Genomic DNA, 451,137 nt, shown 5'->3' on the forward strand with positions numbered 1-451,137 from the left:
CCGCGTTAGCTGCCTCGATCACACAACTACCGCAGCAACTACGACAAACCCTCACCTGGGACCGCGGGAAGGAACTGTCCGCGCACGCGCAGTTGACCCTTGAGACGGGGACGAGGGTCTTCTTCGCTGACCCGCACTCGCCATGGCAGCGACCGACCAACGAGAACACAAATGGCCTGCTGCGCCAGTACTTTCCGAAGGGCACCGATCTGTCCCGATGGTCGGCCGAGGAACTCGAAGCCGTCGCTCACACGATCAACAACCGGCCCCGCAAGATCCTCGACTGGCGAACCCCGGCCGAAGTCTTCGCCGAGCAGCTACGCTCACTGCAACAACCCGGTGTTGCATCGACCGATTGAACTCGCCCAGTACACCTCCGGCCAGTTCCGCACCGCCCTCGCCGAGAAGAAAATCCGGCCGTCGGTCGGGCGCGTCGGGTCCTGCTACGACAACGCCGTCGCCGAAGCCTTCTTCGCCACGCTGAAAACCGAAATCGGCACCACGATCTGGCCCACCCGCGCCACGGCCCGCCAGGACGTATTCACCTGGCTGCACTACTACAACCACCACCGGCTGCACTCCACCATCGGCCAGAACACCCCAGCCGAAGCCCGAACCTACTATCGTCAGGCCCTGGCTGCCTGAAACCCCGTGTCCGCCTCACCGGGGCAACTCCACTCGCGTGATTGGAGAGGCATCACGCGTGATTGGAGAGTCATCACGCGTGATTGGAGGGGCATCACGCGTGATTGGAGGGACGACTCGGGGTGTGCCGGGGAGCCGGGTCGTTTCGGGGGCCGGGCTCGCGGGTAACCGGGGCCACATGCCCGGACGCGAAGACTTGCCCAGCACCCTGCTGCGGTCGCCGCGCAAGGCCCAGGACACGTGGGTCGCCGCGCACGACTCGGCCCTCGAGACCTACGGCCGCGGCCGGCGGGCGCAACAGACCGCCTTCGCCGCCTTGAAGCACACCTTCGAGAAGGTCGGCGACCACTGGGAGCCGAAACCCGAACCCGGTCCCTCCGACGAGCAGGCCGCCGGGGGAGCGGGGCAGCCCGAGAAGCCGACCCGCGGCGGCGTCAACGCCACCGCGAGCCGGCAGCACCTCTACGAGCGCGCCAAGCAGCTCGGCATCCCGGGCCGGTCGCGGATGTCCAAAGAGGAGCTCGTCACCGCGCTGGAAAAGGAGAACCGGCGCCGGACGGACCGGGCTCGCCGCGCGAAGTGAGCCGAAGCGTCAGAACTCGTCGGTGCCGGTGAGTTCGTGCTCGAACGCGTCCGCGCGGGCGACGACCGCCTTGAGCGGGCGCTCGAACTCCTGCTGGATGCTGAGGTCCTCCAGGGGCACGGTGTGCTTGAGCAGCGCGACGCCGTCGACCACCGCCGCGCCGCCGACGGCCGAAGCGCCGGCCAGCTCCAGCAGCCGCCGCAGGTCGAGCTTGTCCGCCCAGCCGACCGGCGAGGAGATCTCGATCCACGAGCCGCCGTCGAGCTCGGGGAGGTGGTGGACCGTCGCCTGCTGCGTCCGGTCCCGCGGGCCCTCCAGCCGGAACCGCAGCCACCCCTCCGATTCCTCGAGGACCTCGTACCGCGTCCGGACAAAGTTGATCACGTCGATCCAGGTGGTCACCCGCTGCGCCTCCCGCCTTCGGCCTGCCTGCGCGGACGAGCATCTCACGTCCCGCGCGAGGACGGTCCGGTGGTCGGCGGGGCGGAGCCCGACCACGACGGATCCCATTGCCTCGGGCGGCGGCTTGGAAGCGCTGACGCAGGTCTTCGCCCCGCTGCCCGCCGATCTGCCCGCGGCGCCCGGCACCTCCTGCTGACCGCGGAGGTCTCCTCATCGGCTGCGGGCAATCCGGTGTTTAGCTCGCGCGCTCGGGGTTACCCCGAGTAACACGCAGTCTCCACTACCGTGACGTGCAGGGTGAGGAGGTGGGCGCGGTGCCGCCCTTCCGGCGAGACCTCGTGGTCGTCGGCGCCTCGGCCGGCGGGGTCAAGGCGCTGCGGACCGTCCTGCAGAAGGGCCGCTTCCCGCTCGGCACCCCCGACCGGGCCGGGGAGGGAACGACACCGGCATGACTTGCACCGCCGTCCACCTCACTCTGGGCCGCCACGAGCAGGCGACCGTCGTCCGGGTCACCGGTGAGCTGAACCCCCGTTCGTACCCGGTGGTGCGCGACGGCTTGCTCAAGATCGCCACCGACGCGCCGGAGGGGCTGGTGGCCGACATCCGCGACCTGGTCATCGGCGACCCGTCGCTGGTGAGCGTCTTCTCCTTGGTCGCCATGCGGATCGGCGACTGGCCGGGCATCCCGTTCACCGTCGTCGCCGGGCCCGGCCACCAGAGCCTGCTGAGCCGCCACGTGGTCGACCGCTACCTCCCGGTCCGCGCCGACCTGGCGGCGGCGACGGCCGCGCTGGACCACCCGGTGCGCCGTCGTTGCGAGCGCGTGTTCCCGTGCGCCGAAGGCACTTCGGCGCGGATCCGGGAGTTCGTCACGGCGAAGCTGGCCGAGTGGGACGTGTCCGAACTCGCCGAGGACGCCCGGCTGATCGCGACCGAACTGGCGGAGAACGTGCTCCGGCACACCGCCTCCCAGCCGAAGCTGCGGCTGGAACTGCGCCGCGGGGTGTGCACCGTCGCCGTGGCCGACCAGGACGCGCGGCCGGCGATGCTGCTCGAACGACTGTCCCCGTTCGCGCCGGGGATGGGGCTGAAACTGGTCGCGCAGATCGCCCGCACCTGGGGTTGCAGCCGGTCGTGGGCCGGGGGGAAGGTCGTGTGGGCCGTGCTGCTTTCCCTTCCCGGCACCGCTGGTGACCGCCCGGCCGGGTAGCGTGCCGGCCCGGAGGCCGAGCGACCGCCTCGCGATGCTGTTCGCCGACGCGCTCGGGGCCGAGAGAGCCGCCGGGGGATTGCGAGCCCGGCGCCGGCCTGTTAAGCGTTGATCCATGGGGTTGACCAAGGTGTGGATCGCAACGCTCAGTGACGGCCTCCTCCGAGCCGACCAGGTCGTCGGCCTGACGGCGCACGCGACTCCGGCGTTGACCGGGAAGCCGCCGCGCTGGCTGCTCGACGCCACCGTGCGGGCGCCGGCCGGCAGCGGCAGCGCGGACGGCTGGGACGTCGGCATCCTCCACCGCACGCTGATCCAGACCCCGGCGGAGCCGGTCGGGGCACCGGAGGCCCTGGCGCGCCTGCTGGCCCGCCTGGACGGCGAGGACGCGGCCGGCGTGGTCACCGCGGTGCCGGACGGCGGGGGCGGTGCGGGCCGGCCGGTGAGCGTGGTGCGGTTCGGTTTCCAGCCGTTCGAGGAGGGCGAGGGCTCCGGCGCCTGACCGGAGCCCCCGGCAGCGCTACTTGGTGAGCGCGGCGATCCGGCCGAGAACCTCTTCCTGACCCAGCGCCTGCGTGATCGCGTGCAGGTCGGGGCTGCGGGTCGACCCGGTCAGCGCGATGCGGATGATCTGGGACGCCTCGCGGATGGAGCCGGGGAAGCCCTCGGGGTTCTTCTTGAACTCCTTGGCGTTGCGGGCGAAACCGTGCTTGGCCGCGACCGCGCGGATCTGGTCGAACCACTCCTGGCCGTCGTCGAGCTGGCGGTAGTCCGCGACGAAGTCGCGGGCCACGGCCTGGACGACCGCCGGATCCACGCCGAGCGCCGCGATGCGCTCGTCGTCGGGCCCGGTGACGGCCGCGTGGAGCTGCGGGAAGAAGAAGCCGTAGACCGCGCGGAACTCGCTCCACTTCTTGAGGTCCTTGCGGGGGTTCTCGGCCCCTTCGCGCTCGACCGCCAGCGCCCGCAGCGCCAGGTCCGGCTCCTCGTCGAGGACGCGCCGCAGTTCGGGGTCGAACCGCTCGGCCCACGTGCGGACCGCGTCGAGGATCGCGGCGCCGGGCAGCGTGGCGATGTGGTCGGCGGCGATGTCGTCGAGCTTGACCAGGTCGACCAGCGGGCCGGCGACGCCGCACTCGTCGAGGTTGATCGGCTCGGTCAGCGCCTGCTCCAGCGGCATTTCGGCGAGCCGGCCGTTGACGAGGCCGCGCAGGTAGTACAGGACGGCGTCGGCGGGGTAGCCGGCCTCGATGAAGAAGTCGACCGACGCTTCCGGGTCCTTGCGCTTGGACAGCTTGCGCTTGCTGCCGCCCTCCTGCTTCATCAGCGGCGCGATGTGCGCGTAGGTGATCGGCTCGAAACCGAGGGCCTCGAACAGCTGCTGGTGCACCGGGACCGACGAGATCCACTCGTCGCCGCGGATCACCAGGTTCACCCGCATGAGGTGGTCGTCGACGGCGTGGGCGAAGTGGTACGTCGGCAGCCGGGGGCTCTGGTCGGAGCTCTTGAGGATGACGACGTCGTTGCGGTTGGCCTCGGCCTCCAGCGGCCCGCGGATGGCGTCGGTGAACCGGGCCCGCGCGCCGGTGTCGTCCGGGGCGCGGAACCGCACGACGTACGGCGCTCCCTCGTCCAGCTTGGCCTGCACGTCGGCCGGGTCGGCGTTGCGCCAGATCGCCCAGCTGCCGTAGTAGCCGGTGGGCAGCTTGGTCGCCTGCTGCCGCTGGGTGATGGCGGCCAGCTCTTCCTTGGTGGCGAAGTCGAGGTAGGCCTTGCCCTGGCGGAGGAGGTCGCGCACGTAGGTGAGGTAGATGCGCTCGCGGGCCGACTGCTGGTACGGGCCGTAGTCGCCGCCGCGGTGGAGGTCCTCGTCGGCGGCCAGGTGGAAGTAGGAGAAGCCGCGCTCGAACTGCTCGAGGGCGCCTTCGACCTCGCGGGACTGGTCGGTGTCCTCGACGCGGACGAGGTACCGGCCACCGGAACGGCGGGCGACGTCCTGGTCGATGAGACCGACGTAGATGCCGCCGAGGTGCACGAACCCGGTGGGGGAGGGGCCCAGGCGCGTGACCAGCGCGCCCTCGGGCAGCTGCCGGGCGGGGTACTGCTGCTCCCAGTGCGCGGGTTCGGGCAGGTCGGCAGGGAAAAGGGCGTCGATGACCGCTCGGTCCAGCATTGGGTGTTCTCCCCGCGTCGTGGTGCACTTGCCTCGGCGAAAGTGGTCGTTTTCGCCGACGAAGAGCCTAGCCGTGCGGCCCGCGGGGGCGCCCGGGCAGGTGGTGCTCGGCGGCCGGCGGTGCTAGCTTGCCGGGAATGCGCGGTCGTTTCCCTTTCGCCAGAACGCTTTCCGCCCTGACGGCCCTCCTGGTGTTCCCGCTCATCGGGACGGCGCCGGCCACCGCGTCGCCGGGCCGTGAGTGCGCGACACCGTCGATCGACCGGCTGCAGCAGTGGCTGGCCAGCGGCGAAGGGACGACCGTCCCGGCTACCGGGAGCCTGCTCGTGCCCGAGGGGCGCCGGTACGCGGCGAAGGTGACGTTCCTGAACGCCGAGTGGCACGTGGCCGTGGTGTGGCTGGGCAACCGGTTCGAGGCGCAGGCCGACCTGTCCCGGTCGGCGGGGTTCCTGCTGACCTACCGCGCGACCGACGACCTGTACGTCCAGCTGCGCCCGGCGTCCCACTGGAGCGGCGGCGACAAGTGGCTGACACCGGTGCCCTCGACGGGCGGCCGGCTGGTCACGAAGTTCTTCGGCTTCTCGCCGCACCGGTGGACGTGGCTGCCGGAGCTGGGCAAGCCGTCGTACTCGTTCGCCTCGGCGCTGGCGGAGGCGCGGGGCCTGGTGTTCGTCGGGAAGACACCGAACGAACTGGAGTTCCGCGGCCTGCGCATCGACCGCTACCGGCCGCCCTGCCGCTGACCGGCGCCCGGCGGAAACTGTCGGTCCCCCGTGTGACACTGCCGACGTGGACATCGTCTTCGACGCCGAGCTCTGGGAATGGGCCGCCCGGCGCACCGAGAGCTGGACCTTCGTCAGCCTGCCCGCCGAGGCGTCCGACGACATCCGGGCGCGCCACGCCGGGCCGCGCCGCGGCTTCGGTTCGGTGCGCGTCCGGGCGACCCTCGGCGCCACCCGCTGGCAGACGTCGATCTTCCCGGACGGCAAGCGCGGGACCTACGTGCTCCCCGTCAAGCGGGCCGTCCGCGAAGCCGAAGGCCTCGACGTGGGCGACGTCTGCACCGTGACCGTGGAGCTCGCCGACACCTGAGCGCGCGATCCGGCGAAACGCGATCGGCGGCGGACCCGATCTGCCATGATGCGGACACCCGCCCCGAACCGCACAAAGGGAGACACGATGTCCGCCCAGATGGACGAGCTGATCGCCCAGTTCCAGAACTTCCAGCGCAAGGTGCGGCAGGCCGAGGCCCGCTTCGCCGGTGTCGGTGACATGCAGGAGCGGATCGCCCGGCTGGAAACCACCGCGACCTCGCCCGACGGCACCGTCACCGTCACCGCGGGCGCCGGGGGCACCGTCACGGGACTGCGGCTGACCGCCGGGGCCACCCGCGTCGAGGCCGGTCAGCTGGCGACGACGATCATGGACACGATCCGCCGGGCGGTGGCCGGGGCCGCGCAGCAGCAGGCCGGGATCGTGGACGAGACCTTCGGCGACGCGTTCGGCGTGGACGTCTCGGCGCAGGTGCGCGAAGCCCAGACGGAGGCGTTCGGAACCGCCGCGGCCCCGCCCGCGTCGGAGCCACAGCCGCGGCAGCCGTCGCGGCCCGCCCGACGGCCCGCCGCCGAGGACGACGACGACTTCGGCCAGGGCCCCATCCTTCGCCGATCCTAGGGAACCGCGATGCCAGACGGAATTCAGACGAACATCGGCGCGATCTCCGCCTACGCCCGGCAGCTGCCGTTCTACGAGCAGGAAGCCGACAAGTTCGGCGCCAAGATCGACGCCGCCGACGTGACGAACGAGGCGTGGGGGCTGGTCGGCCTGTTCGCCAAGCAGGGCTACACCGAGCGCCTCGCCGAGCTGCGCTCGCTGCTGACCGACCTCAAGGACGGCGTGGACGGGTTCACCACCAAGCTCACCAGGGCCGCGGAGATGTACCAGGGGATGGAAGACGCCGGGAAGGTCACCTTCGGGCGGTACGAAGCGGAAATCGACGCGATCGGGCAGGGCGAATGACCGAGCCGAAGAAGAGCATCGCCGACGCGCTGGACGTCGAGCCCTACGACGAGAGCCTGGGCGTCAACCTGGACCGCGCCGCCGGGTACGTGCCGGTGGCCGGCACCGCCTACAAGGCCGGCAAGAAGATCGGCGAGCACGCCCGGCAGGCTGCGGAGGCCGACAACCCGGGTGAGCTGGCGTCCGCGGGCGCGGCGCTGGTGGGTGACGGCGCGGCGTTCGTCGGCGCGGCCGCCGGCGACATGGTCACCTTCGCCATGGACCCGATCGGGTGGCTGGTCAGCCACGGCCTCAACATGCTGCTCGAGCTGGTCCAGCCGCTGCAGGACGCGCTGCACCAGGTCACCGGCGACGGCCCGGCCATCGGGCACGCGTCCGAAAACTTCGTCACGATCGCGCAGGGTTTCGTCGCGCTGGCCGACGACTTCGAGCGCACCGGCGACACCGCGCTGGCCGAGTGGGTGGACAACGCCGGCAACGCGGCGAAGGAAGCGCTCGGCGACTTCTCCTCGGGGATCCGCGGCATCGGCTCGGCCGCCGGTTCGGTGGCCGAGGTGCTGCAGATGTGGTCGATGGTCATGGTGGTCATCGAAGAGGTGATCAAGGGGATCATCACCGAGCTGGTGTCCTGGCTGATCACGTTGTGGCTGCCCGCGCTCGCGGCGTCGGTGATCAGCTTCGGCGGCTCGGTCGCGGCCGCGATGACCGCGTCCATCGCCAAGGCGGCCAGCGTGCTGCAGAAGGTGACGCGCTACCTCGGCAAGTTCGGCAAGCTGCTGGACTCGTTCATGGAGTTCCTGGTCAAGTACTCCGGGAAGCTCGAAGTCTTCACGCGCAAGCTGCGCGTCGGCGTGATGCCGGGCGAGACGAAGTTCGGCTTCGGCGCGGCCGCCGAGGGCTGGCAGCCGAGCAACCGGGCGCTCACGACGATGTTCGGGACCTCCGCCGGCGTCAAGCCGTTCCTCGCCGGGGCGGGCGTGAAGGCCGGCATCGGCGCGGGCAAGGGCGCGTTCGCCGAAGGCAAGGAAGCCGTCACACCCGAGGGGGACGAACCGTGGTTCGACAAGAGCGAGATCGGCGGGGACCGGAGCCCCGAGGAGACGCGCCGGGACCTCGACATCTGAGCGAGCACGTCGAACGCTGGTCGGCCGACGCCCAGGTCCGCCCCGGGTTCCGCGAAGGTGTCGAAGCGCTGATGCGGGACCGGTGGCGCGAGCCGGTCATCGTGCTGCGCCTCGGGGACACCGACGTCGGTTTCGCCGTGCCCGGCCGTCGCCAGGACGGCACGGTCGAGGGAACGCGGCTGGTCCGGCGGTTCTTCCGGAACGTCCTGCGGGGGATCGGCACGGCCGTGTTTTCGGTGTTCGCCCTGGTGAACGGCGGCGCGCCGGGACGGCCGTTCCAGCGGGAGGTCCGGGTGTCCGGCCCGAAGAACGCGATGGCGCTCGACCTGGCCGACCGGCTCCCCTCGGTGAAGGGACCGTGGCTGGTGTGCTCGCCGTCGTGCCTGGCGGTGGTGGACACCGGAACGACCTTCACCGACCCGGCCGACGCGCCCCCGCCGCGGATCGTGTGGGAAGCGCGGCAGCCGCAGGCTCCGTCGCTGAACTTCCCCCAGCGCACGTTGACCTGGCCGGACGGTTCGACCTTCCGGTTCCCGCTGCACGGCCGGTCCGAGGAACAGCACCTGCGGAGGTACTTCGAGCCGCCGGCCACCGTCCACTGGACCGGCCGCCGGTAGGCCGAGCCGTGTCCGGCAGCACGCGGGCGACGGCGGCCCAGTCAGTCCGCGCAGGCCAGGCGGGCCCAGACGATCTTGCCGTCGTCGTGGTGGCTCACGCCCCAGGCGAGGCAGAGTTCGTCGACCAGCAGCAGGCCCCGGCCGCCGGTGCGGCCGGGGACCCGCAGCCGCGGTTCGCCGGTGCCGGTGTCGGCGACCGCCACGGTGACCACGCACGGATCCTGCTCGAGGTGCAGCCGCAGCTGGCGGGGGCCGGTGGCGTGGACATAGGCGTTCTCGAGCAGTTCGCCGACGACGATCACGGCGTCGACCCGGTCCGCTTCGGCGAGCGAAGCCAGCTTGGCTTCGGCCCACCGGCGCGCGGACGTCAGACCCGCGGGGTCGGCTCCGGCCACGTCCAGCACCTGCCAGCCCGGCTCGTGGGCCGCGCCCCAGTTCACTTGCACCGTGCGGCTCCTCCTTCTGCGCAGGGCTACCCGCGGGAGGAGCTTTTACTCGAAAGAGTTGGCTAGGGCCGTCCGCTGCGCCAGAGGAACGCCGCGCGCAGGGCTTCGATGAGGGCTTCGTCGTCGACTTCGCTGGGGCGCTCGCCCATCGGGAGCCAGATCTTCTCGTCCGGGATGCCGGCGATCACGCGCGTGAGCGTGACACCCGGGTAGGTGAGCGTCTCACGGCCGCCGTGCGCGTCGGAGACGGTGACGTGGCGGGATTCCGCCCGGACGAGCACCTGCCGCTGGTCGTTCATGTCGCGCGTCTTCCCGGAACCGAACGTCTTGCCGCCGTCCAGCATAGTCAGGCGAACCGCCGAACACCTTCGGACGAACAGCGGATTTTCCTTCACTTCAGCTCAAGGAGTACTGCGCGGCAACACCTCCGCTGACGGCCGCGCCCCCGCTGTCCGGTTGCTTTGCGCGAACCGCGGTCGGGCGAATTGCCCGGTATCTATCTTTTGTCCTGTCCGACGAAAGTCGGTACCGGCCCCCGGGGCCGCGGATCACCCTCGACCCACCGGAACGACCGGTGCCGGCCCCAGCCGCCGGCTCGTCCGGCGCCGCCACCCCCGCGCGCCGGTTTCGCCCCGCGACCGCGAAAGTTAGTTACCGGCATGCGCACAACGTCCCCGGGACGCCACCTCCTCGCCCGCTCCGCCACCACCCTCGTGGCCGCCGCCGCGGCCCTCGGCTTCTTCACCCCCGTCTCGGCCACGGCCACCACCATCGACGGCTACTCCGCCACCGTGCAGCAGGAGGCCGTGGCCTCCCTCGCCACGGAGGCGGGGATCAGCGGATCCGCGGCCGTCGCCCTGCTGCGCACCCAGGCGGCCAGTGTCGACACCCTGCACCGGGTCACCGCCTCGCTCGGGACCCGCGCCGCCGACGGCTACCTCGACGCCGCCGCCAAGCCCGTCGTCAACGTGCTGGACCAGGCCGCCGCCGTCCAGGCCGAGCAGGCCGGTGCGCAGGCCCGGCTCGTCAAGCACTCCAGTGCCGCGCTGGCGAGCGCGCAGGACACGCTCCAGGCGCTGCCCGCGGTGGCGCACACCTCGATCGGGCTCGACGCGAAGGCCAACCAGGTCGTGGTGACCGTGGCCGACGCCGCCAAGGGCACCGACGCCCTGCTGAAGGCGGCGGCGGCGCTGGGCGACCGGGTCCGCGTGGACCGGGTCGCCGGCGAGATGCACACCGCGATCTACAACGGCGAGGCCATCACCGGCGGCGGGGTGCGCTGCTCGGTCGGCTTCAACACCAACCGCGGCGGCCAGAACTACATCATCGACGCCGGTCACTGCACCCGCGCGGTGTCGCAGTGGAACGTCGGCCCGTCCCAGGGCGCGAGCTTCCCGACCAACGACTACGGGCTCATCCGCAATACGACCGGCAGCGCACCCGGCGCGGTCACCCTCTGGAACGGCTCCACCCAGCGGATCAGCTCCGCCGGTACCGCGACCGTCGGGCAGCGGATCAGCAAGAGCGGCAGCACCACGCACCTCACCTCGGGTTCGGTGCAGGCGACGAACGTGACGGTGAACTACGCCGAAGGCTCGGTCTACCAGCTGATCCAGACCAGTGCGCTGGTCAACCCCGGCGACTCGGGCGGCTGCCTGTTCGCCGGCAGCGTCGGCCTCGGCATCACCTCCGGCAAGGGCGGGAGCAGCTCCTACTACCAGCCGGTGGGCGAGGCGCTCAGCGCCTACGGCGTCACCCTGAACTGAACCGGCGCCGGCCGGGGGCGGGTGCCTCCGGCCAGCCGCCGGTCAGTCCCGGCGGTGGAAGATGAGCCGGTAGCCGGCCAGGATGATCAGGGCGCCCAGGATCGCCAGGCCCCAGGTGCGCAGGTCGAAGAAGGTGCCGAGCTGCGTGTGGAACAGCGTCTTGCCCACCCAGCCGCCGACGAACGCGCCGGCGATGCCCAGCAGGATCGTGATGATGCAGCCGCCCGGGTCCTTGCCCGGCATGAGGGCTTTCGCGATCACCCCGGCGATGAGACCCAGCACGATCCACGCGATGATGCCCACGGGGTTGTCCTCTCGTCCGCTAGCTCTTGACGGCACAGGATGGCAGGCACCGGCCCCCCGAGCGCGGCGAGCCACGCCGACGTGATCCGGATCTCACCGGTTCGCGTCGGCGTGGCGGCACGGCGGCGGCTCAGCCGCCGCCGTAGGTGGCCTGGGTGACTGCGAAGACGTTGCGGTTGCCCGCCCCTTCCTGCAGCGACCAGAGCAGGTCGGCGCTCGTGTCGTCCTCCCAGTACGAGAGGCTCTCGCCGCTGCCGACCCAGGCGAACGTGGACGGCGCGGCCGACGGCTTCCAGTAGTGGAGCTGCTTCGAGCCGGAGGAGTTGAACCACCAGCGGCCGTTGTGCGAAGCCACGCCGTTGAGCTTGTACCACGGCAGCTGCAGGGCCTGGCTCGCCGTGGTCGTCGCGGCGAAGGTGCCGGTCGAAGCGAACGGGTAGCGGATCGCCCGCGGCGCCCGGTTCGGGTAGTCCGTGCAGCCCGATGAGCAGGTGTACTCGGTCATCACGATCGACTTGCTGACGCGGTCGAGGGAGATCGACGACCACGAGAGGTTCGTGCCCGACGTCGTCTTCGAGGTGATCGTGCCGACCTGCGGCAGGACGTAGGCGTAGTTGTGGGCGTAGTACGTGCTGCCGCTCTGGTGGCCGATCTGGTCGGCGGTGCCGCCGCTGTCGGTCTTGAGGATCTTGCGCATGTCGAACACGCGCATGCCCTTGCCGGTGTCGGCGACGTAGAGGTAGTCGCCGTACCAGGACATGCCGCCGGCGTGGATCGGGATGTCCTTGAAGTCCGGCGCGTCCGCGGTGCCGGTCGGCTCGACCAGCAGGATCTTGCGGTAGGCGTTGGGGTAGTCGGCGTCCCAGTCGACCAGGGTGATCCGGCTGCGCTGCTGGGCGCCGTCGCAGCCGTCCTTGGTGTACCAGCTGACGGCGACGAGCTGGTGGCCGTCGTAGTTGCCGCCGTTCGCCGTCCCCACGGCGTCGCGGCTGGTGGTGATGCCCTGCGGGTAGCTGGCGCAGTCGGAGTTGTCGCCGCTGTCGAACCGGAACCCGGTCGAGAGCCCGGCCACCGAGAACGACGACGGCAGCGCGGTGCGGTCGTGGTTGGCGTTCGCCATCACGGTGTGGACGGCCGCGGTGCCCAGCGTGGACACCAGAGCGCTGTTCACCGCGTCGAACCGGTTGTAGTCGGCGGTCAGCGTGTACTGGTCGGCGGCCAGGGTGACCGGCCCGGCCGCGGCGGCCGCCGGGGTGGCGAACGTGCCCACGGCCACCCCCGCGGCGAGCGCGGCGTAGGTGAATCGTCGGTGCAATGACATGGGTGCCATCGTCGGCCCGGGGCGTACAAGAGCCGTACAACCGGAATCGAGCCTCAGGGTGCCCGGCGCTCCAGCACCTTCAGCGCGTGCTCGCACCACCGCAGGTTCTCCCGCTCGAACGACAACCCCCGCATCAGCGTCAGGTACGGCCCGACCCGCTCGGCTTCGGCGAGGTAGTCGTCTTCGAAGCGGCCGTCCAGCAGGCGCGTGCGGAGCCGTTCGTAGCCGGCGATCTTGGCTTCCGCGCGCGCCATCCGCTCGGCCAGCGCGCGCCGGACCGCCGTCCCCTCGCCCGCGTCCACGGCCTGCACCTGCACCAGCAGCTCGTCGCGGATCACGCCGGGCCGGGGCCGGGCGGCCGTGAACGCGTGCAGCGCCCGGCGCCCGGCTTCGGTCAGCGAGAACAGCCGTTTGTCCGGGCGCCGCTCCTGGTGGACCACCCGGGCCTGCACCAGACCGTCGGTGGCCATCCGGTCGAGCTCGCGGTAGAGCTGCTGCGGGGTGGCCGCCCAGAAGTTCGCCACCGAGGCGTCGAAGCCCTTCGCCAGGTCGTAGCCCGACGCCTCGCCTTCGAGCAGCGCCGCCATCAGCGCGTGTCGCAGTGCCATGTTCAACTAGTTGAGTGCTTCGCGCTGGATCTGCTCGAACTGGGCCGCCATCGCCGCCGCCAGCGCCTGCGCCGCCGAAAGGGGCCGGACCATCACCGTGAACTCGTCGATCAGGCCGTCGTCGTCCAGGTGCAGGAAGTCGCAGCCCTCGACCCGCACGTCGCCGATCCGGGCCTCGAAGACGAGGGCGTGGTCCCGGCCGTCGCCGCCGGTCAGCTCGCGCACGTACCGGAAGTCCTCGAACACGCGCAGCACGCCGCGCAGGATCGCGGCGGTGATCGCCTTGCCCGGGTACGGCTTGAACGCGACCGGGCTCCGGAACACGACGTTGTCCGCCAGCGTCGCCGCCATGGCGTCCGGATCGCGTGCCTCGACGGCTTTGCGGAAGCTGCTCATGCCCACCTCGCCTACTCAATTTGTTGACTAGCTCGGTGAGTCTACCTCCTCCGCGTCAGCGAGCCGCTGTATAACGGCCTACACGGCGGCCCTGTGACGCTCGTACCGGGCGCGCAACGCCTTCTTGTCCGGCTTGCCCAGCCCCGTCATCGGCAGGGACTCCGCCACGATCACCTGCTTGGGTACGTGCACCGGGCCCTTGCGCTCGCGCACCGCCGCCTGGATCTCCGCCGTGAGGCGCTCGAGGTCGCCGTCCGCGTCCTTCCGCAGCACCACCACCGCCGTCACCGCTTCGCCCCACTTCTCGTCCGGGGTGCCGATCACGCCGACCTGGGCGACCGCCGGGTGCTCGGCCACCACGTCCTCCACCTCGCGGGGGAAGACGTTGAACCCGCCCGTGACGATCATGTCCTTGACCCGGTCGACGATGAACCAGAATCCGTCCTCGTCCTCGCGGGCGACGTCGCCGGTGTGGAGCCAGCCGTCGCGGAACGTCTCGGCCGTCACCTCCGGCAGGTTCCAGTAACCGCCGGCGAGCAGTGGGCCGGCCACGCAGATCTCGCCGGGCTCGCCGGGCGGCACCGGGTTGCCGTCGGCGTCGAGCAGGGCGGTGCGCAGGAAGGCCGACGGACGGCCGCAGGAGGCCAGCCGCGCGTCGTCGTGGTCGCTCTTGGCGAGGTAGCTGATCGCCATCGGGGCCTCGGACTGGCCGTAGTACTGCGCGAAGATCGGCCCGAACCGGTCGATCGCCTCGCGCAGGCGCACCGGGTTGATCGACGCGGCCCCGTAGTACACCGTCTGCAGCGAAGACAGGTCGCGCGTGCGCGAGTCGGGGTGGTCCATGAGCGCGTACAGCATCGTGGGCACGAGCATGGTCGCGGTGACCTGCTGCTCTTCGATGATGCGCAGCGTGTCGGCGGGGTCGAACTTCGGCACGACGACCAGTGAGCCGCCCTTGAGCAGCGTCGGGGCGAAGAACGCGGCGCCGGCGTGCGAAAGCGGGGTGCAGATCAGGAACTTCGGCGCCTCCGGCCACTCCCACTCCGCGAGCTGGATCTGCGTCATCGTGGTCATCGCCTGCGCGGTGCCCATGACGCCCTTGGGCTTGCCGGTCGTCCCGCCGGTGTAGGTGATGGAGACGACCTGGTCCGGCGGCAGCACGGCGGGCACGAGCGGCTGCGGCCCGAAGGTCGCGGCGGTCGCGGTCAGGTCCTTGCCGACGTGGGCCAGCGGCTCCGGCACCGGCCCGATGGTCAGCACCTTGGTCAGGCCCGGCACCTTCTCGAGCAGGCCGAGCGCGCGGTCGACGAAGGCGGGCACGGGGTCGATGATCAGGGTGGTGATACCGGCGTCGGCGAGGATGTAGGCGTGGTCGTCGAGCGACCCGAGTGGGTGCAGCGCGGTGCGCCGCGAGCCCTGCAGTTGCCCGGCGGCGATGATGAGCAGGACTTCCGGCCGGTTCAGCGACAGCAGCGCGACGGGCGCGCCGGTGCCCGCCCCGAGCGCCTCGAAGGCCTGGGCGTACTGGCTGACCTGCTCGGCGGTGCGGCCCCCGGTCATCGTGGTGTCGCCGAGCACCATGACCGGCTTGTCCCGGTGGCGCTTCAGGGCTGAGACGACCAGGTGGCCGAGGTGGTTCGGATACCGCATCGCCTGCTCGTCCATCCCGGTCCCTCCACGGTGCCAGACTAGAACACGTTTCTGTTTCCGACACGATACGGTGATCGGAGCGGGTTTGTCAGCTGGGGGATCCGGTGGAACAGGTTTCAGCGCTGGTCCGGGGGACGCGCCGGGCGTGCGCGCGTCCCCCGCAGCCGCCTCAGCCGGGCAGCCGACCCGGGTAACCGCGGTCGACGGCCACCGCCGAAATGCTCACGTACCCGTCGAACAGGGCCTTCGTGTCACTGCCGGGCTCGAACTCCGGTGCCGGGGTCACCGGGTTGTACGACAGCTGGTACGTGCCGTCGCCCGCCGGTACGTACGTCACCCGGCCCTGGGCCACGCGGCCGACCTTCGTCCAGCGCACCGGTGACGGCGCCGCGCCCGGCGTGACGTCCGGCTGGTTCACGTTCACCAGCACCATGTCCCGCACGAACGTCCACACGCGGGGCGAGGCGAGGAGCCGGACCACGACGTCGGCCGCGGCCGCGTACGTCTCCGTCGACGGCGGGGGCGCCACGCGGGTGCCCGCGCTGACCGCCACCGTCGGCACGCCCCGCTCGACCGCCGCCGTGGCCGCGCCGACCGTGCCGGACAGGTTGACCGAGACGTCGGTGTTCGGTCCCGCGTTGACCCCGGACACCACCAGGTCCGGGCCCTTCGTCCAGCCGAGCCGCTGGGGCAGGACGCCGGTCAGGGCGAGTTCGACCACGTCCGCCGGGGTGATCGACGGGCTGCCCGGGCCGCACGGGGCGCTGCCCTGGCACGCCCCGAGCACCAGGCCGTGGCCCGGCGCGTCCGCGCAGTCCGCGGCGAACTCGGCCGGCACCGCCAGCGGCGGTGCCACGGACGCCGCCGGTGAGCCCGCCGTGGACCGGCTCTTCGCCCCTTGGGACGCCCAGGGGCCGACGATCGCCACGTCCGCGCCGGCCCGGCACAACGCCCGCCGGAGCACGTAGATGCCCCGCCCGTCGGACCCGTCGGGCTTCGCCGCCTGCACCGAGTCGTCGTTGATCAGCAGAACCTTCTTGCCCCCCAGCGAAACCGGTCGATCGGGCCGCGGGTCGGCTTGGGCGGGCCCGGCCAGCGACAGCGCCACCGCCGCCGCGACCGCGACGCGCAAAGCCTTGTACCGCATCGACACCTCCTCATTCGTTCGGAATCGGAGGGCCAGGCTAGCGGGAACGGTGGTGGCGAGGGGGTGTTTCGCTCGATCCCACGGCGAACCCGCCCCGAGGCCGGGACGGGTTCGCCAAGAGCATCCTTTGTGGACGGTTACGGCACCGGCGCCGCCTGCGCCCGGGCCACGGCCTCGTCGTGGTCGGGCTGCAGCAGGTAGCCCGCTCGCAGGGCCCGGTCCGCCGCCGCGGTGAACTCGGCGACGTACGCGGCGTGGTCCGGGTACAGCTGCCGGATGCGCGCCGGTGACAACGGTGTCGTCGTGCCCAGCAGCAGGCACGCGCCCGGCACGTTGCCGCCGCTGTTGTTGGGGGAGTACGCCGCCACCGGGACGTCGAGGTCGGGCAGCCGGACGCCGCCGAGGGCGTTCTGGTCGCCGTCGCGCAGGATGACGAGGTTGAACAGCATCGCGATCGGCGCCGCCGTCGGCGGCGCCGCGCCGCCGCGCGCCCAGCGGTCCAGGTAGCGGAACGCCGCGTTTTCCGCGTAGCGGAAGGTCATGTTGTTGACCGGCTTGTCGCACGTTGTCGGAGCGCCGTCGTTGATCGACCGGTCCCGGGCGTTGGCCGCGTTGTACAGGTTCAGGCCGTACTGGTCGGCGTGCGCGGTGCCGGCGACCTCCCAGGTGCGCACCAGTGCGGTGTCCTGCCGGACCGAGGCCGACGCGACGACGTCGGTCTCCGACTGCAGGACGAACACCGGCACGCCGAGGTCGGTGCGGATCCGGGCCGACAGCGGGCCGGTGACGCCGTCGCCGATCGGGGCCGCGAGGGCGGCGCGGCCGTGGATCATCAGGCCGTCGTAGCTGTGCCGCACCGGCTGGATCGCGTTCGCGTACGTGGTCAGCCGCAGCGCGGACTGCGAGTGCCCGGTGGCCAGGACGACCGACGGCGTCCGGCCGCCCAGCAGCTGCGGGTTCGCCCGGACGGCCTGCGCGGCCTGGGAAAACACGTCGTAGGAAAGCGCGTCCCCGCTGAGGTCGACCGCGGCGTACCGCGCCGGGTCCAGGCTCCTGAGTTTGTCGGCCCCCGCTTTCTGGGTCGTCACGCCGACGTAGGCGTAGCCCTCGCGGACGAAGTGCTCGTAGGACTGGGAGAAGTCCACGGGGATGTCGACGCCGAAGCTGACGTTGAGCCATTCGACCACGACCGTGCCGTTGAACCGCGCGGCATCGCGGGGCCGCACGACGACCAGCCGGGTGGTGTAGGGGTTGCCGGTACTGGCCACGCGGGTGGTCCAGCGGCCGTCTTCGGTCCACAGTCCCACCTGGTCGAACGTGTCCGCCTGCCCGGACAGCAGGTATTCCTCCTCGACGTACCCGCGGGCGGCGAGGTCCAGGACGCCTTGGGCGCCGCTGACCGGCCAGCCGCGCCCGGCGTTCGCGGGCACCGCCGAAACGGTGGGTGCGGCGGACGGCCCGGCGTGGGCGGTCCCGGTGAGCAGGACGGACGGCAGGAGCACGGTCAGCAGCACGAGCAGGGCTCTGCGCATGGGTAAACCCTTCTGGTGGTCGGCGGTGCGAAAGCGGCTCCCGGCTTCCGTACCGTCCACATCGGACATTGCCTGGCGGCCGGTCCGGCCACCGCCTTTGTCTTTTACCCGCCGGTAATCGCGGGGGCAACGCAGCGTGCGCGAACCGGGGGTAAGCCACCCGGGACCGCTCAGGGATGTGACAAGTCCACGCCGCCGGCACTCGCTTGCCGCAAAACTTCGGAAAGTGCTTTCCCGGCCGCAACCTTGCGCAGGCGTCACTCGTTGCGCGACTATCTCGGGACGTTCTGCACGTGCATGCGCACGGCGAGGGGGTGTGGTGACCGAAGTGGCGCCGGCGGTGGCCGGGACGACGGACGTCCCGAGCGACGCGGTCTTGATAGCGGCGGTCCGCGGTGGCGACATCGCGGCGTACGGCGAGCTGTACGACCGGCACCTCGCCGCCGCCCGCCGGGTGGCGGCCGCGATCGCGGCCGACCGGGCGGAGCGGGACGACCTCATCGCCGAGGGGTTCACCCGGGTACTGCGGATTCTGCGTTCCGGCGAAGGCCCGGACGAGGATTTCCGGCCGTACCTGCTGACGACCATCCGGAACACGATGATCAGCTGGCGCCGGCGCGACGCGGCGGTCTCGGTGGTGGCCGAGGTACCGGACGTCCTGCCGGGCGAGGGGAGCGACGAGCCGGTCGGCAACCGGCTGCACGCCACGGTCGCCGCGGACGCCTTCGCGAGCCTGCCCGAGCGGTGGCGGGCGGTGCTGTGGCGCACCGAGATCGACGGCGAGTCACCCGCCCGGATCGCCGAGGACCTCGGGATGACGCCGAACGGCGTAGCCGCGCTCGCTTACCGCGCCCGTGAGGGCCTGCGCCAGGCCTACCTGGACCAGCACGTTCCCGAGGCGCGGCGGCGCAATTGCAAGAACATCTCCGGCCAGCTGGCCCGGTGGGTGCGCGACGGCATCTCCGACCACAAGGCCCACCGGATCGCCGCGCACCTCGACCGCTGCCCGGACTGCCGGGAGCTGGCCGCCGGGCTCCGCCGGCTCAACGAGGAACTGCCCGCCACGGTCGCCCCGCTCATCCTGGGCGTCCCGATCGTCTCGCAGTGGCTGTCCACCACCGGCTCGCTCGCCGGCTCCGGTGCGACCGCGACGGCCACCGGCACCGGCGCGTCCGCCCTGTCGTGGGCGACGGCGGCGAAGGTCGCCGCCGCGGGCGCGGCCCTGGTCACGACCGTGACGATCGGGGCGAGCACGTCGAGCGACGCCCCACCGCCGCTGTTCGGCAGCGACGGCACGACGACCCAGCCCGTGCGGACCGGGCCGCAGGCCGGCTCGCGACCCGGCGTGCCGCCGGGCGGCGTCGCGCCGACCCCGGGCGCGGCGGGAACGTCCGGGTCCGGCGCTTCCGGCGTGGAGACGACCGGGGCCCAACCCGCCGGAGAGCCGGCCGGGACCGGGGCCGCAGACCCCGCCGCTCCGGCGGCGGGCAGCGGCAACGCGAACAGCGGCAACGGCAACAGCGGGAACGGCAACAACGGGAACGGGAACGGCAACAACGGCAACGGCAACAACGGGAACGGGAACGGCAACAACGGGAACGGGAACGGGAACGGGAACGGCAACAACGGGAACGGGAACGGGAACGGCAACAACGGGAACGGGAACGGGAACGGCAACAACGGGAACGGCCTCGGGAACGACCCGGCCGCGAAGGAGTCCAAGCAGGCGGCCAAGTCGTCGTCGAAGGCCGCCAAGGAGTCCGCGAAAGAGTCGAAGAAGGCCGAAAAGACGGAGAACCCCGGCGAGTGACCCGGCGCCGCGCGGCGCCGGGTCACCCCGCTCAGCAGGGCTGCAGCAGCCAGCAGAGCCGGTAGTTCGCCTGGTAGGTGGCCCCCGTCGCCGGTGCGACGACGTTCTGCGTCCGCGCCCCGCCGTGCGCCCAGCTGCTGAAGGCGTACTTGAGGTTCAGCGGAGGCAGGTTCTGCGGGCTGTCCGCGCTGATCGAATTGGCCGATCCGGCGATGACCGTCCGGGAGAACGGCGTGCGCTGCTGGATCCCGCCGACGGTGAGGGTCGCCTGGCTGGGGTTCGAGGTGAAGTTCAGCGTCACCGTCTTCGGCTGGAGGTCGATCGTCTTCGACCCGGTCCGGCCGGTCGAATCCGTCGCGGTCAGCGTCAGCTGCAGGTACGACGGGTATTCGTGGTCGGGGGCGACGAACGAGCCCGCGGCGACGCCGGGGAAGTCCTGGACGTTGTGGGTGTGGCAGGTGCCGTTGGCCGCGCAGTGCCGGATGGCCAGCCGCCAGGACAGGGCCGAGGGCGGCAGCTCGCCGTCCTGGGGGTCGACGGCGCGGCCGGAGAACGGCACGGTCTGCCCGACCGACCAGGTCAGCGTGGCCGCCGGGCTGTCGATCACCGGCACCGGGTCGAGCCCGGCCGGGGTCCCGGCGGTCACCCGCACGGTCGTGGTCGCCGACGCGCCGTGGGAGTCGGTGACCCGCAGCCCGGCGTCGACCGCCGCGGCGGTGGGGTAGGTCCAGGTGGGACGCGGGTCCGCGGAGTCGTCGTAGGCGCCGTCCGCGTCGAGGTCCCAGGCGTAGGCGAGCGTGTCGCCGGCGTCCGGGTCGGTGGAGCCGGTGCCGTCGAACTGCACGGTGAGCGGCGCCGGCCCGCTGGACGGCGTCGCGGTGGCCACGGCGACCGGCGGCCGGTTGGTGCCGCCGGCGTAGCTCACCCGGCGCAGCTCGCCGCTGCCCAGCGCGACGTAGAACAGGTCGCCGCCGGGACCGGTGAGCAGCTGCACCGGCGTGTTGACGCCGGTCACGAAGGGCACCAGCTTGCTCGGGCTGGGCTGCCCGGCGACGGTCTGCATCGCCCAGATGCAGCCGCGCGAGGAATCGGCGAAGAACAGCGCGCCGGCGTACTCGGCGGGGTAGTTGCTGCCCGACTCGAAGGCGATCCCGCTGATCGAGGAGCCACCGGTGGGACACGGGTCGGTCGCCACGACCTTGGCGCTGTGGTTGTAGGCGTAGTACGGCGCGGTCTGGCCGCCTGCCGAGTACAGCGATTCGCAGCGGTCGAGGTTCGCGCCGTCGTAGCCGGCCTGCCGGGCGGCGCCTTCGAAGCAGGGCCAGCCGAAGTTCTCCGCCACGGCGTCGCCGGCGTCCGCGACGCGGTTGATCTCTTCCCACGTGTTCCAGCCGACGTCACCGGCCCACAGTTCGCTCGTACCGGGCCGGAAGCCGAACCGGAACTGGTTGCGCGAGCCGTAGGCGATGATGCGCCGGGCGTTGGCGTCGGCGCTGCTCGCGAAGGGGTTGCCGGGCAGGCCGTCGCCGGTGTCGGGGTCGATGCGCAGGAGCGCGCCGTTGAGCAGCACCGGCTGCCCGGCGGCGCGGCGTGGGGACTGCGACCGCAGGGCGCCGCCGTCGGCCGACGGCGGGGCGAGGTTCGTGCCGGCGGGCGAAGGCGGGTCGGCGCAGGGGTTGCCGACCTGGCCGTAGTCGGCGAAGTTGAAGCTCGCGCCGTCACCGCCGCCCGCGTACAGGGCACCGTCCGGGCCGAAGGCCAGCGCGCCGACCGAATGGCTCGGGAACTGCTGGCACCAGTCGGTGACCAGCGGTTTCTCGCTGACGGCCGTTCCGTCCGGGCCCATCGTCAGCCGGGAGACGCGGCCGGTCACGACGCAGCCGGAGTCGGTCGCGCCGGGCGGCGTCGGGCACGTGTCGCCCCACTTCGGCGCGGTTCCGCCGGGGAGGGCGTCGAGGGTGTAGGAGACGTAGACGTACGGCCGCGCGGGGAAGGCCGGGTCGACCGCCAGCCCGAGCAGGCCGCGGTCCCAGAAGTCCTGGGTCGGGGTGCGCAGGTCGGCGAACACGGTCGCCGTCGGGTCGGCGAGGGAGTCGAACACCTTGACCAGGCCGCTCTTCTCGGCGACGAACACCCGTCCGTCGGGCGCGAAGGCGGCGGCGGTCGGCGAGCTGAGGCCGCCGATGGCGACCGTGTCGGTGAAGCCGGCGGGCACGGCGGCGGCGGGTGCCGCGACGGCCACGGCGAGCGCGCCGGCGAGGGGCACGACCACCCCCGCTGCCAGTGCGCGTCTTGATCTTCGGGAAACCGGGAAACGACGAAATCCCATCACGAACTCCTCGTGCGGCGGGGACCGGACTGGCGCGGACGCCGTCCCGTATGGCGCCGGAAGTCCGAAAGGTGTTACACCCCAGGCGAGAATGTGCACGAATCGCGTAATGCCCGCGGGAGGGAATAACCCACCGCCCCCGCGATCGCCCTCCGCCGAGCGCGCTCCACAGTGGACGGTCGGTGGTACAACGGGCGTACAAGGCCGGTGTACGGATTTTGGATCGCCGGCTGGCGTACTCGGGCCATGAGAACTCCGAAGGTCATCCTGCTCGCGCTGGCCGTGGCGGCCGGCGCACTGGCGCTGCCCGGGACGGCGAGCGCCGCCTACAGCGACCCGCTGACGACGACGGCCAAGCAGAGCCTCGTGTGGCACGCCACCCCGGCCGCCGCCCTGACCGCGCTGGACAACGCGCTGCCGAACGTCAGCATGAACACCGTCGTCAACGACACCAGCTACGACATGACCGGCTGTACCGCCGCGGAAAAGGCCGCGCTGCCCAAGGCGCCGGCGGCCACCAAGTCGATGTGCTGGGACGCCGACCGCGCCGGAACGACGACCTGGAGCCCCCAGGGCATCACGACCTCCGGCGACGCCGACGACGACGGCAAGTGGGGCGACGACAAGATCATCCTCTCCGGCTGGCACGGCACCGACGCACTCGGCCGCTACAACGACGCGCGGATCCAGGCGATCAACTACGACAACCCGGCTGCGCCGTCCTACCGGATGCTCTACCTGGCCGTGCCGAACAGCACCGGCTCCAGCTTCTCCGCGGCGCAGGCCCACATGGGCGGGATGGCCTGGTACGGCGACAAGATCTACGTGACGGCCGAAGGCAGCACCTCGACCGCCATCCGCGTGTTCAGCACCAAGCACATCCTGCAGCTGACCGACACGACGTCGAACTCGATCGGCAAGACCTCCGGCGGGTACGCCGCCTACACGTACAAGTACGCGATGATGCAGGTCGGCTACTACACCTACGCCGGTGGCACCTGCAGCATGGCCTCCGACACGGGCGTGCCGTGCTTCTCGTCGATGTCGCTGGACCGCAGCACCAGCCCGGCCAGCGTCGTGACGACGGAGTACTTCTCCGACCAGAGCCTCCACGGCCGTCTCTACCGCTACCCGCTGGGCACGGACTACCTGCTGGCGGCCTCGTCCGGCACGGTGGCCGCGACCGAAGCGCTGCGCAGCTCGGTCGGCAACATGCAGGGCGTGCTGTCTCACGACGGCAGGTGGTACGTCGCCCACAGCTCGGCGACGATCAACGGCCAGCTCTGGAGCCAGACGACGGCGAAGAGCAGCTCGGCGACCTGCGACGCCGGGACGGCGGCCTGCTGGGCGGTCCACCCGGAGGCCCTGACCTACGACTGGTCGACGGGCCTGGTGTGGTCCCAGTCCGAGTGGTCGACGGCCGACTGCGCGGCGAAGAACCAGACCTGCGGCCGCGCGGTGTTCGCGGTGCCGCTGTCCTCGCTGCCCGGGTGAGCCGGGTTCGCGGAACGGACCGTCCCGGTCCCGGGGCGGTGCGTTCCGGCGTTCAGGCGCCGGGGTGGCCGCAGGCGTAGACGTTGGCCGAAGCCAGCGTCACGCAGGCGGGGCAGGTGTTGACCGGCCGGTCGCGGCGGCCGAAGTACGGGTGGCGGGCACCGCACAGCGCCTGGATGACGTCCCCGGGGCGCGGGTCCGGGTGGCACCGGGGACAGTAGGCGTGCGCGGCGCGTTCGACGTCGGCGCTCATGTCAGCCGGGTACCCCGGGCGGCGCCGCGTCAACCCGCCGCCGCGGCCACACCGGCCGGCCGCCGCTGAAGCACCAGATCGCGATGACCGGGTCGCAGATCGCGCAGCCGAACGACGAGCCGTGGGCGAACGGCAGGATCGGCTGGCCCTTGAGGTGGTGGACGACGTCCCAGGCGGTGTGCAGCAGCCAGCCGATGCCGATGAACGTCCACGAGTCGAGCCCGCGGAGCGCGACGTAGGTCAGCACCGCGCAGAAGACCAGTTCCCAGGGCCCCAGCGCGCCGCCGGAGAGGTAGGCCGCGCCCGCGCCGCCGACCATGACGGCGTTGAAGCGCTGCCGGTGCCGGTCCGGGATCAGCGAGTTGAGCAGGACGTAGACGAGGCCGATGACGATCGGCGCGAAGATCTCGAGCACGACTCCGACGGTAGGAAGGGGACGTCCGGGCGGACAGTGGCTTGACGGTCAGCGGGCACCGGGATCTCGCCACCTGACCGCGAGCGGTCGTTCGTACCCGGACGGGCGCGTCGCGTACCCGCAGGGCCGGCCGGGCTGGTTCGTCCGGGCGGCTCAACCTCACCGCCGCGATTCGTCGTCGCGCACGAACGGTGCGGGCCGAAATCCTCCTAACGTCACCCCGATCGGGCGGTGACGAGGAGGCGGCGGGTGCGGACACTCTTGCGGGGCGGGCGGGTCGTCGATCCGGGGACCGGGTTCGACGGCGTCGCCGACGTGCTCCTCTCCGAGGCCGGGATCGAGGCCGTCGGCGCGGGGTTGACCGCGGAGGCCACCGAGGTCGACGTCACCGGGCTCGTCGTCGGCCCCGGGTTCGTCGACCTGCACAGCCACGTGCACTCCGTCGCCGGGCAGCGGCTGCAGGCGATGGACGGCGTCACCACCGCGCTCGACCTCGAAGCCGGCCTGATGCCCGTCGAGCGGGCCTACGCCGAAGCCGCCGCGGCCGGGCGGCCGCTGCACTACGGCTTCTCCGCCTCCTGGGGGGCGGCCCGGGCGCAGGTGCTGGCCGGGATCGAGCCCGACGCGAACATCGACAGCGGCTTGGCCGTCCTGGGCAACCCCGCGTGGCAACGGTCTTCCTCGTCGCAGGAGCTGGCCGCCTGGCTGTCCCTGCTGGACACCGAGCTCGCGGCCGGTGCCCTCGGGATCGGTGTCCTCATGGGCTACGCGCCCCAGACGGCCCCCGGCGAGTTCCTCGCCGTCGCCCACCTCGCCGCGATGGCCGGGGTGCCCACCTACACCCACGTGCGCGAGCTGGTCGAGGTCGATCCCGCGATCCCGGTCGACGGCTCGGCGGAGATCGCCGCGGCCGCGGGGGAGACGGGCGCCGCGATGCACCACTGCCACGTCAACAGCACCTCGGGCCACCACATCGACCGCGTCCTCGCCACCCTCGACGACGCCCGCCGCGCGGGCTCGCGCGTCACCGTCGAGGCCTACCCCTACGGCGCGGGCAGCACCGCGGTCGGTGCCGCGTTCATCGAACCGGATCGCCTGCGGCTCAAGGGACTCCGTCCGTCCAGTGTGGTCATGCTGGAAACCGGGGAACGCGTGCGCGACGAAGCCCGCCTGCGCCGGCTGCGCCGGGACGACCCGGGCGCGCCGTGCCTGCTGGAGTTCCTCGACGAGGAGAACCCCCGCGAACGCGCGCTCCTGCACCGGGCGCTGGCCTTTCCCGACGCCGTCGTCGCCAGCGACGCGATGCCGGTGGCCTGGCCGGACGGCCGCTCGGAAAGCACCGAGTGGCCGCTGCCGCCGGGCGGGCGGACGCACCCGCGCACGGCGGGCACCTTCGCCAAGACCCTGCGGCTGATGGTCCGCGAGACCGGCGCCTGGAGCTGGCTGGAAGCATTCCGGCGTTGTTCCTACCTGCCCTCGCGGCTCCTCGACGACGTCGCGCCCGCTGCCCGCCGCAAGGGCCGGCTGGCCGCCGGGGCCGACGCCGACGTCGTCGTCCTGGATCCCGGACGGATCACCGACACGGCCACCTACGCCGAGCCCACGCGGCCTTCGCTCGGTGTCCGGCACCTCTACGTGGCCGGGGTTCCGGTGGTCGCCGGCGGCGAACTCGACACCGCCGCCCTGCCGGGCCGGCCGCTGCGGGGTGAGCCCCGGTGAGCGAGCTGATCGCCGACATCGAAACGCTCGTCCGCTGCGAATCGCCTTCGTCGGACCTCGAGGCCGTCGCGCGCAGCGCCGAAACCGTCGCCGGCGTCGGCCGCCGCCTCCTCGGCGCCGAGCCGGAGCGCCTGGTCACCGACGGGTGCACGCACCTGCGGTGGCGGTTCGGCGACGGTCCGCCGCGCGTGCTGCTGCTCGGCCACCACGACACCGTGTGGCCGCTCGGCTCGCTGCGGACCCACCCCTTCGCCGTCGAGGACGGCATCCTGCGCGGCCCCGGGTGTTTCGACATGAAGGCCGGCGTCGTCATGGCCCTGCACGCCGCCGCGGCCCTGCCGGACCGCGCCGGCGTGGCCATCCTCGTCACCGGCGACGAAGAGATCGGGTCGCCGCTGTCCCGCGCGCTCATCGAGGAGGAGGCCCGAAGCTGCGCCGCGGTGTTCGTGCTCGAGGCCTCGGCCGACGGCGGGGCGCTGAAAACGCGCCGCAAAGGCGTTTCCCAGTACTGGATCGAGGTGGAAGGCCGGGCCGCGCACGCCGGGCTCGAACCCGAGAAGGGCGTCAACGCGGGGATCGAGGTGGCGCACCAGATCCTCGCGGTCGCCGCGCTCGCCGACGCCGGCCGCGGGACCACCGTCGTGCCGACCGCGCTGCGCGCCGGGACCACGACCAACACCGTGCCGGCCGCGGCGAGCGTCGCCGTCGACGCGCGCGTGTGGGACGTGGCCGAACAGGACCGCGTCGACCGGGCCGTGCGGAACCTGGCGCCGGTGCTGGCGGACGCGCGGATCCGCATCGCGGGCGGCATCAACCGGCCGCCGCTGGAGGCCGCGGCGTCGGCGGAGCTGTTCGAGCTCGCGGACGCACTCGCGGCCGGGTTGGGCATCGGGCCGCTCACCCAGGCCGCGGTCGGCGGTGCGTCGGACGGCAATTTCACGGCGGGACTGGGCATTCCGACGCTCGACGGGCTCGGCGCGGTGGGCGGGGGAGCGCACGCCGACGACGAACACGTCGTCGTCGCGGAGCTGCCCCGGCGGACCGCGCTGCTCGCCGCGCTCACCGAATCCGTGCTGGCGCAACGAAGTTCGTCGACGCCGACGAACCGGCACCGAGAATCCCGTACGGGACAACGGTGACGAGCGATGACCGTCCGGAAAGGATGGTGAGCGTGACAGAAGTCGTGACGAACACAGTGCCGCTGGTGCGGGACGAGGCCACCGCCGCGGCGGCCGGCGCCGCCCTCGCCTCGGGCGTCCGGATCCGGACCCTGGCCGAGGTCGCCGACCTGGCCGCGGTGTCCCGGCTCTTCGAGTCGATCTGGCGGCCCGCCCCGGGAAACCCGCTCGTGACGGCCGAACTGCTGCGGGCCATGGTCTCGGCGGGCAACTACGTCGCCGGGGCCTTCGACGGGCCCGAACTGCTCGGCGCCTGCTTCGGGTTCTTCGGTGAACCCGCGAAGGGAGGACTGCACAGCCACATCGCCGGCGTCGCCACGACCGGGCACGGCCGCGGCATCGGCTTCGCGCTCAAGCAGCACCAGCGCGCGTGGGCGCTGCGCCAGGGGGTCGCGCTGATCTCCTGGACGTTCGACCCGCTGGTGCGCCGCAACGCCCACTTCAACCTGACCAAGCTCGCCGGCCGCCCGGTGCGCTACCTGCCGGACTTCTACGGCCCGATGCAGGACGGCATCAACGGCACCGGCGACACCGACCGCCTGATGGTCGCCTGGGACCTGGCGAGCCCGGCCGTGCGGGCGGCCGCCGCCGGCCGGCCGGACCGGGTGGACGCGGCGGCGCTGCGGGCCGGGGGAGCGGCGGTCGCCCTGGCGGCGGGCTCCGACGGCGGACCGGTCACCGGCGCCGCGGACGCGCCGGTGGTGCTGGTCGCCGTCCCGGCCGACATCGAGGCGCTCCGGCGCACCGACCCGGACCAGGGCCGGGCGTGGCGGGTCGCGCTGCGGGAGGTGCTGGGCGGCCTGCTCGCCGAGGGCGCCGCGGTGACCGGATTCGATCGGGCCGGCTGGTACGTGCTGAACAAGGAGCCTTCGTCGTGAAACTCACCGGTGTGGAACTCCTCCGCGTGCGGATGCCACTGGTCGCCCCCTTCCGGACGTCGTTCGGGACCCAGTCCGCCCGCGAGCTGCTGCTCCTGCGTGCGGTGACGTCCGAGGGCGAAGGCTGGGGCGAGTGCGGGGCGATGGCGGACCCGCTCTACTCCTCGGAGTACATCGACGGCGTCGAACACGTGCTGCGGACCTTCCTCGTCCCGGCGCTGCTGGCGGCCGGGGAACTCACGGCGCACCGCGTCGCGCCGCTGCTGGCGAAGTTCAAGGGCCACCGGATGGCCAAGGCCGCCCTCGAGATGGCGGTCCTCGACGCCGAACTGCGCGCGCACGGCATGTCGTTCGGCGCCGCGCTCGGGTCCACATCGGACACCGTGCCGTGCGGGGTGTCCGTCGGGATCATGGAGTCGATCCCGCAGCTGCTGGACGTGGTCGGCGGCTACCTCGACGCCGGCTACCTCCGCATCAAGCTCAAGATCGAACCCGGCTGGGACGTCGAGCCGGTGCGCGCGGTCCGCGAGCGCTTCGGCGACGACATCCTGCTGCAGGTCGACGCGAACACCGCGTACACGCTCTCGGACGTCCCGCAGCTGCAACGGCTCGACCCGTTCGGGCTGCTGCTGATCGAGCAGCCGCTGGAGGAAGAAGACGTGCTGGGCCACGCCGAACTGGCCCGGCAGCTGCGGACGCCGATCTGCCTCGACGAGACCGTCGTTTCGGCGGCTTCGGCCGCCGCCGCGATCCGGCTCGGCGCCTGCGCGATCGTCAACATCAAGCCGAGCCGCGTGGGCGGCTACCTGGAGGCGCGGCGGGTGCACGACGTCTGTGCCGCGCACGGCGTCCCGGTCTGGTGCGGCGGGATGCTCGAAACCGGGCTGGGCCGGGCGGCCAACGTCGCGCTCGCGTCGCTGCCCGGGTTCACCCTGCCCGGCGACACCTCGGCGTCGGACCGGTTCTACCGCACCGACATCACCGAGCCGTTCGTGCTCGACGCCGGCCGGCTGCCGGTGCCGTCCGGCCCCGGCCTCGGCGTCACCCCGATCCCCGAGCGGCTGGCCGAGGTGACCACCGCGAAGTCCTGGCTCGCCTAGCGAAACGAGAGGTCCCCATGTCGAAACTCCCCGAGCTCTCCGCCTGGCTGGACACCCGGCTCCCCGCCCTGCTGGCCGAACACCACGTGCCGGGTGCGGCCGTCGCCGTGTACGCCGGCGGCGAAATCATCGACTCCGCCGCCGGGGTGCTCAACACGGGCACCGGCGTCGAAGCGGACACCGATTCGCTGTTCCAGATCGGCTCGATCACCAAGGTCTGGACGACGACGCTGGCCATGCAGCTCGTCGACGACGGCGTCCTCGACCTCGACCAGCCGGTCCGGCAGTACCTGCCGGAGTTCGTGCTCGGCGACGACGCCGCGGCCGCGCGGATCACCGTCCGGCAGCTGATGTGCCATACCGCCGGCTTCGAAGGGGACATCTTCACCGACACCGGCCGCGGCGCCGACTGCATCGAGAAGTACGTCGCCACCCTCGGCAACGTGCCCCAGCTGTTCGCCCCCGGCGAGATGTTCTCCTACAACAACGCGGCCTTCTGCGTGCTCGGCCGGCTCGTGGAAGTGCTGCGCGGCAAGACCTACGACGAATGCCTCCAGGACCACCTGTTCACGCCGCTCGGCCTGACGCACGCGGCGCCGAGCCCGTACGAGGCGATCCGGTTCCGCGCCGCGCTCGGGCACCTGACGGCCGAGCCCGGCGCCGACCCCGAACCCGCGGGCACCTGGGCGCTGGCGCCGTCCAACGCCCCGGCCGGGTCGATGCTCGCGATGCGCCCGCGGGACCTGGTGCAGTTCGCGGCCATGCACCTGCGGGACGGCGAAGGCCCTGACGGCACTCGCGTGCTGAGCGCCGAGAGCGCCCGCGCCATGCGCGAACGCCTGGTGGAGCTGCCCGAACTGGGCATCTTCGGCGACGCCTGGGGGCTCGGCTGGTCGCTGTTCGACGCGCCCGGCGGACCGGTGGTCGGCCACGACGGCGGCACGATCGGCCAGTCCGCGTTCCTCCGGCTGGCTCCCGGACACGACGTCGCGGTGGCCTTGCTGACCAACGGCGGCGACACGATCGCCGTCTACACCGAGGTCGTCGGGCACCTCCTGCGCGAGCTGACCGGGATCGAGCTGCGGGTGCCGCCGGTGCCCGACCCGGCTGCGCCGCGCATCGACGCCACGCGGTACGTGGGCGAATACTCGTCTTCGGTGGCGGACATCGTGGTCAGCCAGGACGACGACGGCCGGATCTGGGTCGAGCGCATCCCCAAGGGCATCTTCGCCGAGCTCGCCAAGCCGGAGAAGATCGAGCTCGTCGCACTGAACGGCGACACGCTGATCCTGGCCGAGCCGATGCAGGGCATGTACATCCCGCACGCCTTCGTCGGCGACGACGGCACCGGCCGCGCGCTGTACCTGCACACCGGGCGCGCCGACCGGCGGGTGACGGTGTGAGCGCCGTCGAAGCGGAGATCGCCGGCGTCTTCGCCGACGCGGGCGCGCGCGGGTTCCTGCACGCGCGGGAAATCGGCGGCGGGCCGGAAGTGGCCGTCGGCGCGGACGACCCGGTGGTGCTGGCGTCGGTGTTCAAGATCCCCGTCGCCGTCGCCTACGCCCGCGAAGTGGCCGCGGGGCGGCTCGACGAGACCGCCCGCACCCGCGTCGGCCCGCGCTACCGCATCGGCGGCATCGGCACCGCGGGCTGCGCCGACGACGTCGAAATGAGCTGGCGCGACCTCGCGCTGTTCATGCTGACGATGAGCGACAACGCCGCCACCGACGTCGTCTACCACCGGATCGGGGCGGCCGCCGTCGACCGCGTACTGGCCGACCTCGGGCTCCGCCGCACCCGGCTGGCCGGCTGCTGCGAGGACCTGTTCGCCTCGGTGCTCGCCGATCTGGGCGCGTCCGACGACGCCGACCTCGACGCGGTGTTCGCGGGCGCGACCCCCGAGCAGACGTGGAAGCTCGCGGTGCTGGACCCCGAGCGCACGACGTCGTCCACGCCACGGGAGATCACCGAGCTGCTCGACGCGGTGTGGACCGGCCGCGCCGGCGAACCGGCGGCGTGCGAGCGGGTCCGCTCGATGCTGGCCCGGCAGATCTGGCCCCACCGCCTCTCGTCCGGGTTCCCTTCGGACGTCACGATCGCGGCCAAGACCGGCACCCTGCCGGCGGTCCGCAACGAAGCCGGCGTCGTGTCGTTCCCGGACGGCCGCCGCTTCGCCGTCGCGGTGTTCACCCGCGCGAACTCCCTGGCCGAGCGCCAGCCCGCCATCGATGCGGCGATCGGCCGGGCCGGCCGGCTCGCCGTGGACCACCTGCGGAAGGAAACCCCATGACCCAGACACGGACGGCGGTGGTCCTGCTCGGCGCGCTCGCCCTCGCGGCCACCGCCTGCGGGGGCCCGGGCGGCGCCGACGCGGCCGGCGGCGCACTGGCCGACGGCAAGACGTTCAACCTCGGCATCGCCTCCGACCCCGGCAACCTCGACCCGCACATGTCGGTGCTGTCGGTCACCGGCCAGGTCGACCGGTTCCTCTACGACCCGCTGCTCGACCTCGCGCCCGACGGCAAGCCCGTCCCGCTGCTGGCCGAGAAGTGGGACGCCACGACGACCACGGCGTCCTTCACCCTGCGCCCGGGCATCACCTGCGCGGACGGCGCCCCGCTGACCGCCGCCGACGTCGCCGCGAACATCGGGTTCGTCGGCGACCCGGCGAACAAGTCGCCCTACGCCGGGCTGACCATCGCGGCGGGCACGAAGGCCACCGCCGACGAAGCCACCCGGACGATCACCGTCACCAGCGGCGCGCCCGACGCGTTCCTGCTCCGCAACGTCGGCAGCCTGCCGATCGTCTGCGCCAAGGGGCTGGCCGACCGGAAGCTGCTGGCCAAGGGCGGCAGCGGCACCGGCATGTTCGCCGTCTCCGAGGTCGTCCCGAACGACCACTACACGTTCACCCGCCGCAAGGACTACACCTGGGGGCCGGGGGACTGGAAGGCGCAGCAGGCCGGCCTGCCGGACAAGGTCGTCGCCCGGGTCATCCCGAACACCTCGACCGCGACGAACCTGCTGCTGTCCGGCGAGCTGAACGCCAGCCAGATCAACGGCCCGGACCGCCAGCGGCTCGAAGGCCGGAAGCTCTTCCACGCCGACTTCCTCGCGCCGCTCGGGGAGATCTTCTACAACCAGGCGCCCGGTCGTCCCGGACAGGACGAAGGGGTCCGGCGCGCGCTGACCCAGGCGCTCGACCTGGCCCAGCTCGGCAAGGTGCTGACCAACGGCACCGGCAAGCCGTCCCAGGGCCTGGTCACCGCCGAGCCGAAGGCGTGCCCGGGCGACACCGTCGCCGGCCACCTGCCGAACCACGACCCGGCCGCCGCGGCGGCCGCGTTGGACGCGGCGGGCTGGAAGGCGGGCCCGGACGGCGTGCGCGCCAAGGGCGGCAAGCGCCTGGCCCTCACCGTCCTCTACGGCACCCAGCTCGGCCCGACGATGGCCCCCACCGCCGAACTGGTCCAGCAGACCTGGAAGACCCTCGGCGCCGAGGTCACGCTCAAGGCCGTCGACAGCCCCGGCCTGTCCCAGGTGCTCTTCGGCACCGGGGAGTGGGAGGTCTCGCTCGGACCGGTCGGGCTCACCCTGCCCAGCCAGCTCGTGCCGTTCGTGTCCGGCCCGGCCGCGCCGGACGGGACCAACTTCGGCCACATCGCCAACCCGGGGTACGAGCAGGCCGTGAAGCAGGCGGCCGCGATGGCCGGTACCGCCAGCTGCCCGGCCTGGCAGGCCGCCGAGACCGCGCTGGTGAAGCGCGTCGACGTGGTGCCCTACATCGACTCGGTGGTGCCGATCTACGCGAGCGGTGCGCGGTTCGAGGTCGGCCAGGGCAGCATCACGCCGTCGTCGATCCGGATGTACGCGCGATGACCACGGCGGCGGCACCCGCGCGCCTGCGGGGCGGACCGTGGCCGGCGTTCGCCGCGCGGCGGCTGACCCGGTTCGCCGTCTCGCTGTGGGCGCTGGTCACCGCGGCCTTCCTGATGATCCACCTGGTGCCCGGCGACCCCGTCCGGGCCGCGCTCGGCCTGACCGCCCCGGCCGACCTGGTCCGGGCGAAGCGGCTGGAGCTCGGCCTGGACGACCCGCTGTGGGTGCAGTACGGGCACTACCTGCGGGGGCTGTTCACCGGGGACCTCGGGACGTCGATGGCGAGCGGCCAGGCGGTCACCCAGGTGATCGGCGACCGGCTGCCGTCGACCCTGCAGCTGGCGATCCCGGCGTTCGCGGTCGTCGTCGCGGTGGCCGTGCCGGTCGGCGTCACCTTCGCGGTGCTGACCCGCGGTGGCCGCCGCCGGGGCGCGGAGCTGGGGTTCACGTGGGTGAGCGTGCTGCTCGGTGCCGTCCCCGAATTCCTGATCGCGGTCGCGCTGGTGGCGCTGCTCGCCGTCGGGCTCGGCTGGTTCCCGGTGGCCGGCAGCGACGACGTGAGCGCCTACGTCCTGCCGGTGGCGGCGCTGGCGGCCGGGCCGGCGGCGGTGCTCTCCCGGATGCTCCGGATCGAGCTGCTCGCGGTGCTGGGCGCCGACTTCGTCCGCACCGCGCGGGCGAAGCGGCTGCCCGCGCGGCTGGTCTACGTCCGGCACGCGCTGCCCAACGCCGTGACCGCGACGCTGACGCTGGGCGGGCTGATGCTGACCGGGATGGTGGCGGGCACGGTGCTGGTGGAGAACGTGTTCGCCTGGCCCGGCCTCGGCTCGACGATCGTGCAGTCGATCCTGCAGAAGGACTACCCGCTGGTGCAGGGGATCGTGCTCGTCTACGGCGTCGGCGTGCTGCTGGTGAACCTGCTGGTCGACGTCGTGCTCGGGCTGCTCGACCCGCGCTCGGCCATTCGGGAGGCGTGAGATGGCTCGACGCGGATCGTGGACGGCGGCCGTGCGCACGCCGGTGGGCGCGTGTTCGGCGGTGCTGCTGGCGCTGGTCGTCGTCCTGGCGGCACTGGCCCCGCTGCTGTGGGGCGACGGCGCGGGCGCGATCGACACCGACGCGATCGGCCAGGGCCCGTCCGGGGCACACCCGTTCGGCACCGACTCGCTCGGCCGCGACCTGCTGCTGCGCACGCTGGTCGCGACCCGGCTCTCGGTGGGGCTGGCCGTGCTCGCCACCGCGATCGGCGCCGGCACCGGCGTCGTCCTCGGGACGTTGCCGTCCGTGCTGCCCCGCCGGGCCGGCCGGCTGCTCACCGCGGTCGTCGACATCGCCGTCGCGTTCCCCGGGCTGCTGCTGGCCCTGTTCCTCGCGGTGATCTTCGGCGTCGGCACGCAGGGTGCGGTGCTGGCGATCGGCTTCGCGATGGCGCCGGCGTTCGCCCGGCTCGTCCAGACGCTTTCGGCGTCAGTCTCCGGACGCGATTTCGTGGCCGCGGCCCGGATCGCCGGGGTCGGCCGGATCCGGCTGCTGGCCCGGCACGTGCTGCCCAACATCGGCGAGCCGCTCGTCGTCAACGCGACCATCGGGGCGGGCTCGGCGCTGCTGGCCTTCGCCGGGCTGTCGTTCCTCGGGATCGGCGTCCAGGCGCCGGACTACGACTGGGGACGGCTGCTGCGCGAAGGCTTGGACGGCATCTACGTCAACCCGGCGGCCGCACTCGGCCCCGCCGCGGCGGTGGTGCTGGCCGGGCTGGCGTTCAACCTGGTCGGCGAAACGGTCGCGGCGGTGGTCGGCGTCCGGACGCGCGTGACGCGGCGCGGGGCGCCCCCGGCACCGGCGGCCCGGCCCGCGGCCGTGGACCGGTCCGCGGACGCCGTGCTCGTGGTGGAGAACCTCCGGGTGGCGTTCCCCGGCCCGGACAGCTGGACGGTCCCGGTGCGCGGCGTCAGCTTCAGCGTCCGCGCAGGCGAAGCGATCGGCGTCGTCGGCGAGTCCGGTTCCGGCAAGAGCCTGACCGCGCTGGCCGTGTCCCGGCTGGTCGAAGCCCCCGGCGTGGTCACCGCCGACCGGCTCGAGTTCGCCGGCAAACCCCTCGACACCGCGTCGGACCGGGAGCTCGGCACGGCACTGGCCATGGTGTTCCAGGACCCGATGACGTCGTTCAACCCGGCCCGCCGCGTCGGCGGCCAGCTGGCCGAGGTGTCCGAGCAGCACCACGGCCTGTCCCGGCGCCAGGCGTTCGCCCGCGCGGTGGACCGGCTGGCCGCGGTCCGCGTCCCGGCGGCCGAGCGGCGGGCGCGGCAGTACCCGCACGAGTTCTCCGGCGGGATGCGGCAGCGCGCGATGATCGGGATGGGCCTGATGGGCCGTCCGAAGCTGATCGTCGCCGACGAGCCGACGACCGCCCTCGACGTCACCGTGCAGCGGCAGGTGCTGCGCCTGCTGGCCCGCACGCGCGAAGCCGAAGGCGCGGCGATCCTGCTCATCAGCCACGACATCGCCGTCGTTTCGCAGACGTGCGAACGGATGCTGGTGATGTACGCCGGCCGGATCGTCGAGGACCTGCCGACCGGGACCCCCGCCCGGCACCCGTACACGCGGGCGCTGCTGGCCACGACCGTCGACCTCGAGACCGATCGCGACCAGCCCCTCGAAGTGATCCCCGGCCGCCCGCCCGAACCCGACCGCGTGCCCGACGGGTGCGCGTTTGCGGCCCGGTGCCCGCTGGCTTCGGAGCGCTGCCGCACCGAAGACCCGGTGCTCGAGCCGGCGGGCGACGGCCACCGGGTCGCCTGCTGGCACCCGCAGGTCACCGTCCTTTCCGGACCGAACCACGAGGAAGGTGCCGCATGAGCGCACTGGAGTTCGACGCGGTGAGCGTCCGGTACGGCAGGCTCACCGCGGTCGACGGCGTCAGCCTGACCGTCCCTTCCGGACAGGTCGTCGGCCTGGTCGGCGAATCCGGCTCCGGCAAGTCCACCCTGGCCAAGGCGGCCGCGGGCCTCGCGCCGGTCAGCGCGGGGCGCGTGCTGCTCGACGGCGTCGACGTGCGGCGGCTCCCGCGGCGCCGTCCGCTGCAGATGGTGTTCCAGGACCCGTATTCGTCCCTGGACCCGCGGATGGCGATCGGCGAGTCGATCACCGAGGCGATGCCGCCGGGCGCGTCCCGCGCCGAACGGCGGGCCGAGGTCGCCCGGCTGCTCGAACTGGTGAACCTCGACCCGGACCGCGCCGCGGCGCTGCCCGGCCGGCTCTCCGGCGGCCAGCGCCAGCGCGTCGCGCTCGCCCGGGCGCTGGCGGGGCGGCCGAAGGTGCTGATCGCCGACGAGATCACCTCCGCCCTCGACGTGTCGGTGCAGGGCGCGGTGCTCAACCTCGTCCGGGAGGTGCAGCGGCGGCTGGCGCTGTCGATGCTGTTCATCTCGCACAACCTCGCCGTGGTGCGCTACGTCAGCGACGTCGTCGCGGTGATGTACCTCGGCCGGATCGTCGAGGCCGGGCCGGCCGAGCAGGTCCTCACCGATCCGAAACACCCCTACACGCGGGACCTGCTGGCCGCCGCGCCGTCCGCCCGCCGGAACCTGCTCGACGACGCCGGCGACGACGTGCTCGCCGACACCGAACCGGCCGACCCGCACCACCCGCCGTCCGGGTGCCGGTACCACCCGCGCTGCCCGATCGGGCCGCTCGTGCACACCGGCCGCACCGTCTGCGTCACCGCCGACCCGGCGGGCGACGCCGGCGACCGGCCCCACCACGCCGCCTGCCACTTCGCCGCGTGAGACCGCTATCCCACAAGGAGATCCGCATGACCCGACGTCCGGGCCCCGACGACCTGTACGCCTTCGAGTTCCCCGAGCAACCGGCGATTTCGCCCGACGGCAGCCGGATCGCGTACGTGCTGCGCACCGCCGACCGCGAACGCGACGAAGACGCCCGTTCCCTCTGGCTGGTCCCCACCGGAACCGGTGAGGCGCGCCGGCTCACCCGCGGCCCGGCCGACCTGGCCCCGGTGTGGTCGCCGGACGGCACGCGGCTGGCGTTCCTGCGTGCCCAGGACGGCCCGGCGCAGCTGTGGCTGCTCCCGGCGGACGGTGGCGAACCCGAGCAGGTGACCAGCCTCCCGCTCGGTGCGGGCACCCCGGTCTGGCGCCCGGACGGCGCCGAGATCGCCTTCGCCGCCCCGGTCGACCTGGCCGCGGACGAGGGGGAGGACGCGGCCGCCCGTGGCCGCCGCGCCGGCGCCCCGGTGGTCGCCGACCGCGTCGACTTCAAGGCCGACGGCGCCGGGCTGCTGCGGACGCTGCGCAAGCACGTCCACGTCCTCGACGTCGCCACCGGCGAGGTCCGCCAGGTGACGGCGGGGGACTGGCACGCCGGCGACCCCGCGTGGTCGCCGGACGGCCGGTCGCTGGCCTTCCCGGCGGGGCCCGACGCCGACGCCGACCTGACCTTCCGCTCCGGCGCGTACGTCCTCGAGCCCGGTGACCGCGCGAGCGAACCGCGGCTGATCGGCTCCGGCGACGGCATGTGCGGCGCGGTCGCCTGGACCGCCGACGGCCGCGCGCTGCTCGCCGTCGGCCGCCGCGACACCGCACCCGGGCACCTCGGGCTGCAGCGGCTCCCGTTGGACGGCGGGGAACCGATCGACCTGGCCGCGCCGCTGGACCGGAACGTCATGCCGGGCGCCCCGGGCTACCCCGGTGCGCTCCCGCAGCTTTCCGGGTCCACCGTGCTGTTCTGCGCCCGCGACCGGGGTTACACGCACCTGTACGCGGTCGATCCCGAAGGCGGCGAGCCGCGGCTGGTGTTCGGCAGCACGGGCACCGCCGTCGCGGCGATGTCCGTCGCCGGGGACACGGCGGCGATCGTGCTCGCCACCGCGTCGTCCTACGGGGAGATCGCGACGGTCGACGTCGCCACGGGAACGGTCGAAGTGCGCACCGCGCACGCGCCGGCCGACCTCGAACCGTTCACCCACGAGGAGCGCGAGTTCACGATCTCCGACGGCACGGTCGTGGCCGGCTGGCTGCTGCGCGACCCGGCCTGCACCGGGCCGCGCCCGCTGCTGCTGGACATCCACGGCGGCCCGCACAACGCCTGGAACGGCACCGCCGACGCCGTCCACCTCTACCACCAGGAACTGGTCGCCCGCGGCTGGGCGGTGCTGCTGCTCAACCCGCGCGGCAGCGACGGCTACGGCGAAGCGTTCTACACCGCGGCGGTGGGCGCCTGGGGCCTCGCCGACGCCAAGGACTTCCTCGAGCCGCTGGACACCCTCGTCGCCGAGGGCGTGGCCGACGCGCGCCGGCTCGCCGTGACCGGCTACAGCTACGGCGGCTTCATGACCTGCTACCTGACCAGCCGCGACGACCGTTTCGCCGCCGCGGTCGCCGGTGGGGTGGTCAGCGACGTCGTCAGCATGGCCGGCACGTCCGACAGCGGCCACTACCTCGGCGTCGCCGAACTCGGCGCCCTCCCCTCGGAGAACCCGGCGCACTACGCGGCCCTCTCCCCGTTGTCCCAGGTGGAAAAGGTGCGCACGCCGACCCTGGTGGTGCACGGCGCCGCCGACGACCGGTGCCCCGCCGGGCAGGCCGAGCAGTGGTTCACCGCGCTGCGCGGCCAGGGCGTGCCCGCGCGCCTGGTGCTCTATCCCGGCGCGTCGCACCTGTTCATCCTCGACGGGAAACCGTCGCACCGGCGGGACTTCAACCGGCGGATCGTCGACTGGGTCACGCAGTACGCGGGCGAGCCCGGGAAGCCGGCGCAGGTGCCCCTCGACGCCGCGCACTGGCGGCGGCGGCTGGCCGCGCTCGCGCGCAAGCACCGCGTTACGGGCGCGTCGCTGGGCATCCTGCGCGGCGACGACCAGGTGCTGGCGAGCCACGGCGTCCTGAACACCGCCACGGGGGTCGAGGTCACCGACGACTCGGTGTTCCAGATCGGCTCGATCACCAAGGTGTGGACGGCGACGGTGGCGATGCAGCTGGTCGACGAGGGCCGGGTGACGCTGGACGCGCCGATCGCGGACGTGCTGCCCGAGCTGCGGCTGGCCGACCCCGACGTCACCAAGCAGGTGACCCTGCGGCACCTGCTCACCCACACGAGTGGCATCGACGGCGACGTTTTCACCGACACCGGCCGCGGCGACGACTGCCTGGAGAAGTTCGTCGGCCTGCTGGACGAGGTCGCGCAGAACCACCCGCTCGGCGCGACGCTGTCCTACTGCAACTCCGGGTTCGTCCTGGCGGGCCGGGTGATCGAGAAGCTCACCGGGCAGACGTGGGACGCGGCACTGCGCGACCGGCTGTTCACCCCACTGGGCCTCACCCACACGGGGACGTTGCCGGAGGAGGCCCTGCTGCACCGAGCGGCGATGGGCCACGTCGCGGCGGGCGACGGCGAGCCGCAGCCGGCCCCGGCGTGGGGCCTGCCGCGTTCGGCGGGCCCGGCGGGGCTGATCACGGCGTCGGCGGCGGACGTCCTGGCGTTCGCCCGCATGCACCTGGCCGGCGGGCGCGGCGTGCTGTCGGAGGCGTCGGCGGCGGCGATGACCGAGTGGCAGGCGGACATGCCGGACAAGCACACCCTCGGCGACTCGTGGGGCCTCGGCTGGATCCGGTTCGACTGGGACGGCCACCGCGTGATCGGCCACGACGGCAACACGATCGGGCAGTCGGCGTTCCTGCGGCTGCTGCCTTCGCACGGACTGGCGGTCACGCTGCTCACCAACGGCGGCAACACGCGCGACCTGTACGAGGAGCTGTACCGCGAGATCTTCGCCGAGCTGGCCGGGGTGGCGCTGCCGCCGCCGTCCGCGCCTGCCGCCGAGCCGCCGTCGGTGGACGCCGCCGACTTCGTCGGGGTCTACGAGCGGGCGTCGATGCGGATCGAGGTGTTCGAAGGGGAATCGGGCCTGCGGATGCGGCAGACGGTCACCGGCCCGATCGCCGCACTGGTCCCGGAGCCGACAACGGAACACGACCTGATCCCCGTGGGCGGTTCCCGGTTCGTCTTCCGCGAGCCGGGAGCGCGATCGTGGATCTCGGCGACGTTCTATTCCCTGCCGACGGGCGAGCGGTACCTGCACAGCGGCGTCCGGGCGACCCCGAAGGTGCCGGCATGAGCCGGGTCACGTCGGGGAACACCGGCTGACCCGGGGCGTTGTAAGGGGTGTCGGTACGGCGGAGTCCCCGGGCCTCACCCCTTGCCTTCACGGAACACCAGTTCGGCTGGAGCCGTGTCGTGCCTTTCGCCGCGAGGCGACCCCCGTACCGGCCTCGAACTCCCGCTTCCGCTCGCAGGTCTCCCCCCAGCCTTCGCCGAGCGGAAGCGGGACTTTTTCGTCGGTGGACCGGGTGCCCGCCGGATCAGCCAGCTGCCCGCGAAGGCCAGTGAACCGACGATTCCCGCCACGATGAACGCGGCCCGCAGGCCCGAGGCGTCCGGGCTGCCCGCGGCCGCGTCGTGGCGGGCGGTGGAGAGCGCCTCGATCTCGGTGGCGTCGCCGAGAGCGGTGCTTCCGTCAGTGCGCCGAACCGGCCGGGGAAATCGGTCCCCGCCGGATCAGCCAGCTGCCCGCGAACGCCAGTGAACCGACGATTCCTGCCACGATGAACGCGGCCCGCAGGCCCGAGGCGTCCGGGCTGCCCGCGGCCGCGTCGTGGCTGCCCACCGTCGCCACGCTCACGAACACCGCTGTGCCGAGGGCGCCCGCCACCTGCTGGAGCGTCGAGAGGATCGCGCTGCCGTGGGAATACAGGTGGTCGGGGAGCACGCCGAGCGACTCGGTGAACAGCGGCGTCATCATCAGGCCGAGCCCGGCCATCATCAGCACATGGATCCCGATCACCGCGATCAGCGGGGAGTCCGGCCCCAGCACCGCGAACAGCCACAGCGAAGCCGCCATCGCCGCCGCGCCGGGGATGACCAGCGGGCGCCCGCCGACCTTGTCGAACAGGGCGCCGACCGGGCGGCCCAGCAGGCCCAGCACCAGCCCGCCGGGCAGCATGGCCAGCCCGCTGACGAACGTGCTCGCGTGCAGCACCGTCTGCAGGTAGAGCGGCAGCAGGATCGCCGCGGCGCCGATCAGGCACACGAACAGCAGCGCCGTCAGCACCAGCGCGACGACGAAGCTGCGGTGGGTGAACGGCCGCAGGTCGAGCAGGGCCCGGTCCCGGCGCTGCAGCCGCAGCTGCCGCCAGGTGAACACCGCCAGCGCGGCGATCCCGACGACGATCGGGACCCAGCCCGGCACCAGCGGCGCGGCCCCGTCCCCCGCACCGCTCGAGGACAGGCCGTACAACACCCCGCCGAAGCCGAGCGCCGACAGCAGCACGGACGGCAGGTCCAGCGGCACCCGGCGGCGTTCGCCGTCCAGGTGCAGCAGCAGTGCGCCGGCCACCAGGGCGGCGACCGACAGCGGCAGCACGATCCAGAACATCCACCGCCAGCCCAGCGACGACAGCACCGCACCGCCGATCGTCGGCCCGATGGCCGGCGCGACCGCGATGACGATGGTGATCGTGCCCATCGTCGCGCCGCGCCGCTCCGGCGGCACCAGCCGCATCACGGTCGTCATCAGCAGCGGCAGCATCACCGCCGTGCCGCACGCCTGCACCACCCGGCCGGCCATCAGCAGCCCGAACCCGGGCGCGAGCGCGCTCAGCAGCGTGCCCAGGCTGAACGCCGACAGCGAGAACAGGAACACCTGCCGCGGCGAGAACCGCTCCAGCAGGAACCCGGTGGTGGGAATGACGACGGCCATGGTCAGCAGGAAGCCGCTGGTCAGCCACTGCACGGTGGTCGTCGGTACGTGGAGGTCGACGGTCAGGTCCCGCAGCGCGACGCTCAGGATCGTCTCGTTCAGGATCATCACGAACGCCGAGAGCACGAGGACCCCGATGAGGAGTCCCGCGCGCGCCGGAGGGCGGTTCACGTCGGCGGGCGGGCTGGACACGGTTTCGGTCATCGGGGTGGGACTCTCCTGGTCGGCCGGGACGGCCGCGGTGCACACGGGACGTCCTTCGCAGTGTGCCCGTTTCCGGCGCTTCCTGTCAGGCGGTTTTCCGGATGGCGGACCCCCTGCGAAGCCGCTTCCGGCGTCCGATATGCTTCCACCAGTACGAAGTTCCGCAGCGCGCGATTAGCTCAGCGGGAGAGCGCTTCCCTGACACGGAAGAGGTCACTGGTTCAATCCCAGTATCGCGCACCACGAGTCCACCCCCGGATTTCGTGGCAGTTCGTACCACGGGCGATTAGCTCAGGGGGAGAGCGCTTCGTTCACACCGAAGAGGTCACTGGTTCGATCCCAGTATCGCCCACCAGATCAGCGAAGAAGGCCCCGTCCGCGGACGGGGCCTTCTTCTGTTCGGTCCACTTCGGACTCCGCGATCACAGCAGGCGGCGTTGCAGCACGTCGGCCAGGACCGTGTGGACCATTTTCGCCAGTTCCCCGTGGTCGGGCAGGGTTCCCCGGCGGCGGCCCGCGAAGAGCAGGTGGGCCGCGCCGATCAAGGACAAGGCCAAGGAGTCCACTTCGGCGTCCACGGCGATGCGACCCTGTTCGCGTTCGGCTGACAGGTAACCCGAAAGCATGGCGCGTGCCTCCGTCAGGACCGGGAGGCCGGTCTGCCGGCGCAGGCGGGCGCGCAGTTCGTCGCGGAAGAAGATCAGGCCCGTCAAGGCCACCGACACGGGGTCGAACAGCTCGATCAGGGCGTCGACGACGTTTTCGGCCACCGTCCGGGTGCCGGCGGCCGCCTGCAGGAGGGCGGCCTGGTCGGCCAAGCGGGTGATGCGGTCGCGGACGAGCTCCGCCAGGAAGTCGTCGAAGTCGGCGAAGTGGCGGTGCAGCACGCCTTTGGCGACGTCCGCCTCGGTGGTCACCGCGCGGCTGGTCAGCGCGTTCGGCCCGGCGCGCAGGAGCACCCGCTCGGCCGCGTCGAACAGCTGCTTGCGCACATCGCGCAGGTGGACCCCGGTCGGCATGGTGACCATTCTCCGGCACGCCCGCCGGTTGTCCTAGTGGGCGAGTGCCCATTAAGGTGGGCGCATGCCCACTCAACCTCATGAAGCACGCTCGATGGCGGAGTCCTTCGGGAGCGACGCCGAACGCTACGACCGCGCGCGGCCGGCGTACCCGCGCGAACTGGTGGACCGGATCGTCGCCGCGAGTGCCGGCACCGACGTCCTGGACGTCGGCTGCGGAACGGGCATCGAGGCGCGCCAGTTCCGCGCCGCGGGGTGCCGGGTGCTCGGTATCGACCCCGACGCGCGGATGGCCGGCTTCGCGCGCCGGAGCGGACTCGACGTCGAGGTGGCCAAGTTCGAGGACTGGGAGCCGGCCGGCCGCACGTTCGACGCCGTCGTCGCCGGGCAGGCGTGGCACTGGGTGGACCCGGTGGCGGGCCCGGCCAAGGCGGCGCGAGTCCTGCGGCCCGGCGGGCTGCTCGCCGTGTTCGCCCACGTGTTCCAGCCGCCGGCGGAGGTGGCGGAGGCGTTCTCCGCGGCGTGCCGTCGCGTGCTGCCGGGCCTGCCGTTCGCGGCGGAGTCCCGCCCGGCCGCGGAGATCTACGACGTGATGTTCACCGGCTTCGCCGACGCGATCGCGAAGGCGGCCGGCTTCGGCGCCCCGGACCGCTGGCGCTTCGAGTGGGAGCGGACGTACACGCGCGACGAATGGCTGGACTTCCTGCCCACGACGGGCGGCTTGACCCGGCTGCCGCCGGCGGAACTGGCCGAGGTCCTCACCGACGTCGGCGCGGCCGTCGACGAGCTCGGCGGCAGCTTCGTGCTGCCGTACACGACCCTGGCGGTGGTGGCGCACACGGCTTGACAAGAAGTGCGGCCCGAGACGCGGCGGCGGAGCGGCCGGTCGGGTGGTGCGCCGGGTCAGACGCTGCGCAGCACCGAAACCACCGCGCCGAGGATCACCGCGCGGTCGCCGTCGATGACGTCGTACGCCGGGTTGCGGGGCTCCAGGTACACGTGGCCGTCGCGGCGGCGGTAGACCTTGACCGTCGCCTCTTCGTCGATCATCGCCGCCACGATCTGGCCCGAGTGGGCCTCCGACTGCTGCTTGACCACGACGATGTCGCCGTCGCAGATGGCCGCGTCGATCATCGAGTCGCCGCGGACGCGCAGGCCGAACACCGTGCCGCGGCCGGTCAGGTCCCGCGGCAGCTTGAGGACGTCGTCGGTGTGCTCGACCGCCGAGATCGGCGTGCCGGCCGCGATGTCGCCCACCACCGGGACCGGCACCGAATCGCCGTCCCCGGCCGATGACGAGCCGCCGAGGAACGCGCGGACGTCGATCGGCCGTGACACCGTGGCCCCGCGGCGCAGGAAGCCCTTGTCTTCGAGGCTCGCCAGGTGCTTCGACACCGACGACGTCGACTGCAGGCCGACCGCCTCGCCGATCTCGCGCGTGCTGGGGGAGTAGCCGTGCTGGACCACCCAGTCCCGGATCGCCGCCAGGATCCGCTGCTGCCGCTCCGGCAGGGCCGTCGTGTCGAGGTGCTCGAACGTGTCGTCGTAGGTGGTCACCGGCGTGATCCTAGAGGCACGCGCACCGCGCCCCGCCGCCGGTCCGCACCGCCCGGTCCCGCTCACCGGAACACCGGGTGACAGTTGGCGCCTTACCAACATTGACTCCGGCTTTGCCAGCCGTTGACCTGCGCAACGATTCGACGTATGGTCTAGACCACAATTTTCCTTCGCTCGTAACCCTTCCCGTCGCGGCGGGCCTCGCGGCGAGGCCGGTACCGCGGTTCCGCCGTGCCCGGCGGCGGGAGGCGAGCCTGTCCCCGAAGGAGCTGGTATGAACCGCAAACTGGTCGCGGCCGCCGTGGGTGCTCTCCTCGCCCCGGTGCTGGTGGTGCTCAACCCCGCCGGGATCGCGAGTGCGCACGGCTACGTCAGCTCGCCGGCCAGCCGGCAGGCGCAGTGCGCCCAGCACATCGTGCAGTGCGGGCAGATCCAGTACGAACCCCAGAGCGTCGAAGGCCCCAAAGGCCTGCACTCCTGCAACGGGGGCGTTTCCCAGTTCGCCGAGCTGAACGACAACAACAAGGGCTGGCGCGCCGCGAGCGTGGGCCGCACGGTGACCTTCACCTGGACCTTCACCGCCCGCCACCGCACGTCGAACTACCAGTACTTCATCGGCAGCCAGAAGATCGCCGAGGTGAGCGGCAACAACCAGCAGCCGCCGGCGACGGTCGCGCACCAGGTGAACCTGGGCAGCCACACGGGCCGCCAGACGGTGCTCGCGGTGTGGAACATCGCCGACACGGCGAACGCGTTCTACGCCTGCATCGACCTGCAGGTCAGCTGAAGCCACGACGGCGGAAGTCGACTGCGGAAGTCCACTGTGGCCGGACGGGCCGTGTCACCCCCTCGGTGACACGGGCCGCCCGGTCTGCTTGGCGGTGACGAACCGCTTGCGCAGCTCGACCACCTCCGTCAACGCGGCCAGGGCCTCGGCCTGGCGCCCCACGGCGCACAGCAGCACGGCGTGGTTCTCGAGGGCGGCCGCGAGCATCCTCAGCAGGGCCCCCGTCGGCACCCACCGCTGTCCGGGATCGTCGGAGGGACGGCGGAGTTCGACGGCCTCCGCGCTCGCCCGGACGCCTTCACCGGCGAAGCCGAGGTCGAGCAGCTGCAGGGACTTGTTCAGCAGGCAGTCGGCCAGCGGCCCGGCCCGGTAGAACCCGGGGGTCTGCCGGTCGAGCTGCCGGTAGACGGCTTCGGCGTCGGTGATCGCCGACAGCGCGTCGTCCGGCCGGCCGGCTTCGTTGAGGTGGTGCGCCTGGGTCAGCAGGCCGGAACCCAGCTCCATCAGCTCGACGTCCGGGTGGTACTCGCCCAGGACGGCGGCGAGGCCGGACGTCCGGTCGTGGGACGCCGGGGACGCGGCCGTGAGCTCGCGGAGTTCTTCGGTCAGCTCACGCAGACCGCGTTCCGGGTGCGCGGCCGCCCGTGCGGCGACCGCCGCGAGCACCAGGGGCTGCCCGCCGCAGAAGGCCAGGAGCTCGTCCGCCCCCTCGTCGGCCGCGCGCTGCGCCCCGATCGAGGCGGCCAGGATCTGCCGGGCGTCGCTGTCCGGCAGGGGCGCGAGCGCCAGGCTCTCCGCGCCGGACCCGACGGCCACGCCGCTGAGCCGGTGCCGGCTGGTGATCAGGACGGCACCGGCCGGGTTGCCCGGGAGCAAGGGCTGCACCTGGTTGGAGTCGCGGGCGTTGTCGAGCACGACGAGCAGCCGCTTGCCGGCCACGGCACGCCGGTACAGCGCGGCCCGGTCGTCGACCCCGCCCGGGATTTCACCGGGCGCGACGCCCAGCGAGAGCAGGAAGTCGTGCAGCACGTCGGACGGCGCTTGCGCCCCGGCGTTCGTGCCGAACCCCCGCAGGTCGGCGAGCAGCTGCCCGTCGGGGAACCCTGTGCTGTGCCCGGCGGCCCAGCGCCACGCCAGGAACGTCTTGCCGATGCCGCGCGGGCCGTGCACCACGACGACGTGCCGGCCGTGGGGGCCGGTCAGGCCGGCCGTGAGGTCGCGCAGCTCCGCCACCCGGCCGACGAAGGACCCGAAGTCGACGGGCCGCAGCCGGGGCGGCGACGAGGTCCGGTGCGGTTTCGCCGCGGGATCGGCGGCCATCGCGACCAGCAGCTCGCCTTCGCCGGCGGTCAGACCCAGCGTCTGCACCACGCGGCGCACGGACGGCCCGTGCGGCTGCCCGCGGCCGCCGGTTTCCCACCGGCGGATGGTCCGGATCGAGACGCCGGCCGCTTCGGCCAGCCGTTCCTGCGTGAACCCCGCCCGGATCCGGTGCCGGCGGAGCAGCGCGCCCCAACGTGCCGTCACTCGCCCTCCCCGTCCGCCGGCTCTTCCCCCGTGCCGACGTCGTTCCATGATGCCGGGGCGGGGCCGCCGGAGACCAGGCCGTGGACCGGTCAGGCGTGACCGGGTGTCCGTCACCGTCCGGACGCGGAGGGTGACGGCGGATGGCCCGGAGGTGCGGATCCGGACGGTCCACGGCGCCGCGCCCTGGCTGCGGGGAGGTCCGGGAACAGCCGCCCGGCACTGTCTGAAGAGGACAGTCCACAACGGAGGGCGGCACCCCCGCCGGGAGTGCCGCCCTCCGGCGCGGCTACTTCTTCAGGCCGTGTTCGATCGCCTCGATGATCCGCGGCCGCAGCTCGGCCGCCGAGATGATCGCGTCCACCGAGCCGACCTCGACCGCGCGCTGGATGCTGTGCACCCGGTCGAACTCGGCCGCCACCTCGCTGACCTTCTCCGCGCGGACCGCCGACTGGACCTCGGCCAGCTGGGCGCTCAGCGCCGCCCGCGCGGCGCCGCCGGCCGCCGCCACCTGGGCCTGCAGTTCCGTCACGCGCGGGTCGTTCGCCGTGCGGTTGTTGACCTCACCCGCGAACACCACGGCCGCCGCCGGGGCACCGCCCAGCACCGAAGCGAACGAGCCCTCCAGCGCCAGCACGGTCATGTTCGGGTTGAGCGCCTTGGAGAACACCACGAACGCACCGCCGTGGTACCGCGAGATCACGGTGAACACGATCGGGCCCTCGAAGTTGACGATCGCCCGGCCGATCTCCGCGCCGTACTCCAGCTGCAGCTTCCGCAGCGACTCCGGCGAGCCGTCGAAGCCGGACAGGTTCGCCAGCACCACCAGCGGCCGGTTGCCCGACGCCGCGTTGATCGCCCGCGCCGTCTTCTTCGACGACCGCGGGAACAGCGTGCCCGCGGTGTAGGTGTCCGGGCCGTCGGTGGGCGGGAAGCCGCGGCGGGGGACCGACCGCGACTCGATGCCGACCAGGCAGACCGGGCGCCCGCCGATGTGCACGTCCTGCACCGCCGCGGTGTCCGCGTCGGCCATGCCCGCCCAGCGCTCCAGCACCGGGTGGTCCTGGTCCGACAGCGCGCGCATCACCGTCCGGATGTCGAACGGCTTCTTGCGGTCCGGGTTGTGCTCGGCCGAGAAGATCTCCCCGACCGTCCGGAAGTCGCTGCCGACGACCGCGTGCGGGTACGCCGAGACGTCCCGGTCGACCGGGTCGCTCGTGCCCGCCTTGCGCGGCCCGGCCTCGCCCGGCACCACGTACGTGTGGTCGTAGTGCGCCATCAGGACTTCCCGCGCGGCCGGCAGGTTCGGCGCCCAGTACTGCGCCTGGCCGTTCGGGCCCATCACGCGGTCGTAGCCGCCGATGCCGAAGTTGTCCTCGGCGGACACGCCACCGGAGAAGTCGAGCGCCTGCTTGCCGGTGAGCACCATCGCCGAATCCGGGGTCATGACCAGCACGCCCTTGGTGTGCATGAGCATCGTGGCTTCGGCGTTCCAGTACGGCTGGGCGCCGACGTTGATGCCGTTGACGACGATGTTGATCTCGCCGCCGTCCTGGGTGAAGGTGACGATCCGCTTGAGCGCCGCGGCCACCCAGTCCATGTTCTCGGTGCCCGAGGACATGGAAATCCGGGCGCCCGACGACAGCGCGAACCACTCCAGCGGCACCTGCATCCGCTCGGCCAGGTCGAGTGCCGCGATGACGCGCGAGCACTCCGGCTCCGACAGCGCGCCGAGCGACTTCGTCGGGTCGCCGAGCAGCACGACCCGGGTGACGCCCTCCGGGTGCCGCTGGGTCGGGGTCGTGACGACACCGGCGACGATCGCCGCGGTGTTCTTGCCCTTCGGCCGGTCAACCGGAACCAGGAGGCCCGAGGAATCCAGGTCGTGTTCGGTGAACGTGCCTTCGGCGCCGGCCAGCAGGTCGGTGAGCTCGTAGGGGTAGACGTTCCCGCGCCGGGCCGCGCGCAGCACCTTCAGGCGGTAGTCGTCGAGCGGCTTGACCGGCTCGGTCGACGGCGCTTCGACGTGCAGCCGCGCGCCGCGCCCGGCGTCGAGGGTGATCCGGACGGCGAGCTCGGTCAGCTTGCCCGCGTCCGTGCGACGCCGCGCCAGGAACTGGACCTCCTCCAGCCCGGCACCCACCGACGTCGGCAGGATGCGCTGGACCAGGGTGTTCAGCTCTTCGGTGGTCAGGTCGGTCGGCGGCCAGACGTACATCATGATCCGGTTCGTGTCGAACCGCTTGTGCTGCGGCCGCTGCGCCTGGATGTTGCGGATCGCGTCGAGGCAGGCGGTGACGGCGTCCTCCAGCGCCGGCAGCGCGACCAGCCGTCCGTCGGCTTCGCGCAGCGGCGTCAGGTCGCGGACCTGGCCCATGGCGATCAGCCGCTCGTCGGCCGGGTTGGTCTTCGCGACGGCCTTGAAGAGGTAGATCTCCTCGTCCGCCGACGGCAGCCGGGTGAGGTCGAACTCGCGCAGCCGCTGCAGCTGCAGGCGCTGGGCGATCTGCGGGTGCAGGCCGCGGATCAGCCGGTCCTCGGTGAAGGCGGTGGAGCCATTGCCTTCGCGCTCGAAGGTGAAGTGGTGGTGCATCACCGCACCGCCGGTGCCGGCCACGGTGACCACGATCCGGCGCACGCCGGCGGGCAGCGGGTTCGCGGCCAGCAGCGAGCCGAGCCGCTCGGCGGTCGCGTCGACGTCCGGCTGGTCCTCCCAGCGCAGGTACAGGTCGGCGACCACGCCGTCGGTGGCGACCTCGCCGAGCGCGCGGAGGGCGCCGGGCAGCTCGGCGATGTCGACGGCGGTGGTGACCAGCGGCAGCACGCCTTCGGGGGTGTTCAGCTCGGCGGTCAGCCAGCGGTGGCCGCCGGCTTCCCGCACGGTGACCCCGGAAAGCCGCCGGTTGCCGTAGTAGCGGCGGGTCAGCACCTCCAGGAGCGGAGCGTGGTCGCGGCCGGGCCGCCCGATCCGCTGCCCGATCAGCCGCACGAGGGGCTGCGAGCCGGTGATCATGGCCTGGATCCGCTCGGCGCGGTCCGGCGCGTCCGGGTGCTGGTCGAGGTAGGTCAGCTCGGTGCGGACGGCGGCGTAGACGCGGGCGCGGTTGCGGCGCAGCAGCGGCTGGGCGAACCAGCGGAACACCACGCCGCGGGCCAGGTCGGACACCGCCGGGAAGCGCACCTGCGTGGCCTCGACGAGGTGTTCCAGGGTGAGCCCGGCGCGTTCGCTCAGCGCCTCGGACGGCGGCGCCCCGGTCAGCCACTGGCGCAGCAGCTCGGAGACGACCGCGACGTCGGCGGCCGTCCGCTGCTGGGCCAGGAAGATCCGGAAGACCGCGGCCTCCAGCTCCGGCGTGCGCTCCAGCTCGGTGACGCCGTAGTGCGCGAGGACGCGCTTCAGCTTCGCCTGGAAGCCTTCGGTGACGCCGGCGCGCTCGACGTCGAGGCTCTGCAGGTAGCTGTGGAAGAACTCACGCGGGCTGTGCACCGCGCCGTTCGGCACGGTGTCCTCGCCGCCCGGGGTGTTGCGGCTGAGTTCGGACAGGTCGGCGAAGACGGTGAGCAGCTCGAGCTCGCCCGCCACCGGCCGGTTGCCGAGCTCGGTGCGGGCTTCCACGTAGGTGGCGACCAGCCGCTTGCGCTCGGCCGGGTCGACGTCGAAGCCCAGCAGCAGGCTGCGCAGGTCCTGCAGACCGCGTTCGACGCGCTCGGCCGCGGTCACGCCGTCGGGCACCGACGGCAGCTCGATCTCGACGGTCTCGCCGGTGTCGGCGGCTTCCTCGGCGGCGTCGTCGGCCAGGGGCTCCAGCCGCATCAGCGGGGCACCGGTCTCGACCTGGCTGCCGACGGACACCGGGCATTCGCGGACGCGGGCGCGGAACGGCGCGCGCAGCACCGTCTCCATCTTCATGCTCTCCAGCACGAGGATGGGCGCGTTCGCCTCCACCTCGTCACCGACCGCCAGCGGGGTGGCGACGACCAGCGCGGGGGCGGGGGAGCGGACGACGCCGCCTTCGTCGCGGCTGATGCGGTGGGTGACGCCGTCGACCTCGACCAGGTGGATCGGGCCGTGCGTGGCCGAGACCAGCCGGAAGCGCCGCCCGTTGACCAGGATCTGGCCGCTGTGGGCGTCGAAGCGGTCGATCTCGATGTCGGCGTGGTGGACGTCGGACGCGCCGGCCGAGATGCCGACGCGGAAGCGGCTGCGCCCGGCGCGGGCGACGGAGACGCGGTAGCCGACGCCGCGGAGCTTGAGGTCGAGCGGGCGGCCGCTGTCGTGCTGCACCTGCGGGCGGCCGCCGTGCGCGGTGGACAGCAGGCGCTGGACGGAGACCTCTTCTTCGTCCTGGTAGGCCTCGATGGCGGCCGCGGCGAGCGCGATCGCGGAGTGCCGGTGGGTGACCAGCCGGCCCTCGGCGCGGACGCGGTCGATCCAGCCGGTGTCGGCACTGGCGTCGATGACCTCGGGCTGGTCGAGCAAGTCCAGCACGAAGCTCTTGTTGGTCGCGCCGCCCTCGATGATCACGGTGGTCTCGGCCATCGCGCGGCGCAGGCGCCCGAGAGCTTCGTCGCGGTCGCGGCCGTAGGCGATGATCTTGGCGATCATCGAGTCGAAGTCGGCCGGGATCGTGTCGCCCTCGCTGACGCCGGTGTCGACGCGGATACCGGGGCCGGCGGGCAGGGCCAGCCGCGCGATGCGGCCGGGGGAGGGGGCGAAGTCGCGGTCGGGGTCCTCGGCGTTCAAGCGCGCCTCGATGGCGTGCCCGCTTTCGGCGGGCTGTGCGCCTTCGAGCTTGCCGCCGCCTGCCACGTGCAGCTGCAGCTTCACCAGGTCGGTGCCGGTGGTGATCTCCGTGATCGGGTGCTCGACCTGCAGCCGCGTGTTGACCTCGAGGAAGGCGAACAGCTTCTCGCCCGGGTGGTACAGGAACTCGACGGTGCACGCGCCGCGGTAGCCCACGGCCACCGCGAGCCGCTCCGCCGACGCCTTCAGCTCGGCCGTCTGCGGCGGCGCGAGGACCGGCGAGGCCGATTCTTCGATGATCTTCTGGTTGCGCCGCTGGACCGAGCAGTCGCGGACACCGAGCGCCCACGCCGTCGCGCCGTCCGAGATGACCTGGACCTCGACGTGCCGGGCGCCGGTGACCAGGCGCTCCAGGAAGACGACACCGGAGCCGAAGGCGCGCAGGGCCTCCTGGCTGGTGCGCTCGTAGGCGTCGGCCAGCTCGTCGGCCGACGACACCTTGCGGATGCCGCGCCCGCCGCCGCCCGCGGTCGCCTTGAGCATCAGCGGGTAGCCGATCTGCTCGCCGGCCTTCAGCGCGTCGTCGAGGGTGGCGACCTCGCCGCGGCTCCACGGCGCGACCGGCACGCCGACCTCCTCGGCGATCAGCTTCGCGCCGATCTTGTCGCCGAGCTTGCGCATCGCGTCGGCACTCGGGCCGACGAAGGTGACGCCGACCTTTTCGCACAGTTCCGCGAACGCCGGGTCCTCCGCCACGAAGCCCCAGCCGACCCAGGCGGCGTCGGCCTTCGTCTCGACCAGCGCCTGCTCGAGCTTGGCCAGGTCGAGGTAGGGGCGGGCCGCGGCGGGGCCCAGGTCGTAGGCCAGGTCGGCCTCGCGGACGAACGTGGCGGTGCGGTCCGCGTCGGTGTAGAGGGCGACCGTCTCGATCCGCGTCCCGGTTTCCGCCGACAGATCCCGGACGGCGTGGATGAGCCGCATCGCGGCCTCTCCGCGGTTGACGATGGCGACACGACTGAACACCGGCTGAGCCTCCCAAGTACGCACGCGCAGAAGGCGACGTACCTGTCCTGGAACGTCGCCCGCACCTGTCTACACCCTGGTGGATGACAGCGGGTCGGACCAATGTCCGCGATGGCGCATGCCGGAGCGGCTGCGTTGTGGGAACCCCACAAAAAGCGACCCGCACCACACCGTCTCGACCGGCTTTCACGCGAGGTTCGCGACAAAGCACGCTACGCGCGCGCGAACGGCGGGTGGCGCGGGGGCGATCAGGAGGCGAGCAGGACGTCGGAGTCGAGGACCTGGCCGAGCTCGCGGCGCTCGGCCTCCGAGAGCGGCACGGCGGCGACGTCGCACCGGCCGTCCGGCCCGGGCGCGGTGGTCACGGCCAGGACGGGCCGCCCGTCGATTTCACGCAGCGTCACCCGGCCCCCGCAGGACAGGTCGACGGTGATGCCGGGGCGGTCGCGATGCCTGCCCAGCCAGCGGCTGACGAAATCGAAGGTCATCGCGGTCTCCCCTCGGTACGGCGCACTCCCTCGGAGCACAGGTGTTGCCCACTGATGCCCCGGATACCGGAGGGTTACACCCGATCGGCGGAAATTTCGCCGCCGCGGAGGACCCGGCGGCGATCTCCCGCCCGGTGCCCGAACAGAGCAGGATCGCGGAAGTTCCGCGCCCGGCAATCGGTTTTGCCGCCATGATGGCCGGATGAAGCTGGCGCAGATGGTGACGGCCGCGCGGGAGGTCTTCTCGGCCCGGCTGGTCTACGGCGATCCGGTGGAGAGTGCCGGCACGGTCGTGATCCCGGCCGCGACCGTGTTCGGCGGCGGTGGGGGCGGTGACGCCGATGCACTGCCCATCCGCGAAGGGGCCGGCTTCGGGGTCTTCGCCCGGCCCGCCGGGGCGTTCGTCGTCCGGGACGGCGGTGTCACCTGGGTACCCGCCGTCGACGTCACGCGGCTCGGGCTCGTCGCCGCAGTTGCCGTCGTCGCGCTCGCGAAAATCTTGGCGAAACGCCGCTGATGCTGCCGAAAGTTCACCGCCGGTTCTCGTCCGCGTTCGCGTTGCCCGCCTAGCGTCGCATCGGGAGGTACGCATGAATCCTGGGGACTTCAGCCGGCGGACGCTGCTGGCCGGCGGGGTGGCGGCCGCCGCCGCGGGGATGCTGCCCGGCGTCGCGTTCGCCGGTCAGCCGAGCGGGACCAGCCGGACCCGGACCGTCACCGGCACGCTGAAACCGGACGTGCCGGACTGGTACTACCTGCCCGTCGACGTCCCGCGCGGCGTCCGGCAGATCGACGTCGGCTACTCCTACGACCGGCCGGCCGTGCCCGCCGGCACCCGCGGAAACGCCTGCGACATCGGCATCTTCGGCCCCGAGGGGCACGAGCTCGGCAACGCGCGCGGCTTCCGCGGCTGGTCCGGCGGCTTCCGCGACCGGTTCTCGATCAGCGCGTCCGAGGCCACGCCCGGCTACCTCGCCGGCCCGATCAAGCCCGGCCGGTGGCACGTCATCCTCGGCCCGTACACCGTTGCGCCGCAGGGCTTGGCCTACCGCGTCGACATCACCCTCACCTTCGGCCCCGACGGCCCGCCCTTCCGGCCGCACCCGGCCCCGGAGTCCGCGCCGGCCCGCGACCGCGGCCGCGCCTGGTACCGCGGCGACGGCCACCTGCACACCGTCCACTCCGACGGCCACCGGACGCCCGAGCAGCTCGTCGCCGACGCCCGGGCCGCCGGTCTCGACTTCATCGTCTCCACCGACCACAACACCTCCAGCTCCCAGCTGGTCTGGGGCGATTACGCCCGCGACGACCTGCTGATCCTCAACGGCGAAGAGGTGACGACGCGGTCCGGGCACTGGCCCGCGATCGGCCTGCCCGCCGGCACCTGGATCGACTGGCGCTACCGCGCGGCCGACCCGCGGGACTTCCGCCGCTTCGCCGACCAGGTGCACCGCGCCGGCGGCCTGGTCACCGCGGCGCACCCGTTCGCCAACTGCTTCGGCTGCACCTACGAATTCGCCTACGAGCTCGCCGACCTGGTCGAAGTGTGGAACGGCCCGTGGACGCAGGACGACGAGGCGAGCGTCATCCACTGGGACGGCCTGCTGCGCGGCGGCCGGTTCGTCCCGGCGATCGGCGACTCCGACGCGCACAACCCGGACCAGCGCGTAGCCCTGCCGCACACCGTCGTGCTGGCCGACCGGCTGCGCCGCCCGGAACTGCTGGCCGGGCTCAAGGCGGGACGCTCGTGGCTGGCGGAGTCGGCGTCCGTCCAGCTGGACTTCACCGTCTCCGGCGGCGGCACCACCGCGGGCATCGGCGAGCGGCTCGCCGCGGGCACCGGGACACCGGTGACGGTCAAGGCGGTGGTCGCCGGCGTGCCGGGGACGACGGTGACCTTCCTCGACCAGCTCGGCCCGGAACACACCGAGCCGATCGGCGACTCCGGCGCGGCCACGGTCACCTGGACGACCTACCCCCGCTACAGCCGCTGGGTGCGCGTCGAGGTCCGCCGCCCGTCCGGTGGCCCGAACACGACGGTGCCGAACGCCATGGTCGCGATGTCGAACCCGATCTTCCTCGGCGCCGCGTACTGAACCCCGCCCGGTGCACCGCGTCCTCTTGTTGGGCAGACTGGTGCGAACGGGTGACGGGGAGGCAGGGTGCGCGGTTGTGGCCTGAAGCTGGCCATGGTCCTGGGGGCGGTCGTCGTGCTGGTCGCGGGGATCGTCGTGGTGGTGGCGCTGACGCGCGGCTCGGTGAAGACGCCGGGGTGCACGGTGGCGCTGCCGGGGGACAACGCGTCCGCCTACACGTTCACCCCGGAGCAGATGAACAACGCCGCGACGATCGCGGCCGTCGGCCTGAAGCGGGGCCTGCCCGCCCACGCGGCGACGGTGGCGCTCGCGACGGCGTTGCAGGAGTCGAAGCTGCGCAACCTCGAGGGCGGTGACCGCGACTCGGTCGGGCTGTTCCAGCAGCGGCCCAGCCAGGGCTGGGGCACGATCGCCCAGCTGCGCGACCCGGTCTACGCGGCGACGGAGTTCTACGAGAAGCTCGAGAAGCTGCCGAACTGGGACACGCTGCCGATCACCGAAGCGGCGCAGGCGGTCCAGCGGTCCGGCGTCCCGGACGCGTACGCGCAGTGGGAGCCCCAGTCCCGCGCCATGGCGGCGGCGTTCAACGGCCAGTTCCCGGCCGCGCTGACCTGCCGCAACCTGACCCTGGCGGCCCCCGCGGACCTCGCCGCGGCGGCGACGGCGGAGCTGGGCACGTCCCGCGTGAGCGGCGCCCACCCGGCGGCCCAGGGCTGGACGTACGCGACCTGGCTGGTCGGCCGCGCGGCGGCGCTGGGCGTGGACAAGGTGAGCTTCGCCGGCCAGACGTGGACCGCGGAATCGGGCGCTTGGACGCAGGACTCCGCCGCGGGCCAGGACCTTTCGCTGCACCAGACCGCCGCGGCCCAGGCCAGCGAGTAGCCTCCCGACACCCAAGCGCCCCCAGGTGGCCTTCGGTGCGTGTGACGCACCCAAGGTGGCCTTCGGTGCGTGTGACGCACCCAAGGTGGCCTTCGGTGCGTGTGACGCACCCAAGGTGGCCTTCGGTGCGTGTGACGCACCCAAGGCCGCCTTCGGTGCGTGTGACGCAACCAAGGCCGCCTTGGGGCGCTTGGGGTCAGCGGGGGACTGATCGGGTGGCGGCCGCCCAGCGGACCGCCGGGCCCATTGCGCAGCCCGCGGCCAGGAACACCGCGCCCAGCAGGAGCCAGCCCGGGAAGCCCCAGCCGACCACCACCGTGCTCAGCAGCACCGGGCCGACCGCGCGGGCCACCGACGTGCCGGTGCCGAAGAAGCCCTGGTACTCGCCCTGCTTGTCGGCCGGGGCCAGGGCGAAGCCGATCTCCCACGAGCCCGCCGACTGCAGCATCTCGCCGAGCACCTGCACCAGCGCCCCGGCCACGAGCACCGCGAACGCCACCGGCGGTGTCGTCCCCAGCGCAGACAGCGCGAACGCCACGCAGGACGCCAGGAGCAGCACGCCCGACCGGCGCACCATCCGCGCCGCCGAGCGCAGCGACGTCAGCCTCCCCGCGACGCGGACCTGCAGGACCACCACGACCACCGTGTTGAGCACGAACAACGCCGACACCGTCCAGCCCGGCGCCGCGGTGCGTTCGACGATCCAGAGCGGGATCGCGACACTCAGCAGCGGCATCCGCAGCAGCAGGATCGCGTTCAGCAGCGTCACCAGCGCGTACGGCCGGTCGCGCAGCACGGCGGACTTCGGGGCACCCGGGTGGGGTGTCGCCGACGGTGGCACCGCCGGGAGCGCGTGCAGCAGCGCCGCCGTCACCACGAAGGCCGCCGCGTCGAGGACGAAGACCGTCAGGTACGCCGAGGCCGTGTCGGCCGAAAGCGCCAGACCGCCCAGCGCCGCCCCGACGGCGAGCCCGGCGTTGCCCGCGGACTGCAGGTGCGCGCGGAGGCGCGTCCGCCGCGCCGGGTCGGCGAGCGCGGCCAGCAGCGCCTGGCGGACGGCGGCCAGCCCGGTCTGGCAGCTGCCGTAGAGGCACGCCGCCAAGACGAACGCCACCGGCGAGCGCACCAGCAGGAACGCGAGGACGGACGTCCCCGTCGCCAGGGCCAGCAGCACCGCCGAGCCGCGGGCGCCGTGGCGGTCGGCGAGGTGCCCGAGCGGCACGCCGGCGACCGAACCCACCGCCCAGCCGAGCGTGAGCCCGAGCCCGACCTGCGCCGGGGTGAGCCCGGCGATCCGCGTGAAGAACAGCACCGAACAGGTCAGGAACGCCCCGTCGCCGAGCGAGCCGGCCAGCTGGGCCGCGGCCAGCAGACGACCGGGCCGCCGGGTCCCGGGACGGTCGAGCAGCACTGTCATGGGACGTACGTTAGGGGTGGCTTTGGCCCGATCCCAGAGCCAATCCGGACACAACGGATTGGGCCAATGTACGGTCGGCGGATGGACTTCCACGTCAGCCTGGCCGACCGCGGCAACCTCAGCGTCCGGATCTACCGGCAGCTGCGTGACGCCGTGCTGGACGGCAGGCTGCGCGCGGGGGAGCGGCTGCCGCCGACGCGGGAGCTGGCCCGGCGCCTGTCCGTCTCGCGCAACACCGTCGCGGTCGCCTACGACCGCCTCACCGCCGACGGCTTCCTCGCCGGCCGCGTCGGCGCGGGCACGTACGTCTGCGTGGAACTCCCCGCGCCGAAGCCGCGCAAGGCCCCGCCGGCGCGGGGGCCGCAGCCGAAGGCGGTGTGGCGGGCACTGCCGTCCCCGGCCGCGGAGGTCCCGGCTCCCGCGTTCGACTTCCGCGTCGGCATCCCCGACGCCACGCTGTTCCCGCTGGACACCTGGCGGCGCCTGCTCGCCCGGGAACTGCGCGACGCCGCCGGGCTCGCGCACTACGCGGAGCCGGGCGGGCACCCGGGCCTGCGCGCCGCGATCGCCCGGCACGTCGGCGTCTCGCGGTCGGTGCGGGCCGGTGCCGACGACGTGCTCGTCACCCAGGGTGCGCAGCAGGCACTGGACCTGCTGTGCCGGGTGCTGCTCGATCCCGGCGACCGCGTCGCCGTCGAGGAGCCGGGCTACCGGATGGCCAGGCTGCTCTTCGCCTCCCACGGCGCCGAAGTCGTCGGAGTGCCCGTGGACGGCGAAGGTCTCGACGTCGCCGCGCTGCCCGACCGCGCGAAGCTGGTGTACGTCACGCCGTCGCACCAGTTCCCGCTCGGCACGCCGATGTCCCTGGCCCGGCGCACGGCGCTGCTGGCGTGGGCCGACCGCGCCGGCGCGGTCGTCGTCGAGGACGACTACGACAGCGAGTTCCGGTTCTCCGACCGGCCCCTGGAACCACTGCAGAGCCTGGACCGCACCGGCCGGGTCGCCTACGTCGGCTCGTTCTCGAAGACCCTGCTTCCCGTGCTGCGCCTGGGTTTCCTGATCGCCCCGGAGTCACTGCGCACCGCGCTGCACCACGCGCGGCAGCTGTCCGGCTGGCACGGCGACCTGCCCGCGCAGGCGGCGCTGGCGGCGTTCGTCGACGAAGGCCTGTTCGCCCGCCACCTCCGCCGTGCGACGAAGGTGTACGCGGACCGCCACGAGCGCATCACCACGACGCTGGAACGGGTCTTCGCGGGCCGGCTGACCGCGGTGCCGTCGGCGGCCGGCCTGCACCTGTGCGCCCTGGCCGACGACGGCACGGACCTGGAGCCGATCGTCGCCCGCGCGGCGGCGGCCGGGGTGGCGATCCAGACGCTGTCCGATCTCTGCGGTGGGTTCCCGCGCCAGGGAGTGGTCCTCGGCTACGGCTCGATCCCGGTGGACAGCATCGACGCGGGGCTCGCGGTGCTGGACGAGGCCTGGGGCTCGCGGTAGTGGTCCGTCCGCCGGCGCACGGCGAGCAGGAGCCCGCCCGCGGCGGTCAGTGCCGCCGTGGTCAGGATCATCAGCCAGCCGTGGCGGAAGTCCGCCAGGTCCGGTGCGCCCGCGAAGACCGCCACCAGGACCGCCGTGCCAAGCACCGTGCCGATCTGCCGGGCCGTGTTCACCATCGACGAGCCCGCGCCCCAGCGCGCCGGCGGCAGGACCGTGCCCACCACGCCCGACAGGCTCGGCAGGATCAGCCCGACGCCGAGGCCGGTCAGCAGCTGGCCGGGCAGCATCGACGCCGCGTAGTCGGGCTCGGAACCCATGCGCAGCAACCAGATCAGCACCCCGGCACCGAACGCGACGCCGCCGAGGGCGACCACCGGGCCCGGGCCGGTGCGGTGCACGAACCGGCCGCTGAGGATCGACACGGGGACGACCACCAGCGGTCCCGGCGCCAGCGACAGGCCGGCCACCAGGATCGAGTCGTGCCAGACCGACGTCAGGAACAGCACGTTGCCGAACAGCATCGCCGCGAACCCGGCGGCGAACACCCCGGTGGTCAGGCAGGCCAGCCACAACGTCGGGACGCGCAGCGCCGGCAGGTCCAGCACCGGCACCGGATGACGCGCCGAACGCAGCGGAACCCAGGCCAGCGCGACGGCGGCGACCGCGAAGGCCAGCAGCACCGGCCACGCGCCCCAGCCGCGGTCGGGGGCTTCGACCAGTGCGTACGCCAGCGCGCCGACACCCACCAGCAACCCGGCGGCGCCGAAGACGTCCGGCACGCCGGTGGAGGTGTCGCGCGACTCGCGCAGCACCCGCGGCCCGGCCAGCAGCGTCACCGCGCAGATCGGCAGGTTCACCAGGAACACCCAGCGCCAGGACGCCTCGACGAGCAGGCCGCCGACCGGCGGGCCGAGGGCCGCGGCCGCCGCGCCCACCGACGCCCAGACCCCGACCGCCGCCGGCCGCCGGTGCGACGGGAACGCCGTCAGCAGCAGCGCCAGTGACGTCGGCATGACGAGCGCGGCGCCGACCGCCTGCACCGCGCGGAAGGCGACCAGCACCGGAATCGTCGGCGCGGCCGCGCACGCGGCGGAGGCGAGGGTGAACAGGGCCACCCCGGCGAGGAACAGCCGCCGCCTGCCGTAGCGGTCGGCCAGCCGCCCGGCCGGCGCGAGGCAGGCGGCGAACAGCACCGTGTAGCCGTTGAGCACCCACGACAGCGTCGGCAGGTCGTCGCCGGGGAACGCGGCCCGGATGCCGGGGAAGGCGATCGTCACGATGAACGTGTCGAGGCTGGCGAGGAAGGCGGCCGTCGAGACGACCAGCAGCACGAGGCCGGGCTTCGGCGCGCTGTCGGACATGATCCTCCTAGGTTTGAAACAGCAACCTAGCTGGAAGACCACAGTTTTAACAAGAGACTGACTCGGCTCGGGCCTTCAGCGCCGCCAAGGTGTGCTCGATGGAGGAGACGTTGTAGCCGGGCCGGTCGGCGCGGCCGGTGACCCGCGGGCCCATGAACTTCCGCACCACCCAGCTGCCGATCCGGTACCAGTTCTCGGTGACCACGCAGCCGCCCGCGGCCGGCGCCAGCACGTACTCCCACCGTGACACCCGCGAGCCGAACGGCGTGCGCACGTCGAAGGCGAACCGGCGGCCCGGCTCGAACGCGACCACCCGCACCCGCGTCCACCACTGCAGCTCGCCGTTGCGGTTGCGGCCGCGGAAGCGCGCGCCGAGGGCCGGGCCGGTGCCGTCCAGCCAGCGGCCGCCGGCGTTCTCCGGGCTCAGCTCGCCCATCCGCGGCAGGTCGGTGACCCACGACCACACCGTGTCCGGACCGGCCGGGACGGTGACACTGCGCGAAATCGTCGGTTCCACGCCCCGACGGTGACAGCGGCCGCCGCCGCCGGGCAAGGCACTCGGGCGGACTCCGCAGCCGGGAAGAGCCGGTCTGCGGGAAGCAGGGTCGCCCGGCCGGGTTGCGAGCCCGCGGTTGTGGGTACTACGCGCGCGGAGGAGCCCCACGAACACGGAGGGTGCGGTGGTCGGCGTGATCCCGATCGAAGTGGTGGGCATGGCCGTTCCGGTCCCCGGAGAGGCGCCCCTGATGCTGCTGCGCGAGCCGGAGGGCGCGCGGCGCTGGCTGGCGATCATGATCGGCTACGGCGAAGCCGAGGCCCTGGTGCGGGCGCGCGAGCAGATCGAGCAGCCGCGGCCGGGCACGATCGAGCTGCTCGGGGACGTGCTCGCCGCGTTCGGCCAGGGCCTGGCCGCGGTCGAGCTGACCGAGGTGCGGGACGGGATCTTCTACGCCGACCTCGTCCTCGCCTCCGGCACCCGCGTCTCGGCCCGTCCCAGCGACGCGGTCGCGCTCGGCCTGCGCCAAGGCGCGCCCATCAGGGTCGCCGAAGAGGTGCTGGACGTCGCCTCCGTGCAGCTCGAGGTCGAGCAGGAGACCGAAGGACCGGCGGCCGACGTGCTCGACGCCGAGGCCGAGGTCGCCCGGTTCCGCGCCGAACTCGACGGCCTGCGGCCCGAGGACTTCGACGACCTGTAGGAAAGTCTTCCCCCGCCGCCGATGAATTCCGGCGGGCGCGCCGGTACACCCGCCGACGCCGCCGGCGGAATTCACCGACAACGGGAGAACGATGCAGGACTTCGCGACGCGCACCGAACCGCACCGGCGTGAGCTGCTGGCGCACTGCTACCGCATGCTCGGCTCGGTCCACGAGGCCGAGGACCTGGTGCAGGAGACGCTGGTCCGCGCCTGGAAGGCCTGGCCGCGGTACGACCCGGCCCGCGCGTCGGTGCGCACGTGGCTCTACCGGATCGCCACCAACGCCTGCCTCACCGCCCTGGACGGGCGTGCCCGGCGGCCGCTGCCGTCCGGGCTCGGCGCACCGGGCGAGGATCCGGGCGCCCCGCTGACGCCGTCGTTCGAGATCCCCTGGCTGCAACCGTTCCCGGACGCCCGCCTCGACGACCCGGGCCGCCGCCTGGCCCGCCGCGGCACGCTCCGGCTGGCGTTGCTGGCGGCGATGCAGACCCTGCCGCCGAAGCAGCGCGCGGTGCTGATCCTGCGGGACGTCCTCGAGTTCAGCGCGGCCGAGGTGGCCGGCTTCCTGGACACGACCCCCGCGGCGGTCAACAGCGCCCTGCAACGCGCCCGTGCCGGACTCGGCGGGCTGTCGGCGGACGAGGTGCCCGAGCCCGACGACACCGCGGTGGAAGCGGTGCTGGACCGCTACGTGCGGGCGTTCGAACGCGCCGACGTCGCCGGGCTGGTCGCCCTGCTCGCCGACGACGTCGTGATGGAGATGCCGCCGGTCCCGCTGTGGTTCCGCGGACCCGGCGACTACGGCGGGTTCATGGCCCGGCTGTTCGGCATGCGCGGCCCGGAGTGGCGGATGACCCGGACCGCCGCCAACGGGCGGCCCGCGCTGGTGGCCTACTGCCGCGACGACACCGGGGTGTTCCGGCTGCACACCCTGCAGGTGTTCACCGTGCGCGGCGGGCGGGTCGCGCACAACGTCGTGTTCGCCGATCCGGCCGTCCTCGCGCTGTTCGACCTGCCCGCGACTCAGCCGGCGGCCCGGGCTTCCGACGGACGGCCGTAGGCGCCGCCGTCGTTGCTGCGCTGCAGCAGGCCTTCGTCGACCAGGTAGCGCCGCAGCGTCGCGTGGTCGTCGTGGACCATCGAGAGCTTCTCGCGGACGTCCTGCTCGGTGTAGAGCCGGCCCGGTTCGAAGCGGTCGGCGAGGTGGGCGAGCAGCAGCTGCCGCCGCTTGCCCGAGTGCGGGATCGAGACCAGCCGTCCGTGCCGGAAGAGCCCGTCCAGCGGGTCGGCCGGGCCTTTGGCGAGAGCTCCGCGGAACACTTCGGGCGCGGCCCGGTAGCGGCCGCCGGTCTCGGTGACGAGCCCGGCGTCGATCAGCCGCTTCGCGAGCTTCGGCGTGACCGCTCCCGCCTCGAGCCCGTCGGGGGCGGTGCAGATGCGGGCGAAGAGCTGGAGCCGGTCGGGGTCCGCGAGTGCGGAGACCAGCGCTTCCGGGGCGGCCATGGTCTGCGACCGTACCCGGGGCCCGCCCCGGGGGTGAACCGGGTTTCCTCGGGCCGGTAGGTTGCCCACCGTGCCCCGTCCGACCGCGCCGGCGACTGTGCCCGGGGCCGTGTTGCGCACGTCGATCGTCGAGCGGCTGTTCGCCCGCGCGGACGACGACCGGCCGCTGTTCACCCACCAGGACCACTCGCGCGGTGCCGAGCACACGTGGACGTGGGCGGAGTTCGCCGCCCGGGTCCGCGTCGTCGCGGGCGAGCTGCGCGGCGCGGCCGAGCCGGGGGAGCGCGTCGCGATCCTCGCGGGCCAGGAGCTCGCCTACCCGCTGGCGTTCTTCGGGGCGCTGGCCGCCGGGCTGGTGGCCGTCCCGCTGATGGCGCCCTCGAGCGCCGCGCAGGCCGGCCGGCTCGCCGGCGTCCTGGGCGACTCCGGCGCGCAGATCTGGCTGACGTCGTCGGCGGCCGCGGCGAAGCTGCCCGCGCACGAGCCGGTCGTGGTCGTCGACGAGCTGACCGGGCCCGGCGCCGACCCGGTGCCCGTGACGCCGGACACCCCGGCCTACCTGCAGTACACCTCCGGCTCGACGCGCGAGCCGGCCGGCGCGGTGATCCCGCACCGCGCGATCGTCGCCGCGTGCTGGCAGGGCAGTCTCGCCTACGCCGTCGACGAGGGCACCACCTGCGCCGGGTGGATCCCGTTCTTCCACGACATGGGCCTCATCCAGCTGCTGTGCCTGCCGGTCTACGCCGGCGGGCGATCGGTGTTCATGGCCCCCGCGGAGTTCGTGCACCGGCCGGCGCGGTGGCTGCGGCAGCTGGCGGGCTACCCCGCGGTGTTCACCGCCGCGCCGAACTTCGCCTACGACCTCGCCGCCGACACCGACACCGGCGAGGACTTCGACCTGTCGGACGTGCGGGTCGCGCTCAACGGCAGCGAACCGGTCCGGCCGCGCACGATCGAGCGCTTCCACGAGGTCTTCGGGCCCCGCGGCTTCCGGCGGGCGGCGCACCGGCCGTCGTACGGGCTCGCCGAGGCCACCGTCTACGTCGCGAGCGCGGGCGAGGACGGGCCGCGCAGCGCGGTGTTCGACCGCGAGCTCCTCGCGCAGGGCCGGGCGGTCGAGACCGACGGCGGACAGGAACTCGTGTCGGTCGGCCGGCCCGTCGGGCAGCTCGTCCGGATCGTCCGGGACGGCCGCGTGCAGCCCGAAGGCCTGGTCGGCGAGATCTGGGTGCACGGCCCCAACGTCGCGGACGGCTACTGGGGCCGCGGCGACGCCACCGCGTTCGGGGCCCACCTCGAGGGCCTGGACGGCTGGCTGCGCACCGGCGACCTCGGCGTCGTGCACCGCGGTGACCTGTACGTCACCGGCCGGCTCAAGGACCTCATCGTCATCGACGGCCGCAACTTCCACCCGCAGGACATCGAGGCGGCGGCCGGGGAGGCCCACCCCGCGGTCCGCCGCGACCGCGTCGCCGCGTTCGGCGTCGCCGACTCCCGCGGGGAGGGCGCGGTGGTGGTGGCCGAGCGGGTGCGCGGCGCCGACGCCGACGACCGCGAGGTGACCCGCGCGGTGCTACGGGCGGTGTCGCGGGAACACGGCCTCACCCTGCGCGCGGTACGTCTGGTCCCTTCTGGTGGCCTCCCGCGCACATCGAGCGGCAAGGTCGCCCGGTCGGCCGCCAAGGCACGTTATGGTGACTCCCGTGGGTGATCACCGCGCCGAGGTCACGAAGGTCGTCTGCGACACCTTCCGGCTCGACCCGGCTCTCGTCGAGCCCGACGCGCCCCTGGAGGAGCTGGGCATCGACTCGAAGGGCCGCATCAAGCTGCTGGCGGCGCTGGAGATCTACTACGGCGTGACGATCGACCTGGACCGGCTCGACCGGTTCACCGACGTGGGATCCGTGGCCGGCGTGCTGGCGGAAGCCCTGGGAACTCCCGGATCTTCAGGAGAGGCGCGGAAATGAGCAGCGGGGGCTACACCGCGACGACCGAGGCGTTGTCGGCGGCGGCCAAGACCATCGGCGACCTGGCGGAGCACCTGCTGGACGACAACCCGGACCTGCAGACGCCGCAGGTGACGGCGGAGAAGTTCGGCCGGGCGCACGGCACGCACGCCACCAAGTACACCGCGGGTGCGCAGGCGTTGTGGGCCGCGGTCTCCGGCTACAGCAGCACCCTCGGCTCGTTCGGCACGAACCTCGGCACCGCGGGCTCGAGCTACCGCACCAACGAGGGCGACCAGGCCGGCGCGATCACGAACGCCGGAGGCTCGCTCTGATGGCGGACAAGAAGAAGTGGTCCGACGTCAAGGCGATCCTGGACGACCCGAGCGTCCCGCCGGCGCAGAAGAGCGCGCTGATCAGCAGCTGGCTGCGTGAGAACCCGCCACCGCCGCCGTTCCTGGCCGACCAGGAACCGGACGAGATCAAGCAGAAGCGGCAGGAAGCCGAGAAGTACGCGAACGCCTACAACGCCAACCCGTTCTTCGCCGGCCAGTCGGTCGACGAGGCCTACGACAAGGCCAAGGTGAGCGGCGACCAGAACAGCTACAACGAGGACCAGGAGAAGAAGGCCGTCGACGACGGCAAGAAGAAGCTCGACGAGACCCAGCCGCCCGCGGCCGACAGCAGCGCCGGGACCAAGACCTCCGACGAGATCTTCGACGCCGCCGCGCCCGCGCTGAAGGTGTTCGAGACGTTCGGTTCGCTGCTGGCGAAGATCCCGGCCGACTGCCGCGGCAACACGCGCGCCCTCGACCTCGACAAGGACATCCGCACCCCGTTCGACGAGCAGCGCGGCATCAGCTTCGCGGACTTCGTCGCCGACGCCGGGCACTTCAAGCGCGGTGCGGAGACGGTCGACCGGACGCTGCAGGACACCGGCTCGCAGCTGGGCAGCCTGTACCAGAGCTGGAGCGGCGCGGGTGCCGACGCGGCGTCGGACACCTACAACGACAAGATCCAGCCCAAGGCGGCCAAGCTCGCCCAGACGCTCGGCAACGCGAGCGAGGCGACGCTGAACACCGCGACGACGGTGTTCCAGCTGTGCAAGGGCAAGGCCGACGCGGTCATCGGCATGTACACCGACCTGGTCGGCAAGGCCGACTACACGATGGCGCAGAAGGTCGTCGCCGTCGCCAACGGCGAGCACGGCAACGAGCAGGACCTGGCCCAGATCGCGGGCTGGATGGACCTCAACTTCGGTACGAACCTGGTCAAGACGCTCAACGACCAGGGCTGCTGCGACGGCGACGAGATCAAGAAGCACGGCCAGGACCTGGCCAAGCAGTGGATCCAGAACCAGTTCAACCCCGACATGTGGGACCGGCTGTACCAGGGGTTCGCGAAGACCTGCAAGGACACGAAGGACCTGGTCGACCAGGCGTACGACGCGCTCGACAAGGTCATGGGCGGGATCCGGAACGAGTTCGAGGGCGTTTCGATGCCCGGTGGGTCCGGTAGCGGCGGCTCCGGCGGCTCCGGTACGGCCGGTGGGTCCGGTGGCGGTCCCGGGGGTTCGGGCGCCACGGGTGGCTCGGGCGGCGGCTCGGGTTCGGGCGGGTCCGGTTCGGGTGGTTCCGGTTCGGGCTCGAGTGGTTCCGGTTCGGGTTCGGGCTCGGGTAGTTCCGGTTCGGGTTCGGGCTCGAGTGGTTCGGGTTCCGGTTCGGGCTCGGGCGGTTCCGGGTCCGGCGGTTCGGGGACCGGTGGGGGTGGCGGTTCGGTGCCGCCGATTCCCGACACGAGCGCGGGGGCCGGTGTGCCGGGCGGTGGCTCGGGCTCCGGGAGTGGCTCGGGCTCCGGGACCGACCTGCCGAGTGGTGCGGGCTCCGGCGGCGGCTCGGGCACGGGTGGCGGTGGCTCGGTGCCGCCGATCCCGGACACGAGTTCGGGTGCCGGTGGCGGTTCCGCGGGCGGCGGTTCCACGGGCGGCGGTGCCGGATCGACGGGCGGCCACGACGACCAGGCGGCCGCGGCGGAGGCGGAAAAGCAGCAGGCGGCGCAGGCGGCCGAGGCGGCGAAGCAGAAGGCCGCGGACGCGCTGAAGCTGAAGGAGTTCAGCGGCCCGGGCATCCAGACGGATTCGGGGGCCGGAGCGGGCCTCGGTTCGAGTGGCGGCTCTGGTTCGGGGTCGGGCTCCGGCGGCGGCTCCGGGTCCGGGTCCGACGGGACGGCACCGTCTTCGGTGCCACCGCCGTCCGACAACGGCCAGGATGCGGCCGCGGCGGCTGCGGAGGCGGCGAAGAAGAAGGCTGCGGATGCGCTGAAGGAGTTCAGCGGTCCGGGTATCCAGACGGATTCGGGTGCCGGGGCGGGTGGTCTAGGCGGGGGCTCCGGTTCCGGCGGTGACACCGGCTCGGGTGCCGGGGATGGCGGTCAGGATGCGGCCGCGGCGGCTGCGGAGGCGGCGAAGAAGAAGGCTGCGGATGCGCTGAAGGAGTTCAGTGGTCCGGGTATCCAGACGGATTCGGGTGCCGGCGCGGGTGGTCTGGGCGGGGGCTCCGGCTCGGGCGGTGACACCGGCTCGGGTGCCGGGGATGACGGCAAGGCCGCGGCCGAGCAGGCCGCGGAGGAGGCGAAGCAGAAGGCTTCGGACGCGCTGAAGGAGTTCGGCGGCCCGGGCATCGAGACGGATCCCGGTGGGGACGCCGACCACGACGGCAAGCCCGACGGCCTGTTCGGCGACCACGGCCGGGGCGACGACGACCCGGACGTCCTCAAGGTCAAGCAGGGCGACAAGACCTTCGAGATGACCGAGCCGGACCACGACGGCAAGATGGACATCAAGGTCGGCGACGGACCGGGCGAACCGAAGGACTTCAAGCTCGACTGGTCCGCCGACGACCAGCCGGGCGGCGATCCACAAGGGACGGACGACGACACGTACCGCCCCGGCCCGGACGGCAAGATCCACATCGAGGACGGCGACCTGCAGATCACCGCCGAGCGGCCCGACGGCCCGGACGGCCCGACGGTGGTGACCGTCGACGACGGCACGGGCACCCCGACGACCTACACCCTCGGCGAGGACGAAAAGCCCGCCGGCGCGCTCGGCGACACCCCCGCCAATCCGGTCGACGACCTGCCGACCCACCGGGGCACGCTCGAGGACCTCCAGCACGACGGCAGCACCCCCGGCTCGCACGGCGGGGGCGCGGCTCACGACGATGCCGCCGGTTTGCACCACGGTTCGGAGCACGATGGTGCGGCAGGTTCGCACGGCGGCGGCGCGGGCCACGACGGTGCCGCTGGTTCGCACGGCGGCGGCGCGGGCCACGACGGTGCGGCGGGTTCGCACGGCGGCGCGCACCACGGGGGCGACGGTGCCCATTCCGGCGGAGACGGCTCACACCCCGGCGGCACCGACGGTTCCCACGGCGGCGGCGGTGCGCACCACGGCGGCGGTGCCGGCGGCCCAGTCCCGCACGGTAGCGGCGCGCACTCCGTTCCCTCGGCGGCCGGCTTCGGCGGGGGTGCGCACGGCGGCTTCGACCCGGCCGGCGCGGGCCTTGGGGACGCACCCGTGTCCGGCGGTGCCCACACCGGCGCCGGTCCTGCGCAGCCGCAGCCCGCGGCCGCCTTCGCCGCTGCGCCCGGCGCGGCCGGTGCCTCCGGCTCGTCGATGTCGGGGATGCCCGGCATGGGCGCGATGGGCGGGGCCCACGGCGGCGGTGGCGGCGACACCGAACGCCGCTCCTCGGCCTACCGGATCGAAGGCGCCGTCTTCGACAACCTCGGTGAGCCCGGCCGGCGGATCATCGGCTCCCTCGACGACGAAGACCCGCCGTCCGCCCGGACCTGGTAGGAGGACGCATGACCGACATCGCCGGGATGAAGGCCGAGCTGGACGGCCTCGTCCGCGAACAGGCCGATCGCCGTGCCCTGCGGGAACAGCAGGGCGAGGAGATCAAGGCCCGTTCCCACGAGTACATGACCAAGCAGGTCCAGGCGGCCGAGCGGTACGTCCAGCACGTCCGCGAAATGGCCCAGCGCAAGACGAAGTCCGGCTGGAGCACCGACCGGTCGCAGGCGCAACCGGCGTCGGCCTTCGCCGCGGAGGAGTACTCCGCCGGCTTCGAACCGGCGTCGCGGCCCGTGCGGGACGAACCGCGGCCCGCCCGCCGTCCGCGCGCGGCCCTCGAGGAGGACGAGGACTTCAACAACCCCTGGTGAACCACAGGTCGACGGCGACCTCGGGCAGCCGCACGGTGAACGTCTCCGCCGGGGCCAGCCGTCGCCGCAGTTCCGCCTCGAACCCGGCCCGCCGCGCGCCGAACAGGTGCGGCGCCGAGCTCGACAGCGAGAACACCCCCGCGACGACCTCGTCGACGGTGCGCGTCACCACCCGGCCCGGCACTTCGAACCGCCGCGGGCCGTGGAAACCCGCCGCCCGGTAGATCGCGGCCTCGCCGCCCGCCGTGCCGTCCGGCAACACGCCCTGTCCGGCGCGCCGCACCGGGCCGAGGTATTCGCGCACCAGCTCGGTGATCGCCGGGTGCACGAGTTCGTGCGTCGACGCGTGGACGTGGGCGCAGACCCCGTCCGCCGCCAGCATGTCCCGCACCGCCGCCGCGACGCGGGGCCGGTCGAACCAGTGGAACGACTGCGCGAAGGTGACCAGGCGGAACCGGCCCAGCCCGGCCGGCAGCTCCTCGGCACGCCGGTGCACCCACCGGCAGTTCCCGATGCCCGCGTCCGCCGCGAGCCTGCCCGCTTCGGCGAGCATGTCGCCGTCGGCGTCGAGGCCGACCGCCTCCTCGAACGATCCCGCCAGTAGCAGCGTCAGCGAGCCGGGCCCGCAGCCGACGTCGAGCAGCCGTCCCGAACCGTCCAGTCCGAGCTCGGCGGCGAAGGCCGCGGCCAGTCCGGGCGGATAAGCCGCGCGCCCCCGTGCGTAGTACTGCGCGCTGCCCGAATAGAGGGACGGATCCCATTCCCATGCGTTGGCCACACCTCCAGCGTAGATACTCGGAGGCATGGAGGACTGGTGGCGCGACGCCGTGGTCTACGAGGTCTACGTCCGCAGCTTCGCCGACTCCGACGGCGACGGCACAGGGGACCTCGCCGGTCTCCGCGCCCGCCTCGGCCACCTCGTCGAACTCGGCGTCGACGCCGTGTGGACCACGCCGTGGTACCGCTCGCCGATGGTCGACGGCGGGTACGACGTCGAGGACCACCGGTCCGTGGACCCGCTGTTCGGCACCGACGCCGACGCCCTCGCGCTGGTCACCGAGGCGCACCGGCTCGGGCTGCGCGTGGTGATCGACGTCGTCCCCAACCACACCTCCGACCGGCACCGCTGGTTCCGGGCCGCGCTGGCCGCCGGCCCCGGCTCGCCCGAACGCGCGCGCTACCACTTCCGGCCCGGCCGCGGCGACCGGCCGCCCAACGACTGGCGCGGCGTCTTCGGCGGCCCCGCTTGGACGCAGGTGCCGGACGGCGAGTGGTACCTGCACCTGTTCGCCCCCGAACAGCCGGACCTGAACTGGACGCAGCCCGAGGTCCGCGCCGAATTCGAGGACCTGCTGCGGTTCTGGTTCGCCCGCGGGGTCGACGGCGTCCGCATCGACGTCGCCCACGGCCTGCTGAAGGACCCGGCGTTCCCCGACCTCGGCGCCGACGACGAGGAGATCGTGCGGCCGCCCGACCGCAGCCGCCACCCGCACTGGGACCGCGACGGCGTGCACGAGATCTACCGGTCGTGGCGGCGGGTCGCGGCGGAGTTCGGGCCGGACCGGGTGTTCGTCGCCGAGGCGTGGGTCGGCCGCCCCGACCGGCTCGCGCGGTACGTGCGCCCGGACGAGCTGCACACCGCGTTCAACTTCGACTTCCTGCGCTGCGCCTGGGACGCCGGTGCCCTGCGCGCGGTGATCGACCGGACCATCGAGGCGCTCCACGCGGTCGGCGCGCCGGCCACGTGGGTGCTGTCGAACCACGACGTGGTCCGGCACGTGACCCGCTTCGGCGGCGGCTCGCTGGGGACGCGGCGGGCCCGGGCGGCGGTGCTGCTGATGCTCGCGCTGCCCGGGGGCGCGTACCTGTACCAGGGCGAGGAGCTGGGCTTGGCGGAGGTCGAGGACCTGCCCGAGGAGGTGCTGGCCGACCCGACGTGGGAGCGGTCCGGCCACACCCGCCGCGGCCGCGACGGTTGCCGGGTGCCGCTGCCGTGGTCGGGCACGGAACCGCCGTTCGGGTTCACCGCCGACGGCACGCCGACCTGGCTGCCGCAGCCCGCGGGATGGGGGGCGCAGACGGCTTCGGCGCAGGCGGCCGACCCGGGTTCGATGCTCACGCTGTACCGGGCGGCGCTCGCTGCCCGACGCGAGCACCCGGCACTGGGCGACGGGACGATGACGTGGTCGCCCGCACCGGAAGGGGTGCTGTCCTTCACGCGCGAGCCGGGGTTCGGCTGCGTGGTCAACCTGGCGGGGGAGCCGGCCGAACTGCCCGGGGGAACGCGGGTGGTGCTGGCGAGCGGCCCGCTCGCCGACGGCCGGGTGCCGCCGGATACCGCCGTGTGGCTCGCCAGGGAATGAGGGAGGGGGGCACGCGGGCACCGGTGTGGCTCGCCGGTTTCGTGTAGCGCGCAGGGAGGCGGGTGGGGGCGCAGCGCCGGGGCGGCATGCCGGAACCGAGCGCGCGTCAAACATCCGTGCCGCAAGGCAGTGCCCGAGCGCGTGGGCCGCCCCTCCCTGTCCCGCGCCGCAAGAGAGCTTCCCGGGAGTTGAACCGGCGTCACTCCACCGGGTTCGGTTGCGGGTGTGAAACGCGGCACGGCGGGGTACCCGGTCCTGTTCGTTTCGCCGCCGTCCGCCCCGGAGGATTTCCGATGTCCGTGCGCACCGTCACCCCGCCCGCCACCGATGTCGTCGGCCTGGCCATGAAAATCCTCGCCGCGCAGGGACTCGGCCGGACCGCCGCCCACGCCGCCCTGGTCTCCATGGCGAAGGACCGCGGGGTGACCGTGGCGCGCTGCGCCGCGCTCGTCGTGGCCGCCGTCGACGGGAGGATGGGCTGATGGCGATCACCGCGCGGGCGGGGGACCAGGACACCGCTTCGGTCGGCGGGGGTGTGCTGCTCGCCGTCGGGCTGGTCGTCGCCTTCTTCGGCTGGTGGTCCTGGTGGGCCGTCGCCGGGCTGGCCGTCGCCGCCGCGGGCGCGCTCTGGCTCACAGTCGGGCGTCGCGACGAGTAACCCGTCCACGGCGGGGAACGCCGCTTCCGACCGGAGAACCACACCGAGGAGGAAGCCGTTCATGGCGGAGAACGAAGAGGACGTCATCGAGTTCCTGCAGCGCCAGCACCGGGAGATCCGCGCGCTGTTCGCCGAGCTGGAAACCGCGGACGGCGACCGGCGGCAGGAGCTGTTCCACGACCTCGTGCGGCTGCTGGCCGTGCACGAGACCGCCGAGGAACTGGTCGTGCACCCGGAGATCCGCGATCTCGAGCCCGCGGCGAAGCCGGTCGTCGAAGCGCGGCTGGGCGAGGAGCACCGGGCGAAGGAACTGCTGACCACCCTGCAGAAGATGGGCCCGGACGCGGACGGGTTCGACACGCTGCTCGTCCAGCTGCGCGAAGACGTGCTCGCCCACGCCGAACACGAAGAGCGGGAGGAGTTCCCGCTGCTGCGGGCCCACCGCCCGCCGGAGCGGCTGCGCGCGATGGCCGCGACCGTCAAGGTGGCCGAAGCCGTCGGGCCGACCCGTCCGCACCCCGGTGTGGAGAGCGCGAAGGCGAACCTGCTGCTGGGCGCGCCGGCGGCGATCATGGACCGGGCGCGCGACCTCATCCGCGGCGCGCTGGGAGGCTGACGATGACCGAGCCCGACGACGACGTCACCGACCCGGAGGAATTCGCCGAGGAGGCGGGCACCGACCCGACCCCGCAGGAAGTCGCCGAGTACGAGGAACTCGCGCGCAAGAACCCGCCCTGGTCGTCGCCGGACTGAGTGGGTACTCCACGGGCATGGCAGCAGACCCGGCCCGCAAACTGCGGCGCTACCAGCAGATGCGCGACTTCGGCCGCACCGCGGAGCCGGCCGGCGGGGCCGCGGCCGGCCCGGACGGTCACCGGTACGTGGTGCAGCGGCACCGCGCGCGGCGGCTGCACTACGACTTCCGCCTCGAGCTCGACGGTGTGCTGGTCAGCTGGGCGGTGCCGAAGGGACCCACGCTGGACCCGAAGGCCCGCCGGCTGGCCGTGCACGTCGAAGACCACCCCCTCGAGTACGCCGGCTTCGAGGGCGTGATCCCGCGCGGCGAGTACGGCGGCGGGGACGTCATCGTCTGGGACCGCGGGCTGTGGCGGCCGGTCGAGCCCGATCCGGCCCGCGCGATCGAGGCCGGGACGCTGCACTTCGACCTCGAAGGCGAGAAGCTGGCCGGGCGGTTCGTGCTGGTCCGGACCAACCGCGGCGAAAAGGACCAGTGGTTCCTCCTGCACAAGCAGGACGACCACGCGCAGGCCGGCTGGGACGCCGAAGACCACCCGCGCTCGGTGAAGAGCGGCCGCACCAACGACGAGGTCGCGGCCGCCCCGGACGCCCTCTGGCACGGCGACCGCCCCGCCGCCGAAGCCGAGGAGCCCGTCGGCGGGTGGCAGGCCCCGACCGACGACGAACTCGCGGCCCTCGACGAGCTGGGGGCCAAGGGCCGCTGGTCGGTGGCGGGCCGCGAACTGGCCCTGACCAACCTGGACAAGGTGCTCTTCCCGGCCGTCGACGGCGGCGAACCCGTCACGAAACGGGACCTCGTCCGGTACTACGTCACCGCCGGCCCGGCCATGCTGCCGTACCTGGCCGGCCGCCCGCTCAACACCCACCGGTTCCCGCAGGGCGTGACCGAGCCGGGCTTCTGGCAGAAGGAGGTCCCGCAGCACGCACCGGACTGGCTGACGACCTGGCGCAACGAACGCGCCGACCCGGGGGAGAGCCAGCGGTACGTGGTGGCCGACAGCGTCGCGACCCTGGCCTGGCTGGCCAACTACGGCGCGCTGGAGCTGCACGCCTGGACCTCCCGCGCCGCCGACGTCGACCACCCGACGTGGGTGCTGTTCGACATCGACCCGGGCCCGCAGACGACGTTCGAGGAGGTCCTCGACCTCGCACGGCTGCACCGCACCGCGCTGGAGCACCTCGGCCTGACCGGGCGGCCCAAGGTGACCGGGCAGCGCGGGATCCAGGTGTGGGTGCCGATCGCCCCGCACTGCACCTTCGAGCAGACCCGCACCTGGGCGGAGACGGTGTCCAAGACGATCGGGCGGGTGCTGCCCGACCTGGTCAGCTGGGCCTGGACGAAGGACAAGCGGCGCGGCCGCGCCCGGCTGGACTACACGCAGAACGTGCTGAACAAGACCCTGGTCGCGCCCTACAGCGTCCGCCCGCGCCCCGGCGCCCCGGTTTCGGTGCCGCTGGAGTGGGACGAGCTCGAGGACCCGGACCTCGCACCGGACCGCTGGACGATCCGTGACGTCCCGGCCCGCTTGGCCGAACGCGGCGACCCGTTTTCGGTCCTGCTGGGGCTGGAGCAGAAGCTGCCGGGCCTGTAGTTCCTCAGGCCTCGATGGTTTCCAGCTCCCGCGGCTGGAGCCGGTCGAGTTCCGCGCGGGACAGGTTCGGGCGCCCGCCCGCGTGCTCGGTGGTCGCCGCGGCGGCCGCCACCGCCAGGCTCGCCGCCGTCTCCAGCGGGCGGCGGCGGGTCAGCGCCGCGGTCAGGGTGGCGACGAGCGCGTCGCCGGCACCGGTGGGGTCGACGACCTCCGTTTCGACGTCCGGCACGAACCAGGTGCCCTCCGGCCCGGCGAACAGGTTGCCCTGCCCGGAGACCTCCAGCACGACCAGGGACGGCCCGCGCTGCCGCAGGTCCGCGGCGGCGCGGGCGGCCGAAGCGACGTCGTCCACCGGCTGCCCGGTGAGGAGCTCCGCTTCGTGGCCGTCGGCGCGCACGACGTCGGCGAGGGCGAGCAGGTCCGCCGTCAGCGTGTCGGACTCCGGTGCGCCGTCCAGCACGACCCGGGTGCCTGCCGTGTGCGCCAGCCGCGCCGCCAGCAACGCCACCCGAGCGGGCTGCTGCAGCTGCACGATCAGCGAGGCCGCGGCCGAGATCGGGGCCGACGCGGCGAAGACGTCGTTCTCGGTGAGCAGCGTGCCCTCCGGGACGTGCTCGAGGTAGCGGCGGCGGCCGTGGTCGTCGACGACGTCCACGAGCAGCGCCGTCTCGGTGCCCGCCCGCCGGATGACGTGCGAGGTGCCGATCCGGTCGGCCCGGGCCTGGGCGAGCAGCGCGTCCCCGCTGCGGTCGCGGCCGACGACGCCGACCAGCGAGACCGACACGCCGAGCTGGCTCAGCGCCACGGCCTGGTTCGCGCCCTTGCCGCCGAGCAGCTCTTGCCGGTGCTTCACCGCCGCCGACGCGTCGGCACCGGGCGCGTCCGGAACCTCGATCACCAGGTCGCGGGCGATTTGCCCGGCGACGACGACTTCGCTGCACATCATCGGGACCACCGGTGGGTCATGGCGCCTCCTCGGCTCCCCGATCGGCTACCCGGGGCGCTGCGCGGGGTAAACCGCTCGTTCGGGTCCTGTAGTCCGCCGAGGAGCGGCCGGAACAGCGGGCGTGGCAACGGTTCTTCGCCCCGCCCGGCGAACGAGCGGCACCGGGCTGCCCGGCCGCGGCCGGGGCCGACCGGGTGTTCAGGTTCGCCCGGACGGCGGTGTCCGTCCGGCGTTCCGCGTGGCCGGTCCCACAAACCGGGGCTGCGTCGGAGGCGGAGTCCCGCGGCTTGCGGTAAATCAAGGGGACCAAGACCGGTGGAGGTTCGGTGACGGAGACACTCGTGAACGCGGCGGATCGCTGGAGACCGCTGTCCGAATTGCTGCAGGCGCTGCTCGAGCGCATCGCCGCCGAGCTGCCCGGCTGGCTCGGCGCGGGCCTGACGGTCAGCCGCGGCGACCGGCCGCTGCGGGTGCTGGCCGCCACCGGCGTCGCCGAGCAGCTGATCCCCGCCCAGCTGGCGCACGGCGGCCCGGTCCTCGTCGCGGACGCCACCGGCGAGCCGGTCACCGCGGACCGCCTCTTCGGCGACTCACGCTGGCCGGAGCTGACCCGCGAGACCGTGTTCGACGGTGGGGCGGCGACCGAGGCGATCCGCGGCGCCGTGGCGCTGCCCGGGTTCTGGGACGAGGACGGCGCGTTCGTGCTGTCGGTCAGCCTCGACCGGGCGCCGGGCGAAGAAACCCTCGCCGTCCTGCGGCGGTACGCCAAACTCACCGAGATGACGCTGGTCGTCGCCGAAACCGCCACCGCGGGCGACCCGGACCAGATGCTGGACCTGCTGGCGTCCCGCGCCGCCATCGAGCAGGCCAAGGGCGCGATCATGGCGGTCCGGCGGTGCCCGCCGGAGGAGGCCTGGCAGACCCTGCGCCGCGCCAGCCAGGAGTTCAACGTCAAGGTCCGCGAGCTGGCGGTGGCCCTCGTCGAGTACCTCGGCGGCCAGGCGGCGACCCCGCGGGAGGGCCTCCGCGAGATCCGGCCGGGCGCCCCGGCCCACCACGCGGCGGAACGGCTCTGGTCGGCCTTCACGAGCGTCTCGCGCTGACGGACAGCGTTTCCGGACGGGGCGTTTGGGTATCAAGACCCCGTCCTTGATCACGTCACTGCGTCGCCGGCACCGGCCGGCGCGGAAGGCCAACCGAACCCGTGTCCCCCACCTTTCCGGTCCCCACCCGGTCCGCGCCGCTGGTCGCGCGCCGGACGGAGTACCGCCCCGGTTTCCTCGTGCTGACGTTCGCCGGCGAAATCGACGCGCTGACCCTGCCGATCCTCGAACGCGAGCTGCGCACCGCCCCACCGGGCACGACGGTGGTGGACCTCACCCAGGTGGCCTTCGTCGGCTTGGCCGGCGCGCGGGCACTGGCCGCGGCGGCGGAGCGGGCCGGTGCCGCGGGACGGCGGTTCGGGGTGGTGGCGAACGGCCGGACGCTGGCGCGGTTGTTCCGGATCACCGGGTTGGCGGCGGTGGTGCCGATGTTCGCGTCGTTGTCGGACGCGCTGCGGGAGCTGCTGGCGCCCGAGGTGCACGACACCGCGTGTTGAGTGCCCGGCTGCGGCGGCCGGGGGAGTCAGCGACGGCCCGGTGACTTCCGAGCCGTTCCTCAGCGCGAGAGCCAGCGGGCGATCAGGACCCCCGCGTCCTGCCGGAACTCGCCGCCGCCGTGGGCGAGGACCGCGTGGGTGAGCCGGCGGGCGATCTCCGGCGGCAACTCGCCGGCGTCCCGGCCCAGGTGCCCGGCGAGCCGGGCCCGGCCGAACGCCTCCCCGGTGCCGTCCGCGGTTTCGGCGACTCCGCGCGAGTACACGGCCAGCAGGTCGCCCGATTCCAGCCGGAACTCCGTGACCGGCGGCGGCCCGCCCGCCGCACCGAACCGCCGGGTGGCGGGCTCGGTGACCGGCAACGCTTCGCCGCGGCGGACGACCAGGGGCGCGGTCGTCCCGGCCGTCAGCAGCCGCAGGACGCCCGTGGCCAGGTCCAGTTCGGCGACCACGCCGTCGACGGACGGCATGCCGTCGAGCTCGGCGCCGACCGCGGCGAACTGCTCGCCGAGGGACGCGCCTTCGTGGCGGGCGGCGCGGTAGGCGGCCAAGGCGCTCACGACAGCCGTGTTGGCGTCGCGGGTGCGCTCGCCGGCGTCGAACATCGCCAGCTGCGCCCGCTCCTCCGAGAGGGCGTAGTCGAACACCGTGCCGCAGAGGTCGTACGCCGGCTGGACGCTGAGGCCCACGACGACGCTCTCGGTGGCCGCGGTCATCGGCGGCAGGCTCTGCCACAGCAGTTCGGCGGGGGAGCCGCGGCGGCGGGTGCGGCGGCGGCGGTCCAGGCCGTCGCCGTACTGGGTGGTGATGGTGACCAGGTGCCCGAGCAGCGCGGACAGCCAGCGGCACTGCTCGCGCAACGCCGGGTCGTCCGGGTCGGCGTCGCCGCCCGGGACGATCTCGAGCACACCGAGCCGTTCGACGCCGTCGACCAGGACCGTCCACAATGTACCGTCGTGGGTCACGGTCGCCGCGTGGCGGTACACGTCGCCGCCGAGGGTGGTGTCGATGTCGAGCGACGGCGCGCCCGCCCGCAGCGGCACGAGCGTGCGCTGGTCGTAGTCGGCCAGGTAGACGCCGATCTCCAGGTCGAGCGCGCGGCCCGCTTCGGCGACGATGGCCGGCAGCCGCTCGGGCGGGGCCCGGTGGGCGCCGTCGAGCAGGTCGACCAGGGCCTTCAGCGGTCCGTGCAACGGCTTCGCGTCGCTGACCGAGTGGCTGTAGGGCGCCCGGGCCGGGCCGGCCACCTCGTCGAGCCGCTCGTTGACGGCGTGGGCGAGCATGTCGCGGTCGACGCGCGGGAGCGGGACCAGCCCGTTCAGGTAGGCGTCCAGCTCCAGCAGGCTCAGGCTGCCGCCGAGGGCGAAGTACCGCATCCACAGCTGTTCCAGCGACAGGTCGCTCCGGGCGAAGCAGACGGCGATCATCCGCCGCTGTTCCTCCTCGGGCAGGAAACGCATGCGGTCACCCTTCCCGCGGCGCGGGCGCGACGAGCTGCGCGGCCGTCTCGGCCGGGCTCGTGCCGCGGTCGCGGGCGAGCGAGAGCAGGCGTGCGAACGCGGCGTCCTCGCCGAGGCCGTCGCGGCCCATGAGATACCCCTTCGCCATGGCGATCCGGTCGCGGTCGCGGAGCGTCTCCTTGAACTGCTCGCTCAACCGGCCGGCCCGTTCGTACGCGCGGGCGTTGGCGACGAGGACCGCGGTGCGGTCGGCGAAGGTGACCAGGGCCCGCTCGTCGACGGGCCCGAACGCGCCGGGCGCCGTCGCGTAGACCTTGATGGCGCCTTGGCAGCCGTCCTCGGTGACCATCGGCGCGGTGACGACCGAGCGCAGCCCCGAGCCGGCGACCGCCGCGCACCACCGGGTCCAGCGCCGCTCGGTGGTGACGTCGTCGATCCGCTGCGGCGAACACCCCTCCAAGGCGGCCAGGCACGGCCCCTCGCCCAGCTCGTACTGCAGTTCGTCGGCTTCGCGCACGAGCGGGCCCGACGCGGTCGTCGTGACGAAACCGCCGTCGGCGTCGACCAGGGTGACCCCCACCCCCGCCGCGGCGGTGATCCTCGTGTTGGCCAGCGAAACGATCAGCTCGAGCACCGAGTCCACGGTTTCGCGCGACAGCAGCAACCCGGACATCCGGGCGGCGACCGCGGCGAGCTCACCGTCCAGCGGCAGCTCACCCGGCGCGGCCTTCTCCGACGACATGGCCGCTGATTACCAACTCGCGGCCATCGGCAAACGTCGGCGGACATGGATGGGGGACGGAGTGGGTACCCGGGGGCACCTCGCGCGCCGAGCAGGAGGAGCACCCATGGAACGGCCGCACCCCACCGCACCGGCCTCGCCGCTGTTCGACGAGGTCACCGGGGCGCTGGAAGCCCTCAACGCCGTCCTGCGCGACGAAGACGACTTCCGGATCCTGCTGCAGCACGTGTGCCGGCAGGTGCGCCACGCCGTGCCCGGCGTCGACGAGGCGTCGGTCACCCTGGTGACCGGGGAGACGCCGCACACGGCGACCGCCACGAGCACCGTGGTGGGCGAGCTCGACGGCGTGCAGTACCGGATCGGCGCGGGGCCCTGCCTCGACGCGATCCGACGCGGCAAGATCGTCCGCACCACGGTGACCGACGCCCTCGAGAACTGGCCGGGCTTCGCCGGAGAGGCGCGGGAAGCGGGCTTCGGGAGCTTCCTCGCCGCCCCCTTGGTGGCCGACGCGGAGTTCTCCGGCGCGATCAACTGCTACGGACGGCAGGACGACGGCTTCGAGGAGGTCGACGCCCAGCTGCTGGAGCTCTACACGGCCGCGATCGAGGCGATCCTGCGGGTCTACCACCGGTACCTGCGGGCTCGCGAGACGGCCGAACACCTCCGGACCGCGCTGACCTCCCGCGCGGTCATCGACCAGGCCAAGGGCATGCTGATGGCGATCCGCCAGGTCGGCGCCGAAGACGCCTTCGGCATCCTGGTGGAGCAGTCCCAGCGGGAGAACACGAAGCTGCGCGACGTCGCCACGGGGTTCGTCGAGCGGGTCGTCGCCGGGCACTTCCCGCCGCGGTAACGTGGGGCCGTGGCGGGGAGCCGGATCACGGTGCAGGTCGGCGAGCGGCAGCTGACGCTCTCGAACCTCGAAAAGGTGCTCTACCCCCGGACCGGCTTCACCAAGGGCGAGGTGCTCGACTACTACACGCGGATCGCGCCGGTGCTGCTGCCGCACGTCCGCGACCGGGCGATGACGTTCGTGCGGTTCCCCGAGGGCGTCACCGGCAGTTCGTTCTTCGAGAAGGATGTCTCCCGCCACGCCCCGGACTGGGTCCCCACCGCGCGCCTGACCGTGGGCGGCCGCGGCAAGGACCCCGAGATCCTCGCGTACCCGCTGATCAACGACCTGCCCGAGCTGGTCTGGGCGGCCAACCTCGCCGCGCTCGAACTGCACGTCCACCAGTGGAGCGTCGGGCCCGGCGACGAGCCCGGCCCGCCGGACCGGCTGGTGTTCGACCTCGACCCCGGGCCCGGCGCCACGGTGGTCGACTGCTGCCGCGTCGCCGAGCGGCTGTACGACGTGCTCGTCGAAGACGGCTTCACCCCGGTGGCGAAGACCAGCGGCTCGAAGGGCATGCAGGTGTACGCGGGGGTGCTGACCACCGACGCCGGTGAGCCGTCGCGGTACGCGAAAGCGCTGGCCGGCCGGCTCGCCGCGGAGACGCCGGACCTCGTCGTGGCACGGATGACGAAGAACCTGCGTCCCGGCAAGGTGTTCATCGACTGGAGCCAGAACAACCCGGCCAAGACCACGGTGGCGCCGTACTCGCTGCGCGGGCGGGACGAGCCGACGGTGTCCACTCCGGTCACGTGGGACGAGGTCCGCGCCTGCCGGCACGTCACGCACCTGCGGTTCACCGCGGATGCGGTGCTGACGCGCGTCGAGGACCTCGGGGACCTTTTCGCGGATCTGGAACGCACCCGGGTGCCCATTCCTGCGTTCGGCTGAACTTCGGCCACCCCCGTTTTCCCCGTGGATTCCGGCGAATTCCGGGAAACCGTCGTCACCTGCGGATTTGATCGTCCACAGTGGAGTTTTGCACGTGCAGACGAGCGTGTTCCTGCACGGTCCGCGGCTGCGGATGTCCGATGGTGGGCCGAAGTCCGCGAAGTCGGTACGGTCTACGCACGAAGCGCGACAGCCGTCGCGGTGGCGAAAGACAATGACGTGGCGGCCGATGCCGGTCTTGTCGAACATGGCGAAGGGAAACGGGTGTCCGGCCTGATCGACACCGATCTCGAATTCTGGTTCCAGCGCGGGCTGCGCGCGTATCTGGGCGAGGTGGCGCGCGCGCTCGGCTTCGGCCTGGAATCGTGCACCGTGGACGTCGACGTCCCGGTTTCGGCCTACCTGGCGGTGGACTGGCGGCTGCGCCGGTTCCCCGAGGGCGACGTGGCGCTGCTCTGGGACGAGGTGCACGGCTGGGCGGTCGCCGTCGAGGCGGCGTGCGGGGAGGACATGATCGTGCTGTCCTACCTCGGCGGCGAAGACGTCCTGCCGCCGCCGCACGAGGTCGTGCGGTTCCTGACGGCGCTGCGGACCGGCGCCCGCGAGCCGGAACAGCCGGGTTCGCCCGTGCTGCGGCGCGCCGGCCGCCACCAGGAGCTCCTGCCGCTGCTGCCGGCCCGCTGAGCGTCCACTGTGGAGGGAGCGTGGGTGTGGCTCGCCGTTCGACAGCAGTGACGACCGTCACGCGCCGGGCTGTCACATCGGCCCGGGCCCGGGAGTCGTGGGGGTGACGGCCCCCGATCCCCGGGGCCGCGGATCCCGAGGAGCCCCGATGAACACCGCCCACCTGATCGTCACCGTCGCCGCCGCGGCCTGGGTCGGCTTCTCGGCCGTCTCGATGTTCGCCCGCGCGAAGTGGGTCGTCGAGCCGATCACCGAGTACGGCGTGCCGCGGTCGTGGTGGAACCTGCTCGGCACGGCCAAGGCGGCCGGCGCGGCGGGCCTGCTCGCCGGGCTCTTCTGGACCCCGATCGGCGTCGCCGCGGCGATCGGCCTGGTCCTGTACTTCACCGGCGCGCTCGTCACCGTGGCCCGCGCCCGGGCGTACGGGCACCTGGTGTTCCCCGTGCTCTACCTCGCGCCGGTGGTCGCTTCGCTGGCCCTCCTGCCCTGAGCGGCGAGCCAGGTGAGCGCGTCGGTGGCGTGGTGCAGCACGGACAGGTGGCCCGCGCCGGGTACGAGCCGGTACTCGGCCTGCGGGCACCGGCCGGCGAGCCACGCGCTGTGCGCGGCGGGAACCATCCGGTCCTGCTCGCCGTGCAGGAGGAGGACGGGCGCGGTGATCCGCGCGGGGTCGGCACCCCACGGCGTGACGTAGGCGAGGTCGTCGTCGATCAGCCCGCCGGGCCCGTCCGCGAGCGCCGCGCGGACGACTTCGTCCAGCCACGACCACGAGCCGGTGAGCGCGGCCAGGTCGGCGGCGGTGAAGACGTCGGGGTCGAACTCGGCCGCGGCTTCGTGCTTTTCCTTGGCCGGCCGCCCTTCGGCGGCGGCCCGCAGCGAGGCTGCACTCGCGGCGGCCATGCCGCCGAACCAGTCGAGCCCGCCCGCGTCGAACGGCGCCACGGCGGCCAGGCTCGCGACGGCCAGGACCCGTTCCGGCAGCAGGGCGGCGCAGGCCAGGGCGTGCGAGCTGCCGCCGGAGTGCCCCATCAGCGCGAACCGGCCGATCCCCAGCGCATCGGCCACGGCGGTGACGCACTCGGCGGCGTTCCCGACGGTCCGGCCCGGTACCGGGGCCGACGTGCGGTAGCCGGGCCGGTCGAAGGACACGAACCGCAGCCCGAGCTCCGCGGCGAGCGGCAGCAACGGGCGAGGCGGCGCCCCGGTGTTCGGGGTCCCGTGGTGCCAGAAGACCGGGAGCCCGGCGCCGGTGTCGTAGACGTGCAGGGCGCGCCCGCCGGGCAGCGTCAGCTCGGTCTCGGTGATCATCAGCGGGCCAGCCGCTCCGCCAGCCAGGCCAGCGAAAGCGGGTAGCGGTACTCGATGGCGCCGTGGCCGGCGTCGAACAGCTCGAAGTGGACGCGCTCGTCCGGCAGGCCGGCCCGGGCCACCTCGGCCCGGAACGCCTCCGCGCCGATGTCGAGGAAGTACTCGTCGCTCGTGCCCGCGTCGATCCACACCGCGCGCAGCGACCGGACCGCTTCGGCGTGGCCCGCCACCATCCGGACCGGGTCCCAGTCCAGCCAGCGCTGCCACTGCTCGGGCCGCAGCGCGCCGGTCAGCGGGTCGAACGGCAGTTCCGGCGTCCCGTCCTCCCGGGCCGAGAAGCAGGCCGACACGCCGAGCACCATCAGCAGGGTCGCGTCTTCCGGCTTCGTGAAGGCCGTCCGGCTCCGGAAGTCCGCCCACCAGGCGTGGATGTCCTGGTCGTACGCCCGCAGGGCGCGGACCGCCTTGCCGAAGTCGGGGACGTAGGACAGCTCGTAGCTCGCGTCGCCGGCGTGGGTCGCGAGCGCGCCGAACAGGTCGGGCCGCAGCATCGGCGTGATCATCGCGCCGAAGCCGCCCGAGGACTTGCCGGTGATCGCGCGGGACGCGGCGTGGGGCAGGGTCCGGTAGTGCTCGTCGACCCACGGCACGACTTCGTCGCACAGATACGAGTGGTAGCGGCCGGTGCCCGGCGAATCGACGAACTGGGAACCGCCGTACGCGGTCCACGCGTCGACGTAGACGACGACGCACCCCGGCGCGCCGCCGGCGAAGACGGCGTCGGCCGTCTCCACGAACGGCTGCCGGAACGGCGTCCGGTTGGCCCACATCGTCAGGTGCCCGGTGTAGCCCTGGATGACGTAGACCGCCGGGTACCGCCGGTCGCCGTCGTCGTAACCGGGCGGGACGTACACCCAGAGCGGGCGGTCGTGCGGATCACCGAGGGGATTGCCCCGCAGCAGCGCGGAGTCCAGGGTGTGCCGGTCGAGTCGCCCGGCGAGGTCGCCGTCCCAGGGCAGCATGCGGCCAGTCAACCACGGCCCGCGCCGCCGCGGCCCGGTAATCCGATCGCCCGCGGCCGGCGCCCTCTGGCACGATCGGTTCGTGCGCCCGGTCGAGATCGCCTGCGACGAGTCGGGCTCGGAGGGCGAGAACCTGATCGGCGGCGAGACCGACGTCTTCGCCCACGCCGGCGTCCGGATGTCCGGGTCCGAGGCGGCCGCGTGCGTGCGGGAGATCCGCGCCCGCATCGGCTCGCCCGCCGAGGAGTACAAGGCCAACCACCTGCTGCGCGCCAAGCACCGCGCGGTGCTCGAGTGGCTGCTCGACCCGGACGGCCCGCTGGCCGGCCGCGGCCACGTGCACCTGACCGGCAAGACGTTCTTCGCCGTGCGCGCCGCGGTCACCCTGCTGGCCGAGCACGGCACGGACGCGATGGCCCGCACGCTCCACCGCGCCGGCCCGGCGACGTTCGGCGCCGCGCGCTGGGAGTACTTCCTGACCGCGTTCACCAGCGTGGTGCGGCTGAAGCCCCGCCGCGGCGTCACGACGTCACCGCCGGAATTCTTCGCCCTGGTCGAGGAGCTCGCCCGGATCCCCGGCGAAGCCGGCGAGCTCGTGGGCCGGTTCCGCGGCGGCGCCGAGCGGGTGGCCGCCTACCGGGCCCGGCTGGCGGGCGATCCGGGGCTGGTGCCGGTGCTGGACCCGCTGGTGCCCGCGGTGCTCCACACCGTCCGGCACTTCAGCGACGGCGGCACCCCGGTCGCCCTGGTGCACGACGAGCAGCTGGCCCTGACGCCCGAGCGGGTGCTGCAGCTCAAGGCGACCCTCGGCCCCCGGCTGGCGGACGTGCGCTTCGTCGACTCCCGGGCCGACGCGCGGGTCCAGATCGCCGACTTCCTGGCCGGCGTGGCCCGCCGGATCGCCTCCGACGACCTGAACGGCCGCGGCGACCCGCGGCTGACCTCGCTGCTGGGGTCGTTCGTGGACGCCGGTTCCGTGGGCGACGGGACGGGTTCGCTGCTGCGCGGCTTCGAGCGGGACGGCGGCTGACGGCTCCGGCCACGTACGCTGGCCTGGTGCGGACCCGGCCCACCCTCTCCTGGACTTCGGCGGACGCGCCGCTGCCGCGGACGTCCAGCCTCGACGAACTGACCGACGTCGTCGCGCGCGGGCGCGTGGTCGTGCTCAGCGGGGCCGGCCTGTCCACCGAATCCGGGATCCCGGACTACCGCGGGGAGACCGGCAGCCTGCGCCGGCACACGCCGATGACCTACGACGAGTTCGTGACCAGCGCGCACGGCCGGCAGCGGTACTGGGCACGCAGCCACCTCGGCTGGCGCACGATCGCCCGTGCCGACCCCAACGACGGCCACCGCGCGGTGACCGCCCTGCGCGAGGCCGGGTACGTCTCGGGTGTCATCACGCAGAACGTCGACGGCCTGCACCAGGCGGCCGGCACCGCGGACGCCGTCGAGCTGCACGGCAGCCTGGACCGCGTCATCTGCCTGGACTGCCGCCGCACGAGCCCGCGCGCGGAGCTCGACCGGCGGCTGCGAGCGGCGAACCCCGGTTTCGCGGGCGCGGCCACGCGCATCAACCCCGACGGCGACGTCGAGCTGCCCGAGGAGGTCGTACGCCGGTTCCGGCCGGTGGCGTGCGCGGCGTGCGAGGGCGTCCTCAAGCCGGACGTGGTGTTCTTCGGCGAGAACGTGCCGCGGCCGCGCGTCGAGCAGTGTTATCGCCTGGTCGACGACGCGGCGGCGCTGCTGGTGCTCGGCTCGTCCCTGACGGTGATGTCGGGCCTCCGGTTCGTCCGCCACGCGGCGAAGGCGGACAAACCGGTGCTGATCGTCAACCGCGGCGAAACCCGCGGCGACCGCCATGCGGCGGTGCGGGTGGACCGGCCGCTGGGGCCGGCGCTCACGGAACTGGTCGCCCGGCTGGGCGGAAGACTGCCCACCGCACCCAATGCGGCCTTGGGTGCGTGAGACGCACCGAAGGCGGCCTTGGGTGCGTGAGACGCACCCAAGGCCGCCTTGGGGCGCTGGTCACCGCCGAACCGCTTGAGCAGCCGGGTCCGGCCCGGCGGGGTCTCGGGGGTGGATCACGGCGCGTGCGGTGAACTCACTGAGCTGGTCCGGGGTCGCGGCCGAACCGGGTGAGCAGCCGGTCCTGCCGGGACGCGCCGGCCACCGCGGGCGGTGGCTCGGCGAACGTCCCCGGGCTCATGGTCAGCCCCGCGAAGATCGAGTCGTAGTCCTCGTCGATCCACGCGACCAGATCGGGGTCGAGGGTCTCGTCGGCGCCGAGCGCGCGGGCGAGGTCCCAGGTGTGCACCACGCTGTCGGCCGTGCGCACGGCCAGCGCCCGCCCGCCGGTGAGCGGGCCGGGCGGGTAGTCGACGACGCGGTCCAGTGCGCCTTCCTCGGCGAAGGCGGTCGCGCAGGCATGGACCGACGCGGTGAACGCGGCGACGGGGTCGTCGCCGAGCGCGTCTTCGTCGCGCCGGGCCCGGAATTCGTCCCGTGTCGCGCCGCGGAGGAGGCCGACGTAGTTGAGGTTGCCGCGGGTCATGTGGTTGACCAGCGCCCGGACGTCCCATTCGCTGCACGGCGTCGGCGCGCCCCAGCCGTCCGGTGGCACCGCGCGCAGGTGGTGCTCGAAACACTGCGACGCGAGGAGGTAGCGGTCGAGGAGCATGACGCCCATTCTCGTTCGGCTCCCGGCGGCACGCTCGCGGATATCGGACCTCGTGCGGGAGCCGGTCCGGGCGGGTGGGGGGAACCCGTCCGGACCGGCTCTGGCGACGGACCTCCACAGCCGGTCGTCATCCGCAAGACGCGGCGGCCGCCCCGGTCGTTACAGCGGCTGCAACCCGTTCCACGACCAGCGCGGTAGGGGCAGTCCCGCCGGGACCTCGGTGGGCGGCCCGTGGTAGGTGAGCACCTCGGCCACCGCCCACTCCATGTAGGACCGCAGCGCCGCGCGGAACCCGGGATCGGCGGGCAGGCCGGCGTCGTCCGCCGCCGCCACGAAGCAGGCGACGAACCGGCGGCCGAGGTCGCTGATGTCGCCGTTGCCGGCGTGCATCCGCAGCATCGCCGAGTGGTCGCTGCACTCGGCGGAGAACCGCGGCGGGCCGCCCATGACCTCGGCCCAGTACCAGGCGAGCCGCTCGACGTGCTGCGGGTGCTGATCGGGTTTCGAGAACGGGTGGTTCAGCTCCGGGTCGGCCACGCAGCGCCGGTGGTGGGCGGCGGCCAACGCGTGGAACGCGGGGTCGCCGCCGGCGAATTCGTACAGCGTCGGACGCATCCGCCGAGCCTGGCACGCCACGCGGCCGGGCGCCAGGACGTCAGCGCGCTCCGGCCGCGGCGCGTTCCGCCGCGGGGGTGAAGCCGCCGAGCGCGTCGACCGCCCGCCGGACGTCCTCGGTGACGAGGTCGTGGTTGAGCGCCCCGGCGGCGGCCGCGCCCTGGGCGGCGGCGATGATCACGGTCGCCCGCGCGTCGACGACGTTGCCCGCGGCCCACACCCCCGGCACGCCGGTCTTCCCGGACGGGTCGACGTCCCCGTCGACGTGGCCGAGGTCGCGCAGCAGCTCGTCGTGGGCGACCGTCCGGGTGCGGATGAACAGCGCCGTCCGCGGCACGAACCGGGCCCCGAGCTCGACGCCGGCGAGGCGGCCGCGTTCGCGCCGGACGGCGGTCACCACGCCCTCGACGACCCGGATCCCGCGCGCGTCGAGCCGGTCGCGGTCCGCTTCGGACACCGGCTCGGTGTGCGGGAAGTACACGACGTCCGGCGACCACTGGCGGACCAGCAGGGCGTGCTCGACGCTCGCCGGCTCGGTGCCGAGGACGCCGAGCGGCTGGTCGCGGACTTCGTAGCCGTGGCAGTAGGGGCAGGTGACCACGTCGGTGCCCCAGCTCTCCCGCAGGCCGGGGACGTCCGGCAGCTCGTCGTGGACGCCGGTGGCGACCAGGACGCGCCGCGCGGTCAGCACGCGGCCCCCGGCCAGCTCCGCCGTGAAGCCCGGGACGAGCCGGGTCACCCGGTCGTCGAGGAGTTCCACGCCGTAGCCGCGGAGTTCGTCCCGGCCGATGTCGAGGAGTTCGGACGGCGGCAGCCCGTCGCGGGAGAGGAAGCCGTGCATGTGCGACGCCGGGGCGTTGCGCGGGGCGCGGGAGTCGACGACCGCGACCCGCCGCCGCGCGCGGCCGAGCATCAGGGCGGCGCTGAGTCCCGCGGCGCCGCCACCCACCACCAGTACGTCGAAGCTGTTGTGTTCGTTCATGCCGCCACCATGGCGCCGGCTTCGCGAATCCGACAACTTCTGTTGCCGATTCCGGGACAACGGGGTTTGCTGGAGGCATGACGGACGCGATCACCCAGGCCCTGGCCGAGGTCGGCCCCCGGCTCAAGCGGGTCCGCACCCAGCGGCGGGTCACGCTGGCCGACCTGTCGGCGGCGACGGGCATCTCGAAGAGCACCCTGTCCCGGCTGGAGTCCGGCCAGCGGAAGCCGAGCCTGGAGCTGCTGCTGCCGATCGCGCAGGCCCACCAGGTGCCGCTGGACGAACTGGTCGGCGCGCCGGAGGTGGGGGATCCCCGGGTCCGCCTGACCGCGCGCCGGATCCCTCGCCACAACGGCGCGACGATGACGGTGTTGCCGCTGACCCGCCAGCCGGGCGCGCCCCAGGCGTTCAAGATGATCCTGGAGCCGGAGAGGGGCGAGCCCGATCCCCAGGTCCACGAGGGGTACGAGTGGCTGTACGTGCTGTCGGGCCGGCTGCGCCTGATCCTGGCCGACCGGGACATGACGCTGGGGCCGGGCGAGGCGGCGGAGTTCGACACCCGCCTCCCGCACTGGTTCGGCGCGGTCGACGGCCGTCCCGCGGAGATCCTCAGCCTGTTCGGGAAACAGGGGGAGCGGCTGCACCTGCGTGCGAAGTCGCGTTAGCCCAGTGCGCGCTGCATCAGGAGGGTGTCGAGCCAGCGGTCGTGCTTGAACCCGACGCGGCGCAGCACGCCCGCTTCGGTGAAGCCCGCCGCGGTGTGCAGCCGTCGTGACGCCGGGTTGCCGGAGTCGACGACGACCGCGATCGCCTGCCGGGCGCCGGCTTTCCCGCACCGCGCCAGCAGTTCGTCGAGCAGCCGCCGTCCGTGGCCCCGGCCGGCCGCCCGGGCGGCGAGGTAGATCGTCGTCTCCACCGAGTACCGGTACGCCGGCTTCGGCCGCCAGGGCGTGGCCAGTGCGTAGCCGAGGACCTCGTCGCCTTCGCGCAGGACGAGGAAGGGCCACGGGCTCTCGCGGATCTTCGCCCGCCACTGGTCCGCGGTCGGCGCTGTGGTCTCGAACGTGACGACGGAGCCGGTGACGTACGACGCGAAGACGGCAGCGATGCCGTCGGCGTCGGCCTCGGTCGCTTCCGCTATAGTGGACATAAGCAGTATTATAGAGGAATGATCGATCCGGGGTCGCTCGGCCGCCGCCTGCACGAACTCCGCGCCGACCGCGGCCTCGCGCTGACGGCGCTGGCCCGGCAGGCCGGCGTCAGCGTCAGCATGCTGTCGGCCATCGAGCGCGGTGAGAAGACGCCGACGGTCGTGGTGCTGTCCCGGATCGCCGACGGGCTCGGGCTGTCGGCCTCCCGGCTGCTCGCCGGCCTGGAGCACGACCGCGTGCTCGTCCGGCGCGCGGCGGAGCAGGAGCACATCGCCGAGCCCGGCGGCTGGCACCGCACGGTCCTGACGCCGGTCGTGCCCGGCGTCAACTTCGAGTGGATCCGCACTACACTGCCGCCGGGCTGCGACGCGGGCACGTTTCCGGCGTACGCCCCGGGTTCGCACGAGTTCGTTGTCGTCGAGTCCGGCGAGCTGACCTTGGGGGTCGGCGAGGGCGAGTACGTCCTCGCCGCGGGCGATTCGGTCTATTTTCCCGCCGACGCAGCGCATTCGTACGCGAACCGCAGCGGAAACCCTTGTGTGTACTCGGTCGCGGCCCTGATCATGCGGCCGCGGGACAGCCGGATGACGCCGCCGCGGCCGGCGTGACACTTGCCGGTGCTGGGCCGCAACGTCGCGATCCGCGACCTCACCATCGCCAGGAGCTGGGACGCCGCCGGCCGGGTCCCGCGCACTCCTGCGTGGAACCCGGCCGGTCACCGAGAACTGCGCCGGATCAGCGGCCGCGCAGCCTCGGCCGGGCCAAGCCGACCGCCGCGACAACGATCAGGGCCACCGCCGCCACCGCGGCGATCACCGTCAGGACGGGCGCGCGGCCGTCGGTGCCGGTCAGGGTGAGGACGCTCGTGACGAGCAGGACCGCGCCCACGCCCAGGTACAGCCAGCACAACGACACCGTGGCCGGGATGAAGTGCCAACGCCGTTCGGCCATCGAAACCTCCTCGATCGGGTGCACTGCGGAGTTGCCCCGATCCCGAGTCGATCAAACCGGCGGGAATCCGCCGTGACCCCGGGCGGCGATCAAGCCGCGCAAAGCTGCCAGCCGCCGCGCTGCGCCGCCGGTTCACTGGGCCGCATGACCACACCAGTGCCGCGGTGGCCGGCCGTCTTCGCCGTCACCGTCGGGATCTTCGCCATCGTCACCGTCGAAATCCTCCCGATCGGACTGCTGACGCCGATCGCGGCCGGGTTCGGCGTCTCGGCGGGCACCGCCGGGGCGACGATGACCGTGCCCGGCTTCGTCGCCGCCGTCGCCGCGCCGGTGGTCACCGTTGCCGCCGGGCGGATCGACCGGCGGCTGGTGCTGGGCGGTCTCCTGGTCCTGCTCGCGGCCGCCGGTTTCCTCACCGCGGCCGCGCCCGCGTTCTGGGTGCTGCTGGCGGGGCGGTTCCTCGTCGGCGTCGTCATCGGCGGCTTCTGGTCGGTCGGCGCCGGCCTGGCGCCCCGGCTCGTCGGCACGGCGGCCGCCGCGCGGGCGACCTCGGTGATCTTCGCGGCCGTGCCGCTCGGTTCGGTGCTGGGTGTGCCGCTCGGCACCCTCGTCGGGCAGCTCGCGGGCTGGCGCACGGCGTTCCTTCTGCTGGGCGTGCTGAACTTGGGGACGGCCGTCGCCCTCCTGCTGCTCACGCCGCCCCTGCCGCCGGCGGAGGCCACCGGGGTTGCTGTCCTGAGTGGATTGCTACGACGCTCAGGTGTCCGAAGTGGACTTATCGTGACGTTCCTGGTCGTCCTGGCGCACTTCGGCACCTACACCTACCTGACCCCGCTGCTGCGGGACGTCGTCCGGCCGCCGGTGCTGAGTGGTTACCTCCTGGCGTACGGCGTCGCCGGGATCGCCGGGACCTTCCTGGCGGCGCGGTACCGCACGGGTCTCGCGCCGGCGGCGGCGGTGATCGCGGTGGTGGTCTTCGCCCTGCCGCACGCGGGGCCGATCGGCGCCCTCGCGTTGCTGGTGGCGTGGGGCGTGGCGTACGGCGCGGTGCCGGCGTACACGCAGGCCTGGTTCGCCCGCGCGGCGCCGGACGCGCCCGAGGCGGCGACCGTCCTGTTCACGGCGTCCTTCCAGGTCACCCTCTCCGCCGGCGCGCTGGCCGGCGGTTTCGTGGTGGACGCCGTGTCGGTCCCGGCCGTGATGACCTGTGGGGGAGCGGTCGCCGTCCTGGCCGCGGCGGTGGTCTCGGGCGCCCGTCGCACGGCCCGCGGGATGACCACCTCGAGCAGCCGGTCGAGGTCTTCGGCTGGAACCGGCGGGGCGGGCTCGACGCAGTAGGTGCTGGACGCGTACGTTCCGCTGGTCGGAACACAACGCTGTCCTGCCCGGCCGGGTGGTGCGACGGTCGGGCCATGGCTCCCGTGATGGCGGCGATCGTCGGCCCCGGCAACATCGGCACCGATCTGCTGGCGAAGCTGCGACGCAGTGAAGTGCTCGAAGTCGGTTACGTGGTCGGTGTGGTCGAGTCGGACGGGCTCGAACGCGCCCGCGCGCAGGGGATCGCGGCGTCGGCCGAAGGCGTCGACTGGCTGCTGCGCCAGGATCCCCGGCCGGAGCTGGTGTTCGAGGCGACCTCGGCCAAGGCACACGCCGCGAACGCCCCGCGGTACCGGGAAGCCGGCATCCAGGCGATCGACCTCACCCCGGCGCACCTCGGCCCGATGGTGTGCCCGCCGGTGAACCTGGGCGCGCACCTCGACGCGCCGAACGTCTCGATGATCACCTGCGGCGGCCAGGCGACGATTCCCATGGTGCACGCCGTTTCCCGCGTCACCGCCGTCCCGTACGCGGAGATCGTCGCGTCGGTCGCCTCGCGCGGGGCCGGCTCGGGAACGCGGGCGAACATCGACGAGTTCACGCGCACGACGTCGCAGGCGGTGGCCGAGATCGGCGGCGCCGGGCGCGGCAAGGCGATCATCATCCTGAACCCGGTCGAGCCGCCGATGATCATGCGGGACACGGTGTTCTGCGCGATCGGCCTCGACGCCGACCGCGACGCCATCACCGCGTCGATCCACGAGATGGTCGGCGAAGTGCAGAAGTACGTGCCCGGCTACACGCTCCGCGCGGACCCGCAGTTCGACGACGCCCGTGAGGACTGGGACGGGAACGCGCGGGTCGGGATCTTCCTCGAGGTCCGCGGCAACGGCGACTACCTGCCCGAGTACGCCGGAAACCTGGACATCATGACCGCCGCGGCCGCCCGCGTCGGCGAGCTGGTGGCGCGCGCGAAGCAGGAGGTGTCCGCATGAGCGAGCCGGCGAACGAAGCGAACTCCTCGGGGCGCCCGGAACTGCGCCACGACGTCCGGATCGTCGACACGACGTTGCGCGACGGCAGCCACGCGATGGCCCACCGCTTCACCGAGCAGCAGGTGCGGGACACGGTGCGCGCACTCGACCGGGCCGGCGTCGAGGTGATCGAGGTGACCCACGGCGACGGCCTCGGCGGTTCGTCGTTCACCTACGGCTTTTCCGCCGTCGACGAGCTCCGCCTGATCGCCGCGGCGCGCGAAGAGGCGAAGCAGGCGAAGATCGCGGTACTGCTCGTGCCGGGCATCGGCACGGCGGAGGACCTGCGGCGCGCGTTCGACGCGGGCGCGGAGATGGTCCGGGTGGCGACGCACTGCACCGAAGCCGACGTATCACCGCAGCACTTCGGGCTGGCGCGCGAACTCGGGATGGAGACGGCCGGGTTCCTGATGATGGCGCACCGGACGCCGCCGGAAGGCCTGGCGAAGCAGGCGCGGATCATGGTCGACGCGGGCTGCCAGGCGGCGTACGTGACCGACTCGGCGGGCGCGTTGCTGATGCACGAAGCCCGGGCCCGCTTCGAAGCGCTGGTCGCCGAGGTGGGCGACACGGCGTGGGTGGGCTACCACGGGCACCAGAACCTCTCGCTCGGCGTCGCGAACTCGGTCCTGGCCTACGAGGCGGGAGTCCGGTACATCGACGGCTCGCTGTGTGCGCTCGGCGCCGGTGCGGGCAACTCGCCGACCGAGGTCCTGGCGGCGGTGTTCGACCGGCTGGAGATCGACACGGGCCTCGACGTCGGCGGCCTGCTGGACGCGGCCGAGGAGGTGGTGCGGCCGTACCTGCACCGCTGGCCAAAGATGGACCGCAACGCGATCGTCCAGGGCTGGGCCGGGGTGTATTCGAGCTTCCTGCTGCACGCCGAGCGCGCGGCGGAGCGGTACGGCGTCCCGGCGCAGGCGATCCTGCGCCGCTGCGGCGAGCTGGCGTTGGTGGGCGGCCAGGAGGACATGATCATCGACGTGGCGGTGCAGCTGGCGGCGGAGCAGTAGGCAACCGGACAACGGCCGCGGGCGTGGGAAGGGCATGAGAAGAATCCGGCTCGCGCTCGCGGTGGCAGCGGGAACGGCCTGTCTGGGCGCGTGCTCGGCTCCGGTGATTCCGCCCGTACTTCCGTCCGCTATGGCGAAATCCAGCTCGGCACCGCCGGTCACGACGACCACCAAGCCGTCGCCGTTCACACCCCCGCCGTTCACACCCCCGCCGTTCACACCGCCGGCGTCGCCGGTGAAGATCACGGCCGCCTGTCCTTTCCTCGGCCCGGCGGAACTGCAGGAACTGCTGGGCACGAGCGAGGACCTGATCGCGACCGAACAGCCGCCCGACCAGACGTTCGTGCCGCACACCGAGTTCCAGTGCCGATACGAAGGCAAGTTCGTACACCCCTGGCTCCTCGACCTGTGGATCACCTCGGCGGCCGGCGCCTACCGGCCCGCCAAGGCGCTGAAGAACTACCAGCAGGACTGCGGCGGTCCGGTGACCGCGGTGCCCGGCGCCGGCGAGGGCGCTTACTTCTGCGATCGCGCCGGCACGGACAACGCGGAGATGGTCATCACCGGCAAGCGCGTCCACGGCCAGAACCGGCTGGCGGTGGCATACGTCGTCAAGCACCGCAAAGAGGTCTACACGCGCCTGGCCGTGCTGCTCGGCGAGCGGCTCTAGGACGCCGGGCCGGGGCCACCGGTCGCGCCGGGCGGGGCCACTGGTCGCGCCGGGCCGGGGGCCACCGGTCGCGCCGGGCGGGGGTCACCGGTCGCGCCGGGCCGGGTCGGCCGTCCCGGCCCGGCGCGCCCGGAGTGTCAGGCGGGTTCGCCGAACCACTCCCGCAGTGCCCCTTCGAGCCCGGCCGTCGAACCGTCCTCGCGCGCCCAGGCGATGTGCCCGTCCGGCCGGACCAGCACGCCGGTCAGCGCCGGTTCGCTGTCGCACTTGGCGGTCAGCACGTGCACGCGCCCGGCCCAGCCGCTCGCCGTTTCGCGCAGGTCGCCGTGGTCGGCGAGGTCGAGCAGGAGGGCCTTGCCGTCGTGGAGGCGGTCGCCGAGCCGGGTGCCGTCGGCGAAGGCGAAGTCGGGCGCAGCACGACCGGTCAGGTCGTGCTCGCCGTCGATCGGGTAGCGGTGCAGGACGCCGGAGAGCTTCTTGGCCAGGTACGTCGCCCCGTCGCCGGTGTGCAGCAGGTCCGCGACCACCTGGCGCAGCGCCCTGGTCCGCACGTCGCTGCGCATCAGCGCGACCTGCGCCCGGGTCCATTCGAGCACCCACTCGCCGATCGGGTGCCGTTCGCTCGTGTAGGTGTCGAGCAGGCCGGCGGGGGCCCAGCCGTGGATGGTCGCGGCGAGTTTCCAGCCCAGGTTGACGGCGTCGCCGATGCCGAGGTTGAGGCCCTGCCCGCCGAAGGGCGAGTGGACGTGCGCCGCGTCCCCGGCCAGCAGCACGCGGCCCAGGCGGTAGGTGCTCGCCTGCCGCGCGTTGTCGGTGAACCGCGTCGCGCTGTGGACCTTCGTCACGCGGATGTCTGCACCGGACACGCGCCGGAAGCTGTCTTCGAGTTCCTGCGCGGTGATGGGCGCGTCCCGGTCCGCCGGCGGCCCGTCGAACTCGACGGTGAGCATCCGGCCGGGCGTCGGCCCGTGGACGTAGAGGCCGCCGGAGCCGTGCTGCCACCCGGCGGGCAGGGCGTCGGCGCCGGTCAGCTCGGCCATCGCCTGCCGCCCGGTGATGGCGGGATCGGTCCCGGGGAACTCGAACCCGGCCAGCTTCCGCACCCGGCTGCGGCCGCCGTCGGCCCCGACCAGCCACCCGGCGCGGACCGGTGCGCCGTCGGAGAGGTGCACGGTGACGCCGTCGGCGTCGGCGTCGAACCCGGTGAGCTCGACCCCACGCCGGATCTCGACCCCGAGTTCGGCGGCCCGCCCGGCGAGGATCGCCTCGACGGCCTGCTGCTGGATGACGACGACCCGCGCGGCGGGCCCGACGTCCCGGAAGGCGGGATCGTCGAAGTCCACCCCGCCGGAGGTCACCATGATCCCCGCGAAGTGCCCCACGGGAACGGCGGTCGGTCCGCCTCCGCCGCGGGACTCGAGGAACTTCTGGATCTGCGCGAAGTTCTGCTGCACGACGGCGTCCATGGCGGGCAGCAGGCCGCGCCGGTAGAAGGCTTCGGCGGTGGTCAGGTTGACCGACCCCGCCTTGATCGTCTGGTCCGGCTCGGGCAGCCGTTCGACGACGAGCACGTCCACGCCCGCCAGCCGCAGTTCACAGGCCAGCATCAAGCCGACCGGTCCGCCCCCGGAGATCACCACATCCCTGTTCATGGCTCCGATGATGCCGCGAAACTTTTACCGAGTCAAACTTTGAGCTCGGTCTATACTCCGCGCATGGCGGATCCCGGACTGCGCGAGCGGAAGAAGCAGGCCACCCGCCTGCTGATCTCCAACGTGGCCACAGGCCTGTTCATCCAGCGTGGCTTCGAGGAGGTGACGGTGGCGGAGATAGCCGAAGCGGCGGGCGTCTCGAAGATGACGGTGTTCAACTACTTCCCGCGCAAGGAGGACCTGTTCCTGGACCGCCACGCGGACCGTCTGGCGGAGCTGACCGCGGTCCTGCGCACCCGGCCGGCGGGGGTGTCACCGTGCACGGCGTTGCGCCGCCACCAGCACGAGCTCCTGTCGTCGGGCCACCCCCTTTCCGGCGCCATCGCGGGCGGCCCGGGGTTCTGGTGGGTGCTGACCTCGAGCCCGGCACTGATGGCGCGCTGGTACGAGCAGGAGCGCGAGATCGCGGACGCGTTCGCGGCGCTGCTGGCGGAGGAGACGGGCGAGGAGTTCCGTTCCCGCATGGTGGCCGGGCTGCTGACGACGGCGATCACGACGGTGTTCGCGCACGCGATGGCCCGGATCGTGGCGGGGGAGGATGCCGAGGTGGTCCGGCGGGAGCAGGTCGAGGTGATCGATCAGGCCTTCGACCTGGTGGAGCACGGAGTGGGCGACTTCCCGGCTGCGCGGTGACGACGGGCCGGTTCGCCGGCTTCAAGCCGTCCGGATGCAGCCGGCGCGCGCGGAGGAGTTCGACAGCCCTCTTGCCTCACTGGGTGTCGGGGTGCGTCCTCAGCGAAGGGCCGTCTTGGCGCCTCGGGCGACGGCCTCGGCCACCGCGGCCAGGGCCGGGGAGTCCAGTTTCCACTGCTGCCAGTGCAGGGGTATGTCGATCGGGCGGTCCGGGGCCAGGTCCACCAGCGCGGCCCCGCGCGGGGCCGCTTGGATTTCCGGGACCATGCCCCAGCCCATGCCCGCCGCGACCGCGTCCACGAAGGACTCGGAAGCCGGGATGTGGTGGCGGACCAGGGTGAAGCTGCGGCGGCGGGTCAGGCTGCGCAGGAACCGGTCCTGCAGGTCGTCCTTGCGGTCGAACACGATCACCGGGGACTCCGGCAGCGATGAAGCGAGGGGCGCGTCGCCCAGCCAGCGCTCGACGAACGCCGGGGAGGCCATGGCTCGGTAGCGCATGCGGCCGAGGCGGTGGGAGGTGCAGCCCTGGACCGGCTGGGGTGCCGCCGTGACCGCCGCCATCACCAGGCCTTCGCGCAGCAGAGCGGCTGTGTGGTCCTCGTCTTCGCGCTGGAGGTCGAAGCAGACGCCCGGGGAATCGGGCAGTCCGGCGAGCGCCGGGAGGAACCAGGTCGCCAGGGAGTCCGCGTTCACCGCGATCGACAGCGTCCGGACGGACGAACCCAGGCCGAGTTCCGCGAGGGCGTCCTGCTCGAGCTGGGCCAGGGAGCGAGCGAAGCGGACCAGGGCCTGGCCGGACGAGGTGAGCCGGATCGGCTTGGTGCGCAGCACCAGGACGCGGCCCGTGCGCTGCTCCAGCGCCTTCACCCGCTGGCTGACCGCCGACGGCGTCACGTGCAGGACTGCGGCGGCCGCGTCGAAACTTTGCTCGTCCACTACGGCGAGCAGCGTCTTGACCTGGTCGAGCGGAAGATCCGACATCATGGGCGCTAATGTTACGTAAGAATCTTTAGCTGGAGTAACGCAGTGCGGCGGTCCTACCGTGACGGGGTGCTCCCACTCCTGCTGGCCGGCTTCGGAACCTGCCTCTCCCTGATCGTCGCCATCGGCTCGCAGAACGCCTTCCTGCTGCAACAAGGCCTGCGCGGCGGCGCGGTGGCGCCGCTGGTCGTCATCTGCGCCGCCTCCGACCTCGTCCTCATCGGGCTCGGGGTCAGCGGGATCGGGGCCGTGCTGAAGCACTGGCCGGCCGCGATCGGGGTCATCGCCATCGGCGGCGGGCTGTTCCTGCTCGGCTACGGCGCGCTCGCCGCCCGGCGCGCGTTCCGGCCGTCGGTCATGACCGTCGGCGAAGACCGCACGCCGCTGCGGAAGGCCGTGCTCACCTGCGTGGCCTTCACGTGGCTGAACCCGCACGTGTACCTCGACACGGTCCTGCTGCTCGGCTCGGTCGCGGTCGCCCACGGCGACGGGCGCTGGCTGTTCGGCCTCGGCGCCGCGATCGCCAGCGCGGTGTGGTTCAGCGCGCTCGGGTTCGGGGCGAAGCGCCTCGCCGGGGTGTTCGCGAAGCCGATGGCGTGGCGCGTGCTGGACATCGTGATCGCCGTGACCATGGCCGGCCTCGGCACGGCGTTGCTGCTCGGCCGGGTCTGATCACCACAGGGTCGAATCCCGCGGCCGCTCCAGGTCCAGGAGGAACTCCTTCCGCTTCAGCCCGCCGGCGTAGCCGGTCAGTTTGCCGTTCTTGCCGACGACACGGTGGCAGGCGACCAGGATGCTCAGCGGGTTCCGGCCGACCGCCGCGCCGACCTCGTGCGGCAGGCCGCCGACGGCCCGGGCCAGCTCCCCGTAGGTGGCCGTGGTGCCGTACGGGACCTTCGCGATCTCGGTCCACACTGCACGGTCGAAGTCGGGGCCGGTCGCCTGCGTCGGGACGTCGAACTCGGTGCGTCGGCCGGCGAAGTACTCCGCCAGCTGCCGGACTGCCTCCGGGAACGCCGTGTCATCGCGCTCGCCGAACGCGGTGCGGTCCGGGCGGGTCCAGTGGTTCGGGAAGTACAGACCGGTCACGACGGCGTCGTCGCCGACCACGGTCAGGGGGCCGATCGGGGAATCCAGTATGGCGTGGTTCATCGGTTCTCCCAGGTTGTGCCGTTGGGCGGGCGCTGCGGGGCTCGGGAGCGGAAAGTCGGCCAGCGCGGCGGTCGCGAGTGTCCGGTGCGGACTCCACGCTGTCGACAGCTGCGGTCGCCGGGCCATGGCCACCCAGCTCGCCGGGGTGGCGCTGACTACCGCAGCCGTCCGGCTTCGGCGCGGTGAAGCGCTGCGCCTGGCGTGGCATGGTTGATCGGTTCTCCCAGGTTGTGCCGTCCGCGTGGGCGCTGCGGAGGCCGAGGAGGGGGCAGTCGGCCAGCGCGGCGATCGCGAATGTCCCGTGCGGACTCCACGGCGTGGACAGTTACGGTTGCCGGGCCATGGCCGTCCAGCCCGTCGGGGTGGCGCTCACTACGCCACGCGTCCGGTTTCGGCGTGGTGAAGTTGGTCTGGCGCGGCGTGGTGTGGTTCATCGGTTCTCCCAGGTTGTGCCGTCCGCGTGGGCGCTGCGGAGGCCGAGGAGGGGAAGTCGGCCAGCGCGGCGGTCGCGAATGTCCCATGCGGACTCCACGGCGTGGACAGTTACGGTTGCCGGGCCATGGCCGTCCAGCCCGTCGGGGTGGCGCTGACTACCGCAGGCGTCCGGCTTCGGCGCGGTGAAGCGCTGCGCCTGGCGTGGCATGGTTCATCGGTTCTCCCAGCTAGTGCCGTCCGCGTGGGCGCCGCGGAGACCGGGGAGCGGGAAGCCGGCCAGTGCCGCGGTCGCGACTGTCCGATGCGGACTCCACGACGTCGACAGCTGCAGCCGCCGGGCCATGCCCGCCCAGCCCGCTGGCGTGGCGCTGACCACCCACGCGTCCGGCTCCGGCGCGGCGAAGCGGCGCGCCTGGCGCAGCCAGGACGCCGCCGTCTCGGGCCAGGTCACCGTGGCCAGCACCAAGCCGCCCCATGCTGCGGCGATCTGCTCGCCGTTCGCGCGGGAGGAAGCGTCCGTGCCGATCACGATGTGCCGCGCCCGGCCGAGCAGGCCCAGCAGGGCCTGCAGTTCGAGGGCGGTCATGTCGCGTCGTGGAACACGAGGCCGAGCGTGTGCCGCCGGCCGGAACGGACCGCCGAAACGCCGTGGCGGACCGGGGCCGCCGACCAGCCGCGGGCCGAGCGGACCGGCCTGTCACGGGTGGTGAACACCAGGCCGTGGCCCTGCGGGATGAGCGTCGCGGTGCCGCGGGACTGCGCCCGTGGCCGCTGCTCCACCAGGAGGAACTCGCCGCCGGTGTGGTCGGCGCCCGGCTCGTTGAGATTGATCACGACCTGCAGCGGGAACACCTTGTCGCCGTAGAGGTCGCGGTGCAGCGCGTTCCAGCCGCCCGTTTCGTAACGCAGCAGGATCGGTGTCGGCCGCCGCTGCCCCGCGGCGTGGCAGACCGCCAGCCACTCGTCCAAAGTGGACGGCCACTCCGCCTCGCGGCCCAGCCGGGCCGACCAGTCCTGCGCGATCGGCAGCAGCCGCGGGTAGAGCGCCTGCCGCAGCCGCTGCACCGGTTCCGGGAACGGCGAAGCGAAGTAGTGGTAGTCACCGTTGTCCCCGAACCGGTGCCGGCGCAGGTTCACCGTCGCCCGGAAGTGCGACGGCTCGTCCCACAACGCGACCAGCCGCGCACACTCCGCCGGCGTGAGCAGCTGCGGCAGGAGCGCACAGCCGTAGTCGTCGACCTCCGCGGCCACCGCGGCCCAGTCGGCCGCGGCGACGCGCTCTTCGAACGCGGTCATGCCGCCTCCATCGTCAGCAGGACCCGCTTGGCTTCTTCCCCGCCGGCGTACTGCCCGTACGACCCGTCGGACCGGACGACCCGGTGGCACGGCACCACCACCGGCAACGGGTTGAGAGCGCACGCGGTGCCGACCGCGCGGACCGCCTTCGGACTGCCTGCCGCCGCCGCGACCTGGGCGTAGCTTTCGGTGCGGCCGTAGGCGATCTCGGGCAGGTGGTCGAGCACCGCCCGGCGGAACCCCCGCGCCAGCCGGAAGTCCAGCGGCACGTCGAAGGTGTGCCGCTCGCCGCGGAAGTACTCGTCGAGCTGCCGGGTCACCGGGGCGAGGCGGGCCGGGGCGCGCAGGATCCGCGGGCTGATGGCCGCGGCCAGCTCGGCCAGCACGGCCTCGTGGTCCTGGCGGTCGAAGGCCACCTTCACCAGGCCCTCCTCGGTGGCCGCCAGCAGCAACGGCCCGACCGGGGAGTCGACCGTGTCGTAAGCGACGTCGAGCAACCCCTCGCGAGCAGCGTCGGCGACGAGGCGCTCGTGCATCACGCGCGGGTCGAGCAGGATGTCGTCCCTCAAGTGGCCGAAGATGATGTCCGTCATGAGTGCGCTCCTTCCAGGGGATAGAGGGCTCGCAGCGCTTTGACGCCGTCGGCGGCCGCGCGGCGCGCGGCGTCGACGGTGCCGCCGGTGATCTCCGCGATTTCGCGGTACGGCAGCCCGGCCAGGTAGTGGTAGGCGACGGCGAGGCGTTGCTTGTCCGGCAACCTCGCCAGCGCGTCCCACAGGTCGCCGTGCCACGCCTCCGCGCGGCCGGGCCGCTCCGGGAGCTCGCCGACCGGGACCGGGCGGCGAGCCTGCGCCCGGGTGACGTCGACGGCCTTGCGGTGCGCGATCGTGACGAGCCACGCCTGGACGTTGGCGTCGGCGGGCAGCTCCGGGTAGGCCTTCAACGCGGCCAGGAAGGTTTCCGACCAGGCGTCTTCGGCGTCGGCCGGCCCGAGCACGGCCCGGCAGACCCGGAGGACCATCGGCCCGTGCTCGGCGACGACTTGCTCGAACGGTGTCACGATCACATTGGGAAGACGTCCGGGAGCGCCGGAACGTGAGGTCATGTTTTCGCGGTGCCGGAGACGACCGTCGCGCCCAGGTCGTCGCACGAGTGCACCCGCGCCGACAACCCCGCCGTGGCAAGGATTTCCGCGAGCACCGGCGCCTGCCGCTCGCTCGATTCGATCAGCAGGGTCCCACCGGGGGCGAGCCAGCCGGGCGCGCCCGCGGCGACGCGGCGGGCGAGGTCCAGGCCGTCCGCGCCGCCGTCGAGCGCCACCAGCGGCTCGTGCAGGCGAGCCTCAGGCGGCATCGTCGCGACGGCGTCCGAAGGGACGTACGGCACGTTGGCCAGCAGGACGTCGACGCGGCCGCGCAGGGACGCCGGCAGCGCGTCGTAGAGGTCGCCCCGGTGGACGTGGGCGTCCGGGAGGTTCAGCCGGGCGCACTCGACCGCGGCCGGTTCGACGTCGGCGGCGTGCAGCTCCCGCGGCGGGAGCGCGGCGGCGAACGCGGCACCCAGCGCTCCGGAGCCGCAGCACAGGTCGACCACCACCGGGTCCGGGGGAGCGAGCGACACGGCCACGTCGACCAGGAACGCCGTGCGGTGGCGCGGCACGAACACGCCCGGCCGCACGGTGACGCGCAGGCCGTGGAACTCCGCCCAGCCCAGCAGGTGTTCCAGGGGCAGCCCGGCGACCCGGCGTTCGACGAGCGCGTCGAGTTCCGCGGGGGTCGTGGCCGCGGCGACGAGGAGATCGGCCTCGTCCTCGGCGAACACGCAGCCCGCGGCGCGCAGCCGGGTGACGACGGTGGAAGTGTCCAACAGGGGAGGAAGCCTACAAGACCTGCACGGCGTCCCCGACGTTCAGCCCGTCGAAGAACGCCGCCGAGTCGGCGTCGCTCAGGTGGACACAGCCGTGCGAGGGCGCGTCGAGCGGTCCGGCGTGGAAGGCGATGCCGCCGGCGGCGAAGAACACCGAGTTGGGCATGTCGGTGCCGTACTGGCTGCTGCGGTGCTCGCGGTCCTTCCACACGACGTGGAACGACCCGGCCGGGGTCGCCTGGTCGGGTGGCCCGAACCCCGCCGGGACCGGACCGCGGACGACCCGGCCGTCCCGCAGCAGCCAGGCCAGCCCGTGCGCCAGGCTCACGCAGGCTCCGGTCGTGACGGCGCACGGTGGCGCGGGCGGCGGCGTGGTGGCCGGGGTCGGCGTGGCCGTGGTCGCCGGGGTGGCGGTCAGTGGCGCCGGCTCGGCGAGCGGGCTCGGCGTCGTCGTGCGCGGCGCCGAGCAAGCCGCCGTGACCAGCACCGCACCCAACAGGGTCACCACCCCGGTTCTGCGCATCCGCCATCCCCTCGCCCGAGTTCCTGCCGGGGATCAGTACGGGTGAACGGCCCCGAAGGTTGAGCGCGAGAGGGTTACCCCGACCGGGCGACGTCGAACCGTTATTGGCCACCGTCACGACCTGGCGCTCGGGGCGGGCGTCGCGACGCTGAGACGCCGGGTGACGCCGGGTGACGCCGCTGAGCGTGTCCACCGGCACGAAGGAGCAGGCGCGTGGCGAGCCGGTCGCCGTGGCGAGGGTTGGCCTCCGGCCCCGTTGCCCACGTTACCGGCCACCACCGACAATTCCGGTGCTCCGGGCACGGGTGCTGGCCCGATCGGGCGGGGAATCCGGCTTCCGGGCCCGGGGGCCGGGTTCCTGAGTACCGTGGATCGCGGGGGACCGGGGGAGCGGCCGTGACCGGCCCGCCGTGTCCGCGCCTGCCGGCCGCGCGCCCGGGAGGAGCACCCATGACCGCCAGTACCACTCCGCGCCTGCCGTTCGATCGGCCGAACGTCCTGGAAATCGCCCCGCTCTTCGAGGTGCTGCGCCGGGAGGGGCCCGTTGTCGCCGTGACCACTCCGGCCGGGGACCCGGCCTGGCTCGTCACGGGGTTCGAGCAGGTGCGTGCCGCCTTCACCGATCCGCGGTTCGGGCGGTCGCACCCCGCGCCGGAGGAGGCGTCGGCGTTGTCGGACGCCGCCCTGCTCAGCCGTCCGCAGGGTGACCACGAGACCGAGCACGCCGAGCACGCGCGGATGCGGCGGTTGCTCGTGCCCGCGTTCTCGGCCAACCGGATCCGCCGGCTCGCCGGCCGCGTCCAGGAGTTCGCCGACCGCTGCTTCGACGACATGGAGCGCGTCCGCCGCGGCGGCGGTCCGGTGGACCTGCACGAACACCTGTCGTTCCCGTTGCCGGTGCTGGTGATCTGCGAGCTGCTCGGCGTCCCGTTCGAGGACCACGAGACGTTCCGGGTGCTGTCCGACCGGATGGGCCGGATGGACATCGGCGCCGGTGCGGACGCCGCGCTCGAGGAGTTCGCCGCCTACATGAGCCGGCTCGCCGCGCAGAAGCGGCGCGAGCCCGGCCAGGACGTCGTCTCGGACCTGGTGCGCGCGCAGGCCGACGACCCGGCCCTCGGCGACGACGACGTCGCCCGGCTCGCGGCCGGACTGCTGTTCGCCGGGCACGAGACGACCTCCAACCGGATCGATCTCGGCGCCCTCTACCTGCTCACCGACCTCGCGCACCGGGACGCGCTGGCCGCCGATCCCGAACACCGCGTGCACGGCTTCGTCGAGGAGATCCTGCGGCTGTCCGCGCCGAGCGGGCTCGGCGTGCTGCGGTACGCCCACGAAGACGTCGAGCTCGGCGGCGTGCGGATCGCGCGCGGTGACGCGGTGGTCCTGTCGATCGCCGCGGCCAACCGGGACGAAACCGTGTTCCCCGCCCCGGAGGCGTTCGATCCCGATCGGAAGCCGAACTCGCACGTCGCGTTCGCCTACGGCGGCTTCTTCTGCATCGGCGCCAGCCTCGCCCGCACCGAGCTGCGCATCGTCTTCGGGTCGCTGTTCCGGCGGTTCCCCGGGATGCGCCTGGCCGTCGGCGTGGATGAACTCGAAATCCGGACGAACCGTGTCACCGGGGGAGTGGACCGCGTGCCGGTCCTCTGGTAGACCAACGGCGGTCGGGAGCGGAGGAAAGACGTGACGTTGTGGGACAAGCTCGGGATGGACGACAAGCTCATCAAGGTGCTGCAGGAGATCCCGCCCGGTCCGGACGCCGATGAGTTCGGCCGGGCCTACGTCACGATCCACCAGCTCGCGGTCGAACTCGACCAGCGGTTCCCCGAGGTGCGCAAGCAACTGGACGTGCCGCTGGGCGGCGGCGCGACCCGGCACGCCGGTCTCGTCGAACTGCTCGGCAAGGAGCTGGTCGACAAGATCAAGCGCTACGGCGACGTCTACCCGATCGAAGCCGCGCAGCTTTCGTCGGTGCGGTTCCGCGAGGTGCGGCTCCGCGGCCCCGGCGGGCGGGACCTGGTCGGTGGGTCGAAGACCGACCTGCCGTTGATCCGCCTGCGACCCCGGGACTGAGGCGGTGCTCGCGCCGTCGCCGGTCCGGGTCCTGGTGGCCGAACGCGACCCGGCGGTGCGAGCCCGCCTGAGCACGTTCCTCGACGAGGCGGACGGCATCGAGCTCGTCGGCGCGGCCCCCGACGCGACGGCGGCCCGGGTCACCCTGCGCCGCCGGCTGCCGGACGTCCTGCTCCTGGACCTGCGCCTGAGCTGGCCGGACACGCTGACCCGCCGCCCGGCGGTGGTGGCCCTGGCGACGTTCGACTCGGACGCGGGCATCCTCCGAGCCCTCCGCGACGGCGCGGCCGGGTTCCTGCTGCGGTCGGCCCGCCGGCAGGACCTGATCAAGGTGGTCCGGTTGGCGGCGGACGGCCACGTGGTCCTGTCCCCGGACGCCTCCCGCCGCCTGGTCTCGGCGGCGACCCGCTTGTCCGGCCCGCGCGACGAGCACTTGGCGGCGGTGGACCGCCTTTCGGCCCGGGAGACCGAGGTCCTCGCGGCGGTGGGCGCGGCGCTGACGAACGCGGAGATCGCCGCGCGGCTGGATCTGCCGGAGCCGGTGGTGCGGGAGCACGTGGCGCGGGTGGTGCGGAAGCTGGGTTGTGCGCACCGGACCGGGGCGGGGTTGCTGGCGTACGAACGTGGGTTGTGCCGCCCGGGGCAAGGCGGAGGTTGAGACCGCGCGTTCGAAGCGGCGCTCCGGTGCTGTGCGAGGGATGTGCATCGGACCGGGGGCGCTCGTGTACGAGCGTGGCGTGGCGTGAGGTGGGTCCGGACGGGGGCGCGATGTACGCCGAGCAGCCGCTGCCGCCGTGCGACCAGGCCCGCTCCGCCGGGAGTTGCCGTCCACCACCACGATCCGTACGACGGGCACCCCGCCCACACCATCGACACGTCCAATTTGGACTCCATGGCCCAACCGAGGTCGGCTGGGGGCAGCGGAGTGGCCGCGCCCTGCTACTTCTTGCGGGCTTTGTCGACGGCTTCGAGGAACTCCTTGACCCGGGCGCGCTTCGAGTATTCGTACCGGAAGACGTTGCCCGGCAGCTTGTCCGCGAACAGCGGGACGTTCTCGACGATGCCGGTGGGGGCGTCCGGAGCCTCGAAGGTGATCTCGCCCAGCTTCCACGCGGTCGCCTCCCGGTGCCGGACGGCCGTGAGCTTCGCGACCGGGAAGGGGTGGTCGGCCCGGTCGGGAAGGATGCCCATGCTCGTCGTGTCGATCCGCAGGGTGACGGTTCTGCCGTCGAACCGGATCGATCTGCGCCTGGCGTCCACGCGCGCGGTGCTCACGGTGCCTCCCGGTGGTCACAGCGTCCGGCAGGTGAGCGCCGGACGGGCGTCGTCACTTCCGTTCTGCGTCAGGGCGATCAGGCCGAACGTCGTCGTCGCGTTCGCGTCGAGCTTCGCGTTCCAGGCGGCGTTTTCGACCGTCACCGTGGAACCATCGACGGTGAAGGTGCCGTTCCACAAGCCGCTGATGCGGTGACCGGCGGGCAGCTGCCAGCGGACGCGCCAGCCGGACAGGCCCGCGGTGCGGTCGTTGCGCACCGTCACCTGGACCTGGTAGCCGCCGGGCCAGGAGTTCGTCACCTCGTAGCGGGCGGCGCAGCCCAGGTCGGCCGGGGTCGTCGGCACCGGGCTCGAAGTCGTCGGCGCCGTCGGGACGGTCGGAACGGTCGGGACGGGGGCGGCCACGGGAGTGCCGTCCGGGACGATCACCGTGCCGATCACGACGCCCGCGGCCAGCAGGACCGCGCCGGCCGCACCGGCGAGGACGAGCCGGCGCCGGGGACGCGGAACGCGCAGGAGCCTGGTCCCCGGCCGGGGCCGCGGGCGGGGCGCCGGCAGGGGACGGCCGCCGGTGACCGCTTCGAACAGCTCCTGGACCTCCGCCATCGTCGGACGCGCTTCGGGGTCCCGCTGCAGCATGCGGGTGAGCACCTCGGCGAGCGGTCCGCCGTGCCTCGGCGGGACGATCTCCTCCTTCGCGATGCGCAGCAGGAGCGTGATCGCGTTGTCGTCGTGGCCGAACGGGGGCGTGCCTTCGAGTGCCCGGTAAAGGGTCGCTCCCAGCGAAAAGACGTCGGCCGGGAAACCCGCTTCGCCGCCGGCGGCGACTTCGGGCGCCAGGTAGGCCGGAGTGCCCGCGATGAACCCGCCGCCGGTCACGGTGCCTTCCCCGGTGGCGCGGGAGATGCCGAAGTCGGCGATCTTGGCGACACCGGATTCGCCGATCAGGACGTTGGCGGGGGTGACGTCGCGGTGCACGACGCCTTCGGCGTGCGCGGCGGCCAGTGCCGACGCGATCGGCGCGCCGATGCGCGCCACCTCCTCGGCCGGGAGGGTCTCCCGGTCCAGCAGGATCTCGGCGAGACTGCGCGAGGGCAGGTACTCCATGACGAGGTAGGGCCCGCCGGGCGCGTCGACGACGTCGTGCACCGTGATCGCGTGCGGGTGCCGCAGGCGCGCGGTCAGCCGCGCCTCGCGCAGCGCACGCAGGCTCGCCTGCTCACCCGCGGCCGGCCCGATGGCCGCGTCGTAGTCCAGCTGCTTGACCGCGACGACCCGGTCGAGCCGCTCGTCGCGGGCGCGCCAGACGACGCCCATCGACCCCTGGCCGATCCGCGCCGCCAGCCGGTAGCGCCCGGCGATCAGCTCTCCTGCGTCGGTCACGGCGACCTCCCCGGCCTTCCCCAGAGCACACCGAACACACGGATCGGGGTGGCGATCGGTTCGAGCCTAACGGCCTGCCCGCCGGTGTGCCGACGGACAGGCCGGGCTCAAGCGCCGAGCCGGTGCAACTGGTCCCAGGCCGGGACGTACGGCGCGAAGCGCAGCTTCATCCCCGCCTCGCCCGGCAGCTTGTCCGCCTTGCGGGCGTTGCAGCTGCGGGCGGTGCCCCCGCACGCGGCGACCGTGTTGAGCCAGTCGGTCCGGGCGCCGCCGCGGCTCAGCGGCGTCACGTGGTCGATCGTGGTGGCGCGCTGCCCGCAGTAGGCGCAGCGGTACCCGTCACGGACCAGCACACCGCGCCGGGACCAGCGCGGCGGCTGCGTATATCGCCACTTCATGACGACGTACCGCAGCAACCGCACGATCTTCGGGCGCGGGAACAACCCGTAGGCGAGGCCGTCCTCGGCCTCGTGGATCTCCGCGACGTGGCGCACGAGCATGCGGATCGCGTGCGGGACCGAAACGGTCTGCAGCGGCTCGTAGCCGGCGTTCAGGACGAGTACCTTCACGGTTCACTCCGATTCGACGATGGGAACGCGGGAAGCGCGGCTTCCCGCGGTGCTGCGAATCATCGTCGCCGAGCGTCCTGACCTGCGTCAATCGTGTTTCACCGCAGGGGATGCGCGCGGAAGAACCGCCAGATGACCGGCGTCGCGTCGATCACCGTCGGTGTCGCGGAATCGTTGTTCGGCCGGGTGCTCGGCCAGACGTGCCCGGCGCCTTCGACGCGGTAGTGCTCGAGGGCGCTGTGCCGGTCGCAGCCGAGCCACTTCTCGGCGACGACCCCGGCGACCGGCGTCCACGAGACCGGATCGGGCCGGCAACCGTCCCTTGTGGACCAGGCCGCCAGCCAGTCCGGGATGGCGGGCAGGCCCTTCGCGGGGTTGCCGGTGTAGGGGATCGTCGTGTCGGCCGTGCCGTGGAAGTCGAGGACCGGCACCGGCCGGCTCGGGTCGCAGGCGCCGCCCTGCGGGTAGAACGCGCCGGACACGGGCGCGAACGCGGCGATCCGGCCGGCCAGGCGACAGGCCAGCACGCCGACGAAGCCGCCGCCGTTCGACTTCCCCGCGGCGAAGATCCGGCCGGCGTCGACGCACAGCGTGCGCTGCAGGGCGTTCAGCAGATCACTGGTGAACAGGACGTCGTCCGCGGCCGCCGAATAGGGCGCTCCCGTCCAGGCGGACTCGCCGTCGGTGCCGATCAGGCCCTGCGGGTAGACCGCGATCGCGTCGAGCGCCGAGAAGCCGGACAGCTCCTCCTGGTACTGGGACGTGCGCTTGTGCCCGTGGAAGGACAGGACCAGCGGGTACGGCCGGTGTGGGTCGTAGCGCGCGGGCAGGTGGACGGTGTACTCGCGGTCGAGGCCGCCCGAGGTGACGTGGCGGGTGGTGGTCACCCCGGCCGGGAAGCCCGCGGGACGGCCGCAGCCGGTGGTGCGGACGGGGTGGTCGGCGACCCCGCCCGCGGCGGCGGGCGCAGCGAAGGCGGTGGTCAGGGCACAGGCCGCGGCGAACGTGGCCGCCCACCGGGTGAAGCGTCGGGGCACTCGATCCTCCTTGATCGGCAGCGGGGCGTGGCCAGCATCACACCGGGAGCCGCGGCCGCCCAGATTGCGTTCATAAAGTGCGCGGTCCCGGACTGTCGGACCCGCTCGGTAGGATCGACCCAACGTCGGCCGCCGGACACGCGAAAGGAATGGAAGTGACTGCCCCGATCGAGACGCTGGAGTTCCAGTCGGAAGCGCGTCAGCTGCTCCAGCTGATGATCCATTCGATCTATTCGAACAAGGACACGTTCCTGCGGGAACTCGTGTCCAACGCCTCCGACGCCCTCGACAAGCTGCGGCTGGAGTCGTACCGCGACAAGGACCTCGAGGCGGACACCTCCGACCTGCACATCACGATCGAGACCGATCCCGGTGCCCGGACCCTGACCGTGCGGGACAACGGCATCGGCATGACCCGCGACGAGGTCGTCGCCCTGATCGGGACGATCGCCAAGTCCGGCACCGCCGACTTCCTGACCAAGCTGAAGGAGGCGAAGGACGCCGCGGCGTCGCAGGACCTGATCGGCCAGTTCGGCGTCGGGTTCTACGCGAGCTTCATGGTCGCGGACAAGGTCACCCTCGTGACGCGCCGCGCGGGCACCGCCGAGGGCGTCCGCTGGGAGTCGACCGGCGAAGGCACGTACACGATCCAGCCGGTCGAGGACGCGCCGCAGGGCACCGCGGTCACGCTGCACCTCAAGCCCGAGGACACCGAAGACCACCTCTACGACTACACGTCCGCGGCGAAGATCCGCGAAATCGTCAAGCGGTACTCCGACTTCATCACCTGGCCCATCCGGATGAAGGGCGACGGCGAAGACGCCGAGGTCGAGACGGTCAACTCGATGAAGGCGCTGTGGGCGCGGTCGTCGAGCGAGGTCAGCGAGGACGAGTACCACGAGTTCTACAAGCACGTCAGCCACGACTGGCAGGACCCCCTCGAGACGATCCGCCTGCAGGCCGAGGGCACGTTCGAGTACCAGGCGCTGCTGTTCCTGCCCTCGCACGCGCCGATGGACCTGTTCCTGCGGGAGCGCAAGCGCGGCGTGCAGCTCTACGTCAAGCGCGTCTTCATCATGGACGACTGCGAGTCGCTCGTCCCCGAGTACCTGCGGTTCGTCAAGGGCGTGGTCGACGCGCAGGACCTCTCCCTGAACGTGTCGCGGGAGATCCTGCAGCAGGACCGCCAGATCCAGCTGATCCGCCGTCGCCTGGTGAAGAAGGTCCTCTCGACGGTCAAGACCATGATGACCGCCGACGCGGAGAAGTACGCGACGTTCTGGCGCGAGTTCGGCCGGGCGGTCAAGGAGGGCCTGCTCGACGACTTCGAAAACCGCGAGGCCATCCTCGAGATCTCGTCGTTCGCCTCGACGCACGACGCCGAAAAGCCGACGTCGCTGCGCGAGTACGTCGAGCGGATGAAGGACGGCCAGCAGCACATCTACTACATGACCGGCGAATCGCGGTCGGCGATCGAGAACTCGCCGCACATGGAAGCCTTCCGCGCCAAGGGCTTCGAGGTGCTGGTGCTGACCGACCCGATCGACGAGATGTGGGTCGACGCGGTGCCCGGCTTCGACGGGAAGCAGTTCCAGTCGATCGCCAAGGGCCAGGTGGACCTCGAGTCGGAAGAGGACAAGAAGGCCACCGAGGTCGCCCGCGAACAGCAGAACAAGGACTTCGAGGGCCTGCTGACGTGGATGGGCACGGCGCTGGGCGACACCGTCAAGGAGGTCCGCCTGTCGTCGCGGCTCACGACGTCGCCGGCCTGCATCGTCGGTGACACGCACGACCTGACCCCGACGCTGGAGAAGATGTACCGCGCGATGGGGCAGGAGCTGCCGCCGATCAAGCGCATCCTCGAGCTCAACCCGGAACACGCGCTGGTGACCGGGCTGCGCGAGGCCCACGCTTCGCGGCCGGAGGACGAGGGGCTGGCCGAGACGGCCGAGCTGCTCTACGGCATGGCGCTGCTGGCGGAGGGCGGTGAACTGGCCGACCCGTCGCGGTTCATCAAGCTGCTCGCCGGCCGGCTGGAAAAGACGCTCTGACGCGTGCTCGAGCCCGGAGCCCGCGTGCTCGGGCCCGTGACTCGCGTGAGCGAAGCCGGAACTCGCCGGTTCCGGCTTCGATCACCCGGGATCCGGCGCCGAGCACGCGGGATCCGGCTTCCGTCACGGGGCAGCGTTCATCAGGTCCAGGGCGCTCTGCTGGCGGGCGGCGTCGGCTTGGTCGAACGGGCCGGCCCACAGCAGGCCGTAGGCCTCCGCGCTGTTCCTGTCGTTGGCGTACGCCGAGTTCGCCTGTCGCTGCAGGTAGGCCGTGTACGGGTGGTCCGACAGTGCTGCGTTCAGCACGGCCAGGTCCCGCGCGTACACGCCCTTGAACGTCGGGCCGTCCGCGCCGCCCCCGCCGGCCGTCTCGCCCGGGTCGCGGAGGATGCCGCCGGGGTTGAGCGATCCGTTCGTCGTCGACGCGTTCGCCATCGCACGGGCCTTCGTCAGCAGGCTCGCGTCGCCCGTGGCGCGGTACAGCTCGGTCAATGCGGCCAGGGGGACGCCTTGGTTGTACGACCACACCGCCTGGCCGTTGTTCGCGCACGTCGACGTCAGGCCGTCGTTGACGAGGTTCGAGCCGTTGATCATCCCGCTGCCGGCGAACCAGGCCCAGCCCGCGCGGGCCCGCGCCGAGTACACCGTGTCGCCCGGGATGCGGTTGTGCAGCGCCGCGTTCAGCTGGACGTACAGCGAGTTCGGGATGGCGTTCTTGTAGGTGCGGCTCGTGCTCCACCAGACCCCGCCGCCGCAGACACCGTCCCAGTACGCGTACATGTGGTCGGCGTCGGCACGGGCGGTGTTCAGGTAGCGGCTGTCACCGGTCAGGTCGTACGTGTCCACCCACGCCAGGCCCCACCAGCCGGTGTCGTCCAGGTAGTCGTTGCGGAAGCTGCCGCCCTGCGCCGCCAGGTTCTTCGTGTACGTCGTGTCGATCGCGTAGCGGTAGCTGCCCATGCCGCTGATGCGGACATTGTCGATGATCGCGGTCAGCGCGTTGGCCGAATTCCACCACCCGGTCGTGTCGAAGAGGCCGGTGCCGAGGTTGTAGCGCTCCATCAGCGCCGTGGCGGCCGCGGTCCGGTGGTCCCAGGCGTTCCACGTCGGGCGGGCCCAGCCGGTGCAGGCGATGGTGCCCGACCCCGCCGGTTGCCCGCACGCGCGCAGGAGCCCGACGCCCTTGTTCGCCCAGTCGTCGGCGTTGTACATCAGGGTCCGCCACCCGGTGGCACCCGACGGTGTCGCCGTGTCGCCGAGTTTGCTCCCCGAGGCCCACGTGCGCCCGGCGTCGGACGAGCGGTCCAGCCAGACGTGGTCGCCGGCCGTGCCGCCGGTGATCGACGCCCAGCCCATGTCGTCGCCGTCGTCGAAGTGCAGGGAAACCCGGCGGCCGGCGACGCCGGCCGAAGCGCCTTCGCGGTCGCCGGGGGAGAGGGCGGGATCTCGGGCATCGCAGTACTTGTCGCAGATCGCTGCGGCGGCAGCCGGGGCGGCCGGGGCGGCGGGGGTGGAGGTCGGGGTGGCGGCCAGGACGAGCGTCATCAGGGGCACCAGGAAATGCATCGGTCACCTTCCGCGCTGAAGGGGCGATACCTCCATTGTGGGCGGCCGATATCAGTGGTCCAGTCCTTTTCGGGACAGGTTCCACGACAGATTCCTGTGTGGCGACCCGGCCGGGCGGGTATCCCGGGCCCATGACGAATCTCGACGACACCACGACCGCGAAGCTCGACGAATTCGTGCTCGCCCGGCTCGCGGAGGACGAAGAGCGCGTCCAAGCGGGTGAGCTGCCGCTGATCGACGAGGCCGAACGGCGCGGGCGGCTGCGCATCATGTACGCCGACGACGGCGACGGGCTGATCCTCGCCGGCGGGCCGGTCGAGGCGATGGAGGACCGGCACCCGGTGCCGTTCGCCGAGAAGGCCGAGTTCCTGCGGCGCGAAATCCGCGACACCCACGACGACCTCTCCGTCAAGCTGATCGCGTCCGTGTACGAAGCCCACCCCGATTGGCGCGACGAGTGGCGCCCGTGACCTGATGCCCGCGCGGGACGTCCGGCCGCGGATCTTCGCCGACCGGGAGGACGGCGGACGGCGGCTCGCGGGCGAGCTGCGGCGCCGGGCCTGGGCCGATCCCGTCGTGCTCGGGCTCGCCCGCGGCGGCGTGCCGGTGGCCGCGGTCGTCGCGCGGTGGCTCGGCGCCGAACTGGACGTCGCCGTCGCCCGCAAGATCGGCGCGCCGAGCCACCCGGAGTACGGCGTCGGCGCCGTCACCCCCGAGGGGCCGGCGATCTACGACGAGGCCGGGCTGCGCGCGCTGAGGCTGACGGCCGCTCAACTGGCGGGCGCCGAGGCGCGGGAGCGAGCCGAAGCCCGCCGCCGGCTCGAGCGCTACCGAGCCGGGCGGGCTCCCGTGAACCTCGCTGGCCGTGACGTCGTCCTCGTCGACGACGGGCTCGCGACCGGCGTCACCGCGACGGCGGCGCTGCGTGACGTCCGCGCGGCCCGCCCGCGGACGCTCGTCTTCGCGGCGCCGGTTGCCGCGCCGGGCGCCGCCGCGCGGCTGCGCCGGGAAGCCGACGACGTCGTGTGCGTCGCGGAGCCGCCGGAGTTCCGCGCGGTCGGGCAGTGGTACGCCGATTTCCGCCAGCTGGGTGACGACGACGTGCTGGCCCGGCTTACGCCGTAGCCGTGCGGACTCCACACAGGACGGCTGGTGACGTGCTGCTCCACCCGGGGCGCCCCGGGTTGACCGGGTGGGTGACGGGGTATCACCCGATGGTGGCACCGACCGGAGGGGCGGAGCGGGATGAGTGAACGGGACGCGCTCGGCGCGGCGGCGCGCGGCCTGCGGCAGTACCTGCTGGCCGTCGCGGCCAAGCTGGACGCACCCGCCTGGTTCTGCGAGGTGGACGTCCCCGCCGGCGCGTACGTCGCGCTGGAGCGGCGGCTCCCGCGGTTCCCCGGCCACGAAACGGCCCTGCTGTGGGACGAACGCGACGGCTGGGCCGCCGCGGTCGAGTCGGCGACCGGCGACGACGTGATCGTGCTCGCCTACCTGGGGGAGGACGTGCTCCCGCCGCCGGATGCGGTGGTGGCCTTCGTGACTGCCCTGTACGGCGAGAAGTACCCGGGCCGGCCGGATCCCCCGGACTTCCGCAGACCCGGCACCCCGGACGGCTTCGATGAACGCCTGGCCGCTTACGCCGGCGACCCCGTCGGCCAGGCGTGAGTCACCGCGGCGGCAGGACGCAGAATTCGTTGCCCTCCGGGTCGGCGAGGACGATCCACGGGTCGTCCGGCGGGTCGGCCAAGACCTTCGCCCCCAGCACCACCAGGCGTTCCACCTCCGACCGCTGGTCCCGCCCCACCGGGGTGAGGTCCAGGTGCAGCCGGTTCTTGACGGTCTTCTCCTCGGGAACCGGCTGGAACAGCAGCGCCGGGCCGTCGTCGAAGTCCACCTGGTGGTACGTGCGCCCGTGGGAGTCGGTCCACGAGCGGGTTTTCGCCCCGCCCATGGCCGCCGCCCAGAACTCGGCGAGTGGCTCCGGCCGGTGGCAGTCCACCGCCACGGCCAGGATGCGGGCCGCCGTCATGCGGCCGCCACGATGCGGTTGACGGCTTCGGCGACCAGGTCCGGCTCGGACACCGTTACCGTCAGCCCGGGGTGGTGGAGCAGCCCCCACGGGTCGAGGCCGCGAACGGGTTCGCGGAACCGCAGGCACACCCCGCCCTGCGTCGTCGTCCCGAACGTCAAGCCGCGGTCGGCGAGCGAAAGGCGGACGCCGAAAACGCGCCACGCGCGGTACGGACCGGTCGCTTCCGCGCCGGCCAGATTGCTCAGCGGGGTCTCGACCAGCCACGGCCCGAAGCGGACGCGCAGGCCGGTGGCGTCCAGTTCCAGGCCGGTCCGCGGGCCCAGCGCCCTGCGCAGCCACGGGGAACCGACGGCGAAGTCCGCGTGCAGCCGGTAGTGCACGACGACGGCGGGCTCACCCGCCGTCGCTTCGCTCCTGGTCATGCGCCGCCGCCCAGTGGCGGGACTTCGGGTTCGTCCTCGGCCGCGAGTTCGGGGTCCCGCCGGTCTTCGGCGTGGGCCGGGCCGTTGCCCTGCAGGGCCCCGCGCAGTTCGGCCTCCTGCGCGTCGTCTTCACGGGGTGAGTGCTGATCGCTTCCGCGTTGCATGAGTACCTCCTCGAGACGGCTACCCGGTGTCCCGGCGGCGAAACGGCCGAGGTCAGCGGGCCCGCGCGGCCGCGCGGTTGACCGCTCGCGCCCCCAGGATCCCGAGCACCAGCGCGGCGACCGCGGTCAGCCCGTGGAGCCAGTTGTCCGCCCAGTTCAGGTTGATCGGGTCCTCGGGGTTGACGATCGCGGTGGCGAGGATGCCGTAGGCGGTCATCCCGGTGAAGCCGACGAAGAGCACCCAGCAGTAGATGATCGCGCCGGTGCGGCGGGTCGCGGCGAGCAGGCCGAGCACCCCGACGGCCGAGTGGACGAGGTTGAGCAGCGGGGTGCCGCTGAAGATCCAGACGGCACGGCTCGTCTCGTGGCCGACCGCGGCGGTTTCCGGCGTCAGGAACCCGGCGATGCCCAGGACGAGGTAGAGCAGCCCGAGGACGGCGACGACCGGCCGGAGCCAGGACGCTCCCGCCCGGGGGCGGTTTTCGGCGGACGACATGGGGTCTCCTTCCCTTCGCGGCCGGATACCCCGCCACGCGTGCGGAAAACGGACAAGTGGAAGGGGCCGGACGACGGGCTGGGGGATCCGCCGTCCGGCCCGCGGCCGGGGTCCCGCGCCGGTCCCTGCAGCCGGACGCGGGCCCCTGGTCTCAGGGGGAACGCCAGTCGTGCTCGCGGTAGGCGGTCCCGTGCTGGGCGCCCATCAGCAGGAGGCCGCCGTCGACGACGAGCGACGTGCCGGTGATGTAGCCGGCCCCCGGGGTCGTCAGGAACGCGACCGCGGCCGCCACCTCGGCCGCGTGGCCGGGGCGGCCGAGCGGGATGCCGGGCCGGTCCTGCTCGCGCGGGTCGGCGTCGGTCTGGCCCGTCATCGGCGTCGAGATCTCCCCGGGCGCGACCGAGTTCACGGTGATGCCGTGCTGGGCGAGCTCGAGGGCGAGCACCTGCGTCAGCGCGCCCGCCCCGGCCTTCGCGGCGCAGTAGGGCGCGGCGCCGACCCGCGGCACGTGCTCGTGGACGCTGGTGATGGTGATGATCCGGCCGCCGTGCCCGGCGTCGATCATGTGCCGGGCGGCCCGTTGCGAAAGCAGGAAGACGCCGTCGAGATCGACGTCGAGTACCTGACGCCACTTCTCGTAATCCAGGTCCACGGCGAGCTCGCTGCTGCCGGTGCCGGAGCAGTTGACCAGGACGTCGAGGCCGCCGAGGTCCTCGGCGAAGGCGTCGATGACGTCCGCGGCGCCGGGCAGTGCGGTCAGGTCGAGCTGCCGGACGTGCGCGGCGACCCCGTGCGAACGGGCCTCGGCGGCGGTTTCCTCCGCGCCTTCGGCGTCGGAGTGGTAGGTGATGCCGACGTCGAGGCCGCCACCGGCGAGGGCGGCGACGATCGCGCGGCCGATGCCGGAGTCGGCGCCGGTGACGACGGCGCGCCGGGGCGAGGCGGCTTCGGCGGGCAAAGGCGCCGGGAGCGACACGGGCGTCTCCTTTCGTTCCGCGGCGGCTACCACCCCGGTCGGGGCCTAAACGCGGCCGCCGGCTTCACCCGGCGGGGGAGGAGCCCGTCCCGTCCGGAGCGTGTGCCGGCGGCGGGGCGGGGTAACCGCGGCGTTCCCCGAACGGAAGGAGAAGGCCCGTGAGCAAGCCGAACCCGATCGAGCTGCAGAAGTACCTGTCCGGTGTCGACTACCCGGCGAGCCGGGACGATCTGGTGCAGGCGGCCGAGAACAACGGTGCCGACTCGGACACGTTGGACATCGTGCGCGGCCTGCCGGACCGCACCTACGAGGGGCCGAGCGGCGTCAGCAAGGAAATCGGCGGCTGAAGTGCGCCGTGGCCCGGGCGGGCGTTCCGCCCGGGCCTAGCGCGGCGAACCCAGCGCGGCGTCCTCCGGGGTGACCGCGCCGGGCAGGGCCAGGGCCGTCACCGCGCGGCAGACGTCGGCGGGGTCGATCGTGTCGAGGCAGGGGTGGCCGGGCACCGGGCAAACCCGCGCGCGAGTCGCGCGACAGGGCGCCTGCTGGTCGCCGAGCACCACCGTGGGAACGCCGTAGGGCGCCCACCGCTCCTGGGGCACGACCGGAGCGAAGAGCGACACCACCGGAGTGCCCGCGGCCGCCGCCAGGTGGGCCGGGCCCGTGTTGGGCGCCACCACGACCCGCGCGCCGGACAGCACCGCCGCCAGTTCCGCCAGTGACGTCCGGCCGCCGAGGTTCACCGCGGCCGTCCCGGCGACCTCCTGGGTCAGCGCGCGTTCCGAAGGCGCGCCCGTCACGAGCACCCGGTGCCCGTCCGCGGCGAGCGCCCGGACCGTCTCGCGGGTCCACGCGGCCGACGGCTGGCGGGCGGGCACCGACGCTGCGGGGTGCACCACGACGTAGGCGCCGCCGCCGGTCAGCCGGCCGACGTCCGGTAGCGGGCGCCGCAGCGCCAGCGCGCCGTGGTCGTCCGGCGGCAGCGGGAACCCGGCCGCTTCGGCGAGCGACAGCATGCGCACCGGCTCCGGCGGATCGCCGTCGACGCGGTGGCGCAGGTCCAGCAGGCTGCCCGGGTAGTCCTCCGAGATCGCGCCGATCCACGGCACCCCGGCCTGGCGCAGCAGCAGGGCCAGCGGCAGCGGGGACTGGTGGAACGACGTCAGGATCAGCGCCCGGTCGAACGACTCCGCCCGGATCCGCGCCACGAACTCGCCGGTGTCCTCGGCGGTCACCGGCGGCGGTTCGGGGTCGATCCAGGGTGCGGTCCAGGTGAGCAGGCCCGTCACGCCCGGCAGGAGTTCGCCCGCGGCCCGGCCGTGCGGGCCGGTCAGCAGCGTCACCTCCGCCCCGGACGCGGCGACCGCGCGGACGCAGGGCCCGGCGAGCAGGACGTCGCCGAGGTTGTCCTGGCGGGCGACGAGCACCCGGGTCATCCGGCGACCCCGGCGAGGCGCAGTGCTTCGGACAGGTCCCGGGCGACGGCCGCGTGCTGTCGGGCCCGGGCGATCTCCGGCTCGAGGGTGCGGTTCGTCGGCACCAGCACCGCGCGTGCCCCGGCCGCGAGCGCGGCGTCGACGTCGGCCCCGGTGTCGCCGATGACCACGCAGGACGCGGGATCGACGCCGAGTTCCCCGGCGGCCTTGAGCACCATGCCCGGAGCGGGTTTGCGGCACGCGCAGCCGTCGCCGTCGTCGTGGACGCAGACCTGCCAGGTGCCGAACGGGCCGAAGAGCTCCTGGACGCGGGCGTTGACCGCGTCGAGCTGCTCCGGCGTGATCAGTCCTTTCGCGACACCGGACTGGTTGCTCACCACGCCGACCGGGATCCCGCGCTCCCGCAGCCCGCGGACGAGCTCGACCGCGCCGGGCACCGGGCGGACACCGTCCGGGTCGTTGAGGTAGGGGACGTCGACGATCAGCGTGTCGTCGCGGTCGAAGAGCACCGCCACCGGGGGGCGGGGCCGACGGGCCGCGATCTCCCCGCGCAGCCGGTGGTAGCACGCGGCGGGCGGGATCAGGGCGCTGGTCACGACCATGCGCGCCAGTTCGCCGGGGGTCCGCGGGCCCGGCACGATCCGGCGGGTGGCGAACTCCGCCGTCAGCCCGGCCCACACCCCGGCCGCGAGGAGTGCCTTGCCGCGCTGCCGCAGCAGCGGCAGCGTGACGGCGGCGAGACCGGCCACTGTGGACAGTGCGTGCAGGCCGAGCCTGCCGGGGCCGGCGCCGGTGCGCTGCCGCCAGAGCACGCCGTGCTTGGCCCGCATCAACGCATTGTCGGCGTTGCCGCGCTGGGCTTTGAGGCTGTAGAAGAACCCGGCCCGCCGGGCCGGGTGCGTGGTCAGCCGTTCGCCCTGGTCGATCCGGTGCCCGGCTTCGGCGACGCGCAGGGCGAGGTCGGAGTCCTCACGGAAGGCGCGGGGGAACCGCTCGTCGAAGCCACCCGCTTCGACGAGCGCGCTGCGGCGGTAGGCCATGTCGGCGGTGATCCACCGCGCGTGCTCGAGGCCCGCCGTGCTGCGTTCGTCGTCCGTCGGCCGCCGGTCCGCGGGCAGCGGAACGGTGATCCGGCCCTGGGAGGCGGCCACTTCCGGGGGCAGCGAGCCGAGATCGCGTTCGAGCTGCCGCGGCCAGTCGGGGGCGAGCACGACGTCGTCGTCGACGAAGGCGATCCACTCGCTCTTCGCGGTGCGCCAGCCGAGGTTCCGCGCCGCCGCGGGGCCACGCCCGCCGGAGCGGAGAACGCGGACGCCGCCGGGGACGTCCAGCTCGGACCCGCCGGGGCGGTCGTCGACGACGAGGACCGCCGCCGGCCGCGGGTCCGGCCCGCCGAGCAAGGTGTCGAGGAGTGGCCGAAGCGTCTCCCGGCCCGTCGTGGGGATCACCACGGTGTAGTCGAGCGATGCAGTCACCGGAACCGGGTACCCCGGGCGGGGGTGATCAAACGGCGTGTCGGAGGGGGCGCACCCGGGTAACCGGCGGGCGACGAGAAGGAGGTGCGGATGACCGCGCGCACGATCGAAATCCGCAACCCGGCCGACGGCAGCGTGGTGGGCACGGTGCCGACCGCGGGCGAAGACGCGATCGACGCCGCGCTCGCGCTGGCCCGCCGGACCCGGGCGCAGTGGGCCCGGACCCCGGCCGCCGAACGCGGAGCGCTGCTGCACACCGCCGCCGAACGGCTGCGGGCCAACGCCGAAGAGCTGGCGAAGACGAACGAAGCGGAAACCGGAAAGCCACGCGACGAAGCCCTCGGCGGTGTCCTCGCCGGGGCCGGCACGTTGGCCCAGTACGCCGAACTCGGTCCGGTCCACCGCGGCCGGAGCCTGCTCGGGAACGTCGGCGCGACGGACCTGATGGTCCCCGAACCGCACGGTGTCGTCGTGGCGCTCACGCCGTGGAACGACCCGGTCGCGGTCGCCTGCGGCCTCCTGGGAGCCGCACTGGCCACCGGCAACACGGTGGTGCACAAGCCGAGCGAGCGTGCGCCGCACACCGGGCAGCTGCTCGGCGAACTGCTCGGCGACGTCTTCCCGGAGGGCGTGCTGCAGACCCTGCACGGTGACGGCGGGGTCGGCGCGATCCTCGCGATGCACTCCGGGGTCGACGTCATCGCCCACGTGGGCAGCACGGCCACCGGACGGTCGATCGCCGCGAGCGCGGCCGCGACGGGGGCGAAGACGTTGCTGGAGAACGGCGGCAACGACCCGCTGGTGATCGACGAGGACGTCGATCCGGGGTGGGCGGCCGGTCAGGCGGCCCTGGGCGCGTTCGCCAACTCGGGGCAGATCTGCGTGGCCGTCGAGCGGATCTACGTGTGTTCCGCGGTCGCCGAGCCGTTCCTGGCGGCGCTGGTGAAGGAGGCCGAGTCGCGGACGCTGGCCCCGCTGGTGGACCGGCGGCACCGCGAGCACGTGCACGCCCACGTGGCGGACGCGCTTTCCCGTGGGGCGCGGCTGTTGACCGGCGGCGCGATCCCGGACGGCCCGGGTGCGCACTACCCGGCGACGGTGCTCACCGACTGCGCGCCCGACCTGCGGGTGATGACCGAGGAGACGTTCGGCCCGGTGGCGCCGGTCCGGGTGGTGGAGAGCTTCGACGAGGGACTGGCCGAGGCGGCGAAGGGCGAATACGGGCTGGCGGCGACGGTGCTGACGGCTTCGATGGCGCACGCCCAGCGTGCGTGGCGCGAGCTGCCGGCGGGCACCGTGAAGGTGAACAACGTGTTCGGCGGCGCCCCGGGCGGCGCGGCGCACCCCCGCGGCCGCAGCGGTAACGGGTACGGCTACGGGCCGGAGCTGCTCGACGAGATGACGCAGACGAAGCTCGTGCACATCGCTCCGCCCGCATGAGCGAACGGCACCACAGCCCGGGCGAGCCCCGGCCGGCGGGAGATGCGGAAGACCGGCCGGGCTTGCCAGGAGACGCGGACGGGCGCTCCGGCGCCCGTTCCGGGGAGGGCGCTCCGGAGCGCCGGGCCGAGAGCGGGAACGGGCGGCGCGGCGGTGGGTCGGCAGCCGAGGAGGGGCAGGACCGCACGCCGGCGGACCGGCTCGCTCGGCCGCAGGGTGCTTTCGCGGCGGCCGGGGAAAGTCAAGACCCCGCGCCGGCGGGCCGGTTTGCTCGGCCGCAAGGTGCCTCCGCGGCGGCCGGAGAAAGTCAAGACCCCGCGCCGGCGGGCCGGTTTGCTCGGCCGCAAGGTGCCTCCGCGGCGGCCGGGGAAAGTCAAGACCGCGCTCCGGCGGGCCGGTTCGCCCGCCTGCTCCGGCAGCGGCCCCCGGGCACTCCCGGACCGGATGAGGACCAGGCCGACCGCACCCCGGTCGGCTGGATCGCGCGCGCCGTCCGGGTGCCGGGCCGGGAGCGGCGGATCCTCGTCCAGAGCGCCAAAGCCACCTTCGCCGCCACCGTTGCGTGGTTGCTCGCCACCCTCGTCCTGCGGCTGCCGCAACCCTTTCTCGCCCCCTACGCCGCCGTCTTCCTCGTCGAAGCCACCGTCTACCGGTCGCTGCGGGGGTGGCTCCAGCAGGTCGGCTCGGTGGCCTCGGGGGTGCTGCTCGCCGCCGTCGCCGCGCAGCTCATCCCGTGGCAGGCCGTTGCACTGGCCACGGTCGTCTTCGTGGGCCTGCTCGCCGGCAGCTGGCGGCGATTCGGCGAAGCCGGCGTCTGGGTGGGCGTCACCGGCATGCTCGTGATCTCCTACGGCACCGCCCGCGAACCCGTGCTGCTCGGTGATCGCCTCCTGGAAACGGCGCTGGGTGCGGCCATCGGCGTCGCGGTCAACACCCTGATCCTCCCGCCGCTCTACGGCGAACGGCTCGCCGCGGCCGCCGGGCGGCTCGGGAAGGCACTGGCCGAGCTCCTCGAGTCGCTGTCCGCCGTGATCCGGCGCGACGAGCCGCCGGAAGACCTCGACCACCTGCTGTCCCAGGAGCAGGACACCCGCAGCCAGGTGCTGGCCGCCGAGGAAGCCGTCGGCTTGACGCGGGAAGGGCGGATGCTGAACCTCCGCCGCGGGCGGCCGGCCGCCGGGACCCACCACGAACGTCCGCTCCGGACCCTCATCGGGCTGTGGCCCGCCGTCTCGCCGCTGATCGCCGCGGTGCGGACGACGGCGGGCCGCCGCGAGCACCCGTTCGAGTACCCCTGGCCGGACGCGCGCGAGGCGCTGGCCGACCTGGTGCACCACCTGGCCGGAGCCGTGCGGGCCGTGGCGGTGGCCGGGGAGCCCGTCGAACTGGACGAGTGCCGGGCCCTGCTCGAAAAGCTCGAGACGCGCCTGGTCACCGCCGAGGAGGACGGCGTCCCGGCCCGGCTCGGCCTGGGCGCGATGACCCTGCCCGCCCGGTTGCTGCTGGAGCAGCTGGAGAGGCGGTGAGAGCTACGGCACCGCGATCGCGTCGGCTTCCGACCGGTGCCGGCGGCACGCGGTGCACACCATCGTCTGGCCCAGCAGGGCACCGTCGCCGGAGACCAGCCGCGCGACGTGCAACGCGGGCAGGCCGCACTCCTCGCAGGGGATCGGCTTGCTGTCGCGGCTGATCACGACTCGGTTCGGCATGGTGGAGCCCCTGACGAGGATCGAAGGTGCCAGCCGATTACCCGGTGGCGTACGCCACACTCGTCCGGAGCAGTGATGTCACTCGTACGGAGTAATCACCGAGCCGGGTACTGCTGCTCCTTGAGCAGCTTCGCCAGGTGGACGGCGTTGCGGACCAGGGTCGCGTTCGTCGAGGCCACGGCCTCGGGCGTCTCGTCGAGGTCCTGGTAGTCGCCGCCCTGCATCGCTTCGCCGTTCCAGTAGGTCGCGCCCTGCGCCGGCACCGTGAAACCGACGTCGTTCAGCGCCTGGAACAGGTCCGCGATGATCTTGTGGGCGCCGTCTTCGTTGCCGACGACCGCGGCCACCCCGACCTTGCCGAACATCGCCGGGCGGCCTTCCGAGTCGGTTTCGGACAACTCGGCGTCGAGCCGTTCGAGGACCCGCTGGGCGACGCTCGACATGTGGCCGACCCACGTCGGGGTGGCGATCAGCAGGACGTCGGCGGCGGCGATCTTCCGCCGGATGCCCGGCCACGCGTCCCCGTTGCCCATGTCGGCCTCGACGCCGGGGCGGACGTCGTGGTCGACCACGCGCACCAGCTCGCCGGTCGCGCCGCGCTCGGCGAAGAGGTCGAGCAGCTGACGCGCGATGAGATCGCTGCTCGACTTCGCCGGCGACGGCTTGAGCGTGCAGGTCAGCGCGAGCACGCGCAGGGTCATGACTGCCTCCGGGGATGGGTGCCGACGCCGACGTGGGCGAACCCCGCGTCGGCGAGGGCGTCGGGATCGAGCAGGTTTCGGGTGTCGACGACGATCGCGCGGTCGGCGGACGCGGCCAGCCGGGTCCAGTCGAGGTCGCGGAATTCGGGCCACTCGGTGAGCACGACGATCGCGGCGGCGTCCTTGGCCACCAGGTACGGGTCGTCGACGACCTGGACCGAGCTCGTTCCGGGCACGCAGGGGACAGCGGGGTCGTGCGCGGTGAGCTCGGCACCGGCGCGGGCGAGCTCCGCCGCCACGGCGAGCGCGGGGGAGTCACGCAGGTCGCCGGTGCCCGCCTTGAAGGCCAGGCCCAGCAGGCCGATGCGGACCCCGGCCAGCGACCCGGCCGCCGAGCCGGTCACGGCCTGCCGCACGGCCCGCACCACCCGGGCGCGCTGCCGGGCGTTGACGCGGACCGCGTCGCGCAGGATGCCGAAGTCGACGCCCGCCGACTCGGCCGCGTGCAGCAGGGCCGAGGTGTCCTTCGGCAGGCACGAACCGCCCCAGCCGGGGCCGGGCGCGAGGAACTCCGGCCCGATCCGCGCGTCGAGGCCCATGGTGCGCGAGACCTCGCGGACGTCCGCGCCGAACCGCTCGCACAGTTCGGCGAGGACGTTCACGTAGGACAGTTTGATGGCGAGGAACGCGTTGCTCGCGTACTTCGCGAGTTCGGCGCTGGCCGAGTCGGTCGCCACCACCGGGGCGCCGGTCGGCTCGTACAGCCGCGCGACCCGTTGCGCCGCCGGGGAATCCGCCGGATCGGTGCCGACCACCACCCGGTCCGGGTGCAGGAAGTCCTCGACGGCGTGGCCTTCGCGCAGGAACTCCGGGTTGGCCACCACCGGCAGGTCGTCGCGGCCCAGCAGGCGGGGCAGCCGCGCCGCGGTGCCGACCGGCACCGTGGACTTCGTGACCACCACGCACCCGGGCCGCAGCAGCCGCCCGAGCTGGGGCACGACCTGCTCGAGCACGCCGAGGTCGGGGCGCCCGTCCTCGGCGGGCGGCGTGGGCAGGCACAGGAAGACGACGTCCGCGCCGTAGAGCTCCGCCTGGGCGGTGGTGAAGGTGAGCGTCCGGTCGCCGAGGCCCTGGCCGACGAGGTCGGCCAGGGCCGGTTCGGCGATGGCCACCACGCCCCGGTTCAGGTCGTCCACTTTGGACTCGTCGGCGTCGACGCAGGTGACCCGGTGCCCGAGCCGGGCGAAGCAGGCGGCACTGGTCAGTCCGACGTAACCCGCCCCGACGATCCCGATGTGCTCAGCCATGCGCCACCCGCATTTCCAAGGCCGATCGCGTCGCGGCGAGCACGCGCTCCTCGCCGAGCAGGAGCAGCCCGCCGTCGGGCTCTTCGCCGTGCGGATCGCCGACGTTCCCGGCCCACAGCACCACGTGCTGGCGCGCCGACGGCGGCGGTCCCCACAGCCGCGGCGGGGTCGGGCCGAACAGCAGCACCGACGGCGTGCCGAACGCCGTGGCGAGGTGCCCGACGCCGGTGTCGCCGCAGACGACGAGCGCCGCCCCGGCCACCAGCGCGGCCAGTTCCGCCAGTCCGGTGCGCCCGGCCAGCACGGCGTCCTCGCCGAGCCCGGCCGCTTCGGCGATCGAGGCCGCCAGGTCGCGTTCGGCGGCGTTGCCGGTCAGGACCACGCGGTGCCCGGCCGCTGCCAGGTCCCGCACGACGGTCGCGAACCGCTCGGGCGGCCAGCGCCGGGCCGGGAACGCCGCGCCCGGGTGCACCACGACGGCGTCCGGCGCCGGGCTCGGGCCGGGCGGCACGGGCAGGCGCAGGTCCGAGCGGTCGGCCTCCAGGTGGTGGAACTCGACGAGCCGGCACCAGCGGTCGACCTCGTGCACGTCGTCGCGCCACTCGAGGCCCGGCACGTCGGGGAAGTCTGGGTGCCGGTGGGTCAGCAGCTCGGCGGGGTCGGTGGCCAGCAGGTCGTGGAGGCTCTCCGGACCGCTGCCGTGCAGGTTCACCGCGAGCCGCGGCGGCGCGCCCGGCCAGGTGAGCTCCCCGAGCGCGGCCGTCGGGAGCAGTTCGTCGACGGCGTCGATGAGCTCCACCAGGTCGCGCAGCTGCTCGGGGGCGGCCAGCACCAGCCGGTCGCCGGGGTACGCCGCCCGCAGGGCGCGCAGCGCGGGCACCGCCGTCAGCAGGTCCCCGACACCGAGCGCGCGCAGCACGAGGACCGCGGCACTCACGGCCACGACCCCTCCTCCGACGCACACACGACCAGTTCGCGGACCTCGGCGCCCGGCGGCTGCTGCAGCGCGAACACCACGGTGTTCGCCACGTGCTCGGGCTGGTTGAGCTTCGCGTCCGGCGGCGGCTTGTACTGGTCGGTGCGGTCGTCGAAGAAGTGCGTCCACATCCCGCCGGGGATGAGCAGCGTGACGCCGACGCGCCCGGCCAGCTCGGCGGCGAGCGCGCGGGTGAAGCCGACGACGCCGAACTTCGAGGCGCAGTAGGCGGTCGCGTCGCTGACCGCCTTGATGCCCAGGGTGGACGCCACGGTGACGACCGTGCCGTGCGAACGTTCGAGGTAGGGGAGCGCGGCGCGGATGACCGCGGCCGTGCCGAACAGGTTCACCTTCACCACCCGCTCCCAGTCCTCTGTGGACACGGTGGCGAGTGGCCCGCAGGCATCGGTGCCGGCGGCGGTGAAGACGCCGTCCAGGCCGCCCGCGCGTTCGGCGAGCTCGCGCACCGCGGCCTCGGTGGCGGCGGTGTCGGTCAGGTCGGCTTCGACGTATTCGGCCGGGTCTTCGGGCCGGACGCGGTCGAGGACGTACGGGGTGCCGCCCGCCTTGCGGACGGCGTCGACGGTGGCGGCGCCGAGTCCGGACGCGCCACCGGTGATCAGGACGTTGCCGAGGGGTCGCATCGCACTCCTTCGAAAGTTCGGAGGGGTCAGGCACTGGCCGCCGCGGCGACCAGGCGGGACGTCGAGTAGCCGGGCACGGTCGGGACGAGCACGACTTCGCCGCCGTGCCGTTCGACCACCTCGCGTTCGGGCAAGTCCGTTTCCGCGTAGTCGCCGCCCTTCACCCAGACGTCCGGGCGGAGTTTCTCCAGGACGGCGGTCGGTGACGTCTCGTCGAAGACGACGACGGAATCCACAAAGGACAAAGCGGTGAGGAGCCGGGCGCGGTCGCGGTCCCGGACCAGCGGACGGCCGGGCCCCTTGAGGGCCCGCACCGAATCGTCGGAATTGAGGCAGACGACGAGTGCGTCGCCGAGGGCGCGGGCCTGCCGCAGCAGGCTGACGTGCCCGGGGTGGAGCAGGTCGAAGCAGCCGCCGGTGGCGATCAGCCGGCCGCCGGTCTCGCGGATCCGCTCGGCGAGGCCGAAGGCGTCGGTCGCCGGCTGCGGGTCGGGCACCGGGCCGTCGTTCGTGGACAACGCGGTCGCGCCGCCCGCGGCGACGAACCGAGCCGCCGCCTCGACCGCCGTCACCACGGCTTCGGTGGTGTCCGCGCCGCCGAGCAGGGCGGCGGTCGCGGCGGCGGCGAACCGGTCGCCCGCGCCGCAGGTGTCGGGCGCGGTGTGGCCCGGCGTCCGGGCCGCCGCGGGGATCGGGACGTTCGTCTCGCCGAGGCCGTCGGAAAGCACCGCGCCCCGGGAGCCGACGGTCACCGCGACCGCGTCGGCGTGCCAGTGCCCGCGCAGCAGCTTGGCGAGCTCGGCCGGTTCCTCGTGCCCGGCGAGCACCGCGCGGGCTTCGGCGAGGTTCGGCGTGACGAGCCGGGTGCCGGGCACCGGCTGCGCGCCCCGGGGGTGCGGGTCCCACACGACCGGGATCCGCTCGGCCACCTCGCGCAGGAGCCGCCGGACGTCCGCGTTGCGCGTCAGGCCGCGGCCGTAGTCGGCCACGAGGATCGCGCCGGCGCCTTCCAGGACTTCGTGCGCCCCGGCGGGCAGCGGGTCGGCGGTCGCCGTGCCGTCGCCGGAATCCAGGCGCAGCAGGGACTGCCCGCCCGCGCGGATGCGGGTCTTGCACACCGTGGTGCCGCGCAGGGGCAGCGGCAGCACGGTGACGTCCGGTTCCAGCAGGCCGGTGAGCGCGTGGCCGCCTTCGTCGTCGCCGATCGGCGTGATCAGGACGACCTCGGCCGCCGACCGGGCGGCCAGCAGCGCGGCCAGGCCGGCCCCGCCGGGGCGGCGGCGCCGGGCCGTCAGGTCGACCACCGGCACCGGCGCCTCGGGGCACAGCCGTTCGGCGGTGCCTTCGGCGTCGACGTCCAGCAGCGTGTCGCCCAGGACGACCAGCGGCTTCACGCGGTCACCCCGAGCGCGTCGTCCAGCGCCGCGCAGAGGCCGTGCACCAGCGCCAGGTGCATCTCCTGCACGGTCGCGACGGTGGGCGCCTCGACCGTCACGGCGTCGTCGCACAGAGCGGCGAGCGGGTTGGGGGCGGGGCCGGTCAGCGCCCACGTCGTCACGCCCAGCTCGTGCGCGGCCTTGGCCGCGGCGACGACGTTCTGGCTGGAGCCGCTGGTGGACAGGCACACGAGGACGTCGCCCGGCCGCCCGTGCGCGCGCACCTGGCGGGCGAACACCTCGTGGTCGCCGTAGTCGTTGACGATGGCCGTGGTCGCGGAGGTGTCCGCGTGCAGCGCGATGGCCGAGAGCGGCTGCCGTTCGTGGCGGTACCGGCCGACGAGCTCGCCGGTCAGGTGCTGGGCTTCCGCGGCGCTGCCGCCGTTGCCGCAGGCGAGCAGCCGGCCGCCGGCTTCGAAGACGCCGGCGAGGTGCCGGCCCCACGCGGTTATCTTGGGGGCGGATTCGCGGGTCCGCACGGCGGCTTCGGCCAACGCGGCGAGATGGTCTTCCATCACGGCACCTCCTTCTCCTCCGGCGACGCCGCGCCGGTCCGGGTGGGGTGGGGACGCCGGAGCACGAACGGCCCCAGCGCGAGCAGGTCGATCGGGGCCGAGCCGAAGCACTCCAGCGCGTCGCGGGGCGAGTCGACCATCGGCCGGCCCGCGGTGTTGAGGCTCGTGTTGATCACGACGGGCACGCCGGTCCGCCGCTCGAAGGCGGCCAGCATCTGGGCCAGCACCGGGTTTTCGCGCTCCTCGACGGTCTGCACGCGAGCCGTGCCGTCGACGTGCGTGACGGCCGGGATGCGGTCGCGCCAGTCTTCGGCGACGTCGTGCACGAACAGCATGTACGGGCTGGGCAGCGGGCCGCGGGTGAAGATCTCGGCCGCGCGCTCGGCCCGCACCATCGGCGCCACCGGGCGGAACTGCTCCCGGCCCTTGACGTCGTTGAGCCGCTCGAGGTTCGCCTTGCGGCCGGGGTGGGCCAGCAGCGACCGGTGCCCGAGGGCCCGCGGGCCGAACTCGGCCCGGCCCTGGAACCAGGCGATCACTTCGTCGTTCGCCAGCGCTTCGGCGACCGTCTCGGCGAGGTCGTCCGGTCGTTCGTACGGCAGTTTCGCCGTGATGAGGATCTTTTCGAGCTCGTCGTCGGTCCACCCGCGACCGAGGCTGGCGTCGGCCATCGGCGCACCGCGCTCCCCGGCTTCGGCGGCCAGTTGCAGCGCAGCGCCGAGTGCGGTGCCCGCGTCGCCGGCGGCGGGCTGCACCCAGATCCGGTCGAACGGGCCTTCGGCGTGCAGCCGCGTGTTGGCCACGCAGTTGAGCGCGATCCCGCCCGCCAGCGCCAGGTCCCGCTGCCCGGTGGCGTCGTGCAGCCAGTCCGTCAGTTCCAGCAGGATGTCTTCGAGGACTTTCTGGACGCTGGCGGCGAGATCCGCGTGGCGCCCGGTGAGTTCTTCGCCGGCTTCGCGGCGCGGGGCCAGTGCGGTGAGGTCGACGCCGGAGGCGTGGAACCCGCCGTCCCCGGTGACGTGCACGTGTTCGCGGAGTTCGTCGAGGAACGCCGGCTTGCCGTAGGAGGCCAGCGCCATGACCTTGTATTCGTCGCTGGACCGCGCGAAGCCGAGGTGCTCGGTGAGGTCTTCGTACAGCAGGCCCAGCGAGTGCGGCAGCTTCTGGGCCGCCAGCTCCTTGAACCGCCCGTCGCGGTACTCACCGGCCAGGTAGGACGTGCTTTCGCCGCGTCCGTCGGCAACCAGCACGGCGCAGTCGCCGAACGGCGCGGCGAGCGCGGCCGACGCGGCGTGCGCGACGTGGTGGCGGACGAACTTGACGATCCCCGGGTCGAGCCCGGGTAAGGCGGACCTCAGGAACAACGGAGCCCGCTTGGCGAACTCCGTACGCAGCTCTTCGCCGCTCGGGTCGTGTCCGGCCAAGCCGGGCTCGACCAGCGCGGGGTCGTAGGAATACGCGACGGCGTCGAGGTCCTTCGCGGACAGTCCGGCCTGGGCCAGGCACCAAGCGACGGCCTGGGCGGGCTGTTCCCACGTGGAGAACGGCACCGCCTGCTTGCCGTGCTTGCGGCGGCTGAAGCGTTCTTCCTCCGCCGCGGCGATGATCTCCCCGTCGACCACCAGCGCTGCGGCGGGGTCGTGGAAGACGGCGTTGATCCCGAGTATGCGCATCGACCTGCCTCTGGCGTTTCGGTGCGGACTCGTGGGGCCCGCTCTTGCCTATAGCGCTACCCGGCGAAGTCGTTGATAAACGATTGCGCGCAAAAGCCCTGGGCGTCGCTACTCAGCGCGACGGAGCTCGCCGGAACCACGCCGCTGTGCGACGGAGACCGTCGTCGGCGTCGACCTTCGGCTCCCAGCCGAGGACGTCACGGGCGAGGGAGATGTCGGGACAGCGGCGCTGCGGGTCGTCGACCACCGCGTCGACGAGTTCGATGGGGGAGCCGGAACCGGTGATGTCCTTGATCCGCTGGGCCACTTGGCGGACGGTGAGTTCGTACGGATTGCCGATGTTCACCGGCCCCGGATGGCCGGACCGCGCCAGGGCCAGCAGGCCGCGGACGGTGTCCTCGACGTAGCAGATGGACCGCGTCTGCTCCCCGGTCCCGGTGACGGTGATCGGCTCGTTCTTGAGCGCCTGGTCCAGAAAGGCCGGGATCATCCGGCCGTCGTGGGCGCGCATGCCGGGGCCGTAGGTGTTGAAGATCCGCGCGATGCCCGTGTTCACGCCGAGTTCGCGGCGGTAGGCCGACGTCAGCGCTTCGGCGTAGCGCTTGGCTTCGTCGTAGACGCTGCGCGGCCCGATCGGGTTGACGTTGCCCCAATACCCTTCGCGCTGCGGGTGTTCGAGGGGATCGCCGTAGACCTCGCTGGTCGAGGCGAGCACGAACCGGGCGCCGTCGCGGCGGGCCAGCTCGAGCGCGTTCTCGGTCCCGTACGAGCCCGCGCGCAGCGTTTCCAGCGGCAGCGCCAGGTAATCGCGGGGCGAGGCGGCCGACGCGAGGTGAAAGACGACGTCGGCTTCGCAGCTCAGCGGCATCGGCTGGGTGACGTCGTGGCGCACGAACCGGAACCGCTCGTGCCGGCGCAGGTGCTCCAGGGTGTCCGCCGAGGACGTCACGAGGTTGTCCACGGCGATCACTTCGATGTCCTCTTCGAGCAGCAGCTCGCACAGGTGCGCGCCGACGAAGCCGGCACCCCCGGTCACCACCGCACGCTCGAACCGCCTGGTCACTCCCGGATCCGTCATGCCGTGGCGGCTACCCGGCGCCGGCGGCCGCAAAACCGTGTAACGGGGTGGAGAGCGGGTAAGCGTTCACACCATGCGAGTTCTGCTCACCGGTTGGGCCAGTTTTCTGCACGGGGAAGCAACGGCGGGTGACGTCCTGAGCCTGCGCGCGGCCGAGACCGCGCTGGCGGAGGCGGGGATCGACCACCGGGTCGCGTGGAGCCCCGGCTTCCGCCCCGGCACCCTGCACCTGCCGGACGCGCCACCCGGCGACTACACGCACGTGGTGTTCGTCTGCGGCCCGGTGCACGGGCCGCAGGTGCGTTCGCTGCACGAGCGCTACGCCTCCTGCCGCCGGATCGCGGTGGGAGTGTCCGTTCCGGACGCCGAAGACCCGGCGGTGACCGGCTTCCACCGGGTCTTCCCGCGCGACGACGCCGGCACCGCCGAGCTCGACCTCGCGCTCGGCGCGTCCGTGTCACCCACACCGGTGCTCGGCGTGGTCCTGGCGCCGCACCAGCCGGAATACGGCGGCGCGGGCCGGCACGGCGACGTCCACGCGGCACTGACCTCCTGGCTCGCCGGCCTGGACTGCGCCCGCGTGCCGCTGGACACCCGGCTCGCGCACGAGGACTGGCAGCGGTGCGCCACCCCGGACCAGTTCGCCGCGCTGGTGTCCAAAATGGACGTAGTGGTGACGACCCGGCTGCACGGGCTGGTCTTCGGGCTCAAGGCCGGGGTGCCGGTGCTCGCCGTGGACCCGGTGGCCGGCGGCGGAAAGGTGACTGCGCAGGGGAAAGCGCTGAACTGGCCGGTGGTGGCCGCCGAGGACGCCGGCGACACCGCGCTGCTCGACGCCCGCCTGAAGTGGTGCTCCACCGCGCCGATGCGGCCACCCGCGCACCCGGCCTCCCTGACCGCGCTGGTGGCCGAACTGGCGGGGGCGCGGTGAGCGCGCGCACGACCGTCGTCATCGCGACCCGCAACCGCGCCACCGAGCTGGCGCGGACCCTGCGCCAGCTGTCCGGTCTGGACCCGCAGCCGCCGGTCATCGTGCTGGACAACGCGTCCGAGGACGACACGGCGGAAGTCGCCGGACGGCACGCGAACGTCCGCGTGATCCGCCTGCCGCAGAACCTCGGCGCCGCCGCGCGCACCCTCGGCGTCATTGCGGCCGACACGCCCTACATCGCCTTCAGCGACGACGACTCCTGGTGGGCGCCGGACGCGCTGGCCGAAGCGGAGCGGATCTTCGACCGGCACCCGCGGACCGGCCTGCTCGCCGCGCGCACCCTCGTCGGCCCGGAATGCCGGGACGATCCGGTGACGCCCGAAATGGAGCGCAGCCCGCTCGGTCACCCGGACGGCGCGCCGGGGCCGCTGGTGCTCGGCTTCCTGGCCTGCTCCGCGATCGTGCGCCGGACGGCGTACCTGCAGGTGGGCGGGTTCAGCCCGCTGCTCCACTTCGGGGCGGAGGAACAGCTGCTGGCCTACGACCTGGCCGCGCGCGGCTGGGAGGTCTGCTACGTCGGGCACCTGCGGGCCCACCACCACCCGTCCCGGTCGCGGCCGCCGTCGTCGTGGCGCCGCCGGGCCGAACTGCGCAACCGGCTGCTCATCGCCGTGCTGCGCCGCCCGCCGCGCGTCTGCCGGCGCGAGGTGGCGCGGACGCTGGTGCGGGCACCCGGGGCCGTCCTCGGCGCGGTTCCCCGGCTGCCGCGGGCGCTGAGCTCGCGGCGCTTGCTGCCCGCCCACGTCGAACACCAGGCCCGGACTTTGGAAAGGACCGCCGAATGGCGCGAATCTCGGTCGTGATCATCACCTGCAACCGCCGCGAGCAGTTGCGGGAAACCCTGGCGCACATGACGTCCCTGCCGGACGCGGCGCCGGTCTTCGTCGCGGACAACGGCTCCGCGGACGGCACGGCGGACATGGTCGCCCGCGAATTCCCCGGCGTCCGGCTGTTCCGGCTGGCGGAAAACCTCGGTGCGGTGGCGCGCAACGTCGCCGTCGAAGAGGTGACGACGCCGTACGTGGCGTTCTGCGACGACGACACGACGTGGCAGCCCGGCGCGCTGACCCGCGCGGCCGACCTGCTGGACACCTACCCGGGGCTCGGCTCGGTGACCGGGCGCTGCCTGGTCGAGCCCGGCCTGGCCGAGGACCCGATCACCCCGGAGCTGCGCGACTCGCCGGTGCCCGGGCCGGACTGGCTGCCGGGACCGGCGCTGCTCGGCATCATGGCGGGCCTGACGGCGGTGCGCGTCAGCGCGTTCCGCGAGGTCGGCGGCTTTTCGACGCGGATGTGGCTCGGCGGCGAGGAGGAGTTGTTCGCCCTCGACCTCGCCGCGCGCGGCTGGTGGATGTGCTGGGCCGAGGACATGGTGATCCACCACGCGCCGTCGAAGCTGCGCGACCCGCGCCACCGCCGCCGGCTGGGCATCCGCAACACGCTGTGGACGCTGCTGCTGCGCCGCCCCTGGCCGGCGGTCTTCCGCCGCGGCCGTGACGTCCTGCGCACGGCCCCGCGCGACGCCGCCACCGCGGCGGCCCTGCTGGACGTGGCGCGCGGCCTGCCGTGGGTGCTGCGGGACCGCCGGGTGGTCCCGGACCACGTCGAGCACGGCCTCCGCCTGCTCGAAGCCCCCCAGCGCGAGTCGAAGGCCCGCCGCTACGTGGGCTGACACCTGAGGCGGGCACTTCACGTGAAAGTGCCCGCCTCAGGACCGGAGCCTTCACCTGAAAGCCAAGCCTCTGGACGGGCACTTTGCCGGGAAAGTGCCCGCCTCAGCGGGCCTCGGCGGTGACCGCGGCCTCCGGGACCAGCTTGTGGTAGGCACGCAGGGTGTCGGCGGCGACGCGGTCCCACGAGTAGCGGGCCACCGCGCGGTCGCGGCCCGCGGTGCCGTAGGCGTGGCACAGCGCCGGGTCGTCGATCAGCCGCCGCGCCCGGGACGCGAGCTCCTTGGGCTGGTGCGGGCGGACCAGCAGCCCGGTGACGCCGTCGACGACGGTGTCGGTCAGGCCGCCCACCGCGGCCGCCACCACCGGGACGCCGCAGGCCATCGCCTCCAGCGGCACGATGCCGAACGGCTCGTACCACGGCGTGCACACCACGGCGTCGGCCGAGCGCAGCAGCGCCGGCATGCCGTCGCGGGACACCTGGCCGGGCCAGCGGACGCGGTCGCCGACGCCGAGGCGCTCGGCCAGCTGCCGGAGCCGGCCGGCCTCCGGGTCCTGCGACAGCCTGCCGCGCTCCGGGCCACCGGCGATGACGAGTTCGGTGTCCGGCAGCTGGGCGAGGGCGGTGATCGCGATGTCGAAGCCCTTGCGGGGGACCAGCCGGCCGACGGTGACCAGCCGGTGCGGCAGCCGGCGGCGGGCGACCGGCCCGTCGGGGGAGAAGCGGCCGAGGTCGACACCGCACGGCACGATCGAGATCCGCGACCGCGGCACGCCGAGGCGGGACAGCTCGAAGACCTCGTCGGAGCAGGTGGCGATCACGCGCCCGGCCTGGCGGCCGATGATCCGCTCCAGCCGGATGCGGTCGGCCGGGCTGGTGTCCTTGTCGCCCTGGTAGCGCTTCTTGACGATCCCCAGCGCGTGGAACGTCTGGGCGACCGGGGTGCCGGTCGCGCTCGCCGCGAGCGAGGTCGCGAGGCCGGACATCCAGAAGTGCGCGTGCGCCACGTCCGGCCGCTCCATCGCCCACTGGTCGCGCAGGAAGCTGCCGAAGTCGCCCATGTAGGGCAGGAGGTTGTCCTTCGGCTCCTTGCGCGCCGGCCCGGCCGGCACGTGCACGACGCGGTACCCCTGCGGCGTCCGCACCTCCGGCGGCTCGTCGCGGCTCTCCCGGCGCGTGTAGACGGTGACGTCGTGGCCGGCGCGCGCCATCGCGGCGGACAGCTCGGCGACGTGCACGTTCTGGCCGCCGGCGTCGGCTTCGCCCAGCGCGGCGAGGGGATTGGCGTGCTCGGACACCATCGCGATCTTCATCGGTGAGGCGTTCCCTTCACAGGTCAGCGGGCCGTCTCGGCGAGGAGGTGGTCCCAAGCGGTCAGGAAGGCGTCCAGCCCGTAGTGCTTCAGGGCGTGTTCGCGGGCGTTCTTGCCGGCGAGCGCGGCGAAGTCCGGCTCGTGCAGCAGCTCGCGGAAACCCCGCGCCAGCACGGAGACGTCGGTGGAGAGCACGCCCGCGTCGTCCGGCACCGCGTCGACCGCCTCGGTCGAGGCGAAGACGACCACCGGCATCGCCAGGTGCATGGCCTCCAAAAGGGACAGTCCCAGTGACGTCCACCGGGCCGTGTGCAGGTAGACGCGGCGGCGGGCGATCTCGTCGTGCAGCTTCGGCGCCGGGACGTCGCCCAGGCCCCGCAGCGGCGCGGCGAGCTCTTCGGTCCCCATGCCGAACACGTCGACGGGCCCCGCGTCGGCGAGCGTGCCGAGCAGGTCGGCGCCGGTGACGCGCTGCCGCCGCACCGGCTCGTTGATCATCGACACGCCGGTGGCGAGCTCGCCGGTGTAGCGCGGCCCCGGATCGGGGATGCCGTGCGGCACCACGGTCACCCGCGCGCGGCCGCAGTCCCACATCGCCGCGTTGAAGTGGGTCACGTGCGCGACGGTGATGTCGGACCGGCCGGCGAGCGGGTGCTCGCTGGACGCGGCGTACGGCCGGGGCGCGTTGTGTTCCACGTAGACGGCCGGCACGCCCAGGCGGGCGGCCAGGTCCAGCTCCTCCGGCCGCTGCAGGACGACGACGTCGGGCTCGGCCTCGGCCAGCCGGTCGAGCGGCACCTCGGTCACCGAGGGCCAGTCGCGCCCCGCCTTGCCGAGACCCCAGGGTGCACCGTCGGGTGAGACCGGCAGGAAGTAGTCGTGCCGCCCGCGGACGAAAGCGTCGGTCCACGAGCCGTGCACGTGCCAGAGCAGTACTCTCAGGCGCCGGGATCCGGGATCGGTCATGACTCCTGATTTCCCGGAGATCGGCTGTTAAACGTGCGGCCGAACGGGGTACTCGGCCCCGGACGGCTGTGCGCGACGAAGGGACGCCAACCCATGCGGTTCACCCCCCGCGGCACCAGGTTCTTCGACCTGCTCGCCGACGCGGCGAAGAACCTGGTCACCGCGACCGCACTGCTGAGGGAACTCGTGGCCGCCGAGCCGGCCGGGCGGGAACCGATCGCCAAGCGCCTGCACGAGGTCGAGCACCAGGGTGACGAGCTGACGCACACGATCATGGTGGAGCTCAACAGTTCGTTCGTGACACCGTTCGACCGCGAGGACATCCAGGCCCTCGCGGCCAAGATCGACGACGTGCTCGACTTCACCGACACCGCGGCGGACCTGGCCGTCCTCTACCGCATCGGCACGTTCCCGCCGGGGACGGACGTCCTGGTCCGCGTGCTCTGCCGGGCCGCCGAGCTCACGGCCTCGTCGATGCCCGGACTGGCCAAGGTGGGCGACCTGGAGCCGTTCTGGATCGAGATCAACGAGCTGGAGAACGAGGCCGACCGCGTCTACCGGCGGATCCTGGCCCACCTGTTCGAGCCGGGCGGCGACGCCCTCGAAGTGCTGAAGACCAAGGAGGTCGTCGAGCAGTTCGAGCTGGCGGCCGACGCGTTCGAGCACCTGGCCGACGTGGTGCAGACCATCGCGGTCAAGGAGTCCTGAGTGACGGGGACCGCCGCCCTGGTCACCGTGATCGTGCTGACGCTCGTCTTCGATTACACCAACGGGTTCCACGACGCGGCCAACGCCATCGCGAGCGCGGTGTCGACCCGGGCGCTGACCCTGCGCGCGGCTCTCGTGCTGGCGGCGGTGATGAACCTGGCGGGCGCGCTGCTGTCCACCGGCATCGCCGCGACGGTGGCCAAGGGGATCATCGACGTCCCGCCCGGGCCGGACGCGCTCACCGTGGTCTTCGCGGCCCTGCTCGGGGCGATCACCTGGAACCTGATCACCTGGTACTTCGGCCTCCCGTCGTCGTCCTCGCACTCGCTGATCGGCGGGATGGTCGGCGCGGCTTTGGCCGCCGCGAGCACCGTGCACTGGGCCGGGATCACCGAGAAGGTGCTGATCCCGATGGTGGCTTCGCCGCTGCTCGGCCTGGGTCTGGGCTACCTCGCGATGGTCGCCGCGCTGTGGTTGCTGCGCCGGGCGAACCCGCACCGCAGCGGCCGGGTGTTCCGCCGGTTCCAGATCGTCTCCGCCTCGGCGCTCGCGCTCGGCCACGGCCTGCAGGACGCCCAGAAGGGCATGGGCGTGATCGTGCTGGCGCTGGTGGCGGCGGGGGAGCAGCCGACGTTCGCGGTGCCGTTGTGGGTGACGCTGCTGTGCGCCGCGGCCTTGTCGCTGGGCACCTATTCGGGTGGCCTGCGGATCATGCGGACGCTGGGCAGGCGCGTGTTCCCGCTCGATCCGCCGCACGGGTTCGTCGCGGAATCGGTGGCGTCGTCGGTGTTGTACGTGACGGCGTTCGCGGTCAAGGCGCCGATCTCCACGACGCACGTGATCACCGCGGCGATCATGGGCGTCGGCGCGACCCGGCGGCTGTCGGCGGTGCGGTGGGGCATCGCGCGCGACATCGTGCTCGGCTGGGTGCTGACTTTCCCGGCCGCCGCGATCGTGGCGGCGGCGGTGTACCTCGTCGCCGATCTGCTCACCTGAGGCGCGCGGCCGGGTTTGCCCGTCGCCGCCCGCGGGAAGCCGGGGCGGAGACCCCAGCCCGCGGAAAGGGAGAGCCATGAAGGCAGTGACCTGGCACGGCAAGCGCGACGTCCGCGTCGAGGAGGTGCCGGATCCGAAGATCGAGGAAGCCACGGACGCGGTGGTGCGGATCACCTCGACCGGGATCTGCGGCTCCGACCTGCACCTTTACGAGGTGCTCGGTGCCTTCATGACCGAGGGCGACATCCTCGGCCACGAACCGATGGGCGTGGTCGAGGAGGTCGGGCCGGAGGTCAAGAACCTCAAGCCCGGCGACCGCGTGGTGATCCCGTTCAACATCTCCTGCGGCCACTGCTGGATGTGCGAGCGCGGCCTGCAGTCGCAGTGCGAGACGACCCAGGTCCGCGAGCAGGGCAAGGGGGCGGCGCTGCTGGGCTACACCAAGCTCTACGGCCAGGTCCCGGGCGGCCAGGCCGAGTTCCTGCGCGTGCCGCAGGCCCACTACGGGCCGATCAAGGTCCCGGACGGCCCGCCGGACGAGCGGTTCGTCTACCTCTCCGACGTCGTCCCGACGTCCTGGCAGGCCGTCGAGTACGCGAACGTCCCGGACGGCGGCACGGTCGTCGTGTTCGGGCTCGGCCCGATCGGGCAGATGTGCTGCCGGATCGCGCGGCACCGCGGGGCCGGCCAGGTGATCGGCGTCGACCTGGTGCCCGAGCGCCTCGCCCGGGCCCGCGAACACGGCGCCACCGCCCTCGACACGCGTGACCACAAGGAAATCGGCGAGTCCATCCGCCAGCTGACGAACGGGCGCGGCGCGGACTCGGTGATCGACGCCGTCGGCATGGAGGCGCACGGCGCCCCGGTCGGCAAGCTCGCGCACACCCTCGTCGGGCTGCTGCCGCAGCCGCTGGGCGAGAAGATCACCGAGAAGGCCGGGATCGACCGGCTCAGCGTGCTGTACGCCGCCATCGACAGCGTCCGCCGCGGCGGCACGATCTCGCTGTCGGGCGTCTACGGCGGGATGGTCGACCCGATCCCGATGATGGAGCTGTTCGACAAGCAGATCCAGCTGCGGATGGGCCAGGCCAACGTCCGGCACTGGCTCGACGACATCATGCCGGTGCTCACCGCCGACGGCGACCCGCTCGGCGTCGAGGGCTTCGCCACCCACAAGCTGCCGCTGGAGGACGCGCCGCGCGCGTACGACATCTTCCAGAAGAAGCTGGACGGCGCCCAGAAGATCCTGCTGCAGCCGTAACCCCGGGGAGGGAACGACTTTTGCGAGCCGTCACCTCGCTGCCGCACGGAATCACCGAGGAAGACCACGTCCGGATCCCGGTGTCCGACGGGACCGTCCTGTCCGCCCGCATCTGGCGGCCGGCCTCGTCGGACACCGGCCCGGCGATCCTCGAGTAGTACATCCCGTACAAGGGGGACCTCCCCGCTCCCCGCGACTCCGGATCCGGCTGTCGGTGTCCACTTCGTACTGGCCGCTGGCGTGGCCCCGCCGACGCCCGTACTGCTGACTGTCCACACCGGACACAGTGCGCTGGAGCTGCCGGTGCGCCCGGTCGCCGAGCCGGACGAGCTGCCGTCCCGGCCGTTCGGCGAACCCGAAGGAGCGCCGCCGATCCCCGTCACCAGGGTCACACCGGGGGAGCAGCGCTGGCGCGTGTCGCGTGACTCGTCGGCTACGAGTCCGCGCTGGAGATCGTGAAGGACGAGGGCGCCCGGCGGCTCGTGTCCCGCAACGGGCACGAGCGGATCCCGCGCGACCTCGTCTGACGTTTTGCGGCCGCCACCGGGGGTAACCCGTCCGGGTGCGCATCGTGATCACCGGGGCCACCGGCAACGTCGGAACGGCGCTGCTCGCCGCCCTCGACCCCGTCCACGACGTCGTCGGCTTGGCGCGCCGGCTGCCCGACACGACCGTCGAGCCGTACCGGCGCGCGGGCTGGCGCGCGGTCGACGTGGGCCTGCCGGGTGCGGAGGAGGAGCTGGCGGAGGTCTTCGCCGGCGCGGACGCCGTCGTGCACCTGGCGTGGGCGATCTCGCCGGTCCGGGGTGACCCGCCGATGTGGCGCACCAACGACCACGGCACCCGGCACGTGCTCGCCGCGGCGGCGGCCGCGGGCGTGCCGCACGTCGTCGTCGCCTCGTCGGTGGCCGCCTACGGCCCCGCGCCCCGCTGGGAGAAGGTGGCCGAGGACTGGCCGTGCGACGGCATCGCGGGCAGCGCCTACAGCCGCGGCAAGGCCGCCCTGGAAAGCCTGCTGGACCGGTTCGAGGCGAAGTACCCGCAGGTCCGGGTGGCGCGGATCCGCCCGTGCGCGATCGTGCACCGCAGCGCGGCGGGGGAGTTCGCGCGGTGGCTGCTCGGCCCGGCGGTGCCCGCCCACCTCGTCGGCGGGCGGCGGCTGCCCGTTCCGCTGTGGACGGACCTGCGCGCGCAGGTGGTGCACACCGACGACGTCGCCGAGGCGATCCGGCTGATCCTCGACCGGGGTTTCGCCGGCGCGGTCAACCTGGCCGCGCCGGAGGTGCTCGACGCCGACGCGCTGGCCGGCGTCCTCGGCGGCGCCCGCGTGCCGGTGCCGAAGCCGGTGGTGCTGCTGGCGACCCGGGCGGCGTGGCTGGGTGGCGTGCTGCCGGTGCACCCGGGCTGGCTGGAGCTGGCCGACCGCGCGGCGCTGGGGGACACGACGCTGGCGGAGACCGCGCTGGGCTGGCAACCTCGGTATGACGCCGCCGCCGCACTCGCCGACCTGGTCACCGGGTTCCGGGCGGGTGCGGGCGCGGCGAGCCCGCCCCTGGCCCCGCCGCGCCGCGACGGGGTACTGGCCCGGCTCCGCTCGCTCACCCGGGTCGGGCCGAGCCACCAGTCGCAAGCCTGATCAGCCGGGAGGCTCGAGTGAGTACGGAAGCCGTCGACGCGGTGGTGATCGGCGCCGGGCACAACGGCCTGGTGGCGGCGAACCTCCTGGCCGACGCCGGCTGGTCGGTGCTGGTCCTGGAAGCGACCGACCACGCCGGCGGCGCGGTCCGGACCGCCGAGGTGACCGAGCCCGGCTTCCGCAACGACCTGTTCAGCGCCTTCTACCCGATGAGCGCGGTGTCACCGGTGATCCGCAGCCTGCGGCTGGAAGAACACGGCTTGCGCTGGCGGCACGCGCCCGAAGTGCTGGCGCACATCCTGCCGGACGACCGCTGCGCGGTGCTTTCGCGGGACATCGACCGCACCGCGGCCTCGGCCGACGAGTTCGCCCCGGGCGACGGCGACGCGTGGCGGCGGCTGTTCGGGCAGTGGCAGGACATCCGCGAACCGTTGCTGAACGCGTTGTTCACGCCGTTCCCGCCCGTCCGGTCGGGGCTGAAACTGCTGCGCCGCACCGGGACCGCCGACGCCCTGCGCCTGGCACGGATGCTGACGCTGCCCGCGCGCCGCTTCGGCGACGAGCTGTTCGCCGGCGAAGGCGCGAAGCTGCTGCTGGCCGGGAACTCCGCGCACAGCGACCTGTCCGTGGACAACGCGGGCAGCGCGGTGTTCGGCTGGCTGCTCGCGATGATCGGGCAGGACGAAGGGTTCCCGGTGCCGGAAGGCGGCGCGGGCGAGCTGGCCGCGGCCCTGGTCCGCCGGCTCGAGTCGCGCGGCGGCCGGATCCACTGTGGACGCCCGGTGCGCGAGATCCTGGTCGGCGGCGGACGGGCCCTGGGGGTGCGCGACGCCGCCGGCGACCCGGTGCGGGCGCGCAAGGCCGTGCTCGCCGACGTCCCGGCGCCGGTGCTGTACCGCGACTTGGTGGAGGAGGAGTGGCTGCCGTCCCGGTTGGTCGAAGACCTCGGCAAGTTCGAGTGGGACAGCGCCACGGTGAAGGTGGACTGGGCGCTGTCCGGCCCGATCCCGTGGACGGCGGAGGCGGCGCGCGGCGCCGGCACGATCCACCTCGGCACGGACCTCGACGGGCTGTCGGCGTTCGGCGGCGAGCTCGCCCGCGGCCGTACCCCGCGCCGCCCGTTCCTGCTGCTCGGCCAGATGACCACGACCGACCCGACGCGCTCGCCGGCGGGCACGGAGGCCGCGTGGGCGTACACGCACGTGCCGCGCGGCGCTGTGGAGAACCGGGCGGCGCTGGACCGGCGCGTCAAGCGGATCGAGGAGACGGTCGAGGCGAACGCGCCGGGGTTCACCGCCCTGATCAAGGGCCGCTACGCGCAGGGCCCGGCCGAACTGGAGGGCCACAACCCGGGCCTGGTCGGCGGCGCGATCAACGCGGGCACCACGGCGATCCACCAGCAGCTGTTCTTCCGCCCGGTACCGAGCACGGGCCGCGCGGACACCCCGGTGGACCGCCTGTACCTGGCGGGGGCATCGGCCCACCCGGGCGGGGCGGTCCACGGCGGCCCGGGAGCGAACGCGGCCCGCGCGGCGATGGCCCGGGCGGGCGCGCTGGGCGGCGGTTACGCGGCGGTGATCAAGGCGGCCCACCGGGCTATTTACGGCTGAGACCGGGCCTGCGGTCGGTCAGGTGCGAAGCTGCGCCGCCTGGGCTGGAGGGCGGCCGCCTTGCGGCGAACTGCGCGCCAGGGTGGCTTCTCGGTACGGCTCAGCTGCGGGCCGCGCGACCTGCCGCTTCTTGGCCGGTATCCGGCTGAGACCGGGTGCTGGCCGGACCGCACGGCTCGGGCCGGATCGCGTGGCGCGAGGCCGCACGGCTCCGGTTCCGGCCTGCGTGTTCGGCGCGGCACCCACCGGTTTGCGGTGAGGCCGCGGTCGGCTCGTCCGGCGCGCTGCTACGGGCGGGGGCGGCCGTTCTCCGCGCGGGCGTGTTTCCCGGTCGCCAGGTCGGCCAGCCGGGCCAGTGACTCGTTGTTGCGCGGCTTGACGATGAGCGCCAGCAGCGACTCCGGGAGCACCTTGCCCGGGCCGCGGATGACGTGTTCGGTCATCCGGACGAGCGTCTGGCCGTCGCCGTGGGGGACCAGCGTCAGGCCGACCGCCGCCGCGCCCAGGGGCCAGCCGTGGGCCTCCAGGGACAGGGACAGGCCCGGCTCGACCGCCCGGACCACCGTCACGTCCTGGATGTGGATCGGCCACGGGCCCACGCTGTGGTGGATCCGGGAGCCCACCTCGGGCCAGTCGCCGTCGACGTCGCGGATGTGGGAGCTGCCCACCACCCAGCCGGCGTACAGCCAGCCGTCGGAGAGCACCGAGAACACGGCCTCGGGTGGGACGTCGATCACGCGGCTGACCTCGGGCACGATTTCCTCCTGCTTCGGGTGACGAACCAGGCATACCCACTCCCGGACCGGGGTATGCCCGCCGGAACCGAGCAGGAGGTGCGATGGTGGCCAGAAGTGGGAAAGAACCCGAAGGACCCGGGAACCTGTCGAAGCAGTCGTGGGGTGCGGCGCTCAAACGAACCTTCAAGCAGTTCAACCGCGACAACCTGACCGACTGGGCGGCCGCGCTCACCTACTACGGCGTCCTGTCGCTGTTCCCGGGCATCATCGTGCTCACGGCGATCCTGGGCCTGCTCGGCCCGGACAAGATCCAGACGGTGATCGACAACGTCAACCAGCTCGTCCCGGGCCAGGGCAAGGACATCCTCGTCGGCGCGATCAAGGAGCTGGCGGGCTCGCGGAGCCTGGCCGGCCCGCTGGCGATCGTGGGCCTGCTGGGCGCGCTGTGGTCGGCGTCGGGCTACATCGGCGCGTTCATGCGCGCGTCGAACGCGATCTACGGCATGCCGGAGGGCCGGCCGGTGTGGAAGACGATCCCGCTGCGGATCGCGCTGACGATCGGGATCGTGGTGCTGCTGGCGGCGTGCGCGCTGGGCGTGGTGGCGACGGGTTCGGTGGCCCGCAAGCTCGGCGACCTGATCGGCCTCGGCTCGACGGGCGTGCTGGTGTGGGAGATCGCGAAGTGGCCGGTGATCGCGCTGCTCGTCAGCCTGGCGTTCGCGTTGCTGTACTGGGTGGGCCCGAACGTGCGGCTCCCGGGGTTCAAGTGGCTGACGCCGGGCGGGCTGCTGGCCGTGGTGCTGTGGGTGCTGGCGTCGGCCGGGTTCGCGCTGTACGTCGCGAACTTCGGGTCCTACAACAAGACCTACGGTTCGCTGGCCGGGGTGATCGCGTTCCTTGTATGGTTGTGGATCTCCAACCTCGCGATCCTGCTGGGAGCCGAGCTGGACGCGGAGCTGGCCCGCGGCCGCACGATCGAGGCGGGTCACGCGGACGACCAGCAGGAGCCGTTCCTGCCGCCGCGGGACACGAAGGCGATGGACAAGGACGAAGCCGCGGCGGTGGCGGAGTCGGAACGGAAGTGAGCGGATGGCCTGCCGGATCACCGAGCTGGTGCTGGACTGCCACGACCCCGACCGCCTGGCGGAGTTCTGGTGCGCGGTCCTCGGCTACGAGGTGATCGGCCACGAGCCGGACGGCCTGGCCCTGGGCCCGGCGGGCGCCCGCTTCGGCGAAGGAGCGGTGACGCTGATCCTGGCCCGGACGGAGCCCCCCCGCCGCGGAAAGCTCCCGTTGCACATCGACGTGAGCCCGGCGGGGACGGACCAGGAGACGGAACTGGCCCGCCTGACGGAGCTGGGCGCCCGCCCGGCGGACGTGGGCCAGACGGGCGAGGAGTCGTGGGTGGTGCTGCAGGACCCGGAGGGCAACGAGTTCTGCCTGCTGCGCAAGGACGTGGGCGCAGCCTGAGCCGAGGCCGCGCGCGAGGGGAGGGGCGCGCGGATCGGCATGGCGCGCTCGCTTGCGGGCGAGGTGCGATCTGACGCCGCGTCCGGGGGCACGGGAGGCCGCCTCGGGGCAATGGATTGGGCTGGTGATTGGGTGCGCCGAGAGCCCGCCGCAGGGACTTGGGTTGTGTTTCCGGGTAGGGCGCGCTGGGAGGCCGCCTCGGCGGCTGGGGTTGCGTTGGTGGTTGGGCGCGCTGGAGGGCCATCTCAGGCGCATTCCGGCCGCATCTGCCCGGCCCACCCGGCGGCACCCCCCGGGGCCCACCTGGGGGAACGCCCGGACCAGCCTCAGCGATCCTCAGCCGCGCACCGCCGCCACTGCACCCGGCCGCCGGAACGGTCCGCGTGCCAGACCGGCGTCGCCTCCGTCTCCCACGTGGGCACCAACCGGTCCGTCGCCACGCGCCCGCGGGCCACGCGGCCGAACAACTCCACCCCGTCGGTGCGGCGGGCCGGCGGAATCCACGCCGGGAACCGCGCTGCGGGCAGCTTTCGCTCGATCCACTCCCGTGCCGAGCCCTCGCTCCCGTGGTCGGACTCGACGATGCTCGACACCACGCCGTCGCCGCCCACGGTGAGGGCAATCGACGCGCGCCAGCGCACGGGAGCTGCTTCCGATGTCATCCTCCCCAGGTTCCCGGAAGAACGCGGCCGCGGGCCAGTACACGTTCGGATGGATCGACGCTCACTCACGGTGCCTCCCAGTCCACACGTCACGACGCGTTCAGCAGCCGCGCACACGCCCGCTCCAGCACCGCACGGGCCTCGTCGCCCTCCAGGCGTGCGGCTCGCTTCAGCGCTGGGGCGATCGTGCGCTCGTTGCGGTACGCCTCCACCAGCCGGGGGTCCACATAGGACGACCGGCAGACCGCCGGGGTGTTGCCCAGCGCCGTCGAGACCTCCTTCATCACCGCCGCCTCCGCGCGCTTGCGGGCCGTCTCCGAGGTCGGGGGGTCCGCCACGGCGAACGCGGCCGCCGCGAGCACCGTCGCGTTCCACGTCCGCATGTCCTTCGCCGTGCAGTCCTCGCCCGCCAGCTCCTTGAACCGCTCGTTGATGTCGGCGGCGTGCACCTCGTGCCACGTGCCGCCCTCGCGGTAGACGAGCAGCCGGTCGCTGCCGGACCGGCTGCGCAGCAGCGCCTTCATCACCGCCGCGAGCTCCGCGTCGCAGATGGCCACCTCGCGGTTCAGGCCGCCCTTGGCGATGTAGCAGAACCGGCATTCGTCGCCGCGGACGGCCACGTGCTCTCGCAGCAGCGTCGCGGCGCCGTGGGTGCCGTTCTCCTCCGCGTACTCCTCGCCGCCGGTGCGGAAGATGCCCCGGTCGAGCATGCGCAGGGCCGCCGCGAGGACCCGCTTGCGCGTCAGGCCGCTGCCGGCCAGGTCCGCCGCCACCGACTCGCGCCACTGCGGCAGCCGGCGGGCCATCTGCAGCACGCGGTCGTGCTTCTCCTCGTCGCGGTCCCGCCGCCACTGCTCGTGGTAGAGGTACTGCCGCCGCCCGGCGTCGTCGGTCCCGACCGCCTGGACGTGCCCGTTCGGGTAGGGGCAGATCCACACGTTCTTCCAGGCCGGCGGGATGACGAGCCCCTTGATCCGGTCGAGGAGCTCGGCGTCGGTGACCGGCGAGCCGTCGGGCATGGCATAGGAGAACCCGCGGCCGCGGCGGATCCGCTTGATGCCCGGGCCGCGCAGGTCACTGCGCCGGAGTCTGGTGCGTCCCACCGCCGCGAAATACCCACCCGGCGTACCGGGAAACCATGATTGCCGCCCGCGGCGGTGGGTAGTCGACGGCGGAAGCACCGGAAGGAGTACGGATGACCACCGCAACCAGGCCGCTGGCCGTCGTGACCGGCGCGTCGAGCGGGATCGGGCTGGAGCTGGCCAAGCAGTTCGCCCGGCACGACTTCGACGTCGTGCTGGCCGCCGAAGACGCCGAGCTCGCCACGGCCGCCGACGAGGTCAGCGCGTGCGGCGCGCAGGTCGAGGCGGTCCGCACCGACCTCGCCACCCCGGACGGGGTCGAAGAGCTGGTCCGCCACCTCGCCGGCCGCCCGGTCGAGGCGCTGGCGGTCAACGCCGGCGTGGGGATCAACGGCGAGTTCGCCGGGGACACCCGGCTGGAGGACCAGCTGACGGTCGTCGACCTCAACGTCCGCTCGGCCGTGCACCTGACCAAGCGGGTCGTGCCCGGCATGGTCGGCCGCGGCCGCGGCCGGGTACTGTTCACCTCCTCGATCGCCGGCACCTCGCCCGCGCCCTACCAAGCCGTCTACGCCGCGTCGAAGGCGTTCTTGACGTCGTTCTCGGAGGGCCTGCGGGCCGAGCTGAAGGACAAGGGCGTCACCGTCACGGCGATGCTGCCCGGCCCGGTCGACACGGAGTTCTTCGAACGCGCCGACATGACCGACACCAAGCTCGCCGCCGGCGACAAGGACACGCCGGCCGAAATCGCGGAAGCCGGCTACGAAGCCCTGATGGCCGGGAAGGACAAGATTGTCCCGGGCGCGGCGAAGAACAAGCTCCAGGCGGCCGGCTCCCGTTTCCTGCCGGACGAGGCCAAAGCGAAACAACAGGGCAAGATGATGAAGCCCGGATCGGCGGATGGATGAGCGTCATCGAGGACGTCACCGAGAAGGCGAAGCACGTGCAACGCAGCTACGCCGGTGACGAGGACCGGCCGCTGGCCGGCTACCTGGGCGCGATGGGCGCCTACGGTGCGCTGGTGGGCGGGCTCACCGTGCTCGGCCGCGCGGTCGGGGCACGGCTGCCGGAGCGGTTCGGGGCCGGCGACACGGCCCTGCTGGGTGCGGCGACCTTCAAGGCCAGCCGCATGCTGGGGAAGGCGGCCGTCACCAGCCCCCTGCGGGCCCCGTTCACCCGCTTCGAGGAGTCCGCGGGCGCGACCGAGCTGAACGAGTCCGTCCCGGGCAAGGGGCACGTCGAGCACGCGGTCGGCGAGCTCCTGTCGTGCCCGTTCTGCCTGAACGTCTGGATCGGCACCGGCCTGACCGCGGGCCTGGTGATGGCACCGCGGGCGACGCGGCTGGCGGCCACCGTGCTGACCGCCGTGGGCCTGGCGGACGCCCTGCACCTGCTGTACGACGCCGGCAAGAAGCTGGCCTCGGGCTAGCCGGGCGGGCCGGCGGGGGACGTCCTCCGCCGGCTCACTCCGGCCCGCGCCGCAGGGGGCGGACCGCCGGGCCCTGCACCACTTCGCCGTCGACGCCGAACCGCGAGCCGTGGCAGGGGCAGTCCCACGTCCGTTCGGCGTCGTTGAACGAAACCAGGCACCCCAGGTGCGTGCAGTGCGCGCCGACGGTGTGCAGTTTCCCCGCTTCGTCCCGGTGGGCGGCGACCAGCTCGCCGCCGACGCGGACCACCTCGGCTTCGCCGGGCTGCAGGTCGTCGAGCTTCTCCGACCGCCACAGCGCGGCCACGTGGTCGCCGACGAGGTACTTCGCGACGGTCAGGTTGTCCTGGGCCACTTCGAGCACGGACCGCGCGTCGAACCGGTTGGGGTCGAACAGCTCCGCGGCCGGGTGCGGTTCGCCGAGGATCCGCGCCGCCAGCACGTGGCCCGCGGCGGTGCCGCCGGTCATGCCCCACTGGCCGAACCCGGTGGCCACCCACAGGTTCTTCGTCCCGGGCAGGTAACGGCCGACGTAGGGCAGCAGATCGGGCGTGGACATGTCGTGCGCGGACCAGCGGTGGGTCACGCGGTGCAGGCCCGCGTGCGCGTCGGCCCACTCCGCGAGCCGCCGGTAGCGGCGTTCGACGTTGACGTGCGCGCCCACGCGGTAGTGCTCGCCGCCGGCGATCACCATCGGCGTGCCGCCTTCGGTGTACCCGCGCACGGAGTGGTGCGTGTCGGCGTCGAGGAACATGCCCGCCGGCGCGGTGTTCCCGGCCGCCGGGCCCGCGACGACGAGGTCGCGCACCGGGTCCAGCCGGGCGAAGTACAGGCCGCGGTCGAGCACGGGGTAGTGGGTGGCGACGACGATCTCGTCCGCCGCGGCGTCGCCGCGCGACGTGCGGACGGTCTGCCCGTTGACCGCGGTCGCCCGGGCGTGCTCGACGATGGTGCCGCCCGCCCGCTCGAGTTCGGCGGCCAGGCCGAGCAGCCACCGGCGGGGGTGGAAGTGCGCCTGCCCGGTGGTCAGCACGGCGCCGAGCGCGGGCACGTCCAAGGGCACGTCTTCGGTGAACGACGCCGGCAGGCCGGCCACGGCGGCGGCGTCGGCCTCCTGCCTGAGGGAGCCGACGGTGCTTTCCCGCGTCGTGTAGACGTAGCTGTCCGCCCGGGTGAACCCGCAGTCGATGCCGAGTTCGGCCGCGGTCGCGGCGATCCACTCGCCGGCCGCCGTCTGGGTACCGGCGTAGACCTTCGCGGCGCCTTCGCCGTGGCGGGAGGCCAGGTCCGCGTACTTCGCGCCGTGCTGCGCGCTGACCTTCGCGGTGGTGTGGCCGGACACCCCGGCCGCGACCCGCTCGGCTTCCAGCACCACCACCGACCGGCCGGCGCGCGCGAGCAGCAGGGCGGTGGTGAGCCCGGCGATCCCCGCGCCGAGCACCGCCACGTCGGCGGACTCCGGCACCGGCACGCCGGTGCGGTCCGGGGCCGGGGCGGTCTCGACCCACAGGGAAAGCGGTTCGGGCAAGGCTGTCATGCCTGAGGATGCCCGCGAAACGCCGTGGGAAACGGGCCATCCGGCCCCGTTTCGGCGGTTCGGCGGGTCGGGTAGCCCACCGGTATGAGTAGCGACATCTTCGTGATCGGCCTGGACGAGGAGAACCGGCGGGTCCTGGACCGCATTCCGCGGGCCGCCGCCTACCGGTTCCACGGCCTGCTGACTCCCGAAGAGCTGTACCAGGGCGAAATCGACGTGGAAGGGCTCCTGAAGACAGCGCAGCAGGAACTCGACGCGTTCGACGGCGACATCGCGGCGATCGTCAGCTACGGGGACTTCCCCGCCGCGACCCTCGTGCCCGTCCTGTGCGCCCGGTACGGGCTGCCCAGCGTGCCGCTGGAGGCGGTGCTGAAGTGCGAGCACAAGTACTGGAGCAGGCTGGAACAGAGAAAGGCGATCGACGAGCTGCCGAACTTCGGCATCGTCGACCTCGACGCCCCGCACCCCGCGCCGCCGGAGGGCGTCGGTTATCCGATGTGGCTCAAGCCGGTCAAGTCGTTCTCCTCCGAACTCGCCTTCAACGCCGGGAACGACGCGCAGTTCGCCGAAGCCGTCGCGAAGATCCGGGCCGGCGTGGGCCGGGTGGGCGAGCCGTTCGGTGCCGTGCTGGAGCAGGTCGAGCTGCCCCCGGAGATCGCCCGGGTGGGCGGCGCGGCGTGCCTGGCCGAAGAGGCGCTGCGGGGCGTCCAGGCAGCCATCGAGGGCTACGTGTACCAGGGCGAGGTCACCGTCCACGGCGCCCTCGACTCGGTCAACTACCCGGACAGCTCGTCCTTCCTGCGCCACCAGTACCCGTCGCAGCTGGGGGAGGAGCCCGTCCAGCGCATGCGGGACGTCGCCGAACGGGTGCTGAAGCAGATCGGCTTCGACAACGGCACCTTCGGCATCGAGTTCTTCTGCGACCCCGAATCCGGCCAGGTGTGCCTGCTGGGGATCAACCCGCGGCACTCGCCGTCGCACGCCGAGCTGTTCGAGTTCGTCGACGGCGTGGCCAACCACGAAATCATGGTGCGCCTCGGACTGGGCCAGGACCCCGCCCGCCGTCCCCGCAAGGGCACCTACCAGATCGCCGGCAAGTGGTACCTGCGCCGCTTCGAGGACGGCGTCGTGACGCGCGTGCCGACGCCCGAGGAGATCGCGACGGTGCAGCACCGCGTCGACGGCACGCGGATCGACATCGTTCCCGAGGCGGGACAGCGGCTTTCCGACCTGCCGCAGCAGGACAGCTACAGCTTCGAGCTGGCTCACCTGTTCGTGGCGGGGCACACCGAGCACGAAATGGTCCAGAAGTACCAGGCGTGCGTGGACGCCCTGCCGTTCGAATTCGCCCCGCCGTTCGATTCCGCCCGGCCGTTCAATTCCACCCGGCCGTTCGATTCTGCCCCGCCGTTCAATTCCACCAGGGCGTGACGAAGCGGGGGCCGGGTTCGGACTGTCCGAACCCGACCCCCGCTCCGGTTTCGCTCAGCCCGACTGCGGGTCGCTGTCGTCGTGCTCGTTCCCGCTCGAGGTGCCCTGCTCGCCGCGGAGGGTCTCGCGCTGGGCCTCCGGCGTGTCGCCGTGCGGGTCGTCGCCACGGGGGCCTTCGGCGGGGTCGGTCGGGTGCTGCGTGCGCTCTTCGGTCATTCTCGTCCCTCCTTCACGGTCCTTCCACGACGGATACCCCGCCGCCCGCGGCTCAACCGCGGGGGTTTGCCGCGGTGATCGCCGGGTAAGCCCGATTTCGACGCGGTTGACGCCGGCGATCGCGCCGGGACCGCGGTGAGGTGAAGGAGACCCAGATGACCACGTCGGCGGAACCCGTCCGCCCGGGCCCCTTGGCCGCCCGGTCCGTCGTCCACCAGCCCGTGCCCGCGGCGCCGCGGATGCTGCGGCTGCCCGGCGTCTACCGCCCGCAGGAGGACACCGCCCTGCTCGCGTCGGCGATCGCCGAGCTGGTGATCCCGCGCGGGGCGCGCGCCCTCGACCTGTGCACCGGCACCGGCGCGCAGGCGATCACGCTGGCCCGGCGCGGCGCGGGAACCGTGGTGGCGATGGATCTTTCGCGCCGGGCGCTGGCGTCGGCGCGGCTGAACGCGCTGGTCCGGCAGCTCGCCGTGCACCCGTGCCGCGGCGGTCTCGCCCGTGCGCTGCGCGAAGGCCCGTTCGACGTCGTCGTCGCCAACCCGCCGTACGTGCCGTCCCCGGCGCCGACGGTCCGCGCCACCCGCGGCTGGGACGCGGGCCCGGACGGCCGGTCCCTGCTGGACCCGCTGTGCGCCGCCGCCGGCACGCTCCTGCGCCCGGGGGGCTCGATGCTGCTCGTGCAGTCGGCACTGGCCGATGTGGACAAGTCACTGGACCTGCTGGGGGCCGAGGGACTGCGCGCTTCGGTGGTTCGCCGTGCCCGGATCCCGTTCGGGCCGGTCCTTTCCGGACGGACGGAGTTCCTGGAGTCGGCCGGGCTGATCGAGCCGGGCCAGCGGACGGAAGAGCTGGTGGTGCTCCGTGCCGATCGCTGACCGTGGTCCCCGCCGGGTGACCGTGGTCCCCGGTGGTCCGGTTCTGGTGGAAGGGCCGGTCGAGCTGTGCACGCCCGACGGCGAGCTCGTGCGGTCGGACCGGTTCGTCGTGGCCGTCTGCGCGTGCCGGCGGAGCAAGCGGTTCCCGTTCTGCGACACCAGCCACCGCAAACGCGTCCGCACGCAGTCGGACGACTGACGCCGACGGGCCTCCCGGGTGCGCCGGGAGGCCCTCCGTACGTCAGGGCCGGAGGGACGACTTCCCGGCCCGCCAGCTGTTCAGCAGCTGCTCCCCGAAGCGGCCCTCCAGGAATTCGGTCGCCTGGATGCCGAACACGATGTCGGCGGCCAGCTCGGGCTCCTGGTCCAGCAGGTCGCCCAGCACGTCGTGGCGCATGACCTGCTCGTGGACCGCGTCGGCTTCGATGTGCTCGGTGTAGAAGAACCGGCACGCTTCGGGCGCCTCCAGGCGGCGCAGGGCCTGGTCCATCCGCTGGGCCGACGGTGCCGTGGTGATCTCCGCCGCCGCGAAGTGGCCGCACAGTGCGCCGCGCAGGGACCGGTGCAGGCCGAACAGCGACATCATGTTGACCACGGCCAGCATCGTGGCCGGAACCCGGTCGATGAGTTCCAGGTAGCCGTCGGGCAGCCCGGCCGCCCGCAGCAGGTCGACGTAGAGGCGCGCGTGCATGAGCTCCGCGCGGCCGCCGCCGAACTCGTCGAACTCCACCGCCACCAGCGCGGCCTTGGCGCGCCCGCGCAGCCGCGGGATCACCCACGCGTGCGGATCGGCTTCCTTGTGGTGGTAGATCGAGCGGTGGGTGAAGTACTCGCGCACCTGCGTCCAGTCGCCGTGGTCGCGCAGGAAGTGCGAAACCCCTTCGGCGTCGATCGGCTCGACGAGCAGGGCATCCAGTTCGGCCGTGACGTCGTCGCCGCCGGCCACGTTGTCGCGCAGCGCGGCCAGGAAGCGCGCCTCCAGGGCGCCGCGCAGGCGCAGGAGCTCCGGGTCCCACTCCCAGTCGGCGGACACGCCCGGCAGGCCCTGGTAGTGCAGTTCGTAGCACAGGTGCAGAGCCAGCTGGAGGTCGTCGCCGAATGGGTCGGCGTCCGCGAGGCCGTCGAAGTCCAGGTCCGCCTTCGGGTGGGCCCGCAGCAGTGTGGACAGCACCGACTCCGAGAGCGGGCCCCGGGCGGCCGGCAGGGTGGCCACCCGGGCAGTGGTGGAAGTCGTCATGTTCCCGGCTACCCGGTGAGCAGCGTTCCATGCGCCGCGGGCACGGTCGCCGCCGTGAGCCACCGCACCGCGGCCGCCGTCTCGTGGTCGGCGACCGCGCGCTGCTGCGCCGCCCCCGTCCCGCCGGTCCGCACCGCCTCGACGAGCTTCTGGACCTCGGCCAGGTCCCCGCTGTCCTCCAGCGGCTCTCTGACGTGCGTCAACAGCTCGTCGACGAGGGTCCACGCGGGCCGCCGCGTCTCGGCCTCGGCGTCCACCAGCTGCCCGCCGAGGCCGTGGCGCGCCGCGGTCCACACGGCTGCCGCGGCCACCTGCGGGGACAGCGGCGTGGCTTCCCGGCCTTCGGCGAGGTCGGCGAGCGCCCGCTGCACCAGCGCCCGGCTCACCAGGGCCTGCAGCACGGCGTGGTCGACGGTCAGCGCCGTGTCGGCGACCCGGAACTCGACCGTGGGGAACCGGCCGGACGGCCGGGCCAGCCAGAACGTCTGGTCCGGGTCGACCAGCGCGCCGCAGTCCACGAGCGTCTCGATCGCCCGGCGGTACTCGGCGTGCCCGCGCAGGTAGGGGGCCACGCCGGAGCCGGGGAAGCGGGACTGCAGGACCATCCGCCAGCTGTCGTAACCGGTGTCCCGCCCGCGGTCGAACGGCGAATTGGCCGACAGCGCGAGCAGCGTGGGCAGCCACCGGCCGAGGTGGTTGACGACGGCCACCGCGGTGTCGGGATCGGGCACCCCGACGTGGACGTGGCACCCGCAGGCCTCGTAGTCGGCGACGACCGCGCCGTAGGCCGCGTCGATCTCGGCGTAGCGGCCGGTGCTCGCGGGCGGCGGCGCGGCCGGGCCCGGCCCGACCGGCGTCCCGGTGGCCAGCAGCGCACAGTCTTCGGCCGCCGCGGCGCCGGCCAGCACCCGGCGCGCGGCGGTCAGCTGGTGGCGGAGCTCGCCGGCGGTGGTGCAGACGCCGGTGACGGTCTCGATCTGCGTGAGCCGCAGCTCGCGGGTCGCCGCGACGCCGTCGGGCAGCGGGCCGTGGTGGCGGTACCGGGCCAGTACCGGTTCCGCGCACGGCGATACGTGCCCGGTGCGGGGGTTCACGAGGAGGAACTCCTCTTCGACACCCATCGTGGGCGGGCCGTCGGACATGGGCGGGCTCCTTCCGGACGGGCTGCGGTTACCCGCTCCCGCGGCGGAAATGCCCCCGGGCCCGTGCCTTGTTTCGCCGCGCGCCCGCTGCGGGTACTTCGGGCAGATGACGACTCACGAGCGGCTGGGTGGCACCGGGGCGGTTTCCCCGGCGACGCGGCGGCTGCCTGCACCGCGTGCCCCGGCCGACGGCGAGCTGCAGAGCCGGATCCGGTGCAAGAGCCCGGAGGCGGTCGTGGTGGAGGTCGCCGGCGAAGTCGACCTGTGCACGGTGGCCCGGCTGGCGGAAGTCCTGGACGAACACGTCCGCGCCCGTCCCGGCGTCCTGCGGGTCGACCTCGGCCAGGTCCGGTTCTTCGGTGCCGCGGGCCTGCGGGTGCTGCTGCGGGCGCAGCGGCACGCCGAAGCCGCCGCGATCCACCTGGTCGTCGACCCCGGCGGATCGCGGGCGGCGCTCCGGGCGCTCGACCTGCTCGGGCGCCTCCACGGCAGCGGCCGTTAGGCGCCGGTCAGCAGGTCGACGACGTCCTCGGCCCGGTTCCGTTCCGCGAACCGGCGTCGTTGCCGGTCGGCGCCGCCGCCTTCGGCCGCGAGCCGCGCAATTCCTTCCCGGGCGAAGTCGAGATCTCCGGCCGCGTCCAGCGCGGACGCCGACAGCGCGACCAAATCGTCGAGGACCGCCTTCGTCGGTTCCGGATCGCCGGTCTTCGGGTGCGGGCAGGAGCCGGTCACGCCTTCCCGCGAGGCTCGCCAGAGCTGCCCTCGCAGCACCTCGTTCGACAGGTGCGGTGCGGGCGAGCCGTCGGCGAGCGCGGTGGCGACCAGGCCGCGGGCCAGCACGCCCAGCAGCACCGCGTCCTCCGGCGTCGCGGCGACGTCGGCGATGCGGAACTCCAGCGTCGGCTGCCTGTCCGAAAGCCGGACGTCCCAGTAGATCATCCCGCGGTCGAGGATCGAGCCCGCGCGCAGCCAGCCGTCGACGATGCTTTCGTACTCGTCCAGCGACGCGAACCGCGGCGGAGGCCCGGCCGACGGCCACCGGCTCCACTGCTGGTAGCGCCAGCTGCAGTAGCCGGTGTCGTAGCCGTCGGAGATCGCCGAGTTGGCGGTCACCGTGAGCAGCGCGGGCAGCCACGGCCGGATCCAGTTCAGCACCTGGACGCCGGTTTCCTTGTCCGGGATCGCCACGTGCACGTGGCAGCCGCACGTCAGCGACGTCCGCGCGGTGGCGCCGAAGTGCTCGGCCATCCGCTCGTAGCGCGGATTCGGCGTGATGACGGGCGGGTTCTCCTCGAACAGCAGCGGGGACGCGGCGGGCAGCACGCGGAACCCGCGCCGCCGGGCGGCGCCGTCGAGGTCTCCGCGCAGGCCGCGCAGCTGGCGCAGGGCTTCGGCGTGGGTGCGGCAGACGTCGGTGGCCGCCTCGGCCTGGTGACGCGTGAGTTCGTGCTGCAGTTCGCCTTGCTCGTCGCCGGCGGCTTCGGCCGCGTCGACGACGTCGTCGCCGGCCTGGGACAGGTGGCCGCGGCGGTCGACGACGAAGAACTCCTCTTCGATGCCGAACGTCAGCACGTCGCCCGTGGGTTGGTTCACCGGTGTTCTCCTGGGGTCGGGGACCGCCTGGATACCCGGACGGCGGTTCCGGCAAACGCGTTTCTCCCCGCGGTGAACGGGTATCCGGGGTGTCATCGAGTTACGTCCAGGTCGCCCTGCGAGACCTGGCCACCCCCGGAGGACATGGATGTCGACCGACGCGATCGTGCTGCTCAAGAACGACCACAAGACGGTGGAGAAGCTGTTCAAGCAATTCGAGAAGGCGGGCGAGGACGCGTACGACGAGAAGCGCCGGATCGCCGATTCGATCATCGAAGAGCTGACCGTCCACGCCTACATCGAAGAAGAGATCTTCTACCCCGCGGCGCGTGAAGCCGTGCCGGAGACGAAGGACCACGTCCTGGAAAGCGTGGAAGAGCACCACGTGGTGGTGTGGATGCTCTCGGAGCTGCTCGGTATGGACCCGAAGGAGGAGACCTTCGACGCGAAGGTCACGGTCCTCACCGAGAACGTCCGCCACCACGTCGAAGAAGAAGAGGACGAGTGGTTCCCCGAGGTCCGCTCGGCGATGGGCCGCAAGCAGCTGCAGGAACTGGGGCAGCGGATGATCGACGCCCGCTCGAAGGCGCCCAAGAACCCGCTGGAGCTCAAGAGCGCCAAGGCCTGAACACCGGACCACGCGAAGGGCGGGCACTTCCCCGGGGAAGTGCCCGCCCTTTCGCCGTCAGTGCTTCGCGACGACCCGGATGGACTTCAGTTCCGAATCGGCCGGGTCCGGCAGCAGCATGCCGGCGCCGAGCCCGCTGCGCAGGTAGTCGAGCATCGGCCGGGTGAGCACCTCGCCGGGCAGCACGCCGGGCGCGCCCGGCGGGTAGGGTGTGATCATCTCCGCCGCGATCCGGCCCGCCGCCTCGGCGACCGGGACCTGTTCGGCCGGGCCGAAGAACGCGTCGCGCGGCAGCATCGCCGTTTCCAGTTCCATGTCCTGCGGCGACGGCAGGTCCACCCTCGGCGGCTTTTCGAACGAGGGCGCGGCCTTCACGAGCGCGTCGATCGCGTCGACCAGCGTGCCCGCCGTCTTCTCGTCGTCGGAGTGGTTGAACTGCGCCACGATCCGGCGGTGGTCGGCCAGGCCGACGGTGACGCGCTGCTGCTCGCGCAGCCAGTCGGCTGCCTGGTAGCCGCTGATCCCCAGCGGGTCGAGGTCGAGCACGACCTTCAGCGGGTCGACCGAATCGGCGAGGTCCGGGCCGAGGAACTCGTCGTGCATCACCGTCACGCCCAGCTCGCCCAGCCGGCCGCGCACCGACTTCACGAGCGTCAGCGCGCCCCCGAGGAGTTCCTGGCCCTGCTCGACCATCTGCCGGCGCCAGCCGTCGAGGGCCGCGTAGACCAGGCAGCTCGCGCTGGTCGTGCCGAGCAGGTCCTCGCGTGCTTTGAGGACGTTCGGGTCGACGCGGTCGCCCTGCAGGTGGAAGACCGAGCTCTGCTCGACCGCGGCCCCCATCTTGTGCACGCTCGTGACGCAGACGTCGGCGCCGACGTTCATACCCCACGGTGGCAGGCCGTCGTGGAACGGCAGGTGCGCGCCCCAGGCCTCGTCGACGATCAGCGGGAGGTCGTGTTCGTGGCACCACTCGGCGATCGCGCGCAGGTCGCCGCCCGTGCCGTAGTCGGTCGGGGTCACCACGAGCGCTCCCTTGACATCGGGGTCGCGCTCGTAGGCCTCGGCGAACTCCCGGACGCCCGGCGGGTGGCTCAGGTGCCGCTCGGCGTCCCAGTGCGGCCGCACCCACACCGGCCGGACGCCGCTGACGATCAGCCCGGAGATCACCGACTTGTGGACGTGCCGGGGCACCAGCAGCTTCTCGTGCGGCCCGGCGACGGCCAGCATCGCGCTCTTCACCGACAGGGAGCTGCCGCACGTGGAGAAGAAGGTGTGCTCGGCGCCGACGGCGTCGGCCATCAACTCCTGGGCGCTCGAGAGCACCCCGTGCCGCATCAGCCGGTCGTCGAGGCCGTTGAGCGAGATGACGTCGGACTCGAACACGCCCGCGCCGACCACCTCGAGCACCCGCGGGTCGACGCCCCGGCCCTGCTTGTGGCCGGGCGCGTTGTACGGGACGTAGCCGGTGCGGTGGTAGTCGCTCAGCGCCTCGAGCACTGGTGCCTTGCTGTGGTCCATGGCGCCGGAATAGCCGGAGGGCGCCCGCGCGAAACACCCGGTGGCATGACCGTCGGTGGTTGGGGTATCCCGGAAGGCATGGAGTGGCACGAGGAGCTGCACGAGCGGGCCGACGAGCGCATCGAGCACCTGGACGAGCGGCTGTGGGCCGTCGCCACCGCGCTGCACGAACGGCCGGAACTGTCCTATGAGGAGCACGCCGCCGCCGAACGGCTCACCGGGGAACTGGCCGCCGACGGCTTCGAGGTCGAGACCGGGGTCGCCGGGCTCCCCACGGCGTTCGTCGCCCGGGCCGGGCAGGGGCGGCCGTGCGTCGCGCTGCTGCTCGAGTACGACGCGCTGCCGGGCCTGGGGCACGCCTGCGGGCACAACCTGATCGCCGCGGCCGGCCTGGGCGCCGCGCTGGCCGCCAAGGACGTCCTGGGGGACGAGCGGGGCTCGCTGCTCGCCGTGGGCACGCCGGCGGAGGAGCGCGGCGGCGGCAAGGTCGCGATGGCCGAGGCGGGGGTCTTCGACGACGTCGACGCGGCCCTGATGGTCCACCCCGGCGTCCACTCGTGGTCGTGGGCGCCGCTGACCGCGCAGGTGGAAGTGAAGGTGACGTTCCACGGCCGGGCCGCGCACCCGACCGGCGACCCGGAACAGGGCGTCGACGCCCTCGCCGCCCTGATCCAAGCGTTCGGCGCGGTCTCCGCGCTGCGCCAGCGCCTGCCGGCCGGCTCGCACGTCCAGGGCATCATCACCCACGGCGGCGAGGCGACGAACATCGTCCCGGACCGCGCCGAAGGCCGCTTCGGGCTCCGCGCGCTGACCACGGACAGACTGGACCGCCTGGTCGAGGACGTGACGACGTGCGCGCAGGGGGCGGCGCTGGCGACCGGGGCGAAGGTCGACGTCGAACGCCTCGGCCGCGGGTACGCGCACTTCCGCGACAACCCGGTGCTGTCCGAGCGGTTCACCGAGCACCTGGCGGCCTGCGGCATCCACGCGACCCCGCCCGCGCCGGGGGTCTTCCTGGGGTCGTCGGACATCGGCGACGTCAGCGTCCGCGTCCCGGCGATCCACCCGTTCGTGGCCATCACGGCGGAGGAGATGTCGGACCACACGCCGGAATTCGCCGAAGCGGCGGCCGGCCCGCGCGGCCGGGCGGCCATGCTGGCCTCGGCGGCGGCGCTGGCGCGGACGGTGATCGACCTGCGGACGCATCCCGCGCTGGTCAGCCGCGCGTGGGACTGCTTCCGGGACCAGGCCCGGAACCGGCGGTGACCGGACGCGACAGCCGGTGCCGGAGCGGTCTCCGGCACCGGCTGTCGCGTCACGCCACCGGCGTGTAGTGCGACGCGTCCCCTTCGAGCGACTCACTCGGCCGCCCGTCGATGCCGGCGGGGATGTCGCCGGCCACGGTGACGCGGTTGAGCCGCCGCGGCAGGCCGTCGTAGTTGTCGATCGCGTAGTGCTGGGTGATCCGGTTGTCGAACAGGACCAGCTGGTCCGGCTCCCACGCCACCCGCACGACGTTCTCCGGCCGGGTGACGTAGGACTGCAGCAGCCGCAGCAGGTCCCGGGATTCGCTCACCGAGAGGCCCTCGATCCGCTGGGCGAACCCGCCGATGAACAGGCCGCGCTCGCCGGTCACCGGGTGCACCCGGACCACCGGGTGCACGGTCCGGTACTTCCGCGAGACGAACTGCGCCCGTCGGGCCTGCTCCTTCTCGTCGACCGTCTCCGGCGGCTGGACGTAGTCGTAGTCGTTGGTGTGCACCGCCCGCAGCGTGTCGGCGAACGCCCGCAGCGGTGCCGGCAGGTCGCGGTAGGCCGCGGCGGCGTTGGCGATCAGCGTCTCCCCGCCGTAGGGCGGCACCACCAGGCTGCGCAGCGTGCTCGCCTTCGGCGGGTTCAGGACGAAGGTGACGTCGGTGTGCCAGTGGTTGGCGCGGCCCTGCTCGCTGTCGACGGGCAGGATCGTCGGCGCGCCCTCGACGGCGGGCACGGTCGGGTGGGCCTTGGTCAGCTCGCCGAAGTGCGCCGCGAACCGCTGCTGGCCCTCGTCGTCGAGCCGGACGTTCCGGAACACCAGGGCCTTGTGCTCGTGCAGGGCGTCGGCCAGGAACGCCACCTGCGTCGCGTCGAGGCCACCGGCCGGGTCGAAGCCGACGATCTCGGCGCCGATCCTCCCGGTCAGCTTGCGGACGTCGGTACCGATGGTGGTCATGCGGGCTCCTTCACTCGGTTGCGGTTGACCGGCCGCGCGAGGCCGTAGTGCTCGCGCAAGGTGGGGCCGGAGTACTCGGTGCGGAACAGCCCGCGCCGCTGCAGCTCCGGGACGACGAGGTCGACGAAGTCGTCGAGCCCGCCGGGCAGGGTGGGCGGCATGACGTTGAAGCCGTCGGCGGCGCCGCCGGTGAACCACGCCTCCAGTTCGTCGGCGACCTGGACCGGCGTGCCGGCGAAGACCCGGTGCCCGCGGCCGCCCGCCAGCCGTTCGAGCAGCTGCCGGATGGTCAGGTCCTCGCGCCGGGCCAGGCCGACGACCAGGTCGAACCGGCTCTGGCCGCCCTCGGTGAAGCTGCCGACGTCGGGCAGCGGCCCGTCCAGCGGGTAGCCGGTGACGTCGTGGTCGAGCATCTTCGACAGCTGCCGCAGCCCGTAGTCCGGGGTGATCAGCGCGTTCAGCTCGGCCTCGCGTCCGCGCGCCTCGGCTTCGGTGCGGCCGAGGATCGGCGAGATCCCGGGCAGGATCTTGATTTCGTCCGGGGTGCGGCCGTACTTCGCGAGCCGGCTCTTGACGTCGTCGTAGAACGCCTTGCCTTCGGCGAACGTCTGCTGCGCGGTGAACACGGCTTCGGCGTGCCGGGCCGCGTACTCCTTGCCGGTTTCCGACGAGCCGGCCTGCACGAGCAGCGGGTGACCCTGTACCGGGCGTTCGATGTTCAGCGGTCCCCGCACCCGGAAGTGCGGTCCGTCGTGGGTGATCGCGCGGATCCGGTCGGTGTCGGCGTAGACCCCGGCGGCCCGGTCGACGACCGCCGCGTCGTCGTCCCAGCTGTCCCACAGCTTCTTGACCACCTCGACGAACTCCTCGGCCCGGTCGTAGCGTGCGTCGTGCGACGGGCGCTTGGCGAGGTTGAAGTTGCGGGCCTCGTCGATGCCCGCGGAGGTGACGATGTTCCAGCCCGCGCGGCCGCCGGAGAGGTGGTCGAGCGAGGCGAACTTCCGGGCCAGGTGGTAGGGCTCGTTGTAGGTCGTCGAGGCCGTCGCGATCAGTCCGATGTGGACTGTCGAAGCGGCGAGCGCCGAAAGCAGCGTCAGCGGTTCGAAGTGGCTGTGGGAGTTGTGCCTGACGTTGCCCCACAGGGCGACGCCGTCGGCGAGGAAGATCGAGTCGAGCTTGCCGCGCTCGGCGGTCCGGGCGATGTCGACGTAGTGCTGCAGCGTCCGGGCCCGGTGCGGGTCGGTCGAGGGGTGCCGCCACGCGGCTTCGTGGTGGCCGTTCGGCATCACGAACGCGTTGAGGTGCATCATGGTTTCTCCTTGGGGCGCCAGGTGGAAAACCGCCGTTCGAGGCCGACGAAGCCGGCGTTGACGAGCACGCCGAGCACCGAGACCGCGATGATCCCGGCGTACATCTGCTGGATCTGGAAGTTCACCTGGCTCGTGTTGATGAGGTAGCCGAGCCCGGCCTTCGCGCCGACCATCTCCGCGGCCACCAGCACCAGGATCGAGTACGACGCCGCCATCCGGATGCCGGTGAACACCGTCGGCACCGCCGAGGGCAGGATCACCTTCCGGAACAGCCGCGGGCTGGACAGCCCCAGCGAGCGGGCCGCCTTGACCAGCAGCGGGTCGACCGTGTTGACGCCGGCGATCGTGTTGAGCAGCACCGGCCACACGCAGGCGTAGACCACCAGGCTGACCTTCGACAGCTCGCCGATGCCCAGCAGCAGCGTGAACACCGGCAGCAGGGCCAGCGCGGCGGTGTTGCGGGCGAGCTCCAGCAGCGGCTGCAGGAACCGCGCGACCGGCCGGTACCAGCCGATCAGCAGGCCCAGGGGGACCGCGACGGCCACGGCCACGGCGAACCCCGCCGCGGAGCGCCCGACGGAGGCCAGCAGGTGGTCGGCCAGCTCGCCGTCGAGGGCGAGGTCCCCCAGCGCCTGCAGGTCTTCCGACAGCGGCGGCAGGAACGTCCGCGTGCTCTCGTCGAGGACGAACCGGGGGACCAGCTCCCACAGCAGCACGAACAGGACGACCGCGGCGGACGCGTGCACCGCGCGGGTGAGCCGCGTCCGCCAGCGCCGGGGCCGCGGCGGCGGGGCCGCCGGTCCGATGTGGACGGATGGTGCGTCGAGGGTGGTGGTCATCGGGCCGCGCTCCGTTCGTGTTCGGCCGCTTTGCGGACCTCGTCGTGCAGCAGTTCCCAGAGCCGGTGGCGCTGCCGCCCGAACGCCGCGCCGGAGCGCACGTCACCCGTGCGGTCGCCGAGATCGACGTCGACGACGGCCTTGAGCCTGCCGGGCCGGGACGTCAGCACCGCGACCCGCTGTCCCAGGTAGACGGCTTCGTCGATGCCGTGGGTGATGAACACGATCGTCTTGCCGGTGCGGCGCCAGATCCGCAGCAGCTCCTCCTGCAGCTGTTCGCGGGTCTGCGCGTCGAGCGCGGCGAACGGCTCGTCCATCAGCAGCACGGCCGGGTCGTAGGCGAGGCTGCGGGCGATCGCCACCCGCTGCTTCATCCCGCCGGACAGCTCGTGCGGGTAGCGGTCCTCGAAGCCGGACAACCCGACGAGGGCGAGGTATTCGCGAGCTCGCTCCGCCCGCTGCCGCTTGCCGAGCGGCCCGCCTTCGAGGCCGAACTCGACGTTGGCGCGGGCGGTGCGCCACGGGAACAGCGCGTACTGCTGGAAGACGACGCCGCGGTCCAGCCCCGGGCCGCGGACCGGCTGGCCGTCGATGAGCACCTCGCCCGACGTCGGCGTGGTCAACCCGCCCAGCAGGTCGAGCAGCGTCGACTTGCCCGAGCCGCTGGGGCCGACCAGCGACAGGAACGTGCCGTCGGCGATGTCGAGGGAGACGTCGTCGAGCGCGGTCAGTGCGCCGAACGTCTTGGTCACCGAACGGATGCCGATCACTTGGTCACCGCCGGGGCGCCGTCGCGGTAGGGGTTGAACTCGTTGGTGTAGAGCTTCGCCGTGTCGATCCGGTCGTGCTTGAGGTAGCCCTCCTGCTTCAGCCACGGCTCCCAGCGGGTGTAGTCCGCGTCGGAAATCAGGCCGCCGCGGGTGATGCCGACGCTCTTCCAGTACTTGAGCGTGTCGGTGTTTTCGTTGCGGCCGCGGGCTTTGATGATTTTCGTGAAGCGCGCGATCACTTCGTCCCGCGGGGTGGTGCGTTCCCACTCGATCGCCCGTGCCACCGCGGAGACGAAGATCTTCGTCGTCTCCGGGTACTTCTTGATGAAGTCGGCGCGCAGGACGTACGGGCCGCCGTTGTAGGGCCCGAACGCGCCGACGTCGGTGAACAGCGGGCGGACGCCACCGGCGGCGACGGCGTGGTCCTGCAGGATGCCCTGCAGCGCGGCGACGTCGAGCTGGCCGTTGCGCAGCGCCTGTTCGGCGTTCACCGGCGGGATCACGACGAGCTGCACCTGCTTGATCTCGTCGTCGGACAGGCCCTGTCCCTTCAGCCAGGTGTCGAGGGCGGCCTCGAGGTTCGCCCCGGCCGTGTTGACGCCGACCTTCTTGCCGATCAGGTCGCGGGCGGTCCGGATCGGGCTGTCTTCCCTGGTGTAGAAGCCGATGAACGCCTTGTCGTCGGAGCCGTAGTAGTTGACGACCGCCTTGACCGGGGCGCCGGCTTCGACCAGCTTGACGACCGCGCCGGTGAAGGCGCCGCCGAAGTCGGTCTGGTCGGTGGCCGCCGACTGGATGTCCTGCGGGCCGCTGATCGTGTTGCCGACCCACTTGAGCTTGACCGGGCCGAAGTAGCCCAGGTCTTCGGCGAGTTCGGGCAGGGTGACGGCGTTGGCGTTGCCCTGGTAGCGCAGTTCGAGCTTCTCCGGTTGCCCGGGCGCACCGGTGGCCGTCGCCGAAGCGCAGCCGGCCAGCAGGACCAGGGCGGCGGCGAGCAGGGGCAGGGTTTTCTTCACGGTGGGTTCGTCCGTTCCGGGAGTCGGTGGGGATGGCAGCAATTCTTCGCAGCACCCGGACGGACGGTCAATTTTGCGAGTTCGTGAAATAACTCCGCTGCTTCACGAAGCGTGCGGCCACCGCGTGGGAAGCGGACCGAGCGGGTCTTCGTAGAGGACGTCCAGGAGCACCGCGCCGCCGGCGGTGGCCAGCTCGGTTCCCGGGAAACTCGTGCCCACAACGGTTTCCGCCGGATCGGGACAGCGGGACCGCTCGCGGACCTCCTCCCGGATGGTGGGAAGGCAGCCGGGCACCCGGGCTACACTCCGGTCGACCACCACGAGCACGGCCGGGTTGAGGACGTCGAGCAGGAGGGCCGCCGCCTGGCCGACGAGCCGGGCGCGCTCGTGGAACATCGCCACGGCCGCGGAATTGCCGTGTGCGGCCAGTTCGAGCAATTCCGGGAAGTCCGGGTACGCGATCAGCCCGTTTTCCGCGGCCTTTCGCGCGAGCGTCGCTTCGGAAACGGCCGCTTCCAGGCAGCCGGTGCGTCCGCACCGGCACGGCTCGGTGCTGCCGTCGACCCGCACGTGCGCGACGGCCCCCGCGGCCGAGCGCGGGCCGTGGTGCACTCCTTCGCCGGTGGCGAACGCGGCGTCGACGACGTTGCCGGTGAACAGCTGCACGACGCTGTCGCGGGCCCGCGGGTGCCCGAAGAGCCGTTCGGCGTGCACCAGCGCCCGCGCGTGCCCGTCGACCTCCACGGCCAGCCCGGTGCTGCCGGCCAGCAGGTCCCGGACCGGCACGTTCCGCCAGCCCAGCAGCGGGTGTTCGACCACGGTGCCGGACTCCCGGTCGACCCAGCCGCCGGTGGCGACGCCGAGGCCGAGCGGCTCGCGGTCCGGGGCGTGGCCGAGCAGGAGGTCGTCGAAGATCTCGGCGGCGCGGGCGAGCAGGTCTTCCGCGGCCAGCCCGTCGTGCGGTTCTTCGTGCTGCACCAGCACTTTCCCACGCAGGTCGAGCAGGGCGACGGTGGCGTGGTGCACGGCGATGTGCAGGGCACCGGCGACGTACCGCCCGGTGTCGAGGTCGACCGGCACGTGCGGCCGTCCGACGCTTTTGGGTGCCTGGGTTTCCGGGAGCTCGCGCAGCAGTCCCAGCCGGGCCAGTTCGGCGGTGTGTCCGGTGACCGCGGCCGCGGACAGCCCGGTCCGCCGCGCGATGGTGCTGCGCGCGATCGGGCCGTCGTCGAGCACCGCCCGCAGGACGGCGCTGGCACTGGCGCTGCGCCGGCCCCCGCGCGCGTCCGTCCTGTGTGGACTTTTCGCCCGGCTCGTCACCGCCCGATCGTGGCAGACGAACCGGCGCTCGCCCAGTGCGCCCAGCATGCGGGCGGCGATCAGCCGGGAGCCGGCGGCCGCCCGGCGTTCGCCGCCCGCAGGAACCGTTCGCCGGTCCTGGCCAGTTCCGCGGCGAGGTCCGGTGCGTCGAGCACCTCGAAGTCCACTTCGAGCAGTCCGAGGTACAGCCCGAGCAGCTGCGCGTGGTCGGATCCGACCTCGGCGACGCAGCGGTCCGGGCCTTCGGGTGTCACCTCGACCGCGATCGGCAGCCGGGCCCGGACGTGCTCCACCGGTGCGTGCAGCCGCACCCGGGCGTGGAAGCGCCAGGTCGCCGCGCCCGCGCTGCGCTGGACGAACCGCGCGACATCGCCCTCCGGCGGCTCCCGCAGGGCGAACCGGGGGCCGTTGGGCACCTTCGGCGTCATCCGGTCGACGCGGAAGGTGCGCCAGCCGGCACGGGCGGCGTCCCAGGCGACGAGGTACCAGCGCCGTCCCCAGCTGACCAGCCGGTGCGGTTCGACCTCGCGACGGCTCGGCGTCCCCTGGTGGCTCGTGTAGTCGAAGCGCAGCCGTTCGCTCGCCCGGATCGCCGCCGCGATCGCGGTCAGCACGTCGGCGTCGACGGCCGGACCGGCGCCGGGCACCGCGACCGTCGCCGCCTGCAGGGCCTGCACGCGGTGCCGCAGCCGCGACGGCAGCACCTGCTCGAGCTTGGCCAGCGCGCGCACCGACGTCTCGGCGATGCCGGCGACCCCCGCCGCCGTCCGCAGCCCGACCGCGACGGCCACCGCTTCGTCGTCGTCCAACAGCAACGGCGGGAGCTGCGCGCCCGCGCCCAGCCGGTAGCCGCCCCGGACACCGGGCGCGGCCTCGACCGGGTAACCGAGCTCCCGCAGCTTGCCGATGTCGCTGCGGACCGTGCGCGCAGTGACGCCGAGGCGACCGGCGAGGTCGGCGCCGGTCCAGTCGCGCCGGGCTTCGAGCAGTGACAGCAGCCGCAGGAGGCGAGCGGAGGTCTGCAACATTTTCGGAGGATCGCACGAAACGCGGAAGAGAGTCTTCCGCAATCCCGCATAGCTTGCCGCTCATGACGAACGAAATCCGCCCCTTCCGCATCGACGTCCCCCGGGCCGAGCTGGCCGACCTGCACCGGCGGCTCACCTCGGCCCGGTTCGCCGACCCCGTGCCCGGCGACGAGCCGGACTGGTCCCGCGGCATCCCGACGTCGGCGGTGCAGGCGCTCGCCGAGTACTGGCGCGACGGCTACGACTGGCGGGCCCAGGAGGCGGCGCTCAACGCGTTCCCGCAGTTCACGACCGTGATCGACGGGCAGACCATCCACTTCCTGCACGTCCGGTCGGCCCAGGAGGACGCGGTGCCGCTGCTGCTCACCCACGGCTACCCGAGCTCGGTCGCCGAATTCCTCGACGTCATCGGCCCGCTGACCGAGCCGGGCCCGGACGCCTTCCACGTCGTCGTCCCGTCGGTGCCCGGATTCGGGTTTTCGACGCCGCTGAGCGGCCCCGGCTGGGAACTGGCCCGCACCACCGACGCGTTCGCCGAGCTGATGACCCGGCTCGGCTACCCCCGGTTCGCCGCGCAGGGCGGTGACCTCGGCGCGGGGTGACCGGCCGGCTCGCGGCCGTCCACCCGGACCGGGTGCTCGGCACGCACGTCACCAGCGACCGCGGCACGATCGCGTTGGCCGGCGAGCAGCTGCCGCTGCCGGACGGCCTGACCGCGGCCGAGCAGTCCGAATTGGACGCCGCCCGCGAAGCGTGGCGCGCCGATCGCGGCTACCTCGACCTGCAGACCCACCGGCCCGAGACGATCGCGGCCGCGCTCACCGACTCCCCGGTCGGCCAGCTGGCGTGGATCGCGGAGAAGTTCGAAGCGTGGAGCGGCCCGGACGGCATCGACCGCGACCGGCTCCTGACGAACGTGAGCCTCTACTGGTTCACCCGCAGCGGCGCGACCGCGGCCCGGTTCCTGTACGAGGCCGCCCACTCGGCCCACGGTTGGCTGGCGCCGTCGGACGTCCCGGCCGGCTGGGCGGTGTTCGACACGTCGCCGGTGGTCCGGCGGATCATGGATCCCGACGAGAAGATCGCGCACTGGTCGGACTTCACCGAAGGCGGCCACTTCGCGGCCATGGAGACGCCCGAGCTCCTGGTGGCCGACATCCGGGCGTTCTTCCGGGGTCTGCGGTCGTGAGGGTCGACGCGCCGGGCCGGGGCGCGGTCGTCAACGGCGGCACGCTCGGCCGGGCCCGGTGCGCCGTGTCCGGAAGGCACCGGGGGAGGGTGACCGGCTGCCGGAGTTGCTCGGCGTAGGGAGCGGTCGGGCCGGATCACCCGGAAACCGACTCCGAAACCGCCGCGCTGGGTCAGAATCGGCGCGTGTTGTTCGCCATCCTCGGGCCGGTCGAAGCCCGCCGTCCCGATGGGACCCCGGTCGCGCTCGGCGGGCCGCAGCTGCGGGGCCTGCTCGCCTTGCTCGCGCTCGACGCCGGGCGCTTCGTCAGCGCCGAACGGCTCATCGACGGGCTGCACGGCGAGTACCCGCCCGAGGGGGCCGCCGAGGCGCTGCAGTCCCAGGTCTCGCGGCTGCGGCGGCGGCTGCGGGACGGCGGCGCGCCCGACGGCCTCGTCGAATTCACCGCCGCCGGGTACCGGCTGGCCGTCGACCCGCAGGACGTCGACGTCCACCGCTTCGAACGCCTCACCGCGCAAGCGCGGGAAACCCCCGATCCGGCGGCGAAATTCGAGCTGCTCACCGAAGCACTCGCGCTGTGGCGGGGGCCCGCGCTCGACGGGCTCGCCGATCCACCGCGCGCGGCCCGGCTGGCGGAACTGCGGCTGGCCGCGACCGAAGACCGCGTCGAAGCCGGGCTCGCGCTCGGCCACCACGAGCGGCTCGTCGCCGAACTGCGGGAGCTCGCCGCCGAGCACCCGCTGCGCGAGCGCATCACCACCCAGCTCGTCCGGGCCCTGCACGGCAGCGGCCGGTCCGCCGAAGCCCTCGCGGTGTTCGCCGGGATCCGGGAACGCCTCGCCGACGAGCTCGGCGCCGACCCGTCGCCGGAGCTCGTGGCCGCCCACACCGCAGTCCTCCGAGCCGCGGCTCCGGCTCCAGCGCGCCGGGTGCCGGTGCCGCTCACCGCGTTCGTCGGCCGCGCCGAACTCGACCGGCTCACCGCGGCCCTGGGCGGCGCCCGGCTCGTCACGCTCACCGGGCCGGGCGGCGCCGGCAAGACGCGGCTCGCCGTCGAAGCCGCGGCCCGGGCGGTGGGCGAGGTCTGCTTCGTCGAACTCGCGACCGCCACCGACGTTCCGCGTGCGGTCCTGGCCGCACTGGGCCTGCGGGAACAGGGGGTGCTGACCCCGGGCGCGGCCGCGGATCCGGCCGACCGCCTCGCGGCCGGGCTGGCCGACCGGCCGCTGCTGCTGGTCCTCGACAACTGCGAACACGTCGTCGCCGCGGCCGCGCGGCTGGTGCGGCGCCTGCTGGGGGAGTGCGCCGGCCTGCGCGTGCTGGCCACCAGCCGGGAGGCGCTCGGCCTGACCGGCGAGACGCTGATCCCGGTCGGCGCGCTGCCCGCCGACGCCGCGGAGCGCCTGTTCACCGCCCGGGCCGCGGCCGTCGCCCCCGGCGAGGCACCCGCCCCGGGCGCGGTGACCCGCATCTGCGCCGCCCTCGACGGCCTTCCGCTGGCCATCGAGCTCGCCGCCGCGCGGCTGCGCTCGCTGTCCGCCGACGACGTCGCCGGCCGCCTCGGCGACCGCTTCGGGCTGCTTTCGCGCGGCGACCGGACCGCGGAGCCGCGGCACCGGACCCTCCGCGGCGTCGTCGAGTGGAGCTGGGACCTGCTCGACCCCGGCGAACGGCTGCTGGCGGGCCGGTTCGCGGTGTTCGCCGGCGGTGCGCGGCCGGCCGCCGTCGAACGCGTCTGCGAGGTCCCCGACGCCGTGCTCACCGGGCTCGTCGAGAAGTCCTTCGTCGAGTTCACCGGCGGCCGGTACCGGATGCTGGAAACGATCCGCGCGTTCTGCGCCGAGCAGGGCGAAGACCGGCGGGCGGCGCACGCGCGGTACTTCCTCGACTTCGCTTCGGCCCGCGAGCCGAAGCTGCGCGGCGCCGGCCAGCTGAACGCACTGGCCGAGCTGACCGCCGAACACGCCGACCTGCAGGCGGCCCTGCACTGGAGCGCCACCGAAGACCCGGAGACCGCGTTGCGGCTCATCGCCGCGCTGTCCTGGTACTGGTGGCTGCGCGGCCTGCGCAGCGAGGTGCCACCGATCGCGGACACCGTGCTCGCCGCCCTCGGTCCCGAGCCTCCGCCCGGGCTGGCCGAGGAGTACGTCTTGGGCGTGCTCCAGGCGTCGGACACCGACGTCGAGATCGAGCCGATCCTGCGGCGGCTCGACGGGCCGTTGCGGTACCCGTACCTCTTCCTGCTGTGGGCGTTTTCCCCGCGTGCCAAGGCGAAGGAAGGCGAGCGGCTGGCCGCGCTGATCGGTCCCGACGCGTGGTCGCGGGCGTTCGCCCGCATCGGCGACGGCCTCGGCGCACAGTACGGCGGCCGGATCGCCGAAGCCGAAGCGCACTTCGCGGCGTCACTCGAGGCGTTCCGCGCCCTCGGCGACCGCTGGGGTGCGGCCAGTGCGCTGGATAAGCTCGCGGAGTTCGCCGACTGGCGCGGCGACCACGCGCGGTTCCGCGAGCTGATGGACGAGTCCGTGCGGCTGGCCGGCGAGCTCGGCGCCACCGAAGACGCGGCCGACCTGCTCTGCCGCCGGGCCGACGGCATCCTGCGGCAGGGAGACGCCGAAGCCGCGAAAGCCGACTACGAAGCCGCCGCCGAGCAGGCGCGCGCGGCCGGGACCCCGGTGACGCTCGCCCGGGCCCGCGGCGGGCTGGGGGAGATCGCCCGGCGCGCGGGCGACCTGGCCGCGGCCCGGCGCTGGTACACCGCGGCCCTCCGGCTGGCCGCCGACCCGGTGACCGGCGGCGAGACGCGGATCCGCATCCACGTCGGCTTCGGCTGGACCGCGGTCGCCGAGGGCCGCCTGGCCGAGGCGACCGACCTGCACCAGGAGGCGCTCGCCACGGCGCTGGAACACACGAACCTGCCCGGCGCGGCCCAGGCGATCGAAGGGCTGGCGGGGGTGCTCGCCGCACGCGAGGAGGCCGAGCGGGCGGCGTTCCTCCTCGGCGTCGCGGAAGGGCTGCGCGGTGCGCCGGTGACCGGGGACGCCGACGTCGCCGGGGTGGCCGGGCACGTCCGGGCGCGCATCGGGGCCGACGCCTACCGCAAGGCGTTCGAGCGCGGCCGGGAAACGCCGCCCGAGCAGGCGGTCGAGGAGGCCGGTCAGCGGCGGTTCGCGCTCGGTTCGTGAGCGGTCAGCGGCGGCGGCCATCGTTCGGGGCATGACGAAGCACATCCTGATCTCCGGCGCCAGCGTCGCCGGCCCCGCCCTCGCCTGGTGGCTGCAGCACCACGGCTTCCGCACCACCGTCGTCGAGCGCGCCCCGAGCCTGCGCGAAGGCGGGTACAAGGTCGACATCCGCGGGGTGGCGGTCGACGTCGTCCGCCGGATGGGCCTGCTGGACGAAGTGCGCGCGGCGAGCACGGACATGCGCGGCGCGGCGTTCGTGAACAAGCGCGGCAAGGAACTGGCCACGCTCGACGCGGACACGTTCGGCTTCCGCCACGGCGACGACACGGAGATACTCCGCGGCGACCTGGCCCGGATCCTGTACGACGCCACGCGCCCGTCCACCGAGTACGTGTTCGGCGACTGGATCACCGGGCTCGACCAGCGTCCCGACGGCGTCGAGGTGACGTTCGCCCACGGCGAGCCCCGCCGGTTCGACCTGGTGGTCGGCGCCGACGGCCTGCACTCCGGCGTCCGCGCCCTGGCGTTCGGCCCGGAGGAGGACTACCTGCGCCGGTTCGACGCCTACATCTCGATTTCGACGGTGCCGAACAAGTTCGAGCTGGACCGCTGGGAGCTGCTGCACTCGGCGGCGCCGGGCCGGATGGTGAACGTCTACAGCACCGCGCGGGCGGCCGACGCGAAGGCGGCGTTCTGGTTCAGCGCGCCTGCGCTGACTTACGACCGCCGGGACGTCGACGGCCAGAAGGACCTGGTGGCGGACCGCTTCGCCGGCCTGGGCTGGGAAATCCCGGAGCTGCTGGCGGCGATGCGCGAGGCGGACGACTTCTACTTCGACCCGGTGTGCCAGATCGTCATGGACCGCCTGTCGACCGGCCGGGTGGTCCTGCTCGGCGACGCGGGCTACTGCGCGTCACCGGCATCGGGCCAGGGAACCAGCCTGGCCCTGGCGGGCGCGTACGTCCTGGCCGGCGAGCTGGCTTCGAGCTTCTCGGAGGCGCTGCCCCGGTACGAAGCCACGATGCGGCCGTTCATCGAGAAGAACCAGGCCCTGGCGAAGACGGCGTTGCGCGGGATCATCCCGCAGTCCCGGGCGTTCGCGTGGTTCAACACCCGGATGATCCGCCTGATGCCGTACCTCCCGGGCCGCAACCGCGTCCTGGAGCAGATGTCCCGCCCCATCCGCGAAGCGGCGAACGCGCTGGAACTGCGGGAGTACGCTGTCAGTGCAGGGGATCGTGCCCCCAGTTCATGAGCGAGTGCCGCCAGGTGGTGTCCTTGACGTCGCCGGAGGGGCGCTGGGCGAGGTGCCGGTGCACGTACCCGACGACCTTGCGCATGTGGGCCAGGTCGTCGCCGGAGAGGTCGTCCTTCTTCTTCCGGAGGATCTCGACGATCCGCCGTCCCGACTGGTGCCCGATCGACTCGCTTTCCTTGTGCTGGCCGGCGGCTTTCGACTCGTCGGTCCGCAGCCAGTCCTCCAGCTGCTTGGCGGTCATGTTGACGCTGGCACCGAATTCGCGGCGGGTTTCTTCGTCGTCCATCCGGGACGGGTACCCGCCGCGGCTGCGCAGCACGCAGGTCAGCATCGGAAGGGTGAACTCGCCGTCCGCGGTCGTCGGCTCGGCGGCGAGGAAGGCCCGGATCCGGCCGAGCGTGTCCGCTCGTTCCCGGGGCGGCATCACCAGCACGCCCGCCCGGGTGGCCAGGGCCGCCACCAGGGACTCGGCGGTGCGGCGCTGGCCGTGCGGGAATTCGGCCCGCTCCGGTGCCGCGAGCCGGGCAGCCCGAGCCCACGACGCCTCGGCGGTTTCGGCGCGCCAGCCGGCGGGGGTGTCCCGCGGGCCGATCACCGCGCGGCCGGCGGCGCGCGCGAGCCCGGCCACCCAGCCGGCCCGGTCGTCCACGACGTTCCACAGCCCGGCCAGGATGCCGCCCGGGGCCAGGACCCGGGCGATCTCCGGACCGGCGACGGCCGGGTCGAACCAGTGCAGGGCGTTGCCGGCCAGCACCGCGTCGACGGACGCGTCCGGCAGCGGGATCGCCTCGGCGCTGCCCGCACGGGCCCGGACCCCGGGCAGCGCCCGGCGCAGCTCGGCCAGCATGGCCGGGTGGGGCTCGACCGCGGTCACGGCGAAACCCAGCGCCACGAGCGTGGCGGTCAGCTTGCCGGTTCCGGCGCCGAGGTCGAGCACCCGCGGGCCGGGTGCCGGCTGCAGGGCCCAGCGCACCGCGTCGGGCGCGTAGTCCGGGCGGTGCTCGGCGTAGGCGGCGGCCGCCGCGCCGAACGACGAGGCGAGCTCGTTCTGCTCCACGGGGTCACCGTAACCCGGGCCTGCCATTCGCGTGAGTGGGCGGATCCGGGGTACCCGCAGGTCATGACCAAGGAATTCAAGAAGGGCGACCGCGTCCGCTGGGACGCGGGCAACCAGAGCTCCGTCGGCACGGTCGAGGAGAAGATCACCGAGGACACCCACGCCGGCAAGCGGGACGTGAAAGCGTCCCCCGAGGAGCCCCAGTATCTCGTCCGCAGCGAGAAGTCCGGGAAGACCGCCGTGCACCACCCGGACAAGCTCCACAAGGCCTAACGCGCCGCCCGGACCTTCGCCGCGACCTCGGTCAACTCCGCCCGCGATCGCACCCGCCAATCGGCGCTCAACACGAATCCGTCACCCGCGAACCGGGGGATCACGTGCAGGTGGACGTGCGGGATCTCCTGGCCCGCCGCCTCCCCGTCGGCCAGGAACAGGTTGATCGCCTCGCAACGCAGGTCCGTGCGCCGCAAGGCCGCCGCCAGCTCGTGGGCGATGGTGAACATCCGGGCGCCTGCCGCGGCCGGCAGGGAGGCCAGGTCCGGGTGGTGCGGCCGGGGGAGCACCAGCAGGTGGCCGGTCGTCACCGGGCGCAGGTCGACGATCGCCACGAACTCGTCGTCCTCGTGCACGAACGCCGCCGGGGCGCGGCCCGAGGCGATCGCGCAGAAAACGCATTCTCCGGTCGGGGTGGTCGCCGGCAGACGGGGCGGTTCAGCCATGCGGGTGACCCTATCGGCCGCCGAGCCAGTGGTGCAGCGCCCACCACGACCGGACCGTGTCGAGCACGCGGCCGCCGCTGTTCTCCGCCAGGGCCACCGGCGTGAGCTCGGCCAGCCGGTCGAGGCGGTAGCGCACGGTGTTGGGGTGCAGGTGCAGTGCCTCGGCCGTGGGGCGCAGGCGCTGGCCGTGGTCGAGGTAGGCCAGGGCCGTCGCGGCCAGCTCGCGGTGGAACGCGTTGGCCGGGTCGAGCGCGCCGAGCAGCCCGGTCGCGAGCAGGTCCGCCAGGTGCGGTTGGGCCGTCAACGCGACTTCGCCCGCCAGCGAAGTCAGGTCGTGGTGACCGGGCCCGGCGATCCGGGCCGCCGCCGTGCAGAGCCGGTGCACCTCCCGCAACTCGGGTAGCGCGACCGGGGGCGCGACGACCACCAGGACGCCGTCGGCGAGCGCGACCCCGGCCGGCGGACGGGCCGCCAGGCCGGTGAGCCGTCCCTCGACCAGCCCGTACACCCCGCCGAACTCCAGCAGCGCCTGCTCGAGCGTGCGTGCCCGCGCCGGGTCGCTGACGTCGGACACCACGCAGGAATACCGGCCTTCGGGCCGCAGCCCCGCCTGCCGGAGCTCCTCCGGCGTGGGCGGGTGCCCGGCGAGCAGCAGGGAGCGCAACAGCTGGGTCCGCGCGTCGCGCACCGTGCGGGAGAGCTGCAGCTCGGCGGCGTGGTAGCCCTTGACGATGTGCCGTTCGAGGGCGCCGGTGTAGCGCTCGGCGTCGAGGATGGCTTCCAGGATGACGTCGTCGGGCAGGCCGGCGGCCCGCGCGCGTTCGACGGCGAAGCGGGCCGCCAGCGTCCGCCCGGCCTGGACGCCGCGCAGCAGGTCGGTGAGCGGGACACCCTGCGCGGCCCGGTCGGCGCCCAGCGCCTCGGCGGTGGTGTAGTCCGCGGTGTCGGGGTTCGTCGTCGCGCGCAGCGCGGCCGAGAGCAGGAACCGGACGTGCCGCCGGTTCTCGGCCTCCGGCAGCCGGGCGACCTCCGGCGACTGGCTCCGCGCGGCCTTGACCAGCTCGTCGACGACGCCGTCGTCGGCGGCCATCGCGTCGAGCACCTGCCGGAGCAGCGACGAGGCCGGCACGGCACCCTCCCGTTGTGGCGGCGCCACAACACCGCGGCCGCGATGTTGGGCGAGCGGCCCTACCGGAGCAGCTCCGGTGGCCGGTTATCGTGAGAATACCGGACAGTAACCTCGGTTCTCCGCGAACTCCACCGCACCTCTTCACCGCCGAAAGGTGTCTCCCGTGCGCAATTCCCGTCGGAAGCGGTCGTACCTCTCCCGCCTCGCCTGCCTCACCGCGTCGGTCGCCCTGCTGGCGACCGGGGCGGCGGTGCCGGCCACCGGCGCCACCGCGGCGCTGCGGGAGGTGATGTTCGTCGGCAACAACTGGGACGGCACGGCGGACGTCATCCAGTCCCGCGGCTCGTTCGCCGAGATCGGCCGGGTCAACATCATCCCGGACAAGGACCAGCGGCTGGCGGAGATCTACCTCAACCCGATCAAGCTGGCCTTCTTCCTCGGCATCCGCAACGGGCCCGGCGAAGGGCACGACCAGTTCGTCGACGACATGTACACCACGCCGGACGGCAGTTCGGTGGTGGCGTCGCGGCCGAGCTTCGCCGACGTCGTCTCGATCAACCTGACCACCGGCCGGATCAACTGGCGCTTCCCGGTTTCGGGTTTCCGATCCGACCACATGGCGGTTTCGCCCGACGGCCGCCGCGTCGCCGTCTCCGCGTCGACGGCCAACACCGTGCACGTGCTGGACATCGTGACCGGGCAGCAGGTCGGCTCCTTCGCCACCGGTGACAAGCCGCACGAGAACGTGTTCACCGACGGCGGCCGCTACCTGTGGAACATGTCGATCGGCAACGTCGACACGAACCTCGACGACCCGGGCTGGGACTTCACCAAGGGAGACCGGCACATCACGGTCGTCGACGCCACGACCTTCCAGCAGGTCAAGGTGATCGACATGCGCCAGCGGCTCGACGCCTTCGGCCGCCACGACCTCTCCAACGCGGTGCGGCCGGTGGCGTTCACCCCGGACGGGTCGAAGCTGTACTTCCAGGTGTCGTTCTTCAACGGCTTCGTGGAGTACGACGTTGCCACCGACAAGATCACCCGCATCAAGGAACTGCCGAAGAACCCGGCCACGAGCGACGACCGCACCACGTTCGTCAACGACTCGCGCCACCACGGCATGTCGATGAACCCGGCCGGCACCAAGCTCTGCATCGCCGGCACGATGGACGACTACGCCACCGTCGTCGACCGCGCGTCCCTGCAGCAGGGAACGCTGGTGCCCGCGGTGAAGCCGTACTGGGCGACGGTGAGCGGCGACGGCAACGCGTGCATCATCTCCGAGTCCGGCGCGGACCGGGTCACCGCCATCGACTTCGCGACCGGGCAGAAGCTCGTCTCGGTGCCGGTCGGCGACCACCCGCAGCGGGTCCGCCTCGGCCACGTGCCCGAGGGCTGGACGGGCCCCAGCGGCTCCTGAGCCTAGGAGACGGCGAAGGCCGCGGTCAGCCAGCCGCGGACTTCGTCGTCCACATCGGACACCGCACGCAGGCTGAGTTTGTGTCCCACGCGCGGCCCGCTCGCCCAGCTCGCCGGGGCGATGCGGGCCGTTGCGACCGGGCGCGGCAGCCACAGGTACACCAGCACGTCCCGCGATCGCGGCCGCACTTCGGCGAGTTTCCGGTCCCGCTTGAGGAACACCCCGACCTTGACGGCGTCTTCGTGGACGTCGCCGAGCGTGCGCAGGTGCGCGACGACGGCGTCGTAGACCGCCCGCTGCCACGGTGCCTTGCCGGCGAACGTCTCCTCGACCGTGCAGCCCGGGACGCACGTGTGCCCCTGACCGGTGCGCGCGAACTCGCGGTCGCAGCGCGGGCACGTCCAGCGGGTCGGCATGCCGTCCAGGATGGCACTCACAGCGCGGCCGGGCCGAGCGCCGGGATGGTGGCGGCCGCCTGCACCAGCTGACGGGCCGCCTCGCCCGCGGCCTGCCGCTGCGACGGCGGCAGCTTGTCCAGCAGCGCTCCCAGCGCGGCCTGCCGCCGGTCGAGCAGGCGCGCCACGATCTCGTGCCCGGTCCCGGTGACCTCCAGCGTGACGACGCTGCGGTTGCCGGGACTGCGGCCGCGGGCCACGTGCCCGAGGGCTTCGAGGCGGTCGGCCAGCCGGGTCACCGAAGACGCGTTGACGCCCATCGCCGCGGCCAGCTGCGAGCTCGGGACCCGGCCGAGGCGGTCGAGCACGAGCAGCAGCCGCGTCTGGGGGAACGAGACCTCCGGCGGGGCCGCGTGCGCGCATTCCCACGCGATCCCGACCAGGACCACGGTGAGACCGTCGAGAGCGGCCACGTCCGGGCCCGCGTGTCCGTGGGGTTGCATGCCGCAATACTTGCCAATCGCAAGAGCATCGGTCAAGCTGGACATCCGCGGCGCTCGCCGTCGTGATCCGGCCGGGTCGGCCGTCTCTATCTTTTCGTGTGCCGTCGCGGGTGTCGATGATGGATTCGTTGCTGTGCAAGCAAAATTATTCGCATTCCACTGAACCCTGGTGTGCCGGCGGCCGTGTACCCCGTACCCGAACTGTCGCCACAAGGAGGAACCATGCCGGATCACCGTGGCATGACCGGCCGCGCCAAGGCCCGGACCGCGCTGGTCGTCGTGGCCACGCTCGCCGTGGTCGGCGTGGGCTCGGTCATGGTGCTGAACGCCAGTGCCCAGAGCGCGCCCGGCTCGACGCAGGCGCAGGTTCCCGCGCACGACCCGGGCATGGCCGGCATGCAGCCGGGCCCGGCCGCCCAGGCGGCGGGCACGAACGAGATCGCGGGCGCCGGCCCGGTCACCGAGCTCGACAGGACGTTCCTGGTCAAGGTCCGCCAAGCCGGGCTCTGGGAGATCCCCGCGGGCGACCTGGCACAGACCCACGCCAGCAGCGAGCAGGTGAAGCGCGCCGGGCTGCACCTGCTGGACGGGCACTCGCACCTGGACCAGCTCGTCCGCGAGGACGCGAAGATGCTCGGCGTGACGCTGCCGGACCAGGCCACCGCCGAACAGCAGGGCTGGGTCCGTCAGCTGACCGATGCCCAGGGGCTGGAGTTCGACAAGCTGTTCGCGAACCTGCTCCGCGCGTCGCACGGCAAGATCTTCGCGACGATCGCCGAAGTCCGCGCGGGCACGCAGAACGACGTCATCCGGCGGCACGCGACCCAGGCCAACCAGACGGTCCTCGACCACATGACCGTGCTGGAGGACACCGGGCTAGTCGACGCGAAGACGATCGCCGACGTCGCGGCGGCGGTGAATCCGCCGGCGAAGTGACCCCGGGCCGGGGAAGCCGCCCGCCGGGGATGCGGGCGGCTTCCCGGCTCGGCCGCCGGTGCTGACCCGCGAGCGGGGGACAGGGTTCGGGGTTGGGTGCGGTGAGCCGCTGAAGCGCCGGGCCGCGAGCCGAGGACCTCACCTCGAGACCAGCCGGTCCCGGGCCGCTGCGGTCGCGGCGGCCCGCCGGGCTACCGGGCCGGCGGCACGATGCCGTATTCGTGGATCTTGCGGTAGATCGTCGCCCGGGAGATGCCCAGCAGCTTGGCCGCCCTGACCTTGTTGCCGTCCGCGTCCTCCAGGCAGCGGACGATGGCGTCCCGCTCGATCGACTCGAAGCGGTTCAACGGACGGCGGGTCACCGCGTGGAACTCCGCCGGGAGATCGCCCGGGCGGATGGTGCCCGCGCGGCGGCGCCGGGCGACCTTGCGCAGCACCTCGTGCAGTTCGCCGGTGTTGCCCGGCCACTCCGCCCGCATCAGCAGGTGCAGGGCCGCGGCCGAACACGTCAGCCTCCCGCCGTAGCCCAGCTTGCTCAGCACCAGCGGGACGAGCTCGGCGAGGTCTTCGACGTGGTGGCGCAGCGGCGGCACCCGCACCGTCCGCGGGAAGAACTTCAGCAGCTCGGCCAGCGCCGGTTCGGTTTCGGCCTCCGGCACGAGCGTGAGCACCACCCACGGCGCGCCCGGGTCCTCGCGCAGCGCCCGCAGGGCCGCGGCCAGCGCCGTGGCCGCCGGGTTCGTCAGGCGGTCGGCGTGCCGGATCACCAGCGTGCGGATCGGGGCTTCGGCGTGTTCGCGCGGCAGCGCGGCCCAGTCCGTGCCGGGCGCCGCGTCGACGGTCAGCAGCCGGGCCGCCGGGTGGTGGCGCTGGTGGAGTCCCTTCGCCAGGGTCAGCTTGCCGGTCCCGGGTTCGCCTTCGAGCGCGACCCACTCGCCGCGCTGGTGGCCGCGGTCGAGGTCGTGCCCGCAGCGCAGCCACAGCGGTGCCGAGCCGACGACGCCCGGCAGGTACATCGGCAGCATCGGCGTCGAGGCGGCCAGGGACTCCTCGGCCTCGATCAGCTTCACCGACAGCACGCCGCCCGCCGTTTCGGCTTCGCGCCGGCCCGCGACGCGGCGGCACAGCACCCGGACCCGCAGGCCGCTGGACAGCGAGAGCGTCGCCGGGGTCCGCCGTCCCTCCGCCAGTGCCTCGGTCGCGTGGCCGAGCAGCACCGACTGGTCGGCCGGGTCCAGCAGCTGCCGGGCCCGGTCGTTCATCATCACGATGTCCTCGTTGAAGGCCAGCACGATGCCCGTCCACCGCCGGCAGGTCTGCAGGTAGGCCTGGAAGAGCAGCATCTCCCGCAGGTCGCTGTGCCGCAGGAGGGCCTGCCGGATCTGCTCGGCCGTGGACCGCGCCAGCGCGACGAGCAGGCCGCCCGCGTCCTTGTGCCAGCAGGTGAGGTCGACCGCGCCGACCTTCTTGCCCGAAATGGGGTGGTGGATCGGCACGCCCGCGCAGGCCAGGTTCTCCAGGTGCTCGGCGTAGTGCTCGTGGCCGAACACCGCCGTCGGGCGGCCGTCCTCCAGCGCGGTGCCGATGCCGTTGGTGCCGACGGACTGCTCGCCGTAGCTGAACCCGGGCACCAGCTCGACGCGCTCCAGGTGCCGGGCCAGGTCGGCGTCCCCGGTCCGCTGGGTGAGCACGACGCCGCTGGCGTCGGTGAGGATGAGGCTGATCGGCTGGCCCTCGAACTGCTCGCCCAGCTTGTGCAGCACCGGCTCGGCGCCGCGCATGAGCGGGATGTCGAGGTTCCGGTCGCCGAGGTAGAGCGGGTCGATCCGGTCGGCCTCGACCCGGAACTCCCGCGATCGCCGCCACGAAGCCAGGATCGTCGGGCGGACCGTGCCCGCGGGGACCGCCTCGGCGGTCAGGAAACGGACCCGGGTGCGGGCGAGTTCGTCGTCGGCGAGCAGGGCCATCTCGTCCACGTGACCTCCCGTTCCCCGCGGCCCACGTGGGTGCGGGCACACCCGTTGTGCCGCCCGTCCAGCGTAAGGCGTGCCGCGCCGGTGGCGGTGTCTCAAATTGAGACGCTCCCGGCCGCGCACCGGCGGTGCGATGGGGGAATGGCCGCCGAGACGTACAACCCCTGGACGATCGTCAACCTCGTCTTCACGCACCTGGCCGAGCGGGGCCTGCACCCGGCGCTCGGCGCGGACGGGCACCCGGGCGATCCCGCCGCCGCGCTGCTGCGCGCGTTCGGGATCGTGCCCACGGTCGAAGGCGACGCCCGCGTGCAGGCGGGGATCCACGACGAGCTCGCCGAGCTGCGGGGCCGGCTGCTCGACACCCCCTCCAGCAGCGGTTCTGTCTCAGATTGAGACCCGCGTCCGGCGCGGGCGGCCCCTTAATGGGGAACGCAGGACGCCCCGGGCGGCGAGCTCAGGAGATAAGGAGTTGATCCATGAGTCGCCAGAGTGTGGCGAAAGCCCACCAGAAGATCCAGGAACTGTCGTGGGAACCGGCGTACCACACCCCGGTCTCGCACTACGGCACCGACTACACCTTCCGCAAGGCCAAGAAGAAGGACCCGCTGAAGCAGGTCCTCCGCTCGTACTTCCCGATGCAGGAGGAAAAGGACCACCGGGTCTACGGCGCCGAGGACGGCGCGATCCGCGGCAACATGTTCCGCCAGGTCCAGGAACGCTGGCTGGAGTGGCAGAAGCTGTTCCTGTCGATCATCCCGCTGCCGGAGATCTCGGCCGCGCGGGCGATGCCGCTGCTGTTCCGCACGGTCCCGAACCCGGAACTGCACAACGGCCAGGCGATCCAGATGATCGACGAGGTCCGGCACTCGACGATCCAGCAGAACCTCAAGCGCCTGTACATGCAGAACTACATCGACCCGGCCGGCTTCAACTCGAGCCTGCGCAACTTCCAGAACGACTACTGCGGCACCATCGGCCGCCAGTTCGCCGAGGGCTTCATCACCGGCGACGCGATCACCGCGGCGAGCATCTACCTCACCATCGTCGCCGAGACGGCGTTCACGAACACGCTGTTCGTCGCCATGCCGGCCGAGGCCGCCGCGAACGGCGACTACCTGCTGCCCACGGTGTTCCACTCGGTCCAGTCCGACGAATCCCGCCACATCAGCAACGGCTACGCCACCCTGCTGATGGCGCTGTCCGACGAAAGCAACCACCAGCTGCTCGAACGCGACCTGCGGTACGCGTGGTGGAACAACCACGCCGTCGTCGACGCCGCGATCGGCACGTTCATCGAATACGGCACCAAGGACCGCCGCAAGGACCGCGAAAGCTACGCGGAAATGTGGCGCCGCTGGATCTACGACGACTACTACCGCTCCTACCTCGTGCCGCTGGAGAAGTACGGCCTGGTGATCCCGCACGACCTCATCGAAGAGGCGTGGAACCGGATCTGGAACAAGGGGTACGTCCACGAAGTCGCGCAGTTCTTCGCCACCGGGTGGCTCGCCAACTACTGGCGCATCGACCCGATGACCGACGAAGACTTCGAGTGGTTCGAGTACAAGTACCCGGGCTGGTACGACAAGTACGGCAAGTGGTGGGAGAACTACAACCGCCTCTCGACGCCGAACGGGCACCACCCGATCGTCGCCGAGGACGTCGACTACGTGTACCCGCACCGCTGCTGGACCTGCATGGTGCCGTGCCTGATCCGCGAGGACATGGTGGTCGACGAGGTCGACGGCCAGCACCGCACGTACTGCTCGGAGACCTGCCGCTGGACCGACGCCGAGGCGTTCCGGCCCACCTACCAGGGCCGCAGCACCCCGAACATGGGCCAGCTGGTCGGTGCCCGCGAATGGGAGACCCTCTACCACGGCTGGAACTGGGCCGACGTCGTCTCCGACATGGGGTTCGTCCGCGACGACGGCAAGACCATGGTCGCGCAGCCGCACCTGGACCTCGACCCGAAGAAGATGTGGACGCTCGACCACCTGCGCCGGATGCCCGAGGTGCAGTCGCCGAACGTGCTGCTCAACCAGATGACGCCCGAGCAGCGCGCCGCGTTCGTGGCCGACTACAACCGCCAGGGCCCGGCCGGGCGCCCGGCGCCGCAGGCCTGACGGGGCGGGGTCCGGCATGACCGAAAAACACCGCGTCCGGTTCGAGCCGGTCGGGATCGAGATCGACGTCGCCGAGGACCAGACGATCCTGCGCGCCGCCGCCGAGCAGGGCGTCATGCTCATGCACGGCTGCAAGGAAGGGCAGTGCGCGGCCTGCAAGTCGTTCCTCCTCGACGGTGACGACGTCGAACACGACCGGTATTCGACCTTCGCGCTTCCCGACTACGAAAAGGAGGAAGGCTTCACACTGCTGTGCCGGGCCCACGCCTACGAAGACCTGACGATCGAGCTGCTCAACTACGACGAGGAGATGATCCAGTCCGGCCTGCCGATCCAGGAGGCCGACGTCGAGGTCGTCGCGAACGACCCCGTCACGCACGACCTGCGGCACCTGGTGGTGCGGCTCGACGGGGACCTGAAGTTCTTTCCGGGGCAGTACCTGGACTTCGCCGTCCCGGGCACCGAGGAGACGCGGTCGTTCTCGATGGCCAACACCTCGGCCCGCGACGGGTTCCTGGAGTTCGTCATCAAGATCTACCCCGACGGGCTGTTCTCCCGGTTCCTGGCCACCGGAGTCGCGGTCGGTGACCGGCTCCGGGTGACCGGCCCGTTCGGGGTGTTCACGCTGCGGGACAACCCGGGCGCGGACCTCGTCTTCGTCGGCGGCGGGGCCGGGCTGGCGCCGATCCTGTCGCTGCTGCGGTCCATGGCCGAACGCGGGATCGACCGGAAAGCGACGTTCTACTACGGCGCCCGCCGCCGTCGCGACCTCTGCTTCGAGGCGGAACTGCGGGAGCTGGAAGCGAAGCTGCCCGGCTTCCGGTACGTGCCGGCGCTGTCGGAGCCGGGTGACGACGACTGGACCGGCGAGACCGGCTTCGTCACCGACGTCCTGCGCCGCGCCGCCGCCGACCTGACCGGAGCCGACGCCTACGTCTGCGGGCCACCGCCGATGGTCGAGGCCGCGCTGGAACTGCTGCCCGCGCTCGGCGTCGACGGCAAGCGCGTCTTCTACGACAAGTTCACCACCACGGGCGAAGGGTAAGAAACCCATGACAGCCACCTCCGAACGCAGTGTGCCGAAGCCGGCGTTCACCGACGCCGAAGCGGGCGCGAAGGTCTTCCCGGACTCCACCGCCCGCCAGTACAACTACTTCACCCCGGCCAAGCGCAAGCAGAGCCACTACGAGGACGTCACCGTCGAGGTCCAGCCCGACCCGCGGCACTACCTGTCCCAGGGCTGGCTCTACGCCTTCGCCGACGGCCAGGGCGGCTACCCGCTGGAGTGGACGGCGCTGAAGGCGTGGGGCTCCGACCGGCCGCTGCCCGAACGCGGCCCGGGCTCCGGGGGCAAGGGTTACGACTGGCCGGCGCACGGCTGGCACGAGTTCCGGGACCCCAACGAGGAATGGGAACTCACGCTCTACCGCTACAACGCGAACGTCGTGCGCCAGCTGAACCAGAACGTCGACGCCGCCCGCCGGGCCAAGGCGTTCGAGCAGTGGAACCGCAACTGGGTCGACTTCGTCGCCAAGCACGTCGGCGCCTGGATGCACGTCGACCACGGCCTCGGGCTGTACCTGTTCGCCAACGCCAACCGCCGCGCGCCGACGAACATGCACAACAACGCGATCTCGGTGAACAGCATGCACCGCATCCGCGCGGCGCAGGACCTGGCGCTGTACAACCTGACGCTCACCGAGGAGATCGACGGCTTCGACGGGACGGCCCACCTCTCGACGTGGAACGAGGACCCGGCCTGGCAGGGCGTGCGCGAGACCGCCGAACAGCTGACCGGGATCTGGGACTGGGGCGAAGCGGTCTTCGCCGCGAACGTCGTCTTCGAACCGCTGGTCGGCGAGCTGTTCCGCAGCAACCTCGTGCAGCAGGCCGCGCCCGCGAACGGCGACTTCGTCACCCCGACGCTGATCGGCGCTGAGGAGTTCGACTTCTCCGAACGCGACCTGCGCTACACGAAACCGCTGTTCCACCTGCTGATCACCGACAAGGAGTTCGCCGACCACAACAAGGCGCTGCTGCAGAAGTGGCTCGAGGACTGGGTGCCGCGGTGCATCGCCGCCGCCCGCGCGCTGCAGCCGCTGTGGTCGCAGCCCGACGCCAAGCCGATCCGGTTCGAGGACGGTCTCGACCGCGTGAAGAGCCGGTTCGCCGGCATCCTGTCCGAACTGGGCCTCAAGGCACCCGAGGAGCTGGGCCAGTGACTGTGTTCAAGACGGCGGAAAGCCCCTTCAAGGCGGACAACACCGCGTCCAACATGTGCGGTTTCACCCTGATGAACAACCAGGTGGGCGCGATCATCGCGGAAGTGATGGGGACGAAGGACAACGTCACCATCACGCCGCTGCCCTCGATGATCCGGGTCGACGCCGTCGGCCGGATGGAGGTCGTCTACGCCGAGGTCGACGAGGCCGCCGGCGAGGAAGAAGGCTGGTTCAACGCGGCCGAGTTCGAGGAGAGCATGTCCACCCACTACGGGCGGATGATCCACGAAGACGACCGCACGATCATGTTCGCCAACCCCGAGGACGCGGCCGAATACCTCGACTTCGACCTCAAGCCCATCAAGTAGCTGAAGGCACTCGATCCCGCTCAGGAGGATCAACCATGTACGAAAAAGACGGCGAAAAGTATTTCGTGGTGGACGCCCACACCCACTTCTGGGACGCCAGCCCGGAGAACTGGGTGGCGGGCCAGGAGGAATACGCCAAGGGCTGGATCGAGTGCTTCCACGCCTACCAGGGGCTCGGCCCGAAGGAGACGCACTGGCCCATCGACCGGTTCCGGAAGTACTCCGAGGAACTGATGCTGCACGACCTGTTCGAGGCCGGGCACGTCGACAAGGCCATCTTCCAGCCGACCAACCTGCGGCAGTGGTACAAGACCGGGTTCAACACCACCGAGAAGGACGGCGAGCTGGCCGAGAAGCACCCGGACAAGTTCCTCGTCAACACCACCTTCGACCCACGCGAGGGTGACGAGGGGATGAAGGCGTTCACCGAGCGCGTCAAGCGCTACCACTGCAAGGGCGTCAAGCTCTACACGGCCGAGTGGCGTGGTGACTCCCGCGGGTGGAGCCTGAAGGACCCGGAAGCGGCTCGCTACTTGGAGAAGTGCGAGGAACTGGGCGTCAAGAACGTCCACATCCACAAGGGACCGACCATCTGGCCCCTGGACAAGGACGCCTTCGACGTGTCCGATGTGGACCACGCGGCGACGAACTTCCAGGGCCTGAACTTCATCGTCGAACACGTCGGCCTGCCGCGCATCGAAGACTTCTGCTTCATGGCCACCCAGGAGCGCAACGTCTACGCGGGGCTCGCCGTCGTTATCGGCGGCCTGATGCACGCCCGCCCCAAGTTCTTCGCCAAGGTGATGGGCGAGCTGATGTTCTGGCTCGGCGAGGACAAGCTCGTCTTCGGCGCGGACTACGCGATCTGGGAGCCGAAGTGGCAGGTCGAGGGCTTCGTCGACTGGAACATGCCCGGCGACGAGGAACTGTCGGACTTCCCGCCGCTGACCGTCGACCAGAAGAAGAAGATCCTCGGGCTGAACGCCGCCCGGCTCTACGACATCGACGTGCCGGCCGAACTGCGGCTGAAGGACCCGGAGACCGTCGAGCCCGTCGGCGTGCCGAACTCATGACCGCCGTGGTGACCGGGGTCCGCGCCGCCGTGTGGGCCGCGCTGGGCACCGTCCGGGATCCGGAACTGGACGAACCCCTCACCGACCTCGGGTTCGTGGCCCGCTGCGAGGTGAGCGAGGCGGGCCACGCCGTCGTCCGGCTGCGGCTGCCGACGTACTTCTGCGCGCCGAACTTCGCGTTCCTGATGGTCGCGGACGCCTACGACGCCGTGGCCGGGGTGCCGGGCCTGACCGGGCTCGACATCCGGCTCGACGACCACTTCGCCTCCGACGTCATCAACCGCGGGGTGGCGGCGCGGCAGGGGTTCGTGGCGTCGTTCGAGGGCGAAGCCGCCGACGAGCTCGACACCCTGCGGTACGACTTCGTCCGCAAGGCCGTGCTGGCCGGCACCGACCGCGTCTGCCGGTCCCTGGGGCGCGATCCGGCGTCGCTGACCCTCGGCGACGTCCCGCCGGGCCCCGACCTGGACCGGCTGCGCGCCCGCCGCCGCGAGCTCGGCCTGCCCGCCGAGGACGGCGACCCGCTGCTGCTCGACCCGGCGACCGGGCGAGCGGTCCCCGCGGCCGACGCGAAGCGCCACCTGGCCTTCGCCCGGCTGACCCGCACGAGCATGGAGGCCAACTCGGGCGTCTGCCGCGGCATGCTGCGCGCGCGGTACGCCCTGACCGGCGAAGAGGAGGGCACGGGATGAAGGCCGTGCGGCTGCAGAAGTACCACCAGCGCCCGGTGGTCGAAGACGTCCCGGAGCCGCGCGCGACCGGGCCCTTCGACGTCGTGGTCAAGGTCGGCGGCGCCGGCGTCTGCCGCACCGACCTGCACATCATCGAGGAGCAGTGGGCCGAGAAGTCCGGCGTCCGGCTGCCTTACACGATCGGGCACGAAAACGCGGGCTGGGTGCACGAGGTCGGCCCGGCGGTGACGAACGTCGAGGTCGGCGACACGGTCATCCTGCACCCGACGCCGACGTGCGGGCTCTGCCACGCCTGCCGCGCGGGCGACGACATGCACTGCCCGAACGGCGGCTTCCCGGGGATCAGCAGCGACGGCGGGATGGCCGAGTACCTGCTGACGTCCGCGCGGGCGTGCATCAAGCTCGATCCCTCGACGCAGCCGTCGGACGTGGCGGCGTTGGCCGACGCCGGGATCACCGCCTACCACGCGGTGCGCAAGGCCGTCCCGCACCTGTACCCGGGCACCACCTGCGTCGTCAACGGCGCCGGCGGCCTCGGGCACATCGGCATCCAGTCGCTCAGGGCGCTGACCGCGACCCGCGTGATCGTGGTCGACCGCAACGCCGACGCCCTCGACCTGGCGGCGACCCTGGGGGCCGACGAGACCGTGCTGGCCGACGGCAAGCAGGTCGAGGCCGTGCTCGACCTGACCGGCGGCAACGGCGCCGAGGTCGTGCTCGACTTCGTCGCCGAACAGGGCGCCCAGCAGGACGCCTTCGCGATGACCCGCCGTGCCGGTTCGCACTTCGTCATCGGTTACGGCTCGAACATCGAGATCCCGACGATCGACATCATCTCCACCGAGCGCAACGTCATCGGCAACCTCGTGGGCACCTACAACGACCTCGTGGAGCTGATGGTGCTCGCCCAGGCCGGGAAGGTCACCCTGCACACGAAGAAGTACCCCCTGGACGCCGCCCTCGACGCGCTGGCCGACCTCGACGCCGGGCGCGTGCGCGGCCGGGCCATCCTCACCCCCTAGGAGCAGCCATGGCGAAGGAACTGCGGTTCGGCCCGGACGCCCGCGACCTGCTGCTGGCGGGGGTGGACAAGCTGGCCGAAGCGGTCAAGTCCACGCTGGGGCCCAAGGGCCGCAACGTGATCATCGAGAAGATCACCGGCTCGCCGGTGGTCACCAACGACGGCGTCACCATCGCGCGCGAGATCCACCTGAAGAACCAGTTCGAGAACATGGGCGCCCAGCTGGTCAAGGAAGCGGCCATCAAGACCAACGACGTCGTCGGCGACGGCACCACCACGGCCACCGTGCTGGCCCAGGCCATCGTCCGCGAAGGCATGCGGGCCATCTCGGCGGGCGGCAACCCGGTGCTCGTCAAACGCGGCATCGACCACGCCGTCGGGTTGCTGGTGGCCCACCTGGAGAAGCGGGCGCACCCGGTGGTGTCCGAACAGGACTACGCGCGGGTCGCGGCGATCTCGGCCAACGACGACGACGCCGTCGGCGCGGTCATCGCCAAGGCGCTGCACACCGTCGGCGACGGCGGGGTGGTGACGGTCGAGGAGTCGCCGTCGATCGGGATGGACGTCGAGTTCGTCGAGGGTTTCGAGTTCGACAACGGCTACCTCTCGCCGTACCTGGTCACCGACCCGGGCCGGCTGGAGGCGGTGCTCGACGACCCGTACATCCTGATGTGCGCGGAGAAGATCACCAAGGTGCAGCAGCTGATGCCGTTGCTGGACAAGGTGATGCGGGCGCCGCGGCCGCTGGTGGTGATCGGCGAGACGGTCGAGGGCACGGCGTTGTCCATGCTGGTGCACAACCACGTGAACGGCACCTTCCAGTCGGTCGCGGTCCGCGCGCCGGGCTTCGGCGACCGGCGGCTGCACAAGCTCGAGGACCTCGCCGCGATCGTCGGCGGCGCGGTGCTGTCGCGGCAGTCCGGGTTCACGATGGAGACGATGACGCTGGACCACCTCGGCCGGGCCAAGCAGGTCCGGGTGACCGAGAACCGCACCACGATCGTCGGCGGCGCGGGATCTTCGGAGGCGGTGGAGTTCCGGATCGGGCAGCTGCGGGCGGAACTGGAGCGCGCGCAGTTCGGCGTCGACGAGGACGTCCTCACCGAGCGGATCGGCGCCCTGACCGGCAAGGTCGCGGTCGTCCGCGTCGGCGCGGCGACCCCGGCGGAGCTGAAGGAGCTGCAGCACCGGGTGGAGGACGCGTTGTCGGCGACCCGGGCGGCGATGGCCGAGGGCATCGTGGCCGGCGGGGGAGCGGCACTCCTGCACGCGGAGACGGCCCTGGAAGGTCTCGGGCTGGACGGCGATCAGGCGATCGGCGTCGAGATCGTCCGGCGTGCCCTGGCCGAACCCGCGTTCCTCATCGCGCACAACGCGGGCCACCCGGCCCACGAGATCGTCGCGCGGACCCGCGAACTCGGCGCCGACGAGGGCTTCGACGCCCTGCACGACCGCTTCGGGAACCTGGTCGACCTCGGGGTCGTCGATCCGCTGCGGGTGTGCCGGTCGGCCGTGCAGAACGGGGCCTCGGTCGCGGGCCTGCTGCTGACCACGAACTCGCTGATCGCCGAGGAACAGACCCCGTGGGGCGGCAGCCCCGCCCTGATGACCGAGTTCGGCCCGCTGGACGAGGGCCTGCACCAGCCCTCGCCCGACGCCAGCACGCCGCAGTCCCTCGGGATGGGCCCCTCCGTCGGCTGAGTTCCACGTCCGTCAGCCCGCGGAGTGCGGAGGTCTCCCCGCCGTGTCCTGAGCCACGGCGGGGAGACCTCCGGCTCAGGGAGCGAGGCCGTGCCGGGCCAGCTCGTGCCCGGCCAGCTTCTCGATGACGGCCCGGTCGCGCTTCCGCCAGCCGGAGGCGACTTCGCCGACGGACGCCAGGCGGTGCAGCGGCTGCGTCGCCAGCGCCCGCAGCGCGAGCAGGTCCAGCCCTTCGTCGCCGAGGGCCCGCAGCCGCGCGGCCGCCGTGGCCCGGCGCGTGAAGTGCCAGCGCAGGGGCAGCCACGTCACCACGAGCGCCAGCACGGGCAGCACGATGATGACCGCGGCCAGCCACCAGGCCAGGTTCTCCACCGCCTCGATCTGCCACCGCCCCGCGTCCGCGAACTTCGTCCCGACGGCCGAACCGCCGTGCAGGGCCTTCGCGAGCGCGTCCCCGATGAGCGGGATGCCGTCGGCGGAATTCGCCGCCGAGTCGAAGGTGCCGCGCAGGCCGGTGCCGGCGTCGACGAGCCCGTCCCCGGGCGCGCGCAGCTTCATGACTTCGTCGTACACCGACGTCCCCAGCCACACCGCCAGGACGACGAGCAGCACGGCCAGGAGATCGCTGACGAGCTGGGCGGTACGGCGGGTCGGCCGTTCGGCGTAGAGCTGCATCGGGGACGCCTTTCGCGGTGGGGGAGCGCGGCCCCGGCAACGTACCCGCGCCCCGGCCGGGCGAACCGCGCGGTCCCCACTCGGCTATGACACCCGTCATGGCGTTTTCCCGACCGCTGTGGTCTGATGGGTCTATGACCACTGTCATGGAGGTCGGCCCGGCGGATCACGCGTGCGTCGCGGCCCTCGTCGAGGCCTGCTCGCCGGACAGCCTCCGGCGCCGGTTCCTGATGGGCGGACCCGCCCGGCCGGCCGAGGTTTTCCAGCGGTACCAGCGGTTCCTGCTCGCCGGGCCGCCCGACGGCGTCGCGCTGCTCGCCCTCTGCGGCGGCGTGCCGGTGGGACTGCTCAACTTCGTTTCGGAGACGCCGGGGCAGGCGGAGATCGGGGTCCTCGTCGCCGACGCGTGGCAGCGGCGGGGGATCGGCAGTGCCCTGAGCCGGTGGCTGTGGGCGTCCGGGCGCTGGCCGGGCTGGACCGTGCGCGCCACCGTGCAGTCCGGGAACACCGGTGCCGAAGCGCTGCTGCGGGGTCAGGGCTTCCGGCCGGTGCCCGCCTACGAGCGCGGCGAACGCGACTTCGCGCTGGTCGTCCCGGACTGGGCTACCATGACGGACGTCATGGAGGAGGCAGCCGATGACGAGGACGCCGCGCGAGCGGATGGTGTTCAGCGCCGCGCAGCTGGTGCGGATCCACGGTGTCGGGGCGACCGGCATGCGGGACGTGGTCGCCCACGCCGAAGCGCCGCGGGGGTCCCTGCAGCACTACTTCCCGGGCGGTAAGGACCAGCTGATCGCCGAAGCGGTCGCCTGGGCGGGCGACTACGCGGCCCGGCGCGTGGCGCGCGTCGCGGCCAAGCTCGAGGACCCGACGCCGGGGAACCTGTTCGCGGCCATGGCCGCCCAGTGGACGACCGAGTTCACCCGGGAGGGCTTCGACGCGGGCTGCCCACTGGTCGCGACGGTCGCCGACACGGCCGCGACCAGCGACAGCCTGCGCGAAGCGGTCGGCAAGGCGTTCGACGGCTGGCAGGGGCCGGTCGCCGCCACACTGGAGCAGCTGGGCGTCCCGCCGGCCCGCACCGCGTCCCTGGCGGTGCTGATGCTCAGCGCACTGGAGGGCGCGATCGTCCTGGCGCGGGCGCACCGGGACGTCGCACCGCTCGAAACGGTGGTCGCCGAGCTGCGGCCACTGCTCGACGGCGCCGTGGACAAACGCCGCCGCCGGGCCTAGAGGCCGCGGAAGAACGCCCGGACGTCGTCGACGAGCACGTCCGGCGCCTGCAGGGACGCGAAGTGGCCGCCGGTGTCGTACTCCGACCAGCGCGTCACGGTGTTCGACAGCTCCGCCAGGCCGCGGAGGGCGTGGTCACCGCGGAAGTTCGCGACGGCGGTCGGCACCCCGGAAGGTGCGGGCCGTTCACCCCAGCCGTCCTGGGCGGCTTCCCGGTAGAGGCGCGCGGCCGAGCCTGCGGTGCCGGTGAGCCAGAAGATCGTCACGTTCGTCAGGATGGCGTCGCGGCTGACCGGGGTCTGCCGCGTGGCGGTGGGGTCCCAGTCGACGAACCACTCGAGGTTCCACGCGAGCTGCCCGGCGGGCGAGTCGTTGAGGGCGTAGGCGAGGGTCTGCGGGCGGGTGGCCATCTGGGTGGCGTAGCCGGAGTGGGCGTACCACCAGGCCTGGTTCTCCCGCGCGCGCTTCCGGTCCTCTTCGGACAACCGCTCGAGGTCGCCGGGCGCGGTGGGGACACCGGCGTTGGCGACGGCGTTGACGTGCACGCCGATAACCGCCTCCGGCGCCGTCCGGCCGAGTTCGGGGGAGACGATGCTGCCGAAGTCCCCGCCCTGGGCGCCGTAGCGGTCGTAGCCGAGCCGGTTCATCAGCTCCGCCCAGGCCTTCGCGGTCCGCCGGGTGTTCCAGCCCGGTCGATCGGTCGGGCCGGAGAAGGCGAACCCGGGCACGGACGGCGCGACGACGTGGAAGGCGTCGCCGGGGTCACCTCCGTGGGCGCGCGGGTCGGTGAGGGGCCCGAGGACGTCGAGGAAGTCGGCGACCGTGCTGGGCCAGCCGTGGGTCAGGACGAGCGGGGTGGCGCCGGGCTCGGGGGAGCGGACGTGCAGGAAGTGGATGCGCTGCCCGTCGATGGTGGTGGTGAACTGGGGGTGGGCGTTGAGACGGGCTTCCTGGGCCCGCCAGTCGAAGCCGTGCTGCCAGTAGCCGACGAGGTCGGCGAGGTAGGCCTGGCTGACCCCGTAGTCCCAGCCGGCGTCGGGGAGTTCGCCGGGCCAGCGGGTGTGGGCGAGGCGGTGGTGGAGGTCGTCGAGGTCCGGCTGGGGGACGTCGATGTGGAAGGGATCCATGTCCGTGACGGTCTCGCGGATATAGGACAGCTCCGGTCCTGTTTCCGGGGCGTTCGAGAGGGAGCCCCACCGGGACGGCCTAACTCCTCAAGGTGCTCTCCGTGCGGTACGCGTCGGTGTCCGGCAGCAGCTGAGCAACGGTGAGCGCACCCGCCGCCACCACGAACGCCGCCGCCACCGCGACGGCCCGCCTCCGGGCCGGGATCCGGGATCGGCCTTCCTGCGTTCGCAGCTTCTCCAGCGCGCGGTGCGCGGCAACCTCGACCGCACGCGGAGAGAGGGCGAGCGTTTCGGCGATCTCCGGCGTGTTCAGGCCGAGGCCGTAGCGCAGGACGAGGACCTCGCGATGCCGGCGGGGCAGCCCGTCGAGCGGCCGGTTCCGCCGCGAACGCCGCCGCCGTGCCAGTCGCACCACGCTCGCGTGAAGGCGGCGGATCACCGGGGGATCGCCGGTCAGCGGGACCCGGAGCCGGTGCAGCCGGACGAAGGCTTCTTGGGCGATGTCCTCCGCGTCGTGCGCGCCGAGCAGGTGGGCCAGCCGGGTCAGCTCACCGAAGTACCGCTCGAACAGGGCCCGGAACACGATTTCCCGCTCGGCTTTCGACATGTCCGCAGTCATGGCTGGACCACGCCCGGGCCACCTCACCGGTTTAGCCGGCCTGGTTCAGGAGGTGTTGGCTCCGGCATGCGCGGGTGGTGCTCAGGGAACCAGGACCAGTTTGCCTTCGACCTCGCGGTTCTCCAGGCGGCGGTGGGCTTCTGCGGCCTGCTCCAGTGGCAGGGTGACGACCTCGGGCTCGATGGCGCCGGCGGCCAGTTGCTCGACCAGTGCCGCGATGTCCGCCCGGAACCCGGCCGGATCCTTGTCGACCGCGCGTGCCACGGTGTGCACGACCACCCGGGGACCCGGCGTCAGCTTCGCCCGCAGGAGGGCGCCGACGGTACGCACCATGGCACCGGCCCGGGAATAGCCGGCTCCGGTGGCGAAGCTGAACCCGTACGACACGACCACACCCGACGGTTTCGCGGCACGCCGGGAGCGCGCCAGCGAAGGGCCGCCCACGGGGTCGAACACGGCCGCGACCGGCACGGGCACCGCGGCCTGGTCCGCGACCCAGGTGGCGCCGCCTGCCTGGACCCGGCCGCGCCGGCCCGGGCTCGAGGTGCCGTAGACCACGACCCCGGCCGACCTGGCGATCCGGGACAACGCCGACCCCACTCCTCCGGCGGCCCCGAGCACCAGCACGGCCTCGCCGGGCGCCGGCCTGGCCACCCGGTGGAACATCTGCCAGGCCGTGAGGTGGTTGAGCATCAGCGCGTCGAGGTGTTCGGCGGGCGGTCCTTCGGGCAGTGGAACGGTCCGCAGCGCCGGCGCCAGCACGTGCGTCGCGTACCCGCCGGCGCCGATCAGGGCGCCGACGCGCTGGCCGACGGTGAATTCCGCGACGCCGGCGCCGACCCGTGCGACCCGCCCGACGACATCGAACCCCGGGACCTCCGGGAGGGCGCCGGGGGTGAGACCCCGGCGGGTCGAGATGTCGTGGAACGCCACCCCCGCGGCCTCCGTGGTGATCAGGAGCTGTCCGGGGCCCGGTTCCGGCACCGGCATGGCCTCCACCCGGAGCACCTCAGGACCGCCCGTGGAGGTCAGTCGTACCCGTCTCGCGCCTGCCGAAGTGGTCATGCTCGAAAGATACATGAGAATCTCAAGGAAGTGCTCAATGAGTTTCGGCTGTCCGCTACCGGTCGGCGAGCGCCTTGGCGAGCAGGGACTGCAGGAGCGACTGTTCCTCGTCGCCGAGGTGAGCGAAGGGGGAGTGCCGGGCGACGACGGCGAGAAGCCGCTCGCGCACCTTCCGGCCTTCGGCGGTCAGCACCAGCGTCCGGACGCGCCCGTCCCGGGGGTGCGGGCGCCGCTCGGCGAGCCCGCGTTCCTCCAGTTGCGCGCTGAGCAGGCTGATGTTGGAGGGATCGCACCGCATGAGGGCGGCCAGCTTGCGCAGCGGCTGCGGCTCGGCAGCCGGGTCGAGGATCCACAGCAGGTTCGCCGTCGGTCCGGTGAGCTCCAGCCGCTCCAGGCCGTCGTGCATCCGGCCGGCCACCTCTCCGGCCAGGGCCGTCACCTGGTACAGCAACGAAGCCGCGAGCTCATCGACCGCCATGCAGCGAGCTTAACTTGAGGTACTCCCGGAGTTCCTTCACGAGATGTGCTCCGGGCGGCTCCCGGACGGTCGAGGCAAGGCCGCGGGCATCGAGTGCCGGCCTAGGTGTGCGTGCCGCCGTCGATGCGGATTTCCGTGCCCGTGATGAACTTGCCGTCGTCCGAGGCCACCATGGCCACCACGCCCGCCACCGCCTCCGGGCCGGCCACCGGGTTGCCCACCTCCGTCGTGTGGTCCGTCGGGAGGATCGGCAGCAGCCGCCCGAACAGCGAAAAGTCGACGTCGGACGGCAGCCAGCTCGCGGCCGAGTCCGTGATCCCGCTCTTCACACTGCCCGGGGCGATGCTCACCGCGCGCAGGCCCCGCTTGCCGTACTCCAGCGCCAGCGAGTGCGTGAACGCCTGGATCCCGCCCTTGCTCGCGCAGTACGCCGCCAGGTACGGGTGGGCGAACGACGCCGATGTCGAGCTGAAGTTGACCACCACGCCCGCCGGCGACTCCAGCAGCGCCGGAAGTGCCGCGCGCGTCACCAGGAACGTGCCCGTCAGGTTCACCGCCAGCACCCGGTTCCACAGCTCCAGGGACGTCTCGTGCGTGTGCGACGCCAGCAGGATCCCGGCCGCGTTGACCAGCACGTCGAGCCCGCCGAGCGCGTCGACTGCCGCCCGCACCCCGAAGGCCACCGACTCTTCGTCGGCGACGTCCAGCACGTACGTCGTCAAGCCGCCGAGGCGCGCCGCCTGCTGGGTGCCGATGATGCCCTCTTCGGAGACGTCGGTCCCGATGACCCGGGCCCCCTCCTCCAGCAGGCGGAGCGTGGTGGCCCGGCCGATGCCGGAACCGGCGCCGGTGACCAGGACCCGGCGATCGCGCAGGCGTTCCATGGCGATCACCGTAGCCAAGGATTCAGAGCGCGGGCACCCTCTCGGCCGCCGGCGGCGGGCCCGGGGGCGTTCCGTCGCCGAACGGGCGGCCGCTCAGCTCCTCACGCCCGTGCGGGGTGAGCCAGCCGGCGGTGTCCGGCCCGAGCGGCACGATCCCGCTCGGGTTCACGTTCTGGTGCACCACGTAGTAGTGCTCCTTGATCTGGGCGAAGTCGATCGTGTCGCCGAAGCCGGGCGTCTGGAACAGGTCGCGCGTGTACGCCCACAGCACCGGCAGCTCGGTCAGCTTCTGGCGGTTGCACTTGAAGTGGCCGTGGTAGACCGCGTCGAACCGGACGAGCGTCGTGAACAGCCGGACGTCGGCCTCGGTGATCGTGTCGCCCACCAGGTAGCGCTGGCCCGCCAGGCGCTCCGACAGCCAGTCGAGCCGCGCGAACAGCTTCCGGTAGGAGTGCTCGTACGCCTTCTGGGACCGCGCGAACCCGCACTGGTACACCGCGTTGTTGACGTCGGTGAAGACCTTCTGCGCCACGTCGTCGATCTCGTCCCGCAGCTTCTCCGGGTACAGCTCCGGCGCGCCGGACCGGTGGTGGGCCGTCCACTCCGTCGACATGTCCAGCGTCATCTGCGCGAAGTCGTTCGTGACGACCTGGCCGCTCGGGATGTCGACGAAGGCCGGCACCGTGATCCCGCGGGGGTAGTCCGGGTCGCGCTCGAAGAACGCCTCCTGCAGCCGTTCGATGCCGAGGACCGGGTCCTTGCCGCCCGGGTCGAGGTCGAAGCTCCAGCTGCGCTCGTCGTGCACCGGTCCGGCGATCCCCATCGACAGGACCGGCTCGAGGCCCAGCAGCCGCCGCACGATCACCGCGCGGTTGGCCCACGGGCACGCCCGCGCCACCACCAGCCGGTAGCGGCCCGGCTCGACCGGCCAGCCGTCGCGGCCGTCGGCGGTGATGCGGTCCGGGAGGTAGTTCTGGTCCCGCTTGTACTCGCCCTTGTCGCTCATCGGCGTCCTCAGCAGTCGTCGGTCGGGGGAGCGGCGTCCAGTGCCGCGGCCAGCCGGGCCAGCACCGGCCCGGCCGTGCGGATGTCCTCGGCGCTCAGGTGGTCGAACACCGAAGCCCGCACGCGGGCGAGGTGGCTCGGGTAGGCCGCCTCCAGTCTGGCCAATCCCGCGGGAGTCAGCACGGCGTTGGCCGCGCGCCCGTCTTCGGCGCACCGGCGCTTCTCGACCAGGCCGCGGCGGGTGAGGTCGTCGACGACCCGGCTGATCCGGCTCAGCGAGAGCCCGGTCGTCGCGGCCAGCGCCGAGATGCGGAGCAGGCCCTCCGGCGCCTCGGACAGCGCGACCAGCACGCCGTAGTCGGTGATCGCCAGGCCCGTCTCGGGCAGGAACTGGTCCTCGAGCGCGCGTGGCAGCGCCGTCATGATGCGCATCAGGGGGCGCCAGAAGGCGTTTTCGTCGAGGTCGAGCGCGGACAGATCACCCATGCCGGCGACTCTACCGAAAGCTTGCTTGCGCAACCAGCCAAAATGAGTACAGTGTCGTTGAACCCTCAATCACCGGGGGGTGCCACCACGAGGAGAGAAGAACAGCGATGACCAGCGCGACCACCTACCCCCAGCTGACCGGCGAATACACCCTCGACGCCGCCCACTCGCGGATCGGGTTCGTCGCCCGGCACGCCATGGTGACCAAGGTGCGCGGCAGCTTCAACGAGTTCACCGGCGCCGCGACGATCGACGGCGACGCGCCGGAGAAGTCGAGCGTCCAGGTGACCATCCAGGCCCACAGCATCGACACCCGCAACGCCGACCGCGACGGGCACCTGAAGAGCAACGACTTCCTGTCGATGGACGAGTACCCGCAGATCACCTTCACCTCGACCGAGATCCAGCAGACCGGCGAGACGAGCTTCGACGTCACCGGCGACCTGACGATCAAGGACGTCACCCGTTCGGTGACCATTCCGTTCGAGTTCGAGGGCTCGGCGAAGGACCCGTTCGGCAACGACCGGATCGGCTTCGAGGGCTCCACCACGATCAGCCGCAAGGACTACGGCATCACCTGGAACGCCGCGCTCGAGACCGGCGGCGTGCTGGTGAGCGACAAGGTCACGCTGGAGTTCGAGATCTCCGCGATCAAGTCCGCCTGACCCCGGACGCGGTACACGACGCATTCCTGCCGTCGGAGGACAGGAATGCGTCGTGTACCGCTCACTCCGGGCGGATCGGCAGCTCGGCCCCGTCGCGGAGGAACACCGGGATCCGCTCGGTCGGTGCCGGTGCTTCGACCCAGCCGCCGCCCTCGTGCCGCGTGCCGGCCACGGCGTCCGTCCAGAACGCCCCTGCCGGCAGGTACACCGTCCGGGTCGTGACCCCCGGTTCCAGCACCGGGGCCACGAGCACGTCCGGACCCAGGAGGAACTGGTCGTCCACCGCCCAGGCCGCCGGGTCCGCCGGGAAGTCGACGAACAGCGGGCGCATCGGGGGGATGCCCTGCTCGTGGGCCACCCGCATCTGCTCCATCAGGTACGGTCGCAGCCGTTCCCGCAGCCGCAGCGACGCGGTGATCGCTTCGTAGGCCTCCGCGCCGAACGACCAGACCTCGTTCGGGCCGCCGGTCATCTCCGGTCCGAACGCCGGGCGCGGGTCGCGGAAGCCGTGCAGGCGGAACAGCGGGCAGAACACGCCGTAGGAGAACCACCGCACCATCAGCTCGCGGTACTCCGGGGACGCCGGGTCGCCGCCGTGGAAGCCGCCGATGTCCGTCGTCCACCAGGGGATTCCGGCCAGCGCCACGTTGAGCCCGGCCCGGACCTGCGCCCGCAGCGACTCCCAGGTCGCCCCGACGTCGCCCGACCAGAGGGCCGCCCCGAAACGCTGGCTGCCCGCCCACGCCGAGCGGCTCAGCAGCACCACTTCGTCATCGCCTTCGGCGCGGATGCCGTCGTGGAACGTCTGCGCGTTCGCCTGCGGGTACAGGTTGAACACCTCCGCGCCCGGACCCGCGTGGAAGCCGAGGTTGTGCGGGTGCCCGGGCTGGATCTCCGGCTCGTCGCCGTCCAGCCACCACGCACGCACGCCCAGGTCGTAGTAGTTCTCCTTGACCTTGCTCCAGACGAACCGCCGCGCCGCGGGGTTGGTCGCGTCGTAGAACGCCACCGGCATCTCGACGCCGAACCCCTTGTCCTTCCACGGCGCGTGCGCCGGGACGCCGCTCTCGGCCGCCACCAGCAGGCCCTGCTCGTGCAGCTGCTGGTAGTTCGACGACAGCGGGCTGACCGACGGCCACACCGAAACCATCAGCTTGACGCCGAGCTCCGAAAGCTCGCGCACCAGCCCGGCCGGGTCCGGCCACTCGGCCGGGTCGAACCGCCAGTCGCCGAGGTGCGTCCAGTGGAAGAAGTCCACCACGATCACCGACAGCGGCAGTCCCCGCGCGTGGTAGTCCCGCGCCACCGAGAGCAGCTCCTCCTGGGTGCGGTAGCGCAGCTTCGACTGCCAGAACCCGGCCGCCCACTCCGGCAGCATGGGCGCGTGCCCGGTCGCGTCGGCGTAGTGGCCGAGGATCTGCCGCGGGCCGTCGCCGGTGGTGATCCAGTAGTCGAGCTGACGCGCGTCGTCGGCGACCCAGCGGGTGCCGTTCTCCGCCAGCTCGACCCGGCCGACGGCGGGGCTGTTCCACAGGAACCCGTAGCCGCGGCTGGACAGCAGGAACGGCACCGAGACTTCGGCGTTGCGCTGCACCAGGTCGAGCACCAGCCCCTTCTGGTCCAGCCGGCCGTGCGTGTGCTGCCCCAGGCCGTAGAGCCGCTCGCCGTCGTAGGCGCTGAAGCGCTGTTCGAGCCGGCCGTAGCCGTTGCGCGAGGGCATGAACAGCCGCGCGCCGGGCCACCAGAAGTGCGCGCGCTGCTCGGAAAGCAGCTCCTCGCCGGTGTCGCTCCGGACGAACCGCAGCTGGGCGTCGATGCCCGTGTCGGTGTCGGCGATCTCGACGATCGCCGTCAGTGCGCCGTTGACGACCCGGCCGGTGCGTCCCTCCACCGATGCGGTGGCGGCGGACGGCTTCGCCGGCAGCAGCGCTCCCGGGACGTCGTCGAGGATGCGGTGCCGTCCGGCGCGCACGCGCAGGCTGCCGTCGCCCCACGGCTCGATGCGCAGCACCTCGTGCCGCACGCGGACTTCGAGCGAGCGGCCGTCTTCGGTCGTGGCGATCACGCGGTCTCCTTGGAAGTCAGTCTTTGACGGCGCCGCTGGTCAGCCCGGCGACGACGTAGCGCTGGGCGACGACCAGCAGGACGGCCGCGGGGATCGCGGCGAGGACGGCGGTGGCCATGATCCCGTTCCAGTCGGCGGACTGGTTGCCGACGAACCGGTAGATGCCCACGGTGATGGGCTCGAACGACTGCCCGGTGGTCAGGGTGACGGCGAACAGGAAGTCGGCCCAGGCGAACAGGAACGAGAACAGCCCGGCGGTGACCAGCGCGTTGCGGCTGACCGGCAGGATGATCGACCGGAACGTGCGCCAGTACCCGGCACCGTCCACACGCGACGCTTCGGTGAGCTCCTTCGGCACGGAGATCATGAACGCCCGCAGCAGGAGGATGGCGAACGGGATGGTCGCGGTCGAGTCGGCGAGCACCAGCCCGAGGTAGTTGTCGATCAGGCCGAGGTTGCTGAACACGGTGTAGAGCGCGTTGGCCATCACGATGCCCGGGATCATCTGCACGATGAGCAGCACGAACACCAGCACCGGGCCGCCGCGCACCTTCAGCTGGGCGAGCGCGTACGACGCGGGTGCCGCCACGAGCAGCGACACGACCACCGTGCCGAGCGCCACCACGACGCTGGAGAGCAGGTTCGGTCCCTGCGTCGAGACGGCTTTGCGGTAGCCGTCCAGCGTTCCGCCGACCGGGAAGAACGCCGGGTCGGGGCGCAGCAGCGCGCCGCTGGGCTGCAGGGAGGCGTTGACCATCCAGTACAGCGGGAACAACAGCACCGCGACGATCAGCACGCCCGCCACGGTCCGCGGCCAGTTCGCCGTCTTCACGCCGCCTCCGCCAGGGTCGCCTTCGCCGAACGCAGGTACAGCAGCCCGAAGACCGTCGCCACCACGATCAGGACGTTGCCGACCGCGGCCCCCTGCCCGAACGCGAAGTCCTGGAACGACAGCCGGTACGACCACGTGGTCAGCGTCTGCGTCGCGTTGGCCGGCCCGCCGCCGGTGACGACCATGATCACGTCGAACACCTTGACCGTGTAGACCAGCCCGAGCATGAGCACGATCCCGGTGACCGGCCGCAGCAGCGGCCAGGTGACGTGCCGGAACCGCTGCCACGCCCCGGCGCCGTCCAGCGCCGCGGCCTCGTAGAGCGACGCCGGGATCGCGCGCAGCCCGCCGTGCAGGATCACCAGGTTGAACGGGATGCCGATCCAGATGTTGGTGAGGATCACCGCCGGCAGCGCCCAGCTCGTGCTGCTCAGCCACGGCACCGCGTCGAAGCCCAGTAACCGCAGGCCCGCGTTGAGCACGCCGTGGTCCTGGTCGAACATCCACCGCCAGACCGCGCCGCTGACCACCAGGGGCAGCAGCCACGGCAGCAGGAGCAGCGACCGCAGCAGCGCGCTGCCGAGGAAGCGGCCGTTGAAGAACACCGCGAGCGCCAGGCCGATGCCGAACTGGAAGACGATCGACCCGGCGGTGAACAGCGCCGTGTTGAGCGCGGCCGTGGAGAACAGCGGGTCGGTCAGCACGGCCGAGTAGTTCGAGACGCCCACGAAGGGCGCCTCACCGGTGTAGAACGACTTCACCGTGTAGTTCTGCGTGCTCATCACCAGGTTCGCGACCAGGGGGTAGCCGAAGAACACGACGACGTACGCCAGGGCGGGCAGCAGGAACGCCCACGCGGCGAACCGGCTGTCCCGGCGGGACTTCCGGTTCGCGCGTGACGGTGCCGAGACCGTCGGGGCGGCGGCGACCGTCACGAGCCGCTCGCCTGCTGGGCGGCCTTGAGGGCCTGGTCGACCGGGGTCTTCCCGGTCAGCGCCGCCTGGAGCGCGTCGGCCAGCGCCTGGGACACCTTCGGGTACTTCTCGCCGAGCTCGGCGGTGCGGGAGCGGGCCGTGCCGACCTCGTCGACGAACGCCTGCATCGCCGGCTGCTGGGTGCCGAACTTCTGCGCGGTGGCCGTTTTCGACGGGATGTAGGCGTGCGCCTTGCTCCACTCGAGCATCGTCGGCTCCGACAGGATGCAGGAGAGCACCTTGCCCGCGGCCTGCTGGGCCGGGCCGCCGGTCACCGGGATCGTGCCGACCTCGCCGCCGAGGGCGACCACCGGCTTGCCGCCGGCCTGCGGCACCGGGATCGGCACGACGCCGTAGTGCAGCGACTTCTGCTCGTCGAGCCGCGCGATGTTCCACGAGCCGTTGATCATCATCGCCGCGTTGCCGCCGACGAACTGGTCGGCGACGTCGTTCTGGTTCCAGGTCACCACGGACTTCGACGCCGAACCGGAGTTCACCAGGTCGGTCACGTACTGCAGTGCCTGGCCCGCCTTCGGCGAGTCCAATTGCGACAGTTCGGCGCCGTTGCTCCAGAAGAACGGCAGGAACTGCCAGGTGCCCTCCTCGGAGGGGATGGCGGAGAAGGCGAGGCCGTACTTGCCGCCCTTGGTCAGCTTCGCCGCGGCGGCCTTCAGCTCGTCCCAGGTCTTCGGCGGCTCGACGCCCGCGGCCTGCAGGAGGTCCTTGTTGTAGATCAGCGCGAGGCCGTTGACGCCGGGCGCGACGCCGTACAGCTTGTCCTGGTAGGTGCCGGCCTTGACGATGCTGTCGTAGTAGCCGTCGGTGCTGATGCCGTAGTCGCTCAGCGGGGTCAGCGCGCCGGTGGCGGCGACCTGCTGCAGCGTCGGGTTGTCGGTGAAGAGCAGGTTCGGCAGCGTCTTCGAGCTGGCGCTCTGCAGGACCTTCGGCAGCATCTGGCTGGTCGGCACCTTCTGGCGCTCGATCTTGATGCCGGTCTGCGCGGCGCAGGTGTCGAGGATCTTCTGCCACGCGGCGGAACCCTGCTCGTCGGCGTAGTAGTCCAGCTCGGTGATCGACGTGGCGGCCGGGGCGTCGGTACCGCCCGGTGCGGACGGGGCCGGGCTGGGACTGCAGGCGGCCAGCAGCGCGGCGCCTGCGGAGAGCACGAGGGCACGACGAAGTACGGACATGGTGATTCTCCTTCGGCAGCGGAGCAGAACCGGTCAGGCGCGCGGCGATGCGGTGCTCTCGCGCCGGGTGAGGCGGGGCCCGAGCAGCCGGACCTCCGGGGTGGTGTGGCCGGCGAGCCGGCGCATGGTCATTTCGACGGCCTGGGTGCCGACCTCTTCGGCCGGGATGGCCACGTTGGTCAGCGCCACGACGTGCTGTTCGGCCATGCCGTCCGGGCACACGGCGATGACCGAGATGTCCTCGGGCACCCGCAGGCCGCGGTGGCGCAGGTCCGACAGCAGCCCGGGCAGCACGGCCTCGTTGTGCACTACCAGGCCGGTCAGTCCGGGGTCCGCGGCGAGCAGCTCGTCCAGGCAGGCGCTCACCGCCTCGTAGGAGTGGGCGCACGCATGGGAGGCCGCGCGCAGCTCACGGCTCTGCGTGGCTTCGTCGAAGCCGCGCAGGAACCGCGTCGCGTAGCTCGTCCCGCGCCGGTAGACGGCGGGGGAGGGCCCGATCAGCGCGATCGAGCGGTGGCCGAGGTCGGCCAGGTGCGTGACGCACGCCGAGGCCGCCGCGGTGAAGTCGAGGTCGACGCAGCTCAGCCCGGCCGGGTGGTCGGGCACGCCGATGAGCACCACCGGCAGGTCGAGGGCCAGCAGCATCGGCACCCGCGGGTCGGCGGTTTCGACGTCCATCACCATCAGCGCGTCGGCGATCGCCGAGGACGCCACCCGCTGCAGCGCGGCGGGACCCTCGTCCTTGGTGAGCAGCAGCAGGTCGTGGTCGTGCGCCCGGGCGGCGGTGACCGCCGACGCGACGAACTCCATCACGACGGCGACGTTGAGGTCCGTGCGCAACGGCACGACGAGCGCGAGCACGTTGGTCTTGCTGCTGGCCAGCGCCCGCGCCCCGGCGTGGGGGTGGTAGCCGAGCTTGCGGATGCTGTCCTCGACCAGCCGCCGGGTCTTCGGCGAGATCGAGCGCTTGCCGCTGATCACGTACGACACCGTGCTGGGGGCCACCCCGGCCGCGTTGGCGACGTCGTTGATCGTGACCACGGGCGGCCTCCTGGGGACGGGGAGGAGAAGGAACCGGTTTGTCGAAGCGCATCGACGATGGCACGAAGGTAAGTGACACCGGTCCGAAACACAAGCATCATTCGTCGTTCACGCGCATTCGATTCATATTCGACAACAGGCCGCCGCATCGAAATCGTCGAAAGCGCCTGTTGACGGTTCTTCTCGCAGCTCAGAGCCCGGTTTGCGGTACGCGGCGGCGGCGCCTGGGAGCGATCCCAGCAAGTCTTGACCGCGCGCTCACGCGGCTGTAATAGTCGTCGGGTTCCCCGCCGTTCGACGCGAATGTTCCGCGCCACGCCGTCGAAACGATTCGACGAATCGGAGGCCGTCCGTGCGCCTGTCCCTCTTCCGCCGTGCCCTCGTCCCGGCGGTGGCCGCGACCCTGCTGCTGGGCCAGTCCCCGGCGCCGGCGGCACCGCCCCCACCGTTCCGCGATCCGGCCCTGCCGCTGGCCACGCGGATCGACGACCTGCTCTCCCGCTTGACGGCGGACGAGAAGATCTCGCTGCTGCACCAGTACGAGCCGGCGATCCCGCGGCTCGGCATCGGCGTGTTCAAAACCGGCACCGAGGCGCTGCACGGCGTCGCGTGGTCCACCGACTACGACGACAAGGGTGCCGTGGTGAAGGCCGACGGCACGGTCTTCCCGCAGGCCATCGGCCTGGCCAGCACCTGGAACCCGGCGCTGGTGAAGCAGGTGGGGGCGGCCGTCGGGCAGGAGGCTCGCGGGTTCAACGCGCGGAACCCGACGCTGTGGGGCCTCAACCTGTGGGCCCCGGTGGTGAACCTGCTGCGCGACCCGCGGTGGGGCCGCAACGAAGAGGGTTACTCCGAAGACCCCTACCTGACCGGCGAGTTCGCGAAGGCCTACGGCCACGGCATGCAGGGCGACGACCCGCGGTACCTGCAGGCCGCTCCGACGCTCAAGCACTTCCTCGCCTACAACAACGAGGTCAACCGCGACACGAGCAACTCCTCGGTGCCGCCGAAGATCCTGCACGACTACGACCAGCAGGCGTTCAAGATCCCGCTGCAGGCCGGCGCGGCCAACGCCGTGATGCCGTCGTACAACCTGGTCAACGGGCGGCCCAACCACGTGAGCCCGGACCTCGACGGCGCGCTGCGGAAGTGGGCGCCGCAGGACATCGCCGTCGTCAGCGACGCCGGCGCGCCGTCCAACCTGGTCAACTCGGAGAGGTACTACGCCACCAAGGCCGAAGGGGACGCGGCGGCGATCAAGGCCGGGCTCGACAGCTTCACCGACAACGACACCGACGGCTCGATCACCGTCGCGGCGATCAAGGAAGCGCTCGCCAAGGGCTACCTGACGATGGCCGACGTCGAGAACGCCGACCGCCACCTGCTGTCGCTGCGGTTCCGGCTCGGCGAGTTTGACCCGCCCGGCCGCAACCCGTACGCGAAGATCCCCCCGGCCGTCATCGGCTCACCGGAGCACCGGGCCCTGGCCCGCAAGGTCGCCGACGAGCAGCTGGTGCTGCTGCGCAACAACGGCGGCGCGCTGCCGCTCGACGCCGCGAAGAACAAGAAGATCGCCGTCGTCGGCCCGCTTTCGAACACGCTGTACGAAGACTGGTACAGCGGCGCGATGCAGTACAAGGTCACGCCGGTGCAAGGGATCGAGGAACGGCTCGGCGCGGCGGGCACGGTCGCGTCGTCCGAAGGCGTCGACCGGATCGCGCTCAAGGACCTGTCCACCGGCCGGTACCTGACGGCGCCCGCCACCACCGGCAAGATCACCGCGGGCGGCACCGTCGCCGGCACCGCCGAGTCCTTCGACGTCTACGACTGGGGTGCGGGCAAGAACACGCTGCGCGCGGCCGCGAACGGCAAGTTCCTCAGCTACTCCGGCGGCGCGCTGGTCAACGACGTCGACCAGCCGGCCGGCTGGTTCGTGCAGCAGCAGCTGAAACTGGACGCGCAGCCCGACGGCAGCTACGTGCTCGAGTACGCGGGCAACGAGGTCAACGAGCCGTGGTTCGGCCCGAACAAGTTCGCTGTCGTCGGCGCCGACGGCGTCCTGACGATCTCCTCCCCGGACGCCGCGCACGCGACGAAGTTCGGCCGTGACGTGCTGACCAGCGGGGTCGGCAGCGCGGTCGCCGCCGCCAAGGGGGCGGACACCGCCGTCGTCGTGGTCGGCAGCATGCCGTTCATCAACGGCCGGGAGGCGAACGACCGCACGAGCACCGAGCTCGCCCCCGCGCAGCGCGCCCTGATCGAGGCCGTGCGGAAGGCGAACCCGCACACCGTCGTCGTGGTGGAGAACAGCTACCCGACGACCGGCTGGGACACCCTGCCGGTGCCCGGCATCGTGTGGACCAGCCACGCCGGGCAGGAGACCGGGCACGCCGTCGCCGACGTGCTCTTCGGCGACACCGACCCGAGCGGGCGGCTGACGCAGACCTGGTACGCCTCCGACGCCGGGCTGCCCGGCATCCTGGACTACGACATCGCCAAGACCGGGATGACCTACCAGTACTACCGCGGGAAGCCCCTGTTCCCGTTCGGCTACGGGCTGAGCTACACCAGCTTCCGCTACGCCGACGTGCGGGCCACCCTCGCCGGCGGGAAGGTCCGGGTGAGCGTCGACGTGACGAACACCGGCGGCCGCACCGGGTCCGACGTCGTCCAGGTCTACTCGAAGAACTCCGGCGTGCAGCGCCTGCGGGACTTCTCGAAGGTGACCTTGGCGCCGAAGGAGACCCGCACGGTGCGGTTCGAGGTGCCCGTGGCGGACCTGGCGGCCTGGGACGTCGCCCGGGACCGGTCCGTGGTGGCGGCGGGGGTGTACGAGTTCTCGGTCGGCCGCAACGCGACCGATCTCTCGGCGCCGCAGCCGGTCTACGTGCCGGGAGAGCGGGCCCTGCCGCGCGACCTGAGCCGGCCGACCCAGGCCCAGAACTTCGACGACTACTCCGGCACGACCTTGACGGACACGTCGAAGACCTCGGGTACCTCGGTCGCCGCCGCGGCCGGCAGCTGGGTGGTGTACCGCAATGCGGCGTTGAACGGCCCGGCGCGGTTCTCGGCCTCGGTGTCCGCGCCGGCGTCGGCGCATGTCACGGTCCGCCTGGACTCGCCGACCGGGCGCGTGCTGGCCACGATCCCGGTGCCCGCGACGGGCGACCATTACGCGTACACGACGGTGACGGCGGCGCTGGCGAAGGCGAACGGCCGCCACGACGTGTACCTGACGTTCGACGGCCCGGTGAACCTGGCGACGTTCTCGCTGCGCTGACCGAGCCGCGGGTCAGCAGCCTCCCCGGCGGTGTGACCTGGCGGCGAGTTCGCTGCCGCCGGGTGCACGGCGAGCCCCCTCGGCTCCTCGTGCACCCGGCGGGCAGCGCCCTGGTCCGATGGTGGCAGGCGCGCCCTACACGATCGCCATATTCGCCGGTTCGGTGAGCTACGGCTTCGGGCGCACGCAGCCGACCACGCCCGGTCTACGCGCAGCTCAAGGCGACGACGCAGCCCGAACCGGCTGCCGATGATCGTCGTACTCGGACCTGACGGTGCCGCTCCTGCTACCCGGTGTAGTGTTCTCGCGGGGATGGGCACGGTCGCGTTGTCGGGGATCGCGCTGCCCGTGACGGGGGGAATTACGTACCGGTTTCCAGGCGGTCGAGTAGAATGATGTCTTTTCTGCGGGCGCTGGCGCTGCGTGACTGTCCGGACGCGAAGGTTCTGCGGGCGCAGAAGCGCCCTGCTACGCCGATCCGGCGAAATTGCCGGTGTATGTCCGGCCCGGCGCGGAGCATTCCGTGGCGCTGCACGAAAACGCGGGCGAATACCGCAGCGCCACCTGTTCCTGGCCGCAGGACCGCCTCGGGATCGCTCCGCACGGTTATCACTCGATCGGACCAAACTGAATTCCGTGCGTGTCGCACAATTCCGCGCCAAGATGGACCGATTGACCCGAACCGGTGTGCGCTCTGAACCCTTGGACAGCCTGAGGTGACTGCTCCCCATCCCCGTGGCGACGCGCCGCGGAAGAAGCCGTCCGCCGAACGCGCGGCGCGCCGGCTCGGCACGCTCGCGCGCCGGTGGGGCTACCTGATCAGCACCACGGCGTACCTGCCGCACACGCCGGAGGAGATCGAACGCGAGCTGGCGGCCCTGGCGGGGCGGCTGTTCGCCGCAGTGGTGAGCGACCCGCCGGACCTCGACGCGGCCGCGGACGCGGGCGGCCGGCTCGTCGAGCTGCGGTGCGTCGGCGCGGACAGCCTGCGCCGCAGCCTCGAAGCACTGGGCAAGGCGCTGCTGCGGGAGCCGGAACTGAGCGGGGTCGACCGGCTCGCCGAGAAAGTCGTGCTGGTGCTCGGCGCCTTCAGCTCCGGCTACGGCGAGATGCTGCGGGAGGACATCCAGAAGCGGCAGGAGGGCCTGAGCCGCGCGCTGCTGAAGGTCGAGCAGGAAACGCGGCAGAAGCAGGTCATCACCCGGGCCCAGTTCGAGGAGGTGTTCGCCGGCTCGGCCAGCGGCGTCGCGCTCACCGAGCTGGACGGCCGGGTGCTGCGGGCGAACGCGGCGCTGGCCAAGACCCTCAACCGCACGCCGGCGGAGATCGCCGCGCTGACGCTGTTCGACCTGGTCCACCCCGAAGACGTCGAGCAGCTGCGGGAGAGCTACCGCGAGCTGGTGGCGGGCCGGCTGCACCGGCTGCGCGCCGGCCGCCGCCTGGTCGGCAAGGACGGCGAGCCGATGTGGGCGACGTTCGCCGCGGCGGTGATCCGCGACGCGACCGGCGCACCCCGGCAGCTGCTGACGATAGTGGACGACGACACCGAGGTTTCGCTGCTGCAGCGGCGGCTGAGCCATCAGGCCCTGCACGACGTGCTGACCGGCCTGCCGAACCGGCAGTTCTTCAGTACCCGCCTGGAAACCCTGCTGCGCGACGCGGACCCGGCCCGCGGGGTGACGCTCTTCCACCTCGACCTCGACGGCTTCTCGCAGATCAACGGCGGGCTCGGCCAGGAACTCGGCGACCGGGTGCTGCGCGGTGTCGCCGCGAAGCTGAAGACGGTCTTCGAGGCGGAAAAGGCCCTCGTGGCGCGCCTCGGCGGCGACGAGTTCGGCGTGGTCGTGCAGAACACGGCGGAGACCCCGGGCGTGGTGACGATCGTCCGCCGGATCACCCGCGAGCTCGCCGAAGCGGAGTACGTCGACGGGCAGCGCGGCGTGGCGGTGGCGGCCGCGATCGGCGTCGTCCACCGGCCGCCGCGCGACATCACCCCCGCGGAACTGCTGCGCGCGTCGGACCTGACCCTGCGGCGCGCCCAGCGGACGGGCAACCAGTGGGGCCTGTTCGACCGCGCACTGGACCGGCGGGACCGGCACGACTTCGGCTTGGCCGCGTCGATGGCGGGCGCGTGGGAGAACGGCGAGGTCGAGGCCGGCTACCGGGTGCTGGTTTCCGCGACGAGCGGGGTGGTCGAGGGGGTCGAGGCGCGGCTGCGCTGGAATCACCCGGCCGAGGGCGTGCTGCCGCACGAGACGTGCGTACGGCTGGCCGCGGAGACCGGGCTGGCGTTGCCACTGGGCACGTGGCTGCTGCGGACGGCGGCCGAACGGCTGGCGGCGGCCGGGATCGGTGTGCCGCTGGTCGTGGAGCTGACCCCGCAGCAGGCGGCGGACCCCGAGCTGGTCGGCGAGCTCCGCGCCGTCCTGGACGACACCGGCCTGGCCGCGGACCGCGTGCGCCCGGGCTTCCCGGCGGCGGCGCTGACGGCGGAGACCGGGGACGCGGCGGACAACTTCAAGGTCCTGGCGGAGATCGGCGTCCGGGCGGAGATCCACGGCTTCGCCGATGCCTACTGCCTGACCGAGTTTCCCGCCCAGGCGGTCCGGATCGCGGGCAACCTGGTGGCCAAGCGCGAACATCCGCTGGTGACCGGGCCGCTGTCGGCCTTGATCGACGCGGCACACGCGGCCGGGGCGTCGGTTTCGGTGACCGGGGTGCGGACCGCGGACGAGGCCGCGTGGTGGCAGGACCGCGGCGCGGATCTGCTGTCCGGCCCGGCGTTCCCGGAGCGGCCGGGCGGCCTGCCCGCCTGCTGAGTCAGATCCGCACGAGGACTTCGTCGAGGGGCTTGCGCTGCAGGTCGGGCACCACGCAGTCGTCGGCCGGGTAGCCCACCGGGATCACCGCGAACGCCTTTTCGTTGCGGGGGCGGCCGAGCAGTTCGCCGAGGAAGCGCATCGGCGACGGCGTGTGCGTCAGCGCCGCGAGGCCCGCCACCTGCAACGCCGTGAGCAGCATGCCGACCGCGATGCCCACGGACTCGTCGACGTAGTAGTGCTTGCGGACCCCGCCGTCCTCGTCGAGGGTGAACCGCTGCTGGAACACGACGATCAGGTAGGGCGCGTCCGTCAGGTGCGGCTTCACCGCGTCCGTCCCGAGCGGCCGGAGCGCGTCGAGCCACTGGTCGCCGAGCCGGCCTTCGTAGGAAATTCGTTCTTCCGCTTCGGCGGCTTCGCGGATCCGGCGGCGCACCGCGGGGTCGGTGACGAGGACGAACGTCCACGGCTGCTGGTGCGCCCCGCTCGGCGCGGTGGAGGCCACCGCGATCGCGTCGAGCACCGCGCGCTCGGGAACCGGGTCGGGGGAGAACATCCGCACCGAACGCCGCGCCTCCATCCGCTGCCGCAGCGCGGCGGCCCGGGCGAGGGCTTCGTCGTCGGGCAGCCGGGCGGGCCGGTAGGGGACCGGGTGGTAGCTCATGCCGGAATTGTGGGGCCGAACGCGAATGCGGCAGCAGGGCCGAACGTACGATTCGCGGGGTTATGCGTCCGATTTACGGACGGTAAGGTGATCCTTGCTTCGGGAATTGCCCTGAACGGCGCAAGGAAACTGGGCCGTCCGGACCTGTCGCGGGCCGTGATCCCGTCATTACCCTCCAGTAGCAGGCAGTGGTGCCGATCACACTCGTTCCGGGAGGCTGCATGGCGTCGCGCGTCCGAGGACCCGGCTCCGAAGACCGGCGCGAACTGCGGATCCGGCACCTCACCGGCTGCCTTCCCTGCACGCTCACCTGCGCGTACTGCGGGCTGCCGGTGCGGCTCGCCGGGCGGGGCGACCACCCCGGCTACGGCGTGGTCGAAGAAGTGACCGGTGAACTCGTGCTGCTGCACCGGTTCTGCCGCAGCGCGCTCGGCCGCTGCCGGACGCGGGGGTGCGTGCTGCGGCGCGCCCACCTCGGCCGCGCGACCGAGCAGTACGAAACCGGCCGGCGGCCCGGGCGCTACCAGCGCCTCGGCGTCCGGCGCTCGTCCGACCTCGATCTGTACCGGAAGCACTGGCGGATCGCGAAGATGCGGTACGCGTGCAAGGCGTGCCGGTACTACACCGGCTCGCACTGAGCCGGTCCTTCCATCACGACGCGGAGGACTCGTGCTCGTTCGTCTCATTCTCGGCCTGCTCATGACGGTCGTCGGCCTCGCCGTCGCCGGCAAGCGCGTGGCCTTCCTGTACCGGCTGATCAAGGCCGGCCAGCCGGACACCAAGCGGTCGAACGACCTCGGTGCCCGGGTCTTCGCGCAGGTGCGCGAGGTCTTCGGCCAGCGCAAGCTTCTCAAGTGGTCGGTGCCCGGCCTGGCGCACTTCTTCACGTTCTGGGGCTTCGTGATCCTCGCTTCGGTGTACCTCGAGGCCTACGGCGCGCTGTTCGACGAGAAGTTCGCCATCCCGTGGATCGGCCACTGGGCGGTGCTCGGCTTCCTGCAGGACTTCATCGCCGTCGCCGTGGCCGTCTCGCTCGGGGTGTTCGCGCTCATCCGGATCCGGCAGGCGCCGCAGCGCAAGGACCGCGCGTCCCGGTTCTACGGCTCGCACACCGGCGGCGCGTGGCTGATCCTCTTCATGATCTTCAACGTCGTCTGGACGATGTTCTTCTTCCGCGGCGCGTCTTCGGCGTCCGGCAACTTCCCCTACGACAACGGCGCGTACGTCTCCCTCGGCGTCGGCAACCTGCTGCGGCCGCTCGGGCACCCGACGACCGAGGTGCTGGAGACGGTCGGCCTGCTGCTGCACATCGGCGTCATGCTGGTGTTCCTGTCGATCGTGCTGTACTCCAAGCACCTGCACATCTTCGTGGCGCCGATCAACGTCTCGGCGAAGCGGCTCCCGGACGGGCTCGGCCCGCTGCTGCCGATGGAGTCCGGCGGCAAGCCGATCGACTTCGAGGACCCGGGCGAGGACGACACGTTCGGCCGCGGCAAGATCCACGACTTCACGTGGAAGGGGATGCTCGACTTCGCCACGTGCACCGAATGCGGCCGCTGCCAGTCGCAGTGCCCGGCGTGGAACACCGGGAAGCCGCTGTCGCCCAAGCTCGTCATCATGAACCTGCGCGACAACATGTTCGAGGAGGCGCCCTACATCATCGCGGGCAAGGAGCACGACGACGGCCGTCCGCTGGTCGGGCCCGAGGACGACGGCGGCGTCATCGACCCGGACGTGCTGTGGTCGTGCACGACCTGCGGCGCGTGCGTCGAGCAGTGCCCGGTGGACATCGAGCACGTCGACCACATCGTCGACATGCGCCGCTACCAGGTGATGATCGAGTCGGCGTTCCCGACGGAGCTGGGCGGGCTGTTCAAGAACCTGGAGACCAAGGGCAACCCGTGGGGCCAGAACAACTCGGAGCGGCTCGCCTGGACGAAGGACCTGGGCTTCGACGTCCCGGTGTTCGACGGCGAGCTGGCCGAGGACGTCGAATACGTGTACTGGGTCGGCTGCGCGGGCGCGTTCGACGACCAGGCCCGCAAAACCGTCCGCGCCACGGCGGAGCTGCTGCACATCGCCGGGGTGAAGTACGTGGTGCTGGGCAAGGAGGAGTCCTGCACCGGTGATCCGGCGCGCCGCGCGGGCAACGAGTTCCTCTTCCAGATGATGGCCCAGCAGACGGCCGAGACGCTGAACGCGGTGTTCGAGGGCCGCGAGCCCCGGCTGCGCAAGATCGTCACGACGTGCCCGCACTGCCTGAACACGCTGGGCCGCGAATACCCCCAGCTGGACGGGCACTACGAGGTGGTCCACCACACGCAGCTGCTCAACCGCCTGGTCCGCGGCGGGCAGCTGACCCCGGTCAAGCCGGTGGAGGAGGGCCCGAAGGTCACCTACCACGACCCGTGTTACCTCGGGCGTCACAACAAGGTCTACACCCCGCCGCGCGAGCTGGTCGGCGCGACCGGCGCAGAGCTGACCGAGATGCCCCGCCACGCGGACCGCGCACTGTGCTGCGGCGCGGGCGGCGCCCGCATGTGGATGGAGGAACAGATCGGCAAGCGCATCAACCTGGAGCGCGTGGACGAGGCGATCGCCACGGAGGCGGAGACGATCGTGACGGGCTGCCCGTTCTGCCGCGTGATGCTGACGGATGGGCTGGTGCAGCGGCAGAGCGAGCAGAAGGCGGGGAACGTGGATGTCCGTGATGTGGCTCAGCTGCTGTTGGAACGGGTGAAGGCCGCGGACACGTCGGCGCCGAAGGTGTGACCGGCTATAACTGATCGACAGCCTTGATCGTCGCGCAGAACCCTTCGATGGCGGCGAGGTCCTGGTGCGGGACCTCTTCGCCGGAGAAGTGCATGAGTTCGTTGCGGATGTTCTTCGCCTTCGTGAGGAGGTCCAGGAAGGTATCGTGATCGAGCGGCCAGCCGAGCAATTCGAACGTGGCGCGGTCGCTGAAGATCCTGACGTAGTTGCCGAACGTCGGGTTGCCGTTCGCCCACTTGGGTACGGCTTTGTCGAGTATCTCCTCGGGCACGCAGCGCTTGGTGTTACGGCGAAGCCGTAGTTCAGCTTCTTCCAGAAGAGAGAACGGCCGGGCGAGTGTGCCGAACTGGAGGGCGAGATCGTTGGCCGTCACGATGCCGATGAGCTTCTGCCGGTCTTCTCCCCGGACGAAGACGTACCCGTGGCGGTAGATCTCGTCGATCTGGGCGAACAGCTCGTCGTCGAAGTCGATCACCCGGACCTGGGTCGTCGCGTCCTGCAATGTCGGTTCGGGCTTGGACAGGCGAGCGCGGCCGATGGATTCCCAGCTGACTGCCCCGGCATAGGAGCCGTTCTCGTCGAGGACCGCCAGCTGGGAATAGTTCTTGGCCAGCATGAGGGTCACCGCCGCGGCGAGTGGCTTCCCGAGGGTGATGCTTTCGATGGCCGGTTCGTCCGGCAGGATCGCGCGCACCATCCACTTGGTGGGCAGATCGTCCAGCGTCTCGACTTCGGGTGGATCCTGCTCCCGGTCCGTCGCTGTCGGCTCGATGGCTATCGGGAGCAATTCGACTACCGCGTCCATCCGGGCTGTGGTCAACGCCGGCGTCGTTGAGATTCCGTGTTCGGCCAGCTCCGTCTGGACTGCCTCCAATGAGGTCGCGGTCCGCCGCCGGTAACCCCACAGCGACAGCAGGTTGCGGACAGTGAGCTTCACGGGTGCGGTGCCGGCCTCGACAGCTTCCCACAGGTCTGCACGAGTTGCGTCCGGATTGAGGTTCGCAGAAGCGTGCTGCCAGCCTGGGTCCTTCCGCCCCGCCGCGATCTCCTCGATTCGCCGTACCGCATCGTGCCTGCTCAGGCGGCAGACGGTGAGCAGGGATCCGAGGCTGCCACGCAGGTCCGGTTCGAACTCCTGGGGGTCGACGTCGGTCCTGATCCAGCGAACCGGCCGAGTGTGCCGGCAGTCCGGCGTCGATTCGGGCCGATGGCGGTATGGTCCCGTGATCTCCCCGATGGCGAACTGCCGCACGTTCTTGAGCGGCATGACGATGAAATCGCCCTCGCTCATCTCTCGGTAGAATCGCCACAGTTGCCCGGCCCAGTTGCCGATCACGTAGTTGGACCGTTGGGGGTACAGCAAGCGGAGCTCCGCCTTCAACGCCTCGCGGGTGTCGAACCGGCTCAGCTCGGAAACGCCGCCCCAGCCGACGATCGTAAGCCCCTCGGCGAGAGACTCCTGGTCGCGTTCACCTCGTCGTCCCGCGCGGACTTGCCATGCTGACTTCATTGTTCTCCCGGGTCCCCGAACCATGAGCAGGCTCACGCACTGAGTCGGTCGCGGAACGGCGATTGTCGCTTGACCCCGGGTGGATTCACCCGTTCGCCGCATATTTCCCGACTCGCCTGTGCCTCGGTGGCCGGTCCGGGGTTGTCCGTCGCGGATTCGGGATGGTGCGCCGGTCAAGACGCGCCTGGCCCTCCGTCAACCATCCACAGCGGACGCGACCACAGTGGACGGTTCGGCCGGAGCCTTCTGCCCCAGCTGCGCCGTCGGCACCCGGTACGTCTCACGGGCCGTCGCCGCGGCGATCGCCGCCACCACGCAGACCGCCGCCGTGAAGGTCGCGACGCCCAGCCAGTCTCCCTTGCCCGAGCCGATCGCCGCCACCACGCTCGGGGCGAAACCCGCCACCGCGAAGCCGATCTGGGTGCCGATCGCCATGCCGGACAGGCGGACCCGGGCGCTGAACATCTCGCCGTACAGGGCCGGCCAGACGCCGTTGACCCCGGAGTACGCCACGCCGAACAGCACGATGCCCAGCACGAACAGCAGTGCGTACGAGCCGATCGAAATCGACCACAGGTACGGGAAGATCAGCACGCCGCAGGCCAGGCAGCCGGTGATGAACACCGGTTTGCGCCCGATGCGGTCGGCGAGGCCGGCCAGCAGGGGGATCGCCGCCAGCGCGACGACGTTGGCCAGCACGCCGACCCAGAGCATCGGGGTGCGGGCCAGGCCGATCGTGTTGACCGCGTAGCTCAGGGCGTACACCGTGAAAATGGTGCTCACCGAGGCGATCGTCGCCGCGGCGATCACGCGCAGGACGTCCGCCCAGTGGTGGCGGAACAGGTCCGCGACCGGGAGCTTGGCGACGTCGGTGCGTGCGAACACCGGCGTTTCGTCGAGCTTGCGCCGGATCACGAAGCCGACGAGCACGACCAGCGCGCTGCCCCAGAACGGCAGTCGCCAGCCCCAGGCCAGCAACTGGTCCTGCGGGAGGGCGGCGACCGGCAGGAAGATCGCCGTCGCGAGGATCTGGCCGGCCTGGGTGCCGCTCAGGGTGAAGCTGGTGAAGTACGCGCGCCGGTGTTCCGGGGCGTGCTCCAGCGACATCGAGTTCGCGCCCGCCTGCTCGCCGGCCGCGGACAGTCCTTGCAGCAGCCGGAGGGCGACCAGCAGTACCGGGGCCAGGACGCCGACGCTCGCGTACGTGGGCAGGCAGCCGACGCAGAACGTCGAGAAACCCATGAGCAGCAGGGTGAAGACGAGCACGCGCTTGCGGCCGAACCGGTCGCCGACGTGGCCGAGGACGAACGCGCCGACCGGCCGGGCCAGGTAGCCGACGCCGAAGGTGGCCAGGGCCAGCAGGGTCCCGGTGGCGGGGGCGGAGGCCGGGAAGAACACCTTGCCGAACACGAGCGCGGCGGCGGTGCCGTAGATGAAGAAGTCGTAGTACTCGAGCGCGCTGCCGATCCAGGCGGCCAGCGCCGCCTTGCGGGGCATCGATCCGGTCACGGGCACGATCTCCTGACGTCCGTGCTTCGTTGCGCAGAGTTCGGCGGAGAAGCAATGTACGGTCTAGTTAGTTAATAAAGACTGCGAGACCGGGGCGCCGGGTGTCAAGAGATCCTTTTCGCCGGGGGAGCGCGGGGCTCAGCGTGCGGTCAGGTAGGTGACCAGCAGGGTGCCCAGCATCGCGCGGTAGTGCTCCCGGCGGTCCGGGTCCAGCATGTCGCGGCCGAAGATCGCCTTGAACGTGTGCCGGTTCGCCAGCCGGAACACGCAGAACGAGCTGATGACCATGTGGACGTCGAGCGCGTCGACGTCCTCGCGGAACAGGCCGGCCTGCCGGCCCCGCTCGAGGATCCGCGTGATCCCGCCGAGGGCCGGGTCGGCCAGTCCGGCCAGGATCTCCGACTGCGACAGGTGTTCCGCGTGGTGGATGTTCTCGATGCTGACCAGCCGGATGAAGTCCGGGTTCGCCTCGTGGTGGTCGAAGGTCAGCGCGGCCAGTTGCCGCAGCGCGTCCGCCGGCTCGAGGTGCTCGACGTCGAGCTGCTGCTCCGAGGCCCGGAGCGCGGAGTACGCCCGCTCCAGCACGGCGATGTAGAGCTGCTCCTTGCCGCCGAAGTAGTAGTAGATCATCCGCTTGGTGGTGCTGGTGCGGGCGGCGATCTCGTCGACCCGGGCGCCGGTGTAGCCCTTGTCCGCGAACTCCCGCGTGGCCACCGCGAGGATGTCGGCGCGCGTGCGGTCCTTGTCGCGCTGGCGCTCGGCCTCCGACGATGGTGCGGCCACCGGGCTCCCTCCGCTGCAGGTGAACGGCCCCACTTTAGCCCAGGGCTTCCACGGCGACGGTCGCCACGCTAACGTGAACGTACTAGTTCGTACATTAATGACGGAGAGGCGCGGCGTGACCAGCTACCTGATCGGGCTCGTCGGCACGGGCATCGGGCCGTCCGCCAGCCCGGCCCTGCACGAACGCGAGGCCGACGAGCTCGGCCTGCGCTACGTCTACCGGCTGCTGGACCTCGAGGTGCTGGGCCGTCCGGTCGCCGACGTCCTCGCGGCGGCCCGCCTCGCCGGGTTCGACGGCCTCAACGTCACCCACCCGGCCAAGCAGGCGGTCCTGCCGCACCTGGACGAGCTGTCGCCGGAAGCCGCCGCGCTCGGCGCGGTCAACACGGTCGTCTTCCGCCACGGCCACGCGACCGGCCACAACACCGACGCGACCGGGTTCGCCCGCAGCCTCGGCCGCGGCCTGCCCGACGCCCCGATGGACGACGTCCTCCTGCTCGGCGCCGGGGGAGCGGGCGCGGCGGTCGCGCACGCGCTGCTCTCGCTCGGCACCGGGCGGCTCACCGTCCACGACGTTGACGGCCGCCGGAGCGCCCGCCTGGTCCAGGCACTCACGCGAAGGTTCGGCGAGGGACGCGCGAGGACCGGCGACCTGACGGCCCTCCGGCGGGCCGACGGGCTGGTGCACGCCACCCCGACCGGGATGGCCGCCCACCCCGGCTCGCCGGTGCCCGTCGAGCTGCTACACGGAGACCTGTGGGTCGCCGACATCGTCTACCGCCCGCTGGAGACCGCCCTGCTGGCCGCCGCGCGCGCCCGCGGCTGCCGGGTGCTGCACGGCGGCGGCATGGTCGTGCTGCAGGCGGCCGAGTCGTTCCGGCTGTTCACCGGCGCCGAGCCCGACCCGGCGCGGATGCTGCGCCACTTCGACGCCCTCGACGGGGAGGCCGCCCGTGCCGCCTGAACCCCGCACCGCGATCGCCACCGTCTGCCTGTCCGGGACCCTGGAGGACAAGCTCGCCGCGGCCGCCGCGGCGGGGTTCGACGGCGTCGAGCTCTTCGAGAACGACCTGGTCGTTTCCCCGTCGAGCCCGGCCGAGATCCGCCGCCGCTGCGCCGACCTCGGCCTCTCGATCGACCTCTACCAGCCGTTCCGCGACTTCGAAGCCGTCCCGCCGGAGCGGCACGCGGCCAACCTCCGCCGGGCGGCGCGCAAGTTCGACGTCATGGCCGAACTCGGCGCGGACACCATCCTGGTCTGCTCGTCGGTCGCCCCGGAGGCGATCGACGACGACGAACTGGCCGCCGACCAGCTGCGCGCCCTCGCCGACCTCGCGGCCGCGCGCGGGATGCGGGTCGCCTACGAAGCGCTGGCGTGGGGCCGGCACGTCAGCGGGTACGAGCACGCCTGGCGCATCGTCCGCCGCGCCGCGCACCCCGCGCTCGGCGTCTGCCTGGACAGCTTCCACATCCTCTCGAAGGGCCACGACCCGGCGGCGATCCGGGCGATCCCCGGCGAGAAGATCTTCTTCCTGCAACTCGCCGACGCCCCGAAGCTGCCGATGGACGTGCTGCCGTGGAGCCGGCACCACCGGCTCTTCCCCGGCCAGGGCGAGTTCGACCTGACGGCGTTCACCGGGCACGTGCTCGCCGCGGGCTACCGCGGGCCGCTCTCCCTGGAAGTCTTCAACGACGTGTTCCGCCAGGCCGACCCGCGCCCGGCCGCGGTCGACGCGCTGCGGTCGCTGCGGTGGCTGCAGGAGTCACTGGGCGTGCTGGACCTGCCGGCCGCCCCGGCGCTGGCCGGGCACGCGTTCGCCGAGGTCGTGACCGATCCGGGCGCGGGCGGGGTGCTGGCGTCCCTCGGGTTCGCGCGCACCGGTGTCCACCGCACCAAGCCGGTCGAGCTCTGGGAGCAGGGCGAAGCCCGGGTGGTGGTCAACGAAGGCGGTGGCGCGCACGGCGCCGTCGGGGCGGTGGCGCTGGTGAGCACCGACCCGGTCCGCTCGGCCCGCCGCGCGGAGGCGCTGGGCGCGCCGGTCCTGCCGCGGGTGCGCGGTCCGCGGGAGGCGGACCTGGCGTCGGTCGAGGCGCCGGACGGCACCCAGGTGTTCCTGTGCGGGGACGACTGGCGCGACGACTTCGTGCCGACCGGGGAAACCGCCGCCGGCGCCGGGGTTTTCGGAATCGATCACGTGGCGCTCACGCAGCCCTTCGACCACTTCGAGGAGGCGGCGCTGTTCTACCGCTCGGTGTTCGGCCTGACGCCGTCGTCGGTGACGGAGTTCGCGGCGCCGTTCGGGCTGGTGCGCAGCCGCTCGGTGGCGGCGGGGGAGGTCCGGCTGACGCTGGAGGCCGCGGTGGTCCGCCGCGGCGAATGGGCGCCGGCGGTGCCCGAACCGCAGCACGTGGCCTTCGCCTGCGGGGACGCACTGGCCGCGGCCGCGGCGATGCGGGCGGCGGGCGCACCGCTGCTGGACATCCCGGGCAACTACTACGACGACCTCGAAGCCCGGCTGGACCTGCCGCCGGAGCGGCTGGCCGCGCTGCGGGCGCACTCGGTGCTCTACGACCGGGACGACGAAGGCGAGTTGCTGCACTTCTACACCGCGCTGGCCGGAGCGCGGGTGTTCTTCGAGGTGGTGCAGCGCATCGGCGGCTACCGGGGCTTCGGGGTGGCCGGCGCGCCCGTGCGGATGGCCGCGCACCGCGCCCGCCGACATGCGGCGCCACCGGCGAAAACGCCGGCCTGAGCACGTTCACCGCCCCGGGAAGTCTTTCCCGGGGCGGTTTTCGTTGCGGCACGGCACGGCGGGCGCGCCGGATTCCGGTGTCCCTGCGGTGAAAAACGTCCGGGACACCTTCCTATTCGGACGACTTCTGGCGCACCCCGCCCGGCTGGGGTAACCGCCCGGCTACTCCCCGCATGCGTTTACAACGTTCCGGCAACCGCCTTGACACCGCCTGTGGTACGTACCACTCTAACCCCAACATTGGTCTACACCATTTGGGGCGCCCGGCCGCGGTGGCCGGGCATGGAAAGGACGGCATCGAGTGAAACGCTGGCTCAAGCTGGCGGCGGGCGCCGCCGCACTCACGCTCGCGACCGCGGGCTGCGCGGGCTCCGGCGGCTCGGACACCGCGGCCTCGTCGAGCGGCGCTCCGGCGCAGCTCAGCGGCACGGTCACGGTCTGGCTGATGACGGGTTCCGCGCCGACCACGCTGACCGACGCGCTCAACAAGGAGTTCGAGGCCGCGCACCCCGGCGTCAAGGTCAAGTACGAAATCCAGCAGTGGGACGGCATCCAGCAGAAGCTGACCACCGCGCTGGCCAGCGGCGCGCCGCCGGACGTCATCGAGATCGGCAACACGCAGACCGCCGCGTTCGCCTCGCAGGACGGCGTGCTGACCGACCTGACCGCCGACAAGGACAGCTTCAACGGCTCGCAGTGGCTGAAGGGCCTCGCGGACTCCGGCACCTACGACGGCAAGACCTACGGCGTCCCGTTCTACGCGGCCAACCGTGAGGTCATCTACCGCAAGGACATGTTCGAGCAGGCGGGCATCGCCAAGCCGCCGACGTCGAACGACGAGTGGATCGACGCGATCGGCAAGCTGAAGACCAAGTTCGGCTCCGACCCCGACTTCCAGGCGCTCTACATGCCGGGCCAGAACTGGTACGCGCTGCTGTCGTTCATCTGGGACAACGGCGGGGACATCGCCAAGGCCGACGGCAAGAACTACAAGGCCACCCTCGACACCCCGGAGGCCAAGGCCGGCCTGGAGTTCTACAAGAAGCTGGTCGACACCTCCGGCACCAAGGCGCCCAAGGACGCCGACGAGGCCAAGCCGCAGCAGGCGACGGTCTACGGTGCCGGCAAGGTGGCCATGATGATCGGCCTCCCGTGGGAGCTGGCGACCGCCGCCAAGACCGACGCGAGCCTGACCGGCAAGACCGGCGCCTTCGCCATCCCGAGCAAGACCGCCGGCCAGAGCGCCCCGGTCTTCCTGGGCGGCTCCAACCTGGCCATCCCGGCCAACAGCAAGAACGTGGCCGCGGCCAAGGAGTACATCAAGCTGCTCTCCAGCCCGAAGTACCAGAGCCAGCTCGCCGCCGCCGGCGTCGTGCCCGGCACGTCGACCGACCTCACCGGCCTGGACAAGGACCCGATGGGCAGCGTGATGGCCAAGGCCTCCACCAACGGCAAGGCCGTGCCGGCCAGCCCGAAGTGGGGTGACGTGGAGTCCGGCCAGAACCCGGTCAAGGACATGCTGACCGCGTACCTGACCGGCAAGAAGCCGCTCGACCAGGCGACCGCCGACGCCAACGCAGCGCTGAACAAGCTCATCGGCGGATGACCGCGACCGCGAATGTGACGATGCCGGCGGGGGCGACCCCGCCGGCATCGCCGCGCGACGCCCGGGTCGGCAAGCGCAGGCGGGGCCGGTTCGGCGACCGGCTGCTCCCGTACCTGCTCCTGCTGCCGGCGTTGGCGGCCATCCTGGTGCTGCTCGCCTGGCCGCTGGTCCAGGTGCTGGCGATCAGCTTCCGCAAGCTCGACATCGGCCAGCTCGTCTCCGGCAAGATGATCTGGATCGGGTTCGACAACTACACGAACACCCTCTCCGACCCCGAGTTCTGGACGGTCACCGTCCGGACCCTGGTCTTCACCGCCGCCATCGTGGCCGCCACCATCCTCGGCGGGCTGCTGCTGGCCGTGCTCATGCGCCACCTCGACCCGGTCGTGCGGATCATCGTGCAGGTGACGCTGGTGCTGGCCTGGGCCACGCCGGTGATCGCCACGACCACGGTGTTCCAGTGGATCTTCGACCAGCAGTACGGCATCCTCAACAAGACGCTGGACCGGCTGGGCTTCCACTCCTTCATCGGGTTCTCGTGGTTCTCCAGCGGCGCCAGCACGCTCACCGTGATCGGGCTGCTCATCGTGTGGCAGGCCGTCCCGTTCGTGACGTTCTCGCTGTACGCGGGCATCATCGGGGTCCCGCGCGAGCAGTACGAGGCCGCGGGCATCGACGGTGCGAGCGCGTGGCAGACGTTCCGCGCGGTCACCTGGCCCGCGATCCGGCCGATCACCACCATGGTGACGTTCCTGTCCGTGCTGTGGGACTTCAACGCCTTCGCCCAGATCTGGGCGATCCGCGAGGGCGGGCCCGACGGCGGGAGCACCACGCTGGCCGTCGTCCTCTACCTCAAGGGCATCGCGGGCAACCACTTCGGCGCGGCGGGCGCGATCGCGACGCTGATGCTGATCGTGCTGGCGCTCATCACCGGCCGGTACATCCAGCTGCTCGTCCGGACCCCGGAAGGTGGTCTCAAGTGAGGAAATCGCTGCCGCAGCGGATCGCGCTGTCGGTCGTCGGCGTCCTGGTCGCGCTGGCGATCGTCTTCCCGACGTACTGGATGTTCGTCACGTCGCTGAGGTCGCCCGGCGAGATCCTGTCGCCGAAGTACGACCTGATCCCGACGTCGTTCTCGTTCGGCAACTTCGCCACCGCGCTCGGCAAGGACAACTTCCCGACCTACCTGATGAACAGCCTGATCGTCACGGTCGGGTCGGTGCTGTGCGCGCTGGTCGCCGGGACGCTGGCGGCGATCCCGCTGTCCCGCCTGCGGTTCACCGGCCGCCGGGGCTTCCTGGTGCTGGTCATGGTGGCGCAGCTGGCCCCGGTGTCGGCGCTGTTCATCCCGCTGTTCCTGCTGATGCGGGACGCCGGGTTGCTCAACACGCTGCCGTCGCTGCTGCTGATCTACTTCGCCACCACGCTGCCGTTCACGGTGTGGATGCTCTACGGCTTCGTCAACGGGATCCCGTACGAGCTGGAAGAGGCCGCGATGATCGACGGCTGCAGCCAGACCGGGGCGTTCCGCCGGGTGACGTTGCCGCTGCTCGGGCCGGGCCTGGTGACCACCTCGGTGTTCAGCTTCATCACCGCGTGGAACGAGTACCTGTTCGCGCTCGTCTTCATCCAGGACAAGCCGAAGGAGACGCTGCCGGTGTGGCTGGCGTCGTTCCGCACCGCGTTCGCCACCGACTGGGGCGGCGTCATGGCCGCGTCGGTCATCTACGCGATCCCGGCGCTGATCTTCTTCCTGCTCGTGCAACGCAAGCTGGTGTCCGGTGCGACCGCCGGCGCCGTGAAGGGGTAGCCCGTTGTCCACGTCCGAGACGCAGTCCTCGCCCGAGAAGCTCGCCGAAGCCGTCCTCCTGCCCGGGTTCGCCGGGACGACCGCGCCGGACTGGCTGCGCCGCCGGGTCGCCGACGGCCTCGGCGGGGTGGTGCTGTTCGGCCGCAACGTCGTCGACGACGAGCAGGTCGCCGCGTTGACCGCGCAGCTGCGCGGCGAGCGCGACGGCGTGGTGGTCGGCATCGACGAGGAAGGTGGCGACGTCACCCGCCTCGACGTGAACACCGGGTCGTTCGTGCCGGGCCCGCTCGCGCTGGGCGCGGCCGACGACCCGGAGCTGACGACGGCCGTCGCCGCCGCGCTCGGCGAGCGGCTGGCCGCCTGCGGCGTCACGGTGAACCTCGCGCCCTGCGCGGACCTGACCCTGGCCGCCGAGGACCCGATCATCGGCGTCCGGGCGTTCGGGTCCGACCCGGTGAAGGCGTCCCCGCACGTCGCGGCGTACGTGACGGGGTTGCAGAAGTACGGCGTCGCGGCGTGCGCGAAGCACTTCCCGGGCCACGGCGCGGCGACCGAGGATTCGCACGTGGCGCTGCCCGTGCTGCCGCGCACGCTGGAAGAGCTGCACGAGATCGAGCTGGTCCCGTTCGCCGCGGCGATCCGGGCCGGGGTGCGTTCGGTGATGTCGGGCCACCTGGTCGTGCGGGCCTGGGGCGACGAGCCGGCCACGCTCAACCGGACCGCGCTCACCGACGTCCTGCGCGGCGAGCTCGGCTTCACCGGCGCGGTGATCACCGACGCGCTGGAGATGGGCGCGGTGTCCGGGGCGTACGGACGCCACGACGGCCTCGGCCGCTCGGCGGTGCGGGCGCTGGCCGCGGGCGCGGACGCGCTCTGCCTCGGCGGCGCGGCCTTCGAGGCCGAGCACCTGGACGCGTGCGTGACGGCGATCGTGGCCGCGGTCGCGGCGGGGGAGCTCCCGCCGGACCGGCTGGCGGAGGCGGCCGCGCGGACGGCGGCGCTGGGCACCGACCCGGCACCGGCTTCGGTGGGGCCGGTCGACCGGCGGCTCGGCCTGGAGGCGGCCCGCCAGGCGCTGCGGGTGCAGGGCGAGCCGCGCCTCGACGGCCCGCCGCTGGTCGTCGACGTCCAGACGGAGCCGACCATCGCGGCCGGGCCGATGCCGTGGGGCCTCGGCGCGCACCTGGCCGCACTGGTGCCGGGCACCCGGGCGATGACCGCGACGCCGGACGACGCCGCCGCGGTGCTGGCCGCGGCGCGGGACTTCCGCAGCGTCGTCGTGGTGACGCGGGAGGCGCACCGGCACCCGCGCGTGCGGGAGCTGCTGGCCGCTCTGTCCACTGTGGAGTACATCCGGGTGGAAACCGGCGTGCCGGGCCCGTCCGGCGACGGCCCGCGGATCGACACGTTCAGCGGCTCCTGGGTCAGTTTGCGCGCCGCCGCGGAATACCTGGCCTGAAGGCGGACGAAACCCCGCGACATCGCGGGGTTTCGTCCGCTTTGCCGTATCTCCAGAAAGCCCGGCCGCGCTTTGTACGGACCTTGTACCGGCGGTCCCCATGCTGTCCTCACACCGAAAAACTGGAGGACGGAAGAATGAACATGGGGATCGTGAAGCGGCTGGCCGGGGTGGCCGGCATCGCCGCGGCGATCGCGGTCGTCGGGGCGAGCCCGGCCTTCGCGGCGTCGGGCACGGTGCACACCGACTCGGGCGCCGCGCTGACCGTGCGGGCCACCCCGAGCACGAGCGGGGCCTCGGCCGGCTCCATCGCCGACGGCACCGCGGTGACCATCAGCTGCCAGACCAACGGGTCCACGGTCGACGGCAAGTACGGCACCTCGGACATCTGGGACAAGGTGGGTGACGGCTACGTCAGCGACGCCTACGTCTACACCGGCTCCGACGGCCGGGTCGCCCCGGACTGCGCGGGCTCGACGCTGACCTGCTCGACCGCGGGCACCGGCGACTCGAAGACCTGCGCGCAGGCGGTGGCCTACGCCAAGACCCGGATCCACACGGGCGACCTCGACTCCTACGAGGGCTGGTGCGACCGGATCAACGCGCAGAACTACGGCTGGCCCGCCTCGGGCTCGGAGACGGCCTACATCCACTGGACGCAGATCCCGGCGTCGTTCAAGCACCCGGGTGACTACCAGGTCCCGGCCGGCGGGCTCGCCTTCTTCAAGAGCAGCGGTGCCGGGCACACGATGATCTCGATCGGCGGCGGCAAGTTCCTGTCGAACGACATCAACGGCTACGGCAGCTACACCGAGACGACCATCGCGCAGATCAAGAGCAAGTGGGGCCAGACCTACCTCGGCTGGTCGCAGCCGTGGTTCAAGGTGAACCACTGACCTTCGCCGCACCGCGCACGGGCCCCTGTCCGCCTCCCGCGGACCGGGGCCCGTCGCCGTCAGTCCACAAGGGACTGTCGCGGTCAGACCTTCATGATCCGGTGGGCCGGCTCCGCCAGGTAGGTGAGCAGGTTCGCGGGCCGGTACGGCGGGTGCATCCGTTCGCTGCGGTCCACCACGCAGGACCCCGCGAACTCCGTGGCCGGGTCCACGCCGCCGATGACGCGGTCCGCCGAGCCGAAGTACCGGAAGAACCGGTTGAGCGAATCGTGCAGGTCGCCGAGTTCGTCGCGGGCGGCCAGGTGCGCGAAGGCGTCCGGCTCGAACACCAGGCCGCACTGCTCGGCGCGGTCCACCATCCACCGCAGGGCGAGGTTCGACAGAGCCGGCTGCCGGTAGCCGCCCCCGACGTCGGAATGGGCGCCGGCGAACCAGACCTGTTCGCGGATCCGGTCACCCCCGGCCGTCGACGGCTCCCACACCGCCGGGCTGAACGACTTCCGGTGCTCGTCCACCGCCAGCGCCTGGAACGCCGACTGCACGATCGAGGTCAGCTTCATGTCGTGGAACTGCCAGCGTTTGTTCAGCAGGTGCAGCAGCCGGCCGCCGCTGAGCGGGATGCCCAGCGCCCCGACGGTGTCCCAAACGCCGACGAACCGGATCGGGGTCTGGTCTTCGCGGGCGTACGTCGCCCGGAAGTCGCGGGCCCGCGGGCTGTCCGGGCCGGAGGTGTCACGGTCGCGGTCGCGGTAGAGCCCGTAGGCCTCCTCGAGGCGGCCGGCCTCGTCGGGGCGCAGGACCCCGCAGTTGCGGATGAACCCTACGGTGCTGCGCGCGGTGTAGGCACCGCGGCTGAAGCCGAAGAAGAACAGTTCGTCACCGGGTTCGTAGTTGTCGACGACGAACCGGTAGGCGTCCTGCACCTTTTTGGACAGTCCCACGCCGAACGCCCCGCCGGTGAGGTGGTCCCACAGCTTCCCGGTGCCGACGCCTTCGCGGTAGTACACCCGCTGTTCGGTACCGGCCGCGTCGGCGGGCGCGACCGCCCGCTGGAGCTGGCCGACGTTGGTCGGAGCCGGCTGGCGCAGGGTGTTCCAGGTCCCGTCGCAGCAGATCACCAGACGTTTCGGCATGCTTCCTCCCACCTCCGGACGCTCGTGAGTCGCCCGGACCGGGTGCCGCGTTACGCCCGTCGGTCACCCGCACGGTGGCGTTCCCCGGCTCGGGGAGCGCCACCCGGCGGGTGGTTTCCCGGTGCGCGGCCGGACAGCGGCAGGGCCAGCAGCTCCGAACGGCCCGGCGTGAGGGAGCCGACCGGCTGCCAGCCCCACCGGCGGTACATCGCGTGCGCCGGGGCGGCCATCGACGCGGCCAGCACCGCGAACGGCTCGGGCCGCGCGCCGAGCAGCCGGTCGAGCAGGTCCCGGCCGAGGCCGCGCCCGCGCAGCCCCGGCCGGACGGCGAGTTCGTAGACGTAGAACACCGGGTGCCGGGCCAGCCGGGCCGGGGCGGCGGCGGTGGCCCGCGGGTGCCACCAGCCCGCCTCGCGGCCGACCCCGTAGGCGAACCCGGCCAGGACCCCGCCGTGGCGGACGGTGGTCACCGCGAACCCGGGGAGGAGCGCGTGCCGCGACACGGTCTCGCGGAACCGGGCCGTTTCGGGTTCGCCTTCCCCGTACGGCGGTTCGCGGTAGACGTCGAGGTAGAGCTCGCCGAGCTCGGCCCAGTCAGGCATCCGTGGTCTCCCGGGTCGCGGCCGGCTCCGGAACCGCCCTCAGCCCCGCGAGCACGACCACGGCCAGCATGCAGGATCCGGCCAGCACCAGCCAGGGCAGCTGCGGGCCGGCCCCCAGCAAGGCGGTGAACGTCACCGGCGCCAGGACCCGGGCCACCCCCCACAGCAGTTCCTCCAGTCCGAGGTACCGGCCGCGCAGGTGGGGTGGCGCCAGTGCGACGGTGAGCGCGCTGCTGGTCGGGGCCTGCAGCAGCTCGGCCGCGGTGAACACGGCGGTGGCGACGGTCAGCACGGCGAACACCGGCAGCGGTGCGGCGAGCGGCGCGACCGCGAACAGCAGGAAGGCGGCCGCCCACACCGCCGCCGCCACCTGCAGGGTCCGGGGCTTGCCGAAGCGTTCCACGCGCCGGGCCACGACCGTCTGCGCGAGGACCACGAGGACCGTGTTGAGGGCGAACAGCACCCCCGGCTGCCACGCTAGCAGCCGCAGCGTGTCGAGCACGTACGCGCTGAGCAGGACCGTCAAGGCCAGATCGCACAGGGCGAAGACGAACACCGTCACGAGCACCCGCCGGAACGCGCGGTCGGCGAGCACGGCCCGGTACCCCCGGCGACGCGCGACTACACGGACGGTCCGGGGTGGATCGGTCCGGGGTGGATCGGTCTGGGGTGGATCGGTTCGGGGTGGATCGGTCCGGCCACCCCGCCAGGCCGCGACCAGGGCCGCGGCGAGGAGGAAGCTGGCCGCGTTCAGCACGACGATCGTGGTGTAGCCGCCGGCGATGACGAGCGCACTGCCCGCCAGCCCCCCGAGCCCGATGCCGACGTTGCGCAGCGTCCGTTCCATCGCGTACCAGCGGGCACGCTGGCCGTCGTCGGCGACCTGGGCGACCAGCGCCCCGGACGCCGGCCAGAAGAGCCCTTCGCCCCAGAACGTCAGCGCGGCCAGCACCACCAATTGCCCCAGCGACCCGGCGAAGACGTACCCGGTGAAGGTCGCCACCCGCAGTGCGTTGGCGGCGACCACGATCCGCCGCGGGCCGAAGCGGTCCACCAGCGGGCCGGCCAACGGCCCGGCGGGCAGGGCCAGCAGCGCCGCGGCGGAGAGGGCGGCGCCGACGGCGGTCAGCGGGATCCCCTTGGCCGCGTGGAAGTACACGACGGCGAACGGGAGGAACAGGCCCGTGCCGAGCGCGTCGACTCCCTGCGCCGCGACCAGCGGCAGGCGGCCCCGGGTCCGGGGCAGCCCGAGCAGTTCGGTGACGGCCATCGGAGGCTCCTCAGGCGTGGGGGAGCGGGAAGACGTTCAGCCGCTCTTCGGGCAGGGGTTCGGCGCGCCAGCCGAGGTCGACCGCGGCGCGCCGGATCCGGCCGTCGCCCCAGTACGGGAACCCGGCCGGGAAGTTCGAGACCAGGCCCGGCACGAGCGTGTGCGCGGCGTGGAATCCGGCGGCCTCGACGTCCCGGGTGGTGAGGTCGACGCTGAGCACCTCGAACCCGCGTGCCTCAACGCGTTCCTGGTAGGCCTTGAGCCGCCGCTCGCCCAGCGCGGGCAGGCCCTCCCAGCCCCGCACCGGCAGGTTGCGCACCCACGGCGCCACCCGGGCCGCGGCTCGCGGGTCGAGGTAGATCTGCTGCTGGCACAGCAGGTCCACGACGTCGGCGAAGTCCTCGCGGTAGGAGTCGAGGTAGCGACGGTCGGCGCGGTAGGGCTTGAGGTTGCCCAGGTGCGGCAGGTCGGCCTGCATCGCGCCCAGCTCCCGTTCGTCGTCGAGGGCGAGGCAGGTGTGCTGCAGGGTGAACCCTTCGGCGAGCGCCTTCTTGGCCGCTTCGAACGCGTCGGGCCGGGTCGCGAACCCGATCGACAGCCAGCGCCGGGTCCGGTCGAACACCGCGGCGGCGACGATCGGGACGGCGAACTCGTTGTCCAGCGGGATGAGCGTGATGTCGTAGGTGTCCGCGGTGTCGGCGACCAGGGCCCGGATCTCCGCCGGGACCGGCAGCCGGCGCAGCCGGGGCGTGTTGGCCCACCAGAGCATGGTCGTGTCGCGCTCCAGCACCTCTTCGAGGCCCGAAGTGACGGCGTGCTCCACGCTGGTGCCGCCGGCGAGCCCGGCGATCAGCGGGTCGGTGAACCGGGCGCCGGTGGGCTCGGCCTCGGTCGAGACGAGACAGGCCGGCACCCAGACCGGCTCCTTGGTCGTGTGCGAAAAGCCCTCCACCCACGCGCATTCGGCGTCGGTGGTGAGTGGCGCGAACGGGAAGCCCGCGGCCCGGTACTGGCGTGGCGAGTAGAGGTTCAGGCGGCGCGGGTCGAGCGCCGGGACGCCGTCGCGGCGCAGCCGGTCGTAACTGGCGTGGCGGATCGGGCGGTCCGGCCCGAGCCAGCTGCCGCAGTAGCGTTCCACGGCCTCGCCGATCGCGGAGTCGCGGGCGAGCTCGAAGTCGTGCCAGGAAGTGCCGAACGCCTGGCGGTCGTTGGGCCAGTCGACCACCCGCCGCATGTCGGCGACGTCGACCGCGCACACCTTCAGCCGGGCGGGCATGCCCGGGGCGGCGGGCAGTTCGTGGACCGCGGTGACGATCCCCGTGCGGTCGTCGACGAGCAGGTCGGGCCGCGGTCCGTGCGCCACCACCGGCCGGGGCCGGTCGGGCACGGGCAGCACGGGCCGGGGGAGCGCGGTCAGCCGGACGGGATCGAGTTCGAGTTCTCCGGTGGTCGTCTCGGCGGGCGCACCGGCGATCCAGCGTTCGAGCTGCACGGCGAGCGCGGTGAGCAGCCAGCGGGTTTCCCCGGGCCGGAACCGCGGGCCGGGCGGGGCGCCGGCGGCCGCGAACGCGTCGAGCACGCGGGGGTCGATGGCGGCGGACCGGCGGCGGGCGAGCGCGTCGGTGAAGTCGGGGCCGGTGCCGGGGGTGACCGCGGGCCCGGCGATCCCCTGGCCGCGTTCACAGCGGAAGGGGAGGAAACGCACCCCGCGGTCCACGCAGAACGCCTCCAGCGCGGTGAGTTCGGCATACGCCGGGTGGGTGAACGCGGCGACGACGACGGTGTCCGCCGGATCCGCCGGGAGGGGGTGGCCGAGCCCGGCGAGCGGGGCGATCCGCGCGTAGCCGGACGGGGCCAGGACGTCCGCGAGCGGGCCGGTCAGTTCGGCCGCCCCGGCGAGCAGCACCGTCGTGGCGGCGAGACGCCGGGCCGCGGCCTCCTCGTCTTGCCCCGCGCGCAGGCAGCCGTCCGCCTCGAGGACGTCGAGCACCTCCGCGTAGTCGGGGTTCATCCCGGCCAGCAGTTCCTCGCGGGTGCGGGTGCCGTCGCACCGGCCGAGCCACGCCCGGAACTCCGAAACCGGGGCGGTGATGGAGAACTGGCCGCCGTTGGGCGTGATGAGCAGGCACAGCCCGGGTTCGAGGTCGTGGAGCTCGATCCCGGTCAGCTGCGGGCGCACGTCGTCATGCATGGCAAATCCCTCGGTCGAAAACGGGCCGGACATGGCCGTGCCGCGGCCCCGGGACGGGGGCCGCGGCACGCCGGCGGATCGGCCGGACTACTTGGCGGAAGCGCGGTTGTGCACGACGGCGCGGTTGTGGACCACGGCGCGGTTGTGGACGACGGCGCGGTTGTGGACCACGGCCCGGTTGTGGACGACGACGGCCGAGGGGCGCTCGAAGCTCGAGATCATGGTTCCTCCTGAAGGGTGTGGAGTGTTTCCCGGTGGCGCCACCGGGTCGGGGTGACGTGAACAAATATGCGATCCGGGTGTGCACCGTGACGTCTTCTGGAATGCGGTGCGCACCCCCGGGTCCATGCGTTCGTCATGGCCGGTGGGGGAAGAGTTCACGGGCCGCGACGGCAAAAGGCCTCCCCGCCGGTGGGGCCGGCGGGGAGGCCTTCTGTCGCTCGGGTGCCCGTCAGGGCGAGCCGGTCACGCCCGGCAGGTGCGGCCGCGGTTCACGCAGTTGACCAGCCCGTTCATGATCCGCTGCGACATCACGTTGGCGAAGTCGTCGTGGTCGGAACCGGGGTTGTGCTTCTCCTGCGGGAAAGCGTCCACTTTGTACTGCTTCTTGACCTGGATGTCGTGCGGGATGTCGTAGGTGAGCGAGATCTGCAGCTGCGGCACGGCCTTGAAGCCCTTGGCGCACCGGCCGGACTGGTCCGGGAACACGATGTGCGTGCGGTGGTTGGCGCTGTCGGTGTTCTTGCCGTCCCAGCAGCTCGGGAACGTGTGGATCCGCTTGACCTTGCTGTTCGGCGGGCAGATCGGGTACTTGTCGGTGACCCGGTTCTCGAAGCCGGTGCACGTCCAGCTCGCCCTGGCGTTCGCGGGCCCGTTGGTCGAGACCTTCGCGTCGCCGTAGAGCACGCGCAGGAAGCGCGGCATCGCCACGACCTTCCCGACCGGGCTGCCGCGGAAGGTGATCTGCACCCGCTGCGGGCGCAGGATCTTGCCGTCGTTGCCCGGCAGCTCGTTGTTCTCGTCCTGCCCGGGCAGCGCGCTCCCGGCCGTGGTGGACGGCGGCGGCGTCGGCGTTCCGGTGTCCTTGCCCGGCTTCGTCGCGCACGGCGCGAGACCGCCGAGGTCGCCCGGCTTCGGCGCGAACCGGCCGATCGCGGTGGCGATCCGGTCGATGATCGCGGCCCGCCGGTCCTTGAGCGGGTTCAGGATCGCGTTGCGCACGAAGTCCGGGCCGCCCTGGCCCTGGGTCGCGGCGATGCGCTGGTTGGCCTCGTCGGCCTGGCCGTCGAGCTGGTCGAGGTTGCTGTCGACCTCGGCCATGGCCTGGTCGGGGATGTCGGTGAGCTTGCTCGCCACGTCCGGGCAGGCGACCTGGACCGTCTTCGCTTCGCGGTCGGCCTGCGCCCGGTCGCCGTCGGGCACCTTGGCGGGCTCGTTCTTCTCCTCCTCGCCGGTGTCGATGCGGACCACGGGCCAGAAGTAGGCGGACTTGTCGCCGTTGCGGCAGGTGGTCCCGGCCTTGAGCAGGCTCTTGTTGTTCGAGTCGGCGTTCGTCGACAGGTTGCCGACGTAGTCGTGCAGGTGCTGGGCGCCGTTGCGGACACCCGGCTGGGCGATGAAGTTGTCCGGGTTGAAGTGCTGGTTTTCGTTGCGGCCGCAGTCGACGGTGAACGTGCCCGTCGACGCGCCGGTGACCGGGCGCGGGTCGAACTGGTTCGGCGCCACCTTCAGGATGTCGACGAAGAAGGCGGGGTTCGCTTCGTCGGCGCTGGCTTCACCGGTGTGGCCGGTGGTCGTCGCGACGACGATGCCGCCGACGGCGATCGCGAGGGCGACGCCGCCGGTCGCGATCTTCGTCCGGCGGGAAAGGCGATGCCGTCCTTGGGTGCGGGACATGGGTGGATCCTCCGGTGTCGGGCTGGCGGGAACGCGCGACACTGAGCGGAACGAGCCCAGGCTCGTCCCGAACAGGCGGGGTTCGGTCACGGGTTCGGTGAGAATGTCGGCACGGAAGCGATATCCGGCTGGTCCACTGACCCGACATCAGTGGTTGCGCGCCCACCTGCCCGTGGCCGCGCCGTCAACCGGCTGGTTATCGTTCCGTTATGGACGCTACACGGGCGCTTGACACCGGGCAAGAAGTTCTTTTCGACCGTTACCTTGCGTCAGGCCGGGTTGGCGTTTCCGTAGTGAAAGGCGCCTTTGACCTGGGGATTGGCCTCTCCGGGCCGGGTCGCGGAAAAAAGTTTGAACCGAACTGAACCGGCAGCCGTATCCCCGGGTGAGACCAGTCGAATGCCCGCAATGCGGAGCCATGGGGAATTGCCGTGAAATGCGGGGAATGGGGACCCGGTTCGCCATTGTGCGCCGGATGCGTCAGGACGTCCCGTCGTGGTCGAGCAGGCTGCGTCGCAGGGTGGCGAGAGCGCGGTGCTGGGCGACCCGGACCGCACCGGCACTGCCGAGGCCGACCGCGATGGCCGTCTCCTCCGCCGTCATGCCCAGGATGATGCGCAGCACCAGGATTTCGCGCTGGCGCGGCGGCAGCGTGTCGAGCAGCCCGGACGACCAGTCGAGGGCCGCCGACCGCTCGGCTTCCTCGCCCGTCGGGTCGCCGGACTCCCGGCCGCCCGCGCGGCCGGCCGGCGGTTCGGCGACCGGGCTGGTGCGGTCGCGCGCCCGGCGCCGGTGGAAGTCCGAAACCTTGTGCGCGGCGATGCCGAAGACGAACGGCAGGAAGCCGCCGGGCTCGTGGCGGTAGCCCGGGAGGGCGCGGACGATCGCGAGCAGCACCTCCTGGGCGCAGTCCTCGGCGTCCGATGAACCGTCCTGCCAGCCGCGCAGCCGGCCCAGGCAGTAGCGGAACACGACCGGCCGCAACGCGCGCAGCAGCCCGGCCACCGCGGCGCGGTTGCCCTGCACCGCCGACCGGACGAGCGCCGGGTCGAGGGAGAACGTCGCCGTGGGGCGGGCACCCTCGGCGGAGTGCGGCGGCATCTCGGCCCTCACTCCCACTTTCGTGAAGATCGCAACGGACCGTCACGACGCTAGGTGACTGCGCGTGGCCGCCGCACCGGCCGGGCGGCCGTCCCGATCCGGGTCTTCCGGCCCTGGTCCACCGCGTCTCGATGTGCGTGTCCCGATGTCCGTGTCCCGAGTGCGTGTCCCGAGTGCGTGTCCCGGCCGCCGGGGACGGCCGGGCCGAACGGCCCTACCGGCGGACCGGCCGCGCCGATCACGCTGGTGGCCGGGATTCCACGGGAGAAAACACAGGGACGCGATGGTGGACGACGTGGGCTTCGGGCTGCTGCTGGACCGGCAGCAGTGCCTCGCCTTGCTCCGGACGGCGAGCCTCGGCCGGGTGATCTACACCCACCGGGCCATGCCGGCGGTGCGGCCGGTGCGCTTCACGGTCGTCGACGACGCCGTGGTGTTCGCCGTCCCGCCCGGGAGTCCCCTGTACGCGGGCGCGCGCGACGCCGTCGTCGCGTTCGAAGCCGACGAGTTCGCCGCGGACACCGGGGCCGGCTGGTACGTCAGCCTGCTGGGCCGCGCCACCGAGTCTGGGGCGGTCGACCTCGGCGAACTCACCTGCCCGTGCCCGGTGCCCGCCCGGCCGGGTCACCGCTTCCTGCGCGTCCCCGCCGAGACCATCAGCGGCCACCGCCTCGCCTGCCACGCGGAGTGATCCGGCGATCGCCGTAACGGACGCGCCGTCGCCATCGACCCACCGGATGGACGAACCGGATTGGGCCGACACGGGCAGTGACCTGTGGGACCCTTGACGGCCCGGGGCAGGCCCGGGATTCCACCGGGAGCCAGCGGGGTCGACGGGACGTGGCGGACGAAATCAGCATGCCGGCGATCCTGGCCGCGGTCGGCGGCATCGCCCGCGAGCTGGAGGTGCCGGCGCTGCTGGACCGCGCGGTGACGGCGACGTGCCGGCTGCTCGGCGCGCGGCGCGGCCGGCTGCGGCTGACCGACGGCGGCACGGCCGAGTACGGGCACGGGGCGCTGGGCGCCGGAGCGGTCGAGCTGGAGGTCCGCGCGGGAACGCAGACGTTCGGGACCCTCACCGTGGAACCCGGCGGGGAGTTCGGCCGCCGGGAGCGCGAGGTGCTCGGCGCGCTCGCCGCGGCCACCGGGATGGCCGTGGAAAAGGCCCTGCTCGTCGACCAGATGCGCCGCCGGGAACGCTGGCTCGAAGCCTCGTACGACGTCACCCGCGCCTTGCTCTCGGCGCAGGACCTGCGGGCCACGCTGCGGCTGGTCGCCGAACGCGCCCGCGTCGTCGCCGGCGGGACGGCCGGCGCGATCGCGCGGCCCGACGGGCCCGGCCGGCTGGTGTTCGACGTCGTCGAGCCGCCGGGCGAGGACGCCGACCGGCTGACCGGCATGACCGTGCCGGCCGAGGGCACGGCCACCGGCATGGCCTTCACCACCCGGCGTCCGGTCGTGGTGCGCGACTACGGCGAACACGTGCAGGAGCAGCAGCGCCACCACCGCGGGCCGATACCGGCGATGGTCAAGGACCTCGACTCGGCGATCTCGGTGCCGCTGATCGTCGGCGAGGAGACCCTCGGGGTCCTGGTGGTGGCGAAGTTCCGCGACCGCTCGCCGTTCACCGACTCCGACGTCCAGCTGGCCGAGACCTTCGCCGGCCACGCCGCGCTGGCCGTCGAGTTCTCCCGGGCGCAGGACGCGCGCCAGCAGCTGGCGGTGTTCTCCGACCGCGACCGGATCGCCCGCGACCTGCACGACCTGGTGATCCAGCGGCTGTTCGCCACCGGGCTCGGGCTGGAGGGGGTGAGCAGGCTGATCGCCGACGCCGGCGTCGCCACGCGCGTGGCCGGGTTCGCCCAGGACCTCGACGGCACGATCCGCGAGATCCGCAACAGCATCTTCTCTCTCCAGGCGCCCGCGCAGGCGCAGGGCAGCCTTCGCGCGGAGCTGCTGCGGGTGGCCGTGGACGCCCGGGACGCGCTCGGCTTCGAGCCGCGCGTCGGCTTCGACGGGCCATTGGACGCCGCGGTGCCGGATGCGGTCCGCTCCGACCTGATCGCGTCGCTGCGGGAAGCGCTGACGAACGTCGCCCGCCACGCCGGGGCGAAGTCGTTGTCCGTCGAGGTCACCGTGGACCGGCTCGGCCGGCGGCTGACGCTCGTGGTGCGCGACGACGGGATCGGCCCGCCCCCGGAGGCGGGCCGGATCAGCGGCCTGGCCAACCTCGCTTCGCGGGCGGCCCGGTGGGGCGGCCACTGCGTGCTGGCGGCGGGCGAGGACGGCGGGGCGCGGCTGGAATGGACGGCGGAGCTGCCGGCGCTGACCGGCGAGCAGGGGAGTGGACGATGACGATCGCGGTGTTCCTGCTGGACGACCACGAGCTGGTCCGGACGGGGCTGAAGACCGTTTTCGAGCCCGAGGCCGACATCGAGGTGGTCGGGGAGGCGGGCACGGCGGCCGAGGCGCTGGTGCGGATCCCGCAGTCCCGCCCGGACGTCGCCGTCCTCGACGTCCGGCTGCCCGACGGCGAAGGCGTGGCGGTGTGCCGGGAGATCCGGTCCACGGTGGACCCGCCGCCCGGCTGCCTGATGCTGACGTCCTATTCGGACGACGAAGCGCTGTTCGGCGCGATCATGGCGGGCGCGGCCGGGTACATGCTCAAGCAGGTCTCCGGCCGGTCGCTCGTCGAGGCCGTCCGCACGGTCGCCGCCGGCGGCTCGCTGCTGGACGCCACGCTCACCGCGTCGGTGATGAACAAGCTGCGCGGTGAGGACGTCGCGGCCGCCGACCCGCGGTACGAGCAGCTGAGCCCGCAGGAGCGGCGGGTGCTGGACCTCGTCGCGGAGGGACTGACCAACCGGCAGATCGCCGAGCGGCTGTTCCTGGCCGAAAAGACGGTGAAGAACTACGTCTCGTCGGTGCTGCACAAGCTCGGCGTCGAGCGGCGCACGTCGGCCGCGGTGTACATGTCCCAGCGGCGCGCCGAACCGGGCCGATCGGGCTGACTTCCCGCCTGTTCGGACGAAACCGGTGGGTCGTCCGATGTATCCCGCCGCCGATGCAGTACACCTGTCGGGTGACGCACGAAGTGTGTGCGCGACAGAGGGGACGACATGGCGGGGTTGTCGGGCGGGGACTACGTCACGCGGCAGATCCGGGCACTCGCGGACGCGGTGCGCCGCGAGGGGCCGGGCGGCGTCGGGACGCACAGCTTCCAGCTGGCGGAGCACTTGGCGGCGGAGGGAGGCGTCCACCGCGGCGACATCATGACGGCGACGGCGACGCTCCTGGCGATGACGGCGTGGTGCGACGGCGAGGCGGAGGCGGCCCGCCGCTTCGCCGAACGCGCGGGCGAGCACGACGAGGAGTCCCGGGAGCTGGTGACGCACCTGCTCCGCCTGGAGGCGGGAGTGGACCGTGGCTGGCTCCCGCAGGAGCAGGTCGAGGCGCTGCTGGAGTACGCCCGCCGAGAGCGCCGGGGCGACCTGGCGACGAAGGTGCGGGCGCTCGTGGGCGCCCGGCGCGGGCGGCACCGGCGGGACGATTAGGACGGTCCACGGGGACGCAGCCGGCTGCGTCCCCGTGGACCGGCGTTCGGAGGACGCTAGTCCGTGAGCGGCCGGGCCGGGTCGGCGAGCCGGTCCGGGTCCACCGTGCGTCCACTGAGGATCAGTTCGCGCACCGCGTCGAGGCCGTCGTCCCACTTGTTCACGTGCAGGCCCGCGACCACCCGGCCGCCGGTCAGCCAGAACGCGTGGAACGCCTCGGCGTCGCCGCGGGTGACGACGCGGTCGTACCCGCCCGGCGGGAACCAGCCCGTGAACTCCATGCCCACGTCGTACTGGTCGGAGAAGAAGTACGGCAGGTCGTCGTGGACCACCTCGTGGCCGAGCATCGCGCGGGCCGCCGCCGGGCCGCCGTTCGTCGCCGCCGCCCAGTGCTCCACGCGGATCCGGCGGCCGTAGCGCTCCTGCCACACGCTCGCCACGTCGCCCGCGGCGAAGACGTCCGGGTCCTCGGTGCGCAGGCCCGCGTCCACGACGACCCCGTCGTCGACGGCCAGGCCCGCGTCGGCGGCCAGCTGCGTCTCCGGCCGGGCGCCGATGCCGACGACGACCACGTCGGCCGGGATCTCGCCGCCGTCGTCGGTCCGCACCGCCGAAACCGCGGAATCGCCCGCGAACCCGATCACGCCGGTGCCGAACCGCAGTTCGACGCCGTGCCGGCGGTGCAGGTCGGCGAAGAACCCGCCGAGCTCCGGCCCGAGGGTGGCGTGCAGCGGAGCGGGTGCCGGCTCGACGATCGTCACCGGGCAGCCGTGGTGCCGCGCGGCCGCGGCGGTCTCCAGGCCGATCCAGCCGGCCCCGGCCACGACGACCCGGCCGCCGGCGGCCAGCGCGTCGCGCAGCCGGTCCGCGTGCGCGAGCCGGCGCAGGTAGTGGACGCCGTCGAGGTCGTTGCCGGGCACCCGCAGCCGCCGCGGGGACGCCCCGGTCGCCAGCAGCAGTTTCGTGTAGCCGAGGCGCTCGCCGCCGGCCAGTTCGACCTCGTGCGCCGCCCGGTCGAGCGCCGTGACGCGCCGGCCGGTCAGCACCTCGATGCCCTTGTCGGCGTACCACTTCTCGTCGTGGACGAACACCGACGCGCGCTCGTCCTGGCCGAGCAGGTAGCCCTTCGACAGCGGCGGCCGCTCGTAGGGCAGGTCCGGTTCGGCGCCGGCGATGACGATCCGCCCGCCGAACCCCTCGGCGCGCAGGGTCTCCGCGGCTTTGGCGGCGGTCAGCCCGCCGCCGGCGACGACGAACGTGTCCATCAGGCGCTCACTCCGGTGAGCGCGAAGAACTCCTGCCGCGTCTTGGGTTCCTCGCGCAGCAGGCCGTGCAGCGACGACGTCACGGTCAGCGCGCCGCTCGCCCGCACCCCGCGCAGGGACATGCACAGGTGCTCGGCCTCGATCACCACGCCGACGCCCTTGGGTGCCAGGTGCTCCTGCAGCCAGTCCGCGACCTGCTTGGTCAGCCGCTCCTGCACCTGCAGGTCGCGCGCGAACATCTCGACGACGCGGGCGAGCTTCGACAGGCCGAGGATCCGCTCGCCGGGCAGGTAGCCGACGTGCGCGACGCCGCGGAAGGGCAGCAGGTGGTGCTCGCACAGCGACTGCACGGGGATGCTCTTCGCCAGCACGAGCTCGTCGTAGCCCTCGTCGTTGGGGAACGTCGTGAGCTGGAAGTCGCGCGGCTGGAGCATTTCCGCGTAGGCGTGGGCCACCCGGCGCGGCGTGTCGCCGAGGTGCTCCGACGACGGGTCCTTCCCGAGGGCCCGCAGCAGGTCGGCGACCGCGCGCTCGGCCGCGCGCAGGTCGACGGCGTCGCGGGTGTGGACGACACCGAGGTGCCGCAGCGGGACCGGGGCGCTGACGGGTTCGACGCTCACGAGGTGCCTCCTTCTAAAATCAAGTTGAGCTGACGCTAGAAGGCGCGAGGGGTTTTCGTCAACAGTGATTTGTCTTAGAGTGCGATGATGCAGGAATCGCAAGCGGTGGCCGCGGTCGCGGCGTTGGACGAGCCGACCCGCCGCCGGTTGTACGAGTACGTGGTCCGCTGTCCCGAGCCGGTCAGCCGCGACGACGTCGCCGAGGCCCTCGGCGTGGCCCGGGCGACGGTCGCGTTCCACCTCGACCGGCTGGTGGAGGAGCGGCTGCTGGCCGTGGGCCACGAGCGCCGGACCGGCCGCAGCGGGCCCGGCGCGGGCCGGCCGGCGAAGCTGTACCGCCGGTCGGACCGGCAGGTGAGCGTGTCCCTGCCCGAACGCCAGTACGAGCTGGCGGGCGGGCTGCTGGCGGCCGCGGTGGAGGAGGCCGACGAAACCGGCGGTGCACCGCGCGAGATCCTGGCCCGCCGCGCCCGCGAGCGCGGCGCGGAACTCGCCGCGGACGCGCCCGACATCGTGGGAACGCTTGAACGGAACGGCTTCGAGCCCCGCCTCGAGGACGGCGAGGTGCTGCTGGCGAACTGCCCGTTCCACCGGCTGGCCCAGGCCCACACGCGGCTGGTGTGCGAAATGAACCTGGGCCTGGTCGAGGGCATGCTCGAGAAGGTGGGCGGCGGCCTGCGGGCCCGGCTGGACCCGCACCCGGGCTTCTGCTGCGTACGCGTCGCCCGAGACTGAGCCCGACCGCCGGCCCCAAGCGCCCCAAGGCCACATTGGGGCGCTTGAGACTGGAGGGCTACTTCGGCGGGACTTCACCAAGGCGTCCGGTCACCGCCGTCCTGATCGCGCTCGCGCCCAGTTCCGTGCCCGGCTTCAGCCACGGCTGCTCCGGCTCCGAGCCCGCGATCGTGCGCTCGCCGATGAACCCGCCCGTCACCGGGTCGATGATCAGCTGCCGGATCTCGTGCCGGTCGTCCAGGCCGAGCGCGACACCCGTGCGGCCGTCGAGGTTCGTCGAAGCCGCCAGCACCTTGATGCCCGGGATCTTCGCCAGGGCCCGGTACCACTGCGCCCGCAGCTTGGCCGGCATCTGGCCCGCGCGGAGGATTTCGGTGCCGAAGTGGAACATCACCGACGGCGTCGAGCCGCGGGCCTTCGTCAGCTGCTGCAGCTTCGCGTACAGCGCCGCCGGGTCCGGCGGCAGGGCCGCGTAGAACGCCGGGCTGTCCCAGTCGGCCGGGTCGCCGCACTTCTTCGGCGGCTTGGCCTTCGGGAAGAAGTCGCCGCAGCGGCCCTGCCACCGGCCCTGGTCGGTGTCCGTGATCTCCGGCTCGGGGGCCTGCTCCCGCGGCACCGACCCGCCGAGGAACTTCCCGGTGTTCAGGATCTTGCGCGTCTCCTGCCAGACGTCGTGCTCGTCCGCCGGGATCCAGCGGTCGACCTCCTGCTCCCACAGGTAGGTGTAGCCGGTGCTGTCCCCGGTCTGGACGCCGCGCTGCACCCACGTGTGCTCGGCGATGTACCGGAACTGCCCCGGCCCGACGGGCTGGTCGGCCGCGCCGACGGTCAGGTCCGCGGCCCGGGTCAGCACCTGCACCGCCGACATCAGCCGGACGTCGGGCGCCGCCGACGTCGGGACCGGGGCGGGCGCCGGCGGTCCGGCGGCCGGGCCGGGCGCCGGCGCCGGCGGGCGCTGCTGGGCGACGACCGTCACCGCCACCGCCGTCACACCCGCCACGGCGGCCGCGACCGGCAGCGCGAACCGGCGCGCGCGCTTCGGGCGCAGGGGGAGCACCGTGCCGGCGTCGAGTTCGGCCAGCAGCCGGGCGCGGGCCGCGGACAGGTCGGCCGGGGCGGTGCGGGCGTCGCGGTGGAGCAGCTCGAGGGTTTCGTCGAGCTCGTTCATGACTGGTTCTCCTCGGTGGGGACGAGCTGGGCCTGGAGGCGGTGGCGCACGCGGTGCAGGCGCGAGCGCACCGTGCTCGCGGGCACGCCGAGCGCCTCGGCCACTTCGGCCGGTTCGAGACCGGCCCAGGACGTGAGCAGCAGGACGTCGCGGTCCTGTTCGGACAGTGCGGCGAGCCCGGCCGCGAGCACGCGCCGCCGCGCCGCCGCGTCGACCCGGCCCGCGACCGCCGTGTCGTGGTTTTCGGCCGGGCGGTCCTCGGCACCGGCTTTGGCGGTCAGCTGGAACCCGCGCACCTCCTGGCGCACGTGGTTGCGCAGCAGGTTGGTGGCGATGCCGTAGAGCCAGCCGCGGATCGGGGCCTGCTCGGGGTCGTAGCTCGCCCGTCTTCGCAGCGCGACGACGAACGTCTCCGCCACGAGGTCGTCGGCGACGTGCACGCCCACCCGCCCCGCGAGGTACCCGCGCAGGGGAGGGGCGTACTCGTCGAAGAGCCGCGCGAAGATCTCCTTCGGATCCCGTGCGGCGAGGTCGGGCCGGTCCAGCCGTTCGACGATTCTGGTCACGGTACTGGTTGTCGTGGTCCGCTGCCCGCGTCCCCGCTCGGGCGGCCGGATGAGACGCACGCCACATTCCCCGAACAGCCGGCCCCCGTACGGACAACAGCGGGTATGCACAGGGCAACCGCGCTGCTGGTCGCCGGGACCTGCGCCGCCGCCGTGGCGGCGACGCTGGTGGTGGCCGCGGCGGTGCGGCCACCGAGCCCGCCCGGACCACAGGGCCCCGCCGGGCCGGCGCCGACCACGAGCGTGGCGACGACGGCGACCTCGGCCCCGTCGGAACGACCCCGGGCGACTCGTCTCCGCGGCGGCACTGAGCCGGTCCCGCGATCGCCACCGCACCGGTCGGCTCGCCTGTTACCGGGCCCGCGGCCGAGTCCGGCCACGGGAGCGACACCGCGGCCAACCTCCTGCGTAACCCCTGGCACGTCCGCGGCGCCCGGATCGTCACCGCACGCCGCAGGCACGTCGCCAGCTGAGCCGGAAACCCGGGTACACCCCCACGCCACCGGCCCGCGCGCGGCGGCCGGTACGCCGTGGCCGTGTCGGTCCGCGAGGTGCGCGCCGTAGGCCGGGGGCGGCTTGTGGCGGCCGCTATGCCGAGGCCGTGTCGGTTCGCGAGGTGCGCGTCGTAGGCCGGGGGCGGCTTGTGGCGGCCGCTATGCCGAGGCCGTGTCGGTTCGCGAGGTGCGCGTCGTAGGCCGGGGGCGGCTTGTGGCGGCCGCTACGCCGCTGCCGTGCCGGTCCGCGAGGTGCGCGTCGTAGGCCGGTGGACCGGCTTGCGGCGGCCCATACGCCGCGACCGTGCCGATCCGCGAGGTGCGCGCCGTGAGCCGGGGGTCGGCTTGCGGTGGCCGCGACGCCGTGGCCGCGCCGGTCCGCGGCGTGAGCCGGGTGGGCGTCGGCTTGTGGCGGCCGCCACGCCGGAACCGGCCCGCCGGGTGTCGCCGCGGGCCGGGTGAAGGCACCCAGTGCGTCGCCGCAGTCCTGAAAGCGCCTTCTGATCCGCTCGGCCGGGCCGGACGCGGCGCGGGACGTCCGGAAAGCGCCGGTTCGGCGGTACCGTTCCGGGGGTGAGACGGTACGACGTGGAGGGGGCCAGGGTGGTGGACCGGGCGAAGCCGGGGGAGCAGACGAGGACCTCTCCGCCGGCGCCGCGGCAGCCGAGCCTGGCCGACGTCGCCGGCATGGCGGGTGTCTCGCACATGACCGTTTCGCGCGTGGTCAACGAGAGCGGGCCGGTGCGGCCGGAAACCCGCGAGCGGGTGCTCGCCGCCGTGCAGAAGCTGGGGTACCGGCCCAACACCGCCGCGCGGGCGCTCGTCACCGGCCGGTCCGGCACGCTCGGGGTCGTCGCGCTCGAGTCCAACCTCTACGGGCCCGCGAGCACCCTCTACGGCATCGAGAACGCCGCCCGCGAGGCCGGCTACGGCGTGGCGATCTGCAGCGTGACGCGGCCGGGCCGGACGTCGATCGGCGACGCCGTGGAGAGCCTGCGGCGGCAGGCGGTGGAGGGGATCGTCGTGATCGCCCCGCACGTCACGGCCGGCCGCGCGCTCGATGCGGCGCCTTCGGACATCCCCCTGGTCGCGGTGGGCGGCGGCGATGCGGCCCCGGTACCGGTGATCTCGGTCGACCAGTACGACGGCGCCCGCCGCGCCACCGAGCACCTGCTGTCCCTCGGCCACCGGACGGTCTGGCACCTGGCCGGGCCGGAAGACTGGCTGGAGGCCCGCGACCGGGAGCGGGGCTGGCGCGAAACCCTGGAGGGCCGCGGGCTGCGCGTGCCGGCGGTCGTGCGCGGCGACTGGAGCCCGCGGTCGGGGTACGAGGCGGGCCGGGCGCTGGTGGGCAAGCGCGGGCTCAAGGCGGTGTTTTCGGCCAACGACCAGATGGCGCTGGGCCTGCTGCGCGCGTTCACCGAGGCGGGCATCCGGGTGCCGGAGGACGTGCACGTGGCGGGATTCGACGACGTGCCGGAAGCCGAGTACTTCACGCCCCCGCTGACGACGGTCCGCCAGGACTTCATCGAGGTCGGCCGGCGCACGTTCGGGCTCCTGGAAGAGCGCATGGCGGGCGGGGACGCCCGGGCCCGGCACCTGGTGGCGGCGGAACTGGTGATCCGGGAGAGCACCCGTCCCCGCTGACGCGGTGCCTGTCCCGTCGTTGACAAAAGCCGCAGCGAATGGGGCAGCGGAGGACATTTCCCGCAGATGTTAGCGCTAACAATACCTCGGCACTGATCCATCTTGGTGTTGTATCTTGACGACTTCTGTGCGGTCGACAAAGGTTCGTGTTCGATTGTGGTCCCCGCCGCTTCAGGAGGCCCCCGCATGCGCTCCCGCCGCCGTCGCCGGACGCTGTTCACCGTCCTGCTTTCCGCCCTGTTCGCCCTCGCCGGGGTCGCCGTCCCGCAGGCCGCCTCCGCGTCGCCGGCGCCGCCGCCGCGCGCGACGCACAGCGTCACCTACGACGGCTACTCGTTCCTGGTCGACGGGAAGCGGACCTACCTGTGGTCCGGAGAGTTCCACTCCTACCGGCTGCCGAGCCCCGACCTGTGGCTCGACATCTTCCAGAAGATGAAGGCCGCCGGCTTCAACGCGACCTCGCTGTACTTCGACTGGGGCTACCACTCGCCGCGGCAGGGCGTCTACGACTTCAGCGGCGTGCGGGACCTCGACAAGCTCCTCGACGCGGCGCAGCAGGCCGGGCTCTACGTGATCGCGCGGCCCGGCCCGTACATCAACGCCGAGGTCGACGGCGGCGGCTTCCCGACCTGGCTGTCGACCACGCCCGGCCACACCCGCAGCGCCGACCCGGTCTACCTGAAGTACTCCGACGAGTGGCAGACGCAGATCGACCGGATCATCGCGCGCCACCAGCTCACGAACGGCACCGGCAGCGTGCTGGCCTACCAGGTCGAAAACGAGTACTACAACGGCAACGCCGACGGCCGCGCCTACATGCAGCACCTGGAGGACAAGGCCCGCGCCGACGGCATCACCGTCCCGCTGGTCGGCAACAACAACGGCACCTTCAACGCCGGTGCCGCCGCCCTCGACGTCGACGCCGCCGACTCCTACCCTCAGGGCTTCGACTGCTCGAACCCCACGCGCTGGAACGGCGTGCCGGACATCAGCTACGACCACGTCCCCGGCAAGCCGCTGATCACCGCGGAGTTCCAGGGCGGCGCCTTCGACCCGTGGGGCGGCCCCGGCTACGACAAGTGCGCCCAGCTGATCAACGACCAGTTCGCGAACGTCTTCTACAAGCAGAACATCGCCGTCGGCGCCACCGGCCAGAGCTTCTACATGCTGCACGGCGGCACGTCCTGGGGCTGGAGCGCGATCCCGCAGAACTACACCTCCTACGACTACGGCGCGGCGATCACCGAAGGCCGCCAGTTCGACCCGAAGTACGCCGAAGACAAGCTGATCGGTTACTTCACCCAGTCCGTCGCCCCGCTGACCAAGACCGACGGGCTCGCGGCCGCCCCGCTGACCGATCCGGCGCTCACCGACACCGCCCGGATCAACCCTGACACGCGCACGCAGTTCCACACCCTGCGCCACAGCGACTCGACGTCCACCGCGACGAACACCACGAGCGTCGCGCTCGACCTGGCCGCGCACGCCGGCTACACCTACGACGACCGCGCCGCCGAGGTCGGCTACACCGGCGCCTGGAGCCACGTCGGGCCCGAGGTGAACTACACCGGCGGGGACTACCAGCACACGGAATCCTTCTCCGACACCACCGGTGACAGCGTCAGCGTGCCCTTCACCGGTACCGGGATCCGCTGGGTGACCTCGAAGGACGGCAACCACGGCGTCGCCGACGTCTACCTCGACGACGCGAAGGTGACTTCCGTCGACCTCTACGCGGCGAGCAAGCAGAACCAGGTCACCGGCTACGAGGTCCGCGGCCTGCCCGCCGGTGCGCACACGCTGAAGATCGTCGTCTCCGGGCAGCAGAACGCCGCGGCCACCGGGTCCTTCGTCGTGGTCGACGCCGTCGACCTGCTGTCCGGCAGCGCCGACTACTACCCGGTCGTGCCGCAGCAGCCCGGCACCGGCATCACGCTGAACGGGCGGCAGTCGAAGATCCTCGTCGCCGGCTACGACCTCGGCGCCACCCGGATGCAGTACTCGACGTCGGAGATCATGACCGGTGCGGCCATCGGCGACCGGGACGTCGCGGTGCTCTACGGCGATCACGGCGGGCCGGGGGAGACCGTCCTGCGGTTCGCGAAGCAGCCGGCCGTGCAGGTCCTCGGCGGTGCGGCGACGAGCACCTGGGACGCCGCCCGCGGCGACCTGCGGCTGAACTACACCCACGACGGCCTGGCGCGTGTGCTCGTCACCGCGCCCGGCGCGCGGCCGCTGCTCCTGCTGCTGGCGGACAAGGCGACGGCGGCGACGTTCTGGCGCCAGGACACCGCGACCGGCCCGGTGCTGGTCCGCGGCACCCACCTGGTGCGGACCGCGGCCGAGCAGTACGGCGTGCTTTCGCTGACCGGCGACACCGGCACCGACGGCGCGTTCGAGGTCTTCGGCACGGCCAAGGCGGTGCTGTGGAACGGTTCCTGGGTGCCGGTCAAGCCGACGGCCGGCGGCGGCCTCGCCGGGACGGCGCCGACCGCGCAAGCCGTCACCCTGCCCGCGCTGACCGGCTGGAAGCACCAGCAGGAATCGCCGGAGAGCCGGCCCGGCTTCGACGACTCGGCGTGGCCGGTGGCGGACAAGGACACCACCAACAGCTCGACCGCACTCGGCACGAAACCGGTCCTCTTCGCCGACGACTACGGCTTCCACACCGGCAACACGTGGTACCGCGGGCACTTCACCGGTGACGGGAAGCAGACAGGGATCACCCTGGCGAGCCAGAGCGGCGGCCCGGCGGGCGCGTTCTCGGCGTGGCTCAACGGCGTCTTCCTCGGCAGCTCGACGAGTCCGCAGCACACGTTCCCGTTCCCGGCCGGTGCCCTGAAGCCGGGCGACAACGAGATCTCCGTGCTGACGGTGAACATGGGCCACGAAGAGGACTACGGCGCCAACAACGGCAACAAGGCGGCCCGCGGGCTCACCGCGGCCCGGCTGACCGGCACCCCGCTGACGTCGGTGACCTGGCGGCTGCAGGGCGTCCGCGGCGGCGAGACCGGCCTGGACCCGGTGCGCGGCCCGCTCAACACCGGCGGCCTCTACGGCGAGCGCGCGGGCTGGTCGCTGCCCGGCTTCCCCGACCGCGGCTGGACACCGGCGTCACTGCCGGCGAAGGACACCACCCCCGGTGTCTCGTGGTACCGCACGACCGCGGACCTCGACCTGCCGCGTGGCCAGGACACCTCGCTCGGGCTGACCATCACCGACGACCCGGCGCGGCAGTACCGCGCGCTGATCTTCGTCAACGGCTGGCAGCTCGGCCAGTACGTCAACTACCTCGGGCCGCAGCACAGCTTCCCGATCCCGAACGGCATCCTCAACCCGAACGGGCGCAACACGATCGCCGTCGCCGTGTGGAACCTCGACGGCAGCACCGGCGGCCTCGGCACCATCGCCTGGACGAACTACGGCAGCTACCGCTCGCCGCTCGCCGTCCGGCAGAACGCCTCGCCCGGCTACGACCCCGTGCGGTACGCGATGCCGCCGGCGCCCACGGCCGGGGTGACGCTCACCGCGCCGGACACGGCGTCGGGCGGCCAGGCGTTCACGGCGTCGGCCACGGTCGCGGTGCCCGCCGGGGCGCCGCCCGCCTTCGACGTCAAGCCGGCGCTCACCGCGCCGGCCGGGTGGACGGTCGGTGCCGCGTCGCCGGCTTCGGTCCCGCGGATCGACGGCGGGAAGTCGGCGACGTTCTCCTGGACCGTGACGCCGCCCTCCACAGTGGACACCGCGGCACTGAAGGTCGCGGTGGCGTACCGGCAGGCGGGCCACGCGGGTTCGGTGACCGGGGAACGCATCGTGGGCGCGGTGCCCCCGGCGCCGCCCGCGGGACAGGTGGCGGTCAGCTCGCTGCCGTTCCTCACCGCCACGAACGGGTGGGGCCCGGTCGAACGCGATACGAGCAACGGCGAAGCTAACGCGGGCGACGGCAAGCCGATGACCATCGGCGGGGTGTCCTACGCGAAGGGACTCGGCACCCACGCGGCGAGCGACGTCCAGCTCTACCTGGCGGGCTCGTGCACCCGGCTGACGGCCTCGGTGGGCGTCGACGGCGAAACCGGCACCGGCGGCAGCGTGAGCTTCAGCGTGGCGGTGGACGGCACGACGAAGGTGACGACGCCGGTGGTCCGCGGCGGGCAGGCGGCGGTCCCGATCGACGTCGACGTCACCGGCGCCCAGGTGCTGGACCTGCTGGTGGGCGACGGCGGGGACGGCAACGGCAACGACCACGCGGACTGGGCGGTGCCGACGCTGACCTGCGTCACGCCGCCCGCGCGGTGACTGCGGGCACCGGCCGGAGGAAGGAGGTGGCGCGGGCACCCCGCCGTTCGCGCCACAGGTGGTACAGGGCGAGCCCGAAGACCGCCGAGCCGAGGACGTTCGTGGCGAAGTGCCAGTAGCCGACCTGGGCGACGTGCTCCTGGACCGCCGGACGTCTTCCGTTGTGCGCCGGAAACCGGAAAACGGTTGCGGGTCAATGGTTTTCGGCTCGGGCGAGAACGAGCCGGGCGGCTAGGGCGGCGATCACCGCGCTGGACAGAAGCGCCGTCACCAGCCGGCCCCGGCGTCCGGTCAGGACCCGGCCCAGGAGGGCGCCGCCGCCGGCGAGTGCCGCTTGCCAGCTCGCCGAGGCGGCGAACGCGGCGAGCACGAACACCGCCTGGTCGAGCGCCGGCACCGCGGTGCCGGCGCGGCCGCCGACCACCAGCGCGGTGAAGTAGACGACCGTGGCCGGGTTGACGAGCGTGATGGCCAGCAGGCTGACATACGCGCGGCCCGGGGCCAGCGGCGTCACCGGCCGCGTGGCCGGGGCGCGGTGGGAACGCAGCGCGCGCACGGCGCCGTGGACCGCGAGCACGAGCAGGACGGCCGCCGAGACCAGCCGCAGCGGGACGGCGACCGGGGCGATGACCCCGGCGATCGCCGCGCCGCCGAGCACGGCCACCAGTGCGTACACCCCGTCCGCCGTCGCGACGCCGAGGGCCGCGGCCAGCCCGGTCCGCAGCGACGTGCGGGCGGTGAGGGCCACCAGGTACGTCCCCACGGCGCCGACCGGGATCGCGATGCCGTAGCCGGCGACCAGGCCGGCGAGCAGCGCCGCGCTCACGGGGCAGCGACGATCGACCCCCGCGGACGGCCGGGCTGCTGCTGGACCGGCGCGGTGGTCGCGGCGACGGTCGGCAGGAGCGGGGTGCGATACGTGGTCATGCGCAGATCGTGACGGCGGCGGGCGGGGGAGGCAACCGGATTTTCCAGCCGGTGGGCTCGGGCCAGCTGTGCTTGAATCGCCCCGGAGGGAGGCACGCGAGCGAGAGAGGGCTTTCACGATGCGGGTCGACCTGAGCGGCAGGACGGCACTGGTCACCGGATCCACCCAGGGCATCGGCGCGGCGATCGCGGCGGGTCTCGCGGCCGCGGGTGCGCGCGTCGCCGTCAACGGCCGGAGTGAGACCGGCGTCCACAAGGCGATCGCGCGGCTGCGCGAAGACGTGCCGGACGCGGACTTCCTGCCCGCGCCGGGCGACGTCTCCGAAGAAGCCGGCGCGGCCCAGGTCGTCGAAGAGGTGCCGGACGCCGACATCCTGGTCAACAACCTCGGCATCTTCGGCGCCCAGGAGCCCCTGGACATCACCGATGCCGACTGGCGGCACTACTTCGAGGTCAACGTCCTGGCCGCGGTGCGGCTCACCCGCGCGTACCTGCCGGGCATGACCGACCGGGGCTGGGGCCGGATCCAGTACATCGCCAGCGATTCCGCGATCGTCATCCCGGCCGAGATGATCCACTATGGAGTGTCGAAGACGGCGTTGCTCGGCGTGTCCCGCGGGTTCGCCAAGCACGCGGCGGGCACCGGCGTCACGGTCAACGCCGTGATCGCCGGCCCGACGCACACCGGCGGGGTGGAGGACTTCGTCTACGAGCTCGTCGACAGGGACCTGCCGTGGGAGCAGGCCCAGCGCGAGTTCATGAAGAAGCACCGCCCGCAGTCGCTGCTGCAGCGCCTGATCGAGCCGGAGGAGATCGCGCACCTGGTGGTGTACCTGAGTTCGCCGTTCGCCTCGGCGACGACGGGTGCGGCGGTCCGCGTGGACGGCGGGTACGTCGACGCGATCGTGCCGTGAACCGGCGCCGCCCGGCCTGACCACCCCGCCCGGCGTGCTCCGGAGCGGGCAAGACCTCCGCCGGCTTCGGGACGGAATCGGGACATTTCTGGTTCACACCTGTCGAACACCCCCGACGAACCGGCGATCTTCCCCGGACAGAGTGACCGGGGTGCGCATCCGGCGCACCCGGCACCCGGAGGAGACCGATGGCCCGTACCCGCATCCCACCCGTCGCCGGGGGGCTCGCCGCCGCTGTGGCCGTGGTGGCCGCCGCTGCCTGCTGGGTCGTCTTCCCGCCCGAGACCGCCGGGCGCGCGGTCGCCGCCCGGCCCGTTGCCGACCTGCGGCTGCCGTGGCCCGGCGAAGGGCAGGCGAGCGCCGAAGTGCAGAACCTCGGGTCGCTCGGCAGCCGGGGTGAGCGGCAGCCCGTGCCGATCGCCAGCCTCACCAAGGTCATGACCGCCTACGTCGTGCTCAAGGACCACCCCCTCGGCCCCGGCGAGGCCGGCCCGGAGATCACCGTCGACGAGCAGGCCGAGACCGAGTCCACCTCGGCCGAGGAGTCGACCGCGCCCGTGCGCGCGGGTCGCCGGTTCAGCGAACGGGACCTGCTCGCCCTCATGCTCGTCCCGTCCGGCAACAACGTCGCCCGGCTGCTCGCCCGCTGGGACGCCGGCAACCAGGACGCCTTCGTCGCGAAGATGAACCGCGAAGCCGCGGCGCTCGGCATGACCGGCACCACCTACACCGGCGCCAGCGGCGTCGAGGACTCGACGACCAGCACCGCCACCGACCAGCTGCGGCTGGCCCGCGAGGTGATGAAGCACCCCGTCATCCGTGCGATCGCCGCCACCCCGAGCCTGCGCATCGACGGCGTGCCCGGCACCGTCGTCAACACGAACACGCTGCTCGGCCGCAACGGCGTCATCGGGCTCAAGACCGGTTCGTCGACCGCCGCCGGGGGTGCCCTGATGTGGGCCGCCCGCGCGCACGACGGCGCGCTGATCCTCGGCGTCGTCCTGCACCAGAACCCGGGCGGGACGCCGGCGGCCGGGCTGCGGGCCGCGCTCGACACCAGCGAGAAGCTCATCGCCGGCATCCAGCGGGAACTGCCGGCGGCCACCCGGTGACCACCACGACCGAACGGCCCGGCAAGCACAGTACGTGGCGCCGCGGCCGCGTCATCGCCGTCTTCGCCGTCCTGACGGCGGTGCTGCTGCTCGCGCACCCGCTCGTGCCCAACCGGGTGGGCAACGCCGGCAGCCTGCTGGAGACGTTCCTGCCGTGGACCGGGCTGCTCGTCCTGCCGCTGCTCGCCGCGGCCCTGGTCCGGCGCTCGGCGTTCGCCCTCGTTTCCCTCCTCCTGCCGTCGCTGGTCTGGGGCGGGTTCTTCGGGACGAGGCTGGTGGACAAGCGGGAGCCCGGCGTCGACCTCACGGTCGTCTCGCACAACGTCAACGACGAGAACCCCGACCCGGCGGGCACCGCCCGCGCCCTCGCCGCCGCGCGCGCCCAGGTGATCGCGCTCGAGGAGCTGAAGAAGGCCGAGGTCCCGAGGTACGAAGACGCCCTCGCCGCGGCCTACCCGTACCACTCCGTCCAGGGCACCGTCGGGATCTGGAGCACCTTCCCGCTGCGGGACACGCAGCCGGTGGCGATCATGCCGTGGACCCGTGCCTTACGGTCTACTGTGGACACTCCGAAGGGCCCGGTGGCCGTCTTCGTGGCCCACCTGCCTTCGGTGCGCGTGCGCCTCGGCGCGGGGTTCACCGCGGTCGGCCGCGACGAGGCGATGAGCCTGCTGGCGGCCGCCGTCGCCGCGGAATCCGCACCGCGGACCGTCCTCGTCGGTGATTTCAACGGCACCGCCGACGACCGGGCGCTCGCGCCGATCACCGCGCGGCTGCGGAGCGCGCAGGACGAGGCGGGCGACGGCTTCGGCTTCACCTGGCCCGCGGGACTGCCCCTGGCCCGGATCGACCAGGTCTTCGTTTCCGGGGTGCGGCCGCTGGCGGCCTGGACCCTGACCGCGACCGGCAGCGATCACCTGCCGGTCGCCGCCACCGTGGCGTTCTGACACCGCGGTCCGGAGCCGTCGAAGGTGTGTGGTAGACGCCCCGGGGAACCGGCGAACATGCCGTTGAACACCGGCCCGTGCTGACGGGCGGTGAATTTCAAACGACGCTCCGCGCAGGTCGCGCCGGGAAAGGCAGCGTCAGGGGAGTGTGAAGGGCACGTGACTAGACCGTTACGCGACCCGGGGTTGACCCCGTGGGTGTTATCGCTAACACTAACTCCTCGTCGTCACCGGAACAGGTGACGCAGACCATGTCGGAGCGGACGGAAGGGGACGCCGGTGGCCGAACGACCCCGCTCCGGCGGACCCGTGAAGACGACCGCGGCCGGGACGCGCCAGCCGAGCCTGACCGACGTCGCGGGTGTGGCGGGCGTGTCCCACATGACCGTGTCCCGGGTGATCAACGGGACCGGTCCGGTGCGCCCCGAAACCCGGGCCCGGGTGCTCGCGGCGATCGAGGAACTGGGCTACCGGCCCAATTCCGCGGCCCGGGCGCTGGTCACCGGGCGGACCGGCACCCTCGGTGTCGTCGCGCTCGAGTCCAATCTGTACGGTCCGGCCAGCACGCTGTACGGCATCGAGAACGCCGCCCGGGAAGCCGGGTACGCGATCACGATCTCGAGTGTCAGCCGGCCGGGCCGGTCGTCGATCGCCGACGCGGTGGAGAACCTGCGCCGCCAGGCGGTCGAGGGTGTCATCGTGATCGCCCCGCACGTCAGTGCGGGCCGGGCCCTGGAAGCCGCCCCGGCGGACTTCCCGGTCGTCGCGGTCGGCGGCGGGGAGGCGGCGCCGGTGCCGGTCATCTCCGTCGACCAGCGCGACGGTGCCCGCCGGGCCACCGAACACCTCCTGGCGCTGGGACACCGCACGGTGTGGCACATCGCCGGCCCGGAGGACTGGCTGGAGGCCCGCGACCGCGAGCTCGGCTGGCGGGAAACCCTGGAGCGCCACGGCGTCGGGGCCCCGCGGGTGATCCGCGGCGACTGGAGCTCGCGGTCGGGCTACGAGGCGGGGCGATCCCTCGCCAAGGAAACCGATTTGGACGCCGTCTTCGCCGGCAACGACCAGATGGCACTGGGCTTGCTGCGCGCGTTCGCCGAAGCGGGCATCTCGGTGCCGCGGGACGTGCGCGTGGCGGGCTTCGACGACGTCCCCGAGGCGGCGTACTTCACGCCGCCGCTGACGACGGTGCGCCAGGACTTCATCGAAGTCGGACGGCGTACGTTCGGCCTGCTGGCCGGGCGGATGGACGGAGGCGACCGGCACGCGCGCGCCCTGGTCGTCCCCGAGTTGATCGTGCGCGAGAGCACCGGGCCGCGGTAGCGCGGCGGGCCGGCGCGGGCCGGGTGGTCCCGAGGGATTGTTAGCGCTAACAGAAGACTTTGCTCCACCGGTTTTTCCCGAAGTTCCCAACACAGGTTTTCCCACAGATCACCGTCGATCGAGGAGTGAACGTGCTGAAGAAGCGATGGGCCGCCGCCGCGGCCGCGGCGGCCGGACTGGTGCTGCTCACCGCCTGCGGGAGTGGCGGTTCGTCCGGCGGTTCGGGCGGGGCCATCACGCTCGGCTTCGCCCAGGTGGGCGCCGAGAGCGGCTGGCGGACGGCGAACACCAAGTCGATCCAGGAGTCGGCCAAGACGGCCGGGATCGAGCTCAAGTTCTCCGACGCGCAGCAGAAGCAGGAGAACCAGATCTCCGCCATCCGCTCGTACATCCAGCAGAAGGTCAAGGTCATCGCCTTCTCGCCGGTCGTCGAGTCCGGCTGGGACACCGTGCTCAAGGAGGCGAAGAACGCCAACATCCCGGTCATCCTGACCGACCGCGCCATCGACTCGCCGGACAAGTCGCTCTACAAGACCTTCCTCGGCTCCGACTTCGTCGCCGAGGGCAAGAAGGCGGGGGAGTGGCTGACCAAGGAGTTCGCGAGCGCCACCGGCCAGGTCAACATCGTCGAGCTGCAGGGCACCACGGGCTCGGCGCCGGCGAACGACCGCAAGAAGGGCTTCGGCGACGTCATCGCCGCGGACCCGAAGTACAAGATCGTCGCCTCGCAGACCGGTGAGTTCACCCGCGCCAAGGGCAAGGAGGTCATGGAGGCCTTCCTGAAGTCCCAGCCGAAGATCGACGTCCTCTACGCCCACAACGACGACATGGCCCTCGGCGCCATCGAGGCCATCGAGGCCGCGGGCAAGGTCCCGGGCAAGGACATCAAGATCGTCTCGGTCGACGGCGTCAAGGACGCGCTGACGGCGCTGGCCGACGGCAAGATCAACCACGTCGTCGAGTGCAACCCGCTCCTCGGCCCGCAGCTGATGGACCTGGTGAAGAAGGTCTCCGCCGGCGAGCAGGTGCCCGCCCGCATCGAGACCCAGGAGACCGAGTTCGACCAGGCGTCGGCCAAGGCCGCGCTGCCGCAGCGCCAGTACTGACAACCAGGTCGTGGTGGCGAGGCGGGTCCCGCCCGCCTCGCCACCACCACCTCCGCGTCCACCCCGGAGCACACCAAATGCCTGAACCGCAACCCATGGTGCGGATGAGCGGTATCCGCAAGGAGTTCCCCGGCGTCCTCGCCCTGGACGGGGTCGACTTCCGGATGTACCCCGGCGAAGTGCACGCCCTGATGGGCGAGAACGGCGCCGGCAAGTCCACCCTCATCAAGGTGCTCACCGGGGTGTACGGGGTGGACGCGGGCACCATCGAACTGGGCGGCGAGGCCGTCGCCTTCACCGGGCCCGGCGAGGCCCAGCAGGCCGGCATCAGCACGGTCTACCAGGAAGTCAACCTCTGCCCGAACCTCTCGGTTGCGGAGAACGTCTGCCTCGGCCGCGAACCCCGCCGCTTCGGCCGCATCCAGTGGGGCCCGATGCGGCGGCGGGCCGAGGAGCTGCTGGCCCGGCTGGACGTCCACGTCGACGTCTCCGCCGAGCTGTCCACCTGCTCCATCGCCGTCCAGCAGCTGGTCGCGATCGCCCGCGCGCTCGACGTCGACGCGCGGGTGCTCGTCCTCGACGAACCGACGTCCAGTTTGGACGCCGGCGAGGTCGAGCAGCTGCTGAAGGTGGTCCGGTCCCTGCGCGAAAGCGGCCTGGCCATCCTGTTCGTCTCGCACTTCATCGACCAGGTCTTCGCCATCGCCGACCGGATGACCGTGCTGCGCAACGGAAAGCTGATCGGCGAGTACCGCACCGCGGACATCACGCCGGTCGAACTGGTCACCCGGATGATCGGCAAGGAACTGCAGGTCCTCGAAGACCTGGAGGCCTCCGGCCCCAGCCGGGCCGAGGTCGCCGGCGCGCCGGTGCTGCTGGCCGCCGAAGGACTCGGCCGCAAGGGCGGGGTCGAGCCGTTCGACCTCGCCATCCACGCCGGCGAGGTCGTCGGCCTGGCCGGCCTCCTGGGCTCCGGCCGCACCGAGCTCGCGCGGCTGCTCTTCGGCGCCGACCACGCCGACAGCGGCTCGGTGCAGGTCGACGGCAAGGCCACCGCGCTGCGCACCCCGCGCGCCGGGCTCGACCACAAGATCGCGTTCCTCTCGGAGAACCGCAAGGCCGAAGGCCTGGTCGAGGAACTGACGGTCCGCGAGAACATCGTCCTGGCGCTGCAGGCCTCCCGGGGCTGGGCGCGGCCGCTGTCCCGCCGCCGCCAGGACGAAATCGCCGAGAAGTACATCAAGGCACTCGACATCCGGCCCACCAACCCCGAAGCGCTGGTGGGCAACCTCTCCGGCGGCAACCAGCAGAAGGTGCTGCTGGCCCGCTGGCTGATCACCGAACCGCGGCTGCTCATCCTCGACGAGCCCACGCGCGGCATCGACATCGGCGCCAAGACGGAGATCCAGCGGCTGGTCACCCAGCTCTCGGGCGACGGCATGGCCGTCGTGTTCATCTCCGCCGAACTCGAAGAAGTCCTGCGGCTGAGTCACCGCGTCGTGGTGCTGCGGGACCGGAAAGTCGTGGCCGAGCGGGAAAACCAGGCGCTCACCGCGGACGACGTCATGGCCACGATGGCCGAGGGGGTGCAGGCGTGAAAGGCTTGACCGGCTTGACGAAACAGCGGCTCTTCTGGCCCGTGGTGGCCCTGCTGGTGCTGCTGCTGGGCGACCTCGTCGCCAGCCCGTCGTTCTTCAAGATCGAGCTGCGCGACGGGCACCTCTACGGGAACCTCGTCGACATCCTCAAGAACGGCGCTCCGCTGATCCTCATCGCGATCGGGATGACGCTGGTCATCGCCACCCGCGGCATCGACCTCTCGGTCGGCTCCGTCGTGGCGATCAGCGGCGCGCTGGCGTGTCTCTGGGTGAGCGGCAACTCCGAGGGCGTCGGTACCACGCTCATCGCGTTCGGCCTGGCCCTCGGCCTGTCGCTGGTGCTCGGGGTGTGGAACGGCTGGCTCGTCGCGGCGCTCGGCATCCAGCCGATCATCGCGACGCTGATCCTCATGGTCGCCGGGCGCGGTATCGCCCAGCTGATCACCGACGGCCAGATCATCACCGTCAACTCCCACTCCTTCGAGTGGATCGGCAGCGGGTTCCTGCTCACCCTGCCCAGCGCGATCCTCATCGCGCTGGCGGTGTTCGTGCTGGCGTCGGTGCTCGTCCGCCGGTCCGCGCTCGGGCTGCTGGTCGAGGCCGTCGGCGGCAACCCCGAAGCCAGCCGCCTGGCCGGCCTGCGCTCGGCCCGGCTGACCTGGCTCGTCTACGTCTTCTGCGCCCTCTGCGCGGGCATCGCCGGGCTGATGATCAGCGCGAACGTGCACAGTGCCGACGGCAACCACGCCGGGCTGTTCATCGAGCTCGACGCGATCCTCGCCGTCGTCGTCGGCGGCACCCAGCTGACCGGCGGCCGGTTCTCCCTCGGCGGTTCGGTGATCGGCGCGCTGCTCATCCAGACGCTCACCACCACCGTCTACGCCCTCGGCATCCCGCCCGAGGCGATCATGCTGTTCAAGGCCATCGTCGTGCTCGCGGTGTGCCTCCTGCAGTCGCCCGCGTTCCGCCGGAAGCTCCGGCGCCGCCGGGCCAGCACACCGGGGCAGCCGGCGCCGGCGTCCGCTCCGGAGAAGGTCGAGGTCACCGCATGACCACCCTCGCCCGCGTCAAGGGCTACCGGCCGCAGCAGCGGCACCTGCCGATCCTCGCCACCATGGCGCTGCTCATCGGGGCGTACATCTTCGGGGCGTCGAGCTACGAGGCGTTCGGCTCCGGCCAGGTCATCCTGGACCTGTTCATCAACAACGCCTTCCTGCTCGTGGTCGCCGTCGGCATGACGTTCGTGATCCTCACCGGCGGCATCGACCTGTCCGTCGGCTCGGTGGTCGCGCTGTCCACGGTGATCTCCGGTGACCTGCTGCAGAAGCACGGCTGGCCGGCGTACGCGGCGATCGCCGTGGTCCTGGTGGTCGGGGCGCTGCTGGGGGCCGGGATGGGCGCGCTGATCCACTTCTTCGAGATCCAGCCGTTCATCGCGACCCTGATCGGGATGTTCTTCGCCCGCGGCCTCTGCTACACGATCACCACCGAGGCCTATTCGATCGACAACGCGACGATCGCGACCCTGGCGCAGACGCAGCTCCCGCTCGGCGGCGAACTGCACATCTCGATCAGCGTGGTGGTCGCGCTGGTGGCCGTCGCCGCCGCGGCCTACGTCCTGGCCTTCACGCGGTTCGGGCGGACGGTCTACTCGATCGGCGGCAACGCGCAGTCGGCCATGCTGATGGGGCTCAAGACCGGCCGCACCAAGATCGCGGTGTACACGATCAGCGGGTTCTGCTCGGCGCTCGGCGGGCTGCTGCTGGTGCTGTACAAGTCCTCGGGCGACCCGCTCAACGGCGTCGGCCTGGAGCTGACGGCGATCGCCGCGGTCGTCATCGGCGGCACCATCCTCACCGGCGGTTCCGGCTACGTCCTCGGCACCGTGCTGGGGATCATGGTGCTGGGCATCATCCAGACGCTGATCACCTTCGACGGCACCCTCAACTCCTGGTGGACCTCGATCATCACCGGGGCCCTCCTGTTCGTCTTCATCGTCCTGCAGCGCCTCGTCACCCGAAGGACCCGCTGACCCCCGGTCCGCCGGTCCGGTGGATCATGTGAGCGCTCACACTCAAAGGAGAGTCATGCTCCGCAGACTGCGGCGGCCGGTGGCCGTCCTCGCGGCCTTGGCGCTGTGCTCCGCCGTCCCCATCGCGGCGGCGCCGGCCGCCGCGGCCGACCCCGAGCCGGGTCTGGCGGGGCACTGGACGTTCGACGACGGCAGCGGGACGACCGCCGCCGACACCGCGGGCAGTCACCCGGCGACGCTGACCGGGGGCGCCGGCTGGGGCCCGGGCATCCGCGGCGGCGCCCTGACCACCGACGGCGCCGGCGGCTTCGCCGACGCCGGCGCGCCCGTGCTCGACACGGCCAAGAGCTTCTCGGTGAGCAGCTGGGTGAAGCTCGACAGGACGTCGGGCTACCAGACGTTCGTCAGCGTCGACGGCACCCAGGTGAGCAACTTCTTCCTGCAGTTCCGCGACGACTCGCGCCGGTTCGCCTTCACCCGCCTGGCCGGGGACGCCCCGGCCGACGGCGTCGTCGCGTCGGCGAACTTCGACCCCGTCGCCGGCCAGTGGTACCAGCTGACCGGCGTCTACGACTCGGCCGCGTCGACGCTGTCGCTGTACGTCGACGGCACCCGCCAGGCCACCGTCGCCGCGCCCACCGCGTGGGCCGGTACCGGCCACCTGGTGATCGGCCGCGGCAAGTACGGCGGCAACCCGGTGGACTTCGTCGACGGCACGATCGACGACGTCCGCGCCTACTCGGGCCGCCTGACCGCCGCCGACGCCGCCCGCCTGGCCACCGCCGGGCACTGGGGCCTGGACGAGGGCACCGGCACGACGACGGCGGACGATTCCCTCGACGCGCGCACCGGCACCCTGACCGGCGGTGCCGCCTGGGGCGAGGGGGTCGTCGGCCCGCACGGCGTCGCGCTGAACGGCACCGACGCCGCGGTCGACGTCCCCGCCCCGGTGGTCGACACCGCGCAGAGCTTCTCGGTGTCCGCGTGGGTCAAGCCCACCGCGGCCACCGGCTTCCGGACCGCCGTGAGCGTCGACGGCTCGGCGATCAGCGGCTTCTACCTCCAGCGGGCCGACGACGGCCGCTTCGCCTTCACCCGCCGCGCGGCCGACGGCGACTCGACGTCGTCCGCGGCGGTGTCGACGCTGCCCGCGCAGGCCGGCCAGTGGCAGCACGTGGCCGGCGTCTACAACCGGGCGGCGGGCACGCTTTCCCTGTACGTCAACGGAACCCTCCAGCAGAGCGTCCCGTTCACCTCGCCGTGGACCGCAGGCGGGCACCTGGAGATCGGGCGCGGCAAGTGGGCGGGCAATCCGGTGGACTGGTTCGCCGGCGGCATCGACGACGTCCGCGCCTACCCGACGCCGCTGACCGCGTCCGCCGTCGCCGCGCTGGCCGCGAGCGGCTCGTGGCACTTCGACGAGGGCACCGGCACGGTTGCCCGTGACACCTCGGCCAACGCGGCCGACGGCACGCTGAAGGGCGCCACCTGGACCGCGGGCGCGGCCGGCAAGGCCGTCCAGCTCGACGGCAAGTCCACTGTGGACATGGGCACCTCGCCCGCGTTCGACACCGGCACCGGCTCGCTCTCGCTGGCCGCCTGGTTCCGCACCACCGGGTCCGGCACCCTGGTCGACCACGGCGACGGCTATGCCCTCGGCGTGACCGGTGGCAAGCTCACCGCTCGCGTCGGCCCGATCCAGGTGACCACCGGCGGCGGCGGCCTCGCCGACGGCAACTGGCACCACGCCGCCCTCGTCCTCGACCGCGCGGCGCAGCGGCTCACCGTCTACGCCGACGGCGACGCCTCCGCGGTCACCAGCACCTGCGGTACCCCCGTCGGCACGACGCTCGACGTGTCCGCCTGCCCGGCTTCGGGCACCGCGGCGGCGCCGTTCACCGTCGGCTCCGGGTTCACCGGCGCCGTCGACGAGGTCGAGCTGCGCCGGTTCCCGCTGACCGCCGCGCAGATCGGCAGCCTGGCCGGGGCGAACCAGCTGGCCGTGGACGCCAACGTCGTCCGCGCCAACACGCGGCCGACGACCTACGGCTCGATCCTCGAAGACATCAGCCACTCGGTCGAAGGCGGGCTGTACGCCGAACTCGTCCGCAACCGCACCTTCAAGGAGGGCTACCAGCCCGGCAGCGGTGCGGGCAACACGCCGGTGCCGTACTGGTCACTGCTCGCCTCGGCGGGCGCGACCGGCACCTACTCGATCGACACGTCGAACCCGCTCAACACCGCGCTCGACCGCTCGCTGAAGCTGCACGCGGACACCGTTCCGCCCGCCGGCCGGGTGGCCGCCGCGAACGTCGGCTTCTACGGGATCGCCGCGAAGCCGTCGACCAAGTACACCGGCAGCTTCTTCGCCAAGGGCACGTGGACCGGCGGCGTCCGGGTGAGCCTGGAGAAGCCGGACGGCACGGTGCTGGCGAGCAAGGACGTCCAGCCGGTCGGGCCGGCGTGGGCGCAGCAGACGTTCGGCTTCACCACGCCGTCGACGATCACCGCCTCGACCGACAACCGGATCGTCGTCTCCCTGGTCAACAAGGGGAAGAAGGCGCTGGCCGGTGACGCCTGGTTCCAGCAGGTGTCGGTGTTCCCGCCGACCTTCAAGAACCGGCCGAACGGCGTCCGCGCGGACCTCGGCCAGAAGCTCGCGGCGATGAAGCTCGGCCTGTTCCGCGTCCCCGGCGGCAACTACCTCGAGGGCAACACCCTCGACACGCGGTTCGCGTGGAAGAACAGCATCGGGCCCCTGGAGCAGCGGCCCGGCCACCAGAACACCGCGTGGGGCTACTGGTCCACCGACGGCTTCGGCATCCTCGACTACCTGAAGCTCGCCGAGGACATCGGCGCCCAGCCCCTGCTCGCGCTGTTCGCCGGCTACACGCTCAACGGCCAGCACGTCAGCCAGGCCGACTACCCGCAGTACGTGCAAGAGGCGCTCGACGAGATCGAGTACGCCATCGGCGACAGCTCGACGACGTGGGGCGCCAAGCGGATCGCCGACGGGCACCCGGCCCCCTTCGACCTGCACTACGTCGAGGTCGGCAACGAGGACTGGTTCGACGGCTCGGGCAGCTACGCCTGGCGCTACACGGACATGTACAACGCCATCAAGGCGAAGTACCCGCAGCTGACCGTCATCGCCACCACCGGCGGCCTGCAGGGCGGTTCGGCGTCGGGCACGTCGACCGGGGTGCGCCCGGACGCCGCGGACGACCACTACTACCAGTCGCCGCAGTGGTTCACCGACAACTCGACGCGCTACGACACCGCCGACCGCAGCGGCCCGGACATCCTCGTCGGCGAGTACGGGGCCCAGGACGGCCGGCCCACCGGCACCCTGGCCGCCGCCATCGGCGAGGCCGCGTTCCTCACCGGGCTGGAACGCAACAGCGACGTCGTCATCGGCTCGATGTACGCGCCGGTGCTGGTGCAGGAGAACCAGTCCAACTGGCCGGTCAACCTGATCGGCTTCGACGCCGGGACGAGCTACGCCTCGCCGTCGTACTGGGTGCAGCAGATGTTCTCCAGCACCCTCGGCAAGCAGATCGTGACCAGCCGCCTCAACCAGGGCAGCCCCCTGCGGCAGGTGGTCAACGTGACCACGAAGAGCGGGAGGAAGACCTTCACGGTCAAGATCGTCAACCCGACTCCGCAGGTGCAGACGGCCCGGCTGGCCCTCACCGGCGTCACCGCCGTCGACGGCACCGGCACGCTGACCACGCTCACCGGCGACCCGGCGGCGCGCAACAGCCTCGCCGCACCGACCGCCATCGTGCCGCAGACCAGGGAAATCACCGGGCTGGCCGCGACGTCGAAGCTGACGCTGCCGGCCAACTCGGTGACGACGCTGGTCCTCACCGGCCGCTAGAGACCCCGGGACGCGGCGCGTTCACCGCCGCCCGCGCCGCGTCCCGGTCACCAACCAGGAGGGAAGACACCGTGGGAGAACCACTCACCGTCGGCGTCGACTTCGGCACCCTGTCGGGCCGCGCGGTGGTCGTGCGCGTGGCCGACGGGGCCGAACTCGGTTCCGGCGTCTTCGAGTACCCGCACGGGGTGCTCGACGAGACGCTGCCCGCCACGGGCCGCGCGCTGCCGCCGGACTGGGCGCTGCAGGTCCCGGCGGACTACGTCGGGGTGCTCCGCAACGCCGTACCGGCGGCACTGCGGGAAGCCGGCGTCGACGCGGCCGACGTCGTCGGCATCGCCACCGACTTCACGGCGTGCACGATGGTGCCGACGACCGCGGACGGGACGCCGCTGTGCGAACTGCCCGAGTTCGAGGGCAACCCGCACGCGTACGTGAAGCTCTGGAAGCACCACTCGGCGCAGCCGCAGGCCGTGCGGATCAACGAGCTGGCCCGCGCCCGCGGCGAGAAGTGGCTCCCGCGCTACGGCGGCCTGATCTCCTCGGAATGGGAGTTCGCCAAGGCCCTCGAGGTCTTCGAAGAGGCCCCGGACGTCTACGCCGCGATGCGGCACTGGGTCGAGGCGGCCGACTGGATCGTCTGGCAGCTCACCGGCAGCTACGTCCGCAACGCCTGCACCGCCGGCTACAAGGGCATCCTGCAGGACGGGCAGTACCCCAGCCGCGACTTCCTCCGCGAGCTCGCCCCCGGCTTCGAGTCCTTCGTGACCGACAAGCTGGAGCACCCGCTGGGCCAGCTGGGCTCCCGCGCCGGTTCGCTCTCGGCCGAGGCCGCGGCGTGGACCGGGCTGCCCGAAGGCATCGCCGTGGCCGTTGGCAACGTTGACGCGCACGTCACCGCGCCCGCCGCCCAGGCCGTCGAGCCCGGGCAGATGGTGGCGATCATGGGCACCTCGACCTGCCACGTGATGAACGGCGCCGAGCTGCACGAGGTGCCCGGCATGTGCGGCGTCGTCGAGGGCGGGATCGTGCCCGGGCTGTGGGGGTACGAGGCCGGCCAGAGCGGCGTCGGCGACATCTTCGGCTGGTTCGTCGAGCACTTCGCCGGGGCCGGCCACGACGAGCTCACCCGCCTGGCCGCCCAGCAGGAAATCGGCGAGCACGGCCTGATCGCCCTGGACTGGCACAGCGGCAACCGATCGGTGCTGGTCGACCACGAGCTGTCCGGCGTCGTCGTCGGGCAGACGCTGGCCACCCGTCCGCAGGACGTCTACCGCTCCTTGCTGGAAGCCACCGCGTTCGGCACCCGGAAGATCATCGAGACGTTCGACGCAGCCGGCGTCCCGGTCACCGAGCTGATCATCGCGGGCGGGCTGGCGAAGAACGCGCTGCTGATGCAGATCTACGCCGACGTCACCAACCTCCCGCTGTCGGTGATCAGCTCCGCCCAGGGACCCGCGCTCGGGTCGGCCATCCACGCGGCCGTCGCCGCCGGGGCCCACCCGGACATTCGCGCGGCCGCCGCCGCGATGGGCTCGGTCGAGCGCGCGGTGTACCGCCCGGTGCCCGCGCACGTCGCCGCCTACGACGAGCTGTACGCCGAATACACGCAGCTCCACGACTACTTCGGTCGTGGCGGCAACGATGTCATGCACCGGCTGGCCGCCCGCAAGCGCGCCGTCGCGAAAGGACGGTCCTGATGTCCCTGACCGGTGAAGTGCTCGACACCGTCGCCGAGCTGCGGGACACCGTGGCGAAGCTGCACGGCGAGCTGACCCGCAACGAGCTGGTCATCTGGACCGCCGGCAACGTCTCGGCGCGGGTCCCGGGCCGGGACCTGCTGGTCATCAAGCCCTCGGGCGTGTCCTACGACAACCTGTCCGCGGACACCATGGTGGTCACCGACCTGCACGGCGAGCTCGTCGAAGGCGACCTCGCGCCGTCGTCCGACACCGCCGCGCACGCCTACGTCTACCGGCACATGCCGGAGATCGGCGGCGTCGTGCACACCCACTCGACCTACGCCACGGCGTGGGCGGCCCGCGGCGAGCCGATCCCGTGCGTGCTGACGATGATCGCCGACGAGTTCGGCGGGGAGATCCCGGTCGGGCCGTTCGCCCTGATCGGCGACGACTCCATCGGCCGCGGCATCGTCGAAACGCTTCGCTCCAGCCGCTCGCCGGCGGTGCTGATGCGCAACCACGGCCCGTTCACCGTCGGCCGCACCGCGCGCGACGCGGTCAAGGCCGCGGTGATGGTCGAGGACGTGGCCCGCACCGTCCACAAGGCCTTCGAGCTCGGCACGCCCGAACCCCTCCCGCCCGAGGACGTCGACCGGCTCTACGCCCGGTACCAGAACGTCTACGGCCAGCACTGACTTAGGAGAACGATGACTTCGGCGTCGAAACCCCAGCTCTGGTTCCTCACCGGCAGCCAGGCCCTCTACGGCGAGGAGACCCTCGAGCAGGTCGCCGGCCAGTCGCTGCGCATCCAGCAACTGCTGACCGCTTCGGGTGCGCTCCCGGCCGAGATCGTCGGCAAGCCGGTGCTCACCGAGGCCGCGTCGATCCGCCGCGTGCTGCAGGAGGCCAACGCCGACGCCGCCTGCGTCGGCGTGATCGCCTGGATGCACACCTTCTCGCCCGCGAAGATGTGGATCACCGGGCTGGACGCGCTGCGCAAGCCGCTGCTGCACCTGCACACGCAGCTCAACGAGACGCTCCCGTGGTCCACCATCGACATGGACTTCATGAACCTCAACCAGGCCGCGCACGGCGACCGCGAGTTCGGGTTCATCCAGACCCGCCTCGGCGTGCCGCGCAAGACCGTGGCCGGGCACGTGTCCGACCCGGCCGTGGTCGCCCGCATCGACGCGTGGGCGCGGGCCGCCATCGGCGCCGACCACCTGCGCAACCTGCGGCTGGCCCGCTTCGGCGACAACATGCGGGACGTCGCCGTCACCGAAGGCGACAAGGTCGAGGCCGAGCTGCGGTTCGGCGTCTCGGTCAACACCTACGGCGTCAACGACCTGGTCGAACTCGTGGACGCGGTGTCGGACGTGGACGAGCTGGTGGCGGCCTACGCGGCGGACTACGACGTGGTGCCGGACCTGGCGGCCGGGGGAGCGCGGCACGAGTCGCTGCGGTACGCGGCTCGCATCGAAGCCGGCCTGCGGAAGTTCCTCACCGACGGCGGCTTCGGCGCGTTCACCACGAACTTCGAGGACCTCGGCGGCCTGCGCCAGCTGCCCGGCCTCGCGGTGCAGCGCCTGATGGCCGACGGCTACGGCTTCGGCGGCGAGGGCGACTGGAAGACTTCGGCCCTGCTCGCCGCGGTCAAGGCGATGAGCGTGGGCCGCGACCGCGGCACCTCGTTCATGGAGGACTACACCTACCACTTCGGGCCGGGCAAGCCGAAGATCCTCGGCGCGCACATGCTCGAGGTCTGCCCGAGCATCGCCGCCGCCAAGCCGTCCTGCGAAATCCACGCGCTCGGCATCGGCGGCCGCGAGGACCCGGTCCGGCTCGTGTTCGACGCCGCCCCCGGGCCCGGCGTCGTCCTCGGCCTGGTCGACCTCGGCGACCGGTTCCGGCTGGTGGCCAACGAGATCGAGGTCGTCACGCCGGACGAGCCGCTGCCGAACCTGCCGGTGGCGCGCGCGGTGTGGGAGCCCGCGCCGTCGCTGTCGACGTCCGCCGAATCCTGGATCACCGCGGGCGGACCGCACCACACCGTGCTCACCCAGGCGGTGGGCACGGAGACCCTTCGCGACTTCGCGAACCTGCTCGGCGTCGAACTGCTGGTCATCGACAAGGACACGACCCCGCACGACTTCGCCGACCGCATCCGCTGGAACCAGGCCTACCACCGGCTCGCTCAGGGTTTCTGACCGGGCACTTTCACGTGAAAGTGCGCGGTTGTTGAGAAAGGAAGAAGGAACGATGAAGTTCACCAGAGGAATCGCGGCCCTCGCCGCCGCGGGGCTCGCGCTCACGCTGTCGGCGTGCGGGTCGAGCCAGAAGACCGCGGACCAGACGGCCGCGCCCGGCGCCGGCGCCGAAGGCAGCCTCGTCGGCGTCACCATGCCGACGAAGTCGTCGGAACGCTGGATCCACGACGGCGACAACATCAAGGCCGCCCTGGAGAAGCTCGGCTACAAGGTCGACCTGCAGTACGCCGAGAACGACATCCCCACCCAGGTGAACCAGATCGAGAACCAGATCACCAAGGGCGCCAAGCTCCTGGTCATCGCCTCGATCGACGGCACGGCGATCACCACCCAGCTGCAGGAAGCCGCGGACAAGAAGATCCCGGTCATCGCCTACGACCGGCTGATCCGCAACTCGCCGAACGTCGACTACTACGCCACCTTCGACAACTTCAAGGTCGGCGTCGAGCAGGCGAACTCGCTGGTCAAGGGCCTGGGCACGGGCGCGGGGCCGTTCAACGTCGAGCTGTTCGCCGGTTCGCCGGACGACAACAACGCCACCTTCTTCTTCAACGGCGCGATGTCCGTCCTCAAGCCGCTGATCGACAGCGGCAAGCTGGTGGTCAAGAGCGGCCAGACCGACTTCGCCCGCGCGGCCATCCTGCGCTGGGACCCGGCCACCGCGCAGCGGCGCATGGAGGACCTGCTCACCAAGACCTACACCGGTGGCGCAAAGGTCCAGGGCGTGCTCTCGCCGTACGACGGCCTGTCGATCGGCATCCTGTCGGCGCTGAAGAGCAACGGCTACGGCACCGCCGGCCAGCCGTACCCGATCGTCACCGGGCAGGACGCCGAGGTCGCCTCGGTCAAGTCCATCATCGCCGGTGAGCAGTACTCGACGATCTTCAAGGACACCCGCAAGCTCGCCGACACCACCGTCAAGATGGCCGACGCGGTGCTGAAGGGCGGCAAGCCCGAGGTCAACAACACGAAGGACTACGACAACGGCAAGAAGGTCGTCCCGTCCTACCTGCTGCAGCCGGTCACCGTGGACAAGTCGAACTACCAGAAGGAACTCGTCGACTCGGGCTACTACACGGCAGGTCAGCTGAAATGACCGAACTGCTCGGCATGCGCGGGATCACCAAGACCTTCCCCGGGGTCAAGGCGCTGTCGGACGTCACCCTTTCCGTGCGCCGCGGGGAAATCCACGCGATCTGCGGGGAGAACGGCGCCGGGAAGTCCACCCTGATGAAGGTGCTCTCGGGCGTCTACCCCCACGGGAGCTACGACGGCGAGATCACCTTCGACGGGCAGCGGTGCGAGTTCGGGTCGGTGCGCGACAGCGAACGGCGCGGGATCGTGATCATCCACCAGGAACTCGCGCTGTGCGGCCAGTTGTCGATCGCGGAGAACATCTTCCTCGGCAACGAGCAGGCCAAGCGCGGCTGGGTCGACTGGAACCGCACCAACCACGAGGCCGGCGCGCTCCTGCGGCGCGTCGGCCTCGCCGAAAACCCCACGCGGGCGGTGCAGGAACTCGGCGTCGGCAAGCAGCAGCTCGTCGAGATCGCCAAGGCACTGTCCAAAGAGGTCAAGCTGCTGATCCTCGACGAGCCCACCGCGGCGCTCAACGACGACGACTCGGCCCACCTGCTCGAGCTGCTGCGCGGGCTGCGGGACGAGGGCGTCACGTGCGTGATCATTTCGCACAAGCTCGGCGAGGTGACGGCGATCGCGGACACCGTCACGATCCTGCGTGACGGCAGGACGATCGAAACGCTCGACGCGGCGGGGCTGACGGAAGAGCGCATCATCACCGGCATGGTCGGCCGCGACCTCGAGCACCGGTTCCCGCCCCGGGAGCCGGCGATCGGCGAAGAGGTGCTGCGGATCGAGGACTGGACCGTGCACAGCCCGACCCAGGCCGGCCGGGTCGTCGTCGACCACGCGTCGCTTTCGCTGCGGCGCGGGGAGATCGTCGGCCTGGCCGGGCTGATGGGCGCGGGCCGGACCGAACTGGCGATGAGCGTGTTCGGCCGGTCGTGGGGCAAGGACATCTCCGGCCGGATCATCAAGCACGGCAAGGAGATCGAGGTCCGGTCGGTGCAGGAGGCCGTCCGCCACGGCATCGCCTACGCCACCGAGGACCGCAAGCGCTACGGGCTCAACCTGATCGAGGACATCCAGCGCAACGTGTCCGCGGCCGGGCTGGGCAAACTGGCCAGGCGTGGCTGGGTCAACGAGCACGCCGAGCACGACACGGCCAACCGCTACCGCCGTGACCTGCGGATCAAGGCGCCGAGCGTGCAGAGCGTGACGGGGAAGCTCTCGGGCGGCAACCAGCAGAAGGTCGTGCTGGCCAAGTGGATCTTCACCGACCCGGACGTGCTCATCCTCGACGAGCCGACCCGCGGCATCGACGTGGGCGCGAAGTTCGAGATCTACACGATCATCAACGAACTGGCCGCCCAGGGGAAGGCCGTCCTGGTCATCTCCTCCGAGCTGCCGGAGCTGCTCGGGCTCTGCGACCGGATCTACGCGCTCTCGGCGGGGCGGATCACCGGCGAGGCCACGCGCGAAGAAGCCACTCAAGAACTGCTGATGCAGTACATGACGAAGGAACGGGAATGACCACGACCGAAGCACGGCCCGCCGTGCCCCCGGTTGAGCGCTCCAAGCGGAGGATCTCGATCAACCCGCGCCAGAGCGGCATCTACGTCGCGTTCGCGCTGATCGTGGTGCTGTTCGAGGTGCTCACCGGTGGCGCGCTGCTGGAGCCGCAGAACATCTCCAACATCATCGTGCAGAACAGCTACGTGCTGATCCTCGCGATCGGGATGATCCTGGTGATCATCTCCGGGCACATCGACCTGTCCGCCGGGTCGGTCGTCGCGATGACCGGCGCGGTGTCGGCGGTGCTGATGGTGAACTCGCACATGCCGTGGTTCCTGGCCGTGCTGATCACCCTCGTCGTGGGCGCGGCGATCGGCGCGTGGCAGGGCTACTGGGTCGCCTACTTCGGCATCCCGGCGTTCATCGTGACGCTCGCCGGCATGCTGGCGTTCCGGGCGCTGACCCTGACGGTCCTGGGCAACCAGGGCATCGGCCCGTTCCCGGACGCGATCCGCACGCTGTCCAACGGCTTCACCGACGGTTACCTGGGCAACATCGGCCTCGGCCCGCTCGGCGGTGCCGACCTGGTGTCGCTGCTCGCCGGCGTCGCCGCGGTGGCCGGGATCGTGTTCACGCAGTGGCGGAAGCGAGCCGGCCGGATGGGCTACGGCCAGGACGTCGACCCGTTCGGCGTCTTCGTGCTGAAGCTGGCCGGCATCGCGGTGCTGGTGCTCGCGCTGGTCGTGCAGCTGGCGCGGTTCAAGAACCTGCCGTGGGTGCTGATCCTGCTGGCGGCGCTGGTGCTCGGCTACTCGCTGGTGGCCGGGAAGTCGGTGTTCGGCCGGCACATCTACGCCGTGGGCGGCAACCTGCAGGCGGCGACGCTCTCGGGCGTCAAGGTCAAGCAGGTGACGTTCTGGATCTTCGTCAACATGGGCGTCCTGGCGGCGCTGGCGGGCATCATCTTCGCCGGCCGGCTCAACCAGGCGGGCCCGACGGCCGGCGTCAACTTCGAACTCGACGCGATCGCGGCGGCGTTCATCGGCGGCGCGGCGGTCCAGGGCGGCGTCGGCAAGGTGGTCGGCGCGATCACGGGCGGCCTGATCATGGCGGTGATCAACAACGGCATGTCCCTGATCGGCGCCCCGAGCGAGCGGGTGATGCTGGTCAAGGGCGTGGTCCTGCTGGCCGCGGTGGCGTACGACATCTGGACGAAACGCCGCGCGGCCTCCTGACGCGCGGTTCACGTGAGGGCCACCTCGGGTTTCGGATCCCCCGAGGTGGCCCTCACCGTGTCGACCCTCCGATCACACGTGTCGTCCCTCCAATCACACGAGATGACCCTTCGATCACGCGAGATCCGCCTCTGATCACGCGAGTCCCGCGCTCCACCACGCCGGTCACGGGTTTCGCTCGTGCGCGGAGGGGCATCGGGTGTGATCGAGAGGGCATCATGCGTGATCGGAGGGTCATCACCCGTGATTGGAGGGACGACACGAGGCCGCGCCGGGAGTCCGGCGCGGCCCTCGCGGTCTACTGGTTGCAGCGCTTACCGGTGTTGATGCAGTTGACCACCTGGTTCATCAGGCGCTGGCCCATGACGTTGGCGAAGTCGTCGTGGTCCGAACGGGGGTTGTGCTTCTCCTGGGGGAAGGCGTCCACCTTGTACTGGCCCTTCACCTGGATGTCGTGCGGGATGTCGTAGACCAGCTTCATCACCAGCTGCGGCACGTTCTTGAAGCCCTGCGGGCACTTGCCCTGCTGGTCGGCGAACACGATGTGCGTGCGGTGGTTGGCGCTGTCGATGTTCTTGCCGTCCCAGCAGTTCGGGAAGGCGTGGATGCGCTCCACCCGGCTGCCCTGCGGGCAGATCGGGTAGTGGTCGGTGAGGCGGTCCTCGAAGCCGGTGCAGGTCCAGCTCGGGCGGGCGTTGGCCGGGCCGTTCGTGCTCTGCTTGGCGTCGCCGTAGAGGATGCGGAGGAACTGCGGCATCGCGACGACCTTGCTCGCGCCGCCGCTGGTGAACGTGATCGTCGCCGAGCGGACGCGCTGGATTTCGCCGTCGTTGTCGGCGACCTCGTTCTTGTCGTTGACGCCAGGCAGTTCGGCCGCCTGGCCGGTGCTGTTCTGGCCGCCGTTGTCGATGCCGCCCTTGCCGTTCTGCTTGAGCGCGCACTGCGCGAGCCCGCCGAGGTCGGTCGGCTTCGCCGCCCGGCGGCCGATCGCGATGGCGATCCGGTCGATGGTGGCCGCGCGCTTGTCCTTGAGCGGGCCGACGACGGCGTTCTGGATGTCCTGCGGGGTCTTCAGGTCACCGCCCGCGATCCGCTTGTTCGCCTCGTCGATCTGCTTGTCGAGCAGGTCGAGGTTGCGGTTGACCTCGTCCATCGCCTGGTCGGGGACGTCGGGCAGCTTGCTCGCGACGTCGGGGCAGTCGACCTGGGCGCTCGCCTTGTCCTTGGCGCTGCCGGCGCGGTCGGGCTGCGTGGCGGGCGGGTTCTTCTCGGCGTCGCCGGTGTCGATGCGGACGACGGGCCAGAAGTAGGCGGACTTGTCGCCGTTCTTGCAGGTCGTCCCGGCCTTCACCAGGCTCTTGTTGTTGGAGTCGGCGTTGGTGGAGAGGTTGCCGACGTAGTCGTGCAGGTGCTGGGCACCGTTCTTGACACCCGGCTGCGCGATGAAGTTGTCCGGGTTGAAGTGCTGGTTCTCGTTGCGGCCGCAGTCCACGGTGAACGTGCCGCGCGCGCCCTTCCGCTGCAGCGCCTTGTTCACGTTGATGCCCGACGGGACCTTCGCGATGTCGATGAAGAACGACGGGTCGGCCTCGTCGGCGCTGGCCTCGCCGGTGCGGCCGGCGGTGGTGGCGACGACGATGCCGCCGACGGCGAGCGCGAGCGCCAGTCCGCCGGTCGCGATCTTCGTGCGGCGGGTGATGCGATGTCTGCCCGTGGCGGGGGTGCGGGACGTATTCCGGGCCATGTTCACCTCGTTCGGTTTTCCGGGCACGCCGAAGAAAGCCTGCGTGCCCGGGCTGGAGACGCGCGGAACCCGGGGAGTGCACCGGGGCGCGGGCATCGGGGGAACCCGCCCGGTGTCACTGGTTCCGGCATTGGGGGGAACGGACCCCGGCGCGGTGCGGTTCAGCGCGTTACCTTTTCGTTATTTATGGAAGGTGAACAAAGTGCACGTCTACGCATGTGATCGCTAACATCGACGCATGCCCGTGGACGACGCAGGTCCCGACAGCCCGCTCCGCGCGCGGCCGGTCCGGCGCCGGGGCACGCTCGGGGTGATCGCGACCGGGGCGTCGGCGTCGGGGCCGGTCTTGCACGGCCTCCGCACGGCCGCCCGCGAGCAGGAATACGCGCTGAGCGTCTTCAGCGTCTCGGGCACCAGCGGTGCGGCGGTGCCGGCGGCGGTGGCCGGCCTGCAGCTGCAAGGGGTGGCCGGGATCGTGGTGCTCGACGGGCACCTCTTGGCCGAGCGGGCCCTGGTCTCGGCGGTTCCGCTGGTCCCCGCGGCGTCCACCGACCAGTACGCGGGCGCGCGCCGGGCCACCGAGCACCTCCTGGAGCTGGGCCACCCGACGGTCTGGCACCTCGGCGGCCCGGAGGAGGGCCCGGTGGCCCGCGCCCGCGAGCAGGGCTGGCGCGAGACGCTCGAACGCCACGGAGCCGAGGTGCCCCCGGTGGTCCGCGGCGACTGGTCGGCCCGGTCCGGCTTCCGCGCGGGCCAGTCCCTGGCGGTCGAATCCGGGGTGGGCGCGGTGTTTTCGGCGAACGACCACATGGCACTGGGCCTCCTGGCGGCGTTCGCGGAGGCGGGCATGCGGGTCCCGCGCGACGGCCACGTGGTCGGCTTCGACGACGTCCCCGAGGCGGCTTACTACGCCCCGCCGTTGACGACGGTCCGCCAGGACCACGTGGCGGCGGGCCGCCGGACGCTGGCGATCCTGACGGCCCGGCTCGAGGGTGCGACGGTGCCGGCGTGGGGCACGGTCGAGGCCGAACTGGTGGTGCGGGAGAGCAGCCGCTGCCTCAAGGGCGCGTAGCGCAACGGCGGCAGCGCCCGGCTCGGGGCGGTGGACCACCTCGCCGGCGCGGGAACCGCTGTTCGAGCGGCCTCGCCGGGCCGGGTGGCGGCAATCCGAGGGCAGGGTCAGAGCCGCAGGCGGTCGCCCAGTCCGCGGATGTGGGCCGCCGCGCCGCAGTCGAGGTCCAGCTGGCGGCGGCGCTCCGCGACGAACGCCCGGCCCAGCCCCGTCCGGTCCGAAGTGGACATGCTCCGGCGCAGTTCGTTCAGCAGTCCGCGTTCCTCGCCGCGGACGTGCGCGTCCACGGCGGTTTCCAGGCGCAGCAACGCCTTCTCGAAGTCTTCGTCCTCCAGCACGGCCAGCAGGTCCTCGGCGAACGGAGAACCCGCCGCGTCCGGGCGGACGATCCGCTCCGTCGCCGTCGCGTGCGCGACCAGCAGGGCCGACAGCTCCGCCACCAGCGCCGGCCGGTCCGCTTCGCTGTTGCGCAGGTCGCGCAGCAGCTGCTCGAAGCGGCGGTGGTCGGCCAGCAGCACCTCGACCAGGTCCGAGCCCGGGGCCGCCGCGGCCGGGGCCGGGCGCATCCAGCCGAACGTCAGCTCCACCGCCTGGCGCCAGTGCGCGTACTCGGAGTCGCGGCGGGCCGGGTCCATCGCCGGCAGCCACTGGCCCGCCCGGTGCCAGTTGCGCCGCAGCCCCTCCAGGTCCGGCCAGTACCCGACGGACAGCCCCGCCGCGTAAGCCGCGCCGAGGGACACCGTCTCCGCCACCATCGGGCGCACCACCGGCACGTCGAGGACGTCGGCGATGAACTGCATCAGCAGGTTGTCGGCCGTCATGCCGCCGTCGACCTTCAGCGAAGACAGCGCCAGCCCGGAGTCGGCGTTCATCGCGTCGACGACTTCGCGGGTCTGCCAGCCGGTCGCCTCCAGCACCGCCCGGGCCAGGTGGCCCTTCGTGATGTACGACGTCAGCCCGGCGATCACCCCGCGCGCCTCGCTGTGCCAGTGCGGCGCGAACAACCCGGAGAACGCGGGCACGATGTAGCAGCCGCCGTTGTCTTCGACCGTCCGGGCGAGGGTCTCGATCTCGGGTGCGCTGCCGATCAGCTCGAGGCCGTCGCGGAACCACTGCACGAGCGACCCGGTGACGGCGATCGACCCTTCGAGCGCGTACACCGCCGGCTCGTCGCCGATCTTGAAGCCGACCGTGGTGAGCATGCCGTGGGTGGACAGCACCGGCGTCGGGCCGGTGTTGAGCAGCAGGAAGCTGCCGGTGCCGTAGGTGCACTTCGCCTCGCCGGGCGCGAAGCACGTCTGCCCGAACAGCGCCGCCTGCTGGTCGCCCAGGGCCGCCGCGATCCGGATGCCCGGCACCACGCGCGACGTCGTCCCGTAGACCTCCGTCGACGACCTGATCTCCGGCAGCATCGCGCGCGGGACGTCGAAGAACTCCAGGAGCTCGTCGTCCCAGTTCAGCGTGCGCAGGTTCATCAGCATCGTGCGCGAGGCGTTGGTGACGTCGGTGACGTGCACGCCGCCCTCGGCGCCGCCGGTGAGGTTCCAGATCAGCCAGCTCTCGATGGTGCCGAAGAGGACGTCCCCGCGTTCGGCGCGCTCGCGCAGGCCGGGGGTGCGTTCGAGCAGCCAGCGGATGCGGGGCGCGGAGAAGTAGGTGGCCAGCGGCAGGCCGCACAGCTGCCGGACGCGGTCGGCGCCGGGTTCGCGGGCGAGCTGTTCGAGCATGGCGTCGGTGCGGGTGTCCTGCCAGACGATCGCCCGCCCGACCGGGTTGCCGGTCCGCCGGTCCCAGAGCACGGTGGTCTCGCGCTGGTTCGCGATCCCGAGCCCGACGACCTGCTCGGCGGTCGCCCCGGCGTCGGCCAGGGCCTGCGGGACGATCCGGGAGAGGTTCCGCCAGATCTCGGTCGCGTCGTGCTCGACCCAGCCGGGCCGCGGGAAGTGCTGCTGGTGCTCCCGCTGGACGACGGAGACGAGCCGGCCGCGGGCGTCGAACAGGATGCACCGGGTGGAGGTCGTGCCCTGGTCGATGGACATCACGTACCGCTGGACCATGGTCCTCCCTTCACCATCGGGCCGCACCCAGGTCGCGGGACACCGCGCGGGCCGCGTCACGGACCTGGGTCAGCAGTCTCGGGCTCGGGGCGCCGTCGGGCTCGCAGATCCGCTCGGCCGCGCCCGACACCCCGATCGCGCCCACCACGATGCCGCCGTGGCCGCGGATCGGGGCCGCGATCCCGGCCTCGCCGGCGACCATCTCGCCGTTCTCGGCCGCCCAGCCCGCCTCCCGTACCTTCGCACACGCGCGCTTGATCGCCGTCTGGGTGACGAGGGTGCGGCGCGTGTACGGCTCCGGGACCGCCTTCAGCGTCGTGTCGTAGGCCAGCAGCACCTTGCCCAGCGCGGTGGCGTGCAGCGGCAGCAGCGTGCCGACGTCCAGGGTCTGCAGGCTGTCGTCCGGCCGGAACACGTGGTGCACGACGAGCACCCGGCCCTCCAGAGGCGCGCCGATCCGGACCGCCTCGCCGCTGCGGGCGGCCAGGGCGTCGGCCCAGTTGATCGCGCGGGACCGCAGCTCGTTGACGTCGAGGTAGCTGGTGCCCAGGTGCAGGAGCGCCGCGCCGAGCTGGTACTTGCCCGTGTCGCGGTCCTGCTCGACGAACCCGACGCCCTGCAGCGTGCGCAGGATCCCGTGCGCGGTGCCCTTCGCCAGTTCGAGGGACTCGGCGATCTCGCCGACGCCCAGGCGCCCCGAGCCGCGCGCCAGCAACCGCAGGATCGCGGCGGCGCGCTCGATGGACTGGATCGGACCGGGCACCGCGCGACCCTAACCCGACCGGCCTCGATTCGACAATGTCGAACATCCACTTCGGCCGTTCGACAATGCCGACCGCCGTCCGTTGACCATCCCGACCAGCGAACTTAACTTTCAGCAACCAGTAGGGGGACAAGGTCCTTTGTGGAGGAAAGCAATGGTGCGAAACCTCAAGGCCCGCGGGCTCGCCGGCGAAATGGCCGCCGAGTTCGTGGGGACGATGATCCTCATCCTGTTCGGGTGCGGAGTGGTGGCGCAGGTCGTCGCCGCGGGCATCGGGGACCACGACAGCATCGCCTGGGCCTGGGGGCTCGGCGTCACGCTCGGTGTTTACGTCGCTTCGCGGATCAGCGGCGCGCACCTGAACCCGGCCGTGACCATCGCGCTCGCGGTGTTCAAGGGTTTCGAATGGCGCAAGGTCGCCCCGTACGCCCTGGCCCAGACGGCCGGCGCGTTCCTCGCCGCGCTGCTGGTGCGCTGGAACTACACCGAGGTGCTCAACGCCAAGGACCCCGGCCTCACCATCAAGACGCAGGGCGTGTTCTCCACCCTTCCGGGTAACGGCACGCTGCCCGTGGGTGACTGGGGCGCCTTCCGCGACCAGATCATCGGCACCGCGATCCTGCTGATCGTCCTGTTCGCCATCACCGACCTGCGCAACACCTCGCCGGGGGCGAACCTGGCCCCGGTCGTCGTCGGCTTCCTCGTCGTCGCGATCGGCATGGCCTGGGGCACGGACGCCGGCTACGCGATCAACCCGGCCCGCGACTTCGGCCCGCGCCTGGCTTCGTGGCTGACCGGCTACGACACCGCGTTCACCGACCAGTACGGCTTCCCCTACTGGTGGATCCCGATCGTGGCGCCCGTGATCGGCGCGCTCATCGGCGGCGCGATCTACAAGTTCCTCATCGAGCGGTTCCTGCCCGCCGGGGAACCGCTGGACGCCATGCCCGCCAAGGACCTCGAGCCCGCCAACTGAGCCCAACCGAGTAGGAGCACGACCATGCCGGACTTCGTCGGTGCCGTGGACCAGGGCACGACCAGCACCCGCTTCATGATCTTCGACCACGGCGGCAACGAGATCGCCCGCCACCAGCTCGAACACGAGCAGATCCTGCCCAAGCCGGGCTGGGTCGAGCACGACGCCACCGAGATCTGGGAACGCACCCGCTCGGTCATCGCGACCGCGCTCAACAAGGCGAACCTGAGCGTCACCGACCTGGCCGCGCTCGGCATCACCAACCAGCGCGAGACCACGGTCGTGTGGAACCGCCGCACCGGCCGCCCGTACGGCAACGCCATCGTCTGGCAGGACACCCGCACCGACCGGATCGCCTCCGCGCTCGAGCGCGAGGGCAAGGGCGACGTCATCCGCCGCAAGGCCGGCCTGCCGCCCGCCACCTACTTCTCCGGCGGCAAGCTGCAGTGGATCCTCGAGAACATCCCGGGCGTGCGTGAAGACGCCGAGAAGGGCGACGCCCTCTTCGGCACCACCGACACGTGGCTGATCTGGAACCTCACCGGCGGCCCGGACGGCGGCGTGCACGTCACCGACCCGACCAACGCCTCCCGCACCATGCTGATGGACCTCGAAACGCTCGACTGGGACGACGAGCTGCTGTCGTTCTTCGACGTCCCGCGCCAGATGCTCCCGGCGATCCGGCCGTCGTCCAACCCCGGCTTCGGCACCACCCGCGCGGACGGCCCGCTCGGCGGCGAGGTCGCCATCACCGGTGTCCTCGGCGACCAGCAGGCGGCCACCGTCGGGCAGGTCTGCTTCCGGCCCGGCGAGGCCAAGAACACCTACGGCACCGGCAACTTCCTGCTCCTCAACACCGGCCAGGAGCTCGTCCGCTCGAAGCACGGCCTGCTGACGACCCTGTGCTACCAGTTCGGCGACGACAAGCCGGTCTACGCGCTGGAAGGCTCGATCGCCGTCACCGGGTCCGCGGTGCAGTGGCTGCGCGACCAGCTGGGCATCATCAGCGGCGCGTCCCAGAGCGAGAGCCTGGCCCGCCAGGTCGAGGACAACGGCGGCGTCTACTTCGTCCCGGCGTTCTCCGGCCTGTTCGCCCCCTACTGGCGTTCGGACGCCCGCGGCGCGATCGTCGGGCTCACCCGCGCCACGACCAACGCGCACCTGGCCCGGGCCACCCTGGAAGCGATCTGCTACCAGACCCGGGACGTCGTGGAGGCCATGCAGAACGACTCCGGCGTCACGCTCGACGTGCTGCGGGTGGACGGCGGTGTCACCGCCAACGAGCTGTGCATGCAGCTGCAGGCGGACATCCTCGGCGTGCCGGTGTCCAAGCCGGTCGTCGCCGAGACCACCGCCCTCGGCGCCGCCTACGCGGCCGGGCTGGCGGTCGGGTTCTGGAAGTCCACCGACGAGCTCGAGCAGAACTGGAACGAGGACAAGCGCTGGACGCCGTCGTGGAGCGACGAGCAGCGCGCCGAGGGCTACGCGGGCTGGCAGAAGGCCGTCGGCCGCACGCTCGACTGGGTCGACGTGCAGTGAGCAAGAGGAGGAACACCGTGACCCCGCTTTCCCCGCAGTACCGCGCCGAGACGCTGCGGAAGCTCGTCGAGGAAGAGGTCGACGTGCTCGTCGTCGGCGGGGGAGTGACCGGGGCCGGCGTCGCGCTCGACGCCGCCTCCCGGGGGCTGTCGACCGCGCTGGTCGAGGCCCGCGACTTCGCCGCCGGGACGTCCAGCCGGTCGTCCAAGCTGATCCACGGCGGCCTGCGCTACCTGGAGCAGCTGGACTTCAAGCTGGTCCGCGAGGCGCTCAAGGAGCGCGGGCTGCTGCTGCAGAAGCTGGCCCCGCACCTGGTGCGGCCGGTGAAGTTCCTGGTCCCGCTGCAGCACCGGGTGTGGGAGCGCGGCTACATCGGCGCCGGCGTCACGCTGTACGACACGCTCGGCGGCGCCCGCGCGCTGCCACGGCACCGGCACCTGTCGAAGCGCGGCGCCGCCAGGGTGGCGCCCGGCCTGGCCGACGACGCGCTGATCGGGGCGATCCAGTACCACGACGCCCAGGTCGACGACGCCCGCCACACGATGACGATCGCGCGGACCGCCGCCGAGCAGGGTGCTTCGGTGCTCACGCGGACTCGGGTGACCTCACTGCTGCGGGAGGGCGAGCGGGTCGTCGGGGCGAAGGTCGTGGACCGCGAGAGCGGCGTCGAGTTCGAGATCCGCGCCCGCACGGTCGTCGCCGCGACGGGCGTGTGGAGCGACGACATGGCGGAGGCGGCCGGGATCCCCGCGCCGTTCACCGTCCGCGCGTCCAAGGGCATCCACCTCGTGGTGCCGCGGGAGAAGATCGACCTCGACACCGGGCTGATCCTGCGCACCGAGAAGAGCGTGCTGTTCGTCATCCCGTGGGGCCGGCACTGGATCGTCGGCACCACCGACACCGAGTGGGACCTCGACCGCGAGCACCCGGCGGCGAGCCGCGCGGACGTCGACTACGTGCTCGGACACCTCAACGCCGTCCTGCGCACGCCGGTGACGCACGACGACATCGAGGGCGTGTACGCCGGCCTCCGCCCGCTGCTGGCGGCGAAGGCGACCGCGACGACGAAGCTGTCGCGGGAGCACGCGGTGGCGCGCCCGGTGCCGGGCCTGGTCATCGTGGCCGGCGGCAAGTACACGACGTACCGGGTGATGGCCGCGGACGCCGTCGACGCCGCGGTCGAGGAGGTCGGCCGCCCGGCCCCGCCGTCGTGGACCGACCGGCTGCCGATCGTCGGGGCCGACGGCTACCACGAGCTGTGGGCCGACCGGTTCGCACTGGCCGCGCGGTCCGGGCTGCCGCTCACCCGCGTCGAGCACCTGCTGCAGCGGTACGGCACGCGGATCTGGAACCTGCTCGACCTGATCGAGGAGGATGCCTCGCTGGCTTCGCCGATCACGGAGACGTCGGAGTACCTCCGCGTGGAAGCCGTCTACGCGGTCTCGCACGAGGGTGCGCTGCACCTCGAGGACGTCCTCACCCGGCGGACGCGGATCTCGATCGAGGAACGCGACCGCGGCGTCGCGGCGGCCCCGGTCGTCGCCGCGCTGATGGCACCGCTGCTGGGCTGGGATTCCCACCGGACGGACCGCGAGGTGGCGAACTACCTGGCCCGCGTCGAGGCGGAGCGCTCGGCCCAGGAAGCCCCGGACGACGCGGCGGCGAACGCCACCCGTCTCGCGGCCCCGGCGCTCCTGCCGAGCTGATCCGGCGTGCTCACGGAGCCGGGACGCATCCGAGCTCCGTGAGCACGTACCGGGCGTTGGCCGAGATGACCGGGTTCGTGTGCCGGTAGTACGGCAGCTGGATCACGGCCATCGACAGCGCGCGGCCGCGGCCGCGCGCCCAGGCCGCATCGTCGGCGCCGACGGCCTCGCGGAAGGGGTGCCGGGTCTGCGCGGTCAGCAGGTTCCACGCGGGGATCAGGTCGGCCGCCGGGTCGCCGCGGCCCGCGGTGGCCCAGTCGAGGACCCCGGACAGCCGGCCGTCGCGCAGCAGCAGGTTGCTCGGCATCAGGTCCCCGTGCACCCAGCACGGCGCTCCGGTCCACTGTGGAGCGTCGAGTGCCTCGGCCCAGACGTCCAGGGCCGCCGCCGCGTCGAACGGCTCGTCGGTGTGGCTCAGTTCTCCGATCGCCTCGCGGGTGGCCGTGTCCACGGTGGACAGCGGCTGCCCGCGGGAGGCCGGGGGACCCTCCGCGGGGTGCGCCCGCAGCGCGACGACGAACTCCGCCAAGCCCTCGACCGGGCGGCCTTCGACCGCCGGTTCGCCGTCGAGCCAGCGGTGCACCGCCCATGGCCGCGGAAAGCCCTCGCCGGGTTCGCCGAGGGCGGCGACGGCCGGGACGGCCACCGGCAACCCGGTGAGCGCGTCCAGGGTCCGGCGTTCCTGCTCGACGTCCTCGGCGGAGCGGGGCAGCCGGACCGTCAGGTCGTTGCCGAGCCGGTACACGGCGTTGACCGTGCCGCCGGAGGCCAGGGGACCGATCGGCCGGTCCGCCCACTGCGGGAACTGCGCGCGCAGCAGCCGCCGGACGAGCGCGGTGTCGGTGGCGGACATGTGCCCACCGAACCACGCACGTCAACGGGGTTTCCGTGCGCCAGGTGTTCTGTCCGGGGAGGTTGTGGTCGGTGCGACACGTGATCGGATGATCTTGGTGTGAGGAAGGCTGGCCCGGCTCCCGCCCGGACCGGGCCACCGGACGCCCGGTTCGCCGCTGCGAACACTCCGCACCCGGCGACCTGGTGCAGTACGGCCAGGGCACCCCGGATTGCACGACGATGCATGGCCGTGCATAATCATTCGCATGTCCAAGGTGCTCACTTCCCTGCCCGTCGGCGAGCGTGTCGGTATCGCCTTCTCCGGTGGCCTCGACACTTCCGTAGCGGTCGCGTGGATGCGCGACAAGGGCGCGGTGCCCTGCACCTACACCGCCGACATCGGCCAGTACGACGAGCCCGACATCGAGTCGGTGCCGGGGCGGGCCGCCCAGTACGGCGCCGAGATCGCCCGGCTCGTCGACTGCCGGGAAGCCCTGGTCGAAGAGGGGCTGGCCGCGCTGACGTGCGGTGCGTTCCACATCCGCACCGGCGGCCGCAGCTACTTCAACACCACCCCGCTCGGCCGCGCCGTCACCGGCACGCTGCTGGTGCGCGCCATGCTCGAGGACGACGTCCAGATCTGGGGCGACGGCTCCACCTACAAGGGCAACGACATCGAGCGGTTCTACCGCTACGGCCTGCTGGCCAACCCCTCCCTGCGGATCTACAAGCCGTGGCTCGACGCGGACTTCGTCACCGAGCTCGGCGGCCGCAAGGAGATGTCCGAGTGGCTGGTGGCGCACGACCTGCCCTACCGCGACAGCACCGAAAAGGCCTACTCGACCGACGCCAACATCTGGGGCGCCACGCACGAGGCCAAGTCGCTGGAGCACCTGGACACCGGCATCGAGATCGTCAAGCCGATCATGGGTGTGGCCTTCTGGGACCCCGCGGTCGAGATCCCGGCCGAGGACGTCACGATCGGCTTCGAGCACGGCCGGCCGGTGACGATCAACGGCAAGGAGTTCGCCTCCGCCGTCGACCTGGTCCTCGAGGCCAACGCCATCGGCGGCCGCCACGGCCTCGGCATGTCCGACCAGATCGAGAACCGGATCATCGAGGCCAAGAGCCGTGGCATCTACGAGGCGCCGGGCATGGCCCTGCTGCACGCCGCCTACGAACGGCTCGTCAACGCCATCCACAACGAAGACACCCTGGCCAGCTACCACAACGAGGGCCGCCGCCTCGGCCGCCTGATGTACGAGGGCCGGTGGCTGGACCCGCAGGCGATGATGCTGCGCGAGTCGCTGCAGCGCTGGGTCGGCACCGCGATCACCGGTGAGGTGACGCTGCGGCTGCGGCGCGGCGAGGACTACTCGATCCTCGACACGACCGGCCCGGCGTTCAGCTACCACCCGGACAAGCTGTCGATGGAGCGGACCGAGGACTCGGCGTTCGGCCCGGTCGACCGCATCGGCCAGCTCACCATGCGCAACCTCGACATCGCCGACTCGCGGGCGAAGCTCGAGCAGTACGCGAGCCTCGGCATGGTCGGCGGCGCCAACCCGAAGCTGATCGGCGCCGCCCAGGCCGCGTCGACCGGCCTGATCGGCGCGATGCCCGAAGGCGGTGCCGAGGTCATCGCCTCGCGCGGCAAGACCGACGACGTCGAGCTGCTCGACAACGCCGCGATGGAGTTCGGCACGGACTGACCGCCCTCGTTCACGGGACGAGCACGACCTTGCCGGTGACCGTGCCGGATTCCGCCAGTGCCAGTGCCTTCCCGGCCTCGGTCAGCGGGATCCGCGCGGCCACCTGCGGGGTCAGCGTCCCGCGGACGGCGAGCTCGAACACGGCCGTCAGGTCCTCGGCCAGGCGCGCGCGGAACCGGGCGGGGTTCCGCTTGCCGCCCCAGACGTTGTAGAAGTGCGTCCGGCGCCGGTTCGGCAGGACGTTCCACCACAGCAGGCGTCCCACGAGCCTGAGCACCGGCAGCCGTGAGTTCCCCGGAGCGTCCTTCGTGGACGCACTGCCGTAGGCGACCAGTGTCCCGCCCGGCGCCAGCATGCGGAACGACTCGGTGATGCCGGGCCCGCCGACGTGGTCGAACACGGCGTCGACACCGCCGGGCGCCAGCCTGCGCACTTCGGCGGGCACGTCGCCGCGGTAGTCGACGGCGGTCGCGCCGAGCGCGGTCACCACGTCGCGGTTGCGGGCGGACGCGGTCCCGATCACCTCGATCCCGGCCGCGCGGGCGAGCTGCACGAGCGTCGTGCCGACGCCGCCGCTGGCCCCGTGCACCAGGATCGTCCCGCCGGCCGGCACCTTCGCGATCCGGTGCAGCATCTGCCACGCGGTGATGCCGTTGACGACGAACGTCTCGGCCTCGGCCGGGTCCAGCCCGGCGGGCACCGGGACGAGGTCGGCTTCCGGCAGGACCAGGTGGCTGCGCCAGCCGCCGATCTTGGTCAGAGCGGCCACCCGGCGCCCGAGCAGGGCCGGGTCCCCGGCTTCGAGCACGGTGCCGACCACGTCGTACCCGGGCACGAACGGGAAGGGCGGCTGGTCGTAGTACTTGCCGCGGCGCATCTGCTGTTCGGCGAAGGAGACACCGGTCGCCTCGACGCGGAGGAGTGCTTCGCCGGCGCCGGGCCGCGGCAGCTCGCGGTGTTCGACACGCAGGCCGTCCGGCTCGACGACGCCGGGGAGGACGATTTCGGTGACGGTCATGAGGGTTCCTTCCGGTTGTGAGTGACTGATCAATCACTCAATGGGCGCGAAAAAGGTGCCTGGTGCGGGGGTCAGTGTTTGCCGGGGTGGCGGATGCCGGCGGACAGCACGGCGGCCCAGTCGCCGCTGCGCGCGTCGAGGTTTAGGGTGGCGATGAGGTGGCAGAGCTGGCCGTAGGCGACGAAGCGCTGCACCTCGTCGTCTTCGGCGCCGGAGCGGGTTTTGGCCAGCTCGGTCACCTTGGCCAGGCCGCGGCGCACGGCGTCGGCGATCTCGGGGGTGTCGGCGGCCGACTGGGCGTGCACCTGCAGCATGAGCAGGTTCCGATCGGCGATGAGTTCCGCATACGCGCCACCCATCTCGTGGAGGATCTTCCCCGGATCGCCGTCCTCGACGCGGGCCGCGCCGTTGGAGAGGGCGTGGGCGACGAGTTCGTAGCACCGATCGAGCGCGGCGACGAAGAGGGAAACCTTGCCGGGGAACAGCTTGAAGACGTACGCGGGCGAGATGTCGGCCCGGGCGGCGACGGCGCTGATCGGGGTGCTGTGGTAGCCGCCGCGCGCGAACTCGGCGATGGCCGCGTCGACGACGGCGTCCCGCCGGGCGTCCGAGGTGGAGAGGGTGGCACCGCGTCTGGTCATGTGAGTGACTGTACACTCACTCTTGCCGGGAAGGCAACCCGGGTCGTGTCCGGCCGGCGATGACAGACTCGCGAAAGCGAAGCCGGATGCGCGTGACAAATTCCTCGCCGACGGAAGACACCGACCCGCCGGGCCGGTGCGCCGCCCTCGGCGCGCCGACCGTTTCCTGATGCGGGCGACCGCCGGAATCCGTCCGGCGGGCCGGAGCCGCTGCCGGAATCCGGCGGCCCGGAACCGCCGGGATCCGCCCGAATCGTTTCCCGCCAACGCAATCCTCCCTTGGTAGGTACCGGATCACCGTGCCGGGCGCGGAGTATTCCGTGCCACCACGTCGAAACCTCACCGGCTGGAGGAACACTTCGTGAAAACCACCTCAAGAGTCCTTCGTGGACTCGCGGCCCTTTCGGCCGTCACGGCCGCGGTCGTCGCGCTGCAAACCCCGGCCGCCGCGGCCGCGGCGCGGACCGATCTCGGGATCACCATGCAGGCCCAGCAGAAGGACCAGTGGTGCTGGGACGCCAGCGGCAACACGATCGCCGACTACTGGGGCCATTCCCTGACCCAGACGCGGTTCTGCCAGATCGCGCACAACGAATCCGGCAGCGACTGCGCCAACAACCAGGGGTACCTGTCCGACCAGCAGCGCGTGTTCCGCTACCTCGGGTTCACCGACGTCGGCACGTACTACTCGAACGGACAGACGCTTTCCTTCAGCGGCATCGAAGCCCAGATCGACGCCGGCCAGCCGATCGGCACCCGGATCGGCTGGCGCTCCGGCGGCGGCCACATGCACGTCCTCTACGGCTACGACAACTCCAGTGGCGCCACCCGCGTCGAATACGGCGATCCCTGGCCGAACAACAGCCGCTACAACTCGATGAACTACGACACCTACCGCTCGAACAGCCAGTTCCAGTGGACCCACACGCTCTACGGGATCGAGGGATGAGCATGCTGCGGAAAGCGATGGGCGTGGCCGTGCTGGCCGGCGCCGCGATGTTCACCACGGACGCCGCCGCGAGCGCGGCGAACGAACCCGCCGGCGCGCCGACCGCCGCCGACACCGCCGCCATCGGGCAGGTCACCGGCGGCCCGGCCACCCTCGGCCGGCTCGCGCACACGAAGTTCCCCGGCGCCCACGCCGCGGCGGCGCAGCAGGCGGCCGACCCGCGCACGCAGGTGCCGGTCTACGAGCCGACGGCGGCGTTCGTCGCCGGCACGTCGGACGTCCCCGCCGCCCTCGCCTACGTCGCGGTCCCGGCGCGGACCGGCGACGGGACGGCCGCGACGGTGTGGGCGGAACGGCAGGGCCCGGCGTGGACCGTCGTCAACGTCGCCTCCGGCGACTACGAGCGGCAGTACGCCCGGGCCGCGGCCGGCGGCTACCTCCTGCACGAGCCGCAGGTCAACGCCTGGTACGCGGTGCACGACGACGTCGTGACGGTCCTGGACGGCTCGGTCACCGGCCTCGCCGCGGGCACGAAGCTGTCGCTGAAGGACTACCGCGCGGCCCTGCACCGGCGGTACGCGGACAAGCTGCCGGGCTCGGCCTACGACCGCGACGGCGCGGGCGGCGGCTACGGCGGCCGGGAACGCGCGGTCCCGGCCACCGACTCCACCGGTCCCGCCGACCCCGCCGACTCCACTGACGTCCCGGTGCTGCCGTTCGTGTTCGGCGGCGTCCTCGTCCTGGTGGCGGGCGCGGCCGCGGCGCCGCGGCTGCGGCGGCAGTAGGACGCGAGGGGCCGCCGCTGCCCGGCGGCCCCTTGGCAGCGGGTCATGATCAGGTCACAATGCGCCATGCCCGTTTCGCCCGGTGCGCCGCCGGAAACGGCGCGTCCGGGGCTGAGCGCGTCGGACCTCGCGCTGGTGGAAGCGCTCCAGCGCGACCCGCGGGCGCCGTGGACGCGGATCGCCGCCGCCGTCGGCACCGACGCGACGACGGCGGCCCGCCGCTGGGAACGGCTGCAGGCCGCCGGGCTGGCCTGGCTCACCGCCTATTCGACCCCGCCGACGACCACGGTCGGGTACGTCGACCTCGCCTGCCGCCCGGACGCGCTGAGCGCCCTGACCCGTGAGCTGTGCGGCTGGCCGTCGGTGTTCAGCGTCGAGCGCACCACCAGCCGGTTCGCGTTGTTCCTCGGCCTGGCCGCACGCGACCTGGACGCACTGGACGCGCTGGTCACCGGCCGCGTCGGCGCGCTGCCCGGGGTGCGGGAGGTCCGCTTCGCCGTCGCGACCCGCGTCTACCGCGAGGGCAGCGGGTGGCTGGTGAACGCGCTGGCACCGGAACAGCGGGCGGTGCTGGACGACACCGCGGTGCAGGCCCGGCTGGTCGTGCCGCAGCAGTGGAACGACCGGGGCCTGCGGGCGCTGGTGGAGTCCCTCGGCGAGGACGGGCGGCGCAGTTACGCGGTGCTGGCCCGCGACTGCGGGATGAGCGAGTCGGCGGTGCGGCGCACGCTGGCGCGGATGCTGCGCAACCACGAACTGGACTTCCGCTGCGACCTGGCGCACGTCCCGGCCGGCTGGCCGGTGATCGCGGGCTACCGCCTTGACGTCGCGGCCCCCGGCCTCGACCGGGCCGGCACGGCGATCGCCCAGCTGCCGGAGACCCGGCTCTCGGCCGCGGTGGTGGGGGAGGGCAACCTGGTGGTGTCGGCGTGGCTGCGGGTCCCGGCCGACTGCACGGCGTACGAGGCGCGGCTCGCGGAGGCCGCGCCCGGCGCCCGGGTCCTGGACCGCGCGATCACGTTGCGGATGCCCAAGCGCATGGGCCGCCTGCTGAGCCCGCACGGCCTGGGCGGCCCGCACCAGGCGATCATCCCGGCCCGCTGAGCACCGCCCCGGCTGACGTAGGGTCGAGAGGGGATCAGACAGCGGAAGGACAGCACGGGTGGGCGAGTCGAACTGGGCCGGGAACGTCACTTACGGCGCGGACGCGGTGGCGACCCCGCGGACCGTCGACGAGGTGCGTCAAGCCGTGGCGGCCGCGTCGCGCGTCAAAGCCCTCGGGAGCCGGCACTGCTTCAACGACATCGCGGACTCCCCGGGCGGCCTCCTGCTGGACCTGCGCGCCCTCGACGCCGGTGTCGAACTCGGCGACGGCACCGTGACCGTCGGCGGCTCGGCCCGCTACGGCGACTTCGCGCAGCAGCTGCACGACGCCGGGTTCGCGCTGCCGAACCTGGCTTCCCTGCCGCACATCACCGTGGCGGGCAGCGTCGCGACCGGCACCCACGGCTCCGGACGCCGTCAGCCGGGGCTCGCCAGGGCCGTCTCCGGGATCGAGCTCGTGACCGCCGACGGTGGACTCCGGACGTTCAGCCGCGCCGACGCCGAGTTCCCCGGCCTGGTCGTCGGGCTCGGCGCGGTCGGCGTCGTCACCCGACTGACCCTCGACGTGGTCCCCGCGTTCGACGTCCGCCAAGACGTCTTCGACGACCTGCCGTGGGAAGCCGCGTACGCGCATTTCGACGAAATCGAGGACGCCGGCTACAGCGTCAGCATGTTCACCAACTGGGCGAACGACGCGATCGACCAGGTGTGGGTCAAGAGCCGCGTCGACGACTTCACCGAACGGCCGGAACTGTTCGGTGCGGTGCCCGCCGACGGGCCCCGCCACCCGGCGCACGCCGCCGGCATCCCGGCGGACAACTGCACGCCCCAGCAAGGGGTTCCGGGCCCGTGGCACGAGCGGCTCCCGCACTTCGCGCTCGCGTTCACCCCGAGCGTCGGGGACGAACTGCAGTCGGAGTACTTCGTGCCGTACCGGGACGCGGTGGCCGCGATCCGGGCGGTCCGGGAGATCGGCGACCTGCTCGCGCCGCTGCTGCTGGTCTCGGAAATCCGCGCGATCGCGGGTGACGACCTGTGGCTGAGCCCGTGCCAGGGCGGCGACCGGGTGGCCCTGCACTTCACGTGGCAGCCGCGCCAGGCGGAGGTCGAGGCGGTGCTGCCGGTGCTCGAGGAGCGCCTGGCGCCGTTCGCCGTGCGCCCGCACTGGGGCAAGCTGTTCCACGGCGTCCCCGGGAACCACCCGCGGCTGGCGGAGTTCCGGGCGCTGGCGGAGGCACTGGACCCGCAGGGCAAGTTCCGCAACCCCTTCCTGGACCGCACCGTCTTCGGGAGCTAACCCGCCGGCGGGGCCGTGGTGGCGCGGACGATCAGGTGGGTGTCCAGCACCTGGGTCGTGTGCTCGTCGGCCTCGCCGTCGAGCAGGCCCAGCAGGATCGTCACCGCCGCGCGGCCGGCCGCCTCCGTCGGCATCGCGATCGTCGTCAGCGGGGGCGCCGAAATCGCGGCGAAGACCAGATCGTCGAACCCCACGAGGCTGATCTCGTCCGGCACCGGCACCCCGCGGGCGTTCAGCCGCGCCAGCGCGCCGAAGGCGACGAGGTCGTTGTAGGCCACGATCGCCGTCACGTCCGCCGCCAGGGCCAGGTCCGCGCCCTGCAGGCCGCCCTCGAACACCGGCGGGAAGGGGCCGAACTCGACGACGTCCGTGCCGTGCCGGCCCGCGGTCTCCGCCAGTCCCAGCCGGCGAGCCCGGTTGGCCCACGACGCCCGCGGCCCGCCCAGGTAGGCGCACCGGCGGTGGCCCAGCGCGGCCAGGTGCTCGATCACCTGCCGCATCCCGTCCGCGGCGTCCATCACGATCGACGGGAGCCCGGGCACCTCGCGGTTGAGCAGCACGAGGGTCGTCTGCCCGGCGAGGGCGCGCAGCTGGTCGTCGGTCATGCTCGGGCTGCACAGCACGACGCCGTCGACCTGCTTGGCCATCCGGCGGACGAGGTTCTGCTCCATCGCCGGGTCCTCGTCGCTGTTGGCGAACAGCACCGCGATGTCGTCCTGCCGGGCGCGGGCCTGGACCCCGTTGAGCACGCCGGTGAAGAACGGGTTGCCCAGGTCGGAAACCACGATCCCGATGTGCCCGGTCCGGGCCGCGGGCCCCGGCTGCGGCGTCCCGGCCGCGTGGTAACCCAGCTCGTGTGCCGCGGCCAGCACCCGGGTGCGCGTCTGCTGCCGGACCAGGTCCGGCGACGTGAACGCCCGCGAGACGGTCGAGATCGACACGTTGGCCCGGCGGGCGACGTCGTGAATCGTCACGGTCACGGCAACTCCTCGGCAGGCTCCGGGCAACATCATGGAAACTCCCTGAGTGCGTTGTCAACAAATCCTGCAAACGGTGCAACCGATGACCGTCGGTTCCAGTAAGCGCTATCTCGAAACGAGCACGACCATCCGGAGTATCGTCGGTTCGACGATTTCGACAGTCCGGTCCGATGATTGACACCTTTGTCGCGCACGCCCTACGGTGGCGACCGGGAGTTCCTCCCGGAAAAGCCTGACCCATTCGTCGCCTCCCGCGCGGGCGCCCCGGAGCGCCCGCCGATCGGAGATCCATGTCGGGGAGCCGGAGCCGCACCGTGGCGGACCCGCCGAGGCTGGCGGTCGTCGGCACGTCCGGCTACGCCTTCAGCTACCTGCACCGCGCGCGGATCCTGCACGACGAAGGACTGGTCCGGTTCGCGGGCATGGCCGACATCCGGCCGCCGTCGGCCGCCGCCGGCGCCCTGCTGCCGCCCGGCGGTACCGCGCACCCGGGTGTCGAGGACCTGCTCCGCCACTGCCGCCCCGACGTCACCGTCGTCGCCACCCCGCCGCACGCGCACGTCCGGACCGGCGCCGCGGTGCTGCGCGCGGGCAGCGACCTGCTGCTGGAGACCCCGCCGGTGCTCGACCTCGACGGCTTCACCACGCTGACGCGGCTCGCCGCGGAGACCGGAGCCGCCTGCCAGACCGGGTTCCAGAGCTTCGGCTCCCCGGTGCTGCCCGTGCTCCGGGCGGCGATCGCGGCCGGGAAGCTCGGGGCCGTGGTCGGCGTGGGCGCGGCCGGGGCGTGGATCCGCACCGACGCCTACTACCGCCGCAACCCCTGGGCCGGCCGCCGGTGGCTCGACGGCGAGGCGGTCGTCGACGGCGTCCTCACCAACCCCTTCTCCCACGCCGTGGCCACCGCGCTGCTGGTCGCCGGGGTGGCCGGGCGCGACCCGGCCGAGATCGCCCTCGAGCTCTACGGCACCCGCGACATCGAAGCCGACGACACCGCGTGCCTGCGGATCCGGTTCGGCAAGGGGCCGGAAATCGTCGTCGCCGCTTCGCTGTGCGCGGAGCAGGACCACGAACCCTACGTCGTGGTGCACGGCGAGCGGGCGCGCGCGAAGTTCTGGTACAAGAGCCACCGCCTCGAAATCGACGACGAGCGGTGCCACCTCGGCGAACCGGCCGACCTGCTGCGCAACCTGATCGCCCACCACCTCGACCCGGACGGCGTGCCGCTCCTCGCGCCGCTGGCCGGCACCCGGGCGTTCGCCTCGGTGGTCGAAGCGGTGCGGGACGCGCCGTCGCCGTCGCGGATCCCGGCGGGCTGGATCCGCACCGTCGGCGAAGGGGCGAGCCGGCACCCGGTCGTGCGGGGGATCGGCGAAGAGGTCGCCGTCGCCGCGGACCGGCTTGCGTTGTTCTCCGAGATCGGCGTCCCGTGGGCGAGTGCCGCGCGACGCCCGGCGGCCGGACCGGCCGCCGAACGCACCGGCTGACGCCCGCCGGTGCTCACCGCGCTGAGGAACGGGTGTCCGGCCCGGGTCCGGTAAGCGCTTTCTCAGCGTGCGCTCGAACCGGCCACTGAATGCTGAAAGCGTTGCTGCACAAGGGCTACTGCTCGGAACTGGCCGTTGACACCGGTGCGGCGCACTGCCTACCGTGAGCCCGCTGACAGCGTTTTCAGAAAAGTGCTGACCGGCTGAGGACGGAGAGTTCGATGGGGCGGGCAACTGTGCGTAGGACCAGGGGACGGGGGATCGCCGCGCTGGCCGTGGTGGTCCCGCTGCTGCTCACCGGGGTGGCCGCCTGCGGCTCGGACTCCGGTGGCGGCGGCGACGTGACCATCAACTTCGTCTGGTGGGGCAGCGAAGGGCGGGCGAACCTGACGAAGAAGGCCGTCGAGCTCTTCCAGCAGAAGAACCCGGGCATCAAGGTGCAGACGTCGTTCTCGGCGTATGCGGCCTACTGGGAGAAGCTGGCGACGCAGACGGCCGGGGGCAAGCCGCCGGACGTGCTCAACGTCGACAGCCGCTACCTGGCCGAGTACGGCGGGCGCAACGTCCTGGCCGACCTGAACTCCGGCGCCGGCAAGGCGATCTCCCTCGCCGACATCAACCCGGAGCTGGCCGCCACCGGTGTCTACCAGGGCAAGCGGTACGCCGTGCCGTGGGCGCAGAACACGCCCGCGATGATCTACGACCCCGCTGCATACATGGCGGCCGGGGCCGACCCGGCCAAGGGGCTGACCTGGGACTCCTACGCCGACGTGGCCCAGAAGGTCGGTACCGCGGGTCCGGCGCGCGGGGTGACCGACTTCGGCATCCTCGACACGGCGCTGGAGATCTGGCTGCGCCAGCAGGGCAAGCAGTTCTACACCCCCGAAGGCAAGCTCGGCTTCACCGGCGACGACCTGCGCCGCTACTGGCAGCTGGCGAGCAGGTTCCGCGACACGAAGGCCGCTTCGCCTGCGGACGTCACCGCGTCCTACAACACCTCGCCCGAGCAGTCGCCCCTGGGCAAGAAGCTGACCAGCTCGGAGTTCGCCTACGACAACCTGCTGCCGGCGTACCAGAAGGCGAACGGCAAGCCGCTGAACGTGGCGCCGTACCCGAGCGGCGCGAACGGCGACACCGGGCAGTACCGGCGGCCGTCGATGTTCCTCGCCGTCTCCGCCCGCAGCCAGCAGCAGCAAGCGGCGGCGAAGCTCGTCGACTTCCTGGTCAACGACCCCGAGGTCGGCAAGATCGTCGGCACCGACCGCGGGCTCGCTCCGAACCTGAAGGTCCGCGCCCAGCTGGCGGCCGGCGCCAAGGGCAACGACAAGACCCTCTACGACTACGAAGCCGCACTAGAACCGAAGCTCGGCGCCGCGCCACCGGTGCCGCCGAAAGGCGCCGGGGCCGTCCAGAAACTCCTGCAGCGCACGTACGAAGAGGTCGCGTTCGGCCGGATGAGCATCGACGACGCCGTCACCCGGTTCATGACCGAAGCCCAGAAGGGACTGTCGTAGCCGATGACGACCCTGCGCACCCCGGACCCGCCGGTCGCGCCACCGGTGGCCGCGCGCGTCCGGCGCCGGGACCGGCCGGCCGGGCGCCGCCGCAAGAGCCAGCCGGAGGCGTTCGCCTTCCTTACGCCGTGGCTGCTCGGCGCGGTGGCGCTGACCGTGGGCCCGATGGTGGTCTCGCTGTACCTGTCGTTCACCGACTACGACATGTTCACCGCGCCGAAGTGGGTGGGCCTCGGCAACTTCGCGCACATGTTCACCGGCGACGACCGCTACCTGCAGTCGGTCAAGGTCACGCTGATCTACGTGCTGGTCTCGGTCCCGTTGAAGCTGGCCGTGTCGCTGCTGGTGGCGATGCTGCTCAACACCCGCCGCGGCGGGGGAGGCTTCTACCGCGCGGCGTTCTACGCGCCTTCGCTGCTGGGCGCGAGTGTCGCGGCGGCGCTGGTGTGGCGGGCGCTGTTCATGGGCGGCGGCCCGGTCAACGAGGTCCTCGCGTTCTTCGGCTGGCACACGCCGAGCTGGGTCGACGACCCGCAGTTCAGCCTCGCTTCGATCGTGCTGCTGGGCGTGTGGCAGTTCGGCGCGCCGATGGTGATCTTCCTCGCCGGGCTCAAGCAGATCCCGGCGGAGCTGCACGAGGCCGCGGCGATCGACGGCGCGGGTGCGTTCCGCCGGTTCCGGCACATCACGCTGCCGATGCTGTCGCCGGTGATCTTCTTCAACCTCGTGATGGAGGCGATCCACGCGTTCCAGGCCTTCACCCCGGCGTTCGTCATCGGGGGCGGCCGCGGCGGCCCGGCCGACGCGGACCTGTTCTACACGCTCTACCTGTTCGAGGTCGGCTTCCAGGACTTCCGGATGGGGTACGCGTCGGCGATGGCGTGGGTGCTGCTGGTCGTGATCGCGGTCGTGACGGCGATCGTGTTCCGGACGGCGAAGCTGTGGGTGTTCTACGACGACGTGGAAAGCACAGGGGAGAAGAAATGACCGTACTGCCACGCACGGCGCGGTCGTTCGGCCGGCACGCGCTGTGTCTCGTCGTCGTCGCGATCGTGCTCTACCCGCTGGTGTGGCTGGCGTTCGCGTCGGTCAAGCCGCCGGACGAAATCCTGTCGCGCCTGGCGCTGCTGCCCACCCGGTTCGTCTTCGACGGTTACCAGAAGGGCTGGGAAGGCGCGGCGGACGTCGGGTTCGGCCGCTTCTTCCTCAACTCGTTCCTGGTGGCCGGCCTCTCGGTGGCGGCGAACGTGCTGTCCTGCTCGCTGGCCGCGTTCGCCTTCGCGCGGCTGGAGTTCCGGTTCCGCGGGGCGCTGTTCGCCTTCATGATCACGACGCTGATGCTGCCCTACCACGTCACGCTGATCCCGCAGTACGTGATCTTCCAGCAGGCGGGCCTGGTCAACACGTTCGTCCCGCTGATCCTGCCGAAGCTGCTGGCCACCGAGGCGTTCTTCGTGTTCCTGATCGTCCAGTTCATGCGCGGGATCCCGCGTGAGCTCGACGAAGCGGCGATCATCGACGGCTGCTCGGTCTACCGCACGTTCTGGCACGTGGTGCTCCCGCTGTCGAAACCGGCGCTGGTGACGACGTCGATCTTCACGTTCATCTGGACGTGGAACGACTTCTTCACGCAGATGGTGTACCTGAACGACACGGAGAAGTTCACCGTGCCGCTGGGTCTGCGGCTGTTCGTGGACACCAGCAGCGAGTCGAACTTCGGGGCGATGTTCGCGATGTCGGCGCTCGCGCTGGTCCCGATCGTGCTGTTCTTCCTCGCCTTCCAGCGCCTGCTGGTCGAAGGCGTCAGCACCAGCGGCCTGAAGGGGTGACCCGATGCGGACGCGGAAGCGGGCAACGCGGTGGCGAACCGGGCTCGGTGACTTTTCGGACTGTCTGCTGGCGGGGTTGCTCGTCGCACTGGCGTCGGTGCCGGTGGTGACGGCGGGCCCGGCGTTCGTGGCGGGCTGCCGGGTGCTCGACCGCGCCCGGCGGGGCGTCGGGAGTCCACTGTGGACGACGTTCTGGGCGGACTTCCGGTCGGTGGTCCGCGGCGGGGTGGGCTTCGGGCTCGGGTGCCTGGTGGCGGTGGTGCTGTTCGCGGTGGACCTGGAGGTGGTGGCGTCGATGCCGGGCGCGGGAGTGTTGCGGCCGGCGTTGGGGGCGCTGGCCGCGGCGGGGGTGGTACTGGCCGTGCGGACCTGCGAGCTGGTGGCCACCGGCGCCCCGGCCTGGTGCCGGGCGTTCGGCGCAGCGGCGCGGGAAACCGCGGCCGACCCGAAGAACGGCCTGCTCCTCGCCGCGGCGCTCGGGATCGCCGGACTGCTCGTCTGGATGCTCCCGATCCTTGCCCTCGTGGTGGCCGGGCCGCTCGCCCTGGCCGCGGTCGCGACCGGCGGCCGCCGATGAGGCCGCACGTCGTCGTCTTCGGCACGGCCGGTTACGCGGCCCACCACCTGCGCCGGGCCCGCGCCCGGCACGACCGCGGCGACCTGGTGCTGGCCGGCGCCTGCGACATCCGCGAACCCTCCGCGGCGGCCCGTGCCCTCCTGCCCGAAGGCGCCGTCATCACCCGGGACGCGGCCGAACTGCTCGCCCGCACCACCCCGGACATCGCCGTGGTGGCCACCCCGCCGCACACCCACCTGCCGCTGGCCAGGCTGGCTCTCACCGCGGGCTGCCACCTGCTCGTCGAGAAGCCGCCGGTGCTGGACCTCGCGGCCTTCGGCGAGCTCACCGCGCTGGCCCGCGGCCGCGCCTGCCAGACCGGCTTCCAGAGCTTCGGCTCGGCCGCCGTCCCCGTCGTGCGGGCGGCCATCGAAACCGGCGAGATCGGCACGGTCACCGGCATCGCCGCCGCGGGCGCCTGGATCCGGCGGGACCGCTACTTCGCGCGCGCCGAGTGGGCCGGCCGCCGCCGCGTCGGCGGGCAGCCGGTCGTGGACGGCGCCCTGACCAACCCGTTCGCCCACGCCGTCGCCACCGCGCTGCTGGTCAACGGCACCGCCGACGTCCCGCCGGAGCGGATCGCCGTCGAGCTGTACCGGGCCCGGGACATCGAGTCGGACGACACCGCCTGCGCGCGGCTGGGCTTCGCCGGTGCGCCGGACGTCGTCGCCGCCGCGACCCTCGACGCCGAGGCCGACCACGAGCCGTACGTGCTGGTCCACGGCACAAAAGGCCAGATCCGCTGGCACTACAAGACGGATCTGGTCACCATCGGCGACCGGCGGCTCCCGGTCGCTCCGCCGCGGGACCTGCTGGCCAACCTCGTCGGCCACCTGCGCGACGGCGAGCCGCTGCTGGCGCCGCTGGCCGTGACCCGGGCGTTCACCGCGCTGGTGGAAGCGGTCCGCGACGCGCCGGAACCGCTGCCGCTGCCCGCCGAGTGGGTCGAGACCGTGGACACCGGGCCCGACCGGCACTTCGTCGTGCCGGGCGTCGACCGCGCCGTCGACACCGCGGCCGAGCGGCTCGCGCTCTTCTCCGAACTCGCCCTGCCCTGGACCGGGGCCGCCGCTTCACCGGATCGAGAGAGGTGATGGCCGTGCGCCGCCACGCGATCGTCGGCCTGGGTTCCCGCGCCCAGCTGTTCGCCCAGGCACTGGCCGCGTCGCCGCGAGCCGGGCTCGCGGCCTTCTGCGACCGCAACGAGACCCGCATGCGGGTCCACAACGGCTGGCTGGGCACGGAGATCCCCGGCTACCGGCCGGAGGACTTCACCGCCATGCTGGCGAAGGAGCGCATCGACGTCGTCGTGGTGTGCACGCCGGACCACACGCACGCGGACTACGTCGTCGCCGCGCTCGAGGCCGGCTGCGACGTCGTCACGGAAAAGCCCATGACCACCGACGTCGAGGGCGCGCGGCGGATCCTGGCCGCCCGCCGCGAGACGGGCCGGTCGGTGCGGGTCGCGTTCAACTACCGGTACAACCCGGTGCACCGCCGGGTGCGGGAACTGCTGGCCGGCGGCGCGATCGGGGAGATCGGCTCGGTCGAGTTCAGCTGGCTGCTCGACACCGCGCACGGCGCCGACTACTTCCGCCGCTGGCACCGGGACAAGGCCAACTCCGGCGGCCTGCTCGTGCACAAGTCCGGCCACCACTTCGACCTCGTCAACTGGTGGCTCGGCCGTGGGCCGGAGACGGTGTTCGCGCTGGGCCGGCTCTTCTTCTACGGCGACAGAACCGACCACCGTGCGGCCGGTGACCGGTTCGCGCTGGATCTCGACGCCTCGCCCAGGCTGCGCGCGCTCTACCGAGACGCCGCGCGGGAAGACGGTTACGTCCGCAACCAGGACGTGTTCGCGCCCGGGGTCACCATCGAAGACGACCTGTCGGTGCTGGTGCGCCACCACGGCGGCGCGGTGCTGAACTACCACCTGCACGCGTATTCGCCGCGGGAGGGCTACCGGGTCGCGTTCTCCGGCAGCGAAGGGCGGCTGGAGCTGGACGTCCGGGAGAACGAGTACGCGGCCGGCGCCGAGCCGGTGCCGGAGCCGGGGCGCGCCCGGCTGACCGTGCAACGGCACTGGGAGCCGCCGGAGACCGTGTTCGAGGGGCTCCTCGGCGACGGGCACGGTGGCGGCGACGAGCGGATGCTCGCCGAGCTGCTGGGCGACGCCGAACCGGACGCGCTCGGCTGCGCGGCCGACCACGACGCCGGCCTCCAGGCCCTGCTCACCGGGCTGGCCGCGAACCGGTCCCTGGAAACCGGCCGGCCCGTGTCCGTCGGCGAGCTGCTGGCGGAGATCGGGGAACCGGCGTGAGCCGGGCCGCGGTGGGGGACAGCACGCCGGCGGCGACCGAGGAGCCCGACGGCCGGGTGTGCGTGCGCCTGGGCGACCTCGTCCTGGCCGAGTACGTCGTCGAGCCGCCGACGCCGGCCGGGGACTCGCCGAAGCCGTACCTGCACCCCCTGCGCACCACGGCGGGGGAGACGGTGACCGCGGTCCGCCCGCACGACCACACCTGGCACAACGGCCTGCAGTTCACCATGGCCCACCTCTCGGGCGAGAACTTCTGGGGCGGCCGCACCTACGTCCGCGGCCGCGGCTACACCCCGCTCGACAACAACGGCATCGTCGGCCACGTCCGCTGGGAGAGCATCGACGACGCCGGCGGGCACTGCGAGCTGCGGCACGAGCTGGCCTGGCGCACCGCGGCCGGCCGGCGCTGGCTCACCGAGCACCGGACACTGCGCTTCGGCGACGTCTCGCTGCGCGGCGGCCACTGGACGCTCAGCTGGTCCAGCCGGCTGCGCAACACCAGCGGCCACGAGCTGCGGTGGGGCAGCCCGGTCACCGAAGGGCGCGACACCGCCGGCTACGGCGGGCTGTTCTGGCGCGGGCCGCGCTCGTTCGTCGGCGGCACGGTCCGGACGTCGGACGGGAAGTCCGCGGCCGACGCGATGGGGCACCGGGCGCCGTGGCTCGCCTTCACCGGGCAGCACGACGAGAGCCTGCGGACCTCGACGCTGCTGTTCGCCGACAGCCCGGCGAACGCGGCCCACCCGACGGCCTGGTACGTCCGCAACGAGCCGTTCCCCGTGGTCAGCTTCGCCGCGACCTACCACCGGCCGTGGCTGCTCGAACCGGGCGAAGAGCTGACCCTCACCCACCACGTCGTCGTCATCGACGGCGCCCCGGACCCGGCCGGGCTCGCCCGGCACGCGGCGCGGGTGCGCACGAGACCGGACACCGACTGAAGGAGCCGACATGCGCTGGAAGGCTTTCGCGGGGTGCCTCGCCCTGCTCGGACTGACGCTCACCGCGGCACCCGCGTCCGCGCACGGCCGCGACCCCGGCCGGGTCGTGCTCGGCGCGCACGACGGCTGGGCCGCGGCGACGACCGGCACCACCGGCGGCGCGGCCGCCGCCCCGGCCGACGTCCGCGTGGTGACCAAACGCTCCGAGCTGGCGGCCGCGCTGGCGGCACACCCGGGCGCGCCGAAGATCGTCTACGTCCGCGGCACGATCGAAGGCAACGTCGACGCCGCCGACCGGCCGGTCGGCTGTGAAAGTTTCGCCGATCCCGGCTACAGCCTCCCGGCGTACCTGGCCGCGTACGATCCCGCGACCTGGGGGAGAGTGCCGCCGTCCGGGCCGCTGGAAGAAGCCCGTGCGCGGTCGCAGGCCAACCAGGCGAAGCAGGTCGTCCTCGACGTCGGCCCGGACACGACGATCGTCGGACTCGGTGGCCACGCCACGCTGCACGGGCTGACCCTGCGCGTCACCGGCGACAACGTGATCCTGCGGAACCTGCACCTCTCCGACGCCCACGACTGCTTCCCGCAGTGGGATCCCCTCGACACCGCCGACGGCAACTGGAATTCCGAGTACGACAACCTCGACCTGGTCGGCGCGACGCACGTGTGGGTGGACCACAACGAGTTCAGCGACGGCGGGAACGACACGCAGCCGACGTACTTCGGCCGCAAGTACGAGGTCCACGACGGCCTGCTCGACATCGTGAACGGTTCGGACCTGGTCACGGTCTCCTACAACCGGCTGCACGACCACGACAAGACCATGCTGATCGGCAACACCGACAAGCCCACCTACGACGTCGGCAAGCTGCGGGTCACCCTGCACCACAACCTGTTCTCCGAGATCGGCCAGCGCGCGCCGCGCGTGCGGTACGGCCAGGTGCACGTCTACGACAACCTCTACCTGGTCGAGGACCCGGCCGCGTACACGTATTCGATCGGGGTCGGCGTGCAGTCCCGGATCTACGCGGAGAACAACTTCTTCCGCATCCCGGCGGGGCTGCCACTGGGGCAGCTGGTGCACTACTGGAAGGGCACCGTGCTCCACGCGACCGGGACGCTGGTGGCCCAGGGTAACCAGTGGCCGCGCGCGGTGGACCTGGTGGCCGAATACAACGCGGCCAACGACCCGGATCTGGGGACCGACGTCGGGTGGACGCCCCCCTTCGCCGACCGCCTCGACCCGGCGTGGGCGGTCCCGGCACTGGTGCTCACCGGCGCCGGTCCCGGCCGCTGAACCATTCGACACTTTCGGTGTTTTCAGAAAACCCCCGCGCGCGGCGACCATCCGGGCGACATGCGCGGCGCTGCGGCGAACGACATTGACACGGCCTGTCCGCCACCCGAAACTCTGGGACGAGAAAGCGCTTTCACAACCCGGTCGGACGTTTTCCATCAGCGCCGATTGAAGCTCGAGACCAGGGAGTGACGAAATGATCCCCCCAGTACTGTCCCGGTTCGTCCGGGTGACGGCGGTCGCCGCGCTCGTGGTTTCGGCGGCGGCCGGCACCGGCGCCACCGCGTCGGCCGCCTCCTGGCCCACCCCGAGCAGCAGCGTGCCGGTACCGAAGACGATCAAGGTCACCAGCGGCACCTACGACGGCGGGCTCAAGCGGTTCTACGGCACCGGCGACCTCGGCACCGGCGGCCAGAGCGAGGACCAGGGCCCGATCTTCGAACTGTCGAACGGAACGACCCTGAAGAACGTCGTCCTGGGCAGCCCCGCCGCCGACGGCGTGCACTGCCTCGGCACCTGCACGCTGCTCAACGTGTGGTGGGAGGACGTCGGCGAAGACGCCGCGACCTTCAAGGGCACCTCCGCCTCCCAGACGATGACCATCGACGGCGGCGGCGCGCGCAAGGCCTCGGACAAGGTGTTCCAGCACAACGGGCCCGGCACGATGTACATCCGCAACTTCCAGGTCGGCGACTTCGGCAAGCTGTACCGCTCGTGCGGCAACTGCAAGACGCAGTACAAGCGCAACGTCGTCGTGGACAACGTCACCGCCACCGCGCCGGGCAAGGCGCTGGTCGGCATCAACACCAACTACGGTGACACCGCGAAGCTGACGAGGATCACCATCGTCGGCGACTCGAGCCGCAAGATCGAGCCCTGCACGAAGTACAAAGGCGTCACCAGCGGCGAGCCGACGAAGACCGGCAGCGGCCCGGACTCGACGAACTGCCTCTACACCGCGGCCGACATCACCTACAAGTAACCGACCCGCGCCGGGGGTGGCGGCCGCCGTCCGCCTGCCCCCGGTGCGTTCCACCGTGGAGGCGTCATGTTCAAGACCCTGCTCGTCGCGTCGGTGCTCGCGTCGCTGACCGCCCCGCCGGCCGGTGCGGCGGCCGCGAACGTCGTCGTGGCGAAGGACGGATCCGGGAACTACACCACTGTCCAGGCCGGGATCAACGCGGTTTCGGCCGGCGGCACCGTCTCGGTCAAACCCGGGACCTACCGCGAAGTGATTTCGGTGCCGTCGGGCAAGACCGGCCTCACCCTGCGCGGGACCACCGGGAAGGCCGCCGACGTCGTCGTCGACTACGACAACGCCAGCGGCACCAAGAAGCCCGACGGGTCGACGTACGGCACGTCCGGCAGCGCGACCGCGACGATCGCCGCGAACGGCTTCACCGCGTCCGCGCTGACCTTCCGCAACTCCTTCGACCGCGCGGCCCACCCGGAGATCAAGGACACCCAGGCGGTCGCGGTCAAGACCACCGGCGACAAGATGGTTTTCGACAACGTCACCTTCCTCGGGCACCAGGACACGCTCTACGCCGACACCGCGGCCGTGGGCACCGTCGGCCGCCAGTACTACCGCAACTGCTCGATCAGCGGCGACGTCGACTTCCTCTTCGGCCGCGCGACCGCGGTGTTCGACCGGGCGACGATCACCGCGCTCGACCGCGGTTCGAGCAGCAACAACGGTTTCCTGACCGCGGCCAGCACCCGGCGGTCGAACCCGTACGGCTTCCTGATCGCCGGCAGCCGCGTGCTCAGCTCGGCCGCCGCCGCGAGCTTCTACCTGGGCCGGCCGTGGCACCCGAGCGGGGACGTCGACGCCGTCGCCCAGGTCCTGATCCGCGAGACGTCCCTCCCGGCGGCCATCAAGCCGGCGCCGTGGACCGACATGTCCGGGTTCTCGTGGAAGGACGCGCGGTTCTCCGAGTACCGCAACACCGGCCCGGGGGCGGGGACCGGCGCCGACCGGCCGCAGCTGCCCGCCGCGCAGGCCGGGAACTACACCGCGCAGAAGTACCTCGCGGGCAGCGACGGGTGGAACCCCGTGCACTGATCCTGTATAACGACCTATACGTCCCTCGATGAAAGCGGTCCCATGCGCCGGTTCCTGGCCCTCGTCTTCGCCCTGCTCGTCACAAACGGGCTTTGTGCCGCACCGGCGACGGCCGGCCCGGCGAAGCACCAGGTCACGTTCGACAGGTACTCGCTGATGCTGGACGGCCGCCGCCAGGTCGTCTGGTCGGGGGAGTTCCACCCGTTCCGGCTGCCGAGCCCGGACCTCTGGTGGGACGTGCTGCAGAAGATGAAGGCCACCGGCTACACGGCGGTCTCGATCTACTTCGACTGGAACTACCACTCGTCCGCGCCCGGGGTGTACGACTTCACCGGCGTCCGGGACATGGACCGCGTGCTCGACCTCGCCGCCGAAGCCGGGCTGTACGTCATCGCGCGGCCCGGCCCGTACATCAACGCCGAGGTCACCGGCGGCGGGTTCCCGGCGTGGCTGGGCACCCAGGCCGGCCGGGCCCGCAGCGACGCGCCGGACTACCTCGCCGCGGCCGACGAGTGGCTGACGCGGATCGACCGGATCATCGCCCGCCACCAGTACACCGACGGCCGCGGTCCGGTGATCCTCTACCAGATCGAGAACGAACTGGCCGCGACCGGGACGGCGCAGCGCACCTACGTCGCCCACCTCCACGACAAGGTGCGGGCCGACGGGATCACCGTTCCGGTCTTCCACAACGACAAGGGCCGCAACGGCATCTGGGTGCCGCCGGACTCCGGTGTACCGGGCACCGTGCCGGGGAAGGTCGACCTCTACGCCTTCGACGGCTACCCCGGTGGCGCCTGCCGGACCGACGCGACGCCGGGCAGCCCGAACGCCGCGCCGGACTGGGGCACCTACGGGCCGGGCGGGGCGAAGGGCGGCGCGAGCGCCTCGCCGAACACGCCCGGGTTCGTCGCCGAATTCGGCGGCGGCTGGTTCGACTACTGGGGCAGCAACGGCACCTACCCGTGCACCGCGGTCCGGCAGGGGCCGGGCTACGAGCGCGTCTTCTACGGCACCAACCTGGCGAACGGCCTGACGATCCAGAACTTCTACATGACGTTCGGCGGCACGTCGTGGGGCGGGCTGCCGGCGCCGGTGGTCTACAGCTCCTACGACTACGGCGCGGCGATCGACGAAGGACGTCAGCTGCGGCCGAAGGCGTCGACGATGAAGGAGATCGGTTCCTTCCTGGCCACCGTCCCCGATCTGGCCAAGATGGACCGCGGGACGTCGGTGACACCGTCGTCGGCCGCGGTGAAGGTCTACCACAACGTCAACCCGGACACCGGGGTGCACTTCTACCTGCCGGTGCACTCGCCGTCGAACGCGACGACCGACGACAGCTTCACCTTCCCGCTGTCCACTTCGGACGGCGAGTACACCGTGCCGGTCCGGCTGCACGGCCAGGACGCGAAGTTCCTCGTGGCGGACTTCGACGTCGCCGGTCAGCACCTGGTGTACTCGACGTCGGAGCCGATGGCCCGGGCCGCCGGGACCGTGCTGCTGCACGGCCGGCCGGGGGAGGACGGCGAGACGGTCCTTCGGTACGCGACGCAGCCGCGCGTGGACGTCCTCGCCGGGGCCGTCACGGCGAGCTGGTCCGGTCACGACCTGCGCCTGGCCTACCGCCACGACGGGCTCGCGCGCGTCCGGATCAGCGGCGGCGGCCGCCCGGCCGTCACGCTGCTGCTCGCCGACGACGCCACCGCGGACAGTTTCTGGCCGGTGGGTGGCCTGCTCGTGCGCGGGCCGGACCTGGTCCGGACCGCCCACGCCGGGGTCGCGCTGACCGGCGACACGAAGGCACCGCGGGAGCTCGAGGTGTGGGGTGCGCGCGGCCCGCTGCTGTGGTGGAACGGCAGCCCGGTGCCGGTGCGGCCGACGGCGTCCGGCAGCGTGCTCGCGCTGCGGCCGCTGCCCGGCCCGGCCGACCCGCGCCTGCCCGAGCTGACCGGCTGGCGTTCGGCGCCCGGCTCGCCGGAGGCGGAACCGGGGTACGACGACTCGGGCTGGCCGGCCGCGGACCGGACCACGACGAACAGCACCACCCCGCCGCCGGCCGGGCAGCCGGTGCTGACCGCGGACGACTACGGCTTCGGCGTCGGGGACGTCTGGTACCGCGGCCGGTTCACCGGGACGCCGGGGGAGCGGGTCGCCCTGCGCTACGGCGGTGGGGGTGCCGGGATGCTCCAGGCGTGGCTGGACGGGCAGTACCTCGGCGAGCACGTCCTGCCGTCCGGGCTGGCCGCGCCGCCCACGACCGGCACCGCGGAGTTCGCGGTGCCCGAAGGCCTGCGCGGCGACGGCCCGCACGTGCTGTCGGTGATGGTGCGCAACAACGGCCACAACGAAGACGGCGGCGTGAACGACGCGCACAAGGAGGGCCGGGGCCTCATCTCGTCGTCGCTGACCGGCGTGGCGTGGAAACTGCAGGGCGGGACGGCGGACCCGGTGCGCGGCCCGCTGAACAGCGGCGGCCTGGCGGGCGAACGGGCGGGCTGGCACCTGCCCGGCTTCCCGGACCGCGCGTGGGCGCCGGCGGCGGTGCCCGCGCCCACCGCTTCGCCGGGGACGACCTGGTACCGCACGACGTTCTCCCTGCGGGTACCGCGTGATCAGGACACGTCGGTGGGCCTGACGATCGGCGACCCGGCCCGGCCCCGCTCCGGTGGTCGCTATCGGGCGCTGGTGTTCCTCAACGGCTGGAACGTCGGCCAGTACATCGGGGACGTCGGGCCGCAGCACACGTTCGTGCTGCCGACCGGGATCCTGGACCCGCACGGCCAGAACACCCTGGCCCTGGCGGTGACCAGCGACGGCGGGCCGGGCAACGGGCTGGAGAAGGTCGTCCTGACCGACCTGGGCACGGCCCGGGGCGGCGTCGGGGTCCGGCCGGTGTTTTCACCGGGTTGGCGGAGGTGAGGCTCCGGGCGTTTGGCGTCGACGGTCGTGGGGTAGTGGGTGATCGCCCGTCGTTGACTGCCGTGAAAGGAGCCCCTGGATGAGCACCCTCGACCCGTCCGCGCTGCTGCTGACCGCGACGACCGCGGAGCCCCGCCCGGGAACGCTGCGGGTCACGGTGACGGGCGAGATCGACATGGCCACCCGCAGCCGCTTCGACGCCGAACTGGACCGCGCGGTCGCCGCGGCCCCGCACCGGCTGGTGGTCGACCTGCTCGGCGTGGCGTTCTGCGGCGTGACGGGCATGGCCTCGCTGGGGCGGCTGCGGGCCCGGTGCGCGGAGGCGGGAATCGACCTGGTCCTGAAGCCGTCGCCCGTGGTGCGGCGGGCTCTGGACCTCGCGGCGGTCGCGCCGCTGTTCGGCCTGGAGGACCGGCAGGACCAGCTCATCGCCCGCTGACCAGCGAGCCGGGGCCTGCGCCCCGGCTTCGGCCGCGCGGAACCGGCCGGCGCGGATGGCCAGCATGACGTTGGGCGCTTCGGCCACGAACCCGGCCGCCAGGTGCTTGCGTTCGGCCAGCAGGTTGGCGAGCTCGCCGAGGCGCCGTTCGGTGTGCGGGTCCCCGGCCAGGAACCCGTCGACGGCGTCCCACAGCACACTCATCACCAGGTCGGTGCGCCGTCCCGAGCGCACCCCGACGAGCTCGGTCGCGAGTGCCTGCGGCAGCACCGTGTGGTCCGGGCCGAGCAGGCAGTGGTGGGCAGGCTCAGCGCCTCGGCGTGTGGCTGACCGACATCGGCGGTCTCGACCGCCCCCGGGCGGCCGAGGTGCTAACCGCCTCGGCCCGCGCGATCCTGCGTGCGGCCCTCGACCCCGTTAGCTGATCGGCACCGTCGCGGTGCACGACACCGTGCCGTTGTCGAACGTCGCGGCCGCCGTGCCCGCGGACGTGACCGGCACGGTGGTGGCCGACGGCATCGTGAAGGTGGTACTCCCGGTCGTCGGTGCCGACCGGGAGTACACCGTGCGGGTCGTCGTTCCGCTGCGGTAGGAGATCTGCAGCCGGACGCTGCCCGCGACGTCGCCGATGTACGGCCCCGAAGTGGTGTACCCGCCGAGCATGCGGTGGTAGCCGCCGTCGGTCTCGTACCGGAGGGTGAACGTGCCGCTGTAGCCGTCCGCGTGGCAGGCGGCCGTCCGCTGGACGGTCGTCGCCGCCTCGGCCGGCGCCGCCAGCACCGTCGTGCCGGCCAGCAGTGCCACCAGCCCGGCCTGTACCGCAGTCTTCATGGGTTCCTCCCGCTCGCTCGCGTCGTCATCCTGCCCGGGGCCGCTTCCGTTCCGCTTCCCCGCACGCGGCGGTGCGGACCAGGCGGACGGACGAGGCGGACGGGGCGGGCGGCGTGGTGCAGCAAGGCGTGCCCGGCCGACCCGTCCACCCCGGCGACGATCGGCAGTCCGCCGACCCCAACCGGGACGGGAATTCACCGGATGGCTCCGGCGACCACTCAGCCGACTCGCGTGTCGGGAGGGTCGACTCGCGTGTCGGGAGGGTCGACTCGCGTGCTTGAAGGGTCGACACGCGTGTCTGGAGGGTCGACACGACCGGGCGCGGCCGACGGGCTGGGGACGGCGGGCGTCCGGTCGCGGGTGGGACCCGGGTCCGGCAGGATCTGCGGCGTTCGTCCCTGACTCCCGGAGGAGGCCGATGGCGGTGCTGGTGGTGGCCGCGGCGGTGCTCGGCCTGCTCGTCGGGTCGTTCCTCAACGTCGTCGTCCACCGGGTGCCGCGCGGCGAATCCGTCGTCCGGCCGCCGTCGCGCTGCCCGGACTGCGGACGGACCGTCGGGGCCCGGCACAACGTCCCCGTCCTCGGCTGGCTCGTCCTGCGCGGCCGGTGCGCCGGCTGCGGGTCCCCGATCAGCGTCCGGTACCCGCTGGTCGAGGCGGGCACGGCCGTGCTGTTCGCGCTGCTGGCCCTGCGGCTCGGCCCGCCGGACCTGCCCGCGTTCCTGTACTTCGGCGCGATCGGGATCGCACTGGCCCTGATCGACCTCGACTGCCGCCGCCTGCCGAACGCGATCGTGCTCCCGTCGTACCCGGTCCTGGCCGTCCTGCTGACGGCGTCGGCCTGGTGGCGCGGCGACGGCTGGTCGCTGGCCCGCGCCGGCGTCGGCGGCGCCGCCCTGTTCGCCTTCTACCTCCTGCTCGCGCTGGCGTACCCGGCCGGCATGGGCTTCGGCGACGTCCGGCTCGCGGGCATCCTCGGCGGCGTCCTCGCGTACCTGTCCTGGGGCGCGCTCCTGATCGGCGCGTTCGGCGGGTTCCTCCTGGGCGCGGTCGCCGGCGTCGTCGTGCTGGCCTCCGGCAAGGGCAGCCGCAAGACCGCCCTGCCGTTCGGTCCCTTCATGATCGCCGCCGCGCTGGTGGCGGTCTTCGCGGCCGGCCCGCTCGGCCACGCCTACCAGCGGCTGACCGGCCTCGCCTGACCGTCATCGGTTCCCCGACCAGCTCAGCACCGACACCTGACGCGCGCCCGGCCCGCCGGGCGGCCGGGGGTAGGCGAGCTCGAGCTGAGCGCGTCCACGAGGTCGGTGCCTTGCAGGGGTTCGAGGTACGTTCCGGAGTCAGCAGGCGGCCACCTCCACCGAGCGCGTCCCCTTCCAGGGGCCGGCCGTCGCGCGCACGCTGACGTACACCTTGTTGTTGCCCGGCAAGGGGATGGTGGCCGACGTGGTCGTGGTGGTGCCCGCCGTCGAGACGGGCCCGCCCGCGCTGGTCGCGGTCAGGAGCTCGAACCCGGGCGGCAGCGCCGCCACCGGGTAGGACCAGTGGAGCGTGGCCGAGGGGCCGCCGTTGCTGCTGTTGCACTTCGCCGAGTCGACGATCGGCTGGCCGGGCGTCTGCAGCTTCAGCGCCGCCGCGTACCCCGTGCCGGGACCGGGCTTGAGCCAGGCTGCCTCGGCCCGGGCGGCGCCGACCGCGAGCAGGCCGGTGGCCACCGTCGTCCACGCCGTGGCCACCACGGCGGCCGCGAAGACCACCCGCGGCGTGCTCATCCGCTCACCACCGTGACCGTCACCGGGATGGCGAACAGGGCGCCCTGGCAGCCGTCGTCCGACGCCGTGCTCATCGACACCGCGCCCGGGAGGGTGAGGGTGGCGCTCCCGCCCGCGGGCACCGGCGTGTTCGGCGACTGCGCGGTCCAGGTCACGCCGGTCGTGGTGCAGGTGCCGGCGCCGCCGGACCCGGTCGGCGTCCCGTTCGCCACCACGCTGCCGACCTTCACCGGGTAGGGATTCGGGTTGTTCACCAGGAGCTTCGCCTCGCCCGCCGGTCCGCCGGGGTAGAGCAGGCCGCTGGTGAACGCCGAGGCGGCGACCGTCCCGGTCGTCGGGGCGGAGGCGGTGCCGGCCTTCGCGTTCGCGGCACCCGAACCGGAGCTCGTCCACGCCGCGACGGCGATCCCGCCGCCCAGCGTCGCGCCGACCACCGTGGTGACCACGAGCACGCGGCGCAGGGTCGGGTTCTTCATGGCTTGACCGCCGTTCCTGTGTAGGTCAGGGGAAAGGTGACCGACCGGCACGCCTCGGGGGTGCCGGGCAGCATGTGCGTGGTGAGGGCGACGTCGGTGGTGCCGTTGCCGGCCACCGTCACCGGCCGGGCGAGCGCGTCGAGCCGGACCGAGGCCGCCGGGCAGGCCGGGACCGGACGGCCGCGGCCGTCGACGGGGGTGCCGACCGTGGCCGTCACCGTCTGGACGAGGATCGGGAAGTTTTCGGCGTTGGCCAGCCGGACCCACCGGCTGCCGGTCGCGCCGGGAACGAGCGCGGTGGCCCGGCCGGGCACGTCGGCGATGCCGAACTGCTTGATGCCGTTGCCGTTCGCGGTGTTCGCCACCGGCGCGGGGCCGATCGCGGACCACCCGAGGACGACGGCCGCGGACGCGCCGGCCGCAACCGTGCTCCGCCACCTGGACATCGGGCCGCCGTCCGGCGCGCTCAGGCGTTGGACGCGAGGGTGGCGGTGAGCGGCAGCACGAAGGTCTGGCCCTTGCAGGCGTCGGTGGCGCCGCCGCTCATCTGGGCGTGCACGGTGTAGGTGCCGCTGCCCTTGGCCGCGATGGTGCCGGTGGTGCTCGCCGGGGCGGCGCTGGTGACGGTGCCGGCGGCGCAGCCGTTGACCGCGTCCGAGGAGCCGGAACTGATCGAGGTGACGACGACGGGGTAGTCGTTGGGGTTGGTGATGGTGACGGTGAAGTCGGTGCCGCCGCCCGGGTAAAGGGCGCTACCCGAGCCCGCGGGCGTGATCGCCGAGTTGACCGAGGTGGTCGAGGCGACCGAGCCGGTGCCGGCGCCGGAGCTGGACCAGGCGGCGTAGGCGACACCGGCGACGACGACCACTCCGGCGACGCCGAGGACGACCGCGGACCGCTTGCTGACCTTGCGCATGAGTTCTCCTTGGAGCTGGTTCGATCGGGAGGGCCGGGGCTCGGTCGCGGTCCGGCCGGTCCGGGTGGACCGTCACGAAGAGTGTGCAAATTCACGATCGGGTTGTACCGCGGGCGACCGGCCCGACTGCGTGGGCCGGAGGTCCCTTGATCCGCGTCCCGGGACGTGTTACGCGCGCGGGATCGGGCCGCGAGAAAGTCGTTCCACCGCGAAAAAGTTCCGATGCGCGACCGTGACCTGCGACTTTACCGACCCGACCGGCCGAATGGCGGAGACCGTCCCGTGATCTTGCCGGAGGCGCCCGGTGATCTCGGCACCCCTGTCGGGCGGGCCAGGCGCCCACGTCGGGGTGATAACGGTTCGTGACAATTCTTCGGCTGATGAGTAACGCTTGGCCGGGCTGGTCAGCCGAGGTCGGCGTTGTCCCGCAGCCGCCGCAACACGAGGGCCAGGTGGAGGCGGAAGCGCCCCGACGGGGAGTCGACCTCGAAGCCCAGCACCGCTTCGGCGCGGGCCAGCCGGGCGGGCATGGTGCTGTGGTGGCGGTGCAGGGCGGCGGCCGCCTTGCGGGCCGATCCCGTGGCGCACAAGGCGTCCAGGGCCGCCAAGGTGTCGGCGCCGTGGTGTTCGGCCGCCAGGCGGTCGAGCGCCCGGACGTCGGGCAGTTCCGCGAGTTCGGCCGGGCCGAGCTTGCCGGCGAACGCGGCCAGTCCGCCCAGCCGCTCCCACCACACGACCGGCTCCGCGGCCGAGGTGAACCGCAGCGCCGTCCGGGCCGCCGTCCAGGAGCGGGCGACGTCGATGGCGGGCCCCTCCGGGCCGATGCCCGCGCGGGCACCGTCGGGCAGCGAGGCGACTTCGCCGGGCAGCAGGACCGCCCGCACCCCGCCGAGGTGGGCGGACCGCCCGGCGAGCGCGTCGACGCCCGTGCCCGCCAGCACGCGCAGCCGGGTCGCCGGGCCGAACCCGAGCAGGTGCAGGGCGCGTGCCCGGTCGGCGGTGCCGGTGCTTTCGGACAACACGAGTTCGACCAGCGCCGGATCCCCGAGCTCGGGCCGCGGCACACCGGAGTGCTCCAGCAGGATCGCGACGGCGATGGCGAAGCGTTCGAGCAGCATGTCGTCGAGCGGGAGGGGCGAGCCGTCCCGCGCCACCCAGACGACCACACCGCCGTCGAGGGCACGCGTGGCCGCCCCCGGGGGCGCGGTGGCCGGCGTCCGGACGTCCCCGCCGGGCGAAGCGCACAGCGACAGGCCCCGGCCGGGAGCATGTACCCCGACGGGGCAGCCGGCCAGTTCGGCGGTGCTGCGAACGAGCGCATCGAGGTCGGCGCGCCCGGTGATCAGCCGATCGAAGAACCCGATGACCCGCACGGCGTTCTCGGCGTCGGCATCGAGCCCGGACAGCCGCAGCAGCAGCCCTTTCATCCCGCCACGATAGGCGCGCCCACCACCGGAAGGCGAGGACGACCGCCGGTCGGGAGGTTCGGTTCGGCGATCGTCGGTGGTTGGTCGGCGGGATGGAGTTGTGATGGCCGCGGCCGGTAGGTGGGCTACGCCGCGACCTGCCGGTCGCCTGGGTGGTCCGGCGGTGCTTGCGGCGGTTCGGCGACGGCTGCCCCGCCTTTCGCGGGGCTGCGGGACTCGCGGCGGCGGCGCGGCCGCCCGCCAGGTCACCCCGCCCGACCGCCAACCCCCCGCAACACTCCGCCGTCTGGCTGGCCATCGCCCCGCAACCCCCGCCGCCTGGCGGTGGCCCGTGTCGCGCCGCTCGGCCCATGATCAAGGCATGACCTACGCGATCGATCCCGAGTTGCTGCCGTGGCTGGACATGCTCCCGGCCGTGACCCTCACCGACCACGAGTCCCTGCTGGCCGCGCGTTCCTCGATGGCGCAGCTCCGGGACGTCGTTCCCGGCTACGAACCCGCCCCCCCCGTCGACGTCCGCGACACCGCCGTGCCCGGGCCGTCCGACGCCCCCGATGTCCCCGTGCGCGTCTACTCGCCGGCGGGCCGCTCCGCCGCGCTGCCCGGCCTGCTCTACATCCACGGTGGCGGTTTCGTCATGGGCGACCTCGACACCTTCGAAGCCCACCTGCTGCGCCTGGTCGACGAACTGGGGATCGTGGTCGTCTCGGTCGACTACCGCCTAGCCCCCGAACACCCGTTCCCGGCTCCCGTCGAAGACTGCTACGCCGCCCTCAGCTGGGTCGCCGCCAAGGCCGATGAGCTGGGCATCGATCCCGCCCGGCTCGGCGTCGCCGGAGAGAGCGCCGGGGGTGGCCTGTCGGCCGCGGTCGCGTTGCTCGCCCGCGACCGCGGCGGCCCGCAGCTGTGCTTCCAGTACCTCGGCATCCCGGAGCTCGACGACCGGCTGGACACCCCGTCGATGCGCGCCTACACCGACACGCCGGTCTGGAACCGGCCCAACGCGGTGTACAGCTGGACGAGCTACCTCGGCGCGGAACCGGGCGGCCCGGACGTCTCGCCCTACGCCGCCCCGGCCCGCGCCGCCGACCTGTCCGGCCTGCCGCCCGCCTTCGTGACGACGTGCCAGTTCGACCCCCTCCGCGACGAGGGCATCGCCTACGCGCAACGGCTCGCGCACGCGGGCGTGCCCGTCGAACTGCGCCACTACCCGGGCACCTTCCACGGCTCCAGCATGGTCGAGACGGCCGGCGTTTCCCGCCGGATGTTCGCCGACGAACTCGACGCGCTGCGCCGCGGCCTCGGCGTCACCGGCTGACCGGGACGCGCGCAGGCCGGACGCGGCCTGCGCGCGCATGGTCAACCGGCCGGGCTGACGTCGATCAGCACCTTCCCGGTGACGCCGTCTTCCGACGCGGCGTGCGCTTTCGCCGTCTCGGAAAGCGGGAACCGGTGGACCGGCACGCCGTGGTCTTCACCCAGCCGCAGCGCGCCGTCGGCGAACGCCGCCGTGATGTCCTCGGTGCCGGCCCGCAGCTTGTCCTCGCCCACCGTGTACAGCACCAGGAACTGGTACCGCGCGTTCAGCCACAGCGCCTGCCCGAAGTCGAGGCTCAGCGTGCCGGTGCCGCGGTCGTCGCCGTAGGCCGCGACCGTGCCACGGGGGCGCAGCACCTCCGTGTGCAGCTTCGCGTTCACCCCGGCCGCGACCTCGACCACGACGTCGACGCCGTCGGGGGCGACCTCGCGGATCCGGGCGCCGAGGTCCGGGTCGGGGTAGCGCAGCACGTGGTGCGCCCCGGCAGCCCGGGCGAGAGCGGCCTTCTCCTCGCTGCTGACCGTCGCGAGGACCGTCGCCCCGGCCCAGCGGCCGAGCTGGATCGCCGCGTTGCCGACCGCGCCGGCCCCGCCGCTGACCAGCACCGTGCGGCCCTCGAGCGCGCCGGGGGAGAGCCGCGCCGGGCCGTCCTCGGCGACCGTCAGCGCCCGGTGCGCGGTCAGGGCCGGGACGCCGAACCCGGCGCCCTCGTCGAAGCCGGTGCCGTCGGGCAGCCGCACCAGCTTCGCGGCCGGGAGCACCGTGTACTCCTGCGCGGTGCCCGACCCGGGCCCGTGGGCGCCGGCGATGACCGTCCAGACGCGGTCGCCGGGGGCGAAGGCGGTGACGTCGGGGCCGACGGCGTCGACCACGCCCGCGCCGTCCTGGTTCGGCACGGTTTCGGGGACTTCGGTCCCGGGCTCGGCACGCAGCCCGCTGCGCGCCTTCCAGTCCGTGGGGTTGACCGCGGACACGACGATCCGCACGCGCACCTCGCCGGGGCCCGGGTCCGCGACGGGCCGCTCGGTCGGTTCCAGGACTTCCGGTCCGCCGTGACGGCGGTAGACGACTGCTTTCATGCCGGGTGCAATCCGCGTGCGGTCCGGGATATTCCCGCCGTCTCCGGAAATGCGCGCCGGGAAATCGGTTTTCGGCCGGCGGAAAGGCAGAAAAGCGCGTCGCGCGGGTGGTCCCCCGGCCGGGCGATTTTCGGGGCTCGTGTCAGCGGAATCGGCGGCCGTCGCAGAAACTGGGCGCGTGGGAGAGGAAAAGCGCCCCCCGGCGGACGAGCGGCCGAAGCGCGATGACGGCGAGCCGACGCCGATCTTCGACGCCGTGTTCAATGCGATGCGTGCGCGGGCGAATACGGCGGATCCGGCGCGGGAGCCGGAGGAATCCCCGCGGTGAACGGACCGCCGAAGTGCGGCACGTCGTTCGACGTCCGCAGCGGACATGTAGCATCCCGGGTGCCCGAACACCCGGGGCCGAGGAGTGAGCCGTGGCCGGCGTCGTCGACAGCATGATCGCCGCCGAGTACGCGGCGGGCGCCTCGATCTCGGAGCTCGCCGAGCGCTGGGGAATCGACCCCCGGCAGGTCGTCGAGCGCATCTCGGCCGCCACCCGCTCCTGAGCCCGGCACCCCGGCTCAGATCGCGCGTTCCCCCTTGCCCAGCACGACGATGCCGCCCTCGCTGACGTGGTAGTGCCCGCGGTCGCGGGCCAGGTCGACCCCGATGTGCGCGCCCGCCGGGACCACGACGTTCTTGTCCAGGATCGCCCGCCGCACCACCGCGCCGCGGCCGACCCGGGCGCCGTCGAGCAGCACCGAGCCCTGCACCACCGCGCCCTGCTCGACGATGACGTCGGGGGAGAGCACGGAGTCGACGACCTGGGCCCCGGAGATGATGCAGCCGTTGCTGACGATCGACTGGTTCGCCGAACCGCCTTCGACGAACTTCGCCGCCGCCCGCTGGCCGGGGTGGGCGAGGATCGGCCACCGCCGGTTGTAGAGGTTGAAGATCGGGTGCGTCGAAATGAGGTCGGTGTGCGCCTCGTAGTAGCTGTCGATGGTGCCGACATCACGCCAGTAACCGTGGTCGCGTTCGGTTTCCCCGGGCACGACATTGGTGTTGAAGTCGTAGACGGCGGCCTCGCCCGATTTGACCAGCGCCGGGATGATGTCGCGGCCCATGTCGTGGTGTGAAGCGGCGTTTTCCGCGTCGGCGTAGAGGGCTTCCAGCATCACCTTCGTCGTGAAGATGTAGTTCCCCATGGACACGTACGCCTCTTCGGGCGAGTCCGGCAGGCCCGGCGGCTCCGCGGGCTTCTCCATGAAGGCGTCGATCATGAGCCCGTCGGTGGTCCGGATGACGCCGAACGAGCTCGCCTCCTTCCGCGGCACCCGGATGCCGGCGACCGTGACGCCCGCGCCGGAGGAGATGTGCGCCTCCAGCATCTGCCGCGGGTCCATCCGGTAGATGTTGTCCGCGCCGAACACCGCGATGTACTCGGGGTTTTCGTCGTGAACGAGGTTGAGGCTCTGGTGGATGGCGTCGGCGCTGCCCTGGTACCAGCGCGGGCCCAGCCGCTGCTGCGCGGGCACCGGCGTGACGTACTCGCCGGTCAGCGAGGACAGCCGCCACGTCGTCGAGATGTGCCGGTCGAGCGAGTGCGACTTGTACTGCGTCAGCACGCACAGCCGGCGGATCCCGCCGTGCACCAGGTTGGAGAGCACGAAGTCGATCAGGCGGTGCGTGCCGCCGAACGGCACCGCCGGCTTCGCCCGGTCCGCCGTCAGCGGCATCAGGCGCTTGCCCTCCCCGCCCGCGAGCACGATGCCCAGGACATGGCATTCGCTGTTCACAGCGACCTCCCGCACGCCTCGTAGAGGGCGACCGTCCGCTCGGCGATCGCCTTCCAGCCGAACTCGCCGACCGCGCGCTCGCGGCCGGCGGTGCCCATCGCGGCGGCCCGGTCCGGGGAGCCGACCACTTCGTTCAGCGCGGCGGCCAGGCCCGCCTCGAACGCCTGCGCGTCCTGTTCGTCGTAGTGCACGAGCAGCCCGGTGCGGCCGTCGTCGACGACCTCCGGGATCCCGCCGACGTCGCTGGCCACCACCGGGGTGCCGCACGCCATGGCCTCGAGGTTCACGATGCCGAGCGGCTCGTAGACCGACGGGCAGGCGAACACCGCGGCGTGGGTGAGCAGCTGCACGACCTCGTCGCGCGGCAGCATCTCCGGGATCCAGCGGACGCCGGTGCGGGTCTTCTCCAGCTCGGCGACCAGCCCGCGGAACTCGGCGTCCAGTTCGGGCGTGTCGGCGCCGCCGGCGCACAGCACCAGCTGGACGCCGGGGTCGAGCTTCGCGCCGGCGCGCACCAGGTGCGGCACGCCTTTCTGCCGGGTGATCCGCCCGACGAACAGCACGTACGGCCGGTCGGGGTCGATGCCGTGCTTGGCCAGCGCGTCGGTGCCGGGGTCGGGGCGGTAGAGGGTGGTGTCGATGCCGTTGTGGATCACGTGCACGCGCTCGGGCGGCACCGCGGGGTAGGCGGCCAGGACGTCCCGGCGCATCCCGCCGCTGACCGCGACGATGGCGTCCGCGGACTCGTAGGCCTCGCGCTCGATCCACGACGAGACGCGGTAGCCGCCGCCGAGCTGCTCGGCCTTCCACGGCCGCAGCGGCTCGAGGGAGTGCGCGGTGACGACGTGCGGGATGCCGTGGGTCAGCTTGGCCAGGTGCCCGGCCAGGTTCGCGTACCAGGTGTGGCTGTGCGCGAGGTTGTGACCTTCGAGGGCGTTCGCCATGGAGACGGCGATGTCCATGGTCGTGAACGCGGGCTGGCGGTAGCCGTGCGGGTCGGTGTGCCCGGTGGCGTCGGGGCGGTCCGCGCCCCAGCAGTGCACGTCGAGGTCGACCAGCGGTCGCAACTCCCGGGCGAGGAACTCCACATGGACCCCGGCTCCGCCGTAGACCTCCGGCGGGTATTCGCGGGTGAGCAGGCCGACCTTCATGATGCGAACCCTAGGGCAGCACGGGGTCGCGGCGCAGTCTGGCGGACCGGGGAATTCGGCGAGTTTTCCGTCACTGCCCGGGTGATCCCGGCTCCGGCGGGGGCGGCACCCGCCGCACTGGACCGGACCAGCCGCCCGTCCGGTCCGCTCCGCCGGGCCGGCGGCACCGGGCTCATCAGCGGTTTCGCCGCCGGGCGGACTCCACTGTGGACGCACTGCCGACGGCCCGGCGCCCGGCCGGACCACCGGCGGGGGCGGCGCGCGGCCGGATGGAACGGCCGGTCAGGACGGGATGGCACCCGGCCCGGACCTCGCCGCGGGCCGGCGGCGCCACCGGTCAGCCTTCGACGGCCGCCCGGGCGGCGTCCACCCGGGCGTGCAGCGGCAGCAGGCGGTCCAGGCCCAGGATCTGCAGCGGCCGGGCGACCGCGGACTCGCCCGCCGCGATGGCGTAGGGGACCCCGCGTGCCCCGGCGTCGCGGAAGGCCTCGACCAGGACGCTGAAGACGGTCGAGTCGCAGAACGTCGTCCCGGTGAGGTCCGCGACGACCCCGCGGGCGCCGGCGTGGATCGGGCCCAGCAGCGCCTGCCGGAGGCCCGGGGCGCGGTCCTGGTCCAGCTGGCCCGGGCAGTGGACGGTCACGATGCCGTCGTCGGTCGTGGTGGTGAGGCCGGGCGTGCTGTGGTGGTCCGTCATCGCTTCCTCCTACCGAAAGTGGTACCCAGGAGGCCGCCAGATCACGCAACCCGGGCTGCGACGTCCGGAGCGTCGATGCGCAACCGTTGCGACGCGGTATGGTGACAGGGTTTTCGGCAGGCCACCGACCGCGGCGGCCCGGATCCGGCCGAGGAGCGGTTCCACCGGCCGTCGCGTCCAGTATGGCCTGCGTGTCTTCGCCGGTGAGCCGGCGGGGGCATCGCTAAACTTCGGCAGTTCGCGGTCCGCGAGGCGAAGGGGCGAGGCGAAGGGGCACGGTGGAACCCGACAACGACGCGTCACCCGTCGCCGGGGCCTGGGCGCCCGGCAAGGTGGCCGAGCTGCTCGGCGTGTCGCCGGTGACGTTGCGCAGCTGGAGCGCGCGGTACGGGATCGGCCCGGCCGCCGGCACCGGGCGCCACCGGCGCTATTCCGACGCGGACGTCCGCCGTCTCCAGCACATGCAGCGGCTGGTCGCGCGCGGGATGCCGGTGCGGGAGGCGGCGGAGGCGGCGTTCGGCCGCGCACCGGCGGGGCTCGAGGTGCCGGCGTCCCGGCGTGCGCGCGAGCTCGCCGACGCCGCGGACGAGCTCCGGTACGCCTCGGTGGCGGGGCTGCTCGACGAAACCCTGGGCACGCTCGGCCCGGCCGCGGCCTGGACCGACGTTCTGGCGCCTGCCCTGCGCGGCCTCGGCGACCGCTGGCAGCGCGGCGACGCGTGTTTCGCGTCGGAATGGGCGCTGACGTCGGAGATCTCGCTGGCGTTCGAGCGGTTCAGCCGCCGTTTCCCGGCGGCGGTGCCGGGCCGGCCGGTGCTGCTGGCCTGCTGTCCCACGGAACGGCACTCGCTGCCGATCGAGGCGCTGCGGGCCACGCTGGCGGCGGCCGCGGTGCCGGTCGCCTACCTCGGCCAGCTGGTTCCCGCGGAGACCGTGGCGGACCTGGCCGCCCGCCTCGACCCGGTCCTGGTGCTGCTGTGGTCGACGGCCGCGAACACGGCCGACGACCTCCTGGCGGCCCGGATCCGCGCCTTGGGGTGCGAAGTGGGCACGGCGGGCCCGGGCTGGGAGCACCTGGGCGACCGGGGGTACCGCTGGGTGAACGACCTGGTTTCGGCGGTGGAGCTGGCGGTCGAGCACGCCGCCGTCTGACGGCCGTGTGGGGGAGCAGACCGGCCGCTTTCGTCCCGGCTCCAAGGCGCTTTCCCGTGGACGTGCCCTGGAGTCGGCGCTTCGAGCACGCGGGTGCGGGCGTGGCCATCGAGGCGCGCGGCCGGTCCGCGGCCTCCTCCGCCCGGGTGAGGTTGCCGCGGCCGTCGACCGCACCTTCGCGGCCGCTCGGATGCCGGTGGAGCACGCGCGGAACATAACCGCCGCCCCGCCCCGCTCGGCGCGTCCACCGTGGCCGGGTGTTCGACGGGAGACCGCCGCCGCGGCCCGGAACCGCTGCGAGTCCGTTGCGCCGCGGTCGAATACCGCTGACCGGTACCCCCGCCGACATCGATGTCAGGCAGCCGGATTCTTGTCCTCCTTGTCTTCCTGACGGTGTCCGCGGCCGCGGCGGAAGCTTCCTGGCAACGTTGTCAGCCGCACGGCGCCCCACCCCGCCAGGTCCCGGCCGCCGCTTGGAGAACGGAGTCCGCATGGCGGAGGAGAACGAGGGGACGGCCGTGTCCCGACGGCACGTCCTGGCCGCCGGTACCGGGCTGCTGGCCGGGTTCGGCCTCGCGGCCGTCCTGCCCGGGGTCGCCGAGGCCGCGCCCGAGAGCCGCCGGAGCGACCTCGCCCTGTTCCGGCCGGTCCAGGTCTCCTCGACCGACTACGCCGCCACCCCGGCCGAGTTCGCCGTCGACGGCCTCGCCCAGGTCGGCGTCCGCGGCTCCGGTTGGCGGGCCGCCGCCGGCGACGGCCAGTGGATCGTCGTCGACCTGCAGGCCGCGTGCGCCATCGAGTCGGTGGTCCTCACCTTCGAGGCCCGGTCCGGCGACCCCGCCTTCGACGCCGGCGCCTCCCGGTCCCGGACCAGCGGTTTCGAGATCCAGTCCAGCTACGCCACGGCGTTCGACCTGGACGTCTCCGGCGACGGCAAGGCCTGGCGCACCGTGTACCACACCGACGCCGGTACCGGCGGTGTCGTCACGATCCCGGTGGCCGTCACCGCGCGCTGGGTCCGGTTCTCCGCGAGCCGCCGCTCGACGGGCAACCCCCTGGGCCTCAACGGCTTCCAGGTCTTCGGTACCAGCCGCGAGGCCCGGCCCGCCGTCCGCGGCTGGACGAGCTTCCCGGTGCGCCCGGACGACGACCCGCCGGCACTGGCCGTCGCGGCCGACGGCACCGTCCCGCTCGAGTCCGGCTGGGTGCTCACCATGGACGACTGGGCGCCGGCCGGCGACGGCAAGGCGTTCTCGGGCTCCGCGGTGGACACCCGGGGGTGGCTCCCGGCGACCGTGCCCGGCACCGTGCTGGCCTCGCTCGTCGAGCAGGGGCAGCTGCCCGACCCGGTGTCCGGGATGAACAACCTGCACGTCCCGGAAGCGCTTTCCCGGCACGCGTGGTGGTACCGCCGCCGCTTCGCCCTGCCGCGCGGCCTGGACACCTCGCCCGGGCGGCACGTCTGGCTGGAGTTCGACGGCGTCAACCACGAAGCCGAGATCTGGCTCAACGGCGCCGCGATCGCCACCCAGAGTCACCCGTTCGGCCGCGGTGTCCACGACGTCACCGCCGCGCTCCGGCGCACCGGCGAGCAGGTCCTCGCCGTGAAGATCACGCCGGTGCCGCGGCCCGGCAGCCCCGGCGACAAGGGTGCGAACGGCAGTTCCTGGGTCGACGCGGGCGGCACGATGTTCGACAACTCGCCGACCTACCTCGCCGTCTCCGGCTGGGACTGGATGCCGGCGGTGCGCGACCGCGCGGCCGGCCTCTGGGACCACGTGCGGCTGCGCTCGACCGGCGCCGCCGTGCTCGGCGACGTCCGCGTCGACACGAAGGTGCCCGACGGCAGGACCGCGGCGGTGACGCTCACCGTCCCCGTGCGCAACGCCGCCGCGACCGCTCAGCGCGTCAAGGTCAGCGCCGCCTTCGGGCCGGTGAACGTGACCAGCACGGTCACCGTCCCGGCCGGGCAGACCACCGACGTCGTGTTCCCCGAGCAGCGCATCCAGAACGCGGAACTGTGGTGGCCCAACGGTTACGGCGACCCGAAGCTCCACGACTTGACGTTGACCGCCGCGATCGGCGCGACGACGAGCGACCGCCGGACCGTCCGGATCGGCCTGCGCGAGATCGGCTACCAGTACGACCAGCCCGTCGTCATCTCCGACAGCCGGGCCACCCAGACCGTCGACCTCGCCCCGCAGAACGCCCGGTTCGTCCGGATGCAGGGGCTGCGACGGGCCACCAGCTGGGGATTCTCGCTCTGGACGATGTCCGTGCTGAACGGCTCGGGGCCCGACCTGGCCCAGGGCAAACCGGCGTCGTCGCAGTCGGTGGCCGACGGCAACCCGCCCGAGCGCGCCTTCGACGGCGACCCGAACACGCGCTGGACGTCCGCATACAGCGATGACCAGTGGCTGCAGGTGGACCTCGGCGCTCCGACGGCGTTCGACCGCGTCGTGCTGACCTGGGAAACCGCTTACGCGGCGACCTTCAAGATCCAGGTGTCGCAGGACGGGGACACGTGGACCGACGTCGCGTCGGTCGACAACAGCCCGAAGCCGTTGACGTTCCTCGTCAACGGCGTGAAGATCTTCGCCCGCGGCAGCTGGGGCTGGGACGAGCTGCTGCGGCGGATGCCCGCCGAGCGGGCCGACGCCGTCGTCGGGATGCACCGCGACATGAACTTCACGCTGATCCGCAACTGGGTCGGGTCCTCGTACCGCCGGGAACTGTTCGACGCCTGCGACAAGTACGGGATCCTGCTGTGGAACGAGTTCTGGGACGGCTGGTCGACCGATCCGGCCAACCACGACATCTTCCTGGCGCAGGCGAAGGACACGGTGCTGCGCTACCGCCACCACGCGTGCGCGACCGTGTGGTTCGGCTGCAACGAGGGCACTCCGCCGTCGGTCATCGACAACGCGCTGCGCGAGATCGTCCACACGAACACCGACCTGCTCTACCAGGGCAACTCGGCCGGCGGCGTGATCACCGGCGACGGGCCCTACTTCTGGCAGGACCCGAAGCGGTACTTCACCGGGGAGGCGACCGGCGGGAAGTACGGCTTCTGGAGCGAAATCGGGCTGCCCACGGTGCCGGTCGTGGAGAGCATGCGCAACCTGGTCGGCCCGGACGACCCGGGCTGGCCGATCGGCGCGCCGTGGTTCCTGCACGACTGGTCCACGAACGGCAACCAGTCACCGCAGAGCTACCTCGCGGCGATCGACGCGCGGCTGGCGCCGTCGACGAGCCTGGCCGAGTTCTGCCGCAAGGCGCAGTTCGTCAACTACGAAAGCATGCGCGCGATCTTCGAGGCGTGGAACGCGAAACTGTGGGCCGACGCCACCGGCGTGCTGCTGTGGATGTCGCACCCGGCCTGGCACAGCACGGTGTGGCAGACCTACGACTACGACCTCGACGTCAACGGCAGCTACTACGGTGCGCGCAAGGGCTGCGAGGCCCGGCACGTCCAGGCCGACCTCACGACGTGGCAGGTGCGGGTGGTCAACCACACGCCGGGCGCGCTGACCGGCGTCACCGCCACCGCCCGGCTGTACGGCCTCGACGGCACGGCGCTCGGCCCGGCCCAGCAGCAGAAGCTCGACGTGGCGCCGGTTTCCGCCGCGGCCGCGTTCACGGTCCCGTTCGCCGACGACCAGCCGGACCTGCACCTGCTCCGGCTGACCCTGACCGACGGCCGCGGCACGGTCCTTTCGGAGAACACGTACTGGCGCTACCGGACGGACGCGGCGATGCACGCGCTGAACCAGCTCCCCGGCGCGCGCCTGACGACGTCCCTGCGCCCCGACGGCGACGCCTACACCGCGACGATCCGCAACGACGGGCGCACGGTCGCGGCGATGATCCGGCTGTCCCTGCGCGAACGCAACGGCACCGACCGCGTGCTGCCGACGCGCTACGGCGACAACTACTTCTGGCTGCTGCCGGGGGAGAGCCGCACGATCCGCGTCGAGCCGCGGCGGCGGGTGCCGAACGCGAAGCTGCTGGTGGAGGCGTACAACGTGGCCGCGAAGCTGATCTAGGCGCGGTTTTGTCGGACCTCGCCGCTACGCTCGCGGGGACCGCGAGCGAGGAGTTCCGGTGCGTGGCTGTGGGTCGCGATCCGGAGCGAGTGGAGGGGTGCCGCGTGCTCCCCTCACCGTCCGCCGACGACCAGCCCGGAGCCGATCCGGGTCTCGGTTCTCCTCGCTCGCGGTCCCGAGCGGGGGAGGGGCGGGTGAGCGAAGAGCTGTACCGGACGGTGCTGGCCAGGGCGGCCTACCAGGACGCGTTCTTCGCGTGGCCGCGGCCGGCGCGGGAGCGGTACGTCGCGTTGCTGTGGGAGGCGGACCCGGAGTGGGCGCCGGGCTTCCTGCGCTGGCTCCGGACCGCAACGCCGATGCGCTACCCGGCGTTGGTGGGAGCGGCGGCGTTCGTGGCGGGGCGCCTGGAGCGCGGCGAACACGGGCTGTCGCGGCAGGTGATCGCCTCGGTGTTGTGCCGCGCGGACGACCCGGGGCACCTGCTGGCGTACTGGGCGGCGGCGTACGGAGGACTGCCCAAGCCGCTGAAGCGCGCAGTGGCCGACGCGGTGACACGCCTGTACGACGAGCCGGCGCTGCTGGCCTACGACGACGGCGGCCACCACTTCGAGCTGGGCTTCACCCGCGGCGACCTGCCCCGGCACGGCGGGATCGGCACACCCCGGCCCCTGCGGTTCGGCGAGGTGATCAGGCTGGTGCACCCCCGCGCTCGCGACCGGGCGCAGGGGGACCTGTTCCGGTACGCACTGGCCCGGCGGCACGGGAGGGTCCGGGCGATTCCGCGAACGTTGCCGTTGCTGCGGAGCTGGGCCGGTGGCCGCACTTCGGAACGCCCGGGAACCTCCGGTGACCAAGTGGCAGGCGGCGAGTTCAGCGCGGCCGGTGTGGCTCCGGCGGAGGATTCCGGTGGGCAGGGCTCGAGCGGCGAGCTCGGTGCGGCAAGGGCGGCCACGGTGCGCCGGGACGGGGTAGCGGCGCCGCAGCGAGGAGCGGTGGCTGACGCGCCAGGCCTGGCCGAGGAACCTGGAATTGGTCCAGTGCGCCGGAGACCGGTCACCGAAGAGGCGGGGCAAGCTGAGCCGACTTTCCCGACTGACTACGAATCGCTCGCTGGGCCGCTCCACCTCGTCGCGAGGCTGCGAACCGGCCACTCACCACCCGGCCGACAGCTTGCCCAGCTCCGTCGCGCGGGCACCGGCGAGCAAGCCGCCACCCTTCTTGCCGCCCTGCCCCTCGTCGATCTCCTGGCCGAACCCGGCGGTCTCGCCCGCCTGGAACCCCTGCTCCCGCACCTGCCCCTCTCCGCGCTGCTCGCGCACCTGCGCCGGTTCGACGCCGCCGGCATCGGGTTCGAAACCGCCATGGCCATGGCCGCGCGGATCGGTGATCCCGCCGAAGTGCGGGCGTCCGGGCTGGGGGCCGCTGCCGTTCGCCGCGGCCTGGGGCGGGGTCGACAGCCGGCGGTGGGAAGCCGCCCTCGCGGCCGGCGCGCGGCACAGTCTCGGCGCCGTTCCGCGGCTGCGCGGGCGGACCCTCGTCGTCGTCGAACCGCGCAGCGACACCCGGATCGTCTTCGGCATCGCCCTCGCGCAGCGGTGCGAGCACGCCGACGTCGTCCTCCTCGGCGGCGGACGGTTCCCGCTGGAACCCGGCGAGTCCCCGCTGCACGCCCTGATCCGGTGGCACGCCACGGACCTTTCCGCCGCGCCGCCCGCCGACGGCGGGCACGACCGGGTCGTCCTCGTCACCGAGGAGCTCCACCAGGAACCCGACGTGCCCGCCACCGTCCCGCTCTACGTCTGGGAGACCCAGCGGCACAGCTCGTACGAAGACAAGCCGGACTTCGCCGTCGGTTCGCGGCGCGGGTTCTTCCGCGGGCTCGGCGACACCTCCTTCCGGATCATCCCCTGGTGGGAGGAATTCGTCGCCGGCGACCAACTCCGCTGCTGAATTCGTCCGCCTCGACGAACTAAGCTGACGGTGTCGCGCCTAGTTTCGGGAGGTGCTCGTATCCGTGAACCTGCGCCCGCACGCCGGCCTCGGCCGGGTCCTCGACGACCTGGGCGGCACGCTCCTGGACCTGGTGCTCGGGGACGGCGACCGCCCGGGCGGCATCGGCGGCGTCGCCATCCACGACCCCCTCGACGAGCCGGCGCTGCCGCAGAACGCCCTGGTGCTCGGCGTCGGCCTCGCCGAGCCGGACGAGGTGGTGCAGCAGCTGCGGAACCTCGCCCGCCACGACGCGGCCGGGCTCGTGGTGCGCGCCCCGGTCACGGTGACCCCGGCGATCACCGCCGCCGTCGAGGAGACCGGCGTCGCCCTGCTGAGCCTGGCGCGGGGTGCGTCGTGGGCCCAGCTCGCCGCGATGCTGCGGTCGCTGCTGGCCGAAGGCGACGTCGGCGACGCCCAGCCGGAGACCCTGGCCGGGCTGCCCTCGGGTGACCTGTTCGCCGTGGCGAACGCGATCGCCGCGCTGATCGACGCGCCCATCACCATCGAGGACCGCCGGTCGCGCGTGCTGGCGTTCTCCGGACGGCAGGACGAAGCCGACCCTTCGCGCGTCGAAACCATCCTGGGCCGGCAGGTGCCCGAGCGGTTCGCCCGGATGCTCGCCGACCGCGGGGTGTTCCGCGAGCTCTACCGCAGCGACCAGCCGGTCTACGTCGACCGGCCGCCGGAGAGCCCCGAGGGCTTCATGGTGCCCCGCGTCGCCGTCGCGGTCCGGGCGGGGGACGAAATCCTCGGCTCCATCTGGGCCGCCGTGGGCGGTCCGCTCACCCCCGACCGGACGCAGGCCCTCCGGGACGCGGCCCGCCTCGTGGCGTTGCACCTGCTGCGCGTCCGGGCCGGCGCCGACGTCGAACGGCGGTTGCGGGCGGACCTGCTGAGCACGGCGCTCGAAGGCGGGGCCGCGGCGCGCGAGGCCCTGAGCCGGCTCGGGCTGGCCGACCAGCCGGTCGTCGTGCTGGCGCTGGCGGTGCTCGAGACGGGCGCGCCCGACGCCGAGCTCGCCGCCGACCGGCAGCGCCTCAGCGACGGGCTGGCGATGCACCTGAGCGCGGTGCACCCCCGCTGCGCCGCGGCGCTCGTCGGCGACACGGCGTACGGGCTGGTGCCGGTCACCCGCGACACCGGCGCCGAGCAGCGGGCCCTGCGGATCGCCACGGACTTCCTGGACCGGGTCGGCGACCGCGTCCGGGCGGTGGTCGGCATCGGGCCGGTGGCGCGCAGCGCGGCCGAGCTGCCGGAAGCCCGCGGCAGCGCGGACCGGGCGTTGCGCGTGCTGCGTTCGGCCGGCGGGGCCGGCCGCCGGGTCGCGCTGCTGGCCGACGTGCACGTCGAGTCACTGCTGCTGGAGCTGCAGGACCTGGTCGCCGTGCGCGGCGACCGCCCGACGGGCCCGGTCGCCCGCCTGCTCGACTACGACACCCAGCACCACGCCCACCTCGTCGAGACGCTGCGGGCCTGGCTGGACGCCTTCGGCGACGTCATCGCAGCCTCCGCGGCGGTCCACGTGCACCCGAACACCTTCCGCTACCGCCTCCGCCGCCTCGCCGAAGTCGGCGGTTTCGACATGACGGACCCGGAGGCGAGGTTCGCGGCGATGCTCCAGCTCCGCGTGGTCGCCCCACCCGCCACCTGACACCGCGGAACGGGGCACCACCCGTGTCCGGAAGGGACACACGCGTGATGGGAAGGGCATCAGCCCGATGTCCCTTCAATCACGAGTGTTGTCCCTTCAATCACGCGAGATGGCTCTTCAATCACGAGTGATGTCCCGCCAATCACATGAGATGCCCGTCCGATCACGCGAGATGCCCCGGCGGGCACGCTTGATGGCTGCGGAAAATGCGTTGGCCGGTGGGGTGGGGGTCGCTAACCTTCCCCGGAACCTGTCCGCCGCGTCGAACGAAGGGAGCCGGCCGTGCGTCACCGCATCGCTGCCGCTTCCCGCTCGCGGTCCGAGGTGATCCTGGTGTCTTCGCGTCCTCGGTGCCAGCCGCGCGGCTCGCACCGGGTTCCGTGACGCGTTCCTGACGACCCGTCGCGGGGAATCGCGCCGTCCCGATCACTTCGTCCACAAAGGACACGGCTGTGCGCAACCGACCCCTGACCACCGTCCGCAACCTGGGCATCCTCGCCCACGTCGACGCGGGCAAGACCACCGTCACCGAACGGATCCTCCACCGCACCGGCACCACCCACAAGACCGGCGAGGTCCACGACGGCACCACCGTCACCGACTTCGACCCGCAGGAACGCGACCGCGGCATCACCATCTTCGCCGCGGCCGTCACCTGCACGTGGGCCGGCCACCGCCTCACCCTCATCGACACGCCCGGCCACGTCGACTTCACCGCCGAGGTCGAGCGGTCGCTGCGGGTGCTCGATGGCGCCGTAGCCGTGTTCGACGCCGTCGCCGGGGTCGAGCCGCAGAGCGAAACCGTGTGGCGGCAGGCGGACCGGCACGGCGTGCCGCGGATCGCGTTCGTCAACAAGCTCGACCGGGCGGGTGCCGACCTCGACACCGCCGTCGCCTCGATCCGGGCGCGGCTGCACCCCGCGCCGCTGGTCGTGCAGCTGCCGATCGGGGGCGAGGACGGCTTCACCGGCGTCGTCGACCTGGTGCGCTTGCCGGCGGACGCCTCGGCGGAGGCGCGGCGACGCCGTCGCGTGCTGGAGGAGGCCGTCGCCGAGCTGCACCCGGTGGCGCTCGACGAGTTCTGCGCCACCGGCACGATCTCGGCGGAGACACTCGAAAAGGCGTTGCGGGAGCTGACCCTGAGCGGCGAGGGACTCGTGGTGCGGCGCGGCCTACCGCGACCGCGGGATCGAGCCGCTGCTCGACGCCATCGTCGCGTACCTGCCGTCGCCGGCCGACGTCCCGCCGGTGCGGCCCGACCGGCCCGCCGACCCGGCCGCGCCGCTGGCCGCGCTGGTCTTCAAGGTCGTCTCGGCGCCCACGGGCCGCCTGACGTACCTGCGGCTGTACTCGGGCACGCTGCGGAAGGGGGACCAGGTTTCGGATGCGGGACGCACCGAACGCGTCGCGCGCGTGCTACGCGTGCAGGCCGACCGGCATTCCGAAGTGGACAGTGCGGTGGCCGGTGACATCGTCGCGGTGGTCGGGCCGAAGGCGGCGCGCGTTGGCGCGACGCTGTGCGCGCCCGGCGCCCCGGTGCTGCTGGAACCGCCGGTGACGGCGGACCCGGTGGTCTCGGTGGCCGTCGAACCCCGGCGCGCGGGCGACGGCGAGCGGCTGACGACGGCCTTGGCGCGGCTGGCCGAGGAGGACCCGTCGCTGGTCGTGCGGGTCGATGCGGAGACCGGGCAGACGCTGCTGTCCGGCCTGGGCGAGCTGCACCTGGAGGTGGCGGTCGAGAAACTGCGGCGGGAGCGCGGTCTCGAGGTCGCGGTGGGCCGTCCGTCGGTGGCGCACCGCGAGACGGTGGTCACCGGCGTGACGGGGCTGGTCTACCGGCACGTCAAACAGGACGGCGGGGCGGGCCAGTTCGCCCACGTGGTCCTGGATGTCGCCCCGGCCGCCGAGGGTTTCGAGTTCGCCTCGGCCGTCGTCGGCGGCCGGTTGCCGCGGGAGTACGTCCGCGCGGTCGAGGCCGGCTGCCGGGACGCGCTGGCCGAGGGACCGCTGGGCGGGCACCCGGTGACGGGCCTGCGCGTGACGCTGACCGACGGGGCGACGCACCCGAAGGACTCGTCGGACCTGGCGTTCCGCACGGCGGGCCGCCTCGGGCTGCGGGAAGCGCTGCGCTCGTCGGCGCTGCGGCTGCTCGAACCGGTGGCGGAGGTGGCGGTGACGGTCCCGGCGGACGCGGTCGGCAGCGTGCTCGGCGACCTCGCCGCCCGCCGCGGCCGGGTGGCGGGCTCGGCGATCCGGTCCGGCACGGCGGTGGTGACGGCCACGGTCCCGGTGGCGGAGCTGTTCGGCTACGCCGACCGGCTCCGGAGCCGGACCCAGGGGCGGGGCACGTTCACCGCGCGCCCGGCGGGTTTCGCACCGGCGCCGTGAGGTGAGGACGGCGGGCCGGGACGGATCTCGGTCCGGCCCGGCCCGCTGCGCGGTCGTGGGGGTAAGGCGGGTTGACACCCGCCTTACCCCCACGAAGGCTGCGCTGACGGCGGCCGTCGGGAGCGGGCCGCCGGGGTGGGCGCCGGAGGGGCCGCCCGGGGTGGGCCGCTGGTGGTTGCTGCCGGTGTGGGCCGCTGGGGGACGGGCCGCCGGAGTGGGCCGCCGAGGGCAGGCCGTTGGTGATTGCCGCGGGAGTAGGCCGCCGGGGGGTGGCCGCCGGGGGTGGGCTGCTGGTGATTGCTGCTAATGATTGCTGCTGGTGTGGGCCGCCGGGGGACGGGCCGCCGGTGATTGCGGCGGGAGGGCCGCCGAGGGCTGGCCGCAGGGGATTGTCGCCGGAGCGGGCCGCGGGGAGCGGACCGCCGGGGATCGCGATGGCCCGGCCTGCGGATCGCACACAGCAACCCTGAGCCGTGCTGCTCCCCGCCGGGCTCGCCCTCAGCCGCGGAGTAGGGACGCCACTCCGGCCAACAGCCGGTCGACGTCCTCCTCCGTGGTGTACGGCGCGATTCCCGCCCGGACCGCGCCCGTGTCGCCCAGCCCGAGGTGCCGCGAACACTCGATCGCGTAGAAACTCCCCGCCGGTGCGTTGACCCCCGCCGCGCCGAGGTGCTCGTACACCGCCTGGGAAGGCACTCCCTCCACCGAGAACAGCATCGTCGGCGTCCGGCGCCGCTCGGGTGCTCCGTACCGCGTCACTCCCGGCAGCGACGCCAGGCCGGTGTCCAGCCGGGACAGCAGCGCGGCCTCGTGCGCCTCCAGTGCCGCCATCGACGCGAGCAGGCGCGTCCGGCGGGAGCCCGTGGCCGGCACGAGCCCGGCCAGGAAGTCGATTGCCGCGGTCGTGCCTGCGAGCAGCTCGTACGGCAGCGTGCCCAGCTCGAACCGCTCCGGGACCGCGTTCGTCGAGGGCAGCAGCTTGTCCGGGTGCAGCGTCTCGAGCAACGCCGGCGCCGCCGCGACCACGCCGAGGTGCGGCCCGAGGAACTTGTACGGCGAGCACGCGTAGAAGTCCGCCCCGAGCGCGGTGACGTCGACCGCCGCGTGGGGGGTCAGGTGGACGCCGTCGACGTACAGGAGGGCGCCGGCGGCGTGGACCTCCGCCGCGATCGCCGGGATGTCCGGGCGGGTGCCGAGCAGGTTCGACGCCGCCGTCACCGCGACCAGCCGCGTCCGCTCCGAGAGCAGGCCGCCGAACGGCGGCAGTTCGCCGGTGGCCGGGTCGAAGTCCGCCCAGCGCACGGTGGCGCCCGCCGCGGCCGCGGCCTGGACCCACGGCCGGATGTTGGCGTCGTGGTCGAGCCGGGTCACCACGACTTCGTCGCCCGGGCCCCACTTCTGGGCCAGTGTGCGGGAGAAGTCGTAGGTCAGCTGCGTCATGCTGCGGCCGAAGACGACGCCCGCCGGGTCGGCGGCGAGCAGGTCGGCGACGGCTTGGCGCGCTTCGGCGACGACCGCGCTCGCCCGGCGTTCGGCCGCCGTGACGAGGCCGCGGTTGGCGATCGCCGCGCACAGCGTGCCGGCCACCGCTTCGCCGACGACGTCGGGGACCTGCGAGCCGCCCGGTCCGTCGAAGTGGGCTGCGCCGCCGTCGAGAGCGGGGAAGTGCGCGCGGATCTTCTGCACGTCGTAAACCACCGGGCCAGGATGCCTCACCGCCGCCGCAGCGGAGCGGCCGCGGTGACCGGCAGCTGCGGCGGCGCCGCCACCGGCCGCCGGACCGGCGCGGGCGGCCGCAGGTGCCGGCGCAGCCGCTGCGTCGGCTTTTCGACGTAGGTCCAGGACAGCCGGCCGGCGACGTAGGCGGCCGGCACGGCCAGCAGGATCAGCAGCCACACTTGCCGCACGCCGGCGAGGATGAACAGCTGCTGGATCGGGAAACCCCAGATGTAGGTGCCGTAGCTGCCGTGGACGTGCGGGGCGGCGGCCTCCAGCCGCCGCGGCCAGTGCATCGCCAGCGTGATGGCTCCGTACGCCGCGCTGAGCGCCAGCGCGTACCGGCTCGCCGGCGTCTGGCTCAGCCCCAGGTACGCGCCGAACAGCACCAGCGCCACCCACGGTTCGAGCGGGATCCGGTCGCGGTAGGCGTGCAGCACCACCCCGAGCACGAACGGCACGAGGAACGACACCGTCGAGCCGATCGGCACGACCAGCAGCGACCCGCCCGCGCCGTGGTATTCGAACGTCGCCCGCAGCACGCTGTCGGTGTAGACCATGCCGCCGAGGACGAGCAGCAGGAACCAGCGCGGCACGCCGATCAGCACGACCACCCCGGCCACCAGGACCAGCCCGTAGCCGAGCAGTTCCATCGGCAGCGTCCAGATCGCGCCGTTCACCGAGAACGGGTAGGGGTTGCCGGTGAACACCCCGGGCAGCTGGTGCTGCAGGAAGAACAGCACGGTCGTGCCGACCAGGTAGCGCCAGGTCTGGATGTGCGTCCAGTAGTCGTGCGCCGGCCACGTCGTCACCAGCGGGCCGAGCACGAACACCGTCACCAGCACCACCACGACCAGCGGCGGCATGATCCGCAGCAGCCGCCGCGCGGCGAACCGCCACCACGACGGGTCCCGCGCCCAGCTGTCCTGGATCTGGTAGCCGCTCATCGCGAAGAAGCCCATCAGCGCGATGTAGCCGGGAGACATGTGCCAGGACGCGGGGAAGATCGTCAGCCGCTGCGGGTGCAGCAGGGGCATGCTGTGGTCGACGATCACCGTGATCGCGCCGATCATCCTCAGCCACGCGAAGCCGGTGTTGGGATTGGCGTGAAGTGTTGACAAGCTCGGCACGGAACCGGATGCTAGCCCATCCGGTCGTGCTCATTGGCCCGAACAGCCGTAAAACTCAGCGTCCGCGGTTGCGGGGGTGCTCGCGTGCCCGGCGTTCGTTGCCGTGCTTGTAGTTGCCGGTGACGCGGGCCATCAGCAGCTGCTGGTCGTCGCCCCGCGCGACCGCGGCCAGGAACCGCGCGGCGGCCGTCCCGCGCAGCGTGCCGGCCGGACGGCCGTGGTGGGTGATCGTCACGGTGCCGCGCTCGTCGCGGTAGGCGAAGCCCTCCGGAGTCCCCATGCGCTCAGGGTGGCACGGGCGGCAACCGGTTTTCCCGGGGTCGCTTCGGGGGTTTCCCGGATGGGCACCGGCCGGGGACCCGACAGAATGCCAGGGGTGCGGCGGAGGGGGCCCGGGGTGCGGGACAGGCTGGGGAACAGGCTGGGGAACTGGTACGTGCTGCTCGGGGCGCAGCTGCTCGTGCTGGTGGCGGTGCTCGTGTCGTACAACGGCGGCCGGTGGCGCTTCCCGGCCTACCGCGTCGACCTCGACGTCTACCGGCTCGGCTCGACGGCGCTGCTGCACGGCCAGGCGCTGTACGGGACGCTGCCGCCCACCGGCGACGGCCAGCTCCTGCTGTTCACGTACCCGCCCTTCGCGGCGATCGTGCTGGCCCCGCTCGCCCTGCTGCCGTACTGGGCCGCCTGTCTCGCGCTCACCCTGCTCACCCTCGGGGTGCTCGCCGTGGTGATCGTGACGGTGCTGCGCGCCCTCGGCGCGCGGTGCGACTGGCGACGGGTGGCAGTCCTGCTGCTCGCCGCCGAGGTGCTGGAGCCGGTGCTGCGCACGCTCTACGCGGGCCAGATCGACCTGCTGCTGCTGGCCTTGGTCGTGCTCGACGTCCTGGTGGACACTCCACGGTGGCCGCGTGGCCTGCTGATCGGCCTCGCCGCCGCGGTGAAGCTGACCCCGGCGGTGTTCCTGCTGTGCCTCCTGCTCCGCCGGGACGGCCGGGCCGCGGTGACCGCCGTCGTGACGTTCCTGGCCGCGACGACGCTGGGTTTCCTGCTCGCCGGCGCGGACTCGGTGCGGTACTGGACGGGCGCGCTCTGGGACACCGGCCGCGTCGGCGAGCCGACCTACGCCGGCGACCAGTCGCTGCTCGGGCTGCTGGCTCGGGCCGGGGTGCCGCCGGAGACGCGGACGGCGTGGTGGCTGCCGCTGGTGGCGGCGGTGCTCGTGCTGACGGCGTGGGGCGTGCGGCGGGCGCTGGCCGCGGGGGAGACCACGATCGCGCTCGGCCTGAACGCGGTCGGCGGGCTGCTCGTGTCACCGATTTCCTGGACCCACCACTGGGTCTGGGCCGTGGTGGTCCTGCTCGGCTGGGCGGAACTGGCTCGCCGTACGCGGCGACGGGGGCACGCGGCGCTCGCCGGTGTGGGTGTGGTGCTCTTCGTCGCGGGGCCGCAGTGGTGGTGGCCGCGCGGCGGCGATGCGGAACGGCAGTGGAACTTCCTCCAGCAGCTCACCGGCAACGGCTATGTCCTCTTCGGACTCGCGGTGCTGGTCGCGGCCGTGCTGGTGCGGTTCCCGGGTGACGACGGCTTCGTCAGCGACGCCGAGCCGGCCCGAGCCGGAGCCAGCCCGCGCCCAGGATGAGCATCGCCGTGCCGAGCGCGAGGTCGAGGCAGATGCCCGCGGTGTTCAGCGGCAGCACGTCGGTGACCGCGCGCGGCAGCGGGAGCAGCCCGACGAGCCCGACCACGGCGTAGCAGACGCCGGCCACGAGGAGGAACCGCGCCGCCCAGCGCGACGAGCGCGTGCAGAACACCGCGGCCGCGCCGGTCAGCAGGTGCACGAGGGTCCACAGCCCGGACACGGCCAGCACGCCGAACAGCACGGTCCGGCCGCCACCGGTCGCGGACCCGGCCATCAGCTCCAGCGCGGCGAGGACGAGGAACAGCAGGCCGATCAGCATGCCCATGCCCTGCACGGGGGCTGGACCCCGCCGGGGCGCCCGGGTCTCGGGTTCGGTGGCCGTCATGCCTTCGGAGTTCCCCGCCGGCGCCCTTTTAATGCACCGCATCCGGGGTATCCGGCCACGATTCGCCACCACCGAGCAGGAGCGAGCCGATGACCGAGTACCGCCACACCGCGACCGCCGACATCCCCGCCGACGAGCTGTTCGCGTTCCTCAGCCACCCCGAGAACCTGCCGCGGTACTTCCCGGAGATGAAGGTCGCCGAGCCGCAGGGCGGCGACACCGTTCACGTCGAGGCCGAGGTGCACGGTCACCGCGTCGCGAGCGAGGCGTGGCTGCACACCGACCCGGGCACCCGGTCCCTGAAGTGGGGCGCCGAAGGTCCCGACGACTACCACGGCGAACTGCGCATCCGCGAAGACGGCCCGGCGACCTCGGAAATCACCGTCACGCTGCACAGCGTCCGCGAGGCCGACGGCGGCGAGGTCCAGCAGGGCCTCGAACGCACGATCGCCGCGATGACCCACGCCGCGTCCGCCGACGCCGACGTCGAGGCGGCCGAAAGCCAGGGCGGCTGGACCTCCTACGACGACAAGAGGGACTCCTCGAGCTGAGGCGGGAACGGCCCGTAGGCGTTGCCGCGGGCACCGCGGGCGCGCACCGCGGGCACGGCGAACAGGTACTTCAGCAGCTTCGGGGGCGCGGTGCCCCGGCCGCGGGCCCGGGCCGCGGCCGCCCGCCGCTCGACCCGTACCTGGTCGGCCTGCACCCGCTCGATCGCGCGGAGGCGGTCGGCCTGGACGCCCGCGAGGTCCTCGGGTGTCACGCCGCCGCGGCGGAAGGCGGGGATCAGCCGGTTCGCCGCGGCGACGGCGTCCTGGACCGCCATCAGGATGCCGTTGCCGCCGACCGGGGAGATGACGTGCGCGGCGTCGCCGAGCAGCAGCAGCCCCGGCCGGTGCCAGCGGTCCACGCGCGAGATGTCCACCGACAGCAGCGTGGTCTGCGAGAAGTCCGTGAGCAGGTGGGCCCGGTCGGCCAGCCACGGCACACGCTCGCGCACGAACGCCCGGATCGGCTCGACCCCGCGTTCGCGCAGGTCCGGGTACGAGCCCTTCTCGATGCTGTAGCCGACCTGCCAGTCGCGGACGCCGCCGAGGACGCCGACGTAGGCGTCCCGCCCGAAGTAGAGGTCGAGGTCGGCGTCCGGCGGGTCACCGGGGGAGCGCGGCAGGCGGAACCAGAGCAGGTCGGTGGTCGCGCCGAGCGACCGGGCTTCGAGCCCGGCCAGGCGGCGCACCGTGGAGAACCGGCCGTCGGCGCCGACGACGACGGACGCGGCCAGTTCGCCGCCGCGGTGGCGGACGCCGGTCACCGTGCCGTCGTCGGCCTCGAGCAGGCCGGTGACCTTGGCGTTGGTCCGCAGCGTGAACGACGGCAGGGCGCTCGCCCGCTCGGCGAGGAAGTCGAGGAACCGCACCTGGGGCATCAGGGCGACGTAGCCGAACGGCGTGCGGAGGCGGTCGTAGTCGGCGGCGCGGTAGACGCCGTCCGGGGTGTGGAAGCGGAACGAGCGGGCCTTGAAGTGGTCGAGTTCGAGCAGGTCGCGGGCCAGGCCGAGCCGGTCGAGCAGTTCGAGGGTGTAGGGGTGCAACGAGTCGCCGCGGAAGTCGCGGTCGAAGTCCGACCGCGACTCGAGCACGGTGACCTCGATGCCGCCGCGGGCGAGCAGGTAGCCGAGCAGCAGGCCGCCGGGGCCGCCGCCCGCGATCGCGACGCTCACGGGGTGTCCGCTGCCGACAGGCGGAACACCGCCATGCCCGGCAGGTGCTCGAGGATCTGCCCGGCACCGGCGTCCTGGGGGACCGGGAACGCCCGGATCGCCCACGGCACCGACATCGCGGTCAGGTAGGCGGCGACCACCGCGGCCGCCTCGTCGCCGCCGACCTCGTCGGCGCGGCGGTCCTCGCGGCGGCCGCCGGACAGCAGCGCGCACTGCGGCGTGGCCAGGAGGTTCTCCACCCAGTCGCGGTCGCGGACGGGGGAGACGAGGTAGTGCCCGCCGTCGCGGGCGACGACGGCCAGGGGCACGCGTCGCGGCTCGCCGGAGCGACGGCCCCGGGTCTCGACCACCCGCAGGGCGTACCCGCCTTCGGGTGGCGACTCGGCGGGGGCATCGATCAGCTTCGCGGTCATTTCGGCGTTCATCGCTCGGACGTCCACGGATTCCACCGTAGCAAAACTAGCTAGATTGTCTAGCTACCTTAGAATGGCCGGGTGGAAGACCGTCCCGTCGCGCTGCGGGTGAACCTCGCCCTGCGGGAGCTGCTCGCCCTCGCCCACGACGTCCAGATCGCCCTGGCCCGGCGGCTCGGGCTCGGGGCGACCGACGTCCAGGCGCTGCAGCACCTGGCCGCCGGCGTGCCGATGGGGACCGTCGACCTCGCCCACGCGCTCAAGATCCGCTCCGCGTCGGCCACGGTGCTGGTCGACCGCCTGGCGGCGGCCGGCCACGTCCGCCGTGATCCGCACCCCCGCGACGGACGGCGGGTCACCCTCGTCGTGAGCGAGGCGGCCCGCGCCGAGGTCCGGGCGGCGCTGGCCCCGCTCGTCGACGCCATCACCCGGTTGACGGACGGCCTGCCGCCGGGACAGGCGGAAGTGGTGGCGCAGTTCCTCGCGGACGCCACGGAAGTCATCCGCGCCTACGCTGCGGAGCCGCCGGGAGCGGGTTAGCGTTCCGCGCATGCGAGACGAGCCCGCGCTGTGGCTGTTCGCCGACCAGCTCGGGCCCCACTTCCACGGCACGGCCGAGCACCGCGGCCGTGAGGTGCTGCTGATCGCCTCGGCGGCGGCCTTCGCCGCGAAACCCTTCCACCGGCAGAAGCTGCACCTGGTCCGGGCGGCGCTGTACCGGCTCGCGGCCGACCTCGGCGACCGCGTCACCTTGATCGACGCCCCCGACTACCGCACCGGCCTGCGCCGATTCGGGCGGCCGGTCGTGGTGCACGAGCCGACGTCGCACGCGGCCGACGCCTTCGTCCGGCGGCTGCGCGAAGAAGGCGTCGTCACGGAAATCCTGCCGACACCCGGGTTCGTGCTGTCCAAAGCGGACTTCTCCGCGTGGGCGGCCGGGCGCACCCGGTTCGTCATGGCGGACTTCTACCGCGACCAGCGCCGGAAGTTCGGCGTGCTGCTCGAACCCGACGGCGAGCCCGAGGGCGGGCAGTGGAACTACGACCACGACAACCGGCAGCCACCGCCGAAGACCACCCGGCTCGGCGTCCCACCACCGTGGCACCCGCGGGAAAACGAGCTCGACGAGCGGGTCCGCGCCGAACTCGACGCGGCCGAGCGCGCCGGGAAGATCCATCCGGTCGGCGTGGACGGGCCACGGCAGTTCGCCGTCGGGCACGACGAAGCGAACCGGGCGCTGCGCCGGTTCCTCGACCACCGGCTGCCCGCGTTCGGCCCGCACCAGGACGCGATGCTCACCCACGACTGGGCGATGGCGCACGCGCTCCTGTCCGTCCCGTTGAACCTCGGCCTCCTCGACCCGCGCGACGTCGTGCGGCGGGCCGAAGAGCGGTACCGGGCCGGTGGCGCGCCGCTGAACAGCGTCGAGGGATTCATCCGGCAGGTGCTCGGCTGGCGCGAATGGGTGTGGCACCTGTACTGGCACCAGGGACCGGACTACCTGCGGCGCAACGCCCTGCACGCCCGCCGTCCGCTGCCGGCGTGGTGGCGTTCGCTGGACGCCGACGCGGTCGAGGCCGCGTGCCTGCGCACCGCGCTCGCCGGGGTCCGCGACCGCGGCTACGCCCACCACATCCAACGGCTCATGGTGCTCGGCAACCACGCGCTCCAGCGCGGGTACGACCCGGCCGCACTCACCCGCTGGTTCGCCACGGCGTTCGTCGACGGGTTCCCCTGGGTGATGCCCGCCAACGTCATCGGCATGAGCCAGTACGCCGACGGCGGGGTCGTCGCGACCAAGCCGTACGCCGCCGGGGGCGCGTACATCAACGGGATGAGCGACCACTGCGGCGGCTGTGTCTACGACCCGAAGCAGCGGACGGAGCGCCGGGCGTGCCCGTTCACCGCGGGGTACTGGGCCTTCCTGGACCGCAACGCGCAGCGGCTGCGCGGCAACCACCGGATGCGCCAGCCCCTCCGCGGCCTCGAACGGCTCGCCGACCGCGCCGAAGTCGTGGCCCGGGAAGCGGAGCGCGAACACTTCTGATCGTATAACGACCTATACGGCCACGGTTTTTTTCAAAACAGCCGACGAAAACAACGTGGCCACCGCAAAGAGCGCAGCAGCCACACCCGCCGCGACCTCGACGCCGGTGGTGCAGGCCGCCCGGGCCGCCGCGAGCAGCTCGCCGGCCACCGCCAGCCCCTGGGACGCCGCTTCGGCCTGGGCCGGTCCGGCCGATGCGAGCCGCTCGGCTGCCTCGGGCACGCCGGGCGGGACGACCAGGTGGGCGGCGTAGACGGCGGCCGCCAGGGAACCGAACGCCGTCGTGCCGAGGCCGGCGCCCAGCTCGTAACCGGTCTTCTCGACGGCGGCCGCGCCGCCCGCCCGGTCGGCGGGGGCGGCCGTCAGCAGCGTGTCCGTGCTCGACGTCAGCGCGAGCGCCATGCCGAGACCTACGCCGACGAGCGCGCCGCCCAGCCACCACGGCGACGTCAGCCCGCCCGCCGCCGGGATGGCGAGGGCCGCGGCGGCGAGCGCGAAGCCTGCCGTGCGAACGCGGGCGTTGCCGAACCGCTCCAGCAGGGCGGGGGCCACCACGCTGCCCGCGGCCGACGCGCCGAGCACGAGCAGCAGCCGCGCGGCCGCGGCGGCCGGGGACAGGCCGAGCACCACCTGGAGGTACTGGGCGAGCAGCAGGCCGAGGCCGACGAGCGTGCTCATCACCAGCAGGATCCCACCGGCCGCGCCCGGGACGCCCGGCCGCCGGAACAGGGCCAGGTCCAGCAGGGGAGCTTCGGCCCGCCGCTGGCGGCGCACGAAGAGGACGAGGAGGACGGCCCCGGCCACTCCCGCCGCGCCCGTCGCCGGGCCGTTGTCCGACGGCCCGGCGGCGAACGCGATCCCGAGCACGCCGCCGGCCGCGAGCACCGCGCTGCGGGCGTCCCACGGCTGCCGGCCCGGTGGGCTGCGCGGCAGCCGGCGCAGCGCCGCCACGACCGCGGCCAGGATCACCGGCGGGTTGACCAGGAACGTCGCCCGCCAGCCCCACGCCTCCACGAGCACCCCGCCGAGCACCGGGCCGAACACCGAACCGGTCCCGGCGATGCCGCTGCACACCGCGATCGCCGTGCGCCGCTGCCGCCGGTCCGGGAACAGCTCCCGCAGCAGCGACATCGTCACGGGCATGATCAGGGCACCGCCGACGCCGAGCAGCGCGCGGGCGGCGAGCAGGGCCGGCACGCCGGGGGCGAGCGCGCAGCCGAGCGACGCGGCCCCGAACACCGCGTAGCCGGTGACGAGCACCCGCCGCCGTCCGAAGCGGTCGCCGAGCGTGCCGAACGGCAGCAGCAGCGGCGCCGCGGTGAGCGGGTAGATCGCCACGATCCACACCTGGGCGGCCGCGCCGGGGCGCAGCTGCCGGACGAGGTCGGGCAGGGCGACGTGCAGGACGGTCGCGTCCACCGCGACGAGGAACAGGCCGGCGCCGAGGACGGCCAGGAGCGGCCACGCCCGGACGGTCACGGCCACAGCAGGTCCGCGAGGTGGTGGGCCACGACGTCGACGTGCGGCGGGTCGACCACCGACAGGTGGTGTGCGGCCACGGGCACGATTTCCAGCCGCGGGCACAGTTCGTCCCAGCCCGCGGCGAGGTCGGTGCGGGAGTACCGCGGTTCCATGGCGAGGCCGGCGGCGTACGGTTCGGTCGCGCGGTAGAGCACGACGCGGCCGTCGTAGGGCACCGGCGTCCCGCGTTCGGCGGCGAGGGTGTCCGAAAAGGACTGGTGCTGGTGCCGGAGGACGCCGGGGCTCAGCAGCCCGGCTTCGGCGACGCGCCGCATGGTGAGCTCGATCTGGGCTTCTTCGGGTAGGGCCGCGAGTTCGTCGTGGCCGAGGCGGACGGTCCGGCCGTAGGTGCCTTCGACGTAGCCGGTGAAGCGCAGGAACCGCCGGGCCGACGACGCGCGCGGGTCGAGGTCCGGTTCCGGCAGCGGCAGCATGGTGTCGATGAGCGCGACGAGCTCGACCGGTTCGCCTTCGGCCGCGAGCCGGGTGGCGACGCCGTAGGCGAGGGCGCCGCCGAAGGACCAGCCGGCGAGCCGGTAGGGGCCGTGGGGCACGCGGGCGCGGACGAGCGGAAGGAGCCGTTCGACGCGGTCTTCGATCCCGGCACCGGGGACGCGTTCGAACCCGGCGCACGGGACGCCGTCGGGCAGCCGGTCCAGCAGCGGGCGGTAGACCGTGCAGGTGCTGCCGCCGGGGTGGAACAGCAGCAGGGGAGCGGTGCCGGCGTCCCCGGCTTTGAGGAGGTGGACGGGCCCGCGTTCTTCGCGCGTGTCGAGCAGGGCGCGGGCCACGTCGGCGACGGCGGCGAGGGAGTCGTGCCGGAGGAGGTCTTCGGGGGCGACGGGGGTGTCGAGTTCGGCGGTGAGGTCGTCGGCGAGCAGGCGGGCGAGGCGGTGCGGTTCTTCGGTGCCGGTGAGCCGGACGTGCGGCCCGGCGGCGTCGGTGCCGGTGTGCTGCCGCCAGAGCCGCAGGACGAGCCGGTCGGCGGCGTCCCACGCCCGGCCGCGGGCCGGCGGTTCGTCGCCGCGCGGGGCGAGGTCGCGGTTGAGGTCGGCGAGGGTGGCCCCGCGGAGCACGGCGGCCGGGTCGGGATCGGCGCCGAGCTCCCGGCGGACGGCTTCGCGGATGCGGTTGGCCATCAGGGAGTCGAGCCCGAGTTCGACGAGCGGGGTGTCGGGGTCCAGGCGGTCGGGGGACAGGCCCATGACGGCGGCGACGATCCGGGTGAGCGGATCGCCCGCGGCTTCGTTCGGTGCCGGCCGGGATCGGTTCGGCGGGGGCTCGGTCGCGGCGGTGTCGGTGTACCAGTGCCGCTCGTGGCGCCACGGCATCGGTGGTACGTCCGTGAGCTGCACGTCGTCGTCCGGGGTGGTCAAGGTGATGCGGGTGCCTGCGCAGTACAGCGTCGCCGCTGCTGCGCCGAAGGCGCGGAGCTCGTCCTGGCCGCGGCGCAGGGTGCCGGTCACGACGGCGTCCGCCGTGCCGGTTGCTTCCAGCGTGCGGGCCAGTGAACCGCGCAGGATCGGGTGGGGGGAGATTTCGACGAACACGCGGTACCCGTCCGCGGCGGCCGCGGTGACCGCCTGCCGGAAGCGGACCGGGCGGCGCAGGTGCGCGGCCCAGTACCCGGCGTCGAAGTCCGGGAGTTCGCGGGGGTCGGTCAGCACGGTGTCGTACCAGGGCGCCAGCGGGCGTCGGCCGCCCAGCTCCGCCAGGGCGTCGCGCAGGGTGCCGAGGACGGGCTCGACCCCGGCCGAGTGCCCGGCGACGTCGACGGGCAGCCGCCGGGCGCTGCGGCCGGCCGCCTCGAGTTCGGCGACGAGCCGGTCGAGTACGCCCGCGTCCCCGGAGACGGTCACCTGCCCGGGCGCGGCGTCCACGGCCAGCTCGACCCCGGGGTGGCCGGCGAGGTCGTCCGGCGCCAGTTCCACCGCGGCCATCGCGCCGCCGGAGCCGATGGTGCCGAGCAGGCGGGCGCGGGTGGCGACGAGGTGGACGGCTTCGTCGTCGGTGAGCGCCCCGGCCACGACGGCGGCGGCCGCGGACCCCAGCGAGTGCCCGAGGACGGCGGCGGGCCGGACGCCGAGCGCCTCCCACCGGGCGGCGAGCGCGATCTGCGTCCCGAAGATGGCCAGCTGCGTTTCCGCGAGCGTCCGGGGAGGGGCGCCCGTGAGCAGCGAGCGCAGCGACCGGCCGGCGTGTTCGGTGAAGGGATCGCCGAGCTTGTCGACCTGGGCGGCGAAGGCGGCATCGGCGGCTTCGGCGGCGAGGAGGTGCCGGCCCATCCCGGCCCATTGGGACCCGTGCCCGGAGAAGACGAAGACGGGCCCTTCCCCCCGGACGGCCACACCGGTGAACGCCCCGGCGGGCAGCAGTTCACGGCCGTCGCCGACGTCCCGCAGCAGCACGGCGAGTTCCCGGCGGTCCCCGGCGACGAGGGCGGCCCGGTGCGGCCCGGAGTCGTCCCGGCGGAAGAGGGTGTGGATGACGTCGGCGAAGCGGGCGCTGCGCCCGGCGGGCGAGTCGAGCCAGGTCGCGAGTTGGGCGGCCCGCTCGGTGAGGCGGTCGCGGGTCCGCGCGGAGAGCACCGCGATCCGGACACCGGCGGTGCCGGGTGCCGGGGTCGCGGCGCCGCTGAGCGGCCGGCCGCCCACTGCGCGTCCGGCGGCCACCTGCTGGTGGCCGTGTGGTGCCGAGGTCACGGCGACCCCGTTGAGCGGCCGCTTGTCGACTGCGCGCGCGGTGGCCTGCTGGCCGCCGTGGGTCGGGACCGCGGCGCCGCCCCACGGCCGCCCGCCTTCCCGCACTCCGCCCGGGGCCGCCGGTTCCTCCAGGACCACGTGCGCGTTCGTCCCGCCGAACCCGAACGCCGACACTCCCGCCGTCGCGCGGCCCGTGTGGCGGGGCCACTGCGTCGGTTCCGTCACCACCTTCAACCCCAGCGAACCGAACGCGATGTGCGGGTTCGGCTCGCCGAAGTGCAGCTGCGGGGGCAGCGAACCGTGCTGCAGCGCCAGGACCACCTTGATCAGTCCGGCGATCCCCGCCGCCGCTTCGGCGTGGGCGATGTTCGTCTTCACCGAGCCGATCAGCAGGGGGGCCTCCGGTGCGCGGCCGGTGCCCAGCACCGCGCCCAGCGCGCCCGCTTCGATCGGGTCGCCCAGCAGCGTGCCCGTTCCGTGGGCCTCCACGTAATCCACTGTGGACGGATCCAGCCCGCGGTACGCCTCCCGCAACATCTCCTGCTGCGCCCGGGGGTTCGGCGCCGCCAGGCCGTTCGAGCGGCCGTCGGAATTGACCGCCGAAGCGCGGATCACCGCGAGGACCCGGTCGCCGTCGTACTCGGCATCAGCCAGGCGCTTCAGCACCACCACGCCGCAGCCCTCGGCGCGGGCGATGCCGTCCGCGTCCGCCGAGAACGTCTTGCACCGGCCGTCGGCGGCGAGCAGGCCCGCCGCCGCGAACGCCGCCGTCGGGCCCGGCAGCAGCATCAGGTTCACCCCCGCCGCCAGCGCCAGGTCCGCGTCGCCGTCGCGCAGCGCCCGCACCGCGTGGTGCACCGCGACCAGCGACGACGAGCACGCCGTGTCCACCGCCATGCTCGGTCCGCGCAGGTCGTAGACGTAGGACAGCCGGTTGGCCGCGATGCTGCCCGCCGCGCCGGTGGCGGTCCACAGGTCCGGTGCGCCGCCGGTCATCGTGAGGTGGCCGTAGTCATGGGTGGCGATCCCGGTGAACACGCCGGTCCGGCTGCCGCGCAGCGACGACGGCGCGATGCCGGCGTGCTCCAGCGCCGCCCACGTCACCTCCAGGAGCATCCGCTGCTGCGGGTCCATCGCCGCCGCTTCGCGCGGGGTGATCCCGAAGTGCTCGGCGTCGAACCCGGCGACGTCGTCGAGGAACCCGCCGAGGACCGGCGCCGCGTCGGCGTCCCACCGGCCGGGCGGCGCGGTGCGGACCGCGTCCCGTCCGGTGTGCAGCAGGTCCCAGAACTCTTCGGGCCCGTCCGCGCCGGGGAACCGGCAGCCCAGGCCGACGACGGCCACGGGGTCGGTGCGACGGCGGTCCGTGCTCGGCCGGACGTCGGGCTCGGCGGCACCGGTGAGACGGCGGACGAGGTCGTCGATGGTTGGGCTTTCCCACAGCAGCGTCGGCGGCAGCCGCCGGCCGAGCCGCTCCTCGAGGTCGGCGGCGATGCCGACGGCCTGGCGGGAGGACAGGCCGTAGTCGCCGAGCGGGTGGTCGGGCTCGGCCGGGACGCCGGTGTGCTCGGCGACGGTGTCCAGCAGCCACCGGCGCAGGGTTTCGGTCGTGGGCTCACTCATCGCGCCAAGGCCTTTCCGTAGTCGCCGGCGAGGTAGCGGTCGCGGCAGGCGCCGCGGGCGATCTTGCCGCTGGACGTGCGCGGGACCCGCCCGGGCGGCACGAGCAGGGCGTCCCGCAGCGCGAGGCCGTGCGCGTCGGAGACGAGCCGCCGGATCGCGGCGGCCAGCGCGCGTTCGGCGGGTTCGGTCAGGTCGGCGTGGCCGCGGTGTTCGGCGACCACGACGACGGCCTCGGTGTCGGTGCCCTCGACGGCGAAGGCGGCGACGCTGCCGGGCCGGATGGCCGCGTCGGCGGCCGCGGCGGTGGCTTCGACGTCCTGCGGGTAGTGGTTGCGCCCGTCGACGATGATCAGGTCCTTGATCCGGCCCGCGATGTACAGCTCGCCGTCGTGGCGGACGCCGAGGTCGCCGGTCCGCAGCCACGGCCCCTCGGGCAGGCCGCCGGCCAGGCGGGCCCCGAAGGTTTCCGTGCTTTCGAGAGGTTTCTGCCAGTAGCCGTCGCCGACGTTGGGACCGTGCACCCAGATTTCGCCGACCGAGCCGTCGGGCAGCACCACCGCGTGGTCCGGGTCGACGACGGCGACGAGCTGTCCGGCCGGAGTGCCGCACGCGACGAGCCGGACGCCGTCTCCGGCCGGTCGCCCGGTCCCCGTCGCCAGGGCGTCGCGGTCGAACGTCGTGACGCGCGGGACGGCGGCGGGCCCGGTGGTGACGAAGACGGTGGCCTCGGCCAGCCCGTACGCCGGGCGGGTCATCTCCGGCCGGTAGCCGGCGTCGGCGAAGGTGGTGTGGAAGCGGTCGAGGACGGCCGGGTTGATCGGCTCGGCGCCGTTGACGATCGCGGCGACGCGGCCCAGCCGCAGCCGCGCGCGGTCGGCTTCGCGGATCCGGCTCGCGCAGTAGTGGAAGGCGAAGTTCGGGGCCGCGCTCCAGCTGCCCGCGTGGTCGCCGAGCAGTTCCAGCCAGCGGACCGGCCGTTCGACGAAGGCGAGCGGGTCCATCAGCACCGACCGCAGGCCCAGCGCCAGAGGAGTGATCAGGCCGAGGACGAGGCCCATGTCGTGGAACAGTGGCAGCCAGGACACCGTGGTGGCCGCGGCCGGGTCGAGGCCGAGCCCGCGGACGGCCTGGGTGACGTTGGCGAGGACGTTCGCGTGGGTCAGCACCACGCCGGCCGGGCTGCGGGTCGAGCCGGAGGTGTACTGCAGGTACGCGATGTCGTCCGGGGCCGCCGTTGGTGCTTGCCCGGCCTGCGCCGGTTCCGGGCGGTCCACCGCGACGACGGGGATGTCACGGCCGAGGAACGCTTCGGCCCCCGGCCGGGCGGCGGCGGTGGTGACGACGGCCGCCGGGGCGCAGTCGGCGAGGACCGCGGCGAGCCGTCCCGCGTGCCCCGGCAGGCCCGGGTCGAACAGCGGCACCGCGATCGCGCCCGCGGTGATCGCGGCCAGGAACCCGACGACGTAGTCCGGACCCTGCGGGCAGAGCACGGCGACCCGGTCGCCCGGCGACACCGGCAGCGCGGCCGCGGCGGCGTCGACGCGGCCGGCCAGCTGCTGCCAGGTGAGCGTGCGCCGTCGCCCGGCGGGGTCGTCGGCGAAGTCGGCGAAGGTGAGGGCGGGGGCGTCCGGGGTGGTCGCCGCCCAGTGACGCAGGCACGCGGTCAGGGTGTCGCCGCCCACCGCCGGGAAATCCTTCTGGGACATGGGTTCTCCTTGCTAGCGGCCCAGCCGCGTCGCCGCGTGCTGCCACGCGGCGACGGCCAGGGTGTCGAGGTCGAGGTCGGTCGCTCCGGCGTCGCGGAGCAGGACCAGCACGCCGTCGGCGGCGATGGCGACGGTGCGCAGGCGCAGCCCGGGCAGTCCGGCCGGCTGGCCCGGCAGGGTGAGGACCTGCTGGTAGGACAGGGTTCGGGCGCCCGGAACCGTGGGCCCGGTCCCGATGGTCGTCCTCGAGACGGTGGGCGGGCCCTGGTCGTCGACGGTGACGCGGGCGCAGCGACGCGCCTGCGCGGCCCAGGCGGCGAGGTCGGGCGGGTGCGGGGTGCGGGCGACGAGTTCGGACAGCTGACCACCGGCCACCGCCGCCTGGAACCCCTGGCCGGCGACCGCGCCCGGCGGCAGCACGCGGCCGTGGACGACGTCGGCGCACCCGGTGCCGTCACCGCGGTCCGCAGTGGACAGTGCGGTGGCCACGTCGAACACGGTCCGGTCCGCGGGTGGCCCGGGCACCGCCTCGGCGGGCAGCAGTGCCGCCGGCGGAACCGCGGGTGGCGCGGGAACGACGACCGCGGTGGCCGGTTTCGCGGGCGAAATGGTGACCACGGCCGCCGCGGCGGCGACCAGGGCGGCAGCGGCGGGGGGAAAGCGAATTCGGGCAGCCATGAAGAACCCTTCCGGGAGCATTCTCGGGGGAGTGCGGCCCCTGCGCTGGAACCCTTCGCCGGGGACGCGTCGAGCGACGGCCGGTCCCGGCGGCACGGCGAAGGCTACGGGGAGAAATCGGTTGCCGGAAGCACCTCAAGACGGCGTAAACATCTTCGGGCACAGCGCGTGAGCTGCACAATCGCAGGTTACTGACGAGTTCGGCGGCCGGTTGTGGCACGGCCGTCCGGGTTCGGTCACTCTCCGCGAGCGTTGCCTCACCCTCGCGGGGGAGTTTGTTTTCCTGCCATTCACATTGTCCGCTCACATCGTGGACAGGACAATTGATTTCTCGCCCGTGATCCCTCTAGCTTGGCCGCACCCCGAATCCGTCGGAAAGGAAACGCATGCGCCCATTCGTGAGGTGGTTGACGGCCCTGACGGCCGCACTGTGCGCGCTGCCCGGTACGCCGGCTCCGGCCGCGGCCGGTGTCCCGGACGTCCGGGCGGACGACGGCTCGCACGTCGTCGCGCAGACCACTGTGGACGGTGACAGCCGGGTGCTCGACCTGACCGTGCGGTCGACGGGCGTCGGGGCGTACGCGATGGTCCGGCTGATCCTGCCGGATCACTGGGAAGCCGGGCGCTGGCCGGCGATCTACCTGCTGGCCGGCGAGACCCGGCTGCAGGACTACCGCGGCTGGAGCGCGAACACCGACATCCGGCGGCTCGCCGACGACGCCGGTGTCCTGGTCGTCATGCCCGGCTCGGGCGCCGCGGGCTTCTTCAGCGACTGGTGGAACCACGGCAAGGACCTCGCCCTCAACCAGTGGGAGACCTTCACCGCCGTCGAACTGCCGCAGCTGGTCGACCGCGGCTACCGCGGGGACGGCCGGCGCGCGGCCGCGGGCTTGTCCCTCGGCGGGTACGGCGCGCTCGAACTCGCCGCGCGGCGGCCGGGGGTGTTCCGGTACGCGGCCTCCTTCAGCGGCAACGTCAACCCGTCCGGCCCCACCGGGGAACTGCTGACCGACGCGATCGTCTCGTCGGCCCGTCTCGATCCCGAAGCGCTGTGGGGCGACCGGCGTCGCGAGGCCGCGCGCTGGGAAGCGCACGACCCGCTGGTGAACGCGGACCGGCTGCGCGGCACCGAGCTGTACCTCTCGGCGGGCAACGGGCTGCCGGGCCCCCTCGACGCGAAACTGCCGATCGACGTCCTGCCCGGCGCGATGCTCCTGGAGTTCCTCTGCGGTGCCCAGACCACCGCGCTGGCCGGCCGGCTGCGTGCCCTCGGCGTCCCGGTGACGGCGGACCTCTACGGTCCGGGCACCCACCAGTGGGCGTACTGGCAGGAGCAGCTGCACAAGACGTGGCCGCGGATGCTGCAGGTGCTGGCGTCGTGAAACCGTCCTATGTGGTCACCGGCGCGGCGGGCGGGATCGGCCGTGCCTGCGTCGCGGAGCTGGTCCGGCGGGGCGCCCACGTGTGGGCGAGCGTCCGCAGCGACCGGGACGAAGCGGACCTGGTGCGCGCCTACGGCGACGCGGTCACGGTGCTGCGGATGGACCTGCGCGACGCGGAGTCGATCGCCCGGTGCGGAGATCGCGTCGCGGCGGCCGGACCGGTGCACGGCCTGGTGAACAACGCCGGGCTGGCCCGGCCGGGGCCGCTCGAGCACGTGCCGCTGGCGGCGTTCCGGGAGCAGCTGGAGGTGAACGTGACCGGCCAGCTGGCGGTCACGCGCGCGATGCTGCCGGCCCTGCGGCGCGCGGGGGCGGCCCGCGTGGTGACGATCGGCTCGATCGGCGGCCGGATCGCCGGGCCGATGGTCGGGCCGTACCACACCTCGAAGTTCGCGCTGGTGGGGTTGACCGACAGCCTGCGCGCGGAACTGGCCCCGGAGGGCATCCGGGTGGTGCTGGTCGAGCCGGGCGCGGTGGCGACCCCGATCTGGCCCCGCGCCCGCGCGGCGGCCGAGGAGGTCCGCGCGGGTTTGTCGCCGGTGGCGCTGGAGAGGTACGGAGAGCAGCTGGCCACGGCCGAGCGCAGCGCGGCTCGCTCGGCCCGGACGGGCGTCCCCCCGCGCCGGGCGGCCGAGACGGTGGTCCGCGCGCTGACGGCCCGCCGCCCGGCACCGCGATACCTGGTCGGCACGGACGCGCGAGTCGCCGCGGTGCTGGCGAACCTGCCGTTCCGCCTGCGGTACCACCTGACGGCGGCGAAGCGGTGAACGGGCGGCCGAGGTGGGGTGGTGGCCGGGACCTGCTCTGCGTGAGGTGTGGGCGGGAGCTCGGCTCGGCGGCAGGGGAGCGGAGGCGGCGGGTCGGTGGGCCGGCGCGGTCGGTCGTTCGATGCGGCCGCGGCAATGGCGAGATGAACCGACCGCCGAGGTGCGCCCGAAGCTCCCCTCCCCGGCACCGAGCCGGAGGTGCGCGATGAGCCGCCTCGTGGTCATCGTCGCTCCCGGCTCGCGGGGTGATGTGCAACCGTGCGTGGCTCTCGGACGGGGGCTGGCCGGTGGAGGTGATCGGGTGCGGCTGCTCGCCGCGCCGGCGTTCCGGGGGCTCGTCGAATCCCACGGCCTCGGCTTCGCGCCCCTCTCGGCCGACCCCACCGCCCTCCTGAACTCCGCCGCCGGGCACGGGTGGACCAGCGGACGTGCCTTCCTCTCCGGCCTTCGGGAAGTCCTCCGGCCCGTGCTCGACCGGCTCCTCGCCGACGTCCACGCCGGGGCCGCCGGGGCCGATCTGCTGCTCGCCCCGACGCTCGGCTTCCTCGGCGCCCACCTGGGCGCCCACCTCGGCGTCCCCGATGCCGAACTGCACTACCAGCCCAGCGTCCCGACCCGCGCCTTCGCCCACCCCCTCCTGCCCCGGGCCGAGCGGCTCGGCCCCTGGGCGCGGCACCTCAGCTTCACCGCCGTCGACACCCTCGCCTGGCAGGTCCTGCGGCCGGACCTCGACCGCTGGCGCGTCGAGACGCTCGGCCTGCCGAAAGCCGGGCTCCGGGGACCGCGGCGGCGTTCGGCCGTGCTGTGCGGGTTCTCCGAGGCCGTCGTGCCGCGGCCGCCCGACTGGCCCGCCCGGGTGCACGTCACCGGTTACTGGTTCCTCGACACCCACCAGTGGCGCCCGGACCCGCGGCTGCGCGACTTCCTCGCCGCCGGGCCGCCGCCGGTGTACGTCGGGTTCGGCAGCATGCAGCCCGCAGCCGCGGAGCGGACGTTCGGCCTCGTGCGCACGGCCCTGCGCCGGGCCGGGCTGCGCGGGGTGCTCAGCGCCGGGGTCGACGCCGACGACCTGCTGGTCGCCGGGGACGTCCCGCACGAGTGGCTGTTCCCGCGCACGGCCGCCGTCGTGCACCACGGTGGCGCCGGGACCACCGCGGCGGCCCTGCGGGCGGGGGTGCCCGCCCTGGTCTGCCCGGTCTTCTCCGACCAGCCCTACTGGGGCGAACGCGTCCGCCGGCTGAGCGCCGGCCCGAAACCCCTGCCGCTCGGGGACCTCGACGCCGCCACCCTGACCGCACGGCTGCGTGAACTGACCGGGAACCCGCTGTTCCGGCGCGGCGCGCAGTACGTCGGCGCGCGCCTGCGGGCCGAGGACGGCGTGGCGCGGGCGTGCTCGATCCTGCGCCCGGGCTAGCCGAAGATCGTCAGTGCCAGACCCGCGCCGATGATCACGACGCACGCCGCGATCGTCGTCCGCCGGTAGTACAGGATCAGGGCCGCGAACTCGCGCAGCAGGGCGCTCGGCAGGAAGTACCGGGCCGTCGGCGAGCCCGTCGCGTGGAAGGGCAGGCCGAGCCGGCGGCACTCCACCGCCGCCCGGAACACGTGGTAGTTGCTGGTCACCACGACCACCCGGCGCGCGTCGGCGGGCAGCAGCTCGGCCGAGAACCGCAGGTTCTCCTCGGTCGTCTCGGCCTGGTCTTCACGCACGATCCGGTCTTCGGGCACGCCGCGGTCGCGCAGGTAGGCCTGCATCGCCTCGGCTTCGGTGACCGTCTCGCCGGCGCCCCGCCCCCCGGAGACGACGAGCAGCGGCGGCTTCGCTTCCCGCTCCTGCAGCCGGATCGCGCGGTCGAGCCGTCCGGCGAGCAGCGGCGGCACGCGCTCGCCGGCCAAGCCGCAGCCGAGGACGATGACCGCGTCGAACCCGCTTCGGCGGCCGAGCCGGCTGTACACCACGGAGTAGACCAGCAGCGACAGGAACAGGAACCCGAAGTAGCAGGCCAGCACCGCCGCGATGCCGACGAGCGCCGAACCCCACCGCCCGAGCGGCACGAAGAACAGCGCCTCCAGCGCGACCAGTCCCACGCCGAGGCCGAGCGACAGCAGGTTCCCGGCGCTGCGCCCTTCCCGCCGCCACATCCGGACGCCGTTGACGACCAGCGCCAGCGGGAGCCCCAGCGCGACGAGCACCGTGACCACGCCGAGCACGCCCACCAGGACCGGCGTCAGCCACTCCAGGTGCAGGGCCGCGCGCAGCAGCCACAACGCGATCAGCAACAGCGCCACCCCGAGCCAGACGGCGTTGCCCAGCCGCCGCGGTTCGCGCGCCAGCCGCACGGCGAACACGACGAGAGCCACCCCGGCGGCGCCCGGCAGCACCGCACCGGCGATGTTCACCCCGGCCTCCCTGGATTCCCCGTTGCGGTCCAACCTAGCGGGGCGGGTTCTGGCAGGGTGAGGGGCGTGACCGATCGGCGTCCGGCGTTCGTGCTGCACGAGCACTTCCGGCCGCAGCACCACTTCGACCTGCGGCTGGAGGAGAACGGCGTGCTGCGGTCCTGGGCCGTCCCGCGCGGCCTGCCTCCGGACGCGGCCACGAACCGGCTGGCGGTCGCGGTGCCGGACCACGCCCTCGGCCACCTCGCCTACGAGGACGAGACGAAGAAGATCGCCGACACCGGGTGGTGGGAGGAGCACGACCGGACCGCCAAGCGCATCCTGTTCACCCTGCACGGCCGGACGGCGGCGGTGCGGTACGCGTTGATCCGCACGTCGAGCGACTGGCTGCTGCACCGGACCCGGGACCAGCCCGAATAGCGTGGGCGTGCGTCAGGCGGCCGAAACCCGGGCCCGCGGCCGGAACCGGACCCCGGTCGGCATCGCGCGGTGGGCCCAGCACCACGAGCAGCGCGATCTCCAGCACCATCATCAGCCGTTCGACCAGGCCCGTCGCCACGGTCGGCACGTGGCCGCCCAGGATGACGTTCACCGCGAACGGGACGATGAACGGCAGGTAGAACGGGATGGCCGCGAGCGCCAGCCGGCGGGACCATGTCGCGGACCGGCGCCAGCGGGGGTCGGCGCGGTGCCGGCGGCCCAGTGCCCAGCCGACCACCGGCAGGCTCAGGCACGTCACCGCCGAGGCGTACAGGTGGATCTTGCCCGTCGCGGTGATCGCGCCGCCTTGGGGATCCTTCGCGAACACCGCCACCGCCAGCAGGCTCACGCACCACAGCACCTTGGCGGCCACCAGCGCCGGGTTGGCCAGCAGGCCACGGCGGCAGAGCGCGACCAGCAGCAGCACCGACCCCGTGCTCGTCAGCAGCAGCGCGCCGTCCCACATCCACCGGCCCGGGCTCAGTGCGTAGTCGCTGAGCATCGTGCTCACCGGGTCGAGGGGCGCGAGCCTGCGGTCGACGTGCAGCACGGCGAGCAGGACGACCGCGCCGGCGAAGGCGGCCAGCGCCCCGGGAACGAGCAGGCGGGCGCGCAGGCGGGGACGGACGGGTGCGGGACACAGCATGTGGGAAGACACTCCGGGACGGTTCGGCTGGTTCAGGCGCAGCCGCGGACGCTACCCGTGACCTTTCCGTGACCATTGCCGACGCGCCCGGGCTGTGACCGAGGACACTCAGTGGTCGCCGTCCTGCGGGATCTCGGCCGAGTCGGTGAGCCGCAGCTTGCGTCGCGCCCGCTGGTAGAACGTCGTCATGCCGAGCCGGACCACCCGGGCCGCGCTCGGCCGGCCGCGCAGGTCGAGCCGTTCGCCCGGCGAGACGTACCCCTGGACCTGGCCGTCGACCTCCACCGCGAGCCGGCCGCTGGTCGGCAGCAGCTCCAGCGTCACCTCGTCGTGCACCGAGAGCACCACGCCGCGGCTGTACGCCGAGTGCGGCGCCGCCGGCGTCACCAGCAGGGCCTCGACCGCCGGGCTGGTGATCGGCCCGCCCGCGGAGAAGCTGTAGGCCGTCGAGCCGGTCGGGGTCGCCACCACCACCGCGTCGGCCGAGTAGCTCACGAACGGCTGGCCGCCGACGCGGACCGCGACGACCGCGCTGCCGTCGCCGGGCACGCGCACCACCGCGATGTCGTTGAACGCCGTGATCCGCCGCCCCTGCAGCACCGCGTCCACGGCCAGCCGCGGCTCCACGGTGAACCGGTGGTCGTCGATGGCCGAGAGCGCGCCGGGCAGGTCGGGGACGTCGACCTCGGCGAGGAAGCCGAGCTTGCCGAGGTTCACCCCGAGCACCGGCGCGCGCTGCCCGTCGGCCAGCCGCATGGCCCGCAGCATCGTGCCGTCGCCGCCCAGGCTGACCAGCAGGTCGGCCCGCCGGCCGAGCTCCTCGGGCGGCACGCCCACCGCCGCGCAGTCGAGCCGGACGATTTCGTCCTCGATCCCGAGGACTTCGATGTTCCGCTTGCCCGCCCAGCCGAGCACGGCTTCGACGGCGGCCGCCGAGTCGCGGCGGGGGTGCAGCACGAGTCCCGCGGAGTGCATGTCAGCGGCTCCGGACGGGGGAGGTACCGAGCGTCATGCGCTCAGTCTGCCCGCTCCCGCCCCGGGCCGCCGCGAGAACCGCAGGGCGCCGTCGTCGAGCTTGCCGTGCCGCAGCTTGACGACGTCGTGGGCGTAGCTCATGCCCAGCTGCCACGGCGCTCGCGAACCCGCCTTCGGGAACTCGTCGATCGACCGCCGGACGTACCCGGCGTCGAAGTCCAGCAGCGGCCGCTCGGTCACCGCCGGGTCGTCGTTGACCGGCACGCACTGGTCGTGGCCGTGCCGGTCGAGGTGGCGCAGCAGCCGGACGACGTACTCGGCGACCAGGTCGGCCTTGAGCGTCCACGACGCGTTCGTGTACCCGATCGTGAAGGCGAAGTTCGGCACCCCGCTGAGCATCATGCCCTTGTAGGCCATGGTTTCCGGCAGTTTGACCGGGTCGCCGTCCACCGACAGCTCGATCCCGCCGAAGGCCAGCAGCCGCAGCCCGGTGGCGGTGACGACGACGTCCGCCTCGAGCTCGTCGCCCGATTCGAGCCGGATGCCCCGGTCGGTGAAGGACGCGATCCGGTCGGTGACGATCGAGGCGTCCCCGCGGCGCAGCGACCGGAACAGGTCGCCGTCGGGCACCAGGCACAGCCGCTGGTCCCAGGGCTGGTAGCGCGGCTTGAAGTGCGTGTCGACGGCGAACCCGGCCGGCAGCTGCTTCACCGTCGCCTTGCGGATCAGCGCCTTGACCACGCCCGGGCGGCGCCGGCTGAGCTGGTAGATCAGCGTGCTCACCGCGACGTTCTTCCAGCGCGCGATCGGGTAGGCCAGCTTCGGGCCGAGCACCTTCCGCAGCCGGTTGGCCAGCTCGTCCTCCGAAGGCAGCGAAAGGATGTAGGTGGGGGAGCGCTGCAGCATCGTCACGTGCGCGGCGCGGTCGGTCATCGCCGGGACGAGCGTGACCGCCGTCGCGCCGCTGCCGATGACGACGACCTTCTTGCCCGCGTAGTCCAGGTCCTCGGGCCAGTGCTGCGGGTGCACGACCGTCCCGCCGAAGTTCTCGATGCCCGGGAACTCCGGGGTGTGCCCGGCCGCGTAGTCGTAGTAGCCGCTGCACAGGTACAGGAACTTCGCGGTGAACTCGACGGACCGGCCGTCGTGCTCGGCCACGACCGTCCACCGCGCGTCCTCGGTGGACCAGCCGGCCCGGATCACCCGGTGCCCGAACCGGATGTGCCGGTCGATCCCGGCTTCGGCCGCGGTGTCGCGGACGTACCGCAGGATCGACGGCCCGTCGGCGATGGCCTTCGCGTCGGTCCACGGCCGGAACCGGTAGCCGAGGGTCTGCATGTCCGAATCGGACCGGACACCGGGGTAGCGGAACAGGTCCCAGGTCCCGCCGATGGCGTCGCGGGCTTCGAGGATCGCGTAGCTCTTGCGCGGGAACGCCGTCCGCAGGTGGTGGGCCGCGCCGACACCGGACAGGCCGGCGCCGACGATCAGCACGTCGAGGTGTTCGGTCATCTCACACGGCCTCCGTCCGCCGCGCGCGCTGCATCACGCGCGTCAGCACGGCGTTGTAGTGGGTGGGGGTGATGCGGGCGAGCGCGTCGAACAGGTAGGCGTCCGGGCCGACCAGGATGCGGGCCTTCCCGCGGTCGACCCCGGTGTGGATGACCGCCGCCGCCTTCTCCGGCGACGTCATGGTCATGGCCTCGAACTGCGCGGCCATCTGCTCGTGGGTGCGGCCCCGGCCCTCGGGATCGCGGCGCACCCGGGCGTTGCGCGCGATGTTCGTCGTGATGCCGCCCGGGTGGACGGTCACCGCGCGGACGCCGGTGCCGCGCAGTTCCTGCCGCAGCGACTCGGTGAACCCGCGCACGGCGAACTTCGCCGCGCAATACGCGCTCTGGTAAGGCATTCCCAGCAGGCCGAACACGCTGGAGGTGTTCACGACCGCGCCTTCGCCCTGCTCGACGAGGATCGGCAGGAACGCCCGCGTCCCGTGCACGACCCCGCGGAAGTTGATGTCGTGCAGCCAGTCGTCGTCCTCGGGCACCGCGTCGAGCACGGTCGAGGTGACCGCGACCCCGGCGTTGTTGAACACCGCGGCCAGCGGGGCCGGGAGCCACTCGCGGACTTCGGCGGCGAACCGCAGCTGGTCCTCGGCGTCGCGGACGTCGAGCACGCGGGTCAGCACTTTGCCGGGCAACGCGGCCGCGGTGGCCTTCAGGCCGTCTTCGTCGACGTCGGCGAGGGCGACCGGTGAACCGAGCCGGGACAGCCGCGTGGCCAGGGCCCGGCCGATGCCGGACGCCGCGCCGGTGAGGACCACCGGCCGCCCGGTGAGGCTGTGCTGCTCACGGGGCCGTGACATCGCTGCTCCTCGCGTGCTTGTCGATCAGGTCGAGCACGGTCGGCCAGGCACCTTCGGGCAGGTCGTGCCCCATGCCGCGGACGGTTTCGCGGCGGGCGCCCGGGATGGCGCGCGCGGTGGCCACCCCGCCGGTGGGGTGCACCATCCGGTCGCGGTCGCCGTGGATCACCAGCGTCGGCGCGGTGATCTTCCGCAGCAGCGGCGTCCGGTTGCCGGACTTCATGATCGCGGCGAGCTGGCGGCCCACCCCGCCGGACGTCGGGTCGCGGTCCCAGCCGGTCCCGGCGAGCTCGCGCACCTTCGCTTCGTCGAACGGGAACCCGTGCGAGCCGATGTGGCGGAACATCCGCACGGCGCTTTCGACCGCTTCTTCCCGCGACTTCGGCGGCTTGCCGCCCATCATCCGCAACGTCGAGAGCGCGGGACGGCCGAGCAGGCGCGACCCGGTCGTCGACATGATCGACGTCAGGGTGCGGATCCGGTCCGGGTACAGCGCCGCGGTGGTCTGGGAGATCATGCCGCCCATGGACACCCCCGCGATGTGCGCGGTCTCCAGGTCCAGGGCGTCGAACAGGCCGATCGTGTCGGCGGCCATGTCCTTCAGGTCGTACTGCTGCGCGGGGAACCGGCCCGCGAGCATGCCGAGGAGGCTCGGTGGCCGGAAGCGCAGGTGGGTGGACCGGCCGGTGTCGCGGTTGTCGAACCGGATGACCTCGTACCCGCGGCCGGCGAGCTGCGCGCAGAAGGCGTCCGGCCAGCTGTGCAGCTGCTGGCCGAGCCCGGCCACGAGGACCAGCGGCTCGGCGCCGGTGTCCCCGATCCGTTCGCAGGCCAGGGAAATCCCCCGGCCGACGTCGGTGGTCTGTTCGGTCACGAATCTCCTCCGGTGTTGCGGCGGCGCACGACCGCGCGGCCGCCCTTGGCGGGTGCGTAGGCCACGCCCCGCGAGTGCCAGCGTTCGCCGGGCTCCTGCGTCGGTACCAGCGTGAAGTTCCGCAGCAGGGTGCGCAGCACGACGGTCATCTCCATGGTCGCGAACGCGGCGCCGAGGCAGCGGCGGGTGCCGCCGCCGAACGGGATCCACTGGTAGAGGTCCGGGCGCGCGCCGGCGAAGCGGTGCGGGTCGAAGGTGGCCGCGTGCGGGAAGACGGCGTCGTCGTCGTGGATGAGCGCGATGCTGACGAGCACGGCGTACCCCTTCGGCAGGGTCCACCGGCCGAGCCGGAAGCCGTCCTGCTTGACCTGCCGGGCGGTGAGGTCGATGACCGGGCGGGTGCGCTGGACCTCGAGGATCGTGGCGTCGAGGAGTTTCCCGTCGGCTTCGGCCAGTTCGGTCAGCAGTGCGGGGTGCCTGCGAAGGCGCTCGACGGCCCAGGCCAGCGTGGTCGCGGTGGTCTCGTGGCCGGCGGTGAGCAGCGTGAGGAGCTGGTCGGCGATCTCGTCGCGGCTCAGCCCCGACCCGTCGTCGTAGCGCGTCTGCAGCATCATCGCCAGGACGTCGTCGCCGTCGGGCCGGGCCTTGGCGATCAGCCGGTCGACGATCGCGTCGTATTCGCGGCGCATCCGTTCGAAGCGGCGCCACGGGTTGAAGCGGCCCTTCTTGGAGATCGGCAGCACGGCCAGCCGGGAGCCCAGCGTGACGAACGGCGGGAGCAGCTCCCGCAGCTCGGCGAACTCGGCTCCTTCGGCGCCGAAGACCGCGCGGAGGATGGCGTTGAGGGTGATCCGCATCATCGACGGCAGCGTGGCGAAGGCGCGGCCCTCCGGCCAGGTCGCCAGCTCCCGGACGGTCTCCTCCTCGACGATCTTCTCGTACGCCGCCAGCCGCCGGCCGTGGAACGGCGGGACCAGCAGCTTCCGCTGGCGTTTGTGCTCGTCGCCGGACAGCGCGAACATCGACCGCGGCCCGAGCACCCGCCCGAGGTTGACCTCCAGGTTGTCGACGAGCTCGGGCCCGGAGGTGAACAGCTGCTTGATCTCGGCGGGGTCGCTGATCACGACGGCGTGGCCGAAGATCGGCACGTTCACCGTGAAGGCGTTCCCGTAGCGGTCTTTGAGCCGCCGCAGCCCGCGCATCGGCCGCGTCAGGGCGTAGGCGCCCTGCACGGCGCGGGGCACGGTGGGCCCCGGCGGCAGCGTCGTGGGGCTTGTCATGGTCGTCATCGACCCTCCCGGAAGATGGTACGCGAGCGTACCGTCGGTACGGTACGCCGGTGTACCATCTCCTTTCAAGAGGAGGGGTATAGCGTGACTTTCGTGGACGTCGACACCCGCCGGCACCGGCAACGCCTGCTGGACGGGCTGGCCGAGTCGATCACCGAGACCGGCTTCCGCGACACGACGGTGGCCGACGTCGTCCGCCGCGCCCGCACCTCGCGCCGCACCTTCTACGAGCACTTCTCCAGCCGGGAGGAGTGCTTGATCGCCCTGCTGGCCGACGCGAACCGCGCGATGATCCGGCAGATCTCCGAGGCGGTCGACCCGCGGGCCCCGTGGGCGGTCCAGGTCCGCCAGGCGATCGAAGCGTGGATCGCCAGCGCGGAGTCCGAGCCGGCGATCACCCTGAGCTGGATCCGGGACGTTCCCGCGCTCGGTGCCCCGGCCCGCGACCTGCAACGCGACGCGATGGAGGGCTTCATCGCGATGACGCAGCGCCTGACCGACACCCCGGAGATGCGCGCGGCGGGGATCAACCCGCCGTCGCGCCAGCTGTCGATCATGCTCCTGGGTGGCCTGCGGGAGCTGATCGCGACGACCGTGGAGGACGGCGGCCGGGCCGGCGACGTCACCGAAGTCGCGGTGCGCGCGTCGATCGCGTTGCTCGGCCCGGCCTGATTCCCGCTGGTCAGAGGGCGGGCTCGAGCACCTCCCGGCACCAGGTCCGGAAGTCCGTCCGCGTGATCGTCGCGGTCGCCCAGTCGGCGTCGTAGATGCCGTCGTCCTGCGCGGCGAACATCTCGGTCGCGTCGGCGACCATCCGCTCGGTCGCCCCCTGGGAGCGGCGCATCGCGGCGAAGTCGGCCAGCGCGAGCCGCCGGTAGCGGACCGGACGGCCGAGTTCCTCGCTCAGCACCTGTGCCATGCCGTCGGGGGTGAGCCGGTCGGGACCGAACACGGGGACGTCCGACTGCCCGGTCCAGGACAGGTCGGTCAGCAGGCCGGCGGCCGCCGCGGCGACGTCGCGGGTGGCGATCGTGGCGAGCGGCCGGTCACCGGCGCAGGGCAGGGTGAACTCGCCCCGCTCGCGGAGCGCGGCCAGCTGCCCGAGCAGGTTCTCCAGGTAGAAGGGCGGCGAAACCGCCCGGTAGTGCGCGCCCGGCTTCTGCAGTTCGACGTCCATCGCGAAGGCCGCGGAGAGGACACCCGCCGGCTTCGGCCAGCCGTGCCCGGCGCTGCTGACCGCGACGACGTGGCCGACACCGTGGCGGCGGACGGCTTCGGCGCCGGCCCGGGCGAAGGCGAGGTAGTGCTCCTCGGCGCTCGGTGCGGCGGGGTTCGGCGGGACGAGCCAGAACACCGCCTCGGCGCCGGGCAGGGCCGCGTCGAGCACGGCCGGGTCGTCGTGGCTGCCCTCGACCACGTCGACCTGCGCGCGGACGTCGTCGGCCAACCGGGCGGCGTCCCGGACGACGACCCTGACCTCGCCGTTCCCGGCCAGCAGGTGCCGGACGACCCGGCGGCCGATCTGTCCGGTGGGGGTGGTCACGACGATCATGGCTTGCTCCTAAGCTGAAGATGAACTCCGGTTCCGAATATAGCCCGGTCGGTACGCTGGGGCCACCATGACCGCTTCCCGACGTGCCCTGCGGGCCGACGCCCGCCGCAACCGCGACGCCATCCTCGACGCCGCGGGCGAACTGTTCGCCCAGCGGGGCGACGCGGTGCAGATGGACGAGATCGCCGACCGCGCCGGACTGGGCGTCGGCACCCTGTACCGCCACTTCGCCGACAAGCAGGCGCTCCGGGCGGCGATCATCGGCCGCCGGTTCGAGGAGATGGCCGTCCTCGCCCAGTCCGCCGAGGCGGCCGGCGACCCGTGGACGGCGTTCGAGTCCCTGCTCTACGGCTATCTGGAAGCGGCGGAACCCGACGCGGCGTTCCGCTTCGCCATCCTCGGACCCGAAGAGCCGAGCTGGGCCGACATCGAGGAAGAGAAACTGGCGTTCTCGGCGAGCGTCGAGCGGATCGTGCACCGCGCGGTGGCGGCCGGCCGCCTCCGCGCGGACTTCGACCGCGAAGACTTCGTCCTCATCACCCGCGCGGCCATGGCGAACATGAAAGTCCCCGGCGAGTGGCGCCGGCTGATCACCCTCCAGCTGGAGGGGATCCGGGCTTGAACCCGCACTGACGGCACGGCACAGGAACAGCAGCCGGTTGCCGATCGGTGGGCTGCGAAGATGCCGCCGTGCGGTGCGTTTTACGCCGTTTTCGGCGGACAGTCACGGCCAAGGGCAGTCCGGGCGCGGAAGGACTGAAAGCTGTCGATCCGGGCGGGGTTCGTTCGACGCGTCGGCGAAGCGCACCCGACCCGAGGAGTTCCCCGATGATCCGCCTTTACATGTCGATGTCCCTCGACGGCTTCGTGGCCGGCCCCGACGATCGGCCCGGGCAGGAGCTCGGCCGGGGTGGTGGGCGGCTGTTCGATTGGCTGGACGACCGCCACGGCGACGGCCCCAGCGCGCAGGTCTACCGCGAGGCGCTGGCCACCGGGGCGCTCATCTCCGGGCGCCGCACGTTCGAGCTGGCGGGCCGGTGGGGTGGCGACCACCACGACGGCGTGCCGAGCCACGTGCTCACCCACCACGTCGATCCCGCTGACACGCCGCCCGGCAGCGCGCGGTTCTTCACCGATGTCACCACGGCCGCCGAAGAAGCACGTGCCGCCGCCGGCGATCGCGCGGTGATGGTGCACGGCGCCGGCGCGGCACAGGCGTTGCTCGCGGCGGGGTTGCTCGACGAAATCGAACTCCACGTCGTCCCGGTGCTTCTCGGCGAAGGGCGACGGCTCTTCGGGGCCACCAAAGCGGAACTCGAACTCGTCCGGCGTCTCGAGGACCGCGACGTGCTCCACCTGCGGTACCGCGTACGGGCCGGTGCCCGGTCCGGTCACTGACACCGGGCGCTGAAACCGGGCACCGGCGCCGGTCAGGCCGCCTCGGGGAAGTGGATGTCGGTGACGTGCACGTCCACGACCTCGACGTCCAGGCCAAGGTACTGCTCGACGGCGTCGATCACCGCGACGCGGATCCGCTCGCCCAGCGCCTTGACCGCGTGGCCGAACTCGACCACCACGGGGATGGTCACCCAGGCGACCTCGTCGGCCAGCTCGACGGTGATGCCGTCCTCGGCGACGCTGTGCACGCCTTCGGCCTGGGCCGCGATCCGCACGACGATCTTCTCGACCACCCCGTCGGCGATCGTGGTGCTGCCCCGGCTCCCCGCCGCGGGGCGGACCGCGGCGGCGGCCGGTTCGGCCGCCACGACCGGTGCGGCCTCGGCGACGACCGCCTCGGCTTCGGCGACAACCGACGCGGCAGCCGGCTCGGTCTCCGCGGCTTCGGCCGCAGGCTCGTTTTCTTCGGCGGCGTCGGTTTCCTCGACCGGTTCGTTCTCCGCCACCGGCTCGGTTTCGTCAGCGTCGCCGGCGTCCTCCGACTCGGAGCCGTCCTCGGCGACCGCCTCCTCGTCGGTCCCGGTGACGTCCTCGTCGCTCGTCTCGGCGGCTTCGTCCGTGTCGGCTTCGGGCTCGTCGTCGCCGTCGGATCCGGCCTGGTCGCTGTCGGCTGCTTCGCCTTCGGCGGTTTCGTCGGCAACATCCGCCTCCGCCGTGGCTTCCGCCTCGTCGGCGACGGGCGGCTCGGGGTTCTCGGGAGCGGGCTCGGCGGTGCCGTAGGTGTACCCGCCCGAACCGGGGGTTTCGTTGTCGGGGCGGCCGAAGATGCTGTTCATGACGTCGGACATGAGTTCCCTTTCCGGGGCGCGACGACTACCTGTGGGGACAGCAGACGGCGACATGCTAGGGGAGGGCCCGTGACGCGCGTCACGGGCCCCCGCCTTCGAGACTCGCTTGTGTCCCAACAGATATCCGGCCGATCACCGTCCGTCAGGCCGCGTTCGGCGGCCGGTGATCACGCGCGGGAAACCGCGTCCGGGAATTGTCGTCTTTCTGGTTCTTGACGATTTCAGCCGCCGTTCCGGAAAAGCCCGAGCGGAACGCTGGAACCGAGTGCCCGGTATCCCGCCGGGTTGAGGTGCAGGTGGTCGCCGACGTCGTAGGCCGGCAGCAGCCGGGACGGTGCCGCCGGGTCACGGGCCACCTTGTCGAAGTCCAGCAGTGCGTCGAAGTGGCCCGGCTGGCGGATCCACGCGTTCACCCGCTGCCGGGCCGCTTCCCGCGCGGGGTCGTCGTAGCCGGTGTTGCCGCCGAACGGCGTGATCGTCGCGCCGTACACGCGGATGTCCTGCGCGTGCGCGCGGACCAGGATCTGGTCGTAGGCGTCGATCAGCTGGTCCGCCACGTCCGCGGCGGCCGCCGGGGTGGCGGTGCCGATGTCGTTGACGCCCTCGAACACGATCGCCCACGAAACCCCGCTGGTGGCCAGCAGATCGCGGTCGAGGCGGGCCAGCACGTTCGGGCCGAGGCCGTCCTGCAGGACGCGGTTGCCGCCCGCGGCCTCGTTCACCACCGACACACCGTGCAGCCGCGCGGCCAGCACGTTCGGCCAGCGGTCGTTCCCGTTCGTCGTCGACCCGCGGCCGTCGGAGATGGAGTCGCCGATCACCGCCACCGCGGACGCCGGCGACAGCACCTCGATGCCGCTGAGGAAGTACCAGTGGTCCACCGGGGTGGCGCCCGGCAGCTCGAGGTCGGAAACGTGGTTGCCGGCCAGCAGGTACGACGTCGTGCGCGAACCGGGGTGCGAGGTGATCGACGTCGAGGCCTGGCCGTGCGCCAGGTAGGCCGTCACCGCGATGTTCTCGCGCGGCCGCACCGGGAAGGGCAGCGGGTCGGACACGACCTGCGCGCCCTGCGGGACCGTCGTCGACGCCTTGCCGTGGAACGTCACCGGGACGACGCTGCCCGGGACGACACCGGAAACCCCGGCCGCGCCGGACACCGGGCGCGCCACCGACACCGCGGTCAGCGGGAGCGGGGCCCCGCCGAAGGCGTTGGAGAACCGCAGCCGGATCCGCGGGCCGCCGACGGTCACCTGCGCCGTCTCGCGCAGGGACGCGTCGTCGAGCACCCGGTCGGTGCCGGTGAACGGGGCCGGCGGCAGGTTGCCCGGCTCGGTCAGCTGCGGCATCGACGTCCACGTCGCCACCCAGTGCGCAGGCGCGGGACGGGCGGACGCGCCCACGAAGAGCACGGCCAGCACGGCCAGGACGGAGAGGACCAAAGGACGTCTCACAACGAGAACTCCGGGGTCAGGACCCGGTCGGCGCCGACGACGCGGCGCGGCCCGGTCAGCGTGCAGTGCAGGGTCGTGACGATCTGCTCGCTCGAGGTGCCCACCCGCAGCTCGACGTCACCGGGGTCGACCTGCCGCCGTCCCGCCCGCCCGGTGTAGGACGTCAGGTCCGCGTGCAGGCCGATCTCCAGGACGCAGGTCTGGCCCGGGGGCAGGGACACCCGGCGGGCGGCGATGAGCTGGCGCTCCGGCCGCGCGACCTCGGCCACCGGGTCGTGCAGGTAGACCTGGACGACTTCGGACGCTTCGCGCCGGTTGTCGTTGCGCAGGGTCACCCGGACCCGGCAGACGCCGTCGGTCGGCCAGAGCGAACCGGTCGCGCTGACGTCCAGCCAGGTGGCCGGTGCGTAGGACAGCCCGTGCCCGAACGGGAAGAGCGGCGAGGGGTCCACAGTGGACACCTCACTGCGCCGGCCGAGCGGCGCGGCCAGGTACGTCGAGGGCTGGCCCGCCCCGGCGCCCGGGAAGCTCACCGGGAGGCGGCCGGCCGGGTTGACGCGCCCGCCGAGGACGTCGGCCAGCGCGCCGGCGCCCTCCTCGCCGGGGTAGAACCCGCAGACGACCGCGGCCAGCCGCGGGAGCTGCCGGGACAGCTCGTACGGCCGTCCCGAGAGCAGGACGAGCACCACCGGCTTGCCGGTGTCCAGCAGCGCGTCGAGCAGTTCCTCCTGGCGGCCCGGCAGCCGCAGGTCGGCCGCGTCGCAGCCTTCGCCGGAGGTCCCCCCGCCGAAGAGCCCGGCCCGGTCGCCCAGGACGGCCACGCACACCGACGCGTCCGCGCAGGCCGCGACGGCTTCGGCGATCCCTTCGTCGTCGCCGCCCGTGACCGGGCAGCCCAGCGCGTAGGTGACGTCGTCGTAGGAGGAACGCAGCGCTTCGAGCAGGGTCGGCACCGAAACGCCGAAGGGCACGTCGGGGTGGTGCACGCCGACGTGCAGCGGGAACGAGTAGCAGCCGAGCATCGCGCCGGGTGTGTCCGCGCGCGGGCCCACCACGGCGAGGCGGGTGCCGGGGGAGAGGGGGAGCGTGCCGTCGTTGTGCAGCAGCACGATGGAGCGCTCGGCCACTTCGCGGGCCAGCGCCCGCGACTCGGCGTCGTCGAGGTCGATCTCGTCGGGGACCTCGGGGGCCCAGTCGGCGTCGAGCAGGCCCAGCTCGCACTTCTGGCGCAGCACGCGTTCGAGGGCGCGGTCGACGGCGGCGACATCGACCGCGCCCTCTTCCACCGCGGCGAGCAGTGGCTCGCCGTAGCAGTCCATCGTCGGCAGCTCCACGTCGATGCCCGCGGTGAGCGCCTGGCCCGCCGCATCGGCGCGGTCGGCCGCGACACCGTGCAGCCGGTGCAGGAACGCCACGGAGAAGTAGTCGGCGACGACCGTGCCGTCGAACCCGTAGGTGTCCCGCAGGAGGCCCGTCAGCAGGGCCGCGTCGGCGGCGGACGGGAGGCCGTCGGTGTCGGTGTAGGCGTTCATCACCGACCGGGCGCCGGCGCGCAGCGCCTGTTCGAACGGCGGCAGCAGGACGTCGGCGATTTCGCGCGGGCCGGCCGAAACCGGCGCAAGGTTGCGCCCGGCGCGCGAGGCGGAGTACCCGACGAAGTGCTTGAGCGTGGCGACCACGCCGGCCGATTCGAGCCCGGCGACGTACGCGCTGCCGATCGTCCCGACCAGGTAGGGATCTTCGCCGATGGTCTCCTCGACCCGCCCCCAGCGCAGGTCGCGGGCCACGTCGAGGACCGGGGCGAGGCCCTGGTGCACGCCGAGCCCGCGCATGGTCCGCCCGATCTTCGCCGCCATCCGGCGCACCAGGTCCGGGTCGAAGGTGGCGCCCCACGACAGCGGGGCCGGGTAGATCGTCGCCTGCCACGCGGCCAGCCCGGTGAGGCATTCCTCGTGCACCACCGCGGGAATCCCGAACCGGCCGCTGGTGACGATCTGCCGCTGGGTGCGCGCGAGGCTGTGCGCCCCGATCACCGGGTCGACCGGCCGGGTGCCGAACGCGCGGGTCAGCTGCCCGATGCCGTGGCGGACCAGGTCGTCGAAGTCGACCGCCGCGTCGACGAACTCGTGCTGGTGCGGCGCCATTTCGCCGCCCGAGTCGATGCCGACCCAGACCCCGTAGAGCTGGGCGCACTTCTCGCGCAGGGTCATCCGGGCCATCAGGGCGCGGACGCGTTCGCCCGGGTCGGCCGCGGGGTCGCGCCACGGCTCTCCGGCCGTGGTGGGCTGCGTGGTCAAGGCTTTCCGCCCTTCGTCTGGGGAGGAGTGGGGAAGAGGAGACGGTTCAGGGGAGTGCGCGGGTGGAGTGCCGCACGACCAGGCCGGTGTCGAGCGTGACGTGGGTCCGCTCGACGTCGTCGCCGTTGATCAGCGCGATCAGCATGCGGATGGCCCGGTGGCCCATCTCGCGGATCGGCTGGTCCACAGTGGTCAGCGGCGGGCTGCAGAGCGCCGACTCGGGCACGTTGTCGAAGCCCACCACGGAAAGGTCGTCGGGCACGGCCAGCCCGAGTTCGCGGGCGGCGCCCACGGTCGCGATGGCCGAGATGTCGTTCGCGGCGAACACCGCGGTCGGCCGGTCCGGGCCGGTCAGCAGCGCGTGCGCCGAGGCCGCGGAGACCGCCGGGTCGTAGGCACCGACCCGGATCAGGTCGTCGTCGGGCGTGATGCCCGCCGCCGTCAACGCCCGCAGGTACCCCGTTTTCCGCAGCTCGGCCGACTGCAGGTCGGGCCGGCCGGCGAGGAAACCGATCCGCCGGTGCCCCAGCTCCAGCAGGTGCTCGGTGGCCAGCTGCGCGCCGCGCAGGTTGTCCGAGTCGATCGTCGGCAGGTGCGACGGCCCGGTGTGCGGGTCGACGGCGACGACCGGCGTGCCCGGTACGACATCCAGGGAAACGGTGGGGGTGACCAGCACGGCGCCGTCGACGAGGGTGCCGCTCAGCCGGGACAGGTAGCGCTTTTCCCAGCCGACCGGGTCGCCGGTGCGCCCGCCCGCGGAGTAGACGACGAGTTCGAAACCGCTGCCGCGGATGGCGTCCGCGGCTCCCTTGAGCAGCTCGGTCGAGAACGGTTCGAGGTCGGCGACCAGGATGCCGATGACGTTCGTCCGGTGGTTTCTCAGGCTCTGCGCCACGAGGCTCGCTTCGTAACCGAGCTCTTCGATCACGGCGCGGACCCGCGCGAGCGTCGCGGCGGAGACGCCGTAGCGCTCGTTGATCACCTTCGAAACCGTGGCCACCGAGACGCCGGCCCGGGCGGCGACGTCACGGATGGTCACCCTGGAACTGGGCTGCATCGGCTCAGACTAACCATAGAAAACGTTATCGACAACGATTGACACGGCATTTGTCCGGGAGCAGACTCTTCGCCAACCCGGGCGCGGAAGCCGCCCCGTCCAACTCGGCCGAAGTCGTCAGGAGTGGACCCACGATGTTTGTGAAACGCCGCATTCCCGTTCTCGCCGCCCTGGCGGCCGTCGTCCCGCTCGCGCTCGCCGCGTGCAGCGGGGGGAGCGGGGGGAGCGAAACCCCCGCGCAGCCGAGCGGTCCGGTCACCTTGACCTGGTGGCACAACGGCACCACCGATCCGATCAAGTCGATCTGGGAGAAGGTCGTCACCGACTACCACCAGGCGCACCCCGACGTCACCATCAAGGCGCAGCCGCTGCAGAACGAGGACTTCAACACCAAGGTGCCCCTCGCCCTGCAGTCGGCGACGCCGCCGGACGTCTACCAGTCCTGGGGAGCGGGCGACCTGGCCTCGCAGATCACCTCCGGCAAGGTCGCCGACATCACCGGCGACACGAAGTCGTGGATCGAACAGGCCACCGGCAACTTCGGCGAGAAGTGGCAGGTCGACGGCAAGCAGTACGGCGTGCCGTTCGCGCAGCACTTCGTCGGCTTCTGGTACCGCAAGGACCTGTTCCAGCAGGCGGGGATCACCACCCCGCCGAAGACCATGGACGAGCTGAACGCCGCCGTCACGCAGCTGAAGGCCAAGGGCATCGCGCCGATCTCGGTCGGCGGCAAGGACCGCTGGCCGGATGCCTTCTACTTCAACTACTTCGCCGTCCGGGAATGCTCGGCCGACGTGCTCAAGCAGTCGGTGAAGGCGGTCAAGCTCGAGGACCCGTGCTGGACGAAGGCCGGGCAGGACCTGAAGAACTTCCTGGCCACGCAACCCTTCCAGACCGGGTTCGCGGGCACGCCCGCCCAGCAGGGCGCGGGCAGCTCGGCCGGCCTCGTCGCCAACGGGAAGGCCGCGATGGAGCTGCAGGGCGACTGGGAGCCCGGCACGATGTCGTCGCTGACCGAAGACAAGGACCTGGACTCGAAGATCGGCTGGTTCCCCTTCCCGTCCGTGGCGGGTGGCCAGGGCGACCCGGCGGCCGCGCTCGGCGGCGGTGACGGCTTCGCCTGCACGACCCGCGCGGCGAAGGCCTGCACGACGTTCCTGCAGTACCTGGTCAGCGAGCCGGTGCAGACGCAGCTCGCCGAGAAGGGAACCGGCCTGCCCGTGAACGTCGCGGCCGCGAAGTCGCTGAAGACCGACACGCTCCGGCAGGTCAACGACTACGGCACGAAGGCGCCGTACGTGCAGATGTACTTCGACCGGGCGTTCCCGACGGCGGTCGGCGCCGCCCTGAACGACGCGGTGGCCAACATGTTCGCCGGCCAGGGCACCCCCGAAGGCATCGTGACCGCCGTCAACCAGGCTGCGACGGGCAACAAGTGACCACGGCGACGACTCCGGTGCGGACGGCCGCACGGCCGTCCGCACCGGCGGCCGGTGTCCGGGCGAAACGCCCCGGGCTGGGCAAGAAGCTGGAGCTGGCGCTGCTGCTCGGGCCCGCCTTGCTGCTGTTCGGCGGCTTCGTGCTGGTACCGATCGGGATCGCCGCGTTCTACAGCGTCTTCAAGTGGAACGGCTTCGGCCCGCTCGACGACTTCGTCGGCTTCGACAACTACGCCGACGCCTTCGGCGGCACCGTGTTCCAGGGCGCGATCGTGCACAACCTGATCATCGCCGGGCTGTCGATCGTGGTGCAGCTGCCGCTGTCGATCGGGCTGGCGATGCTGCTCAACCGCAAGCTGCGGGGCCGCGCGGTGCTGCGCGCCTTCGTCTTCGCGCCGTACGTGCTGTCCGAGGCGATCACCGCGGTGATCTGGGCGCTCATGCTGCAGCCGAACGGGTTCGCCGACCAGGCGCTCAAGAGCGCCGGGCTCGGCGGCCTGATCCACCAGTGGCTGGCCGACCCCGGCATCGTGCTCTACACGCTCTTCGTGGTCGTCACCTGGAAGTTCATCGGCTTCGGCATCATCCTGCTGCTCGCGGGCCTGCAGGGGGTGCCGGCCGAGCTGAGGGAAGCCGCGGCGCTGGACGGCGCGTCCGCGTGGCAGACCACCCGCCACGTGGTGCTGCCGCTGCTGGGCCCGACCATCCGGATCTGGATCTTCCTGTCGGTGATCGGCTCGCTGCAGCTGTTCGACGTCGTCTGGATCATGACTCTCGGCGGCCCGGCGAACGCGTCGACGACGATGGCGACCTACCTGATCGACCACGGCTTCAAGCGCTACGAGTTCGGGTTCGGCTCCGCGGTGGCGGTGATCCTCTTCGTCTTCTGCTTCGTGTTCGCGCTGCTGTACCAGCGGTTCGCACTCCGCCGCGACACGCAGGGCGCCCTGACCAGGATGGTGGGCTGATGCGCTCCCGCAGGTTCGGTCTGTCGATGGGGTACCTGGCGGCGATCGTCGTCATCGGCGTGACGCTCGTGCCGCTGCTGTTCGTCGTGCTCGGCGGGTTCCGCACCAACGCGCAGATCAACACCGACCCGGCCGGGCTGCCCGGCCCGTGGGTGACGGACAACTACGCGTCGGTCCTCGGCTCGAGCGCGTTCTGGACGTTCCTCGGCAACAGCGCGCTGATCGCCGTGATCGCGACCGCGGTCGCCGTCGGCCTGGGCTCGATGGCGGGCTACGCCCTTTCGCGGTACCAGTTCAAGGGCCGGGAAGGGCTGTACACGCTGTTCACGCTCGGCCTGCTGTTCCCCCTCACCGTGGCGACGCTGCCGCTGTACCTGTGGCTGCGGCAGCTGGGCATGCTGGAGAGCTTCTGGGGTGTCGCGATCCCGGAAGCGGCGTTCTCGCTGCCGGTGACGATCGTGATCCTGCGCCCGTTCATGCACGCCATCCCGGGGGAGATCGAAGACGCCGCCGTCCTCGACGGCGCCACCCGGCTCGGCTTCTTCTGGCGGATCCTGCTGCCGCTGTCGACCCCGGCGCTCACCACGGTCGCCGTGCTCGCCTTCGTCACCAGCTGGAACGCCTACCTGCTGCCGCTGCTGGTGTTCAACGACTCCGGGCACTTCACGCTCCCGCTCGGCGTCGCCATGTTCCAGTCCCAGTTCTCGCAGGACACCGCCCGGGTGCTCGCGTTCACCGCGCTGTCGATGATCCCCGCACTCGGTTTCTTCGTGCTCGCCGAACGGCGGATCGTCGGCGGGCTGACCGGATCCGTGAAGGGCTGACTCAGGAGGTCTGCCGTGCCGTCCGAGGTCCACCGTCGTGCGTTCCTGCAGTTGCTCGCGCTGGCCGGGGCCGGGTCGGCGGCCTCCCCGGGCCTGGCCGAGGCCGGGACCGGGTTCCCGCTGGTGTCGCGGGGGAAGGCCGCGACGATCGTGGTCGGTTCGGGTGACCTCCCCGGCGTGCGACGGGTCGTCGGCGACCTGGCCGCGGACGTCGAACGCGTCACCGGGGTGCGGCCGGCGGTCGTGTTCGACGCCGTCCCGGCGCGGGGTCCGGTCGTCGTGGTCGGCACCCTGGGCCACAGCCCGCTGGTCGACGGGCTGGTCGCGGCCGGGAAGCTCGACGTCACCGGCATTGCCGGGAAGTGGGAGACGTCGCTGAGCCAGGTCGTCGACGGCCGGCTCGTGCTCACCGGCAGCGATCAGCGCGGGGTGATCTACGGCGTCTACGAGATCTCCCGCCGCATCGGCGTTTCGCCGTGGTACTGGTGGGCCGACGTCCCGCCGCGGCGGCAGCCGGAGCTGCACCTGCCGCGCGAGCGGTTCAGCCTGGGCACGCCGCACGTGAAGTACCGCGGCTTCTTCATCAACGACGAGAACCCGGCGCTCGGCACGTGGGCCCCGGCCTACTTCGGGCCGGGCCAAGCTCCCGGGTACCCCAACGGCTTCAACCACCTGTTCTTCGCGAAGGTCTTCGAGACCATGCTCCGGCTGCGCGCCAACTACCTGTGGCCGGCGGTGTGGGGGCGGGCGTTCGCCGAGGACGACCCGCTCAACCACGCCACGGCCAAGGAGTACGGCATCGTCATGGGCACCTCGCACGAGGCGCCGATGATGCGCGGCATCGAGGAGTGGAACCGGCACGCGGTGGCCGCGGTCCGCGACGCGGCCGGGAACATCACGACCCCGGGCCACGACCCGTACGGCGGCACGGGGGAGTGGAGCTTCCGCCGCAACGGCGAAGCGATCAAGGCCTACTGGACCGACGGCATCCGCCGGATGGTCCGGGAGGACTTCGAAGGCGTCGTCACGCTCGGCATGCGCGGCAACGGGGACGTCGGCCTGCCCGACGGCGACGGCATCGAGCTGATGCGCGAGATCATCGCCACCGAACGGGAGATCCTCGCCCGCGAGACCGGCCGGGACCTCACCACGGTGCCGCAGGTCTGGACGCTGTACAAGGAAGTCCAGCGGTACTGGGCCCAGGGCCTGCGCCCGCCGGACGACGTCATCGTCGTGTTCACCGACGACAACTGGGGCAACATCCGCAAGCTGCCGGACCTGTCCCTGCCGCCGCACCCGGGCGGGTACGGGCTCTACTACCACTTCGACTACGTCGGCGGCGGCCGCAACTACAAGTGGGTCGACACCGCGCTGCTCGCGAACACGTGGGAGCAGCTGCACCAGGCGTCCGCCTACGGCAACGACCGCCTCTGGGTGGCGAACGTCGGGGACATGAAGGGCAACGAGCTGCCCCTGCAGTTCTTCCTCGACTACGCCTGGGATCCCGCGGCCCTGCCGGTCGAGCGGCTGTCCACTTGGGAGCGTCAGTTCGCGTCGGAGAACTTCGGGGCGGCACCGGCGACGGAGATCGCCGGGGTGCTGCACGACTACGGCCGGCTGCAGTCGCGCCGCAAGCCGGAGCTGCTCAACCGGCGGATCACGGTCGACTCCGCCGGGACCATCACCTACGACGACCGGATGACGCCGTTCAGCCTGGTCAACTACCGCGAGCTGGACCGGGTCACCGACGAGTGGCGCGACCTCGCGGCCCGGGCGGCGAAGATCGGCGCGCGGCTGCCGCGGGCCTTCCAGGACGCCTACTACGAGCTGGTGGGGTACGAGGTCCAGGCCACGGCCAACCTCTACGCGCTGCGGCGCGCCGAGTTCACGAACCTGCTGTACGCGGCGCAGGGCCGCGCGTCGGCGAACGCGCTGGCCGCCGGCACGGAAGCCCGCTTCGCCGACGACCTCGCGCTGGCGGAGAAGTACAACACCGGCATCGCCGGCGGCAAGTGGAAGGGCTTCCAGACCCAGCCGCACATCGACTACGGCGACGTCGCCCGCTACGGCCCGAACGCGCCCTGGCAGCAGCCGGAGCTGAACAACGTGGCCCTGCCGGACGTCGTCTTCCCGGCGGTGAACCGCCTCGACCTGCCCGCGGCGGCGTCACTGGGGGTCGCCGTCGACGGCTCGGAAGAGGCGTGGCCCGGTGCCGCGAGCCGCCCGGTGCTGCCGGAGTTCAGCCCGTACCAGAGCGCGCCACCGCAGTACATCGACGTCTTCAACCGCGGCCGGACGCCGTTCCGCTGCACTGTGTCCGCCGGTGTGCCGTGGGTGCTGGCCGAGCCGCGGGGTGGCCGCGTGGAGGAGGAGCTGCGCATGACCGTGCGGATCGACTGGGCCCGGGCGCCGAAGGGCACGACGACCGTGCCGATCACGGTGTCGGGCGCGGGGAGCTCGGTCGTGGTGGACGCCGTCGTGCGCAATCCGGCCGGGCCGGTCCGCGGGTTCGTCGAAGCCGGCGGGTACGTCTCGATGGAGGCCGAGCACTGCACGGCCAACGTCGGCGCGCCCGCGGTGTCGTGGCGGCGCATCCCGGACCTCGGCCGGACGGGGGCGGGCATGACGCCGTTCCCGGTGACGGCGGCGAGCCGGCCGCCGGGGGCGGGACCGCGGCTGGAGTACCGGATGACGCTGTTCACGACCGGCCCGGTGACGGTGTGGGCGTACTTGTCCCCGCGCAGCAACGTGTTGGCGGGCGACGGGCTGCGGTACGCGGTCTCGTTCGACGACGCCGAACCGCAGGTTGTGAACATCACGAAGGCCACCGGCGCGGACGACACGGCCATGAACCGCCAGTGGGAACGGACCACTTCGGACAACGTGAACCTGACGTCGACGCGGCACGAGATCGGGGCGGCGGGCCCGCACGTGCTCAAGTTCTGGATGGTCGACCCGGCGGTGATCGTGCAGAAACTGGTGGTCGACACCGGTGGGCTGCGGGCGAGCTACCTGGGCCCGCCGGAGAGCGTGCGGTGGCCGTGGTGAGCGAGTTCCCTCGGGCCGCCGGAATCCGTGCGGCGAAGAGGGGCGAAGAGAGGCCACACCGGCCGGAACGGCTGCCGAGCGCCTGGCCGCCGGGGGCGCCCCCCGTTTTCCACGCTACCGGTGGGCACCGACGATCCCGGGGGCCGGAAGCCGCTGACCGACCGCCGGCGCCGCGCCCGCCGGCCGTGGGTCAGCCCCGATCCGTCCTAACTCGCGCCGCCGGTCAGGACCCGGTAGCCCCGGTGCGCCGGCGCCGCGGTGCTGTGGCGGACCACCAGGCTGGTGGCCAGCTCGAGGCGGTGGCTCTCCGGGTCGACCCCGCGGGCCAGCGAAATCGCCAGCCGGGCGCCGGCCGCCGCCATCTCCTGGAGGGGCTGGCGGACCGTCGTCAGCTCGGGGGTCAGCCAGCGGGCGATCGGCAGGTCGTCGAAGCCCACCACGGAAAGGTCGTCCGGGATGCGCAGCCCCGCGTCGCGGGCCGCCTCGTACACGCCGAGTGCCTGAAGGTCGCTGCCGGCGAAGACCGCCGTCGGCCGGTCGGGGAGGGTGAGCAGTGAAGCCAGTTCGCGGTAGCCGGCCCGGACGTGGAAGTCGCCGCGGCGCACCAGCGCCGGGTCGAACGCCAGCCCGGCCGTCTCCAGCGCCGTGCGGTACCCGTCGATCCGGGCCCGGCTGCACAGCACGCCCTCCGGCCCGCCGATCATCGCGATCCGGCGGTGGCCCAGCTCGATCAGGTGCCGGGTGGCCGTCAGCCCGCCCTGCCAGTTCGTGGCCCCGATCGAGGGCGTCTCCGGGCCGGGCGCGCCGGCCGGGTCGACGACGACGAGCGGGATGTCGCGGGCCCGCAGCTTCGCCAGCTGACCGCCGGTGAAGTCGGAGCACACCGAGACGATGCCGACCGGGCGCCGGGCCAGCACGCTCTCCAGCCAGCTCTGCCCGGGGGTGTGCCGGCCCGAAGATTCCGCCAGCACCACCGCCATTCCGTTTTCGCGGGCGACGCACTCCACCCCGCGGATGATTTCCAGCGCCCAGGTGCTTTCGAGTTCGTGGAACATCAGTTCCAGCAGACGGGAACGGCGGGAACGTTCGTCGGCCCGGCGCCGGTACCCGTATTTCCCGATGACCGCCTCGACACGCGCGCGCGTGCTTTCGGCGACGTCGGGACGGCCGTTCAGCACTTTCGAAACTGTCGGGACGGAGACACCGGTCTCGGCGGCGATCCGGGCGATGGTCACCCGGGACTCGGACGGCTCGAGCTCGTCAGACTTCGTTGTCATGACGGAGATTCTAGGTCATCGAAACCTGATTTGAAACGGTTGGAAAGTTTCGGAGCAGCGTCAGCACGATTGTCCAGCGGAGGATGAAGATGTCAGTGAGAATTCCTAAGAAACGCGTCCTGATGGCGGTTGCGGCCCTCATGGGTATTGCCGCTTGGCAGGCGCCGGCCGCTTCGGCGTCGGTGCCGCTGCAATACACCACGAACCGTTACGTCGGCAGTGCGGTGGCGGCGGCCTACCTCGCGTCGGAAACCGATTACCGAGCGGTGCTCACGCGGGAATTCGACAACGTGACGCCGGAGAACGAGATGAAGTGGGGCACGATCGAGGCAGTGCGGGGCCAGTACGACTGGTCGGGTGCGGATGCCATCGTCGACTACGCCCGCAAGCACCACAAGACCGTGCGCGGCCACACGCTGGTCTGGCACTCCCAGCTCCCGGACTGGGTCGCCGCGCTGCCCGCCGACGAGCTCCGCCGCGTCCTGCACGACCACATCACCACGGAAGTCAAGCGGTACAAGGGGAAGATCCGCGCCTGGGACGTCGTCAACGAGATCTTCAACGAAGACGGCACCCGGCGGGACACGGTCTTCCGGCAGAAGCTCGGCGACGGCTTCGTCGCCGACGTCTTCCGCTGGGCGCACGCGGCGGACCCGGCGGCGAAGCTCTACATCAACGACTACAACATCGAAGGGATCAACCCGAAGAGCGACGCGGTCTACGACCTGGTGAAGACGCTGCGGCGGCAGGGTGTGCCGATCAGCGGCGTCGGCATCCAGGGACACCTGTCCATCCAGTACGGCTTCCCGGGGCAGTACCGCGAAAACCTGGCCCGCTTCGCGCGGATCGGTGTGGAGACGGCGGTCACCGAGGCCGACGTCCGGATCCCGCTGCCGGCGGACGCGGCCAAGCTCGCGACCCAGGCGAGCTACTTCGGGCAGCTGTGGGACGGCTGCCACGCGGTCCGCAAGTGCGTCGAGTTCACGACGTGGGGCTTCACGGACCGGCACTCGTGGGTTCCGGACGTCTTCCCGGGCGAAGGCGCGGCCTGCCTCTTCGACGAGAACCTGCGTCCGAAGCCGGCGTACTTCGCCCTCAACCCCTGATCCGATAGTGCCGATCCGATGATGCCGTGAAGGGCAGTCAGGTGCCCTTCACGGCCGGACGGGACCGGGACGCAAGCCGCGTGCGGTCAGCGCGGCGAGGATGCGGGGCACCGCGTCGAGGGTGGCCGGGCGGCCTTCGTGCATCAGCACGACACCGCCCGGCTGCACTTCGCCGGCCGCGGCGACGATCTCGTCCGCGGTGCACCCCGCCCAGTCGCGCGTGTCGACGGTCCACAGGACCTCGGTGAGTTCGTGCGTCACCAGCGTCTTCTCGACCGCCGCGTCGGTGTCGCCGTAGGGCGGCCGGAACAGCGCCGGGCGGATCCCGGTCAGCCGGGTCAACAGGTCCTGCGTGCGCCGGACCTCCTGGTCCTGGACCGCCGCCGGGAGCGTGGTCAGGTGCGGGTGCGTCCACGTGTGGTTGCCGATCGCGTGCCCCGCCGCGGCGATCGCCCGCACGAGGTCCGGGTGCGCGGCGGCGTGCTCGCCCCACAGGAAGAAGGTCGCACGCGCGCCGCCGAGCGCGGCCAGCAGCGCGGGGGTCGTCTCGGGGTAGGGGCCGTCGTCGAAGGTGAGCGCGACCGTGTCCATCCGTCCAAGATCACCCGCCCGCGCCGCGGCGGGCAAGGACTTTCGGGCCGCTTTCGGGCCGCCGGCTAGCGGGCCAGCGCCGCCAGGCGCTTCGTCGTCGGCCAGCGGACGTTCCACGCCCAGCCCAGCTTCTCGAACACCCAGATCACCCGGGCGGAGACGTCGAGCTGGCCGCGCAGGACGCCGTGGCGGGCCGAGGTCGGGTCCGCGTGGTGGGTGTTGTGCCAGGACTCGCCCATCGACAGGATGGCCAGCGGCCAGAAGTTGGCCGAGCGGTCGCGGCTGGTGAACGGGCGCTCGCCGATCATGTGGCAGACCGAGTTCACCGACCACGTGACGTGGTGCTGGAACGAGATCCGCGCCAGGCCGGCCCACAGGAACGCGGTCAGCGCGCCCCACCACGAAAGGGTGATCAGGCCGCCCAGCAGCGGCGGGAGCAGCAGGCTCAGCACCACCCACAGGGGGAAGAGCCGGTCGACGACGCGCAGGTCGCGGTCGGCGGCCAGGTCCGGGGCGAACCGCTCGACGTTGGTCTTGTCGCGGCCGAAGAGCCAGCCCATGTGCGCGTGCCAGAACCCGCGGGCCAGCGCCACCGGCGACGTCCCGAAGAGCCAGGGCGAGTGCGGGTCGCCGTCGCGGTCGGAAAACGCGTGGTGGCGCCGGTGGTCGGCGACCCAGCCGATCACCGGGCCCTGGGCCGCGAGGCCGCCGGCGATGGCCAGGGCGATCCGCAGGGCCCGCTTCGCGCGGAAGGAACCGTGGGTGAAGTAGCGGTGGTAGCCGACGGTCACCCCGAGCGTCGACACCACGAAGAACGCCCCGCCGATCGCGAGGTCGACCCAGCTGATGCCCCAGCCCCAGAACACCGGGACGGCGACGGCCAGCGCGAGGAACGGGACCAGCAGGAACGTGCGGATGGTGATGAGCTCGGGGACGGTCTGCTTGCCCGAGAGCACGGGTTTCGGGGCAGGGCGGGCTGCCTTCACGGATGCGGTCATGCACTTCTCGATTCGAGGTCTACGCCGCGCCGACCGAGCCGGGCGCGGAAGGCCGGGGGCGGGAACACCCGGCGGGTGAGCGGTCTGGAGGTGGCCGGGCGGGTCGCCGCTCCTGCCGGCGATCGGCCTCGAGGCCACGGGCGGGAGTGTGGCCGGCCGGACGCCGGCGTACTGAGGTGCTCTCGCCGCTTCCCAGGTTACCGGATCGTTGTGAACCCGCAGTGTGAGCGCGCACGAGAAAGGCCCTCGCCCCTGGTCGGGGCGAGGGCCTCAGGCTGCCTCGTGGCTCAGATGACGCTGACGCGCTGGGCCTGCGGGCCCTTCTGGCCCTGGCCGATTTCGAACTCCACGCGCTGACCCTCGTCGAGCGACTTGAAGCCGCTGCCCTGGATCTCGGAGTAGTGGACGAACACGTCCGGACCCCCGCCGTCCTGCGCGATGAAGCCGAAGCCCTTTTCGCCGTTGAACCACTTGACACTGCCCTGAGCCATACCCATACCTACTCTTTGTTGTGAGCCTGGATGTCCCGTTCGGACACCCGGTCTCAAGACCATTATCCCATTACCGGCCCGGTGTTGCCACCCCCGGTGGTCAAACTCCCCAATCGGGGCGCAGCGGCATGCCCATCCCGCCCTCGCTGTCGGTGCGTACGCCCAGGATGTGGTGCAGTTCGATCTCGCGCCGCTCGAAGGCCAGCCGGCAGGCCGCGAGGTAGAGCGCCCACACCCGGCTGCGCCCGGCACCGGCCTCGGCGACGGCCTCGTCCCAGTGCTCGTCGAGGTTGGCGCACCACCCGGCCAGGGTCTTCGCGTAGTGCTCGCGGAAGTTCTCCGCGTGCCGCACCTCCAGGCCGGCGTCGTGCATGGCCGTCATCAGCTCGCCGGGGGCTTCGAGCTCGCCGTCGGGGAAGACGTACCGGTCGATGAACCCGCGCGAGCGGTGCGCGACGCTGGTGTCCGGGTTGGTGATGCAGTGGTTGAGCAGCCGTCCGTGCGCCTTGAGCTTGCCGGCCAGGAAGCGGAAGTAGCCGGGGACGTTGCGCGCGCCGATGTGCTCGGTCAGGCCGATCGACGAGATCGCGTCGAACCCGGTCTCGGTGACGTCCCGGTAGTCCTGGTGCCGGATCTCGGCGCGGTCGGCGATCCCCAGCGCGACGACGTTCTTCTGCGCCCACTGGGCCTGCTCGCGCGACAGCGTCACGCCGATGGCCTCGACGCCGTAGTGCCGGACCGCGTGCGCGACCATGCCGCCCCAGCCGCAGCCGACGTCGAGCAGCTTCATCCCGGGCTTGAGGCCGAGCTTCTTGCAGACGAGGTCGAACTTGTGCGCCTGCGCCTCCTCCAGCGTGGCGCTTTCGTGCGGGAACACCGCGCACGTGTAGGCCATCGACGGGCCGAGGACCAGCTCGTAGAACCGGTTGGACACGTCGTAGTGGCTGGCGATGGCCTCGCTGTCGCGCTCCTTGGAGTGCCGCAGCGCGGTCAGCCCGCGCCGGAACCGGCTCGGGTGCTCCTCGGCGGGCGGCTTGACCAGCCGCAGGTGGCGCGGGCCGAGGTTGCGCAGCAGCCACAGCCGGTCGGCCGGGGTGAGCTGGTCGACCTGCGTGGACAGCGCACGCAGCGCCGTGTAGAGGTCGCCTTCGACGTCCAGCGCGCCGGCGACGTACGCGCGGGCGAGGCCGAGGTCGCCGGGGGAGGACATCAGGTAGTCCAGCGCGAGCGGCGAGCGCACCTCGATGGCCACCGGCGCGTCGGCCGGGCCGCTGCGGCTGCCGTCGTAGGCGGTGATCGACACCTCGGCGCGCGGGCCGAGCAGCCGTTCGAAGACCGCGCCGACGGTGATGCTTTCCTGGGTCACGTTGGTTCCTTTCACCGGCGGCGGACGCATTTCTCGTAGAGGCCGAGCAGCCGTTCGCGCGGGTCGTAGGCGCGCTTGAGCTCCCGGTAGGCGTCGCCGTTGTAGAGCCGCCAGAACTCGTCCTCGGTGTAGAAGCTGTCCGAATAGAGCGATTTGTGCCCGCCGAGGCGGGTGACCTCGGCTTCGATCATCCGGTTGTGCACGCCGTCGCGCTCGCCGGGGTCGAGCGGCACGGCGGACCAGAACCCGAAGTTGACGTACAGCTCTTCGGGGTCCAGTTCGTAGAGCGGCCAGCGGACCCCGCCGGGCCGCTGGCGCAGGGGGCAGACCCAGACCGGGCTGATCGGGATCTCGCGTTCGAAGAACTCGAGGAACTCCGCGGCGCGGCCGATCGGGACCTCGATGTCCTGCACGATCGTCTCCTCCGGCGGCAGCCGCCGGAGCTTCAGCAGCCGCTCGGCGATCCGGAACCGGCGGTCGAGCGCGACGGCCTTCCAGTAGACCGACGACCGCAGGAACCGGCGGCCGAGCAGCAGCCGGGGCAGCCGGTGCTGGACGCCGAAGGCGCGCGAGCACCAGAACCAGTCGGTGTCCCAGCGCCAGAGGTAGTCCCGCACGGTGAGGTGGTCGGTCTCCCGCCGCCGGATCGAGCGGTAGTAGATGTCCAGCCAGGTGTAGTCGCTGGTCGCGGGCGCGGTGTCGGTGAACGTCCCGAGCGTCAGGTAGAGCTCGTCCGGGCCGAAGACCGTGCCGTCGACGAAGTCGACGTGCTCGCCCTCGTACTCGCTCTCCGCGCAGATCTCGGCCAGGGCCTCGAAGTACTTGCCGCGGTCGTGGTGGCGGACGTGGCGCAGCTTCACGAACGGCTTCACCGGCTCCAGGACGATCCGCAGCCGCAGTGCGTAGCCGAGGGTGCCGTAGGAGTTCGGGAAGCCGTGGAACAGGTCGCGGTGCTCGTTGTCCGGCGTGGCCACGACGATCCGGCCGTCCCCGGTGAGCACCTCCAGCTCCAGGACCGATTCGTGCGGCATGCCGTTGCGGAACGAGGAGGACTCGATGCCGAGGCCGGTCACCGCGCCGCCGAGGGTGATCGTCTTCAGCTGCGGCACGACCAGCGGCATCAGGCCGTGCGGCAGGGTGGCGTCGACGAGCTGCTCGTAGGTGACCATGCCCTCGACGTCGGCGGTGCGGGTGGCCGGGTCGACGCGCAGGACGTGGCTGAACCCGGAGACGTCCAGTCCGGGGTGTTTCGTCGCGGCGCGGGACCGGAAGAGGTTGGACGTCCGTTTCGCCAGCCGGATGGTGGTGGCGCCGCTGATGGCGGCGAGCTGCCGTCTCAGTGCGTCGACGCGGGCTTCGTGCGCGGGGAACGGCGGGGCTTCCGGCGCCCCGGCCTGATCGATGGTCACGAGCTCGATCCTGCCTCACGCCGACGGCGGGCGCACTGCGCCGGCAGGGCACGGTTTTCCGCGCTGTCCCGGGTGGTGGGATCGGTTCAGCCGACGCCGGTGGCCAGGATGACCTGATCACGTGTCGTTGGTCGGCGGAGGCGCGGACCGGGCACCACGAGGGCCGACCGGCCGACACTGGTGGCCCGGATGACCTGATCACGTGTTTCTGGTCATCGGAGGGCCCGGGCCTGGGCACCACGGCGGCCGGCCGACGACGCGGAGGGGCCCGGATGACCTGATCACGTGTCCCTGGTCATCGGAGGGCCCGGGCCTGGGCACCACGACGGCCGGCCGACGACGCGGAGGGGACTCGCATCCCGGGGCGCCGGCTCGATCGCGGCCGGCGCCGGGCCCCGGCGCCGTCACGGTGGGTCAGGCCACCGCGCGGAGCGGGGTGTGCTCTCCCAGGAGGCCTTCGGCGTCGGCGAGGAAGGCGTCGATCTCGCGCAGCCGGTCGGCCGTGCGCCGCTCGATCGCGGCCAGGCGGTCGGCGCGGCGGCGGGCGTCGTCGACTGTGCGGTACGCCTGGGCGCGGGCGTCGGCGATGCGCTGCTGTGCGGCCTCCTCCGCCTCCCGGACGATGGCCGCGGCCCGCTCGCGGGCGGTTGCGACGATCTCGTCGGCTTCGCCGTGCGCCAGTTCGAGCAGGTGCCGGACGCGGTCGCCGACGGCGGCCGGGTCGGCGGGCGTGCGGCACAGCCGGTCGGTGCGGGCGCTCAGCTCGGCGTGGTCGGCGCGGGCCCGTTCGAGCCGGCGCGCGAGGTGCTCGGCCTCGGCGACGGCCGCGTCGCGGTCGGCCGTCAGCAGGCGGATCTCGGCGAGGAGCTCGTCGATCCGCTCGTCGACCTGCTCGCGGTCGTAGCCGCGGAACGTCAGGGCGAAGCTTTCGGGCAGGGGCAGCGGCGCCGTCATCGGGCCACGGCCGGCCGGCGCAGCAGCGCGGCGAGGTCGGCGGCGTCCCCCGCGGTGCGGAGCCGCACCGGGTCGGGTCGGCCGACGGTGTGGTCGTCTTCGTGCAGGGCGGTGACGAACCGGGCGACCCGGCGTGGTGCGGGAGCGACAGCCGGCCCGCCGAGGTAGCGCAGGACGATCAGGTCCTCACCGGAGTGCGTCTCGATCGCCGCCGCCCAGCCGCGCTCTTCGTCCCACAGGAGGGCCACGTCCCGGTCGGGGTAGTGCGGCAGCCGAGTGTCCAGGGCGACGTACGCCGAGATCGGGCGGTCGTGGTCGAGGGTGCAGGACTCGAGGCCGATGCCGAGCTCGGCGGTGACGTCACGGAGGTACTCGAGCAGCGCGGGGACGGCGGGGTTCTGGTAACCGGTCGGGAGTTCGATCGATGCGGTCACGGGGATGGCTCACCTTTCTCTTCGGCTGCTTCGGTTCTAACATGTCATCGAAATGATGACAAGCAAGATGTCGCCGGATAGACGACACGGCAGTCCGCTGCGCCGGGGTTGAGCACCGCACCGGCGGGGTACCCGATCGAGTGATCGCGGAGGATCCCGCGGCGGACCGGGAAAGCGAGGCGGCGTTGAGCATTCTGATCGACTTCGAGCGCGACACGGAGTTCTCGTTCGAGCGGCGGTTGCGGAGCTACGTGGGGGCGGTGGCCCGGGCCGTGGGGGTGGGCCTCGAATCGTGCACGCTCGACACCGGCACCCCGGCGGCCGCCTACATCGCCCTCGACTGGCGCCTGTCCCGCTTTCCCGGCCACGACCTGGCCCTGGTCTGGGACGAAGTCCACGGCTGGGCGGCGGCGATCGAAGACGCGACCGGTGCGACGGTCCTGACCTACCGGGGCGGCGAGGTTTTCCCGGAGCCCCGCGCGGTGGTCCGCTTCCTGGCGGCGGTCCGCGCGGACGACCCGGACGCCGGCACGCTCGAGCCCCCGGTCCTGCGTGAAGCGGGCGACCACGAGCGGCTCCTCGCGCTGGTCCCGGAGGTGACCCCCGCCGGCCGCGGATGATGGCAGACTCGGGGGCATGGGGGAGCTGACGGCGGAGGCCGTGGTCGACCGGCTGGTACCGCGGACACCGCGGGTGTCGCCGGACGGCCGGTGGGTGGTGTTCGCGAGTTCGCCGGTCGGTCGTCCCGGAGAGCATCCGGTGAGTGGGCTGTGGCTGGCGCCCGCGGACGGGAGCGAGCCGCCTCGGGAGTTCGCCGCCGCCGCGGTGGAGGACCGGGAGCCGCGGTGGTCGGCCGACTCCGCGTGGGTGTACTTCCTTTCCGACCGGGCAAACCGCGGAACCGCGCAGCTGTACCGGGCCGGGCTGGAGAGCGAGCCGGAGCAGTTGACGGACTGGCGCACCGGCGTCGGTGACTACGTGCTGCTGCCGGGCAGGAGTGCGGTGGTGTTCGTCGCGCCGGCGGAAGGGGACACGGCGGCCGACCCGCGGGTGCGCGTGGTGCGGCCGGGTGCCGCCGAGGCACCCACTTGGGACACGCTCGCCCGGCCTGACCGGTTGTGGCTCCTCGACCCGTCGACCCGCACCGTCCGCCCGCTCGTGGACTTCGGCCCGCGGCACGTCGTCGAAGCCGCCGCGCGGCCGGACGGCCAGACCCTCGCCGTCCTCACCTGGTCCGTCGCCGACCGGGAGCCCGGGCGCTTCGACCTCGGCCTCCACCTGGTCGACCCCGCCACCGGTGCCCGGCAGGATCTCGGCGTCCCCGCCTTGGAGGCCGAGTCGCTCACCTGGTGGCGCGACGAAACCGGCTGGCAGCTCGCCTACCGCGGCCTCACCCCGGCCGGCCTGATCGGGGGCAACGCGATCTTCGCTGCCGGTGACCACCGGAACCTCACCGCCGGGCTGAGCGTCTGCCCGGTCGAACTGGCCGAGTCCGGCGACGGCTCATTGCTGGCCCTGTTCGCCGAAAGTCTCGACACCTCGATCCGGCGCTTCGACCCCGCCGCCGGCGCCTTCGCCGAACTCGGCCGCGCGACCGGCAGCCTGCAGGAGCTGAGCGCGGGCGGCGGCCGGATCGCTGTCGTAGCGAGCACCGCCACCGAGCCCGAGGCCGTCCACTGTGGACCGATCGGCGGCTCGCGCACCCGGCTCGGCGAACCGCCGCAGCCCGACATCCCGTGGGGCACGCAGGAACGCCTCTCCTACCGCGCCGGAGACGGCCTGGAACTCGACGGTCTCCTGGTCCTCCCACCCGGCCGGACCCGCGCCGATGGGCCTTTCCCGCTGGTCACCCAGGTCCACGGCGGCCCGTACGACCGCTTCGCCGACCGGTCCCAGCTGGGCTGGTTCCGCCACGGCCAATGGCTGGCCGCGGCCGGGTTCGCGGTGTTCCTCCCGAATCCCCGCGGCGGCCTCGGCCACGGGCACGCCTTCGCGGCGAGCGTCGCCGGCGACGTCGGGGGCGCGGAGTTCACCGACCTCCTCACCGGGATCGACCTGCTCGTCGCGGCGGGCGTCGCCGACGAAGACCGGCTGGGCATCGCCGGCGGGAGCCACGGCGGGTTCATGGCCGCCTGGGCCGTCGCGCACACGGACCGGTTCAAGGCGGCCGTCGTCAACGCGGGCGTCATCGATTGGCCGCTGCTCGCCGCGACGGGGGAGCACGGCCGGTACGACGGCGCCCTCGGTGGCCGGGAGAACAGCCCGATCACCCACGCCCACCGCATCCGGACACCGGTGCTGATCGTGCACGGCGAGGACGACACGAACGTGCCGCTGTCCCAGGCCGAACTCCTGCACCACGCCCTCGCCGACCGGCCGCACGAGTTCGTCGTCTACCCCCGGGAAGGTCACTCACTCCGCGAACGCGGCCACCAGCTCGACTACCTGCGCCGCACCCGCGCCTGGTTTTCAGACCTGCTCGCCTAGCTTGTACTCCGCCGAGCCGGTGAACGAGAACCCGTCCGCACCCACCGTGACGTCGGCTTCGCGCGGCTCGGCCCGTTCGGCGACCGGCTGCACCGCGCCGTCGAGGTCCAGCACCACCGACGCGTCGGTGTACCAGCTCGGCACCACCGGGTTGCCCCACCAGTCGCGGCGCTGGTTGTCGTGGACGTCCCAGGTGATCACCGGGTTGTCCGGGTCGCCCGTGTAGTAGTCGTGGGTGTAGATCTCGATGCGGTGCCCGTCGGGATCGCGGACGTAGAGGTAGAAGGCGTTCGACACGCCGTGCCGGCCGGGTCCGCGCTCGATCATCCCGGGCTTGCGCAGCGCGCCCAGGTGGTCGCAGATGTGCAGGATCTGGTGCCGCTCGTGCGAGGCGAACGCGATGTGGTGCAGCCGCGGGCCGTCGCCGCCGGTGAGGGCGACGTCGTGGACCGTCGGCTTGCGGAACAGCCAGGCCGCGTACACCGTGCCTTCGCCGTCCTGGATGTCCTCCGAGACGCGGAAACCCAGGCCCTCGTAGTACTTCCGGGCCGCCGGGACGTCCGGGGTGTCGAGGTTGAAGTGGTCCAGTCGCGACAGTGCCCCGGCGCCGTGGACGTCGTAGCGCTGGGTGAACCGCTCGACGTGCTCGGCCTCGTGGAAGAACTCCACCGGGAAGCCGAGCGGGTCCAGCACGCGCACCGCCTCGCCGATGCCCCGCGTGGCACCGGCCGGGCGGCGCTCGACCCGGCAGCCGAGCGTGCGGTAGTACGCCTCCGCCAGGTCCAGGTCGGCGGCGCCGCGCACCCGGTAGGCCAGGACGCGCAGAGCGGGCGTGGCCCCCTTCCGCAGCACCAGGGAGTGGTGCAGGTACTCCTCGAACGCGCGGAGGTACAGGGCTTCGGGGTCTTCGTGCGTGACGACGAGCCCGAGCACGTCGACGTAGAACGCGCGCGACGCGGCCAGATCGGTGACGACGAGTTCGGCGTACGCGCAGCGGAGGACGTCCGGTGGGGTGGTGGTCATGACTGTCCCTTCCGGACGGCACCGAAGCGGGCCGTGTGGACCGGCCCGAGCGAAACGTGGATGGCCTGCTGGTCGGTGTAGAAGTCGAGGGAGCGGTAGCCGCCTTCCTGGCCGAGGCCGGAGGCCTTGACCCCGCCGAACGGCGTGCGCAGGTCCCGGACGTTGTGCGAGTTCAGCCAGACCATCCCGGCCTCGACCGACTGCGCGAAGGTGTGCCCCCGCTGGAGGTTCGACGTCCAGAGGTACGCGGCCAGCCCGTACTTGACGTCGTTGGCCAGCGCCAGGGCTTCCGCATCGGTGTCGAACGGCGTCAGCGCGACGACCGGTCCGAAGATCTCCTCCTGGAAGATCCGCGCGGTCGGCGGCACGTCGGCGAACACCGTCGGGGCCACGTAGTTGCCGCTGTCCAGTCCGGCCGGACGACCGCCGCCGGCCAGCAGCCGGCCCTCGGTCCTGCCCAGCTCGACGTACCGCATGACCTTGTCGTAGTGCTCGGGGTGCACGAGCGCGCCGACCTCGGTGGCCGGGTCGTGCGGGTCGCCGACGACGATGTTCGCCGCCCGTTCGGCGTACCGGGCGCAGAACTCGTCGTAGACCGGGCGCTCGACCAGGATCCGGCTGCCCGCGGTGCAGCGCTCGCCGTTGAGCGAGAACACCCCGAACAGCGTCGAGTCGAGGGCCGCGTCGAGGTCGGCGTCGGCGAACACGATCGCCGGGGACTTGCCGCCCAGCTCCATCGACATGCCCTTGAGGTGGGCCGCGCAGTTGCGGTAGATCGTCTGCCCGGTCGTGGTCTCGCCGGTGAACGAGATCAGCGGGACACCCCTGTGCTTGACCAGGGCGTCACCCGCTTCTTCGCCGTAGCCGTTGACCAGGTTGAACACCCCTTCGGGCAGCCCGGCGTCGGCGAAGATGCCCGCCCAGAGGCTCGCCGACAGCGGCGTGAACTCGGCCGGCTTGAGCACCACCGTGCAGCCCGAGGCGAGCGCGGGTGCGAGCTTCCAGCTCTCCAGCATGAACGGGGTGTTCCACGGCGTGATCAGGCCGGCGACCCCGACCGGCTTGCGGTGCACGTAGTTCACCTGCCGCCCCGGCACCTGGTACGTGTCGTCCGCCTGCGCCACGACGAGGTCGGCGAAGAACCGGAAGTTCTCGGCCGCGCGCTGGGCCTGCCCCAGCGCCTGGGTGATCGGCAGGCCGGTGTCGAACGTCTCCAGCTCCGCGAGCCGCCGGTCCTGGGCCTCGACGGCGTCGGCGATCTTGTGGAGGATCCGCGCCCGCGCCCGGGGCAGCATCCGCGGCCACGGGCCTTCGGTGAACGCCGTGCGCGCGGCCGCGACCGCGCGGTCGACGTCCTCCGCCTGCCCCGCGGCCGCCGTGACGTAGGGCGTGTTGGACACCGGGTCCAGGATGTCGAAAGTCTTGCCCGAGACGCTGTCGACGAGCTCGCCGCCGATGTAGTGCTTCAGCTCGCCCGGCAGGCCGTCCGGGACGTAGTGGGTCATTGCTTTCCTTCCACGGTGAAGCCGTCGGCGGGCGTGAGGTACTTCGCGCCTTCGGCCATCAGCTCGGTGATTCGGGCGACGCCGGACTCCGTCGGCGGGATCAGCGGCGGCCGGACGTACCCGGAGGCGATCAGCCCGCGCTGCTGGAGCACCCACTTCCCGGGCGCCGGGTTGGTCTCGACGAACAGCAGGTCGACCAGCGGGTGCAGACCGTAGTGGAGCTCCCGCGCCCGTTCGTGGTCGCCGGCCTGCCACGCGGTGTACATCTCGGCGCACGCCGCCGGGGCGATGTTGGCCGTCGCGCTGACGAACCCGGCGCCGCCGAGGGCCAGCAGGGGCAGGCAGAGCAGTTCGATCCCGGACCACACGAGCAGCTCGCGGCCGCACAGGTGCAGCACGCGGGAGAAGTGCTCGAAGTCCTTGGTCGTCTCCTTGATGCCGACGAAGTTGTCGCAGGAGCGGAACAGCTTCGCGACGGTCTCCGGGGCGAGGTCGACCGCGGTCCGGCTCGGCACGTTGTAGGCGACGATCGGCAGGTCGGGGAACTCGCGGCAGACCGTGCGGTACCAGACGAACAGCGCGTCCTGCGTGGGCCGGGCGTAGTACGGCGTGATGACGAGCGCGGCGTCGATCCCGGCGTCGCGCGCGAGAGACGTCAGCTCCAGGGTTTCGTCGAGCTTCGCCGAGCCGGTGCCTGGCACGAAGGGGACGCGGTCGCCGACCGCGGCGGCGACCGTGCGGATGGCCTCGGCGCGTTCGGCGACCGTCTGCGAGCCGGGTTCGCCGGTGGAGCCGCCGATCGAGATGCCGTGCGTGCCCGAAGCGAGCTGCCAGCGCACGAGGTTTTCGAGGCCGGCGTGGTCCACCGCGCCCTCGGCGGTGAACGGCGTCATCAGCGGCGCGATCGACCCGCGGACGGCCTGGGGGTCGGAGCGGAAGCGCATGGGGTTCCTTCCTGGGTCAGTGGCGGCGGTAGGCGAGGTAGGCGTCCAGGGTGGCCAGCCGGTGGGCGCGGACGGCCTGTTCGACCTCGGCCGCGGGGGCGCCGCCGTCGAGCAGGCCGAGGATGGTTTCGTGCTCGGCGACCGATTCGCGGGCGCGCCCCGGCACGAAGCTGAACGTCGAGGTGCGCAGCCCGCTGAGCCGGTCCCAGCCCCGCCGGACCAGGTCGAGGACCTGCGGGTTGGGGCAGGCGTCGAAGAGCACGGCGTGGAAGGCGCGGTTGAGGCCGGTGAACCGGGCCGGTTCGAAGTGCCCGAGGCAGTCCGCCAGTTCGGCGTTCAGCGCCCGCGCCTCGGCCAGCGCGCCCGGTGGGAGGACGGGCGCGGCGAGCGCGGCGGCGTAGCCCTCGACCAGCGCGAGGGTCTGCATGGTGTGCTGGTAGTCGCTTTCGTCGACCATCGCGACCTGCGCGCCGACGTTGCGCTCGAAGGTCACCAGCCCTTCGGCCTCCAGCAGCCGGATCGCCTCGCGGATCGGGACGACGCTGACGCCGAGCTCCTGGGCGAGCTGCCCGAGGACCAGCCGATAGCCGGGGGAGAAGGTGCCGTCGGCGATCCGGGCCTTGATCCACCGGTAGGCGATCCGCGACTTGCTCATCGCGGCGCCGGTCACCGTTTCGCGCGCCATGCGGCGTACCTCCCGCGCCAGTGCCCGTCCATCGGGTAGAGGCCCTCGACGCGCTCGCCGGCGGCGACCTGCTCGGCGATGAACGTCTCCTGCAGCTCCTGCTCGATCGCCGCCTCGACCACCTCTTCGACGAGGTCCGGCGGGATGACCAGGACCCCGTCGGCGTCGCCCACGACGACGTCGCCGGGGCAGACCGCGGCGCCACCGCAGGCGATCGCGACGTCGACGTCCCAGGGCACGTGCCGCCGGCCGAGCACCGCCGGGTGCGGCCCGGCGTGGTGGGTGGGGATGTCCAATGCGGACACGGCGGCGATGTCACGGACGCCGCCGTCGGTGACGATCCCGGCCGCGCCGCGCGCCTGCGCCCGCAGCGCGAGGATGTCGCCGACCGTGCCGGTGCCGCGTTCGCCGCGGGCCTCCATGACGAGGACGTCGCCGGGGCCGAGGCTGTCGATCGCCCGCTTCTGGGCGTTGTAGCCACCACCGCGGGCCTTGAACAGGTCTTCCCGGTACGGCAGGTACCGCAGGGTCCGCGCGCGGCCCGTCAGCCGGGCGCCCGGTTTCGTCGAGGTGAGCCCGTCGATCGACACCGCGTTGTAGCCGCGCTTGCGCAGCTGGGCCGAAAGCGTCGCGGTGCCGACGGACTCGATCCGCTCCTTCAGCGACGCGGTCAGCTCGAACTCCGGCTCGGCCGTCCCGTACGCGTCCGCACGCTGCTCTTCGTCGACGCGGGGGAGAGCGCCGAACGGTCCGAAGGGGACGGTTCCGTCGGCGATCGGCGTGACGAGCCGTCCGGTCGTGTGCCCGGCGGTGTCGACCTCGACCTCGACGACGTCGCCGGGCACGGCGACCGACGCGCCCGCGGGCGTGCCGGTCAGGACGACGTCGCCGGGCTCGAGGGTGATCAGCTGCGAGAGGTCGGCGACCAGCCGGCCGAAGCCGAACAGCAGGTCGGCGGTGGTGTCCTCCTGGACCAGTTCGCCGTTGAGCCAGGTCCGCAGCCGCAGCGCGGCCGGGTCGACGCCGGCGGCGGGCAGGACCGCTGGGCCGAGCGGGGTGAAGCCGTCGCCGCCCTTGGACCGCAGATTGCTGCCCTTGTCGGCGTAGCGGAGGTCGTAGACGCCGAAGTCGTTGGCCGCGGTGACGCCCTCGACGTACGACCAGCCCTCCTCGGGCGTGACCCGGCGTGCGGTGCGGCCGATGACCAGCGCGATCTCGCCTTCGAAGCCCAGCAGCTCGGTCCCGGCCGGGCGTTCGAGCACGGCTCCGCTCACCGCGACCGACGTCGGCGGCTTGAGGAAGTACGACGGCTGCTCCGGCACCCGGCCGCGCTGGGCGGCGCGGGACCGGTAGTTGAGGTGGAGGGCGATGATCTTGCCGGGCCGCTGCGGAGGGGGCGTCATCCGTGGTCCTGCCTGCCGGTGGGGGAAAGGTATCTCAAATCATATACGATCTGGCGCGCGGGGAACCCCGCTCAATCGCCGTAGTGGAGCCAGACGGATTTGACTTCGGTGTAGGCGTCGAGCGCCCACGGGCCCATTTCGCGGCCCCAGCCGGACGCCTTGTAGCCACCCCACGGCGCCGCCATGTCGGGGATCGGGGGCATGTTGACGAAGACGGCGCCGGCCCGGATGCCGTCGGCGTAGCGCTGGGCCGTGCGGAGGTCGCGGGTCCACACCGTGGCGGCCAGGCCGTACTCGGTGTCGTTCGCCCGGGCCAGGAGTTCGTCACCGTCGTCGTAGGCGGTCACGGCCAGCACCGGGCCGAAGATCTCCTCGCGCATGATCGCCATGTCGTCGCGGACACCGGCGAACAGCGTCGGGGCGTAGAAGTAGCCGTCGCCGTCCACCGGGGTGCCGCCGGTGACCAGGTCGGCGCCCTGCTCGTGGCCGGTGCTGACGAGGAAGTCGACGTGTTCGCGGTGCTTGGCCGACACGAGCGGGCCGAGCTGCGTGGTTTCCTCGACGCCCGGACCGAGCCGCAGTCCTTCGAGGCCCCGGGCCAGCTTGTCGACGAACTCCTGCTCGCGCTTCCGGTCGACGTAGAAGCGCGTGTAGGCCGCGCAGACCTGGCCGGTGTTGAGGGTCGCTCCGGCGAGGTTGCCCGCGACGGCGGCGTCGATGTCGGCGTCGGCCGCGATGACGCTCGGGGCCTTGCCGCCGAGTTCGAGGGTGAGGCGCTTGAGGTTGGACGCCGCGCTCGCCGCGGTGATCAGCTTCCCGACCGCCGTCGAACCCGTGTAGGACACGTGGTCCACGCCGGGGTGCTCGGTCAGCAGGGCGCCGACCGCGCCGTCGCCGGTGACGAGGTTGACCACCCCCGCCGGGATCCCGGCTTCGTGGACCAGTTCGACCAGCCGGATGCTGGTCAGCGGCGTGACCTCACTGGGCTTGATCACCACCGTGTTGCCGGTGGCGAGCGCCGGCGCGAGCTTCCAGGCGAGGATCATCAGCGGGAAGTTCCACGGCGTGATCAGCGCGTTCACCCCGACCGGCTCGCGGCGGGTGTAGTGCAGCGTGTCCGGGAAGGACACCGGGTTGGTCGTGCCCTGCAGCTTCGTCACCCAGCCCGCGAAGTAGCGGAAGTGCTCCGCCGCGCCGGTGACACTGACTTGCCGGGACACCCCGATCGGCTGGCCCTGGTCCCGGGTTTCCAGCCGCGCCAGCTCTTCGTGGTGCTGCTCGACCAGCTCGGCCAGCCGGAACAGCAGCGCGGCGCGCCGGACCGGCAGCAGCCCGGCCCACGCGGGCGCGGAAAGCGCCCGCCGGGCGGCCGCGACGGCGGCGTCGACGTCGGCCCGCGACGCCGTGCCGACCTCGTCGATGACCTGCCCGGTGGCCGGGTCGTGGGTGGGGAGCGCGCCGCCGCCGGCTTCGGTCCACTGTCCGTCGATGCAGAGGCGTGTCGCCATCCCGTCGTCCTCCTCGGCCTGGGGTGAGCCGAGTATCGGGCGGCGGGCCGCTTCGGGTCTTGTCCGCTCCCGCACGCCCGTTGACCGACGGCGAAGGGATGCCGCGGGGGCACCGGGCCGCGCGCCAGGCTGGTCCGCATGGACGTGATCGTGGTGGGCGCCGGCTCCGCCGGTTCGGTGGTGGCGCGGCGGCTGGTGGACGCGGGCGCGGCGGTGACGCTGCTGGAGGCCGGGGGCGAGGACGTCAACCCGGCGATCCACGACCCGGCGCGGGCCGGGGAGCTGTGGCACGGCCCCGAGGACTGGGACCTGTACACGGTCCCGCAGGAGCACGCGGCCGGCCGGCGGCTGCACCTGCCGCGCGGTCGCGTGCTGGGCGGTTCGCACGCGCTCAACGCGATGATCTGGGTCCGCGGCGCTCCGGCCGACTACGACGGCTGGGGCCTGCCCGGCTGGCGCTGGGCCGACGTCGAGCCGGTGTTCGCCCGGATCGAGAAGGACCTTCTCGACGTCGTCCCGAACGAGCCGCTGCACCCGGTCCAGCAGTCCATAGTGGACGCCTGTCGCGAGATCGGCCTGCCGCTCAACCCCGGCTACAACAGCGGAACCCTGGACGGCGTGTCCGTCCAGCAGATCACCCTCCGCGGCGGACGGCGGTTCAGCACCTGGCACGCCTACGGTTCGCCGGTGGCCTCGCGGATGACCGTCCACACGGGAGCGCTGGTGCACCGGCTGCGGTTCTCCGGCTCCCGCGTGACCGGCGTGGTCGTGTCGCTGGACGGGGTGCTGCAGGAGCTCGCCGCGGACCTGGTGGTGCTCGCCGCGGGGGCCCTGGCGTCCCCGGCGATCCTGCTCCGCAGCGGCGTCGGCCCGGCGGCCGAGCTGGCGGCGCTCGGCATCGGCGTCGTCGCCGACCTGCCGGGCGTGGGGCGCAACCTGCACGATCACCTGCTCTCCCCGGTCATCTTCTCGACGTCCCGCGAGGTCACGCCCGCGCCGCGCCGGCCGGTGACGCAGGTGCACTGGTTCTGGCGCAGCCGCGCGGGGCTCGCGGTGCCCGACACGCAGCCGATCTGCTTCAGCGTGCCGATGTACGAGCCGTGGATGTCCGGGCCGCCCACCGGGTTCTCGCTGATGGCGGGCATGGTGACGCCGGAGAGCCGCGGAAGCCTGCGGTTGTCGGGGCCGACGCCGGACGACGAGCTGCTCATCGACCTCGCGGCCCTGGCGGCGCCGGCGGACTTCGAGAGCCTGGTGGCGTCGGTCGAGCAGTGCCTCGAGGTCGGCCGGGCCCCGGCCTTGGCCGGGGAGTGGGGCGCGCGGCCGGTGTACCCCGCACCGGCGGACGACGTCCGCGAGTACGTCCGCCGGACGGCGATCACGTACCACCACCAGGTCGGCACCTGCCGGATGGGCACCGGCGCGGACGCGGTCGTGGACCCGGAGCTGGCGGTGCACGGCCTGGACGGCCTGGTGGTCGCCGACGCGTCGGTGCTGCCCCGGGTGCCGACGGGCAACACCAACGCGCCGGCGGTGCTGGTGGGGGAGCAGGCCGCGCGGTTCCTCACCGGGAGCTGAGCAGGCGCCGCAGCCACGAGGAGCGGGCGGCGAGGGCGGCGCGGGTCACCTCGGCCTCCGGGTCGAACCGGTCGAAGCCGTGGTGCGTCTCCGCCCAGACGTGCAGCTCCGTCGGCACCCCCGCCCGGGCCAGCCGCTGGGCGTACGTCACGTCTTCGTCGCGGAACAGCTCCGCCCCGCCGACCTCCACGAACGCCGGCGGCAGGCCGGTCAGGTCCGTCATCCGCGCCGGGGCCGCGTACGGCGAGACCTGCCCGTTCAGCAGGCTGCGCCAGCCGAAGTCGTTGGCTTCCTTCGTCCACACGAGATCCGGGAGGTCGGCCGACGTCCGGTCGTCGAGCATCGGGCACAGCAGCAGCTGCCCGGCCAGCGCCGGTCCGCCGCGGTCACGGGCCAGCAGCGCGACCCCCGCGCTCAGTCCGCCGCCGGCGCTGCCGCCGCCGACGACGAGCCGCTCGAAGCCGAAGGTCGAGGCGAACCACACGAGCCCGGCGTAGCAGTCTTCGAGCGGGGCCGGGTGCGGGTGCTCGGGCGCCAGCCGGTACTCGACCGTCGCGCAGACGAACCCGAACTCCTCGATCAACGGCACCAGGCGCGGCAGGTCGGCGAACCGGTCGTCCATCACCATCCCGCCGCCGTGGATGCTGTACAGCCCGGGCGCGTCCGGCCGCGTATGCCGCGGCTGCAGGACCGTGACGACGATTCCGTCGTCCAGGGTGTGGTCCGACCACACGATGTTCCGGTCGCCGATCGCCTCGTCCGGGGCGGGGTTGCGGAAGGACGCGCGGATCGCGGGCAGCGTCTCGGCGGAGAGCTCGAACGAAGTCACGGGCCCTCCGGATCGACGGCGTCCCGGTCGGCCCAAAACGGTTCCACGAGCGCGCGCAGCTGGGCCGCCCCCACCCGCTCGACCAGCGCGACCGCCTTCAGGTTGTCGGTCAGCTGCCCGACGCCGGTGGCGCCGAACAGCGTCGTCGTGTTCGCCGGGTGCGTGAGGGTGAACGCCAGGCACAGCTGCGCCGGCGTCGCGCCGATGCTCCCGGCCACCTCGGCGAGACCGGCGGCGGAGTCCGCGATCCGCTGCCGGACGCCCCCGGGGTCCCGGCCGACCGGGCGGCCGCCCTTGCCGAGCAGGACCCCGCCCTCGAAGACGTCCGACGACTGCAGGGAGATCCCGAGGCCGAAGACGGAAGCGAACGGCTCGCCGTCCGGGATGGACCGCCGGGCCACGCTGTACTTCAGCTGGGCGATGGCGGGGCCGGGCACGCCGTCCGCGGCGGCGAAGCCGTGGATCGCCCGGATCGCCGACGCCGACCAGTTGTTGACGCCCCACTGCCCGATCAGCCCCGCCGCGTGCAGTTCGGCGAGGTCGGTGACGAGCTGGTGCAGGTCGGTGCCGTCGTGCCGGAGGTCGCCGAGGATCACCAGGTCGGCGTGCGAGACGCCGGCGCGGAAGAACGCGTTCTCCAGCTGCGCGCGCAGGCTGTGCTCCGGATAGCCCTCCAGCCAGAGCTTCGCCGACAGCAGGTAGTCCTCCCGGCGCAGGCGCGCGGCCCGCACCATGGCCGAGAACAGCACGTCGGTGAACACCGGCGGGTGGCCGGGCAGGCCGTACACGCCGACGTCGAAGAGGTTCACCCCGGCGTCGACGGCCGTGCGCAGCAGGGCGACGGCTTCGCGGAAGTCCATCCGGTCGTAGGTGTGCCACGAGCCGAGCGAGAGGACGCCGGTGCGCGGGCCGTCGCGGCCGATGCGGCGTTGGGGGATGGGCACGGGAACGCTCCTAGGGCAGTCGGGGGTCGACGACGGCTTTGAGTTCGCCGAGCCGGGACATCGACTCGACGGCGGCGGACGCGCCGGCCAGCCCGACCGGCGGGCTGAACAGCTCGTTCCACGGCATCCGGCCGGCGAACGAGCGGAAGAACTCGACCGAGCGGTGGTAGTCGGCGATGTCGCCGTTGAGCGAGCCGGCGACGGTCAGCTCCTTGCCCATCACCGTGCCCAGCGGGACGGGGACCGGGACCGGGCCGGTGGAGCCGACGATCGCGACCGTCCCGCGCTGCGCGGCGAAGGCGACGGCCTCCGCGCCGATCGTCGGGCCACCCGCGAAGTCGAAGACGTGGTCGGCGCCGCGGCCGCCGGTCAGCTCGCGCACCCGCTCGACGCGTTCGTCCGGAGTGGACTCGACGGAGACGGTCGCGGTGGCCCCGAACCGCTCGGCCACCGCCAGCCGCGACTGCGGGCCGCCGACGGTGATCACCGTCCCGGCACCGCAGAGGCGCGCGACCGCCGTGGCGAACACCCCGAGCGCGCCCGCACCCTGGACGACGACCGTCGCGTTCGGACGGATGCCACCGGACCGGCCGACCGCCCGCAGCACGGTCTTGCCCGCGCAACCGGACATCGACGCCCACGTGTCCGGGACGTCGTCCGGCAGCAGCAGTTTCGCCGCGCCGGGCGTGACGTAGCAGTGCCGGGCCAGGCCGCCGGTGGCGTACGGGAACCGGTCGGCGCGCTGGAGGAACCCGTAGCCGCGGTGTTCGCAGGCGACCGGCTCGCGCAGGATCGTGCAGCCGTGACAGCGCCCGCACGTCGACTCCGACCAGCCGATGCGGTCGCCGGGCCGGATCTCGCGGCCGAGCGTGTCGGTGGTGCCGGGGCCGGCGGCGACGACTTCGCCGACCATCTCGTGGCCCAGCACCATCGGAAGCATGCCGGGCAGGCTCATCTGCCCCGACCAGAGGTGGACGTCGGTGCCGCACAACGTGGTGCAGGTGAGCCGGACGAGGGCGGCGCCGGGTTCCGGCTCGCCGGGGAGGGGGAGCTCGCGCAGGGCGAGGGGACCGCGGTGGCCGGTGAGAACGGCGGCCTCCGTGTGGGTGGGCAGGGCCATCTTTTTAGTCTACAGTCGTGGAAGAAAAAGTCCAGGTCCGGGAGGAAACCATGACGGCACAACGGATTCGCCCGGCGGACCTCGTCCTCCGCGGCGGTGTGGTGCACACCTTCGGTCCCGCGGGCACGGTCACCGGCGGCCTCGCCGTCCGGGACGGCCGCATCGCCGCGGTGGGCGAGCACGTGACCGGCCACATCGGACCGGACACCGAAGTGCTGGATCTGGGCGGGCGCGTGGTCCTGCCGGGCATCAACGACGCACACCTGCACGCGACGTGGCTCGGCGCCCGCTGGCCGCACCCCCTGCTCGGCGCGCCGCACGAGGAAACCCCGGTGGTCACGGCGGAAGACCGCCGGGCGGCGATCCTGCGTGCCGGGGACCTCTGCGCGGCGCTCGGCATCACCAGCTACACCGAACCCGGGCTCGGGCCGGGCGAAACCGGCTGCTTCTCGGCGGAAGTGCTCGAGGAGTACGCGGCCCTGCACCGCGAAGGCCGGTTGCGGGCGCGGGTCACCGTGCTGCGCCTGTTCGGCCTCCTCGACGGCGCCAGCTCGCTGCCGGACTTCGCCCGCGGCCTGGCCACGCCGGTGCCGGCGGCGGATCCGGAGTGGCTGGCCGTCCCCGGCGTCAAGATCTTCGCCGACGGCATCCCGCCGATGCGCACCGCCTGGACCCACCACTGCTACGCCGACGGCACGCACGGCGGCCTGCTCGTCGACGGCCCCGGCGACGACGAGCGCGCGGCCAACCTGGCGGCGATGATCTCGCTGGCGCACGAAGCCGGTCTCGTCGTCGGCGTCCACGCCACCGGCGAACGCAGCATCGAAGCCGCCCTCGGGCACCTGCGCGCCGGCGACCACCTGGTGCACGGCGACCTCGTCACCCCCGCCCAGCTGCGGCGGATGGCCGCCCGCGGGGTCGGGCTGACCACGCAGCCCGCGATCGCGACCGCGATGCGGCCGATGGTCGCGACGGCGCTCGGGGCGGAGGTCGCCGCGAAGGCCTGGCCGCTGCGGGACGTGCTGGACCTCGGTGTTCCGCTGACGCTCAGCAGTGACGCGCCGGTCGTCACCCCGGACTGGCGCGTCCACCTCGCGGCGGCGGGGGAGCTGCTGGGCGCGCACGGCGTCACGCCGGACCTGACCACCCGGCTGCTTCGCTGCTACACGACCGAAGCGGCCGCACAGGACGGATCGGCGGCCTGGAAGGGGTCGCTGGAGCCGGGCAAGGCGGCGGACCTCTGCGTCCTGGGGGCCGATCCGGTGACCACCGCCTTGGCCGACCTGCCGTCGGTCACGGTCGAGCTGACGGTGACCGGCGGCCGGGTCGTCCACAAGGGATAGTCAGGTCAGCAGCTGGCCGCCGTCCACCGCCAGGCTCACCCCGGTGATGTGCCCGGCGGCGGCCGAGGCCAGGAACGTCACGGCGGGGACGACGTCGGGGACCTCGGCGATGCGGCCGAGCGGGATCCGGGCGTCCCAGGCCGCCCGGGCGGCGTTGTCCGCGGCGAACCCGGCGGTCATCGGGGTGAGCACCGGTCCGGGCGCGACGGCGTTGACGCGGATCCCGTGCGGCGCCAGCTCCAGCGCCGCGGACCGGGTCAGCGCGTCGACGGCGGCTTTCGTCGCTTCGTAGTGCCCGAGCCCGGGTGTCGGCTGCCGCGCCCCGATCGAGGAGACGTTCACGATCGCGCCACGCGTGCCCGCCGCGACCATGTGCGCCCCGACCGCGCGGGTCATCAGGAACGTCCCCCGGAAGTTGACGCCGACACACCGGTCGAACACCTCGATGCCGAGTCCGGTCAGCGATCCGCCGCCGCCGGCCAGCCCGGCGTTGTTGACCAGCACGTCCACCGGCCCCAACCGGTCGGCCAGCAGCGACACCGCCGCGTCGACCGACGCCGGATCCGCGATGTCGAGTTCGACGTGCTCGGCGCCGATTTCGCGGCCGGCGTCGTGCGCCGCGGACACGTCCACGTCGGCGACGACGACCCGATCCCCCGCGGCGGCGAACGCTTCGGCGACCCCCCGGCCGATCCCGCTCGCGCCCCCGGTGACCACCACAACCCGTGTTTTCATTCTACAATCGTAGATGAAAGAGGTGCTGCGGTGAAAGGAAAACTCGTGCTCACCAGATCGGCCTTCGGCCTCGGCTCGTGGAACACCTGGGACCGGATGGAGTTCGACGACGCCGTCCGGCTGCTCCGGATGGCCGTCGACGCCGGCGTCACGCTGTTCGACGTCGCCCACTACGACTTCGGCCCGCACGCAGAGCACTCGCGCACCGACATCCTCTTCGGCGAGGCCGTCCGGAAGGCCGGGATCGCGCGCGAGGACTACGTGCTGTGCGGGAAGCTCTGGCTCTGGGACTACCCGCGCAGCGGCTTCGCCGGGCAGCTGGAGACGTCGCTCGGCCGGATCGGCACCGCCCACGCGGACCTGGTCGTCGTGGGGGACTACCGGGAACGCCCGGACATCCCCCGGGTCGTCACCGAGGTCGCCGAAGAGATCCGGGCCGGGCGGACCGGTGGCTGGGGCGTCAACAACTGGCTCGCCGCGGACCTGGACGCCGCGCTGGAGTTCGCGGAGCGCGAGGGCCTCCCGGCGCCGGAGTTCGCCCAGCTCAAGTACTCCATCGCCCGCCGTTCGATGGCCGAGGGCGAGCCGTACCGCAAGCACTTCGCGAGCGGACGCCTCGCGCTGCAGGCGTCGGACGTCTTCGAAGGCGGCGTCCTGCTGGGCACCACTGTCCCGGCGCGGAAGATCGGTGCGGACGTCGGCGGGATCCGGGAGTCCATCGTGGCCGCTTCCGCCGAGATCGGCCGCATCGCCGCGGACTTCGGCGCCACCCGGGCCCAGCTGGCGCTGGCGTTCTGCCTGGCCTACGAACCGGTGGCGAACGTCCTCTTCGGAGTGAGCCGCGCGGAACAGCTGGTCGACAACCTCGGCGCGCTCCTCCTGGCCCGCGAACACGGCCACGAAATCCGCGCGGCCCTCGACCACCTCCGCCTCGACCGGGCGGTCCGCCCCGACGGCTCCTGGTGACACCTCCGGGGCGGGCACGCTCATGTGAAAGTGCCCGCCCCGGAGGACGGTCAGGGGGTGGTGAGGAAGGCGAGGGCGGCGGTGCGGAAGGGGGCACCGCGCAGGGCGCCCCCGTGGTCGCCGGGCACTCGCCGGAGGTCGCTGTCCGGGACCAGCGGCACCAGGGCTTCGATGCCCTGGCTGATCGGGTCGTCCTGGCCCGCGACGAACCGCGTCGGCACGCCGATCGTCCCGGCGCGCGGGGCGAACGGCTCCCGCCGCAGACCCTCGATGCACCGCGCGAGGGCGGCCGGGTCGCGGCCGGGTGCGGTGATCATCCGGGCGATCGCCGCCGTCAGCGGGTCGGCCGGCAGCCGCCCGCCGCCGGCGAAGGCGAGCGCGGCCTCGACGTCGACCGCGCCGAACGGCTCGTGCGGGCTGATCCCGCCCAGCACCAGCCGCCGGACCGGCAGCACCGCGGGCAGTTCCCAGGCCAGGCGCGCACCGAGCGAATAGCCGACGACGTCCACTTCGGACTGGTCATCGACGGCGGCGGCGAGTTCCTCGGCGATCGCCTTCGGCGTGAGGTCGGCGAGCGCGGGGCTGGAGCCGTGGCCGGGCAGATCCGGCACCACCGCCGGCCGGCCCGCGCCGGTGAGCGCCGACGGCCAGCCGGTGCTGACCCAGTCGGTGTGGCCGTCGGAGGCGAAGCCGTGCAGGAGCAGCACCGGCGGCCCGGCGGGCGGGCCTTCGGGCGTGAACCGGCGCACGGCCAGGGAGGTCGGGAGCGTCAAGGAGATCCTTTCTCAGGAAGCACGGCGCAGGCGCTGGAGCTCGCCGAGGGTGCGGGCGCGGGCGTCGACGGCGATCCGCAGCGCGGAGCCGATGAGGTTGAGCAGCAGCACGCAGACCATGATCGTCACGCCGGGGACGACGACCAGCCACGGCGCGGTGACCAGGTACGACCGGCCCTCGGCGATCATGTTCCCCCAGGTCGGGGTGGGCGGGGCGATACCGAGGCCGAGGAAGCTCATGGCCCCGTCGACCAGCATCGCGGCCGCGGCGAGGATGACGACCTGGACCAGGGCCAGCGGCAGCACGTTGGGGAACACGTGCACGAGCAGGATCTTGCCGCGGCTCATCCCGGACACCCGGGCGGCGCCGATGTACTGCCGCCCGGCGATGCCGAGCACGCGGCTGCGGATGACGCGGGCGGTGAACGGCGTGAAGATCACCGTCAGCGCGATCAGCTCGGTCCAGATGCTCGCGCCGAGCGCGATGGCCAGCGCCATCGCGAGGATGATCGCCGGGAACGACATCCACGCGTCCATCAGCCGCATGAGCACCGCGTCCGCGGCCCGGTAGAAGCCGCTGACCAGGCCGATCACCATGCCGGAACAGGCCGCGCACAGTGTGATCAACGCCGACAGCCCGAGGGAGGCGCGTCCGCCGGACACCAGCCGGGCGAGGACGTCCCGCCCGAAGGAGTCGGTGCCGAGCGGGTGCGCGGCCGACGGCGGCAGCAGCCGGTGCACCGGGTCGGTCGCGCTGACGCTCGGCAGGAAGAACGGCAGGACGAGCACGGCCAGGACGATCAGGCCGAGCAGCACCGAGCACACCACGAGCGTCCGGTTGCGCCGGAACACCCGCGCCGCGCGGCGCGGCGGGGGAGTGCCGACCGCGGGGACCGGTTCGGCGACGGCGAGGCTCATGCGACACGCACCTTCGGGTCGAGCAGCGCGTACGAGAGGTCGACCAGCAGGTTGACCACCACGAACAGCACCGCGACGAACAACGTCACGCCCTGGATGAGCGGGAAGTCGCGGGTGGACACCGCGCCCATCAGCAGGTGGCCGAGGCCGGGCACCACGAAGATCGACTCGATGATGACGATCCCGCCGACGAGCATGGCGAAGTTGCTGCCCAGCTGCGTCACCAGCGGCATCAGCGCGTTCGGCAGGACGTGCTTCAGCAGCACCCGGCGTTCCGGCAGCCCCTTGACGCGCGCGGTCCGCAGGTAGGCCAGCGGCAGCTCGCCCAGCACGCTCTCGCGCAGGGTGAGCACGAACAGCGCCGTCTGCCCGATGACGAGCACGGTCACCGGCAGCACGAGCGCCGGCACCGCGGCCACCGGGTCGGTGACCAGGTCGTGGTAGCCGCTGGAGGGAAACCAGCGCAGCGTCACCGAGAACACCAGCACCAGGACCAGCGAGATCCAGAAGTCCGGCATGGCCATCCCGAGCGAAGACAGCCGGTCGAGCGTGCGGGCCACCGGGTTGCGCGGCGACACAGCCTGCCACGAGGTGATCGCCACCGACAGGACGAAGCTGATGATCGTGGACAGCACGGCCAGGGTCAGCGTCGGCACGATGTGCGCGGCCACCACCTGCAGGACCGGCTGGTGGTACGTGATCGACGTCCCGAAGTCGCCGCGCACCACGTGCCCGGCCCAGCTCAGGTACTGCTGCCAGAGCGAACCGTCGAGGCCCATGCTGGTCCGCAGCGCGGCGACGTCGGCCGGGCGCGCGGTCGGGCCGAGGATGGCCTGGGCCGGGTCACCCGGGATCAGCCGGATGACGAAGAACATCATCGTGCCGACGATGACCAGGATGATCAGCAGGTCGCGCAGCCGGCGCAGCAGCACCCCGGTCATGCGGCCAGCCAGGAGTTCCAGAAAACGCGGTAGAAGTCGCCGTAGCCCTTGAGCCGCGGGGTGTAGGCCGCCCACAGCTTCGACTGGCTGAGCGTGATCACCGACAGCTGCTTCCAGGTGAACGCCTGCAGCTTGTCGATCACGGCCTTGGCCTGCTCGGGTGTCGTCGAGGCGTTGAACCGGGCCAGCAGGCCGTCGAGCTCCGGCGACGACGAGCCGTTGAGCGTGCCGAGGGTGAGGGCGGGCATCTGGGCGGGCGAGGTCAGCGACGAGTCGAAGAACAGTGTCGTGATGTCCCAGCCGCCCGGGTCCTTGGTCAGGGTGCCGAGCATGGTGGCGAAGTCGAAGGTGTCGATCTTGGTCTGCAGCCCGATCTTGCCGAGCGCGTCCTGGATGAGCACGGCCCACTTGCCGAACTCGGGGTAGGAGTTCGTGGTGACGATGTGGATCGTCGCTCCGGTCGTGATGCCGGCCTCGGCGAGCAGCTGCTTCGCGCGCGCCGGGTCGTGTTCCCGGTAGACCGACTCACCGGCGGTCGAGTAGGACGCCTTGTTGTCCGGCGAGGCGAACGCGCCCGTCTCGATGGTCAGGTCCTTGCTGCCGCCGGTCGCCGCGTTGATGGCCGGCTTGTCCAGCAGCAGGTTCAGCGCCTGGCGGGCCCGCGGGTCGGCGAACTTCGAGCCGGGGTTGAAGTTCGGGATGACGACGTTCTCGTTGCCGCCCGGCAGGTTGTGCACCACCAGGTTCGGGTTGGCCTTGAGCTGCTCGTACTGGTCGTTGGCCGGCATCGCGTGGTCCCACTGGCCGGTCTGCAGGCCGTTGACCAGCGCGTCCTGGTCGCCGACGACCTTGTAGGTGATGGTGTCGAGGTAGGCGTGCTTGGCGCCGGCCTGGCCACCCCAGTCCTCTTCGGCCCGCGACCGGTAACCGTCGTAGCGCGCCAGCACCAGCTGCTGGCCGATGTCCCAGCTCTTCAGCTTGTACGGTCCGGTGCCGACGGCCTTGTCCTGGCCGAAGCCGGTGGCTGGCAGGCCCACCAGGTTCTTCGCCTCGTAGATTTCGGTGCCCGCGCCGGCCAGCTCGTCGATCAGCGGGTAGCGGGGCCGCTTGAGCTCGATGCGCACCGTCGCCGGGTCCGGGGCGGTGATGGCGGCGATGTCCGGGGTGACGAGCTGGCCGGTGCGGTGGCTCTTCTGCCAGCGCTGCAGGCTGGCGACGACGTCGTTCGCGGTCAGCGGGTTGCCGTCCTGGAACGTGACACCCTGGCGCAGCTTGAAGGTGTAGGCGAGCCGGTCCGGGCTGGTGGTGTAGGTGTCGACGAGCATCGGCCGGGCGACGAAGTGCCGGTCGACCTCGAACAGCTTCTCGTACATCATGTTGCCGATCTGCGCGGTCACCTGGCCGGGGTTGGCGACCATGTCGAGCGACTGCGGATCGGTCGGGACGGCGACGGTGAGGTTGCCGCCGCGGACCGGCGGCCCGTCGGCGGCGGCCGTGGTGCCGGCGCTGCCCGTGCAGCCGGCCAGCAGCGTGGCCGCGGCGGCGAGGGCGGCGAGCAGGGGAGTTCGTCTCATGGGCGCGTCGATCCTGTGTGGGGGAGGGCGGGCAGGTCGGGGTTGGCGGCGAGCAGCCGCCGGGTGTAGTCGTGCTGGGGGGAGAGGCGGATCTCCTCGGGCGTCCCCGTCTCGATCAGTTCGCCGCGGTACATCACGCCGACGCGGTCGGCCACCGACAGCACGAGGCTGAGGTTGTGGGTGATGAACAGCAGGCTCAGCGTGCGGGTGCGGCGCAGGTCGAGCAGCAGGTTCATCACCTGCCCCTGCACCGAGACGTCCAGGGCCGACGTCGGCTCGTCGGCCACGATCAGCTCGGGCCCGGCGGCGATCGCCCGGGCGATGGAGACGCGCTGGCGCTGGCCGCCGGACAGCTGCGACGGCAGCTTCCCCGCGGTGTCCGCCGGCAAGCCGACCTCGTCGATCAGGTCGGCCACCCGCCGGTCCAGGTCGGCGCCGCGCAGCGGGGTCAGCTCCTTCAGCGGCTCGGCGATGATCCGCGCCGCGGTGTGCCGGGGGTCCAGCGAGCTCTGCGGGTCCTGGAAGATGAGCTGGACGCGCCGCCGGAAGGTGCGTTCGTCGCCGGTGAGCCCGGCCGGCGTGATCCCGTGCGGGCCGAAGACGACCGTGCCGGACGTCGGCGGTTCCAGCGCGCTGACCAGCCGGCCGAGCGTGGACTTGCCGGAGCCGGATTCGCCGACCAGGCCGAAGAACTCCCCGGGCGGGAGCTCGAGGGAGACGTCCCGCACGGCCTGCACCCGGTGTCCTTTCCGGCCGTACACTTTGGACACCGCGGTGACGCTGAGCGGCGGACCGTCGTGGTCGCGGGGCGGCCGCGGCTTCAACGCCCGGGTTTCGACGGCTTCGGTCGCTTCGCCCGCCATGGCCGATTCGAGCAGGGCGGGGGAGATGGTCGGGAAGCCGTCCCGGCGGTCGACGCCGAGCTGCGGCACGCAGCCGAGCAGCGCCCGGGTGTACGGGTGCTTCGGCCGGGTCAGCACCTCGTCGCGCGAGCCCACCTCGACCAGGCGGCCGCGGTACATCACCGCGATCCGGTCGGCGACCTGCGCGGCGACACCCATGTCGTGGGTGATGAACACGCAGGCCGTGCCGTGGTCGCGGCGCACGCGGTCGAAGAGCGTGAGGATCTCCGCCTGCGTGGTGACGTCGAGGGCGGTGGTCGGCTCGTCGGCGATCAGCAGGTCGGGGTCGGCCATCAGGGCGAGCGCGATCATCACGCGCTGCTGCATGCCGCCGGACATCTGGTGCGGGTACAGCCGCAGGATCCGGTCGGTGTCGGTCAGGCCGACCTCGGTCAGGAGGCGCTTCGCCTTGGCTTCGGCCCGCTTGCGCAGCGGGCTGCCGCGGCGGGCGGCCTGTCCGGGCAGCGACCCGGGTTCGCGGTAGGCCTCGGCCAGCTGGGGGCCGACGCGGCGGCCCGGGTTGAGCGAGTCCAGGGCCTCCTGGAAGATCATGCCGATCCGCGGGCCGCGGTAGGCGCGCATCGCGTCGGCGGGCAGCTTCGTCACGTCCACGCCGTCGAAGGCGATCTGCCCGCGCGTGCGGACGGGGGCGACGAACTCGAGCAGGCGGATGATCGACAGGGCGGTCACGGTCTTGCCGCTGCCGGACTCGCCGACCACGCAGAGCGTCCGTCCTTGCCCGAGATCGAGGGAGAGCTCCCGCACGAGTTCGCGCTCGGTGTCGTCGGTGACGACGCCGACGGTGAGCTCCCGGATTTCGAGCAGCGTCATGGATTCCCCTTCCTCGTGCCCGCCACGAGGGGGCGGGCCGGACTGCCGGGCACCGGCAGGGGTAGTTCTACGCATGTTGACACTGGCCGGGAGACGTGTCAATGGTTTTATTCTACAAACGTAGGAAGTTGAAACATCACGGCTTTTTGTTGCTGTGCGGGCGAAATCCGCGACTGGATTCTTTTATCTACGGATGTAGAGTGTCCGCGTCGAACAGAAGGAGAACGACGTGACGACCACCCCAGCCACGCCCGACCGGATCGTGGAAACCGCCGTCGGCTACATGGCGGCCCAGCAGCTCTTCGCCGCCAACCGGATCGGCCTGTTCCCGGCCCTCGCGGCCGGCCCGCTCGACGCGGGCGAGCTGGCCGAGCGCACCGGCAAGCCGGAGAAGATCGTCCGCATCCTCGCGGACGCCCTCGCCGCGCGCGGCCTGCTGTCCCGCGTGGACGGTCGCTACACCCTCGGCGCCGACACCGCCGAGTACCTCGGGGGAGGAGGTCTGGACCTCGCACCCTTCTTGACCTTCCTCGAAACCATCAGCTACCCCCACTGGCTCCAGTTCACCCACACCACCGACACGGGCGAACCCGGCGAACTCGACCTCGCCGGCGACCGCTGGACCACTTTTCTCGCCGGAGTCATGGTGTATAACGCCCTACACGCTCGGATGTTGTCGAAAAATTTCGACTTCACCGGATACAAAAACCTCTTGGACCTGGGGGGCTCTCCGCCGAGTTCGCGCTGCAGGCCCTGCACGTCAACGACGTCCTGCGGGCCACCTTCGTCTACGACCCGCGGTCGGTGGACTCGGTGACCGCGGCCGTCGCGGAGTTCGCCGGCCGGACGACCGTCGTCGGCGCACCGACCGCGGAGGCCGAGCCGGTGGGCGAGTTCGACCTGGTGCTGGTCAACCACGTGGTCCACCGGTTCTCCGTCGACGAGAACCGGGCGATCCTGCGGCACGCGCGGGCCGCGGCGGCTCCGGGGGCGCGGCTGCTGCTGCTCGACTTCTTCCTGGACGAAGATCCCGAACCGCGGGCCCTGGACGCGCTCCACGCGGGGGAGTACCTGGTCATCGACGGCACGGTGGTGTACCCGGAGCGGGACGTCCGCGGCTGGCTGGCCGGCGCCGGGTGGCGCCCGGTGGACCGGCTGACGTTGCCGGGTTCGCCGCGGGTCCTCGTCGCGGAGGCGGTGTGAGCACGGGTCTCGATCCCGCGGTGCGGGCGCTGCTGGCCCGCAGCTCCGGCGGTCCCGCCCGGCCGATGACGGCGGTCGAGCTGCGGGCCGCGTTCGCGGCGTCGCGCCCGGCGCCGGGCGCGGTGGCGCCGGTGGCTTCGGTGGCCGAGCACCGGGTGCCCGGGCCGGGTGGTGACCTGCGCGTGCGGCTGTACCTGCCGGAGGCGGCGGGTCCGGTGCCGGTGTTCGTGTGGATCCACGGCGGCGGCTGGACGATCGGCTCGATCGAGGAGAACGAGGTGGCTTCGCGGGCGGTGTGCGCGGCGGCGTCGGTGGCGGTCGCGGCCGTCGAGTACCGGCTGGCGCCCGAGAATCCGTACCCGGCGGCGCCTGAGGACTGTTACGCGGTGCTGGAGTGGCTGGCGGCGGGTGGGGCGGGTCCGGCGGTGGTGGGGTCGCGCATCGCGGTCGGTGGCGAGAGTGCCGGGGGCAACCTGTCCACGGTGGTCTCGCTGATGGCGCGGGACCGTGGCGGTCCGCCGGTCGCGGCGCAGGTGCTGGTCTGCCCGGTGTTCGGCCATCCCGACGACGGTCATGCGTCCTATGTGGACTTCGCGACGGGCTACGGTATGACGGCGGACGCGATGCGGTTCTTCTTCGCCCAGTACGCGCCGGCTTCGCTGGAGGACCCGTACGTGCTGCCTTCGCGGTGCCGGGATCTTGCGGGGTTGCCGCCGGCGTTGGTGCTGACGGCGGAGTACGACGTCCTGCGTGACGAGGGGGAGGCGTTCGCCCGGCGGCTGGCGGAGGCCGGGGTGGCGGTGGACGTCCACCGGTACGCCGGGCAGATCCACGGTTTCTACGGGCTGTACACGGATCTGCCCGCGTCGGCGCGGTCGCACGCCGAGGTGGCCGCGTACCTGCGGGGGGTCTTCGACTGAGGTCAGGGGCGGGTGAGGCGGTCCAGGAGGGACTCCAGGTGCCGGTGCTGGAGGTCGATCGTGGAGAACTCACCCGCCACCAGGCTCATCACGTTGGCGCCGGCGTTGAGCAGGACGATTTCGTCGACGATCTGCTCGTCGGGGGTGGTGGTGACGATGTCGCCGTCTTCGCGGCCTTCGGTGAGGAAGCGGTGCAGGAGCCCGCGCCATTCGCGGACGTGTTCGAGGTACTTGTCGTGCATGCGCCGGTTGGCCAGAGACATCTGCCAAAAGATGAGCAGGACGCGGCCGGCGGTGATCCGGGTTTCGTCGATCGGCATGGACGACACGCAGAGCTCGCGCAGGGCGGCGAGCCCGCGCAGGCCGTCGAGGGCGACGTACTGGCGCATCATGCCCAGTGCCCGTTCGTAGGTGGCCGCGATGATGTCTTCTTTGCTGGGGAAGTACAGCTTGAGAGCGCCGTTGGCGAATCCCGCGGCGGCGGCGATCTCCCGCATGGTGGCGGCTTCGATGCCGCCGCGCACGATCAGGTCCCACGTCACGTCGACGATGTCGCTGCGCCGCTGGTCGTGGTCGATGATCTTGGGCACCCGGTACCTCCCGCACTGGTTTCTCTACCAGTGTAGGAGAAAGTGTGGTCGAGGACAGTCCGGGGTCAGCGCCGGAACACGCGCCGCCCGGCGAACCACGTCTCGGCGACGCGGGTGTCCCACACCTGCGCGGTCCGGAACGGATTGCGGTCCAGGACCACGAAGTCGGCCGACCGGCCCGGGGTCAGCGCGCCCGTGACGTCGTCGAGGCCGCAGGCCCGGGCGCCGCCGAGGGTGAACACCTCGATCGCCTCGGCCAGGGTGATCGCCTGCTCCGGCCACAGCGCGCCCGGACGGCGGCCGTGCGGGTCCTCGCGTGTCACCAGCCCGGCGATGCCTTCCCACGCGTTCGGGGACTCGCTGACCGGCCAGTCCGATCCGCCGGCGACCAGTGCGCCGGTGTCCAGCAGGGTCCGGTTCGGCTGCATCCGCGCGGCGCGCGAGGGCGGGAGGACGTCGGCGATCGCCGAGGGGATCACTCCGGGCACCCACAGGAACGGTGAGATGTCCGCCGCGACGCCCAGTGCGGCGAACCGCGGGAGGTCGTCGGGGTGCACGAACTGGCCGTGCGCGACCTGGAAGCGGGTGGCGGCGAATCCCGCGGCCCGGACCTGGGCGACGGCGTCGAGGAACTGCCGGACAGAGGCGTCGCCGGTGCAGTGGACCTTGGCCGAGAGGCCCGCGTCGGCCGCCTTCAGCAGCCACTCGGTCAGCTCGTCCGGGGACATGGTCGTCGTGCCGTGGAAGCAGGCGCCGTGGGTCTCGTCGGGCAGGTACGGCTCGAGGAACGCCGCGGTGCGGGTCGGTGGTACGCCGTCGAGGAAGATCTTGACGAAGTCGGGGCGGTGGTGCTCGGTGCGGTACTGCTGCGCCACCTCCAGCAGCGGTGCGCCGACCGGGTCGACGCCGAAGATGGGGTCGTTGACCAGCAGTGAGGACACGACCCAGGCGTCGAGTTCGCCGTCGAGGTCCAGGGAGCGGAGTGCGGCCAGGATGTCGGTGGACACTCCGGCGTCCTGGAACGCCGTGACGCCGAAGCCGTGCAGGATTTCGATCGCGCGCTTCGACGCGCGCCGGTGCTGGGCGGGGGTCAGGTCGCCGGCCAGGCGCTCGACCGGCACGCCGGCGGCTTCGAGCAGGAGTCCGCTGGGTTCGCCGCCGTCGCGGACGATCACCCCGCCGGGCGGGTCCGGGGTGGCCGCGGTGATGCCCGCCAGTTCGAGGGCGCGGGTGCTGACCCAGCGGTTGTGCCTGCTGTCGTCCGACAGCGAGACGGGCCGGCCGCCCGCGGCGTCGTCGAGCGCGCGCCGGGCGTCGGCCGAAGAGAGCCGGGAGACCAGAGTGGACGCCCAGGCGCCGCCGGTCAGCCACTCTTCCGGGCCGAGCGACGCGGCTCGTGCGCGGACGGCGGCCAGGATGTCCGGCAGGTCCGCGCCGGCGCCGAAGGTGAGCTCGAAGAGTTCGGCGCGGCCGGCCAGCGCGTGGTGGTTGTGCACGTCGACGAGGCCGGGCATGACGAACGCGCCGCCGAGGTCGAGCACTTCGGTCGCGGGGCCGGTGTCTTCGAGGGAGGTGATCTTCCCGCCGGACACCGCGAGGGTGGATGCCCACGGCCGCGCGGGGTCGAGCGTGTACACGACGGCGTTGGTCAGCAGCAGGTCGGCGGGCACGGTTCAGTCCTCCGCGGGGTCGAGCCCGGCCGGGTGGACGGTGGTGCTCAGCAGCCGCCCGTGCGCGCCGAAGGTGAAGTGCGTGGGGTGTTCGCCGGTGCCGTCGAGCCCGAAGAGGACGCCGTGGGAGCGCAGGCGGCGGGCGTCCCGGTGGTCGGCGACGGTGACCGACGCGCAGGGGATGACCTTCTCCCGCCAGGCGAAGACGTGGATGCCGGGCCGGACGCGGTAGACGGTGTTCTCGTCGGTGTCGGCGAGGCCGCGTTCGGGGCCGGCCAGGCACTGCCAGGTGTACCAGTGCGGGCTGAGGTAGACGTGCTCGTAGGCGTGCTCGGGGCTGTAGACCCACAGGACGCGCCGCCCGGTGAGGGCGGTGCTCGGGGCCATCGGCTCGCCGCGGGCTTCGGTGCCGCCGAGGGTGGCGGGCCGGAACTGCTGGGTGACGCGCGGGGTGCCGTGGTCGCCGATCGTGGTGGTGACGACGAGGGCGCGGCCGTTGCGCAGGTCGAGCAGGAGTGAGACGGCTTCGCGGGCCGCGGGGTGGAACTGGAGGTAGTAGAGGTCGTCGTCGACGAGGAAGGTTTCGGCGGGCGCGGCCGAGCCGTCCCAGGTGACGGTGGTGCCGGTGATGCGGACGGAGTGGCCGGAGCCGTCGTCGTGCAGGTCGAAGGTCCGGCCGTCCAGGTCGCCGGTGACGGGGGCCTTGTTGGCGTCGAAGCCGGGGGCCAGGCCGTCCAGCGGGAGCCAGGTCGAGGTGTCGGAGAGCGTGCTCACCCCGTCGAGTCTCGGTCGCGGTCGGCGCGTGCGGTACCGCTCGTGCGGCGGCGGACAACAACGCTGCGCTGGCGGCCAACCATCCGGGCGGTGCCCGCGGTGAGGATGGGCGCATGCGAACCGATCTCGCCGGGAAGGCGGTCCTGGTGACCGGCGGTGCGTCCGGCATCGGCCTGGCCTGCGTCCGGGCGTTCCGCGCCGAGGGGGCCCGCGTCGGCGTCGTCGACCGGGCGGCCGGTCCTGACGTCGTCCAGGCGGATGTCACCGACGAGCCTGCCTTGGCGGCCGCGGTGGACGCCGTGGCTCGTCGCTTCGGCGGTCTCGACGTCGTCGTCGGCTGCGCCGGGATCTCCGGTCCGGTCGGCAAGCCGCTCACCGCGACCACGGCCGAGGACGTGGCCCGGGTACTGGCGGTCAACGTCACCGGGCAGTTCCTGCTGGTCAAGCACGCGCTGCCGTGGCTGGGCGACGGTGGTGCGGTGGTGCTGCTCGGGAGCGACTCGGCGTTCACGGCGGCGCCGGGGATGGTGCCCTACTGCGCGTCCAAGGGTGCGGTGGTCGCGATGACCCGTGCGCTGGCCGTGGAGGTGCCGGGCGTCCGGGTCAACTGTGTCTGCCCGTCGGTGGTGGACACACCGATGGCGCGCGCCGACCTCGGCCCCGTCCTGGATGATCCCGCGTTCCCGGTGCAGGCCGCCGGGGACGTCGCCCGGCAGGTGCTGTTCCTCGCGTCCCCGGCTTCGCGGCCGGTCAACGGCCAGGCCCTGCTGGCCGACTTCGGGATGTCGGCGCGTTCTGCGTTCCCTGCGTGAGAAAGGATCCACAGTGTACTCGTCGGACTCATCAGGCAAGGTCGTCGCGATCACCGGCGGCGGCACCGGCATCGGCGCCGCGGTCGCTCGTCGTTACGCGGGCGAGGGTGCGCACGTGGTCGTGCTCGGGCGGCGGCGCGAGCCGCTCGAGCAGGTGGCCGCGGAGACCGGCGCGCACGTCATCGCCGGCGACGCGAGCGTGCGGGCCGACGCCGAATCGGCGGTCGCGGAGATCGTCGGCCGGTTCGGCCGGCTGGACGTCGTGGTGGCCAACGCCGGCGGGCACGGCCTGTCGTCGGTGGTCGACACCGGCGACGACGAGTGGGAACTGGCCCTGCGCTCGAACCTGTCGAGTGCCTTCGTGTTCTGCCGGGCCGCGCTGCCGTCGCTGGTGGAGACCGGCGGGCAGGTGGTCGTGGTGTCGTCTCTGGCCGGGTTGTTCGCCGGCCCGAACGTCGCCGGTTACACGGTCGCGAAACACGCGTTGCTCGGCCTGACCCGCTCGATCGCCCGTGACTTCGGGCCGCGCGGGGTGCGGGCGAACGCGGTCTGCCCGGGCTGGGTCCGCACGCCGATGGCGGACGGTGAGATGGCGCAGTTCGCCGTGGCTGCCGGGTTCACCGGCGGCCACGACGAGGGTTACCGCCGTGTGACGGCCGAGGTCCCGCTGCGGCGCCCGGCCGAGCCGGCGGAGATCGCGGCGATCGTGCGGTTCCTGGGGTCGGCGGAGTCGTCGTACATCACCGGCGCGGTGATCGTCGCCGATGGCGGTGCCCACGCGGTGGACCTGCCGACGTTGGCTTTCGAGCGCGCCGGGATGTGAGCCGCCTGGGGGCGTGGGTTCACGCCCCCAGGTAGGCGGTGTGCAGGGTGGCGGGGGAGTCGAGCAGGGTCCGGGCGTCGCCGGAGTAGGTGACGCGGCCCGACGAGACCACCACCGCATCCTGCGCGACACCGAGGGCCAGGTGCGTGAACTGCTCCACCAGCAGGATCGCGGCCCCCTCCGCGGCGAACCGGGTGACCACGGGCAGCAGGCGGGTGAACACCACCGGCGCCAGGCCCAGTGACATTTCGTCGATGAGCAGGAACGCCGGGCGCGCGGCGAACGCGCGCGCCAGCACGACCATCTGCTGCTCGCCGCCCGAGAGCAGCGCCGCCGGGGAGTCGCGCCGCTTCCCGAGTTCGGGGAACAGCGCCAGGACCTCGTCGACGGCTGCCGGGGTGCGCGCGGTGAGGCGGAGGTTTTCCAGCACCGTCAGCCCGGGGAAGACCGCCCGGCCCTGTTCGATGTGGGCGAGCCCGAGCCGCGCCCGCGCCACCCGCGAATGCCGGGTGACGTCCACCCCGCCGATGTGGACGCGGCCGGCCGACGGTGGCACCACGCCTGAGAGGGCCTCCAGCAGGCTCGTCTTCCCGGCGCCGTTCGGCCCGACCAGCGCGGTGATCCGGCCGGGCGCGAGGGTGAACCCGACGTCCCGGATGACCGGGCCCGCCCCGCGCTCGACCGTCAGCCCGTCGGCTCGCAACGTGTTCACAGCAGCTCCGTTTCGCCCATGTACGCCTTCAGCACGGCCGGGTCGGCCAGGACGTCCGCCTGCGGCCCGCTCGCCAGGACCTGCCCGAAGTCGAGCACGGTGAGCGTGTCGCAGACCGACCGCACGAGGTCGAGGTCGTGCTCGATGAGCAGCACCGACACCCCGAACCGGGCCGGGACCTGCCGCAGCCGCCGCCCGAAGGCCACGTGCTCCTCGTGCGGCAGCCCGGCGGCCGGTTCGTCGAGCAGCAGGACGCGGGGCTTCGCGAGCAGGTGCCCGACGACTTCGACGAGCCGCCGCGCGCCCGCGTCGACCCGGGACAGCGGTGTCGCCGGACCTGGGCAGCCGAAGAACGCCAGTGCCTCGGCGATCTCGCGGGCGGCGAGCCGCCGCCGGGCGACGAACCGCACGTAGGCGCCGACGGTGAGGCCGGGTGGCACGCGGTCCTGCTGGAAGGTCCGCCGCAGCCCGCCGCGGGCCCGCCGGGCCGGCGAGCCGGTGAGCGGCCGGCCGTCGAGGGTGGCGGTGCCGGTGGCGCGGGGGAGGAAGCCGCTGAGCGCGTCGACCAAGGTGGACTTCCCGGCGCCGTTGGGGCCGATCACGCCGAGGATCCCGTGTTCCGGCACGGTGATGTCCACATCGGACAGTGCGGTGACGTGTCCGAACGAGACGCTCAACCCGCGCACTTCGAGCACGGGATCGCCGATCGGCACCGGCTCGACGTCGGCGATGCCGGTCAGCTCGGAGGTGATGCGGGTCCGGCGGCGGTACCACAGGGCCCGCACGGCGGTGCCGAGGTTGCCGCGGCTGGTGAGGGCCTGGACGCCGAGCACGCCGAAGACGACGAACCCCCAGTCCTGCGGCACGCCCCAGCGTTTGAGCAGCTCCGGCACTGCGACCCAGAGCAGCGCGCCGAAGACGGCCATGTCGATCAGGTGCGCGCCGGACATGACGGCCAGCACGTAGAGGGCGAGGGACTGGATGGCGGTGAAGCTGGCCGGAAAGGCCAGCCCGACCTGGCCGGTGAGCAGGCCGCCGCTGATGCCCCCGAGGGCGGCGCTGACCGCGAAGGCGGTGAGCTTGGACGTCCGCACGCCCGCGCCGACCGCGGCGGTCCCGCGTTCGGAGAAGGCGACCAGGTGCCAGCTGCTGCCCCAGCGGCCGCGGCGCAGGAAGTGCACGGCCAGTCCGCAGGCGACCAGCACGAGCACGGCGAACAGGAAGTAGGACCGGTCGTCGGAGAACGCCGCCGGCCGTTCGACGGAGACGCCTTCGGTGGCGCCGGGGAACTGGATCTGCACGAGGGTGAGGTCGGCGGCCGCGGCGAGCCCGAGGGTGACCACCGCGAGGGTGATGCCCCGCAGCCGCAGCGCGGGCAGCCCGACGAGCACCCCGGCCGCGGCGGCGGCCAGGCCACCGAGCAGCAGCCAGGTGCCGAACCCGCCGGGCACCCCGGCGACGTTGCACGCGGAGACGACGAACGCCCCCACCGCGGCGAAGGTGAGCTGGCAGAGCGAGATCATCCCGGCGGTCCCGGTGACGACCCCGAGCCCGAGCAGCGCGATGGCGGCGACGACGGCGCTGACCCCGAGGTAGACGAAGTACCCGGCCAGCCCGACGCTGAGCGCGTAGCCGACCGCGACGGCGGCGGCCGCGACGAGCAGCGGGAGACCGGCCCGCGCGAGCGGGTTTTCAGCGAGCCGCATCCCAGACCTCCTTGCGCTGCGTCCACAGCAGCAGTGCCACGATGACCAGGAACGGCAGGAAGTACCGCAGCACCGAAAGCCGGTCGCTCTGGGCGAGGGCGCCCTGCGCCATGCCGAGCACGAGCCCGCCCGCCACCGCCAGGTCCAGCCGCCGGAAGCTGCCCAGCAGCGCCGCCGCGGCGGCCGGGACCACCAGCATCGCCAGTGACGTCGGGTCGTTCGACTGCGACGGCGCCACGATCGACACCGCGAGCGTGGCGATCACGCCGGTCGCCGTCCACACCCCCACCGACAGGGGCCGGGCCGGGATGCCCAGCAGCTCCGCCGTCGTCGGGCGTTCGGACAGGGCCCGCAGGCGGACGCCCAGCGAAGTCCGGGTCAGCACAGCCCGGCAGCCCAGCGCGACCAGCACCGCCAGCGCGACCGTCACCACTGTGACCTGGCTGACCACCACCCCGCCGGCCGTGAACGCCGGCCCGGCCAGCAGCGGGTGGAACGGCTGGGGCTTGTTCCCGAAGAGGATGAACGCCAGGGAGATCAGCAGCAGGAGCACCGCGACGGTCGCCGCCGAGCGCGTGCCCGTGTCCGCCTCGGCCAGCCACGTCGAGACGATCCAGCCCAGCACCGCGCTCAGCGCGCCGCCGAGGAGGATCCCGGCCAGGGTCGCCAGCCACGACGGGAAGCCGAGGTGGACGGCGAGGAAGACGGCGACGTAGCAGCCGAACATCCCGGTCGCGGACTGGGCGAAGTTGACCACCCGCACCAGCCGTGACATCAGGGTCAGGCAGACGGCGAGCACCGCGTAGAGCCCGCCGGCGGCCAGACCGGCCAGAGCGCCCTGCAGCATGAACGTCCTCCTAGGACCGCGGGATCCGGAGCCAGTCCTGCGCCACCGGTTCCCACTTGCCGGCGCCGGTGGCGAGCTTGACGGGCCAGCCCGCGGTGTTGTCGTGGTGGGACTGCCCCGGGCCGAACACGTACGGCGTCCCGACCATCGGGTCGGTGATCGGCTTCATTTCGCGCAGCGCTTTCGACACGGTTTCGCGCGTGATGTCGCCCTTCATTCCGCGGAGCACGGCGAGGAAGTACTTCGCCGCGAGGTAGCCACCCTGGCTGAACGACGTCAGCGGGATCCGGTGCTGGGTCATCAGGTCCCGCCACTCCTTGTTGGCCGGGGCGGCGGCGTCGGTGAACGGGTAGAACTCCGCCGGCACGTACACCCCGGCGCCCGCGTTGGCGATCGCCTTGGCGTAGTTCTCGCTGTAGACGCTGGTCAGCAGCAGCCAGGTGACGTCGGTCCAGCCCTGGGCCTGCGCGGCCTTGAGCTGGCCGATCGAGTCCGGTTCCACCGGGTTGACGGTGATCGCCCTGCAGCCCGCCGCGCGCGCCTTGACGATGTAGGGCGTGTAGTCCGAGCCGCCGTAGGGGACGGTCGAGTCGACGTACTTCAGCTTCTTGCCGGTGATCTTCGTCCACTCGCCGATGGCGGCCTGGTAGGCCGGGAGCGTGTTGCCGGCGATTTCCAGCAGCGCGCAGATGTCGTCCTGCTTCAGCACTTCGGAGCCGTAGAGCAGGGTGAGCGTCATGTCGTGGAACGGGCCGACGTTGACCGGTGCGATGTTCGGGCCGGCGAAGCACGCCGGGTCGACCCCGATGCCCGGCATCGACAGGATCTTCTGCTGCTCGTAGTACTTCTCGTTGATCTCGCATTCGATGAGGCTCGACGACCCGACGAGCGCGACGGCCCGGTCACCGCCGACGACCTCGCGCGCGGCCGCGGCGGCCGCGGCCGGGTCGCCCTTGTCGTCGATCGCCTTGTACTCGATCTTGCGGCCGTTGACGCCCCCGGCCGCGTTGGCCGCGTCGAGCACCGCCTTCGCCGCCTGCGACGCCTCCGGGAAGGTCGCGGCGCCGGACAGCGCGTTCACCGAGCCGACGACGATCGGGCCGTTCGCGCCGGCGTCGGACCCGGCACAGCCCGCGGTGGCCAGCAGGGCGGCGATCGCCAGCGTGGGCAGGACTTTTCTCATTGCTGCTCCCGGGTTGCGGCCACGACGGGCGCGGAGTCGACGATCTGCTCGAAGGAGGTGACCTCGCCGCCGCCGAAGCGCCACAGGTGCGCGACGCGGGCGGTGAACGACCCGCCGGTCCGGCGGTGCGTGCCGGTGTAGGTGCCGACGCCGATCACGGTGTCCCCGGCGTCCAGCAGGTCGCCGAGGGTGAAGCGGTAGCCGGCCCAGTCCCGCCCGATCGCCTCGAACACGTGCTCGCGCACCTCGTCCGGGCCGGTGTAGGTGCCGGCGTAGGGGAACCCGGCGGCCTCGGTCCACGTCGTCTCCGGGCCGAGCGGGGCGAGCATGCCGGGCAGGTCGCCCCGGTCGCTGGCGGCGTAGTGCGCACGGATGACGTCCACATTGGACACGGGGGACACGGGGGACACGGGGGACACGGGGTGCACGTTGGACACGTCGGGCTCCTTCAGACGGGCTGGGCGTCGGGGTAGGCCACCGCGCCCAGGGGGTAGATGTGCCCGCCGGCGCGGGAGTGCTCGGACCGCCCGTCGCCGGTCAGGCCGAGGAACACGCCGGTGGTGCGCAGGGCGTAGCCGAGGTCGTGCAGCCAGACGCTGGCCACGGCGATCCGGAACTCGCGGAAGCAGAACAGGTAGAGCCCGTCGGCGAACTTCCACACCGTCGACAGGTCCATGTCGCCGTGCCCGCGCTGCACGCCTTCCAGGCACTGCCAGGCGTACCGCTGCGAGGAGACGTAGACGTGCTCGTAGAGGTGGTCGGGGCTGTAGCGGTAGAGGTTCCGCTTGCCGATCAGGTCGCGCGAGGGCCCCGGCGCCGCCCCCGACGGCTCCCCGCCGCCGGTGACGCCCGCGCGGAACTCCTGCGAGACGCGGGGGACGCCCTCGACGTCCTCGGCGCCGATCACCGAACGGACGGCGAGCGCGCGGTGGGTGGCCGTCGAGTACACGACGGTCAGCGCTTCGCCCTCGACGCTGGTCAGCGGCAGGTTCACGAAGAAGACGTCCTCGCGCACCGCGACCGCGTCGTAGGGGTCTTCGACGCCGTTGCACACGACGTGCCCGGCGTCCTCGAACGTCAGGGCCAGGGTTTCGCCGTCGTCGAGGGTGATCGTGACGGTCCGGCCGGTGAGGTCGGCGTTCGGCAGGCGGTAGGTGGCGATGCCGGCGGCGAACTCGTCGTAGGTGCGCCAGCCGTCGTCGGTGGGGGCTTCGGGCATGGCCTCATCGTCGGGTGGGCCCCGCCCCCGGGCGAGCGGTCACGCGCTGGCGGGCAACTACCGGACGCTGACGGTCAACTCCCGGCGCACCTCGCTCGGTGCCCGCCCGAACGCGCTCTTGAACACGCGGCTGAAGTGCGCGGCGTCGACGAACCCCCACCGCGCGGCGATGGCCGCCACCGGGCGGCCGGCGTGCACCGGGTCGAGCAGGTCGCGGCGGCAGTGCTCCAGCCGCCGGGTGCGGATCCAGCCGGAGACCGTGGTGCCCTGCTCCCGGAACAGCCCGTGCAGGTGCCGGGTGGAGATGAAGTGCTCGGCGGCGATCCGTGCCGGGTTGAGGTCGGCCGACTGCAGGTTCGCGTCGATGTGGGCGCGGATCCGGCGCATCAGCTCGTGGTGCGGGTCGGCGTTCGCGCGCGCGAGGTCCAGCTCGGTGGCGACCAGGGTGGACAGCAGGTCGACCGCGCTGTGCGCCAGCCGCGCGCCCGCCGGGCCGGCCAGTTGCTCCAGGTTGCCGCCGAGCTGGGCGAGGAACGGCACGACGACGTTGCCGACGCCCTCCTTGCCCGACATCCGCACCGCCGTCAGCCGCCCCACGAGTTCGGCGGGCAGGTCGATCAGCCGCTGCGGGAACATCACGACGAGGGTCCGGAAGTCCTCTTCGAACACCAGCGAGTACGGCCGGTGCGTGTCGTAGAGGGCGACGTCGCCGGGCCGCAGCACGGCCTGGCGGTCGTCCTGCACCAGCAGCCCGGTGCCGGCCAGGATCAGGCTCAGCTTGTAGTAGCGGCGCTCGCCGCGCGCGATGAGCTCCGGCGTCCGCTCGACGACGTGGGGTGAGGCGGTGATCTCGGAAACCTGCACGTCGTCGGCCGACGACGAGCGGATCCGGCCGCGGAAGCCGTCACCGCCCGCGGTCACGTGCAGGGGCACGAAGGACTGCGACACGGCGGCGCGGAATTCGGTGAAGTCGCGGGCGATGAGGGTCGTCGGAGCGGGCACGGGGTCACCTCGCAGCGGTGGGAGGGCACGGCGTCGTATACGATAAGCGATACGATCTTCGGCGACAATGCCCACCGAGCGTGTGAAGCGCGGGCCGCGGGGGCATTCCGCCGGCATGACCAGAACCCGGGTGTACCGCGACGGCGAGCTGCAGAAGGAAGACTTCCCCGTCGAGGACGTGTCCGAGTTCCTGGCCGAGCCGGGGACCGCGGTCTGGGTCGACCTCTGCGCCCCGACCGCGGCGGACCTGGCCGAGCTGGCCGGCGAACTGGGCCTGCACCGGCTCGCCGTCGAGGACGCCGTGGCCGAACACCAGCGGCCCAAGCTCGACCGCTACGACGGCCACGCCTTCCTGTCGGCCTACGCGGTGCGGTTCGACACGCGGACCGGCGAAGTCACCACCGCCGAACTCGGGGCCTTCGTCACCCCGCGGGCGCTGGTGACCGTGCGCAAGGACGACGGCTTCGACATCGAGCCGGTCCTGCGCCGCTGGGACCAGGCCGAGGAGCTCGCGAAGTCCGGCGTGCCGTTCCTGCTGCACGGCCTGCTCGACCACGTCGTCGACGGGCAGTACGAGGCCGTGCAGGCGCTCGACGACGAGGTCGAGGCCCTGGAGGACCTGGTCTTCGCCGACCGCCCGGACTCCTCCGAACTGCAGCGCCGCTCGTTCCGGCTGCGCAAGAGCCTCACCGCGCTGCGGCGCGTGGTGCTGCCGATGCGGGAGGTGATCAGCTCCCTGATGCGGCCGGACCTGAAGCTGGCCGACGAGCTGACCCGCCCGTACTTCGAGGACGTCCACGACCACGCCCGCCAGGCGGCCGAGCAGACCGAGGCGCTGCGGGAGCTGATCGCGACGGTCCGCGAGACGCAGCTGAACCTGCAGGGCAACCGGCTCAACCTGATCATGAAGAAGGTCACCGGCTGGGCCGCGGTGATCGCGGTGCCCACCGCCGTGACGGGCTTCTACGGCCAGAACGTGCCGTACCCGGGCAACGGCACCCCGGGCGGCTTCTGGACGTCGACGATCGTGGTGCTCGTGCTCTCGCTCGGCCTGTACGCGGTGTTCAAGAAGAAGGACTGGCTCTGAGCCCGCCGGCCGCTGCCCGGCCCGCCGCGCTCCACAGTGGAGTGTCCACACCGGACGCGGTTAGCGCGCGGCAAAGCCCGGCGACGGCGGCCGTGCGCACATCACCGGAACCCGGTACGCCGTTCAGCCCAACAGGGCAACGTGACCGGATTGGCCTGGGACAGAAGGGAAGGCTTTCGAGCACCGCCTGAGGAGCGCGCGAGGGACGTCGGCGCGGCTGGTTGCTCAACCGTTGCCGCTCAGCATAGTGCAGCTGCTCTATGCTGAGCCATCCGCTGTGCCTGCAGCGGACAACCGAAGAAACGGGTGGCGGATGAGCGGGGCAATGGTCGAAGGGACGCGCCCGGGTGCGGGGGCGGACGCTTCGGGCGTGGGAGAGGCGGGGGAACAGGAGCTGCGCCGGCTGCTGGCCGGCCTGACCGCGGTCCGCGACGGCGACTTCGGCATCCGGCTGCCCGGCGGGGCCGACGGCCTGCTCGGCGAAATCGCCACGGTGTTCAACGGCATGGCCGACCAGCTCTCGCTGTTCACCTCCGAGGTCACCCGCGTCGCCCGCGAGGTCGGCAGCGAGGGCCAGCTCGGCGGCCAGGCGAAGGTCCCCGGCGTGTCCGGCACCTGGAAAGACCTCACCGACTCGGTGAACGCCATGGCCGGCAACCTGACCACCCAGGTCCGCGACATCGCCCAGGTGGCCACCGCGGTGGCCAAGGGCGACCTGTCGCAGAAGATCGACGTCGACGCCCGCGGCGAGATCCTGGAGCTGAAGGACACCGTCAACACGATGGTGGACCAGCTGTCGTCGTTCGCCGACGAAGTCACCCGCGTCGCCCGCGAGGTCGGCAGTGAAGGCCGACTGGGCGGGCAGGCCCAGGTGCCCGGCGTCGGCGGGGTGTGGCGTGACCTCACCGACTCGGTGAACTTCATGGCCGGCAACCTGACCGACCAGGTCCGCAACATCGCCCAGGTGACGACGGCGGTCGCGAAGGGTGACCTGTCCCAGAAGATCACCGTCGACGCCCGCGGTGAAATCCTCGAACTGAAGAACACCATCAACACGATGGTGGACCAGCTGTCGTCGTTCGCGGACGAAGTCACCCGCGTCGCGCGAGAAGTCGGCACCGAAGGCCGGCTCGGCGGCCAAGCGGACGTCAAGGGCGTTTCCGGCACCTGGCGTGACCTCACCGACTCGGTGAACTTCATGGCCGGCAACCTGACCGACCAGGTCCGCAACATCGCCCAGGTGGCGACCGCCGTGGCCAGCGGCGACCTGTCGCAGAAGATCAACGTCACCGCCCGCGGCGAGGTCCTCGAGCTCAAGGACACGCTGAACACGATGGTGGACCAGCTGTCCGCGTTCGCGGACGAAGTCACCCGCGTGGCCCGCGAAGTCGGTACGGAAGGGCGCCTCGGCGGCCAGGCGGACGTCAAGGGCGTCTCCGGCACCTGGAAGGACCTCACCGAGTCGGTCAACGTCATGGCCGACAACCTCACCGCGCAGGTCCGCTCGATCGCCCAGGTCACCACCGCCGTCGCCCGCGGCGACCTGTCCCAGAAGATCCGCGTCGACGCCCGCGGCGAGATCCTCGAGCTCAAGGACACCATCAACACGATGGTCGACCAGCTGTCCGCGTTCGCGGACGAAGTCACCCGCGTCGCCCGCGAGGTCGGCACCGAGGGCAACCTCGGCGGTCAGGCCACCGTCCGCGGCGTGTCCGGGACGTGGAAGAACCTCACCGACAACGTCAACGTCATGGCGTCCAACCTGACCGGCCAGGTGCGTTCGATCGCGCAGGTCGCCACCGCGGTCGCGCGCGGCGACCTGTCGGGCAAGATCACCGTCGAGGCCAAGGGCGAGGTCGCGGCCCTGGCCGACGTCATCAACACGATGGTCGACACGTTGTCCGCGTTCGCGGACGAGGTCACCCGCGTGGCCCGCGAGGTCGGCACCGAAGGCATGCTCGGCGGGCAGGCCCGGGTGCCGAACGTCGCCGGCACGTGGAAGGACCTCACCGACAACGTCAACTCGATGGCGAACAACCTCACCGGGCAGGTCCGCAACATCGCCCAGGTGACCACCGCCGTCGCGCAGGGCGACCTGACCCGCAAGATCGACGTCGACGCCCGCGGCGAGATCCTCGAGCTCAAGACCACGATCAACACGATGGTCGACCAGCTCTCGGCGTTCGCCGCGGAAGTCACGCGCGTGGCGCGCGAGGTCGGCAGCGAAGGCCGCCTCGGCGGCCAGGCCGAGGTCGAGGGCGTCTCGGGCACCTGGAAACGGCTGACCGAGAACGTCAACGAGCTGGCCGGAAACCTCACCCGGCAGGTCCGCGCGATCGCCGAGGTCACCAGCGCGGTCGCCGAGGGCGACCTGACCCGCTCGATCACCGTCGACGCCTCCGGCGAGGTCGCCGAGCTGAAGGACAACATCAACTCGATGGTGGAGTCCCTGCGCGAGACCACGCGGGCGAACCAGGAGCAGGACTGGCTGAAGTCCAACCTGGCCACCATCACCGGGCTGATGCAGGGCCGCCGCGACCTCGCGGTCGTCGCGGCCGCGGTGATGGACGAGCTCGTCCCGCTGGTCAACGCCCAGTACGGCGCGTTCTACCTGGCCGACGACACCGCCGAGGTTCCCGAGCTGCGGCTGGTCGGCGCGTACGGCCACCCGGACGACGGGGACGGTCCGGTGGCCCGGTTCCGCGTGGGCCAGTCGCTGGTCGGGCAGGCCGCCCGCAGCCGCAAGGCGATCGCGGTCGACGACGTCCCGCCCGGCTACGCCACCATCTCCTCCGGCCTCGGCAGCACCACGCCGGCCAGCCTCATCGTGCTGCCGATCGTGGTGGAGGACCAGGTGCTCGGCGTGCTCGAGCTGGCGTCGGTGCACGGTTTCACGACGGTGCACCGGGCGTTCCTCGAGCTGCTGATGGAACAGATCGGCGTCAACGTCAACAGCATCGTCGCCAACGCCCGCACCGACGAGCTGCTCGGCGAGTCGCAGCGGCTGACCGCGGAACTGCAGGCCCGCTCGGAGGAACTGCAGGCCCGGCAGGAGGAACTCCAGTCCTCCAACGCCGAACTGGAGGAGAAGGCGGCCCTGCTGGTCACGCAGAACCGCGACATCGAGACGAAGAACCTGGAGATCGAGCAGGCCCGCCAGGAGCTGGAGGCCCGCGCCCAGCAGCTGACGCTGGCGTCGAAGTACAAGTCGGAGTTCCTGGCCAACATGAGCCACGAGCTGCGCACCCCGCTCAACAGCCTGCTGATCCTGGCCCAGCTGCTCGCGCAGAACCCCACGCGCAACCTCACCGCGAAGCAGGTCGAGTACGCGGGCATCATCCACTCCGCCGGGTCGGACCTGCTGCAGCTGATCAACGACATCCTCGACCTGTCGAAGGTCGAGGCCGGGAAGATGGACGTCACCCCGGAGCAGGTGTCGCTGCGCCAGCTCATCGACTACGTCGAGGCGACGTTCCGGCCGATGACCTCCCAGCGCAACCTGGACTTCCGGATCACCGTCGCCCCCGGCTCGCCCGCCGAGCTGCTCACCGACGACTCCCGGCTGCGGCAGGTGCTGCGCAACCTGCTGTCCAACGCGGTCAAGTTCACCGAGGTCGGCGGGATCGAGCTGCACATCGAGGCAGTCGACCCGGACACGCTGCCGCGGCCGCTGCGGGTGCACGGGCCCGCGGTCGCCTTCCGCGTCACCGACACCGGCATCGGGATCGCCGAGCACCAGCTGGAATCGATCTTCGGCGCGTTCCAGCAGGCCGACGGCACGACCAGCCGCAAGTACGGCGGCACCGGCCTCGGCCTGTCGATCAGCCGCGAAATCGCGCAGCTGCTCGGCGGCGTGATCACCGCCGAAAGCACCCTGGGCGAGGGCAGCACGTTCACCTTCACGCTGCCGGTCGCGCGCCCGGACTTCGCGCCGCTGCCCGCGGGCGAGCACCCCGGGACCGTCGTCGTGACCACCGAGCCCGGTGCCGCCCTCGCCGTGTCGGGGCCGCGGGCGCACCGGCGGCTGCTGGTCGTCGAGGAACGCCAGCACGGGCTGCTGACGCTCGTCGCCGAGAGCGCGGCGGCGGACCTGGCCGACAGCCGGGACATCGGCCTCTCGCCCGCCGACGTCGAAGTCGTCACCGCCGTCGGCACGCAGGAGGCGGCCGCGGCGCTGGCCACCGACGCCTACCACTGCGTGGTGCTCGACCTGGACCTGCCGGACCGGACCGCGTTCACCTTCCTCGACGCGATGCAGGGCGACAGCGCGCTGCGGCTGGTCCCGGTGCTCGCGCACAACAGCCGTCGGCTCGACGGCGAGCTCGAGCAGCTCGTGCAGTCCCGCGCCGACGTGCAGTCCCTCGAGGTGCTGTCCGGGCTCGACGAGCTGCGCGAGCGGATCGCGCTGCACCTGTCGGCGGAGGAACCCGGCGCGGTGCTGCCGCTGGTCCGCCCGGACGAGCCGGCGGCGCCGGTGCGGGCGGCCGACGTCGACACGACCCTGGCCGGGCGGACGGTCCTGATCGTCGACGACGACCCGCGCAACGTCTACGCGCTGACCGGGATCCTCGAGCTGCACGGGATGCACGTGCTCCACGCCGAGGACGGCCGCAAGGGCGTCGAGACGGTCGCGTCGCACCCCGGCATCGACCTGATCCTGATGGACGTGATGATGCCGGAGATGGACGGCTACACCGCGACCGCGAAGATCCGCGCGATGCCGGAGCACGCCGGGATCCCGATCGTCGCGGTGACGGCGAAGGCGATGCCGGGCGACCGGGAGAAGAGCCTGGCCTCGGGAGCGACCGACTACGTGACGAAACCGGTGGACGCCGACGACCTGATCACCCGCATCAAGCGGCACGTGACCGCGTGATCGACGACGACCGGTTGCCCGCCGAAGACCAGACCGTGCCCGTACTGCCCTCGCCGGCCGAGGTGTCGGCCAACCTCGCTCGGCTCGCCGACACCGTCGCCCGCCTGCGCGGCGAGGTCGAGCACGCCCACGCCGTCGCCGACGGCCGCGGGCTGATCGAGCTGGCCAAGGGCGTGCTGATGGAACGCCTGCAGTGCACGCCGTCGGACGCGGCCAAGCAGCTGGAGACCCTCGCCGAGCGCTCCGGGATGACGCCGCTGGAGTTCGCCGCGGACGTCGTCGGCGAGGCGGCCGAGGACCGCATCAGCGAAGTGACGCAGGAGTTCCTGGCCCGCGCCGAAGGCGAGGAGTCCGTCGCGGTGCGGCTGCGGACCGCCGAGAGCGGCGTGCTCGCGGCCGGGGACACCCAGCGCGTCGCGGAGTCCATTCTGGAGCACGCGCTGCGGCCGCTCGGCGCGACCGCCGTCGCGGTGTGGCTGGCCGGGCCGGACGGGTCGCTCACGCTGGCCGGCTCGGCCGGGTTCTCCGCCGAGGAGGCGACCCGCTGGTGCTACGTCCCGCCCGGCGTGGCGACCCCGGCGCGCAGCGCGCTGATCGAGCGCGACACCGTCTGGCTGCCCACGCTCGCCGGCGCCGGGCTGCCGTCGATCGGGCAGCACACGCTCTCCGGCGGCGGCCGGGTGACGGTGCCGACCGGCACCGGCGGCCGGATCATCGGCGTCGTCGAGATGTGCTGGCCGGAGCCGCTGCCCGCGGAACCGGGGCGGCAGCGCCGCCAGCTGGAGGCGCTGGCCGAGCTGTGTGCGCACACCCTCGACACGTGGGACGGCGTCGTCCCGCCGGTGGCCGCGGACGGTTCCGGCGACTTCCTCGGCGAGCTGGTCGACTTCATCGACGGCCTGCACGACCCGGCGGTGCTGCTGTCGCCGTGCATCGACGGCGGCGACCGGCTCAGCGACTTCCGCATCCACCACGCCAACGTCCGCTTCACCGACCCCGGCGGCCGGCCGCGCAGCCGGATCGTCGGCACCCGGCTGCTGGAGTCGTACCCGCTCGCGGCCGAGGAGAGCGGACTGCTGGACAAGATCCAGCGCGTCTACGCCACCGGCGAGCCGTTCCAGGCCGAAAGCATGGCGGTCACCACGCTGGTCGACCAGGTGCCGCTGACGGTGCTGACCGACGTCAGCGTGACGCGGTTCGCCGGGAACGTGCTGCTGATCCTGCGCATCCAGGACGACGCGGCGAAGCTCGCCGTGCTGCTGCAGCACGCCCAGCGGCTCGGCCGGATCGGCGGCTTCGAGGAGAACGTCGTCAACGGGGCGATCACCTGGAACACCGAGCTGTTCTCGTTGTACGGCCTGCCGTCGACGGCCGCGCCGCTGTCGCTGCACGAGCTGGCCGGGCACGCGCACCCGGACGACGCGCAGGCGATCGGCCGGTTCCTGCGGGCGGTGCTGCACCACAAGCGCCCGTCGTCGACGGCGTTCCGGCTGCAGCGCTCCGACGGCGTCGCCCGGCACATCCGGGTGGTCGCCGAACCGGTCGTCGACGCCCGCGGCGAGCTGGTCGCGGTCCGCGGCGCCTACCAGGACGTCTCCTCGCAGCACTGGACCGAGGTGGCGCTGGCCGCGACGCGGGACAGGCTGGCCGAGACCGAGCAGCAGGCCATGGAGCGCAACCGGCTCGCGCTGCAGCTGCAGCACGCGATCATGCCGCCGGCCAAAGGTCCGATCGACATGCCGGGCCTGCGCGCGGCGGTCCGCTACCGGCCGGCGGAGAAGGAGCACCTGGTCGGCGGCGACTGGTACGACGCGGTCGCGCTGCCCACCGGCGAGGTCCTGCTGTGCGTCGGCGACGTCGCCGGCCACGGCATCGACGCGGCGACGGGCATGGTGAGCCTCCGCAACGCCCTGCGCGGCCTCGCGGCGACCGGAGCCGGGCCCGCGCAGCTGCTCACGTGGCTGAACCTGGTGGCCTACCACCTGACCGACCACGTCACGGCCACGGCGGTGGCGGCGGTGTACGACCCGGCGCACCGGAAGCTGCGCTGGGCCCGGGCGGGCCACCTGCCCCCGATCGTCCGCCACGGCGACGGAACGGCCACGACGCTGCCCCTGATCCGCGGGTCGCTGCTCGGCGCGGTCCGCGACGTCACCTACGAGGAAGACGAGCTCCAGCTGGCCGAGGGCGACATCCTCCTGATCTACACCGACGGCCTGATCGAGCGCCGCGACCGCCCGGTCCAGGATTCGGTGTCCCGCCTGGTCACCCTGGTCCACGGCCACGACGGCGGCCTGGAGCACCAGCTGGACACGCTCCTGACGTACAGCACCGCGGACACCGACGACGACACGTGCGTGGTCGGCATCGAGGTCACCACGGCCTGACGCCGTGTCGACCCTCCAATCACGCGTGATGACCCTTCAATCACAAGTGATGGCTTTCCAATCACGCGTGATGCCTCTCCACGCACGGGCCCGGACCTTCCGCTATGAGCCGGTCGGTGACGCGAATCGGGTAGCGGCCGTGATCCAAGAGACATCAAGCGTGATTGGACGGACATCACTCGTGATTGGAGGTGCATCACTCGTGATTGAAGGGACGACACGGGGTCAGGGGTTGATCGCCAAGACCAGGAAACCCGCCAGCAGGACCAGGTGGACGCCGCCCTGGAGGCGGGTCGCGCGGCCCGGGACCACCGTCAGGACGCTCACCACCACCGTCAGGGCCAGCAGGACGATCTGCGTCGGACCGAGGCCGAGCAGGAGCTGGGTCGGCAGCCACACCGAGGCCAGGGCGATCGCCGGGATCGTCAGGCCGATGCTCGCGATCGCCGAGCCGTAGGCGAGGTTGAGGCTGATCTGCATCCGGTCGCGCTGGGCCGCGCGGACCGCCGCCAGCGTCTCCGGCAGCAGGACCAGCAGCGCGATCACCACACCCACGAACGACTGCGGGAATCCGGCGGCCCGTACCCCGGCCTCGATCGCCGGTGACTCCACCTTCGCCAGCCCGACCACCGCGACCAGCGCCACCAGCAGCAACGCCAGGCTGCCCAGTGCCGCGCGGGTGGACGGCGGCTCGGCGTGGTCGTCCTCCTTGACCGCGCCGTCGGCCGCCACCGGGAGGAAGAAGTCGCGGTGGCGGACCGTCTGCGTCAGCACGAACGTCCCGTACAGCACCAGGGACGCCAAGGCCGCGAACGTCAGCTGCGTCGTCGAGAACGCCGGCCCGGGCGTGCTCGAGGTGAACGCCGGCAGCACCAGGCTCAACGTGGCCAGCGTCGCGACCGTCGCCAGCGCGGCCCCGCTGCCTTCGGGGTTGAACAGCGTCGAGCCGTAGCGGCGGGCGCCGACGAGCAGCGAGATGCCGACGATGCCGTTGGTGGTGATCATGACGGCCGCGAACACCGTGTCCCGCGCCAGCGAGCCCGCGTCCGGGCCGCCCGAAACCATCATCGTGACGATCAGCGCGACCTCGATGACGGTGACCGCCACCGCAAGCACCAGCGAGCCGAACGGTTCACCCACCCGGTGGGCGACGACCTCCGCGTGGTGCACCGCGGCCAGCACGGTCGCCCCCAACGCGACGGCGACGATCGCCACGAAGACCGGGCCGAGGTCGCGGCCCCAGGACAGCGCCAGCACGAGCACGCCGAGCACCGGGGTGACGGAGGTCCAGGACAGCAGGAAGGATCTCAGCGCGGCGACCATACCCCCAGCGTCGCACACCGCCGGTCACGGTGCGTGCCGGTACCGGAATTCTCACATTTCCGGCATTGTCCGATGTGGACGGTCGAACTCGGCGGGCACGGTGGCGAGGACGTGCCGCCGGAAGGTTTCGCTGGGCGGCGGCAGGTTCCGCCCGGCCGCCCAGGCGAGCCCGATGTCACGCGCAGCGTCCACATCGGTCAGTCGCAGGTGCGGTGCGGGAAACGCCGCCGTGTGCGGCAGGGGCAGCACGGACACGCCCAGCCCGGCGGTGACGAGTCCGCGCAGCGTCTCGACTTCGTCGCCCTCGAACCCGATGCGCGGGGCGAACCCGGCCTCGCCGCACAGCCGCTCGGTCGTTTCGCGCAGGGCGTAGCCGGGCCGCAGCAGGATGAACGTCTCGTCCGCGACGTCGGCCAGGCGCACCCGCCGCCGCCCGGCGAGCCGGTGCTGCGGCGGGACGGCCAGCCGCAGCGGCTCGACGAGCAGCCGGGACCAGTGCAGCTGGGGGTGACCGGGGTCGCCGCTGGTGATGACCAGGTCCGCGGTGCCCGCCAGCAGCTCCGCCTCGAGCCCGGCCTCGCCGTGCTGCCGCAGCTCGAACCGGGTGCCGGGGTGCTCCCGCAGGAAGCCGCGCAGCACGGCGGGCACCAGCCAGGTGCCGAACGTGTGCAGGAACGCCAGCGACACGACACCGGTGCCCGGCGCGACGATCTCGCCGACCTCGCGCAGGCCCTGGTCGAGCTGGTCGAGCGCGAGCTCGACGTGCCGCTTGAACGCGTGTCCCGCCGGGGTCAGCCGCAGGACGCGCCCGGACCGGCGGAAGAGCTCGGCTCCGGCCTCGTGCTCGAGCCGCCGCAGGGCCCGCGACAGCGCGGGCTGGGTGAGGTGCCCGCGCGCGGCGGTCTCGGTGACCGTGGCGCCGGTGGCGACTTCGCGGAACAGCCGCAACGTCTGCACGTCCATGCCCCGAGTGTATGGAATTTCGCCCAATCAGGCATTGGACGCATCGATCACGCGGGTCCACCCTGGAGGTATGGCAACCGTGGCAGAACAACTGGTCAGGACCCTGCGCGACGCGGGAGTCGAGCGCATCTACGGCATCGTCGGCGACAGCCTCAACCCGATCGTCGACGCGGTCCGCCGCACCGACGGCATCGACTGGGTGCACGTCCGCCACGAGGAGACCGCCGCCTTCGCCGCCGCGGCGGAAGCGCAGGTCACCGGCAAGCTCGCCGTCTGCGCGGGCAGCTGCGGGCCGGGCAACCTGCACCTGATCAACGGCCTGTTCGACGCCCACCGCTCCGGCGCGCCGGTGCTGGCCATCGCCTCGCACATCCCGTCGAACCAGATCGGCACCGGGTTCTTCCAGGAGACCCACCCCGACCGCCTGTTCGCCGAGTGCAGCCACTTCAGCGAGGTCGTGGCGGACCCCGCCCAGCTGCCGCGGCTGCTCCGGATCGCCACGCAGGCCGCCGTCGGCAAGGGCGGCGTCGCCGTGCTGACCATCCCCGGCGACCTCGCCGACCGCAAGGCCACCGGCCCGCTCACCGAGCGCCTCCCGCTGGTGACACCCTCACCCGCCGTGCCGGCTCCGGAGACCGTTCAGGAGCTGGCGGACCTGCTGAACTCCGGCGAGAAGGTCATGCTGTTCGCCGGGGCGGGCGTCCGCGGCGCGCACGACGAAGTCATGGCGCTGGCGGAAAAGCTCGCCGCGCCGGTCGGGCACTCGCTCGGCGGCAAGGAGTGGATCCAGTACGACAACCCGTTCGACGTCGGCATGAGCGGCCTGCTCGGCTACGGCGCCTGCTACGACGCGATGCACGAGGCCGACCGGATCGTCCTGCTGGGCACGGACTTCCCGTACGACAACTTCCTTCCGCAGGCGCGCACGATCCAGCTCGACCACGACGCTTCCCGCCTGGGCCGGCGCACCCCGCTGGACCTGGCCGTGCACGGCGACGTCAAGGAGACGCTGCGCGTGCTGCTCCCGCTGCTGCGGCCCCGCACTGATCGCGCGTTCCTCGACCGGATGCTGCGCGAGCACGTGCGGAAGCTGGAAAAGGTCGTCGGTGCCTACACGACGAAGATCGAGCACCGGCGCCCGATCCACCCGGAGTACGTCGCTTCAGTGCTCGACGACGTCGCCGCCGACGACGCGGTGTTCACCGTCGACACCGGCATGGGCAACGTCTGGGCCGCCCGCTACCTGACGCCGAACGGCCGCCGCCGCGTGCTGGGGTCGTTCCGGCACGGCAGCATGGCGAACGCGCTGCCGCACGCGATCGGCGCGCAGCTGTCCCAGCCGGGACGCCAGGTCGTGTCGCTGTCGGGCGACGGCGGGCTCGCGATGCTGATGGGCGACCTGCTCACGCTGCCGACCTACGACGTGCCGGTGAAGGTCGTGGTGTTCAACAACGCCACGCTGGGCATGGTGAAGCTGGAGATGCTCGTCGACGGCCTCCCGGACTTCGGCACCGACCACGCACCGGTGAACTTCGCGGCGATCGCGGCGGCCTGCGGCGTGTTCTCGGTGCGGGTCGAGGACCCGGCCGACGTGCGCGGCGCGCTGGAGAAGGCGTTCGCCCACCCCGGCCCGGCCGTCGTCGAGGTGGTCACCGACCCGAACGCCCTGTCGATCCCGCCGCGCATCACCGGCGAGATGGTGCGCGGGTTCGCCCTGGGCGCGACGAAGACGGTGCTCAACGGCGGCGTCGGCAAGATGGCCGACCTGGCCCGGGCCAACCTGCGCAACACCCCGCGGCCGTAACGCCGGTGGGCCGCGGTCCACAGTGGACTGCGGCCCGCCTGGACGCCGCCGGCCCCGCAGCGGCACCGACAGAGCAGGTTCATCTCGGCGAAGAACTCGAAGTAATCGCCAGGGCGGGGGCCCTGATGAAGCGGCTCGAGCGCGCCCCGGCTACACACCGTGGTGATCGACCACTCGTTCGGCTGCTGGGGTCGCGGCGGGTTGCCTCCTACCGTCGAAGGAGCGCTCGCCGTTTCGTCGTGGGAGGTGTGCCCGGCGTGCTCGTGACCCTCCAGCGCACCGGCGAAAACCGGCCGCTCCCCGCGGCGGCCGAGCATTTGGTGGGGTTGCTGCGCTCGTGGGGGCCCGGTCCGGACCACCTGACGGGCCTGGCGCTCGCCGGCATCACGCTCCCCACCCGGCTGGGCCCGAGGCCGGTGGACGCACTGGTGTTCACCCGCTGCGGCGTGGTGGTGATCGCGGCGCACGAACCGGGCCCGGCGGAGTGGCCGGGCCCCGGCGACCGCACGGGAGCCGCGGTGGCGGCCGCGAAGGGCGCATTGGCCGGGCACGAGGGCGGCCGGCACGTTACGGGGTTGGTGGCGGTGGTCCCCCCGGCAGCGGGCGAACCCGGATCGACGCCGGATGTGCGGGCACATGAGCCGGAGACAGGTCACCCGGGCGCGCCGACCACCGAGCCCGAGATACCCGCGCGCGGGGGAAGAGGCGGGGAAATCCCGCAGGCGTCCGAGACTCCGCACGAACCCGAGCACGCCCGAGCACCGGAGCTGCCCGCCCGGGAAATCCCCCCGCCGGAAACCGAAGCCACCCCCGCACCGCAGCGCCTCGGCCCACCGGTCCTGCACTGGCCGGAGCCGCACGCGGTGCCCGGTGTCGCGGTCGTCCTCGCCGATCCGCGTGGCCTGCGGCGGATCATCGCCCAGCACAACCGGTGGCGGACCGTCTGGTCGGCCGACGACGTCCTCGACGCCTGCTACGCCCTCTCCCTGGCCCACCTCGCCCCGCCGCGGGCGGCGCTGATCGCCGACGGGTTCCCGGCGCGGCTGCCCGTCCTCTCCCGGGTGCCGGACCTGCCCGCCGTCATCCCCGTGGTCCCGGAACCGCCGCCCGCTCCGGACGAAGACCCGTGGATCCCGCCCGCGCGCGGGCCCGCCTCGGCCGTCTTCCCGCGGCCGCGGCCGATCCGGCAGGTCCCGTGGGGTCTGCTGTTCGTCCTCACCGTGCTCGTCACCGTGGGCGTCGTGGCCGCCGTGTTCGTCGGGCAGGTCTTCCACGGCTCCTGACCTGCAACGATTCTTTCGCGTCAGCTGGGCCCGCTGCACCGTTTCCCGGGCGCGCCGGCTGGGCACCTCCCGGTAGACGTGAAAGGGGTTCAGAATGCCGCGCACCCGAGCGCTTGTCCTTCTCGCCGTCCTCGCGGGTTCCGCCCTCACCAGCTGCAAGATCCCCGACGGGCTCGCCGCCGGCGGGTCCGCCACCCAGGCGCCCGGGACGGCCGCCGCCCCGCCGATCTCGCCCGCCGAGGCGAAGAACGAGCTGGCCGCGCTGAAGATCGCCGTGCGCGGCACCATGGACGGCTACAGCCGGGACGAGTTCCCGCACTGGGACAAGGTCGACGCCAACTGCGACGTCCGCGAACAGGTGCTCAAGCGCGACGGCAAGGACGTCAAGACCGACGCCCAGTGCGCTCCGAAGTCCGGTACCTGGGTCAGCCCCTACGACGGCCAGACCTGGCACAAGGCGTCCGATGTGGACATCGACCACGTGGTGCCGCTCGGGCAGGCCTGGATCAGCGGCGCCAAGTCGTGGACGCGCGAGCGGCGTGAACAGTTCGCCAACGACCTCGTCCGCCCGCAGCTGAAGGCGGTCACCGACAACCTCAACGAACAGAAGAGCGACAAGGCGCCGGACGCCTGGAAGCCGCCGCTGGTCTCGTACTGGTGCACCTACGCCACCGACTGGATCGTCGTGAAGCGCAACTACGGCCTGACGATCACCGTCCCCGAGAAGAAGGCGCTGGAGACCATGCTCGGCCACTGCTAGAACGAGCGCGCCGCCGCCAGCGCCTGCCCGGCGTAGGACTGTCCGAACAGGACGGTGTGCACCAGCAGCGGGAACAGCTGGTGCAGCCCGATCCGGTCGCGCCGGCCGTCCGCCAGGGGAGCCGCCTCGTCGTAGGCGGCGAGGACGCGGTCGAGGTGCGGGCAGCCGAACAGGTGCAACATCGCCAGGTCCGTCTCGCGGTGCCCGCCGTGCGCGGCCGGGTCGATCAGCCAGGCCTCGTCGCCGTCCCACAGGACGTTGCCGTTCCACAGGTCGCCGTGCAGCCGCGCCGGCGGCTCGGCCGAGGCCGGAATCCGGGCGCACGCCCGCTCGAGCACCGCCGCTTCGGCCGGGCCGAACGTTCCCGCGTCCACCGCCAGCCGGACGTAGGGCAGCACCCGGTCGGCCGCGTACCAGGACGCCCAGTCCGCCGCCGGGACGTTGACCATGGGCGCCCGGCCGATCCACGCCTGCGCCGGCCCGTCCGGCGGTGGCGCGCCGAACGCCGGGGCGCCCGCGGCGTGCAGGCCGGCGAGCCCGCGGCCGAAGCCCTCCGCTGCGGCCGCCGACGGACGCCCGGCCGGGACGCGGTCGATGACCAGCCGGTCCTCGTCGTGGGTGTGCACGGCGGGCACCGGGACCGTGCCGGCCGCGGCCAGCCAGCGCAGGCCCGCCGCCTCGGCCGCCGTCGCGCCGGGGGCGTGGCCCCGCTTGACCACCACCTCGCGGCCGTCGTCGAGGACGGCTTCGCGGACGTCGCTCATGTCCCGCACGGTACCGGCGCGCTACGGTGGTCGCCGGAAGGCAGGGGGAACGACGGTGACGGTGCAGGTCCGGGAACTCGAACAGCTGCTCGGGACGCTGGCGGAGGTCCAGCGCGCGGAAGCGCGCGACTACTCGTCGTTCAGCGTGCGCGGCACGCGGTTCGGCTACTTCTGGCCGCGGACCCGGACCGTCGGGCTCAAGCAGACCGTGTCCGAGCAACTGGCGCTCGTCTCGGAACGGCCGGACGTCTTCGAGGTCCAGTTCACCGCCGGCGGCTTCGGCTGGGTGGTCGTGTACCTCGACGGCATCGACATCGACGAGCTCGCCGAGCTCCTCTACGAAGCCTGGCGGCTGTCGGCCCCGGAGGAACTCGTCGCCGAGGTGCCCTTCACCAGGATCGCCCGCGCGTAGAGCAGATCGAACCCCTGCCGCTGCGCGTTCTGGTGCGACTTCGACCCGGGCTGCGTGGTGACGACGGCGATGTCGCAGCCGGCCTCGGCGGCCGCGGCGAGCCGGGCCTGCAGCAACGCGGTCTGCACGCCGCGGCGCCGGTGGGCCGGCCGGGTCGCGGCGCCGGCGAACTGCGCGATGCCGTCGGTCACCCGGAAGCACGCGCCGCCGGCGAACTCGCCGTCCCGTTCCGCGAGGTACCGCCGGACGCCGTCCATGTCCCGCAGGGCGTTGACGAGCAGCTCGCGGGGGAAGTGCTCGTTCGAGGGCAGGCCCTGCTCGTCGGCCACGAGAGACGCTTCGGCCACGACGGACAGCCAGGTCTCCAGCTCGTCGTCGCGGCAGGGCCGGACGTCACCGGGGAACGCGCCGCCCCCGACCCGCCGCCCCAGCACGTTCTCGTAGGACTCCAGCCGGTAGCCGCGAGCGGTGAGGAACGCGCCGATCGACGGCTCGGCGAACTGCGAAAGCTCGACCTGCACCGGCGCCTGCACCTCGGCGAACGCCGCTTCCACCTCGTCGAGCTGCGCGGAGTCCGGCAAGCCGGCGAAGCCCAGGCCCGCGACCTTGTTGAACGGCGAGCCCGCTTCGGCGAAGGTCGCGACACCCCCGGCGAGCGGACGGGTGAAGCCCGGATCGTCTCCGCGCCGCACCCGGGCCGCGTCGCAGCAGGCCGCGAGGAACTGCGCTTCCGCCCGTTCGATGCGCTCGGCCAGAGCTGTGTCGCAAAAGAGCCGTTCCCCGTCCACGTCCCCACAGTGGCGGACGCGGACGGGGAACTCCAACCGGTTTTTCAGCCCTCCACGCGGTGCGCGGCCCAGAACGACGTCAGGTCGGTCGAGCCGGCCGCCGCCTGGGCCGCGGCCTTGAACTCCGCCGTGGTCGACACGCCGTACCAGTGCGACTGGGCGTACGACTTCAGCAGGTTCGCCATCGCCGTCGTGCCGATCAGCCGCCGCAGGTCGTGCAGCGTGCACTTGCCGTAGTTGTAGACCACTGTGGAGTACCGGGACGAATGCGCGTCCCAGTAGGCCATCGAGTTGGTCAGCTTCTCCGCACTCGACTGCCACGTGATGCCGCAGCCGCTGCCGTCGATGCCGCGGTACAGATCGGTGGCGTAGTCGGTGAAGCTCTCGTCCAGCCACGGCGAGTTGTACTCGTCGTCACCCACGATCCCGTACCACCACTGGTGCGCCAGCTCGTGGGGGAGCGCCGTGGTCGAGACGAGGTCCATCACGAAACCCGGGTACTCCATGCCGCCGAACCAGAAGTTGTTGTCCAGCACCACGTCCACCTCGCCGTACGGGTAGTCGCCGAAGCGGCCCGAGTGGACGTCGATGGCGTCGGCGGCCAGGGTGAGCATCTGGTTGGCGCTGCTGGTGGAGATCCCGCTGACCGAGTAGACGTTGACCCGCACGCCCTTGCCGGACGTCGTGCTGATCTTCGCGAACGGCCCGGCCGCCCAGGCGAAGTCGCGGACCTTCGAAGCCACCGCGTGCGTGGTCGTCGTGCTGCCGCTGGTCGTCTCGGTCGAGGTGCCGGTGGCCGGGGTCAGCAGCGACGCCGGGTGCACGAGCGTGACGTCGAAGTCGCTGATCACCGAGTAGAACGCCTCGCCGTTGTTCGTGTACGGGTCCAGGTGCCAGCCCGCGCCGTCGCGGACGGCGAGCACCGGCAGCGCGTTGCCGATCATGTTGAACGCGCCGTCGTGGCCGAACCGGTCGGCGCCGCTGGGCACGACGATGCCCAGGTCGAAGCCGATGGTCGCCGACTGACCCTGGGCCAGCGGCGCGGGCAGGGTGATCTTCATGGCCGTGCAGTCGACGCTCAGCGCGGACGGCGTGCCGCCGGTGACGTTCGTGACGGTGATCGGCGTGCTCGGGCAGCTGCCGTGGTAGTTGTCCCACAGCCGCAGGTACACCTCGGGCAGCGCGGTCGCCGAGCCGTTGGTGAAGCTGACGCTCTGGTGCCCGGTCCAGGTGTCACCCGCGGTGTTCGACGTCAGGTTCACCGTGTAGGCCGGGTTGACCGGCGTGCGCGTCGAGTCCGCGGGCGCCGCGGTGATCGTCCACGTGAAGGTGGCGCTGCCGCTGTTGCCGGCCGGGTCCTTCGCCGTGACGGTCACCGAGGAGGTGCCCGCGGTCGTCGGCGTGCCGGTGATCTTGCCGGTGCTCGCGCCGATCGACAGGCCCGCGGGCAGGCCGGTGGCGCTGTAGGTGAGGGCGTCGCCCTGCGGGTCGCTCGCCTGGATCTGCAGTGACGCGGCCTGGCCGACGGCACCGGTCTGCGCGCCCGGCGAGGTGACGACCGGCGACTGCGGGTTGCTCGTCCCGGTCGTGGACAGGGAGAAGTCGTCGAGGACGAAGTTGGTGGCCAGGCTCGAATCCTCGGTGCCGGTGAGCTTCAGCGTCACGGTCTGGCCGAGGTAGCGGGAGACGTCCACCGTGCGTTGGACGTAGCCGGTGTTCTTGTCGAGGTTGGAGTAGCTGGCGAGGGTGTCCGAACCGGCCTGGACCACCAGCTTGTCGTAGGCGGTGCCGGTCGAGGTCTCCTTGGTGTCGATGTGCGTCCACCACGAGAGCGTCGCCGACGCGCAGCCCGCGGGGAGGGTGAGCGACTGCGACAGGGTGTCGGTGTGCGTGCTGCCGTAGCCGTCCAGCCAGGCGACCATCGACCCGCCGTGCGCGGGTTCCGCCGTGGTGGCGGCGGAGATGACGCCGCTGGTCTGGGTCCACGGCGCGGTCCCGCTTTCGAACCCGCCGTTGCCGACGATCTGGTCACCGCACACCGCGGCGGCCTCGGCCGGCCCGGCGACGGCGACTGAGCCCAGCAGGCCGGTGGCCACGGCGAGCGCAGCAGAAAGCACCCTCGATCTCATGGAGGTCGTCCTTTCCCGGCTCCGCCCCTGGGAGCCAGGAGAAGCGTCCTCTGCGGCCCGGGCAGGCGGAACCCGCCATGAGTCGGGTTCCGGCTCGTGGCTGCCGCTTTCGTCTTGTATGCGGGGGAAAGTCCGGGTGCCCGGGTCCGGTGCGCGGCAGTGACCGTCACACCACGGCGAGGACGCGGGTGATACGGGTTTCGAGCGGCCGGTAACCCGCTGGGCCGGCCAGTTTCGCCGCCGCCTCGGCGTGGGCGCGGGCCAGGTCACCGTCCCCGAGAACGAGGGCAGCCTCGGCGAGACCCGTCAGCGCCGCGGCCTCGCACCACGTGAAGCTGGTTTCGCGGGCGATGTCCAGTGCCGCCGCCAGGTGCTCGACCGCGTCCGCCGCGCGGTCCAGGCGGAGGCAGACTTCGCCGAGCGCGGCCAGCGCCGAGGCTTCCGTGCCGCGGTCGCCGATGCGGCGGGTCAGCTCCACCCCTTCGGCCGCGTCGGTGAGCGCGCGGGTGGCGTCGCCCGCCCGGGCCTCCATGACCGCGCGGCCGGACAGGGCCGCGGCTTCGCCGTACTGGTAACCGAGTTCGCGGTTGGCCGTCAGGGCCCGTTCGTAGAACTCCGCCGCGACGGCGTTCCCGAGGTCGCGGTGGACGTGCCCGAGATCGACCAGCAGCACGGCCACACCGAACCGCGCGCCGTCGCGTTCGGCGATCTCCAGCGCCCGGCCGAAATGGCCGAGCGCGGCGGCGAAGTCGCCGACCTGGCCGCACGCGAACCCGAGGTTCGCCAGCGCCATCGTGATGCCCGGCAGGGCCCCTTCTTCGCACAGCCGCAACGCTTCCAGGCCGCACGCGATCGCCTCGTGCGCGTCGCCGAGGCGCTGGTGCACGGCGCTGAGGTTGTTGAGCGCCGCGGCGCGCCCGGCCGGCCACTCCGCCGCCAGCCCGTCCGCCAGCACCGTCGTCAGGTGGGCGCGGGCTTCGGCGTACCGGCCGCTGTTGACCCCGGCGAGCGCGATGGACAGCCGCATCGCCGCCTGCGCCCGGTGATCACCGGCGGCCTGGGCGGCCGTCAACGCCGTCGTGGCCGTGTCGATCCACTCCGTGTGGTGGCCGCGGTGGTGGAAGAACGCCCGGAGCGCATCGGCGAGGTGCCAGGCGTACTCGCGCGGACCGTGCCCGGCCGCGTGCCCGGCCGCGTTCTCGACGGCGGCGGCCAGGTTCGGCCACTCCGTGTCCAGCCAGGCCAGCGCGTCCTCGGTGCCCTCGAACGGCTGCTCCGGGTCGGGCCGCGGCAGCCGGAGGAAGTGCGGGATCAGCAGCCGCCCCGCCGCGTCGGCCGTCGCGAGGTAGTGGTCGAACAGCCGGCGCCGGGCCGCGTCCCGTTCGGCGGCGGGGTCGTCGGCCGCGGCGCGCCCGCCGGCGTAGCTGCGCAGCAGGTCGTGGAAGCGGTAGCGGCCGGGCAGGTGCCGTTCGACGAGGTTGGCCGCGGCGAGCGCCTTGAGCTGCCGGCTCGCCCGCCCTTCGGGGACCGCGGCGAGCTGCGCGGCCACCGGCGCGGTGAACGTCTGGCCCGGCACCAGCGCCAGCCGCCGGAACAGCAGGCGGTGCTCGGCGGGCAGCGCCCGGTAGGACACGGAGAACGCCGTCGTGACGGCGCTTTCTTCGGCGCCGTCGACGCTCAGCCCGGCGAGGGGGTCGCCGTCGGCGAGTTCCCGGGCCAGCTCGGCGATGCCGGACACTTCGCCGGCGCCGAGGTTGGCCGCGGCCAGCCGCAGGGCCAGCGGCAGGTGCCCGCACAGCCGCGCGAGCTCCGCCGCCGCCGCGGGTTCGGCGGCGACCGCCGGCGGGCCGAGCACGGTTTCCAGCAGCTGCCGGGAATCCTCGGCGGGCAGCACGGACAGCGGCACCGCCCGCGCGCCGGTGCGGGCGATGAGGTCGCCGAGCCGCTGGCGGCTGGTCACCAGCACGGTGCCCGACGGCGGCAGCAGCGGCGTCACCTGGGCGCTGTCGCGGGCGTTGTCCAGCAGTACCAGCACCCGCCGGTCGGTCAGCAGCGAGCGCCAGAGCGCCGTGCGCCCGTCCGGGTCCGGCGGGATCGCCCGCGGGTCGGTGCCCAGCGCGCGCAGCAGCTGCGCGGCCGCGGCGGCCGGGGTGAGCGGCTCGTGGTCGGGATCGAACCCGCGCAGGTCGAGGTAGAGCTGGCCGTCGGGGAACCGGTCGCGGACGCGGTGGGCCCAGCGGACGGCGAGCGCGGTCTTCCCGACGCCCGCGGTGCCGGTGACCACGCGGATGTCCACCCCGGGACCGGGGTCCGCCGGGGCGTCGAGCCGGGCCAGTTCCGCGGCGCGACCGGTGAAACCGCGGACGTCGTGGGGCAGCTGGGCCGGGCGCGCCGGCTCGGTCGGCGGGTCCGGCGCGGGCTCCAGCGCCGGGTCGGCGGCGAGGATCGCGGACTCCAGGCGGGTCAGGTCGGGAGCGGGGTCGAGGCCGAGTTCGGTGACGAGCCGGGCGCGCAGGCCGCGGAAGGCGGCGAGGGCGGCGTCGGTGCGGCCTTCCCGGTGCAGGGCGAGCATGAGCTGGCCGACGAACCGTTGCCGCAGCGGGTGCGCGGCGACCAGCGCCGTCAGCTCGGCGAGCACGGCACGGCCCCGGCCGAGCCGCAGCTGCGCGTCGATGCGGTCTTCCAACGCGCTCCAGCGAGCCTCGGTGAGCCCGGCGACCAGCGGTTCGGCGACGCCGGCCGACGCGGTGCCGGCGAGGGCGTCGCCCCGCCACAGCGAGAGCGCCTCGTCGAACAGCTCGACGGCGGTCTCGTCGCTCGCGGCGCGGGCGCGGCGGGTGAGGGCGGTGAAGCGGTGGGCGTCGATCGTGTCCGGGTCGGCACGCAAGACGTACCCGTGCCCTTCGGTGACGAGTTCGGGCCCGCCCGCGGCGCGGAACACCGCGCGCAGCCGGGAGACCAGCACCTGGACGGTGTTGCGCGCGCTGGCCGGGGGATCGTCGGGCCAGAGCAGGTCGACGAGGTGCTCGACGGTGACCGGGCGCGGCGTCTCGAGCAGCAGGACGGCGAGGACCAGGCGCTGCTTGCGGGAACCGAGGTCGACCGGGGCACCGTCCGCGGTCGCCTCGACGGCGCCGAGGACGCGGAACTCCACCCCGTCACCTCCATACGCCCGATCGGGTGTGCAAGCGTACTGCAAGCGTGGGCACGCCCCGGTCCGCCATCCTGGCGGGGCCGCGGGGCACGGTCCCGACGATGCCCGCGGCCGGCTCGGCTCGCCGGTGGTACCGGCGGATTCGGCTGTCGCTCCACAGGCGGCACGAGCTGGGGGTAGGACCACCACGGCGGCCCCTCCACGGTCGCCGTGGTGGCCCTTGTGCCGGATCGCTGCCTGGAGCAGCTGCTGCCGGCTGCGGTAGCACCGCGCGGCCCGTCCTCCCCCGCGGTGGTCACGGCCGGTGACGGCTCCGGTGGCGGCTCGTCCCGGCTCGACGCAGAATGCGCCCATGCAGCCGACGGTCGTCCGGGTGGCGCGCCTGGCCGACCCGGCCGGGCCCGCCGACGGCGTCCGCGTGCTCGTCGAACGCCTCTGGCCGCGCGGCACGGCCCGCACGGCGGTGGTCCTCGACGGCTGGTACCGCGGCCTGGCCCCGTCCGACGAGCTGCGCACCTGGTACGGCCACGATCCGGAGCGGTTCCCGGAGTTCGCCGAGCGCTACCGGGCCGAGCTGCGCGAGCCCGACCGGGTGGCGGCCCTGCAGCGCCTGCGGGAGCTGGCGGGCAACGGCCCGGTGACGCTGCTGACCGCCAGCGGTTCCCCGGCGATCAGCCAGGCGGCGGTGCTCGCGGCGGTGCTGACGGAGGAGTGAGCGAGCCGTGCTCGACCCGGGTGGGGGGTCGAGCTTCTACGGCGGACGTCCGGGCGGACCAACGCGATGGCACCGCGGTCGAAGCCAGGCCGACGCGGTCGACGTGCCTCAGCCCCAGGCGAGCTCGCCCTTGGCGACCTGGGTGCCGAGCGACGCGGCGATCTGCAGCCCGGCGTCGGGGTAGGCGGCCAGCAGCCGCTCTTCGGCCGCGGCGGCGTCGGGGCTTTCGGCGACCGTCTTCTCGAAGAAGCGCAGGTACTCGGCGGTGTGCCGGATGGCCGTCCGGTCGGTCGGTGCGCCGGCGACCCGGTGACCGGCGACGACGAAGGCCGGTTCGAGGGCTTCCAGGCCGTCGAGGGCGCGGAGCCATTCCGCGCGCTGTTCGGTGGTGGCGGTGTCGGCGGTCCAGACGTGCAGGCCTTGGAACAGCAGTACCCCGCCGAGCAGGGCGCGGCCGGCGGGTTCGAAGACGTACCAGGCGCGGTCGCCGAGTGCCGCGCTGCCGCGGCGCACTTCGAGGGCGACGTCGTCGACGGTGATCGACGGCGTGGTCAGCGGCTCGACGGGCACGAGCCGGGTGGGCAGGTTGGCGCCGAGGTGGGCCCACGCGGTGAGCTTCTGCTCGTAGGTTTCGCGGATGTGCGCGATGACGTCGGCCGGGGCGCGGAACACGGCTTCGGGAAAGGCGTCGGCGATGACTTCGGCGCCGAAGTAGAAGTCGGGGTCGCCGGCGGTGATCAGCACGGTGGTGAGACGCTTGCCGGAGTCGAGGACGGCGGCGGCGATCCGGTGGCCGTCGGCGCGGGTGAAGGCCGCGTCCACGACGGCGGCTTCGGTTTCGCCGGTGACCAGCACGCTCGTCTTGTTGAGCGAGGTGTCGGCGGCGTCGATCACGTGGTACCCGAGGGTTGATTTCGCGTTCATGACCGAAGCGTAGAAAGCCGACCGGGGCTTTTCACGGTCGTCGCGGGACCTATGATGGTGAAAATGGGACAGGCGATCCGGTCCGTTCGGTATCAGCCACCGCCCGGCGTGACCGGGGAGGCCGAGCTGACGTCGGTGGCGCGCATGCGGGTCCGCGGGGGTCCGCGCGAGTTCGACGCCCCGCAGCGGCTGGGCTTCGACCTGCTGGTCGTGGTCGAGGCGGGCCGCGCGGTGCACACCGTCGACTTCACCGGTCATCCGCTGGCGCCGGGTGATGTGCTGTGGGTGCGGGCCGGGCAGGTGCAGCAGTGGGGTGCCGTCGCCGACCTCGAGGGGCCGGTGCTGCTGTTCACGCCGTCGGCGATCGATCCGGGCACGTGGGAGCTGATCCGGACCGCGGGCGTGGCGACCCCCAACCACTGGGCGGCGGCCACGGTCGCGGGCACGCCCGCGGCGGCCGCGCTGACGGCGGCGCTGGCCACCGCTTCGGCCCAGGTCGCGGGCCTGCGGGACGCCGCGCTGGCGCGCGCGCTCGCGGCGGCGTTGCTGCTGCTGGTGCTGGCGGTCCCGGAGGGCAGTGGCCGCCGCGCGCCGACGCACCCGGCGTTCGTGTGGTTCCGCGACGAGCTGGAGAAGGAGTTCCGCAGCCGGCACCAGGTCACGGCCTACGCGGCCAGGCTCGGTTACTCGACCCGCACGCTCAACCGGCTCGCCCGGGAGAACACCGGGTTGAGCGCCAAGCAGCTCATCGACGAGCGGATCGTGCTCGAGGCCAAGCGGCTGCTGGCCCACGGACCGGACCCGGTGGCCCGGATCGCCGCGGACCTGGGGTTCGAGGACGCGTCGAACTTCTCGAAGTACTTCAACCACCGCACCGGGACGACGCCGGCTGCGTTCCGCGACCGCGTGCGGGGGACCGCGGACGAGCGGTGAGCCGTTCTGCGGTGGACGCGGGCGCGGTCAGCCGGTGGGCTGGCGGGCCACGCCGCCGTAGAGCCGGGTGTTGGTGCGTGGCGCCGTACTCGCTGCTGATCGACCGGCCGGTCATGTATGCGCTGCGGGGCTACGGGCACGCGATCAACTACGCGCCCGATGCGCCCGACCACTTCCGGGCCGTCGACGGTGGTGACCGGCGAAACTTTCGAAGTCCCACGGTTTGCCGGGTGCCGTCCGGGATTCCCCGGTGCCGAAGTCCCGGACGGCGTGTAAGTTTCACGGCCGCGTTGTCCTTTGTGGACGTCGGGCAGTGCCGTGAGGAGCCAAGGTGTCCCGCCCCGGTGCCGACGCCGCCGGGGCCGGTGCCGCCGCATTGACAATCCGTTCCCGGGAAGTCCAGGCTTGCGCGGCGCATGTTAGCGATAACAGCGGAACCGATCTGGCCGTCCAACGGCGGGTAGCTGACCGGGAGAAGGTCGTCATGAACAGAGGAAGTCTCAGCCGCAGAAGCCGGCACCTGATCGCCGTCCTCGCCGCCGCGGCGACGGTCGCGGTGACGGCGTTGTGGGGCGCCGGCGCCGCGCAAGCCGACTCCACCGGCGCCTTGCGGGGTACCGGTTCGGGTCGCTGCCTGGATGTCCCGAACGCCAGTCAGACCGACGGCACCTCCCTGCAGATCTACGACTGCTCCGGCGGCGCGGGCCAGCAGTGGACCTCGACGTCCGCGGGCCTGCTGACGGTGTTCGGCGGCAAGTGCCTGGACGTCCCCGGCAGCGCGACCACCGCCGGGACCCGCGTGCAGATCTGGACCTGCCACGGCGGGGCCAACCAGCAGTGGCGGGTCAACGCCGACGGGACGATCGTCGGCGTGCAGTCCGGCCTCTGCCTGGACGTCACCGGCGCCGGCACGGCCAACGGCACGGCCGTCGAGATCTGGACGTGCAACGGCGGCAGCAACCAGCAGTGGACCGGCCTGTCCGGCACGCCGACCACCACGCCGACGACCCCGACGAGCCCGGGCGGCAGCTGCTCGCTCCCGTCGTCCTACCACTGGTCGTCGACGGGCGCGCTGGCGCAGCCGAAGAACGGGTGGGTGTCGCTCAAGGACTTCACCAACGTCGTCTACAACGGCAAGCACCTGGTCTACGCGTCGAACGTCTCGGGATCGACCTACGGCTCGATGGCCTTCACCCCCTTCACCAACTGGTCCGACATGGCCTCGGCCGGCCAGACGGGGATGAACTCCTCGACCGTGGCGCCCACGCTGTTCTACTTCGCCCCGAAGAACATCTGGGTGCTGGCCTACCAGTGGGGGGCCTGGCCGTTCATCTACCGCACCTCGAGCGACCCGACCAACCCCAACGGGTGGTCCGCGCCGCAGCCGCTGTTCACCGGCAGCATCTCCGGCTCCGGTACCGGCCCGATCGACCAGACCCTGATCGGCGACGGGCAGAACATGTACCTGTTCTTCGCCGGGGACAACGGCAAGATCTACCGGGCGAGCATGCCGATCGGGAACTTCCCGGGCAGCTTCGGCTCGAACTACACGACGGTCATGAGCGACTCCCAGGCCAACCTCTTCGAGGCGGTCCAGGTCTACAAGGTCCAGGGCCAGAACCAGTACCTGATGATCGTCGAGGCGATGGGCGCGAACGGACGGTACTTCCGCTCGTTCACCGCCAGCAGCCTGAGCGGTTCGTGGACGCCGCAGGCCGCCAGCGAAAGCAACCCCTTCGCGGGCAAGGCCAACAGCGGCGCGAGCTGGACCAACGACATCAGCCACGGTGACCTGGTCCGCAGCAACCCGGACCAGACCATGACCGTCGACCCGTGCAACCTGCAGCTGCTCTACCAGGGCAAAGCGCCCAACGCCAGCGGACCGTACGACCAGCTGCCGTGGCGGCCGGGCCTGCTGACGCTGCAGCGCTAGCCGGCGCCGCCGGACGGCGACGACCGCGAGAAAAGGGGAGCTCCAGCCGACCGCCGGCTGGGGCTTCCCCTTTTTTCGCGAAACCTTTTCCCGAAATGACGCCGACCATCTCGTCCGTGCCATTCGGTGACACCCGGACGGGTCGAAAAGGTTTATGCGGCAATCCGCGCCTCCGCCGCAGTGTTCACTCGTCAAGGCGATCATGATCTTGTTCCGGTGGCAGGCTCGCCGACCCGTCGGCTAGCGTGAGCCGGGCCGGGGAAACGGCGCGCCACAAGCGCTTCGCCGACCGGCTTCCCCGAAGGCGTCCGATCAGCAGATCCGAACGGCCTTCGTTTCCGGGCAAGACACGTTGGCTCCTCGACGGGGAGAAGGAAATGTCATTCGGCAATGGCGCGGCGACGATTCCGCGTGCCCGGCGGCCGGCCGGAAAGCCGCGCGCAGGCCGGGTGCTGGCGGTGCTGCTGCTGGCTTTCGCGTCCGTGTGCCCGGAGGCGCACGCCTATCCCTCCCGGGTGCAGGTGTTCGTCGCGAACAGCGGTTCGGACAACGTGACGGTGTACGACACCCGGATGCGTGAGGTGGTCGCGACCGTCCGGGTGGGACACTCGCCGGTGGGCGTGGGCACCGCACCCGGCGGCGACCGGGTCTACGTCACCAACGAGCTCTCCGACACCGTTTCGGTGATCGACGCCCGCACGTACTCCACGGTGGCCACGGTGCCGGTCGGCCTGCACCCCTTCGGCGTCGCGGTCGCCGGCTCGCACGCCTACGTGACGAACTTCGGCGCCGACACCGTTTCCGTGATCGACACCGCGGCGAACACCGTCGTGGGGGAGATCCCGGTCGGCCGGTTCCCGCACAGCCCCGCCGCCAGTCCGGACGGGCGCCGGGTGTACGTGACCGACAACGGCGCGGCCACCGTGTCGGTCATCGACGTCGCCTCGAACCAGGTCGTGGCCACGCTGCCGGTGGGCCGCTTCCCGGCCGGGGTCGCGGTCAGCCCGGCGGGTGACCGGGTCTACGTGGCGGCGACCGGCGCGAACAGCGTCAACGCGATCAGCGCCTCCGGGCCGACGCTGATGACGACGCAGCCGGTGGGGCAGGTGCCGATGGGGGTGGCGGTCACCCCGCGCGGCCAGGTCTACGTGGCCAACGCCGGTTCCGGCACGGTGTCCGTGCTGGGCCGCAGCCCGGCGCTGTCGATCCCGGTGCAGAACGAGCCCGAAGGCGTGGCCGCGGCCCCCGACAGCAGCTACGTCTTCGTCACGAACTCGGCCTCGGGCTCGATGTCGGTGATCGACATCGCGACGAACGCCGTCATCGCGACGGTGCCGGTGGGCAGCGAACCGGAAGGACTGGCCGTGACGTCCTGACAGCCCGGCAGGTCACGAGTAGGTCCAGTGGCCGAGCCATGACTCGCGCCAGGCCACCGTCAGCTCGCTGACACCGTCCACACCGGACCGGTCGACGTGGGCCTTCCACGCCTCCTCCAGCGCCGCGCAGAGCTTGGACGCGGGCGGTTCGCCGCCGCTCGCGGAGAAGCAGCGCAGGACCGAGCGGGGGAGGGCCAGTTTCGCCTTGCCGCGGAGCACCGACTGCTCGGTGGCGCGGCAGATGAGGTACTCGACCGTGGCCAGCTCACCCGCCGGGACGGTCGAGGCCGTCGAGACCGCCGGCGCGCCGGCCACCGGCACCGCGGGCGCGATCTGGTCCAGCGCGCGGTACAGGCACTCCAGCGGGGCGGCGAGGCCCTGGTGCTGGCGGGCGATCTCCCACGACACCCACACGGCCAGGGAGTCGGGCATCTGGCCGGGGCGGTAGGCGAACGCCGGCCCGGTGAAGGTCTGGTAGTCGCCGGTCGGGTCCTGCGGGGACGTGCCGGGCCCGTCGGGATCGGGCGGCAGGCCGAGCCGTTTGAACAGCTCGCGCAGCAGCCTGTCCGGCCGGGCCGGGGTCGAGGGCTCGCCGAGCAGCTTGCCCAGGATGCGGCCGAGCCGGTCGGCGGCCACGCCGTGGATCGCCAGCTGCAGGTGCACGAACGCGACGTCCGAGAGCGTCGTTGCCGCGCAGCCCACCACCCCCACCTGCGGGTACCGCTGCAGGAAGGAGACGATGGCGTGCGTGGAGCCGATCCGCGCCGGCCCGACGAACGTCACCGGCAGGCACGTGCCGATCCGCTGCCGCGACCGCAGATCGCCCTGGTACAGCGGGGAGAACTGCCCGTCGGCGTGGCAGACCTCGAACCAGTTCCCCTGCCGGTGACCCGGCCGCGTGTCGGCGAGCCAGAAGCCGTACCCGTGCTTCTCGCACAGCTCGCGGAACCGGTCGGCCAGGTCGAACCGCGCGGCCGCGGACGCGTCCCGCAGCGCGATCGCGAACCGCACGGCGAGCGACGCGCACGGGGACGCGACCTCCTTGCGCGTGCGCAGGTCGTGGTTGCGGGTCTTCACGATCGTCGGCAGCTGGACCGGGCACTGCAGGGACAGCAGCGGCGCCCCGACCAGGGAGGCCGCGGCGTCGGCGATCTCCCGCACCAGGTCGCGCACGGCCAGGCCGTGCCACTCGCACACCTCGCTCGCCGCCGGGTCGACGGCGATCAGGCCTTCGAACGTCTGCGCGGACTCGTAGATGAACGTCGGGTTGGGCGAGGTGGTCCGGTGGAACACCCAGCCGCCGTCGCGCTGCCGCGGCGGTTCGGCCGTCGGCCCGTCGGCGGCGGGGGCGGCCGGTTCCGTGCCGTCCGGGGGCCGGCGGGTGCGGGTGCCGATCACGACGCCGGCACCGTTGGTGGCCGAACACAGCGTCTCCAGGAACACCGCGCTGTCGGAGTCGGCGGCCACCAGGTCGCGCAGATAGCCGTGGCGGGCCATCGCGTGGTGCACCTCGAAGTCCACTTCGGTCACCGGCTGCCGGGTGATTTCGAAGCCGGCCCGGGCCAGGTCGGCCACGTTCCGCACGGAGATCCGCTGACCGCGCACCTTCACCGCCCCCCGGACGAGTCGAACCGGACGTCGGCTTCCAGCGGCCGCCGGCGGTCCCACGCCCCGGCGCCCGCCCACCGCGGCGCCCCGATGCGCGAGAGCGGGATCGCCGATTCGCGCCACGACGCCTGGCCGAGCAGTACCAAGGCGGCGAGCACCGGCAGCCCGACCGCGACCGTGAGGGTGGTTTGCACGACCTCGCCCCGGCTCTGCGTCGCGACGGCCGCGGCGAACGCGGCGACGGCCGCGATGCTCAGCTGGACCAGCGCCTGCGGCAGCGTGCCGAGGTACCCGAGCACCGTGCGGCGCGGGGGCAGTGACAGGCGGCTGTAGAGGAAACCGGGCAACAGCAGCAGCATGGTGATCACCGACTGGCCGTCGCCGATGTGGCCGAGGCTTTCGGTGGCGGCCCGGCCGTAGGGCCACGGCCGGCCGACCAGCAGCCAGCCGAGCACGAACGAGACCGCCGCGACGGCGAGCGCGTAGAACGTCACGTTGAGCGGCCCGGATTTCGTGGAGTCCTTGAGCACGAGCGTCGCGCGCACCCGGACGTGGTCCCCGCGCGGGTCGCGGCCGCCGGACCGGCGCCAGTACGCCCGCGCCTCGTTGTCGGCGATGCCGTTCACCAGGACGAGGTCCTGCCCGAACTCGCGGTCGGTCAGCTCACGCGCGGCCGCACGCAGGTTCGCGGCGGTGAACTCCGGGTGCCGCCGCAGCGAGTTGTCCAGCTCGCCCGACTCCGTCCGCACCGCCTCGCCCGTCGTGGCCGCGGCGGCGAGCCGGTGGCTGGCCGGCATGCTGCGCGGGGACAACTCGACCCCCGACTGGCCGGCCTCCCACTTGCGGCGGCGCAGCAGGTCCGCCAGCCGGCGCAGCACGGTCTGCGCCTGCAGTTCGAGGATCTTGTGCCGGCCGCCGTCGGTTTCCTGCAGCGGCGCGGCGTCCTGGCGTTCGGCCAGCGAAACCAGGTCTTCGGCCAGGCCGTCGACCTGGTGCTGGTCGGCGTCGGTGGACAGGTACATCCGGGAGATCTCGGCTTCGGGGGCCGTCCGGGCGACCAGGTGGTAGGACTTCAGCGTCGCCGGGATGACGGTTTCGTAGCTCACGACGTAGCCGCGGCGGCTGGACGCCAGCCGCCGCCACTGCTCTTTCGCGGCGGACTGCCGCGCGTCGACGTGCAGCGGGGTTTCGTAGCTGAGCCGGTGTTCCTCGGCCGCGTCGTCCAGGGCCACCACCAGCATGTAGTCGCGGACCGCGACGTTGAGCAGGTAGGCGTACTCGACCAGCAGCCCGGCACAGCCGTCGAGGATGTCCAGCGCCAGCTCCCGGCACTGCCGCCCGTACCCGTGCACGGTGCCGTCGGCGCCGGCCAGCGCGAACTCCTCGTCCGGGTGGTTACGTTCGGTGAGCAGCGTCAGCAGCGCCTGCTGGACCAGCCAGCGCGGCTCGTGCACCTGGAACAGGAACATGTTCAGCTCGTGCTTGGCGGTCTGGGCGTTTTCGTCGCCGGCCAGTATCCCGCGCAGCAGCCGGTAGAGCCCGGCGGCGACCAGCCGCGACGCCTCGTGCTGGGTCAGCCGCGGCAGCTTCTGCCCCGAGCTGTCGAACACGTCCACGGGGCTGACATCCCGGCGCGGCAGCCGGGCCAGCGGCACCCACAGGGAACGCTGCCGGGCCGGCCCGGAGGCGGCCCGCTCGCCGTGTTCGCGGCCGATGAGGTCCTGCAGCTGCGCGCCGGCCTGGCGCTGGCCTTCGTCGAGGAGTTTGAGGCTGACGTCGACCTCCGTGCTGCGCCGGGCCGTGCCGTGCTCGACGACGGTCAGCCGCTCGGTCAGCCGGCGCACGTGGTTGAGCCGCAGGGAGGTGTCCAGCAGCGCGAGCCCGACGGCGGCGCCCTGCCGCGACAGGCGGGGCGGAGCACCGGGGATGGGAATGGTCCTGATGGCGTGCCGAAGGCTGTCGATGCCGTCCACACCAGTGAGAGTAGGAGGTGCGGCGCCGTGATACGAGCGAATGGCAATACCCGCGCCCATCGGTGGACGGTGTGCCAAGCTGGGCGTGATCGTCACCGAAAGGAACCCGATGCACCGGCTCACCGTGCTCTACCCGCCGCCCGCCGACGAAGCCCACTTCCGCGAGTACTACGTCCGCACCCACCTGCCGCTGGCCGCGAAGCTGCCCGGCCTCCTGCAGTCGCAGTACTCCTTCGACGTGGCCGCCCTCCGCGGGGAATCCCGGTACTTCGCCGTGTTCCACGCCGACTTCGAGTCGGCCGAGACGATGGCGGCCGCACTGGCGTCCGAAGCGGGCCAGGCGGTGTCCGCGGACGTGCCGAACTACGCCACCGGCGGGGCGGAGCTGATCCACTACCCGCTCAGCTGAGCGCCCCGCCCGGCTCCGGCCCGAGCAGCGGGGTGGGTGCGGATCCGTTCGGCCAGTTCCCGGGCTTCCCGGGAGTGCCGGTAGGGCGGCGTCTCCAGGGTCGCGCAGATGCCGGTGCTCGCGGCCGGCCCGGGCCAGGTTCGCCGCCTCGCGCGGGTGGCCCGACCAGAACGCGATGAGCGCCTCGGTGCCGCGCAGCAACGCTTTGAGTCCATTGTGGCCGATGATCTCGGCGTAGACCCAGGCCGCGCGCAACTGTTCGGCGGCGGCGCCGTAGCAGCCCAGCTCCATGCTGGCGTTGGCCAGCAGCCGCACGCCTGCCCGGCGAGCAGGTGGAGGTGTGACTGCTGGGCGGGGTGGGCGCGCCGCCCAGCAGCTGGAAGACGCCGGCACCGGCCCGCGGAGGCGACCGTGACCGTCCGCTGGGTCGAGAACCCTGGGGCGGCGGGACACCACCCGAGCCCGTCCGGCCGGTGCCCGCCCCGCCCGGCAGGCCCACCGGCACCGCCCGGCGCGCCGCGGACGCGCGGGACCGCCGGTGACGACCCTCGAGGAGGGCTGCACACGCTCAGCACCCGCGGGTTCCGGTTCCAGCACATCGCCGACGGCCGCGGCGAACCGGCGATCATCGTCGGCACGTACGGGTGGCCGGGGTTCAGCGACCGGATCGAGATCCACGGCGAGCACCGCGCGCCGGCCGCCCGAAGGCCGGTTCCGGCCGAGGAGGCGCGGTGTTCAAATCAGGTGACCTCTTATGCCGCAAAGGTCCCCCTCGCTCCGGTGCCCGGATCCCCGGGCACAGTCGACGAATCTGTCGCGCCGTCGAGGCAATGACACAGCCGGCTCAGGTGAACAGCGACAGGTCCACGGAGTCGGCCAAGGCCTGGTAACCCGCGTCGTTGCCGTGAAGGTGATCGCCGGCGTGGAAGCCGCTCAGGATCCGGCTGGGGTGGTGTGGGTCGCGCCAAACGGCGTCGAAGTCCAGGACGGCGTCGAAGGCCCCGGCCGTCCGGATCCATTCGTTCACCGTCTGGCGGGCCCTTTCGCTCTCCGCGGTGTACACCTCCGCGCCTTCGTAGGGGGCGATGGTCGTGCCGTAGACCCGCGCGCCGTGGGCCCGTGCCCGGGCGATCAGCTGGCGGTAACCGGCGATGACGTCGTCCGTCGTCACCGGCGCGGCGGGGAACATCGCCAGGAAGCCGGCGAGGGAATCGTCGTCGCGGGGGATACCGGAGATGGCGATGTCGTTCGCGCCGATCGACAGCACCACGTAGCCGAGGCGGGGGGTCGCCAGCACGTCGCGGTCGAAGCGGGCCAGGACCGCGGACCCGATGCCGTCGTTGAGCATGCGGTTGCCGCTGATGCCCTGGTTGGCCACGTAGCGGGCGGCTGCTCCTCGCCGGACGAGCCGCTCGGCCAGCAGTTCCGGCCAGCTGTGGTGGGTGCCGGGGGTCGAGCCAGCGCCGTCGGTGCGCGAGTCGCCGACCACCACGATCGTCTCGGCCGGGGGGTCGGCGAGCACTTCGACGGCGGAGATCAGGGCCCGCACGGGCAGGTCCGCGGCGTTCTCCGGCAGGGCCGGGGCGGCGACGGCGTCGCCCGGGATGCGCCAGCCGGCGTCCAGCGCGGGGTCGTGGCAGGTGCAAACATCCACGCGCTCCGGCAGGTAGAGGCTGACGGACAGCTCGGCGAGGTCCGGCAGGGGCAGGTCGACGGGATCGCTGAGCAGGGGCGCGCCGGCCGGGATGGTGACGGCCGGGGCACCGGAGAAGGTCAGCACGTGCTCGCTGCCGGACCGCACCGCGCCACCGGGCGCCGCGAGGCCCACCCGTGCGGCGCCGATGGTGCAGGGGGCGGTCCCGAACTCGTTGGTGAAGCGGATCCGCACCCGGCGCCCGCCACCGCTGAGGCGCACCACCTGGCGGAGGGTCACGTCGGCGAGCGGCGGGTGGTCGTCGAGCGAGCCCAGCCCGCCGTCGGGCGCCTGGGGCGAGGCGCTCCAGGCGCGGACCCAGCTGCCTGCGTTGTCGGTCTCGGTCATCGGTGCCTCCGCGTTCGTGGTTGTGTGGTGCGAACACTGGGGCCGCTCGCTCACACCGGACGAACACGGCGCTGATACGCCCTGGTTGGCGGGGGCGCGGGCGAGCACGCGAAGATCGGGACATGGACGGTGGTGCCCGGCTTCGCATCACGCTGCTGCGCGCGTTCGAGGCGTCTCGGGACGACTCGGTCCTGCCTGTGCCGGGCGCGCGGCTGCAGGGCCTGCTGGTCCGGCTCGCCCTCGCCGGGGGCCGCGCGGTCGAGCCGGACGCGCTGGTCGACGCGATCTGGGGCGAGCGGCCGCCGTCCGGGCCCACCTCCGCACTGCAGACCCTCGTTTCGCGGCTGCGGCGCACCCTCGCCCCGACCGGCGCCGTCGAGGGCGTCGTCGTGCAGGTCGCCGGCGGCTACCGGCTGGACGTCGACCCCGCCGACGTGGACGCGCTGCGCTTCGAGCAGCTGACCACGGCCGGCCGGGAGCGGCTGCGGGCGGGTGATCCGGACGCCGCGAGCGCCGCGCTCACCGAAGCCGTGGCGTTGTGGGGTGAGCACCCCGGTACCGAGCCCGGGGTCGTCGCCGCAGTCGCGCCCACGGTCGCGACCCGGCTGGCGCGGGTTTCGGTCGAGGCCGTCGCCGACCTCGCCGACGCGGAGCTCGCGCGGGGACGCGCGGAGGCGGCCGCCGCCCGGCTGAGCGGGTTGCTGGCCGCGCACCCGGTCCACGAGCGGGCGGCCGCGCTGCTGATGGACGCCCTGGCCGCGCAGGGGCGTCAGGCCGAGGCACTGACCGCGTACGAGCGCGTTCGCCGAGCTTTGGCCGAAACCCTCGGCGTCGATCCCGGAACCGCCCTGCGGGAGCGCCACCTGCGCCTCCTGCGGCCCGGCCCGCCCGTCCCGGCACCGGTCGCCCACCCGGCACGCCGGACTGAAGTGAACGCGACGGCGGAGCACGGCCTGCCGGCGCCACTGACCGGTTTCATCGGCCGCGACGGCGACCTCGCCCGCATCGGCGCCCTGCTCACCACCGGGCGCCTGGTCACCGTCCTCGGCCCCGGCGGCGCCGGGAAGACCCGGCTGGCGCTGGAGGCCGCGCGGCGGCACGAACAGGAATATCGCGACGGCGCCTGCTTCATCGACCTCGCGCCGGTCACCGAACCGGCGAAGATCGGGCCGGCCGTGCTCGCCGGCATCGGGCTGCGGGGCGGCGCACTGTTCGACGTCCACCGGCGCGCCGAGGGCGACGAGCTGGGCGTTCTCCTCAGCGAGCTCGGCGGCCGGGAGGTCCTGCTGCTGGTCGACAACTGTGAGCACCTGATCGATGCCGTGGCCCGGCTGGTCGCGACGTTGCTGCCCCGCTGTCCGGGGCTGCGGGTGCTCGCCACCAGCCGTGAGCCCCTCGCGATCGACGGCGAGGCCCTCGTACCGCTCGGGCCGCTCCCGCTGCCGGCTCCGGACGACAGCCTCGAACAGGTCCGGGAAGCGGCGTCGGTACGCCTGTTCACCGAGCGGGCCGCCGCCGTGCGGCCGGGTTTCTCGGTCGACGAGACCACGCTCCCCGACATCGTGCGCGTGGTCCGTGGTCTGGACGG

Annotated in this window: 410 protein-coding genes, 2 tRNA genes and 5 pseudogenes (1 of these 417 only partly in view); 214 read left to right on the forward strand and 203 right to left on the reverse strand. The window is 72.7% G+C overall.

Annotated elements, in window-relative coordinates:
* The 3 genes from ACLJOU_RS08405 to ACLJOU_RS08415 form a co-directional block, all read left to right on the forward strand.
* Positions 1-359, forward strand: a 359-nt coding sequence (locus tag ACLJOU_RS08405) for an IS30 family transposase (RefSeq protein ID WP_410564806.1), incomplete at its 5' end; no start/stop codon positions are given.
* Positions 343-645, forward strand: a complete 303-nt coding sequence (locus tag ACLJOU_RS08410) for an integrase core domain-containing protein (RefSeq protein WP_410564807.1) — start codon at positions 343-345, stop codon at positions 643-645. The genes ACLJOU_RS08405 and ACLJOU_RS08410, both read left to right, overlap by 17 nt.
* A 178-nt stretch (positions 646-823) precedes the next feature.
* The gene (locus tag ACLJOU_RS08415; RefSeq protein ID WP_410564808.1) at positions 824-1,228 is read left to right on the forward strand and encodes a ChaB family protein; all 405 of its coding nucleotides are present in this window, start codon (positions 824-826) and stop codon (positions 1,226-1,228) included.
* Between the two features lie 9 nt (positions 1,229-1,237).
* Here the strand turns inward: ACLJOU_RS08415 and ACLJOU_RS08420 are convergent, their stop codons facing one another.
* Positions 1,238-1,630, reverse strand: coding sequence for a hypothetical protein (locus ACLJOU_RS08420; protein ID WP_410564809.1), 393 nt, complete (start codon positions 1,628-1,630; stop codon positions 1,238-1,240).
* A 314-nt stretch (positions 1,631-1,944) separates the two neighbouring features.
* On the opposite strand from ACLJOU_RS08420, the gene ACLJOU_RS08425 reads away from it, so the two are divergent.
* The 3 genes from ACLJOU_RS08425 (at position 1,945) to ACLJOU_RS08435 (ending at position 3,342) form a co-directional block, all read left to right on the forward strand.
* Complete coding sequence (locus ACLJOU_RS08425) at positions 1,945-2,082, forward strand: hypothetical protein (protein WP_410564811.1); 138 nt, start codon at positions 1,945-1,947, stop codon at positions 2,080-2,082.
* Positions 2,079-2,840, forward strand: coding sequence for an ATP-binding protein (locus ACLJOU_RS08430; protein ID WP_410564812.1), 762 nt, complete (start codon positions 2,079-2,081; stop codon positions 2,838-2,840). Before ACLJOU_RS08425 ends, ACLJOU_RS08430 begins: the two co-directional genes overlap by 4 nt.
* 115 nt (positions 2,841-2,955) lie before the next feature.
* Positions 2,956-3,342, forward strand: a complete 387-nt coding sequence (locus ACLJOU_RS08435) for a hypothetical protein (protein ID WP_410564814.1) — start codon at positions 2,956-2,958, stop codon at positions 3,340-3,342.
* A gap of 18 nt (positions 3,343-3,360) precedes the next feature.
* Here the strand turns inward: ACLJOU_RS08435 and ACLJOU_RS08440 are convergent, their stop codons facing one another.
* Positions 3,361-5,013 (reverse strand): glutamate--tRNA ligase, encoded by a 1,653-nt coding sequence (locus tag ACLJOU_RS08440; protein ID WP_410564816.1) that lies wholly within the window; start codon positions 5,011-5,013, stop codon positions 3,361-3,363.
* A gap of 137 nt (positions 5,014-5,150) precedes the next feature.
* On the opposite strand from ACLJOU_RS08440, the gene ACLJOU_RS08445 reads away from it, so the two are divergent.
* The 6 genes from ACLJOU_RS08445 (at position 5,151) to ACLJOU_RS08470 (ending at position 8,773) form a co-directional block, all read left to right on the forward strand.
* The gene (locus ACLJOU_RS08445) at positions 5,151-5,756 is read left to right on the forward strand and encodes a hypothetical protein (RefSeq protein ID WP_410564817.1); all 606 of its coding nucleotides are present in this window, start codon (positions 5,151-5,153) and stop codon (positions 5,754-5,756) included.
* Between the two features lie 46 nt (positions 5,757-5,802).
* Positions 5,803-6,105 carry a DUF1905 domain-containing protein gene (locus ACLJOU_RS08450; protein ID WP_410564818.1) on the forward strand — a complete coding sequence of 101 codons (303 nt, stop codon included), beginning with the start codon at positions 5,803-5,805 and terminating at the stop codon, positions 6,103-6,105.
* An 87-nt stretch (positions 6,106-6,192) separates the two neighbouring features.
* Positions 6,193-6,687 carry a YbaB/EbfC family nucleoid-associated protein gene (locus ACLJOU_RS08455; RefSeq protein WP_410564820.1) on the forward strand — a complete coding sequence of 165 codons (495 nt, stop codon included), beginning with the start codon at positions 6,193-6,195 and terminating at the stop codon, positions 6,685-6,687.
* A gap of 9 nt (positions 6,688-6,696) precedes the next feature.
* The gene (locus ACLJOU_RS08460) at positions 6,697-7,032 is read left to right on the forward strand and encodes a hypothetical protein (protein ID WP_410564821.1); all 336 of its coding nucleotides are present in this window, start codon (positions 6,697-6,699) and stop codon (positions 7,030-7,032) included.
* Positions 7,029-8,156 (forward strand): hypothetical protein, encoded by a 1,128-nt coding sequence (locus tag ACLJOU_RS08465; RefSeq protein WP_410564822.1) that lies wholly within the window; start codon positions 7,029-7,031, stop codon positions 8,154-8,156. Before ACLJOU_RS08460 ends, ACLJOU_RS08465 begins: the two co-directional genes overlap by 4 nt.
* Positions 8,157-8,227: 71 nt before the next feature.
* Complete coding sequence (locus ACLJOU_RS08470) at positions 8,228-8,773, forward strand: hypothetical protein (RefSeq protein ID WP_410564824.1); 546 nt, start codon at positions 8,228-8,230, stop codon at positions 8,771-8,773.
* 41 nt (positions 8,774-8,814) lie between these two features.
* Here the strand turns inward: ACLJOU_RS08470 and ACLJOU_RS08475 are convergent, their stop codons facing one another.
* On the reverse strand, positions 8,815-9,219 hold the full coding sequence (locus ACLJOU_RS08475) for an ATP-binding protein (RefSeq protein WP_410564825.1): 405 nt from the start codon (positions 9,217-9,219) through the stop codon (positions 8,815-8,817).
* Positions 9,220-9,281: 62 nt separating this feature from the next.
* A complete protein-coding gene (locus tag ACLJOU_RS08480) occupies positions 9,282-9,518 on the reverse strand; it encodes a hypothetical protein (protein ID WP_410564826.1) in 237 nt (78 codons plus the stop codon).
* 360 nt (positions 9,519-9,878) lie between these two features.
* Here ACLJOU_RS08480 and ACLJOU_RS08485 point away from each other — a divergent pair, with 360 nt between their 5' ends.
* Positions 9,879-10,985, forward strand: a complete 1,107-nt coding sequence (locus ACLJOU_RS08485) for a S1 family peptidase (RefSeq protein ID WP_410564827.1) — start codon at positions 9,879-9,881, stop codon at positions 10,983-10,985.
* A gap of 42 nt (positions 10,986-11,027) precedes the next feature.
* On the opposite strand, the gene ACLJOU_RS08490 is transcribed toward ACLJOU_RS08485, so the two are convergent.
* The 7 genes from ACLJOU_RS08490 to ACLJOU_RS08520 form a co-directional block, all read right to left on the reverse strand.
* Positions 11,028-11,288 carry a GlsB/YeaQ/YmgE family stress response membrane protein gene (locus tag ACLJOU_RS08490; protein WP_013225295.1) on the reverse strand — a complete coding sequence of 87 codons (261 nt, stop codon included), beginning with the start codon at positions 11,286-11,288 and terminating at the stop codon, positions 11,028-11,030.
* Between the two features lie 130 nt (positions 11,289-11,418).
* The gene (locus tag ACLJOU_RS08495; RefSeq protein ID WP_410564828.1) at positions 11,419-12,609 is read right to left on the reverse strand and encodes a hypothetical protein; all 1,191 of its coding nucleotides are present in this window, start codon (positions 12,607-12,609) and stop codon (positions 11,419-11,421) included.
* Positions 12,610-12,662: 53 nt separating this feature from the next.
* A complete protein-coding gene (locus ACLJOU_RS08500) occupies positions 12,663-13,217 on the reverse strand; it encodes a PadR family transcriptional regulator (RefSeq protein ID WP_410564829.1) in 555 nt (184 codons plus the stop codon).
* A 6-nt stretch (positions 13,218-13,223) separates the two neighbouring features.
* Positions 13,224-13,613: a nuclear transport factor 2 family protein gene (locus ACLJOU_RS08505; RefSeq protein WP_410564831.1), complete on the reverse strand. Its 390-nt coding sequence runs from the start codon at positions 13,611-13,613 to the stop codon at positions 13,224-13,226.
* A gap of 78 nt (positions 13,614-13,691) precedes the next feature.
* Positions 13,692-15,278: a fatty-acid--CoA ligase FadD8 gene (gene fadD8 / locus ACLJOU_RS08510; protein ID WP_410564832.1), complete on the reverse strand. Its 1,587-nt coding sequence runs from the start codon at positions 15,276-15,278 to the stop codon at positions 13,692-13,694.
* A 154-nt stretch (positions 15,279-15,432) separates the two neighbouring features.
* A complete protein-coding gene (gene surE, locus ACLJOU_RS08515; protein WP_410564834.1) occupies positions 15,433-16,410 on the reverse strand; it encodes a 5'/3'-nucleotidase SurE in 978 nt (325 codons plus the stop codon).
* Between the two features lie 137 nt (positions 16,411-16,547).
* Positions 16,548-17,942 (reverse strand): alpha/beta hydrolase domain-containing protein, encoded by a 1,395-nt coding sequence (locus tag ACLJOU_RS08520; RefSeq protein ID WP_410564835.1) that lies wholly within the window; start codon positions 17,940-17,942, stop codon positions 16,548-16,550.
* Positions 17,943-18,261: 319 nt separating this feature from the next.
* Here ACLJOU_RS08520 and ACLJOU_RS08525 point away from each other — a divergent pair, with 319 nt between their 5' ends.
* Positions 18,262-19,752 (forward strand): sigma-70 family RNA polymerase sigma factor, encoded by a 1,491-nt coding sequence (locus ACLJOU_RS08525; protein ID WP_410564836.1) that lies wholly within the window; start codon positions 18,262-18,264, stop codon positions 19,750-19,752.
* Positions 19,753-19,783: 31 nt separating this feature from the next.
* Here ACLJOU_RS08525 and ACLJOU_RS08530 read toward each other — a convergent pair whose 3' ends face one another.
* A complete protein-coding gene (locus ACLJOU_RS08530) occupies positions 19,784-22,081 on the reverse strand; it encodes a PQQ-dependent sugar dehydrogenase (RefSeq protein WP_410564838.1) in 2,298 nt (765 codons plus the stop codon).
* Positions 22,082-22,327: 246 nt separating this feature from the next.
* On the opposite strand from ACLJOU_RS08530, the gene ACLJOU_RS08535 reads away from it, so the two are divergent.
* Positions 22,328-23,575, forward strand: coding sequence for a hypothetical protein (locus tag ACLJOU_RS08535; RefSeq protein ID WP_410564840.1), 1,248 nt, complete (start codon positions 22,328-22,330; stop codon positions 23,573-23,575).
* Between the two features lie 52 nt (positions 23,576-23,627).
* On the opposite strand, the gene ACLJOU_RS08540 is transcribed toward ACLJOU_RS08535, so the two are convergent.
* Both ACLJOU_RS08540 and ACLJOU_RS08545 read right to left on the reverse strand, forming a co-directional pair.
* Entirely contained in the window at positions 23,628-23,828 is a 201-nt protein-coding gene (locus ACLJOU_RS08540) for a hypothetical protein (protein WP_360171337.1), read from the reverse strand.
* Between the two features lies 1 nt (position 23,829).
* The gene (locus ACLJOU_RS08545) at positions 23,830-24,243 is read right to left on the reverse strand and encodes a DUF6010 family protein (RefSeq protein ID WP_410564842.1); all 414 of its coding nucleotides are present in this window, start codon (positions 24,241-24,243) and stop codon (positions 23,830-23,832) included.
* Positions 24,244-24,492: 249 nt separating this feature from the next.
* Here ACLJOU_RS08545 and ACLJOU_RS08550 point away from each other — a divergent pair, with 249 nt between their 5' ends.
* The 11 genes from ACLJOU_RS08550 to ACLJOU_RS08600 are packed head-to-tail and all read left to right on the forward strand — an operon-like array spanning position 24,493 to position 40,129.
* On the forward strand, positions 24,493-25,962 hold the full coding sequence (locus ACLJOU_RS08550; protein ID WP_410564844.1) for an amidohydrolase family protein: 1,470 nt from the start codon (positions 24,493-24,495) through the stop codon (positions 25,960-25,962).
* Positions 25,959-27,101 (forward strand): M20 family metallopeptidase, encoded by a 1,143-nt coding sequence (locus ACLJOU_RS08555; protein WP_410564846.1) that lies wholly within the window; start codon positions 25,959-25,961, stop codon positions 27,099-27,101. The genes ACLJOU_RS08550 and ACLJOU_RS08555 overlap by 4 nt, the downstream gene beginning before the upstream one ends.
* Positions 27,102-27,124: 23 nt before the next feature.
* A complete protein-coding gene (locus tag ACLJOU_RS08560) occupies positions 27,125-28,018 on the forward strand; it encodes a GNAT family N-acetyltransferase (protein WP_410564847.1) in 894 nt (297 codons plus the stop codon).
* Positions 28,015-29,118 carry an o-succinylbenzoate synthase gene (gene menC / locus ACLJOU_RS08565; protein WP_410564848.1) on the forward strand — a complete coding sequence of 368 codons (1,104 nt, stop codon included), beginning with the start codon at positions 28,015-28,017 and terminating at the stop codon, positions 29,116-29,118. Before ACLJOU_RS08560 ends, menC begins: the two co-directional genes overlap by 4 nt.
* 17 nt (positions 29,119-29,135) lie before the next feature.
* Positions 29,136-30,521: a serine hydrolase domain-containing protein gene (locus ACLJOU_RS08570; protein WP_410564850.1), complete on the forward strand. Its 1,386-nt coding sequence runs from the start codon at positions 29,136-29,138 to the stop codon at positions 30,519-30,521.
* Entirely contained in the window at positions 30,518-31,408 is an 891-nt protein-coding gene (locus ACLJOU_RS08575; RefSeq protein WP_410564852.1) for a serine hydrolase, read from the forward strand. The genes ACLJOU_RS08570 and ACLJOU_RS08575 overlap by 4 nt, the downstream gene beginning before the upstream one ends.
* Positions 31,405-32,997, forward strand: coding sequence for an ABC transporter substrate-binding protein (locus ACLJOU_RS08580; protein ID WP_410564853.1), 1,593 nt, complete (start codon positions 31,405-31,407; stop codon positions 32,995-32,997). Before ACLJOU_RS08575 ends, ACLJOU_RS08580 begins: the two co-directional genes overlap by 4 nt.
* Entirely contained in the window at positions 32,994-33,974 is a 981-nt protein-coding gene (locus ACLJOU_RS08585; RefSeq protein WP_410564854.1) for an ABC transporter permease, read from the forward strand. Before ACLJOU_RS08580 ends, ACLJOU_RS08585 begins: the two co-directional genes overlap by 4 nt.
* 1 nt (position 33,975) lies before the next feature.
* Positions 33,976-35,853, forward strand: coding sequence for a dipeptide/oligopeptide/nickel ABC transporter permease/ATP-binding protein (locus ACLJOU_RS08590; protein ID WP_410564855.1), 1,878 nt, complete (start codon positions 33,976-33,978; stop codon positions 35,851-35,853).
* Positions 35,850-36,782: an ABC transporter ATP-binding protein gene (locus ACLJOU_RS08595; RefSeq protein ID WP_410564857.1), complete on the forward strand. Its 933-nt coding sequence runs from the start codon at positions 35,850-35,852 to the stop codon at positions 36,780-36,782. The genes ACLJOU_RS08590 and ACLJOU_RS08595 overlap by 4 nt, the downstream gene beginning before the upstream one ends.
* Positions 36,783-36,808: 26 nt before the next feature.
* On the forward strand, positions 36,809-40,129 hold the full coding sequence (locus tag ACLJOU_RS08600; protein WP_410564858.1) for a serine hydrolase: 3,321 nt from the start codon (positions 36,809-36,811) through the stop codon (positions 40,127-40,129).
* A gap of 399 nt (positions 40,130-40,528) precedes the next feature.
* On the opposite strand, the gene ACLJOU_RS08605 is transcribed toward ACLJOU_RS08600, so the two are convergent.
* The gene (locus ACLJOU_RS08605; protein WP_410566655.1) at positions 40,529-41,974 is read right to left on the reverse strand and encodes a DHA2 family efflux MFS transporter permease subunit; all 1,446 of its coding nucleotides are present in this window, start codon (positions 41,972-41,974) and stop codon (positions 40,529-40,531) included.
* Positions 41,975-42,142: 168 nt separating this feature from the next.
* Between ACLJOU_RS08605 and ACLJOU_RS08610 the strand changes: the two genes are divergently transcribed.
* Positions 42,143-42,217, forward strand: a tRNA-Val gene (locus ACLJOU_RS08610).
* A 37-nt stretch (positions 42,218-42,254) separates the two neighbouring features.
* Positions 42,255-42,329, forward strand: a tRNA-Val gene (locus ACLJOU_RS08615).
* 67 nt (positions 42,330-42,396) lie between these two features.
* Here ACLJOU_RS08615 and ACLJOU_RS08620 read toward each other — a convergent pair.
* On the reverse strand, positions 42,397-42,993 hold the full coding sequence (locus ACLJOU_RS08620) for a TetR/AcrR family transcriptional regulator (RefSeq protein WP_410564860.1): 597 nt from the start codon (positions 42,991-42,993) through the stop codon (positions 42,397-42,399).
* Between the two features lie 94 nt (positions 42,994-43,087).
* Between ACLJOU_RS08620 and ACLJOU_RS08625 the strand changes: the two genes are divergently transcribed.
* Positions 43,088-43,840: a class I SAM-dependent methyltransferase gene (locus ACLJOU_RS08625; RefSeq protein ID WP_410566657.1), complete on the forward strand. Its 753-nt coding sequence runs from the start codon at positions 43,088-43,090 to the stop codon at positions 43,838-43,840.
* Between the two features lie 56 nt (positions 43,841-43,896).
* Here the strand turns inward: ACLJOU_RS08625 and lexA are convergent, their stop codons facing one another.
* Positions 43,897-44,550: a transcriptional repressor LexA gene (gene lexA, locus ACLJOU_RS08630; RefSeq protein ID WP_410564863.1), complete on the reverse strand. Its 654-nt coding sequence runs from the start codon at positions 44,548-44,550 to the stop codon at positions 43,897-43,899.
* Between the two features lie 274 nt (positions 44,551-44,824).
* On the opposite strand from lexA, the gene ACLJOU_RS08635 reads away from it, so the two are divergent.
* On the forward strand, positions 44,825-45,337 hold the full coding sequence (locus ACLJOU_RS08635) for a lytic polysaccharide monooxygenase auxiliary activity family 9 protein (RefSeq protein ID WP_410564866.1): 513 nt from the start codon (positions 44,825-44,827) through the stop codon (positions 45,335-45,337).
* A gap of 54 nt (positions 45,338-45,391) precedes the next feature.
* Here the strand turns inward: ACLJOU_RS08635 and ACLJOU_RS08640 are convergent, their stop codons facing one another.
* The 3 genes from ACLJOU_RS08640 to ACLJOU_RS08650 form a co-directional block, all read right to left on the reverse strand.
* The gene (locus tag ACLJOU_RS08640; protein WP_410564869.1) at positions 45,392-46,864 is read right to left on the reverse strand and encodes a helix-turn-helix domain-containing protein; all 1,473 of its coding nucleotides are present in this window, start codon (positions 46,862-46,864) and stop codon (positions 45,392-45,394) included.
* Between the two features lie 286 nt (positions 46,865-47,150).
* On the reverse strand, positions 47,151-52,628 hold the full coding sequence (locus ACLJOU_RS08645) for a biotin carboxylase N-terminal domain-containing protein (RefSeq protein ID WP_410564872.1): 5,478 nt from the start codon (positions 52,626-52,628) through the stop codon (positions 47,151-47,153).
* A gap of 248 nt (positions 52,629-52,876) precedes the next feature.
* Positions 52,877-53,116: a hypothetical protein gene (locus ACLJOU_RS08650; RefSeq protein WP_410564874.1), complete on the reverse strand. Its 240-nt coding sequence runs from the start codon at positions 53,114-53,116 to the stop codon at positions 52,877-52,879.
* Between the two features lie 202 nt (positions 53,117-53,318).
* Here ACLJOU_RS08650 and ACLJOU_RS08655 point away from each other — a divergent pair, with 202 nt between their 5' ends.
* From ACLJOU_RS08655 to ACLJOU_RS08665, 3 genes are all read left to right on the forward strand, one after another.
* Complete coding sequence (locus ACLJOU_RS08655) at positions 53,319-53,633, forward strand: hypothetical protein (protein ID WP_410564876.1); 315 nt, start codon at positions 53,319-53,321, stop codon at positions 53,631-53,633.
* A gap of 73 nt (positions 53,634-53,706) precedes the next feature.
* A complete protein-coding gene (locus tag ACLJOU_RS08660) occupies positions 53,707-55,212 on the forward strand; it encodes a CehA/McbA family metallohydrolase (RefSeq protein ID WP_410564879.1) in 1,506 nt (501 codons plus the stop codon).
* A gap of 93 nt (positions 55,213-55,305) precedes the next feature.
* On the forward strand, positions 55,306-56,094 hold the full coding sequence (locus ACLJOU_RS08665; protein WP_410566659.1) for a hypothetical protein: 789 nt from the start codon (positions 55,306-55,308) through the stop codon (positions 56,092-56,094).
* Positions 56,095-56,290: 196 nt separating this feature from the next.
* Here the strand turns inward: ACLJOU_RS08665 and ACLJOU_RS08670 are convergent, their stop codons facing one another.
* A complete protein-coding gene (locus tag ACLJOU_RS08670; RefSeq protein WP_410564881.1) occupies positions 56,291-57,511 on the reverse strand; it encodes an MFS transporter in 1,221 nt (406 codons plus the stop codon).
* A gap of 81 nt (positions 57,512-57,592) precedes the next feature.
* Here ACLJOU_RS08670 and ACLJOU_RS08675 point away from each other — a divergent pair, with 81 nt between their 5' ends.
* Positions 57,593-59,005: a PLP-dependent aminotransferase family protein gene (locus ACLJOU_RS08675; protein WP_410564883.1), complete on the forward strand. Its 1,413-nt coding sequence runs from the start codon at positions 57,593-57,595 to the stop codon at positions 59,003-59,005.
* Here ACLJOU_RS08675 and ACLJOU_RS08680 read toward each other — a convergent pair.
* Entirely contained in the window at positions 58,933-60,366 is a 1,434-nt protein-coding gene (locus ACLJOU_RS08680) for an MFS transporter (RefSeq protein WP_410564886.1), read from the reverse strand. The genes ACLJOU_RS08675 and ACLJOU_RS08680 overlap by 73 nt on opposite strands.
* Before the next feature lie 46 nt (positions 60,367-60,412).
* On the reverse strand, positions 60,413-60,883 hold the full coding sequence (locus ACLJOU_RS08685; RefSeq protein ID WP_410564888.1) for an SRPBCC family protein: 471 nt from the start codon (positions 60,881-60,883) through the stop codon (positions 60,413-60,415).
* Between the two features lie 163 nt (positions 60,884-61,046).
* On the opposite strand from ACLJOU_RS08685, the gene ACLJOU_RS08690 reads away from it, so the two are divergent.
* A complete protein-coding gene (locus ACLJOU_RS08690) occupies positions 61,047-61,562 on the forward strand; it encodes a bifunctional nuclease family protein (RefSeq protein WP_410564890.1) in 516 nt (171 codons plus the stop codon).
* 91 nt (positions 61,563-61,653) lie between these two features.
* Positions 61,654-62,622 carry a sigma-70 family RNA polymerase sigma factor gene (locus ACLJOU_RS08695; protein WP_410564893.1) on the forward strand — a complete coding sequence of 323 codons (969 nt, stop codon included), beginning with the start codon at positions 61,654-61,656 and terminating at the stop codon, positions 62,620-62,622.
* Here ACLJOU_RS08695 and ACLJOU_RS08700 read toward each other — a convergent pair.
* Positions 62,586-63,065 carry a DUF2087 domain-containing protein gene (locus ACLJOU_RS08700; protein ID WP_410564895.1) on the reverse strand — a complete coding sequence of 160 codons (480 nt, stop codon included), beginning with the start codon at positions 63,063-63,065 and terminating at the stop codon, positions 62,586-62,588. The genes ACLJOU_RS08695 and ACLJOU_RS08700 overlap by 37 nt on opposite strands.
* Before the next feature lie 70 nt (positions 63,066-63,135).
* Here ACLJOU_RS08700 and ACLJOU_RS08705 point away from each other — a divergent pair, with 70 nt between their 5' ends.
* From ACLJOU_RS08705 to ACLJOU_RS08725, 5 genes are read left to right on the forward strand one after another with little or no spacing between them, the layout of a single operon-like run.
* Positions 63,136-64,776 (forward strand): fatty acyl-AMP ligase, encoded by a 1,641-nt coding sequence (locus tag ACLJOU_RS08705; protein WP_410564897.1) that lies wholly within the window; start codon positions 63,136-63,138, stop codon positions 64,774-64,776.
* On the forward strand, positions 64,757-65,032 hold the full coding sequence (locus ACLJOU_RS08710) for an acyl carrier protein (protein WP_410564900.1): 276 nt from the start codon (positions 64,757-64,759) through the stop codon (positions 65,030-65,032). Before ACLJOU_RS08705 ends, ACLJOU_RS08710 begins: the two co-directional genes overlap by 20 nt.
* A complete protein-coding gene (locus ACLJOU_RS08715; RefSeq protein WP_410564903.1) occupies positions 65,029-65,346 on the forward strand; it encodes a hypothetical protein in 318 nt (105 codons plus the stop codon). Before ACLJOU_RS08710 ends, ACLJOU_RS08715 begins: the two co-directional genes overlap by 4 nt.
* Positions 65,346-68,870, forward strand: a complete 3,525-nt coding sequence (locus ACLJOU_RS08720; protein ID WP_410564906.1) for a WXG100 family type VII secretion target — start codon at positions 65,346-65,348, stop codon at positions 68,868-68,870. The genes ACLJOU_RS08715 and ACLJOU_RS08720 overlap by 1 nt, the downstream gene beginning before the upstream one ends.
* Before the next feature lie 8 nt (positions 68,871-68,878).
* Complete coding sequence (locus ACLJOU_RS08725; protein WP_410564908.1) at positions 68,879-69,238, forward strand: hypothetical protein; 360 nt, start codon at positions 68,879-68,881, stop codon at positions 69,236-69,238.
* Here the strand turns inward: ACLJOU_RS08725 and ACLJOU_RS08730 are convergent.
* Positions 69,222-70,016, reverse strand: coding sequence for a class I SAM-dependent methyltransferase (locus tag ACLJOU_RS08730; protein WP_410564910.1), 795 nt, complete (start codon positions 70,014-70,016; stop codon positions 69,222-69,224). The two genes, ACLJOU_RS08725 and ACLJOU_RS08730, sit on opposite strands and share 17 nt — an antisense overlap.
* Positions 70,017-70,041: 25 nt before the next feature.
* Here ACLJOU_RS08730 and ACLJOU_RS08735 point away from each other — a divergent pair, with 25 nt between their 5' ends.
* From ACLJOU_RS08735 to ligD (ACLJOU_RS08760), 6 genes are all read left to right on the forward strand, one after another.
* Complete coding sequence (locus ACLJOU_RS08735; RefSeq protein ID WP_410564913.1) at positions 70,042-71,601, forward strand: alpha-amylase family glycosyl hydrolase; 1,560 nt, start codon at positions 70,042-70,044, stop codon at positions 71,599-71,601.
* 293 nt (positions 71,602-71,894) lie between these two features.
* On the forward strand, positions 71,895-72,083 hold the full coding sequence (locus tag ACLJOU_RS08740; RefSeq protein ID WP_410564916.1) for a hypothetical protein: 189 nt from the start codon (positions 71,895-71,897) through the stop codon (positions 72,081-72,083).
* Positions 72,083-72,259: a hypothetical protein gene (locus ACLJOU_RS08745; RefSeq protein WP_410564918.1), complete on the forward strand. Its 177-nt coding sequence runs from the start codon at positions 72,083-72,085 to the stop codon at positions 72,257-72,259. Before ACLJOU_RS08740 ends, ACLJOU_RS08745 begins: the two co-directional genes overlap by 1 nt.
* A 61-nt stretch (positions 72,260-72,320) precedes the next feature.
* Positions 72,321-72,875: a hemerythrin domain-containing protein gene (locus tag ACLJOU_RS08750; protein ID WP_410564920.1), complete on the forward strand. Its 555-nt coding sequence runs from the start codon at positions 72,321-72,323 to the stop codon at positions 72,873-72,875.
* Between the two features lie 2 nt (positions 72,876-72,877).
* Entirely contained in the window at positions 72,878-73,012 is a 135-nt protein-coding gene (locus ACLJOU_RS08755) for a hypothetical protein (RefSeq protein ID WP_410564921.1), read from the forward strand.
* Between the two features lie 17 nt (positions 73,013-73,029).
* On the forward strand, positions 73,030-74,610 hold the full coding sequence (gene ligD / locus ACLJOU_RS08760; protein WP_410564924.1) for a non-homologous end-joining DNA ligase: 1,581 nt from the start codon (positions 73,030-73,032) through the stop codon (positions 74,608-74,610).
* A 4-nt stretch (positions 74,611-74,614) separates the two neighbouring features.
* Here ligD (ACLJOU_RS08760) and ACLJOU_RS08765 read toward each other — a convergent pair whose 3' ends face one another.
* Complete coding sequence (locus ACLJOU_RS08765) at positions 74,615-75,556, reverse strand: PfkB family carbohydrate kinase (protein ID WP_410564927.1); 942 nt, start codon at positions 75,554-75,556, stop codon at positions 74,615-74,617.
* Between the two features lie 326 nt (positions 75,557-75,882).
* Between ACLJOU_RS08765 and ACLJOU_RS08770 the strand changes: the two genes are divergently transcribed.
* Positions 75,883-76,659 (forward strand): ANTAR domain-containing protein, encoded by a 777-nt coding sequence (locus tag ACLJOU_RS08770; RefSeq protein WP_410564930.1) that lies wholly within the window; start codon positions 75,883-75,885, stop codon positions 76,657-76,659.
* Positions 76,660-76,760: 101 nt separating this feature from the next.
* Positions 76,761-77,156 (forward strand): STAS domain-containing protein, encoded by a 396-nt coding sequence (locus tag ACLJOU_RS08775; protein ID WP_410564933.1) that lies wholly within the window; start codon positions 76,761-76,763, stop codon positions 77,154-77,156.
* 59 nt (positions 77,157-77,215) lie between these two features.
* Here ACLJOU_RS08775 and ACLJOU_RS08780 read toward each other — a convergent pair whose 3' ends face one another.
* A complete protein-coding gene (locus tag ACLJOU_RS08780) occupies positions 77,216-78,613 on the reverse strand; it encodes a PP2C family protein-serine/threonine phosphatase (RefSeq protein WP_410564936.1) in 1,398 nt (465 codons plus the stop codon).
* Positions 78,614-78,617: 4 nt separating this feature from the next.
* The gene (locus tag ACLJOU_RS08785; RefSeq protein ID WP_410564939.1) at positions 78,618-79,355 is read right to left on the reverse strand and encodes an ANTAR domain-containing protein; all 738 of its coding nucleotides are present in this window, start codon (positions 79,353-79,355) and stop codon (positions 78,618-78,620) included.
* Between the two features lie 106 nt (positions 79,356-79,461).
* On the opposite strand from ACLJOU_RS08785, the gene ACLJOU_RS08790 reads away from it, so the two are divergent.
* The 4 genes from ACLJOU_RS08790 (at position 79,462) to ACLJOU_RS08805 (ending at position 82,312) form a co-directional block, all read left to right on the forward strand.
* Positions 79,462-80,208, forward strand: a complete 747-nt coding sequence (locus ACLJOU_RS08790) for an ANTAR domain-containing protein (protein ID WP_410564941.1) — start codon at positions 79,462-79,464, stop codon at positions 80,206-80,208.
* Positions 80,209-80,217: 9 nt separating this feature from the next.
* Positions 80,218-81,138, forward strand: coding sequence for a non-homologous end-joining DNA ligase (ligD, locus tag ACLJOU_RS08795; RefSeq protein ID WP_410564944.1), 921 nt, complete (start codon positions 80,218-80,220; stop codon positions 81,136-81,138).
* A gap of 264 nt (positions 81,139-81,402) precedes the next feature.
* Positions 81,403-81,822: a DUF6292 family protein gene (locus tag ACLJOU_RS08800; RefSeq protein WP_410564947.1), complete on the forward strand. Its 420-nt coding sequence runs from the start codon at positions 81,403-81,405 to the stop codon at positions 81,820-81,822.
* 148 nt (positions 81,823-81,970) lie between these two features.
* Positions 81,971-82,312, forward strand: a complete 342-nt coding sequence (locus ACLJOU_RS08805; protein ID WP_410564949.1) for a DoxX family protein — start codon at positions 81,971-81,973, stop codon at positions 82,310-82,312.
* Here ACLJOU_RS08805 and ACLJOU_RS08810 read toward each other — a convergent pair.
* Positions 82,270-83,130: an alpha/beta fold hydrolase gene (locus ACLJOU_RS08810; protein WP_410564951.1), complete on the reverse strand. Its 861-nt coding sequence runs from the start codon at positions 83,128-83,130 to the stop codon at positions 82,270-82,272. The genes ACLJOU_RS08805 and ACLJOU_RS08810 overlap by 43 nt on opposite strands.
* Positions 83,130-84,152 (reverse strand): alpha/beta hydrolase, encoded by a 1,023-nt coding sequence (locus ACLJOU_RS08815; protein ID WP_410564954.1) that lies wholly within the window; start codon positions 84,150-84,152, stop codon positions 83,130-83,132. The genes ACLJOU_RS08810 and ACLJOU_RS08815 overlap by 1 nt, the downstream gene beginning before the upstream one ends.
* A gap of 82 nt (positions 84,153-84,234) precedes the next feature.
* On the opposite strand from ACLJOU_RS08815, the gene ACLJOU_RS08820 reads away from it, so the two are divergent.
* The gene (locus ACLJOU_RS08820; RefSeq protein WP_410564956.1) at positions 84,235-85,182 is read left to right on the forward strand and encodes a DUF3800 domain-containing protein; all 948 of its coding nucleotides are present in this window, start codon (positions 84,235-84,237) and stop codon (positions 85,180-85,182) included.
* Between the two features lie 26 nt (positions 85,183-85,208).
* A complete protein-coding gene (locus tag ACLJOU_RS08825; RefSeq protein WP_410564959.1) occupies positions 85,209-86,120 on the forward strand; it encodes an NAD-dependent protein deacetylase in 912 nt (303 codons plus the stop codon).
* A gap of 136 nt (positions 86,121-86,256) precedes the next feature.
* On the opposite strand, the gene ACLJOU_RS08830 is transcribed toward ACLJOU_RS08825, so the two are convergent.
* The 3 genes from ACLJOU_RS08830 to ACLJOU_RS08840 all read right to left on the reverse strand — a co-directional run bounded on the left by ACLJOU_RS08830 (position 86,257) and on the right by ACLJOU_RS08840 (position 88,429).
* On the reverse strand, positions 86,257-86,832 hold the full coding sequence (locus tag ACLJOU_RS08830) for a TIGR03086 family metal-binding protein (RefSeq protein WP_410564961.1): 576 nt from the start codon (positions 86,830-86,832) through the stop codon (positions 86,257-86,259).
* 159 nt (positions 86,833-86,991) lie between these two features.
* Positions 86,992-87,447: a group II truncated hemoglobin gene (locus ACLJOU_RS08835; RefSeq protein WP_410564964.1), complete on the reverse strand. Its 456-nt coding sequence runs from the start codon at positions 87,445-87,447 to the stop codon at positions 86,992-86,994.
* A gap of 40 nt (positions 87,448-87,487) precedes the next feature.
* On the reverse strand, positions 87,488-88,429 hold the full coding sequence (locus ACLJOU_RS08840; RefSeq protein ID WP_410564967.1) for an NAD(P)/FAD-dependent oxidoreductase: 942 nt from the start codon (positions 88,427-88,429) through the stop codon (positions 87,488-87,490).
* Between the two features lie 77 nt (positions 88,430-88,506).
* Between ACLJOU_RS08840 and ACLJOU_RS08845 the strand changes: the two genes are divergently transcribed.
* The gene (locus ACLJOU_RS08845; RefSeq protein WP_410564970.1) at positions 88,507-89,094 is read left to right on the forward strand and encodes a helix-turn-helix domain-containing protein; all 588 of its coding nucleotides are present in this window, start codon (positions 88,507-88,509) and stop codon (positions 89,092-89,094) included.
* Here ACLJOU_RS08845 and ACLJOU_RS08850 read toward each other — a convergent pair.
* Positions 89,091-89,579, reverse strand: coding sequence for a GNAT family N-acetyltransferase (locus ACLJOU_RS08850; protein ID WP_410564973.1), 489 nt, complete (start codon positions 89,577-89,579; stop codon positions 89,091-89,093). The two genes, ACLJOU_RS08845 and ACLJOU_RS08850, sit on opposite strands and share 4 nt — an antisense overlap.
* Before the next feature lie 18 nt (positions 89,580-89,597).
* Between ACLJOU_RS08850 and ACLJOU_RS08855 the strand changes: the two genes are divergently transcribed.
* Positions 89,598-90,188: a helix-turn-helix domain-containing protein gene (locus ACLJOU_RS08855; RefSeq protein ID WP_410564975.1), complete on the forward strand. Its 591-nt coding sequence runs from the start codon at positions 89,598-89,600 to the stop codon at positions 90,186-90,188.
* Between the two features lie 127 nt (positions 90,189-90,315).
* Here ACLJOU_RS08855 and ACLJOU_RS08860 read toward each other — a convergent pair whose 3' ends face one another.
* Positions 90,316-90,531 carry a hypothetical protein gene (locus tag ACLJOU_RS08860; RefSeq protein WP_410564978.1) on the reverse strand — a complete coding sequence of 72 codons (216 nt, stop codon included), beginning with the start codon at positions 90,529-90,531 and terminating at the stop codon, positions 90,316-90,318.
* A 144-nt stretch (positions 90,532-90,675) separates the two neighbouring features.
* Between ACLJOU_RS08860 and ACLJOU_RS08865 the strand changes: the two genes are divergently transcribed.
* The 4 genes from ACLJOU_RS08865 to ACLJOU_RS08880 all read left to right on the forward strand — a co-directional run bounded on the left by ACLJOU_RS08865 (position 90,676) and on the right by ACLJOU_RS08880 (position 94,565).
* On the forward strand, positions 90,676-91,869 hold the full coding sequence (locus ACLJOU_RS08865; RefSeq protein ID WP_410564980.1) for an MFS transporter: 1,194 nt from the start codon (positions 90,676-90,678) through the stop codon (positions 91,867-91,869).
* A gap of 74 nt (positions 91,870-91,943) precedes the next feature.
* Complete coding sequence (locus ACLJOU_RS08870) at positions 91,944-92,843, forward strand: acetaldehyde dehydrogenase (acetylating) (RefSeq protein ID WP_410564982.1); 900 nt, start codon at positions 91,944-91,946, stop codon at positions 92,841-92,843.
* Positions 92,840-93,895, forward strand: a complete 1,056-nt coding sequence (dmpG, locus tag ACLJOU_RS08875; protein ID WP_410564984.1) for a 4-hydroxy-2-oxovalerate aldolase — start codon at positions 92,840-92,842, stop codon at positions 93,893-93,895. Before ACLJOU_RS08870 ends, dmpG begins: the two co-directional genes overlap by 4 nt.
* 130 nt (positions 93,896-94,025) lie before the next feature.
* A complete protein-coding gene (locus ACLJOU_RS08880; RefSeq protein ID WP_410564987.1) occupies positions 94,026-94,565 on the forward strand; it encodes a hypothetical protein in 540 nt (179 codons plus the stop codon).
* A gap of 137 nt (positions 94,566-94,702) precedes the next feature.
* Here ACLJOU_RS08880 and ACLJOU_RS08885 read toward each other — a convergent pair whose 3' ends face one another.
* Positions 94,703-96,217, reverse strand: a complete 1,515-nt coding sequence (locus tag ACLJOU_RS08885) for an FAD-dependent monooxygenase (RefSeq protein WP_410564989.1) — start codon at positions 96,215-96,217, stop codon at positions 94,703-94,705.
* Positions 96,218-96,280: 63 nt separating this feature from the next.
* Here ACLJOU_RS08885 and ACLJOU_RS08890 point away from each other — a divergent pair, with 63 nt between their 5' ends.
* A complete protein-coding gene (locus ACLJOU_RS08890) occupies positions 96,281-96,910 on the forward strand; it encodes a TetR/AcrR family transcriptional regulator (RefSeq protein ID WP_410564991.1) in 630 nt (209 codons plus the stop codon).
* A gap of 99 nt (positions 96,911-97,009) precedes the next feature.
* Here ACLJOU_RS08890 and ACLJOU_RS08895 read toward each other — a convergent pair whose 3' ends face one another.
* Positions 97,010-97,894 carry a LysR family transcriptional regulator ArgP gene (locus tag ACLJOU_RS08895; RefSeq protein WP_410564994.1) on the reverse strand — a complete coding sequence of 295 codons (885 nt, stop codon included), beginning with the start codon at positions 97,892-97,894 and terminating at the stop codon, positions 97,010-97,012.
* A gap of 66 nt (positions 97,895-97,960) precedes the next feature.
* Between ACLJOU_RS08895 and ACLJOU_RS08900 the strand changes: the two genes are divergently transcribed.
* Entirely contained in the window at positions 97,961-98,563 is a 603-nt protein-coding gene (locus ACLJOU_RS08900) for a LysE/ArgO family amino acid transporter (RefSeq protein WP_410564997.1), read from the forward strand.
* Here ACLJOU_RS08900 and ACLJOU_RS08905 read toward each other — a convergent pair whose 3' ends face one another.
* From ACLJOU_RS08905 to ACLJOU_RS08935, 7 genes are all read right to left on the reverse strand, one after another.
* Entirely contained in the window at positions 98,564-99,043 is a 480-nt protein-coding gene (locus ACLJOU_RS08905; RefSeq protein ID WP_410565000.1) for a methylated-DNA--[protein]-cysteine S-methyltransferase, read from the reverse strand.
* 646 nt (positions 99,044-99,689) lie between these two features.
* Entirely contained in the window at positions 99,690-100,064 is a 375-nt protein-coding gene (locus tag ACLJOU_RS08910; RefSeq protein WP_410565002.1) for a hypothetical protein, read from the reverse strand.
* A complete protein-coding gene (locus ACLJOU_RS08915; protein ID WP_410565005.1) occupies positions 100,061-100,774 on the reverse strand; it encodes a 2OG-Fe(II) oxygenase in 714 nt (237 codons plus the stop codon). The genes ACLJOU_RS08910 and ACLJOU_RS08915 overlap by 4 nt, the downstream gene beginning before the upstream one ends.
* On the reverse strand, positions 100,771-101,367 hold the full coding sequence (locus tag ACLJOU_RS08920; RefSeq protein ID WP_410565007.1) for a methylated-DNA--[protein]-cysteine S-methyltransferase: 597 nt from the start codon (positions 101,365-101,367) through the stop codon (positions 100,771-100,773). Before ACLJOU_RS08920 ends, ACLJOU_RS08915 begins: the two co-directional genes overlap by 4 nt.
* Entirely contained in the window at positions 101,364-101,840 is a 477-nt protein-coding gene (locus ACLJOU_RS08925; protein ID WP_410566660.1) for an RNA polymerase sigma factor, read from the reverse strand. The genes ACLJOU_RS08920 and ACLJOU_RS08925 overlap by 4 nt, the downstream gene beginning before the upstream one ends.
* Positions 101,841-101,875: 35 nt before the next feature.
* Positions 101,876-102,640: a putative protein N(5)-glutamine methyltransferase gene (locus tag ACLJOU_RS08930; protein WP_410565010.1), complete on the reverse strand. Its 765-nt coding sequence runs from the start codon at positions 102,638-102,640 to the stop codon at positions 101,876-101,878.
* 13 nt (positions 102,641-102,653) lie between these two features.
* Positions 102,654-103,163 carry a L,D-transpeptidase gene (locus ACLJOU_RS08935; protein WP_410565012.1) on the reverse strand — a complete coding sequence of 170 codons (510 nt, stop codon included), beginning with the start codon at positions 103,161-103,163 and terminating at the stop codon, positions 102,654-102,656.
* Positions 103,164-103,613: 450 nt separating this feature from the next.
* Between ACLJOU_RS08935 and ACLJOU_RS08940 the strand changes: the two genes are divergently transcribed.
* The 3 genes from ACLJOU_RS08940 to ACLJOU_RS08950 are packed head-to-tail and all read left to right on the forward strand — an operon-like array spanning position 103,614 to position 105,897.
* Positions 103,614-104,819, forward strand: a complete 1,206-nt coding sequence (locus tag ACLJOU_RS08940; RefSeq protein WP_410565015.1) for a cytochrome P450 — start codon at positions 103,614-103,616, stop codon at positions 104,817-104,819.
* Between the two features lie 30 nt (positions 104,820-104,849).
* Positions 104,850-105,239, forward strand: a complete 390-nt coding sequence (locus ACLJOU_RS08945) for a hypothetical protein (RefSeq protein WP_410565017.1) — start codon at positions 104,850-104,852, stop codon at positions 105,237-105,239.
* 4 nt (positions 105,240-105,243) lie between these two features.
* Positions 105,244-105,897 (forward strand): LuxR C-terminal-related transcriptional regulator, encoded by a 654-nt coding sequence (locus tag ACLJOU_RS08950; protein WP_410565020.1) that lies wholly within the window; start codon positions 105,244-105,246, stop codon positions 105,895-105,897.
* Between the two features lie 281 nt (positions 105,898-106,178).
* On the opposite strand, the gene ACLJOU_RS08955 is transcribed toward ACLJOU_RS08950, so the two are convergent.
* The 4 genes from ACLJOU_RS08955 to ACLJOU_RS08970 all read right to left on the reverse strand — a co-directional run bounded on the left by ACLJOU_RS08955 (position 106,179) and on the right by ACLJOU_RS08970 (position 109,503).
* Positions 106,179-106,514 (reverse strand): hypothetical protein, encoded by a 336-nt coding sequence (locus ACLJOU_RS08955; RefSeq protein WP_410565022.1) that lies wholly within the window; start codon positions 106,512-106,514, stop codon positions 106,179-106,181.
* A 15-nt stretch (positions 106,515-106,529) separates the two neighbouring features.
* Positions 106,530-107,897 carry a protein kinase domain-containing protein gene (locus tag ACLJOU_RS08960; RefSeq protein WP_410565025.1) on the reverse strand — a complete coding sequence of 456 codons (1,368 nt, stop codon included), beginning with the start codon at positions 107,895-107,897 and terminating at the stop codon, positions 106,530-106,532.
* 107 nt (positions 107,898-108,004) lie between these two features.
* Positions 108,005-108,466 (reverse strand): HNH endonuclease, encoded by a 462-nt coding sequence (locus tag ACLJOU_RS08965; protein WP_410565028.1) that lies wholly within the window; start codon positions 108,464-108,466, stop codon positions 108,005-108,007.
* Positions 108,467-108,564: 98 nt separating this feature from the next.
* A complete protein-coding gene (locus ACLJOU_RS08970) occupies positions 108,565-109,503 on the reverse strand; it encodes an alpha/beta hydrolase family esterase (RefSeq protein WP_410565030.1) in 939 nt (312 codons plus the stop codon).
* A gap of 155 nt (positions 109,504-109,658) precedes the next feature.
* Here ACLJOU_RS08970 and htpG point away from each other — a divergent pair, with 155 nt between their 5' ends.
* A complete protein-coding gene (gene htpG, locus ACLJOU_RS08975) occupies positions 109,659-111,554 on the forward strand; it encodes a molecular chaperone HtpG (protein WP_410565032.1) in 1,896 nt (631 codons plus the stop codon).
* Positions 111,555-111,677: 123 nt separating this feature from the next.
* On the opposite strand, the gene ACLJOU_RS08980 is transcribed toward htpG, so the two are convergent.
* On the reverse strand, positions 111,678-113,120 hold the full coding sequence (locus tag ACLJOU_RS08980; protein WP_410565035.1) for a glycoside hydrolase family 76 protein: 1,443 nt from the start codon (positions 113,118-113,120) through the stop codon (positions 111,678-111,680).
* Between the two features lie 131 nt (positions 113,121-113,251).
* Here ACLJOU_RS08980 and ACLJOU_RS08985 point away from each other — a divergent pair, with 131 nt between their 5' ends.
* The 3 genes from ACLJOU_RS08985 (at position 113,252) to ACLJOU_RS08995 (ending at position 114,788) form a co-directional block, all read left to right on the forward strand.
* Positions 113,252-113,590: a hypothetical protein gene (locus tag ACLJOU_RS08985; protein WP_410565037.1), complete on the forward strand. Its 339-nt coding sequence runs from the start codon at positions 113,252-113,254 to the stop codon at positions 113,588-113,590.
* A 4-nt stretch (positions 113,591-113,594) separates the two neighbouring features.
* Positions 113,595-114,245 (forward strand): phosphoribosyltransferase, encoded by a 651-nt coding sequence (locus ACLJOU_RS08990; protein WP_410565040.1) that lies wholly within the window; start codon positions 113,595-113,597, stop codon positions 114,243-114,245.
* A gap of 120 nt (positions 114,246-114,365) precedes the next feature.
* Positions 114,366-114,788: a DUF6292 family protein gene (locus tag ACLJOU_RS08995; RefSeq protein WP_410565043.1), complete on the forward strand. Its 423-nt coding sequence runs from the start codon at positions 114,366-114,368 to the stop codon at positions 114,786-114,788.
* Position 114,789: 1 nt separating this feature from the next.
* Here the strand turns inward: ACLJOU_RS08995 and ACLJOU_RS09000 are convergent, their stop codons facing one another.
* The 5 genes from ACLJOU_RS09000 to ACLJOU_RS09020 form a co-directional block, all read right to left on the reverse strand.
* Positions 114,790-115,152 (reverse strand): VOC family protein, encoded by a 363-nt coding sequence (locus ACLJOU_RS09000; RefSeq protein WP_410565045.1) that lies wholly within the window; start codon positions 115,150-115,152, stop codon positions 114,790-114,792.
* On the reverse strand, positions 115,149-115,577 hold the full coding sequence (locus tag ACLJOU_RS09005) for a hypothetical protein (protein ID WP_410565048.1): 429 nt from the start codon (positions 115,575-115,577) through the stop codon (positions 115,149-115,151). The genes ACLJOU_RS09000 and ACLJOU_RS09005 overlap by 4 nt, the downstream gene beginning before the upstream one ends.
* Complete coding sequence (locus ACLJOU_RS09010; RefSeq protein WP_410565050.1) at positions 115,574-115,741, reverse strand: hypothetical protein; 168 nt, start codon at positions 115,739-115,741, stop codon at positions 115,574-115,576. The genes ACLJOU_RS09005 and ACLJOU_RS09010 overlap by 4 nt, the downstream gene beginning before the upstream one ends.
* A gap of 52 nt (positions 115,742-115,793) precedes the next feature.
* Positions 115,794-116,237 carry a DUF4383 domain-containing protein gene (locus ACLJOU_RS09015; RefSeq protein ID WP_410565051.1) on the reverse strand — a complete coding sequence of 148 codons (444 nt, stop codon included), beginning with the start codon at positions 116,235-116,237 and terminating at the stop codon, positions 115,794-115,796.
* A 151-nt stretch (positions 116,238-116,388) separates the two neighbouring features.
* Positions 116,389-117,213, reverse strand: coding sequence for an SDR family oxidoreductase (locus ACLJOU_RS09020; protein WP_410565055.1), 825 nt, complete (start codon positions 117,211-117,213; stop codon positions 116,389-116,391).
* Between the two features lie 158 nt (positions 117,214-117,371).
* Between ACLJOU_RS09020 and ACLJOU_RS09025 the strand changes: the two genes are divergently transcribed.
* Complete coding sequence (locus tag ACLJOU_RS09025) at positions 117,372-117,560, forward strand: DUF2795 domain-containing protein (RefSeq protein WP_410565058.1); 189 nt, start codon at positions 117,372-117,374, stop codon at positions 117,558-117,560.
* A 36-nt stretch (positions 117,561-117,596) separates the two neighbouring features.
* Here ACLJOU_RS09025 and ACLJOU_RS09030 read toward each other — a convergent pair whose 3' ends face one another.
* Complete coding sequence (locus ACLJOU_RS09030; RefSeq protein ID WP_410565060.1) at positions 117,597-118,646, reverse strand: glycosyltransferase family 9 protein; 1,050 nt, start codon at positions 118,644-118,646, stop codon at positions 117,597-117,599.
* Entirely contained in the window at positions 118,643-120,121 is a 1,479-nt protein-coding gene (locus ACLJOU_RS09035; protein WP_410565063.1) for an HAD-IIIA family hydrolase, read from the reverse strand. Before ACLJOU_RS09035 ends, ACLJOU_RS09030 begins: the two co-directional genes overlap by 4 nt.
* Positions 120,122-120,211: 90 nt before the next feature.
* Between ACLJOU_RS09035 and ACLJOU_RS09040 the strand changes: the two genes are divergently transcribed.
* Together ACLJOU_RS09040 and ACLJOU_RS09045 are read left to right on the forward strand one after the other, a co-directional pair.
* Complete coding sequence (locus ACLJOU_RS09040; protein WP_410565066.1) at positions 120,212-121,561, forward strand: aldehyde dehydrogenase family protein; 1,350 nt, start codon at positions 120,212-120,214, stop codon at positions 121,559-121,561.
* 407 nt (positions 121,562-121,968) lie between these two features.
* Positions 121,969-123,087, forward strand: coding sequence for an FUSC family protein (locus ACLJOU_RS09045; RefSeq protein WP_410566662.1), 1,119 nt, complete (start codon positions 121,969-121,971; stop codon positions 123,085-123,087).
* A gap of 3 nt (positions 123,088-123,090) precedes the next feature.
* On the opposite strand, the gene ACLJOU_RS09050 is transcribed toward ACLJOU_RS09045, so the two are convergent.
* From ACLJOU_RS09050 to ACLJOU_RS09090, 9 genes are all read right to left on the reverse strand, one after another.
* Complete coding sequence (locus tag ACLJOU_RS09050) at positions 123,091-123,270, reverse strand: hypothetical protein (protein WP_410565069.1); 180 nt, start codon at positions 123,268-123,270, stop codon at positions 123,091-123,093.
* Positions 123,271-123,365: 95 nt separating this feature from the next.
* Complete coding sequence (locus ACLJOU_RS09055; RefSeq protein ID WP_410565071.1) at positions 123,366-123,971, reverse strand: flavodoxin family protein; 606 nt, start codon at positions 123,969-123,971, stop codon at positions 123,366-123,368.
* On the reverse strand, positions 123,968-125,278 hold the full coding sequence (locus ACLJOU_RS09060; protein ID WP_410565073.1) for a UDP-glucose dehydrogenase family protein: 1,311 nt from the start codon (positions 125,276-125,278) through the stop codon (positions 123,968-123,970). Before ACLJOU_RS09060 ends, ACLJOU_RS09055 begins: the two co-directional genes overlap by 4 nt.
* Positions 125,271-126,221: a glycosyltransferase family 9 protein gene (locus tag ACLJOU_RS09065; RefSeq protein ID WP_410565076.1), complete on the reverse strand. Its 951-nt coding sequence runs from the start codon at positions 126,219-126,221 to the stop codon at positions 125,271-125,273. The genes ACLJOU_RS09060 and ACLJOU_RS09065 overlap by 8 nt, the downstream gene beginning before the upstream one ends.
* Entirely contained in the window at positions 126,212-126,898 is a 687-nt protein-coding gene (locus tag ACLJOU_RS09070; RefSeq protein ID WP_410565079.1) for an SDR family oxidoreductase, read from the reverse strand. The genes ACLJOU_RS09065 and ACLJOU_RS09070 overlap by 10 nt, the downstream gene beginning before the upstream one ends.
* 26 nt (positions 126,899-126,924) lie before the next feature.
* Positions 126,925-128,292 carry a PfkB family carbohydrate kinase gene (locus ACLJOU_RS09075; RefSeq protein ID WP_410565082.1) on the reverse strand — a complete coding sequence of 456 codons (1,368 nt, stop codon included), beginning with the start codon at positions 128,290-128,292 and terminating at the stop codon, positions 126,925-126,927.
* A complete protein-coding gene (locus ACLJOU_RS09080) occupies positions 128,289-128,849 on the reverse strand; it encodes an SIS domain-containing protein (RefSeq protein ID WP_410566663.1) in 561 nt (186 codons plus the stop codon). Before ACLJOU_RS09080 ends, ACLJOU_RS09075 begins: the two co-directional genes overlap by 4 nt.
* Positions 128,849-130,522, reverse strand: coding sequence for a carbamoyltransferase (locus tag ACLJOU_RS09085; RefSeq protein ID WP_410565084.1), 1,674 nt, complete (start codon positions 130,520-130,522; stop codon positions 128,849-128,851). The genes ACLJOU_RS09080 and ACLJOU_RS09085 overlap by 1 nt, the downstream gene beginning before the upstream one ends.
* Positions 130,523-130,634: 112 nt before the next feature.
* On the reverse strand, positions 130,635-131,600 hold the full coding sequence (locus tag ACLJOU_RS09090; protein ID WP_410565087.1) for a UDP-glucuronic acid decarboxylase family protein: 966 nt from the start codon (positions 131,598-131,600) through the stop codon (positions 130,635-130,637).
* Between the two features lie 73 nt (positions 131,601-131,673).
* Here ACLJOU_RS09090 and ACLJOU_RS09095 point away from each other — a divergent pair, with 73 nt between their 5' ends.
* From ACLJOU_RS09095 to ACLJOU_RS09105, 3 genes are read left to right on the forward strand one after another with little or no spacing between them, the layout of a single operon-like run.
* On the forward strand, positions 131,674-132,531 hold the full coding sequence (locus tag ACLJOU_RS09095) for a polysaccharide pyruvyl transferase family protein (protein ID WP_410565089.1): 858 nt from the start codon (positions 131,674-131,676) through the stop codon (positions 132,529-132,531).
* Positions 132,528-133,394 (forward strand): glycosyltransferase family 2 protein, encoded by an 867-nt coding sequence (locus ACLJOU_RS09100; RefSeq protein WP_410565091.1) that lies wholly within the window; start codon positions 132,528-132,530, stop codon positions 133,392-133,394. Before ACLJOU_RS09095 ends, ACLJOU_RS09100 begins: the two co-directional genes overlap by 4 nt.
* On the forward strand, positions 133,373-134,263 hold the full coding sequence (locus ACLJOU_RS09105) for a glycosyltransferase family 2 protein (RefSeq protein ID WP_410565094.1): 891 nt from the start codon (positions 133,373-133,375) through the stop codon (positions 134,261-134,263). Before ACLJOU_RS09100 ends, ACLJOU_RS09105 begins: the two co-directional genes overlap by 22 nt.
* 103 nt (positions 134,264-134,366) lie before the next feature.
* Here ACLJOU_RS09105 and ACLJOU_RS09110 read toward each other — a convergent pair whose 3' ends face one another.
* Entirely contained in the window at positions 134,367-135,575 is a 1,209-nt protein-coding gene (locus ACLJOU_RS09110) for a glycosyltransferase family 4 protein (protein WP_410565097.1), read from the reverse strand.
* A gap of 23 nt (positions 135,576-135,598) precedes the next feature.
* A complete protein-coding gene (locus ACLJOU_RS09115) occupies positions 135,599-136,540 on the reverse strand; it encodes a glycosyltransferase (RefSeq protein WP_410565099.1) in 942 nt (313 codons plus the stop codon).
* Positions 136,541-136,633: 93 nt separating this feature from the next.
* Between ACLJOU_RS09115 and ACLJOU_RS09120 the strand changes: the two genes are divergently transcribed.
* The 7 genes and pseudogenes from ACLJOU_RS09120 to ACLJOU_RS09150 all read left to right on the forward strand — a co-directional run bounded on the left by ACLJOU_RS09120 (position 136,634) and on the right by ACLJOU_RS09150 (position 142,751).
* The gene (locus tag ACLJOU_RS09120; protein ID WP_410565101.1) at positions 136,634-137,248 is read left to right on the forward strand and encodes a DUF47 domain-containing protein; all 615 of its coding nucleotides are present in this window, start codon (positions 136,634-136,636) and stop codon (positions 137,246-137,248) included.
* Positions 137,249-138,244: an anion permease gene (locus tag ACLJOU_RS09125; protein WP_410565104.1), complete on the forward strand. Its 996-nt coding sequence runs from the start codon at positions 137,249-137,251 to the stop codon at positions 138,242-138,244.
* A 76-nt stretch (positions 138,245-138,320) separates the two neighbouring features.
* Entirely contained in the window at positions 138,321-139,505 is a 1,185-nt protein-coding gene (locus tag ACLJOU_RS09130; RefSeq protein WP_410565107.1) for a zinc-dependent alcohol dehydrogenase, read from the forward strand.
* A 20-nt stretch (positions 139,506-139,525) separates the two neighbouring features.
* Positions 139,526-139,663, forward strand: a complete 138-nt coding sequence (locus ACLJOU_RS09135; RefSeq protein ID WP_410565110.1) for a hypothetical protein — start codon at positions 139,526-139,528, stop codon at positions 139,661-139,663.
* 41 nt (positions 139,664-139,704) lie between these two features.
* A pseudogene (locus ACLJOU_RS09140) lies at positions 139,705-139,984 on the forward strand (peptidase S15); the annotation flags it as partial.
* 83 nt (positions 139,985-140,067) lie between these two features.
* Positions 140,068-141,141, forward strand: a complete 1,074-nt coding sequence (locus ACLJOU_RS09145; RefSeq protein ID WP_410565113.1) for an NAD-dependent epimerase/dehydratase family protein — start codon at positions 140,068-140,070, stop codon at positions 141,139-141,141.
* Positions 141,142-141,158: 17 nt separating this feature from the next.
* Positions 141,159-142,751 (forward strand): phytoene desaturase family protein, encoded by a 1,593-nt coding sequence (locus tag ACLJOU_RS09150; RefSeq protein ID WP_410565115.1) that lies wholly within the window; start codon positions 141,159-141,161, stop codon positions 142,749-142,751.
* 287 nt (positions 142,752-143,038) lie between these two features.
* Here ACLJOU_RS09150 and ACLJOU_RS09155 read toward each other — a convergent pair whose 3' ends face one another.
* Positions 143,039-143,506, reverse strand: coding sequence for an SRPBCC family protein (locus ACLJOU_RS09155; protein ID WP_410565118.1), 468 nt, complete (start codon positions 143,504-143,506; stop codon positions 143,039-143,041).
* 83 nt (positions 143,507-143,589) lie between these two features.
* Here ACLJOU_RS09155 and ACLJOU_RS09160 point away from each other — a divergent pair, with 83 nt between their 5' ends.
* Positions 143,590-144,573 (forward strand): YihY/virulence factor BrkB family protein, encoded by a 984-nt coding sequence (locus tag ACLJOU_RS09160; protein ID WP_410565121.1) that lies wholly within the window; start codon positions 143,590-143,592, stop codon positions 144,571-144,573.
* Positions 144,574-144,577: 4 nt separating this feature from the next.
* Entirely contained in the window at positions 144,578-144,958 is a 381-nt protein-coding gene (locus ACLJOU_RS09165) for a VOC family protein (protein ID WP_410565123.1), read from the forward strand.
* A 326-nt stretch (positions 144,959-145,284) separates the two neighbouring features.
* Here the strand turns inward: ACLJOU_RS09165 and ACLJOU_RS09170 are convergent, their stop codons facing one another.
* Both ACLJOU_RS09170 and ACLJOU_RS09175 read right to left on the reverse strand, forming a co-directional pair.
* Positions 145,285-145,620: a hypothetical protein gene (locus tag ACLJOU_RS09170; protein WP_410565126.1), complete on the reverse strand. Its 336-nt coding sequence runs from the start codon at positions 145,618-145,620 to the stop codon at positions 145,285-145,287.
* Between the two features lie 89 nt (positions 145,621-145,709).
* Positions 145,710-146,723: a DNA topoisomerase IB gene (locus tag ACLJOU_RS09175; RefSeq protein ID WP_410565128.1), complete on the reverse strand. Its 1,014-nt coding sequence runs from the start codon at positions 146,721-146,723 to the stop codon at positions 145,710-145,712.
* 92 nt (positions 146,724-146,815) lie between these two features.
* On the opposite strand from ACLJOU_RS09175, the gene ACLJOU_RS09180 reads away from it, so the two are divergent.
* Both ACLJOU_RS09180 and ACLJOU_RS09185 read left to right on the forward strand, forming a co-directional pair.
* Positions 146,816-147,610 carry an SDR family NAD(P)-dependent oxidoreductase gene (locus ACLJOU_RS09180; protein ID WP_410565130.1) on the forward strand — a complete coding sequence of 265 codons (795 nt, stop codon included), beginning with the start codon at positions 146,816-146,818 and terminating at the stop codon, positions 147,608-147,610.
* Complete coding sequence (locus ACLJOU_RS09185) at positions 147,607-148,131, forward strand: DUF1360 domain-containing protein (protein WP_410565133.1); 525 nt, start codon at positions 147,607-147,609, stop codon at positions 148,129-148,131. Before ACLJOU_RS09180 ends, ACLJOU_RS09185 begins: the two co-directional genes overlap by 4 nt.
* Before the next feature lie 34 nt (positions 148,132-148,165).
* Here ACLJOU_RS09185 and ACLJOU_RS09190 read toward each other — a convergent pair whose 3' ends face one another.
* Positions 148,166-149,668 (reverse strand): FAD-dependent oxidoreductase, encoded by a 1,503-nt coding sequence (locus tag ACLJOU_RS09190; RefSeq protein WP_410565135.1) that lies wholly within the window; start codon positions 149,666-149,668, stop codon positions 148,166-148,168.
* A gap of 84 nt (positions 149,669-149,752) precedes the next feature.
* On the opposite strand from ACLJOU_RS09190, the gene ACLJOU_RS09195 reads away from it, so the two are divergent.
* Positions 149,753-151,099, forward strand: coding sequence for an acetyl-CoA carboxylase biotin carboxylase subunit family protein (locus ACLJOU_RS09195; RefSeq protein ID WP_410565136.1), 1,347 nt, complete (start codon positions 149,753-149,755; stop codon positions 151,097-151,099).
* 54 nt (positions 151,100-151,153) lie between these two features.
* On the opposite strand, the gene ACLJOU_RS09200 is transcribed toward ACLJOU_RS09195, so the two are convergent.
* Entirely contained in the window at positions 151,154-151,315 is a 162-nt protein-coding gene (locus ACLJOU_RS09200; RefSeq protein WP_410565139.1) for a hypothetical protein, read from the reverse strand.
* 155 nt (positions 151,316-151,470) lie between these two features.
* Here ACLJOU_RS09200 and ACLJOU_RS09205 point away from each other — a divergent pair, with 155 nt between their 5' ends.
* The gene (locus ACLJOU_RS09205) at positions 151,471-152,190 is read left to right on the forward strand and encodes a methyltransferase (protein WP_410565142.1); all 720 of its coding nucleotides are present in this window, start codon (positions 151,471-151,473) and stop codon (positions 152,188-152,190) included.
* On the forward strand, positions 152,177-152,389 hold the full coding sequence (locus ACLJOU_RS09210; RefSeq protein WP_410565144.1) for a CDGSH iron-sulfur domain-containing protein: 213 nt from the start codon (positions 152,177-152,179) through the stop codon (positions 152,387-152,389). The genes ACLJOU_RS09205 and ACLJOU_RS09210 overlap by 14 nt, the downstream gene beginning before the upstream one ends.
* A gap of 42 nt (positions 152,390-152,431) precedes the next feature.
* Here the strand turns inward: ACLJOU_RS09210 and ACLJOU_RS09215 are convergent, their stop codons facing one another.
* Positions 152,432-153,427 carry an iron-containing redox enzyme family protein gene (locus tag ACLJOU_RS09215; RefSeq protein ID WP_410565147.1) on the reverse strand — a complete coding sequence of 332 codons (996 nt, stop codon included), beginning with the start codon at positions 153,425-153,427 and terminating at the stop codon, positions 152,432-152,434.
* 8 nt (positions 153,428-153,435) lie between these two features.
* Positions 153,436-154,569 carry a glutamate--cysteine ligase gene (locus ACLJOU_RS09220; RefSeq protein WP_410565149.1) on the reverse strand — a complete coding sequence of 378 codons (1,134 nt, stop codon included), beginning with the start codon at positions 154,567-154,569 and terminating at the stop codon, positions 153,436-153,438.
* Positions 154,570-154,675: 106 nt separating this feature from the next.
* Between ACLJOU_RS09220 and ACLJOU_RS09225 the strand changes: the two genes are divergently transcribed.
* Entirely contained in the window at positions 154,676-155,071 is a 396-nt protein-coding gene (locus tag ACLJOU_RS09225) for an STAS domain-containing protein (RefSeq protein ID WP_410565151.1), read from the forward strand.
* On the opposite strand, the gene ACLJOU_RS09230 is transcribed toward ACLJOU_RS09225, so the two are convergent.
* A complete protein-coding gene (locus ACLJOU_RS09230; protein WP_410565153.1) occupies positions 155,068-156,162 on the reverse strand; it encodes a glutamate--cysteine ligase in 1,095 nt (364 codons plus the stop codon). The genes ACLJOU_RS09225 and ACLJOU_RS09230 overlap by 4 nt on opposite strands.
* Before the next feature lie 148 nt (positions 156,163-156,310).
* Here ACLJOU_RS09230 and ACLJOU_RS09235 point away from each other — a divergent pair, with 148 nt between their 5' ends.
* Entirely contained in the window at positions 156,311-156,790 is a 480-nt protein-coding gene (locus ACLJOU_RS09235) for a hemerythrin domain-containing protein (protein WP_364247404.1), read from the forward strand.
* A 57-nt stretch (positions 156,791-156,847) separates the two neighbouring features.
* Here ACLJOU_RS09235 and ACLJOU_RS09240 read toward each other — a convergent pair whose 3' ends face one another.
* A complete protein-coding gene (locus ACLJOU_RS09240) occupies positions 156,848-158,308 on the reverse strand; it encodes an aminotransferase class I/II-fold pyridoxal phosphate-dependent enzyme (protein ID WP_410565156.1) in 1,461 nt (486 codons plus the stop codon).
* A 78-nt stretch (positions 158,309-158,386) separates the two neighbouring features.
* On the opposite strand from ACLJOU_RS09240, the gene ACLJOU_RS09245 reads away from it, so the two are divergent.
* Positions 158,387-159,574: an amidohydrolase gene (locus tag ACLJOU_RS09245; protein ID WP_410565159.1), complete on the forward strand. Its 1,188-nt coding sequence runs from the start codon at positions 158,387-158,389 to the stop codon at positions 159,572-159,574.
* Between the two features lie 49 nt (positions 159,575-159,623).
* On the opposite strand, the gene ACLJOU_RS09250 is transcribed toward ACLJOU_RS09245, so the two are convergent.
* The 7 genes from ACLJOU_RS09250 to ACLJOU_RS09280 all read right to left on the reverse strand — a co-directional run bounded on the left by ACLJOU_RS09250 (position 159,624) and on the right by ACLJOU_RS09280 (position 166,803).
* Entirely contained in the window at positions 159,624-160,520 is an 897-nt protein-coding gene (locus ACLJOU_RS09250; RefSeq protein ID WP_410565161.1) for a TauD/TfdA dioxygenase family protein, read from the reverse strand.
* Positions 160,517-161,830 carry an LLM class flavin-dependent oxidoreductase gene (locus ACLJOU_RS09255; protein WP_410565163.1) on the reverse strand — a complete coding sequence of 438 codons (1,314 nt, stop codon included), beginning with the start codon at positions 161,828-161,830 and terminating at the stop codon, positions 160,517-160,519. Before ACLJOU_RS09255 ends, ACLJOU_RS09250 begins: the two co-directional genes overlap by 4 nt.
* Positions 161,827-162,669 (reverse strand): ABC transporter permease, encoded by an 843-nt coding sequence (locus tag ACLJOU_RS09260; RefSeq protein ID WP_410565165.1) that lies wholly within the window; start codon positions 162,667-162,669, stop codon positions 161,827-161,829. Before ACLJOU_RS09260 ends, ACLJOU_RS09255 begins: the two co-directional genes overlap by 4 nt.
* Positions 162,666-163,439, reverse strand: a complete 774-nt coding sequence (locus ACLJOU_RS09265; protein WP_410565166.1) for an ABC transporter ATP-binding protein — start codon at positions 163,437-163,439, stop codon at positions 162,666-162,668. Before ACLJOU_RS09265 ends, ACLJOU_RS09260 begins: the two co-directional genes overlap by 4 nt.
* A complete protein-coding gene (locus tag ACLJOU_RS09270) occupies positions 163,436-164,455 on the reverse strand; it encodes an ABC transporter substrate-binding protein (protein WP_410565168.1) in 1,020 nt (339 codons plus the stop codon). Before ACLJOU_RS09270 ends, ACLJOU_RS09265 begins: the two co-directional genes overlap by 4 nt.
* Positions 164,456-164,557: 102 nt before the next feature.
* A complete protein-coding gene (locus tag ACLJOU_RS09275) occupies positions 164,558-165,775 on the reverse strand; it encodes an ROK family protein (RefSeq protein WP_410566665.1) in 1,218 nt (405 codons plus the stop codon).
* A gap of 59 nt (positions 165,776-165,834) precedes the next feature.
* Entirely contained in the window at positions 165,835-166,803 is a 969-nt protein-coding gene (locus tag ACLJOU_RS09280; RefSeq protein WP_410565171.1) for a helix-turn-helix transcriptional regulator, read from the reverse strand.
* A gap of 62 nt (positions 166,804-166,865) precedes the next feature.
* Between ACLJOU_RS09280 and ACLJOU_RS09285 the strand changes: the two are divergent.
* The 3 genes and pseudogenes from ACLJOU_RS09285 to ACLJOU_RS09295 all read left to right on the forward strand — a co-directional run bounded on the left by ACLJOU_RS09285 (position 166,866) and on the right by ACLJOU_RS09295 (position 172,432).
* Positions 166,866-167,992 (forward strand): annotated as a pseudogene (locus ACLJOU_RS09285) (epoxide hydrolase family protein).
* Between the two features lie 185 nt (positions 167,993-168,177).
* Positions 168,178-171,177, forward strand: a complete 3,000-nt coding sequence (locus ACLJOU_RS09290) for an ATP-binding protein (protein WP_410565174.1) — start codon at positions 168,178-168,180, stop codon at positions 171,175-171,177.
* 31 nt (positions 171,178-171,208) lie between these two features.
* Entirely contained in the window at positions 171,209-172,432 is a 1,224-nt protein-coding gene (locus tag ACLJOU_RS09295) for an FAD-dependent monooxygenase (RefSeq protein ID WP_410565176.1), read from the forward strand.
* On the opposite strand, the gene ACLJOU_RS09300 is transcribed toward ACLJOU_RS09295, so the two are convergent.
* Positions 172,401-172,721, reverse strand: a complete 321-nt coding sequence (locus ACLJOU_RS09300; RefSeq protein ID WP_410566667.1) for a DUF3140 domain-containing protein — start codon at positions 172,719-172,721, stop codon at positions 172,401-172,403. The two genes, ACLJOU_RS09295 and ACLJOU_RS09300, sit on opposite strands and share 32 nt — an antisense overlap.
* A 390-nt stretch (positions 172,722-173,111) precedes the next feature.
* Positions 173,112-173,519, reverse strand: a pseudogene (locus tag ACLJOU_RS09305) (class I SAM-dependent methyltransferase); the annotation flags it as partial.
* A gap of 36 nt (positions 173,520-173,555) precedes the next feature.
* Between ACLJOU_RS09305 and ACLJOU_RS09310 the strand changes: the two are divergent.
* Complete coding sequence (locus ACLJOU_RS09310; protein ID WP_410565178.1) at positions 173,556-173,765, forward strand: DUF2945 domain-containing protein; 210 nt, start codon at positions 173,556-173,558, stop codon at positions 173,763-173,765.
* Here the strand turns inward: ACLJOU_RS09310 and ACLJOU_RS09315 are convergent.
* Positions 173,762-174,211 (reverse strand): HIT family protein, encoded by a 450-nt coding sequence (locus tag ACLJOU_RS09315; protein ID WP_410565180.1) that lies wholly within the window; start codon positions 174,209-174,211, stop codon positions 173,762-173,764. The two genes, ACLJOU_RS09310 and ACLJOU_RS09315, sit on opposite strands and share 4 nt — an antisense overlap.
* 10 nt (positions 174,212-174,221) lie before the next feature.
* Entirely contained in the window at positions 174,222-175,340 is a 1,119-nt protein-coding gene (locus ACLJOU_RS09320) for a helix-turn-helix domain-containing protein (RefSeq protein WP_410565183.1), read from the reverse strand.
* A 289-nt stretch (positions 175,341-175,629) separates the two neighbouring features.
* Here ACLJOU_RS09320 and ACLJOU_RS09325 point away from each other — a divergent pair, with 289 nt between their 5' ends.
* Entirely contained in the window at positions 175,630-176,763 is a 1,134-nt protein-coding gene (locus ACLJOU_RS09325; protein WP_410566669.1) for a YncE family protein, read from the forward strand.
* A 2-nt stretch (positions 176,764-176,765) separates the two neighbouring features.
* On the opposite strand, the gene ACLJOU_RS09330 is transcribed toward ACLJOU_RS09325, so the two are convergent.
* Positions 176,766-177,179, reverse strand: coding sequence for a DUF5655 domain-containing protein (locus ACLJOU_RS09330; protein WP_410565185.1), 414 nt, complete (start codon positions 177,177-177,179; stop codon positions 176,766-176,768).
* A gap of 17 nt (positions 177,180-177,196) precedes the next feature.
* Complete coding sequence (locus ACLJOU_RS09335) at positions 177,197-177,661, reverse strand: MarR family winged helix-turn-helix transcriptional regulator (protein WP_410565187.1); 465 nt, start codon at positions 177,659-177,661, stop codon at positions 177,197-177,199.
* 222 nt (positions 177,662-177,883) lie between these two features.
* Here ACLJOU_RS09335 and ACLJOU_RS09340 point away from each other — a divergent pair, with 222 nt between their 5' ends.
* Positions 177,884-178,597 (forward strand): DUF4142 domain-containing protein, encoded by a 714-nt coding sequence (locus tag ACLJOU_RS09340; protein ID WP_410565189.1) that lies wholly within the window; start codon positions 177,884-177,886, stop codon positions 178,595-178,597.
* A gap of 191 nt (positions 178,598-178,788) precedes the next feature.
* Here ACLJOU_RS09340 and ACLJOU_RS09345 read toward each other — a convergent pair whose 3' ends face one another.
* Positions 178,789-180,573, reverse strand: a complete 1,785-nt coding sequence (locus ACLJOU_RS09345; RefSeq protein WP_410565191.1) for a sigma-54-dependent Fis family transcriptional regulator — start codon at positions 180,571-180,573, stop codon at positions 178,789-178,791.
* Between the two features lie 138 nt (positions 180,574-180,711).
* Here ACLJOU_RS09345 and ACLJOU_RS09350 point away from each other — a divergent pair, with 138 nt between their 5' ends.
* The 9 genes from ACLJOU_RS09350 to groL all read left to right on the forward strand — a co-directional run bounded on the left by ACLJOU_RS09350 (position 180,712) and on the right by groL (position 189,776).
* On the forward strand, positions 180,712-180,966 hold the full coding sequence (locus ACLJOU_RS09350) for a hypothetical protein (RefSeq protein WP_410565193.1): 255 nt from the start codon (positions 180,712-180,714) through the stop codon (positions 180,964-180,966).
* Between the two features lie 83 nt (positions 180,967-181,049).
* Entirely contained in the window at positions 181,050-182,699 is a 1,650-nt protein-coding gene (locus ACLJOU_RS09355; protein ID WP_410565195.1) for a methane monooxygenase, read from the forward strand.
* A 16-nt stretch (positions 182,700-182,715) separates the two neighbouring features.
* Positions 182,716-183,744, forward strand: coding sequence for an NADH:ubiquinone reductase (Na(+)-transporting) subunit F (locus tag ACLJOU_RS09360; RefSeq protein WP_410565196.1), 1,029 nt, complete (start codon positions 182,716-182,718; stop codon positions 183,742-183,744).
* A gap of 7 nt (positions 183,745-183,751) precedes the next feature.
* Entirely contained in the window at positions 183,752-184,921 is a 1,170-nt protein-coding gene (locus tag ACLJOU_RS09365; protein ID WP_410565198.1) for a toluene hydroxylase, read from the forward strand.
* Entirely contained in the window at positions 184,918-185,289 is a 372-nt protein-coding gene (gene mimD, locus ACLJOU_RS09370) for a propane 2-monooxygenase effector subunit MimD (protein ID WP_410565200.1), read from the forward strand. Before ACLJOU_RS09365 ends, mimD begins: the two co-directional genes overlap by 4 nt.
* Before the next feature lie 35 nt (positions 185,290-185,324).
* Entirely contained in the window at positions 185,325-186,362 is a 1,038-nt protein-coding gene (locus ACLJOU_RS09375; protein ID WP_410565202.1) for an amidohydrolase family protein, read from the forward strand.
* A complete protein-coding gene (locus ACLJOU_RS09380) occupies positions 186,359-187,054 on the forward strand; it encodes an iron-sulfur cluster assembly protein (RefSeq protein ID WP_410565204.1) in 696 nt (231 codons plus the stop codon). Before ACLJOU_RS09375 ends, ACLJOU_RS09380 begins: the two co-directional genes overlap by 4 nt.
* Positions 187,051-188,076: an NAD(P)-dependent alcohol dehydrogenase gene (locus tag ACLJOU_RS09385; protein WP_410565206.1), complete on the forward strand. Its 1,026-nt coding sequence runs from the start codon at positions 187,051-187,053 to the stop codon at positions 188,074-188,076. Before ACLJOU_RS09380 ends, ACLJOU_RS09385 begins: the two co-directional genes overlap by 4 nt.
* Before the next feature lie 8 nt (positions 188,077-188,084).
* Positions 188,085-189,776: a chaperonin GroEL gene (groL, locus tag ACLJOU_RS09390; protein ID WP_410565208.1), complete on the forward strand. Its 1,692-nt coding sequence runs from the start codon at positions 188,085-188,087 to the stop codon at positions 189,774-189,776.
* A gap of 75 nt (positions 189,777-189,851) precedes the next feature.
* Here groL and ACLJOU_RS09395 read toward each other — a convergent pair whose 3' ends face one another.
* On the reverse strand, positions 189,852-190,451 hold the full coding sequence (locus tag ACLJOU_RS09395) for a hypothetical protein (protein WP_410565211.1): 600 nt from the start codon (positions 190,449-190,451) through the stop codon (positions 189,852-189,854).
* A 134-nt stretch (positions 190,452-190,585) separates the two neighbouring features.
* On the opposite strand from ACLJOU_RS09395, the gene ACLJOU_RS09400 reads away from it, so the two are divergent.
* Positions 190,586-191,233, forward strand: coding sequence for a GNAT family N-acetyltransferase (locus ACLJOU_RS09400; protein ID WP_410565213.1), 648 nt, complete (start codon positions 190,586-190,588; stop codon positions 191,231-191,233).
* Complete coding sequence (locus ACLJOU_RS09405) at positions 191,175-191,684, forward strand: TetR family transcriptional regulator C-terminal domain-containing protein (protein ID WP_410566670.1); 510 nt, start codon at positions 191,175-191,177, stop codon at positions 191,682-191,684. Before ACLJOU_RS09400 ends, ACLJOU_RS09405 begins: the two co-directional genes overlap by 59 nt.
* Here the strand turns inward: ACLJOU_RS09405 and ACLJOU_RS09410 are convergent.
* The 7 genes from ACLJOU_RS09410 to ACLJOU_RS09440 all read right to left on the reverse strand — a co-directional run bounded on the left by ACLJOU_RS09410 (position 191,681) and on the right by ACLJOU_RS09440 (position 197,348).
* Positions 191,681-192,811, reverse strand: a complete 1,131-nt coding sequence (locus tag ACLJOU_RS09410; RefSeq protein ID WP_410565215.1) for an epoxide hydrolase family protein — start codon at positions 192,809-192,811, stop codon at positions 191,681-191,683. The two genes, ACLJOU_RS09405 and ACLJOU_RS09410, sit on opposite strands and share 4 nt — an antisense overlap.
* A gap of 79 nt (positions 192,812-192,890) precedes the next feature.
* A complete protein-coding gene (locus ACLJOU_RS09415; protein ID WP_410565216.1) occupies positions 192,891-193,430 on the reverse strand; it encodes an RNA polymerase sigma factor in 540 nt (179 codons plus the stop codon).
* An 81-nt stretch (positions 193,431-193,511) separates the two neighbouring features.
* Positions 193,512-194,495, reverse strand: coding sequence for a zinc-binding dehydrogenase (locus tag ACLJOU_RS09420; protein WP_410565218.1), 984 nt, complete (start codon positions 194,493-194,495; stop codon positions 193,512-193,514).
* A 55-nt stretch (positions 194,496-194,550) separates the two neighbouring features.
* Positions 194,551-194,973 (reverse strand): MarR family winged helix-turn-helix transcriptional regulator, encoded by a 423-nt coding sequence (locus ACLJOU_RS09425; RefSeq protein WP_410565220.1) that lies wholly within the window; start codon positions 194,971-194,973, stop codon positions 194,551-194,553.
* A gap of 101 nt (positions 194,974-195,074) precedes the next feature.
* Positions 195,075-195,857 (reverse strand): SDR family NAD(P)-dependent oxidoreductase, encoded by a 783-nt coding sequence (locus tag ACLJOU_RS09430; protein WP_410565223.1) that lies wholly within the window; start codon positions 195,855-195,857, stop codon positions 195,075-195,077.
* 22 nt (positions 195,858-195,879) lie between these two features.
* Positions 195,880-196,863 (reverse strand): glutathione S-transferase family protein, encoded by a 984-nt coding sequence (locus ACLJOU_RS09435; RefSeq protein ID WP_410565226.1) that lies wholly within the window; start codon positions 196,861-196,863, stop codon positions 195,880-195,882.
* An 8-nt stretch (positions 196,864-196,871) separates the two neighbouring features.
* Positions 196,872-197,348 carry a MarR family winged helix-turn-helix transcriptional regulator gene (locus ACLJOU_RS09440; RefSeq protein WP_410565229.1) on the reverse strand — a complete coding sequence of 159 codons (477 nt, stop codon included), beginning with the start codon at positions 197,346-197,348 and terminating at the stop codon, positions 196,872-196,874.
* Between the two features lie 107 nt (positions 197,349-197,455).
* Between ACLJOU_RS09440 and ACLJOU_RS09445 the strand changes: the two genes are divergently transcribed.
* On the forward strand, positions 197,456-198,013 hold the full coding sequence (locus ACLJOU_RS09445; RefSeq protein ID WP_410565232.1) for a YceI family protein: 558 nt from the start codon (positions 197,456-197,458) through the stop codon (positions 198,011-198,013).
* 61 nt (positions 198,014-198,074) lie between these two features.
* Here ACLJOU_RS09445 and ACLJOU_RS09450 read toward each other — a convergent pair whose 3' ends face one another.
* The 5 genes from ACLJOU_RS09450 to ACLJOU_RS09470 are packed head-to-tail and all read right to left on the reverse strand — an operon-like array spanning position 198,075 to position 204,115.
* Positions 198,075-200,078: a TIM-barrel domain-containing protein gene (locus ACLJOU_RS09450; RefSeq protein WP_410565235.1), complete on the reverse strand. Its 2,004-nt coding sequence runs from the start codon at positions 200,076-200,078 to the stop codon at positions 198,075-198,077.
* A 16-nt stretch (positions 200,079-200,094) separates the two neighbouring features.
* On the reverse strand, positions 200,095-200,910 hold the full coding sequence (locus ACLJOU_RS09455) for a carbohydrate ABC transporter permease (RefSeq protein ID WP_410565237.1): 816 nt from the start codon (positions 200,908-200,910) through the stop codon (positions 200,095-200,097).
* Positions 200,907-201,845: a carbohydrate ABC transporter permease gene (locus ACLJOU_RS09460; RefSeq protein WP_410565239.1), complete on the reverse strand. Its 939-nt coding sequence runs from the start codon at positions 201,843-201,845 to the stop codon at positions 200,907-200,909. Before ACLJOU_RS09460 ends, ACLJOU_RS09455 begins: the two co-directional genes overlap by 4 nt.
* Complete coding sequence (locus ACLJOU_RS09465; RefSeq protein WP_410565241.1) at positions 201,842-203,074, reverse strand: extracellular solute-binding protein; 1,233 nt, start codon at positions 203,072-203,074, stop codon at positions 201,842-201,844. Before ACLJOU_RS09465 ends, ACLJOU_RS09460 begins: the two co-directional genes overlap by 4 nt.
* 33 nt (positions 203,075-203,107) lie before the next feature.
* Positions 203,108-204,115, reverse strand: a complete 1,008-nt coding sequence (locus ACLJOU_RS09470; protein WP_410565243.1) for a LacI family DNA-binding transcriptional regulator — start codon at positions 204,113-204,115, stop codon at positions 203,108-203,110.
* Positions 204,116-204,467: 352 nt separating this feature from the next.
* Here ACLJOU_RS09470 and ACLJOU_RS09475 point away from each other — a divergent pair, with 352 nt between their 5' ends.
* Entirely contained in the window at positions 204,468-207,395 is a 2,928-nt protein-coding gene (locus ACLJOU_RS09475; protein ID WP_410565246.1) for a glycoside hydrolase family 3 C-terminal domain-containing protein, read from the forward strand.
* Positions 207,396-208,111: 716 nt separating this feature from the next.
* Positions 208,112-210,214: an EAL domain-containing protein gene (locus ACLJOU_RS09480; RefSeq protein ID WP_410565249.1), complete on the forward strand. Its 2,103-nt coding sequence runs from the start codon at positions 208,112-208,114 to the stop codon at positions 210,212-210,214.
* 1 nt (position 210,215) lies between these two features.
* On the opposite strand, the gene ACLJOU_RS09485 is transcribed toward ACLJOU_RS09480, so the two are convergent.
* Entirely contained in the window at positions 210,216-210,878 is a 663-nt protein-coding gene (locus ACLJOU_RS09485; protein WP_410565251.1) for a nitroreductase family protein, read from the reverse strand.
* A gap of 221 nt (positions 210,879-211,099) precedes the next feature.
* Between ACLJOU_RS09485 and ACLJOU_RS09490 the strand changes: the two genes are divergently transcribed.
* Positions 211,100-211,516, forward strand: coding sequence for a hypothetical protein (locus tag ACLJOU_RS09490; RefSeq protein ID WP_410565253.1), 417 nt, complete (start codon positions 211,100-211,102; stop codon positions 211,514-211,516).
* A 31-nt stretch (positions 211,517-211,547) separates the two neighbouring features.
* Positions 211,548-213,650: a (Fe-S)-binding protein gene (locus tag ACLJOU_RS09495; protein ID WP_410565255.1), complete on the forward strand. Its 2,103-nt coding sequence runs from the start codon at positions 211,548-211,550 to the stop codon at positions 213,648-213,650.
* Between the two features lie 4 nt (positions 213,651-213,654).
* Here ACLJOU_RS09495 and ACLJOU_RS09500 read toward each other — a convergent pair whose 3' ends face one another.
* The 3 genes from ACLJOU_RS09500 to ACLJOU_RS09510 form a co-directional block, all read right to left on the reverse strand.
* A complete protein-coding gene (locus ACLJOU_RS09500) occupies positions 213,655-215,160 on the reverse strand; it encodes a CBS domain-containing protein (protein WP_410565258.1) in 1,506 nt (501 codons plus the stop codon).
* Positions 215,161-215,355: 195 nt separating this feature from the next.
* Positions 215,356-216,669, reverse strand: coding sequence for an MFS transporter (locus ACLJOU_RS09505; protein ID WP_410565261.1), 1,314 nt, complete (start codon positions 216,667-216,669; stop codon positions 215,356-215,358).
* Between the two features lie 138 nt (positions 216,670-216,807).
* On the reverse strand, positions 216,808-217,452 hold the full coding sequence (locus ACLJOU_RS09510; RefSeq protein WP_410565263.1) for a TetR/AcrR family transcriptional regulator: 645 nt from the start codon (positions 217,450-217,452) through the stop codon (positions 216,808-216,810).
* A 115-nt stretch (positions 217,453-217,567) separates the two neighbouring features.
* Here ACLJOU_RS09510 and ACLJOU_RS09515 point away from each other — a divergent pair, with 115 nt between their 5' ends.
* From ACLJOU_RS09515 to ACLJOU_RS09545, 7 genes are all read left to right on the forward strand, one after another.
* Complete coding sequence (locus ACLJOU_RS09515) at positions 217,568-218,416, forward strand: shikimate dehydrogenase (RefSeq protein ID WP_410565264.1); 849 nt, start codon at positions 217,568-217,570, stop codon at positions 218,414-218,416.
* Complete coding sequence (locus ACLJOU_RS09520) at positions 218,406-220,205, forward strand: TIM barrel protein (RefSeq protein WP_410565268.1); 1,800 nt, start codon at positions 218,406-218,408, stop codon at positions 220,203-220,205. Before ACLJOU_RS09515 ends, ACLJOU_RS09520 begins: the two co-directional genes overlap by 11 nt.
* 301 nt (positions 220,206-220,506) lie before the next feature.
* On the forward strand, positions 220,507-221,811 hold the full coding sequence (locus tag ACLJOU_RS09525; protein ID WP_410565269.1) for a sugar ABC transporter substrate-binding protein: 1,305 nt from the start codon (positions 220,507-220,509) through the stop codon (positions 221,809-221,811).
* Positions 221,808-222,794 carry a carbohydrate ABC transporter permease gene (locus tag ACLJOU_RS09530; protein ID WP_410565272.1) on the forward strand — a complete coding sequence of 329 codons (987 nt, stop codon included), beginning with the start codon at positions 221,808-221,810 and terminating at the stop codon, positions 222,792-222,794. Before ACLJOU_RS09525 ends, ACLJOU_RS09530 begins: the two co-directional genes overlap by 4 nt.
* Complete coding sequence (locus ACLJOU_RS09535) at positions 222,791-223,621, forward strand: carbohydrate ABC transporter permease (RefSeq protein ID WP_410565274.1); 831 nt, start codon at positions 222,791-222,793, stop codon at positions 223,619-223,621. Before ACLJOU_RS09530 ends, ACLJOU_RS09535 begins: the two co-directional genes overlap by 4 nt.
* Positions 223,622-223,625: 4 nt before the next feature.
* A complete protein-coding gene (locus tag ACLJOU_RS09540; RefSeq protein WP_410565276.1) occupies positions 223,626-225,080 on the forward strand; it encodes a glycoside hydrolase family 3 protein in 1,455 nt (484 codons plus the stop codon).
* Positions 225,081-225,217: 137 nt separating this feature from the next.
* Positions 225,218-225,976: a hypothetical protein gene (locus ACLJOU_RS09545; RefSeq protein WP_410565279.1), complete on the forward strand. Its 759-nt coding sequence runs from the start codon at positions 225,218-225,220 to the stop codon at positions 225,974-225,976.
* An 83-nt stretch (positions 225,977-226,059) separates the two neighbouring features.
* Here the strand turns inward: ACLJOU_RS09545 and ACLJOU_RS09550 are convergent, their stop codons facing one another.
* The 7 genes from ACLJOU_RS09550 to ACLJOU_RS09580 form a co-directional block, all read right to left on the reverse strand.
* Positions 226,060-227,109, reverse strand: a complete 1,050-nt coding sequence (locus ACLJOU_RS09550; protein ID WP_410565280.1) for a DUF2235 domain-containing protein — start codon at positions 227,107-227,109, stop codon at positions 226,060-226,062.
* Between the two features lie 50 nt (positions 227,110-227,159).
* On the reverse strand, positions 227,160-227,711 hold the full coding sequence (locus ACLJOU_RS09555; protein WP_410565282.1) for a GNAT family N-acetyltransferase: 552 nt from the start codon (positions 227,709-227,711) through the stop codon (positions 227,160-227,162).
* Positions 227,704-228,981: an MFS transporter gene (locus tag ACLJOU_RS09560; RefSeq protein WP_410565284.1), complete on the reverse strand. Its 1,278-nt coding sequence runs from the start codon at positions 228,979-228,981 to the stop codon at positions 227,704-227,706. Before ACLJOU_RS09560 ends, ACLJOU_RS09555 begins: the two co-directional genes overlap by 8 nt.
* 10 nt (positions 228,982-228,991) lie before the next feature.
* Positions 228,992-231,172 carry a YcaO-like family protein gene (locus ACLJOU_RS09565; RefSeq protein WP_410565286.1) on the reverse strand — a complete coding sequence of 727 codons (2,181 nt, stop codon included), beginning with the start codon at positions 231,170-231,172 and terminating at the stop codon, positions 228,992-228,994.
* An 87-nt stretch (positions 231,173-231,259) separates the two neighbouring features.
* Complete coding sequence (locus ACLJOU_RS09570; protein ID WP_255482016.1) at positions 231,260-231,394, reverse strand: hypothetical protein; 135 nt, start codon at positions 231,392-231,394, stop codon at positions 231,260-231,262.
* 243 nt (positions 231,395-231,637) lie between these two features.
* Positions 231,638-233,068 carry a DUF1996 domain-containing protein gene (locus ACLJOU_RS09575; protein WP_410565288.1) on the reverse strand — a complete coding sequence of 477 codons (1,431 nt, stop codon included), beginning with the start codon at positions 233,066-233,068 and terminating at the stop codon, positions 231,638-231,640.
* 480 nt (positions 233,069-233,548) lie between these two features.
* Positions 233,549-234,169: a sigma-70 family RNA polymerase sigma factor gene (locus ACLJOU_RS09580; protein ID WP_410566672.1), complete on the reverse strand. Its 621-nt coding sequence runs from the start codon at positions 234,167-234,169 to the stop codon at positions 233,549-233,551.
* A gap of 283 nt (positions 234,170-234,452) precedes the next feature.
* On the opposite strand from ACLJOU_RS09580, the gene ACLJOU_RS09585 reads away from it, so the two are divergent.
* The 4 genes from ACLJOU_RS09585 to ACLJOU_RS09600 all read left to right on the forward strand — a co-directional run bounded on the left by ACLJOU_RS09585 (position 234,453) and on the right by ACLJOU_RS09600 (position 237,723).
* Complete coding sequence (locus ACLJOU_RS09585) at positions 234,453-234,860, forward strand: pyridoxamine 5'-phosphate oxidase family protein (RefSeq protein WP_410565291.1); 408 nt, start codon at positions 234,453-234,455, stop codon at positions 234,858-234,860.
* Between the two features lie 167 nt (positions 234,861-235,027).
* The gene (locus ACLJOU_RS09590; RefSeq protein WP_410566673.1) at positions 235,028-236,524 is read left to right on the forward strand and encodes a GAF domain-containing sensor histidine kinase; all 1,497 of its coding nucleotides are present in this window, start codon (positions 235,028-235,030) and stop codon (positions 236,522-236,524) included.
* Positions 236,521-237,180 carry a response regulator gene (locus ACLJOU_RS09595; protein ID WP_410565293.1) on the forward strand — a complete coding sequence of 220 codons (660 nt, stop codon included), beginning with the start codon at positions 236,521-236,523 and terminating at the stop codon, positions 237,178-237,180. Before ACLJOU_RS09590 ends, ACLJOU_RS09595 begins: the two co-directional genes overlap by 4 nt.
* A gap of 108 nt (positions 237,181-237,288) precedes the next feature.
* Positions 237,289-237,723: a hypothetical protein gene (locus ACLJOU_RS09600; RefSeq protein WP_410565294.1), complete on the forward strand. Its 435-nt coding sequence runs from the start codon at positions 237,289-237,291 to the stop codon at positions 237,721-237,723.
* A 56-nt stretch (positions 237,724-237,779) separates the two neighbouring features.
* On the opposite strand, the gene ACLJOU_RS09605 is transcribed toward ACLJOU_RS09600, so the two are convergent.
* Both ACLJOU_RS09605 and folE read right to left on the reverse strand, forming a co-directional pair.
* Positions 237,780-238,988: an NAD(P)/FAD-dependent oxidoreductase gene (locus ACLJOU_RS09605; RefSeq protein ID WP_410565296.1), complete on the reverse strand. Its 1,209-nt coding sequence runs from the start codon at positions 238,986-238,988 to the stop codon at positions 237,780-237,782.
* Positions 238,988-239,608 carry a GTP cyclohydrolase I FolE gene (gene folE / locus ACLJOU_RS09610; protein WP_410565297.1) on the reverse strand — a complete coding sequence of 207 codons (621 nt, stop codon included), beginning with the start codon at positions 239,606-239,608 and terminating at the stop codon, positions 238,988-238,990. The genes ACLJOU_RS09605 and folE overlap by 1 nt, the downstream gene beginning before the upstream one ends.
* A gap of 84 nt (positions 239,609-239,692) precedes the next feature.
* Here folE and ACLJOU_RS09615 point away from each other — a divergent pair, with 84 nt between their 5' ends.
* Positions 239,693-240,343 carry a helix-turn-helix transcriptional regulator gene (locus ACLJOU_RS09615; RefSeq protein ID WP_410565299.1) on the forward strand — a complete coding sequence of 217 codons (651 nt, stop codon included), beginning with the start codon at positions 239,693-239,695 and terminating at the stop codon, positions 240,341-240,343.
* Between the two features lie 58 nt (positions 240,344-240,401).
* Here the strand turns inward: ACLJOU_RS09615 and ACLJOU_RS09620 are convergent, their stop codons facing one another.
* Positions 240,402-241,511: a CU044_5270 family protein gene (locus ACLJOU_RS09620; RefSeq protein WP_410565302.1), complete on the reverse strand. Its 1,110-nt coding sequence runs from the start codon at positions 241,509-241,511 to the stop codon at positions 240,402-240,404.
* Positions 241,508-242,077 (reverse strand): RNA polymerase sigma factor, encoded by a 570-nt coding sequence (locus ACLJOU_RS09625; RefSeq protein ID WP_410565305.1) that lies wholly within the window; start codon positions 242,075-242,077, stop codon positions 241,508-241,510. Before ACLJOU_RS09625 ends, ACLJOU_RS09620 begins: the two co-directional genes overlap by 4 nt.
* A gap of 1,097 nt (positions 242,078-243,174) precedes the next feature.
* On the opposite strand from ACLJOU_RS09625, the gene ACLJOU_RS09630 reads away from it, so the two are divergent.
* Together ACLJOU_RS09630 and ACLJOU_RS09635 are read left to right on the forward strand one after the other, a co-directional pair.
* Positions 243,175-244,218: a LacI family DNA-binding transcriptional regulator gene (locus tag ACLJOU_RS09630; RefSeq protein WP_410566675.1), complete on the forward strand. Its 1,044-nt coding sequence runs from the start codon at positions 243,175-243,177 to the stop codon at positions 244,216-244,218.
* A gap of 186 nt (positions 244,219-244,404) precedes the next feature.
* Positions 244,405-248,514, forward strand: coding sequence for a beta-galactosidase (locus ACLJOU_RS09635; protein ID WP_410565307.1), 4,110 nt, complete (start codon positions 244,405-244,407; stop codon positions 248,512-248,514).
* On the opposite strand, the pseudogene ACLJOU_RS09640 reads toward ACLJOU_RS09635, so the two are convergent.
* Positions 248,495-248,620, reverse strand: a pseudogene (locus tag ACLJOU_RS09640) (DUF6008 family protein); the annotation flags it as partial. The gene ACLJOU_RS09635 and the pseudogene ACLJOU_RS09640 overlap by 20 nt on opposite strands.
* Before the next feature lie 87 nt (positions 248,621-248,707).
* Positions 248,708-249,340 carry a LysE family transporter gene (locus ACLJOU_RS09645; protein ID WP_410565309.1) on the reverse strand — a complete coding sequence of 211 codons (633 nt, stop codon included), beginning with the start codon at positions 249,338-249,340 and terminating at the stop codon, positions 248,708-248,710.
* Between the two features lie 220 nt (positions 249,341-249,560).
* On the opposite strand from ACLJOU_RS09645, the gene ACLJOU_RS09650 reads away from it, so the two are divergent.
* From ACLJOU_RS09650 to mmsB, 15 genes are all read left to right on the forward strand, one after another.
* A complete protein-coding gene (locus ACLJOU_RS09650) occupies positions 249,561-250,355 on the forward strand; it encodes an SDR family NAD(P)-dependent oxidoreductase (protein ID WP_410565312.1) in 795 nt (264 codons plus the stop codon).
* Between the two features lie 188 nt (positions 250,356-250,543).
* Positions 250,544-251,467 (forward strand): D-alanyl-D-alanine carboxypeptidase family protein, encoded by a 924-nt coding sequence (locus ACLJOU_RS09655; RefSeq protein ID WP_410565315.1) that lies wholly within the window; start codon positions 250,544-250,546, stop codon positions 251,465-251,467.
* On the forward strand, positions 251,464-252,414 hold the full coding sequence (locus ACLJOU_RS09660; RefSeq protein WP_410565318.1) for an endonuclease/exonuclease/phosphatase family protein: 951 nt from the start codon (positions 251,464-251,466) through the stop codon (positions 252,412-252,414). Before ACLJOU_RS09655 ends, ACLJOU_RS09660 begins: the two co-directional genes overlap by 4 nt.
* A gap of 279 nt (positions 252,415-252,693) precedes the next feature.
* Entirely contained in the window at positions 252,694-253,737 is a 1,044-nt protein-coding gene (locus ACLJOU_RS09665) for a LacI family DNA-binding transcriptional regulator (RefSeq protein ID WP_410565320.1), read from the forward strand.
* Positions 253,738-253,862: 125 nt separating this feature from the next.
* Positions 253,863-254,843, forward strand: coding sequence for an ABC transporter substrate-binding protein (locus tag ACLJOU_RS09670; RefSeq protein WP_364269434.1), 981 nt, complete (start codon positions 253,863-253,865; stop codon positions 254,841-254,843).
* A 95-nt stretch (positions 254,844-254,938) separates the two neighbouring features.
* Complete coding sequence (locus tag ACLJOU_RS09675) at positions 254,939-256,441, forward strand: sugar ABC transporter ATP-binding protein (RefSeq protein ID WP_410566676.1); 1,503 nt, start codon at positions 254,939-254,941, stop codon at positions 256,439-256,441.
* A 5-nt stretch (positions 256,442-256,446) separates the two neighbouring features.
* Complete coding sequence (locus tag ACLJOU_RS09680; protein WP_410566677.1) at positions 256,447-257,493, forward strand: ABC transporter permease; 1,047 nt, start codon at positions 256,447-256,449, stop codon at positions 257,491-257,493.
* Positions 257,490-258,473 carry a galactofuranose ABC transporter, permease protein YjfF gene (yjfF, locus tag ACLJOU_RS09685; RefSeq protein WP_410565323.1) on the forward strand — a complete coding sequence of 328 codons (984 nt, stop codon included), beginning with the start codon at positions 257,490-257,492 and terminating at the stop codon, positions 258,471-258,473. The genes ACLJOU_RS09680 and yjfF overlap by 4 nt, the downstream gene beginning before the upstream one ends.
* Positions 258,474-258,528: 55 nt before the next feature.
* A complete protein-coding gene (locus ACLJOU_RS09690) occupies positions 258,529-262,353 on the forward strand; it encodes a LamG-like jellyroll fold domain-containing protein (protein ID WP_410565325.1) in 3,825 nt (1,274 codons plus the stop codon).
* 71 nt (positions 262,354-262,424) lie between these two features.
* Positions 262,425-264,053: a ribulokinase gene (araB, locus tag ACLJOU_RS09695; RefSeq protein ID WP_410565328.1), complete on the forward strand. Its 1,629-nt coding sequence runs from the start codon at positions 262,425-262,427 to the stop codon at positions 264,051-264,053.
* On the forward strand, positions 264,053-264,730 hold the full coding sequence (locus tag ACLJOU_RS09700) for an L-ribulose-5-phosphate 4-epimerase (RefSeq protein ID WP_354922824.1): 678 nt from the start codon (positions 264,053-264,055) through the stop codon (positions 264,728-264,730). The genes araB and ACLJOU_RS09700 overlap by 1 nt, the downstream gene beginning before the upstream one ends.
* 12 nt (positions 264,731-264,742) lie before the next feature.
* The gene (araA, locus tag ACLJOU_RS09705; protein ID WP_410565330.1) at positions 264,743-266,242 is read left to right on the forward strand and encodes an L-arabinose isomerase; all 1,500 of its coding nucleotides are present in this window, start codon (positions 264,743-264,745) and stop codon (positions 266,240-266,242) included.
* A gap of 52 nt (positions 266,243-266,294) precedes the next feature.
* Positions 266,295-267,398, forward strand: coding sequence for a multiple monosaccharide ABC transporter substrate-binding protein (gene chvE / locus ACLJOU_RS09710; protein ID WP_410565333.1), 1,104 nt, complete (start codon positions 266,295-266,297; stop codon positions 267,396-267,398).
* A complete protein-coding gene (gene mmsA / locus ACLJOU_RS09715) occupies positions 267,395-268,915 on the forward strand; it encodes a multiple monosaccharide ABC transporter ATP-binding protein (protein ID WP_410565335.1) in 1,521 nt (506 codons plus the stop codon). The genes chvE and mmsA overlap by 4 nt, the downstream gene beginning before the upstream one ends.
* Positions 268,912-270,132, forward strand: a complete 1,221-nt coding sequence (gene mmsB, locus ACLJOU_RS09720) for a multiple monosaccharide ABC transporter permease (protein ID WP_410565337.1) — start codon at positions 268,912-268,914, stop codon at positions 270,130-270,132. Before mmsA ends, mmsB begins: the two co-directional genes overlap by 4 nt.
* 298 nt (positions 270,133-270,430) lie before the next feature.
* Here mmsB and ACLJOU_RS09725 read toward each other — a convergent pair whose 3' ends face one another.
* A complete protein-coding gene (locus ACLJOU_RS09725) occupies positions 270,431-271,876 on the reverse strand; it encodes a DUF1996 domain-containing protein (RefSeq protein ID WP_410565340.1) in 1,446 nt (481 codons plus the stop codon).
* Positions 271,877-272,114: 238 nt separating this feature from the next.
* Between ACLJOU_RS09725 and ACLJOU_RS09730 the strand changes: the two genes are divergently transcribed.
* Entirely contained in the window at positions 272,115-272,948 is an 834-nt protein-coding gene (locus ACLJOU_RS09730; protein ID WP_410565343.1) for a substrate-binding domain-containing protein, read from the forward strand.
* Positions 272,949-273,055: 107 nt separating this feature from the next.
* On the opposite strand, the gene glpK (ACLJOU_RS09735) is transcribed toward ACLJOU_RS09730, so the two are convergent.
* The gene (gene glpK, locus ACLJOU_RS09735) at positions 273,056-275,005 is read right to left on the reverse strand and encodes a glycerol kinase GlpK (RefSeq protein ID WP_410565345.1); all 1,950 of its coding nucleotides are present in this window, start codon (positions 275,003-275,005) and stop codon (positions 273,056-273,058) included.
* A 10-nt stretch (positions 275,006-275,015) separates the two neighbouring features.
* Complete coding sequence (locus tag ACLJOU_RS09740) at positions 275,016-275,768, reverse strand: IclR family transcriptional regulator (RefSeq protein WP_410565348.1); 753 nt, start codon at positions 275,766-275,768, stop codon at positions 275,016-275,018.
* Between the two features lie 154 nt (positions 275,769-275,922).
* Here ACLJOU_RS09740 and ACLJOU_RS09745 point away from each other — a divergent pair, with 154 nt between their 5' ends.
* The 3 genes from ACLJOU_RS09745 to glpD are packed head-to-tail and all read left to right on the forward strand — an operon-like array spanning position 275,923 to position 279,989.
* On the forward strand, positions 275,923-276,744 hold the full coding sequence (locus ACLJOU_RS09745) for an MIP/aquaporin family protein (RefSeq protein ID WP_410565351.1): 822 nt from the start codon (positions 275,923-275,925) through the stop codon (positions 276,742-276,744).
* Between the two features lie 24 nt (positions 276,745-276,768).
* The gene (glpK, locus tag ACLJOU_RS09750; protein WP_410565354.1) at positions 276,769-278,283 is read left to right on the forward strand and encodes a glycerol kinase GlpK; all 1,515 of its coding nucleotides are present in this window, start codon (positions 276,769-276,771) and stop codon (positions 278,281-278,283) included.
* A 17-nt stretch (positions 278,284-278,300) separates the two neighbouring features.
* Positions 278,301-279,989: a glycerol-3-phosphate dehydrogenase gene (glpD, locus tag ACLJOU_RS09755; RefSeq protein WP_410565357.1), complete on the forward strand. Its 1,689-nt coding sequence runs from the start codon at positions 278,301-278,303 to the stop codon at positions 279,987-279,989.
* A gap of 10 nt (positions 279,990-279,999) precedes the next feature.
* Here the strand turns inward: glpD and ACLJOU_RS09760 are convergent, their stop codons facing one another.
* Positions 280,000-280,842 carry an aminoglycoside phosphotransferase family protein gene (locus tag ACLJOU_RS09760; RefSeq protein ID WP_410565359.1) on the reverse strand — a complete coding sequence of 281 codons (843 nt, stop codon included), beginning with the start codon at positions 280,840-280,842 and terminating at the stop codon, positions 280,000-280,002.
* Between the two features lie 247 nt (positions 280,843-281,089).
* Here ACLJOU_RS09760 and argG point away from each other — a divergent pair, with 247 nt between their 5' ends.
* The gene (argG, locus tag ACLJOU_RS09765) at positions 281,090-282,535 is read left to right on the forward strand and encodes an argininosuccinate synthase (RefSeq protein WP_410565362.1); all 1,446 of its coding nucleotides are present in this window, start codon (positions 281,090-281,092) and stop codon (positions 282,533-282,535) included.
* Positions 282,536-282,545: 10 nt separating this feature from the next.
* Here argG and ACLJOU_RS09770 read toward each other — a convergent pair whose 3' ends face one another.
* Positions 282,546-283,553: a medium chain dehydrogenase/reductase family protein gene (locus ACLJOU_RS09770; protein WP_410565365.1), complete on the reverse strand. Its 1,008-nt coding sequence runs from the start codon at positions 283,551-283,553 to the stop codon at positions 282,546-282,548.
* 71 nt (positions 283,554-283,624) lie between these two features.
* A complete protein-coding gene (locus tag ACLJOU_RS09775; protein ID WP_410565368.1) occupies positions 283,625-284,194 on the reverse strand; it encodes a TetR/AcrR family transcriptional regulator in 570 nt (189 codons plus the stop codon).
* Between the two features lie 361 nt (positions 284,195-284,555).
* On the opposite strand from ACLJOU_RS09775, the gene ACLJOU_RS09780 reads away from it, so the two are divergent.
* From ACLJOU_RS09780 to ACLJOU_RS09795, 4 genes are all read left to right on the forward strand, one after another.
* Entirely contained in the window at positions 284,556-285,143 is a 588-nt protein-coding gene (locus tag ACLJOU_RS09780) for a papain-like cysteine protease family protein (protein WP_410565371.1), read from the forward strand.
* Positions 285,140-285,928: a hypothetical protein gene (locus ACLJOU_RS09785; RefSeq protein ID WP_410565374.1), complete on the forward strand. Its 789-nt coding sequence runs from the start codon at positions 285,140-285,142 to the stop codon at positions 285,926-285,928. The genes ACLJOU_RS09780 and ACLJOU_RS09785 overlap by 4 nt, the downstream gene beginning before the upstream one ends.
* A gap of 66 nt (positions 285,929-285,994) precedes the next feature.
* Positions 285,995-287,032, forward strand: coding sequence for an Lrp/AsnC family transcriptional regulator (locus ACLJOU_RS09790; protein ID WP_410565377.1), 1,038 nt, complete (start codon positions 285,995-285,997; stop codon positions 287,030-287,032).
* 58 nt (positions 287,033-287,090) lie between these two features.
* Positions 287,091-288,329, forward strand: a complete 1,239-nt coding sequence (locus ACLJOU_RS09795; protein WP_410565380.1) for an FAD-binding protein — start codon at positions 287,091-287,093, stop codon at positions 288,327-288,329.
* Here the strand turns inward: ACLJOU_RS09795 and ACLJOU_RS09800 are convergent.
* A complete protein-coding gene (locus ACLJOU_RS09800) occupies positions 288,326-289,309 on the reverse strand; it encodes a LacI family DNA-binding transcriptional regulator (protein WP_410565383.1) in 984 nt (327 codons plus the stop codon). The two genes, ACLJOU_RS09795 and ACLJOU_RS09800, sit on opposite strands and share 4 nt — an antisense overlap.
* A gap of 290 nt (positions 289,310-289,599) precedes the next feature.
* On the opposite strand from ACLJOU_RS09800, the gene ACLJOU_RS09805 reads away from it, so the two are divergent.
* The 13 genes from ACLJOU_RS09805 to ACLJOU_RS09865 all read left to right on the forward strand — a co-directional run bounded on the left by ACLJOU_RS09805 (position 289,600) and on the right by ACLJOU_RS09865 (position 304,736).
* Positions 289,600-290,796: a Gfo/Idh/MocA family protein gene (locus ACLJOU_RS09805; protein WP_410565386.1), complete on the forward strand. Its 1,197-nt coding sequence runs from the start codon at positions 289,600-289,602 to the stop codon at positions 290,794-290,796.
* 221 nt (positions 290,797-291,017) lie between these two features.
* The gene (locus ACLJOU_RS09810) at positions 291,018-292,310 is read left to right on the forward strand and encodes an ABC transporter substrate-binding protein (RefSeq protein ID WP_410565389.1); all 1,293 of its coding nucleotides are present in this window, start codon (positions 291,018-291,020) and stop codon (positions 292,308-292,310) included.
* 3 nt (positions 292,311-292,313) lie between these two features.
* Complete coding sequence (locus ACLJOU_RS09815; protein WP_410565392.1) at positions 292,314-293,297, forward strand: carbohydrate ABC transporter permease; 984 nt, start codon at positions 292,314-292,316, stop codon at positions 293,295-293,297.
* Positions 293,294-294,139 carry a carbohydrate ABC transporter permease gene (locus ACLJOU_RS09820; RefSeq protein ID WP_410565395.1) on the forward strand — a complete coding sequence of 282 codons (846 nt, stop codon included), beginning with the start codon at positions 293,294-293,296 and terminating at the stop codon, positions 294,137-294,139. The genes ACLJOU_RS09815 and ACLJOU_RS09820 overlap by 4 nt, the downstream gene beginning before the upstream one ends.
* Positions 294,140-294,143: 4 nt before the next feature.
* On the forward strand, positions 294,144-294,716 hold the full coding sequence (locus tag ACLJOU_RS09825; protein WP_410565398.1) for a DUF624 domain-containing protein: 573 nt from the start codon (positions 294,144-294,146) through the stop codon (positions 294,714-294,716).
* A complete protein-coding gene (locus ACLJOU_RS09830) occupies positions 294,713-295,849 on the forward strand; it encodes a Gfo/Idh/MocA family protein (RefSeq protein ID WP_410565401.1) in 1,137 nt (378 codons plus the stop codon). The genes ACLJOU_RS09825 and ACLJOU_RS09830 overlap by 4 nt, the downstream gene beginning before the upstream one ends.
* Positions 295,849-297,075 (forward strand): Gfo/Idh/MocA family protein, encoded by a 1,227-nt coding sequence (locus tag ACLJOU_RS09835; protein ID WP_410565403.1) that lies wholly within the window; start codon positions 295,849-295,851, stop codon positions 297,073-297,075. The genes ACLJOU_RS09830 and ACLJOU_RS09835 overlap by 1 nt, the downstream gene beginning before the upstream one ends.
* Entirely contained in the window at positions 297,072-298,013 is a 942-nt protein-coding gene (locus ACLJOU_RS09840; RefSeq protein ID WP_410565406.1) for a PmoA family protein, read from the forward strand. The genes ACLJOU_RS09835 and ACLJOU_RS09840 overlap by 4 nt, the downstream gene beginning before the upstream one ends.
* A gap of 10 nt (positions 298,014-298,023) precedes the next feature.
* Positions 298,024-299,310, forward strand: a complete 1,287-nt coding sequence (locus ACLJOU_RS09845; protein WP_410565408.1) for a polysaccharide lyase family 1 protein — start codon at positions 298,024-298,026, stop codon at positions 299,308-299,310.
* Between the two features lie 211 nt (positions 299,311-299,521).
* Positions 299,522-300,292: a pectate lyase gene (locus ACLJOU_RS09850; RefSeq protein ID WP_410566679.1), complete on the forward strand. Its 771-nt coding sequence runs from the start codon at positions 299,522-299,524 to the stop codon at positions 300,290-300,292.
* Positions 300,293-300,358: 66 nt separating this feature from the next.
* Positions 300,359-301,375: a pectinesterase family protein gene (locus tag ACLJOU_RS09855; RefSeq protein WP_410565411.1), complete on the forward strand. Its 1,017-nt coding sequence runs from the start codon at positions 300,359-300,361 to the stop codon at positions 301,373-301,375.
* Between the two features lie 42 nt (positions 301,376-301,417).
* Complete coding sequence (locus ACLJOU_RS09860; RefSeq protein WP_410565413.1) at positions 301,418-304,297, forward strand: beta-galactosidase; 2,880 nt, start codon at positions 301,418-301,420, stop codon at positions 304,295-304,297.
* 79 nt (positions 304,298-304,376) lie between these two features.
* Positions 304,377-304,736, forward strand: coding sequence for an STAS domain-containing protein (locus ACLJOU_RS09865; protein WP_410565416.1), 360 nt, complete (start codon positions 304,377-304,379; stop codon positions 304,734-304,736).
* A gap of 417 nt (positions 304,737-305,153) precedes the next feature.
* Here the strand turns inward: ACLJOU_RS09865 and ACLJOU_RS09870 are convergent, their stop codons facing one another.
* Entirely contained in the window at positions 305,154-305,567 is a 414-nt protein-coding gene (locus tag ACLJOU_RS09870; protein ID WP_410565419.1) for a hypothetical protein, read from the reverse strand.
* A 418-nt stretch (positions 305,568-305,985) separates the two neighbouring features.
* Here ACLJOU_RS09870 and ACLJOU_RS09875 point away from each other — a divergent pair, with 418 nt between their 5' ends.
* Positions 305,986-306,765, forward strand: coding sequence for a prepilin peptidase (locus tag ACLJOU_RS09875; protein WP_410565422.1), 780 nt, complete (start codon positions 305,986-305,988; stop codon positions 306,763-306,765).
* 138 nt (positions 306,766-306,903) lie between these two features.
* Here the strand turns inward: ACLJOU_RS09875 and ACLJOU_RS09880 are convergent, their stop codons facing one another.
* The 5 genes from ACLJOU_RS09880 to ACLJOU_RS09900 form a co-directional block, all read right to left on the reverse strand.
* Positions 306,904-307,335 carry a hypothetical protein gene (locus ACLJOU_RS09880; protein WP_410565425.1) on the reverse strand — a complete coding sequence of 144 codons (432 nt, stop codon included), beginning with the start codon at positions 307,333-307,335 and terminating at the stop codon, positions 306,904-306,906.
* Positions 307,332-307,811 (reverse strand): hypothetical protein, encoded by a 480-nt coding sequence (locus ACLJOU_RS09885; protein WP_410565428.1) that lies wholly within the window; start codon positions 307,809-307,811, stop codon positions 307,332-307,334. The genes ACLJOU_RS09880 and ACLJOU_RS09885 overlap by 4 nt, the downstream gene beginning before the upstream one ends.
* The gene (locus ACLJOU_RS09890; RefSeq protein WP_410565431.1) at positions 307,808-308,257 is read right to left on the reverse strand and encodes a hypothetical protein; all 450 of its coding nucleotides are present in this window, start codon (positions 308,255-308,257) and stop codon (positions 307,808-307,810) included. The genes ACLJOU_RS09885 and ACLJOU_RS09890 overlap by 4 nt, the downstream gene beginning before the upstream one ends.
* 20 nt (positions 308,258-308,277) lie before the next feature.
* Positions 308,278-308,727 (reverse strand): hypothetical protein, encoded by a 450-nt coding sequence (locus tag ACLJOU_RS09895; RefSeq protein ID WP_410565433.1) that lies wholly within the window; start codon positions 308,725-308,727, stop codon positions 308,278-308,280.
* A gap of 404 nt (positions 308,728-309,131) precedes the next feature.
* The gene (locus ACLJOU_RS09900) at positions 309,132-310,154 is read right to left on the reverse strand and encodes a helix-turn-helix domain-containing protein (RefSeq protein WP_410565436.1); all 1,023 of its coding nucleotides are present in this window, start codon (positions 310,152-310,154) and stop codon (positions 309,132-309,134) included.
* Between the two features lie 361 nt (positions 310,155-310,515).
* Between ACLJOU_RS09900 and ACLJOU_RS09905 the strand changes: the two genes are divergently transcribed.
* A complete protein-coding gene (locus ACLJOU_RS09905) occupies positions 310,516-311,472 on the forward strand; it encodes an alpha/beta hydrolase (protein ID WP_410565439.1) in 957 nt (318 codons plus the stop codon).
* A 41-nt stretch (positions 311,473-311,513) separates the two neighbouring features.
* Here the strand turns inward: ACLJOU_RS09905 and ACLJOU_RS09910 are convergent, their stop codons facing one another.
* Positions 311,514-312,551, reverse strand: a complete 1,038-nt coding sequence (locus ACLJOU_RS09910) for an NADPH:quinone reductase (RefSeq protein ID WP_410565442.1) — start codon at positions 312,549-312,551, stop codon at positions 311,514-311,516.
* A gap of 178 nt (positions 312,552-312,729) precedes the next feature.
* On the opposite strand from ACLJOU_RS09910, the gene ACLJOU_RS09915 reads away from it, so the two are divergent.
* Positions 312,730-312,879, forward strand: a complete 150-nt coding sequence (locus ACLJOU_RS09915) for a hypothetical protein (RefSeq protein ID WP_410565445.1) — start codon at positions 312,730-312,732, stop codon at positions 312,877-312,879.
* A 91-nt stretch (positions 312,880-312,970) separates the two neighbouring features.
* Complete coding sequence (locus tag ACLJOU_RS09920; RefSeq protein ID WP_410565448.1) at positions 312,971-313,102, forward strand: hypothetical protein; 132 nt, start codon at positions 312,971-312,973, stop codon at positions 313,100-313,102.
* Between the two features lie 15 nt (positions 313,103-313,117).
* Here ACLJOU_RS09920 and glgC read toward each other — a convergent pair whose 3' ends face one another.
* The 3 genes from glgC to ACLJOU_RS09935 all read right to left on the reverse strand — a co-directional run bounded on the left by glgC (position 313,118) and on the right by ACLJOU_RS09935 (position 316,183).
* The gene (gene glgC, locus ACLJOU_RS09925; RefSeq protein WP_410565451.1) at positions 313,118-314,335 is read right to left on the reverse strand and encodes a glucose-1-phosphate adenylyltransferase; all 1,218 of its coding nucleotides are present in this window, start codon (positions 314,333-314,335) and stop codon (positions 313,118-313,120) included.
* Complete coding sequence (gene glgA / locus ACLJOU_RS09930) at positions 314,332-315,486, reverse strand: glycogen synthase (protein ID WP_410565454.1); 1,155 nt, start codon at positions 315,484-315,486, stop codon at positions 314,332-314,334. The genes glgC and glgA overlap by 4 nt, the downstream gene beginning before the upstream one ends.
* Positions 315,487-315,823: 337 nt before the next feature.
* Positions 315,824-316,183 (reverse strand): STAS domain-containing protein, encoded by a 360-nt coding sequence (locus ACLJOU_RS09935; RefSeq protein WP_410565457.1) that lies wholly within the window; start codon positions 316,181-316,183, stop codon positions 315,824-315,826.
* 278 nt (positions 316,184-316,461) lie between these two features.
* On the opposite strand from ACLJOU_RS09935, the gene ACLJOU_RS09940 reads away from it, so the two are divergent.
* Together ACLJOU_RS09940 and ACLJOU_RS09945 are read left to right on the forward strand one after the other, a co-directional pair.
* Complete coding sequence (locus ACLJOU_RS09940) at positions 316,462-317,334, forward strand: MerR family transcriptional regulator (protein WP_410565460.1); 873 nt, start codon at positions 316,462-316,464, stop codon at positions 317,332-317,334.
* Between the two features lie 491 nt (positions 317,335-317,825).
* Complete coding sequence (locus ACLJOU_RS09945) at positions 317,826-321,380, forward strand: discoidin domain-containing protein (protein ID WP_410565463.1); 3,555 nt, start codon at positions 317,826-317,828, stop codon at positions 321,378-321,380.
* A gap of 1,151 nt (positions 321,381-322,531) precedes the next feature.
* On the opposite strand, the gene ACLJOU_RS09950 is transcribed toward ACLJOU_RS09945, so the two are convergent.
* Positions 322,532-322,699 carry a hypothetical protein gene (locus tag ACLJOU_RS09950; protein WP_410565466.1) on the reverse strand — a complete coding sequence of 56 codons (168 nt, stop codon included), beginning with the start codon at positions 322,697-322,699 and terminating at the stop codon, positions 322,532-322,534.
* Between the two features lie 64 nt (positions 322,700-322,763).
* Here ACLJOU_RS09950 and ACLJOU_RS09955 point away from each other — a divergent pair, with 64 nt between their 5' ends.
* The 3 genes and pseudogenes from ACLJOU_RS09955 (at position 322,764) to fusA (ending at position 327,411) form a co-directional block, all read left to right on the forward strand.
* A complete protein-coding gene (locus ACLJOU_RS09955; RefSeq protein WP_410565469.1) occupies positions 322,764-323,330 on the forward strand; it encodes a hypothetical protein in 567 nt (188 codons plus the stop codon).
* A gap of 52 nt (positions 323,331-323,382) precedes the next feature.
* Positions 323,383-325,023, forward strand: coding sequence for a PucR family transcriptional regulator (locus ACLJOU_RS09960; RefSeq protein WP_410565472.1), 1,641 nt, complete (start codon positions 323,383-323,385; stop codon positions 325,021-325,023).
* A gap of 452 nt (positions 325,024-325,475) precedes the next feature.
* Positions 325,476-327,411 (forward strand): annotated as a pseudogene (gene fusA, locus ACLJOU_RS09965) (elongation factor G).
* A gap of 498 nt (positions 327,412-327,909) precedes the next feature.
* On the opposite strand, the gene ACLJOU_RS09970 reads toward fusA, so the two are convergent.
* From ACLJOU_RS09970 to ACLJOU_RS09980, 3 genes are all read right to left on the reverse strand, one after another.
* On the reverse strand, positions 327,910-329,109 hold the full coding sequence (locus ACLJOU_RS09970) for a cysteine desulfurase-like protein (protein WP_410565475.1): 1,200 nt from the start codon (positions 329,107-329,109) through the stop codon (positions 327,910-327,912).
* Between the two features lie 14 nt (positions 329,110-329,123).
* The gene (locus ACLJOU_RS09975; RefSeq protein WP_410565478.1) at positions 329,124-330,248 is read right to left on the reverse strand and encodes an acyltransferase family protein; all 1,125 of its coding nucleotides are present in this window, start codon (positions 330,246-330,248) and stop codon (positions 329,124-329,126) included.
* Between the two features lie 64 nt (positions 330,249-330,312).
* Positions 330,313-330,537: a hypothetical protein gene (locus ACLJOU_RS09980; RefSeq protein ID WP_410565481.1), complete on the reverse strand. Its 225-nt coding sequence runs from the start codon at positions 330,535-330,537 to the stop codon at positions 330,313-330,315.
* A 117-nt stretch (positions 330,538-330,654) separates the two neighbouring features.
* On the opposite strand from ACLJOU_RS09980, the gene ACLJOU_RS09985 reads away from it, so the two are divergent.
* Entirely contained in the window at positions 330,655-331,896 is a 1,242-nt protein-coding gene (locus ACLJOU_RS09985) for a glycosyltransferase 87 family protein (protein ID WP_410565484.1), read from the forward strand.
* On the opposite strand, the gene ACLJOU_RS09990 is transcribed toward ACLJOU_RS09985, so the two are convergent.
* A complete protein-coding gene (locus ACLJOU_RS09990; RefSeq protein WP_410565487.1) occupies positions 331,847-332,281 on the reverse strand; it encodes a DUF4383 domain-containing protein in 435 nt (144 codons plus the stop codon). The two genes, ACLJOU_RS09985 and ACLJOU_RS09990, sit on opposite strands and share 50 nt — an antisense overlap.
* 89 nt (positions 332,282-332,370) lie before the next feature.
* Here ACLJOU_RS09990 and ACLJOU_RS09995 point away from each other — a divergent pair, with 89 nt between their 5' ends.
* Positions 332,371-332,832, forward strand: a complete 462-nt coding sequence (locus tag ACLJOU_RS09995) for an SRPBCC family protein (RefSeq protein ID WP_410565490.1) — start codon at positions 332,371-332,373, stop codon at positions 332,830-332,832.
* Here the strand turns inward: ACLJOU_RS09995 and ACLJOU_RS10000 are convergent.
* Together ACLJOU_RS10000 and ACLJOU_RS10005 are read right to left on the reverse strand one after the other, a co-directional pair.
* Positions 332,802-334,001 carry an FAD-dependent oxidoreductase gene (locus ACLJOU_RS10000; protein WP_410565493.1) on the reverse strand — a complete coding sequence of 400 codons (1,200 nt, stop codon included), beginning with the start codon at positions 333,999-334,001 and terminating at the stop codon, positions 332,802-332,804. The genes ACLJOU_RS09995 and ACLJOU_RS10000 overlap by 31 nt on opposite strands.
* Positions 333,998-334,441 (reverse strand): nitroreductase family deazaflavin-dependent oxidoreductase, encoded by a 444-nt coding sequence (locus tag ACLJOU_RS10005; RefSeq protein WP_410565496.1) that lies wholly within the window; start codon positions 334,439-334,441, stop codon positions 333,998-334,000. Before ACLJOU_RS10005 ends, ACLJOU_RS10000 begins: the two co-directional genes overlap by 4 nt.
* A gap of 54 nt (positions 334,442-334,495) precedes the next feature.
* On the opposite strand from ACLJOU_RS10005, the gene ACLJOU_RS10010 reads away from it, so the two are divergent.
* Entirely contained in the window at positions 334,496-334,954 is a 459-nt protein-coding gene (locus ACLJOU_RS10010; RefSeq protein WP_410565499.1) for a MarR family winged helix-turn-helix transcriptional regulator, read from the forward strand.
* 10 nt (positions 334,955-334,964) lie between these two features.
* Positions 334,965-336,461, forward strand: coding sequence for a cryptochrome/photolyase family protein (locus ACLJOU_RS10015; protein WP_410565502.1), 1,497 nt, complete (start codon positions 334,965-334,967; stop codon positions 336,459-336,461).
* Positions 336,462-336,473: 12 nt separating this feature from the next.
* Here the strand turns inward: ACLJOU_RS10015 and ACLJOU_RS10020 are convergent, their stop codons facing one another.
* Genes ACLJOU_RS10020 through ACLJOU_RS10035 form a run of 4 tightly spaced genes read right to left on the reverse strand, consistent with a single transcriptional unit; the run spans position 336,474 to position 344,691 of the window.
* On the reverse strand, positions 336,474-337,946 hold the full coding sequence (locus ACLJOU_RS10020; protein WP_410565505.1) for an MFS transporter: 1,473 nt from the start codon (positions 337,944-337,946) through the stop codon (positions 336,474-336,476).
* Positions 337,937-342,307 (reverse strand): beta-ketoacyl synthase N-terminal-like domain-containing protein, encoded by a 4,371-nt coding sequence (locus ACLJOU_RS10025; protein ID WP_410565507.1) that lies wholly within the window; start codon positions 342,305-342,307, stop codon positions 337,937-337,939. Before ACLJOU_RS10025 ends, ACLJOU_RS10020 begins: the two co-directional genes overlap by 10 nt.
* Complete coding sequence (locus ACLJOU_RS10030; protein ID WP_410565510.1) at positions 342,304-344,013, reverse strand: fatty acyl-AMP ligase; 1,710 nt, start codon at positions 344,011-344,013, stop codon at positions 342,304-342,306. The genes ACLJOU_RS10025 and ACLJOU_RS10030 overlap by 4 nt, the downstream gene beginning before the upstream one ends.
* Positions 344,014-344,025: 12 nt before the next feature.
* Positions 344,026-344,691 carry a hypothetical protein gene (locus ACLJOU_RS10035; protein ID WP_410565513.1) on the reverse strand — a complete coding sequence of 222 codons (666 nt, stop codon included), beginning with the start codon at positions 344,689-344,691 and terminating at the stop codon, positions 344,026-344,028.
* A 386-nt stretch (positions 344,692-345,077) separates the two neighbouring features.
* Here ACLJOU_RS10035 and ACLJOU_RS10040 point away from each other — a divergent pair, with 386 nt between their 5' ends.
* The 3 genes from ACLJOU_RS10040 to ACLJOU_RS10050 all read left to right on the forward strand — a co-directional run bounded on the left by ACLJOU_RS10040 (position 345,078) and on the right by ACLJOU_RS10050 (position 348,314).
* Entirely contained in the window at positions 345,078-346,073 is a 996-nt protein-coding gene (locus ACLJOU_RS10040; RefSeq protein WP_410565516.1) for an alpha/beta hydrolase, read from the forward strand.
* Positions 346,070-346,900 carry an SDR family NAD(P)-dependent oxidoreductase gene (locus ACLJOU_RS10045; RefSeq protein ID WP_410565519.1) on the forward strand — a complete coding sequence of 277 codons (831 nt, stop codon included), beginning with the start codon at positions 346,070-346,072 and terminating at the stop codon, positions 346,898-346,900. The genes ACLJOU_RS10040 and ACLJOU_RS10045 overlap by 4 nt, the downstream gene beginning before the upstream one ends.
* A gap of 205 nt (positions 346,901-347,105) precedes the next feature.
* On the forward strand, positions 347,106-348,314 hold the full coding sequence (locus ACLJOU_RS10050) for a glycosyltransferase (RefSeq protein ID WP_410565522.1): 1,209 nt from the start codon (positions 347,106-347,108) through the stop codon (positions 348,312-348,314).
* Here the strand turns inward: ACLJOU_RS10050 and ACLJOU_RS10055 are convergent.
* The gene (locus ACLJOU_RS10055; protein ID WP_410565524.1) at positions 348,311-349,300 is read right to left on the reverse strand and encodes a YdcF family protein; all 990 of its coding nucleotides are present in this window, start codon (positions 349,298-349,300) and stop codon (positions 348,311-348,313) included. The two genes, ACLJOU_RS10050 and ACLJOU_RS10055, sit on opposite strands and share 4 nt — an antisense overlap.
* Positions 349,301-349,366: 66 nt before the next feature.
* Between ACLJOU_RS10055 and ACLJOU_RS10060 the strand changes: the two genes are divergently transcribed.
* Entirely contained in the window at positions 349,367-349,720 is a 354-nt protein-coding gene (locus ACLJOU_RS10060) for a DNA polymerase ligase N-terminal domain-containing protein (RefSeq protein ID WP_410565527.1), read from the forward strand.
* On the opposite strand, the gene ACLJOU_RS10065 is transcribed toward ACLJOU_RS10060, so the two are convergent.
* From ACLJOU_RS10065 to ACLJOU_RS10090, 6 genes are all read right to left on the reverse strand, one after another.
* Positions 349,626-350,438 (reverse strand): DUF998 domain-containing protein, encoded by an 813-nt coding sequence (locus tag ACLJOU_RS10065; RefSeq protein ID WP_410565530.1) that lies wholly within the window; start codon positions 350,436-350,438, stop codon positions 349,626-349,628. The genes ACLJOU_RS10060 and ACLJOU_RS10065 overlap by 95 nt on opposite strands.
* A gap of 96 nt (positions 350,439-350,534) precedes the next feature.
* Positions 350,535-351,401, reverse strand: a complete 867-nt coding sequence (locus ACLJOU_RS10070) for an NAD(+)/NADH kinase (RefSeq protein WP_410565533.1) — start codon at positions 351,399-351,401, stop codon at positions 350,535-350,537.
* 33 nt (positions 351,402-351,434) lie between these two features.
* A complete protein-coding gene (locus tag ACLJOU_RS10075; protein WP_410565536.1) occupies positions 351,435-352,913 on the reverse strand; it encodes a flavin-containing monooxygenase in 1,479 nt (492 codons plus the stop codon).
* 1 nt (position 352,914) lies between these two features.
* A complete protein-coding gene (locus tag ACLJOU_RS10080) occupies positions 352,915-353,766 on the reverse strand; it encodes an SDR family NAD(P)-dependent oxidoreductase (protein ID WP_410565540.1) in 852 nt (283 codons plus the stop codon).
* Complete coding sequence (locus tag ACLJOU_RS10085; RefSeq protein WP_410565543.1) at positions 353,750-354,640, reverse strand: alpha/beta fold hydrolase; 891 nt, start codon at positions 354,638-354,640, stop codon at positions 353,750-353,752. Before ACLJOU_RS10085 ends, ACLJOU_RS10080 begins: the two co-directional genes overlap by 17 nt.
* Positions 354,637-355,929 (reverse strand): cytochrome P450, encoded by a 1,293-nt coding sequence (locus ACLJOU_RS10090; protein WP_410565546.1) that lies wholly within the window; start codon positions 355,927-355,929, stop codon positions 354,637-354,639. Before ACLJOU_RS10090 ends, ACLJOU_RS10085 begins: the two co-directional genes overlap by 4 nt.
* An 84-nt stretch (positions 355,930-356,013) precedes the next feature.
* Here ACLJOU_RS10090 and ACLJOU_RS10095 point away from each other — a divergent pair, with 84 nt between their 5' ends.
* Positions 356,014-356,601 carry a TetR/AcrR family transcriptional regulator gene (locus ACLJOU_RS10095; RefSeq protein WP_410565549.1) on the forward strand — a complete coding sequence of 196 codons (588 nt, stop codon included), beginning with the start codon at positions 356,014-356,016 and terminating at the stop codon, positions 356,599-356,601.
* Positions 356,602-356,611: 10 nt separating this feature from the next.
* Here the strand turns inward: ACLJOU_RS10095 and ACLJOU_RS10100 are convergent, their stop codons facing one another.
* A complete protein-coding gene (locus ACLJOU_RS10100) occupies positions 356,612-357,481 on the reverse strand; it encodes an NAD(P)H-binding protein (RefSeq protein WP_410565552.1) in 870 nt (289 codons plus the stop codon).
* Positions 357,482-357,548: 67 nt separating this feature from the next.
* Here ACLJOU_RS10100 and ACLJOU_RS10105 point away from each other — a divergent pair, with 67 nt between their 5' ends.
* Entirely contained in the window at positions 357,549-358,103 is a 555-nt protein-coding gene (locus tag ACLJOU_RS10105) for a TetR/AcrR family transcriptional regulator (protein ID WP_410565555.1), read from the forward strand.
* A gap of 206 nt (positions 358,104-358,309) precedes the next feature.
* The gene (locus ACLJOU_RS10110; RefSeq protein WP_410565558.1) at positions 358,310-358,879 is read left to right on the forward strand and encodes a dihydrofolate reductase family protein; all 570 of its coding nucleotides are present in this window, start codon (positions 358,310-358,312) and stop codon (positions 358,877-358,879) included.
* A 32-nt stretch (positions 358,880-358,911) separates the two neighbouring features.
* Here the strand turns inward: ACLJOU_RS10110 and ACLJOU_RS10115 are convergent, their stop codons facing one another.
* The 4 genes from ACLJOU_RS10115 to ACLJOU_RS10130 all read right to left on the reverse strand — a co-directional run bounded on the left by ACLJOU_RS10115 (position 358,912) and on the right by ACLJOU_RS10130 (position 364,532).
* Complete coding sequence (locus ACLJOU_RS10115) at positions 358,912-359,727, reverse strand: Asp23/Gls24 family envelope stress response protein (RefSeq protein WP_410565561.1); 816 nt, start codon at positions 359,725-359,727, stop codon at positions 358,912-358,914.
* Positions 359,728-359,948: 221 nt separating this feature from the next.
* On the reverse strand, positions 359,949-361,178 hold the full coding sequence (locus ACLJOU_RS10120) for an SGNH/GDSL hydrolase family protein (protein ID WP_410565564.1): 1,230 nt from the start codon (positions 361,176-361,178) through the stop codon (positions 359,949-359,951).
* Complete coding sequence (locus tag ACLJOU_RS10125) at positions 361,175-363,475, reverse strand: beta-glucosidase family protein (RefSeq protein WP_410565567.1); 2,301 nt, start codon at positions 363,473-363,475, stop codon at positions 361,175-361,177. The genes ACLJOU_RS10120 and ACLJOU_RS10125 overlap by 4 nt, the downstream gene beginning before the upstream one ends.
* A gap of 46 nt (positions 363,476-363,521) precedes the next feature.
* Positions 363,522-364,532: a LacI family DNA-binding transcriptional regulator gene (locus ACLJOU_RS10130; protein WP_410565569.1), complete on the reverse strand. Its 1,011-nt coding sequence runs from the start codon at positions 364,530-364,532 to the stop codon at positions 363,522-363,524.
* Between the two features lie 134 nt (positions 364,533-364,666).
* Between ACLJOU_RS10130 and ACLJOU_RS10135 the strand changes: the two genes are divergently transcribed.
* From ACLJOU_RS10135 to ACLJOU_RS10150, 4 genes are read left to right on the forward strand one after another with little or no spacing between them, the layout of a single operon-like run.
* A complete protein-coding gene (locus tag ACLJOU_RS10135; RefSeq protein ID WP_410565572.1) occupies positions 364,667-365,971 on the forward strand; it encodes an extracellular solute-binding protein in 1,305 nt (434 codons plus the stop codon).
* Positions 365,968-366,939, forward strand: coding sequence for a carbohydrate ABC transporter permease (locus ACLJOU_RS10140; protein WP_410565575.1), 972 nt, complete (start codon positions 365,968-365,970; stop codon positions 366,937-366,939). Before ACLJOU_RS10135 ends, ACLJOU_RS10140 begins: the two co-directional genes overlap by 4 nt.
* A complete protein-coding gene (locus tag ACLJOU_RS10145) occupies positions 366,939-367,763 on the forward strand; it encodes a carbohydrate ABC transporter permease (RefSeq protein ID WP_410565578.1) in 825 nt (274 codons plus the stop codon). The genes ACLJOU_RS10140 and ACLJOU_RS10145 overlap by 1 nt, the downstream gene beginning before the upstream one ends.
* A 15-nt stretch (positions 367,764-367,778) precedes the next feature.
* Complete coding sequence (locus ACLJOU_RS10150; RefSeq protein WP_410565581.1) at positions 367,779-370,811, forward strand: glycosyl hydrolase 115 family protein; 3,033 nt, start codon at positions 367,779-367,781, stop codon at positions 370,809-370,811.
* A 206-nt stretch (positions 370,812-371,017) separates the two neighbouring features.
* On the opposite strand, the gene ACLJOU_RS10155 is transcribed toward ACLJOU_RS10150, so the two are convergent.
* Positions 371,018-372,088: a LacI family DNA-binding transcriptional regulator gene (locus tag ACLJOU_RS10155; RefSeq protein ID WP_410565584.1), complete on the reverse strand. Its 1,071-nt coding sequence runs from the start codon at positions 372,086-372,088 to the stop codon at positions 371,018-371,020.
* A 140-nt stretch (positions 372,089-372,228) separates the two neighbouring features.
* On the opposite strand from ACLJOU_RS10155, the gene ACLJOU_RS10160 reads away from it, so the two are divergent.
* The gene (locus tag ACLJOU_RS10160; RefSeq protein WP_410565586.1) at positions 372,229-373,194 is read left to right on the forward strand and encodes an endo-1,4-beta-xylanase; all 966 of its coding nucleotides are present in this window, start codon (positions 372,229-372,231) and stop codon (positions 373,192-373,194) included.
* A gap of 48 nt (positions 373,195-373,242) precedes the next feature.
* Here the strand turns inward: ACLJOU_RS10160 and ACLJOU_RS10165 are convergent, their stop codons facing one another.
* The 7 genes from ACLJOU_RS10165 to ACLJOU_RS10195 all read right to left on the reverse strand — a co-directional run bounded on the left by ACLJOU_RS10165 (position 373,243) and on the right by ACLJOU_RS10195 (position 379,437).
* A complete protein-coding gene (locus ACLJOU_RS10165) occupies positions 373,243-373,785 on the reverse strand; it encodes a polysaccharide deacetylase family protein (RefSeq protein ID WP_410565589.1) in 543 nt (180 codons plus the stop codon).
* 65 nt (positions 373,786-373,850) lie between these two features.
* Positions 373,851-374,783: an acyl-CoA desaturase gene (locus ACLJOU_RS10170; RefSeq protein ID WP_410565592.1), complete on the reverse strand. Its 933-nt coding sequence runs from the start codon at positions 374,781-374,783 to the stop codon at positions 373,851-373,853.
* Positions 374,784-375,070: 287 nt separating this feature from the next.
* Complete coding sequence (locus ACLJOU_RS10175; protein WP_004558414.1) at positions 375,071-375,274, reverse strand: cold-shock protein; 204 nt, start codon at positions 375,272-375,274, stop codon at positions 375,071-375,073.
* Between the two features lie 100 nt (positions 375,275-375,374).
* A complete protein-coding gene (locus ACLJOU_RS10180) occupies positions 375,375-376,670 on the reverse strand; it encodes a class I SAM-dependent methyltransferase (protein ID WP_410565596.1) in 1,296 nt (431 codons plus the stop codon).
* A complete protein-coding gene (locus ACLJOU_RS10185) occupies positions 376,652-378,049 on the reverse strand; it encodes an FAD-binding oxidoreductase (protein WP_410565599.1) in 1,398 nt (465 codons plus the stop codon). The genes ACLJOU_RS10180 and ACLJOU_RS10185 overlap by 19 nt, the downstream gene beginning before the upstream one ends.
* Before the next feature lie 414 nt (positions 378,050-378,463).
* The gene (locus ACLJOU_RS10190; protein WP_410565602.1) at positions 378,464-379,003 is read right to left on the reverse strand and encodes a DivIVA domain-containing protein; all 540 of its coding nucleotides are present in this window, start codon (positions 379,001-379,003) and stop codon (positions 378,464-378,466) included.
* Complete coding sequence (locus ACLJOU_RS10195; RefSeq protein WP_410565605.1) at positions 379,000-379,437, reverse strand: DUF6292 family protein; 438 nt, start codon at positions 379,435-379,437, stop codon at positions 379,000-379,002. Before ACLJOU_RS10195 ends, ACLJOU_RS10190 begins: the two co-directional genes overlap by 4 nt.
* Positions 379,438-379,622: 185 nt before the next feature.
* Here ACLJOU_RS10195 and ACLJOU_RS10200 point away from each other — a divergent pair, with 185 nt between their 5' ends.
* Together ACLJOU_RS10200 and ACLJOU_RS10205 are read left to right on the forward strand one after the other, a co-directional pair.
* Positions 379,623-380,057: a DUF6292 family protein gene (locus ACLJOU_RS10200; RefSeq protein WP_410565608.1), complete on the forward strand. Its 435-nt coding sequence runs from the start codon at positions 379,623-379,625 to the stop codon at positions 380,055-380,057.
* A 16-nt stretch (positions 380,058-380,073) separates the two neighbouring features.
* A complete protein-coding gene (locus tag ACLJOU_RS10205; RefSeq protein WP_410565611.1) occupies positions 380,074-381,924 on the forward strand; it encodes a S9 family peptidase in 1,851 nt (616 codons plus the stop codon).
* Here the strand turns inward: ACLJOU_RS10205 and hpaD are convergent.
* The 6 genes from hpaD to ACLJOU_RS10235 all read right to left on the reverse strand — a co-directional run bounded on the left by hpaD (position 381,907) and on the right by ACLJOU_RS10235 (position 388,992).
* Entirely contained in the window at positions 381,907-382,947 is a 1,041-nt protein-coding gene (gene hpaD, locus ACLJOU_RS10210) for a 3,4-dihydroxyphenylacetate 2,3-dioxygenase (RefSeq protein WP_410565614.1), read from the reverse strand. The genes ACLJOU_RS10205 and hpaD overlap by 18 nt on opposite strands.
* Positions 382,944-384,452, reverse strand: coding sequence for a 5-carboxymethyl-2-hydroxymuconate semialdehyde dehydrogenase (hpaE, locus tag ACLJOU_RS10215; RefSeq protein ID WP_410565617.1), 1,509 nt, complete (start codon positions 384,450-384,452; stop codon positions 382,944-382,946). The genes hpaD and hpaE overlap by 4 nt, the downstream gene beginning before the upstream one ends.
* The gene (dapA, locus tag ACLJOU_RS10220) at positions 384,449-385,396 is read right to left on the reverse strand and encodes a 4-hydroxy-tetrahydrodipicolinate synthase (RefSeq protein ID WP_410565620.1); all 948 of its coding nucleotides are present in this window, start codon (positions 385,394-385,396) and stop codon (positions 384,449-384,451) included. The genes hpaE and dapA overlap by 4 nt, the downstream gene beginning before the upstream one ends.
* 16 nt (positions 385,397-385,412) lie before the next feature.
* A complete protein-coding gene (locus ACLJOU_RS10225; protein WP_410565622.1) occupies positions 385,413-386,081 on the reverse strand; it encodes a GntR family transcriptional regulator in 669 nt (222 codons plus the stop codon).
* Complete coding sequence (locus tag ACLJOU_RS10230) at positions 386,063-387,484, reverse strand: fumarylacetoacetate hydrolase family protein (protein ID WP_410565625.1); 1,422 nt, start codon at positions 387,482-387,484, stop codon at positions 386,063-386,065. The genes ACLJOU_RS10225 and ACLJOU_RS10230 overlap by 19 nt, the downstream gene beginning before the upstream one ends.
* Before the next feature lie 71 nt (positions 387,485-387,555).
* Positions 387,556-388,992: an aldehyde dehydrogenase family protein gene (locus tag ACLJOU_RS10235; RefSeq protein WP_410565628.1), complete on the reverse strand. Its 1,437-nt coding sequence runs from the start codon at positions 388,990-388,992 to the stop codon at positions 387,556-387,558.
* 138 nt (positions 388,993-389,130) lie between these two features.
* Between ACLJOU_RS10235 and ACLJOU_RS10240 the strand changes: the two genes are divergently transcribed.
* The gene (locus tag ACLJOU_RS10240; protein ID WP_410565631.1) at positions 389,131-390,570 is read left to right on the forward strand and encodes a GMC family oxidoreductase; all 1,440 of its coding nucleotides are present in this window, start codon (positions 389,131-389,133) and stop codon (positions 390,568-390,570) included.
* Here ACLJOU_RS10240 and ACLJOU_RS10245 read toward each other — a convergent pair.
* The 3 genes from ACLJOU_RS10245 to ACLJOU_RS10255 are packed head-to-tail and all read right to left on the reverse strand — an operon-like array spanning position 390,557 to position 393,457.
* Entirely contained in the window at positions 390,557-391,399 is an 843-nt protein-coding gene (locus tag ACLJOU_RS10245) for an alpha/beta hydrolase (RefSeq protein ID WP_410565634.1), read from the reverse strand. The genes ACLJOU_RS10240 and ACLJOU_RS10245 overlap by 14 nt on opposite strands.
* Positions 391,396-392,343 (reverse strand): aldo/keto reductase, encoded by a 948-nt coding sequence (locus tag ACLJOU_RS10250; RefSeq protein WP_410565637.1) that lies wholly within the window; start codon positions 392,341-392,343, stop codon positions 391,396-391,398. Before ACLJOU_RS10250 ends, ACLJOU_RS10245 begins: the two co-directional genes overlap by 4 nt.
* Before the next feature lie 10 nt (positions 392,344-392,353).
* Positions 392,354-393,457: a zinc-binding dehydrogenase gene (locus ACLJOU_RS10255; RefSeq protein WP_410566681.1), complete on the reverse strand. Its 1,104-nt coding sequence runs from the start codon at positions 393,455-393,457 to the stop codon at positions 392,354-392,356.
* 23 nt (positions 393,458-393,480) lie between these two features.
* Here ACLJOU_RS10255 and ACLJOU_RS10260 point away from each other — a divergent pair, with 23 nt between their 5' ends.
* Entirely contained in the window at positions 393,481-394,806 is a 1,326-nt protein-coding gene (locus tag ACLJOU_RS10260; protein WP_410565640.1) for an amidohydrolase, read from the forward strand.
* Here the strand turns inward: ACLJOU_RS10260 and ACLJOU_RS10265 are convergent, their stop codons facing one another.
* Entirely contained in the window at positions 394,807-395,541 is a 735-nt protein-coding gene (locus ACLJOU_RS10265) for an SDR family NAD(P)-dependent oxidoreductase (protein WP_410565643.1), read from the reverse strand.
* Between the two features lie 45 nt (positions 395,542-395,586).
* Between ACLJOU_RS10265 and ACLJOU_RS10270 the strand changes: the two genes are divergently transcribed.
* Positions 395,587-396,507 carry an aldo/keto reductase gene (locus tag ACLJOU_RS10270; protein ID WP_410565646.1) on the forward strand — a complete coding sequence of 307 codons (921 nt, stop codon included), beginning with the start codon at positions 395,587-395,589 and terminating at the stop codon, positions 396,505-396,507.
* A 50-nt stretch (positions 396,508-396,557) separates the two neighbouring features.
* On the opposite strand, the gene ACLJOU_RS10275 is transcribed toward ACLJOU_RS10270, so the two are convergent.
* From ACLJOU_RS10275 to ACLJOU_RS10295, 5 genes are read right to left on the reverse strand one after another with little or no spacing between them, the layout of a single operon-like run.
* Positions 396,558-397,280: an alpha/beta fold hydrolase gene (locus tag ACLJOU_RS10275; protein WP_410565649.1), complete on the reverse strand. Its 723-nt coding sequence runs from the start codon at positions 397,278-397,280 to the stop codon at positions 396,558-396,560.
* Between the two features lie 12 nt (positions 397,281-397,292).
* A complete protein-coding gene (locus ACLJOU_RS10280) occupies positions 397,293-398,198 on the reverse strand; it encodes an ABC transporter permease (RefSeq protein WP_410565652.1) in 906 nt (301 codons plus the stop codon).
* A complete protein-coding gene (locus ACLJOU_RS10285) occupies positions 398,195-399,139 on the reverse strand; it encodes an ABC transporter permease (RefSeq protein ID WP_410565655.1) in 945 nt (314 codons plus the stop codon). Before ACLJOU_RS10285 ends, ACLJOU_RS10280 begins: the two co-directional genes overlap by 4 nt.
* Positions 399,136-400,713 (reverse strand): ABC transporter substrate-binding protein, encoded by a 1,578-nt coding sequence (locus tag ACLJOU_RS10290; protein ID WP_410565658.1) that lies wholly within the window; start codon positions 400,711-400,713, stop codon positions 399,136-399,138. Before ACLJOU_RS10290 ends, ACLJOU_RS10285 begins: the two co-directional genes overlap by 4 nt.
* Entirely contained in the window at positions 400,710-402,446 is a 1,737-nt protein-coding gene (locus ACLJOU_RS10295; RefSeq protein WP_410565661.1) for a dipeptide ABC transporter ATP-binding protein, read from the reverse strand. Before ACLJOU_RS10295 ends, ACLJOU_RS10290 begins: the two co-directional genes overlap by 4 nt.
* Before the next feature lie 229 nt (positions 402,447-402,675).
* Between ACLJOU_RS10295 and ACLJOU_RS10300 the strand changes: the two genes are divergently transcribed.
* From ACLJOU_RS10300 to ACLJOU_RS10310, 3 genes are read left to right on the forward strand one after another with little or no spacing between them, the layout of a single operon-like run.
* The gene (locus ACLJOU_RS10300) at positions 402,676-403,263 is read left to right on the forward strand and encodes a methyltransferase dimerization domain-containing protein (protein ID WP_410565664.1); all 588 of its coding nucleotides are present in this window, start codon (positions 402,676-402,678) and stop codon (positions 403,261-403,263) included.
* The gene (locus tag ACLJOU_RS10305) at positions 403,260-403,649 is read left to right on the forward strand and encodes a methyltransferase domain-containing protein (protein ID WP_410565667.1); all 390 of its coding nucleotides are present in this window, start codon (positions 403,260-403,262) and stop codon (positions 403,647-403,649) included. Before ACLJOU_RS10300 ends, ACLJOU_RS10305 begins: the two co-directional genes overlap by 4 nt.
* Positions 403,646-404,569, forward strand: a complete 924-nt coding sequence (locus ACLJOU_RS10310) for an alpha/beta hydrolase fold domain-containing protein (protein ID WP_410565670.1) — start codon at positions 403,646-403,648, stop codon at positions 404,567-404,569. Before ACLJOU_RS10305 ends, ACLJOU_RS10310 begins: the two co-directional genes overlap by 4 nt.
* 2 nt (positions 404,570-404,571) lie before the next feature.
* Here the strand turns inward: ACLJOU_RS10310 and ACLJOU_RS10315 are convergent, their stop codons facing one another.
* The 3 genes from ACLJOU_RS10315 to ACLJOU_RS10325 all read right to left on the reverse strand — a co-directional run bounded on the left by ACLJOU_RS10315 (position 404,572) and on the right by ACLJOU_RS10325 (position 407,603).
* Positions 404,572-405,159, reverse strand: coding sequence for a TetR/AcrR family transcriptional regulator (locus ACLJOU_RS10315; protein ID WP_410565673.1), 588 nt, complete (start codon positions 405,157-405,159; stop codon positions 404,572-404,574).
* Between the two features lie 65 nt (positions 405,160-405,224).
* Positions 405,225-406,829 carry an amidohydrolase gene (locus tag ACLJOU_RS10320; protein WP_410565676.1) on the reverse strand — a complete coding sequence of 535 codons (1,605 nt, stop codon included), beginning with the start codon at positions 406,827-406,829 and terminating at the stop codon, positions 405,225-405,227.
* Positions 406,830-406,832: 3 nt separating this feature from the next.
* On the reverse strand, positions 406,833-407,603 hold the full coding sequence (locus tag ACLJOU_RS10325; RefSeq protein WP_410565679.1) for a molybdenum cofactor biosynthesis F family protein: 771 nt from the start codon (positions 407,601-407,603) through the stop codon (positions 406,833-406,835).
* 113 nt (positions 407,604-407,716) lie between these two features.
* Between ACLJOU_RS10325 and ACLJOU_RS10330 the strand changes: the two genes are divergently transcribed.
* The gene (locus ACLJOU_RS10330) at positions 407,717-408,415 is read left to right on the forward strand and encodes an SDR family NAD(P)-dependent oxidoreductase (protein WP_410565682.1); all 699 of its coding nucleotides are present in this window, start codon (positions 407,717-407,719) and stop codon (positions 408,413-408,415) included.
* A gap of 49 nt (positions 408,416-408,464) precedes the next feature.
* A complete protein-coding gene (locus ACLJOU_RS10335) occupies positions 408,465-409,238 on the forward strand; it encodes an SDR family NAD(P)-dependent oxidoreductase (RefSeq protein ID WP_410566682.1) in 774 nt (257 codons plus the stop codon).
* Positions 409,239-409,257: 19 nt separating this feature from the next.
* On the opposite strand, the gene ACLJOU_RS10340 is transcribed toward ACLJOU_RS10335, so the two are convergent.
* From ACLJOU_RS10340 to ACLJOU_RS10370, 7 genes are read right to left on the reverse strand one after another with little or no spacing between them, the layout of a single operon-like run.
* Complete coding sequence (locus ACLJOU_RS10340; protein WP_410565685.1) at positions 409,258-409,950, reverse strand: ABC transporter ATP-binding protein; 693 nt, start codon at positions 409,948-409,950, stop codon at positions 409,258-409,260.
* Positions 409,947-411,656 (reverse strand): ABC transporter permease subunit, encoded by a 1,710-nt coding sequence (locus ACLJOU_RS10345; RefSeq protein WP_410565688.1) that lies wholly within the window; start codon positions 411,654-411,656, stop codon positions 409,947-409,949. The genes ACLJOU_RS10340 and ACLJOU_RS10345 overlap by 4 nt, the downstream gene beginning before the upstream one ends.
* Entirely contained in the window at positions 411,643-412,503 is an 861-nt protein-coding gene (locus tag ACLJOU_RS10350; protein WP_410565691.1) for a branched-chain amino acid ABC transporter permease, read from the reverse strand. Before ACLJOU_RS10350 ends, ACLJOU_RS10345 begins: the two co-directional genes overlap by 14 nt.
* A 10-nt stretch (positions 412,504-412,513) precedes the next feature.
* A complete protein-coding gene (locus ACLJOU_RS10355; RefSeq protein ID WP_410565694.1) occupies positions 412,514-413,686 on the reverse strand; it encodes an ABC transporter substrate-binding protein in 1,173 nt (390 codons plus the stop codon).
* Positions 413,683-414,078 carry a nuclear transport factor 2 family protein gene (locus tag ACLJOU_RS10360; RefSeq protein ID WP_410566684.1) on the reverse strand — a complete coding sequence of 132 codons (396 nt, stop codon included), beginning with the start codon at positions 414,076-414,078 and terminating at the stop codon, positions 413,683-413,685. The genes ACLJOU_RS10355 and ACLJOU_RS10360 overlap by 4 nt, the downstream gene beginning before the upstream one ends.
* 56 nt (positions 414,079-414,134) lie before the next feature.
* A complete protein-coding gene (locus ACLJOU_RS10365) occupies positions 414,135-414,905 on the reverse strand; it encodes a MoaF C-terminal domain-containing protein (protein ID WP_410565697.1) in 771 nt (256 codons plus the stop codon).
* 57 nt (positions 414,906-414,962) lie between these two features.
* On the reverse strand, positions 414,963-415,907 hold the full coding sequence (locus ACLJOU_RS10370) for a helix-turn-helix domain-containing protein (RefSeq protein WP_410565700.1): 945 nt from the start codon (positions 415,905-415,907) through the stop codon (positions 414,963-414,965).
* Positions 415,908-416,022: 115 nt separating this feature from the next.
* Between ACLJOU_RS10370 and ACLJOU_RS10375 the strand changes: the two genes are divergently transcribed.
* The 3 genes from ACLJOU_RS10375 to ACLJOU_RS10385 all read left to right on the forward strand — a co-directional run bounded on the left by ACLJOU_RS10375 (position 416,023) and on the right by ACLJOU_RS10385 (position 424,257).
* On the forward strand, positions 416,023-416,994 hold the full coding sequence (locus tag ACLJOU_RS10375; protein ID WP_410565703.1) for a magnesium transporter CorA family protein: 972 nt from the start codon (positions 416,023-416,025) through the stop codon (positions 416,992-416,994).
* Between the two features lie 325 nt (positions 416,995-417,319).
* Positions 417,320-421,870, forward strand: a complete 4,551-nt coding sequence (locus ACLJOU_RS10380; RefSeq protein WP_410566686.1) for a HAMP domain-containing protein — start codon at positions 417,320-417,322, stop codon at positions 421,868-421,870.
* Entirely contained in the window at positions 421,867-424,257 is a 2,391-nt protein-coding gene (locus tag ACLJOU_RS10385; RefSeq protein ID WP_410565706.1) for a SpoIIE family protein phosphatase, read from the forward strand. Before ACLJOU_RS10380 ends, ACLJOU_RS10385 begins: the two co-directional genes overlap by 4 nt.
* A gap of 225 nt (positions 424,258-424,482) precedes the next feature.
* On the opposite strand, the gene ACLJOU_RS10390 is transcribed toward ACLJOU_RS10385, so the two are convergent.
* On the reverse strand, positions 424,483-425,580 hold the full coding sequence (locus ACLJOU_RS10390) for a calcium:proton antiporter (protein WP_410565708.1): 1,098 nt from the start codon (positions 425,578-425,580) through the stop codon (positions 424,483-424,485).
* A gap of 51 nt (positions 425,581-425,631) precedes the next feature.
* A complete protein-coding gene (locus ACLJOU_RS10395; RefSeq protein WP_410565711.1) occupies positions 425,632-426,543 on the reverse strand; it encodes a LysR family transcriptional regulator in 912 nt (303 codons plus the stop codon).
* A gap of 70 nt (positions 426,544-426,613) precedes the next feature.
* Here ACLJOU_RS10395 and ACLJOU_RS10400 point away from each other — a divergent pair, with 70 nt between their 5' ends.
* The 3 genes from ACLJOU_RS10400 to ACLJOU_RS10410 all read left to right on the forward strand — a co-directional run bounded on the left by ACLJOU_RS10400 (position 426,614) and on the right by ACLJOU_RS10410 (position 430,390).
* A complete protein-coding gene (locus tag ACLJOU_RS10400) occupies positions 426,614-428,347 on the forward strand; it encodes a pyruvate dehydrogenase (RefSeq protein WP_410565714.1) in 1,734 nt (577 codons plus the stop codon).
* A 257-nt stretch (positions 428,348-428,604) separates the two neighbouring features.
* Positions 428,605-429,630, forward strand: coding sequence for a hypothetical protein (locus ACLJOU_RS10405; protein WP_410565716.1), 1,026 nt, complete (start codon positions 428,605-428,607; stop codon positions 429,628-429,630).
* A 94-nt stretch (positions 429,631-429,724) separates the two neighbouring features.
* Entirely contained in the window at positions 429,725-430,390 is a 666-nt protein-coding gene (locus ACLJOU_RS10410) for an HNH endonuclease family protein (protein WP_410565719.1), read from the forward strand.
* Here ACLJOU_RS10410 and ACLJOU_RS10415 read toward each other — a convergent pair.
* Positions 430,387-431,154, reverse strand: coding sequence for a fructosamine kinase family protein (locus ACLJOU_RS10415; RefSeq protein WP_410565722.1), 768 nt, complete (start codon positions 431,152-431,154; stop codon positions 430,387-430,389). The two genes, ACLJOU_RS10410 and ACLJOU_RS10415, sit on opposite strands and share 4 nt — an antisense overlap.
* A gap of 55 nt (positions 431,155-431,209) precedes the next feature.
* Here ACLJOU_RS10415 and ACLJOU_RS10420 point away from each other — a divergent pair, with 55 nt between their 5' ends.
* Entirely contained in the window at positions 431,210-431,566 is a 357-nt protein-coding gene (locus ACLJOU_RS10420) for an MmcQ/YjbR family DNA-binding protein (protein WP_410565724.1), read from the forward strand.
* Here ACLJOU_RS10420 and ACLJOU_RS10425 read toward each other — a convergent pair.
* From ACLJOU_RS10425 to ACLJOU_RS10435, 3 genes are all read right to left on the reverse strand, one after another.
* Entirely contained in the window at positions 431,491-432,354 is an 864-nt protein-coding gene (locus ACLJOU_RS10425) for a GNAT family N-acetyltransferase (RefSeq protein ID WP_410565727.1), read from the reverse strand. The genes ACLJOU_RS10420 and ACLJOU_RS10425 overlap by 76 nt on opposite strands.
* A 44-nt stretch (positions 432,355-432,398) precedes the next feature.
* Entirely contained in the window at positions 432,399-434,471 is a 2,073-nt protein-coding gene (locus ACLJOU_RS10430; protein ID WP_410566688.1) for a putative Ig domain-containing protein, read from the reverse strand.
* Positions 434,472-434,649: 178 nt separating this feature from the next.
* Positions 434,650-437,637, reverse strand: coding sequence for a BTAD domain-containing putative transcriptional regulator (locus ACLJOU_RS10435; protein ID WP_410565729.1), 2,988 nt, complete (start codon positions 437,635-437,637; stop codon positions 434,650-434,652).
* Between the two features lie 352 nt (positions 437,638-437,989).
* Here ACLJOU_RS10435 and ACLJOU_RS10440 point away from each other — a divergent pair, with 352 nt between their 5' ends.
* Positions 437,990-438,352, forward strand: a complete 363-nt coding sequence (locus tag ACLJOU_RS10440) for a DUF488 domain-containing protein (protein ID WP_410565732.1) — start codon at positions 437,990-437,992, stop codon at positions 438,350-438,352.
* Between the two features lie 108 nt (positions 438,353-438,460).
* Here the strand turns inward: ACLJOU_RS10440 and ACLJOU_RS10445 are convergent, their stop codons facing one another.
* Positions 438,461-439,276, reverse strand: coding sequence for an MBL fold metallo-hydrolase (locus tag ACLJOU_RS10445; RefSeq protein ID WP_410565735.1), 816 nt, complete (start codon positions 439,274-439,276; stop codon positions 438,461-438,463).
* 63 nt (positions 439,277-439,339) lie between these two features.
* Here ACLJOU_RS10445 and ACLJOU_RS10450 point away from each other — a divergent pair, with 63 nt between their 5' ends.
* The 3 genes from ACLJOU_RS10450 to ACLJOU_RS10460 all read left to right on the forward strand — a co-directional run bounded on the left by ACLJOU_RS10450 (position 439,340) and on the right by ACLJOU_RS10460 (position 443,518).
* Positions 439,340-440,209 (forward strand): helix-turn-helix domain-containing protein, encoded by an 870-nt coding sequence (locus ACLJOU_RS10450; protein WP_410565738.1) that lies wholly within the window; start codon positions 439,340-439,342, stop codon positions 440,207-440,209.
* 484 nt (positions 440,210-440,693) lie between these two features.
* Positions 440,694-442,142 (forward strand): non-reducing end alpha-L-arabinofuranosidase family hydrolase, encoded by a 1,449-nt coding sequence (locus ACLJOU_RS10455; RefSeq protein WP_410565741.1) that lies wholly within the window; start codon positions 440,694-440,696, stop codon positions 442,140-442,142.
* Positions 442,143-442,519: 377 nt separating this feature from the next.
* A complete protein-coding gene (locus ACLJOU_RS10460; RefSeq protein WP_410565744.1) occupies positions 442,520-443,518 on the forward strand; it encodes a beta-propeller fold lactonase family protein in 999 nt (332 codons plus the stop codon).
* 12 nt (positions 443,519-443,530) lie between these two features.
* On the opposite strand, the gene ACLJOU_RS10465 is transcribed toward ACLJOU_RS10460, so the two are convergent.
* Complete coding sequence (locus ACLJOU_RS10465; protein ID WP_410565747.1) at positions 443,531-445,102, reverse strand: hypothetical protein; 1,572 nt, start codon at positions 445,100-445,102, stop codon at positions 443,531-443,533.
* 23 nt (positions 445,103-445,125) lie between these two features.
* A complete protein-coding gene (locus tag ACLJOU_RS10470) occupies positions 445,126-447,099 on the reverse strand; it encodes a hypothetical protein (protein WP_410565750.1) in 1,974 nt (657 codons plus the stop codon).
* A 109-nt stretch (positions 447,100-447,208) separates the two neighbouring features.
* Here ACLJOU_RS10470 and ACLJOU_RS10475 point away from each other — a divergent pair, with 109 nt between their 5' ends.
* Complete coding sequence (locus ACLJOU_RS10475) at positions 447,209-447,508, forward strand: EthD family reductase (RefSeq protein WP_410565753.1); 300 nt, start codon at positions 447,209-447,211, stop codon at positions 447,506-447,508.
* 844 nt (positions 447,509-448,352) lie between these two features.
* Here ACLJOU_RS10475 and ACLJOU_RS10480 read toward each other — a convergent pair.
* Complete coding sequence (locus ACLJOU_RS10480; RefSeq protein ID WP_410565755.1) at positions 448,353-449,549, reverse strand: SGNH/GDSL hydrolase family protein; 1,197 nt, start codon at positions 449,547-449,549, stop codon at positions 448,353-448,355.
* 122 nt (positions 449,550-449,671) lie between these two features.
* Here ACLJOU_RS10480 and ACLJOU_RS10485 point away from each other — a divergent pair, with 122 nt between their 5' ends.
* Positions 449,672-451,137: the 5' portion of an AfsR/SARP family transcriptional regulator gene (locus ACLJOU_RS10485; protein ID WP_410565758.1), read on the forward strand. The gene runs 1,825 nt beyond the window's last position; the window shows 1,466 of its 3,291 coding nt (coding positions 1-1,466); its start codon is at positions 449,672-449,674; the stop codon falls past the right edge of the window.

The organism is Amycolatopsis sp. cmx-4-61, assembly GCF_046548775.1.
Lineage (GTDB): Bacteria > Actinomycetota > Actinomycetes > Mycobacteriales > Pseudonocardiaceae > Amycolatopsis.

What these genes read in the sequence shown, in the direction of transcription:
- ACLJOU_RS09605 (WP_410565296.1), bottom strand. Translation starts at nt 238,988, where the DNA reads ATGGACACGTTCGTCGTCGCCGGCGGCGGGCTGACCGCCGCCAAAGCC.
- hpaD (WP_410565614.1), bottom strand. Translation starts at nt 382,947, where the DNA reads ATGACCACCACCCCACCGGACGTCCTCCGCTGCGCGTACGCCGAACTC.
- ACLJOU_RS09255 (WP_410565163.1), bottom strand. Translation starts at nt 161,830, where the DNA reads ATGATGCACCTCAACGCGTTCGTGATGCCGAACGGCCACCACGAAGCC.
- ACLJOU_RS09295 (WP_410565176.1), top strand. Translation starts at nt 171,209, where the DNA reads ATGACGAAGCACATCCTGATCTCCGGCGCCAGCGTCGCCGGCCCCGCC.
- ACLJOU_RS08785 (WP_410564939.1), bottom strand. Translation starts at nt 79,355, where the DNA reads ATGTCGTCGGAGAAGGCCGCGCCGGGTGAGCTGCCGCTGGACGGTGAG.
- ACLJOU_RS08935 (WP_410565012.1), bottom strand. Translation starts at nt 103,163, where the DNA reads ATGCGCAGAACCGGGGTGGTGACCCTGTTGGGTGCGGTGCTGGTCACG.
- ACLJOU_RS09080 (WP_410566663.1), bottom strand. Translation starts at nt 128,849, where the DNA reads ATGGAAGACCATCTCGCCGCGTTGGCCGAAGCCGCCGTGCGGACCCGC.
- ACLJOU_RS08580 (WP_410564853.1), top strand. Translation starts at nt 31,405, where the DNA reads ATGACCCAGACACGGACGGCGGTGGTCCTGCTCGGCGCGCTCGCCCTC.
- ACLJOU_RS09325 (WP_410566669.1), top strand. Translation starts at nt 175,630, where the DNA reads ATGTTCGTCGGCAACAACTGGGACGGCACGGCGGACGTCATCCAGTCC.
- ACLJOU_RS10225 (WP_410565622.1), bottom strand. Translation starts at nt 386,081, where the DNA reads ATGGCGCGCGAAACGGTGACCGGCGCCGCGATGAGCAAGTCGCGGATC.
- ACLJOU_RS10475 (WP_410565753.1), top strand. Translation starts at nt 447,209, where the DNA reads ATGCACCGGCTCACCGTGCTCTACCCGCCGCCCGCCGACGAAGCCCAC.
- ACLJOU_RS08485 (WP_410564827.1), top strand. Translation starts at nt 9,879, where the DNA reads ATGCGCACAACGTCCCCGGGACGCCACCTCCTCGCCCGCTCCGCCACC.
- ACLJOU_RS09775 (WP_410565368.1), bottom strand. Translation starts at nt 284,194, where the DNA reads ATGACCAGACGCGGTGCCACCCTCTCCACCTCGGACGCCCGGCGGGAC.
- dmpG (WP_410564984.1), top strand. Translation starts at nt 92,840, where the DNA reads ATGAGCGAGCCGGCGAACGAAGCGAACTCCTCGGGGCGCCCGGAACTG.
- glgA (WP_410565454.1), bottom strand. Translation starts at nt 315,486, where the DNA reads ATGAAGGTCGGCCTGCTCACCCGCGAATACCCGCCGGAGGTCTACGGC.
- ACLJOU_RS10355 (WP_410565694.1), bottom strand. Translation starts at nt 413,686, where the DNA reads ATGAGAAAAGTCCTGCCCACGCTGGCGATCGCCGCCCTGCTGGCCACC.
- ACLJOU_RS09690 (WP_410565325.1), top strand. Translation starts at nt 258,529, where the DNA reads ATGCTCCGCAGACTGCGGCGGCCGGTGGCCGTCCTCGCGGCCTTGGCG.
- ACLJOU_RS08985 (WP_410565037.1), top strand. Translation starts at nt 113,252, where the DNA reads ATGACGAATCTCGACGACACCACGACCGCGAAGCTCGACGAATTCGTG.
- ACLJOU_RS09415 (WP_410565216.1), bottom strand. Translation starts at nt 193,430, where the DNA reads ATGACTGCGGACATGTCGAAAGCCGAGCGGGAAATCGTGTTCCGGGCC.
- ACLJOU_RS10395 (WP_410565711.1), bottom strand. Translation starts at nt 426,543, where the DNA reads ATGGACGTGCAGACGTTGCGGCTGTTCCGCGAAGTCGCCACCGGCGCC.
- ACLJOU_RS09830 (WP_410565401.1), top strand. Translation starts at nt 294,713, where the DNA reads ATGAGGCCGCACGTCGTCGTCTTCGGCACGGCCGGTTACGCGGCCCAC.
- ACLJOU_RS08535 (WP_410564840.1), top strand. Translation starts at nt 22,328, where the DNA reads ATGAGAACTCCGAAGGTCATCCTGCTCGCGCTGGCCGTGGCGGCCGGC.
- ACLJOU_RS08700 (WP_410564895.1), bottom strand. Translation starts at nt 63,065, where the DNA reads ATGGCCGCCCCGGAAGCGCTGGTCTCCGCACTCGCGGACCCCGACCGG.
- ACLJOU_RS09910 (WP_410565442.1), bottom strand. Translation starts at nt 312,551, where the DNA reads ATGAAAGCAGTCGTCTACCGCCGTCACGGCGGACCGGAAGTCCTGGAA.
- ACLJOU_RS09180 (WP_410565130.1), top strand. Translation starts at nt 146,816, where the DNA reads ATGACCACCGCAACCAGGCCGCTGGCCGTCGTGACCGGCGCGTCGAGC.
- ACLJOU_RS08625 (WP_410566657.1), top strand. Translation starts at nt 43,088, where the DNA reads ATGGCGGAGTCCTTCGGGAGCGACGCCGAACGCTACGACCGCGCGCGG.
- ACLJOU_RS09015 (WP_410565051.1), bottom strand. Translation starts at nt 116,237, where the DNA reads ATGTCGTCCGCCGAAAACCGCCCCCGGGCGGGAGCGTCCTGGCTCCGG.
- ACLJOU_RS08665 (WP_410566659.1), top strand. Translation starts at nt 55,306, where the DNA reads ATGGTCCTGGGGGCGGTCGTCGTGCTGGTCGCGGGGATCGTCGTGGTG.
- ACLJOU_RS08695 (WP_410564893.1), top strand. Translation starts at nt 61,654, where the DNA reads ATGCAGGACTTCGCGACGCGCACCGAACCGCACCGGCGTGAGCTGCTG.
- ACLJOU_RS08880 (WP_410564987.1), top strand. Translation starts at nt 94,026, where the DNA reads ATGGCGAAATCCAGCTCGGCACCGCCGGTCACGACGACCACCAAGCCG.
- ACLJOU_RS09280 (WP_410565171.1), bottom strand. Translation starts at nt 166,803, where the DNA reads ATGTTGCAGACCTCCGCTCGCCTCCTGCGGCTGCTGTCACTGCTCGAA.
- fadD8 (WP_410564832.1), bottom strand. Translation starts at nt 15,278, where the DNA reads ATGGACGAGCAGGCGATGCGGTATCCGAACCACCTCGGCCACCTGGTC.
- ACLJOU_RS08865 (WP_410564980.1), top strand. Translation starts at nt 90,676, where the DNA reads ATGACCACACCAGTGCCGCGGTGGCCGGCCGTCTTCGCCGTCACCGTC.
- ACLJOU_RS09300 (WP_410566667.1), bottom strand. Translation starts at nt 172,721, where the DNA reads ATGGACGACGAAGAAACCCGCCGCGAATTCGGTGCCAGCGTCAACATG.
- ACLJOU_RS09375 (WP_410565202.1), top strand. Translation starts at nt 185,325, where the DNA reads ATGTACGAAAAAGACGGCGAAAAGTATTTCGTGGTGGACGCCCACACC.
- ACLJOU_RS09725 (WP_410565340.1), bottom strand. Translation starts at nt 271,876, where the DNA reads ATGGCCCGGAATACGTCCCGCACCCCCGCCACGGGCAGACATCGCATC.
- ACLJOU_RS09050 (WP_410565069.1), bottom strand. Translation starts at nt 123,270, where the DNA reads ATGCCGAACCGAGTCGTGATCAGCCGCGACAGCAAGCCGATCCCCTGC.
- ACLJOU_RS08845 (WP_410564970.1), top strand. Translation starts at nt 88,507, where the DNA reads ATGACGGACGCGATCACCCAGGCCCTGGCCGAGGTCGGCCCCCGGCTC.
- groL (WP_410565208.1), top strand. Translation starts at nt 188,085, where the DNA reads ATGGCGAAGGAACTGCGGTTCGGCCCGGACGCCCGCGACCTGCTGCTG.
- ACLJOU_RS09355 (WP_410565195.1), top strand. Translation starts at nt 181,050, where the DNA reads ATGAGTCGCCAGAGTGTGGCGAAAGCCCACCAGAAGATCCAGGAACTG.
- ACLJOU_RS10460 (WP_410565744.1), top strand. Translation starts at nt 442,520, where the DNA reads ATGTCATTCGGCAATGGCGCGGCGACGATTCCGCGTGCCCGGCGGCCG.
- ACLJOU_RS09825 (WP_410565398.1), top strand. Translation starts at nt 294,144, where the DNA reads ATGCGGACGCGGAAGCGGGCAACGCGGTGGCGAACCGGGCTCGGTGAC.
- ACLJOU_RS08850 (WP_410564973.1), bottom strand. Translation starts at nt 89,579, where the DNA reads ATGTCCACTATAGCGGAAGCGACCGAGGCCGACGCCGACGGCATCGCT.
- ACLJOU_RS08440 (WP_410564816.1), bottom strand. Translation starts at nt 5,013, where the DNA reads ATGCTGGACCGAGCGGTCATCGACGCCCTTTTCCCTGCCGACCTGCCC.
- ACLJOU_RS09935 (WP_410565457.1), bottom strand. Translation starts at nt 316,183, where the DNA reads ATGACGGACCACCACAGCACGCCCGGCCTCACCACCACGACCGACGAC.
- ACLJOU_RS08460 (WP_410564821.1), top strand. Translation starts at nt 6,697, where the DNA reads ATGCCAGACGGAATTCAGACGAACATCGGCGCGATCTCCGCCTACGCC.
- ACLJOU_RS09785 (WP_410565374.1), top strand. Translation starts at nt 285,140, where the DNA reads ATGAGCATGCTGCGGAAAGCGATGGGCGTGGCCGTGCTGGCCGGCGCC.
- ACLJOU_RS10115 (WP_410565561.1), bottom strand. Translation starts at nt 359,727, where the DNA reads ATGTCCGACGTCATGAACAGCATCTTCGGCCGCCCCGACAACGAAACC.
- ACLJOU_RS09445 (WP_410565232.1), top strand. Translation starts at nt 197,456, where the DNA reads ATGACCAGCGCGACCACCTACCCCCAGCTGACCGGCGAATACACCCTC.
- ACLJOU_RS09615 (WP_410565299.1), top strand. Translation starts at nt 239,693, where the DNA reads ATGATGCAGGAATCGCAAGCGGTGGCCGCGGTCGCGGCGTTGGACGAG.
- ACLJOU_RS08430 (WP_410564812.1), top strand. Translation starts at nt 2,079, where the DNA reads ATGACTTGCACCGCCGTCCACCTCACTCTGGGCCGCCACGAGCAGGCG.
- ACLJOU_RS08750 (WP_410564920.1), top strand. Translation starts at nt 72,321, where the DNA reads ATGGCGGAGAACGAAGAGGACGTCATCGAGTTCCTGCAGCGCCAGCAC.
- glpK (WP_410565354.1), top strand. Translation starts at nt 276,769, where the DNA reads ATGCCGGACTTCGTCGGTGCCGTGGACCAGGGCACGACCAGCACCCGC.
- ACLJOU_RS09570 (WP_255482016.1), bottom strand. Translation starts at nt 231,394, where the DNA reads ATGATCTCGAGCTTCGAGCGCCCCTCGGCCGTCGTCGTCCACAACCGG.
- ACLJOU_RS09945 (WP_410565463.1), top strand. Translation starts at nt 317,826, where the DNA reads ATGGCGGAGGAGAACGAGGGGACGGCCGTGTCCCGACGGCACGTCCTG.
- ACLJOU_RS08755 (WP_410564921.1), top strand. Translation starts at nt 72,878, where the DNA reads ATGACCGAGCCCGACGACGACGTCACCGACCCGGAGGAATTCGCCGAG.
- ACLJOU_RS09195 (WP_410565136.1), top strand. Translation starts at nt 149,753, where the DNA reads ATGAGTAGCGACATCTTCGTGATCGGCCTGGACGAGGAGAACCGGCGG.
- ACLJOU_RS10390 (WP_410565708.1), bottom strand. Translation starts at nt 425,580, where the DNA reads ATGGTCGCCGCGCTGAGATCCTTCCTGCTGTCCTGGACCTCCGTCACC.
- ACLJOU_RS09995 (WP_410565490.1), top strand. Translation starts at nt 332,371, where the DNA reads ATGACCGAGTACCGCCACACCGCGACCGCCGACATCCCCGCCGACGAG.
- ACLJOU_RS10160 (WP_410565586.1), top strand. Translation starts at nt 372,229, where the DNA reads ATGGGTATTGCCGCTTGGCAGGCGCCGGCCGCTTCGGCGTCGGTGCCG.
- ACLJOU_RS09590 (WP_410566673.1), top strand. Translation starts at nt 235,028, where the DNA reads ATGCCGGCGATCCTGGCCGCGGTCGGCGGCATCGCCCGCGAGCTGGAG.
- ACLJOU_RS09120 (WP_410565101.1), top strand. Translation starts at nt 136,634, where the DNA reads ATGCGGTTCACCCCCCGCGGCACCAGGTTCTTCGACCTGCTCGCCGAC.
- dapA (WP_410565620.1), bottom strand. Translation starts at nt 385,396, where the DNA reads ATGCGCTTCCGCTCCGACCCCCAGGCCGTCCGCGGGTCGATCGCGCCG.
- ACLJOU_RS09485 (WP_410565251.1), bottom strand. Translation starts at nt 210,878, where the DNA reads ATGAGCTACCACCCGGTCCCCTACCGGCCCGCCCGGCTGCCCGACGAC.
- ACLJOU_RS09185 (WP_410565133.1), top strand. Translation starts at nt 147,607, where the DNA reads ATGAGCGTCATCGAGGACGTCACCGAGAAGGCGAAGCACGTGCAACGC.
- ACLJOU_RS09055 (WP_410565071.1), bottom strand. Translation starts at nt 123,971, where the DNA reads ATGACCCTGCGCGTGCTCGCGCTGACCTGCACGCTCAAGCCGTCGCCG.
- ACLJOU_RS08570 (WP_410564850.1), top strand. Translation starts at nt 29,136, where the DNA reads ATGTCGAAACTCCCCGAGCTCTCCGCCTGGCTGGACACCCGGCTCCCC.
- ACLJOU_RS10480 (WP_410565755.1), bottom strand. Translation starts at nt 449,549, where the DNA reads ATGACCGAGACCGACAACGCAGGCAGCTGGGTCCGCGCCTGGAGCGCC.
- ACLJOU_RS09980 (WP_410565481.1), bottom strand. Translation starts at nt 330,537, where the DNA reads ATGGGGACTCCGGAGGGCTTCGCCTACCGCGACGAGCGCGGCACCGTG.
- ACLJOU_RS09580 (WP_410566672.1), bottom strand. Translation starts at nt 234,169, where the DNA reads ATGCCGCCGCACTCCGCCGAGGGTGCCCGCCCCACGGCGACGTTCTCC.
- ACLJOU_RS10110 (WP_410565558.1), top strand. Translation starts at nt 358,310, where the DNA reads ATGATCCGCCTTTACATGTCGATGTCCCTCGACGGCTTCGTGGCCGGC.
- ACLJOU_RS09090 (WP_410565087.1), bottom strand. Translation starts at nt 131,600, where the DNA reads ATGACGGATCCGGGAGTGACCAGGCGGTTCGAGCGTGCGGTGGTGACC.
- ACLJOU_RS09635 (WP_410565307.1), top strand. Translation starts at nt 244,405, where the DNA reads ATGCGCTCCCGCCGCCGTCGCCGGACGCTGTTCACCGTCCTGCTTTCC.
- ACLJOU_RS09340 (WP_410565189.1), top strand. Translation starts at nt 177,884, where the DNA reads ATGCCGGATCACCGTGGCATGACCGGCCGCGCCAAGGCCCGGACCGCG.
- ACLJOU_RS08435 (WP_410564814.1), top strand. Translation starts at nt 2,956, where the DNA reads ATGGGGTTGACCAAGGTGTGGATCGCAACGCTCAGTGACGGCCTCCTC.
- ACLJOU_RS09005 (WP_410565048.1), bottom strand. Translation starts at nt 115,577, where the DNA reads ATGACCAGGAGCGAAGCGACGGCGGGTGAGCCCGCCGTCGTCGTGCAC.
- ACLJOU_RS09555 (WP_410565282.1), bottom strand. Translation starts at nt 227,711, where the DNA reads ATGCCTGACTGGGCCGAGCTCGGCGAGCTCTACCTCGACGTCTACCGC.
- ACLJOU_RS09085 (WP_410565084.1), bottom strand. Translation starts at nt 130,522, where the DNA reads ATGCGCATACTCGGGATCAACGCCGTCTTCCACGACCCCGCCGCAGCG.
- ACLJOU_RS10050 (WP_410565522.1), top strand. Translation starts at nt 347,106, where the DNA reads ATGAGCCGCCTCGTGGTCATCGTCGCTCCCGGCTCGCGGGGTGATGTG.
- ACLJOU_RS08780 (WP_410564936.1), bottom strand. Translation starts at nt 78,613, where the DNA reads ATGCGTTTCCTGCCCGAGGAGGAACAGCGGCGGATGATCGCCGTCTGC.
- ACLJOU_RS09595 (WP_410565293.1), top strand. Translation starts at nt 236,521, where the DNA reads ATGACGATCGCGGTGTTCCTGCTGGACGACCACGAGCTGGTCCGGACG.
- mmsA (WP_410565335.1), top strand. Translation starts at nt 267,395, where the DNA reads ATGACCGAACTGCTCGGCATGCGCGGGATCACCAAGACCTTCCCCGGG.
- ACLJOU_RS08980 (WP_410565035.1), bottom strand. Translation starts at nt 113,120, where the DNA reads ATGCATTTCCTGGTGCCCCTGATGACGCTCGTCCTGGCCGCCACCCCG.
- ACLJOU_RS08720 (WP_410564906.1), top strand. Translation starts at nt 65,346, where the DNA reads ATGGCGGACAAGAAGAAGTGGTCCGACGTCAAGGCGATCCTGGACGAC.
- ACLJOU_RS09235 (WP_364247404.1), top strand. Translation starts at nt 156,311, where the DNA reads ATGTCGACCGACGCGATCGTGCTGCTCAAGAACGACCACAAGACGGTG.
- ACLJOU_RS09260 (WP_410565165.1), bottom strand. Translation starts at nt 162,669, where the DNA reads ATGACCACCACCCTCGACGCACCATCCGTCCACATCGGACCGGCGGCC.
- ACLJOU_RS08940 (WP_410565015.1), top strand. Translation starts at nt 103,614, where the DNA reads ATGACCGCCAGTACCACTCCGCGCCTGCCGTTCGATCGGCCGAACGTC.
- ACLJOU_RS08910 (WP_410565002.1), bottom strand. Translation starts at nt 100,064, where the DNA reads ATGACCGCCCTCGAACTGCAGGCCCTGCTGGGCCTGCTCGGCCGGGCG.
- ACLJOU_RS08920 (WP_410565007.1), bottom strand. Translation starts at nt 101,367, where the DNA reads ATGACGGACATCATCTTCGGCCACTTGAGGGACGACATCCTGCTCGAC.
- ACLJOU_RS08520 (WP_410564835.1), bottom strand. Translation starts at nt 17,942, where the DNA reads ATGCGCAGAGCCCTGCTCGTGCTGCTGACCGTGCTCCTGCCGTCCGTC.
- ACLJOU_RS08445 (WP_410564817.1), top strand. Translation starts at nt 5,151, where the DNA reads ATGCGCGGTCGTTTCCCTTTCGCCAGAACGCTTTCCGCCCTGACGGCC.
- ACLJOU_RS08605 (WP_410566655.1), bottom strand. Translation starts at nt 41,974, where the DNA reads ATGACCGAAACCGTGTCCAGCCCGCCCGCCGACGTGAACCGCCCTCCG.
- ACLJOU_RS08870 (WP_410564982.1), top strand. Translation starts at nt 91,944, where the DNA reads ATGGCTCCCGTGATGGCGGCGATCGTCGGCCCCGGCAACATCGGCACC.
- ACLJOU_RS10410 (WP_410565719.1), top strand. Translation starts at nt 429,725, where the DNA reads ATGCCGCGCACCCGAGCGCTTGTCCTTCTCGCCGTCCTCGCGGGTTCC.
- ACLJOU_RS10265 (WP_410565643.1), bottom strand. Translation starts at nt 395,541, where the DNA reads ATGAAAACACGGGTTGTGGTGGTCACCGGGGGCGCGAGCGGGATCGGC.
- ACLJOU_RS08540 (WP_360171337.1), bottom strand. Translation starts at nt 23,828, where the DNA reads ATGAGCGCCGACGTCGAACGCGCCGCGCACGCCTACTGTCCCCGGTGC.
- ACLJOU_RS08710 (WP_410564900.1), top strand. Translation starts at nt 64,757, where the DNA reads ATGGTGACTCCCGTGGGTGATCACCGCGCCGAGGTCACGAAGGTCGTC.
- ACLJOU_RS10240 (WP_410565631.1), top strand. Translation starts at nt 389,131, where the DNA reads ATGGACGTGATCGTGGTGGGCGCCGGCTCCGCCGGTTCGGTGGTGGCG.
- ACLJOU_RS09245 (WP_410565159.1), top strand. Translation starts at nt 158,387, where the DNA reads ATGGAGTGGCACGAGGAGCTGCACGAGCGGGCCGACGAGCGCATCGAG.
- ACLJOU_RS08620 (WP_410564860.1), bottom strand. Translation starts at nt 42,993, where the DNA reads ATGCCGACCGGGGTCCACCTGCGCGATGTGCGCAAGCAGCTGTTCGAC.
- ACLJOU_RS10155 (WP_410565584.1), bottom strand. Translation starts at nt 372,088, where the DNA reads ATGACAACGAAGTCTGACGAGCTCGAGCCGTCCGAGTCCCGGGTGACC.
- ACLJOU_RS09550 (WP_410565280.1), bottom strand. Translation starts at nt 227,109, where the DNA reads ATGCCGAAACGTCTGGTGATCTGCTGCGACGGGACCTGGAACACCCTG.
- ACLJOU_RS09095 (WP_410565089.1), top strand. Translation starts at nt 131,674, where the DNA reads ATGCGAGTTCTGCTCACCGGTTGGGCCAGTTTTCTGCACGGGGAAGCA.
- ACLJOU_RS10145 (WP_410565578.1), top strand. Translation starts at nt 366,939, where the DNA reads ATGCGCTCCCGCAGGTTCGGTCTGTCGATGGGGTACCTGGCGGCGATC.
- ACLJOU_RS10365 (WP_410565697.1), bottom strand. Translation starts at nt 414,905, where the DNA reads ATGCCCGAAGCCCCCACCGACGACGGCTGGCGCACCTACGACGAGTTC.
- ACLJOU_RS09225 (WP_410565151.1), top strand. Translation starts at nt 154,676, where the DNA reads ATGACGACTCACGAGCGGCTGGGTGGCACCGGGGCGGTTTCCCCGGCG.
- ACLJOU_RS09900 (WP_410565436.1), bottom strand. Translation starts at nt 310,154, where the DNA reads ATGAAAGGGCTGCTGCTGCGGCTGTCCGGGCTCGATGCCGACGCCGAG.
- ACLJOU_RS10080 (WP_410565540.1), bottom strand. Translation starts at nt 353,766, where the DNA reads ATGTCACGGCCCCGTGAGCAGCACAGCCTCACCGGGCGGCCGGTGGTC.
- ACLJOU_RS09240 (WP_410565156.1), bottom strand. Translation starts at nt 158,308, where the DNA reads ATGGACCACAGCAAGGCACCAGTGCTCGAGGCGCTGAGCGACTACCAC.
- ACLJOU_RS10030 (WP_410565510.1), bottom strand. Translation starts at nt 344,013, where the DNA reads ATGTCCCAGAAGGATTTCCCGGCGGTGGGCGGCGACACCCTGACCGCG.
- ACLJOU_RS09675 (WP_410566676.1), top strand. Translation starts at nt 254,939, where the DNA reads ATGGTGCGGATGAGCGGTATCCGCAAGGAGTTCCCCGGCGTCCTCGCC.
- ACLJOU_RS10235 (WP_410565628.1), bottom strand. Translation starts at nt 388,992, where the DNA reads ATGGCGACACGCCTCTGCATCGACGGACAGTGGACCGAAGCCGGCGGC.
- ACLJOU_RS08595 (WP_410564857.1), top strand. Translation starts at nt 35,850, where the DNA reads ATGAGCGCACTGGAGTTCGACGCGGTGAGCGTCCGGTACGGCAGGCTC.
- ACLJOU_RS10440 (WP_410565732.1), top strand. Translation starts at nt 437,990, where the DNA reads ATGCAGCCGACGGTCGTCCGGGTGGCGCGCCTGGCCGACCCGGCCGGG.
- ACLJOU_RS08790 (WP_410564941.1), top strand. Translation starts at nt 79,462, where the DNA reads ATGGAACGGCCGCACCCCACCGCACCGGCCTCGCCGCTGTTCGACGAG.
- ACLJOU_RS08715 (WP_410564903.1), top strand. Translation starts at nt 65,029, where the DNA reads ATGAGCAGCGGGGGCTACACCGCGACGACCGAGGCGTTGTCGGCGGCG.
- ACLJOU_RS09115 (WP_410565099.1), bottom strand. Translation starts at nt 136,540, where the DNA reads ATGACCGATCCCGGATCCCGGCGCCTGAGAGTACTGCTCTGGCACGTG.
- araA (WP_410565330.1), top strand. Translation starts at nt 264,743, where the DNA reads ATGACTTCGGCGTCGAAACCCCAGCTCTGGTTCCTCACCGGCAGCCAG.
- ACLJOU_RS09845 (WP_410565408.1), top strand. Translation starts at nt 298,024, where the DNA reads ATGCGCTGGAAGGCTTTCGCGGGGTGCCTCGCCCTGCTCGGACTGACG.
- ACLJOU_RS10105 (WP_410565555.1), top strand. Translation starts at nt 357,549, where the DNA reads ATGACCGCTTCCCGACGTGCCCTGCGGGCCGACGCCCGCCGCAACCGC.
- ACLJOU_RS08635 (WP_410564866.1), top strand. Translation starts at nt 44,825, where the DNA reads ATGAACCGCAAACTGGTCGCGGCCGCCGTGGGTGCTCTCCTCGCCCCG.
- ACLJOU_RS09835 (WP_410565403.1), top strand. Translation starts at nt 295,849, where the DNA reads ATGGCCGTGCGCCGCCACGCGATCGTCGGCCTGGGTTCCCGCGCCCAG.
- ACLJOU_RS09585 (WP_410565291.1), top strand. Translation starts at nt 234,453, where the DNA reads ATGGTGGACGACGTGGGCTTCGGGCTGCTGCTGGACCGGCAGCAGTGC.
- ACLJOU_RS09070 (WP_410565079.1), bottom strand. Translation starts at nt 126,898, where the DNA reads ATGCGACCCCTCGGCAACGTCCTGATCACCGGTGGCGCGTCCGGACTC.
- ACLJOU_RS08860 (WP_410564978.1), bottom strand. Translation starts at nt 90,531, where the DNA reads ATGGCCGAACGGCGTTGGCACTTCATCCCGGCCACGGTGTCGTTGTGC.
- ACLJOU_RS10165 (WP_410565589.1), bottom strand. Translation starts at nt 373,785, where the DNA reads ATGGACACGGTCGCGCTCACCTTCGACGACGGCCCCTACCCCGAGACG.
- ACLJOU_RS09745 (WP_410565351.1), top strand. Translation starts at nt 275,923, where the DNA reads ATGGTGCGAAACCTCAAGGCCCGCGGGCTCGCCGGCGAAATGGCCGCC.
- ACLJOU_RS09890 (WP_410565431.1), bottom strand. Translation starts at nt 308,257, where the DNA reads ATGTCCAGGTGGCGGAGCACGGTTGCGGCCGGCGCGTCCGCGGCCGTC.
- ACLJOU_RS09350 (WP_410565193.1), top strand. Translation starts at nt 180,712, where the DNA reads ATGGCCGCCGAGACGTACAACCCCTGGACGATCGTCAACCTCGTCTTC.
- ACLJOU_RS10455 (WP_410565741.1), top strand. Translation starts at nt 440,694, where the DNA reads ATGAACAGAGGAAGTCTCAGCCGCAGAAGCCGGCACCTGATCGCCGTC.
- ACLJOU_RS09760 (WP_410565359.1), bottom strand. Translation starts at nt 280,842, where the DNA reads ATGTCCGCCACCGACACCGCGCTCGTCCGGCGGCTGCTGCGCGCGCAG.
- ACLJOU_RS09565 (WP_410565286.1), bottom strand. Translation starts at nt 231,172, where the DNA reads ATGCATGACGACGTGCGCCCGCAGCTGACCGGGATCGAGCTCCACGAC.
- ACLJOU_RS09420 (WP_410565218.1), bottom strand. Translation starts at nt 194,495, where the DNA reads ATGACCACTTCGGCAGGCGCGAGACGGGTACGACTGACCTCCACGGGC.
- ACLJOU_RS09365 (WP_410565198.1), top strand. Translation starts at nt 183,752, where the DNA reads ATGACAGCCACCTCCGAACGCAGTGTGCCGAAGCCGGCGTTCACCGAC.
- ACLJOU_RS09855 (WP_410565411.1), top strand. Translation starts at nt 300,359, where the DNA reads ATGTTCAAGACCCTGCTCGTCGCGTCGGTGCTCGCGTCGCTGACCGCC.
- ACLJOU_RS09110 (WP_410565097.1), bottom strand. Translation starts at nt 135,575, where the DNA reads ATGAAGATCGCGATGGTGTCCGAGCACGCCAATCCCCTCGCCGCGCTG.
- ACLJOU_RS09620 (WP_410565302.1), bottom strand. Translation starts at nt 241,511, where the DNA reads ATGAACGAGCTCGACGAAACCCTCGAGCTGCTCCACCGCGACGCCCGC.
- ACLJOU_RS09040 (WP_410565066.1), top strand. Translation starts at nt 120,212, where the DNA reads ATGACCGCGCGCACGATCGAAATCCGCAACCCGGCCGACGGCAGCGTG.
- ACLJOU_RS09385 (WP_410565206.1), top strand. Translation starts at nt 187,051, where the DNA reads ATGAAGGCCGTGCGGCTGCAGAAGTACCACCAGCGCCCGGTGGTCGAA.
- ACLJOU_RS08670 (WP_410564881.1), bottom strand. Translation starts at nt 57,511, where the DNA reads ATGACAGTGCTGCTCGACCGTCCCGGGACCCGGCGGCCCGGTCGTCTG.
- ACLJOU_RS09530 (WP_410565272.1), top strand. Translation starts at nt 221,808, where the DNA reads ATGACCGCGACCGCGAATGTGACGATGCCGGCGGGGGCGACCCCGCCG.
- ACLJOU_RS08560 (WP_410564847.1), top strand. Translation starts at nt 27,125, where the DNA reads ATGGTGAGCGTGACAGAAGTCGTGACGAACACAGTGCCGCTGGTGCGG.
- ACLJOU_RS10040 (WP_410565516.1), top strand. Translation starts at nt 345,078, where the DNA reads ATGCGCCCATTCGTGAGGTGGTTGACGGCCCTGACGGCCGCACTGTGC.
- ACLJOU_RS09810 (WP_410565389.1), top strand. Translation starts at nt 291,018, where the DNA reads ATGGGGCGGGCAACTGTGCGTAGGACCAGGGGACGGGGGATCGCCGCG.
- ACLJOU_RS08905 (WP_410565000.1), bottom strand. Translation starts at nt 99,043, where the DNA reads ATGAACCACGCCATACTGGATTCCCCGATCGGCCCCCTGACCGTGGTC.
- ACLJOU_RS09010 (WP_410565050.1), bottom strand. Translation starts at nt 115,741, where the DNA reads ATGCAACGCGGAAGCGATCAGCACTCACCCCGTGAAGACGACGCGCAG.
- ACLJOU_RS09575 (WP_410565288.1), bottom strand. Translation starts at nt 233,068, where the DNA reads ATGTCCCGCACCCAAGGACGGCATCGCCTTTCCCGCCGGACGAAGATC.
- ACLJOU_RS08805 (WP_410564949.1), top strand. Translation starts at nt 81,971, where the DNA reads ATGAACACCGCCCACCTGATCGTCACCGTCGCCGCCGCGGCCTGGGTC.
- ACLJOU_RS10070 (WP_410565533.1), bottom strand. Translation starts at nt 351,401, where the DNA reads ATGCACTCCGCGGGACTCGTGCTGCACCCCCGCCGCGACTCGGCGGCC.
- ACLJOU_RS09160 (WP_410565121.1), top strand. Translation starts at nt 143,590, where the DNA reads ATGGTGGCCAGAAGTGGGAAAGAACCCGAAGGACCCGGGAACCTGTCG.
- ACLJOU_RS08740 (WP_410564916.1), top strand. Translation starts at nt 71,895, where the DNA reads ATGTCCGTGCGCACCGTCACCCCGCCCGCCACCGATGTCGTCGGCCTG.
- ACLJOU_RS08660 (WP_410564879.1), top strand. Translation starts at nt 53,707, where the DNA reads ATGAATCCTGGGGACTTCAGCCGGCGGACGCTGCTGGCCGGCGGGGTG.
- ACLJOU_RS09425 (WP_410565220.1), bottom strand. Translation starts at nt 194,973, where the DNA reads ATGGCGGTCGATGAGCTCGCGGCTTCGTTGCTGTACCAGGTGACGGCC.
- ACLJOU_RS09465 (WP_410565241.1), bottom strand. Translation starts at nt 203,074, where the DNA reads ATGTCCGTACTTCGTCGTGCCCTCGTGCTCTCCGCAGGCGCCGCGCTG.
- ACLJOU_RS10230 (WP_410565625.1), bottom strand. Translation starts at nt 387,484, where the DNA reads ATGACGCCCCCTCCGCAGCGGCCCGGCAAGATCATCGCCCTCCACCTC.
- ligD (WP_410564924.1), top strand. Translation starts at nt 73,030, where the DNA reads ATGGCAGCAGACCCGGCCCGCAAACTGCGGCGCTACCAGCAGATGCGC.
- ACLJOU_RS09440 (WP_410565229.1), bottom strand. Translation starts at nt 197,348, where the DNA reads ATGGGTGATCTGTCCGCGCTCGACCTCGACGAAAACGCCTTCTGGCGC.
- ACLJOU_RS09880 (WP_410565425.1), bottom strand. Translation starts at nt 307,335, where the DNA reads ATGAGCACGCCGCGGGTGGTCTTCGCGGCCGCCGTGGTGGCCACGGCG.
- ACLJOU_RS09130 (WP_410565107.1), top strand. Translation starts at nt 138,321, where the DNA reads ATGAAGGCAGTGACCTGGCACGGCAAGCGCGACGTCCGCGTCGAGGAG.
- ACLJOU_RS09905 (WP_410565439.1), top strand. Translation starts at nt 310,516, where the DNA reads ATGACCTACGCGATCGATCCCGAGTTGCTGCCGTGGCTGGACATGCTC.
- argG (WP_410565362.1), top strand. Translation starts at nt 281,090, where the DNA reads ATGTCCAAGGTGCTCACTTCCCTGCCCGTCGGCGAGCGTGTCGGTATC.
- ACLJOU_RS08655 (WP_410564876.1), top strand. Translation starts at nt 53,319, where the DNA reads ATGAAGCTGGCGCAGATGGTGACGGCCGCGCGGGAGGTCTTCTCGGCC.
- ACLJOU_RS09105 (WP_410565094.1), top strand. Translation starts at nt 133,373, where the DNA reads ATGGCGCGAATCTCGGTCGTGATCATCACCTGCAACCGCCGCGAGCAG.
- ACLJOU_RS10180 (WP_410565596.1), bottom strand. Translation starts at nt 376,670, where the DNA reads ATGCGTCCGCCGCCGGTGAAAGGAACCAACGTGACCCAGGAAAGCATC.
- ACLJOU_RS08495 (WP_410564828.1), bottom strand. Translation starts at nt 12,609, where the DNA reads ATGTCATTGCACCGACGATTCACCTACGCCGCGCTCGCCGCGGGGGTG.
- ACLJOU_RS10205 (WP_410565611.1), top strand. Translation starts at nt 380,074, where the DNA reads ATGGGGGAGCTGACGGCGGAGGCCGTGGTCGACCGGCTGGTACCGCGG.
- ACLJOU_RS09030 (WP_410565060.1), bottom strand. Translation starts at nt 118,646, where the DNA reads ATGACCCGGGTGCTCGTCGCCCGCCAGGACAACCTCGGCGACGTCCTG.
- ACLJOU_RS09250 (WP_410565161.1), bottom strand. Translation starts at nt 160,520, where the DNA reads ATGACCACCATCGGTACCGACGTCCGCAAGCTGACCGGGAGGATCGGC.
- ACLJOU_RS10380 (WP_410566686.1), top strand. Translation starts at nt 417,320, where the DNA reads ATGGTCGAAGGGACGCGCCCGGGTGCGGGGGCGGACGCTTCGGGCGTG.
- ACLJOU_RS09990 (WP_410565487.1), bottom strand. Translation starts at nt 332,281, where the DNA reads ATGACGGCCACCGAACCCGAGACCCGGGCGCCCCGGCGGGGTCCAGCC.
- ACLJOU_RS10450 (WP_410565738.1), top strand. Translation starts at nt 439,340, where the DNA reads ATGGGACAGGCGATCCGGTCCGTTCGGTATCAGCCACCGCCCGGCGTG.
- ACLJOU_RS08415 (WP_410564808.1), top strand. Translation starts at nt 824, where the DNA reads ATGCCCGGACGCGAAGACTTGCCCAGCACCCTGCTGCGGTCGCCGCGC.
- ACLJOU_RS09410 (WP_410565215.1), bottom strand. Translation starts at nt 192,811, where the DNA reads ATGGATCCCTTCCACATCGACGTCCCCCAGCCGGACCTCGACGACCTC.
- ACLJOU_RS10025 (WP_410565507.1), bottom strand. Translation starts at nt 342,307, where the DNA reads ATGAGTGAGCCCACGACCGAAACCCTGCGCCGGTGGCTGCTGGACACC.
- ACLJOU_RS09815 (WP_410565392.1), top strand. Translation starts at nt 292,314, where the DNA reads ATGACGACCCTGCGCACCCCGGACCCGCCGGTCGCGCCACCGGTGGCC.
- ACLJOU_RS08745 (WP_410564918.1), top strand. Translation starts at nt 72,083, where the DNA reads ATGGCGATCACCGCGCGGGCGGGGGACCAGGACACCGCTTCGGTCGGC.
- ACLJOU_RS09380 (WP_410565204.1), top strand. Translation starts at nt 186,359, where the DNA reads ATGACCGCCGTGGTGACCGGGGTCCGCGCCGCCGTGTGGGCCGCGCTG.
- yjfF (WP_410565323.1), top strand. Translation starts at nt 257,490, where the DNA reads ATGACCACCCTCGCCCGCGTCAAGGGCTACCGGCCGCAGCAGCGGCAC.
- ACLJOU_RS09875 (WP_410565422.1), top strand. Translation starts at nt 305,986, where the DNA reads ATGGCGGTGCTGGTGGTGGCCGCGGCGGTGCTCGGCCTGCTCGTCGGG.
- ACLJOU_RS08455 (WP_410564820.1), top strand. Translation starts at nt 6,193, where the DNA reads ATGTCCGCCCAGATGGACGAGCTGATCGCCCAGTTCCAGAACTTCCAG.
- ACLJOU_RS08895 (WP_410564994.1), bottom strand. Translation starts at nt 97,894, where the DNA reads ATGATGTCGGATCTTCCGCTCGACCAGGTCAAGACGCTGCTCGCCGTA.
- ACLJOU_RS10075 (WP_410565536.1), bottom strand. Translation starts at nt 352,913, where the DNA reads ATGACCGAACACCTCGACGTGCTGATCGTCGGCGCCGGCCTGTCCGGT.
- ACLJOU_RS09650 (WP_410565312.1), top strand. Translation starts at nt 249,561, where the DNA reads ATGCGGGTCGACCTGAGCGGCAGGACGGCACTGGTCACCGGATCCACC.
- ACLJOU_RS09310 (WP_410565178.1), top strand. Translation starts at nt 173,556, where the DNA reads ATGACCAAGGAATTCAAGAAGGGCGACCGCGTCCGCTGGGACGCGGGC.
- ACLJOU_RS08885 (WP_410564989.1), bottom strand. Translation starts at nt 96,217, where the DNA reads ATGAACAGGGATGTGGTGATCTCCGGGGGCGGACCGGTCGGCTTGATG.
- mmsB (WP_410565337.1), top strand. Translation starts at nt 268,912, where the DNA reads ATGACCACGACCGAAGCACGGCCCGCCGTGCCCCCGGTTGAGCGCTCC.
- ACLJOU_RS09820 (WP_410565395.1), top strand. Translation starts at nt 293,294, where the DNA reads ATGACCGTACTGCCACGCACGGCGCGGTCGTTCGGCCGGCACGCGCTG.
- ACLJOU_RS08840 (WP_410564967.1), bottom strand. Translation starts at nt 88,429, where the DNA reads ATGAACGAACACAACAGCTTCGACGTACTGGTGGTGGGTGGCGGCGCC.
- ACLJOU_RS08735 (WP_410564913.1), top strand. Translation starts at nt 70,042, where the DNA reads ATGGAGGACTGGTGGCGCGACGCCGTGGTCTACGAGGTCTACGTCCGC.
- ACLJOU_RS08995 (WP_410565043.1), top strand. Translation starts at nt 114,366, where the DNA reads ATGAGTGAACGGGACGCGCTCGGCGCGGCGGCGCGCGGCCTGCGGCAG.
- ACLJOU_RS09215 (WP_410565147.1), bottom strand. Translation starts at nt 153,427, where the DNA reads ATGACGACTTCCACCACTGCCCGGGTGGCCACCCTGCCGGCCGCCCGG.
- ACLJOU_RS10285 (WP_410565655.1), bottom strand. Translation starts at nt 399,139, where the DNA reads ATGACCGGGGTGCTGCTGCGCCGGCTGCGCGACCTGCTGATCATCCTG.
- ACLJOU_RS09655 (WP_410565315.1), top strand. Translation starts at nt 250,544, where the DNA reads ATGGCCCGTACCCGCATCCCACCCGTCGCCGGGGGGCTCGCCGCCGCT.
- surE (WP_410564834.1), bottom strand. Translation starts at nt 16,410, where the DNA reads ATGCGGTACAAGGCTTTGCGCGTCGCGGTCGCGGCGGCGGTGGCGCTG.
- ACLJOU_RS08915 (WP_410565005.1), bottom strand. Translation starts at nt 100,774, where the DNA reads ATGACCGCGTTCGAAGAGCGCGTCGCCGCGGCCGACTGGGCCGCGGTG.
- ACLJOU_RS08465 (WP_410564822.1), top strand. Translation starts at nt 7,029, where the DNA reads ATGACCGAGCCGAAGAAGAGCATCGCCGACGCGCTGGACGTCGAGCCC.
- ACLJOU_RS09860 (WP_410565413.1), top strand. Translation starts at nt 301,418, where the DNA reads ATGCGCCGGTTCCTGGCCCTCGTCTTCGCCCTGCTCGTCACAAACGGG.
- ACLJOU_RS08855 (WP_410564975.1), top strand. Translation starts at nt 89,598, where the DNA reads ATGATCGATCCGGGGTCGCTCGGCCGCCGCCTGCACGAACTCCGCGCC.
- ACLJOU_RS09220 (WP_410565149.1), bottom strand. Translation starts at nt 154,569, where the DNA reads ATGTCCGACGGCCCGCCCACGATGGGTGTCGAAGAGGAGTTCCTCCTC.
- ACLJOU_RS08480 (WP_410564826.1), bottom strand. Translation starts at nt 9,518, where the DNA reads ATGAACGACCAGCGGCAGGTGCTCGTCCGGGCGGAATCCCGCCACGTC.
- ACLJOU_RS09000 (WP_410565045.1), bottom strand. Translation starts at nt 115,152, where the DNA reads ATGACGGCGGCCCGCATCCTGGCCGTGGCGGTGGACTGCCACCGGCCG.
- ACLJOU_RS09170 (WP_410565126.1), bottom strand. Translation starts at nt 145,620, where the DNA reads ATGACATCGGAAGCAGCTCCCGTGCGCTGGCGCGCGTCGATTGCCCTC.
- ACLJOU_RS10100 (WP_410565552.1), bottom strand. Translation starts at nt 357,481, where the DNA reads ATGATCGTCGTGACCACCCCCACCGGACAGATCGGCCGCCGGGTCGTC.
- ACLJOU_RS10330 (WP_410565682.1), top strand. Translation starts at nt 407,717, where the DNA reads ATGCGAACCGATCTCGCCGGGAAGGCGGTCCTGGTGACCGGCGGTGCG.
- ACLJOU_RS10170 (WP_410565592.1), bottom strand. Translation starts at nt 374,783, where the DNA reads ATGACCGCATCCGTGAAGGCAGCCCGCCCTGCCCCGAAACCCGTGCTC.
- ACLJOU_RS10290 (WP_410565658.1), bottom strand. Translation starts at nt 400,713, where the DNA reads ATGAGACGAACTCCCCTGCTCGCCGCCCTCGCCGCCGCGGCCACGCTG.
- ACLJOU_RS09770 (WP_410565365.1), bottom strand. Translation starts at nt 283,553, where the DNA reads ATGACCGTCACCGAAATCGTCCTCCCCGGCGTCGTCGAGCCGGACGGC.
- ACLJOU_RS09490 (WP_410565253.1), top strand. Translation starts at nt 211,100, where the DNA reads ATGGCGTCGCGCGTCCGAGGACCCGGCTCCGAAGACCGGCGCGAACTG.
- ACLJOU_RS09560 (WP_410565284.1), bottom strand. Translation starts at nt 228,981, where the DNA reads ATGGCCGTCACCGAACTGCTCGGGCTGCCCCGGACCCGGGGCCGCCTG.
- ACLJOU_RS10295 (WP_410565661.1), bottom strand. Translation starts at nt 402,446, where the DNA reads ATGACGCTGCTCGAAATCCGGGAGCTCACCGTCGGCGTCGTCACCGAC.
- ACLJOU_RS09430 (WP_410565223.1), bottom strand. Translation starts at nt 195,857, where the DNA reads ATGGAACGCCTGCGCGATCGCCGGGTCCTGGTCACCGGCGCCGGTTCC.
- ACLJOU_RS09600 (WP_410565294.1), top strand. Translation starts at nt 237,289, where the DNA reads ATGGCGGGGTTGTCGGGCGGGGACTACGTCACGCGGCAGATCCGGGCA.
- ACLJOU_RS09790 (WP_410565377.1), top strand. Translation starts at nt 285,995, where the DNA reads ATGCCCGTTTCGCCCGGTGCGCCGCCGGAAACGGCGCGTCCGGGGCTG.
- ACLJOU_RS10445 (WP_410565735.1), bottom strand. Translation starts at nt 439,276, where the DNA reads ATGAACGCGAAATCAACCCTCGGGTACCACGTGATCGACGCCGCCGAC.
- ACLJOU_RS09805 (WP_410565386.1), top strand. Translation starts at nt 289,600, where the DNA reads ATGTCGGGGAGCCGGAGCCGCACCGTGGCGGACCCGCCGAGGCTGGCG.
- ACLJOU_RS09865 (WP_410565416.1), top strand. Translation starts at nt 304,377, where the DNA reads ATGAGCACCCTCGACCCGTCCGCGCTGCTGCTGACCGCGACGACCGCG.
- ACLJOU_RS10035 (WP_410565513.1), bottom strand. Translation starts at nt 344,691, where the DNA reads ATGGCTGCCCGAATTCGCTTTCCCCCCGCCGCTGCCGCCCTGGTCGCC.
- ACLJOU_RS09330 (WP_410565185.1), bottom strand. Translation starts at nt 177,179, where the DNA reads ATGCCGACCCGCTGGACGTGCCCGCGCTGCGACCGCGAGTTCGCGCGC.
- ACLJOU_RS08675 (WP_410564883.1), top strand. Translation starts at nt 57,593, where the DNA reads ATGGACTTCCACGTCAGCCTGGCCGACCGCGGCAACCTCAGCGTCCGG.
- ACLJOU_RS08585 (WP_410564854.1), top strand. Translation starts at nt 32,994, where the DNA reads ATGACCACGGCGGCGGCACCCGCGCGCCTGCGGGGCGGACCGTGGCCG.
- ACLJOU_RS09205 (WP_410565142.1), top strand. Translation starts at nt 151,471, where the DNA reads ATGACCACGTCGGCGGAACCCGTCCGCCCGGGCCCCTTGGCCGCCCGG.
- ACLJOU_RS10190 (WP_410565602.1), bottom strand. Translation starts at nt 379,003, where the DNA reads ATGACGGCGCCGCTGCCCCTGCCCGAAAGCTTCGCCCTGACGTTCCGC.
- ACLJOU_RS09165 (WP_410565123.1), top strand. Translation starts at nt 144,578, where the DNA reads ATGGCCTGCCGGATCACCGAGCTGGTGCTGGACTGCCACGACCCCGAC.
- ACLJOU_RS08725 (WP_410564908.1), top strand. Translation starts at nt 68,879, where the DNA reads ATGACCGACATCGCCGGGATGAAGGCCGAGCTGGACGGCCTCGTCCGC.
- ACLJOU_RS08500 (WP_410564829.1), bottom strand. Translation starts at nt 13,217, where the DNA reads ATGGCACTGCGACACGCGCTGATGGCGGCGCTGCTCGAAGGCGAGGCG.
- ACLJOU_RS08505 (WP_410564831.1), bottom strand. Translation starts at nt 13,613, where the DNA reads ATGAGCAGCTTCCGCAAAGCCGTCGAGGCACGCGATCCGGACGCCATG.
- ACLJOU_RS08530 (WP_410564838.1), bottom strand. Translation starts at nt 22,081, where the DNA reads ATGGGATTTCGTCGTTTCCCGGTTTCCCGAAGATCAAGACGCGCACTG.
- ACLJOU_RS09200 (WP_410565139.1), bottom strand. Translation starts at nt 151,315, where the DNA reads ATGACCGAAGAGCGCACGCAGCACCCGACCGACCCCGCCGAAGGCCCC.
- ACLJOU_RS09395 (WP_410565211.1), bottom strand. Translation starts at nt 190,451, where the DNA reads ATGCAGCTCTACGCCGAACGGCCGACCCGCCGTACCGCCCAGCTCGTC.
- ACLJOU_RS08830 (WP_410564961.1), bottom strand. Translation starts at nt 86,832, where the DNA reads ATGCTCCTCGACCGCTACCTCCTCGCGTCGCAGTGTTTCGAGCACCAC.
- glpK (WP_410565345.1), bottom strand. Translation starts at nt 275,005, where the DNA reads ATGGTCCAGCGGTACGTGATGTCCATCGACCAGGGCACGACCTCCACC.
- ACLJOU_RS10375 (WP_410565703.1), top strand. Translation starts at nt 416,023, where the DNA reads ATGACCAGAACCCGGGTGTACCGCGACGGCGAGCTGCAGAAGGAAGAC.
- ACLJOU_RS08680 (WP_410564886.1), bottom strand. Translation starts at nt 60,366, where the DNA reads ATGTCCGACAGCGCGCCGAAGCCCGGCCTCGTGCTGCTGGTCGTCTCG.
- ACLJOU_RS10415 (WP_410565722.1), bottom strand. Translation starts at nt 431,154, where the DNA reads ATGAGCGACGTCCGCGAAGCCGTCCTCGACGACGGCCGCGAGGTGGTG.
- ACLJOU_RS08765 (WP_410564927.1), bottom strand. Translation starts at nt 75,556, where the DNA reads ATGATGTGCAGCGAAGTCGTCGTCGCCGGGCAAATCGCCCGCGACCTG.
- ACLJOU_RS10175 (WP_004558414.1), bottom strand. Translation starts at nt 375,274, where the DNA reads ATGGCTCAGGGCAGTGTCAAGTGGTTCAACGGCGAAAAGGGCTTCGGC.
- ACLJOU_RS08835 (WP_410564964.1), bottom strand. Translation starts at nt 87,447, where the DNA reads ATGCGTCCGACGCTGTACGAATTCGCCGGCGGCGACCCCGCGTTCCAC.
- ACLJOU_RS09360 (WP_410565196.1), top strand. Translation starts at nt 182,716, where the DNA reads ATGACCGAAAAACACCGCGTCCGGTTCGAGCCGGTCGGGATCGAGATC.
- hpaE (WP_410565617.1), bottom strand. Translation starts at nt 384,452, where the DNA reads ATGACCCACTACGTCCCGGACGGCCTGCCGGGCGAGCTGAAGCACTAC.
- ACLJOU_RS09060 (WP_410565073.1), bottom strand. Translation starts at nt 125,278, where the DNA reads ATGGCTGAGCACATCGGGATCGTCGGGGCGGGTTACGTCGGACTGACC.
- ACLJOU_RS10400 (WP_410565714.1), top strand. Translation starts at nt 426,614, where the DNA reads ATGGCAACCGTGGCAGAACAACTGGTCAGGACCCTGCGCGACGCGGGA.
- ACLJOU_RS08815 (WP_410564954.1), bottom strand. Translation starts at nt 84,152, where the DNA reads ATGCTGCCCTGGGACGGCGACCTCGCCGGGCGACTCGACCGGCACACC.
- ACLJOU_RS10135 (WP_410565572.1), top strand. Translation starts at nt 364,667, where the DNA reads ATGTTTGTGAAACGCCGCATTCCCGTTCTCGCCGCCCTGGCGGCCGTC.
- ACLJOU_RS09315 (WP_410565180.1), bottom strand. Translation starts at nt 174,211, where the DNA reads ATGGCTGAACCGCCCCGTCTGCCGGCGACCACCCCGACCGGAGAATGC.
- ACLJOU_RS10130 (WP_410565569.1), bottom strand. Translation starts at nt 364,532, where the DNA reads ATGCAGCCCAGTTCCAGGGTGACCATCCGTGACGTCGCCGCCCGGGCC.
- ACLJOU_RS10015 (WP_410565502.1), top strand. Translation starts at nt 334,965, where the DNA reads ATGCGAGACGAGCCCGCGCTGTGGCTGTTCGCCGACCAGCTCGGGCCC.
- ACLJOU_RS10090 (WP_410565546.1), bottom strand. Translation starts at nt 355,929, where the DNA reads ATGACGACCATGACAAGCCCCACGACGCTGCCGCCGGGGCCCACCGTG.
- ACLJOU_RS09335 (WP_410565187.1), bottom strand. Translation starts at nt 177,661, where the DNA reads ATGCAACCCCACGGACACGCGGGCCCGGACGTGGCCGCTCTCGACGGT.
- ACLJOU_RS09545 (WP_410565279.1), top strand. Translation starts at nt 225,218, where the DNA reads ATGAACATGGGGATCGTGAAGCGGCTGGCCGGGGTGGCCGGCATCGCC.
- ACLJOU_RS09500 (WP_410565258.1), bottom strand. Translation starts at nt 215,160, where the DNA reads ATGAAGTCAGCATGGCAAGTCCGCGCGGGACGACGAGGTGAACGCGAC.
- ACLJOU_RS09870 (WP_410565419.1), bottom strand. Translation starts at nt 305,567, where the DNA reads ATGAAGACTGCGGTACAGGCCGGGCTGGTGGCACTGCTGGCCGGCACG.
- ACLJOU_RS09400 (WP_410565213.1), top strand. Translation starts at nt 190,586, where the DNA reads ATGACCACTGTCATGGAGGTCGGCCCGGCGGATCACGCGTGCGTCGCG.
- ACLJOU_RS08590 (WP_410564855.1), top strand. Translation starts at nt 33,976, where the DNA reads ATGGCTCGACGCGGATCGTGGACGGCGGCCGTGCGCACGCCGGTGGGC.
- ACLJOU_RS09895 (WP_410565433.1), bottom strand. Translation starts at nt 308,727, where the DNA reads ATGCGCAAGGTCAGCAAGCGGTCCGCGGTCGTCCTCGGCGTCGCCGGA.
- ACLJOU_RS10350 (WP_410565691.1), bottom strand. Translation starts at nt 412,503, where the DNA reads ATGCTGCAGGGCGCTCTGGCCGGTCTGGCCGCCGGCGGGCTCTACGCG.
- ACLJOU_RS09730 (WP_410565343.1), top strand. Translation starts at nt 272,115, where the DNA reads ATGCCCGTGGACGACGCAGGTCCCGACAGCCCGCTCCGCGCGCGGCCG.
- ACLJOU_RS09885 (WP_410565428.1), bottom strand. Translation starts at nt 307,811, where the DNA reads ATGAAGAACCCGACCCTGCGCCGCGTGCTCGTGGTCACCACGGTGGTC.
- ACLJOU_RS10280 (WP_410565652.1), bottom strand. Translation starts at nt 398,198, where the DNA reads ATGAGCCTCGCCGTCGCCGAACCGGTCCCCGCGGTCGGCACTCCCCCG.
- ACLJOU_RS09435 (WP_410565226.1), bottom strand. Translation starts at nt 196,863, where the DNA reads ATGAGCGACAAGGGCGAGTACAAGCGGGACCAGAACTACCTCCCGGAC.
- ACLJOU_RS08470 (WP_410564824.1), top strand. Translation starts at nt 8,228, where the DNA reads ATGCGGGACCGGTGGCGCGAGCCGGTCATCGTGCTGCGCCTCGGGGAC.
- chvE (WP_410565333.1), top strand. Translation starts at nt 266,295, where the DNA reads ATGAAGTTCACCAGAGGAATCGCGGCCCTCGCCGCCGCGGGGCTCGCG.
- ACLJOU_RS09190 (WP_410565135.1), bottom strand. Translation starts at nt 149,668, where the DNA reads ATGACAGCCTTGCCCGAACCGCTTTCCCTGTGGGTCGAGACCGCCCCG.
- ACLJOU_RS08890 (WP_410564991.1), top strand. Translation starts at nt 96,281, where the DNA reads ATGGCGGATCCCGGACTGCGCGAGCGGAAGAAGCAGGCCACCCGCCTG.
- ACLJOU_RS10345 (WP_410565688.1), bottom strand. Translation starts at nt 411,656, where the DNA reads ATGCGGCTCGCTGAAAACCCGCTCGCGCGGGCCGGTCTCCCGCTGCTC.
- ACLJOU_RS08600 (WP_410564858.1), top strand. Translation starts at nt 36,809, where the DNA reads ATGACCCGACGTCCGGGCCCCGACGACCTGTACGCCTTCGAGTTCCCC.
- ACLJOU_RS08650 (WP_410564874.1), bottom strand. Translation starts at nt 53,116, where the DNA reads ATGACCTTCGATTTCGTCAGCCGCTGGCTGGGCAGGCATCGCGACCGC.
- ACLJOU_RS08990 (WP_410565040.1), top strand. Translation starts at nt 113,595, where the DNA reads ATGCCCGCGCGGGACGTCCGGCCGCGGATCTTCGCCGACCGGGAGGAC.
- ACLJOU_RS09700 (WP_354922824.1), top strand. Translation starts at nt 264,053, where the DNA reads ATGTCCCTGACCGGTGAAGTGCTCGACACCGTCGCCGAGCTGCGGGAC.
- ACLJOU_RS08810 (WP_410564951.1), bottom strand. Translation starts at nt 83,130, where the DNA reads ATGATCACCGAGACCGAGCTGACGCTGCCCGGCGGGCGCGCCCTGCAC.